Origin of the sequence: Pseudomonas sp. LD120 (assembly GCF_009861525.1) — a bacterium.
GTDB lineage: Bacteria > Pseudomonadota > Gammaproteobacteria > Pseudomonadales > Pseudomonadaceae > Aquipseudomonas.
This window is the reverse complement of sequence record NZ_WVHL01000005.1, coordinates 2,284,553-2,745,925: the sequence shown is the minus strand read 5'-3', so window position 1 is coordinate 2,745,925 and position 461,373 is coordinate 2,284,553. Positions and strand designations below refer to the sequence as shown.

Annotated in this window: 424 protein-coding genes, 12 tRNA genes, 15 pseudogenes and 1 riboswitch (2 of these 452 only partly in view); of the genes and pseudogenes, 223 read left to right on the top strand and 228 right to left on the bottom strand. The window is 60.7% G+C overall.

Going from position 1 to position 461,373, the window contains the following annotated elements:
- On the top strand, positions 1-698 hold the 3' portion of the coding sequence (gene glcF / locus PLD_RS26995; RefSeq protein ID WP_159897724.1) for a glycolate oxidase subunit GlcF. 520 nt of this gene lie to the left of the window's left edge; 698 of the gene's 1,218 nt are visible here — the last part of the coding sequence; its start codon lies beyond the left edge, outside the window; the stop codon is at positions 696-698.
- Positions 699-761: 63 nt separating this feature from the next.
- On the opposite strand, the gene PLD_RS26990 is transcribed toward glcF, so the two are convergent.
- The gene (locus tag PLD_RS26990) at positions 762-2,087 is read right to left on the bottom strand and encodes an Nramp family divalent metal transporter (protein WP_159897722.1); all 1,326 of its coding nucleotides are present in this window, start codon (positions 2,085-2,087) and stop codon (positions 762-764) included.
- A 157-nt stretch (positions 2,088-2,244) separates the two neighbouring features.
- On the opposite strand from PLD_RS26990, the gene PLD_RS26985 reads away from it, so the two are divergent.
- Positions 2,245-2,706, top strand: a complete 462-nt coding sequence (locus tag PLD_RS26985) for a thiol-disulfide oxidoreductase DCC family protein (RefSeq protein WP_256674820.1) — start codon at positions 2,245-2,247, stop codon at positions 2,704-2,706.
- 115 nt (positions 2,707-2,821) lie between these two features.
- On the opposite strand, the gene PLD_RS26980 is transcribed toward PLD_RS26985, so the two are convergent.
- From PLD_RS26980 to folE, 3 genes are read right to left on the bottom strand one after another with little or no spacing between them, the layout of a single operon-like run.
- Positions 2,822-3,349 (bottom strand): DUF3833 domain-containing protein, encoded by a 528-nt coding sequence (locus PLD_RS26980; protein WP_159897718.1) that lies wholly within the window; start codon positions 3,347-3,349, stop codon positions 2,822-2,824.
- A 24-nt stretch (positions 3,350-3,373) separates the two neighbouring features.
- Complete coding sequence (locus PLD_RS26975) at positions 3,374-3,898, bottom strand: chalcone isomerase family protein (RefSeq protein ID WP_178116249.1); 525 nt, start codon at positions 3,896-3,898, stop codon at positions 3,374-3,376.
- A gap of 3 nt (positions 3,899-3,901) precedes the next feature.
- Entirely contained in the window at positions 3,902-4,462 is a 561-nt protein-coding gene (gene folE, locus PLD_RS26970; protein WP_159897714.1) for a GTP cyclohydrolase I FolE, read from the bottom strand.
- A gap of 434 nt (positions 4,463-4,896) precedes the next feature.
- Between folE and PLD_RS26965 the strand changes: the two genes are divergently transcribed.
- Together PLD_RS26965 and PLD_RS26960 are read left to right on the top strand one after the other, a co-directional pair.
- On the top strand, positions 4,897-5,661 hold the full coding sequence (locus tag PLD_RS26965; RefSeq protein ID WP_159897712.1) for a hypothetical protein: 765 nt from the start codon (positions 4,897-4,899) through the stop codon (positions 5,659-5,661).
- Between the two features lie 185 nt (positions 5,662-5,846).
- The gene (locus PLD_RS26960; RefSeq protein WP_159897711.1) at positions 5,847-6,425 is read left to right on the top strand and encodes a hypothetical protein; all 579 of its coding nucleotides are present in this window, start codon (positions 5,847-5,849) and stop codon (positions 6,423-6,425) included.
- Here PLD_RS26960 and PLD_RS26955 read toward each other — a convergent pair.
- The 4 genes from PLD_RS26955 to PLD_RS26940 all read right to left on the bottom strand — a co-directional run bounded on the left by PLD_RS26955 (position 6,419) and on the right by PLD_RS26940 (position 9,625).
- Positions 6,419-6,817 carry a hypothetical protein gene (locus PLD_RS26955; protein ID WP_178116218.1) on the bottom strand — a complete coding sequence of 133 codons (399 nt, stop codon included), beginning with the start codon at positions 6,815-6,817 and terminating at the stop codon, positions 6,419-6,421. The two genes, PLD_RS26960 and PLD_RS26955, sit on opposite strands and share 7 nt — an antisense overlap.
- A gap of 122 nt (positions 6,818-6,939) precedes the next feature.
- Positions 6,940-8,052, bottom strand: coding sequence for a M14 family metallopeptidase (locus tag PLD_RS26950; RefSeq protein WP_159897709.1), 1,113 nt, complete (start codon positions 8,050-8,052; stop codon positions 6,940-6,942).
- Between the two features lie 117 nt (positions 8,053-8,169).
- Complete coding sequence (locus PLD_RS26945) at positions 8,170-8,949, bottom strand: ABC transporter substrate-binding protein (protein ID WP_159897708.1); 780 nt, start codon at positions 8,947-8,949, stop codon at positions 8,170-8,172.
- Between the two features lie 241 nt (positions 8,950-9,190).
- Complete coding sequence (locus tag PLD_RS26940; protein ID WP_159897707.1) at positions 9,191-9,625, bottom strand: rhodanese-like domain-containing protein; 435 nt, start codon at positions 9,623-9,625, stop codon at positions 9,191-9,193.
- A 104-nt stretch (positions 9,626-9,729) separates the two neighbouring features.
- Here PLD_RS26940 and ftrA point away from each other — a divergent pair, with 104 nt between their 5' ends.
- Positions 9,730-10,725: a transcriptional regulator FtrA gene (gene ftrA, locus PLD_RS26935; RefSeq protein ID WP_159897706.1), complete on the top strand. Its 996-nt coding sequence runs from the start codon at positions 9,730-9,732 to the stop codon at positions 10,723-10,725.
- Here the strand turns inward: ftrA and cobF are convergent.
- Entirely contained in the window at positions 10,698-11,459 is a 762-nt protein-coding gene (gene cobF / locus PLD_RS26930) for a precorrin-6A synthase (deacetylating) (protein ID WP_159897705.1), read from the bottom strand. The two genes, ftrA and cobF, sit on opposite strands and share 28 nt — an antisense overlap.
- Before the next feature lie 71 nt (positions 11,460-11,530).
- Positions 11,531-12,094 (bottom strand): histidine phosphatase family protein, encoded by a 564-nt coding sequence (locus tag PLD_RS26925; protein ID WP_159897704.1) that lies wholly within the window; start codon positions 12,092-12,094, stop codon positions 11,531-11,533.
- Between the two features lie 221 nt (positions 12,095-12,315).
- Between PLD_RS26925 and PLD_RS26920 the strand changes: the two genes are divergently transcribed.
- From PLD_RS26920 to PLD_RS26870, 11 genes are all read left to right on the top strand, one after another.
- Positions 12,316-14,271: an EAL domain-containing protein gene (locus PLD_RS26920; RefSeq protein ID WP_159897703.1), complete on the top strand. Its 1,956-nt coding sequence runs from the start codon at positions 12,316-12,318 to the stop codon at positions 14,269-14,271.
- A gap of 311 nt (positions 14,272-14,582) precedes the next feature.
- Positions 14,583-15,437 (top strand): MurR/RpiR family transcriptional regulator, encoded by an 855-nt coding sequence (locus PLD_RS26915; protein ID WP_159897702.1) that lies wholly within the window; start codon positions 14,583-14,585, stop codon positions 15,435-15,437.
- A 2-nt stretch (positions 15,438-15,439) separates the two neighbouring features.
- Complete coding sequence (locus PLD_RS26910; RefSeq protein ID WP_159897701.1) at positions 15,440-16,084, top strand: isochorismatase family cysteine hydrolase; 645 nt, start codon at positions 15,440-15,442, stop codon at positions 16,082-16,084.
- Entirely contained in the window at positions 16,081-17,436 is a 1,356-nt protein-coding gene (locus tag PLD_RS26905; RefSeq protein WP_159897700.1) for a glutamine synthetase family protein, read from the top strand. Before PLD_RS26910 ends, PLD_RS26905 begins: the two co-directional genes overlap by 4 nt.
- Entirely contained in the window at positions 17,420-18,172 is a 753-nt protein-coding gene (locus PLD_RS26900) for an N-formylglutamate amidohydrolase (RefSeq protein ID WP_159897699.1), read from the top strand. The genes PLD_RS26905 and PLD_RS26900 overlap by 17 nt, the downstream gene beginning before the upstream one ends.
- 183 nt (positions 18,173-18,355) lie before the next feature.
- Positions 18,356-19,705 carry an APC family permease gene (locus tag PLD_RS26895; RefSeq protein WP_159897698.1) on the top strand — a complete coding sequence of 450 codons (1,350 nt, stop codon included), beginning with the start codon at positions 18,356-18,358 and terminating at the stop codon, positions 19,703-19,705.
- A 170-nt stretch (positions 19,706-19,875) separates the two neighbouring features.
- Positions 19,876-20,892, top strand: coding sequence for an arginine N-succinyltransferase (locus PLD_RS26890; RefSeq protein ID WP_159897697.1), 1,017 nt, complete (start codon positions 19,876-19,878; stop codon positions 20,890-20,892).
- A 49-nt stretch (positions 20,893-20,941) separates the two neighbouring features.
- Positions 20,942-21,979 (top strand): arginine N-succinyltransferase, encoded by a 1,038-nt coding sequence (locus tag PLD_RS26885; protein ID WP_159897696.1) that lies wholly within the window; start codon positions 20,942-20,944, stop codon positions 21,977-21,979.
- Between the two features lie 345 nt (positions 21,980-22,324).
- Positions 22,325-22,528: riboswitch (cobalamin riboswitch) on the top strand.
- 97 nt (positions 22,529-22,625) lie between these two features.
- A complete protein-coding gene (locus tag PLD_RS26880) occupies positions 22,626-24,605 on the top strand; it encodes a TonB-dependent siderophore receptor (RefSeq protein WP_256674772.1) in 1,980 nt (659 codons plus the stop codon).
- A gap of 11 nt (positions 24,606-24,616) precedes the next feature.
- Entirely contained in the window at positions 24,617-25,366 is a 750-nt protein-coding gene (locus PLD_RS26875) for a ferredoxin (RefSeq protein ID WP_159897694.1), read from the top strand.
- Positions 25,359-26,276, top strand: coding sequence for an ABC transporter substrate-binding protein (locus tag PLD_RS26870; protein WP_159897693.1), 918 nt, complete (start codon positions 25,359-25,361; stop codon positions 26,274-26,276). Before PLD_RS26875 ends, PLD_RS26870 begins: the two co-directional genes overlap by 8 nt.
- 244 nt (positions 26,277-26,520) lie before the next feature.
- Here PLD_RS26870 and PLD_RS26865 read toward each other — a convergent pair.
- Positions 26,521-26,923, bottom strand: a pseudogene (locus PLD_RS26865) (MASE2 domain-containing protein); the annotation flags it as partial.
- A gap of 120 nt (positions 26,924-27,043) precedes the next feature.
- On the opposite strand from PLD_RS26865, the gene PLD_RS26860 reads away from it, so the two are divergent.
- Both PLD_RS26860 and PLD_RS26855 read left to right on the top strand, forming a co-directional pair.
- A complete protein-coding gene (locus tag PLD_RS26860) occupies positions 27,044-28,438 on the top strand; it encodes a VOC family protein (RefSeq protein WP_178116217.1) in 1,395 nt (464 codons plus the stop codon).
- A 147-nt stretch (positions 28,439-28,585) separates the two neighbouring features.
- The gene (locus PLD_RS26855; RefSeq protein ID WP_159897691.1) at positions 28,586-29,989 is read left to right on the top strand and encodes an FAD-binding oxidoreductase; all 1,404 of its coding nucleotides are present in this window, start codon (positions 28,586-28,588) and stop codon (positions 29,987-29,989) included.
- A gap of 298 nt (positions 29,990-30,287) precedes the next feature.
- On the opposite strand, the gene PLD_RS26850 is transcribed toward PLD_RS26855, so the two are convergent.
- From PLD_RS26850 to PLD_RS26755, 20 genes are all read right to left on the bottom strand, one after another.
- Complete coding sequence (locus tag PLD_RS26850) at positions 30,288-30,491, bottom strand: hypothetical protein (protein ID WP_159897690.1); 204 nt, start codon at positions 30,489-30,491, stop codon at positions 30,288-30,290.
- A 21-nt stretch (positions 30,492-30,512) separates the two neighbouring features.
- Positions 30,513-31,583: a serine/threonine-protein kinase gene (locus PLD_RS26845; protein ID WP_159897689.1), complete on the bottom strand. Its 1,071-nt coding sequence runs from the start codon at positions 31,581-31,583 to the stop codon at positions 30,513-30,515.
- Positions 31,580-32,308, bottom strand: coding sequence for a PP2C family serine/threonine-protein phosphatase (locus PLD_RS26840; protein WP_159897688.1), 729 nt, complete (start codon positions 32,306-32,308; stop codon positions 31,580-31,582). Before PLD_RS26840 ends, PLD_RS26845 begins: the two co-directional genes overlap by 4 nt.
- Positions 32,308-35,832, bottom strand: coding sequence for a type VI secretion system membrane subunit TssM (tssM, locus tag PLD_RS26835; RefSeq protein WP_159897687.1), 3,525 nt, complete (start codon positions 35,830-35,832; stop codon positions 32,308-32,310). Before tssM ends, PLD_RS26840 begins: the two co-directional genes overlap by 1 nt.
- The gene (gene icmH, locus PLD_RS26830; protein WP_159897686.1) at positions 35,832-36,716 is read right to left on the bottom strand and encodes a type IVB secretion system protein IcmH/DotU; all 885 of its coding nucleotides are present in this window, start codon (positions 36,714-36,716) and stop codon (positions 35,832-35,834) included. Before icmH ends, tssM begins: the two co-directional genes overlap by 1 nt.
- 5 nt (positions 36,717-36,721) lie before the next feature.
- Positions 36,722-38,053, bottom strand: coding sequence for a type VI secretion system baseplate subunit TssK (gene tssK / locus PLD_RS26825; protein WP_159897685.1), 1,332 nt, complete (start codon positions 38,051-38,053; stop codon positions 36,722-36,724).
- Positions 38,054-38,055: 2 nt separating this feature from the next.
- Positions 38,056-38,556: a type VI secretion system lipoprotein TssJ gene (gene tssJ / locus PLD_RS26820; protein ID WP_159897684.1), complete on the bottom strand. Its 501-nt coding sequence runs from the start codon at positions 38,554-38,556 to the stop codon at positions 38,056-38,058.
- A gap of 5 nt (positions 38,557-38,561) precedes the next feature.
- Positions 38,562-39,758 (bottom strand): type VI secretion system-associated FHA domain protein TagH, encoded by a 1,197-nt coding sequence (tagH, locus tag PLD_RS26815; protein WP_159897683.1) that lies wholly within the window; start codon positions 39,756-39,758, stop codon positions 38,562-38,564.
- A 17-nt stretch (positions 39,759-39,775) separates the two neighbouring features.
- A complete protein-coding gene (locus PLD_RS26810) occupies positions 39,776-39,916 on the bottom strand; it encodes a type VI secretion protein (RefSeq protein ID WP_159897682.1) in 141 nt (46 codons plus the stop codon).
- 85 nt (positions 39,917-40,001) lie between these two features.
- Positions 40,002-41,528, bottom strand: a complete 1,527-nt coding sequence (locus tag PLD_RS26805) for a sigma-54-dependent Fis family transcriptional regulator (protein ID WP_159897681.1) — start codon at positions 41,526-41,528, stop codon at positions 40,002-40,004.
- A 10-nt stretch (positions 41,529-41,538) separates the two neighbouring features.
- Positions 41,539-44,163, bottom strand: coding sequence for a type VI secretion system ATPase TssH (gene tssH / locus PLD_RS26800; protein WP_159897680.1), 2,625 nt, complete (start codon positions 44,161-44,163; stop codon positions 41,539-41,541).
- Between the two features lie 11 nt (positions 44,164-44,174).
- On the bottom strand, positions 44,175-45,182 hold the full coding sequence (tssG, locus tag PLD_RS26795; RefSeq protein ID WP_159897679.1) for a type VI secretion system baseplate subunit TssG: 1,008 nt from the start codon (positions 45,180-45,182) through the stop codon (positions 44,175-44,177).
- Positions 45,146-46,933, bottom strand: a complete 1,788-nt coding sequence (tssF, locus tag PLD_RS26790) for a type VI secretion system baseplate subunit TssF (protein ID WP_159897678.1) — start codon at positions 46,931-46,933, stop codon at positions 45,146-45,148. The genes tssG and tssF overlap by 37 nt, the downstream gene beginning before the upstream one ends.
- Before the next feature lie 551 nt (positions 46,934-47,484).
- Entirely contained in the window at positions 47,485-47,814 is a 330-nt protein-coding gene (locus tag PLD_RS26785) for a DUF6402 family protein (protein ID WP_159897677.1), read from the bottom strand.
- Positions 47,815-47,891: 77 nt separating this feature from the next.
- Positions 47,892-48,416: a PAAR domain-containing protein gene (locus PLD_RS26780; protein WP_159897676.1), complete on the bottom strand. Its 525-nt coding sequence runs from the start codon at positions 48,414-48,416 to the stop codon at positions 47,892-47,894.
- 13 nt (positions 48,417-48,429) lie between these two features.
- Positions 48,430-48,837, bottom strand: coding sequence for a type VI secretion system baseplate subunit TssE (gene tssE / locus PLD_RS26775; RefSeq protein WP_159897675.1), 408 nt, complete (start codon positions 48,835-48,837; stop codon positions 48,430-48,432).
- A 15-nt stretch (positions 48,838-48,852) separates the two neighbouring features.
- On the bottom strand, positions 48,853-50,328 hold the full coding sequence (gene tssC, locus PLD_RS26770; protein WP_159897674.1) for a type VI secretion system contractile sheath large subunit: 1,476 nt from the start codon (positions 50,326-50,328) through the stop codon (positions 48,853-48,855).
- A gap of 27 nt (positions 50,329-50,355) precedes the next feature.
- Positions 50,356-50,862, bottom strand: coding sequence for a type VI secretion system contractile sheath small subunit (tssB, locus tag PLD_RS26765; RefSeq protein ID WP_159897673.1), 507 nt, complete (start codon positions 50,860-50,862; stop codon positions 50,356-50,358).
- 33 nt (positions 50,863-50,895) lie between these two features.
- On the bottom strand, positions 50,896-52,452 hold the full coding sequence (gene tssA, locus PLD_RS26760; protein ID WP_159897672.1) for a type VI secretion system protein TssA: 1,557 nt from the start codon (positions 52,450-52,452) through the stop codon (positions 50,896-50,898).
- 312 nt (positions 52,453-52,764) lie between these two features.
- A complete protein-coding gene (locus PLD_RS26755; protein ID WP_256674770.1) occupies positions 52,765-53,121 on the bottom strand; it encodes a hypothetical protein in 357 nt (118 codons plus the stop codon).
- 211 nt (positions 53,122-53,332) lie between these two features.
- On the opposite strand from PLD_RS26755, the gene PLD_RS26750 reads away from it, so the two are divergent.
- Entirely contained in the window at positions 53,333-53,719 is a 387-nt protein-coding gene (locus tag PLD_RS26750; protein WP_159897670.1) for a hypothetical protein, read from the top strand.
- Between the two features lie 299 nt (positions 53,720-54,018).
- Here PLD_RS26750 and PLD_RS26745 read toward each other — a convergent pair whose 3' ends face one another.
- The 3 genes from PLD_RS26745 to PLD_RS26735 are packed head-to-tail and all read right to left on the bottom strand — an operon-like array spanning position 54,019 to position 58,247.
- Positions 54,019-55,107, bottom strand: coding sequence for a lipocalin-like domain-containing protein (locus tag PLD_RS26745; protein WP_159897669.1), 1,089 nt, complete (start codon positions 55,105-55,107; stop codon positions 54,019-54,021).
- On the bottom strand, positions 55,097-57,577 hold the full coding sequence (locus PLD_RS26740) for an FtsX-like permease family protein (protein ID WP_178116216.1): 2,481 nt from the start codon (positions 57,575-57,577) through the stop codon (positions 55,097-55,099). The genes PLD_RS26745 and PLD_RS26740 overlap by 11 nt, the downstream gene beginning before the upstream one ends.
- 1 nt (position 57,578) lies before the next feature.
- On the bottom strand, positions 57,579-58,247 hold the full coding sequence (locus tag PLD_RS26735) for an ABC transporter ATP-binding protein (RefSeq protein WP_159897667.1): 669 nt from the start codon (positions 58,245-58,247) through the stop codon (positions 57,579-57,581).
- Positions 58,248-58,430: 183 nt separating this feature from the next.
- On the opposite strand from PLD_RS26735, the gene PLD_RS26730 reads away from it, so the two are divergent.
- Positions 58,431-58,979 carry a YniB family protein gene (locus tag PLD_RS26730; RefSeq protein ID WP_159897666.1) on the top strand — a complete coding sequence of 183 codons (549 nt, stop codon included), beginning with the start codon at positions 58,431-58,433 and terminating at the stop codon, positions 58,977-58,979.
- Here PLD_RS26730 and PLD_RS26725 read toward each other — a convergent pair.
- The 11 genes from PLD_RS26725 to pedF form a co-directional block, all read right to left on the bottom strand.
- Positions 58,953-59,804, bottom strand: a complete 852-nt coding sequence (locus PLD_RS26725) for a VanW family protein (RefSeq protein WP_159897665.1) — start codon at positions 59,802-59,804, stop codon at positions 58,953-58,955. The genes PLD_RS26730 and PLD_RS26725 overlap by 27 nt on opposite strands.
- A gap of 150 nt (positions 59,805-59,954) precedes the next feature.
- Positions 59,955-61,682: a NahK/ErcS family hybrid sensor histidine kinase/response regulator gene (locus PLD_RS26720; protein ID WP_159897664.1), complete on the bottom strand. Its 1,728-nt coding sequence runs from the start codon at positions 61,680-61,682 to the stop codon at positions 59,955-59,957.
- On the bottom strand, positions 61,666-62,829 hold the full coding sequence (ercA, locus tag PLD_RS26715; RefSeq protein WP_159897663.1) for an alcohol dehydrogenase-like regulatory protein ErcA: 1,164 nt from the start codon (positions 62,827-62,829) through the stop codon (positions 61,666-61,668). Before ercA ends, PLD_RS26720 begins: the two co-directional genes overlap by 17 nt.
- 284 nt (positions 62,830-63,113) lie before the next feature.
- Entirely contained in the window at positions 63,114-64,028 is a 915-nt protein-coding gene (gene pqqB, locus PLD_RS26710; protein WP_159897662.1) for a pyrroloquinoline quinone biosynthesis protein PqqB, read from the bottom strand.
- Between the two features lie 61 nt (positions 64,029-64,089).
- Positions 64,090-64,161: a pyrroloquinoline quinone precursor peptide PqqA gene (pqqA, locus tag PLD_RS26705; RefSeq protein ID WP_159898220.1), complete on the bottom strand. Its 72-nt coding sequence runs from the start codon at positions 64,159-64,161 to the stop codon at positions 64,090-64,092.
- A gap of 390 nt (positions 64,162-64,551) precedes the next feature.
- Positions 64,552-66,072 (bottom strand): aldehyde dehydrogenase family protein, encoded by a 1,521-nt coding sequence (locus PLD_RS26700; protein ID WP_159897661.1) that lies wholly within the window; start codon positions 66,070-66,072, stop codon positions 64,552-64,554.
- A 286-nt stretch (positions 66,073-66,358) separates the two neighbouring features.
- Positions 66,359-68,134 (bottom strand): PQQ-dependent alcohol dehydrogenase PedH, encoded by a 1,776-nt coding sequence (pedH, locus tag PLD_RS26695; protein ID WP_159897660.1) that lies wholly within the window; start codon positions 68,132-68,134, stop codon positions 66,359-66,361.
- Positions 68,135-68,456: 322 nt separating this feature from the next.
- A complete protein-coding gene (locus PLD_RS26690; RefSeq protein WP_159897659.1) occupies positions 68,457-69,386 on the bottom strand; it encodes a quinoprotein relay system zinc metallohydrolase 1 in 930 nt (309 codons plus the stop codon).
- Positions 69,387-69,421: 35 nt separating this feature from the next.
- Entirely contained in the window at positions 69,422-70,201 is a 780-nt protein-coding gene (locus PLD_RS26685) for a quinoprotein dehydrogenase-associated SoxYZ-like carrier (protein ID WP_159897658.1), read from the bottom strand.
- Positions 70,202-70,209: 8 nt separating this feature from the next.
- A complete protein-coding gene (locus PLD_RS26680; RefSeq protein ID WP_159897657.1) occupies positions 70,210-71,085 on the bottom strand; it encodes an ABC transporter substrate-binding protein in 876 nt (291 codons plus the stop codon).
- Between the two features lie 5 nt (positions 71,086-71,090).
- Positions 71,091-71,552 (bottom strand): cytochrome c-550 PedF, encoded by a 462-nt coding sequence (pedF, locus tag PLD_RS26675; RefSeq protein ID WP_159897656.1) that lies wholly within the window; start codon positions 71,550-71,552, stop codon positions 71,091-71,093.
- Between the two features lie 253 nt (positions 71,553-71,805).
- On the opposite strand from pedF, the gene exaA reads away from it, so the two are divergent.
- The gene (gene exaA, locus PLD_RS26670; RefSeq protein WP_159897655.1) at positions 71,806-73,701 is read left to right on the top strand and encodes a quinoprotein ethanol dehydrogenase; all 1,896 of its coding nucleotides are present in this window, start codon (positions 71,806-71,808) and stop codon (positions 73,699-73,701) included.
- Positions 73,702-73,893: 192 nt separating this feature from the next.
- Positions 73,894-74,553 (top strand): pentapeptide repeat-containing protein, encoded by a 660-nt coding sequence (locus PLD_RS26665; RefSeq protein WP_159897654.1) that lies wholly within the window; start codon positions 73,894-73,896, stop codon positions 74,551-74,553.
- A gap of 843 nt (positions 74,554-75,396) precedes the next feature.
- Here PLD_RS26665 and PLD_RS26660 read toward each other — a convergent pair.
- The 4 genes from PLD_RS26660 to PLD_RS26645 are packed head-to-tail and all read right to left on the bottom strand — an operon-like array spanning position 75,397 to position 77,912.
- The gene (locus PLD_RS26660; RefSeq protein ID WP_159897653.1) at positions 75,397-75,726 is read right to left on the bottom strand and encodes a type II toxin-antitoxin system RelE/ParE family toxin; all 330 of its coding nucleotides are present in this window, start codon (positions 75,724-75,726) and stop codon (positions 75,397-75,399) included.
- Complete coding sequence (locus PLD_RS26655) at positions 75,723-75,959, bottom strand: type II toxin-antitoxin system ParD family antitoxin (protein ID WP_159897652.1); 237 nt, start codon at positions 75,957-75,959, stop codon at positions 75,723-75,725. The genes PLD_RS26660 and PLD_RS26655 overlap by 4 nt, the downstream gene beginning before the upstream one ends.
- A 43-nt stretch (positions 75,960-76,002) precedes the next feature.
- Positions 76,003-76,641, bottom strand: a complete 639-nt coding sequence (locus tag PLD_RS26650; RefSeq protein WP_159897651.1) for a response regulator transcription factor — start codon at positions 76,639-76,641, stop codon at positions 76,003-76,005.
- Positions 76,641-77,912 (bottom strand): HAMP domain-containing sensor histidine kinase, encoded by a 1,272-nt coding sequence (locus tag PLD_RS26645; protein ID WP_159897650.1) that lies wholly within the window; start codon positions 77,910-77,912, stop codon positions 76,641-76,643. The genes PLD_RS26650 and PLD_RS26645 overlap by 1 nt, the downstream gene beginning before the upstream one ends.
- A 325-nt stretch (positions 77,913-78,237) precedes the next feature.
- On the opposite strand from PLD_RS26645, the gene PLD_RS26640 reads away from it, so the two are divergent.
- The 6 genes from PLD_RS26640 to PLD_RS26615 all read left to right on the top strand — a co-directional run bounded on the left by PLD_RS26640 (position 78,238) and on the right by PLD_RS26615 (position 83,581).
- Positions 78,238-79,434: an ABC transporter substrate-binding protein gene (locus tag PLD_RS26640; RefSeq protein ID WP_159897649.1), complete on the top strand. Its 1,197-nt coding sequence runs from the start codon at positions 78,238-78,240 to the stop codon at positions 79,432-79,434.
- A gap of 31 nt (positions 79,435-79,465) precedes the next feature.
- Entirely contained in the window at positions 79,466-80,440 is a 975-nt protein-coding gene (locus tag PLD_RS26635; protein WP_159897648.1) for a YVTN family beta-propeller repeat protein, read from the top strand.
- Positions 80,437-81,195, top strand: a complete 759-nt coding sequence (locus tag PLD_RS26630) for an ABC transporter ATP-binding protein (RefSeq protein ID WP_159897647.1) — start codon at positions 80,437-80,439, stop codon at positions 81,193-81,195. Before PLD_RS26635 ends, PLD_RS26630 begins: the two co-directional genes overlap by 4 nt.
- Positions 81,192-81,986, top strand: coding sequence for an ABC transporter permease (locus PLD_RS26625; RefSeq protein WP_159897646.1), 795 nt, complete (start codon positions 81,192-81,194; stop codon positions 81,984-81,986). Before PLD_RS26630 ends, PLD_RS26625 begins: the two co-directional genes overlap by 4 nt.
- Before the next feature lie 340 nt (positions 81,987-82,326).
- The gene (locus PLD_RS26620; protein ID WP_159897645.1) at positions 82,327-82,869 is read left to right on the top strand and encodes a PQQ-dependent catabolism-associated CXXCW motif protein; all 543 of its coding nucleotides are present in this window, start codon (positions 82,327-82,329) and stop codon (positions 82,867-82,869) included.
- Between the two features lie 46 nt (positions 82,870-82,915).
- Complete coding sequence (locus tag PLD_RS26615) at positions 82,916-83,581, top strand: response regulator transcription factor (RefSeq protein ID WP_011060504.1); 666 nt, start codon at positions 82,916-82,918, stop codon at positions 83,579-83,581.
- 392 nt (positions 83,582-83,973) lie between these two features.
- On the opposite strand, the gene nahK is transcribed toward PLD_RS26615, so the two are convergent.
- From nahK to PLD_RS26595, 4 genes are all read right to left on the bottom strand, one after another.
- Positions 83,974-86,610 (bottom strand): hybrid sensor histidine kinase/response regulator NahK/ErcS', encoded by a 2,637-nt coding sequence (nahK, locus tag PLD_RS26610; protein ID WP_159897644.1) that lies wholly within the window; start codon positions 86,608-86,610, stop codon positions 83,974-83,976.
- Positions 86,540-87,703 (bottom strand): nitric oxide-sensing protein NosP, encoded by a 1,164-nt coding sequence (gene nosP / locus PLD_RS26605; protein WP_159897643.1) that lies wholly within the window; start codon positions 87,701-87,703, stop codon positions 86,540-86,542. The genes nahK and nosP overlap by 71 nt, the downstream gene beginning before the upstream one ends.
- Positions 87,704-88,098: 395 nt before the next feature.
- A complete protein-coding gene (locus PLD_RS26600; protein WP_159897642.1) occupies positions 88,099-89,283 on the bottom strand; it encodes a porin in 1,185 nt (394 codons plus the stop codon).
- 224 nt (positions 89,284-89,507) lie between these two features.
- Complete coding sequence (locus tag PLD_RS26595) at positions 89,508-90,569, bottom strand: Ldh family oxidoreductase (protein ID WP_178116214.1); 1,062 nt, start codon at positions 90,567-90,569, stop codon at positions 89,508-89,510.
- Between the two features lie 313 nt (positions 90,570-90,882).
- Between PLD_RS26595 and PLD_RS26590 the strand changes: the two genes are divergently transcribed.
- The 10 genes from PLD_RS26590 to PLD_RS26540 all read left to right on the top strand — a co-directional run bounded on the left by PLD_RS26590 (position 90,883) and on the right by PLD_RS26540 (position 102,845).
- Positions 90,883-91,758, top strand: coding sequence for a MurR/RpiR family transcriptional regulator (locus tag PLD_RS26590; protein WP_159897641.1), 876 nt, complete (start codon positions 90,883-90,885; stop codon positions 91,756-91,758).
- 16 nt (positions 91,759-91,774) lie between these two features.
- Positions 91,775-92,527 (top strand): transporter substrate-binding domain-containing protein, encoded by a 753-nt coding sequence (locus PLD_RS26585; protein ID WP_159897640.1) that lies wholly within the window; start codon positions 91,775-91,777, stop codon positions 92,525-92,527.
- Positions 92,528-92,613: 86 nt separating this feature from the next.
- On the top strand, positions 92,614-93,333 hold the full coding sequence (locus tag PLD_RS26580; protein ID WP_159897639.1) for an ABC transporter permease: 720 nt from the start codon (positions 92,614-92,616) through the stop codon (positions 93,331-93,333).
- Positions 93,330-94,040 (top strand): ABC transporter permease, encoded by a 711-nt coding sequence (locus PLD_RS26575; RefSeq protein WP_159897638.1) that lies wholly within the window; start codon positions 93,330-93,332, stop codon positions 94,038-94,040. Before PLD_RS26580 ends, PLD_RS26575 begins: the two co-directional genes overlap by 4 nt.
- 46 nt (positions 94,041-94,086) lie before the next feature.
- Positions 94,087-95,328, top strand: a complete 1,242-nt coding sequence (locus tag PLD_RS26570; RefSeq protein WP_159897637.1) for an FAD-binding oxidoreductase — start codon at positions 94,087-94,089, stop codon at positions 95,326-95,328.
- 16 nt (positions 95,329-95,344) lie between these two features.
- Complete coding sequence (locus tag PLD_RS26565) at positions 95,345-96,133, top strand: amino acid ABC transporter ATP-binding protein (RefSeq protein WP_159897636.1); 789 nt, start codon at positions 95,345-95,347, stop codon at positions 96,131-96,133.
- A 190-nt stretch (positions 96,134-96,323) separates the two neighbouring features.
- Positions 96,324-97,492 (top strand): IS3 family transposase gene (locus tag PLD_RS26560; RefSeq protein WP_159890010.1). Its coding sequence is split into 2 segments (ribosomal slippage): positions 96,324-96,585 and positions 96,585-97,492, totalling 1,170 coding nucleotides; the frame shifts between segments, so codons are not numbered across the junction.
- 1,141 nt (positions 97,493-98,633) lie between these two features.
- Positions 98,634-99,560, top strand: coding sequence for a DUF1837 domain-containing protein (locus PLD_RS26550; protein WP_159897635.1), 927 nt, complete (start codon positions 98,634-98,636; stop codon positions 99,558-99,560).
- 1 nt (position 99,561) lies between these two features.
- On the top strand, positions 99,562-102,069 hold the full coding sequence (locus PLD_RS26545) for a DEAD/DEAH box helicase (RefSeq protein ID WP_159897634.1): 2,508 nt from the start codon (positions 99,562-99,564) through the stop codon (positions 102,067-102,069).
- A gap of 491 nt (positions 102,070-102,560) precedes the next feature.
- Entirely contained in the window at positions 102,561-102,845 is a 285-nt protein-coding gene (locus PLD_RS26540; protein ID WP_159897633.1) for a hypothetical protein, read from the top strand.
- 30 nt (positions 102,846-102,875) lie between these two features.
- Here PLD_RS26540 and PLD_RS26535 read toward each other — a convergent pair.
- The 3 genes and pseudogenes from PLD_RS26535 to PLD_RS26525 form a co-directional block, all read right to left on the bottom strand.
- Positions 102,876-104,407: pseudogene (locus PLD_RS26535) on the bottom strand (IS66 family transposase).
- 18 nt (positions 104,408-104,425) lie between these two features.
- Positions 104,426-104,781 (bottom strand): annotated as a pseudogene (tnpB, locus tag PLD_RS26530) (IS66 family insertion sequence element accessory protein TnpB).
- Between the two features lie 750 nt (positions 104,782-105,531).
- Positions 105,532-106,119: a hypothetical protein gene (locus PLD_RS26525; RefSeq protein WP_159897632.1), complete on the bottom strand. Its 588-nt coding sequence runs from the start codon at positions 106,117-106,119 to the stop codon at positions 105,532-105,534.
- A gap of 133 nt (positions 106,120-106,252) precedes the next feature.
- On the opposite strand from PLD_RS26525, the gene PLD_RS30850 reads away from it, so the two are divergent.
- The 3 genes and pseudogenes from PLD_RS30850 (at position 106,253) to PLD_RS26515 (ending at position 108,375) form a co-directional block, all read left to right on the top strand.
- Positions 106,253-107,293 carry a hypothetical protein gene (locus tag PLD_RS30850; RefSeq protein WP_256674769.1) on the top strand — a complete coding sequence of 347 codons (1,041 nt, stop codon included), beginning with the start codon at positions 106,253-106,255 and terminating at the stop codon, positions 107,291-107,293.
- A 228-nt stretch (positions 107,294-107,521) separates the two neighbouring features.
- A pseudogene (locus PLD_RS31310) lies at positions 107,522-107,686 on the top strand (DUF6429 family protein); the annotation flags it as partial.
- A 287-nt stretch (positions 107,687-107,973) separates the two neighbouring features.
- Entirely contained in the window at positions 107,974-108,375 is a 402-nt protein-coding gene (locus PLD_RS26515; protein WP_159897631.1) for a type II toxin-antitoxin system HicB family antitoxin, read from the top strand.
- A gap of 181 nt (positions 108,376-108,556) precedes the next feature.
- Here the strand turns inward: PLD_RS26515 and PLD_RS26510 are convergent, their stop codons facing one another.
- The 4 genes and pseudogenes from PLD_RS26510 to PLD_RS26495 form a co-directional block, all read right to left on the bottom strand.
- The gene (locus tag PLD_RS26510; RefSeq protein WP_159897630.1) at positions 108,557-108,880 is read right to left on the bottom strand and encodes a hypothetical protein; all 324 of its coding nucleotides are present in this window, start codon (positions 108,878-108,880) and stop codon (positions 108,557-108,559) included.
- A 283-nt stretch (positions 108,881-109,163) separates the two neighbouring features.
- Positions 109,164-109,511 (bottom strand): DUF3969 family protein, encoded by a 348-nt coding sequence (locus PLD_RS26505; RefSeq protein WP_159897629.1) that lies wholly within the window; start codon positions 109,509-109,511, stop codon positions 109,164-109,166.
- A complete protein-coding gene (locus tag PLD_RS26500) occupies positions 109,511-116,650 on the bottom strand; it encodes a DUF637 domain-containing protein (RefSeq protein WP_159897628.1) in 7,140 nt (2,379 codons plus the stop codon). The genes PLD_RS26505 and PLD_RS26500 overlap by 1 nt, the downstream gene beginning before the upstream one ends.
- Positions 116,651-116,682: 32 nt before the next feature.
- A pseudogene (locus PLD_RS26495) lies at positions 116,683-118,334 on the bottom strand (ShlB/FhaC/HecB family hemolysin secretion/activation protein).
- Positions 118,335-118,386: 52 nt separating this feature from the next.
- Between PLD_RS26495 and PLD_RS26490 the strand changes: the two are divergent.
- On the top strand, positions 118,387-119,640 hold the full coding sequence (locus PLD_RS26490; protein WP_159897627.1) for an IS256 family transposase: 1,254 nt from the start codon (positions 118,387-118,389) through the stop codon (positions 119,638-119,640).
- Positions 119,641-119,947: 307 nt separating this feature from the next.
- Here PLD_RS26490 and PLD_RS26485 read toward each other — a convergent pair whose 3' ends face one another.
- Complete coding sequence (locus PLD_RS26485; protein WP_159897626.1) at positions 119,948-121,345, bottom strand: PLP-dependent aminotransferase family protein; 1,398 nt, start codon at positions 121,343-121,345, stop codon at positions 119,948-119,950.
- 87 nt (positions 121,346-121,432) lie between these two features.
- On the opposite strand from PLD_RS26485, the gene PLD_RS26480 reads away from it, so the two are divergent.
- Genes PLD_RS26480 through PLD_RS26470 form a run of 3 tightly spaced genes read left to right on the top strand, consistent with a single transcriptional unit; the run spans position 121,433 to position 122,955 of the window.
- Complete coding sequence (locus PLD_RS26480; RefSeq protein ID WP_159897625.1) at positions 121,433-121,879, top strand: GNAT family N-acetyltransferase; 447 nt, start codon at positions 121,433-121,435, stop codon at positions 121,877-121,879.
- A complete protein-coding gene (locus PLD_RS26475; protein ID WP_159897624.1) occupies positions 121,876-122,496 on the top strand; it encodes an FMN-dependent NADH-azoreductase in 621 nt (206 codons plus the stop codon). Before PLD_RS26480 ends, PLD_RS26475 begins: the two co-directional genes overlap by 4 nt.
- 27 nt (positions 122,497-122,523) lie before the next feature.
- Entirely contained in the window at positions 122,524-122,955 is a 432-nt protein-coding gene (locus tag PLD_RS26470) for a carboxymuconolactone decarboxylase family protein (protein WP_159897623.1), read from the top strand.
- A gap of 244 nt (positions 122,956-123,199) precedes the next feature.
- Here PLD_RS26470 and PLD_RS26465 read toward each other — a convergent pair whose 3' ends face one another.
- Both PLD_RS26465 and PLD_RS26460 read right to left on the bottom strand, forming a co-directional pair.
- Positions 123,200-123,745 carry a hypothetical protein gene (locus tag PLD_RS26465; RefSeq protein WP_178116213.1) on the bottom strand — a complete coding sequence of 182 codons (546 nt, stop codon included), beginning with the start codon at positions 123,743-123,745 and terminating at the stop codon, positions 123,200-123,202.
- 323 nt (positions 123,746-124,068) lie between these two features.
- Complete coding sequence (locus tag PLD_RS26460; RefSeq protein WP_159897622.1) at positions 124,069-125,811, bottom strand: OPT family oligopeptide transporter; 1,743 nt, start codon at positions 125,809-125,811, stop codon at positions 124,069-124,071.
- Positions 125,812-126,186: 375 nt separating this feature from the next.
- On the opposite strand from PLD_RS26460, the gene PLD_RS26455 reads away from it, so the two are divergent.
- From PLD_RS26455 to PLD_RS26445, 3 genes are all read left to right on the top strand, one after another.
- On the top strand, positions 126,187-126,393 hold the full coding sequence (locus tag PLD_RS26455; protein WP_159897621.1) for a hypothetical protein: 207 nt from the start codon (positions 126,187-126,189) through the stop codon (positions 126,391-126,393).
- Between the two features lie 224 nt (positions 126,394-126,617).
- The gene (locus PLD_RS26450; RefSeq protein WP_256674768.1) at positions 126,618-126,983 is read left to right on the top strand and encodes an SPOR domain-containing protein; all 366 of its coding nucleotides are present in this window, start codon (positions 126,618-126,620) and stop codon (positions 126,981-126,983) included.
- A gap of 36 nt (positions 126,984-127,019) precedes the next feature.
- Positions 127,020-127,376: a DUF6572 domain-containing protein gene (locus tag PLD_RS26445; RefSeq protein WP_159897619.1), complete on the top strand. Its 357-nt coding sequence runs from the start codon at positions 127,020-127,022 to the stop codon at positions 127,374-127,376.
- A 22-nt stretch (positions 127,377-127,398) separates the two neighbouring features.
- Here the strand turns inward: PLD_RS26445 and PLD_RS26440 are convergent, their stop codons facing one another.
- Both PLD_RS26440 and PLD_RS26435 read right to left on the bottom strand, forming a co-directional pair.
- Entirely contained in the window at positions 127,399-127,653 is a 255-nt protein-coding gene (locus PLD_RS26440) for a hypothetical protein (RefSeq protein WP_159897618.1), read from the bottom strand.
- 145 nt (positions 127,654-127,798) lie between these two features.
- Positions 127,799-128,683, bottom strand: a complete 885-nt coding sequence (locus PLD_RS26435; protein WP_159897617.1) for a LysR family transcriptional regulator — start codon at positions 128,681-128,683, stop codon at positions 127,799-127,801.
- Between the two features lie 116 nt (positions 128,684-128,799).
- On the opposite strand from PLD_RS26435, the gene PLD_RS26430 reads away from it, so the two are divergent.
- Both PLD_RS26430 and PLD_RS26425 read left to right on the top strand, forming a co-directional pair.
- A complete protein-coding gene (locus PLD_RS26430) occupies positions 128,800-130,179 on the top strand; it encodes a M20 family metallopeptidase (RefSeq protein WP_159897616.1) in 1,380 nt (459 codons plus the stop codon).
- A 75-nt stretch (positions 130,180-130,254) separates the two neighbouring features.
- Positions 130,255-131,541 carry an MFS transporter gene (locus PLD_RS26425; protein ID WP_159897615.1) on the top strand — a complete coding sequence of 429 codons (1,287 nt, stop codon included), beginning with the start codon at positions 130,255-130,257 and terminating at the stop codon, positions 131,539-131,541.
- A gap of 67 nt (positions 131,542-131,608) precedes the next feature.
- Here the strand turns inward: PLD_RS26425 and PLD_RS26420 are convergent, their stop codons facing one another.
- The 10 genes and pseudogenes from PLD_RS26420 to PLD_RS26375 all read right to left on the bottom strand — a co-directional run bounded on the left by PLD_RS26420 (position 131,609) and on the right by PLD_RS26375 (position 141,532).
- Positions 131,609-131,878 (bottom strand): PAAR domain-containing protein, encoded by a 270-nt coding sequence (locus PLD_RS26420; RefSeq protein WP_159897614.1) that lies wholly within the window; start codon positions 131,876-131,878, stop codon positions 131,609-131,611.
- Between the two features lie 43 nt (positions 131,879-131,921).
- Positions 131,922-132,770 (bottom strand): hypothetical protein, encoded by an 849-nt coding sequence (locus PLD_RS30845; RefSeq protein ID WP_256674765.1) that lies wholly within the window; start codon positions 132,768-132,770, stop codon positions 131,922-131,924.
- 72 nt (positions 132,771-132,842) lie between these two features.
- Positions 132,843-134,762, bottom strand: a complete 1,920-nt coding sequence (locus tag PLD_RS26410) for a hypothetical protein (RefSeq protein WP_159897613.1) — start codon at positions 134,760-134,762, stop codon at positions 132,843-132,845.
- Entirely contained in the window at positions 134,755-134,976 is a 222-nt protein-coding gene (locus PLD_RS26405) for a hypothetical protein (RefSeq protein ID WP_159897612.1), read from the bottom strand. Before PLD_RS26405 ends, PLD_RS26410 begins: the two co-directional genes overlap by 8 nt.
- 170 nt (positions 134,977-135,146) lie before the next feature.
- Positions 135,147-135,872 carry a hypothetical protein gene (locus tag PLD_RS26400; protein ID WP_256674764.1) on the bottom strand — a complete coding sequence of 242 codons (726 nt, stop codon included), beginning with the start codon at positions 135,870-135,872 and terminating at the stop codon, positions 135,147-135,149.
- 152 nt (positions 135,873-136,024) lie between these two features.
- A complete protein-coding gene (locus PLD_RS26395; protein WP_256674819.1) occupies positions 136,025-137,089 on the bottom strand; it encodes a 2,3-butanediol dehydrogenase in 1,065 nt (354 codons plus the stop codon).
- A gap of 85 nt (positions 137,090-137,174) precedes the next feature.
- Positions 137,175-138,287, bottom strand: coding sequence for an acetoin dehydrogenase dihydrolipoyllysine-residue acetyltransferase subunit (locus tag PLD_RS26390; protein ID WP_159897609.1), 1,113 nt, complete (start codon positions 138,285-138,287; stop codon positions 137,175-137,177).
- Positions 138,287-139,300, bottom strand: a complete 1,014-nt coding sequence (locus tag PLD_RS26385) for an alpha-ketoacid dehydrogenase subunit beta (protein ID WP_159897608.1) — start codon at positions 139,298-139,300, stop codon at positions 138,287-138,289. The genes PLD_RS26390 and PLD_RS26385 overlap by 1 nt, the downstream gene beginning before the upstream one ends.
- A 176-nt stretch (positions 139,301-139,476) precedes the next feature.
- On the bottom strand, positions 139,477-140,454 hold the full coding sequence (locus tag PLD_RS26380) for a thiamine pyrophosphate-dependent dehydrogenase E1 component subunit alpha (protein WP_159897607.1): 978 nt from the start codon (positions 140,452-140,454) through the stop codon (positions 139,477-139,479).
- A gap of 2 nt (positions 140,455-140,456) precedes the next feature.
- Positions 140,457-141,532, bottom strand: a pseudogene (locus PLD_RS26375) (ATP-NAD kinase family protein).
- 369 nt (positions 141,533-141,901) lie between these two features.
- Here PLD_RS26375 and PLD_RS26370 point away from each other — a divergent pair.
- Positions 141,902-143,773 (top strand): sigma-54-dependent Fis family transcriptional regulator, encoded by a 1,872-nt coding sequence (locus PLD_RS26370; RefSeq protein WP_159897605.1) that lies wholly within the window; start codon positions 141,902-141,904, stop codon positions 143,771-143,773.
- A gap of 224 nt (positions 143,774-143,997) precedes the next feature.
- On the opposite strand, the gene PLD_RS26365 is transcribed toward PLD_RS26370, so the two are convergent.
- Positions 143,998-145,014 carry an AraC family transcriptional regulator gene (locus PLD_RS26365; RefSeq protein ID WP_159897604.1) on the bottom strand — a complete coding sequence of 339 codons (1,017 nt, stop codon included), beginning with the start codon at positions 145,012-145,014 and terminating at the stop codon, positions 143,998-144,000.
- Between the two features lie 170 nt (positions 145,015-145,184).
- Between PLD_RS26365 and PLD_RS26360 the strand changes: the two genes are divergently transcribed.
- Positions 145,185-146,036 carry a 3-hydroxybutyryl-CoA dehydrogenase gene (locus PLD_RS26360; RefSeq protein ID WP_159897603.1) on the top strand — a complete coding sequence of 284 codons (852 nt, stop codon included), beginning with the start codon at positions 145,185-145,187 and terminating at the stop codon, positions 146,034-146,036.
- On the top strand, positions 146,029-146,625 hold the full coding sequence (locus PLD_RS26355; RefSeq protein WP_159897602.1) for a TetR/AcrR family transcriptional regulator: 597 nt from the start codon (positions 146,029-146,031) through the stop codon (positions 146,623-146,625). The genes PLD_RS26360 and PLD_RS26355 overlap by 8 nt, the downstream gene beginning before the upstream one ends.
- 3 nt (positions 146,626-146,628) lie before the next feature.
- On the opposite strand, the gene PLD_RS26350 is transcribed toward PLD_RS26355, so the two are convergent.
- Both PLD_RS26350 and PLD_RS26345 read right to left on the bottom strand, forming a co-directional pair.
- The gene (locus PLD_RS26350) at positions 146,629-147,264 is read right to left on the bottom strand and encodes a response regulator transcription factor (protein ID WP_159897601.1); all 636 of its coding nucleotides are present in this window, start codon (positions 147,262-147,264) and stop codon (positions 146,629-146,631) included.
- On the bottom strand, positions 147,261-149,162 hold the full coding sequence (locus PLD_RS26345; RefSeq protein WP_159897600.1) for a PAS domain S-box protein: 1,902 nt from the start codon (positions 149,160-149,162) through the stop codon (positions 147,261-147,263). The genes PLD_RS26350 and PLD_RS26345 overlap by 4 nt, the downstream gene beginning before the upstream one ends.
- A gap of 305 nt (positions 149,163-149,467) precedes the next feature.
- On the opposite strand from PLD_RS26345, the gene PLD_RS26340 reads away from it, so the two are divergent.
- The 5 genes from PLD_RS26340 (at position 149,468) to PLD_RS26320 (ending at position 154,975) form a co-directional block, all read left to right on the top strand.
- Positions 149,468-151,090, top strand: a complete 1,623-nt coding sequence (locus PLD_RS26340; RefSeq protein WP_159897599.1) for an acyl-CoA synthetase — start codon at positions 149,468-149,470, stop codon at positions 151,088-151,090.
- Positions 151,091-151,314: 224 nt separating this feature from the next.
- On the top strand, positions 151,315-153,087 hold the full coding sequence (locus PLD_RS26335; RefSeq protein ID WP_159897598.1) for an acyl-CoA dehydrogenase C-terminal domain-containing protein: 1,773 nt from the start codon (positions 151,315-151,317) through the stop codon (positions 153,085-153,087).
- Between the two features lie 153 nt (positions 153,088-153,240).
- Positions 153,241-153,654, top strand: a complete 414-nt coding sequence (locus PLD_RS26330; RefSeq protein WP_159897597.1) for a hypothetical protein — start codon at positions 153,241-153,243, stop codon at positions 153,652-153,654.
- A gap of 50 nt (positions 153,655-153,704) precedes the next feature.
- Complete coding sequence (locus PLD_RS26325; RefSeq protein ID WP_159897596.1) at positions 153,705-154,310, top strand: hypothetical protein; 606 nt, start codon at positions 153,705-153,707, stop codon at positions 154,308-154,310.
- Positions 154,311-154,360: 50 nt separating this feature from the next.
- The gene (locus tag PLD_RS26320) at positions 154,361-154,975 is read left to right on the top strand and encodes a hypothetical protein (RefSeq protein WP_159897595.1); all 615 of its coding nucleotides are present in this window, start codon (positions 154,361-154,363) and stop codon (positions 154,973-154,975) included.
- A gap of 78 nt (positions 154,976-155,053) precedes the next feature.
- Here the strand turns inward: PLD_RS26320 and PLD_RS26315 are convergent, their stop codons facing one another.
- Entirely contained in the window at positions 155,054-155,239 is a 186-nt protein-coding gene (locus tag PLD_RS26315; RefSeq protein ID WP_159897594.1) for a DUF2188 domain-containing protein, read from the bottom strand.
- Between the two features lie 95 nt (positions 155,240-155,334).
- Positions 155,335-155,541: pseudogene (locus PLD_RS30840) on the bottom strand (DUF6021 family protein).
- Positions 155,542-155,705: 164 nt separating this feature from the next.
- Here PLD_RS30840 and PLD_RS26310 point away from each other — a divergent pair.
- Positions 155,706-156,326: an HAD family phosphatase gene (locus PLD_RS26310; protein ID WP_159897593.1), complete on the top strand. Its 621-nt coding sequence runs from the start codon at positions 155,706-155,708 to the stop codon at positions 156,324-156,326.
- Positions 156,327-156,469: 143 nt separating this feature from the next.
- On the opposite strand, the gene PLD_RS26305 is transcribed toward PLD_RS26310, so the two are convergent.
- Positions 156,470-157,771 (bottom strand): IS4 family transposase, encoded by a 1,302-nt coding sequence (locus PLD_RS26305; protein WP_159898216.1) that lies wholly within the window; start codon positions 157,769-157,771, stop codon positions 156,470-156,472.
- 743 nt (positions 157,772-158,514) lie between these two features.
- Between PLD_RS26305 and PLD_RS26300 the strand changes: the two genes are divergently transcribed.
- From PLD_RS26300 to PLD_RS26285, 4 genes are all read left to right on the top strand, one after another.
- Entirely contained in the window at positions 158,515-158,703 is a 189-nt protein-coding gene (locus tag PLD_RS26300; RefSeq protein ID WP_159897592.1) for a DUF1843 domain-containing protein, read from the top strand.
- A 36-nt stretch (positions 158,704-158,739) separates the two neighbouring features.
- Entirely contained in the window at positions 158,740-159,375 is a 636-nt protein-coding gene (locus tag PLD_RS26295) for a DUF1842 domain-containing protein (RefSeq protein WP_159897591.1), read from the top strand.
- A 52-nt stretch (positions 159,376-159,427) separates the two neighbouring features.
- Positions 159,428-160,027, top strand: a complete 600-nt coding sequence (locus PLD_RS26290; protein WP_159897590.1) for a DUF1842 domain-containing protein — start codon at positions 159,428-159,430, stop codon at positions 160,025-160,027.
- 134 nt (positions 160,028-160,161) lie between these two features.
- Entirely contained in the window at positions 160,162-161,628 is a 1,467-nt protein-coding gene (locus PLD_RS26285; protein ID WP_159897589.1) for a GDL motif peptide-associated radical SAM/SPASM maturase, read from the top strand.
- Positions 161,629-162,308: 680 nt separating this feature from the next.
- On the opposite strand, the gene aepX is transcribed toward PLD_RS26285, so the two are convergent.
- The 7 genes from aepX to PLD_RS26250 all read right to left on the bottom strand — a co-directional run bounded on the left by aepX (position 162,309) and on the right by PLD_RS26250 (position 170,566).
- Positions 162,309-163,199 (bottom strand): phosphoenolpyruvate mutase, encoded by an 891-nt coding sequence (gene aepX / locus PLD_RS26280; protein WP_159897588.1) that lies wholly within the window; start codon positions 163,197-163,199, stop codon positions 162,309-162,311.
- A gap of 57 nt (positions 163,200-163,256) precedes the next feature.
- Positions 163,257-164,642, bottom strand: a complete 1,386-nt coding sequence (gene fumC, locus PLD_RS26275) for a class II fumarate hydratase (protein ID WP_159897587.1) — start codon at positions 164,640-164,642, stop codon at positions 163,257-163,259.
- Positions 164,643-164,729: 87 nt separating this feature from the next.
- Positions 164,730-165,560 (bottom strand): hypothetical protein, encoded by an 831-nt coding sequence (locus tag PLD_RS26270; RefSeq protein WP_159897586.1) that lies wholly within the window; start codon positions 165,558-165,560, stop codon positions 164,730-164,732.
- A 119-nt stretch (positions 165,561-165,679) separates the two neighbouring features.
- Positions 165,680-166,909 (bottom strand): pyridoxal phosphate-dependent aminotransferase, encoded by a 1,230-nt coding sequence (locus PLD_RS26265; RefSeq protein ID WP_159897585.1) that lies wholly within the window; start codon positions 166,907-166,909, stop codon positions 165,680-165,682.
- Positions 166,910-167,178: 269 nt separating this feature from the next.
- Positions 167,179-168,414 (bottom strand): MFS transporter, encoded by a 1,236-nt coding sequence (locus PLD_RS26260; RefSeq protein WP_159897584.1) that lies wholly within the window; start codon positions 168,412-168,414, stop codon positions 167,179-167,181.
- 101 nt (positions 168,415-168,515) lie between these two features.
- Positions 168,516-169,340, bottom strand: a complete 825-nt coding sequence (locus tag PLD_RS26255; protein ID WP_159897583.1) for a hypothetical protein — start codon at positions 169,338-169,340, stop codon at positions 168,516-168,518.
- 2 nt (positions 169,341-169,342) lie between these two features.
- Positions 169,343-170,566 (bottom strand): MFS transporter, encoded by a 1,224-nt coding sequence (locus tag PLD_RS26250; RefSeq protein WP_159897582.1) that lies wholly within the window; start codon positions 170,564-170,566, stop codon positions 169,343-169,345.
- A gap of 95 nt (positions 170,567-170,661) precedes the next feature.
- Here PLD_RS26250 and PLD_RS26245 point away from each other — a divergent pair, with 95 nt between their 5' ends.
- On the top strand, positions 170,662-171,579 hold the full coding sequence (locus PLD_RS26245; protein WP_159897581.1) for a LysR family transcriptional regulator: 918 nt from the start codon (positions 170,662-170,664) through the stop codon (positions 171,577-171,579).
- Positions 171,580-171,589: 10 nt separating this feature from the next.
- Here the strand turns inward: PLD_RS26245 and PLD_RS26240 are convergent, their stop codons facing one another.
- Complete coding sequence (locus PLD_RS26240; protein WP_159897580.1) at positions 171,590-172,252, bottom strand: DUF2625 domain-containing protein; 663 nt, start codon at positions 172,250-172,252, stop codon at positions 171,590-171,592.
- 442 nt (positions 172,253-172,694) lie between these two features.
- Between PLD_RS26240 and PLD_RS26235 the strand changes: the two genes are divergently transcribed.
- Entirely contained in the window at positions 172,695-173,459 is a 765-nt protein-coding gene (locus PLD_RS26235) for a helix-turn-helix transcriptional regulator (protein WP_159897579.1), read from the top strand.
- Positions 173,460-174,308: 849 nt separating this feature from the next.
- Positions 174,309-175,109 carry a helix-turn-helix transcriptional regulator gene (locus PLD_RS26230; protein ID WP_159897578.1) on the top strand — a complete coding sequence of 267 codons (801 nt, stop codon included), beginning with the start codon at positions 174,309-174,311 and terminating at the stop codon, positions 175,107-175,109.
- Between the two features lie 478 nt (positions 175,110-175,587).
- Here the strand turns inward: PLD_RS26230 and PLD_RS26225 are convergent, their stop codons facing one another.
- Both PLD_RS26225 and PLD_RS26220 read right to left on the bottom strand, forming a co-directional pair.
- Positions 175,588-176,478, bottom strand: a complete 891-nt coding sequence (locus PLD_RS26225) for a LysR family transcriptional regulator (protein ID WP_159897577.1) — start codon at positions 176,476-176,478, stop codon at positions 175,588-175,590.
- A gap of 7 nt (positions 176,479-176,485) precedes the next feature.
- On the bottom strand, positions 176,486-177,172 hold the full coding sequence (locus tag PLD_RS26220; RefSeq protein ID WP_159897576.1) for a cysteine hydrolase family protein: 687 nt from the start codon (positions 177,170-177,172) through the stop codon (positions 176,486-176,488).
- Between the two features lie 679 nt (positions 177,173-177,851).
- Between PLD_RS26220 and PLD_RS26215 the strand changes: the two genes are divergently transcribed.
- The gene (locus tag PLD_RS26215; RefSeq protein WP_159897575.1) at positions 177,852-179,408 is read left to right on the top strand and encodes a methyl-accepting chemotaxis protein; all 1,557 of its coding nucleotides are present in this window, start codon (positions 177,852-177,854) and stop codon (positions 179,406-179,408) included.
- A gap of 291 nt (positions 179,409-179,699) precedes the next feature.
- On the opposite strand, the gene PLD_RS26210 is transcribed toward PLD_RS26215, so the two are convergent.
- From PLD_RS26210 to PLD_RS26115, 20 genes are all read right to left on the bottom strand, one after another.
- Positions 179,700-180,278 (bottom strand): TerD family protein, encoded by a 579-nt coding sequence (locus PLD_RS26210; protein ID WP_159897574.1) that lies wholly within the window; start codon positions 180,276-180,278, stop codon positions 179,700-179,702.
- 32 nt (positions 180,279-180,310) lie between these two features.
- A complete protein-coding gene (locus PLD_RS26205) occupies positions 180,311-180,886 on the bottom strand; it encodes a TerD family protein (RefSeq protein ID WP_159897573.1) in 576 nt (191 codons plus the stop codon).
- 31 nt (positions 180,887-180,917) lie between these two features.
- Positions 180,918-181,949 carry a TerC/Alx family metal homeostasis membrane protein gene (locus tag PLD_RS26200; RefSeq protein WP_159897572.1) on the bottom strand — a complete coding sequence of 344 codons (1,032 nt, stop codon included), beginning with the start codon at positions 181,947-181,949 and terminating at the stop codon, positions 180,918-180,920.
- A gap of 11 nt (positions 181,950-181,960) precedes the next feature.
- Positions 181,961-182,410: a tellurite resistance TerB family protein gene (locus PLD_RS26195; protein ID WP_159897571.1), complete on the bottom strand. Its 450-nt coding sequence runs from the start codon at positions 182,408-182,410 to the stop codon at positions 181,961-181,963.
- Positions 182,411-182,458: 48 nt separating this feature from the next.
- On the bottom strand, positions 182,459-183,634 hold the full coding sequence (locus PLD_RS26190) for a TerD family protein (RefSeq protein WP_159897570.1): 1,176 nt from the start codon (positions 183,632-183,634) through the stop codon (positions 182,459-182,461).
- On the bottom strand, positions 183,631-184,218 hold the full coding sequence (locus tag PLD_RS26185) for a TerD family protein (RefSeq protein ID WP_159898215.1): 588 nt from the start codon (positions 184,216-184,218) through the stop codon (positions 183,631-183,633). Before PLD_RS26185 ends, PLD_RS26190 begins: the two co-directional genes overlap by 4 nt.
- 2 nt (positions 184,219-184,220) lie before the next feature.
- Complete coding sequence (locus PLD_RS26180; protein ID WP_159897569.1) at positions 184,221-184,976, bottom strand: HAD family hydrolase; 756 nt, start codon at positions 184,974-184,976, stop codon at positions 184,221-184,223.
- Positions 184,973-185,917, bottom strand: a complete 945-nt coding sequence (locus tag PLD_RS26175) for an HpcH/HpaI aldolase/citrate lyase family protein (RefSeq protein ID WP_159897568.1) — start codon at positions 185,915-185,917, stop codon at positions 184,973-184,975. Before PLD_RS26175 ends, PLD_RS26180 begins: the two co-directional genes overlap by 4 nt.
- Entirely contained in the window at positions 185,917-187,005 is a 1,089-nt protein-coding gene (locus tag PLD_RS26170) for a cysteine protease StiP domain-containing protein (protein WP_159897567.1), read from the bottom strand. Before PLD_RS26170 ends, PLD_RS26175 begins: the two co-directional genes overlap by 1 nt.
- Complete coding sequence (locus tag PLD_RS26165; protein ID WP_159897566.1) at positions 186,998-187,756, bottom strand: trehalose phosphatase; 759 nt, start codon at positions 187,754-187,756, stop codon at positions 186,998-187,000. Before PLD_RS26165 ends, PLD_RS26170 begins: the two co-directional genes overlap by 8 nt.
- Positions 187,746-188,846, bottom strand: coding sequence for a phosphoribosyltransferase domain-containing protein (locus PLD_RS26160; RefSeq protein WP_159897565.1), 1,101 nt, complete (start codon positions 188,844-188,846; stop codon positions 187,746-187,748). Before PLD_RS26160 ends, PLD_RS26165 begins: the two co-directional genes overlap by 11 nt.
- Positions 188,847-188,952: 106 nt before the next feature.
- Complete coding sequence (locus PLD_RS26155) at positions 188,953-190,089, bottom strand: trypsin-like peptidase domain-containing protein (protein ID WP_159897564.1); 1,137 nt, start codon at positions 190,087-190,089, stop codon at positions 188,953-188,955.
- A 64-nt stretch (positions 190,090-190,153) separates the two neighbouring features.
- Positions 190,154-191,152: an ATP-grasp domain-containing protein gene (locus PLD_RS26150; RefSeq protein ID WP_159897563.1), complete on the bottom strand. Its 999-nt coding sequence runs from the start codon at positions 191,150-191,152 to the stop codon at positions 190,154-190,156.
- Positions 191,153-191,798: 646 nt separating this feature from the next.
- Entirely contained in the window at positions 191,799-192,809 is a 1,011-nt protein-coding gene (locus tag PLD_RS26145) for an Ldh family oxidoreductase (protein WP_159897562.1), read from the bottom strand.
- Positions 192,810-192,927: 118 nt separating this feature from the next.
- Positions 192,928-193,779, bottom strand: coding sequence for a transporter substrate-binding domain-containing protein (locus tag PLD_RS26140; protein WP_159897561.1), 852 nt, complete (start codon positions 193,777-193,779; stop codon positions 192,928-192,930).
- Between the two features lie 60 nt (positions 193,780-193,839).
- Entirely contained in the window at positions 193,840-194,502 is a 663-nt protein-coding gene (locus PLD_RS26135) for an amino acid ABC transporter permease (protein WP_159897560.1), read from the bottom strand.
- Positions 194,499-195,140 (bottom strand): amino acid ABC transporter permease, encoded by a 642-nt coding sequence (locus PLD_RS26130; RefSeq protein ID WP_159897559.1) that lies wholly within the window; start codon positions 195,138-195,140, stop codon positions 194,499-194,501. The genes PLD_RS26135 and PLD_RS26130 overlap by 4 nt, the downstream gene beginning before the upstream one ends.
- Positions 195,140-195,949: an amino acid ABC transporter ATP-binding protein gene (locus PLD_RS26125; protein ID WP_159897558.1), complete on the bottom strand. Its 810-nt coding sequence runs from the start codon at positions 195,947-195,949 to the stop codon at positions 195,140-195,142. Before PLD_RS26125 ends, PLD_RS26130 begins: the two co-directional genes overlap by 1 nt.
- A 57-nt stretch (positions 195,950-196,006) precedes the next feature.
- Positions 196,007-197,314, bottom strand: a complete 1,308-nt coding sequence (locus tag PLD_RS26120; protein WP_159897557.1) for a Xaa-Pro peptidase family protein — start codon at positions 197,312-197,314, stop codon at positions 196,007-196,009.
- A gap of 135 nt (positions 197,315-197,449) precedes the next feature.
- Positions 197,450-199,486 carry an NADH:flavin oxidoreductase gene (locus PLD_RS26115; RefSeq protein ID WP_159897556.1) on the bottom strand — a complete coding sequence of 679 codons (2,037 nt, stop codon included), beginning with the start codon at positions 199,484-199,486 and terminating at the stop codon, positions 197,450-197,452.
- Positions 199,487-199,613: 127 nt separating this feature from the next.
- On the opposite strand from PLD_RS26115, the gene PLD_RS26110 reads away from it, so the two are divergent.
- From PLD_RS26110 to PLD_RS26090, 5 genes and pseudogenes are all read left to right on the top strand, one after another.
- On the top strand, positions 199,614-200,255 hold the full coding sequence (locus tag PLD_RS26110; RefSeq protein ID WP_159897555.1) for a TetR/AcrR family transcriptional regulator: 642 nt from the start codon (positions 199,614-199,616) through the stop codon (positions 200,253-200,255).
- A 189-nt stretch (positions 200,256-200,444) separates the two neighbouring features.
- Positions 200,445-200,567 (top strand): annotated as a pseudogene (locus PLD_RS26105) (site-specific integrase); the annotation flags it as partial.
- Positions 200,568-200,768: 201 nt separating this feature from the next.
- Positions 200,769-201,086, top strand: a complete 318-nt coding sequence (locus PLD_RS26100; RefSeq protein WP_159889782.1) for a transposase — start codon at positions 200,769-200,771, stop codon at positions 201,084-201,086.
- Positions 201,083-201,418: an IS66 family insertion sequence element accessory protein TnpB gene (gene tnpB, locus PLD_RS30835; RefSeq protein ID WP_159889784.1), complete on the top strand. Its 336-nt coding sequence runs from the start codon at positions 201,083-201,085 to the stop codon at positions 201,416-201,418. Before PLD_RS26100 ends, tnpB (PLD_RS30835) begins: the two co-directional genes overlap by 4 nt.
- A 62-nt stretch (positions 201,419-201,480) precedes the next feature.
- Positions 201,481-203,007, top strand: coding sequence for an IS66 family transposase (locus tag PLD_RS26090; protein WP_159889786.1), 1,527 nt, complete (start codon positions 201,481-201,483; stop codon positions 203,005-203,007).
- Positions 203,008-203,202: 195 nt separating this feature from the next.
- Here the strand turns inward: PLD_RS26090 and PLD_RS26085 are convergent.
- From PLD_RS26085 to thrS, 9 genes are all read right to left on the bottom strand, one after another.
- Positions 203,203-203,279: transfer RNA gene (locus tag PLD_RS26085), tRNA-Pro, on the bottom strand.
- 88 nt (positions 203,280-203,367) lie between these two features.
- Positions 203,368-203,724 carry a MerR family transcriptional regulator gene (locus PLD_RS26080; RefSeq protein WP_159897554.1) on the bottom strand — a complete coding sequence of 119 codons (357 nt, stop codon included), beginning with the start codon at positions 203,722-203,724 and terminating at the stop codon, positions 203,368-203,370.
- On the bottom strand, positions 203,705-204,007 hold the full coding sequence (gene ihfA / locus PLD_RS26075; RefSeq protein ID WP_002553164.1) for an integration host factor subunit alpha: 303 nt from the start codon (positions 204,005-204,007) through the stop codon (positions 203,705-203,707). The genes PLD_RS26080 and ihfA overlap by 20 nt, the downstream gene beginning before the upstream one ends.
- 3 nt (positions 204,008-204,010) lie before the next feature.
- Positions 204,011-206,389 (bottom strand): phenylalanine--tRNA ligase subunit beta, encoded by a 2,379-nt coding sequence (gene pheT / locus PLD_RS26070; protein ID WP_159897553.1) that lies wholly within the window; start codon positions 206,387-206,389, stop codon positions 204,011-204,013.
- Between the two features lie 35 nt (positions 206,390-206,424).
- A complete protein-coding gene (gene pheS / locus PLD_RS26065) occupies positions 206,425-207,441 on the bottom strand; it encodes a phenylalanine--tRNA ligase subunit alpha (protein WP_011060419.1) in 1,017 nt (338 codons plus the stop codon).
- Between the two features lie 110 nt (positions 207,442-207,551).
- Positions 207,552-207,908 carry a 50S ribosomal protein L20 gene (rplT, locus tag PLD_RS26060; protein ID WP_081818697.1) on the bottom strand — a complete coding sequence of 119 codons (357 nt, stop codon included), beginning with the start codon at positions 207,906-207,908 and terminating at the stop codon, positions 207,552-207,554.
- A gap of 30 nt (positions 207,909-207,938) precedes the next feature.
- Complete coding sequence (gene rpmI, locus PLD_RS26055; protein ID WP_002553160.1) at positions 207,939-208,133, bottom strand: 50S ribosomal protein L35; 195 nt, start codon at positions 208,131-208,133, stop codon at positions 207,939-207,941.
- A gap of 60 nt (positions 208,134-208,193) precedes the next feature.
- A complete protein-coding gene (infC, locus tag PLD_RS26050; RefSeq protein ID WP_178116248.1) occupies positions 208,194-208,745 on the bottom strand; it encodes a translation initiation factor IF-3 in 552 nt (183 codons plus the stop codon).
- Complete coding sequence (gene thrS / locus PLD_RS26045; RefSeq protein WP_159897552.1) at positions 208,745-210,667, bottom strand: threonine--tRNA ligase; 1,923 nt, start codon at positions 210,665-210,667, stop codon at positions 208,745-208,747. The genes infC and thrS overlap by 1 nt, the downstream gene beginning before the upstream one ends.
- 385 nt (positions 210,668-211,052) lie before the next feature.
- Between thrS and PLD_RS26040 the strand changes: the two genes are divergently transcribed.
- The gene (locus PLD_RS26040) at positions 211,053-211,352 is read left to right on the top strand and encodes a hypothetical protein (RefSeq protein ID WP_159897551.1); all 300 of its coding nucleotides are present in this window, start codon (positions 211,053-211,055) and stop codon (positions 211,350-211,352) included.
- A 293-nt stretch (positions 211,353-211,645) separates the two neighbouring features.
- Complete coding sequence (locus PLD_RS26035) at positions 211,646-211,858, top strand: cold-shock protein (protein ID WP_003179963.1); 213 nt, start codon at positions 211,646-211,648, stop codon at positions 211,856-211,858.
- Positions 211,859-211,929: 71 nt separating this feature from the next.
- On the opposite strand, the gene PLD_RS26030 is transcribed toward PLD_RS26035, so the two are convergent.
- Positions 211,930-212,241 (bottom strand): I78 family peptidase inhibitor, encoded by a 312-nt coding sequence (locus PLD_RS26030; RefSeq protein WP_159898214.1) that lies wholly within the window; start codon positions 212,239-212,241, stop codon positions 211,930-211,932.
- Between the two features lie 161 nt (positions 212,242-212,402).
- The gene (locus PLD_RS26025; RefSeq protein ID WP_159897550.1) at positions 212,403-212,708 is read right to left on the bottom strand and encodes a hypothetical protein; all 306 of its coding nucleotides are present in this window, start codon (positions 212,706-212,708) and stop codon (positions 212,403-212,405) included.
- Between the two features lie 166 nt (positions 212,709-212,874).
- Between PLD_RS26025 and PLD_RS26020 the strand changes: the two genes are divergently transcribed.
- Positions 212,875-213,087 (top strand): hypothetical protein, encoded by a 213-nt coding sequence (locus tag PLD_RS26020; protein WP_159897549.1) that lies wholly within the window; start codon positions 212,875-212,877, stop codon positions 213,085-213,087.
- 30 nt (positions 213,088-213,117) lie between these two features.
- On the opposite strand, the gene PLD_RS26015 is transcribed toward PLD_RS26020, so the two are convergent.
- From PLD_RS26015 to PLD_RS25980, 8 genes are all read right to left on the bottom strand, one after another.
- Positions 213,118-214,146, bottom strand: coding sequence for a nucleoside hydrolase (locus PLD_RS26015; protein ID WP_159897548.1), 1,029 nt, complete (start codon positions 214,144-214,146; stop codon positions 213,118-213,120).
- Positions 214,147-214,188: 42 nt separating this feature from the next.
- Positions 214,189-214,593, bottom strand: a complete 405-nt coding sequence (gene rbsD / locus PLD_RS26010) for a D-ribose pyranase (RefSeq protein ID WP_159897547.1) — start codon at positions 214,591-214,593, stop codon at positions 214,189-214,191.
- Positions 214,590-215,507 (bottom strand): ribokinase, encoded by a 918-nt coding sequence (gene rbsK, locus PLD_RS26005; protein WP_159897546.1) that lies wholly within the window; start codon positions 215,505-215,507, stop codon positions 214,590-214,592. Before rbsK ends, rbsD begins: the two co-directional genes overlap by 4 nt.
- Positions 215,508-215,531: 24 nt before the next feature.
- Positions 215,532-216,551, bottom strand: coding sequence for a LacI family DNA-binding transcriptional regulator (locus PLD_RS26000; protein WP_159897545.1), 1,020 nt, complete (start codon positions 216,549-216,551; stop codon positions 215,532-215,534).
- 3 nt (positions 216,552-216,554) lie between these two features.
- Entirely contained in the window at positions 216,555-217,532 is a 978-nt protein-coding gene (locus tag PLD_RS25995; RefSeq protein ID WP_159897544.1) for an ABC transporter permease, read from the bottom strand.
- A complete protein-coding gene (locus PLD_RS25990; RefSeq protein WP_159897543.1) occupies positions 217,529-219,082 on the bottom strand; it encodes a sugar ABC transporter ATP-binding protein in 1,554 nt (517 codons plus the stop codon). Before PLD_RS25990 ends, PLD_RS25995 begins: the two co-directional genes overlap by 4 nt.
- 58 nt (positions 219,083-219,140) lie before the next feature.
- Complete coding sequence (locus PLD_RS25985; RefSeq protein WP_159897542.1) at positions 219,141-220,097, bottom strand: sugar ABC transporter substrate-binding protein; 957 nt, start codon at positions 220,095-220,097, stop codon at positions 219,141-219,143.
- 280 nt (positions 220,098-220,377) lie between these two features.
- Entirely contained in the window at positions 220,378-220,827 is a 450-nt protein-coding gene (locus tag PLD_RS25980) for a hypothetical protein (protein ID WP_159898213.1), read from the bottom strand.
- 341 nt (positions 220,828-221,168) lie between these two features.
- Here PLD_RS25980 and PLD_RS25975 point away from each other — a divergent pair, with 341 nt between their 5' ends.
- The 3 genes from PLD_RS25975 (at position 221,169) to PLD_RS25965 (ending at position 223,419) form a co-directional block, all read left to right on the top strand.
- The gene (locus PLD_RS25975) at positions 221,169-222,257 is read left to right on the top strand and encodes an asparaginase (RefSeq protein ID WP_159897541.1); all 1,089 of its coding nucleotides are present in this window, start codon (positions 221,169-221,171) and stop codon (positions 222,255-222,257) included.
- A gap of 198 nt (positions 222,258-222,455) precedes the next feature.
- Positions 222,456-222,725, top strand: coding sequence for a DUF1654 domain-containing protein (locus tag PLD_RS25970; protein ID WP_159897540.1), 270 nt, complete (start codon positions 222,456-222,458; stop codon positions 222,723-222,725).
- Between the two features lie 4 nt (positions 222,726-222,729).
- On the top strand, positions 222,730-223,419 hold the full coding sequence (locus tag PLD_RS25965; RefSeq protein WP_159897539.1) for an endonuclease: 690 nt from the start codon (positions 222,730-222,732) through the stop codon (positions 223,417-223,419).
- Between the two features lie 51 nt (positions 223,420-223,470).
- On the opposite strand, the gene PLD_RS25960 is transcribed toward PLD_RS25965, so the two are convergent.
- A complete protein-coding gene (locus tag PLD_RS25960; protein ID WP_159898212.1) occupies positions 223,471-223,827 on the bottom strand; it encodes an SPOR domain-containing protein in 357 nt (118 codons plus the stop codon).
- 264 nt (positions 223,828-224,091) lie between these two features.
- Between PLD_RS25960 and csrA the strand changes: the two genes are divergently transcribed.
- On the top strand, positions 224,092-224,286 hold the full coding sequence (gene csrA, locus PLD_RS25955; protein ID WP_007920550.1) for a carbon storage regulator CsrA: 195 nt from the start codon (positions 224,092-224,094) through the stop codon (positions 224,284-224,286).
- Positions 224,287-224,515: 229 nt separating this feature from the next.
- On the opposite strand, the gene PLD_RS25950 is transcribed toward csrA, so the two are convergent.
- The 4 genes from PLD_RS25950 to PLD_RS25935 form a co-directional block, all read right to left on the bottom strand.
- Positions 224,516-224,956, bottom strand: coding sequence for a VOC family protein (locus PLD_RS25950; protein WP_159897538.1), 441 nt, complete (start codon positions 224,954-224,956; stop codon positions 224,516-224,518).
- Between the two features lie 181 nt (positions 224,957-225,137).
- On the bottom strand, positions 225,138-226,604 hold the full coding sequence (locus PLD_RS25945) for a carbohydrate-binding protein (protein WP_159897537.1): 1,467 nt from the start codon (positions 226,602-226,604) through the stop codon (positions 225,138-225,140).
- 45 nt (positions 226,605-226,649) lie between these two features.
- On the bottom strand, positions 226,650-227,279 hold the full coding sequence (locus PLD_RS25940; protein ID WP_159897536.1) for a lytic polysaccharide monooxygenase auxiliary activity family 9 protein: 630 nt from the start codon (positions 227,277-227,279) through the stop codon (positions 226,650-226,652).
- Between the two features lie 341 nt (positions 227,280-227,620).
- Complete coding sequence (locus PLD_RS25935; protein ID WP_159897535.1) at positions 227,621-227,971, bottom strand: hypothetical protein; 351 nt, start codon at positions 227,969-227,971, stop codon at positions 227,621-227,623.
- Positions 227,972-228,286: 315 nt separating this feature from the next.
- On the opposite strand from PLD_RS25935, the gene PLD_RS25930 reads away from it, so the two are divergent.
- Together PLD_RS25930 and prfH are read left to right on the top strand one after the other, a co-directional pair.
- Entirely contained in the window at positions 228,287-229,420 is a 1,134-nt protein-coding gene (locus PLD_RS25930) for an RNA ligase RtcB family protein (RefSeq protein ID WP_159897534.1), read from the top strand.
- Positions 229,420-230,037, top strand: a complete 618-nt coding sequence (gene prfH / locus PLD_RS25925; RefSeq protein ID WP_159898211.1) for a peptide chain release factor H — start codon at positions 229,420-229,422, stop codon at positions 230,035-230,037. Before PLD_RS25930 ends, prfH begins: the two co-directional genes overlap by 1 nt.
- Positions 230,038-230,715: 678 nt before the next feature.
- Here prfH and PLD_RS25920 read toward each other — a convergent pair.
- Positions 230,716-230,792, bottom strand: a tRNA-Val gene (locus PLD_RS25920).
- Positions 230,793-230,979: 187 nt separating this feature from the next.
- Here PLD_RS25920 and PLD_RS25915 point away from each other — a divergent pair.
- Positions 230,980-232,263: an FAD-binding oxidoreductase gene (locus tag PLD_RS25915; protein ID WP_159897533.1), complete on the top strand. Its 1,284-nt coding sequence runs from the start codon at positions 230,980-230,982 to the stop codon at positions 232,261-232,263.
- A gap of 204 nt (positions 232,264-232,467) precedes the next feature.
- Here the strand turns inward: PLD_RS25915 and PLD_RS25910 are convergent.
- The 12 genes from PLD_RS25910 to truA form a co-directional block, all read right to left on the bottom strand.
- A tRNA-Asp gene (locus tag PLD_RS25910) sits at positions 232,468-232,544 on the bottom strand.
- A 99-nt stretch (positions 232,545-232,643) separates the two neighbouring features.
- Positions 232,644-232,720, bottom strand: a tRNA-Asp gene (locus PLD_RS25905).
- A gap of 59 nt (positions 232,721-232,779) precedes the next feature.
- A tRNA-Val gene (locus PLD_RS25900) sits at positions 232,780-232,855 on the bottom strand.
- A 124-nt stretch (positions 232,856-232,979) separates the two neighbouring features.
- Entirely contained in the window at positions 232,980-233,747 is a 768-nt protein-coding gene (locus tag PLD_RS25895) for an SDR family oxidoreductase (protein WP_371929104.1), read from the bottom strand.
- Positions 233,748-233,752: 5 nt separating this feature from the next.
- Positions 233,753-234,964 carry an O-succinylhomoserine sulfhydrylase gene (locus tag PLD_RS25890; RefSeq protein ID WP_159897532.1) on the bottom strand — a complete coding sequence of 404 codons (1,212 nt, stop codon included), beginning with the start codon at positions 234,962-234,964 and terminating at the stop codon, positions 233,753-233,755.
- 36 nt (positions 234,965-235,000) lie between these two features.
- A complete protein-coding gene (purF, locus tag PLD_RS25885) occupies positions 235,001-236,506 on the bottom strand; it encodes an amidophosphoribosyltransferase (protein WP_159897531.1) in 1,506 nt (501 codons plus the stop codon).
- A gap of 41 nt (positions 236,507-236,547) precedes the next feature.
- Complete coding sequence (locus tag PLD_RS25880; RefSeq protein ID WP_159897530.1) at positions 236,548-237,105, bottom strand: CvpA family protein; 558 nt, start codon at positions 237,103-237,105, stop codon at positions 236,548-236,550.
- Between the two features lie 98 nt (positions 237,106-237,203).
- The gene (locus tag PLD_RS25875) at positions 237,204-237,842 is read right to left on the bottom strand and encodes an SPOR domain-containing protein (RefSeq protein WP_159897529.1); all 639 of its coding nucleotides are present in this window, start codon (positions 237,840-237,842) and stop codon (positions 237,204-237,206) included.
- Complete coding sequence (gene folC / locus PLD_RS25870) at positions 237,826-239,133, bottom strand: bifunctional tetrahydrofolate synthase/dihydrofolate synthase (RefSeq protein WP_159897528.1); 1,308 nt, start codon at positions 239,131-239,133, stop codon at positions 237,826-237,828. Before folC ends, PLD_RS25875 begins: the two co-directional genes overlap by 17 nt.
- Entirely contained in the window at positions 239,130-240,050 is a 921-nt protein-coding gene (gene accD / locus PLD_RS25865) for an acetyl-CoA carboxylase, carboxyltransferase subunit beta (protein WP_159897527.1), read from the bottom strand. Before accD ends, folC begins: the two co-directional genes overlap by 4 nt.
- Positions 240,051-240,309: 259 nt before the next feature.
- Positions 240,310-240,942: a phosphoribosylanthranilate isomerase gene (locus tag PLD_RS25860; protein WP_159897526.1), complete on the bottom strand. Its 633-nt coding sequence runs from the start codon at positions 240,940-240,942 to the stop codon at positions 240,310-240,312.
- Between the two features lie 63 nt (positions 240,943-241,005).
- Positions 241,006-241,830 (bottom strand): tRNA pseudouridine(38-40) synthase TruA, encoded by an 825-nt coding sequence (gene truA / locus PLD_RS25855; protein ID WP_159898209.1) that lies wholly within the window; start codon positions 241,828-241,830, stop codon positions 241,006-241,008.
- A 307-nt stretch (positions 241,831-242,137) separates the two neighbouring features.
- Here truA and PLD_RS30830 point away from each other — a divergent pair.
- Positions 242,138-242,289 (top strand): annotated as a pseudogene (locus tag PLD_RS30830) ((Fe-S)-binding protein); the annotation flags it as partial.
- 93 nt (positions 242,290-242,382) lie between these two features.
- Here PLD_RS30830 and PLD_RS25850 read toward each other — a convergent pair.
- The 7 genes from PLD_RS25850 to leuC form a co-directional block, all read right to left on the bottom strand.
- Positions 242,383-244,962 (bottom strand): FimV/HubP family polar landmark protein, encoded by a 2,580-nt coding sequence (locus PLD_RS25850; protein ID WP_159897525.1) that lies wholly within the window; start codon positions 244,960-244,962, stop codon positions 242,383-242,385.
- Positions 244,963-245,167: 205 nt separating this feature from the next.
- On the bottom strand, positions 245,168-246,178 hold the full coding sequence (locus tag PLD_RS25845) for an aspartate-semialdehyde dehydrogenase (RefSeq protein WP_159897524.1): 1,011 nt from the start codon (positions 246,176-246,178) through the stop codon (positions 245,168-245,170).
- 162 nt (positions 246,179-246,340) lie between these two features.
- A complete protein-coding gene (asd, locus tag PLD_RS25840) occupies positions 246,341-247,453 on the bottom strand; it encodes an aspartate-semialdehyde dehydrogenase (RefSeq protein ID WP_159897523.1) in 1,113 nt (370 codons plus the stop codon).
- Positions 247,454-247,507: 54 nt separating this feature from the next.
- On the bottom strand, positions 247,508-248,590 hold the full coding sequence (leuB, locus tag PLD_RS25835) for a 3-isopropylmalate dehydrogenase (RefSeq protein WP_159897522.1): 1,083 nt from the start codon (positions 248,588-248,590) through the stop codon (positions 247,508-247,510).
- Positions 248,591-248,640: 50 nt separating this feature from the next.
- Entirely contained in the window at positions 248,641-249,405 is a 765-nt protein-coding gene (locus PLD_RS25830; RefSeq protein WP_159897521.1) for a class I SAM-dependent methyltransferase, read from the bottom strand.
- 99 nt (positions 249,406-249,504) lie between these two features.
- On the bottom strand, positions 249,505-250,149 hold the full coding sequence (gene leuD / locus PLD_RS25825; protein WP_159897520.1) for a 3-isopropylmalate dehydratase small subunit: 645 nt from the start codon (positions 250,147-250,149) through the stop codon (positions 249,505-249,507).
- A gap of 10 nt (positions 250,150-250,159) precedes the next feature.
- Complete coding sequence (leuC, locus tag PLD_RS25820) at positions 250,160-251,578, bottom strand: 3-isopropylmalate dehydratase large subunit (RefSeq protein WP_159897519.1); 1,419 nt, start codon at positions 251,576-251,578, stop codon at positions 250,160-250,162.
- 153 nt (positions 251,579-251,731) lie between these two features.
- Here leuC and PLD_RS25815 point away from each other — a divergent pair, with 153 nt between their 5' ends.
- Both PLD_RS25815 and PLD_RS25810 read left to right on the top strand, forming a co-directional pair.
- A complete protein-coding gene (locus tag PLD_RS25815) occupies positions 251,732-252,622 on the top strand; it encodes a LysR family transcriptional regulator (protein WP_159897518.1) in 891 nt (296 codons plus the stop codon).
- Positions 252,623-252,701: 79 nt separating this feature from the next.
- Positions 252,702-255,980, top strand: a complete 3,279-nt coding sequence (locus PLD_RS25810) for an EAL domain-containing protein (protein WP_159897517.1) — start codon at positions 252,702-252,704, stop codon at positions 255,978-255,980.
- A gap of 48 nt (positions 255,981-256,028) precedes the next feature.
- Here the strand turns inward: PLD_RS25810 and PLD_RS25805 are convergent, their stop codons facing one another.
- The 12 genes from PLD_RS25805 to gltX all read right to left on the bottom strand — a co-directional run bounded on the left by PLD_RS25805 (position 256,029) and on the right by gltX (position 262,253).
- Positions 256,029-256,475, bottom strand: coding sequence for an Hsp20 family protein (locus tag PLD_RS25805; RefSeq protein WP_159897516.1), 447 nt, complete (start codon positions 256,473-256,475; stop codon positions 256,029-256,031).
- 116 nt (positions 256,476-256,591) lie between these two features.
- Complete coding sequence (locus PLD_RS25800) at positions 256,592-257,551, bottom strand: tRNA-dihydrouridine synthase (RefSeq protein ID WP_159897515.1); 960 nt, start codon at positions 257,549-257,551, stop codon at positions 256,592-256,594.
- Between the two features lie 78 nt (positions 257,552-257,629).
- Positions 257,630-258,064 carry a thioesterase family protein gene (locus tag PLD_RS25795; protein ID WP_159897514.1) on the bottom strand — a complete coding sequence of 145 codons (435 nt, stop codon included), beginning with the start codon at positions 258,062-258,064 and terminating at the stop codon, positions 257,630-257,632.
- Positions 258,065-258,110: 46 nt separating this feature from the next.
- Entirely contained in the window at positions 258,111-258,944 is an 834-nt protein-coding gene (locus PLD_RS25790) for an alpha/beta fold hydrolase (RefSeq protein ID WP_159897513.1), read from the bottom strand.
- A gap of 28 nt (positions 258,945-258,972) precedes the next feature.
- Entirely contained in the window at positions 258,973-259,512 is a 540-nt protein-coding gene (locus PLD_RS25785; RefSeq protein ID WP_159898208.1) for a TetR/AcrR family transcriptional regulator, read from the bottom strand.
- Positions 259,513-259,692: 180 nt separating this feature from the next.
- A tRNA-Glu gene (locus PLD_RS25780) sits at positions 259,693-259,768 on the bottom strand.
- Positions 259,769-259,848: 80 nt separating this feature from the next.
- A tRNA-Ala gene (locus PLD_RS25775) sits at positions 259,849-259,924 on the bottom strand.
- 52 nt (positions 259,925-259,976) lie between these two features.
- A tRNA-Glu gene (locus tag PLD_RS25770) sits at positions 259,977-260,052 on the bottom strand.
- An 80-nt stretch (positions 260,053-260,132) separates the two neighbouring features.
- Positions 260,133-260,208 (bottom strand) — tRNA-Ala (locus tag PLD_RS25765).
- A 52-nt stretch (positions 260,209-260,260) separates the two neighbouring features.
- Positions 260,261-260,336, bottom strand: a tRNA-Glu gene (locus PLD_RS25760).
- A gap of 80 nt (positions 260,337-260,416) precedes the next feature.
- Positions 260,417-260,492: transfer RNA gene (locus PLD_RS25755), tRNA-Ala, on the bottom strand.
- 279 nt (positions 260,493-260,771) lie between these two features.
- Entirely contained in the window at positions 260,772-262,253 is a 1,482-nt protein-coding gene (gene gltX / locus PLD_RS25750; protein ID WP_159897512.1) for a glutamate--tRNA ligase, read from the bottom strand.
- Between the two features lie 233 nt (positions 262,254-262,486).
- On the opposite strand from gltX, the gene PLD_RS25745 reads away from it, so the two are divergent.
- Positions 262,487-263,533 carry an HlyD family secretion protein gene (locus PLD_RS25745; protein ID WP_159897511.1) on the top strand — a complete coding sequence of 349 codons (1,047 nt, stop codon included), beginning with the start codon at positions 262,487-262,489 and terminating at the stop codon, positions 263,531-263,533.
- Positions 263,534-263,582: 49 nt separating this feature from the next.
- Complete coding sequence (locus PLD_RS25740) at positions 263,583-265,073, top strand: MDR family MFS transporter (RefSeq protein ID WP_178116246.1); 1,491 nt, start codon at positions 263,583-263,585, stop codon at positions 265,071-265,073.
- 54 nt (positions 265,074-265,127) lie between these two features.
- Here PLD_RS25740 and uvrB read toward each other — a convergent pair whose 3' ends face one another.
- Positions 265,128-267,143 (bottom strand): excinuclease ABC subunit UvrB, encoded by a 2,016-nt coding sequence (gene uvrB / locus PLD_RS25735; protein WP_159897509.1) that lies wholly within the window; start codon positions 267,141-267,143, stop codon positions 265,128-265,130.
- A gap of 337 nt (positions 267,144-267,480) precedes the next feature.
- On the opposite strand from uvrB, the gene PLD_RS25730 reads away from it, so the two are divergent.
- On the top strand, positions 267,481-268,677 hold the full coding sequence (locus PLD_RS25730; RefSeq protein ID WP_159897508.1) for an amino acid aminotransferase: 1,197 nt from the start codon (positions 267,481-267,483) through the stop codon (positions 268,675-268,677).
- A gap of 132 nt (positions 268,678-268,809) precedes the next feature.
- Positions 268,810-269,007, top strand: coding sequence for a hypothetical protein (locus PLD_RS25725; protein WP_159897507.1), 198 nt, complete (start codon positions 268,810-268,812; stop codon positions 269,005-269,007).
- Between the two features lie 6 nt (positions 269,008-269,013).
- On the opposite strand, the gene PLD_RS25720 is transcribed toward PLD_RS25725, so the two are convergent.
- Complete coding sequence (locus PLD_RS25720) at positions 269,014-269,247, bottom strand: hypothetical protein (RefSeq protein ID WP_159897506.1); 234 nt, start codon at positions 269,245-269,247, stop codon at positions 269,014-269,016.
- A gap of 269 nt (positions 269,248-269,516) precedes the next feature.
- Here PLD_RS25720 and PLD_RS25715 point away from each other — a divergent pair.
- The 3 genes and pseudogenes from PLD_RS25715 to PLD_RS25705 form a co-directional block, all read left to right on the top strand.
- A tRNA-Asn gene (locus PLD_RS25715) sits at positions 269,517-269,592 on the top strand.
- Positions 269,593-270,168: 576 nt separating this feature from the next.
- The gene (locus PLD_RS25710) at positions 270,169-271,326 is read left to right on the top strand and encodes an MFS transporter (protein WP_159897505.1); all 1,158 of its coding nucleotides are present in this window, start codon (positions 270,169-270,171) and stop codon (positions 271,324-271,326) included.
- A 172-nt stretch (positions 271,327-271,498) separates the two neighbouring features.
- Positions 271,499-272,335, top strand: a pseudogene (locus PLD_RS25705) (transposase); the annotation flags it as partial.
- A gap of 133 nt (positions 272,336-272,468) precedes the next feature.
- Here the strand turns inward: PLD_RS25705 and PLD_RS25700 are convergent.
- The 5 genes from PLD_RS25700 to PLD_RS25680 form a co-directional block, all read right to left on the bottom strand.
- The gene (locus tag PLD_RS25700) at positions 272,469-274,010 is read right to left on the bottom strand and encodes a nucleobase:cation symporter-2 family protein (RefSeq protein ID WP_159897504.1); all 1,542 of its coding nucleotides are present in this window, start codon (positions 274,008-274,010) and stop codon (positions 272,469-272,471) included.
- A gap of 1,221 nt (positions 274,011-275,231) precedes the next feature.
- A complete protein-coding gene (locus PLD_RS25695) occupies positions 275,232-276,056 on the bottom strand; it encodes an arylamine N-acetyltransferase (protein WP_159897503.1) in 825 nt (274 codons plus the stop codon).
- Positions 276,057-276,259: 203 nt separating this feature from the next.
- The gene (locus PLD_RS25690) at positions 276,260-277,831 is read right to left on the bottom strand and encodes a GGDEF domain-containing protein (protein WP_159897502.1); all 1,572 of its coding nucleotides are present in this window, start codon (positions 277,829-277,831) and stop codon (positions 276,260-276,262) included.
- Positions 277,832-279,629: 1,798 nt separating this feature from the next.
- Positions 279,630-279,866, bottom strand: coding sequence for a carbon storage regulator (locus PLD_RS25685; RefSeq protein WP_159897501.1), 237 nt, complete (start codon positions 279,864-279,866; stop codon positions 279,630-279,632).
- An 18-nt stretch (positions 279,867-279,884) separates the two neighbouring features.
- Positions 279,885-280,175, bottom strand: a complete 291-nt coding sequence (locus PLD_RS25680; RefSeq protein WP_159897500.1) for a hypothetical protein — start codon at positions 280,173-280,175, stop codon at positions 279,885-279,887.
- Positions 280,176-280,689: 514 nt separating this feature from the next.
- On the opposite strand from PLD_RS25680, the gene PLD_RS25675 reads away from it, so the two are divergent.
- The 9 genes from PLD_RS25675 to PLD_RS25635 all read left to right on the top strand — a co-directional run bounded on the left by PLD_RS25675 (position 280,690) and on the right by PLD_RS25635 (position 287,922).
- Positions 280,690-280,959: a hypothetical protein gene (locus PLD_RS25675; RefSeq protein WP_159897499.1), complete on the top strand. Its 270-nt coding sequence runs from the start codon at positions 280,690-280,692 to the stop codon at positions 280,957-280,959.
- The gene (locus PLD_RS25670; protein WP_159897498.1) at positions 280,956-281,285 is read left to right on the top strand and encodes a LasR-specific antiactivator QslA; all 330 of its coding nucleotides are present in this window, start codon (positions 280,956-280,958) and stop codon (positions 281,283-281,285) included. The genes PLD_RS25675 and PLD_RS25670 overlap by 4 nt, the downstream gene beginning before the upstream one ends.
- Positions 281,286-281,742: 457 nt before the next feature.
- Positions 281,743-282,255 (top strand): antirestriction protein ArdA, encoded by a 513-nt coding sequence (locus tag PLD_RS25665; protein ID WP_159897497.1) that lies wholly within the window; start codon positions 281,743-281,745, stop codon positions 282,253-282,255.
- 596 nt (positions 282,256-282,851) lie between these two features.
- Entirely contained in the window at positions 282,852-283,133 is a 282-nt protein-coding gene (locus PLD_RS25660; protein WP_218575876.1) for an AlpA family transcriptional regulator, read from the top strand.
- Between the two features lie 11 nt (positions 283,134-283,144).
- On the top strand, positions 283,145-283,972 hold the full coding sequence (locus PLD_RS25655) for a replication initiator protein A (protein ID WP_159898207.1): 828 nt from the start codon (positions 283,145-283,147) through the stop codon (positions 283,970-283,972).
- 244 nt (positions 283,973-284,216) lie between these two features.
- The gene (gene parA / locus PLD_RS25650; RefSeq protein WP_159897495.1) at positions 284,217-284,855 is read left to right on the top strand and encodes a ParA family partition ATPase; all 639 of its coding nucleotides are present in this window, start codon (positions 284,217-284,219) and stop codon (positions 284,853-284,855) included.
- Positions 284,852-285,094, top strand: coding sequence for a hypothetical protein (locus PLD_RS25645; protein ID WP_159897494.1), 243 nt, complete (start codon positions 284,852-284,854; stop codon positions 285,092-285,094). The genes parA and PLD_RS25645 overlap by 4 nt, the downstream gene beginning before the upstream one ends.
- Positions 285,091-285,615: a S26 family signal peptidase gene (locus tag PLD_RS25640; RefSeq protein WP_159897493.1), complete on the top strand. Its 525-nt coding sequence runs from the start codon at positions 285,091-285,093 to the stop codon at positions 285,613-285,615. The genes PLD_RS25645 and PLD_RS25640 overlap by 4 nt, the downstream gene beginning before the upstream one ends.
- Positions 285,616-285,963: 348 nt before the next feature.
- A complete protein-coding gene (locus PLD_RS25635; RefSeq protein WP_159897492.1) occupies positions 285,964-287,922 on the top strand; it encodes a relaxase/mobilization nuclease and DUF3363 domain-containing protein in 1,959 nt (652 codons plus the stop codon).
- Positions 287,923-287,939: 17 nt separating this feature from the next.
- On the opposite strand, the gene PLD_RS25630 is transcribed toward PLD_RS25635, so the two are convergent.
- Complete coding sequence (locus tag PLD_RS25630) at positions 287,940-288,794, bottom strand: helix-turn-helix transcriptional regulator (protein ID WP_159897491.1); 855 nt, start codon at positions 288,792-288,794, stop codon at positions 287,940-287,942.
- Between the two features lie 156 nt (positions 288,795-288,950).
- Here PLD_RS25630 and hemA point away from each other — a divergent pair, with 156 nt between their 5' ends.
- From hemA to PLD_RS25600, 6 genes are all read left to right on the top strand, one after another.
- Positions 288,951-290,183, top strand: coding sequence for a 5-aminolevulinate synthase (gene hemA, locus PLD_RS25625; RefSeq protein WP_159897490.1), 1,233 nt, complete (start codon positions 288,951-288,953; stop codon positions 290,181-290,183).
- A 1-nt stretch (position 290,184) separates the two neighbouring features.
- Positions 290,185-290,688 (top strand): GNAT family N-acetyltransferase, encoded by a 504-nt coding sequence (locus PLD_RS25620; protein WP_159897489.1) that lies wholly within the window; start codon positions 290,185-290,187, stop codon positions 290,686-290,688.
- Positions 290,685-291,755, top strand: coding sequence for a Gfo/Idh/MocA family oxidoreductase (locus PLD_RS25615; RefSeq protein WP_159897488.1), 1,071 nt, complete (start codon positions 290,685-290,687; stop codon positions 291,753-291,755). Before PLD_RS25620 ends, PLD_RS25615 begins: the two co-directional genes overlap by 4 nt.
- A 22-nt stretch (positions 291,756-291,777) precedes the next feature.
- The gene (gene asnB / locus PLD_RS25610) at positions 291,778-293,631 is read left to right on the top strand and encodes an asparagine synthase (glutamine-hydrolyzing) (RefSeq protein ID WP_159897487.1); all 1,854 of its coding nucleotides are present in this window, start codon (positions 291,778-291,780) and stop codon (positions 293,629-293,631) included.
- An 85-nt stretch (positions 293,632-293,716) separates the two neighbouring features.
- Positions 293,717-294,916: an MFS transporter gene (locus PLD_RS25605; RefSeq protein ID WP_159897486.1), complete on the top strand. Its 1,200-nt coding sequence runs from the start codon at positions 293,717-293,719 to the stop codon at positions 294,914-294,916.
- A gap of 13 nt (positions 294,917-294,929) precedes the next feature.
- Entirely contained in the window at positions 294,930-295,856 is a 927-nt protein-coding gene (locus PLD_RS25600; protein ID WP_159897485.1) for a LysR family transcriptional regulator, read from the top strand.
- Positions 295,857-296,244: 388 nt separating this feature from the next.
- On the opposite strand, the gene PLD_RS25595 is transcribed toward PLD_RS25600, so the two are convergent.
- The 9 genes from PLD_RS25595 to istA all read right to left on the bottom strand — a co-directional run bounded on the left by PLD_RS25595 (position 296,245) and on the right by istA (position 311,483).
- Positions 296,245-297,369, bottom strand: coding sequence for a response regulator (locus tag PLD_RS25595; protein ID WP_159897484.1), 1,125 nt, complete (start codon positions 297,367-297,369; stop codon positions 296,245-296,247).
- Positions 297,370-297,473: 104 nt separating this feature from the next.
- A complete protein-coding gene (locus tag PLD_RS25590) occupies positions 297,474-299,135 on the bottom strand; it encodes a diguanylate cyclase (protein ID WP_159897483.1) in 1,662 nt (553 codons plus the stop codon).
- On the bottom strand, positions 299,128-299,514 hold the full coding sequence (locus PLD_RS25585; protein ID WP_159897482.1) for a response regulator: 387 nt from the start codon (positions 299,512-299,514) through the stop codon (positions 299,128-299,130). The genes PLD_RS25590 and PLD_RS25585 overlap by 8 nt, the downstream gene beginning before the upstream one ends.
- Positions 299,507-302,377: a CHASE domain-containing protein gene (locus PLD_RS25580; protein WP_159897481.1), complete on the bottom strand. Its 2,871-nt coding sequence runs from the start codon at positions 302,375-302,377 to the stop codon at positions 299,507-299,509. Before PLD_RS25580 ends, PLD_RS25585 begins: the two co-directional genes overlap by 8 nt.
- On the bottom strand, positions 302,374-304,338 hold the full coding sequence (locus tag PLD_RS25575; protein ID WP_159897480.1) for an ATP-binding protein: 1,965 nt from the start codon (positions 304,336-304,338) through the stop codon (positions 302,374-302,376). Before PLD_RS25575 ends, PLD_RS25580 begins: the two co-directional genes overlap by 4 nt.
- Positions 304,335-306,218 (bottom strand): ATP-binding protein, encoded by a 1,884-nt coding sequence (locus PLD_RS25570; protein ID WP_159897479.1) that lies wholly within the window; start codon positions 306,216-306,218, stop codon positions 304,335-304,337. Before PLD_RS25570 ends, PLD_RS25575 begins: the two co-directional genes overlap by 4 nt.
- Positions 306,219-306,244: 26 nt before the next feature.
- Positions 306,245-308,887 carry a PAS domain S-box protein gene (locus PLD_RS25565; RefSeq protein WP_256674761.1) on the bottom strand — a complete coding sequence of 881 codons (2,643 nt, stop codon included), beginning with the start codon at positions 308,885-308,887 and terminating at the stop codon, positions 306,245-306,247.
- 300 nt (positions 308,888-309,187) lie between these two features.
- On the bottom strand, positions 309,188-309,991 hold the full coding sequence (gene istB / locus PLD_RS25560) for an IS21-like element ISPsy20 family helper ATPase IstB (RefSeq protein ID WP_044311019.1): 804 nt from the start codon (positions 309,989-309,991) through the stop codon (positions 309,188-309,190).
- Positions 309,984-311,483, bottom strand: a complete 1,500-nt coding sequence (gene istA / locus PLD_RS25555) for an IS21 family transposase (RefSeq protein WP_159898161.1) — start codon at positions 311,481-311,483, stop codon at positions 309,984-309,986. Before istA ends, istB begins: the two co-directional genes overlap by 8 nt.
- Positions 311,484-311,598: 115 nt before the next feature.
- Between istA and PLD_RS30970 the strand changes: the two are divergent.
- Together PLD_RS30970 and PLD_RS25545 are read left to right on the top strand one after the other, a co-directional pair.
- Positions 311,599-312,012, top strand: a pseudogene (locus tag PLD_RS30970) (hypothetical protein); the annotation flags it as partial.
- Complete coding sequence (locus tag PLD_RS25545) at positions 312,002-312,448, top strand: hypothetical protein (RefSeq protein WP_057387491.1); 447 nt, start codon at positions 312,002-312,004, stop codon at positions 312,446-312,448. The pseudogene PLD_RS30970 and the gene PLD_RS25545, both read left to right, overlap by 11 nt.
- 297 nt (positions 312,449-312,745) lie before the next feature.
- Here PLD_RS25545 and PLD_RS25540 read toward each other — a convergent pair whose 3' ends face one another.
- Positions 312,746-313,669, bottom strand: a complete 924-nt coding sequence (locus PLD_RS25540) for a LysR family transcriptional regulator (protein WP_159897478.1) — start codon at positions 313,667-313,669, stop codon at positions 312,746-312,748.
- Positions 313,670-313,786: 117 nt separating this feature from the next.
- On the opposite strand from PLD_RS25540, the gene PLD_RS25535 reads away from it, so the two are divergent.
- The 30 genes and pseudogenes from PLD_RS25535 (at position 313,787) to PLD_RS25390 (ending at position 341,473) form a co-directional block, all read left to right on the top strand.
- Entirely contained in the window at positions 313,787-314,611 is an 825-nt protein-coding gene (locus PLD_RS25535; RefSeq protein WP_159897477.1) for a siderophore-interacting protein, read from the top strand.
- A 66-nt stretch (positions 314,612-314,677) separates the two neighbouring features.
- A complete protein-coding gene (locus PLD_RS25530; RefSeq protein WP_159897476.1) occupies positions 314,678-315,490 on the top strand; it encodes a glutathione S-transferase family protein in 813 nt (270 codons plus the stop codon).
- A 62-nt stretch (positions 315,491-315,552) separates the two neighbouring features.
- Positions 315,553-315,903 carry a hypothetical protein gene (locus PLD_RS25525; RefSeq protein ID WP_159897475.1) on the top strand — a complete coding sequence of 117 codons (351 nt, stop codon included), beginning with the start codon at positions 315,553-315,555 and terminating at the stop codon, positions 315,901-315,903.
- A gap of 676 nt (positions 315,904-316,579) precedes the next feature.
- Positions 316,580-317,434: an ABC transporter substrate-binding protein gene (locus tag PLD_RS25520; protein WP_159897474.1), complete on the top strand. Its 855-nt coding sequence runs from the start codon at positions 316,580-316,582 to the stop codon at positions 317,432-317,434.
- Positions 317,435-317,518: 84 nt separating this feature from the next.
- Complete coding sequence (locus tag PLD_RS30965; RefSeq protein ID WP_159897473.1) at positions 317,519-319,027, top strand: amino acid ABC transporter permease/ATP-binding protein; 1,509 nt, start codon at positions 317,519-317,521, stop codon at positions 319,025-319,027.
- Between the two features lie 17 nt (positions 319,028-319,044).
- Entirely contained in the window at positions 319,045-319,710 is a 666-nt protein-coding gene (locus tag PLD_RS25510) for a GntR family transcriptional regulator (RefSeq protein WP_159897472.1), read from the top strand.
- Between the two features lie 15 nt (positions 319,711-319,725).
- Positions 319,726-320,577, top strand: a complete 852-nt coding sequence (locus tag PLD_RS25505; protein ID WP_159897471.1) for a DUF1989 domain-containing protein — start codon at positions 319,726-319,728, stop codon at positions 320,575-320,577.
- 85 nt (positions 320,578-320,662) lie between these two features.
- Positions 320,663-321,418, top strand: coding sequence for a 5-oxoprolinase subunit PxpA (locus PLD_RS25500; protein WP_159897470.1), 756 nt, complete (start codon positions 320,663-320,665; stop codon positions 321,416-321,418).
- A complete protein-coding gene (locus PLD_RS25495) occupies positions 321,415-322,125 on the top strand; it encodes an allophanate hydrolase subunit 1 (protein WP_159897469.1) in 711 nt (236 codons plus the stop codon). Before PLD_RS25500 ends, PLD_RS25495 begins: the two co-directional genes overlap by 4 nt.
- The gene (locus tag PLD_RS25490) at positions 322,122-323,039 is read left to right on the top strand and encodes a biotin-dependent carboxyltransferase family protein (protein ID WP_159897468.1); all 918 of its coding nucleotides are present in this window, start codon (positions 322,122-322,124) and stop codon (positions 323,037-323,039) included. Before PLD_RS25495 ends, PLD_RS25490 begins: the two co-directional genes overlap by 4 nt.
- 551 nt (positions 323,040-323,590) lie before the next feature.
- Positions 323,591-324,436, top strand: a pseudogene (locus PLD_RS25485) (aldehyde dehydrogenase family protein); the annotation flags it as partial.
- Positions 324,437-324,629: 193 nt separating this feature from the next.
- Positions 324,630-325,262, top strand: a complete 633-nt coding sequence (locus PLD_RS25480; RefSeq protein ID WP_178116212.1) for a TetR/AcrR family transcriptional regulator — start codon at positions 324,630-324,632, stop codon at positions 325,260-325,262.
- A 46-nt stretch (positions 325,263-325,308) separates the two neighbouring features.
- On the top strand, positions 325,309-326,292 hold the full coding sequence (locus PLD_RS25475) for an MDR family oxidoreductase (protein ID WP_159898205.1): 984 nt from the start codon (positions 325,309-325,311) through the stop codon (positions 326,290-326,292).
- 162 nt (positions 326,293-326,454) lie between these two features.
- Positions 326,455-326,640 (top strand): annotated as a pseudogene (locus PLD_RS25470) (DUF4113 domain-containing protein); the annotation flags it as partial.
- Positions 326,641-327,223: 583 nt separating this feature from the next.
- Positions 327,224-329,215 (top strand): conjugal transfer protein TraG, encoded by a 1,992-nt coding sequence (locus PLD_RS25465; protein WP_159897466.1) that lies wholly within the window; start codon positions 327,224-327,226, stop codon positions 329,213-329,215.
- Positions 329,212-329,646: a CopG family transcriptional regulator gene (locus PLD_RS25460; RefSeq protein WP_159897465.1), complete on the top strand. Its 435-nt coding sequence runs from the start codon at positions 329,212-329,214 to the stop codon at positions 329,644-329,646. The genes PLD_RS25465 and PLD_RS25460 overlap by 4 nt, the downstream gene beginning before the upstream one ends.
- A gap of 59 nt (positions 329,647-329,705) precedes the next feature.
- Entirely contained in the window at positions 329,706-330,674 is a 969-nt protein-coding gene (trbB, locus tag PLD_RS25455; RefSeq protein ID WP_159898204.1) for a P-type conjugative transfer ATPase TrbB, read from the top strand.
- Positions 330,646-330,987, top strand: coding sequence for a TrbC/VirB2 family protein (locus PLD_RS25450; protein ID WP_159897464.1), 342 nt, complete (start codon positions 330,646-330,648; stop codon positions 330,985-330,987). Before trbB ends, PLD_RS25450 begins: the two co-directional genes overlap by 29 nt.
- Positions 330,984-331,256: a VirB3 family type IV secretion system protein gene (locus PLD_RS25445; RefSeq protein ID WP_159897463.1), complete on the top strand. Its 273-nt coding sequence runs from the start codon at positions 330,984-330,986 to the stop codon at positions 331,254-331,256. Before PLD_RS25450 ends, PLD_RS25445 begins: the two co-directional genes overlap by 4 nt.
- A gap of 10 nt (positions 331,257-331,266) precedes the next feature.
- Positions 331,267-333,696, top strand: coding sequence for a conjugal transfer protein TrbE (trbE, locus tag PLD_RS25440; protein WP_159897462.1), 2,430 nt, complete (start codon positions 331,267-331,269; stop codon positions 333,694-333,696).
- Positions 333,693-334,427 (top strand): P-type conjugative transfer protein TrbJ, encoded by a 735-nt coding sequence (gene trbJ, locus PLD_RS25435; protein ID WP_159897461.1) that lies wholly within the window; start codon positions 333,693-333,695, stop codon positions 334,425-334,427. The genes trbE and trbJ overlap by 4 nt, the downstream gene beginning before the upstream one ends.
- Positions 334,428-334,439: 12 nt before the next feature.
- Positions 334,440-334,625 carry a hypothetical protein gene (locus tag PLD_RS25430; RefSeq protein WP_159897460.1) on the top strand — a complete coding sequence of 62 codons (186 nt, stop codon included), beginning with the start codon at positions 334,440-334,442 and terminating at the stop codon, positions 334,623-334,625.
- Complete coding sequence (trbL, locus tag PLD_RS25425; protein WP_159897459.1) at positions 334,622-335,782, top strand: P-type conjugative transfer protein TrbL; 1,161 nt, start codon at positions 334,622-334,624, stop codon at positions 335,780-335,782. Before PLD_RS25430 ends, trbL begins: the two co-directional genes overlap by 4 nt.
- Before the next feature lie 12 nt (positions 335,783-335,794).
- A complete protein-coding gene (gene trbF, locus PLD_RS25420; RefSeq protein WP_159897458.1) occupies positions 335,795-336,502 on the top strand; it encodes a conjugal transfer protein TrbF in 708 nt (235 codons plus the stop codon).
- On the top strand, positions 336,499-337,485 hold the full coding sequence (gene trbG, locus PLD_RS25415; protein WP_159897457.1) for a P-type conjugative transfer protein TrbG: 987 nt from the start codon (positions 336,499-336,501) through the stop codon (positions 337,483-337,485). The genes trbF and trbG overlap by 4 nt, the downstream gene beginning before the upstream one ends.
- 2 nt (positions 337,486-337,487) lie before the next feature.
- Entirely contained in the window at positions 337,488-338,753 is a 1,266-nt protein-coding gene (locus tag PLD_RS25410; RefSeq protein WP_159897456.1) for a TrbI/VirB10 family protein, read from the top strand.
- Positions 338,750-339,004, top strand: coding sequence for a DUF2274 domain-containing protein (locus PLD_RS25405; protein WP_159897455.1), 255 nt, complete (start codon positions 338,750-338,752; stop codon positions 339,002-339,004). The genes PLD_RS25410 and PLD_RS25405 overlap by 4 nt, the downstream gene beginning before the upstream one ends.
- Before the next feature lie 295 nt (positions 339,005-339,299).
- A complete protein-coding gene (locus PLD_RS25400) occupies positions 339,300-339,596 on the top strand; it encodes a helix-turn-helix domain-containing protein (protein ID WP_017679281.1) in 297 nt (98 codons plus the stop codon).
- A complete protein-coding gene (locus tag PLD_RS25395; protein ID WP_159897454.1) occupies positions 339,593-340,831 on the top strand; it encodes a type II toxin-antitoxin system HipA family toxin in 1,239 nt (412 codons plus the stop codon). Before PLD_RS25400 ends, PLD_RS25395 begins: the two co-directional genes overlap by 4 nt.
- 366 nt (positions 340,832-341,197) lie before the next feature.
- The gene (locus tag PLD_RS25390) at positions 341,198-341,473 is read left to right on the top strand and encodes a pyocin activator PrtN family protein (protein ID WP_074915953.1); all 276 of its coding nucleotides are present in this window, start codon (positions 341,198-341,200) and stop codon (positions 341,471-341,473) included.
- Here PLD_RS25390 and PLD_RS25385 read toward each other — a convergent pair.
- Positions 341,443-342,624 carry a tyrosine-type recombinase/integrase gene (locus PLD_RS25385; RefSeq protein ID WP_256674756.1) on the bottom strand — a complete coding sequence of 394 codons (1,182 nt, stop codon included), beginning with the start codon at positions 342,622-342,624 and terminating at the stop codon, positions 341,443-341,445. The two genes, PLD_RS25390 and PLD_RS25385, sit on opposite strands and share 31 nt — an antisense overlap.
- A 465-nt stretch (positions 342,625-343,089) precedes the next feature.
- Here PLD_RS25385 and PLD_RS25380 point away from each other — a divergent pair, with 465 nt between their 5' ends.
- From PLD_RS25380 to PLD_RS25365, 4 genes are all read left to right on the top strand, one after another.
- Complete coding sequence (locus PLD_RS25380; protein ID WP_159897452.1) at positions 343,090-343,284, top strand: hypothetical protein; 195 nt, start codon at positions 343,090-343,092, stop codon at positions 343,282-343,284.
- 951 nt (positions 343,285-344,235) lie between these two features.
- The gene (locus tag PLD_RS25375) at positions 344,236-344,874 is read left to right on the top strand and encodes a hypothetical protein (protein ID WP_256674755.1); all 639 of its coding nucleotides are present in this window, start codon (positions 344,236-344,238) and stop codon (positions 344,872-344,874) included.
- Positions 344,875-344,904: 30 nt separating this feature from the next.
- Positions 344,905-345,585 carry an SOS response-associated peptidase family protein gene (locus PLD_RS25370; RefSeq protein ID WP_159897450.1) on the top strand — a complete coding sequence of 227 codons (681 nt, stop codon included), beginning with the start codon at positions 344,905-344,907 and terminating at the stop codon, positions 345,583-345,585.
- Positions 345,586-345,620: 35 nt separating this feature from the next.
- The gene (locus PLD_RS25365; RefSeq protein ID WP_159897449.1) at positions 345,621-346,355 is read left to right on the top strand and encodes a hypothetical protein; all 735 of its coding nucleotides are present in this window, start codon (positions 345,621-345,623) and stop codon (positions 346,353-346,355) included.
- Between the two features lie 2 nt (positions 346,356-346,357).
- On the opposite strand, the gene PLD_RS25360 is transcribed toward PLD_RS25365, so the two are convergent.
- A complete protein-coding gene (locus PLD_RS25360) occupies positions 346,358-347,407 on the bottom strand; it encodes a phage portal protein (RefSeq protein ID WP_159897448.1) in 1,050 nt (349 codons plus the stop codon).
- Positions 347,407-349,164: pseudogene (locus PLD_RS25355) on the bottom strand (terminase ATPase subunit family protein). The gene PLD_RS25360 and the pseudogene PLD_RS25355 overlap by 1 nt, the downstream one beginning before the upstream one ends.
- A gap of 155 nt (positions 349,165-349,319) precedes the next feature.
- Between PLD_RS25355 and PLD_RS25350 the strand changes: the two are divergent.
- The 13 genes and pseudogenes from PLD_RS25350 to PLD_RS25295 all read left to right on the top strand — a co-directional run bounded on the left by PLD_RS25350 (position 349,320) and on the right by PLD_RS25295 (position 356,050).
- Positions 349,320-350,180, top strand: a complete 861-nt coding sequence (locus PLD_RS25350) for a GPO family capsid scaffolding protein (RefSeq protein ID WP_159897447.1) — start codon at positions 349,320-349,322, stop codon at positions 350,178-350,180.
- A gap of 44 nt (positions 350,181-350,224) precedes the next feature.
- Positions 350,225-351,232, top strand: a complete 1,008-nt coding sequence (locus tag PLD_RS25345; protein WP_159897446.1) for a phage major capsid protein, P2 family — start codon at positions 350,225-350,227, stop codon at positions 351,230-351,232.
- 11 nt (positions 351,233-351,243) lie between these two features.
- Positions 351,244-351,951 carry a terminase endonuclease subunit gene (locus PLD_RS25340; RefSeq protein ID WP_159897445.1) on the top strand — a complete coding sequence of 236 codons (708 nt, stop codon included), beginning with the start codon at positions 351,244-351,246 and terminating at the stop codon, positions 351,949-351,951.
- Positions 351,952-352,052: 101 nt separating this feature from the next.
- The gene (locus PLD_RS25335; RefSeq protein WP_159897444.1) at positions 352,053-352,514 is read left to right on the top strand and encodes a head completion/stabilization protein; all 462 of its coding nucleotides are present in this window, start codon (positions 352,053-352,055) and stop codon (positions 352,512-352,514) included.
- Positions 352,514-352,726: a tail protein X gene (locus PLD_RS25330; RefSeq protein WP_015634862.1), complete on the top strand. Its 213-nt coding sequence runs from the start codon at positions 352,514-352,516 to the stop codon at positions 352,724-352,726. The genes PLD_RS25335 and PLD_RS25330 overlap by 1 nt, the downstream gene beginning before the upstream one ends.
- 45 nt (positions 352,727-352,771) lie before the next feature.
- On the top strand, positions 352,772-353,095 hold the full coding sequence (locus PLD_RS25325; RefSeq protein ID WP_178116211.1) for a phage holin, lambda family: 324 nt from the start codon (positions 352,772-352,774) through the stop codon (positions 353,093-353,095).
- On the top strand, positions 353,092-353,934 hold the full coding sequence (locus PLD_RS25320) for an N-acetylmuramidase family protein (protein ID WP_159897442.1): 843 nt from the start codon (positions 353,092-353,094) through the stop codon (positions 353,932-353,934). The genes PLD_RS25325 and PLD_RS25320 overlap by 4 nt, the downstream gene beginning before the upstream one ends.
- Positions 353,931-354,137 (top strand): hypothetical protein, encoded by a 207-nt coding sequence (locus tag PLD_RS25315; RefSeq protein WP_015634859.1) that lies wholly within the window; start codon positions 353,931-353,933, stop codon positions 354,135-354,137. Before PLD_RS25320 ends, PLD_RS25315 begins: the two co-directional genes overlap by 4 nt.
- Positions 354,134-354,613: a hypothetical protein gene (locus PLD_RS25310; protein ID WP_159897441.1), complete on the top strand. Its 480-nt coding sequence runs from the start codon at positions 354,134-354,136 to the stop codon at positions 354,611-354,613. Before PLD_RS25315 ends, PLD_RS25310 begins: the two co-directional genes overlap by 4 nt.
- Positions 354,610-355,053 carry an Rz-like lysis system protein LysB gene (gene lysB, locus PLD_RS25305; RefSeq protein WP_159897440.1) on the top strand — a complete coding sequence of 148 codons (444 nt, stop codon included), beginning with the start codon at positions 354,610-354,612 and terminating at the stop codon, positions 355,051-355,053. The genes PLD_RS25310 and lysB overlap by 4 nt, the downstream gene beginning before the upstream one ends.
- Positions 354,968-355,153 (top strand): annotated as a pseudogene (lysC, locus tag PLD_RS30815) (Rz1-like lysis system protein LysC); the annotation flags it as partial. The gene lysB and the pseudogene lysC, both read left to right, overlap by 86 nt.
- Positions 355,150-355,602, top strand: coding sequence for a phage tail protein (locus PLD_RS25300; RefSeq protein WP_159897439.1), 453 nt, complete (start codon positions 355,150-355,152; stop codon positions 355,600-355,602). The pseudogene lysC and the gene PLD_RS25300, both read left to right, overlap by 4 nt.
- Positions 355,595-356,050 (top strand): phage virion morphogenesis protein, encoded by a 456-nt coding sequence (locus PLD_RS25295; RefSeq protein ID WP_159897438.1) that lies wholly within the window; start codon positions 355,595-355,597, stop codon positions 356,048-356,050. Before PLD_RS25300 ends, PLD_RS25295 begins: the two co-directional genes overlap by 8 nt.
- Positions 356,051-356,053: 3 nt before the next feature.
- Here PLD_RS25295 and PLD_RS30810 read toward each other — a convergent pair whose 3' ends face one another.
- Positions 356,054-356,833: a DUF4145 domain-containing protein gene (locus PLD_RS30810; protein WP_256674753.1), complete on the bottom strand. Its 780-nt coding sequence runs from the start codon at positions 356,831-356,833 to the stop codon at positions 356,054-356,056.
- A 125-nt stretch (positions 356,834-356,958) separates the two neighbouring features.
- Between PLD_RS30810 and PLD_RS25285 the strand changes: the two genes are divergently transcribed.
- From PLD_RS25285 to PLD_RS25225, 13 genes are all read left to right on the top strand, one after another.
- The gene (locus PLD_RS25285) at positions 356,959-357,531 is read left to right on the top strand and encodes a phage baseplate assembly protein V (protein ID WP_159897437.1); all 573 of its coding nucleotides are present in this window, start codon (positions 356,959-356,961) and stop codon (positions 357,529-357,531) included.
- Positions 357,528-357,872: a GPW/gp25 family protein gene (locus tag PLD_RS25280; RefSeq protein WP_159897436.1), complete on the top strand. Its 345-nt coding sequence runs from the start codon at positions 357,528-357,530 to the stop codon at positions 357,870-357,872. The genes PLD_RS25285 and PLD_RS25280 overlap by 4 nt, the downstream gene beginning before the upstream one ends.
- The gene (locus PLD_RS25275) at positions 357,869-358,780 is read left to right on the top strand and encodes a baseplate J/gp47 family protein (protein WP_159897435.1); all 912 of its coding nucleotides are present in this window, start codon (positions 357,869-357,871) and stop codon (positions 358,778-358,780) included. The genes PLD_RS25280 and PLD_RS25275 overlap by 4 nt, the downstream gene beginning before the upstream one ends.
- On the top strand, positions 358,780-359,403 hold the full coding sequence (locus tag PLD_RS25270; RefSeq protein WP_159898202.1) for a phage tail protein I: 624 nt from the start codon (positions 358,780-358,782) through the stop codon (positions 359,401-359,403). The genes PLD_RS25275 and PLD_RS25270 overlap by 1 nt, the downstream gene beginning before the upstream one ends.
- Entirely contained in the window at positions 359,396-361,273 is a 1,878-nt protein-coding gene (locus PLD_RS25265; protein WP_159897434.1) for a phage tail protein, read from the top strand. Before PLD_RS25270 ends, PLD_RS25265 begins: the two co-directional genes overlap by 8 nt.
- A gap of 17 nt (positions 361,274-361,290) precedes the next feature.
- The gene (locus PLD_RS25260) at positions 361,291-361,719 is read left to right on the top strand and encodes a phage tail assembly chaperone (RefSeq protein WP_159897433.1); all 429 of its coding nucleotides are present in this window, start codon (positions 361,291-361,293) and stop codon (positions 361,717-361,719) included.
- Positions 361,720-361,836: 117 nt separating this feature from the next.
- Positions 361,837-363,006 (top strand): phage tail sheath protein, encoded by a 1,170-nt coding sequence (locus tag PLD_RS25255; protein WP_159897432.1) that lies wholly within the window; start codon positions 361,837-361,839, stop codon positions 363,004-363,006.
- Positions 363,007-363,063: 57 nt separating this feature from the next.
- On the top strand, positions 363,064-363,579 hold the full coding sequence (locus tag PLD_RS25250; RefSeq protein WP_159897431.1) for a phage major tail tube protein: 516 nt from the start codon (positions 363,064-363,066) through the stop codon (positions 363,577-363,579).
- 53 nt (positions 363,580-363,632) lie between these two features.
- Complete coding sequence (locus tag PLD_RS25245) at positions 363,633-363,962, top strand: phage tail assembly protein (protein WP_159897430.1); 330 nt, start codon at positions 363,633-363,635, stop codon at positions 363,960-363,962.
- 8 nt (positions 363,963-363,970) lie between these two features.
- Positions 363,971-364,090: a GpE family phage tail protein gene (locus tag PLD_RS25240; protein ID WP_159897429.1), complete on the top strand. Its 120-nt coding sequence runs from the start codon at positions 363,971-363,973 to the stop codon at positions 364,088-364,090.
- Positions 364,080-366,662 carry a phage tail tape measure protein gene (locus PLD_RS25235; RefSeq protein WP_159897428.1) on the top strand — a complete coding sequence of 861 codons (2,583 nt, stop codon included), beginning with the start codon at positions 364,080-364,082 and terminating at the stop codon, positions 366,660-366,662. The genes PLD_RS25240 and PLD_RS25235 overlap by 11 nt, the downstream gene beginning before the upstream one ends.
- Positions 366,663-366,668: 6 nt before the next feature.
- A complete protein-coding gene (locus PLD_RS25230) occupies positions 366,669-367,109 on the top strand; it encodes a phage tail protein (protein ID WP_015634845.1) in 441 nt (146 codons plus the stop codon).
- On the top strand, positions 367,106-368,365 hold the full coding sequence (locus PLD_RS25225; protein ID WP_159897427.1) for a phage late control D family protein: 1,260 nt from the start codon (positions 367,106-367,108) through the stop codon (positions 368,363-368,365). The genes PLD_RS25230 and PLD_RS25225 overlap by 4 nt, the downstream gene beginning before the upstream one ends.
- Positions 368,366-368,401: 36 nt before the next feature.
- On the opposite strand, the gene PLD_RS25220 is transcribed toward PLD_RS25225, so the two are convergent.
- The 4 genes from PLD_RS25220 to PLD_RS25205 all read right to left on the bottom strand — a co-directional run bounded on the left by PLD_RS25220 (position 368,402) and on the right by PLD_RS25205 (position 370,665).
- Positions 368,402-368,779 carry a hypothetical protein gene (locus PLD_RS25220; RefSeq protein WP_159897426.1) on the bottom strand — a complete coding sequence of 126 codons (378 nt, stop codon included), beginning with the start codon at positions 368,777-368,779 and terminating at the stop codon, positions 368,402-368,404.
- Entirely contained in the window at positions 368,779-369,012 is a 234-nt protein-coding gene (locus PLD_RS25215) for a hypothetical protein (protein WP_159897425.1), read from the bottom strand. The genes PLD_RS25220 and PLD_RS25215 overlap by 1 nt, the downstream gene beginning before the upstream one ends.
- Positions 369,013-369,021: 9 nt before the next feature.
- Entirely contained in the window at positions 369,022-369,915 is an 894-nt protein-coding gene (locus tag PLD_RS25210; RefSeq protein ID WP_159897424.1) for a hypothetical protein, read from the bottom strand.
- 333 nt (positions 369,916-370,248) lie between these two features.
- The gene (locus PLD_RS25205; protein ID WP_159897423.1) at positions 370,249-370,665 is read right to left on the bottom strand and encodes a helix-turn-helix domain-containing protein; all 417 of its coding nucleotides are present in this window, start codon (positions 370,663-370,665) and stop codon (positions 370,249-370,251) included.
- A gap of 101 nt (positions 370,666-370,766) precedes the next feature.
- Here PLD_RS25205 and PLD_RS25200 point away from each other — a divergent pair, with 101 nt between their 5' ends.
- Positions 370,767-371,015 (top strand): hypothetical protein, encoded by a 249-nt coding sequence (locus tag PLD_RS25200; RefSeq protein WP_159898201.1) that lies wholly within the window; start codon positions 370,767-370,769, stop codon positions 371,013-371,015.
- A gap of 40 nt (positions 371,016-371,055) precedes the next feature.
- Positions 371,056-371,529, top strand: a complete 474-nt coding sequence (locus tag PLD_RS25195) for a YmfL family putative regulatory protein (RefSeq protein WP_159897422.1) — start codon at positions 371,056-371,058, stop codon at positions 371,527-371,529.
- 13 nt (positions 371,530-371,542) lie between these two features.
- Here PLD_RS25195 and PLD_RS25190 read toward each other — a convergent pair whose 3' ends face one another.
- Positions 371,543-371,764, bottom strand: a complete 222-nt coding sequence (locus tag PLD_RS25190) for a hypothetical protein (RefSeq protein WP_053157205.1) — start codon at positions 371,762-371,764, stop codon at positions 371,543-371,545.
- Between PLD_RS25190 and PLD_RS25185 the strand changes: the two genes are divergently transcribed.
- The 12 genes from PLD_RS25185 (at position 371,763) to PLD_RS25135 (ending at position 377,902) form a co-directional block, all read left to right on the top strand.
- Positions 371,763-371,954 (top strand): hypothetical protein, encoded by a 192-nt coding sequence (locus PLD_RS25185; RefSeq protein WP_159897421.1) that lies wholly within the window; start codon positions 371,763-371,765, stop codon positions 371,952-371,954. The genes PLD_RS25190 and PLD_RS25185 overlap by 2 nt on opposite strands.
- Positions 371,955-371,956: 2 nt before the next feature.
- Positions 371,957-372,247 (top strand): ogr/Delta-like zinc finger family protein, encoded by a 291-nt coding sequence (locus PLD_RS25180; RefSeq protein ID WP_159897420.1) that lies wholly within the window; start codon positions 371,957-371,959, stop codon positions 372,245-372,247.
- Positions 372,244-372,615 (top strand): hypothetical protein, encoded by a 372-nt coding sequence (locus PLD_RS25175; RefSeq protein WP_159897419.1) that lies wholly within the window; start codon positions 372,244-372,246, stop codon positions 372,613-372,615. The genes PLD_RS25180 and PLD_RS25175 overlap by 4 nt, the downstream gene beginning before the upstream one ends.
- 76 nt (positions 372,616-372,691) lie before the next feature.
- Complete coding sequence (locus PLD_RS25170) at positions 372,692-372,925, top strand: hypothetical protein (RefSeq protein ID WP_053149916.1); 234 nt, start codon at positions 372,692-372,694, stop codon at positions 372,923-372,925.
- A 12-nt stretch (positions 372,926-372,937) separates the two neighbouring features.
- Positions 372,938-375,658, top strand: coding sequence for a toprim domain-containing protein (locus tag PLD_RS25165; RefSeq protein WP_178116210.1), 2,721 nt, complete (start codon positions 372,938-372,940; stop codon positions 375,656-375,658).
- A 51-nt stretch (positions 375,659-375,709) separates the two neighbouring features.
- Positions 375,710-375,838: a hypothetical protein gene (locus tag PLD_RS30805; RefSeq protein ID WP_256674751.1), complete on the top strand. Its 129-nt coding sequence runs from the start codon at positions 375,710-375,712 to the stop codon at positions 375,836-375,838.
- Positions 375,839-375,889: 51 nt separating this feature from the next.
- Positions 375,890-376,186 (top strand): hypothetical protein, encoded by a 297-nt coding sequence (locus PLD_RS25160; protein ID WP_159897417.1) that lies wholly within the window; start codon positions 375,890-375,892, stop codon positions 376,184-376,186.
- Between the two features lie 69 nt (positions 376,187-376,255).
- Positions 376,256-376,519, top strand: coding sequence for a hypothetical protein (locus PLD_RS25155; protein ID WP_159897416.1), 264 nt, complete (start codon positions 376,256-376,258; stop codon positions 376,517-376,519).
- 2 nt (positions 376,520-376,521) lie between these two features.
- Entirely contained in the window at positions 376,522-376,725 is a 204-nt protein-coding gene (locus PLD_RS25150) for a hypothetical protein (protein WP_053149906.1), read from the top strand.
- Positions 376,726-376,786: 61 nt separating this feature from the next.
- Positions 376,787-377,359, top strand: coding sequence for a DUF2786 domain-containing protein (locus PLD_RS25145; protein ID WP_159897415.1), 573 nt, complete (start codon positions 376,787-376,789; stop codon positions 377,357-377,359).
- Entirely contained in the window at positions 377,356-377,607 is a 252-nt protein-coding gene (locus PLD_RS25140; RefSeq protein ID WP_159897414.1) for a hypothetical protein, read from the top strand. The genes PLD_RS25145 and PLD_RS25140 overlap by 4 nt, the downstream gene beginning before the upstream one ends.
- Before the next feature lie 19 nt (positions 377,608-377,626).
- Complete coding sequence (locus PLD_RS25135) at positions 377,627-377,902, top strand: pyocin activator PrtN family protein (RefSeq protein ID WP_123473737.1); 276 nt, start codon at positions 377,627-377,629, stop codon at positions 377,900-377,902.
- Here PLD_RS25135 and PLD_RS25130 read toward each other — a convergent pair.
- Entirely contained in the window at positions 377,877-379,028 is a 1,152-nt protein-coding gene (locus tag PLD_RS25130) for a site-specific integrase (RefSeq protein WP_159898200.1), read from the bottom strand. The two genes, PLD_RS25135 and PLD_RS25130, sit on opposite strands and share 26 nt — an antisense overlap.
- 103 nt (positions 379,029-379,131) lie before the next feature.
- Here PLD_RS25130 and dusA point away from each other — a divergent pair, with 103 nt between their 5' ends.
- A complete protein-coding gene (gene dusA / locus PLD_RS25125) occupies positions 379,132-380,142 on the top strand; it encodes a tRNA dihydrouridine(20/20a) synthase DusA (RefSeq protein ID WP_159897413.1) in 1,011 nt (336 codons plus the stop codon).
- Between the two features lie 178 nt (positions 380,143-380,320).
- Entirely contained in the window at positions 380,321-381,247 is a 927-nt protein-coding gene (tal, locus tag PLD_RS25120) for a transaldolase (protein WP_159897412.1), read from the top strand.
- Positions 381,248-381,317: 70 nt separating this feature from the next.
- Here tal and rssC read toward each other — a convergent pair whose 3' ends face one another.
- Complete coding sequence (gene rssC / locus PLD_RS25115; RefSeq protein WP_159897411.1) at positions 381,318-381,800, bottom strand: anti-sigma factor antagonist RssC; 483 nt, start codon at positions 381,798-381,800, stop codon at positions 381,318-381,320.
- Entirely contained in the window at positions 381,800-382,981 is a 1,182-nt protein-coding gene (gene rssB, locus PLD_RS25110) for a two-component system response regulator RssB (RefSeq protein ID WP_159897410.1), read from the bottom strand. The genes rssC and rssB overlap by 1 nt, the downstream gene beginning before the upstream one ends.
- A gap of 276 nt (positions 382,982-383,257) precedes the next feature.
- Here rssB and PLD_RS25105 point away from each other — a divergent pair, with 276 nt between their 5' ends.
- Positions 383,258-383,557, top strand: a complete 300-nt coding sequence (locus PLD_RS25105) for a PilZ domain-containing protein (RefSeq protein WP_159897409.1) — start codon at positions 383,258-383,260, stop codon at positions 383,555-383,557.
- Positions 383,558-383,615: 58 nt separating this feature from the next.
- Here the strand turns inward: PLD_RS25105 and PLD_RS25100 are convergent, their stop codons facing one another.
- A complete protein-coding gene (locus PLD_RS25100; protein WP_371929082.1) occupies positions 383,616-384,269 on the bottom strand; it encodes a VacJ family lipoprotein in 654 nt (217 codons plus the stop codon).
- 239 nt (positions 384,270-384,508) lie between these two features.
- Here PLD_RS25100 and PLD_RS25095 point away from each other — a divergent pair, with 239 nt between their 5' ends.
- Complete coding sequence (locus tag PLD_RS25095) at positions 384,509-385,129, top strand: HAD family phosphatase (RefSeq protein ID WP_159897407.1); 621 nt, start codon at positions 384,509-384,511, stop codon at positions 385,127-385,129.
- A gap of 122 nt (positions 385,130-385,251) precedes the next feature.
- A complete protein-coding gene (locus PLD_RS25090; protein WP_159897406.1) occupies positions 385,252-385,515 on the top strand; it encodes a DUF4404 family protein in 264 nt (87 codons plus the stop codon).
- Between the two features lie 51 nt (positions 385,516-385,566).
- Here the strand turns inward: PLD_RS25090 and queF are convergent, their stop codons facing one another.
- The gene (gene queF, locus PLD_RS25085) at positions 385,567-386,397 is read right to left on the bottom strand and encodes an NADPH-dependent 7-cyano-7-deazaguanine reductase QueF (protein WP_159897405.1); all 831 of its coding nucleotides are present in this window, start codon (positions 386,395-386,397) and stop codon (positions 385,567-385,569) included.
- A gap of 68 nt (positions 386,398-386,465) precedes the next feature.
- On the bottom strand, positions 386,466-387,017 hold the full coding sequence (locus tag PLD_RS25080) for a plastocyanin/azurin family copper-binding protein (RefSeq protein WP_159897404.1): 552 nt from the start codon (positions 387,015-387,017) through the stop codon (positions 386,466-386,468).
- Between the two features lie 157 nt (positions 387,018-387,174).
- Here PLD_RS25080 and PLD_RS25075 point away from each other — a divergent pair, with 157 nt between their 5' ends.
- A complete protein-coding gene (locus tag PLD_RS25075) occupies positions 387,175-387,855 on the top strand; it encodes a heavy metal response regulator transcription factor (protein WP_159897403.1) in 681 nt (226 codons plus the stop codon).
- Positions 387,855-389,216, top strand: a complete 1,362-nt coding sequence (locus tag PLD_RS25070; protein ID WP_159897402.1) for a heavy metal sensor histidine kinase — start codon at positions 387,855-387,857, stop codon at positions 389,214-389,216. The genes PLD_RS25075 and PLD_RS25070 overlap by 1 nt, the downstream gene beginning before the upstream one ends.
- Positions 389,217-389,256: 40 nt before the next feature.
- On the opposite strand, the gene PLD_RS25065 is transcribed toward PLD_RS25070, so the two are convergent.
- The 3 genes from PLD_RS25065 to PLD_RS25055 all read right to left on the bottom strand — a co-directional run bounded on the left by PLD_RS25065 (position 389,257) and on the right by PLD_RS25055 (position 392,514).
- Positions 389,257-390,501 (bottom strand): lipoprotein-releasing ABC transporter permease subunit, encoded by a 1,245-nt coding sequence (locus tag PLD_RS25065; RefSeq protein ID WP_159897401.1) that lies wholly within the window; start codon positions 390,499-390,501, stop codon positions 389,257-389,259.
- A 71-nt stretch (positions 390,502-390,572) separates the two neighbouring features.
- Positions 390,573-391,256, bottom strand: a complete 684-nt coding sequence (lolD, locus tag PLD_RS25060; RefSeq protein ID WP_178116209.1) for a lipoprotein-releasing ABC transporter ATP-binding protein LolD — start codon at positions 391,254-391,256, stop codon at positions 390,573-390,575.
- Between the two features lie 7 nt (positions 391,257-391,263).
- Positions 391,264-392,514, bottom strand: coding sequence for a lipoprotein-releasing ABC transporter permease subunit (locus PLD_RS25055; RefSeq protein WP_159897399.1), 1,251 nt, complete (start codon positions 392,512-392,514; stop codon positions 391,264-391,266).
- Between the two features lie 94 nt (positions 392,515-392,608).
- On the opposite strand from PLD_RS25055, the gene PLD_RS25050 reads away from it, so the two are divergent.
- Both PLD_RS25050 and PLD_RS25045 read left to right on the top strand, forming a co-directional pair.
- Positions 392,609-393,196: a PilZ domain-containing protein gene (locus tag PLD_RS25050; protein ID WP_159897398.1), complete on the top strand. Its 588-nt coding sequence runs from the start codon at positions 392,609-392,611 to the stop codon at positions 393,194-393,196.
- Positions 393,197-393,247: 51 nt separating this feature from the next.
- A complete protein-coding gene (locus tag PLD_RS25045) occupies positions 393,248-393,970 on the top strand; it encodes a glycerophosphodiester phosphodiesterase (RefSeq protein WP_159897397.1) in 723 nt (240 codons plus the stop codon).
- A gap of 42 nt (positions 393,971-394,012) precedes the next feature.
- Here the strand turns inward: PLD_RS25045 and sthA are convergent, their stop codons facing one another.
- The 3 genes from sthA to PLD_RS25030 all read right to left on the bottom strand — a co-directional run bounded on the left by sthA (position 394,013) and on the right by PLD_RS25030 (position 398,511).
- A complete protein-coding gene (gene sthA, locus PLD_RS25040; protein ID WP_159897396.1) occupies positions 394,013-395,407 on the bottom strand; it encodes a Si-specific NAD(P)(+) transhydrogenase in 1,395 nt (464 codons plus the stop codon).
- A 201-nt stretch (positions 395,408-395,608) separates the two neighbouring features.
- Positions 395,609-396,529 carry an FAD:protein FMN transferase gene (locus tag PLD_RS25035; protein ID WP_159898199.1) on the bottom strand — a complete coding sequence of 307 codons (921 nt, stop codon included), beginning with the start codon at positions 396,527-396,529 and terminating at the stop codon, positions 395,609-395,611.
- Positions 396,530-397,047: 518 nt separating this feature from the next.
- A complete protein-coding gene (locus PLD_RS25030) occupies positions 397,048-398,511 on the bottom strand; it encodes a glyceraldehyde-3-phosphate dehydrogenase (protein WP_159897395.1) in 1,464 nt (487 codons plus the stop codon).
- 353 nt (positions 398,512-398,864) lie between these two features.
- Between PLD_RS25030 and mfd the strand changes: the two genes are divergently transcribed.
- The 3 genes from mfd to PLD_RS25015 are packed head-to-tail and all read left to right on the top strand — an operon-like array spanning position 398,865 to position 405,593.
- Positions 398,865-402,314, top strand: coding sequence for a transcription-repair coupling factor (mfd, locus tag PLD_RS25025; protein WP_159897394.1), 3,450 nt, complete (start codon positions 398,865-398,867; stop codon positions 402,312-402,314).
- Positions 402,315-402,324: 10 nt separating this feature from the next.
- Positions 402,325-402,891, top strand: coding sequence for a CsiV family protein (locus PLD_RS25020; protein ID WP_159897393.1), 567 nt, complete (start codon positions 402,325-402,327; stop codon positions 402,889-402,891).
- Between the two features lie 11 nt (positions 402,892-402,902).
- The gene (locus tag PLD_RS25015) at positions 402,903-405,593 is read left to right on the top strand and encodes a DEAD/DEAH box helicase (RefSeq protein WP_159897392.1); all 2,691 of its coding nucleotides are present in this window, start codon (positions 402,903-402,905) and stop codon (positions 405,591-405,593) included.
- A gap of 38 nt (positions 405,594-405,631) precedes the next feature.
- Here the strand turns inward: PLD_RS25015 and nagZ are convergent, their stop codons facing one another.
- Entirely contained in the window at positions 405,632-406,630 is a 999-nt protein-coding gene (gene nagZ / locus PLD_RS25010; RefSeq protein WP_178116245.1) for a beta-N-acetylhexosaminidase, read from the bottom strand.
- Positions 406,631-406,813: 183 nt separating this feature from the next.
- On the bottom strand, positions 406,814-407,521 hold the full coding sequence (locus tag PLD_RS25005; protein WP_159897390.1) for a TetR/AcrR family transcriptional regulator: 708 nt from the start codon (positions 407,519-407,521) through the stop codon (positions 406,814-406,816).
- A 251-nt stretch (positions 407,522-407,772) separates the two neighbouring features.
- On the opposite strand from PLD_RS25005, the gene lexA reads away from it, so the two are divergent.
- Together lexA and sulA are read left to right on the top strand one after the other, a co-directional pair.
- Positions 407,773-408,378, top strand: coding sequence for a transcriptional repressor LexA (gene lexA, locus PLD_RS25000; RefSeq protein ID WP_159897389.1), 606 nt, complete (start codon positions 407,773-407,775; stop codon positions 408,376-408,378).
- A gap of 10 nt (positions 408,379-408,388) precedes the next feature.
- A complete protein-coding gene (gene sulA / locus PLD_RS24995) occupies positions 408,389-408,862 on the top strand; it encodes an SOS-induced cell division inhibitor SulA (RefSeq protein WP_159897388.1) in 474 nt (157 codons plus the stop codon).
- A 104-nt stretch (positions 408,863-408,966) separates the two neighbouring features.
- Here sulA and PLD_RS24990 read toward each other — a convergent pair whose 3' ends face one another.
- The 7 genes from PLD_RS24990 to PLD_RS24960 form a co-directional block, all read right to left on the bottom strand.
- The gene (locus PLD_RS24990) at positions 408,967-409,200 is read right to left on the bottom strand and encodes a hypothetical protein (protein WP_011060267.1); all 234 of its coding nucleotides are present in this window, start codon (positions 409,198-409,200) and stop codon (positions 408,967-408,969) included.
- Positions 409,201-409,530: 330 nt separating this feature from the next.
- On the bottom strand, positions 409,531-410,055 hold the full coding sequence (locus PLD_RS24985) for a DUF6586 family protein (RefSeq protein ID WP_159897387.1): 525 nt from the start codon (positions 410,053-410,055) through the stop codon (positions 409,531-409,533).
- Positions 410,056-410,222: 167 nt separating this feature from the next.
- Positions 410,223-412,835, bottom strand: a complete 2,613-nt coding sequence (gene topA, locus PLD_RS24980; protein WP_159897386.1) for a type I DNA topoisomerase — start codon at positions 412,833-412,835, stop codon at positions 410,223-410,225.
- Positions 412,836-412,949: 114 nt separating this feature from the next.
- Positions 412,950-413,186, bottom strand: a complete 237-nt coding sequence (locus tag PLD_RS24975) for a DUF1653 domain-containing protein (RefSeq protein ID WP_159897385.1) — start codon at positions 413,184-413,186, stop codon at positions 412,950-412,952.
- A gap of 97 nt (positions 413,187-413,283) precedes the next feature.
- Positions 413,284-414,459, bottom strand: coding sequence for an acetyl-CoA C-acyltransferase FadA (fadA, locus tag PLD_RS24970; protein ID WP_159897384.1), 1,176 nt, complete (start codon positions 414,457-414,459; stop codon positions 413,284-413,286).
- 28 nt (positions 414,460-414,487) lie between these two features.
- On the bottom strand, positions 414,488-416,635 hold the full coding sequence (gene fadB, locus PLD_RS24965; RefSeq protein ID WP_159897383.1) for a fatty acid oxidation complex subunit alpha FadB: 2,148 nt from the start codon (positions 416,633-416,635) through the stop codon (positions 414,488-414,490).
- Between the two features lie 555 nt (positions 416,636-417,190).
- On the bottom strand, positions 417,191-417,595 hold the full coding sequence (locus tag PLD_RS24960; protein ID WP_256674818.1) for a hypothetical protein: 405 nt from the start codon (positions 417,593-417,595) through the stop codon (positions 417,191-417,193).
- Here PLD_RS24960 and PLD_RS30800 point away from each other — a divergent pair.
- Positions 417,501-417,698: a hypothetical protein gene (locus PLD_RS30800; RefSeq protein WP_256674830.1), complete on the top strand. Its 198-nt coding sequence runs from the start codon at positions 417,501-417,503 to the stop codon at positions 417,696-417,698. The genes PLD_RS24960 and PLD_RS30800 overlap by 95 nt on opposite strands.
- A 30-nt stretch (positions 417,699-417,728) precedes the next feature.
- A complete protein-coding gene (locus PLD_RS24955) occupies positions 417,729-418,166 on the top strand; it encodes a universal stress protein (RefSeq protein ID WP_159897381.1) in 438 nt (145 codons plus the stop codon).
- A gap of 96 nt (positions 418,167-418,262) precedes the next feature.
- Here PLD_RS24955 and PLD_RS24950 read toward each other — a convergent pair whose 3' ends face one another.
- Positions 418,263-420,185 carry an ATP-binding cassette domain-containing protein gene (locus PLD_RS24950; protein WP_159897380.1) on the bottom strand — a complete coding sequence of 641 codons (1,923 nt, stop codon included), beginning with the start codon at positions 420,183-420,185 and terminating at the stop codon, positions 418,263-418,265.
- Between the two features lie 213 nt (positions 420,186-420,398).
- Between PLD_RS24950 and PLD_RS24945 the strand changes: the two genes are divergently transcribed.
- On the top strand, positions 420,399-422,327 hold the full coding sequence (locus PLD_RS24945) for a transglycosylase SLT domain-containing protein (protein ID WP_159897379.1): 1,929 nt from the start codon (positions 420,399-420,401) through the stop codon (positions 422,325-422,327).
- Positions 422,328-422,382: 55 nt separating this feature from the next.
- Here the strand turns inward: PLD_RS24945 and PLD_RS24940 are convergent, their stop codons facing one another.
- A complete protein-coding gene (locus PLD_RS24940) occupies positions 422,383-424,161 on the bottom strand; it encodes an ABC transporter transmembrane domain-containing protein (RefSeq protein ID WP_178116208.1) in 1,779 nt (592 codons plus the stop codon).
- A 255-nt stretch (positions 424,162-424,416) separates the two neighbouring features.
- Here PLD_RS24940 and PLD_RS24935 point away from each other — a divergent pair, with 255 nt between their 5' ends.
- Positions 424,417-424,596 (top strand): PA1571 family protein, encoded by a 180-nt coding sequence (locus PLD_RS24935; RefSeq protein WP_159897377.1) that lies wholly within the window; start codon positions 424,417-424,419, stop codon positions 424,594-424,596.
- Between the two features lie 75 nt (positions 424,597-424,671).
- On the opposite strand, the gene pdxB is transcribed toward PLD_RS24935, so the two are convergent.
- On the bottom strand, positions 424,672-425,814 hold the full coding sequence (gene pdxB / locus PLD_RS24930) for a 4-phosphoerythronate dehydrogenase PdxB (protein WP_159897376.1): 1,143 nt from the start codon (positions 425,812-425,814) through the stop codon (positions 424,672-424,674).
- Between the two features lie 190 nt (positions 425,815-426,004).
- On the opposite strand from pdxB, the gene PLD_RS24925 reads away from it, so the two are divergent.
- Complete coding sequence (locus tag PLD_RS24925; RefSeq protein WP_159897375.1) at positions 426,005-427,414, top strand: MATE family efflux transporter; 1,410 nt, start codon at positions 426,005-426,007, stop codon at positions 427,412-427,414.
- Here PLD_RS24925 and tusA read toward each other — a convergent pair.
- A complete protein-coding gene (gene tusA / locus PLD_RS24920; RefSeq protein WP_159897374.1) occupies positions 427,411-427,662 on the bottom strand; it encodes a sulfurtransferase TusA in 252 nt (83 codons plus the stop codon). The genes PLD_RS24925 and tusA overlap by 4 nt on opposite strands.
- 57 nt (positions 427,663-427,719) lie before the next feature.
- Positions 427,720-428,793, bottom strand: a complete 1,074-nt coding sequence (gene rlmM, locus PLD_RS24915) for a 23S rRNA (cytidine(2498)-2'-O)-methyltransferase RlmM (protein WP_159897373.1) — start codon at positions 428,791-428,793, stop codon at positions 427,720-427,722.
- Positions 428,794-429,001: 208 nt separating this feature from the next.
- Here rlmM and acnA point away from each other — a divergent pair, with 208 nt between their 5' ends.
- The 3 genes from acnA to PLD_RS24900 all read left to right on the top strand — a co-directional run bounded on the left by acnA (position 429,002) and on the right by PLD_RS24900 (position 434,515).
- Positions 429,002-431,743, top strand: coding sequence for an aconitate hydratase AcnA (acnA, locus tag PLD_RS24910; RefSeq protein ID WP_159897372.1), 2,742 nt, complete (start codon positions 429,002-429,004; stop codon positions 431,741-431,743).
- 178 nt (positions 431,744-431,921) lie between these two features.
- Positions 431,922-432,713, top strand: coding sequence for a CPBP family intramembrane glutamic endopeptidase (locus tag PLD_RS24905; protein ID WP_159897371.1), 792 nt, complete (start codon positions 431,922-431,924; stop codon positions 432,711-432,713).
- Positions 432,714-432,949: 236 nt separating this feature from the next.
- A complete protein-coding gene (locus PLD_RS24900) occupies positions 432,950-434,515 on the top strand; it encodes a PAS domain-containing methyl-accepting chemotaxis protein (protein ID WP_159897370.1) in 1,566 nt (521 codons plus the stop codon).
- A 169-nt stretch (positions 434,516-434,684) separates the two neighbouring features.
- Here PLD_RS24900 and PLD_RS24895 read toward each other — a convergent pair whose 3' ends face one another.
- Positions 434,685-435,380: an alpha/beta family hydrolase gene (locus tag PLD_RS24895; protein WP_159897369.1), complete on the bottom strand. Its 696-nt coding sequence runs from the start codon at positions 435,378-435,380 to the stop codon at positions 434,685-434,687.
- A gap of 99 nt (positions 435,381-435,479) precedes the next feature.
- On the opposite strand from PLD_RS24895, the gene ccoN (PLD_RS24890) reads away from it, so the two are divergent.
- The 15 genes from ccoN (PLD_RS24890) (at position 435,480) to hemN (ending at position 451,843) form a co-directional block, all read left to right on the top strand.
- Positions 435,480-436,904, top strand: a complete 1,425-nt coding sequence (gene ccoN / locus PLD_RS24890) for a cytochrome-c oxidase, cbb3-type subunit I (protein WP_159897368.1) — start codon at positions 435,480-435,482, stop codon at positions 436,902-436,904.
- A gap of 10 nt (positions 436,905-436,914) precedes the next feature.
- A complete protein-coding gene (ccoO, locus tag PLD_RS24885) occupies positions 436,915-437,523 on the top strand; it encodes a cytochrome-c oxidase, cbb3-type subunit II (protein ID WP_159897367.1) in 609 nt (202 codons plus the stop codon).
- Between the two features lie 3 nt (positions 437,524-437,526).
- Positions 437,527-437,757 carry a cbb3-type cytochrome c oxidase subunit 3 gene (locus tag PLD_RS24880; RefSeq protein ID WP_159897366.1) on the top strand — a complete coding sequence of 77 codons (231 nt, stop codon included), beginning with the start codon at positions 437,527-437,529 and terminating at the stop codon, positions 437,755-437,757.
- A complete protein-coding gene (gene ccoP, locus PLD_RS24875) occupies positions 437,754-438,695 on the top strand; it encodes a cytochrome-c oxidase, cbb3-type subunit III (RefSeq protein WP_159897365.1) in 942 nt (313 codons plus the stop codon). Before PLD_RS24880 ends, ccoP (PLD_RS24875) begins: the two co-directional genes overlap by 4 nt.
- A gap of 496 nt (positions 438,696-439,191) precedes the next feature.
- Complete coding sequence (gene ccoN / locus PLD_RS24870) at positions 439,192-440,634, top strand: cytochrome-c oxidase, cbb3-type subunit I (protein ID WP_159897364.1); 1,443 nt, start codon at positions 439,192-439,194, stop codon at positions 440,632-440,634.
- Positions 440,634-441,242, top strand: coding sequence for a cytochrome-c oxidase, cbb3-type subunit II (gene ccoO / locus PLD_RS24865; protein WP_011060240.1), 609 nt, complete (start codon positions 440,634-440,636; stop codon positions 441,240-441,242). The genes ccoN (PLD_RS24870) and ccoO (PLD_RS24865) overlap by 1 nt, the downstream gene beginning before the upstream one ends.
- A 5-nt stretch (positions 441,243-441,247) precedes the next feature.
- Positions 441,248-441,433 (top strand): CcoQ/FixQ family Cbb3-type cytochrome c oxidase assembly chaperone, encoded by a 186-nt coding sequence (locus tag PLD_RS24860; protein ID WP_011060239.1) that lies wholly within the window; start codon positions 441,248-441,250, stop codon positions 441,431-441,433.
- On the top strand, positions 441,430-442,407 hold the full coding sequence (gene ccoP, locus PLD_RS24855; protein WP_159897363.1) for a cytochrome-c oxidase, cbb3-type subunit III: 978 nt from the start codon (positions 441,430-441,432) through the stop codon (positions 442,405-442,407). The genes PLD_RS24860 and ccoP (PLD_RS24855) overlap by 4 nt, the downstream gene beginning before the upstream one ends.
- A 390-nt stretch (positions 442,408-442,797) precedes the next feature.
- A complete protein-coding gene (ccoG, locus tag PLD_RS24850; RefSeq protein WP_159897362.1) occupies positions 442,798-444,213 on the top strand; it encodes a cytochrome c oxidase accessory protein CcoG in 1,416 nt (471 codons plus the stop codon).
- Between the two features lie 11 nt (positions 444,214-444,224).
- The gene (locus tag PLD_RS24845) at positions 444,225-444,758 is read left to right on the top strand and encodes a FixH family protein (RefSeq protein ID WP_159897361.1); all 534 of its coding nucleotides are present in this window, start codon (positions 444,225-444,227) and stop codon (positions 444,756-444,758) included.
- Positions 444,759-444,858: 100 nt separating this feature from the next.
- The gene (locus tag PLD_RS24840) at positions 444,859-447,309 is read left to right on the top strand and encodes a heavy metal translocating P-type ATPase (protein ID WP_159897360.1); all 2,451 of its coding nucleotides are present in this window, start codon (positions 444,859-444,861) and stop codon (positions 447,307-447,309) included.
- Positions 447,310-447,330: 21 nt separating this feature from the next.
- Positions 447,331-447,561, top strand: a complete 231-nt coding sequence (ccoS, locus tag PLD_RS24835) for a cbb3-type cytochrome oxidase assembly protein CcoS (protein WP_159897359.1) — start codon at positions 447,331-447,333, stop codon at positions 447,559-447,561.
- Positions 447,554-448,237 (top strand): sulfite exporter TauE/SafE family protein, encoded by a 684-nt coding sequence (locus tag PLD_RS24830; RefSeq protein ID WP_159897358.1) that lies wholly within the window; start codon positions 447,554-447,556, stop codon positions 448,235-448,237. Before ccoS ends, PLD_RS24830 begins: the two co-directional genes overlap by 8 nt.
- Before the next feature lie 187 nt (positions 448,238-448,424).
- Positions 448,425-450,284: a calcium-binding protein gene (locus PLD_RS24825; protein WP_159897357.1), complete on the top strand. Its 1,860-nt coding sequence runs from the start codon at positions 448,425-448,427 to the stop codon at positions 450,282-450,284.
- Between the two features lie 176 nt (positions 450,285-450,460).
- Positions 450,461-451,843 (top strand): oxygen-independent coproporphyrinogen III oxidase, encoded by a 1,383-nt coding sequence (gene hemN / locus PLD_RS24820; protein WP_159897356.1) that lies wholly within the window; start codon positions 450,461-450,463, stop codon positions 451,841-451,843.
- Here hemN and PLD_RS24815 read toward each other — a convergent pair.
- A complete protein-coding gene (locus PLD_RS24815) occupies positions 451,840-452,319 on the bottom strand; it encodes a hypothetical protein (protein ID WP_159897355.1) in 480 nt (159 codons plus the stop codon). The two genes, hemN and PLD_RS24815, sit on opposite strands and share 4 nt — an antisense overlap.
- A 153-nt stretch (positions 452,320-452,472) precedes the next feature.
- Here PLD_RS24815 and fnrA point away from each other — a divergent pair, with 153 nt between their 5' ends.
- Both fnrA and PLD_RS24805 read left to right on the top strand, forming a co-directional pair.
- Positions 452,473-453,207: a Crp/Fnr family transcriptional regulator FnrA gene (fnrA, locus tag PLD_RS24810; protein ID WP_011060230.1), complete on the top strand. Its 735-nt coding sequence runs from the start codon at positions 452,473-452,475 to the stop codon at positions 453,205-453,207.
- 82 nt (positions 453,208-453,289) lie between these two features.
- On the top strand, positions 453,290-453,838 hold the full coding sequence (locus PLD_RS24805; RefSeq protein WP_159897354.1) for an adenine phosphoribosyltransferase: 549 nt from the start codon (positions 453,290-453,292) through the stop codon (positions 453,836-453,838).
- Between the two features lie 143 nt (positions 453,839-453,981).
- Here PLD_RS24805 and PLD_RS24800 read toward each other — a convergent pair whose 3' ends face one another.
- From PLD_RS24800 to dnaX, 5 genes are all read right to left on the bottom strand, one after another.
- Positions 453,982-455,130, bottom strand: a complete 1,149-nt coding sequence (locus PLD_RS24800; protein WP_159897353.1) for an acyl-CoA dehydrogenase family protein — start codon at positions 455,128-455,130, stop codon at positions 453,982-453,984.
- A gap of 108 nt (positions 455,131-455,238) precedes the next feature.
- Positions 455,239-455,841, bottom strand: a complete 603-nt coding sequence (gene recR, locus PLD_RS24795; protein WP_159897352.1) for a recombination mediator RecR — start codon at positions 455,839-455,841, stop codon at positions 455,239-455,241.
- 57 nt (positions 455,842-455,898) lie between these two features.
- Positions 455,899-456,942: an NADP-dependent oxidoreductase gene (locus tag PLD_RS24790; RefSeq protein ID WP_159897351.1), complete on the bottom strand. Its 1,044-nt coding sequence runs from the start codon at positions 456,940-456,942 to the stop codon at positions 455,899-455,901.
- Positions 456,943-457,138: 196 nt separating this feature from the next.
- Entirely contained in the window at positions 457,139-457,477 is a 339-nt protein-coding gene (locus PLD_RS24785; protein WP_159897350.1) for a YbaB/EbfC family nucleoid-associated protein, read from the bottom strand.
- A 66-nt stretch (positions 457,478-457,543) separates the two neighbouring features.
- Positions 457,544-459,649, bottom strand: a complete 2,106-nt coding sequence (gene dnaX / locus PLD_RS24780; RefSeq protein WP_159897349.1) for a DNA polymerase III subunit gamma/tau — start codon at positions 459,647-459,649, stop codon at positions 457,544-457,546.
- Between the two features lie 129 nt (positions 459,650-459,778).
- Here dnaX and PLD_RS24775 point away from each other — a divergent pair, with 129 nt between their 5' ends.
- Positions 459,779-460,549 (top strand): ABC transporter substrate-binding protein, encoded by a 771-nt coding sequence (locus PLD_RS24775; RefSeq protein WP_159897348.1) that lies wholly within the window; start codon positions 459,779-459,781, stop codon positions 460,547-460,549.
- On the opposite strand, the gene PLD_RS24770 is transcribed toward PLD_RS24775, so the two are convergent.
- Positions 460,522-461,373: the final stretch of a bifunctional diguanylate cyclase/phosphodiesterase gene (locus PLD_RS24770; protein ID WP_159897347.1), read on the bottom strand. 867 nt of this gene lie beyond the right edge of the window; the window shows 852 of its 1,719 coding nt (coding positions 868-1,719); its start codon lies beyond the right edge, outside the window; it ends in the stop codon at positions 460,522-460,524. The two genes, PLD_RS24775 and PLD_RS24770, sit on opposite strands and share 28 nt — an antisense overlap.

Genomic DNA, 461,373 nt, shown 5'->3' with positions numbered 1-461,373 from the left:
AAGGTTGCGTACAGCAGGGGCTGTCGCCCAACACCAACGCCGCGGCGGCGCGAGTCCTCGATCGCCTGGGGATCAGCGTGCAGCCGGTCGCCGAGGCCGGCTGCTGCGGCGCCGTGGACTATCACCTGGACGCCCAGGCAGCCGGCCTGCAGCGCGCCCAACGCAACATCGACGCCTGGTGGCCGTACCTGGAACAGGGGGCCGAAACCATCGTCCAGACCGCCAGCGGCTGCGGCGCCTTCATCAAGGATTACCAGCACCTGCTGGCCCATGACCCGGCCTACCGCGACAAGGCCCGGCAGGTCAGTGCCCTGGCCCGGGACCTGGTGGAAGTGCTGCGCGATGAACCCCTGGAGCAGCTCGGCGCCCACAGCGACCAGCGCCTGGCCTTCCATTGCCCCTGCACCCTGCAGCACGGGCAAAAGCTTGGCGGCGCCGTGGAAAGCCTGCTGCAACGCCTGGGCTTCCACCTCACCGCGGTGCCCGACAGCCACCTGTGCTGCGGCTCGGCGGGCACCTATTCACTGACCCAGCCGGCGCTGGCGCGGCAACTGCGGGACGACAAGCTGCGGGCCCTGGAAAGCGGCCAGCCGGAGTTGATCGTCACCGCCAACATCGGCTGCCAGACCCACCTCGATGGCGCCGGCCGCACCCCGGTCCGCCACTGGATCGAAGTGCTGGAAGACGCGCTGCGCTAAGCGCCAAGCTGCAAGCTGCAAGCTCAAAGCATGGCGCGGATGGCTTTAGCTTGCAGCTTGCCGCTAGAAACTTGCCGCTGCTTCTACCAGAAGCCAGCCGTTGGCTGCGCTGACGACAGCAAACAGACTCCAGGCCAGCCATCGCGTCGGCCAACGGTTGACGAATTCGCCCATCAGGCGCCGGTCGTTGGTCATGCGGATCAGCGGGTACAGGGCAAAGGGCAGTTGCAGGCTCAGCACCACCTGGCTCAACACCAGCAGTTGGCCCACTGCGCCATCCCCCAGCAGCCAGACGCCGATGAACGCCGGGATCAGCGCCAGCCCGCGGGTGATCAAGCGCCGCTGCCAGCAGGGAATCCGCAGGTTCAGGTAGCCCTCCATGATCACCTGCCCGGCAATGGTCCCGGTGAAGGTCGAGCTCTGCCCCGAGGCCAGCAGCGCCACGCCAAACAGCACGCTGGCCAGGGCCCCGCCCACCAGCGGATCAAGCAGGTGGTAGGCGTCCTGGATTTCCACCACGTCGCTATGGCCAGTGTTGTGGAAGGCCGCGGCGGCGAGGATCAGGATCGCCGCGTTCACCAGCAGCGCCAGGGCCAGGGAGCCGATGGTGTCGATCCGCGCCAGCTTGATGGCATCCGCGCGGCTGGCCCGGTCTTGGCCGATCAGCCGGGTCTGCACGATGGAGGTGTGCAGGTACAGGTTGTGCGGCATCACCGTGGCGCCGAGGATGCCGATCGCCAGGTACAACGGTGCGGCATCGCTGATGGCTGAAAGCGACGGGGTGAACCCCCGGGCCACGTCCGGCCAATAGGGTTTGATCAGCAGCAGTTCAATGAAGAAGCACACGCCGATGGTCGCCACCAGCGCCAGCATGATCGCTTCCAGCCGGCGAAAACCGCGGTTCTGCAAGGCCAGCACCAGCAGGGTGTCGAAGGCGGTGATGACAATCCCGGTGCTCAGGGACACCCCCAGCAACAGGTGGAACGCCAGGGCACATCCCAGCACTTCGGCAAGATCGGTGGCGATGATCGACACCTCGGCCGCCAGCCACTGGACCCGGGCCGAACGGCGGCTGTAGCGCTCCCGGCACAGTTGCGCCAGGTCGCGCCCGGTGGCGATGCCCAGGCGTGAGCACAGGCATTGCACCGCCATCCCCGCCAGGCTCGCCAGCAACACCACGAACAGCAGGTTGTAGCCATAGCGCGCCCCCGCCTCGATGGCCGTGGCCCAATTGCCCGGGTCCATGTAGCCGATGGAGATCAGCAGCCCGGGCCCAGCAAAGCGCAGCAGGCGCTTGAACAACGAGGCACGGGGATCGACGGACACGGAGCCCGCCACTTCCGGCGGACAAAAGGGGGCGGTGGCGACTTTCGGCAGGCTGAATTTCACAGGGATTTCCACGACGGATTGAAGCAGGAGGCCAGCTTAGAGGTTTCAGCACAGGTACCCAAGCCTGAAGTTCACCTTGCAGGCGCGTATGCTGCTGCCTTTGCAGCGCCTGGCGGTCCCTGCCGCAGGCTTCGACAGCACCCCCAAGGTAGCCCCCGTGAACAGCCCTGCGACAACACCCGAATCCGCCCCCCTGCCCCCCTTCCTGCAACCCGGCGACCGGGTGCTGCTGTTCGATGGGGTGTGCAAGCTGTGCAATGCCTCGGTGCAGTTCGTGATCCGCCACGACCGCCAGCGGCGAATCAAGTTGGCGTCCATGCAATCGCCCCAGGGCCAGGCCCTGCTGAAGTGGTTCGGCCAGCCTTGCGAGCAGTTCGACAGCGTGCTGTTGATCGAGGACCAGGGGCTGTCGCAACGCTCCGAGGCCTTTATCCGCCTGATGGCGCAACTGCCAGCCCCCTGGCGCTGGCTGCGCCTGTTGCGCTGGATCCCGAGGCCACTGCGGGACTGGGCCTACGACCGGATCGCCGGCAACCGCTACCGCTGGTTCGGCCGCCACGAGGTGTGTCTGCTGCCCAGCCCCGAGCATCGCGGACGCTTCCTCGACGATCCGTCCTGAGTCCCGGGCCTGCGCGCCTCAGCCGGGCTGCCGCCACGAGGTGTGTCTGCTGCCCAGCCCCGAGCATCGCGGACGCTTCCTCGACGATCCGTCCTGGGTCCCGGGCCTGCGCGCCTCAGCCGGGCTGACGGCGGAAGAACAGGGTCACCTGCCCCAGCTCGAAACCGAACTTGGTCATGTAGGAGCGGTTGGCCAGGGTGTTTTCATCCAGCAGGTACATCCAGTCGTCGAAGTGCACCTGGTAGGTGGTGCCGTCCACCGGCAGGTTGAGCACGTAACGCCAGCGCAGGGCATTGCCGGCGACCTCGCCGCGGGCCTCGCCAACCACATCGTCGGCGGTGCCGCGCCACAGGCCGGGACCGTCCGGCACCAGGGTCCAGACCCGGGTCTGGCGGGTGCCGTCGCTGTAGGTGAAGTCCTCGTGCATGATGAATTTCTCACCTTCGCTGCGGCTATTGATCTGCACATGGAAGCGCTTGATCACCTCGCCGGAACGCTTCTGGAACAGGCCCCAGGCTTCCACCCGGCCACTGAAGAACTGGCGCAGTTCCAGTTCGGGCTTCTGCTCACGGTACTGCTTGATGTCGGTGTCGCTGCAAGCGGTCAGGCCGAGGCACAGCACCAGCAAGTATTTCTTGAACATGGAACATCTCCTGTGCTGCGCCCGCTATCGGCCCAGCAGTTGTGCGCGCAACTGCGGATTGCGGGTGCGCGAGTCGAGCCAGATGGCAAAGAACGCCCGGGCGAAGGCCTCGTCGTCGACCACGTGCTGCAAGCGCTGGTCGACAAAGAACTGCACCCCGCGTCCGGGCAGGAACACCCCAGTGATGCGCTGGCCCGGTTCGACATCGACGAAGGCACGCTGCATCTGCGCCTGCCAATCCTTGAGTTGCGCCGGGCTGACCCCGGCACCGGACAAGCGCTGGATTTCCTCGAGGCTGGTTTGCACCAGATCCTCACGACTGATCGTGCGCCGGTAGGTCAGCTCCAGGGCGAAGGGGGTATCGGCCCGCAAGGACTTTTCCGGGCTCCAGAGTCGTGCGCTGTAGACCTTGAACCCAAACCAGGTGAATTCACCACTGCCCAGCAGCCGTGCATTGGGCAATGCCTCCTGCCAGCCAGCGCTGGCCGTGGTGCTGAACAACACCAGCAGCCACAGCCAGCGAACCACGGTGCTACGCCAGGCGCGCATCATTCAGGGCTGCCTGCGCAGCAATTGGAGAAATTCCTGGCGCGTGCTGCTGGACTCGCGAAAAGCCCCTAGCATCACTGAGGTGTTCATCAGCGAATTCTGCTTCTCCACCCCGCGCATCATCATGCACATGTGCCGCGCTTCAATGACCACCGCCACCCCGGCGGCCCGAGTCACTTCCTGGATCGCCTCGGCGATCTGCCGGGTCAGGTTCTCCTGGATCTGCAGGCGCCGAGCGTACATGTCGACGATCCGCGCCACCTTGGACAGCCCCAGCACCTGGCCGGTGGGGATGTAAGCCACATGGGCCCGACCGATGAAGGGCAGCAGATGGTGCTCGCACAGGGAATACAGCTCGATGTCCTGAACCATCACCATCTCGTCGCTGGTGGAGCTGAACAACGCGCCGTTGACCAACTCTTCGAGGCGGGTGTCGTAGCCGTGACACAGATAACGCAAGGCCTTTGCCGCTCGCTGCGGGGTATCGCGCAGGCCCTCGCGGGCAGGATCTTCACCCAGCCCCTTGAGAATGCAGTGGAAATGCTCGGAGAGAGGATCGTACATGGCGCACAGGTTCCGCAAAGTGAATGAGGCGGGCAAATCCTTGCACGCGCCAAGGGGAAAAAAGGGCCCCGAGGTGACCAACCACACAACTGGCCCAGCCCTGATTCCACCAGGGCTTGACCTCGGGAACCCCAAAGTGTGGAGAGTGACAACCTGGACAGCTAAAACTGGCCAGTGATCACCTCATCTCACACTGAAAAACCTATACGAGAATTTCATTTTTGTACAACTTTTATCGATAAAAACCCGATAAAACTCACAAATACTTGTACAAAAAGCTCAAAACCGATTCAGCCTCAATGTTTCGTACAAGAAAACCCCGCACTGTCCTACCCTCTCCGGCGCTTGGCTATTTGCCAGGTACAGGTATCAGATACGCACCAAATGCCGGGTTGGATGCTAGGGTGGCGCACCGTTCATCCACCGAGCCCCCCATGCTGCTGTTGAAACTGCTGACAGTTCCCGGATTCCTGCTGTTGATTTCCCTGGCGAGCAAGCGCTGGGGGCCGAATGTTGCCGGCTGGCTTGCGGGTTTTCCCGTGGTGGTGGGGCCGATCCTGCTGTTTCTGGCCCTGGAGCAGGGCACGGTGTTCGCCACCCACGCCGCAGTGGCTGCCCTCTCGGCATTGTTCGCCATGATCGCCTTCAGCGTTGCCTACACCCACGCCGCGCAGACCCTGGCCTGGCCCGGGGCCCTGAGCATCGCCACCCTGGTCTGGGTGCTGCTGGCCAGCGTGATCGCCCTGGTCCCGGCCTCCCTGGGGTTTTCCATTTTCTGTGCCGCCAGCGCCCTGCTGCTGGCACCCCGGGTGTTTCCCCGGGTCAAGACTGTGCCCGCCCTGCCCGGCACTCAGTCCGACAAGCTGGTCTACCGCATGCTCGCCGGGGCCCTGTTGACCCTGGCCGTTACCTTGCTGGCCAACACCGTCGGCGAACGCTGGAGCGGCATGCTCGCGGTGTTCCCGGTGTTGGGCAGCGTATTGGCGGTGTTCTCCCATCAGAGCCATGGGGTGGCCTTCACCACCGTGCTGCTCCGTGCCTTGAGCACCGGCCTGTACTCCTTCGCCGCGTTCTGCCTGGTACTGGCCCTGGCCCTGCCCTCTCTGGGGCTGTGGGCCTTCGTGCTGGGGGGGGCGGTATCAATGCTGGTGCTGGCCCTGAGCAAACGATTGTTGAGCACACCTCGAACAACCACGTAGGAGCCGGCTTGCCGGCGAAAGCCGTCTCGCGGACTTGCGCACCGGCAAGCGGAACGCCGCCCACCGCTCCAGCACAAGCCGCGCCGGCACGCATTCCCGGCCATTGATCCGTCGAATCCCTCTGGAGCAGGCCCTGACGACCGTGGGATGATGCGCGCCTTTGATCCCATGCTTGGAGATTGTGCATGTCATCCTTCGCTAGAAAAGCCCTGGTCCTAGTGTTCGCCGCAGTGGCGGGCTTCGGTGCGCTGAACGCGGTTGCCGCCGGCAAGTCCACGGCCAAAGCGGCGCTGGGAGAAAAAGTCTCGATGCTCGACGGCAAGCTGTCCTTCACCCTGCCCAAGGGCTTCAGCGCCTCGGCCCTGCCAGCCGGCAGCGAGGCCGACGGCACCGCGGGCGCCAGCGGCACGTTGTATTCCAACGCCACCACCCGCACCGTGGTGATCGCCGCGCAGAACAGCATTCCCAACGGTACTCAGGTCAAGGACAACGACAGCGCCTTTCTCGATGCCGCGGTCAGCGGGTTCCTGTCGCAACAGGCCGCAGCGCTGCCGGACTTCAGCAAGCAAAGTGAAAAGAGCATGACCCTCAAGGGCCTCGGTGTGCGGCAGATCGACAGCACTGCGACCCAGGGCGGCGGCCAGACCCTGAACTCGACCCTGATCGCCGGCTCCGGCACCCGCATGGCGGTGATCCAGGTGATTTCCCGGGCCGCGGACAAGGCCGGCCATGCGGCGCTGATGAAGCACATCCTCGGTCAGTAGACCCGCTTCGACTCAGGGGGTGAGCCCAGCCCCCTCCAGGCCAAAGGCAGCAGCACCAGCACCGCCAGCCCGAACCCCGCCTGGGACAGGTAGAAGGTTTCCAGCCACTGGCTGTGGGCCGCCACATAGAAACTGTTGTGCACGACGTCCAGCACGATGATCGCCAGGGTCAGCACCAACCCCCAGCGCGGGCGCACCCACAGCAGCAACGCCGCCAGCGGATCGAAAAAGCTCAGGGCGCCCCAGAAGGCCCGGCTGGCCAGGGGCGTGTCGGCGCCGTAGCCATAGTCCCAGAGCAGCCCATGGTCCAGGGCGGCGCGCAGGTGATTGAAGCTGGCCGCCAGCAGGCACAGGGTGAACAGCAGGCGGATCGACACAGACACTCGGGACATGGACACATCTACTGTATGAGCCGGCTTGCCGGCGAAGGGCGCGATGGCGGATCGAGGGCAAACGCGCCTGGGGTTTCCTTGGCCTGCCCGCGTCTACCCTGGTGCGCGCCTGTCGTCGTGGTTCAGTCGTTGATCAGCTTGCCGGCGCGGATCGCCTCGCGGCCAGCCACCTTGGCCAGCCAGATGCCCGGCTGGGTGTAGCGCCCGCGGTCCAGGGCAAAAAGCACGCCGCTGGTGCCGGCCCGCACGGTGCTGACCCTGTCGTTCAAGGGGTCCACCACTTCGAACAGGGCGTCGCCGCGCTCCACCCACTCGCCGGCATCGCGCAGAAAACTGACCACTCCGGGGTGCGGGGCGAACAGGTATTGGGTGCCTTCGAAAGGCATGCCTTCACAGCATTGATCCGGTGCAGCGGGCCACTGGCCACTGATCAGGTCCTGCTCGGCCAGAAAGCCGAGGATGGCCTCGCAGTTGGCTCGCGCCTGCTCGACCCGGGTGTCGCCCATGCTGCCCAGCTCCAGGGTGGCGGCCAGGTTGGCCGGGGGAATCGCCGCCCGGGGAAAGTCCCGGGCCAGGCGCAGCCAGGGCGAGGAGCAGGATTCGTCGAAAGAGCTGCCGCCGGAATCCTCGCAAAGCAACGCCACCCCAGCCTTCAGACGCGCCGCCAGGGACTGCCACCGCGGCCAGTGCTGGGGCAAGGCATAGAGGTGGATCGCCGCTTCGAAATCGCAATGCAGGTCGAGGGTGATATCGGCGTCGCAGGCATGGCGCAGCAGCAACCGGTGCAGGGCCTGCAGCTGCGAGCCCGGAGCCGGCAGCTCATCCAGCACCTGGACCATGGTGCGGCGAATCAAGGCGATATTGATGGCGGCATCAGTGCCCAGTTGCTTGCCGATCAAGTCGCCCACCGGACCACTGAGCTCGACGAAGGCACGGTTGAAGTTCTTGCCGCTGCCCAGTTCGAAACGCCCCAGGTGACTGCCTTGAACCTGCTGGTCGAGGCCGATGGGGTTGGCCACCGGCACCAGTTCGATCACGCCCTGCAAACGTCCCTGGCGCTCCAGTTCCGTCAGGCGCTGCTTGAGCTCCCAGGCGGTGCGCATGCCCGGCAATTCATCGGCGTGCAGGCTGGCCTGGATGTACACCTTGCGCGTGCCGCTGCCAAAGCGGAACACACTGAGCTGGCGCTGGGTGCCCAGGTGGCCCCAGGGCAGGGAATGGTCGATGCGTTGCATGCAGGCTCCAGGCTTCAAGAAAAAACGCGGTGCAGAATAAAACAGCGGCGCAGAAAAAAGGTGGCGACCGAGTTGCGGCCGCCACCTTTTTTTACCTCATGCATCGAGCCCGACGACTTACTCGCCGTAGACGTCGAAATCGAAGTACTTGTCCTGCACTTGCTTGTACTTGCCGTTGGCGCGGATTTCGCCGATGGCGGTATTGAATTTCTCCGCCAGCGCCTTGTCACCCTTGCGCACCGCGATGCCGGCGCCGCCACCGAAGTACTTCGGATCGTTGTACTCGGGACCGACGAAGGCAAAGCCCTTGCCGGCGTCGGTTTTCAGGAACCCGTCGTCAAGGTTGACCGAGTCGGCCAACAGCGCATCGACGCGACCGGACACCATGTCCAGGTTGGCTTCCTGCTGGGAGCCATAGCGCACCAGTTCGATACCGGCGGGCACCAGCACTTCAGTGGCGAAGCGGTCGTGGGTACTGGCGCGCAGCACACCGACTTTCTTGCCCTTGAGCTCGGTCAGCGGGTCCTTGATGGGGGTATCGGCCTTCATCACGAAGCGCGCCGGGGTGTGGTAGTACTTGATGGTGAAATCGACGTTCTTCTTGCGGTCGTCGGTGATGGTCATGGACGACAGAATGGCGTCGATTTTCTTCACCTTCAGCGCCGGGATCAGGCCATCGAACTCCTGCTCGACCCAGGTGCATTTGACTTTCATCTGCTCGCACAGAGCGTCGCCCAGGTCCACGTCGAAACCGGTGAGCTTGCCGTCCGGGGTCTTCATCGAGAACGGCGGGTAGCCGGCTTCGATACCGATGCGGATCGGCTTGGCCTCGTCGGCCGAAGCGGTGAAGGAAAACAGCGACAGTGCAAGCGCACCAAACAGCACAAACTTGTTCATTTATAACTCCAGGGGGCGGAGACTTTTATTGGCAGAATTCGATTGCGTGGAAATCGAAGTGGCCAGCAGTCTAGAGCGGCTCCCTGGAAGCAGATTGTGTTTATGCGACAAATACTTATAGAAATACCGCACAGGTGCCCAAGGCCCTGCGCCCTTGCACCTGTGCGCTGCAATTACCTTTGAAAAACCCGACGTTCGCGTCAAAACGGTGCATTTGCCCGGCACATTGTCTGATCTTGGCTCAGCAGGCGCAGGCAACCGTCCCCTGATCGGCGCTCGATGCGTCGAGGCTGAGCGGCAAACCTTCATCCAACCAGCCCGTGACACCGCCAATCATCTCCTTCACCGGATACTCCAAAACCGCCAGCTTCAGCGCCGCCTTGTTCGCGCCATTGCAATGCGGGCCGGCGCAATACACCACGAACAGGGTGCTCCGGGCATAACCGGCCAGGCGCTCGGCCGTGAGCAGGCGCCCGGGAATATTGATCGCACCGGGCAGGTGGCCACGGGCAAAGGCCTCGGCTGCGCGCACATCCAGCAGCACAAAATCCACCTCACCGCTCTGCTGACTGCTGTAGACGTCGGAACAGTCGGTTTCAAAGGTCAGACGGTTGGAAAAATGCATCAGGGCAATGGCCGAAGGGGCGGCGGCAATGGTGCTAACCAAGCTGGTCATGGGCGTCTCCAAAAAAGCTCGCGGTTGGGGTGAACGAAACTTTATCCGCCCCGCCCCTGGCGCTACAGTGGCGCTCCGGACACTGATCGGTAATTTTTCGCCAAATGCACAATCACCAAGGTTTGCTCGTAATCCTGGCCTACGACGGCCTTTGCACGTTCGAGTTCGGCATTGCCGTGGAGATCTTCGGCCTGGCCCGTCCGGAATTCGATTTCCCCTGGTACACGCAATGCATCGCCGCCGTCGATCAAGGCCCGATGCGCGCCACAGGCGGTATCCAGGTGCTGACCGATGGCGGCCTGGAACTGCTGGAGCAGGCCCGAACCATCATCATTCCTGGCTGGCGCAGCCGCGATCAAGCGCCGCCGCCCGAGCTGCTGGCGGCGCTGCGTCGGGCCTACCATCGCGGCGCTCGGTTGCTGTCGATCTGTTCCGGGGTGTTTGTCCTGGCGGCCACCGGCTTACTCGACGGTCTGCGGGCCACCACCCACTGGCACTACGCCACAGCATTGGCCGAACGGTTCCCGAACATCCTGGTGGACCCGGACGTGCTGTACGTGGACTCGGGGCAACTGATCACCTCCGCCGGCAGCGCCGCCGGGATCGATGCCTGCCTGCATCTGGTGGCCCGTGACTTCGGCACCCAGGTGGCCAACAGCGTTGCCCGGCGCTTGGTCATGGCGCCACAACGCACCGGTGGTCAGGCGCAGTTCATCCCAGCACCGGTCGCTCGCACCCCGCGCAGCGACCTGTCGCGGGTCATGCAATGGGCCCGGGAGCGCCTGCATGAGCCCCTGACGGTGAGTGACCTGGCGGCCCAGGCGTTGATGAGCCAACGCACCTTCCTACGGCGCTTCACCGATGCCACTGGCGCCTCGCCCAAGGCCTGGCTGCAGCATGAACGCCTGGCCCGGGCCCGGGAGCTGCTGGAAAGCGGGCACGAAACCAGTGAAAGCATCGCCCTGCGCTGCGGCTATCGCTCGGTGGAAAGCTTTCGCGTGGCCTTTCGCACGCTCGTGGGCCTGCCGCCCTCGGTGTACCGCGAGCGCTTTGGCCGTGGCGCACTGGATCATCAAGCCTCGGGCTTGCGCAGCAGGTAAGTGTCCATGATCCAGCCGTGGGCCTGACGCGCTTCCCGGCGCACGCGACAGATTTCATCGGCCACCTCATCGAGCCGGCCGCTGATCAGGCGTTCATCGGCCGTGCCCAGATAAGCCCCCCAGTAGATGTCCAGGCCCTGATGGCGCAGTTGCTGAAAACTGTCCTCGGCATCAAGCATCACCACCAGGCTATCGGCGGCGCTGGCCTGCCCCGCCGCCAAGCGGCGCCCGGTGGTGATTTCCACGGAGCGGCCGATGCGGTTCAGCGGCACCTTGTGTTGCGCAGCCAAGGCCTGGACGCTGGTGATACCGGGAATCACCTGGTACTCGAATTGCATCGCGCCGCCGGCCAGGATCTGCTGCAGGATACGCAAGGTACTGTCGTACAGCGCCGGATCGCCCCAGACCAGAAAGGCAGCGGTCTCACCCTCAGCCAGTTGTTCATTAATCAGCTGTTCGAAGAGGTGCTGCTTGTCGCGGTTCAACGCCTGGACGCTGGCCCGGTAGTCCACTTCGCCACGCTGGCGTTCCGGGATCCGCGCCTCGACCAAACGATACGGGCGCTCGGTGATGTGGCGCTGACACAGCTCGCGGCGCAGGTCGATCAGCGTGTCCTTGCTCGGCCCCTTGTCCATCAGGAACACCACATCGCAGCGATTCAGCGCCTTGATCGCCTGGAGCGTGATGAAGTCGGGGTTGCCGGCACCAATACCGATGACCAAAAGGGTTTTCATGGGAGAAGGCTCTCGTTGCTGTGGCGTTGGATCAGTATGGGCGGCTGCGCATGGGGACGAAATATCGCCACTCAGTCTTGGCCACTCAGGCGCAGGCGCCAGCACCCGACGTGGCTGAGTTCAATGCGCGACAGAGGCTCGACGTCGATCCGTTGCAGACTCGCCAAGGGCGTTTGCAGCACCTGCTGCAGCAGCGCACGGATCACAAAAGGATGAGTCACCGCCAGCCAGTGCCCCGGGCGGGCGGCCAGCGTCTCCAGCCATGCCCCCATCCGCTGGCACAGCGCAGCCAGCGACTCTCCGCCGGGCGGCGCCAGGTACGGATCTGCCAGCCAAGCCTGTATGGCTTGCGGCTGTTGTTGCTGCAATTGATTGATGCCCAGCCCCTGCCACGCGCCGAATCCGCAATCGCGCAAGGCGTCCTGTATTTCAGGGTCGGCGCTGAACAAGGCGGCGGTCTGACGACAGCGTAGTTCAGGCGCGCACAACACTCGCAGGTTGCGCGCACTGGGGGCCGCGCGGCTCAGGCGCTGCGCCTGCCAGTCCAGCTCCACGGGCTCGTCCAGGGGAAAGCGCGCGCGTTTCTGAGCGATGGTGCGAGCGTGGCACACAAGGGTTAAACGGATAGCCTGCACGGAAAGTCTCAACCAGGAAAAAAAGCACGATCGCCTTGGGCTGCGGGGTTTTAACATGGCTCAAGGCCCATGCCCAGCGCACAATGAGCAAGCCAGCCCCCCTCCAAAAAATAAGACTTCCCTTATATGGCTGAAAGCAACGGCCAACTAATCTGCCGGACTAGCCAACAGCAAGACTCAACCAGGTTTCTCTCATCATGCACATTGCTATGTGGGAGCTCATGTCTCTCGATTTTGCAATCAACGCCTCACTCCTGCCCATCGTCCTGCTGCAATACGTCGCCCTGCTTGGCATCTTCAGCACGCTGCTCATGCTGCACCAGAACGCCCAGCGCCTGATCAAATCCCAGAAGTTGCTCCTCGGATTGATCCTGGGGATCAGCAACGTCGCGCTGCTCACCCTGTCCTCACAATTCATGCAGGGCCCAGTGAAGATATTCCTGAGCAGCGACATGCTGTTTCTCGCAGGGCTGCTCGGTGGCTGGTGGGGCGGCATCACCTGTCTGACGCTCGTGGCCCTGACCCGCTATTACATTGCCGGCCCGCTGCAGTTTGAGGAGGCGCTGTTCAATTTCACGCTGATCACCCTTGGCGGCATGTTGCTGCATCGCTGGTTCGAGTCCCGCGCCCTCAGTTCCTTGAGCCTCAAAGACGTGACGCTGGTGGTGTTGGTACGGTTCGTCAGCGCCATCGTGCCCATGCAATTGATCGACTGGCTGGGAACCATTGATTCGGCCATCAACGCCCAACTGCTGTCGCTGCGGCTGCATTCGACCCTGCTCTCGCTGCCGTTGATCGTCCTGATACTGTTCATGCTGCGCCGCGAAGCACGCTACCAGCAGGCCCAGCAGCGCCTATTGCAACAAGCGCTTACCGATCCGACCACACAACTGCCCAATCGCCGAGCCCTGCGCCAATACCTGGATCAACTACTGGCGCAGCCCGCCAAGACACGCGGGCTTCATACCCTGGTGGTGATCAAGATCTGCAACCTCAAGGACCTGGTGGCGATCCACGGCCATGACTGGACCGATCAACTGCTGATCAGCTTCGCGCAAGAGTTCAAGAGCGGCCCCCCCAGCCATGTCGTGCAAGCCAAGGCCGCCCCCACCCCCTTCATGTTCTCCGACCTGAGCCTGGCGCTGATCCTGCAAAACTGTTCCATCCAGCAGGTGGAACGATCGACACTGCTGGCCACGCTGCAGATGACCCTGCAGAGCAGTTTGAGCAATGACGGCAGCCTGTCGCCCAAGCTGCAATTCTGCGTGATCGATGCCTGTGCCGGCGAGAACGCCAACAGCACCTTGCGCAACATCAGCCTGGCGCTCCAGGACAGCCGTCAGCCAGTGCGCTACCTGCACCAGTCGCTGCTTGAACAGGCCCAGAACAACGAGCGGATCCGTCAGCAATTGCTGGAGTGGGTGGCGTCGAATACCGCGCCGTTGTACTACCAGCCCAAGTTCTGCTTGAACCGGCAGACGGTGATTGGCGCCGAGGCTTTGCTGCGAGCCAAGGACAACGATGGCGCGACCATCTCACCGCTGCGAGTCCTGGAGGTGGTCCGCTGCCACGACCTACTGAATGCCTTTGAATGGGCAACCATTGAAACAGTGATCCGCGATGCCCGGCACTACATCGATGCCGGCCTGTCCGGGCCGCTGGCGGTCAATATCTCGGCCTCAACCCTGAGCGATGCCAACTTTGCCGTGCAACTGATCCAGCGCCTGAAAGACTCGGGCCTGCCCGGTCACCACCTGATCCTGGAGTTGACCGAATACACCCTGCTTCCAGACAGCCGGCAGGTGGCCCACAACATGCTTCTGCTCAAGGATCATGGCGTTACGCTATCGCTTGACGACTTCGGCACTGGTTACTCGGCCCTGAGTATCCTGGCCAAGTACCCCTTCAGCGAAGTCAAGCTCGACCACTCGATGATTTCACTGCTGCACTATGAACGGATGCGCACCGCGGTCTCCATCGCCCAAGAAAGCGCTCGTCTCTACCAGGCCACTGTGACGGCCGAGGGGGTCGAAACCCAGGAACAGATCGACATCCTCAAGACCATCGGCATCGCCTGCGCCCAGGGCTACTTCTTCTCCCCAGCGGTGCCCCTGGCCCAATTGATCGCACTGGCCCTTGCCAGCGAACGCTCGCCAAACGACACCCCGGACCACTGACGCTACGAGCAGGTCTCAGGGCGACGTTCCAGCAGTCACCGCAACCGCCCCAGGCTCGATCGCGGGCAGCCGCCACAGCCTTGTTCGGCCTTGCCGGGTATCACCGCAAGGGGTAAAGCGCCAGCGGGGCTCGGCGATTCACCCCATGCGGGGGATATGTCCACCTGCCCCGCCACACAACACAGCCACCCGCCCTTTCAAGGCCTTTCGCCTTGGTAGAAAATTTCACTAGACATGTAACGTACATTACATAAATATCAAATCATCATTTTATGAAACAAAAACTACATTGCGCGGAAAAGGCTCCCCCAATGCCCTCTCTCAGAGACCTGATCACCGCCCCCACGCTCGACCTGACGCCCTCGGAGCGCAAGGTCGTACGCGCCCTGCTCGACCACTACCCGCGCAACGGTCTGGGGCCGATGGCGCGCCTGGCGGAACACGCTGGGGTCAGCGACCCGACCATCGTGCGGTTGGTGAAGAAACTCGGTTTCAGCGGCTACGGCGAATTCCAGGAAGCCCTGCTCAGCGACATGGACGACCGCCTGCGCTCCCCCAGCACCCTGTTGCGCCCACGCTCGCAAGTGGCCCAGGGCGATACCTGGAGCCGCTACCTGGCGGACAGCCAGCGCACCCTGCAGGACACCCAGGCCCTGACCCAGCCCGAAGACATTCGTGTACTCCTTGAGTGGCTGCTGGACAGCCGCCATCAGGTGTATTGCTTCGGCGGGCGCTTCAGCGGCTTCCTCGCCCATTACCTGCTTAATCACCTGCAACTGATGCGCCCGGGTTGTTTCTTACTGGAAGACAACGCGCAGCTACCCGACCGGATGTTCAGTGTGCAGCGCCAAGACCTGGTGCTGTTGTTCGACTACCGCCGCTATCAGTCCCAGGCCTTGCGGGTGGCCAGCGCAGCCAAGACGCGCAACGCTCGGGTGGTGCTGTTCACCGATATCTACGCCTCGCCGCTGCGGGAACTGGCGGACCTGATCATCAGTGCTCCGGTGGAATCGCTGTCACCGTTCGACACCCTGGTGCCGGCGCTGGCCCAGGTCGAGGCCTTGATCGCCTGCCTGACCCCACGCAGCCCCCATCTTGATCAACGCCTGGAGGGCATCGACGCCCTACGGGCGCAATTCGCAACTCATGTGCTGGAGGAAAAATAAGGATGTTCAGCCTGCCCCATCGTTCGCCCCGGGACCTGCCCTTCGTTGTCGATCACACTGCCCTGCTGCTGGTGGACATGCAGCGCGCCTGGCTGGAGCCGCAGTTCGACCCGCACTTGCAAGAGCCCGAGGGCCAGGCCTTTGTGCAGCGCGCCCGGCAACAGGTGATTCCCAACCAGCAACGGCTTCTGGCGGCGGTACGCCACGCACGGCAGAACGTACTGCACACCCTGATCGAAAGCCTCACCGCCGACGGCCGCGACCGCTCGCTGGACCACAAGCTGTCGAACATGCACCTGCCCAAGGGCAGCCCCCAGGCAGCGATCATCGATGAACTGGCGCCGGTGGAAAACGAGATCGTGCTGCCCAAGACGTCCTCCGGGGTGTTCAACTCCACCAACATCGACTACGTGCTGCGCAACCTGGAAACCCGCCACCTGATCATCGCCGGGATTGTCACCGACCAATGCGTGGACATGGCGGTGCGCGACGCCGCCGACCGCGGCTACCTGGTGACCCTGGTGGAAGATGCCTGCGCCACTTACAGCGATGCGCGCCATCAGGCCTGCCTCAACGCGATCAAGGGTTACTGCTGGATCACCGACACCGACACCGTGCTCGGCCGCCTGCGGGAGATCCGCGGATGAGCCGCGACCAGGGCATCGAGGCCCTGACCCCGCTGGCCATGACCAGCATCGTCACCACCGACCTGATCGGCGTGACCCGTGGCCGCTCCTTTCCCAGCGATGAGCTGGAGCGTTATCGGGTCGGTGGCTGCGGCTGGGTACCGGCGAACAGCGCGCTGACCCCACAAGACCTGATCGCTGAAGACAACCCCTGGGGCGCCTATGGCGACCTGCGGCTGATTCCCGACCTGGACAGCCGGGTCACTGTCGGCGCCGGTCCGGATGCCACGGCGGCGCCCCTGGATTTTATTCACGCCGATATCTGCCAGACCGATGGCCGCCCCTGGGCCGCCTGCCCGCGGACCCTGCTGCGCAACGAGATAGAGCGCTACCGTGAACTGGGCATCCAGATCACCGCCGCCTTCGAGCATGAATTCAACCTCGACAGCGGTACCGCTCAGCGCGAGCTCCTGGCCTTCTCCCTGGAAGCCCAGCGCCAAGGCGCGGCCTTCGGCGGCTGGTTGCTGGCGGCACTGCGGGCGGCCGGTGTCGAGCCGGAAATGTTCCTGCCCGAGTACGGCAAGCACCAGTACGAAATCACCTGCCGGCCGACCCAGGGCCTGGCCGCTGCCGATCGAGCGGTGAACGTACGGGAGATCACCCGGGAGATTGCCCGGCAATTGGGGCAACGGGTCAGCTTTGCGCCCAAGACCGCCGAGAACGCAGTGTGCAATGGGGTGCACCTGCACCTGAGCCTGCAAGACCTGGACGGTACGCCGCTGCTCTACGACCCGCAGGCGGTCAGCGGCGACGACCTGTCGTCCCTGGGCCAGCACTGGGCCGCCGGGGTGCTCAAGCACCTGCCGGCGCTGTGCGCCTTCAGTGCACCGACGCCGGTGTCCTATGAACGCCTGCGCCCCCACCACTGGAGCGCCTCCTATACCTGCCTGGGCGTGCGTAACCGCGAGGCTTCGCTGCGCATCTGCCCCACCGTGAGCATCGGCGACAAGCCCCTGGCGCCCCAGTACAACCTGGAATTCCGCGCCCTGGACGCCACCGCCTCGCCGCACCTGGCCATGGCGGTGGTGCTGATCGCCGGACGCCTGGGCATCGAACAGCAGTTGATCCTGAACGCGGTCACCGACCAGGTGCCCGACGAACTCAGCACCGAACAGCGCCTGGCCAGCGGTATTGTTGCGCTGCCCGCGTCACTGCCCCAGGCCCTGGAATGCCTGCGCGGCAACACCGAGTTGATGCAGGCGCTGCCCGCCGACCTGCTCAACACCTATTTCGCCGTCAAACAAAAGGAAGTGTCCCTGACCGAGCACCTAAACGCTGCCCAATTGTGTGAGCACTATGGACACCTGTACTAAATCCGCCGAGCACGGTTTCTACACCGAACCGGCCTATCGCCTGCTGCGGGAAGACTCCGAGCATCCGCTGATTCTGGTGTGCGAGCACGCCAGCCATTACATTCCGCCAGCACTGCATGACCTGGGCCTGGACCCGGTGGCGGCCCGCGAGCACATCGCCTGGGACCCCGGTGCCCTGGAGCTGGCCGAGAGCCTGTCCCAGACTCTGGGCGCGACCCTGATCGCGGCCAACTATTCGCGCCTGCTGATCGACCTCAACCGCCCGCGCCACGCCCCCGACAGCATCCCGCTGCAGAGTGAGATCTATCAGGTGCCGGGCAACCAGCACCTCGACGAGGCGACCCGCGAATACCGCCGCCAGCACCTGTTCACGCCGTTTCACCAGCGTCTGCAGCGCATCATCGACCGGCGTCTGGCCGCCGGCCGCGAGGTGCGGGTGGTGGGGATCCACAGCTTCACGCCGATCTACTACAGCCAGCCGCGCGCACTGGAAGTCGGCGTGCTGTATGACCACTCCACCGCCTACGCCGCACGAATACTCGAGGGATTGTGGGCCCTGCCGATAAAGGTGGCGGGGAACCAGCCGTACAAGATCGACCCCATGAGCGACATGACCGTGCCAGTGCACGGAGACGCCCGTGGCCTGGAATCGGTGCTGATCGAGGTGCGTAACGATCTGCTGCGCAGCCCCGAAACCGTGCGCCGCTGGAGCGAGGTACTGGCGCCGTTGCTGTAACGAAAGTTGCAATACGATTGAGCACAACAAAGGCTGTTTGCAGGACCGGTACAACAACTAGAAAAACCGCTGTGGTGTGTCTTTAACCCTGCCAGGTTCAAACACAGAACGGTGTCCGAGGCGTCAATGACGACCCTCGCCACCCCCTCGCCCACTGACATTGGCTACAAGGAGAACAGCTTCATGGAGATTGAAGAATTCGGCTACAAACAGGAACTCAAGCGCGGGCTGAGCCTGCGCGACCTGGTGGTCTACGGGATGATTTTCATGATCCCCATCGCCCCGTTCGGGGTCTACGGCTACGTCAACCACGAGGCCCCGGGCATGGTGCCCCTGGCCTACATCATCGGCATGGTGGCGATGGTCTTCACCGCCCTGAGCTACGGCGCCATGGCCCGCGCCTTTCCCATTGCCGGCTCGGTGTATTCCTACGCCCAGCGCGGCCTCAATCCCCATGTCGGTTTTCTCGCCGGTTGGCTGATGCTCCTGGATTATCTGCTGATCCCGCCGCTGCTCTACGTCTATGCGGCCATGGCCCTCAACCACCTGTACCCGGAAGTGCCCAAGGTCGGCTTTATTCTGGCGTTCCTGGTCAGCGCGACCCTGGTCAACCTGCGGGGCATCACCTTCACCGCACGGATGAATATCGTGTTCCTGCTGGCGCAACTGGTGGTCCTGGGGATCTTCCTGTTCTATGCCTGGAACGCCCTGCACGGTGGCGCCGGCAACGGCCAGTTGACCCTGGCGCCGCTGTACAACCCCGAGAATTTCCACTTCGGCATGCTGATGCAAGGCGTATCGATTGCGGTGCTGTCGTTCCTGGGCTTTGACGCGATCTCAACGCTCGCCGAAGAGGTCAAGGGCGACCCGGGCCGCAGTGTCGGCCGCGCCGCGCTGATCACCCTGGTGGTGATGGGCGCGATCTTCGTGGCGCAAACCTGGATCGCCACCGACCTGGCCGCGGGCATGGGCTTCACCTCCGCCGACACGGCGTTCTATGAGATCGCCGAACTGGCCGCCGGCAGCTGGCTGGCTACCGTCACCGCAGTGGCCACCGCACTGGCATGGGGCGTGGCGGTGGCCATCACCTCGCAAGCCGCGGTGTCGCGCCTGCTGTTCGGCATGGCCCGCGATGGCAAGCTGCCCAAGGTGCTGGCCAAGGTCCACCCGAAACACAACACCCCGCACATCAGCATCTACCTGGTGGCGCTGCTGTCGCTGCTGATCTGCTACCTGTTCATCAACTCGGTGGACACCCTGACCTCGCTGGTCAACTTCGGCGCCCTGAGCGGCTTCATGCTGCTGCACATCACGGTGATCAACTTCTACTGGCGCCGGCAGAAATCCGGCCAAGTGGTGCGTCACCTGATCTGCCCGGTGATCGGCTTCGTGATCGTCTGCGCCATCATGTACAACATGGGCGTGGACGCGCAGAAACTCGGGGCCATCTGGGTCGCCGCCGGGCTGCTCTACCTGTTCTTGCTGAACAAGCTGGGCAGCGCTGCCGCCGTGCCCGATCCGCTCAAGCCATAGTCGTCAGCGCGGCGCCCCGGCGTCGCGCAGCCCCTGGAAGCGGCCAGCAAGAGCCGCCCAGGGCCTGGCCGCCAGATGCCGCGGCCGTGGAACTGCGTGGTCATCGACAGTGATGTCTGGCCAATGCTCGCCCCCCAGGGGCGAGCGGCCCTTGATACAGGAGTACACCCTTGCAGGCCTTGCGTCCCGTGGCGTTATCCGATCTGCCCCAATTGCGGCGTCTGGCCCGCGAGCGCCTGCTGGGCGTCACTTCGCTGGTGGACGACGAAACCTACCTGCTGGACAAGATTCAGGATTCCCTGGCGTCCTTCGCCAAGGCCGAGGCCAGCCAGGGTCCGGAAAACTACTTCCTGGTGCTTGAGGACCTGGAAAGCGGTCAACTGCATGGCTGTTCGGACATCCTCGCCACCGCGGGTTTTGCCAGCCCGTTCTACAGCCTGCGCAATCGCCCGTTCATCAGCAGCTCGCGGGAACTCAACATCCAGCACGGGGTGCCGACCCTGTCGCTGTGCCAGGACCTCAGCGAACAGACCCTGTTGCGCAGCTTCCATGTCGACCCTGAGCTGGCCGGCACGCCGCTGGCCCAGCTGACCTCCCGCGGCCGGCTGCTGTTCATTGCCGCCCACCCCCAGCGCTTCGCCGACAGCTGCATCAGCGAGATCGTCGGCTACAGCAACGCCGCCGGTGAATCGCCGTTCTGGGAAGCCGTGGGCCAGCACTTCTTCGACCTGCCCTATGTCGAGGCCGAGCGCCTGTGCGCCTTGCAGGGGCGGGGCTTTCTCGCCGAGCTCATGCCCCAGTACCCGCTGTACATTCCGATGCTGGCGCAGCCAGCCCAGGACTGTATCGGGCAGGTCCACGTGGATGCCCGGCAAGCCTGCCAGATCCTCATCGACGAGGGCTTCACAAGCACCCAGTACGTCGACCTGTTCGACGCCGGGCCGACCCTGCAGGGGCGCAACAACCGGTTGCGCTCAATCATCCACAGCCGCGTCACCCGCAGCCAGTTGAGCCCGCAAAGCGGCCAGGGCCGGCAATGGTTGCTGAGCAACGACCGGCTGCAAGGTTTTCGCGCCATCGTCGCGCCCCTGGACGAAGCCCCCGGCGATGCCGTCGGCCTCGACCGGGCGATGCTCCAGGCCCTGCAACTGGCCCCGGGCGAAGCAGTGCGGAGCGTTGCCCTATGAACCGGCTCTTGCAGCGCCACTGCCCGGCGCCACGGCCAGGCATCAGCCGATGATCGTCCGTCCGATCCGCGTCAGCGATCTGCCGGCGCTGCTGGCCCTGCTGGAAGGCAACGGCCGCGAACTGAACAACCTGTCCACCGACCCCGAGCGCCTGGCCCATCGGGTGCGCTGGGCACAGCGGGCCTTCACCAGACAGGTCGAACGGGCCGACGCCGACTACCTGTTCGTCATGGAAGATGACGACCAGCAGGTAATCGGGGTCTGCGGCGTCAGCGGCGCCATTGGCCTGCGCGAGCCCTGCTACAACTACCGGGTCGGCACCACCCGTGGCAGTGCCCCGGTACTGGGCATCGAGAAACACATCCCGACCCTGTTCCTGTGCAACGAGATGACTGGGCAATCCCTGCTCTGCTCGCTGTTCCTGCGCCGCGATCAGCGCCAGGGCGATAACGGCCGCCTGCTGTCCAAGGCGCGCCTGCTGTTTGTCGCCGAATTCCCCACCCTGTTCGGCGACAAGCTGGTGGCCGAATTGCGCGGCCAGCTCGATAGCCAGGGCTGTTCGCCGTTCTGGGACAGCCTGGGGCGGCACTTCTTCAAGATGGGTTTCCAGCAGGCCAATCGCCTGTCCAGCCACGGCAGCAAGGCCTCCATCGCCGAACTGATGCCGCGCCAGCCGCTGTACACCTGCCTGCTCAGCCCCCAGGCCCAGGCCGCCATTGGCCAGGCCCACGCCAGCACCGAACAGGCAGTGAGCATCCTGCGGGGCGAAGGCTTCAGCCATCAGGGCTGCATCGACATCTTCGATGGCGGGCCGCTGCTCGAAGCCGAAGTGACGAAGATCCGCAGCGTGCGCGAAAGCCAGACCCTGCCCCTGCTGGTGGGCAGCCCGGATGAACAGGCGCCGATGTGGCTGATCCATAACCGACGCCTGGAAAGCTGTCGCATCACCGCCGCCCCCGGGCGGTTGGTCTCGGGCTGCCTGCTGGTGGACCGCCGGACTGCCAAGCGCCTGCAACTGCAGCCCGGCGACTCGGTCCGCGCGGTGCCGTTGCTGGCCAGCGAGCCACGCACGACACGGCATTCATAGCGGCACCTGCCCCCGGAAACTGCATTCCTGCATTCCTGTGTTCCTGTGTTCCTGTGTTCCTGTGTTCCTGTGTTCCTGCAATGATGTCCGCTGTCGAGCCTTCGGCGAGGCTGCGACAAGGGCGAAGGCCCTTCTAGCGACCTGAAGACACGCGCATTCAGTGCGGCCAACGCCATGGCGGTGAATCGGGCCATGCGGGTTGTCCCAATGGACCGCGTGGGCAGGTTTGGCGTCTCCTGCAGAGCCGGGCGCAGCCTGCGGCAGCGGCTACAGGGCCGCCGCGGCCATGAGCCCGGTAACGCCCGGCGACAGGCGCGAGATTGACGAACGCCGGAACCAATGTTCAGATGCCGCCCAGTTTCAGGTGCCTCATGCCGCCGTGCATGAGGTGAAACGGGAAACCGGTGCGCCCCTTCAGGGCTAGTCCGGTGCTGCCCCCGCAACGGTAAGCGAGTGCTGCATTCAACACGCCACTGTACCCAAGGTATGGGAAGGCGAATGCCGCCAGACTCGCAAGCCCGGAGACCGGCCTGAAGCATCTGTTTGGCAATCCTGCGGTGGGCGGGCATGGGCCGGTATGGTCGCGTGCCTGTGGCCGATACCTTCTCCTGCGTGCTTCCCGAAGTCACTTTCGAGAAGACCAAGAATGACAACACCTGACACCTTCCGCGTGCGCCCCTTGACCACGCGCCGCCGCACGCCATGCGGCGCCTTGCTCGGCTGCCTGTTCAGCCCCCTGCTGCTGGCGGACGACACGCCGTTGAAACTGGAGCCGCAATCGATTTCTGCCCCTTCGGTGGAGTCCACCGCCGTGGCTGAAATGGCCCGGTACGGCAGCAAGCTGGAGATCATCGACCGCCAACAGATCGAACGCGCCGGCCCCAGCAGCGACATCACCCGGGTCCTGCAGATGTACGTGCCCGGGCTGTACGTGGCACCGAAGAACGGCCCGTTCGACTACGGCACCTACTCGCTGCTGGGCGGCCGCAACGATGACACCCTGATCCTGCTGGACGGCGTGCGCCTGAACAACCGGCTGTACGGCGGCCTGTACCTGGACACCCTGCCGGCCAATGCCATCGAGCGCATCGAGGTGCTCAAGGGCGGCCAGAGCCTGTTGTTCGGCACCCAGGCGGTGTCCGGGGTGATCAACATCGTCACCCGCAGCCCGCAGACCCGCGCCACCTCAGGCGAGGTCAACCTGGGCCTGGACAGTTTCATGGGCCAGAGCGGCGATGCCCGGGTGGAACGCATCTTCGGCAACGGCTTCGGCGACCTGGGCCTCTTGGCCTATGTCAGCCACAACGTCTCCGACGGCTACCAGCCCTATCGCAACAGCGCCTACAGCGCCAGCACCCGGGACAGGAAGCGCGCCTATGAGGTCACCACCTTCGGCGCCAAGGCGATCCAGGGGTTTGCCGACGACTCGCGGCTGGAACTGTTCTACCAGTACAGCGACGCCAACCTGGATTTCGCCCGCCCGCTGAACAACAAAAAGACCACCAACGACCGCATCCAGCAGATCGCCACCGCGACCTTCGAACAGCGCCTGAGCGAAGGCTTCAGCTACTTCGTCAAGGGCCATGTCAACGACTGGGACACCCGCTACACCCGCATCAACACCACCGAGGGCGGTGGCAGCAAAGTGATCAACCACAACGACTACTGGGGCTTCACCGACTGGGGCCTGCAGGCCGAGGGCAAGGCCGAGTTGGACGGCGGCCACGTGCTGGTCTTCGGCAGCGACAACCAGTGGTTCAAGGGCCAGGACGATGTGTTGAAGATCGACAACCAGCAGGCCCAGGCCAACGCCCTGTACACCCAACTGCGGCCGGTGTTCGAGACCCTGCCCGACTGGCACCCGAGCATCGGTGTGCGCCACGAGAAGATCAGCGGCGGCGAGAGCGCCACCGTGGGCATGCTCACCTCGCTGTACGACCTGACGCCCCACTGGCAACTGCGCGGCCAATACGGCAGCGCCTTCAAGCTGCCCAACGCCGAGCAGCTGTATGCCAACGAGGACTACGAGAAAGGCAACCCCAACCTCAAGCCGGAAAAAAGCGTGAATGCCGAACTCGGCCTGGACTACAACGCCAGCCTGCTGGCCGGCGAGTTCAACGCCAGCGTCAGCGCCTTTCGGCGCAAGATCGACGACCTGATCAGCCTCGATGCCAGTCGTGTCTGGAACAATGGCCAGGGCCGGATCAGGGTGCGCGGCATCGAACTCGACGGGCGCTGGCAGTTCAGCCCGCAATGGAACCTCTCAGCGGACATGACCCGCAACCTCGTGGAGTCGCGCAACGGCGTGACCCTGAGCAACATCCCCGGCTTCTTCGCCCGTTCGCGACTGGGCTTCGAGTCCCTGGACCGGATGTGGGGCGTGGGCGGGGCCATCCGCTACATCGGCTCGATCGCCAGTTCGAAAAAAGTCGACTACGGCCACTACTCGGTGGTGGATGCCGATGCCTATCGCTACCTCGACAACGCTCAGCAACACCGCCTTAGCCTGCTGGTGGAGAACCTGTTCGATCGCGACTACGCCACCAGCATGACCAGCAGCGCGCCCGCGGTCGACAACCTCGGTCGGCCCTTCACCAGCGAAGTGCGCTACACCTACCGCTTCTGAGGAGCAACGGCATGCATGAGGACTATCAACGGGTGCTGTTCGTCGGCCCCGGCCTGCACGGCGGCACCCTGGGCGAGGCGTTTCGCGCCGCACTCAAAAGCCTGCGCGACGCGGCCGCCACCCGAGTCATCGACACCCTGGACGGCTTCGATGGCCTCTGGGCAGCTCTGGACGAGCCCTTGCTCGAAAGCAACGCGGCGCTGCTGGTGGTGGACCTGGAACCCAGCTCCGACAGCGCCTACCTGGATTGGCTGCGCGACGAACTGGCGCGTCGGGCGCAGAGCCACCCCCAAACGCCCAGGTTGTGGGTCACCGCCCAGGCCCTGGGCCGCCGCGGGCTGGATGCGGCCCTGGCCTGCGCCAGCGTCGGCCAACGCGAACGACATCTGCCTTGCGACAGCGTTAACCCGGTGGCCAGCGACCCGGACTGGTCGCGGGTGCCGCCCCACGCCCGTCAAGTGTTCCTGTGCACCGGCCCGCGCTGCGTGCGACGTGGCGCCCTGCCCTTGTGGAAGACCCTGCGCCGTGAACTGCTACGCCGGGCGCACATGGAAACCCCGGGCGGCGTGCTGCTGACCCGCACCGCCTGCCAATTTCCCTGCAACCTGGGGCCGGTGCTCACCGTGCACCCGGATGGCTGCTGGTATCGGATCAGCAACGACAGCGAGGTGCTGCGCCTGGTGCAAGGGCACCTGCTCGAAGGGGAGCCCGTGCAAGAGCTGCTGATACCCGCGCCTTACGGAGGCTCGCCGGATGCCTAGACCGCTCGTCGTTGTGCTGCTCTGGCTGTTCGCCTTGCCGGCCCTGGCAGACCGCTATGAAAACTGCGAAAAGTCCTGGTCGCTGACCGCCACGCCGCAACGCATCGTCGCCCTCAACCAGCACAGCGCCGACCTGCTGCTGGCCCTGGGGGCCGGGCCGTCGATGATTGGCGTGGCCTATCTGGACGACGATGCTCAGGCGCAAACCCAGGGGCGCTACCACGGCGTGCCGGTGATTGCGCGGCAGTACCCTTCGGCCGAAGTGCTCTACAGCCTGAAACCCGACCTGGTGGTGGGCGGGTTCGCCTCGGCGTTCCCCGATGACTTCAGTGGCCGGGAACGCCTGCTGGCCATCGGCATCGCCAGCTATTTGCTGGAATCGGCCTGCGCCGGACATGACCAGGACTACTTCGGGCACATCCGCCGTGACCTGCTGACCCTGGGCCGGCTGGTGCATCAGCAACAGCGCGCGCATCAGTTGATTGCCGCGCTGGACGCCGATCTCGCCGCCGCCACGGCCTTGTCCCAGGGACAGCCGACGCCTTCGGTGTTCTACCTCGACAGCGAGGTCAACGGCCTTGCCAGCCAGGGCCGGCGGGGCTTCGTCGGCGTCCTGCTGAAAGCCGCCGGAGCCCGCAACAGCTTGGCCGCCATCGATCACCCGCGCCTGACCGTGGACAGCGAAACCCTACTGGTCAACGACCCGGATGCGATGCTCCTGGCCGACGCCCTGTGGTCGCCGGCCTCGCGCAAACGCCGGCGGCTGCACAGCGATCCGGTGCTCTCGCGGCTGCGCGCGGTACGCGAGAAGCGCCTGATCGACATCCCCTTCACTCAACTGGTGCCTGGCATCGCCAGCGGCCGTACCGCCCTGGAGCTGGCCCGGCGCCTGCACCCTGGCAGCCATTGAAACAGCGCTGCCGCGCCTGTGGCCGCGAAGGCTCGACCGCGCAGAAGCGCCGGGCGTTCGGCAAGCCGATCAACCCGCTAACAACCGTGGCTCAGCCTCGCCAGCCGCTCCTGGGCCACACTGGGCCGGCATTGCCGCCCTAGCACAAGCTCACAAGGGGCTGTGGCGACCGCTGCGCTGGGTGGCGGGTGACGTTGTGGCAACCGCAGGCCTTGGCGGCGTACAACGCCTGTCATTGGTGCCGATCGAGGTCGATCAAAGCAATGGCGTCGCCATGGACCTGGCGTTTGCAACGCTGAAACTCGACCTCCAACGGGGCCTTCCAGGCACCGTGATGGGCAGCCCGGTCAGGCTGTCGGTTCGGCTCAAGGCCAGCAGCTCGCGCTTGTGCCGGCCCAGGGTCGCCGCCCGCCGATAACAGAGGTAGCCCGGCGCCATCGGGTACAGGGGAGGGCCAGCGGCAGTGGATTGAAGTGCATGACAGCGACCCAGAACCCACCCAGCAACGAGGCCACCTGCAGGTTGCGGTACTCGGCCCGAAACGGCACTCGCGACAACCGCGCCCATTGATAGACCAGGTGCGGCCAGGCGAAAGCGTTGCCCAGCATCAAGCCCCAGACCCCAGGGGCGGGCTGCAGCGGCCACATGCATTCATTTGCAGAATGAAGTTCAGAGGAAACTTCGTTTGTCAGCCCCAGGCCAGCCCAGCAGAATCGAAGCCAAACCGCCCTCTCACGCTTCGCTTCATCGCCACGGGAACCCTGTCCATGAGCAACCCGCGTTTTGTCAGTCCTGACCTGATCCGCCAGGGATTCTCCCGAGCGATGTCGGCTATGTACCGCGATGAGGTGCCGCTCTACGGCGCCTTGATGGCCCTGGTGGCCCAGGTCAATGCCCAGGTCCTGGAACAACAGCCAGCCATTGCCCAGCACCTGCAGCGCAGCGGCGAACTGCAGCGCCTGGACCTGGAGCGCCACGGCGCGATCCGCGTCGGCACCGCCGCGGAACTGGCGACCCTGGCCCGGCTGTTCGCGGTGATGGGCATGCAGCCGGTGGGCTACTACGACCTGACCCCGGCCGGGGTACCGGTGCATTCCACGGCCTTTCGCGCGGTGCATGAACAGGCCCTGCAGATCAGCCCGTTCCGGGTCTTCACCTCGCTGCTGCGCCTGGAGCTGATCGACAACACGGATCTGCAAGGCTTTGCCCAGCGGGTGCTGGCCCGACGCTCGATCTTCACCCCCAAGGCGCTGGAACTGATCGATCAGGCCGAGGCGCAGGGCGGCCTGGATGAGGAGAACGCCCAGGGTTTTATCCAAGAAGCCCTGGAAACCTTCCGCTGGCACCACCACGCCACGGTGACAGCCGCCCAGTACGCCAGCCTCAGCGCCCAACACCGGCTGATCGCCGACGTGGTGGCGTTCAAGGGCCCGCACATCAATCACCTGACCCCGCGCACCCTGGACATCGATCAGGTGCAGCAGCTCATGCCGGAGTACGGCATCACCCCCAAGGCGGTGATCGAGGGCCCGCCGCGCCGGGACTGCCCGATCCTGCTGCGCCAGACCAGCTTCAAGGCCCTGGAGGAGCCCGTGGCCTTCACCGACCAGGCCGACAGCCAGGGCAGCCACAGCGCGCGCTTTGGCGAGATCGAACAGCGCGGCGCGGCGCTGACGCCCAAAGGCCGCGCGCTCTACGACCGCCTGCTGAACGCCGCCCGCGACGCGTTGGGCGACTTCCCCAGCGAGGCCAATGCCCAGCGCTACAACCAACTGATGCATGAGCACTTCAGCCAATTCCCCGACAACCACACCGCCATGCGCCAACAGGGCCTGGCTTACTTCCGCTACTTCGTCAATGAGACCGGCCTGGCCGCCCGAGACAACCCGCAGCGCCCCACCGACCTGGAGGCGCTGTTGGCGGCCGGGCACCTGAGCGTCGAGCCCCTGGTCTATGAAGATTTCCTGCCGGTCAGCGCCGCCGGGATCTTCCAGTCCAACCTGGGGGACGACAGCCAGAGCCACTATGCCGGGCAGTCCAACCGCCAGGCCTTCGAAAGCGCCCTGGGCCGCCCCACCCTCGACGAGCTGCAACTTTACGCCCAGACCCAGCAGCGCTCCCTGGAGCACTGCGCCGCCACCCTTGGCCTGGCGGCGCTGTAGGTCCGGCCCGGCATCGGTCGCCAGCCGCCGATGCCGGCCGCCGCACAACGGCGATACACCCCATGGTTTTGGGCCGGCCAGACGGCTATTCTGCCGCCCATTGCGCCGCAGCCCGCGGCGTCTTGTGCCAAGGATGACCACGGCGAAATGAGATTCGCGACCGGCCTGCTTCTATCCTGCGCCCTGAGTGCCGTCCCGAGCACGCACGCGGCAGAAACCGTCAACGACATCACCCAGCTCAACCCCATCGTGGTCGATCAGGTGGTGCGCCCCACCACCCTGGAGCAGATCGTCAAGCAGGTGGCCGAGCACCCCGGGCCCATCGCCATCGGCGGCGGGCGCTACAGCATGGGCGGCCAGACCGCCACCGAGCACGCGCTGCAGATCGACATGCGCGGCTTCAACCAAGTGCTCGAGTTCTCCAAAGAGCGCAAGGAAATCACCCTGCAGCCGGGCATCACCTGGCGCGCGGTACAGGACTACATCGACCCCCACGACCTGTCCGTGAGCATCATGCAGAGCTACGCCAACTTCACCGTCGGCGGCGCCCTGAGCGTCAACGCCCATGGCCGCTACATCGGCTACGGCCCCCTGGTGAGTTCGGTGAAATCGATCAAGCTGGTGCTGGCCGACGGCCAAGTGGTGGACGCCAGCCCGCAGCACAACCGCGAGCTGTTCTACGGCGCCATCGGCGGCTACGGCGGCCTGGGGGTGATCGTCCAAGCCACCCTGCAACTGAGCGACAACGTACGCCTGCTGCGCAGCGTCGACGCAATGCCCCTGGGGGACTACCGGCCCTACTTCCAGGCCCGAATCCACAACAACCCCAAGGTCATCCTGCACAACGCTGTGCTCTACCCCGACCGGTACCAGACCCTACGCGCGGTGTCCTACCGCCAGACCGACCTGCCGGTCACGGTCAAGGAACGCCTCACGCCCCTGGACCAGAACTACTGGAAAGAACAGAAGGCCCTGAAAGTGGTGAGCCAGTGGCCCGGCGGCAAGACCTTGCGCCAGGACGTGATCGACCCCCTGGTGCTGAACAAACCGCAAGTGTCCTGGCGCAACCACGAAGCCAGCCTCGACGTGCGCGAACTCGAACCCGAGTCCCGGGCCAAGCGCACCTACGTGCTGCAGGAATACTTCGTGCCCCCCGAGCAGCTGGAAAGCTTCGTCCAGGAGATGGGCGCGACCCTGCGGGCGCACCGGGTCAACGTGATCAACCTGTCGATCCGCCACGCCAAGGCCGACCCCGGCACCCTGCTGGCCTGGGCCAAGACCGAAGTCTTCGCCCTGGTGCTGTACTACCAGCAGAGCACCGCGCCAGAGGAACGGGAGAACGTCGGCGAATGGACCCGCGCCCTGGTGGACAGCGCCATCCAGCACGGCGGCAGCTACTACCTGCCGTACCAGATCCACGCCACGGCGCAGCAGTTTCGCGCGGCCTATCCACGGGCTGGGGAGTTTCTCGCGCTGAAGGCCCGGGTCGATCCGCAGAACAAATTCCGCAACACGTTGTGGGATGCGTATGGGGTGCGGGCGCGGCCTTGAGCCCTTGAGTGCCAGCGCACTGTTCGATGGCAATTGGTTTAAAAACCATCACCCGCTACGGCGGTAAAAGCCTGCACGCACAAGGCGTCATACAATAGCGCCCCAGCGCCGTTGCAGCGGATCATCCTGCCCGCCACCCTTCACCGCCCCTGCGCCATCAGCGGCCGGGCCTGGAAACCTGATGAACTAAACGGCGCAGCAGCGCCACCTATCACGAATGCCGGCGCTTTTTTTGTGCCTGGCATTCTCGTGCTATGGCGGCTGTGCGCGGGAGACCTTCGGGTCTGCCGGGTTCCGTTTACTCCGGTTTCCCCCCCACGCACAGCTGCCACCCTTTCGACTGGAAAAGCTGGCGTCCTCCTTGTCCTGCGCCGCTTGTGCGGCTTCCAGCGCTTGACGGCTGGCCGAGGCCTTCCTGGCCCTTGAAGGCCAGCATCTGTAGATCATGGGTGAAGTTTTCAATGCTCAGGCTGAAGTGGAGGTCATGGGCCGGCTTGAACATGTACTGCTCCCTGTTCGGTGCTCATCGTTCGCGCCTTTGGAGCCAGCCGCGCAGCCAGCCTCCTTCAGTGGCGACAGCGTGGTGCAGTTCCTCGACGCTGATGGCCCGCTCCGCGGGATTGAACGCCAAGGCGGTGCGCAAGGCCGACCAGCAGTGCTCGGGCAGGTGCCGGGGGCGTTGCAGTTGCAGGTCCAGTTGTTGCTCACGGGCCTGGATCGAGGGCAGGCGGCAATAGGGGTGTTTGCCGCTGACCAGTTCGTGGATCACACAGGCCACGGCGAACAGATCGGCGGCGGCCGACAGCGCGGCGCCTTCCAGCAGTTCCGGGGCAGCGTAGCCTGGGGTCCAGGCATCGAAGCGCTGGCGGTTGAGCCGTGGCAGGCCGGGCAGCAGGCCCTGAATCGCACGGCTCAGGCCGAAGTCGAACAGGCGCAGCCCGTCATCGTCGAGCATGACGTTGCTGGGTTTTAGGTCGCCATGCAGCACGCCACGGCCATGGCAATAAGCCAGGGCCTGGAGCAACCCCAGGATCAGCTCGCGGGACTGCTCCCAAGGCAAGCCCAAGGGCCACTGGCAAAGCATCTGGTCCAGGGTCGAGCCACGCATCAGTTCCATGCTGATAAAAGCGCAGGCGTGCTCGGTGTCTACCTCAAAGCTGTAAAGGCGCACGATGTTGGGATGACGCAAGCGTCGGGTCAGGGCGAATTCGCTGTAGAGCAAGGCGCTGGCGTCGGGCGATTCGGAGAATTCCTGATTGATGAGTTTTAGCGCTACGTAGGGCTCGGGGTCGCCGAACTGCTCATGCAGCAGGTCCCGCGCCCGAAACACCACGCCCATGCCGCCAGCGCCCAGCAGACGCTCCAGGCGATAGCGCCCGGCGAGCACCTGAGGCGATCCGCCGAGCGACGCCAGGGGCTTGAGCGACGGGCTGCCGGGGCGGCTCCGCGCCTTGCCTCGGGCCTTACCGCGCCCTTTAGCTTTGAGCTTGCGTGCCTTGATCGGTCGCGCCTGGGTCGGTGCTGCCGCCACGACCCGGGTCAGTTCGCCGTGAGTGGGCGATGGCGCCTGCCTCTGGGGAAACGGCACGTTCATTGGCGCACCACCACGGCAGTCAGGTTGTCCCGCGCCGCGCCGCACAACGCGTCGTCAAACAGCCGCTGCAAGGCCACATGGGGCGCCGCCAGGCTTAAGGCGTGCCCCAGGGCATTGCGCGTCAACTCCTGGTACAGGCCATCGCTGCACAGGAGGAACACATCCCCGGGATAGACCTGCAGTTCCAGCACCTCCAGGCTCAGGCCCGCGCCCGCGCCCACGGCCCGAGTCAGGGCATTGGCGCCGGGGTGCAAACGCGCCTGCTCGATACTCATCTGCTGTTCGTCGATGAGTTTCTGCATCAGCGAGTGGTCCCGGGACAGCTGATACAAGCGCTGCTCCCGCCACAGGTAACAGCGGCTGTCGCCGGCCCAGACACACGCCGCGCGGTCGTCCTGCAATAACAGCGCGACCACGGTGCTGCCCATGATGCTGTCGCGACGACCAGCAGTGATCGTCAGTTCCTCGCCCAGGCGCCGGTTGAGCCAGTGCAGGCACTGGCGCACGCTGTCGAGCCGGGCCTCGAAGCTGCCGCTGGCGGGCAGGTCGGCAAGGCTGGCAACGATCAACTGGCTGGCGATGTCACCGCCCTGATGCCCGCCCATGCCATCGGCCACCACCCACAGGCCGCGCTCCGGGCAGTCGAGAAAGGCGTCTTCGTTGCGCGCCCGGACCTTGCCCGGATCGGTCCGAGCCGCGCTGCGCCATACGCCGCTAACGCTCATCAGAGCCGCACCGGTAAGCGGAAGCTGCGTAACACGCTCATGTCGAACGGGTTGGGGCTGCGCTGGCTCTGCAGCAGGTAGTTGGCCCGCAGTCCACCCAAGTCGGCCTTGAGCACCATCACGTCACGCCCGGTCAGGTACTCGCTCTGCATGAGGTCGAACAGACGGAACAGCGACCAGGGGCCGGTATTTTTCTCGATGCCGATGGGGCGTCCGGCGAGCTTGTCCAGGACCAGGCTGGTACGTCCATCTTCCGCGTCGGTGGGCCATTTGAAGGCCATGGGCACGATCGGACCATGACGGTACTCGATCATCTGGTTGCCGAAGCGGAACTCGGCGCGACTGACGCTAGGGTCCAGGGTGTAGGGCTCCAGACGAAACTGCACCTGAGGCTCGCCCGGGTTTTCGGCGAAGAAGCTCTGGCGGATGACCTGCGCCGCGGCCATTTGCTCCAAGTACACCCGCGAGATAGGCAGGCTGTAACCGTCGATGCTGCGCAGCCGGTAGTTGCCCGGATCGCCACTGACGAAGGGCCGCAGGTAGGTGTCGAAGAAACGCTCGGCCAGGCCCTGAGCCTTGAAGAACTCACGGAAGTCGCTGATGGCCACATCGCTGCTGCTGTGGGCGTCGAACGGATAACGCTTACTGATGGCCTTGCCGTAGAAACCGTACAGCTCTCCCTGATACCGCCGGTTGAGGTACTGGTAGGCGTCGTTGAGCACCAGGCGCCACGCATCCTCGGCCAGCAGGTTGAACCAGGCACTGACCGGACGTGGCAGGCGACCGGAGCTGATACGCAGGGTGCTGAGGGCATCGCGCTGGCCGCTCATACGGGTCTTGGCCATCTCAAAGGCCGCCTGCTCGGGGTTGCCGGAGCGGGCCAGGAACGCCAGTTGCGGTTGCAGCTCGTTCAGCGCCTGCAGGGCGGGGGCGAGATCCGCGGTGGGGCCGTTGTTGTCATCGAGCAGGCGGTGCAGCGGCTCGAAGCGCCTTTGCAGGGACTTGCGCGCAGTGTCCGGGAGCCTTTTTTGCAGCGCGCCCTGGGCTTTGCCGGCCGCCGCGACGGCGACCTTGCCCAACGCGCCACCACCCACCACCTTATCGGCCACGTCGGCCAACTCGTCGGTCGGCTCGGCCAGTACCGGGAAGCGGGTGTTCTCTCGCACCTCCACCAACAGTTGCAGGATCGGCGAGTTGGCCGAGGTCAGGCCGGCCATCTGCTCCGCCCCTTCGCCGGCATCGTTGAAAGGCTGCAGGGCCACCCGACCGACTGCCTCGCCCCAATGGTTGGCGTAGTCACGAAAGTACAGTTGCTCCAGCTTGACCATCAACTGACGCAGGTCCATGCCGCTGATGTCGCTGCCCTCCCCCAGCACCCAGTTGTCCTGAAGAATCTCGCTCACCAGGCTGGCGCCCTGGACCGAGAAATACTGTTGATAGCCCTGCTGGGTGTAGAAGCCCGGAATCAGGTAGTCGGCCCCAGTCAGCAAGTTGCCCTGTGGCCCCAAGTGCTGGCTCAGACGGTAATCTGGCAGGCTGCGGGCCTGCTCGCGCAGCACCCGATAGATCACGTCAGCCAAGGATTCACTGCGCAGTACCTGACGGGCTTGAGCCACCAGAGGATCGTTGAGCGGGTAGCTGAAGGGCTGGTGCAACAAACGTTGGAAGTGCGTGTTCAAGCCGTTTTGCACCGTGCTGTTGCCGGCATAGCGCCCGGACCAGCCGGCCGCGACCCAGTCCTGCAGCCAGTTGGGGTCACGACGCTCTGTCATATTGAGCATGAGGTAGGCGCGCAGGCTGTTGAGCAGGCGCTCGCGGTTTTTCAGGTTGCCGCGAATCTGCCCTTCAAGCATCTGCGCCACGCGAGGCAGCAGTTGTGCTTGTAGCTCCTGCTCATAGGCTGCCCGCAGCAACGGATTACTGGCCTCGCCTTGATACAGTCCGCCACGCTCATGCAACGCCACCTCGCCCTTGGGTGGGAAGACCTGGGTGGCCTGGTAGCTCAGGTCGAGGACCTTGAGCGCCGCCGTGGCATCGCGCTGAGCACTCAGGGAGGCCCGTTGCTGGCTCCATTGCTGGGCCAGCTCGCGCAATTGCTCCAAGCGCCCGTGGTTGGCTGAAAAACCCGTGGCCCACACCACCCCGAACAGGCCAAGTGACCCCAGCGCCCCTAGATACAGCGCCCGCTGGCCCCAATGGATGCGCCGTCGCTCGCCCTTTTTCAGGCCCGCCAGATCGGCTTCAGGGAAGATCACCTGACTCAACAGGTGATGAATGAAACGCGCACGACCGCTGTGCAAAGTCGGCAGCACGCCGCTCTCCAGGCCCAGCTTGGCGCCGATGGCGGCGGTGTCGGGGTCCAGTTGCTGCTGCAAATACGGCGCGCTGGTGAGGTAAAAGCCCCGTAGCTGGCTGGCCCGCTGGTAGCGGTTGCCGGTGAAAGCCATGTCGACAAACAGGCACAGACGCTCGCCGATCAGCCCCAACTGGTGGGGAAAATCCAGAATTCGCCCGCGGCGCTGGGTGTCGCGCTCCTGGTGCATGCGTATGATCATTTGACTGTTGAGGCGCCGCAACAGGTCTTCGAACTCGTCGCGCAGCACAGCCACGTCGGTACCGTCCTGCTCCTTGCGAAAGCTGGCGCCGAATACCTGGTCGCTTTCCTCGCGGCTCAGTTGATCGAAGAACTCGTCAAAGCCGAGCAACTGGTCGGCCTTGCTCAGCACCAGGTACACCGGCAGGTCCACGCGCAATTTCTGCTGCACCTCCTGCAAGCGGCTTCGCAGCTTGCGGGCGAGGACTTCCAGCGCCTGTTCGCCACCGCCTTGCAGCATTTCCACTGGCAGGGTCACCACCACGCCATTGAGCGGGCGATTGCGCCGGCGGCTGCGCAACAGGTCGAGCAAGGTGCTCCAGGCATGGCTGTCGACCTCCGGATCGGGCTGGGTCAGGTAACGCCCGGCGGTGTCGATCAGCACGCCATGTTCGGCAAAGTACCAATCGCAATGAGCGCTGCCCTGGGTGTCACGGGTCAGCTTGCGGTCGATGCGATTGAGGGGAAACTCCAGACCGGAAAAATCCAGCAGGCTGGTCTTGCCGCTGCCCTTGGGGCCGATCAACAGGTACCAGGGCAAGTCATGACGCCAGCGCTCGCTGCGGCCGCGATACAGGCTTGACGTCTTCAGGGTGCGCACCGCCTCCTTGAAACGGCTGCGCAACTCTTTTTGCTCGTCATCGATACGCTGTTCGCGCTGCAGGCTCTCCTGACCTTCCTCACTGTCTTGCAAGGCGCGTTTACGCGTCCCGGCACGCCAACTGACGAAGACCATGCTCAAGCCCCAGATCAGGCACAGGACACTGAGGGTCAGCAGCCGCGAAGTGGCGCTGGCCCAGAAGCGGTAGTCGTCCACTGCCAGCAAGGGCCCGACGAACCACACCAGTAACGCCGTCAACAGCACCAGGATCAGGCTCCAGACCCAGGTTTTGGCAAGGAAGGTGCCGACTTTCTTCAACAGAGTTTTCATTACAGTTTCCCATCTTGCGGCGCACGTGCAGGCACCGCCGAATCAAGCTGCCGATAAGGTTGCAGCACCGTTTCGCGCTGCTCGCCCAGAACCCAGGCAAAACCGCAATACATCACCGTCAGGCTCACCAGGGTGAACAGCGCCACTGTCCACCAGGGCACGATCCGCACCAGGCTCGGGCGCTGGTTGCCCAAGCCCTGCCACTGCGGCGACAACTCCCGGGGCACATCGCCGCGCAGTTGGCGGATCTGCCGATACAAGGCGTCGCGGATGCCTTCCAGCTCCAGCATGCCGCGGGCCTTGACCCGGTATTTGCCCTCGAACCCCAGCGACAGGCACAGGTAGATGAGTTCGAGCATGGGCAGATGGCGCACCGGGTTGCGGGTCATTTGCTCCAGCAGTTGGAAGACCTTTTCGCCGCCGAAGGTTTCGTTGTGAAAGCTGCTCAGCAGGCTCATTTGCGACCACTCGCTCTCATTGCCCCAGGTGGTGCTCACCACGGCTTCATCCACCACCGTGCACAGCACGTAGCGGGCACTCATGACCTGGCCGCTTTCGGCACCGTTTTGCAGCGCCCGGGTTTCGAACCGCTTGACCCCGGCGGTCAACTGCTGGTTCAGGGCGTGCATGTCTTCACGGGTGGCGCTGTGCTTGAGCCGCACCACCTCCGAGAGCAGCCCGGACGCCGCCGCCACCAGTGCATTGAGGCTGACGTTGAAAGCTTGTGCCGGCTGCAGGCGCGCGGCGTAGATCATGCGTTCTTCCAACTGTTCGAAACGTGGCGGCGCGGCAAAGTCAGTCAACGCTGCGCGGCTTGAACCCTGCTCCTGACGATCGAGGAGGACAGTCTTGTCATCTTCTTGGTATTCACGATCCTTGGTCATGGCGGTCAGTTCCTGATGGCCCAGAATTTCAAATCAAGCTCGGAGAACTCGCCGGAAACGTGGAAGGCAAAGCCTCCGGAACGCTCCAGCTCGGTCAGTTCCTGGGCCGTGAATTCAAGAATGAAATAGGTCTTGCTGGAGTGGAACGGGATCTGCCGTGGCGCCACGGACAGGGGTTTGACGCGGATCCCCGGCAAGTGCAGGTTGACCAGTTGGCGGATGTTCTCCACCGGCCCGACCTTGAGGTGCGCCGGCAGGCGATGGCGCAGGTCCTCGGCCTCACAGTTGGCGCTGGCGGCGAGCACGAACGAGGCCGACTCCAGCAGCGTATGGTCGTTGAGAGCCGCCACCAGGATGCCGTACTGCCGGGCCTGCAACACCAGCTCGATGGCGTGCTGCTCCAGAACCATCGACAGCACTTGGCGAATGGCGTCCATCAGGCTGCGAAAGCTCGCACCCTGGTCGCTGTGCTGATAGCGCGTATCCAGGCGTGGGCGCTTGCTCTCACTGGAAAAGGTCGACAGGTCGCCGAGCATGGTCAGCAAGGTGCGGTACAGCTCCTCGGGGTGAACCTGTTCCAGTTCCAGGTAATGGCGCAGCAACACCTCGGTACGGTTGATCAGTTGCAGCATCATGAAATCACCGACCTCGGCGCCGCCGACCTTGCCGTTGGAGCGGATGCGCTCGGCAATGGTGTCGCCGCGGTGCGCGAGCATGCTGATCACTTCTTTCAGGCACGACAGCAAGTAGCTGGACGCATGGGTCTGGATAAAGGTCGGAAAGAACTCCGGATCAAGGCTGATCACCCCTTCGGCGTTGCTGCCCTGGATCTCGCAGACCTTGAGTTTCACGTAGGCCTGGTCGCTCTGCTGCTCACCCAACAACAAGCGAAAATCCGGCCGCCCACAACTGATCTGGCTGCGGGCGTCGTCGTCGGCGTTGGAGTCGGAAATCTCCGCCTCATAGGTAATGTAGCGGGCCAGCACGTCGGACTGCTCGGCGCGGCGCGCTTCGATGTGGTTGCCGGTGACCAGGGGCAGCGCCAGGTACACTGAGCTCTTGCTGGTGTTGGCCGGCACGTCCAGGGCCAGTGGTTCGCTGCTCTCGCCCAGGGCGAACAGGCTGCCATCGGGCAGAATGCCTTCGGCCTGGCTGATCACCAACTTGCCCATGTTGAGGTACTGCAGGTCGATCTCCAGGCCCAAAAAGCCCCAGGTGTAGCTGCCCAGCAACTGGGTGCGAGTTTTGAGTTGGTGGTCGAAGTAACGGTCGTTGTGCTGAAAATGCTGCGGTCGCAGCAGCATGCCTTCCTGCCAGATGACTTTATGTTCGTTCATGCTCACTCACCCGCCCAAGCCAGGGGTTGCAGAGGGTCGCGGATGCCCGCCTGATCGAGGATCAGCTCGCTGCTGGTGACCTCCATCGCCGAGACCGGGATCACGTAGCGCCAGCGCGTTTCCGGCAGGTCGCGATAGGCTGCCAGCACCCCGACATAACGGCTGTCGCTGCGGATGCTGAGCTTGAGATCGACGCTTTGTCCCGGGCGCAACTCAAGCTCCTCGCTGGCCACCAGGTCAGGTGCTAGCGACTCCTTGGCCCGCTCATAGAGGCTGAAGAAATCGGCATGTTCAAAGGCCACCGGGTGCTTGAGCTCCATCAGACGCACCACGATGGGTGAAGGCCGGCCATTGAGGTCGGGATTCAACTGGTCACTGGCGCTGAGTTTGAGGTCGAGCTTGGTCAGCGTGGAGTAAGGCGACAGTGAGGCGCAGCCGGACAGCAGCATTGCCAGCACCAGCCACGCCGATGCGCGCAGTGATAAAGCCTTGCAGCAAGACATAGGGATCATCCTTGATGTGATTCAGTGTTAAGGGTGGAAATCAGCCGGTGTTGTTCTTCATAGGCCTGGGCAAAGTCGCGGGCCAGCAGGCGTTCGCTCCAGTCATCGTCCTGGCGCAGGCTCTGGTGATAACGGGTGTAGGCCCGCCAACGACGCCCCGAGGTGGCCAGCCAAGGGCGTTTGCCGTCGCGCTCGAAACGCAGGGTCAACAGCTGCGGCGAGAAGTGCTCCAGGGTGCTGCGCACCGCGGCGCGGCTGGCGGCCAGCAGCGCCACCTGATGCGCCTGCAAGTCACCAAAAGCCCGAGCGATGGCCTGAGACGCGGGCAACTGCCCAGGCTTGTCATCCAGCAACAAGCGTCCCAGTGCTTCGCCGGCATCCGTGGCATAACGCAACGGGTTGTTAGCGCCGCGGTGCGTTACGGTCTGGGCCAGACGCAGTTCGTTCTTCAGCTCACTGCGGGTACGCAGGCTCTGCTGCAGGCTACTGACACTTTGCTTGAGCAACGCTGCGGCCTTGATCGCCACGGCTTGCCGCTCATCCTGCTCCAGCCCCTTGAGATCGACCCCCAAGGCGCTACCGAACTGCTCCCAGAACACCTCACCGGGCCCGAGGTCCGGCGCAGGCTCAAGCCGCGCCGCCGCTACAGGCGGCGCCACCAGTTCGGGCACCACCAGGCTTTCGGTGTCGATCCGCGCATAGTCGGCGAACGGTCGCGGCGTCTGAGGCGAACTGTTCAGCAGCGCCAGCGGATCGTCCGTCACAGCGCCCTGCTCCTGCTGTTCCAACGCCTTGAGTGGATCAAGATCAAGAAAGGCGTCATCCGGGATGATGCTGCCCGCCGGCAGCGCCCGACCGACTTCGGCCGTCAAGGTGGCGCTTGGCACCAGCCGCGCCCGGATGGCGTAGCCGCCCAGCACAAAGGTACTGCCATGTTCGATACGCAGCGCCTCGCCCTTGCGCAGGCGGGCACCGGTGTCTTTGAGCATGACGCCGTTGCTGCTGGTATCGGTCAGGAAAAACCCGCCCTCGCGATAACTGATCCGCGCGTGGTGGTTAGACAGGTGCCGCTTGCGATCGGGCAGCACCCAATCGCAATCCTCACTCCGACCGATAGTGCCTCCGGCCTGCCTGAAGGTTTTACTGCCGGCCCCGGCAGGCAGACGCTGCGGGATATCAAGCATTTCAAAAACCAGTTCCATGGTGCTGCTCCTTGCGCTCACTTGCCGCGATTGACCGTCTGCGGATCTCCGAGCGGGCGATAGCTGTGGTCGTTGAATTTGTAATTGCCGCTGCAACCACTGAGGTGGCCGAGCACCACCAGAAGCAACAGGACAAGGGACCAGGGGCGAACAGACATCAGTGCTTCTCCAAGGAAAAATGAGGGACGCGGCGCCGAGGTCGTCGGGCTACGCCGATCAGGTGCACAGCGTGAGCGGGACGACTCATGGACAGGACTCCTTCCGCGACTGCGGCTGGATTTTCAAACGGGCCAACCGGTAATGCAGGGCTCGCCGCGACATACCCAACTCGCGGGCGGCGTTGGTGCGGTTGCCGGCATGCTTGTGCAGGCATTCCAACAACAGGCCGCGCTCGACCTGTTCCATGCGCAGCCGCAAGTTCAATGTTTGCGCATCCTGCTGCGCGCGATGGCGCAGCAGCAGATGCTCGGGCAACAACTCGCGACCGTCGCAGAGCAGCACCGCGCGCTCCACCAGCCCCTTGAGCTCGCGCACGTTGCCGGGAAAGGCGTACGCACCGAGCAGTTGCAACGCGGTGTCGGACCAGGTCAGTGGCTCGCGCTGCAGGAAGGCGCAGGTCTTGTCACAGAAGTAGCGGGCGAGCTGCGGGATATCGCCCTCGCGTTGACGCAGGGCAGGCAGCTCGATGGGGAATTGACCCAGGCGGTAGTACAGGTCTTCACGAAAATCACCGGCGCTGACCATCGCCGCAAGGTCACGGTGGGTCGCGGCAATGATGCGCACATCAATCTTGCGGGTGTCGTTGCTGCCCAGGGGACGAATTTCACTTTCCTGCAACACCCGCAGCAGCTTGGCCTGCAGTGCCAGGGGCATGTCACCGACTTCGTCCAGCAATAGCGTGCCGCCGTCCGCCGACTCAAACAGCCCGACGCGGTCACGGTCGGCGCCGGTGAACGCGCCCTTGCGGTAACCGAACAGTTCACTCTCAAGCAGATGCTCGGGCAACGCCGCGCAGTTCTGCACGATAAAGGGCTGGGAGCAACGCGGGCCGTAGTCGTGGATGGCCCGCGCCACCACCTCCTTGCCGGTGCCGGTCTCGCCCTGGAGCAAGACCGTATACGGGCTGTGCAGCACCTTGCTGATCAGTCGGCAAGTCTGGCGCATGGCCTGGCTCCTACCAATCAGCCCATAGTCACTGGCTCGACGCTGTGCTTCGGGTTCGCCCGGGATCACCGCCGTAGAGCGCTGCCAATGCCGCCGCAGACTGAGCTGGGCAAGCAGGAAAGCCCCTGACACGCCCAGCGAACCGGCAAAGCCTTGCAAGGCTGCGGGCGCACGACTGGCACACAACAGCAGCCCCTGCACCGCCCCCAAGGTACTGGTCAGAGGCACGCACAACAGCGAGTGCCAGGGATCGCCAGCGTCCGGCAGGAAATCGGTCTGGTACAAACCGCTGCCCAGGTCCGCCAGATACAGCACGCGGTTCTGGCACAGCGCAAACTGCAGCAGTTGCTCATCGTTGTAAGCCGCAGGCAGCGCCTCGTCCAAGCGCGGCGGGGTGACGCCCTCCAGGTACTGGGCGCAAAGTCCCAAGTCAGTATGGGTGGCATCGAGCAGGTACAGCTGACTCAGTTCACAGCCGCTGAGCCGAGCCACCGCCGTAACAAAGTCGGCCAGCAACGTCGCCTCATCCCGAGCACCGGCCAGGTCGCAGTACATCCCCAACAGGGATTCGGCGTAAGCCAGTGGCTGGTCAATTTGCGAGAACATCATGCCCACCTCAGGCGAACTCACACATCACGCCGCCCTGCTCATCCACAGTGGCGTGAACCCGCTTGAGCGTTTCGCCCGTGGCCATGGCGTCGAGCAAACGGTCGGCTACCCGCGGAATCAGGTGCGCCTCCAGCAGGTGATCGATCAACCGCGCGCCGCTGTCGCTTTGTCCGCAGCGCTGAGCCAGATGCCCGACCAGGTTCTGGCAGTGGCTGAACTGCAACTGCCGACGCTCCAGGCGCTGCCCCAGGCGCCGCAATTTGATTTCAATCAACTCGCGCAGCACTGGCCCGTCTACCGGGTAGAACGGCACCACGCGCATGCGCGCCAGCAACGCCGGCTTGAAATGGGCGCTGAGGGCTGGGCGAATGGCTTCTTCCAAGGCCTCGGCACTGGGCCGGCGCGAGCCTTCGCAGAGCGCGTTGATGCGCTCGCTGGCCAGGTTCGAGGTCATCAGAATCAAGGTGTTGCGAAAGTCGATCTCACGCCCTTCGCCATCATTGGCCAAGCCCTTGTCGAAGATCTGATAGAACAGGTTGAGCACATCCGGATCGGCCTTCTCCACCTCGTCCAGCAGCACCACCGAATAAGGTTTCTGGCGCACGGCTTCGGTGAGCATGCCGCCCTCGCCGTAGCCGACATAACCCGGTGGTGCGCCGATCAACCGCGACACGGTGTGCTTCTCTTGAAACTCCGACATGTTGATGGTGGTCAGGAAACGCTCGCCGCCGTACAGAAGGTCGGCTAGAGCCAGGGCGGTTTCGGTCTTGCCGACGCCGCTGGGACCTACCAGCAGAAACACCCCCACTGGCGCATCGGGTGTGTTCAGGCCCGCAGCGCTAGCGCGCATGGAGCGGTCAAGGGCCTGCACTGCCTGTTCCTGTCCACGAATCCGCGAGCGCAGGTCCTGAGCAAAACTGGCCACACGCGCGTTGTGCTCGCGGGCCAGTTGCTCCAGGGGCACTCCGGTCCAGGCGCTGATCACTTGCGCCACCAGGCGTGGACACACCTCAAAGCTCACCAGGCGTTCCTGAGCCTGAGCCGTGCTCAAGTCGCGATGGACAGCCATGAGTTCGGCCTCCAGCGCCTGGATATTGGCAACGGGCGCGGCGGCTTCCGTGGCGGCGCCGTCTTGCGGTAGATCGTTGGCCAGGTCCCGAGCCAGGGCCAGTTCCTGACGCAGCGCCAGCAGGCGTTCGGCCCGTTGGCGCTGTTGTGTCCAGCGTTGTTCCAACCCCTGCTGCTCGTGCTCGGCCTCGATCAAGCGCTGCTCCAGCAGCTCCAGGGCGTCTTGATCGATGTCCAGGCCCGCCTCGGCGTCTCGGCGCCAGGCCTGTCGCTGACGTTCACCTTCGGCCCGCTCGGCCCGCAACCGTTCCAGGCTGTGCGGCGCGGTCGCCAGGCTGATACGCACTCGGGCACAGGCGGTGTCCAGCACATCGACGGCTTTGTCCGGCAGTTGCCGGCCGGCCAGGTAGCGAGCCGACAACTGCGCCGCCGCCACCACCGCGTCATCGCGCAGGTAGATCCCGTGGCTCTTTTCATAGACCCGGGCCAGCCCGCGCAGAATGGTCACCGCCTCGTCGACGCTAGGCTCATGCAACTGCACGGGCTGGAAGCGCCGGGCCAGCGCCGGGTCCTTCTCGAAGTATTTTTTGTATTCGCTCCAGGTGGTGGCGGCGATGGTGCGCAACTCGCCCCGGGCCAGCGCCGGCTTGAGCAGGTTGGCGGCGTCGGCGCCCCCGGCATTGCCCCCGGCGCCGATCAGGGTGTGGGCCTCGTCGATGAAGATGATGATCGGCCGGGGCGATGCCTTGACCTCGTCGATCACGCCCTTGAGGCGCCGCTCGAACTCACCTTTGACGCTGGCACCGGCTTGCAGCAGGCCCATGTCCAGGGACAGCAATTCCACGCCTTGCAGGGCCTGAGGCACCTCTCCCGCAGCAATACGTGAAGCCAGTCCTTCCACCACGGCAGTCTTGCCGACCCCAGCCTCGCCGACAATGATCGGGTTGTTCTTGCGCCGCCGGGCGAGGATATCCACCATCTGGCGGATTGCCTCATCGCGACACAGTACCGGGTCCAGCTGGCCGTCCCGGGCCTGCTGGGTGAGGTTGTGGGTGAAGCGCTGCAACAGCGACTCGGCATGGGCCGCAGGCTTGCCGCCGGAGTCCTGCGGGACCTGCTGGGCCAGGGCGAAGTCCTTCAGACGCTCGATGTTCAACCGCGCCAGCAACGGCTGATAACGGCTGCCGGCGTAGCGCAGCGGATTACGCAACAAGGCCAGGAGCAATGCCGCTTGTTCGACCTGGGTTTGTCCCAGTTCAAGGGTCGCCACTAGCAATGCGTCCTGCAGCCATTGCATCAGCTCCGGGGCGAACACCGGATTGCGCGAAGCGCTGTGCTCGCTTCCCGCCTGCAAGACCCCACTGAATTCACCGGCATCGATTCCGGCGTCCTGCAAGGCCCGGGCGAGCAGGCCTTGGGGCCGCTCCAGCAATTGCAACAGCAGGTCTTCCACCAGAATTTTGCTGCCGCCCCGGGCCACGCAACGTTCGGCGCAATGCTCCAGGTCGCGTCGGCAATCGGCATCCAGTGCCTGAATCAGTTGTTGCAGGTCTAGGTTGATCATGGGTCTCGTCCTTAATGAGAGAGGCTGCCCAGGGTCACCACGCCATCGGCGCGTTCACGACCCAGCCAGCTGGTCCAGCCCAGGCGGCAGGGGTTCTGCTCGCCGATGCACAGTTCACGGATTTCTTCCTGGCGCAGCACCAGGCGGATGTCGTAGTCCAACGGGTCGCGCAGGGTGAAACGCACCAAAGCGCAGAGGGGTTGGTAGCCAAAGCCGATCGGCAAGAACTCATGGAAGCGTTGCCAATCCAGCTCACGGACATGAATACGGAACTTGCCGCTGCGGTCGCGCACCCGTTCTCCCAGCACCAGGTCCTCGCCGAGCTGGCTGTTGCCCAGGCCCAGGCGATTACGCTGTTCCTCGAGAATCTCCACCCGACGCTCAATGCACTGCTCGATCACCAATTGCGGGTGCTTGAAGTAGTAACGCAGTACCGCCTCGATCAGCGCCGCCGAGTGCGCTCGCAGACTCAGCAGACCGAGGTAGGGCAGCAAGCGCTTCCAGTTCAGCTCCTTGGCCTGACGAGCCTGCTCGCCGCCCAGCCCGATCAGGGCGAACAAGTGACTGGAAAACGGGTCCAGGGCGCCGCTGGCGAAGCTCGCCCGATAGCGGTATTTGCGCCAGATCGGCAACATCAGGCGCTGCAAGCGGTGGTGGAACAAGTCAAGGAAATTGCGCGTCGGGTTGCCCTCTTCGCTATCACCCAACGCCTGCTCGCCATAAAAGGCAGGCAGCGGCGAAGCGGCACCAAATAGGCCGATCAGATTGAGGCGCAAGCGCGCGTGCAGTTGCCCGTACTCCTCGAAAAACTCCACGCGATCGACGTCGCTGCCCGGAAACCCCAGACTCGGGTTGGCCTGGAACTCCAGCTGATCGTAGAGTTCGTCATCACTCAGGTGCGGGTGAGCGTCACGCAGTCGATCGACCACCAGCATCACCGCCTGAAACAGCGAGTACTCCCGTATACCCCGGGACAACTCGCTTAAAGCAGGGGCTGCTGCCCCATGCGTGGCGTCCATTGGTACACCTCTCCTTGTGTACTGTTTACCCGCAGCTCGTGGTACGAATTGAGACTGGCGTAAAGAGCGAAAAACTCGTTGAGCACTGAAGCGAAGATGAACAGGTCGCCTTCGCCGATATAACCCTGTGGGTCGATGGTCAGCTCGGTGCGCAGGCCGCGCAGCGGCAAGCCGCGGTGCAGGCGATCGACGTGCTCATGCCGGATCGACTTGAGCCCCCCCAGCAAGCGTTTGCTGACCCGTTCGGCGTGTTGGTCGTAATAGCGCGGCAGGTCGTAGGTTTCGAGAATCACCTTGAGCGCATCGACGTTGGCCAGCGACAGGTAGTTAAGGGACATGTTGCTGATCAACTTCCACAGAAAGTCGCGATTGATCGGCGGCGCGAAGCTGGGCGTAGCCGCGGTGATATTGCGAAAGCTGAGAAAGTCCGGGGTGGCTTCGCAAGCCTGATTGATCTCGCCGAGCTTGAGCTGACGGGGCAGATTCTGATTGGTGCACGTCAGCTCGATGGACAGGGTTTCCTGGTCCTCGGCGTGGCGGATGGCAAAACTCAGGTAGGTGTCCAGACCGTCGTGAAGCAAGGACGAACGCTGACGGATGCTGTAGTGCGGACGGCTCTGGGGCACGTCGAAACTGGGGTCATGTTCGAAGGACTCGAACGGCACGTAGTCCTGGTACCCCACCCCGCCCGGCGCCCAGCCGGTGACCGCATCCACCGAGAACACCCCGCAGTTTTCCAGGTCGTATTCGGCCGGCAGCAGCAGGTACTCATCCTGCTTGCCGTCGAGGCGAATCGGCAGCGCGTCGTGTTTGAACAGATTGACGATGGGGGTGCAGTACAACTTGACGTTGTCCAGGGTCGGGCGCAGACGCTGGATACCGCTCTTGCGAATATCGAAGCGCAGTTCGAGCCCCTGAATCTGCTTGAGGTGGTCTTCAGGCAGCGAGCGAAGCACCTCCAGGCCACTGAGATCGACAAACAAAAACTTGTCCTGGAAGGAGAAATATTCCTGCAAATAGCGATAACCGCGGAAGGTATTCAGCGGATAGGGGATCAACGCCTCCTCCTCGGCAAACCCCACCGGCTGCACCTGGTTGCCGGGAATCTTGAACGACAGTGGATCGCCGTTGGCCCCGCTCAGGGGCTCGCCGCTGGCGCGCAACGGCACCAGCTCGATGCCTTCCAGGTTGCGCAGCAGGCTCAGGTAAAGCATCTGACTGATGTAGCGCTCGCCGGCCAGGTGCAGCCGCAAGCGGCTGAGTTCCAACTCCCCGACATGCCCGTCGCAACTCATCTCCAGGCGCAAACTGAGCAAAGCGCCATCGCCCTTCACCGAATAGGTCAACCCGGAGAGATCCAAGGGCAGCACCTCGGTGGGATAACAGGTCCGAAAACGACAGCGCACCTCGTTGACCGGCTCGCTTTCCACTGGCGTATCCCGCGCCACCAACACCGCCGGCCCGGGGTGCTGCAGCGGATCGAACTGCAAAATGCTGAACGCCGGCAACGGCCGCATATAGTTCGGCCACAGCAAATGCATCAACGAATGGCTGAGCTCTGGCAACTCATCATCAAGCTTCTGTCGCAGCCGTCCCGAGAGAAAAGCAAAGCCTTCCAGCAACCGCTCCACATCCGGGTCCCGCCCGGCCTGCCCGAGGAACGGCGCCAGCGCCGGACTACGCTCGGCGAAACGCCGACCCAGCTGGCGTAGCGCGGTGAGTTCGCTTTGGTAGTAGTGGTTGAAGGACATGGATTACCTGCCTGGGGGTCTCTGTTGAATGGGTGAGCATATGAAACCCCTGACTTAGATCAGTGTTCAGACTCGATTCGTGTTACTTGAAACCGTAAAAGCGACTGCGTTCTACAGCCGGACAATGGCGCAGAAGATCAATACCCAACTACTGATGATTTCAGCGCCCAACTCTAAGCAACCACTTTTCCAGCCAGATCCTGAGCAACACCGCCAACATCATCAGCCCTCCTTCAAGTAGCGAATACACTATCGCTCGCACGGAATGACGCGGATCAAAATAAAAAATATCGAAACCATAAACAAAAAGAACAGCCACAAGCTTCCGCTTGAAACCCGAAATTAAAAAACAACCTCACCTTCAGGAAAAACCCTGACATTAAAAACGGCCAATGCAACCCTTAGCTCGCTTATTTCACTACTAAAGCCAAACTTTACTGGCCGACTGTTGCAATACCCGAAAATCTCTTCCGACCTCGCCCCCAAAAACTAAGTGGATAGACACCAAGAGGCTGTCCTTCGAACCAAGGAAGAATATTGTCTCGCATCAACTATTGAGCAGGCCCGTTACTCCATACACCCCGCAAAACATCTAAAACCTTTCTGATCCGCTCAAATTTCATCAACCAACTCATCTTGACAATTTCTCTACTAAAATATGGAGCCTGAGCAACGGGAACATGCTCTTCTACTTCTTTAGTCATTGTTCCATCAGTCGTCGACCAAGGTCCCCCATCAAACCAGTACTGCATTAGATCGGTAGAAACATTACAGTTGACTTTTCTCATGGCCGCGGGAATATCGGTCACTCCGAATAGACGAATAGCTATTGTTTTCTCGACCTGGCAATCCGACGCAGCCAAGCTGGAAGTCACTTTCATCCCCGTCATTTCAGTTACCCTCTGCATGCAATATACAAATGACCGCCAAACTTGCCTTTCGCTGTTCTCAGCCTGGATCAAGCAATCGCAACTTCGCGCTGTCGTTCGATGATCAACTCATAGGTCTCGGCTTCAGAAGACGATACTTTCTGGGTTCTTCCATCTTTTCCGGTCACGCCATTGAGCCTCTTTCCTGAAGCTGTTTTAAAGGCGTAGGCAATCCCCGCCAATGGTTTCCCGGTTTCCTGACACTCAATCACATATTGTTCGCTGAACGGCCAGTTGATCTGCACCGGCAACGGCGCCACAAACGATGCCGGGACATGGGTATCGCCAATGATCACCGTCCCTGATCCGCCTATCACCATGTTGCCGTGACTGCCCAGCGAGCCCAGGGTGGCAGCCGGCCGACCATTGATGAACACGGTGCGGCTCAATGCACCGCTCAAGGCGCCGCCACAGGCCGCTACATCGCCTTGGCGGGCTGACGGCAAGCCGTCGAACAGTACGTCCGCCGAGCCACTGGCGATGGGATTGGCCCCATGCCCGGGAATCGGGCAAACCGTTGGGTCGCTGACTCGCGCCGCAGGTGTTCCAGACATCCTTGTAGCCTCCTTACTTGACCCGGACCTGTCCGCTGCCATCCAGGCGCGCGGCGAAGCTCACCTGGCGCTTGACTCCATCCACCTCCAGCAAGCCTTCGATGCTGAAGGCCAGCTTGAGTGGGTCGTGATCCTCAGGCAGTGACACCACCCGGACCTTGGACAGCCGAGGCTCATAGGTCTCGATAAAGTGCTCGATCGCCTGACGCGCCTGGCTCAGGGAGTCGTGCAAGCTCAGGCGCATGTCGTTGAGGTCTGGCAGCCCGTAGTCGGACAGTGTCTGCACACTGCCCGCCCGGGTGCTGAGCATCTTCGCCAGATGGGCAGCCACGGACGCCATAGCGGCCACCTCGCGACTCCAGCCGACCCGTTGCTCGGCTTCACCGCTCAGGCGTTCGAAAAGACTGCCGTATCGGTGCATGGCTCAGCTCCTGCCTTACTCTTTGTCCAGCTTGCCCACCAGCGACAGGGTGAAGTCCGCCCCCATGTACTTGAAATGCGGACGCACGTTGAGGTTAACCCGATACCAGCCCGGCTCGCCTTCGACGTCGCTGACGATGATCTGCGCGGCACGCAATGGACGCCGGCCACGCACTTCGCTACTGGGGTTCTCCTGGTCGGCCACGTACTGGCGGATCCACTTGTTGAGTTCCAGTTCCAGGTCGGTGCGTTCTTTCCACGACCCCAACTGCTCGCGCTGCAGTACCTTCAGGTAATGGGCCAGACGGTTGACGATCATCATGTACGGCAACTGGGTGCCGAGCTTGTAGTTGAGCTCCGCCGCCTTGCCTTCGGCACTGATGCCAAAGAACTTGGGTTTTTGCACCGAACTGGCAGAGAAGAACGCGGCGTTGTCACTGCCCTTGCGCATGGTCAGGGAAATAAAGCCCTCTTCCGCCAATTCGTACTCACGCCGGTCCGATACCAGGACCTCGGTAGGGATCTTGGTTTCGATCTCGCCCATGCTTTCGAAGTGATGCAGCGGCAGGTCCTCCACCGCGCCACCGCTCTGCGGGCCGATGATGTTCGGGCACCAGCGGAACTTGGCGAAGCTGTCGGTCAGCTTGGTACCGAAGGCATACGCGGTGTTGCCCCACAGATAGTGCTCATGGCTGCTGGCAACGGTTTCCTTGTAGACAAAGGACTTCACCGGGTTTTCTTCCGGATCGTAAGGGTTGCGCAGCAGGAAGCGCGGCAGGGTCAGGCCGATGTAGCGGGCGTCCTCGGACTGGCGGAAGCTCTGCCACTTGGTGAATTGCGGGCCTTCGAAATGGTCTTTGAGGTCCTTGAGATCCGGCAGCCCGGCGAAACTTTCCAGACCGAAGAACTTCGGTCCCGCCGCCGCAATGAACGGTGCGTGGGACATGCAGGAAACGCTGGACACATACTGCATCAGCTTCACGTCAGGCGAACTGGGGGACATGAAGTAGTTGGCGATGATGGCACCCACCGGCTGGCCACCGAACTGGCCATATTCGGCAGTGTAAATATGCTTGTAGAGGCCGGCCTGCATAACCTCCGGAGAATCCTCGAAATCGTCCAGCAGGTCTTGCTTGGAGACGTTGAGGATCTCGATCTTGATGTTCTCGCGGAAGTTGGTGCGGTCCACCAACAACTGCAAACCACGCCAGGCCGACTCCAGCGACTGGAAATCGGCGTGGTGAAGAATCTCGTCCATCTGCAGACTGAGCTTGGCGTCGATCTCGGCGATCATGCGATCGACCATCGCCTTTTTCACTGGCTCGCCGCTGTTCTGCGGTTTCAGCAGTTCCTCAATGAAAGCCGAGACTCCGCGCTTGGCGATGCCATAGGCTTCGTCGTCCGGGGTTAGGCGAGTCTCGGCGATGATGCTGTCGAGAAGGCTGTATTCGCTGCTGTCCTGGGTTTTCTGCTGTGCTGCACTACTGCTCATGATCTAGCTTCCTTTGCTGTTGGGATCTCAGGCTTCCTGGGCGGGTACGGCGCTCAGGCCCAGTTCACCCAATACCCGATCACGGGACTCGTCGTCGGCGAGCACTCCTTCGATGGCTTTGCGAAAGGCCGGCGCGTTACCCAAAGGACCTTTGAGGGCGACCAGGGCATCACGCAGCTCCATGAGCTTTTTCAACTCTGGCACCTGTTCCACCAGGCTGGCCGGGTTGAAGTCCTTCATCGAGTCGACGCGCAACTGCACCGCCAGCTCATCGCTGCCGTCGCCGTCCTGCAGACGGTTGGGCACGCTCAAGGTCAGGCGCAGTTCTTGCTTGGCCAGCACCTCGTCAAAGGTCATCTTGTCGATGCTGATGGGTTTGCGATCCTCCACCTTGCGCTCATCCAGGCGCTGGGTGTAATCGCCGATCGCCAGTAGCTTCAACGGCAGTTCAATTTCTTCCTGAGCTCCGCCAGTGGCGGGTTTGAACGTGACGTTGATCCGTTCCTTGGGCGCTACAGAGCCTTCTTTGGCCATGACACTTCTCCTTGGGGTTGTTGGCCCTTGGGCCTATTCGAGCACCACCTCGAGATCGAGATGGCACAGCCTGCGATAAATCTCTTCCTTGCGTTCACGGACCGCATGGTTTTGCGGCAACAGCTCGCAGCAGCTGTGCAGCAAGTGCAACACCTCAAGCGCCAGATCAGGCTCCCAGGCATTCAGCCCGGAGCGCTGCAGCTCCTGGTCGAGGGTCTCCAATTGGGTTTTGGCCAGTTCATATTTTTTGGCCATGAAACACAGCCGGGCCAGGCTTAAGTGCCAGAAGAAACGCACCCGCCCGCCCTGGGCGCCATGCAGTCCCTGCTTGAGCACCTGCACCGCGGTCTTGAGGCCGTCCTTGCGCAAGATTGGCTGCACCTCTTGCAAGGCCTCTTCCCAGGCTGGCAAGGGGCTGTCGGATTCGATTTTTCGTGGTGCGCTGACGCTTTGCAGGTGAGGCATCACGTGAGCGCTGACCCAACTGCGGGTGGCTGGATCGGCAAAAGGCACGCCGTCATGAAAACGCAGTTCGATCACCCCGGGCAGCCGTTGCAGCAGCAGGGCGAAATGAAACTCCACCTCGCGCAGGGCCTGATCAGCATTGAGTGCCTGCAGGCATTCCCAGACCATGCGCTGCCCGTCGAACCAGAATGGCGCCCGCGCCAGGCTGGCCTCCAGCTCCACCAACAGATCGGCGTACTGGCCCTGGGCGAAACGTTCCTGGTAGTGACGCAGCTTGTCCGCCGGCAAGCCGCGCAGCGCAGTGACCTGCTCGGCGTTACGCTCGGGCACGGCATCAATGCCCAGCCATAAGAGGGTGCGATTGAGCCGCAGCGCCCGCTGATCGGTGGCCTTCTGCCGCAGCCACCAGGCGCACAGTGGACGGGCGTTTTCCTGCTGCGCGCGCAGAGCCTTCTGAGCGTCCTTTTCGTTATCGATGGGAGAACCGGGGGTGAACAACTGCGCCGCAGCCTGTTTAACCTGAGCAACCACGGTACCAACCGCCCCGGGTTCTGATTGCTTGTCAGTTGCCCGATCCACCATGCCCCGCAGGCGCCGACAGATCGGTAAAAGCAAGGGAGCGTCGTCTCCCAAATGCTGGGTCAGCGCGCCATCGAGGCCTTCCAAGTGTTCTATCAGGCGCCGAAACAACGGCAGTTGCTCCTTGATCGGCACATCGTCGTCCAGCACCTCTTGCAGACGCGGCACCAGCCAGGCGATGGCCGCAGCGCGGGTACGCAATTTCAGCGGATGGATCTGTTCCCAGTGGTGTTCGCACAGATGCCGCAACAGGCCTAGACCCGCCAACAGACCGGCGAACGATTCACGCTGATGCAGGGCCCAGGTCAGCCAAGCGGCGACTCGCAGATCCTTGGATTGATGGCGTAACAGCGCTTCGCTTTGCTCCTGGATTTTCAGCCAATCGACCTGGCCGTTTTCATGCACCGACTGAGCTTTGCCCAGCTCGTTTTCCAGGGCTTCGTATTCATTGGAGAAGCGCACATCCTCACCGGCGAAACTGTGTTCATGAACAGAGCACTGGGCGAGTTTGAGGTGGTGCGCGGACAGTTTGCGGGAGTAGCTCATGGGCGAATACTGCCCATGCACGCTACCCAGGCAAGGCAAAAGCCAGTGTTGCGCTCTTTAAAGGCGGCTTTCGCAAAGGTGAGAATCAAAGTGCGCACTGGAACTACCAGATATCCGTTCAGGTGCGCAAAACACTACTGGAACCCCCCAGGCAAAAATATGAGAAATTTCTTATATAAGACTCAAAAAATCTCGTACTCATTTGGTTAGTTTCTGATGCGCAACAAATTGCACAGCACCAGAAGACAGCTGTTGTTCACGTCCATGACTCGTCTCAGCGCCGCCCCGCCTGAGCGTCCGCGGGCTTGATGTTCAACGAGCCCCGGCCTTGTCGCGAGCCAGCAGCTTGCGCTGCTGCAGGTAAATCACCCCATCGCCGTCGAACGCAATCACGTTGTTGGCGGTCAACGTTTCACCCCCGCCATGCCCATATTTGAGCCAGCCCTCTTCCCATAAATCGCCGCTTTCATAGCGAATCTGGACGAAATAATACGGTGGTTCAGAGCGGGTGATTTCCAGGTAATGTCCACCATCGGGCCCGCCTTGCCACTGGGCATTGGGATGTTCGGCCAGCACATGCGCGGGGGCCTTGGAGAAGTCCAATAGAGTCAGCCCCAGCACAAACAGCCCCAACGCCAGCCCACCGATCGCCATCAGAAAACGCTTCAACCCGATCAATCCATAAACTCCACTGCATCCATCATTAAACCGCGACCCGATCCGGGACCATGGCGCATTCTGTGGAATGCCCTTGGAATCGGCAATGACAGCGCACGTGCAACTTGCCAGGCGCGATCGATCCCGGCAGCCTTGGCGCCTGACATGCGCCCTGGATATCAACCAGATCCCTCCGGCCCAATCAATAGTGCAAACACCTGACATGCGCATCACGCTCACAGCTATCCACACCGACCCATCGCCTGCGCTGTGGGTCGATTTCACCAGCGCCCTCGGTGAAGGGCGCGGCCGATGGCTGGGAGCGCAACCCCAGGTTGCCCAGGTGCACGAAGTGGAGTTGAACCTGGAGGATGAGATGCGCTGGCAGCACAACCTGTGGGCCAGCACTGAGGGTGAGCCGCGGATACGCCGGGACAAGGATGGGATGCACATCGTCGGCCAGTTGCTTCAGGCGGATGGAGACGGTTGCGCGGCACTGGCCATCGGTGCCTCTATCGTCCTGCTGACGTTGCAAGAGTGCACAGTGCCACTGCCCCGGTTCGTCAGCCTGCATGCGCGCCAGATCAGTCTGCAACCACTGGCACTTTGAGCGCCGGCAAGGAGCGAGAGGCCATCGAAGGCTGATCCAGAAACAACGCAATCAAGGAAGGGCGAAGCAGGAAAATCGCCGAAGGCGACAGGGAAAGGTGTTCGCCCAGTGCCTGGCCTTGGCAATCCTTGCACCGGTAAAGAGCCCTTGCACCGGGCGAACGACCTGCATTCTAGTGCAACTGCCGGGGAAAGTCCGAGCGGCGATTCTGAATAAAACTGCCGAGCCAGATATTTCACCGTCGCCAACATGTTGTCCCCCTGGCGCAAAAGGGTCATAAGAGGCCCGCCAACCCGCCTTCAATATCCGGTCATCTCCAGATAACCACTACCGTTGTGGCTGCCACTCAAGCCCAGCGGCCCCTCCCAGTAAGGAATGCTCAAGTTCATCCACGCCTGGGGGTTGAGCGCCTGAGTAGTGATGTCCACGCCCTTGCTGGGGATGTTCAAGTGCCAGGCCGTGGGCAGACGACGACCTTCGACGTGTGAGTATTCCAACGGCGTCAGCCGGATCTGTTGCTTGCTCAAGCCCTCGGTGCGACCGTCGGGGCTGATCCAGGTGCCGCTGATGTAAGGTTCTCCGGCGTTGGTGCGCACCCGGAACAGCATCAGCCGCTCACCACTGTCCAAGTGCAGCGAGAACCAGTCCCAGCCAGTCTGGTCGGCGGACAGGGGTTGGCTGCTCCACTCCCGGTCAAGCCAGGCCGGGCCGCTGACCTGATAGCGCTGGCCGTCGATCTGCAACTCCCCGCTGGCCTGGAAAAACGGCTGGCTGTAGTAATAGGACGCCTGTCCACGGTCGGACTTGCGGCTGTAACCGCCCTCACCTTGCAGCACCACAGGCTGAGCGCTGGACAGTTGCAACTGATAGGCAAACCCCGGCCCGTTGGCCCGCACCTGCATCCGCGCCAAGGGATCGTCCCCTGCGGACAGACTGCGCAACTGCCAGTCATCAATCCAGGCTTGCAATGGCTGCGCGGTCACCCCAGCCTGCCCCACTCCGCCCCGGGCATAGCGCTCGGCGGCATGATGGCTGTTGGCCGAAGTGGCCGCCGCATGCCCCAGCCAGACAAACGGCGCGCCCCAGCCGGAGGACTCGTGGCCGGCGCGCAAGGCACTGCGAAACAGCGTCCATTGCACGCCGAAGTCCCGGCCCTGGGCATCCGTGAGGACCGCCGTGAGGTACCACCACTCGATGCGAAACCCCTCATGAGGGCCGTGGTCGGCGGGAAAACTGAACGTCCGCCCCGGCAGCACCGGGGTAAACGCCCCAGCCTCGTTACCCAGCCCGGCGAATCCCTGGGGCGCCTCGCCGCTCTGCTCGCAGCCGGCCAACCACAGCGTCAGCAACAGCACCGGCAACCGCCGCCACAGGCGATCAATCATCATGGGCAAAGGTCCTCAGCAAATCCGCCGGTTGCGCACGGTACAGCCTGAGCAGCGGCCAGGCCGAGGCCAGCAGGGTTGCCAGCAGCGCCAGCCCCATTAACTGCAGCAACTGCCCGGGAAACACCCGTAACGGCAAGCGCCAGCCAAAGGCTTGGACATTGATCACGCTGTTCAGGCACCAGGCCAGCACGATGCCCAAGGGCAGCGCGAGCAGCAAGGTGAGCAAGGCCAGCAGCCAGGTCTGCCCAAGGTTGAGCAGCAGCAACTGACGACGCCCCACGCCCAGGGCCCAGAGTGGCGCCAACTGGGCCAGGCGGCTCTGGCTCTGAGTCAGCAGGCTGATGAACAACGCCACCCCGGACACTCCCAGGGTCAGGCTGTTGAGGGCCGCGGTGGCGGCGAAGGTGCGTTCGAAGACCTGTTGCGACCAGCCCTTGAGCCGGGCCTGATCGATGACCCGACTGTCATCCAGGTGAAATTGCCGTTGCAGGGCGCCGATCAGCGCCGGCACCGCCGCTGGCGCAAGGCGCAGGTTGAAGCGGTTTGGCGTCAAGTCCGGCCAGTGCCGCAGCAGGTGCTCGACGTTCACCAGCAAGTGCCCCTTGGGATTGCCATAGTCGGCATAAATCCCCACCACTCGCGGCGCCCACTGCCCTTGCGGCACCGGCAGTTCCAGGCGATCGCCGATCCGCAACTTGAGCCGCCGAGCCAACTGCTCGCTGAGCATCAGGCTGTCCTGGGCCGCCAATTGCGCCCAGGGATCGGCGCCCGCGGCCGCCAGCAACGGCCAGTGCTCACGGTAGCTGCCATGGTCGACCACCCCGTACAGGTCCGCCGGCCAGCCCTGGATCTGCAACGCCACTTGCCAGCTGGGCAACAGCGCCGTCACCTGGGGCTGCTGCGCCAGCCAGCCACGCAGTTGCCGGGCCTGCTCGGGGGATTGCGGATTGACGTAGAGCTCGGCGCTCAAACGCTGCTCCAGCCAGTCAGTGAAGGTCTGGCGAAAGCCGGCGGTCATGCTGCTGGCGCCAATGTTCGCCGCCAGCGCCAGGAGCAAGGCCATCAAGGCCAGGCTCAGGGCCGGCAACTGCTGCCGGCAATCGGCGAGAAACCACTGCCCCAGCACCCCGCGACTGCGCCCCAGCAAGCGGCCCAGCACGGCATTGAGCAGCACCGGCAAGCCCAGGGCCGCCGCTAGCAGCAAAGCCGCCATCAGCACGAAACCACTGGCCAGGCTGTCGCCCCAGCGCCACGCCAGCAGGGCCACCAGCAGGGCCAGGGAAGCCATCCAGCCCTGGCGCCGTAACCAGCGGGCATGGGCCTGATGCCAGGCCTGGGGATTGGCCAGGGCCAGCAGCGGCAGGCGCGCCGCCCGCAGCAGGCTGGCGCCACCGGCCAGCAAGGCGCCCAACAGACTCAGGCCGATACCGCTGAACCACCACCCGGGACTCAGGCTCAACTGCCCCGCCACTGGCGCGCCATACAAGCCCCGCAGGCTGGCGGCCACGTCCGGCAGCAACACCCCGGCCAGCAGGTAGCCGCTGACCACCCCTGCCATTCCGCCCAACAGCGCCAGACCGCCCAGCTCGACGCTCAGGCAGAGGATCAGCAAACGCGCACTGACCCCGCAAGCCCGCAAGGTGCGCAGCAAGCCACGCCGCTGTTCCAGGGCCAGGCCGATGGCGGCGTGCACGATAAACAGCCCGACCACGAAGGACAGCAACCCCAGGGCATCCAGGTTCAGGTGAAAACTCTCGGTCAGGCGCGCCACGTCACTCTGTGCCTGCCCCTGGCGCAACACCAGTTGCCCCCTCAGGGCCTCGGGCAACGGCGGCGCGCTGGCGGCAAAATCCCTGGGCAGCAACAGCCGGCTCAAATAGCCGGGCTGGCCCAGCACCTGCTGGGCAAAGCCGATGTCCATCAACAACAATCCCGGGACCATGTCCGCCCGCACCCGCAGCGGCGGCAAGCGCTGGCCGTTGAGTGCTCGGGGTTGCTCGCCCGGTTGCCAGCCCAGGCTGGTCAGGGTCTGCGGCGCCAGCCAGGTCACCCCCGGTGGGCTGAAGAACTCGACCATCTGCTGCAACGCCAGCGTCTGCCCGGCCACCGCGGCACCGGCGGGCAGCGACAACGGTTCGATGCCCATCACTTGCAGGGACAGGTCGTCATGCCCCGGCAACCGCAGGCGCCCCTGCAGCACCGGCGACACCGGCCAGCCGGCGCGGCGCAGGTCGACGAACCATTGCTGAGAAAAATGCGCGTCATTGGCCGTGCTCAAGCTGGCCTGGGGCGCGCCGCCGATCAGCTGGCTGGCCCGGGCATAGCTGTCACGCGCCTGACTGTTCAGGGCCAGCACCCCGGTCAACAGACTGGTGGCCAGCCACAGCCCGGTGAGCGCGCTGAAAAACTGCACCGGATGCTGACGCCAATGGCTCAGCAACGCCTGCATCGTCCCACGAAAAACCCGCACCTCAGGCCTCGACCGGGTCGGCCAGACGGCCATGCTGCAGCACGACAATCTGTTGCAAACGACTGGCCACGCGCTGACTGTGGGTGACCATCAGCAGGCTGGTGGGGCTGTCCGCCAGCAACTCCAGCAACAATTTCAGCACCTCGTCACTGCTGGCCTCATCGAGGCTGCCGGTGGGTTCGTCGGCCAGCAACAACCTGGGTTTCGAGGCCAGGGCCCGCCCCAGTGCAACCCGTTGCTGCTGTCCGCCGGACAGTTGTTCCGGGTAGCGGCGCAGCAAGTCCCCCAAGCCCAGGCGTTCCACCAACCGTGCTTGCCACAATGGATCGAAGCGCCCAGCGAGGCGCGCCTGGAAGCCCAGGTTGTCCTCGACCCGCAGGCTGCTGATCAGGTTGAACTGCTGGAACACCAGGCCCACCTCGGTGCGGCGCCAGTTGGCCAGTTGCGCCTCGCTCATCTGCTGCAGATGCTGCCGACCAATGCGAATGCTGCCGGCATCGACCCGGTCGAGCCCGGCGATCAAGTGCAGCAAGGTGCTTTTGCCGCTGCCCGACTCGCCCATCAGCGCCAGGCTACTGCCCTGCCCCAAGTGCAAATCGACACCCTGCAGCACCGCCAGCGGCCCCTGGGGCGTGGCGTAACGCTTGAAGACTCCTTGCACGTCCAGCATGGGCTGACTCATCCGACCATTGAAGGAACTCAAGGATAGCCCGTGCGCCGCCGCCCCCGGTTGAAACCTTCAGGGCCGCAGGCAACCCAGGTACGCCAGCGTACGCAACAGACGCCGGTCCTATCGGTCCGGTACCGAGAAATATAGTATTGCGGCCCCTTTTCTTCATTGCAGGAAGCACCCATGACCTACACCAGGGCCCAATTGAAATACCGGCTGTTCATCGCCGCAGGCGCACTGTTGTTTACCGGTGCCTTGATCTCGACCTTTTTCTCGACCCTGAAAATGCTCTATTGGCGCCTGGACAGCTACACCACCCTGGCTTCGACCATCAATCGCCCGATCAAGTACTTCGTGTACCAGGTCAATGCCAATACCCAGCCGCTGAACTGGTTCTGGGACAACAGCCCGACGCCCAGCTTCCTCGACCTGAGCTATCCCTCTCACTGGAAATTTCTGCTGATCTACCTGCTGATCTTCGTCGGCGCCGCCCTGTTCGCCTCGGGCCGGATGCTGATGCGCAAGGTCGAGGCCGTCGAACCGCTGATCGAGGCCCAGCTCAACGCCCCGGTCGAGGACGGCGTGCCCGCCAAGACCCTGCAACAGTTGGAGGACTCGACCCTGGTGGAGGCCGCGCCAGCGTTCTTCAGCCAGACCCGCCTGCTTCTGGTCTGGCCCCTGGGCTGTGCGGCGGTCTACCTGGGCCTACTGTGGATACTGGGCATCATCTGAGCCCGAAGCCGACTGATCGAGCAGCGCGTCTGCCACCGGGTACTTGACCAGCACCCGGTTGCGATACAGGCATTCCTGGCGCAGCAGCTCGGCGTCCTGGCCCTTGGTGCGGATATCGCGCCAGATCTGATTCTCGCGGTACACCCGGGCGCCCTCGCGCACAAAGCGATGGGCCCGCTGGTAGACGTGATAGCGATACTCGCGCGGCCGCTCGCAGAGCAACTCGCCTTCCAGTTGCTGCGCGCCGACCTGCAGCTTGAGCTGCAAGGTCTGGGGGCCGGGGTTGTACAGCAGCAGATCGATGTAGTTGTAGAAGATCGCCGCCCCGGAACCAAATGGCAGCACCCGGCCCTCGTCAGGAAACGGGTCGAAGCTGTGGTTGGCCCGCTCCACCACCTCAAGCGGCGAATGAATCGCCATCCAGTGAATCAGGTTGCTCAGCTGGCAGATGCCACCGCCGATGCCGCGCCGGGCCTCGCCGAACGACAGCTCCATGCCCTCGACAAAACCGCGCTCGCGACTGGGCCGGCCCACCAGTTTGCAGAAAGAAAAATACTCCCCGGGGGCAATGCGCACGCCGTCGATGCAGGCCACCGCCAGTTTGAGGTTGATCACCTTGTTGTGCTGCAGCGCCAGGTCGGAATCGCCCAGGGTGCGGATCAGTTTCGAGGTGTGCTTGATCAGCCGATGGGGCAAGCGCGGGCTGCCGGGCTCGGGCCGGGCGTAACGGCGCCCGGAAAAACGCCAGGCCAGATGACGCATCAGGCGCTTCTGGCGCACCCGCAGCCAGTACAGCAGCGGGTGATACGAGGACAAGGGTTTCATCGATGGTTCAACGGCGGCCCGGCGCGCTGGCGCAGGAGCCGGCTTCGTCCTTGAAAAAAGAGCGGCATCTTAGCGGCAAGTCTGCGCCCATGCCAGAAGCCCTGTACCCGAGCGCCCCGTACTGGAATGCCCCGTAGAACAGGCGCGCCCCTAGCCCAGCAACTGGCTGAGCACGGCCCGCAGCTTGCCCGGCTTCAGCGGTTTGTTGAGCAACGGCGCCCCCAGTTGCTGCAAGGCCCGGCGACACTGGTCGCTGCGGTCAGCGGTGATGATCACCGCCGGCAGCGGCTGCCGGAAATGCTCGCGCAACTGCTGCACCACGTCACACCCGGTAACCCCGTGGTCCAGGTGAAAATCCGCCAGGATCAGTTCCGGCGCCCGGCCCTGAAGCACCGCCAGTGCCGCCGCCTGATCGGTGGCGGTGAGCACTTCACAACCCCATTGCCCCAACAGCGCGGCCATGCTCTCAAGGATGCTCAGCTCGTTGTCCAGCACCAGCAGGCGCCGCCCCGGCAGCGGATTGCCAGTGCCCGGCTGCGGCGCCTGCAAGCTGATGGGCAACGGCACCCGGGCCGCCAAGGGCACCTCGATGCTGAACCGCGAGCCACGCCCCGGCCGCGACTGCACCTGCACCCGGTAACCGAGGATCTTGGCGATGCGCTCGACGATCGCCAGCCCCAGGCCCACGCCTTTGCGGTCGGCGGCGCGGCCCACATCCAGCTGATTGAATTCGAGGAAGATCGACTCCAGGCGGTCGGCGGCAATACCGCGCCCGGTGTCCCACACTTCCAGCCGCAGTTGATCGCCGCGGCGCCGCGCCGCCAGCAGGATGCTGCCACGCTCGGTGTAGCGGCAGGCATTGCTGAGGAAGTTGCGCAGAATCCGCGTCATCAGCCGCAGGTCGGTGAACAGGGCAAAGTCGCCAAAGCGCACCCGCAGTTCCAGGCCCGTCGCCTCGGCCACCGACTGGAACTCCGAGACCAGCGGCGCGAGCAACTCATCCAGGCGATACACCGCCAGGTCCGGCTTGACCGCCGCCTGATCGAGCTTGGAGATGTCCAGCAGATCGGTGAGCAGGTCCTCGGCGCCTTCAAGGGCCTGGTGGGTACGTTCCACCAACAGTTGCTCGGCCGCCGGCAGGCGCCGCTCGCGCAAGGTGGAGATCAGCAGGCGCGCGGCATTCAAGGGTTGCAGCAGGTCGTGGCTGGCGGCGGCCAGGTACTTGTCCTTGCTGCGGTTGGCCGCCTCGGCGGCGTCCCGGGCCTCGCGCAGGTCGCGCTCGATGCGCTCGCGCCGGGCGATCTGCTGTTGCAGGTTGCGGTTGGCTTCCAGCAGTTCATCGGTGCGAGCCGCCACCCGTTGCTCCAGCTGGTCGTTGAGCTGTTCCAGGCGCTGCTGGGCCAGCTTGCGTTCGGTGATGTCGGCGACGAAACCTTCCACCAGCCCATCCTGATCCGGCTTGAGCAACAGGTTCATCAGCACGTCGATGCTGCTGCCGTCCTTGCGCCGCAACTGGGTTTCATAACCCAGCAGGCTGCGCTGGCTTTGCAACTGCTCGCCGATGGCCGCCAGTTCCGCAGCGCCGCCGACGAACAGATTGCCGGCCAGATCGGCCAGGGAGAACAGCACTTCCTGGGGGTCCGAATAACCCAGCATGCGCGCCAGGGCCGGGTTGGCCGCGCGCATGCCGGCCTGCAGACTGGCCTGGAAAATCCCGTGCACCGCGTGTTCGAACAGCCACTTGTAGCGATTGCGCTCGGTTTCCAGGTCTTCCAGGCGCGCCGCCAGTTCCGGGTAGTGGCTCTTGCGTGCCGAGTGATTGCCCAGCCCCAAGAGCCCGGCCAGGGCCCGTTGCTGGTCGTCAGAGGGCCTCGCCATACACCACCTCGACATCACGCTGGCTGGATTCGCGAGGGTTGGTGAGGATGCACGGATCGTCCATCGCATGCTGCGACAGGAACGGAATATCGCTGCTGTTGACCCCATGCAGGCCCAAGGTTTCGTGGAAGCCGATGGCGTGCTTGAGGGCGATCAGGTGTTCCACCAGGCGCCCGCAGATCTGCCGCTGGTTGAGCCCGCGGCAGTCGATGCCGAAGGTCTCGGCAATCACCTTGAAGCGCTCCGGCGCCGCGCTGTAGTTGAAGGCCACCACATGCTCCACCAGCACCGCGTTGCACAACCCGTGGGGCAGGTCGAGAAAGCCCCCCAGGCTGTGGGACATGGCATGCACCGCACCGAGAATCGCGTTGGAAAACGCCAGCCCCGCCTGCATGCTGCCGAGCATGATCTGCTCGCGCAGAGCGATGTCCCCGGGGTTGGCGATCATCTGCACCAGGTTGCCGTTGATCAGGCGCATGGCTTCCAGGGCATGGGGATCGGTGAGCGGGCCATGACCGGTGGAAACAAAGGCCTCGATGGCATGCACTAGGGCGTCGATGCCGGTGCAGGCGGAGAGAAACGGGTCCATGCCCAGGGTGGTTTCCGGGTCGATCAGCGACACATCCGGGACCACCGCCTTGCTGACGATGGAGAACTTCATCCGCTCCTGCTGGTTGGAAATGATGACGAACTGCGAGACGTCGGCCGAGGTGCCGGCGGTGGTGGGAATCATGATCAAGGGCGGGCTCGGCACGCGGATCATGTCCACCCCTTCGAACTCTAGGATGCTGCGCCCGTGGGCCACTACGATGCCGATGCCCTTGCCGCAATCCATGGGGCTGCCTCCGCCGACGGCGACGATCACATCGCAGGCATTCTCGCGGTAGACCTCGGCGCCCTGCATCACCTCCTCCACCCGCGGGTTGGGCGACACCTGGCTGTACAGGCAATAGTCGACGCCCTGGGCCTGGAGACTGGCCTCGACATCGGCCACCCAACCGGCGGCGATCACCCCAGGGTCGCTGACCACCAAGACCTTGCGCGCACCGAAGGTCTTCGCATAGTTGCCGACGTTATGCCGACAACCGGCGCCAAAGATGATTTCCGGAGACACGAACTTGCGCAGCAGACTGAGATTCTGGCTCATGGGGGGAAGCCTGTTTTCTTATTGTTCTGAAAGGAGAACGCCAGCCTAAAGCATCCGTTGCTGAAAGCAATCCGACCATCGGCGGACTTCGCAGCCTCACAAGCTCGGCAGCGGCCCATGTAGCCGCTGCCGCAGGCGGCGAACGCTCTGGGCGGGACTCCGTCGCAAAAGACGCGGCGATTTCCAACCTGCCAGAGGTTCGTCGGGACATTGCCAAGCAAGGCCCTGCGGGCCTTTGCGCAGCTTCGCAGGCTCAGCAGCGGCTACATCCGGTTGGGTGGGCGTCAGAGCTGGATGTCCATGCCGTCATGCGCCACTTCGATGCCGCGGCGGGTCAGTTCGGCGCGTTCGGCGGAGTCTTGGTCGAGGATCGGGTTGGTGTTGTTGATATGGATCAGCACCTTGCGCGCCCGAGGAAAGCGCTCCAGCACCTCGAGCATGCCGCCGGGACCGCTTTGCGCCAGGTGGCCCATCTCACTGCCCAGCTTGTCGCCGACGCCACAGACGCGCATTTCGTCATCACGCCACAGGGTGCCGTCCACCAGCAGGCAGTCGGCGCGGTCCATCCATTCCAGCAGGGCCTCATCCACCTGCCCCAGGCCCGGGGCGTAGAACAGGCTGGCGCCGCTGCGCCGGTCCTCGATGAACAGGCCGATGTTGTCCCCCGGGTGCGGGTTGCCGCGATGGGGCGAATATGGCGGCGCGCTGCTGCGCAGGGCAATGGCCCGCAGCGCAATATCCGGGCAGGCCGGCAGGCTGAACTCGCGGCCATCGAGATGGATCGGCTGCCACTGCAAGCCGCCGTTCCAATGGCTGAGCATGGTGAACAGGGGGAAGCCGCTGCACAGGTCCTGGTGGACCATCTCGGTGCACCAGACTTGATGCGGGCAACCTTCGCGCAGGCTGAGCAGGCCGGTGCAGTGGTCGATCTGACTGTCCAGCAGGATCACCCCGGCCAGGGCGGTGTCGCGCAGCTGCCGGGCCGGTTGCAGGGTCGGGAAGGATTCCAGCTGTTGGCGAATGTCCGGCGAAGCGTTGCACAGGATCCAATCGACACCGTTGTCGCTCAAGGCGATGGACGACTGGGTACGGCGCTGGGCACGCAGGCTGCCGGCGCGCACCCCGGCGCAGTTGCGGCAGTTGCAGTTCCACTGCGGAAAACCACCGCCCGCCGCAGAACCGAGAACGCGGATATGCATAACAGGCTCCTGAAGGACAAAAGACTCCGGCCGACACCAGGAGCGGCCGGAGCAGGACGGCTCAGCGGTTGGCGAAGTACATGGTCACTTCAAAGCCAATGCGCAGATCGGTGTACGTGGGTTTATGCCACATGGGGTCAATCCTCTTGTTGTGCCGGACGATTCCGGTAGAGGCATTAATGCACGGGGAGCGCAGGGGCCGAATGCTACTTTGGGACGAGCCGGCGGGGTGCGTTGGTAGGGGCTCGGCGCGTGTGTAGCCGCTGGCGCAGGCGGCGAACGGTTTGGGGGGCATGAGGGCGCAGGAGACACAGGAGGCATGAGGGCGCAGGCGGTTGACGGGAAACCGCCAAGCAAGGCCCTGCGGGCCTTTGCGCAGCCTCGCACGCTCGGCAGCGGCTACAGCAGCAGGAGGTTTGACGGGCGATCACCAGGCAAAAAAACGGCGCGACGTCCACCCAAGACGCCGCGCCGTTGCCACGCAAAGCGAGGTAGCACCCAACTACCCCGCTCTTTCTTGCCCTTAGAAGAAGCCCAGGGGGTTGATGTCGTAGCTGACCAGCAGGTTCTTGGTCTGCTGGTAATGGTCGAGCATCATTTTGTGAGTCTCGCGACCCACGCCGGATTTCTTGTAGCCACCAAACGCGGCGTGCGCCGGGTACAGGTGATAGCAGTTGGTCCACACGCGGCCGGCCTGAATCGCCCGGCCCATGCGGTAGGCGCGGTTGATGTCGCGGGTCCACAGCCCGGCGCCCAGGCCGAACTCGCTGTCGTTGGCAATTGCCAGGGCTTCGGCTTCGTCCTTGAAGGTGGTCACGCCCACCACCGGGCCGAAGATCTCTTCCTGGAACACGCGCATCTTGTTGTGGCCCTTGAGCAGGGTCGGCTGGATGTAGTAACCGCTGGACAGGTCGCCGTCCAACAGCTCGGCTGCGCCACCGGTGAGCAACTCGGCGCCCTCCTCCTGGGCGATCTGCAGGTAGGAGAGGATCTTCTCGTACTGCTGCTGCGAGGCCTGGGCGCCGACCATGGTCTCGGTGTCCAGCGGGTTGCCGCGCTTGATCTTGACGATCTTCTTCATCACCTCGGCCATGAACGGCTCGTAGATCGACTCCTGCACCAGGGCGCGGGATGGGCAGGTGCACACTTCACCCTGGTTGAAGAACGCCAGCACCAGGCCCTCGGCGGCCTTTTCGATGAACTTGGGTTCGGCCTGCATGATGTCTTCGAAGAAGATGTTCGGCGACTTGCCGCCCAGCTCCACGGTGGACGGAATGATGTTCTCGGCGGCGCATTTCATGATGTGCGAGCCCACCGGGGTCGAGCCGGTGAAGGCAATCTTGGCGATGCGCTTGCTGGTGGCCAGGGCCTCGCCGGCTTCGCGGCCGAAACCCTGGACGATGTTCAGCACGCCGACTGGCAGCAGGTCGGCGATCAGCTCGGCAAAGACCATGATCGACAGCGGGGTCTGCTCGGCGGGCTTGAGCACCACGCAGTTGCCGGCGGCCAGAGCCGGGGCCAGCTTCCAGGCGGCCATTAGCAGGGGGAAGTTCCACGGGATGATCTGCCCGACCACGCCCAGGGGTTCGTGGAAATGGTAGGCGGTGGTCAGTTCGTTGATCTCCGCGGCGCCGCCTTCCTGGGCACGGATGCAACCGGCGAAGTAGCGGAAGTGGTCGGCGGCCAGGGGCACATCGGCGTTGAGGGTTTCGCGCACTGCCTTGCCGTTGTCCCAGGTTTCGCTGACCGCGAGGATCTCCAGGTTCTGCTCGATGCGATCGGCAATCTTCAACAGCACCCGCGAACGGTCCTGGACGCTGGTCTTGCCCCAGGCCTCGGCGGCGGCATGGGCGGCGTCCAGGGCCTTGTCGACATCGGCGGCGCTGGAACGGGGGAATTCGGCGATCACCTCACCGTTCACTGGCGAGGTGTTGGTGAAGTACTGACCTTGCACCGGCGGCACGAACTGGCCGCCGATGAAATTGCCGTAGCGTGGCTTGAAGGACACGACGGCGCCTGGGGTTCCGGGTTGTGCGTAGATCATGCTGAGCCTCTGCTGGTCGAGGCCTGTCCAACGACAGGCGATGGACCGATGGTAGAGAGCCTCGGGTGCCGGACGAATGCATCGTTGGCAGGGGGGCTCTCGTCATTTGGTCGTAGGTTGATTGCCCTGTGCGGGAGCCGGCTGGCCGACGAAGGTGCTCTTGCGGGCCTCTTCGCCAACAAGCGGGCTGCTACGGTCGGCAGGGATATCCCGGGGCTTTGTAGATACCGGCTTGCCGGCGAAAGCGGTCGTGCGGGCGCCTTCGCCAGCAAGCTGGCGCCTACGACTAGCGTTTGCTCACCAGGTCCTTGGGCAGCTTGAAGGTCCAGAGCATGCCGCCCTGGTTGAAGTCCTTGATCCGCTTGGCCACCTCACCGCCCCACAGCGGCACCGCGCCGCCCCAGCCGGACAGCACCGAGACGTATTGCTCGCCGTCCATTTCCCAGGTCACGGGCGAGCCCAGGACCCCGGAGCCGGTCTGGAACTCCCAGACCTTCTCGCCGGTCTTGGCGTTGAATGCCTGGAGGAAGCCCTCAGGCGTGCCGGTGAACACCAGGTTGCCCTTGGTGGTCAGTACCCCGCCCCACAGCGGCGCGAAGTTCTTGTGGCGCCAGACTTCCTTGCCGCTGATCGGGTCGATGGCCCGCAGCACGCCGATGTAGTCCTCGTTGAGCGGTTTGATGGTGAAGCCCGCGCCGAGGAACGCCGCGCCCTTCTTGTAGGCGATGCCTTCGTTCCAGATGTCCATGCCCCACTCGTTGGACGGCACATAGAACAGCCCGGTGTCGCGGTTGTAGGCCATGGGCATCCAGTTCTTGGCGCCGAGGAAGGCCGGGGCGACGAACACCGAAGAGCCCTTGGTCTCGCTGCCCGGGGCGCCGGGACGGCTGGCGTCGTTGTAGATCGGCCGGCCGTTCTTATCCAGGCCGGTGGCCCAGGTGATCTTGTCGACAAACGGGAAGCCGCGGATGAACTGGCCGTTGGTGCGATCGAGCACGTAGAAGAAGCCGTTGCGGTCGGCGGTGGCGGCGGCCTTGATCTCCTTGCCGCCCTCCTTGTAGTTGAAGGAGATCAGCTCGTTGACGCCGTCGAAGTCCCAGCCATCGTGGGGGGTGCTCTGGAAGTGCCACTTGATGGTGCCGTCGTCCGGGTTCAGGGCCAGGCGCGACGAGGAATACAGGTTGTCGCCAGGGCGCAGGTGGGAGTTCCACGGCGCCGGGTTGCCGGTGCCGAACAGCAGCAGGTTGGTTTCCGGGTCGTAGTAGCCGCCAAGCCACGGCGCCGCGCCGCCGGTCTTCCACAAGTCGCCGGGCCAGGTCTTGCCCGCCTCGCCGCCGGAAATACCGTTCTCGATGGCCTTGCCGTCCTTGTACACGTAGCCCATGTGGCCTTCCACGGTGGGACGCATCCACAGCAGCTCGCCGTTTTTCGGGTCGTAGGCCTGGATCTTGCCGACCACGCCGAACTCGCCGCCGGCGACCCCGGTGATCAGCTTGCCGTTGACGATCATCGGCGCCGCGCTGATGGAGTAGCCCTCTTTGTGGTCGGCGACCTTCTTGCTCCACACCACCTTGCCGGTGTCCTTGTTCAGGGCCACCAGCTTGGCGTCCAGGGTGCCGAAGAACACCAGGTCGCCATACAGTGCCACGCCCCGGTTGATCACGTCGCAGCACGGGCGGATGTCATCGGGCAGGCGCGCATCGTACTGCCAGAGCTTCTTGCCGGTGCGCGCGTCCACCGCGAACACCCGCGAGTAGGAACCGGTCATGTACATCACCCCGTCCTTGATCAGCGGCTGGGCCTGCTGGCCGCGCTGCTTCTCGCCGCCGAAGGAGAAAGCCCAGACCGGCCGCAGCTCCTTGACGTTATCGACGTTGAGCAGGTCCAGCGGGCTGTAGCGCTGGCCCTGGACACCCAAGCCGTTGGTGACGATCTGCTCAGGGTTCTTCGGGTCCTGGAGGATCTCTTCATCGGTGACGGCGGCCAGGGCCGCGCTGGACAGCAGCATGGCGCTGAGCACCAGGCTCACGGCGAAAAAGGGACGACGTGGGGGTTGGGTCATGACGGCTACCTCGGCGGTTATTGTTGTTCCCGGGAAATTTTCCCGGCCTGCCGGGAATTCTTGGTCCCGGCCTGCTTGCCAACAATTGCCCGCAGTGCGGAGTTTTCTAGTTCCTTGGTACAGGAAGGGCAGTGGCAAGCTTCAAGCAACAAGCAGGCACCATGCCCCCGTACCGTAGGAGCTGGCTGGCCAGCGAAGGGGCCCGCAAGATCGCCTTCGCCGGCCACCCGGCTCAAGGCTCCACGCGATGTACCTGCCTCCCGTAGCAACTGGCTGGCCAGCGAAGAGGCCCGCAAGACCGCCTTCGCCGGCCACCCGGTGCCTACAGGCCGTCAAGACGCTGCAGGCGCTGGCGCTCGTAACGCGGGTACAGGTGGCTGACGCTGCGGATCAACTCGTAGCGAGTCAGGCTGATGCCGGCAAAGCGCTCGGGGATCGGGCGGCGGATCATCTCCGCCATGTCGTCGCCCCGGGACGCGCCGTCGCGCATCAGCCCATCGAGCCAACTCAGGTAATCACGCATCTGGGCAAAGGGCCGGGCATCCGTCGCCAGCGGGCCGTGGCCGGGCACGATCTGCTTCCACGGCAGGGCCTGCAGGGTGTCCAGGTCCTTGAGCCAGACTCCGAGCCCCGGGCTGTTGGGGGTGGTCAGCGCGCGCTCGTAGAACACCAGGTCGCCGGCAAACAGCACTCCGGTGTTCTCATCGAGAATTGCCAGGTCGGCGCCGGTGTGCCCACTCAGGCTCAGCAGGCGCAAGCGATGCCCGCCCACCTCAAGAAGGCCGGGCTTTAGCTCCTGGGTCGGCAGCACCACCTCGGTGCCGCGCATCCAGTCGCCGACCATGCGGTACATGTTCTCGGCCATGGCGTCACCCTGCTGGCGCAGCAGGTCGGTGGTGCCGGCCAGGGCGCCGATGGGCACGTCACTGAAAGCCTGATTACCCAGCACATGGTCAGGGTGATGATGGGTCAGCAGCAGCTGGATCACTGGTTTGTCGGTGGTGGCGGCAATCGCGCGGCGCAAGGCTTCGCCGTAGCGTTTCGACGGCCCGCTGTCGATCACCAGCACCCCGCTGTTGGTGACGATGAACCCGCTGTTGACGATGTTGCCGCCATTGGCCTTGGCGAAGTTGTCGGTGCTGCCTTCCAGCAGCCAGGTGCCCGCGGCGATCTGCCGGGGCTTGAGTTGATAGTCCAGGTCGGCCCGGGCCGGCAGGCCCAGGCACAGCAGCAACAGCAGGATCCAACGCATGGCGCGCCTCGGCTCGGGTGGGTCAAAGGATGCGGTCAGGGCAGCTTGGCCTCGAACTGGTTGCCGCTGTTGTCGCGCAACAGCAAGCGGGTCTGCCCCGGCCCCTGGATATCGAACCCCAGGTTGGGGTTTTCACTGACCGCCGGGAACAGTTCGAGGCTGGCCAGGGGCTGATCGTTCTGGTCACGCAATTCGGCGTGGTTGAGAAAGAACTCGGGGATGCCGCTGACCAGACCGTTGTCCATCGGGTGGGACACTTGCAGGCGCAAGCGGCTGGCATCGCCGCGCGGGTAACGCCCGCCCAGCACCTCGCCCAGGTGCTCCTCCCAGCCGGGCTGGGTGCGCACCACACTGGGCGCGGTACAGCCACCGCCCGCGGCGTCGATCAGGGTCGAGCCCACGTGCCACAGGCCGTCGCGGGTCTGCACCGCGGCGCGCAGCGGCGTGGCCTGCTCGATGCGGATGCGGATCGACAGCCAGGGCAGCACCCGCTCCCCCGGCACGAAATCGACGATGCGCGGCAAGGGGTTGAGCTCGGCCCAGGCGAGGATGCGCACCACCTCGCCGGTGAAGGCCCGGGCGTCGATCTCCAGCGGCACCTGCCGCGCATCCTCGGCAAAGGGCGGCGCCAGCAGCTTGACCCGGTCATCAAAGACGAACGCGGCATCGCCCAGCAGTTGCTTGTGGTAAAAGGCCCACATCACCGAGGGCACGGGGTCCGCGCCCGGTTCCGGGTGCGCACCGGGATCAGCAGCCAGCGCCTGGGCCGCCAAGGGCAGCCAGCACGCCAACAGACAGGTCGCTCGCCAGTTCATCGCAGCTCCTATTGATACATCTCCGGCACGTCGTAACGCAGGCCGTAAGAAGCGTAGAGGGCCTGCAGCCGGCCGTCGCGGATCAGCCCTTCCAAGACCTCTTCCACCGCGTAAGCCAACTGGCGATTGCTTTCATGCACCGCCATGCCGATCTCCCACACCTGCTTGCCCATGTTCGGGTAAGCGTTTTCCGCCAGGGCCAGCTGCGGGTCGGCGGCCTGGTGCAACTGCCAGTCGACCTCGCCGCGCATGGCCATCACCGCGTCCACTTGCCCGGCCCGCAAGGCGCCGAAGGCCTGCGGCACACTGGGGTAATGATGGGTCTTGGCGCTGAGCATGCCGTTGAACACCGACGTCAGGTAGAACGACGGCACGCTGTCCACCTCGACCCCGATGGGGTGCTGCTGGAACACCGCGACACTGGCCACCGAATCCAGGCGCCGACGATCAAACGCCACCTGCCAGCGCTCCTCCTGATAGGGACCGAACATCACCACATGCGCGTTGGCCAGTTCCCCCAGTTCGTTGCGTTTCTGTGCGTAGCCGTGGTCGTAAGGCACACGCATCATCAGGTCGGCCAACTGCTGATGGCGCAGCTGACTGCCACGCCAAATGTAGTCTCGCAGGTCGTCGTCAAGCTTCTCTCCGGGCGGCGCCCAGATCAATTGCAGGCGCACGCCCAAGGCCTGGGCCAGGGCTTGCGCCAGCTCGACGTCGACGCCCCGGGGCTGGCCCTGGTCCTGGAAGCTGTAGGGGGCAAAATCCTGGTACACCGCCACCTTCAACTCACCGGAAGCAATCATCGCGTCATAGTTGCGCACGCCTGCCTGCGCCGCCGCGCAGCACAACCACAGGCCACACAAAAGCATCGCGAAGCGACCCATGGCGATCACTCCTCGACGTGCACGCTGTCCAGGTAGGTGCGCACCGCCCACAAGGCTTCCTGACTCAGGTAGTCGGCCATCTTCGGCATGTACACCCGGCCATCGCGCACCGCGCCATGGCGCACCCGCTCGACGAACCATTCATCACCGACCTCGCCGACTTCAAGCAGGCGCAGGTCCGGGGCGATCCCGCCGGACTTGGCTTCCAGGCCATGACAGGCGGCGCAGTTCTGGTTGTAGGCCGAAGCGCCGATTTCCACCGCCTTGTCGTGCTCGGGCGATGTGCGATACGGATTGGCCGTGGCCCAGCCGTCGTCATCCAGGGCGACGCCGGCATCCTTGACCGGGGTCAGGCCCTTGGTTTCCACCGCCTGGGGCACCACGTTGCCATGGGCCCATACAGCACCGGTGGCCAAGGCACCGGTCAGCAGCCCTACCGCGAGCAAGGCGTTGCGTTTTGTTGTCATTGTTATGCCCTCAAGATTGCACGCAAGACCTCGCTACAGAGGCCATACCACCATCTTAGGAACAGCCGGCGGGCGGCCGTATGCTGCTTTGGTGGTCGCGCCCTACTCCCTTGGTAGTAGGGCTTGTGGCGCGGTCCTAAATCAGGTGCCGCCCGGGAATTATTCCCGGCAAGGGCGGGACTTTTTCCGTATCTCAACACCCGCCCCGGGGCAGACCCTAGTCAGGCCAAAACCTCCACTGGGAACTGCAACCATGACAATAAGATCGCTACCCGCCCTCTCCCCCCTGAGCCTTGCCGTCCGGGCCCTGCTGCTGGCCACCAGCTTGTCCCTGGGCGCGGCGGCCACAGCGGCCACCGCCCCGGCGGCACCTGCCGGCAAGAACGTGACCTGGGAAGACATCGCCAACGACCACCTGACCACCCAGGACGTGCTGCAGTACGGCATGGGCACCAATGCCCAGCGCTGGAGCCCCCTGGCCCAGGTCAACGACCAGAACGTGTTCAAACTGACCCCGGCCTGGTCCTACTCCTTCGGCGACGAGAAGCAGCGCGGCCAGGAATCCCAGGCCATCGTCCGCGACGGCGTGGTCTACGTCACCGGTTCTTACTCGCGGGTGTTCGCCCTCGACGCCAAGACCGGCAAGCGCCTGTGGACCTACAGCCATCGCCTGCCGGACAACATTCGCCCGTGCTGCGACGTGGTCAACCGCGGCGCAGCGATCTACGGCGACAAAATCTACTTCGGCACCCTCGACGCCCGGGTCATCGCCCTCAACAAAAACACCGGCAAGGTGGTATGGAACAAGAAATTCGGCGACCACAGCGCCGGCTACACCATGACCGGCGCCCCGGTGCTGATCAAGGACAAGACCAGCGGCAAGGTGCTGCTGATCCACGGCAGCTCCGGCGATGAGTTCGGCGTGGTCGGCCAGCTGTTCGCCCGCGACCCGGACACCGGCGAAGAGGTATGGATGCGGCCCTTCGTCGAAGGCCACATGGGCCGCCTCAACGGCAAGGACAGCACCCCCACCGGCGACGTCAAGGCACCGTCCTGGCCTGACGACAAGACCACCGAAACCGGCAAGGTCGAAGCCTGGAGCCACGGCGGCGGCGCCCCTTGGCAGAGCGCCAGCTTCGATGCCGAAAGCAACACCATCATCGTCGGCGCCGGCAACCCCGGCCCGTGGAACACCTGGGCGCGGACCTCGAAAGACGGCAATCCCCACGACTACGACAGCCTCTACACCTCGGGCCAGGTCGGCGTCGACCCGAGCACCGGCGAAGTGAAATGGTTCTACCAGCACACGCCGAACGACGCCTGGGACTTCTCCGGCAACAACGAACTGGTGCTGTTCGACTACAAGGGCAAGGACGGCAAAGTGGTCAAGGCCACCGGCCACGCCGACCGCAACGGCTTCTTCTACGTGGTGGACCGCAACAACGGCAAACTGCAGAACGCCTTCCCCTTCGTCGACAACATCACCTGGGCCAGCCACATCGACCTCAAGACCGGGCGCCCCGTGGAAAACGCAGGCCAGCGTCCGGCCAAGCCGCTGCCGGGTGAAACCAAGGGCAAACCGGTGGAAGTCTCGCCGCCGTTCCTGGGAGGCAAGAACTGGAACCCCATGGCCTACAGCCAGGACACCGGCCTGTTCTACATCCCCGGCAACCAGTGGAAGGAGGAGTACTGGACCGAGGAAGTGAACTATAAGAAAGGCTCGGCGTACCTGGGGATGGGTTTCCGCATCAAGCGCATGTACGACGACCACGTCGGCACCCTGCGTGCCATGGACCCCACCACCGGCAAACTGGTGTGGGAACACAAGGAGCAACTGCCGCTGTGGGCCGGGGTCTTGGCGACCAAGGGCAACCTGGTGTTCACCGGCACCGGCGACGGCTTCTTCAAGGCCTTCGACGCCAAGACCGGCAAGGAGCTGTGGAAATTCCAGACCGGCAGCGGCATCGTCTCGCCGCCTATCACCTGGGAACAGGACGGCGAGCAATACATCGGCGTGACCGTGGGCTACGGCGGCGCGGTGCCGCTGTGGGGCGGCGACATGGCCGAGCTGACCAAGCCTGTGGCCCAAGGCGGTTCGTTCTGGGTCTTCAAAATCCCGAGCTGGGATAAGCAGACCGCCCAGCGCTGATCGAACTTCCCACTGCTGGCAAGGGATCAGGCTCCCGCTGGATCCCGCAGCGCCCCAAACCCGACCCACGCGCTAGCTCCGGCATAACGCGTGGGCCGGGCTCACTCCGGCAAGGTCCCGGGGCGCCGGCCGCTCAAGCAAAGCCCTCTCCCTCGCCACAGCCCCCTTCACTCCCGCCTGGAGAACCGCACCATGAACTACCTGCCCCTGGTCCTGCTGTTGAGCCTGTCCCCCGCCTTCGCGGTGAACGTCGACGACGACGGCAACGACGTCCCGCTGACCATCAACGGCTGCCTGATTGCCGAATCCAGCCAATGCCCCGGCGCCAACCTGCGCGGTGCCAACCTGGCCAACCAGGACCTGCGCAAGATGAACCTGGCCGGCGCCGACCTCTCCGGCGCCGACCTGCGCCATGCCCAGCTGGACCTGGCCAATTTGGAAAAAGCCCGCCTGCAAGGCGCCAACCTGACCCGCGCCAGCCTGCAACAAAGCAACCTGCGGTTGGCGGACTTCACCGACGCCAAGCTGATGGCGATTCAGGGCTGGGGCCTGTTTGCCCAGGGCGCGCAATTTAAGAACGCCAACCTCAGCGCGGCCTATCTGCAATTTGCCCGGCTGTCCGGCGCCAAACTGCACCAGGCCAACCTGCAAGCGGCGGATCTGGAGATGGCCTGGTTGAGCAAGGCGGATCTGCAAGGGGCCAATCTGAGCGAAGCCAATCTGCAAGAGGCCAAGTTCGGCGAGAGCAATCTGGCACGCGCCGATCTGCGCGGGGCGCGGCACCATTATGGGAATTTTCAGGATGCCAATATGGAGGGGTGTTTGGGGTGTCCGGGGACATGGGATAAGTGAGGGGACGGGGGGCATATCCGGTGCTGCGGGTGCGGCCGCTGGCGGTTTCGCTCTTACAGCGACTCACTTTTGAAGAGCGCAAAAGGTGAGCAAAACGCTCTGCCCCTCCACTCGGTGCCTCGCATAGCGAGGCATGCCCTCACTCCGGCATTGATCCGTGGGCCGCCGCCACCGGCCATCCATGGCCGGGTGGCGGCTAACCCGGCATCCTTGCCGGGTTACCCACGGATCAATGCCTGCGTTCGGCCATCGTGGTTAACGGGGCAAGCAGATCAAGATCAAAAGCCAGAGCAAGATCAAAATCTGACGGCGGCCTGCCGGCCGGCCTGTTTCATTGCCGTTCGCGTTAATGTAGCCGCTGCCGCAGGCTGCGAACGCTCTGGGCGGCACTCCGTCGCAGGAGACGCTAAACCTGCCTCCCCGATATTCCTGACATATCGCGTCGCCTGGTTTCGCAGCCTTCGGCAGCGGCTACAAAGAGCCGGCCTGCGCACCTTGGCTTTGGCTTTTGATCTTGATCTTGATCTTCCGGCCCCTTCCCAGCCGGCCGAGCGTAGGCATTGCGTAGGGGGCAGCTCGGCATGGATGCCGAAGCGAGGGAACACCGAGCCCTAGCGAGGGGCCCATGGAGGGGCAAGCGTTTTTGGTTCCTTTTTGCTGGGCCGGCACTCCGGCGTTTGTAAAAAGGGACTCGCCGTCAGGGCGAAACCCTAAGTGGCCGTTACCGCAGCAATGGATATGTACCCCGTGGCACAGCACCCTAAAGAAGAAACCGCCAGCAGCCACACCCACTGCAACGGATATACCCCCCTCACCACAAAAAGCCCCCAACATCCCCCACCACTACCGGAAAACACCTTCAGCCAACCACTCAGGAAAGTCCCGCATACCATGCAAAACCCGCCATACGTCGATGTGCTCATCGCGCTCAACGTAGAACACCAGATAGGGATAGCGCTTCAGCGGCCAGCAAAGCACCCCCGGCAGATCCAACTCGTGGGCGTAGCGAGACATACCCGAGGCCGGATGGCGGCCGATATGCACATAGGCCTTTTCCAGAGCATCGATAAAACCGAGCGCTGCCTGCTCGGCCTGTTGGTCAAGGTAGTAGTTGATAGCACCTTCCACATCCTGGCTGGCAAGGGCGCGTGGAATGACCGGCTTGGCTTTCATCCTCGCGCCTTGCGAACCCTGGCACGCAGGGATTCGAAATAGTCACCCTCTACAGCAGTGCCCGGCGCCGATTGAGCACCGGCCAACAACAGGCCACGCAGATGTTGCCGATCCTGATCCTTGCGAATCAACTCACGCACATATTCACTGCTGGTGCTGTAGCCACGCTGGCTGACTTGATCATCGACAAAGGACTTGAGAGCGTCCGGCAAGGAGATGTTCATAGTGCTCATGGTTTTGTCCGCTTTTGACAAAATTTGCCAAACTATACACCTCTCACCCCGCCACCCGCACCACCCCCATATCAATCCCCAAATGCACCAACTGCGCATGGGAGCTGACCTGCAACTTGCTCTTGAGCAAGGTCAAATGGTTGGACACCGTCTTGGCGCTGATGCACAGCTGCTCGGCAATCACCCGCGCCGGGGTGCCCTTGGCCAGCATCACGAAGATCTCCAGCTCGCGCTGGGTCATGCTCTGCAAGCGCGGGTCGCTGGCGTTCTGCGCCGGGGTGCAGGCCAGCTGCGTGGCCAGGGGCTGTTCGATGTAGGCGTGCCCGGCCAGCACGCGGTGCACCGCTTCGATCAGCACCTGGGGCGCGGAGTTCTTGGTCAGGTAACCCGAGGCACCCGCCTCCAGGGCCTGGCGCACCAAGGGCAGTTCGTCGTGCATGCTGAAGAACAGCACCCGCAGCTGCGGCAGGCGCTGGCGCAGGCGGCGGGTGGTCTCCAGGCCGCTGATGCCCGGCAGGCCGAAATCCATGATCACCAGGTTCGGCACTTCTTCGGCAACCCGGGTCAGGGCCTCTTCGCCGCTGGCCGCTTCGCGCACCTGCATCGCCGGCAGCACCGCGCGCAGCAGGCTGGCATAGCCCTGGCGGACCACGGCGTGGTCATCCACCAACAAGATGTTCATCAGGCCTCCATGGGCATGTTCAGGGGCATGTTCAAGGCCAGTGCCCAGCCGGCGCCGGGACGGCTGAGGATGTGCAGTTCGCCGCCCAGGCTGCGGGCGCGTTCGGCCATCGAGTGCAGGCCGACGCCGGGGCGCTGGGGCTGGCGCGCGCCGCAACCGTTGTCGCGCACCAGCAGGCGCAGGCCCCCGGCGCTGCGTTGCAGGCGCACCCGTACCTGGCTGGCATCGGCGTGCCGGGCGACATTGGTCAGCGCCTCTTGCAGCAGTCGGTAGAGGTGGGTCTTGCTCGCGTCGGGCAACGCCGGCAGGTCGGCGCCAACCCGTAACTGGCAGTCGATGCCGTGGCTGTCCTGCCATTGATTGACCAACAGGCCGAAAGCCTCCGACAGCGGCAAGTGCTGCAAGACCACCGGGTACAGGTCCTGCACCAGGGCGCGAAAGCCTTGCTGCAGGCGCTGGCAGTTGAGTTCCAGGGCCTGGGCCGTTTGCTCCACCAACGTGGGTTGCGCGGTCACCAGGCGCAGCAGGCAAACCTGGGCGCGGATGCCCGTCACGTATTGGCCCAGGTCGTCGTGCAGGGTCTGCGCCAAGTAGGTGCGCTCGCGCTCCTGCACCGCCAGCAGGGCCTGGGTCAGTTGCGCGTTGTCGGCGCGGGTCTGTTCCAGGGTCGCGGTCATGCGGTTGAAGTGTCCGGCCAGTTGTCGCGCTTCCGGCAAGCCGGCTTCGCTCAGGCGCACCGCCAGTTGCCCACCGGACACCTGCTGCAAGGCCTGCAACAAGCCATCCAGCAAGCCCATGCCGCGACGCACCGCCCAGCGAATCGTCAGCAAACTCAGGAGCAACGCCAGAGCGCACAGGCCCAGCAACTGTTGCAGGGAATCCCAGACTTCGTCGATTTCGTCCCGGGCATCGACGGCGATCAGCACCCGGCGCCCGTCGCTCAATTCCAACGCCCGGGCGCTGTGTTGGCGATCGCTGAACAACTGGCGCCCCAGCCACGCGTCCAGCCCGCGCTCCGCTGCCCACGGTGCCGCCTCGTTCGGCGCCAGCCAGTGCACCCGCACATGGCGCAGGCTCTGGGTCAGGCGCGGTTGCAGGCCCGCCGGGTTGCGCTCGGCGCTGTCGCTGAGGTAGTTCACCACCGCTTCGGCGGACTGCAATTCACGCTCGACATCGGCCACCGCCTGGTGCAGCAGCAAGCCGGCGCACGCCAGGGTCACCACGGCAAAGAACGCCGTCACCCACAGGTTGATCCGCCATAACGCCGACACGCCTAGCGCCCCGGAACCAGCGGCACCGGAGGCAAGACCGGATGCGGGCCATACAGGCGGTCAACGCCGATCAGGCTGAGGATCAGCAGCAAGGGCAGGAGCAGCACTTTGATGATGCGCATGGGCGTCTCTCTCAAGGTTCGGGCTCGGGGATCAGGCTCAGGGCTCGGGCCGGTTCAGGCCCGGGTCGGGGCCGCTGGGGCCATGCTAAGACCGCCGCGCCCGCGTCGGGTTACTACCTTGGTACTGCCCGAGCGGTACTTTCTGCATATTTCCCCGCCTCGGCACTGTTCCTATGCTGGCGCCACCTGCCGTGGAGTGCCTTATGCACAAGCCTGCCCTGCTTATCCCGACTTGCCTGCAGGCCCTGACCTGCCTGCTGGCCCTGGCCCTATTGCCCACCGCCCCCAGCACCGCGGCCGAGGAACCCTTGCAGGTGCGCATCGGCTACCTGGGCTATCGCCCCGATCCCGGCCCGCTGCTGTCCAACATCATCCCCGAGCCCGCCGACGCCGGGCTGCAAGGCGCCGAGTTGGCGATTGTCGACAGCAACAGCACCGGGCGCTTTCTCAAGCAGCAGTTCCAGCTCGACAGCGCCAGCGTCGACAGCCCCGCGGCGCTGCTGCAAGCCGCCAAGGCCCAGCATGACCAGGGCCTGCGGCTGTTCGTGGTGAATGCCCCGGCGGCCAGCCTGCGCGAGTTGTCCGCCGCCCTGCCCGACAGCCTCTTGTTCAACGCCGGCAGCCCCGACGATGCCCTGCGCAGCAGCCAGTGCCTGGGCAACGTGCTGCACAGCCTGCCGGGCCGGGCGATGCTGGCCGACGCCCTGGTGCAGTTCCTGGTGCTGCGCAAATGGCAGCGGGCCTTGCTCATCGTTGGCCAGACCGAGGATGACCGGGCCTACGCCGATGCCCTGCGCCGGGCCACCCAGCGCTTCGGCCTGAAAATCGTCGCCGAGAAAGCCTGGAGCTTCGACAACGACCAGCGCCGCAGCGCCCAGGCCGACATGCCGCTGTTCACCCAGACTGCCGAATACGACGTGGTGCTGGTGGCCGACGAGCGCGGCGATTTCGGCGAATACCTGCCCTACCAGACCTGGTTCCCGCGCCCGGTGGCCGGCACCCAGGGCCTGACCCCCACCGGCTGGCACAAGAGCGTCGAGACCTTCGGCGCCGCGCAGTTGCAAAAGCGCTTCGAAGCCCAGGCCGGGCGCTGGATGAACGACCGCGACTTCGCCGCCTGGATGGCCGTGCGCAGCGTCGCCAGCGCCGTGAGCAAACTGCGCCAGGCCGACCCTCGAGCCCTGCAGACGCTGCTGCTCAGCGACCAGTTGCCCCTGGACGGGTTCAAGGGCCGCAAGCTCAGCTACCGGCCGTGGAACGGCGAACTGCGCCAGCCGATTCCCCTGGTGCAGCCCCGGGCCCTGGTCAGCACCTCGCCCCAGGACGGCTTCCTGCACCCCTTCAACGAAATGGACAGCCTGGGCTACGACCGCCCCGAAGTGACCTGCCGCTACCCCTGAATCCCATAACCACAACAACAAGGAATCCGCCATGCGCCGCCCTCTTCTCTGCCGCTCCGCCCTGTGCGCGGGCCTGCTGCTCGCCGCCGGGCACGCCATGGCCGCCACGGCCTGGGTCTCCAACGAAAAGGACAACAGCCTGAGCTTGATCGACCTGCAGACCCTGGAAGTCACCGCGACCCTGCCGGTGGGCCAGCGCCCGCGCGGGCTGCTGCTGTCCCATGACAACAAGCTGCTGTACATCTGCGCCAGCGATTCGGACCGGGTCCAGGTGATGGACGTGGCGACCCGCACGATCATCAAGGAGCTGCCGTCCGGCAAGGACCCCGAGCAGTTCGCCCTGCACCCCAACAACCGATGGCTGTACGTGTCCAACGAGGACGATGCGCTGGTCACCGTAATCGACACCGAGACCGCCAAGGTCCTCGGCCAGATCGACGTCGGGGTCGAGCCCGAAGGCATGGCGGTGAGCCCCGACGGCCAGTGGGCGGTGAACACCAGCGAAACCACCAACATGCTGCACTGGATCGACACCCGCACCCAGACCCTGGCCGACAGCACCCTGGTGGACCAGCGCCCGCGCTTCGTCGAGTTCAACCAAGACGGCTCAAGGCTTTGGGCCTCGGCGGAAATCGGCGGCACCGTGACCATCCTCGACGTGGCCACGCGCCAAGTGCTCAAGACCCTGACCTTCAAGATCAAGGGCGTGCACCCGGACAAGGTGCAGCCGGTGGGCATCAAACTCAGCGCCGACGGCAAGTACGCCTTCGTCGCCCTGGGCCCGGCCAACCACGTGGCGGTGATCGACGCCAAGACCTTCGAGATCCTCGACTACCTGCTGGTGGGGCGGCGGGTCTGGCAGTTGGCATTCACCCCGGACCAGAGCCAGTTGCTGGCCACCAACGGGGTCAGCGGCGATGTCTCGGTGATCGACGTGAACAGCCTCAAGGTGCTCAAGTCGGTGAAGGTCGGGCGCTATCCCTGGGGCGTGGTGGTCACCCCATGAACGCTCTGGACGTCAGTCAGCTGAGCTTCGCCTACGGCCCGCGCCAGGCCCTCGATCAGGTCAGCCTGAGCCTGGCCCCCGGGCGCTTCGCCGCGCTGTTGGGCCCCAACGGCGCCGGCAAGTCGACCCTGATCGCCCTGCTCACAAGGCTCTACGATGTGCAACAGGGCGACATCCGCGTTGGCGGCTGCTCGCTGCGCAACGCTGCCCGCGCCGCCCTGCGCCAGCTCGGCGTGGTGTTCCAGCAAAGCACCCTGGACCTGGACCTGAGCGTCGAGCAGAACCTGCACTACCACGCCGCGCTGCACGGCTTGTCGCGGCGCCAGGGGCAGGCGCGAATCGACGCCGAACTGGCGCGCCAGGGCTTGAGCGAGCGGCGCCGGGACAGCGTGCGCGCCCTCAATGGCGGCCACCGCCGACGGGTGGAAATCGCCCGCGCCCTGCTGCACGAACCGCGCCTGCTGCTGCTCGACGAAGCCAGCGCCGGCCTCGACCCGGCCAGCCGCCTGGCGCTCAACCGGCACATTCGCCAGCTGTGCCAGGAACAGCGCCTGAGCGTGCTCTGGACCACCCACCTGCTGGACGAAGTGCAGGCCGACGACCAGTTACTGATCCTGCATCAGGGGCGCCTGGTGGCCAGTGGCGTGGCCGGCACCATCAGCCAGCAACAGGGCGGCGACCTGAGCGCGGCCTTCGCCCGCCTGACCCAGAATCCCCAGCCACGCCCGGCCCCGATCGGAGAACCGCTCGCATGAACGCCTACTGGCAGTGCCTGCGCGGCATCGTGCTGCGCGAATGGCTGCGCTTCGTGCTGCAGCGCACGCGCTTTCTCAGCGCCCTGGTACGCCCGCTGCTGTGGCTACTGGTATTCGCCGCCGGCTTTCGCGCGGCCCTGGGCATCGCCATCATCGAGCCCTACAGCACCTACATTCCCTACGAGGTCTACATCGTCCCGGGGCTGGCCTGCATGATCCTGCTGTTCAACGGCATGCAGGGTTCGCTGTCGATGGTCTACGACCGGGAAATGGGCAGCATGCGCGTGCTGCTCACCAGCCCCCTGCCCCGGGCCTTCCTGCTCGCCAGCAAGCTGTTGGCCACCTCATTGATCTCACTGCTGCAGGTCTATGCCTTCCTCACGGTGGCCTGGCTGTATGGCGTGCAACCGCCGGCCATGGGCCTGCTGGCCGCGCTGCCGGCGCTGCTGCTGGTGGCGCTGATGCTCAGCGCGCTGGGGCTGCTGCTGTCCAACGCCATCCGCCAGCTGGAGAACTTTGCCGGGGTGATGAACTTCGTGATCTTCCCGTTGTTCTTTTTGTCCTCGGCGCTGTACCCGCTGTGGAAGATGCTCGAAGCCAGCCCCTGGCTGTACTGGCTGTGCGCCCTCAACCCCTTCACCCACGCCGTGGAGCTGGTGCGCTTTGCCCTGTATCAACGCCTCAACCTGCTGGCCCTGGCCGTGTGCCTGGGCCTGACCCTGGTGTTCTCCGTGCTGGCGGTGCTGACCTTCAACCCGCAGCACGCCGCCCTGCGCAAAAGCACCGCCTAGGTTTCCCCGGATAAAGAGCCTCTGTAGCCGCTGCCGAGCCTTGGGCGGGGCTGCGACAAGGGCCGCAGGCCTTCCAGCGACCTGAAGGCCCGCGTATTCATCACAACCAACGCCATGGCGGTGCATCGACGCCCGTGGATTGTCCTGATGGACCGCGCCGACAGGTCTGGCGTCTCCTGCGGAGCCGGGCGCAGCCTGCGGCAGCGGCTACAGACAAGTGCGAGAGCCTCGCCCAGCCAAAACCTACGACTTTGGTACTGCTTTTGCTGTCGATGGTCGCATTCACAAATGCCATCGCCCTGGCATGTAATGGGCGCATAACAAGAAGGACAACCCCCTTATGCCCCGTGCCCTGCAGACCCTGGCCCTGCTCTCGCTGAGCCTGACCCTGGGAATGGCCCACGCCGAGACTCCGCTGTTTTCCGCCGACGGCTATCGCACCCGCCTCTACCGCAGCCCGACACCCACGCAGGTAGAGGCCGCGCAGATCATCGACACCCAAGGCTTGCAGGCCCTGCTCCAGACGCAACCCAAACCCCTGCTGATCGACGTCTACCGCCGGCAATGGCTGCAAGGCCGCTTCATCGCCAGCGAGCCCCACGCCAACCTGCCCGGCAGCCACTGGCTGGCCAATACCGGCGATGGCGAACTGAGCCCGCAGTGGCAACGCTACTTCAGTCACTACCTGCAACAGCTCAGTGCCGGTGACCGGCAACAACCGCTGGTCTTTTATTGCCGCGCCGATTGCTGGCTGAGCTGGAACGCGGTAAAACGCGCCGCGGCCTTGGGCTATAAAACTATCTATTGGTATCGCGACGGCCTGGACGCTTGGGAGGCGGCAGGGTTGCCGGTGGTGGCGGCCCAGCCGGAAGCCTTTCCCTGAACGCCAGTAGAGCCCCCGCACAATCACAATAACGAGGTGAAAGGCCATGTATAAAATTCTGATAGCCGACGATCACCCACTGTTTCGCGAAGCCATCCACAACGTCATCAGCGACGGATTTCCCGGCAGTGAGGTGATGGAAACCGCCGACCTGGACAGCGCCCTGGCCCTGACCCAGGAGCACGACGATCTGGACCTGATCCTGCTCGACCTGAACATGCCCGGTATGCACGGCCTCAACGGCCTGATCACCCTGCGCAACGAAGCGCCGACCATTCCGGTGGTGATCGTCTCCGCCGAGCAGGACAAGCAGATCGTGCTCCAGGCCATCACCTACGGCGCCGTGGGCTTCATCACCAAATCCTCGGCGCGCTCGCAGATGACCGAGGCCATCGAACAGATCCTCAACGGCAACGTGTACCTGCCGCCGGACATCATCCGCACCCAGAAAAGCCAGCCGGGGCGGCGCAGCAGCGAAACCCCGAGCTTCCCCCCGGAACTGCTCCAGGCCCTGACCCGCAAACAGCTCCTGGTGCTGGAACGCATGACCAAGGGCGAATCCAACAAGCAGATCGCCTACACCCTGGACATTGCCGAAACCACCGTGAAAGCCCACGTCTCGGCGATTTTGCGCAAGCTCAACGTGCACAACCGGGTGCAAGCGATCCTGAGTGCCGGGGATATCGACTTCGGCGCCTACCTGCGCCGCTAACCCTCTGTAGCCGCTGCCGAGCCTTTGGCGAGGCTGCGACAAGGGCCGAAGGCCCTTCCAGCGGTCCGAAGACCGGCGCATTCATTGCGACCAACGCCAGGGCGCTGAATCGAACTACGCGAGTTGTTCTGGTAGACCGCGCTGCCAGGGTTGGCGTCTCCTGCGCAGCCTGCGGCAGCGGCTACACGAAGCCTTCAGCGCCCGCCCTGCAATTCCTGTAGCCGCTGCCGAGCCTTCGGCGAGGCTGCGACAAGGGTCGAAGGCCCTTCCAGTGATCCGAAGACCGGCGCATTCATTGCGACCAACGCCAGGGCGCTGAATCGAACTACGCGAGTTGTTCTGATAGACCGCGCTGCCAGGGTTGGCGTCTCCTGCGCAGCCTGCGGCAGTGGCTACACGGGGGGCATCAGCAGGTGGCTGATGGCGGTCTTGAGTTTCATCGGCCGCACCGGTTTGTGCATCAGGGTGTGGCCCAGCTGCCGCAGTTGCTGTTTGAGCTCGTTGCTGTAGTTGGCGGTGATCATCATCGCCGGGAGCGCCAGGGCGCGCCGGGCGTTGATCCGCGCTACCGCATCGATGCCGTTCTGTTGCTGGTCCAGGTGGTAGTCGGCAATCAGCAGGTCGGCCTCGGCGCGGTAGTCGTCGACCTGGCGCGCCAGGTCTTCTTCGGACAAGGCGGTGATCACCTGGCAGCCCCAGCCTTCGAGCAGGGTGCGCATGCCGGCGCAGATCGCCGCGTCGTTATCCAGCACCCAAATCCGCGCGCCGTGCAAACGTTCCAGCAAAGCGTCACCCAGTTCCAGGCGCGGTGCCGGCAAGGGTGCGCTGGCGCTGATCGGCACCTGCACGCTGAACACCGAACCGCGCCCCGGCCAGGAGCGCACGCCGATGCGGTGGCCGAGGATCCCGGCAATCTTCTCGACGATGGCCAGCCCCAGGCCCAGGCCGCGATCCTGGTCCGGGCGCTGTTCTTCACCACGTTTGAACTCCTGGAAGATTTCCTCCAGGCGTTCGGCGGCGATGCCCATGCCGCTGTCCCAGACTTCGATCGACAGCCAGTGCCCCTGGCGCCGGCAGCCCAGCACCACGCGGCCCTGGCGGGTGTAGCGGATGGCGTTGCTCAACAGGTTGCGCAGGATCCGCGCCAGCAGCTGGATGTCGCTGCGCACCAGGGCCGAGCAGGCCACAAAGTGCAGTTCCAGGCCCTCGCTGCGGGCCACTTGGGCGTACTCGGCGGCGAGGTTTTCCAGCAGCTCGCTCAAGGCAAAGGGCGCGATATCGGCCTTGATCACCCCGGCGTCGAGCTTGGAAATGTCCACCAGGGTGCCCAGCAGGTTTTCCACGTCTTCCAGGGAGTTGCTGACATTGCGCACCAGGGCGCTGCTGGCCTGGGGGTCGCGACGCTCCAGCAAGGCGCTGGTGAACAGCCGCGCGGCGTTCAGGGGTTGCAGCAGGTCATGGCTGACCGCGGCGAGGAACTTGGTCTTCGACAGGTTGGCCCGTTCGGCCTCGGCCTTGGCCTCGCGCAGCCGCGATTCGACCCGGCTGCGCTCTTCGATCTCGCGCAGCAGTTGCTGGTTGAGGGTGGTCAGTTCGGCGGTGCGTTCGCGCACCCGCAGCTCCAGGTTCTGGTAGGCCTGATGCAAGGCCTCGGCAGTGCGCCGGCGCTCGGTGATGTCGCGGATCAGCACGAAGATCCCCACCACTTCGCCATTGGCCAGGCGGTTGGGCACGTAGGAGCGCAGCATGTAGCGCTCCTGGTTGTTGATGTTGGTTTCGGCGAATTCGAAGGTCACGCTCTCCCCGGCCAGGGCCCGTTCCACATAGCTTTCCAGGCGCCGGTAGTGCTGTTCGCTGTGCACCTCGCGCAGGCTCTGGCCAAGCATCACGCCGCGCGGCCAGCAGTACCATTCCTCGTAGACCTTGTTGGTGAACTCGTACACCAGATCGGCATTCAGGTAGGCGATCAGTGCCGGCACATGGTCGGTGATCAGGCGGATCCAGCGCTCGCTTTCGCTCAGGGCCTCAGCGTGCTGGTAACGCTCGGTGATGTCGGTGAAGGTATTGACGAAGCCGCCGGTGGGCAGCGGATGGGTGCGAATCTCCAACACCCGGCCGTCGCTCAAACGCTGCTCGCATTCATGGATCACCCGGCCATTGAAGTCGCGGCTGGCGGGGGTCAGCAGGCTCAGCTCGCTGTCGCCGATGACCTCGGCAAACAAGCGGTGCGCGGCCACCGGGGCCAGCCCGCTGAGCTCCAGAAAGCGCCGGTTCCACAGTTCGAGAATGCCCTCGGCGCTGACCATGGCCACGCCCTGGGACAGGTTGTCCACCGCCCGTTGCAGCAGGTGGGACTTTTGCGCCACCGCCTGTTCCCGACGCAGGGTTTCGCTGTGCTTGACCTCGGTGATGTCGGTGAACAGGATCACCCGCCCGCCTTCCCGGGTCGGCCGTTCGCTGACCTGCAACCAGCGGCCATTGTGCAGGCGATACAGCGGTTGTTCGTCGCTGGCGCTGCGCGGCTCTTCGCTGAACAATCCGGTGCTGGTCATCAGCCGGCGCACTTCCGAGAGGCGCATGCCGGCCATGATCCGCACCCGGCTGTGGCGCCAGAAGGCGCGGAAGCGGCTATTGAACAGGACGATGCGCTGCTCCTGGTCGAACAGTACAAAGGCGTCGGAAATGCTTTCGATGGCGTCGATCAGGTGCTGGTGGGCCGTCTCGGCCCGCAGCCGCGCTTCGCTGAGCAAATGGTTGCCGGCCTTGAGCTCGGCCATGGCCTGGTTCAGCGCGTCGGTGCGTTCGCGCACCTGCTCGGCCAGCACCACCGAATGTTGGAACGCCGCGTAAGGGTCGTTGCCCCGGGTGGCGCCGGATTCGACCCGCTCGATCAGCGCCTCGTTGATCCGCCGCAGCTTGCGGTTCTCGCGCTGCAGGCAGTCGAGCTGCGCTTGCAGCTCAGCGGCGGGCCGGAGTTCGACTGCGGGCAATGGCGACCCCGGTGAAGGTCTGGTTGATGTGCATGCCATTGAACTGTTCTCCGTAGGTGTTGAAACCCATCACCCGTTGTTCCCGCAAAAAGGCGCCGATCTGCTCCAGGCTGCCGCGATCCTCCAGCTCCAGGCGGCGCAGGAAGCAGTCGCAACCGATGGTCAGCAACAGCCCGCCCAGGCGCTGCTGCAAGCCGTCGAACAGCTGTTGCAGGTTGGGCAGCAAGGGGCCGGGGGTCATGGCGGTGAGGACGATGCCGTTCTCCACCGCGCAATAAAAACTCAGGCTCAGGTCCGGGTGCACCTGCTGCACCGCACGCACGTAGTAATGCTGATTGATCCGCACCGCCAGCGGGTGGGCGGCGAACACCCGGTGGTCGAGCTGATCCAGGGGCACGCCGATCAGCCGCGCGTACTCCTCGGCGGCCGGTTCGGCGTTCAGTTCATAGACCCGGCGCAAGGCGCTGTCGGCGCCGGTGACCACCAGCTTTTCTTCCCGGGGCAGGATGTGGTGAGTGGTGAACACCTCGAAATCCAGCCAGGTGTTGACCAGCACCACCACCGCCGCGCCGCTGTGGAACTCGCCGCCAAAGTACACGTGGGTGTGGGTCAGGTAATTGTCATCGCCGGCCGAACCGCCGAAATGGGGAATGTCCCCCAGGGCCGCGCTGAGGGCGGCCAGCACCATTTCTTCGCGGCTCGACAAACCGTCCAGCAAGGTCAGGGCGAAGCTGTTGCCCTTGATCGGCGCCAGGGTGTTGCTGCGGCAATCCCCCACCAGGCGTTCGACCATCTGCTGGGCGTCGATCAGGCTGAAGTGCTCCATCTGATCGATCAGTTCGGCGGCGATGGAAAAGTGCCGGTGATCGAAACCGATGGCGGTCACGCAATTGCGCCCGTAGCCCAACGGGGTGATTTCCCCGGCGCTGGTGCAGCCCACCAGGGGGATGCCGCCAAAACTCTGCTGCAAGGCCGGGCCCAGGGTCTGCAGGGGGTATTCGGCGGAACAGAAGAACAGCACGAAGCCCAGGTGCGGATGCAGCAACTGGCTGGCCAAATCCTGTGCCACCTGCTGCGGATCGACCGCCTGGGACATGGCACTGACCACGCCCTCGCTCTGGGCTTGCTGCATCGTCGCCTCCGGCGCGGGTTGTCTGAGCACTGAGTGTACGAAGCCGGCCCCGGGGCACGAATGCTACTTGGGTAGCGGGTAGCCGGTTCCATGGGCGTAGGTGCTGGCTTGCCAGCGAAGGCGTCGGCCGGGCCGGGGCAAGGCTGCGGGCCGCTTCGCCGAACAAGCCGGCTCCTACAGGGAAGGCGCCAATGCGGAAAATAGGCCGGGAATGCGGCGCGCCACCTCCGTAGGCGCTGGCTTGCCAGCGAAAGCGTCGGCCGGTTTGGTGCAAGGCTGGCGGGCCTATTTGCCGGCAAGCCGGCTCCTACGGGGAAGGCGCCGTTGCGGAAAATAGGCGGGGAATACGGGGCGCCGACCCGAGCGCGATGCGCACGCCAGGGCCGGCGCTGGGGTTACCAGGTCAGCACGGCACCCACGGCGAAGGTGTCGGTGTTTTCGTTCTGCGCGGTGGTGTGGTGGCCGTCGATCTCGAACTGGTTGTACTCGGCCACCAGCTTGAGGTTGTCGTTGATGTCGTGGAACAGCGCCACGCCCCGGGTCTGGTAGTCGGCGCCGCTGCCGACCACGCCGTTGCCGTCGTCACGGGTCTTGCCGTAGGACAGCGCCAGGCGGTTCTTGCCTAGCTTGTACGAGCCCTGCAGCAGGTAGCCCTTGCTGTCGACATTGCGCAGGGTGGCCTCGCCGGCATTGTTGGTGAAGAACGGATTGATGCCCTTGGCCTGGAACCCGGAACCGGTCAGCGACAACCCGCCCATCTTCGCCTGCAGGCCATAGCCCAGGCCCTTGGAGGTCACCGACTGCACGTTGGGGTCGGTGTTGTCGGAGGTCTGGTAGCTGCCGTTGAGCCAGCTGTAGAACGTGGCCCCGCCCAGGTCGAACTGGTAGGTGATCTCGCTCTCGGTGCGCGGGTTCTTCTGGTAGGCCTTGCCCAGGGCGCTGCTGTCATTGGTGTCCACCGGGTCGAGGATGCCCACCGCCACCCGCAGGCCGTCCATCACCGGGCTGCGGTAAGTGATCTGCGACGACGGAAAGGGATAGGGGTAACCGCTGCCGATGTTGCCGAACGACACCCCGCCGCCGTCCACCAGCCCCAGGCTGTCGCTGACCTGGCCGTACCCGGCGAGCATTTCATCGAGCAGGATGTTGGAACGGGCGAACAGGCCGAAGTCCTTGCCGATCAGCACCTCGCCCCACTCCGGGTTGGCCACGGTGCCATAGAACTGGCGCACGTCGATGGCGGTGTCGGTACCGTTGGTCTCGCTGTCGTTGATGGTCACCCAGAACGAGGCCCGGGCGCCGAGCTTGAGGTCGTCCACCTGCTTGCCCATGTTGAAGCCCAGGTAGTTGGGCAGAAAGCCCATCTTCACCCGCGCCTGACGCCGGTCGTACTGCTCGCCGGCGCGGTCGACCTTGCTGTTGACGTAGAAGGCGTTGATGTAGCCGTCGGTAGAAAAGGTCGTCTGGTCCTTGTCGTACAGCATGATCTCGGCTTCGGCGACCGTGCCCAGGCCAAGGGTCGACAGGCCGACGAGCAGGGCCGGAATCAGAGGGTACTGGCAGTTCTTATTGTTATGCATGGCGCGCTCCGCAAACGGGGGACGAAATGTCGGAGGCGATTATCGAAACGCGCCAAGGCCGCCCATAGGCTGCCTTGGGGGCAAGTTCACGGTGCTTTGGAGGGGCTGGCAGGGAGCGGCAAATCCGATCCACGACCGGACCGCTACCGGCCCCCCTACCGGGAGTAACACCAAGGGCTGATGGACCCGGGTGCCAAGGGATCAAGCCCTTGGTCGGCGCTCGTCTAGTCGGCGCCCGTCTTATCGTCACCCGCAAGGACCCGCAGCCGCGCCAGTTCGGCGGTGGCCAGAGGGATGCCCTGTTGCAGGGATCTGGCCCGGGTGCGGTAGCGCCGGTCCCCCGGCATGCGCTCCAGGCCCACGGCCTGCATCTGCCGCACCAGCTCGCCGCTGCGCTGGGCAAACCGCCCGCCGCCCAGGTGGCTGGGGTCGATGACGATCAGCAGTTGCCCGGTCCAGGGCGTTTGCGCCCCCGGGTGTTGCGACCAGTCGAACTCGAAGGAGAAATTGCCGCCGGTCAGCGCCGCCGCCAGCAACTCCACCATCATCGACAGCGCCGAGCCCTTGTGCCCGCCAAAGGGCAGCAAGGCGCCGCCGTCGAGAATCGCTGCCGGATCGCACGTGGGCTGGCCGTCGCGGTCCACCCCCATGCCCGGTGGCAACTGCTGGCCCTGGCGCTTGGCGATCTGCACATCGCCGTGGGCAATGGCGCTGGTGGCCAGGTCGAAGACGATGGGCTCGGCGCCCTCGCGGGGGGCGGCGAAGGCAATCGGGTTGGTGCCGAACAGCGGCCGCTGGGCGCCATGGGGCACCACGCAGGTCATGCTGTTGACCAGGCTCAGGGCCACCAGGCCTTCCTCGGCAAAGGGTTCGACATCCGGCCACAACGCCGCGAAATGGTGGGAATTGCGAATCGCCAGCACCGCGATCCCGGCGCTGCGGGCCTTGCTCAGCAGCAGCTCGCGGGCCGCGGCCAGGGCCGGCTGGGCAAAGCCGCCGGCGGCGTCCACCGCCACCACGCCGGGGGCCACATCCTCCACTTGCGGCACGGCCTGACCGTTGACCCAACCACTGGCCAGGGACGACAGGTAACCGGGCATGCGGAACACCCCGTGGCTGTGGGAACCGTCGCGCTCGGCGCGGGCGCAGTTGTCGGCCAGCACCCGGGCCACCTCGGCAGAGGTGCCGTGGCGAAGAAAAATCCGTTGCAGCAAGTCGGTCAAGGCCGGCAGGTCGAGGTACTCGACATCAGCCTGCGCCGGGGTCGCGGGGGTCGCGTCGGTCATTGCAGCTCCATTGGAATTGTTATTGGAAGGGACCTGACTATCGCGTCACGCCAGTTAACTGTCAAATGTTGACTTCATGACAGAAAACATTCATTTTCCACTGCACTGCGTCATTTTGATTCTGTACAAAAAACTCGCTGAGCAAAGATCAGGCAAGGCAAAAACAGGCGAGCAACGGCCGGGGTCGCGTTCGACTGTAGGGGCCTACATGAGCATTCCGAGCCTGTTTCTACGTAGCGCCGAAGGCGCGTAGTGCGCAGCATGGTCGAAGCGCAGGCAGTTTTCGTGCAGACCCGAATAACAAGGAGCGGCCATGAGCCAGCCCATCAAACAACGCCTTGAAAGCAGCTTGTCCAGCGCCACCGCGTCGGGTCGGGCGATTGCCAGCTACATGCTGGCCAACCTCTACGAGCTGCCCTTCCAGACCGCCGCCGACATCGCCGAAAAACTCGGCGTCAGCGAATCCAGCGTCGGCCGTTTCTGCCGCGCCATCGGCTACAGCCACTTCAAGGACCTGAAAAACGACCTGAAGAACGACCTCGGCGAAGGCCCGTGGCTGGTGGGCGACCGCCTGCAGGAGTTTCGCCAACAGCCCAACCCGGCGGCCCAGGGCCTGCCCCGCAGCTTCGAGCTGGAAGTGGCGGCGCTGGTCAAGGTCTACGAATACAGCCTGACCCCGGCCTGGCAGACCGTGGTCCAGCGCCTGGCCAGCCGGCGCCGGGTGTACGTGGCGGGGTTCCAGACCGAGCGCGGCATCGCCGCCTCCATGGTCCACCTGCTGCAATACCTGCGCGACGGCGTGCACCTGGTGGACGGCGCGGCCGGGCATTTCGCCGACGTGCTGCTCAGCCCCGCCGAAGACTGCGCCCTGGTGGTGTTCGAGGCCCGGCGCTATTCGCGCCACGCCCTGACCCTGTGCCACAAGGCCCGCGAGGCGGGGATTGCGGTGACCCTGGTCACCGACACCTTCTGCGACTGGGCCGAGCAGAACGCCGACGAGGTGTTCCGCGTGCCCACCGAATTCAACCTGTTCTGGGAATCCACGGCGGCCATGCTGTCGCTGGTTCACCTGTTGGTCAACGAGGTGTGCAAACACCTGGGGCCCGAGGTGGAAAAACGCCTGGAAGCCACCGCTGCCCTGCATAACGAGTTTGTTGGTTACACATCGTCCACCCGCGCAAAACAATAAATAACCGAGGTGCTCCATGAACAACGTCCTCCGCTTCGCCAGTGCTTGCGCCCTGGTCATCGCCGCGTCCACGGCCCAGGCCGAAACCTTGAAGATCGCCACCGAAGGCGCCTACCCGCCCTTCAACTACGTGGACTCCAGCAACCAGCTGCACGGCTTTGACGTGGACATCGCCAACGCCCTGTGCGAGCAGATGAAGGTCGAGTGCACCATCGTCGCCCAGGACTGGGAAGGCATCATCCCGGCGCTGCTGGCGAAGAAATACGACGCCGTGGTGGCCTCGATGATCGCCACCGACGAGCGCAAGAAAAAGATCGCCTTCACCAACCACTACTACCGCACCCCGCTGTCGGTGGCCGTGGCCAAGGACTCGGACATCAGCGACGCCCAGACCGACTTCAAGGGCCGCAGCGTGGGCGCCCAGGCCTCCTCGACCCAGGCCATCTACGCCGAGGACCACTACGGCCCGGCCGGCGCCGACGTGAAGTTCTACCCAACCCTGGACGAAGCCAACAGCGACCTGGCCGCCGGGCGCGTGGACGGGGTGATCGCCGACAAATTCCCGCTGCTGGCCTGGGCCGAAAGCGCCGGCAAGGACTGCTGCAAGATCATCGGTGACGTCAATGGCACCACCGCCGACGCCTCGATCGCCGTGCGCCAGGAAGACAATGCCCTGCGCGAGCGCCTGAACCAGGCCCTGGACGCGATAGTCGCCAACGGCACCTACCAAAAAATCTCCAGCCGCTACTTCGCCTTCGACATCTACTGACCGCCCGCCTTTACCGCTGCCCACGCCCCGCGTTCCCTTGAGCGCGGCGGCGCCCTGCACGGTTCAATTTTCCAGAGGGTTCGCGCATGTTCGAACAGCTGTCACTCCTGTCTTTTGCCAGCGGCGGCTGGGGCTCGGCGTTGCTCGCCGGGGCCCTGGTGACCATCGCCCTGGCGCTGGCCTGCGTGCCCATCGGCCTGCCCCTGGGCCTCGCCGTAGCCCTGGCCGCGCGCTCGAAAAACCGCTGGGCGCGGGCCTGGGCCACGACCTTTTCCACGGTATTTCGCGGCCTGCCGGAGCTGTTGACTCTGCTGATCATCTACTACGGCTGCCAAATCGCCGCGCAGAAGATCCTCGCCGCCGTGGGCTACCCCGGTGAAGTGGCGATCAACACCTTCGTCGCCGCGATGCTCGCCTTCAGCCTGGTGTTCGCCGCCTTCTCCAGCGAGATCTGGCTGGCCGCGTTCAAGACCCTGCCCAAGGGCCAGTACGAAGCCGCCAGCGCCCTGAGCCTGTCGCGGCGCACCACCTTCATCCGGGTGCTGCTGCCGCAACTGACGCGCATCGCCTTGCCGGGCCTGTCCAACAACTGGCTGTCGCTGCTCAAGGACACCTCGCTGGTGTCGACCATTTCCCTGGTGGACCTGATGCGCCAGACCAACCTCGCGGTCAGCGTGACCAAGGAACCCATGCTGTTCTATAGCGTGGCCTGCTTGGGCTACCTGTTCTTCTCGGCGCTGTCGGGGCACCTGTTCAGCTTTCTTGAACGACGCTTCAACCGTGCGCAACGGAGCCTGCAACCATGAGCCTGGACGACCTGCTGAACCTGTTTCTCAACCAGGACCTGCTGGAACGCTACGGCCCGCGCTTTATCGACGGCCTGCTGGTGACCGCCAAGCTGGTGGCGATTTCCTTCAGCCTGGGCGCGGTGCTCGGCCTGCTGATCGCCCTCGGGCGGCTGTCCAGCAATCAGTTCCTGCGGCGCTTCACCGGGGCCTACGTGTACTTCTTTCGTGGCTCGCCGCTGCTGGCCCAGCTGTTCATGCTGTATTACGGCCTGGGCTCGTTCAAAGACTTCTGGCAGGACGTGGGCCTGTGGTGGTTCTTCCGCGAGGCGTGGCTGTGCACCCTGCTGGCCTTCACCCTGAACACCGCCGCCTACCAGGCGGAGATCCTGCGCGGGAGCCTGCTGGCCGTGGCCCAGGGCCAGCGCGAAGCCTGCAAGGCCCTGAGCCTGTCGCGCTGGACCGCGTTTCGCAAAGTGATCCTGCCGCAGTCACTGCTGATCGCCATCGGGCCTCTGGGCAACGAGCTGATTTTGATGATCAAGGCCAGCGCCATCGCCTCCCTGGTGACCATCTACGACCTGATGGGGGTGACCAAACTGGCCTTCTCCCGCAGCTTCGATTTCCAGATCTACCTGTGGGCCGCGGTGCTGTACCTGCTGATCGTCGAAGTGGTGCGGCGCAGCCTCAAATACCTGGAAGGCCGCCTGGGCCGGCACCTGAACTGAACCCTTTAGTGGGCCGCCGCGCGGCCCCTGTCATAAGGACCCAAACATGCATTGCCAAACCCTCGTTCTGGGCGCCGGGATCGTCGGCGTCAGCAGCGCCCTGCACCTGCAGGCCCGCGGCCGCCATGTGGTGCTGCTGGACCGCCAGCCCCCGGGCAACGGCACCAGCCACGGCAACGCCGGGCTGATCGAACGCGCCAGCGTGATTCCCTACGCCTTCCCCCGGGAAGTGAGCAAGCTGGTGCGCTACGGCCTCAACCAGCAATCGGACGTGCGCTACAGCCTGCGCCACCTGCCCAAGGCCGGCCCCTGGCTGCTGCAATACTGGCGCCACTCCTCGCCCAAGGGCCTGGCCGCCGCCACCCGCGCCATGCTGCCGCTGATCGAACGCTGCGTGAGCGAACACCTGGCCCTGGCCCGCCCGGCCAACATGCTGCAACTGATCGCCGACGGCGGCTGGCTCGAAGCCTTCAACGACCCACAGGCCTTCGACTTCGCCCAACGCGCCGCCGCCGACCTGCGCGACTACCAGCTCAACTACCGGGTACTGGACCGCACGGAACTGCTGGCCCTGGAACCCGGCCTGCACCAAGACGTAGTCGGCGGCCTGCACTGGCTCGATCCCAAGACCGTCAGCGACCCCGGCGGCCTGACCCGCGGCTACGCCGAACTGTTCAAGCAACGCGGCGGCCAATTCGTCATCGGTGATGCCCTGAGCCTGACCGAGATCGAAGGCGGCTGGCAGGTGCACAGCGAACTCGGCCCGATCACCGCCCAGGAAGTGGTGGTGGCGCTGGGCCCGCAAGCCAGCGGCATCTTCGAGCCCCTGGGCTACCGCATTCCCCTGGCGATCAAGCGCGGCTACCACATGCACTACGCCGCCCTGCCCGGCACCCGCTTGCAGCACCCGATCCTCGACCCGGTGGGCGGCTACGTCCTGGCGCCGATGGTGGGCGGCATCCGCCTGACCACCGGCATCGAATTCGCCGACGGCGACGACCCGATCAACGAAATCCAACTGCGCCGCTGCGAAGCCCTGGCCCGCCGCTTCTACCCCCTGGGCGAACGCCTCGACGCCGAACCCTGGCTGGGCCGCCGCCCGTGCCTGCCGGACATGTGCCCAGTGATCGGCCCCGCCCCGCGCCACCCCGGCCTGTGGTTCAACTTCGGCCACGCCCACCACGGCCTGACCCTGGGCCCGGTGAGCGGCCAACTGCTAGCGCAGATGGTCACCGGCGAAACGCCCTTCACCGACCCCACCCCCTACCGCGCCGAGCGCTTCAACTGACCGACGGAGAACCGCCATGCAGACCCAGACCGCCCCGCTTCCCGCCGCGCCCGCCGTTGCCACCGACCACCGCGAAGTGGTGATCGATATTGCCGGGCTGAACAAGTTCTACGGCGCCTTCCACGTATTGCACGACATCGACCTCAAGGTGCGCCAGGGCGAACGCATCGTCCTCTGCGGGCCTTCCGGCTCCGGTAAATCGACCCTGATCCGCTGCATCAACCGCCTGGAGATTGCCGAAAAAGGTCGCATCCTGGTGGACCGCACCGACCTCTCGCAAAACACCCGCGAAGCCGCCCAGGTGCGCAGCCAAGTGGGCATGGTGTTCCAGCACTTCAACCTGTTCCCGCACATGAGCGTGCTGGACAACTGCACCCTGGCACCGATGACCGTGCGTGGGTTGTCGCGGAAAAAGGCTGAAGAACTGGCGCGGGGGTTTCTGGCCAAGGTGGGGATTGAGAATCAGGCGGATAAGTACCCGAGCCAGCTTTCAGGTGGGCAGCAACAGCGCGTGGCGATTGCCCGGGCGTTGTGCATGGAGCCGAAGATCATGTTGTTTGATGAACCGACTTCGGCGCTGGACCCGGAGATGGTGAGTGAGGTGTTGGATGTGATGGTGAAGCTCGCTGGGAGTGGGATGACCATGCTTTGTGTGACCCATGAGATGGGGTTTGCGCGGCAGGTGGCGGAGCGGGTGTTGTTTTTGGATGGGGGGCGCATCGTTGAAGACGCGCCGCCGGAGGCGTTTTTTGGGGCGCCGAAGAGTGAGAGGGCTAAGGCGTTTCTTGCGCAGATTGTGCATTGAGGTAAGCAATTTGCTACGGAATTCCGACCCCATGACTAAGCCCCCCTTAGCCGCTTCCTGTTGACAGCTATAAAAGGCTGGACTAGTTAAAAATAGGATTTAACAACCCAAGCGATAAAGGAAGTCTGTAGTGGTCTACTAACTCCGGACACCTTTTTAGGCGAAGATGATCGCCACACAGAGGTGTTCAATGAGCAGACAACGACGTACTTTCACCCCTGCCTTCAAGCGTGAGGCTGCCAGCCTGGTGCTCGACCAAGGCTATAGCTGCCCTGAGGCCGCCAAATCCCTCGATGTAGGTGAGACCGCATTGCGGCGCTGGGTTGCCCAGTTGCAACTGGAACGTGGAGGCGTTACGCCGACTGCCAAGGCGCTTACACCGGAGCAGCAGACGATTCAGGAGCTTCAGGCCCGCATCAACCGGCTGGAGCTTGAGAAAAAAATCTTAAAGGAGGCCACTGCGCTCTTGATGGCCGAGGAACACGGGCGCAGACGTTGAAGTCGATTCGGCAGTTGGCCAAGCACTATCCCGTCCAGCTGTTGTGTTCAGTGTTCGAGCTGCCCCGATCCTGTTATTACGCCCATTTGGCCCGGCGGCGTCGTATCGATGTTCGCCGGGTGAGCCTGCGCAGCCGCATCAACGAACTGTTCAGCCAAAGCCGTAGTTCTGCCGGCAGCCGCAGTATCGTTGCCATGCTTCGCGACGAGGGCGTTGAGGTGGGACGCTTCAAGGTCAGAAGCTTGATGAAGGAACAAGGATTGATCAGCAAGCAGCCCGGTTCTCACGCTTACAAGAAAGCCACGGTTGAACGTCCTGACATTCCCAACCTCCTCGATCGGCAGTTCGCCGTGGCAGCGCCGAACAGGGCCTGGTGCGGCGACATCACCTACATCTGGGCGCAAGGGCGATGGCATTACCTGGCCGTTGTATTGGATTTGTACAGCCGCAGGGTGGTGGGTTGGGCAATGTCTTCCAGGCCTGATGCCGATCTGGTCATCAAGGCGCTCGACAGGGCGTATGAAATGCGTGGCAGACCACGGGGCGTCCTATTTCACAGCGATCAGGGAAGCCAATACGGCAGCCGCAGTTTCCGACGGCGACTGTGGCGCTATCGGATGACTCAAAGCATGAGCAGACGGGGAAACTGCTACGACAACTCGCCAATGGAGCGGCTGTTTCGTAGCCTGAAAACCGAGTGGGTGCCGACGGTGGGCTACATGACGACGGCGTTGGCCGAGCAGGACATCGGCCGATACCTCATGCAGCGATACAACTGGACACGGCCACATCAGTACAACGGCTTCGTGCCGCCAGCGGTTGTTGAGGAAAAACTCAATTCAGTGTCCGGAAATTGTTGACCACTACAGTCGACCATGAGTATCAAACCTGGCCCTAAAAGAAAAAACGAAGATGGCACTGCGGACAAAAGACAGAGAGTCACGCCCGAAAAGCAGAAAGAGCATCCAGATCTGAAACCCCATAAGCATAAAAAGGGGGAATAGGATCGAAAAGCAGCTCCCGAGAGCTGCTTTTTTATTTACATACAGGTCTATCCGTTATCACCGCAACAATGATCAATTGCTCCGTGTAGTGGGCGAAAGAAACATGAGATTAGGGGCTGATCCTTGTCCAAATACTCTGGTGCAAGGTGAGCAGAAATCATCGCTGTTGTTATGTCGGGGTTACTAGATCCATTGCTGCGAATGCAGCAGTTTTCTGCTACGCATTATGTTGAAACGCCACAGTGAGCAAGGGGCTCGGCGAGCTTACTGTGGCGAGGGAGCTTGCTCCCGCTCGGCCGCGCAGCGGTCGTAAGACCTGAGGTTGCGGTCTTTTTGGTGTACATATCCGTTGCTGCGGGTGCGGCCACTTATGGTTTCGCTCTTACAGCGAGTCACTTTGGAAAAGCCCCAAAGTAACCAAAGGGCTCCTGCCCCTCCACTCGGTGCCTCGCCTAGGCTCGGCATGCCCGAACTCCGGCATTGATCCGTGGGCCGCCGCCACAGGCCATCCATGGCCTGGGGCGGCTAACCCGGCGTCCTGCCGGGTTACCCACGGCTCAATGCCTGCGTTCGGCCATCGTGTCTAAAGGGGCAGGCAGATCAAAAGCCAAAGCAAGACAGCGGCCTCCCGCCCCCCCCTAAAAACAAAGCCCCCTCACCTGTAGCCGCTACCAAAGGCTGCGAACGACTACAAATCGAGCACAGCAATCTCAAGAATGCCTATCTATCCGATTCAAAGCACAACCGACACCAACCTTTATCCCATCCATTAGCCTAGGCATCCGCGAACGCCAAAAGTAAGCTCGCCACCGCAATACCGGAAGCAAAAGGATTGTTCCGTCACAAAAGAAATGGGGATTTACTTGGAGCAAAGAATGATGCCACCATGACATCATTCATAAACGATGGTTCGATTTGTCCGCTAAGATACCTAGTAAGCTAATCCGTCATTACAAAAAATAGCTCGACGACAGAAGCGCCAAATGAGAGACAAGGAATGGTCAATTTAAAAGATATAAATAAATTTATCGCCGTTGACATTAAAGATTACAAGCAATGCCTAGACTCCGTTGAGCATACACAAACCATTAAAGGCTTAAATGCAAAACTAAGATTTCATCATTTAAAATTTGATGGCAACGGGCGTCCAATGTCCAAAGCTCTCGCGGAGCTTTTATATCAATACATCATTCACTATTGCATTGCCGCTAAAAACAGGCCTTCAGCTATCACTGCAAAAGAGTCTGCACAATTAATAAAGGAAGCACGCAAGCTGTTTCGTCACCCGGATATCACAGATGACAGTCCAGATAAAACAGGTGAAGCCGGAGAAACACTGTTATTCTTTCTAATGGAGTCAATAATACAGGCCCCACAAATAGTCTCTAAAATGGAGCTAAAAACCAATAGAAAGCTTGAGGCAAATGGGTCAGACGGCATCCATGCAAGATGGAATGAAGAAGATGAAATCGTAGACTTTTATTTTGGCGAATCAAAGTTATACCAAAAGATAGATGACGCGATCATATCTGCTTTGAAAAGCATAGAAAGCTTTCATTTAGATGAAATCTATAAGCACGAATTTACGATGATAACCAAGCATTTCAAATATGCAGAGCCAGAGGTTCAAAAAGCTGTCACCGAACATATAAAACTGGGTGAGCCTGGACCTGGGGCTCGAATAAATCATGCCTGCCTAATTGGGTACAACTGGGACGCTTATGACAACAAGAACAACAAAAGCAGTAGAGAACTCGCTCAGGAGTTTAAAGAAAGACTAATTCTCGAGACCCCAATAATTGCAACACAACTAGATAGGAAGCTAGAAAATTTCTCAAGAAAGCATCTTTGCCTAGAGGTTTTTTTTATTCCTTTCCCTTCAGTGCAAAATTTCAGAAACGAATTCAACGAAGCCTTAGATTGATATGGATATTAATACAGAAGACTTTCAGAATGACATCAACAAACTTTTCATCTATAGCACTTTGCACTTGCTCCCCGCCCATACAGAGCCAAAGAAAATATCCTCCATTGAGTCCAAAAGACTTATTGGTATCGCATCAATTTTATCCATATCCGACATACCCGATGAACTATCACTTGCATATGAAATCATTAGCAGATTGATAGAGTGCGATTCAGATAACAAAGAAGACATAGCTAAAGCCGCGGATATTATCCTCTCGAGAATTGGAAATTTCCCTGGACGAGAGCTTCTGAGAAAACGCTACAAAGTACTTGATAGCTTTTCACCAGCGATAACTCTTTCACTAGAGAGACTAGCAAGAGAGATTGAGAACACGACTGAGGAAGGCATAACTCTAACCGACTTCCAACATAGATTCTATACAAACCTTGAAAAACAGAAGTCTCTGAGTATTTCAGCCCCAACCTCAGCAGGAAAGTCCTTCATACTCAACCTAGACTTAATTAGGCGCCTCGAATCCGGAAAAGAGCAGAACATAGTATATATAGTTCCCACCAGAGCATTAATTTCCGAGGTCTCAGCCCGAATAAGAAAGACAATAAAAACCAGAGAAATTACCGATGCAATCGTAAGAACCGCTCCATTCCCTACGAAAGACAACGCTCAAATAAAAAATATTATTTATGTTCTAACCCCTGAGCGGCTACTGAGTCTTCTTAAGCCTGAAAATAATTCAAAAAAAATAACTTCAATATTCATTGACGAAGCCCACGAAATCCAAAAAGGCAATAGAGGAATAGTACTGCAGAGCGCCGTCGACCTTGCATTAAGTCTACACCCTAGCGCATCAGTTCTATTTGCGAGCCCTCTTGTAAGTAATCCCGGCTACTTCTTGAGCTTATTCGGAAGGCAAGACGAAGGATTTTTCTTTACAGAAACCATATCCCCCGTATCTCAAAACCTACTGTTAATATCCGAAGTAAAAAACCAGCCAAGCAAAATCAGCACATCATTACTGGCTGCAAATAGAACCATTGATTTAGGGATAACACCTATAAGTTTCAGATTTAGAGGTTCCAAATCCGAGCAAAGAGCAAGATTAGCAAATGAAATAACCTCAAACACCGAATCCACTATTATCTTTGCTAATGGTCCCGGCGATGCCGAGACCGTTGCGAAAGAGCTGCTCGAAATAAATAGAGACTATATTGCTTCGGATGAAGTAAAGGATTTTATTAACTTCATACGCACCGAGGTACATGAAGAATACCCTTTGGCAAAAACTTTAGAGCATGGCGTTGCGGTACACTATGGCGATATGCCTTCAATTGTTAGATCAGGTGTCGAAGAACTATTTAAATCTATGGAAATACGTTTCCTATGCTGCACTAGTACACTGCTTCAAGGAGTCAACCTACCAGCAAAACACATAGTAATTGAGAATCCACACAGTGGAAATAACCCAATGTCAAGATCAGACTTTCTCAATTTATCTGGCAGGGCAGGTAGGCTCCTACAAGAATTCCATGGAAATATTTGGTGTATACGACCGAGTGAATGGACCGAAGAATCTTACACTGGTGAAAAACTACAGGAAATTAAATCTTCAATGTCCAAGTTAATGGATGATGGCGGAACGATTATTGAAGAGCTAATTTCAGGAAATATCGCAGAAGAATATAAAAACCTCGCCGAAGCCGGTTTTAGTCGACTTTACCAAGAGTTCAAGATGCTCGGAGAGGAAGAAGTAGTTTCAAAATACGAAACAAAAGATAACACTGAAACCCTAGCAAAAAATCTAGAACACGTACGCAATGTATCTATAACTCTGCCCCAAGAAATACTAGACTCACATAGCAGCTTAAGACCTGACCATCTACAAAATCTATATGATAAACTTTTCAGCGCAGTTTACACGGACGAATTTTCTTTAATAAACCCCTTTCTAAAAGGAGGATATGAAAGAATGAGCAACGCCATAACTATTATATCCGAAATCTTCGGATGGGCTGAGAACCAGAAGTTTAGAAACTCCATAGTTTATATATCTCACCAATGGGCAACAGGAACAGCCATATCCACCCTCATAAGGGAGCGCGTCAACTACGTAAAAAAAGATGATGAGTCAGCAAACACATCAGCAATAATAAGAGGACTACTAAAGCTAATTGAAACAGAAGTAAGATTTAAACTTGTAAAATATTTTAGCGCCTTTGAAGACATAATAAAATACTGCCTGATTGAGAAAGGCTTTAATGAAAACGATGCAAAACAAGCTCCATACCATACATTTCTCGAATTTGGCTCATGTTCCCCTATCGAACTAAGCCTTATGTCGCTAGGCTTTTCAAGGTTCACAGCATTGCGTTTGAAAAACTCTGTCAACTGGGGCGAAACCGAAGAAATTGAAGACTACCTCCTTATACTTTCAAAAGTAAATATCTCCAACCTAAAGATGCCTAAAGTTTGCCTTAAAGAGATAAATGATATTCTTGGCCAGCAATAAATATTATCCAAGACCATCTAAACCACTGTGAGCGCATTGAGTGAGTAACTTTCGCCCCCAAACAAAATTAAGACTTTTTTGAAAACACCAAAATTTAGCCTCATCTAAAATTTCCGCTTATAATTGGCCGCTTTGAGTTTTCAACCCAAAGCGGACAATTAGATGCGGGACGATTGATAATCGCCATGACACAACCACTCAAACATCGCCTCCAATACACAGTTGCACCGTTCAAGCGTGGCCCCTATAGTTCGCCCCTCGCGGCAAAATCCGCGAACGACCTTGGCCGGTCGAATTACAACGACGCATCAGCGTCCAAAACACCATTGCAGACGCTTTTTTTGTGCCTGCAATTCTGTGTTATGGCGGCTGTGTGCGGGACACCTTCGGGTGTGCCGGTGTCGTTGTAGCCGGTCGGCCAACCCTCGCACAGCTGCCACCCTCCATTTGCTTGGCCGCAAAAGGTGGAAGCTCTACAACGAGTAACGACCATGGACGATCAATCGATTTCCCGCTTCTCCCCCGTCGACACCCACGACGCCAACCAAGCCGTTTTCTACCTCGACACCCACGCCTCTCTGAGCGATCTGGCCAGCAGTGCGGCCCATCGTTTCACCGTGGTGCGGGACCTGATGGACACGCTGTCCACCCTTAACCTGAAAGACATTACCGACTGCGACCTGACGCGGGTCACCCGAGGGGTGCATCTGCTCACCAGGGAGGGTTGCGCGGTGCTGGAGGTGATTCAGTGGCGAACAGCGGTATGCGATCCATAAACCCCACCTGCCCAACAGTGGGTCAACGGTTTACTGTGGCATTTCGGGCGAGCAGTTCCACGGCAGTAGCGCCTCGTAGTCCTTTACTGACGAGGCATGCGGCAGCCGCTCTAGTACGTGGCGTAGCCACGTATAAGGCTCTTGGCCGTTGACCTTGGCGGTCTCGACCAGGCTGTAGATCTTCGCGCTAGCACTGGCGCCATTGACGGTATCGCTGAACAACCAGGCCTTGCGCCCGATGACAAACGGCTTGATCGCTCTTTCGGCCGTGTTGTTGTCGATGGGCAAATAACCCGCTTCGACATAACGCTCCAGTCGGCTCCAGTTATTCGCCAGATAATGCACCGCCTTGCCTAATGCACTTTGCGGCGTCACCTGGGATTGGGTTTTATCCAACCAGACTTTCAGCTGCCCCAAGATCGGCAGGCTCTTTTCCTGGCGAACGATAAACCGCTGTTCATCATCGGCTTCCTTAAGTTCACGCTCGATCCCGTACAGCTTGTTGATCATCGTCAGTGCGATATCGGCCCGTCCGGTTTTACCCTTGGGCTGCACTTTTTGCGCGTCCACGAACTTGCGTCGTGCATGGGCCATGCACGCCAAGCGCTCCACACCCGATCGCAACGCCAACGCGTTATAGCCGGCGTAGTCGTCGGTCATGACATAACCGCGATAACTTTCCAGCAGCCGTAACGGCACCTCCTGCGCACGACTGGACGTGTAGTCAAACAACACGACTTTACGATCTGGCGGGCCGCTGGCTTGCACCCACATCCAGGATTGGCTGGTCGGATCTCGATCCGGCTCTTTCAACACCTGGACACGGGTTTCATCGCAGTGGATGACCGGACTTTCCAGCAGGCGGTCACGCATCAAATTCAGCAGTGGCTGGAAGTGTTCGCTGCACTGGATCACCAGCGAGCCAGAGTTTGCCGAGGGATCTCGACACCGTGGCGAGCGAGGACTTTTTCGAAGCGGTGCAGCGGCAGACCATCGACGTACTTGGTGGTCAGCAGCATCGCCAACACACTCGGACTGGCCATGCTCTTTTCGATCAGTTGCGTAGGTTTGTCAGCCGTGACCGGGGCTGCTTCGCAGCCCCGGCAGCCGTAGACTTTGCGGATATGTTTGATCACGCGGATCTGCATCGGCACGATCTCTAGCTGTTCGCTGGTTTCTTCGCCGATGGCGTGTTTGCGGCAACCGCAGCCGCAAGTCAGTTCGTGTTCGGGTAGTTCGTGGATGACCTCGATCCGAGGCAGATCGGCTGATAGTGGTTTACGTTTACCTCGGCGTTTAGTCGGGGCAACGACTTCTTCGTCAGAGGTGTCGGAGACCGGAACCGCAAAGCTTTCGGGTTCATTAAAGAGCACGAGCTGCGGCGTCTGCGGATCGACGGTTTGCTCTGACTTACGCCCGAAAAAACGTTCACGCCATAGTTTGATCTGCTCTTTCAGGTCAACAATCTGGTCTTTGTCCACCTGACGCTCACTGAGCATCTGCACAAGCATTTGCTTGAGCAGAACCGGATCATCAGGGAGGTCGTCGGGCATGGAAATCATGGCCCGGATTATATCCAACTATGCGACAAATCGCGGCGTCAAAACCTGATGTGGCCGGTTGCGCCACAGATCAAAACCGTCGAGTAACCAGTTCAGTTCCTGAACCGTCAGGACAATGGCTTCATTCGTGTCGTCAGGGGAGGTTTTGAAACGTTCGGCTTCCAGACGTTGAGCCACAGACAGAAACCGTTGCGCTCCCAATACAACACTTTGATGCGGTTACGGGCTTTGTTGAGGAAGACAAAAAGTACCGGATCGAACACGGCGACTTTGATATCCAGCTCGACCAGCGCGGTCAGACCGTCTATGGATTTTCGAAAGTCTACGGGCTTGGGGTAGAGGTAGACTTTTTCCACTTTTGCATCGGGTCGCATCATGAGGTACTGGCTCCTGAAAGAGTTGAGGAGCACAGCTTCGAGCATCAGATTTCGACTTGGAATGTGGGCTTTATGGGGCGCATACGAACAGCGCAAGAGTCCTGAACGCCTTTGAACTCAACCAGCGCGCAAAACGCGCTTGGCTTTGCTTTGGCTTTTGATCTGGCTTTGGCTTTTGATCTTGCTTTTGATCTTGATCTTCCTGCCCCCTCCAGAAGGCCGAACGTAGGCGTTGCGTAGGGGGCAGCTCGGCATGGATGCCGAGCTAGCCGCCGTCAGGCCATGGATGGCCTGTGGCGGCGTGCCCCCGGAGCAATGCCGGAGAGAGGGAACGCCGAGCCTAAGCGAGGCGCCGGATGCGGGGGCAGGAGCGTTTTGCTCACCTTTTGCGCTGTTCAAAAGTGAGTCGCTGTAAAAGCGAAACCGTAAGCAGCCATGACCGCAGCAACGGATATGTCCACAAAACCGGATGCAGCCAGGTGAAAAGCATCGGCAGGTTTGGCGAGGACTGCGTCCTCGTGCGCAGCCTCGCTGCGCTCGACAGCGGCTACAGGTTTCGACGGTCAAATGGCTGCATCACCTGACTGCATTGAGACGCCCCGTTGCCCCCCAACCGCGACACCGTACTCATCAACTACCCTCGCCCCTTTAACCTTGGGCCCATAACCAGGGCCCTATTTGCAGCTATGCGCGTGAGTATCGAAAGTAACGCAGCATCACCGAGCACCAAGGCTTTTCGTACAAAGCCTAGGGAAAGCGGACGCTCGATCCAGAGGCTGCTGCCGACATGACCGCGTTACGCACGGGTAAAGGGGCCTGCTCGGGGTGTTGCTGCAAAAAATGCTTGATCGCTTGATCCTGGCGGTCCACCACGCATACGTTCACGTTAGGGCTGGGGACGGTGCATTCGCCAAGCGCGAGGACCCCGCAGTTCAATACCCCGTACACCGCAGCCGGTTGCGCGACGGTCGAGCAGCCGTAGACCATCTCGCCAAGGTAATTGAGCTGCCCTTGGGTGACGGTGAAACGCAGCGGTTTGGAGTAAGCCCCCATGGCCCCGCGACGGTGACCCAGGCGGCTCACTTCATAGTCTCCGGCAGGTAGCCATGCCGAGTAATCATCCTTGGGTCCCCAACCATAAGTCTTGCCGCTCTTGATATCGCGAAACTCAAGGTAGGTTCCGTAGGGGCCGCCTTCCAGCAGCGCGCCGACCACTAGACCCGCGTTTTGCGCGTTGTAAACGGGTGAATTCAACGCCATTTCAGCTGGCATTGACGAACAACCAGCCAGTAATCCGATCAGGCCAATTGCAAAGATGTTGCGCGAGCCAAACATTCCGCTACCTCGGTGGGAGACAAAGAAAAAACCCCAGAAAATTCAGGGACGACAGGCGCGCTGGACGGCGGCGACTGCCTTCTTTAGCATGATGGCCTTTCGCCCACTCATGCATCAAGGACGATCTATCAACATGTTCTGTTTTTCCCAATGGCGCGTGCGTGGCGCTGTAAGCATTACCGCGCTGTTACTTGGCGGGTGCAGTTTCAACGGCACCTACCCGGACGCCAGTGCGCCCGATGCGGCGAAGCTGCGCTTTATCAGCAGCAGTGACAGCTCGACGCTCGACTTGTTCGATGCCGAACACTGCGGCGGCCAAACCACGGGGCTGCTCAATAACCTGTTCAGCGCCAATACCCGGCGACGGGCGGATATGACTACCGCTGCCCCCGAGGATGCCAAGGCCTATCTGGAAGTGCGGCTGCAACCGGGTCATGAGCTATTCGCGCGCGCCAATACCTTGAGCACCGGCAGCGTGTGCACCGTGGGGTTCAACTTTACCCCGCAGAGCGGCGGCGAGTACGAAGCGGACTTCCGCCGAGTAGGTCGCACTTGCCAGGTCACCCTTAGCCGTCTGCGCCAGATCGATGGCAAGACTGTGCGCTCGCCGATCGTGCTGACCAACAAAGGCCTGCCCGCCTGCGCCGGCCACAACCCTATTTTCCCCAAGACCACCGAAGCACAACCGCAGTCAGCGGAGCGTGCAGCGCTGATCGCGCAGATCGTCGACGCGAGTGTCATCGCGAAAATGAAGCCCGACGCCGAGGATGCCCCTTCGGTCCAGAAAACACTGCTCGACAAATCCATAGCGGAACGCAAACAGCGCCTCGACTTCAGCCTGCCCGATGCCTATTGGGCGGAATATCGGCAGAACCTGGAGCAGTTCGCCAATGAGATGAGGGGCACCAAGGCTCGTTCATTGCAGCTGTACAAGGATGACTACAGCAACCGTCTGGGCCTGCTCGACACCCCTGCGATCAAGGAACTGCTGCCCGACAGCGAAACGGCCGACCGTAGCAAGGCGAGGTCGACCAATAATGCAATGCTGGAGCACTACTACCGAGCCCAGCAAGCACTGCTGAAGGAAACACTGAGCGCACATCAGGCACGCATGGCCGACCTGGATCAGCGCTTTGAGGTGTGCAAGCATTTCGCAGACTGCTGGCAACGTTGAAGCGCAGTGCGGCTTGAAAATACCCACCGCCGCACGTACGCCGCCTTAGTCCTGTCTGGCCGAAGAAGCCCGCTATCTTGAGAATGGCGGGGATTTTCCGAGCGTTTGAAGAACAGAAGCGGAGTAACAGCCATGGAATACGACGATAGGCTGATCGAAGACGCAGTGCTTGCCCTGTTGGCAGCCTACAGCTCCGAGCAAGGTAATGCGTGGTAAGGGTTCGACTTCCAGATCATGAATCGACTGCATGAACAGGGTTTCATCAGTGATCCAGTTAACACAAACAAATCCATCTGGTTGACGGCGCAAGGACTGGAGCGAGGTCGGCACCTAGCCGACCGGTTGCTCGGGTCAAGGACGCATGCGGGGCAGGTATCAGACTCGAATACCTGACGTCTTCCCACTTCATAAAACAGCTGAGTTTGTGGATCGCTTAAGACACACCCCACTCAAACATCACCTCCAATCCACCGTTGCCGAACCCCGCCCCGGTAGTTCCCCTTCGCAGTAACATCCGCGACGACCTTGGTCGGTCGCATCAGCGTCCACAACACCTTTGCAGTCGCCTTTGCGGTGCCTCACCCGAAGAAGGATCTGCCACGGGGCACGATCAAGGCCATCAGAAAACTGGCTGAACTGATCCAGCTCCCGCCACCTTCACACCTATTGAGGAGATCCCCGTGCAATATCCCATCTGCATCGAATGGGGCGACGAACACACCGCCACCGGCATCCAGATTCCTGATATTCCCGGTGCTGTCACCGCGGGCGACAGCTTCGAGAGCGCCTACGGCGCGGCCATCGAGATTGCCCACGTCATGCTCGAAGAGCTGGCCCGAGCGGGGCACGCCTTACCCCTGCCCTCTCCCACCGGCAAGCACCGCGCCAACCCCGATTTCGAGGGCATGGGCTGGGGCATGCTGGATATCGATATCGCGCCTTACCTGGGCAAGACCGAGAAGGTCAACGTGACCCTGCCGGGTTATGTCATCCAGCAAATCGACCGCTTCGTCCGCGAGCACAACATCAAGAGCCGGTCGTCCTTCCTGGCCGATGCCGCACTGGAAAAGCTCGGGCGCTGAAAGCGGCTGCAGAGAGCAGGCCAAGCGGAATGAGGCCGGTTGGGGTTGCTGCGCAACCCAGCGGGAGCAAGCTCCCTCGCCACAGGGGGTGTGGCCTGCCAAATGGCTGCATCACCTGACTGCATTGAGACGACCAGTTGCACCCCAGCTCCAACCACGGGCTAGCTCTCTTTTGCACCCTCTACTCAACCGAAAATGATGAGAAGTAAAATGACAACTTATTATCTTCAAGATCGACCAACTGATAACGCATCCTGTCAAAACCCGCATCCAACTGACTCACGCTCATATGTATCAACTGAGTCAATCCGCCGCCAATATCACGGGACGCAAAATGGCTGATATCAATAAATCTGATACACACGACATCAGCCCCTGCCTTTTCAGAGACCGAAATCGATAGAGATAAATCATAAGCCACCCCATCTTCGTTCAACTGAATACTAATCGCACGCAAGCAGTTGTGAGCGACAAGCAACTCATTCAATTGCGGAACTTCAATCATTACTTATTCTCGTCCCTTTCCCTCGGATCCATAGCCAGGAACCTATTCGTAGGTATGCGTGTGCGGATAGGAATGATATTCCGCAGGCCTTCCTTTGTCCCAAAAGCCGATCGGGCTTTTTAGCTCAGGCTGCTTTGAAGGTCTTGCAGGGCGGTTAAGGGCTCTGGTTGAAATGGTGAGGGTTCGGTGCATTCGGCAGCAGTTATAAATCGCTGATTTACAACTGCCGTTCTCAGGAGGCCTGGCTGAGACCTCATTAAGAGTTTTAGCGCCTCTCCTACCCTCACTTTAATCTTGCATGTGCGGCATACGGATCTTGCGATACAGTACTAGCTATATAATCAGAAAACCGATCAATCATTTTGTTTAATTCGACATCAAATTCTAAAGGTAGCAAATCCAAGACATCATCCAACTCACAACAATCCATAACAAGCTCACATAGCTTTGGAGAAATTCCCTTTTCCCCTAACACCCTTACAGTTCTCGGTGTAAACAAAAGACGTTCAGCTTCGGCAATCGTCATAATTTTATCACCCACGGCCTTCAACAAACCTATGGATGCAACAGCTAAGAATCTAGCAGCCTCTTCGGGCTCATACAACTCAACCACCAGCACTGGACTCTGCATCAATAGTTACTCCACTCTGGTTTCGTCTTCACATTAAAAACTTTTCCACTTTCACTTTGAAAATAATGAATCGATACTTTATTTCCGACCGAATCATAACCATCCTTATAAATTTTAGTCCACTTTCCTGCTTCCACTTGGCGAAGATCACTGAGCAGCTTACTATTATTTACCACGTTTTTGGTTGTTGAGCCTGCACGCTCCCTAAAGCCGTCAGGAAACTGAGGAGCTTTACGAATTGAGTCGTATACGTTCTGAATCCCCTTGCTCTTTCCTACATCTTCAACAATTCCATTTTTTATTCCGGTTCCAACAGCTCCAGGTTTACCGACTGTCGATGAGAAGATATCCGCCCCAGGACTCAGTCCCCCCATCGCAAAGTCCGCAGCAGCGGCTGCAAGGTTACCATCCGTCGACCGAACACCTTCCGAAATATTTAAATAGATGGCTTGTTGATTTCTTTCCATTGTGGCCAGGTGCGCAATGGAACGTCCAAACTGATCTTTCGCACCCGACTTTCTTATAGTCTCCGCCAACTCCCAATTAGAGGCAGTCTCATCCCTGAGCCTTTCATAAATCTGCTCGCACATGGTTGGATTATTGCGGCATAAATCTGGAAACGCCTTATTACGGGCAACATCCAACTTGTCGTAATACTCTCGCACCCCTTGGCATTCATCTTCAGAAGCACACGCATTAAGCTTGCGTTCTTTCTCAAGGAGCTCCTCATGAAATAGGTAGTTGAAGGTAGTCGCTTTCTGTGCAATTACCGCACCGGTATTAAGATCACCCCCAACAGCAGCAGCTCCAACCAATCCGGTCAGTTGGGAAAAGACAAGATGCAACTCTTCATTCTTGCCGGCCATATCGGCCATGACATTAATCAAGGCTTCGTTCAGGCCAGCAGCGGCTGCACCGGTCTTGAAGTCACTCCCTGTCAGCTCTGCCAATAGGCCACCCATGATTGCGTGGGCAGCAATCTTTTGAACGCCTCCATTTGGAAAGGTGATTTGGTCTCCGACCCAGTTAAAGCCCGTGGCCATGGCCATATTGCCCGCCTCCCCCATCAGGGCGGCGTTGAAGTTACTACCGAAACTGCCGCCACCAATGGCAGAGGAAACGCCACTAGCAATTAGCGCTCGCCCTACGGTGCGAGTTGCCGCATCCGTTGCGTTGCTCCAACGGAAAATATCTTTGGAAGAGCTGGTTGTGCTTAACGTTGAACCATCGGCAGGTTGAATTCCCTGCGTAGCGGTACTGGTACCCTCTGCTGCCGTAAACCAATTTTTGTCCGCATAATCCAGGAAACCAGCCGTAAAACCCGCAATCGCAGCGTTCTTCAGACTCCCCGTACTGAACGTATCTTTCACCGCCAGCCCTAGGTTGCCCTTGTTATCAATGGTGCTAGTGACCGCGGTCGTGCTCAGGCTGGCAGCAACAGCCAGGTTTGACCCACTCAACCCCAAACCAGCGGGGCCGAGGATGAAAGACATCAGAATAGCGATGGCAATCTTGGCGCCGGCGCCGAGGCCAGAGGACTCATACTTGAAGCTGTCGTGAATTTCCTTTACCTGGCGCCAATCGATATCACCACGGGCCTGCGCCTGTTTCATCCAGGCCAGGCTGGGGTCCGCTTGCACCATCGCATCGATGGTTTGGCTAACACTCTGTTGATCGACCTGCTTGATATCGATACGAATGCCTTCGGCAGCCTTGATCACCAGCTTGCCTTGAGCGATCAGGGCGCTTTGTCGAAGGGTCTCATCGGTCTTCCCTTCGCCCTTCATCTTGTACCAAGCCAAATCGCCCTTGCTCTTGGTATGGCTCTCGTCGTGGAAGTCCTTCACGCCCTCGAACACGATGCGGCCACCGCTCTCCAGCGTCAGGTCCTTACCGCTGTCCAGGGTTGCCACTTGGTAACGCTGATCGCCGCCGCTCTTGAGCGTGAGATCGCCGCCCGTCTTGATTTCACTGCCGACGTTAGTGTGCTGCGTCACTTCATCGCGTTTCGCCGCGTTGCTCCCCCAACTGCCTTTTTTGCTCATGTCGTAGAGGGAGTAGTCGCGGTTGAGCTCAGCCATCAAATTCAACTGCTTACCGGCCACCAGATAGGCCTCGTTACCGGCGTTGATTTTGCTGGCGACCATCGTCAGGTCTTGCAGCGCCGCAACGTTTACATCACCACCGGCCTCAATCGTCGTGCCCTGCTGGCGAACATGGTCTTCTTCCTGCTTGATCTTCTTGCCGCTGCGCTTATAGCGGTACTCACTTGATTCTTCGTTGGCAGCCGCAAGGAGGCTCACATCCTTGCCCGATAAATTGACGTCGCCGCCTGCCTTGACATGGCTGGCAACCATCGTCAAATCGTTCGTCGCCACAACATCAAGATCCCCGCCGACCTTGATCTCACTGGCATGCTGCACCGTCTGGCTTTGTGCCCAGAAATGCCGTTTGTCCTGGCGCATCGAGCCGGTTTCTTCGCGAGCCGCCGCAATCACCACGTCGTTATCCGCGCTCAGCTCAGCGTTCTTGCCTGCGGTAATGGCCCCGCCGACATTCAGCAAATCCCGCGCTGCATGCATCGTCAGGTTGTTCTCGGCCTCAACCCGCGCGGCGCTATCGACGACTGCCGTCTTGGAGCTGAAGCCCTTCCCACTGTGTTCAATCGTGGTGATGGTCCGGTCATTGCGGATATCCCCAGTCAAGGTGCTCAGGTCAACATCCTTACCCTTGAGGATGCCGCCTTGCATGTTCACCAGGTCCTTGCCCGCCACCAGCTTCAGCTTTTCACCGGCCTGCGCGAGCCGCGTATTGACGAGGTTGTTCCCCGCCGCTGCCGAAAGGTTTTCACTGGCGCGCAACGTGCCGGAGTTCTTCAAATTCGCACCGGCAATCAAGGTGACGTCCTTGCCCTGAATCAACGCCCCATCCGCCGTCAGGCGGTTGTTCGCCTGGGCCATGTACAGCACGGGGACCAGCACGTGCTGGCCATTGATCACCTGGTCTTCCATCCAGACGATGTCATGGGTCAGTGCGGCGACTTGCTGCGAGGTCAAGGTCACGCCAACGGATAGGTTGAGTTGCTCCTTGCTGGCGATGGCGTTGTTCATCAGGTACTTGAACATGCCTTCGTCGGTGGTCTGGCCGGCGATAAAGCGCTGACCTGTGCGCGCGGTGACGGCTTGTTGAATCAGGCGTTGTTCATAGAGGCCATCACCCAGGCGCTTCCAGCTGGTTTCAGGGTCGTAGCCCAGCTTGCCCAGCAGGTAGTCCGAGCTCATGAACTGCTTGAGATCGGTGAAGGCGGAGTTGGTTTCGACCAGGTATTTGGGGCCGACGAACACACGGCTGGCGTCCGAGCCCTGGATGTTGGCTTGGCTCAGATCCTGGCTGTTTTTGGCAACAGCGGCGCTGTCGACCACGTGAAACAACCCGTTCGTACCACTGGGCAGAGCGAAGCCCGGCATGGTGGTCGGGTTGACTTGTTGCTGTGCCAGGTCCGGTGGCAGTTGCGGGTTCAGCACCACCACGGCGGGCTTGGTCACGGTCGTGGCGCCGCCCTTGTCCGCGACGGGCGTCGGCGGCGTGAACTGGACGATGCTGCTGTTTTCCAGCTGCTGGGTCGCCTGGATGCTGATGTTGCCGCCCGCTTGAATCACCGAGGCAATGGGATCGCCCGGGGTCACGGTGGTGGTGTCGCCCACCAGGTTGAAAGAGTTGAGCGCGCCCACCGGCAATACCTTGGGGTTGGGCTGGGCGTTGTAGGGGTAGATCCAGTTGGCGCGGAAGCGCTCATCCGTACCGTCGGTAACGCGCCCCGTGTTCCAGGTACGCGTGCGTGTGCTGGTGCCAGTGGTTGCGCCGATGTTGGCGAAGTTGTCGGCGGTGATCAGCAGATCAGCGCCCGAGGCCATGGTGCTGTACTTGTTCAGCACGCTGGACCCTTCGACGGTCAACTTGGCTCCACTTTGGATAGATGAGCTGGCCGAATCTGTCGCCACCACACTTTTGGAGACTTCGTTGGCAATGTAATCGACGTTGTGGTGGTCACCACTGCAGTCGTAGCACCTCACACTCAGGCTGCCCGACACCAATTGGTCAACAGTGCTGAATACGTCCTTGCGGTTGATTACGCTGTCGCTGCGCACCAGCACATCGTTGGCGGCTTCGATATGGCTGGAGATGTTTTCCAGTGACGCACTGCGAGCCACACCGTCGCGGGCCATCATGCTCAGGCCGCCGAGGCTGTAGATGTCGGCGTAGTAGTTGGTCAGGTTCTTGAAGCGCAGCGCCATGTCGGAGCCGCTGAAGATCAGGCCGTGATCGTTGCGCACAGCTTCGGCGTTCAGATCAACCTTGCCGGCGCCGCCGAGGGTGCCGGTGTTGGTGACATTGGCAGCGGTCAGGGAGAACGCTCCGCCGCTGGTGATGCGTCCGGCATTGGTCCAGCTGTCGCCCTTGCCGGTGAAGCTTTGGCTGGCGGCTAGTTTGCCGGTGGCTGCCTGGTTGAGTTGGCCTACGGTGACGTTCAGCACATCAGCCTGAACATCCGTGCTGTTGTCCCAGGTGGCGGCGTCGACGGTCAGCGTGCCGGCAGTGGCGACGCTTCCGCCGATGTTGCTGAACTTCGCCAGATCGACCGCAAAAGTGCCTGTGCCGACGTGACGGACATTGCCGTCGGTGTTCTTGAAGCTGGCCATGCGCAGGGACACGTCATGGTTGGCGGCTTCGATCATGCCGCTCTGATTATCCAGCAACTGCGCGCTGGCTACGCTGGCGGTGCCTTGTTGACCGAGGGAGCGCAGTTTGCCGTTCTGGTTATTGATGGACGCGGCGTCGATCAGCAAAGCGCTGGTGCCTTCGACCAGGCCAGATTGATTGTTCAGTTCGCCGGTCAGGCCAAAATCGATGGCATCTGCGGCGGCTCGGCCTTGGCTGTTGTTGAGATGGGTGGCGCGTACGTTCAGGGCTTGCTTGGCCAGCAATGCACCGTTCTGGTTGTCGAGGATCGTGCTGGTGATTTGGGTATCGCCGCTCAGGGCAGCAATCTGGCCGCCGTTGTTCAGTAGCGATTGTTGCGCGCCCAGGTTGATCGACTGAGCCTGGATCAGCCCCGCTTCGTCAGCGGCGGTGAGCGATTTTCCGTTATCCAGCACGGTCGCCGAAGTGGCCTTGAGCTTGCCTCCGACACTGGCCAATACACCGCCACGGTTATCAACGTTGTGGGCTTCGATGGTGAGGTTTTCGGTCTGGGTGATGACGCTGCCATCTTGGTTATTCAGCCCTGCGCCCAAGGTCGCGGTGATGCCGCTCTGGCTGAGCAGGCTGCCCGTGGTGTTGTCCACCGCACCGCCGTTGATTGTCAGGCCCTGCTGGGTGCTGATGATGCCTTTAGCGGTGTTGATCAGTTGCTGATGGGCAGTGAGGCCCATGGCATTGACGGAGGCGATGTAGCCGTCGAGGCTGTTGTCGATCGTGTCAGCGGTCAGGCTGAGCTGGCCTTGGCTGATCAGTTTGCCGCCTTGCTGGTTGAAGACTTTGGCGGTGGCGAGGATGTCACCCTGACTGGTGATCTGCCCCTTAGCGTTGTCGACGGTGGTGCCTTCCAGGGTCAACGTGCTTTTGGCGGTGATCTTAGCGCCGCTGTTATCGAGGCTGGCCACGTCCAGGCCAAGGGTATCCTGGCTGCTGATGACCCCGTTGGTGTTGTTCACCGCTGCCGCTTTCAGGGTCTGCTCACCGGCGCTGGCGAGGGTACCGTTGTCGCGGTTATCGAGCTGACCACCGAGGGTAGTTTTGAGCGTGCCCTGGCTGGTCAGGGTGCCGCCGCGATTGTCGATGTCCTGGGCGTTGAGGTTCATCCCGGCGTTCGCCGACAGCGTGCCGGCGCGGTTGTCGAGGGTCTCGCTGACGGTAGCCTTGAGGTCGCGACTGGCGACGACGCTCTGGCCACGGTTGTCGATGTTCTTGGCGGTGAGGGTCACATCACCGGTTTGGTTGCGGGTGCTCTGCGGGGTGACACCGGCCTCGATCAAGCCAAGGTTGTTGAGCTGGCCGTCGCTGGTCAGCTTGACGCTGTCCCGAGCGGCGATGGAATGGCGGTTGGTCAGTGTGCCTTGGGTGGTTGCGTCGACACGGGTACCGGCATAGACCGCGCCCAGGGCATCCAGGCTCTTGGCATTGATGACAACCGCTTGTGCCGCCGTGGCCTGCGCCAGGCTCAAGTGACCATTGGCATCCAACTGCATATCGCCGCCACTGGCGAGCATGTTGCCGTCAAGCTTTACGCCAACACCGGCTTCACTGCTGACCAGCTTGATCGCCCCGGCGTACATGCCGCCCAGGGCCGAGGAGTCGATGGCCAGTTGAGGGGCAGTCGCCGGATCGATGGCACGCGCAGTCGCGTTCAGGGTCTTGGCATCAACATCATTGGCGCCGGCAATGATTGTCAGGTTCTTGGCCTGAATTTCGGCATTGAGCTTGGCTGAGCGGGTGATGATCTCGAAGCGGTCGATGTTGTTGGCATTGAGCCCGGCCCCTTCAATAGCAACGCTGCCCTGGTCCACCTGATACCGTTGAAGCTGGCCGTTTTCGAGCACAGGCTTGCCGGTGGTCAACGTCGCTTGCGGGGTGTTGATAAAGCCGCAGCCGTTGCAGGTAATGCCATACGGGTTGGCCACGATCACATGGGCCGACTGCCCCGCCACTTCGGTAAAACCGCGCAGTTGGCTGGGGCTACCGCCGTTGACCTCGTTGAGGATCACCCTGGCGGCCGTACCATTGAGGTTCTGGTTGCCGAGGATGATCCCGCCCAACTGCGTGGACTGAGTGCGGCTGGTGGCGTTGTTGAGGATCACTCCCTGTTGGCCAACGTTGTAATCGCTGAACTGGTTGTGCGACAGCCCGCTGCCATTGGGTGCACTGATGTTGACGATAGGCACGCCATTCGCCGCCTGGCCCAGGCTGGTGCCCGGTGCGCTGACTACAATGCCATCCGCCTGCACCAGCAACGGTTGCCAGAACATGACGTTCGCCAAAACAAACGCCAACCCGCGTTTGGGCAAGCCCATAAAGTGGGAGCGGCTTTTCAGGGATGCAGAAGGTTGGCGCGCAAGGAAGGCGAACTGTTGAACGTCCATGTCATGTCTCGATGCCCAAGGGCGGTAAAAATTTAGAGAAAGAAATCCAGGCGGAAATAGATCGGCGCTTCACGCTCAGTGATCGGCGCCGGTCGTTCCAAAGAGTGGGCAAAGGTCACGGTAGCGGCGACGTTCTGGCCGCGTGCAAACAGCTCCACCGAGTTGCTGGTCATGCGCCCGTGCTGTTCGACGTTATAGCGGTCGCGGCGGATCACGCCCTGGTCATACCCCAGGCTGGTGCCGTACTCGCTGAACACCGGCTGCATCCAGGCCCAGGTCACCGGACGGCTCCAGCGCAAGTCGTTGCGCCAGTAACCGCCGCTGTCACCAGCCAGGCTTTGATCCTTGTAGCCGCGAATCGACGACTGCCCACCCAGGCTCATGCGCTGAGGGCTGAACAGCACATCTTCGCTGCGCTGGCCGGTCATCAGGCTGCTGAAACTGAACGACTCGCCCCACAGCTTGAACGGGTACAGGTAGCTCAGGGTCGCGGTGTATTTGCGATAGCGCGCATCGGCCTGGCCGGGGCGCGGGTTGTGGTTGGCCTGGGCGTCGAACGCACCGATGCCATCCTGCATGCCCAGGTCGATGTTGAGGAATGAGCCACCGATGCGTCGACCATGGTTAATGCCGAACTGGGCTTCGCTGAGGCGGTTGCTGCTCAACGCGAGCTTGCTGTCCTCGATGAAGTTGTTGGTGCGCAGGTACGCCACGCCGGTGCTGAGGGATGTTTTGCTCAGGGCATCGCGATGGATCACGCGCTCCAGGCGCAACTGATGATTCTGGCTGTCGCCCGATTGCTTGAAATTGAAACCGCTGGCCTGGGCCAAGGAGCGATATTCGGTTTCGCTGTAGGTGTAATTGAGGTTCCACCAGCCGAACGGCAGGCTGTAGTTGAGCATCGAGTTGCGCGAGGTTTTTTGGTGATCGCTTAGCACATCGTGGCCGCCGCGCAACAAGAGTTGATCGGCCAGGCCGAGAGGATTATCCCAATCCAGATTGACGCCCCACTGCTGCTCCCCCGTACTGCGCTGGCCACCATTGTGGCGCGACAGGCCAATGCGCCAGGGCTTTTGTGGAGTGTTTTTGACCAGCACTTCGCTGCCGCCAACGGCGTTGCCCGGTGCCAATTCCATCTGCGCCTGGTTGGAAGGCAAGCGGTTCAGTTGATCAACCATCTGCTCAACTTCCCGCAGATTGAGCAGATCGCCCGTTTTGCCGGGGAAGCTCATGAACAGCTGGCGGTCGGTGATACCACTGTTTTCGGCGCCCTTCATTCCTTCCAGTCGGCCCTCAACCACCTGCACCTTCAAGTTGCCGCTGGAAAGGTCTTGCTGTGGCAAGTACGCGCGGCTGGTGACCAACCCTTTGGTCATGTATTGGTCGGTAATGACCTTGAGCAATTCATTGAGCTGGGGCACGCCGAGGCATTGGCCGATGTAAGGCTTGAGCAAGTTGCTGCGCTCGCGCTCGGACAAGGCATCGGCACCACTGAGGTCGACGGTTTTGATGGCGAAGCAACGGGTGTCGATGGGCGCTGCCGGCTTGCTAGGCGCTACGACTTTGCCGGGCAGGTCCTTGAGTTCTTCAAGGCGACGTTGTTGCTCTTCGAGCAAGCGATCCTGGCGCTCGCGGATCAGGTCGGTGACGCCTGGAGCGAGTCTGCAGGGGCGGACTCGGCCATCCCGGAGACTGTCAGAAATTTTGTGTTCGGGCATACCATGAGTAAGAGGTGCATGTATGCCAACCAAAAAAAACCGCTTCGAGAGTTACCAAAGGTTCCGAAAGAGCTGCTTGAGCAGTTTTCCGCTGCTCCGCTGATGACCGCAGAAGCCATCGAAGAAGCCTCTGCAGCGTTCAAGAAGGCGCTGATTGAGCGAGCCCTGAATGCTGAGCTGGGTCATCACCTGGGCTATCCTCCGGGCGCACAGCGGCCGGAGGATGAAACCAACCTGCGCAATGGCAAGAGCGCTAAGACGGTACTCACCGGTGATGGCCCGCTACGGCTTGATATTCCTCGTGACCGGGATGGCAGCTTTTCGCCCATTCTGATTCCCAAGCACGAGCGCCGTTACACCGGTTTCGACGACAAGATCATCGCCATGTATGCCCGCGGGATGACGGTTAGGGAGATCCGGGCCTTTCTTTCCGAGCAGTACGGAACGGACGTATCACATGACTTCATCAGCTCCGTGACCGATGAGGTCATGGAAGAGATTGGTGCCTGGCAGCAGCGCCCGCTGGAGCCGATGTATCCGGTCATTTTCTTTGATGCGCTGCGAGTCAAAATCCGCGAAGAAGGCTTGGTTCGTAACAAGGCGGTCTACTTGGCGCTGGGCGTTTTGCCCGATGGCACCCGCGATATTCTGGGCATCTGGATCGAGAACACCGAAGGCGCGAAGTTCTGGATGAAGGTGTTCAACGACCTCAAGACCCGTGGCGTCGAGGACGTGCTGATTGCTGTGACCGACGGCCTTAAAGGCATGCCAGAGGCGCTCAGTGCGGTGTTCCCGGACACAACGCTGCAGACCTGCATCGTGCACCTGATCCGCAATAGCCTCGACTATGCGGCCTGGGACAAACGTAGAGCCCTGGCCAAGGCCCTCAAGCCGATCTATCAGGCAGTTAACGCCGAAGCTGCTGAACAGGCGCTGGATGAGTTTGAAAACGGGCCCTGGGGTAAGCAATATCCAACGGTGGTGGCTGCCTGGCGACGGGCGTGGGATCGAGTTATTCCGTTCTTTGTCTTCCCACCCGCCATCCGGAAAGTGATCTATACCACCAATGCCATCGAGAGCATCAACGCCCAGTTACGCAAGATCATAAAAACCCGTGGCCACTTCCCGAACGATGATGCGGCGACCAAACTGATCTGGCTGGGGCTGCGCAACATCACAGCGAACTGGGGCTCAGCGGCGCATGATTGGAAAAGTGCGATGAATCAGTTTGCGATTTTGTACGGAGATCGATTTATCAGGCCGACCTGGTAAAAGCATGGCCTGCCTAGCGGCAGGCCGTTACCGGCCCGCACACAAAAAATATGACAGTCCCCCATCCCGGCTATGCCCAGGCAAAAAAAAGCGGACAGCAGGCTGAACCTGGTCCGACGTACCAAACGCCACATTTCTAGATCCCTCTACATGGCTTTGTGCAATTAAACGGCGGCGATCTTAGGTTGGCGCTTTAATGACGTCAATTAAAGTACTGATTTGTTTGAATCTTGGTACAAGCACTATCACTTTTGCGCACTTCGACAGTGAGTGGCCGTCAGGGCGAAACGGCCAACAGCCCTCCACCTCACCCAATGACCCGCCCCAACCGCAGCGCCACGCTCGCCGCCTGCTCGGCACTGAGCACATTGGTGAACCCCATCACCAAGCCCTGCCTAATCCCATCCCCCAGATACCACTGCGACAACGGCTCCACCGCAATCCCCTCCCCCCGAGCCCGCTGGGCAATCTGCACATCGTCCCCCAGCCCAGCCACCACATGCATGCCCCCGGCCTGCGGGTCTATCTGCAAATGCTCACCCAACGCCTGGTGCAACGCCTCCACCAGCCACTGCCGCCGACGCGCATACAGGCCGCGCATTTTGTTCAGGTGCCGGGCAAAGTGCCCCTCGTTGAGAAAGGCCGCGACCGTCGCCTGCTGCAGGTGCGGGCAGTGGTTGTGCAAACGATCTGCCTGGCGGGCGAACGCTGGGGTCTGTTCGGCGGGCACCACCAGGTAGGCCAGGCGCAGCCCTGGAAACAGGACTTTGCTGAAGGTGCCGGTGTAGAGCACGCGGCCTTGCTGGTCGAGGCTCTTGAGGGCTGGCAAGGGCTTGCCCTGGTAGCGGTATTCGCTGTCGTAGTCGTCCTCGATGATCCAGCTGCCTTGGCGGTTGGCCCAGTCCAGCAGGGCCAACCGCCGCGGCAGGGACAGCGACACCCCCAGCGGGCTCTGGTGGGTCGGGGTGACCACGGCAAAGCCGGCCTCCGGGGCGCGGGCGATGCCTTGGGCGACGTCCAGGCCCTGATCGTCCACGGGCACCGGCACCAGCTGTGCGCCGGCTTCCAGCAGTGCGTTCCTGGCCATGAAGTAGCCGGGCTCTTCCAGCCAGCAGGTGGCGCCCGGGCCCATCAGCGTGTGGCTGATCAGGTCGAGGCAGGCGCGGTAGCCGGCGCAGACGAAAATCTGCTCCGGGTGGCAGCTGATGCCCCGGGAAATCCCCAGGTAGGAGGCAATGGCCGCCCGCAACGGGGCGTGGCCACGCGCGTCCGGGTAGACCAGGCCTTCGACGCCCGCCTGGCGCAGTTGCCGGCCCGCGAGGCGGGTCCAGAGCTTGCGCGGAAAAGCGTCCAGCGCTGGCAGGCCCATTTGCAGGGCCAGGGGCGAGGTGCCGGCATGGGTGGCCTGGTAGGTCGTGGGGGCCACTGGGGCGCGCTGCGTGGGCGCGCCAACCGGCGTCAGTTGCGGGGTGACAATGGTCCCGGCGGCCCCACGAGCAGTCAGGTAGCCCTCGCCTATCAGCAACTGGTACGCAGCTTCCACGGTGCCCCGCGCCAGGTTGAGTTCCGCCGCCAGGGCGCGCACCGCCGGCACGCGGTCCCCAGGACGCAGGCGGCCATCGGCGATGGACTCGCGAAACCGCTGGTAAAGCTGGCGATAGATCGGTGCCGTCTGGCTGCGGTCCAATTCGAAAGGAAGGATCACGGCCTAGTCATTTATGCATTTTTTGGCCCTGTAGCTTAAGCCATTGACCTTCTACAGTGGGCCATCTCTTTTTAGCGGATGACGGACATGCCCTACACCCTTCAACACCTCGACAGCGAAGCGGCCCTGGCGGCCAGTTTCGACTTGATGCGTGTCTTGCGCCCCCACCTCACCCGCCCGGCGGCCTATGTCGCCCAAGTGGCCCGGCAAACCGAGCAGGGCTACCGCTTGCTCGCCGCGTGGGACGCCGAGCGCATCGTCGGCCTGGCAGGCTACCGCGAGCTGGAAAACCTGCTCTACGGGCGCTTCATCTACGTCGATGACCTGGTCGTGAACCCGGACCTTCAGCGCAGCGGCTTGGGTGCGCGGCTGTTGAGCGCCGTGCGGGAGGAGGCCGTGCAGCGTCAATGCGATCACCTGGTGCTGGATACCGGCCTGCATATGCCCCTGGCCCAGCGCTTCTATTTCCGCCAGGGGCTGCTGGCCCGGGGCATGCATTTCACTCAGCGACTTCAGGGTGGGGAGCCGGCATGAACAACCTGCTGCTGATCAACGCCAGCCCTCGTGGGCAGGTTTCCCATGGCAACCAGCTGGCACTGGAACTGGTGAGCGCCCTGCGCCAACGCTATCCGCACCTGGAACTGGTCGAGCGCGATCTGGGGGCCAATCCGTTGCCGCCACTGGGCATGGACTACGCCCACGCCCTGACCACCCCAACGCCCTTCGACGCGCCACTGTTCGAGGTGTCCGAAGGGCTGATCGGCGAGTTGGAGCGCAGCGATGCCCTGCTGATTGCCACGCCCATGCACAACTTCACCCTGCCGGCCGCGCTCAAGCTGTGGATCGACTACGTGCTGCGCATTCACCGCACCTTCAGCTCCGGCCCGGAGGGCAAGGTCGGCCTGCTCAAGGATCGCCCGGTGCAGGTGCTGGTCAGTTCCGGCGGCTTTCACCAGGGCCCGCGGGCACGCCAACCGGACTTTCTCACGCCTTATCTGCGCCAGGTGCTGAACACCCTCGGCCTGTTCGACCTGCAGTTTACTTATCTGCAAGGGTTGGTGTTCGGAGACGAGGCCGTGCGTGCAACCCTCGACGAGGCCCGCAGCGCACTGTCCTTGCAGCCCCTGTTCAACCCTCTCGTATGTGCCTGATCACTTTTCCCCTATCGGAGTTTCACCATGAGCCCACTCAGACTGCCCTTTGCCACTTTGTCGCCGGCCGCCTATCAAGGCCTGCTCGCCACCAACAGCGCCCTGGCCGCCAGCCCCCTGGGCCTGCCCTTGCTGGAACTGGTGTATTTGCGCGTGTCGCAGATCAACGGCTGCTCGTTCTGCCTGGGCAAGCACTCACAGACCCTGCGTGAATGTGGAGTCGCCCAGCAAAAGCTGGATTGCCTCGCCGGCTGGCGCGTCAGCGAACTGTTCAACGACCGCGAGCGCGCGGCCCTTGACTGGGCCGAAACCCTCACCTACGTCCACAACAAGGGCGCACCGGACGCACTGTACGAACCGCTGAAAGCGCACTTTAGCGACGTCGAAATTTCCGACCTGACCTTGGCCGTGTCCTTGATGAACGCCTTTAACCGACTGGCGGTGGGCATGCAGCTCTGAGAGCGAGGTTATCGTTGGCGGTGTTGGCTGTTGATCTTCCTGCCTCTGCGGACAGGAGGGTCGAAGGCAAGCATTGAGCCGTGGCCACCCCGGCAGGATGCCGGGTTGGCCGCCACCCGCCCCCAGGTGCACGCGGTAAGAAGGTGGCTCCGCGTCATCGTTGGCGAGCTTCGCTGGCAAGCCAGTTCCTACAGGGGAAGCGATATCAGGTCGGCGCGGGGTCGCCGTTTTGCCTCCCCCTGCTCTATGCGAGGAAAGCTCCGCTGGCGCCGGCATCGGCCAATGCAAACAGCAGCGCCTCCAGCGCTTCTTCGGGCGCCGAGCCCAGGTCAATCTTGACCCTGTACCCCTCCTCCGTGGCCTCCGGGTCCGACACAAAGTGCAGCACCCCTTGCAGCCCTTCTTCGGGCGGCGAGTTCTCGTCTTCGCCATCGAACCACTCAAAGAACCACCCCCGAATAACCTCGCAAGCCTGTTCCAGGCTCAAGCCCCGCACCTCCAGCGGCAGCCAGTCCCAGCCAAAGGGCGAGATCACCACCGCCATCTGCTCGATCGCAAAGCGCACAGGCTCAAAGGCCAGTTCGGTTTCGGCATCGACCTGCCCCGGCTCCCCGCTCTCGGCCGCAATCACATCCCCCCGGCAAGGCGTGCCCATGGTACCCTCAACCGCCAGCGAACCATCGCTGTTGCGGTACGCAGGCTCGACATGCGCCGTCCCTTCTGCGGCAACACGCGCCAGGGTTTGAACATAGGGTTGACGAATGGCGGCAAGCAGTTCGCTGACGCTCATGGATCTGATGACTTCCTTGGCATGAACCCGTCGATGGATCTGCCTTCGACAGGGGGAGATGGGTGACTGAAAATCCGCGGCAATAGTGCAATGGGCGGCTGTGCAACGTCGATGAAAAACCGATCGCCCCTTTTGCCCGCAAGACATGCAGCGTCCGGGCGGACGCCTTCGCTGGCAAGCCGGCTCCAGGGCGGTGCACACCGTCTCATCGGCAGGCCGGCCGCAAGGCCGCCGCCAAATTGTGACCTTGATCAAGAATCCGATCTGATGTTCAAGCGCAGTGAAATTGTCGGTGCCCGAACAATTGAACCCACGCTGTCCCCTCACATAGCTTCAACCATCTGCCACAACGACGCCCCCACGCCCGTCATGCTCTCCCCGGCAATCAACCCCGCCGCCGCAATGATCGCAAAACGTTCAGTGACCGCTGCCCAGCGACAGCTGAGCAACCAGGTGAGTACCGCGCCGAATGCCATCATCAGGGAGACCGAGGCCGGCAACACAAAGGCCAGGCCCAAGGCCGCAGCGCTAGGCAAAAAGCGCATGCGATGGGCGGGCAACAGGCTGTCGAGGATGCCCAGTAGCACGCCGATCAAGCCTGCGATCACCATCGCCCAGCGAATGCTCACCGACAATGAATCGAGCCCCTGAGTCAGGGTTTGTGCCACGGCTTTCCAGGTAGCGACCGCTGGAGCCGGCCACTCTTGGGTCAGTAGCATGCTTTGCGGATCCGGAATCAGCGCCAGGTACGCCAAAACCCCAACGATGCTACCGGCGCCAATCCCGAGCATCTGAGCGATCAACTGTTTGTGCGGCGTAGCGCCAATCGCCCGACCCACCTTGAAGTCGTTCATCAAGTCCGTGCATTGCCCGGCCGAACCACCGGCCGTGTTGGCGCTCATCAAGTTGATCGGAACCTGTCCGGGCGCAACGATACCGAAGCTCAACTGGGACAATTGGCCGATGGCCCCAATGGGCGGAATACCGGTAGCGCCGACCACCCGGGCAGCCACGGCCGCCAGGCAGATGGCCAAGGGAATGCTCAGCAGTGCCATCCACAGGTCGATGCCGAATAACAGCGCCTGCAGGCTCACCACCAGGGCGATCGCCAATGCAAAACCGGCAACCGGGCCGAGCTTGGGTATGGCCCAGCCCATCTGGTCGCTGGCCTTGGTGGAGGCACGCAATGCCCACACGCGAACCGCCAAGGCGGCCAAGGTCGAGCAAACCATCAGGCTCACGCCCGGCCAGAGCAACCACTCCACCAGCACGGCGAACTGCGGGCCACTGCTGTCGGCCTGCAAGGTCACCAGGTCGTGCTGCAACAGCCAGGGCCCCAGGCCTCCCCAAGCCAGCAACGCACCGAACAACAGGCTCAGGCCCACGCGAATCCCGATGATGGCGCCAAACCCCACCAACAGCAGCGAAGGGTCAGCGGTAAATGTCAGGCGCTCCAATTGGGCGCTCGGCGACCAGCGCGGGAAGGCCCACAGGAAGCTGTCGACCCACTTGGCGAGCCCGGACAGCAACGCGGCGCCAAGCAACACCTTCAAACGCGCCACGGCTTCGCGGCCGTGGTTATAGATGTGCAGCAAGGTTTCCAGGGTCGCCATGCCTTCGGGGAACCTCAGCGAACGATCGTTGAGCAGTGAGGGCCGCAGGTACCAGGCAATCCAGATCCCGAGGAAGCTCACCGAAAATACCCAGGCGATCATCGGCGCCGTCTCCAACTGCTGGCCTGTCAACAAGGTGTAGGCGGGAATGGGCGCCACCAGGCCACCAGCAATGATCGACGCCGCGGCCGAGACAATGGTCTGGTTGATGTTGCTTTCATGCAGCGTCCAGGGCAGTTGCCGGGGCGCGTGCTTGGCCAGGCCTTGCCAGATGGCATAGCCGATCAGCAAGGCAATGATCGACATGTTGAACGACCAGCCGATCTTCAACCCGGCGTATACGTTGGAAGGCGTCAACAAGACACCAAGCACAAGCCCCGTCATGACGGCACGCAAGCTGAGCTCACGTTCCACAGGGCGACTCAGGGAAGCGGGGAGCGAGGTTGAGGACATGCGAACTCCTTTTCGGCAATCAGACAACACGACTTAACCAATGAGCGCTGTATCGGCAGAAGGTTCAGATGAGCGTCATCCGCCGTGCTATGCGTCGGGGCGACTTGTAAGGAATCAATCGACCCTGTACCCCCTGCTCCCTCGCCTCTGGGTCGGACACCAAGTGCCCCCTTGCAGGCCTTCTGCAGTCGGCGGCTTCTCATCCTCCCCAGCGAACCAGTCAATGCAATGGCGGTCATCACGCGCCCAATAAGAAGCGCGGTCGGAGGGTTTCTGGCGACAGGTTCCATGGTTGTCCTGCCTCCACACATAGCCGCCCCCAAATACCACCCCAGCTGCGCGCTCCCCGATTGAGCAGCGCGCAGGAATACCTCCATGGCCGTACCCGGCGCCTGCGCGCTGAAGGCGCTACGGCCGACCTTCCCCAGCCCTGCGCCCCTGCCTTCCTACGAGCTTGAGATCGGCATGCGCGTGGGCGGCAAAAACGAAAACGCACTGCAGATCGTCAAGTCACTGCTATTGGATTCGATCAACAAAGACTTTTTCCTGGAGTGCGAGGCAGGCAACTGTCTTTGCGCTTGACGGATGGTGCCGCAGCCAAAGAACGGATATTTTGCAACCCCCCGTTCAGCGGGAGCTGTACTCACACCTCAACACAAGGAGTTGCAATGGGCGTCTCGCTCCCCCTCTGGCTCATTCTCACGGCAATAACCGCTTACGCTGCCAGTACACGTGGGCGCTCGGGGCCAAGATGGTTTGCAATCGGGCTGTTCTTTCCTGGCGTCGCCCTGCTTGCCGTGTGGTTGATGCCACGGCTGGCAAAGACTGGCGTTGATGCGCTGGTGCATGAGGACCTGCGCCCTTGTCCTGCCTGCACTGAGGACATCAACGCCAGCGCCTCACGCTGCAAGCGCTGCGGCGCCGAAGTGGAGCCTATCGCCTTGAGGGATCGCAGCGGTTGGGTAACGCGCATCAGCGCTCAAACCGATGAAGAGTTTGAACGCCTGGCTGCACAGATGGGGCTCATCGACATCCCCACCATTCTCGATGAACCACCACACCTTTTTGCCGGCCCGTTCGAAGAAAAGGCCGAGGCACAGAACACACTCAACTACCTGAAGTCCGAGCATGGCCTGTATGGACTGGTGACCTGGCGCTCAGTGACCCGGTAAATGAAATGCTTGCGCCGACCTCGTTAAGGATCAGACGTGTCCATCACCAATCCCAAAGTCATCGATTTCTGGGCAATTCCCAAAGACCCGCCCGACAGCCTGTTGCTGGTGATGACCGACCACCTCGAATGGGGCAACAAGGCGGAACAAGGCGAACACCTGCTCTTGCTGCAAGAGAAAATCAACAGCTACATCGCCTTCATCGAAAGCGGCCAGATCTGCACCGAGATCCCCGGCGCCTATGGCAAGTACCCGATCATCCAGGTCGTAGGCTTGTATGAACTGCCCGAGCAGGCCGAGTACTTCATGGCCCGGGTTACCGAAACCCTGAATGACGTGGGCATTGGCTTTAAGTTCGAACTCAGGGTCAACGAGAGGATTCGCAACATATAGCCGGGCCGCGCACGGCGATGCCTCAGGCAGGCTTGATCAGCGCCCGGTTGAGGGCAATCACATCCACATGATCCTGGTGCGAGAAGTGCTCGATCACATCTTGCAGGTGCACATGCTCCAGGCCATTGGCCGCCATGTCAGCTGAAGCCTTGATCAGGAACTCACCCAGCGCCCTGAGCGTGTCCGGCTCGGCGAGAATCGAAATCTCGTCCAGCTGGATGCTCTGGTCACTGCCCACAGCGGTGCCATGCACGGTAAATTTTTTCAGCGTTTTCAACGATTGAATGCCTCCATCCACAGGTAGTTTTTTGCATCCAAGCCACAAGCAAGGCTTGGCCCATAGCCGTGTACAAGAGGTTGATCGGCACCCGCCGTTAACCACGAGCAGCGCAAACAGCCTGAGCCACAATCAGCCGCATCGCTCAGCCCTCCTGCTGCAACCGCGCAATCAAGGTCTCGATAAAAAACGCCAGGCTCTGCGGCAACACCCGCTTGGGCATGGTCAGCACCTGAATGTCCCGGTCCCCCAAGCGCGGGTTGGACAGCGGCACCGATACCAGCCCATCCATCCCCCGCCCCTCGCCACTGATGGCGCTGGCAAAGGCCACCGTATCGGACTGGCGGACAAACTCATGCAGGGCCCCGGAAAAGTTGCAGGTCATCACCTGCTCGAAGCTCAGGCCGTCCATCTGGCACACCAGGTCCAGCAGTTGCCGCTGGGTGGTGCCCTTGGGCGTCAAGGCCACCGGAAACGCCTGCACCTGCTCCAGTGACAGCACCCCGGCACTGGCCAGCGGATGCCCCGCGCGCATCAGGGCGCGAATCGGCGAGCGAATCGAGTAGCACACATTGACCCCCTCCACCGGCTCGGTGCTGAAGGTCAGCCCCACGTCCGCCTCGCCCCGGCGAATGCGCTGCACGCACTCGTGGGGCGAGATCACGTCCAGGCGGTACTCGGCTCCGGGCCGCAGGCGGTAATGCCCCAGCAGCACCCGCGGCAGGAAATACCTCGACAGGCCCTCGGTGGACACCAGGCGGATCACCTTGGCCCCCGGGTAACCCTCGCCCCGTAGTTCGGCGAGGATGTTCTCCTGTTCCAGCCAGGTGCGCCGGGCGTGTTCGGCCAGGGCTTCGCCGGCGGCGGTGAGTTGCATGCCCCGTGGGCGCCGCTCGAACAGCGCCACGCCGACGCTCTCTTCCAGCAGGGCAATCTGCCGGCTCACCGCGCTGGGGGCGATATGCAAACGCTCCCCCGCCGCGGCCAGGGAGCCAGCATCGATCACCGCCAGAAAATACCGATAGTCCATCTGCATCCCCTCGCGAAGCATCCAATTTTTAGAATCATGCCTTCAAAAAACAGCAATATACAGATGCCTTGCCCGACTCCACCATGGGCCCGTCCCCTTGCCCGACCGGAGTTGCAATGACCAAGCAAGCTGCCCTCGCCGGCGTTCGCCAATACCTGGACGACGGACACTTTGAACAGGACCTGCGACGCCGGGTGGCGTTTCGCAGCGACAGCCAGGACCCGGCCCACGCCGATGAACTGCCGCGCTACCTGCAGGAGGAAATCCAGCCGCTGCTGCAGCGCCTGGGCTTCGACTGCCACATGCTGGCCAACCCCGAGGCCGGTGGGCCGTTCCTGATTGCCACGCGCCTGGAAGACCCAGCCCTGCACACGGTGCTCAGCTACGGCCACGGCGACGTGGTGCCCGGTTACGCCGAACAGTGGCGCACAGGCCTGGACCCCTGGCAACTGACCCTGGAGGGCGAACGCTGGTACGGCCGTGGCACCGCCGACAACAAGGGCCAGCACAGCATCAACCTGACCGCCCTGGAGCAAGTGCTCAAGGCCCGAGACGGGCGCCTGGGTTTCAACCTCAAGCTGCTGTTCGAGATGGGCGAGGAAGCCGGTTCCCCAGGGCTGCGCCAACTGTGCCAGGAGCAGCGCGAACTGTTGCGGGCTGATGTGTTCATCGCCTCCGACGGCCCCCGGCTGAATCAGACCCGGCCGACGCTGTTCCTCGGTTCCCGCGGCTCGGCGCAGTTCCGCCTGGAGGTCAACACCCGGGACAAGGGCCTGCACTCGGGCAACTGGGGCGGGGTGATGAGCAACCCCGGCGTGGTACTGGCCAACGCCCTGGCCAGCCTGGTGGACCAGGCCGGCCGCATCCGCTGCCGCGAACTGCTGCCGGCGAACATTCCCGAGAATGTGCGCGCCGCCATCGCCGACCTGGAGATTGACCGCGACTCCCTGGGCCGCCCGCTGGACGAAGCCTGGGGCGAACCGGGGCTGACCCTGGGCGAGCGCCTGTTCGCCTGGAACACCCTGGAAATCCTCGCCTTCAGCACCGGCAACCCGCAAAAACCGGTGAACGCGATTCCGCCGCGGGCCGTGGCCTTCTGCCAATTGCGCTTTGTCCTCGGCACACCCTGGCAGCAGCTGGAAAGCCTGCTGCGGGCGCACCTGGACCGCGAAGGTTTCAGCCAGGTGGAAGTCGTCATGGAGCGCTGCTCTCCGGCCACCCGCCTGGACCCGGACAACCCCTGGGTCCGCTTCGCCAAAGCCTCCATCGGCAACAGCAGCTCCCAGCGTCTGGCCCTGCTGCCGAACCTGGCGGGCACCCTACCCAACGACATCTTCGCTGACGTGCTGGGGCTGCCGACCCTGTGGATTCCCCACTCCTACCCCGGCTGCTCGCAGCACGCCCCGGACGAACACCTGCTGCTGCCGGTGATTCGCGAGGGCCTGGAGATCATGACGGCCCTGTTCTGGGACCTGGGGGACCTGCCCCGAGCCTGAGGCCATCGCTTACCCCGCCCGACTCAGTTCGGGCACCTGTCGCTCAAAATCCAACAATAAGCAGGAGCGTCCTGTATGACAGCGTTAGCCGCCACCTCGACCGCGATCCGAGTCGAACCCAAAGCCCTGTGGAAACCCATAGGCGCCGCCTTGATCGGCAACACCCTGGAGTGGTTCGACCTGTCGATCTACGCCTACTTCGCCCTGACCATCAGCCAGGTGTTCTTTCCCACCGCCGACCCGACCTTCTCCCTACTACTGGCCTTCGCCACCTTCGGCATCTCGTTCCTGATCCGCCCTCTGGGCGCGGCGGTCCTGGGCTCCTACGCCGACCGCCGGGGCCGCAAGAAAGCCCTGACCCTGTCGATCCTGATCATGCTGGCAGGCACCCTGCTGATCGCCATCATGCCCAGCTACGCCACCCTGGGCCTCGCCGCGCCCATCGGCATCCTCCTGGCCCGGCTGCTGCAAGGCTTCTCCGCCGGCGGCGAATTCGGCACCTCCACCGCCTTCATGCTGGAACACGCACCAGCGCGCACCCGACACTTTGTCGCCAGCCTGCAATTCGCCAGCCAGGGCTTTGGCGTAGTCATCGCCTCAACCTTCGGCTACTTCCTGACCAAGCACCTCGATGCCCAGCAGATGCTCGACTGGGGCTGGCGCGTGCCGTTTTTCTTCGGCCTGCTGCTGGGCCCGGTGGGCCTGTACATCCGCCGCACGGTGGACGAGTCACCGGACTTCAAAGCCAGCGAACCGGGAGAACGCCCCCTGCGCGAAGTCCTGATCAGTCAAAAGACCCTGCTGCTGATCGCCATGGGCACCCTGGTGGTGTCCACCGCCTCGAACTACATGATCCAGTACATGCCCTCCTACGCCGCCACCCGCCTGGACATTTCCCAGTCCTCGGGCTTTTTGGCGACCCTCACTGGCGGCCTGATCCTGACCTTCGTCACGCCCATCGTCGGCTACCTGTCCGGCCATATCGGACGCCTGAAAATCATGCCGACAGCGGCGGTGCTCTACGCCGTGGCAATCCTGCCCGCATTCCTCTGGCTCAACAGCCACCCCAGCGCCAGCTCCCTGCTGCTGGTGGTAGCGCTGATGGCCCTGATCAAGGCGGTGTACTTCGCCCCCCTGCCATCGTTGATGGCGGACATCTTCCCCGTGCGCACCCGCGTCACCGGCATGTCCTTAAACTACAACCTCGGCGTCACGATCTTCGGCGGTTTTGCCCCGGTGATCGCCACCGGCCTGATTGCGCTGACCGGCTCGCCACTGGCACCGAGTTTCTACCTGATGCTGGCGGCCTGCCTGAGTGTCAGTGCGATTCTGATGGCGGGGAGAAAACTCAAGTTGCAGTGAGGTGAGATGCCTTATGCCTTATGCCTTATGCCTTATGCCTTATGCCTTATGCCTTATGCCTTATGCCTTATGCCTTAGCATATTGGACGGTACAAGACGACACGACACTGCAACCACAGGCCAGTGTCGCGGGCTCAAATGCCATCGGGCGGCCATTATGGATCGCGCTGCCGTCACCACCGGACACCAGGACATAAGTACCCAGGTGGGTCGGGCAAAGGGCTTTATCGCCGAGCAGGCATTGGACAATGCCATTCACCGGAAAGCCGCTGGCTTCAATCATGCTCCCACCGCCTGAGTGACGGTCACCCAAGCGAATTGCACCTCGTCCTGACATGTTTCTTCCCTTTCCATTGAGGGTGTTCGCTTGTGCTCATGGCTCACAGCCCCACTGGCAAAACCTGCGGATCACGCTGACGTACAACGGCCAGAAACTGCTCCAGCAACTCGTCGCGCTCGGTGACGGCCCCCGGCAGGCAAGTGATCGCGGCGTAAGGCGTCTTCATCAAGGGGTGGTCGATTTCTTTGGGGTTAGGCAGGCCAAGTAGGTCACGCAGACGCAAGACAGCGAGGATTTCGGTGGGGTGTACGGCCAGAAAAACCGAACCGAATTCAAACTTGCCGCTGTCGCTTTCGCGTTCTGTTAGCGCGATGCGCTCCACGTGGGTATCACAAGCCAGCAGTAGCGCAGAGAGCAATACATCGGGGTCGGGATGGCGCCAGTGAGCGACCAGTTGCCCCCAAGCCAAGTCACGGGGCAAGGCATGCTTTTCAAGATCAAGGGGTTGACCCAGCCAGTCGCCGATAATGCTCAAGCCAAAGGCGGCGTAGCGAAGGGTGCTGCCGAGGGGGAGGTCATGACCGTCGCGAACGCCATAGTTACCTTCGATACCGGCGAACAATGTCTCATGGTAGGGCTTTACCAGTTCAGGTTGCCCTGTAGCGATAGCTCCTAACATCAGGTGAGCGGCGCCGTCCAAATCACCGGCTGACTCACGATTAGTGGCCTCTACATTTTTTATATCTATTGCTTCTGCATAAAGCATTCGTGAAAAACCGTGGGCCATGTGTTGGTTAGCCAAGCTCCATTGTCCTGATCCGGCAGTAAGCAAGCTTTGCTGCACCTTCTGCATACCTAATGCAAAAAAACCATGTGTTCCACTAATGGCCAAGCCGACTCTTCCCTTACCTTCGAGATACTCCTCAAAGGAAGTTGCTGGAAAAGACATCCCTGATGCCCATCCCTTTGTTCTTCGCAAGCTTCTTTCTAGTCTGCTCATCGCATTTTTTGTCATTGTTTTTCACCACGTATTGAGTTGAACCCCAGAGCTATCTCCAACCAGTTTGCTCAAGCCACCCTGAGAGTCGAAGAATATTTGTGCGTGAAAATATTCAATCTTTCCGCTGTCTATGGCGCTATCAATAGCTTGATTTTTTTTGCCCACATTTGGATCTATTTCCGCCATTTTTTCAGGTGTCCATCCTTCAATCATCAATCGAATTTTCTTTCTCAATTCCTTCATTTTTTTCACCCCACCATCCTTCTGCGTCTTATTAAACCCCGGTGTCTTCACCCCTCCCAAAGTCGCCTTGGTTTCAATCACCAGCAGCGTGTCCTCGGCGAAGGTCAAGGTCTTGGTCGGCGCCGTGCCTTTGACTCCATCAATAAAATGCCGCTCGGCATCGGTAGGGACGCGTACGGTGATCGAGGGCGGTGGCGGGACCCACACCAGCATGTCGAGTCCATGGCCGCTCTTGTTGGACAGGCCGAAGCGGTTGGGGACTTTGGCGTTGTCGCTGTAGCCAAGAATGCGTTTGGGCTGCACCCCCCATTTTTCGATCAAGGTCGCGGCAAAGGCTTCCTCGCCGGCATCACCGACGATCTTGCCGATTCTGCCCACCACCTTGAGGCTGCCGCAGTGCTGCACGATCAACATGGTGAGTCGGTTGCGCAAGGTGTTGGACATGACCGCGTAGTTGGCTTTGCCCATGGGGGAGCTGTAGCCAACCTGGCTGCTGTTGGTGTCCAGCGAGGGGCGGTCGAACCAGTCGCCGCCGCCCGTCTGGTGATCGCTGTTCCTGGCGCTGTAGCCGCCTTCACGCTTGCTGCCGCGCAGTTCGATGGCCAGGGGCTCGGCAGAGGTGTGGCCGCCCAGGCGCTTGCGTTGCTCCTCGCTCAGGACCTGGACATCGAGTGCGGCCGAGGCCGGCGCGTCGCGACGTATCTTGCGCAAGACCCAACGCGCCCCGCCAAAGGCCGCGGGGGTCAACATGACCAGGTTGATGAACATGAACACCTGACGTCCGCGCTCTGCGCCGTCCTTGGGATCGGCAAGCTGTCCCAGGCTGGCGAAGAGCTTTTCCCCAACGTCGATGTCTTCGCCAGTAATGAGCTTGGTGCTGCCGCTGCCGATGGCATTCAAGGCCAGCGCCGTATCGATGGCGGCGATGGTGTAGCGAATGGCCTTGTAGCCCCCGAACAGGCCGCGGGTCGCGATGCCCACCACCGGGATCAAGGCCAGGACGCCAAAGACGATCTCGGTAACGGCGAAGACCTTCATCCAGGTCTTGTCGATGTCCTTGGCCCGTTGCAGGTGCCGGGCCAGATCCTCTGCCGCTTTGGCCGGGTCATACTGGCCGTTGACGATCCAATTGAAACTGGGCAGCACAGAGCGTTCGCCATAGGCGCCGATGGCACGGTCGTCGGCGTAGCGGGCGCTGGTAAAGGTCCAGAAATAGATCCGCCGATCATGGAAGACGAAATTGCCATTGCCGCAGGCAATGTGTGGCGGTGTTGGTTGGATGCCGGCGACTTGCGCCCAAAAGCGCGGGGTGACGTAGTCCTCGGTGTCCATTTCGTCATCCAGGCAGACGAACTCGTAACCCTTGGCTGCGACAAAGGCATAGAGTTCGGCTAGATAGGCATCGCCACGGGTCGCTCCCAGGCTGTCGATGACCTGCAATAAGTAGGCATCCCGGAAGTTTTGAACCTTGTCCTTAATCCACGGGTTGCGGGTAAACCAGTCGCTGGTGGCCGCCTTCTCGTGGGACGGAATGCCCAACAGCAGGTCCGCATCTCGGGGCCCCGACGGGCCATTGAGGGCGAATGGAACCCCCAATTCGGTGCAGGCTGCGCACACCACCCTGGGGCGCGGTGCCTGGTTATCCATCGCGTCCTGGGCGAGTTTTTCGTAGCTGGCGTTGACGGGGTTCTCAGCCATGGTCGGCCTCCATCAGAACGTTCTGGTGCTGGAGCAGGAAGGTCGCCAAGGCATGGCTTCGGGCAGACAGGTCGGTGACTGGGTCGAGTGCGCGATGCAGGGTTTTAAGCAGCGGATTGAGGGGGTAGAAGCGACCGAAGGCCAGCACCTTGAAGTCGTGGCGAACGGCAGGGATGGACAGCACGAAATGCGCAGTGTCGGCCGGCGCGAACATAGGCTCATCCTTAAGCGTGAGAGAGGCCAGACCCGCGCCGTACCTGGCCCGGGTGCAAAGTGGCGCTCAACCTAGCAAAGGGTGCGCAAAAAATAATATGGGACCAGTCCGTAAAATAAACCGATTCCTCTGTAGCTCGTATCAGACTTTTTAAACCGACCCGCTGCCCCCTACTGCACCGGCAAAAAATTCATCAGCAACAGGCTCTGCGCGTAATTGAGCCCCACCCGCCGGTAGCGCTCATCCAGAATCTGCGTCAGCAAATCCAACCGCGCCACAATCTTGCCGAACTCCACGGCAAAACTCAGGTTGCTGCCCTCCTCGGAAATCTCGTTGGAAAACAGCAACAGCACCCCATTGGCGTCCTGACGCTGGCTCAACAGCCAGGTGGCTCGCTCGATGTTGCGGGCGGCGTTGCTGACGAACCGTGGGTCGATGCTGTCGGTCATGTAGAACTCGGTGCGCCCGCCGTGGGCGGTCACCAGCATGCTGCCGATGGCGTAGATGAAGGCGCCGACCCGGTCACCGGTGAACTCCGGGCTCAGGGCATAACTCAGGGCCGCCAGATCCTGGCGATCGCCCAGGGCCAGCAGCGGTCGCCGTTGTTCGATCGCGTTGCGGATCTCCCGCTGGGCTGAGGTGCTGTCGGGGAAGCCGGATTTGCGCCACTGGCTGGGGTTGCGCAGGTAGAGCTTGCCCATCAGCAGGTACAGGCTTTGCAGGTTATCGCGCATGCCGATGGTGGCCAGGCGGTCGACCGTGGTCTGAAAGAATTCGTCGGGCTTGCCTTCACGAAACTGTTTAGCGAAGTCGCGTCCTTGCTGCTGTGTGCAGCCAGTGGCGCAGAGCATCAGTAGGCCCGCTAGCAACAGCGGTTGAAGTTGGCTTTGCATCATGCAAAAAGAGGGAGCGTAGGCCATCGGCACCGGGTCAAGATTCACAGGCTGCGACGGGGATCGGCGCGGCCAGGCCCGGTGATAGAACGCAAAAACGTGAAAAAGTGCAATGGCCGTGGCCGGCCATTGCAAAAAACGCTCGCCTGGGAGCGTTACAGCCGACCCGGTGAAACGATGATTTTGACGTTGTGTTCCTTATTGTTGACCAGCTCCTCGAAGCCCTGGCCAACGATCTCTTCCAACTGGATGCGCCCGGTCACCAGTGGCGCAATGTCCAGGCGGCCATCGGCGATAAAGGCGATCACATCGGCGAATTCACCGTTGTAGGCCAGGGCCCCGAGCACCGTTTTCTCGGTGGCCACCAGTTCGAAGAAGTTGAACTCGCTGGGCTCTTCGAAAATCCCCACCAGCACGCATTTGCCGGCCTTGCGGATCAGGTCGATGGCCAGCTTGGCGGTGTGCTTGTTGCCGATGCACTCGAAGCTGACATCGGCCCCCAGCCCGCCGGTCAGGCGCTTGACCTCGGCCAGGGCGTCGCATTCCTTGGGGTCGAGCACGTGGGTCGCGCCCACCTCCAGGGCCTTGGCCTTGCGCGCGCCGGACATTTCCAGGGCGATCACCTGGGCCGCGCCGGCGGCCTTGGCGCACATGATGGTGCACAGGCCAATGGTGCCGGCGCCGACCACCACCACGTTCTGCCCCAGCAGGCTGCCGGCTTTTTTCACCGCGTGCATGCCCACCGCCAACGGTTCGATCAGCGCTCCGGCCTCGGCGGGAAAGTTGGCTGGCAAGGCGTACAGCAGGTTGGCCGGCACGTTGACCAGTTCGGCGAAGGCGCCGTTATTCATCAGCCCGGTAAAGGCCAGGTTTTCGCAGATGTTGTACAGGCCGTGGGTGCAGTAGTAGCAGGTGCCGCAGTGCTGGCAGGCGTCGGCGGCCACCGGCTGGCCGAGGCTGAAACCCTGGACCCCTTCGCCCAGGGCAACGATCTCGCCGCAGAACTCGTGGCCAAGGATGCACTGGCCCTTGATGCCGGTCAGCGGGTGCGGTGCGTCCACCGGAATGAACACCGGCCCGGCCACGTATTCGTGCAGGTCGGAACCGCAGATGCCGCACCAGTCGACGCGGATCTGCACCCAGCCGGCGGGCGGCGCGTCAGGCAATGGCACGTCTTCAACGCGAATATCGTGACGGCCGTGCCAGACCGCGGCGCGCATGCTGGGAACGGATTTGAGGGCAACACTCATCTTGGCTTCTCCTGATTGTTGTAGGGCGGCGACGGCCCCCTGGCCGCCGCGCACCTCAGTGCTGGCAAATGAAGTCGAGGATCAGGCGGTTGACCTGCTCCGCCGCTTCCATCTGCAGCATGTGCCCCTGCCCCGGCAGCACCTCGATCTGCGCCTTGAGATCGGCGCTATGGCTCGCCGGAATGATCCGGTCGTCGCTGCCCCAGATCACCAGCACCGGCTGCGCGCCGTCCTGCACCACCGGGCGCAGGTCGGCCTGCTGGCGGCCGTCGGCGAACAGGTTGCCGGCCAACTGCCCGAGGGCCGCCTGCACCCCTTCCAGGCGTTTGTACTTGAGCATGTCGTCGAGCATCTGCCGGTTCACCAGTTCGGCATTGGAGAACAACTGCACCAGCTGCGGCTTGAGGGCGTTGCGGTTGCTGGCCTCGACGAAGCCTTGCAGGTAGTCGCCGTTGATCTCAGCGCCCAGCCCGGCGCTGCCGATCAGGGTCAGCGAGCGCACCCGTTGCGGCGCCAGCCGCGCGGTGTTGAGGGACACCGCGCCGCCCATGGAATGGCCCGCCAGATGGGCCACGGGAATCTCCAGGTGATCCAGCAGCGCCAGCAGCACTTCGCTCAATTCGTCGAGGTCGCCGCGTTGCAGGGCCTTGGCCGACTCACCATGGCCCGGCAGGTCGAGGGCAATCACCCGGCGCCCGGCGGCCAGGGCTTCGTGATTGAACAGCCAGTTGTTGAGGTCGCCGCCAAAGCCGTGCACCAGCAGCAGCGGCGTGCCGCCTTCGCCCCTTTCGAAATAACGGATCAAGCGCCCGCCCAGTTCGACCTTCTGCGGCGCCGGGCCGCAGTCTTCGTCGGCGCTGTCGCCGGGCACGAAGCTGGCCTGGAACTGCTCGATCAGCGCGTCGATCTCGGCGTCGCTGGCCTCGCCTTCGACCACGATGCCCAGCAGCGCGCCCACCGCCAGGGTCTCGTCCTGGCGGGCGATCTGCCGGCGCAGGATGCCGGAGAACGGCGCCTCGACGCTGCTGGAGATCTTGTCGGTCTCCACGTCCAGCACTTCATCGCCCTTGCTGATGCTCTGGCCTTCTTCCTTGAGCCAGGCATCGACCCGGCCCTCGGTCATCGACAGGCCCCACTTGGGCATGGTCAGGGTATGGATCTGGCTCATCAGCGGCTCCACTCGATCACGGTGAGCACGGCTGTTTCGATCTTCGCCGCGTCGGGGATGTACAGGTCTTCCAGGGCGTCGGAGAACGGCACCGGCGTATGGGGCGCGGTGACCATTTCGATCGGCGCCTTGAGCGACGCGAAGGCTTTCTGTGCCACCAGCGCCGAGATGTCGGTGGCCATGGAGCAGCGCGGGTTGGCTTCGTCGATCACCACCAGGCGCCCGGTCTTCTCCACGCTTTCCAGGATGCTGTCTTCATCCAGCGGGCTGGTGGTGCGCAGGTCGATGACTTCGCAGTCGATGCCGCGCCCGGCCAGGGCTCGGGCCGCGTCCAGGGCGGTGTTCACCGTGCGCCCGTAGGACACCAGGGTCACGTCCTTGCCGTCACGCAGGAAGTTGGCCTCGCCGAAGGGAATCGCGTAGGACTCTTCCGGCACTTCGCCCTGCAGGCTGTAGAGCAGCTTGTGCTCGCAGAAGATCACCGGGTCGTTGTCGCGGATGGCCTGGATCAGCAGGCCCTTGGCGTCGTAGGGCGACGAGGGGCAGACCACCTTCAGCCCGGGGATGTGGGTCCACAGCGAGGTGAGCATCTGCGAGTGCTGGGCCGCGGCGCGCAAGCCGGCGCCGACCATGGTGCGGATCACCAGCGGGGTCTGGGCCTTGCCGCCGAACATGTAGCGAAACTTCGCCGCCTGATTGAGGATCTGGTCCAGGCAGCAGCCGGCGAAGTCGACGAACATCAACTCGCACACCGGGCGCACGCCACGGGTGGCGGCACCCACTGCGGCGCCGACATAGCCGATTTCCGACAGTGGGGTGTCCAGCACCCGCCCGGGGAATTGATGGTAGAGGCCCTTGGTCACCCCGAGCACACCGCCCCAGGCGTCGTTGTCGCCGGGGGCGCCGGCACCGCCCGCCACGTCTTCACCCATGATGAATACGCTGGGGTCGCGCCGCATTTCCTGGGCCAGGGCTTCGTTGATGGCCTGCTGGTAACTGATTTTTCTCGCCATGATGGTGGTCTCTTGTTGTTCTTGGAGGAGGCTCTAGAGCCTGTTCACGAGCTAGCGAGCGACGCCCAGATACGGCAAAAACAGCTGAGAAAGCAGAATTTAGGACCCTAAATGAGCATTTCGAAGCCATTTTTAACGCCGTAAGAGCTAAGCGCAGCAGATCGTGAGCAGGGTCCTTAGGGGTAGGCGACGTACACGTCGCTGAGCAGGTCGGCCGGGCTCGGTTTCGGGTCGGACTTGGCCTTGCGCACCGCGTCTTCGATCAGCGCATCCACGTCGGCATCGATCTGCTCCAGCTGGCTGGCCTGCACCAGGCCCGAACGGGTGGTGCGCTCGCGGAACTGCATCAGGCAGTCGTTGTGCTCGCGGTAATGCTTGACCTCGTCGGGGGCGCGGTAGGTCTGGGCGTCGCCCTCGAAGTGGCCGTAGTAGCGGGTCAGCTTGACCTCGATCAGCGACGGCCCCTCCCCGGCCCGGGCGCGTTCCACGGCGGCGCCGGCGGCTTCGTGCACGGCGAAGAAATCAAAGCCGTCCACCGTCACCCCGGGCATGCCGAAGCCGGCGGCGCGGTCAGCGATGTGGTCGCACGCCACCGACCAGTTGGACGCCGTGGCCTCGGCGTAGCCGTTGTTCTCGGCAATGAACAGGCACGGCAGGTTCCACACCGAGGCCATGTTCATGGCCTCGAACACCGCGCCTTCGTTGGAGCCGCCGTCGCCGAAGAACACCACCGACACGCCGTCGGTGCCTTGCAGCCGCGCGGCCAGGGCCGCGCCCACCACCAGCGGCGCCCCGGCACCGACGATGCCGTTGGCGCCGAGCATGCCCTTCTCGAAATCAGCGATGTGCATGGAGCCGCCCTTGCCCTGGCAGACCCCGGTCTTCTTGCCGTAGATCTCCGCCATCATCCCGAACACGTCCACGCCCTTGGCGATGCAATGGCCGTGGCCGCGGTGGTTGGAGGCGATGCAGTCATCGTCGCGCAGGTGGGCCATGACCCCGGCGGCCGAGGCTTCTTCCCCGGCGTAGAGGTGGACGAAACCGGGGATCTCACCGGTGGCGAACTCGACATGCAGGCGTTCTTCGAATGCGCGGATGGTGCGCATCACCCGGTAGGCGTGGAGCAACTGGTCAGTGGTCAGGGGTGTCGACATTTTTATTCTCCAGGGTGTCTTCGGACTGAAGGTTCACGGGGTGTTGCCGGTGATCGCGGTCGATGGCCAGCAGGCGCTGGCGCGCCGCGTGTTCCAGGACCGCGTTGACGTCGATGCTCAGCGGGCCGCCGGCATCCAGGGTGACCGTGGGCCGGTCGTGGGGGTTGAACTCGATCTCGCGCTCGCCATCCAGGGCCAGGGTGCCGGCGCTCAGGCACAGCGGCTGGGGCTCGTTGGGTTGCAGGTAGCCGGCGTCCAGCACGCCGCAGCCCTGCAGCAGGCCGGGGGCCAGGGGCACCAGCAGCGCTTCGGGGGACTGCGGGTCCAGGCGCATCCAGGCGCCGTGGGGGGCCTGGCGGGTCACCGGCAGCCACAGCCCGCAGAGCGCGGAAATGCCGATGGACTGCGGCTCGGCGAAGGTCACGAAGACCTGCGCCAGATCGCTGGCGCGGCTGATGGCCCGGGCGCCGACAAAGGCCAGGGGCGACACCGCCACATCCACCAGGGCCACCTCGCTCAGGCCCCGGGATGGTTCGCGCACCAGCAGGCGCTTGTTGCGCCGCAGGGCGATCTCGGCGGGCACCCGGCCGCTGGCGTAGAGCCCGCCAGCCAGCCCGGCGCTGGTGGCTTCGCGCAGCTCCGGAAAGGCGTTGTTGGTGCCAGTGGACAGGGTCAGCAGCGCAATGTCACCGACCTCGGCGGCCACCGCCTTGTGGGTGCCGTCGCCCCCGAGCACGGCAATCAGCGACACCCCGCGCTCGGCCATCCAGCGCGCGGCCTGGCGGGTGTCCTCGACGCTCTGACGCAGGGTCAGGTCGAGGAACTCCAGGGCCGGCCAGTGCTGCTCCCGGGCCTGGCGGCTGCGGCTGTTTTTCTGCACCGCGGCGGCGATGCCGGTCATGTCGGTGGGCATCAGCACCTGGGTGATGCCGGTGGCGCCAAAGGCCGCCAGCAGGCGCTGGATCACCGAGACCTTGTCGGTGCTGGAGAACAGCCCGGCATTGGCGGTGAGGCGGCGCACATCACGGCCCGAGGCCGGGTTGGCGATGATGCCGACGGTCAGGGGGCGGCGGTTCATGGGTTCACCACGGGCGGAGCACAGGCAGGAGAAAACATCGGGCACCTCGTTCTTATTCTTCGATGGGCCAGTCGGCGTTGCTGGCCAGGAGCTGGTGGCCGAGGACTGGTTGCCAAGGGCTAGAGCAAGGCCGGTGCCAGTTGTCGAAAAATCTGCGGAAAAGGCCGTTCCAGAGCGGCTGACATGCGTGCTACGGCGCGTTGAAGCCAGCCGCTCGTGAGACGTTGCATGTCAGGCTGCACGGGGCTTTGACGAGACCTTGAGACGTTGCGTCTCACTGCCGTCCCAGCGCCGCCCGGTGCTTGTCCAGGGCCGCGGATCGGCGCTTAATGCACCGACAACGATAAGAAGCTGCAACCGGAGGCCTTCATGCTTTCCGCACATTCAAAAGCCCATGTGGACTGCGTCAGCCGAGTGCTGAAAAACGCCGCGCACCTGCCCCAGGCGCCGGTGCCGAGCCTGATCCTCGATTCCTGGCGGCGCTCCATGGAGCAGCACCAGCTGGACCCCGGTTCGCTACAGGGGCCCCGCATCCTGTCGGAGAACGTGCTCAAGGAATGCCGCGAGCGCTCCGAGCTGTTCTTGCGCATCGCCAGCGAAGAAGTGGCGCGCCTGCATGGCCGGGTGCGCGACGCCGACTACTGCGTGCTGCTCACCGACGCCCAGGGCCAGACCATCGATTACCGAGTGGAGTCCACCCTGCGCAACGACTGCCGCAAGGCCGGGCTGTACCTGGGCACCTGCTGGTCGGAGGGTGAAGAAGGCACCTGCGGCGTGGCCGCAGTGCTCACCGCGCGCACGCCGATCACGGTGCACAAGCGCGACCATTTTCGCGCCGCGTTCATCGGCCTGACCTGCTCCGCCGCCCCGGTGTTCGATCCCCAGGGCGAGCTGCTGGGGGTGCTGGACGTCTCGGCGGTGCGCTCCCCGGATGACCGCCGTTCCCAGCACCTGATCCGGCAGATGGTGGTGCAGAGCGCCCGGGAGATCGAACAGGCATTCTTCATGAACAGCGCCCAGGGTTACTGGGTGCTGCGGGCCCATGCCAGCCCCGGCTATGTCGACAGCCAGCCCGATTACCTGCTGGCCTGGGACGATGACGGTTGCCTGCGGGCCCTGAACCCGGCGGCGCGCCATTACCTGCTGGGCCGCTATGGCCGCTTGCCGCAGCACATCACCCAGGTGTTCGACCCGCAGCTGTTGCAGCGCGCCCGGGACGAGGGCCTGTGCCCGCTGTCCGCCGAGTTGCATGGCCGCTTGCAGGCGCCGCGCCGGCCCCAGAGCAGCCGCCCGCGCCTGAGCCTGGCCGGCGAGCCGCTGGACCCGCGGGTGGAACAGAGCCTGCGCCTGGCGGTGCGGGTCAAGGACCGGCATCTGCCGGTGCTGATCCAGGGCGAGACCGGCTCCGGCAAGGAAGTCTTCGCCCGCCAATTGCACCAGGCCAGCCAGCGCCGGGACCGGCCCTTTGTCGCGGTCAACTGCGCGGCGATTCCCGAGAACCTGATCGAGAGCGAGCTGTTTGGCTATGTCGCCGGAGCCTTTACCGGGGCGTCGAACAAGGGCATGCAGGGGCTGCTGCAACAGGCCGATGGCGGCACCCTGTTCCTCGATGAAATCGGCGACATGCCCCTGGCCTTGCAGACCCGCCTGCTGCGGGTGCTGGCCGAGGGTGAAGTGGCGCCGCTGGGGGCCGCGCAGCGCAAGGCGGTGGACATCCAGGTGATCTGCGCCACCCACCGCGACCTGGAAGCGCTGGTGGCCGAAGGCAGCTTTCGCGAGGACCTGTATTTCCGCCTCGGCGGCGCGCGTTTTCAACTGCCGCCGCTGCGCGAACGCAGCGACCGGCTGGCGCTGATCACGCGGATTGTCGAAGAGGAATCCAAGCGCTGCGGCGCGCCGGTGCAGCTCGGCAATGCGGCGCTGGAATGCCTGCTGGGCTACCGCTGGCCGGGCAACGTGCGGCAATTGCGCCATGTACTGCGCTACGCCTGCGCCGTGTGCGAAGGGCCGCTGATCCAGCTGCAAGACTTGCCCGAGCAACTGCGCGGCGCCGCCACCGACGGCGCCCTGCCCGCCCAGGAAAGCGCCACCAGCCCCGAACGCCAGGCCCTGCTCGACGCCCTGGTGCGCCACCGCTGGAAACCCGTGGCCGCGGCCAAGGCCCTGGGCATCTCCCGCGCCACCCTGTACCGCCGCGTGCAGCAGCACGGCATCCAGATGCCCGGCCGCAGCCCCGCCTGACCCACACCTCTGTAGGAGCCGGCTTGCCGGCGAAAGGGCCCTCGGATCAGGCGGTGACCTTGCGGACGTCTTCGCTAGCAAGCCAGCTCCTACACGGCGCTCCGGGGTGTTGCGCGTTTCTGTAGAAGCCGGCTTGCCGGCGAATGGGCCCTCGGATCAGGCGGTGATCTTGCGGACGCCTTCGCTGGCAAGCCAGCTCCTACAGTTGCTGTGATGTCGTGGAATCAGGCAGGTGCAGGCTGGAAGCGGGCGCGGTAGCGACCGGGGCTTTCGCCGGTCCATTTCTTGAACGCGCGGTGGAAGGCGCTGGGCTCCTGGAAGCCGGTGAGTTCGGCAATCTCACTGATGCTGACGCTGGTGCGGCGTAGCAGTTCGACGGCGACGCCGCGGCGCACTTCATCCTTGATCTCCTGGTACGAGCCGCCCTCGCGCTCCAGGCGCCGGCGCAGGGTGCTGGCGCTCATCTGCACTTCGCGGGCGAAGGCTTCCAGGGTCGGCCACTGGCTGTAGTGGCTGCCCCGCAGGCGTTGGTGCACCTGGGTGGTCAGCCCGTGCTGGTTGCGAAAACGGATCACCAGCCACTGCGGGGCGCTGCGCAAAAAGACCTTGAGCGAGGCCAGGTCCTGGACCACCGGCAGGCGCAGGAAACGGCTGGCGAATTCGATCTCGGTGCGCCCGGCGTTCCAGCTCAGGTTGCTGCCCCACAGCAACGCATCGTCACTGAGGCTCAGGCGATGATGGCGAAAGTCGGCGCGGTCGATGGGAATCCGCCGCCCGCCGAGCCAGCACAGCAGGCTGATGATCAGCACCAGCAGGGTTTCTTCGGCGTAGTGGCCACGCTCGGGATCGTCGCAACGGCTGTCCAGGCTGATCACCGCGCGCTTGCCGCGCACGCTGAGGTGGGCGCCGACGTCCCGCAGAAACAGGCCAAAGTTATTCAGGCACTGGCGCAGGGCCTTTTCCAGGTTGGGTTCCTGGATCAGCCCACGACAGATCAGGGCGAAAGCCCCCGGCGGCATGCCGCGGGAGTCAAGCTGGAAGAATTCGTCCTGCAACTCGCGGATCTGGATCAGCCACAGCGCGGCAAAGGCGCTGCCGGGCACCCGCGCCTGGGGCTGGTCGAGCAACGCCGGGTCGATGCCGGCCTCGCTCAGTACCGCCGCCAGGCGCGCCGGCTGCTGGCGCAGGGCGTGGGTCATCACCCGGACAAAGTAGACCGCGACCGAATCCGTTTCACGCATATGTGGCTGTGCTCCCGAAGCTGGACCTATGGCAAAAAACGCCAGCCCCCTTGACCGCTTTCGGCATAGGCCGGTCGGCCTGCGGGGCTCTAGACTCGCGCTGGATAAAGCGCTGGGCAAGGCATCCGCGCCATGCTCCGCGAAGGCCATGAACAAAGGAAGAGCTGAAGATGAATCTTGCAAATATCGGGGTGATCGGTGCCGGCACCATGGGCAACGGCATTGCCCAGGTCTGCGCCCAGGCGGGCTTTGACGTGACCCTGCTGGACATCGCCCAGGGCGCTCTGGAAAAAGCCCTGGCCACCATCGGCAAGAACCTCGACCGCCAGGTGAGCAAAGGCACCTTGAGCGAAGACGCCAAGCGCGCCGCCCTCGGCCGGATCCGCATCAGCACCGACTACAGTGCGCTCAAGGATGCGCAACTGGTGATCGAAGCCGCCACCGAGAATCTGGACCTCAAGCTCAAGGTGCTGCAGCAGATCGCCGCCCAGGTCAGCGCCGAGTGCGTGATCGCCTCCAACACCTCGTCGCTGTCGATCACCCAACTGGCCGCCAGCGTCAGCGCGCCGGAGCGCTTTATCGGCCTGCATTTTTTCAACCCGGTGCCGGTGATGGGCCTGATTGAGGTGATCCGCGGCCTGCAGACCAGTGACGCGACCCACGCCTTGGCCATGCATATGGCCGAGCGCCTGGGCAAGACCGCGATCACTGCCGGCAACCGCCCGGGTTTTGTGGTCAATCGCATCCTGGTACCGATGATCAACGAGGCGATCCTGGTGTTCCAGGAAGGCTTGGCCAGCGCCGAGGACATCGACGCCGGCATGCGCCTGGGCTGCAACCAGCCGATCGGCCCGCTGGCCCTGGCCGACCTGATCGGCCTGGACACCCTGCTGGCGATCCTTGAAGCCTTCTACGAGGGGTTCAACGACAGCAAGTACCGCCCCGCGCCGCTGCTCAAGGAAATGGTCGCCGCCGGTTACCTGGGGCGCAAGACCGGTCGGGGTTTCCATCCCTATGGCTGAGCGCTGCTCACGCTTTGCCGAAAGCCGCGACAAGGCCCTGGAGCTGTTCGCCAGCAAGGGCTTCGGCCAGGTCGGCATGCGTGAGCTGGCGAGCCATCTGGGATTGACCCCAGGCTCGCTGTACCACCATTACCCGAGCAAGCAGCACCTGCTGCTGGACCTGATCGAAGAGTTCTTCGATGAGCTGCACAGCACCCTCAAGCGCCTGCAGCGGCGCAAGTTGCAGGGCGACTGCCTGCCGGCGCTGATCCGCGCCCACCTGAAGTTGCACCGGGAATTGCCGCGGCATTTTCGCCTGGTGGAGCGCGACAGCGGCTGCCTCAATCCCGACCAGCAACTGCGGGTCGGGCAATTGCGCGAGCGTTACGAGCAACAGTTGTTGCAACTGCTGGGCCCCCCGCCCGGGCAGGGTGAGGCGGCGCGACGGGCCACCGCCCACGCAGTGGCCAGCCTGCTGAACAACGCCCCCAGTTGGTTCAGCGAGCAGCCCCTGGCGGAGCGTGAACGCGACGCCTTGCTGGAAAACCTGCTGAGCGGCGCCATCGAGCGCCTGCTCGGCGGTGCGTCGCCCCAGAGCGCCGTGGCCTGAACCTCAGCGCAGGTGCAGCGGGTCCACCAGGCCGACGGCAATCGCCATGCCCACCAGGTCCGGCAGGTGCTCGGCCTGCATGCGCTTCATCACCCGTGAGCGATACAGGTCGATGGTCTTGACGCTGACCCCCAGCTGTTCGGCAATCTCCCGATTGGTGTAGCCCTTGACCAGCGGCAGCAGCACATCCGTCTCCCGTGGCGTGAGGCTCTCGACCCGCGCGTGCACCCGTGCCTGTTCGGCGCTTTGGCTCTGACGGTTGTCGGCGCGGTTCAGGGCCTGCTGCACGCTGTCCAGCAGCAGCTGTTCGTTGTAGGGCTTCTCGATGAAATCCACCGCCCCGGCCTTGAACGCGCGGACCACGATGGGCACGTCGGCGTGGCCGCTGACAAAGATCAGCGGCAGGTGGATATCGCGCTGGCGCAGCTCTTCCTGGACATTCAGCCCGCCCATGCCGGGCATGCGCACATCCAGTAGCACGCAGGCGTTCAGGCTGGGGTCGCAGTGTTCGAGAAACTCCCGGCCGCTGGTGAAGGGCACGGCCTTGAGCCCCACCGACTCCAGGAGCCAGACGGTGGAGTCAAGCATGCCCGGGTCGTCGTCGACCACGTACACCAACTGCTGCGCCACGCTCGTCATTGCCTTGCTCCTGTCGTTGCCTGGGAAGATGCCTGAGAAGTTGCCGGGGGGTCGGCCGGGGCGCTGGCCGGCAGCCGGCAGCACATGCGCAGGCCCACCGCCTGGGGCTGGGCCTGCAAGTCGCCGCCAAAGCCTTCGACGATGCTGCGGCTCATGGACAATCCGAGCCCCAGGCCGTTGACCTTGCTGGTGTAGAACGGGGTGAACAGTTGCGGCAGTTGCTCGGCACAGACCCCGGGGCCCTGGTCGCTGACGCTGATCTGCACCCCGCCTTCGCTCCTCGCCTCGGCCGCCAGCACAATGTGCGAGCCCTGCTGCCCGTGCACTTCGCGATTGGCCTCGATGGCGTTGCGCAAAAGGTTCAGCAGCACCTGCTCCAGCAGCACCCGGTCGGCGTACACCGGCGGCAGATTATCCGCCAGGTGCAAGTCGATCGTCACCTGGCTGGCCTGGGCTTCCCAGGCACACAGGCGCACGGTTTCCCGGGCTACTTCGGCGAGGTCCAGGGCCTGCACCCGGCGCCCGCCCTTGCGCAGAAAGGCCCGCAAACGCTTGATCACTTCGGCGGCGTGGGTGGCTTGATCGGCAATCCGTTCCAGGCCCTGGGCAACCTTGCGGGCGGCCTCGGGGTGAGTGTCCAGTGCCTGCAAATAACGCTGGCTGGCGTTGGCGTAATTGACCACCGCCGCCAGCGGCTGGTTGATCTCGTGAGCGATGCCCGAGGCCAGTTCGCCCAGGGTCACCACCCGCGCAGTGTGGGCCAGTTCGTCCTGGTGATGGCGCTGCTGGGCTTCGCGCAGTTCGCGCTCGCTCTGGTCGTGGGCCACCAGGGAATAGAAGCGCTCGCCACTGGCCGCACGGTGGGCCAGGAGCATCAGCGACACTGGCACCGAGGCGCCGCCGGCCGGCGGTTGCAGGCGCGCCTCGATGCTCCAGCGAGCGCAGCGCTCGGCGCGCTCCCAGCCCTCGCATTGCAGGCTGTCCAGCACTTGGGGGCTGAGTATCGAGGCCAGGTCGGGCATCGCTTGATCGACCCCGAGCCCCAGGGTGCGCCGCGCCGCCGGGTTGAGGTAAGTCACCGCGCCACTGGGCTGGATGAACAGCACCGGGTCGGGGTTGGCTTCCACCACTTCGGCCAGGCGCCGCTTGTTCTCTTCGGCCTGGACCCGGGCGGTGATGTCCCGGGACACCGCCACCACTTCCACCACGGTGCCGGTGTAGGTATCGCGGATGCCCCGGCAGGCGGTTTCGAACCACAGGTAATGGCCGTCGCGGTGGCGAATACGGTAGGTCATGGTGTGGTAGCCGTCCTGCTCCAGGGCGTCCTGGGTGCGCTGCATCAGCCCGGCCAGGTCCTGGCTGTGGAACAGGCTGCGGGCCAGCAGGCCGCGCAGTTGCTCGGGCCAGTAGCCCAACAGGGTCCAGGACGCCGGCGAGGCATCGAGGAAGCGGCCATCCGGAGTGTGCCGGGAAATCAGGTCGGTGGTGTTTTCGGTGATCAGCCGGTACAGGCGCCGGGCCTTGGCCGATTCACGCTCGGCCAGCAACTGCGCCGTGGCTTCGCTACAACGGGCCAACACTCGTTGCCGCTGGGGGTCGGGGATAAAGGTCCAGAGCAGAATCCGCTCGCCCCACTGGGCCTCGACCTGTTCGATGGCCCGTTGCTGCGCCAGACATGCCCGCACCAGCGCCGGGTGGTTGATCGGCAGCAGGGCCGCGAGATCGCTCGATGCTGCGCCATCCAGCCACTGGCGCAACGCCGGATTGAGGTCCAGCGGCTGTGCCCGGGCGTCCAGCAGCAGGCTCGGCTGTGGGTCGTGGCCGAGCCAGGGCGAGTCCGGCAACTGGCCTTCGCGCTGTTGCTGCAACCAGCGGCTCAGGTGGGTGGAGGTAGGCATTGTCGATCAACCTGTGGGTGACAACAGCGAATTTTAAATATAGTACAAATACTATACAACTCAGGTAGTACTTCCATATCAGTCGACAAACAGTATATAAAAGACCCCGGATAAGTCACCGAGCTTTCGCTGGGTGTGCTGCTTGTAGGGAACACCGAACGCAGGAGCTGGTTTGCCAGCGAAGGGGCCCGTGAGATCGCCTTCGCCGGCAAGCCGGCTCCCACGGTAAGGGTTTCAGGCAGGCTGCACCCACCACGCAAGCGTCGGCCAATAGAGCTAATAATCAGCCACCGGGTACCCGAACCATGTCCATCTACGAGCAAGGCCTCGCGCCGTCTGCCGTCAACCATATCGCCCTCTCTCCCTTGAGCTTCATCGAACGCACCGCTGCGGTTTACCCCGAGTATCCGGCGGTGATCCACGGCTCGATCCGGCGCACCTGGGCCCAGACCTACAGCCGCTGCCGGCGTCTGGCCTCGGCCCTGGCCGGCCGTGGCATCGGCAAGAACGACACAGTGGCGGTGATGCTGCCGAATATCCCGGCGATGCTCGAGGCGCATTTTGGCGTGCCGATGATCGGCGCCGTGCTCAATGCCCTCAACGTGCGCCTGGACGCCGAGGCCATCGCCTTCATGCTGGCCCACGGCGAAGCCAAGGTGCTGATCGCCGACCGCGAGTTCCATGAGGTGATCCACGCCGCCGTGGCCATGCTCGACCACCCGCCACTGGTGATCGATGTCGACGACCCGGAATACGGCGAAGGCCAGGCGGTCAGCGATCTGGATTACGAGGCATTTCTCGCCGAAGGCGACCCAGAGTACCCCTGGCAGTGGCCGGAGGACGAATGGCAGGCCATCGCCCTGAACTACACCTCGGGTACTACCGGCAACCCCAAGGGCGTGGTCTATCACCACCGCGGCGCCTACCTCAATTCCCTGGGCAACCAGATGATCTGGGCCATGGGTAACCACCCGGTGTATCTGTGGACCCTGCCGATGTTCCATTGCAATGGCTGGTGCTACCCGTGGATCGTCACCGCCCTGGCGGGCGTGCATGTGTTCCTGCGCCGGGTCGACCCGCAGAAAATTCTCAACCTGATCCACGAACACCAGGTCACTCACCTGTGCGGCGCACCGATCGTGCTCAATGCCCTGGTGAACATGCCGGACTCGGCCAAGGCGGCCATCGACCACCCGGTCAACGCCATGGTCGCCGGGGCGGCGCCACCGGCCAAGGTGATCGGCGCCGTGGAGGAAATGGGCATCAAGGTCACCCACGTCTACGGCCTGACCGAGGTCTACGGCCCGGTGACCCTGTGCGCCTGGCACGCGGCCTGGGACGAACTGGCGCTGGAACAGCGGGCGCAGATCAAGGCACGCCAGGGGGTGCGCTACCCGACCTTGGAAGGGGTCATGGTGGCCGACCCGAAAACCCTGCAACCCACGCCCCATGACGGCCAGACCATCGGTGAGATCTTCATGCGCGGCAACACCGTGATGAAGGGCTACCTGAAGAACCCCACGGCCACCACCGAGGCCTTCGAGGGCGGCTGGTTCCACACCGGCGATCTGGCGGTAACCCATCCGGACGGCTATATCGAAATCCGCGACCGGCTCAAGGACATCATCATTTCCGGCGGCGAGAACATCTCCACCATTGAGCTCGAAGGCGTGCTCTATCGCCATCCGGCGGTGCTGGAAGCGGCAGTGGTGGCCCGACCCGATGAAAAATGGGGCGAAACCCCCTGCGCCTTCATCACCCTCAAGGCCGATCATCAGGAGGTGAGCGAGGCGCAGATCATCGCCTTCTGCCGCGAGCACCTGGCAGGCTTCAAGGTGCCGCGCACCGTGGTTTTCAGCCAGTTGCCCAAGACCTCCACCGGCAAGATCCAGAAATTCGTCCTGCGCGACCTGGCGAAAAACCTCTAGCCTGAATACACCAGCCCCTCTCCGGTAGGAGCTGACTTGTCAGCGAAGGCGCCCTCAAGGTCCCTGCATCCGCAGCCGGTTTGCCCGCGAAGGCGTCGGCCAGGGCGATACAGGGCTCGCGGGGCGCTTCGCCGGCATGCCGGCTCCTGCAAGAGGGCGGGTTTCGTTTTCGATTCATGCGGCCACGGCCGCTCAACCTCCCCTTTTTGCCCGAGGTTCCTGCAATGCCCGAATTCAATGCTCCGCTGCGCGATATGCGCTTTGTCCTGCATGAAGTGTTCAACGCCCCCCAGCTCTGGGCGCGCCTGCCGGCCCTGGCCGACACCGTGGACGCCGACACCGCCGACGCCATTCTCGAAGAAGCGGCCAAGGTCACCGGCAATCTGATCGCCCCGCTCAACCGCAGCGGCGACGAAGAAGGCGCCAGCTGGCACGCCGGGCAGGTAAGCACCCCGGCCGGCTTCAAGGAGGCCTACAGCACCTATATCCAGGGCGGTTGGGTTGGCCTGAGCGGCAACCCGGCCTACGGCGGCATGGGCATGCCGAAGATGCTCGCGGTGCAGTTCGAAGAGATGCTCTACGCCGCCAATTCCAGTTTCGCCCTGTACTCGGCCCTGAGTTCCGGGGCCTGCCTGGCCATCGACGCCCACGCCAGCGAGGAGCTCAAGCAGCGCTACCTGCCGCCGATGTACGAAGGCCGCTGGGCCGGTTCCATGTGCCTGACCGAGGCCCATGCCGGCACCGACCTGGGGATCATCCGCACCCGCGCCGAACCCCAGGCCGATGGCAGCTACCGCATCAGCGGCAGCAAGATCTTCATCACCGGCGGCGAGCAGGACCTGACCGAGAACATCATCCACCTGGTGCTGGCCAAGCTGCCGGACGCCCCCGCAGGGCCCAAGGGCATCTCGCTGTTCCTGGTGCCGAAGATCCAGGTCGACGCCAACGGCCACCTCGGCGCAGCCAACGCGGTGAGCTGCGGCTCCATCGAACACAAGATGGGCATCAAGGCCTCGGCCACCTGCGTGCTGAACTTCGACGGCGCCAGCGGCTGGCTGATCGGCGAGGCCAACAAGGGCCTGGCGGCGATGTTCACCATGATGAACTACGAGCGCCTGTCCATCGGCATCCAGGGCATCGGCTGCGCCGAGAACTCCTACCAGAACGCCCGCACCTACGCCCGCGAACGCATCCAGAGCCGCTCCCCGGCCGGCCCGGTGGCCAAGGACAAGATCGCCGACCCGATCATCGTTCACCCCGATGTGCGGCGCATGCTGCTGACCATGAAGGCCATGACCGAAGGCGGCCGGGCCTTCGCCAGCTACGTCGGCCAGCAGTTGGACCTGGCCAAGTTCGCCGACCAGCCCCATGAGCGGCACAACGCCGAAGCGCTGGTGGCGCTGCTGACCCCGGTGGCCAAGGCCTTCTTCACCGACACCGGCCTGGACAGTTGCGTGCTCGGCCAGCAGATCTTCGGCGGCCACGGCTACATTCGCGAATGGGGCCAGGAGCAACTGGTGCGCGATGTGCGCATCGCGCAGATCTACGAAGGCACCAACGGCATCCAGGCCCTGGACCTCTTGGGGCGCAAGGTGGTGGGCAATGGCGGCGTGGCCCTGCGCCTGTTCACCGGCGAGATCCGCGACTATGCCTACCTGCCAGGCGCCGCCTACGCCGCCGAACTACTGGACGCGGTGCAGCGCCTGGAAGACCTCAGCGACTGGCTGCGCGAGCAGGCCGCGCACAACCCCCACGCGGTGGGCAGCGCCTGCGTCGAATACCTGCAACTGTTCGGCTACGTGGCCTACGCCTACCTGTGGGCGCGCATGGCCCAGGTGGCCGAGCACAAGCACGCTGAAGACCCCGGTTTCTACGGTGCCAAGCTGGCCACCGCGCGCTTCTACTTCAGCCGCTTGCTGCCGCGCATTCTCAGCCTGGAGCAGAGCATCCGCGCCGGCAGTTCCTCGCTGTTCGGCCTCGACGCCGAGCACTTCTGAGTGCCCGGGCAGGGCGCCCGCCGCCCTGCCCCAGCTCCAGCCCCAGCTCCAGCTCCAGCTCCAGCTCCAAGCTCAGGCAACAGCCTCCCCACGGATGCAAAACCTCAAGCGACCCGGCATACTTCGCACCCGGACACCGCCCAAGGAAGAAACGTGTTGACCCCCGCCCTGATCGTCGCCAGCTCAGCCATCGTGCTGCTGCTCGGCACCCTGCACCTGATCTACACCTTCGCCACCGACAAATTCCAGCCCCGCGATCCGGCCCTGGCCGAACGCATGCGCCAGGTATCGCCGATGATCACCGGCCAGACCAGCCTGTGGCGGGCCTGGGTCGGCTTCAATGCCAGCCACAGCCTGGGCGCCATACTGTTCGGCCTGGTCTATGGCTACCTGGCCTGGCTGCACCCGGCCCTGCTGCTGGAAGCCCGCGGCCTGCTGCTGATCGGCCTGGGCTTTCTTGCCAGCCTGTGGCTGCTGGCGATTCGTTACTGGTTCCGCATTCCCCTGGTGGGCATCAGCCTCGCCCTGGCGCTGTTCGCGGTTGCCTGCGGTTTGCTGTTCGCCTGAATCCAACCCGCCACTCCCCCTCATCGGCCCTGTCATTTTCGAGTCCCTGCATGTCGCCCCTGTACACCCTCTGGTCCAGGCTCTACTACCCGCTGTGCTGGATCGCCGTCGCCGCGCCCACGGCCAGCATGATCCATTGCAACCTGAACCTGATCGTCCCCCGCGAGGTCGGCGGCACCCTGTTCGGCGGCTCCATGGACTTTGTGATGTACCTGGGCGGCTGGGCCCTCAGCGTCCTGGGCCTGGTGCTGGCGCTGCTGACCCGGGTACCCGGCGCGCGCCTGGCGTTGATCGTCGCCGGGCTGGTGCAAGGGCTGCTGGGCCTGTGGTGGCGGATCAACTACCCGGATGATTTCGACGGCAACCTGATCTTCAGCATCCAACCCCGGGAGCTGGACTATGTGATGGTCTTCGGCTTCGCCCTGGTCTACAGCGGCGTCTACCTGTTGCGTCAGCAGCGGCTCAAGCCGCGCCCACCCGCCACTGGCAATCTGCTGTTGCTGCGCACCCTGTGGGCCCTGGTGCTGGCAGCGACCTTCATGCTCCCACCGCTGCTGGCCATCACCCGCAAACCCCTGCCCTATTGCGCCTTCGACCGAGCCGGCAATCAGTTGAGCGTATGCCTGGGTCCGGACACCCGAGTGATTGTCGACTGAGCGTCACCCCGGCTTCTTTCTACCTGTTCTCTACCTTGATGAGTGTGACCATGTCTCACCTGTTTACCCTGTGGTTGTGGCTGTACCGCCCCCTGTGCTGGATCGTCGTCGCCATCCCGCTGTCGGTGATGCTGATCTGCGATGTGCAAATGATGCAACCGCGGGATGTCAGCGGCACGCTGTTCGGCGGCGCCATGGGTTTTCAGCTGTACCTCTTTGCCTGGGTGCTGTGCCTGATCGGCCTGGTCCTGGCCCTGCTGACCCGGATGCCCGGTGCGCGTATGGCCTGGCTGATGGCCGGGCTGGTGCCATTGCTGCTGGGGGTGTGGTGGCGGCTCACCTACCCGGATGATGAGGATGGCACCCGTGCGTTCAGCCCCCAGGCCTGGGAGCTGGACTACATGATGGGCGTCGTCGGCGTACTCTTCATCAGCGGCCTGTACCTGTACTGGCGCCGCCGCCTCGTCTCACGGCCCGCCGCCCACAGCGCCGATGTGCTGTTTCTGCAGACCCTGTGGGCGCTGGTGCTGGCGGCGGTGTTCATCCTGCCGCCGCTGAGCTTCATCAAGCAGCAAACCCTGCCCCGCTGCGCGTTCAACAAGGCCGGGGAGCAATTGACCGTGTGCCTGAGCGATGATCCGAACGAGCCGGTGATTGTCGACTGACCCGGCGCTTGCAGCAGCCTGACACAAAAAAGCCCCGAACCGATCGGGGCTTTTTTCTGCCGGGTGTCCCGTCCTGTGCTATCGAAGCTTAGTGGCCGGTGCTTCCCTGCGCACCGGCAAGGCGGCGGCAAAGGCCAGGGCCTCTTCCCGGGTGCCGAAAGTGGCGAGCCGGTCACCCGCTGTGCAGACCTTCCAGGGGCCGTAGTTGACGCTCAATACCTGATAACCGTTGATCTGCAACTTGTTCAACAGTGGCGTACTCATGGACACCTCCTTTTTGTCAGCGTGCCTGGAGTTTGGCCGTTTTACCTTACACCCGCAAAACCACCCGGCGACTGCCGCATGTCGGCGCGCCGGGATCATTCCCTCAGATTGACCAGGGGGTCGTAGACTCGCGAGCGCTTGCGTTGATGCTCGGGTTCGGGCTGATCCAAAGGCGCCCTGGCCGGCCCCACCGGATCGACCTAGGGGTCGGCGAGGTCCGGCGAGTCGGGGCCGAAACCCGGGTCATGGGGATTCGAGGCGTACTCGGACGAGCGCGGTCCCGTGGGGTTCTTGTCAGCCATGGTCAATTCCTGTGCTAACCCGCAACAGGGCGGGTACAGCCGTTGGATCGCGATCCGCTTCAAGGCTGCCGGCAAACGGCCCCATGGCCACCGGTAAATTGCATTGCGCTGCGCAGCGTCGCAGGATGACGCCCTGGCCCACAACCGCAGAAAAGGAAGTGTTGATGACGATTCGTGCCGTGGTTTTCGATTTTGGTGGCGTGCTGTTCGACTGGAGCCCGCATCACCTGTACCGCCAACTGATCCCCGACGACGAGCGTCGCCAGTGGTTCCTCGACACCGTCTGCACCCAGGCCTGGAACACCCAGCAGGACGCCGGGCGGCCCCTGGCCGAAGCGACCCGCAGCCTGGTGGCTGAGCACCCGGAACATGCGCCGATGATCGAGGCCTATTACGGACGCTGGCCGGAGATGCTCAAGGGACCGCTGGAGGAAGGCGTGGCCCTGCTTCAGGACCTGCACCAAGCGCAGATGCCGCTGTTCGGGTTGACCAACTGGTCCCAGGAAACCTTTCCCTATGCCTGGGAGCACTATCCGTTTTTACAGAAGTTCCGCGACATCGTGGTGTCGGGGCAGGAGCGGCAGATCAAGCCGGATGCCGAGATCTATCACACGACCCTGGGGCGGATTCGCGCGCATTTGCCGGGGGTGGCGCCGGAGGAGCTGGTGTTCATTGACGACCATGCGCCAAATATCGTCGCGGCCAGGGCGTTGGGGTGGCGGGCGATTCATCATGTGGCCGGTGGGGAAACGCGGCGCCAGTTGAGGGAGTTGGGGGTGGTTTGAGTCCTGGGGCTTTTTTTGGGGAGGGGGACATATCCGGTGCTGCGGGTGCGGCTACTGGCGGTTCCGCTTTTACAGCGGGTTTGGGTACATATCCGTTCTTGCGGGTGCGGCCGCTGGCGGTTCCGCTCTTACAGCCATCCCTTTCAAGGTCTTTTCGTTTTGGCGGCCTTGATGACTCGATCGGTTGAAACATGGGCATTCACGGCCGTCCCTTGCACCCATGTTTTGGGCTTGGGTACCTTGGGGCCTCGTGGGCTTTTGGCGACTTGCTTGGGTTGGATGTTCTTGGCCAATCCCAGCAGGCGTTGGGCGAGTTCTTCCATTGAAACAGTCGGCAGATACTCGCTAGGCAAAGCGATCTGCATGCCCTCATAGCCAGCCCTGACCTGAATCGCCAAATGATAGAGCGAAGCCTCCCAACCCTCGGGCAGAGAATCCCGGTGAGCTTGTTCGACACTGCGTTTGAGCAAGGCCAAAACGTTGTACGCCAGCACGGCAGTGGTGAAGCCAAGCAAGGCTGCCCGCGGACTGCCGAGGGTTTCAATTTCACTTTCCAGAATCGCTTCCAGTCGTTGGAACATCCCTTCAATACTCCAGCGACGACGATAAAAATCCGCGATCTGTTGTGCGCTGATGTGCTCGGGCAGATTGCTCCAGAACATCAAACAGCTATCACCTGAGTCGTTTGGCGAATGAAGCGTCAGTTCAACACGACGCCATAAATGACCGCCTTTCACTTCGATGGTCTGCTCACGCACCGTACCTGTTGCAACAGGCGCAGGTGCTTGCCACTCACCCTCCTGAATCAGGCGTGGGTGCTTGGCTTGCTGACGAATGACAAACGACGTTTTTACCTGCTCACAAGCCTCCATTACAGGAAGCGTGCAGTAGAGCCGATCAGCGATCCAAACCTGATTGGCCTTGGCCTCGGCCAGTAGCGGCAAGACGCAGACACGCTCACTCGCATAGGCGTCTTCGCAGGGTTGGAGGTCAATTACTTGATCCAGATCGGGGTCGTAGACCACAACCGAAAAACCGGGGCGAGCCGCCCCCCGTTCTTGGCGCAGCGCGCCAAGGCGCTTTTCAGTAGATGCCAGGTGGCTGCCATCGACCACCCGAACTTGCCAGTCGGCAAGCATGGCTGAACAACCCAGTTCCTTGATCGTCGGTGCCAGACGCTGAGCACAACCTGTGATCAACGCTCGCAACAGCGCAGGTTCGGTACGGCTGATATTGTCGTAAAGAGCCGCGAGGCTGACCGGAAGCTCTTCAAGCTGCCTGGCTGCAGCGTGCAGTGACGGCCGCAAGCCCAAGGAAACAAGGGACATGAGCTTGACGATGGTCGAGAACAGCAATTCGCGAGAGTACTGCCGTTGTCGGTGCTCTTCGAAAACCTGATCGACCCACTCCGGCGCAATGGCTTGCTCCAAGGCCAATTTGGCCATCACGCTGGCAGGTGCTTTTTTCTCGAATCGCGCTAGTACATCGGCCCACATCGCTCGGGTCTTCCTGACTGAATTTCAGCGCATTTTACCCAAGACCTTGAAAGGGATGGCTCTTACAGCGGCTCACTTTTGAAGAGCGCAAAAGGTGAGCAAAACGCTTCTGCCCCTCCACTCGGGGCCTCGCATAGCGAGGGGCCCATGGAGGGGCAAGCCCTTTTGGTTCCTTTTTGCTGGGCCGGCACTCCGGCGTTTGAAAAAAAGGACTCGCCGTAAGGGCGAAACCCTAAGCAGCCGTTACCGCAGCAACGGATATGTACCCCATCCCACTCGCCGCAAGATCGAGCCCCAAAGCAACCGCACCCGCAGCAACGGACATGTAACCCATCCCACTCGCCGCAAGATCGAGCCCCAAAGCAACCGCACCCGCAGCAACGGACATGTAACCCATCCCACTCGCCGCAAGATCGGCCCCCCAAACCACCGTGACCGCAGCACGGACATGTCCCCCACCCACCGCTGCAAAAGCGAAACCACCAGCCCCCCTCTATCGCCATCCGCACTCACCTCCCCCTTGCATATCGCCCTTTGGAATTTCCACAAAATCAACCCCTTACCTCTGTGAATCCACCTGTCGGAAATCCACAAAATCAATGTGCCATTACCCCGCCAACTCCATCCGCGCTGCTTAACTGCAAAGGCTGCCGAGTAGCGCAGCCCCCCTAACCCCACGGAAGGCACACACCATGAGCCCCACTTCGCAACACACGGTTGTCCCCTACGGAGTCGCGATCCAGTCGGCCATCGCCGAAGGGCAGCTACCCCAGATGAAAGCCCTGCTGGCCAAGCGCGATCCGAAGAGCGACGAACCCAAGGATCTGAAAAGCGCCTACGAACAGCTGGCCAAGGAAGTCGCCCGGCTGGAGCAGCACTGACCGCTGTTTCCCCGTCATTGAATGGAGGCAAAGCATATGTCCGGTTCCAATTCCCACGCCGAAGGTCTGTTCCCCCTGAGCTATCGCATCGGTACCGCTCAGTCCGGGGCGCCCAGTCTGATCCTCAACCTGCTGGTCTATACCCCCGATCACAGTGTGCGCGGCGGTTCGACCATCACCCAGGCGATCAACCCGCCCCTGGACCTGCACAGCGATGTCTGGGGTCAGTACACCTACCTTACGGTCATGCCACCCAGCACCAGCAAGATCCTCATCACCGCCCAGGGCAATCAGGGCGGCCCCGGCTCGAACTCGATCATCACCTTCAAGCTGCACCTGGTGGTCAGTGACGACTGGAAGGAAGGCATCGCCAACTACCAGTACTTCAACGGCCACAACTGGGTTTCGGTCAATCAGGTGCCCGCCCATCTGCAGGAGACGGTGCAGTCCAGCACCCTGTCGACTCCCAAGCACCAGGGCCAGTACAGCGCCGTGAACAGCACCAACGCCGCGCTGTATGGCGGGCCGATTCACGGCGCCATCGCCAGCGGCGATCTGGCACAGATGAAGAGCCTGCATCGGGTGGCCACCCAGCAACTGGAACAGCTGCCGCTGATCCGCACCGCGCTGGACGCCGCCAAGGCCGAGATCGAGAAGCAAGAACGCCGCTGATCAAGGCCATCCATCGAACTTGATGCCTTCTATCCAGATAAGGAGTTGCAGCATGACAATCGGACTGTTCCATACCCGCCTCATCGTCGCCAACCCTGTGATCGGAGCGCCGGTGCTGACCCTCGACCTGCTGGTCAACACCCCGCAGAAAAAAGTCAGCGGCGTGGCTCGGGTGACCCAGAGCACCTCGCCACCGGTGAATGTCCTCGCCGATGTCTGGGGCGACTACTCCCAGGTCAAGCTTGATCCGTCCAGCGAGGGCCACATTATCCTCAGCCTGGCCGGCAACCCCAGCGGTCCCACCAGCCAGATCGCCGAGACGTTCCATCTGCAGGGCATCCTCGGTCTCGACTGGGCCAGCGGCTTCGCCAGCTACAAGTACCAGTACCAGGGTCATTGGCATGTGGTGCAACACGCCGCCGTGAGCCAGGCAGCGGTGGAGCAGTCGCCCGGCGAGCGCGCAGTCCAGGCCGGCCAGCCCCACATGCACCCGCTGTACGCGGTGGCGCTGCAGGAGGCCCAGACCAGCGGCGACCTGGCGCGGCTCAAGGCGCTGGTGGCCCAGGGCGAGCAGCAACTGGCCAACAGTGAAAACCTGAGCCAGGCGGCGCAGCAGTTGCAGGCAGAAATCAGCCGCCTGGAGCGCCGCTGAGTCCAGGCCAGCGGGGCCGGCCGTCATCGGGCGGCCCCGACTTGGCCAAACCGATCGCGCCCTCGCCAGCCGCGGAAGGCGCGCCTGTTTCAATGGCTTGCTGCCGCGCACCGCTGGGTGCGCAAGGATCTTTCATGTCAGACCGTCTCCCCGCCCGCTACCTCAGCGAAAACGACCTCAAGCGCTATGTGCCGGTGCACGTGGTCTGGGAAATCACCCTCGCCTGCGACCTCAAGTGCCTGCACTGCGGCTCCCGGGCCGGGCATAGGCGCCCCGGTGAACTGAGCACCGAGGAATGCCTGGCGGTGATCGATTCACTGGCCGCCTTGGGCACCCGGGAAATTACCCTGATCGGTGGCGAAGCCTATTTGCGCAAGGACTGGACGCGACTGATCCAGGCTATCCACGACCACGGCATGTATGTGGCGATCCAGACCGGCGGTCGCAACCTGACCCCGGCCAAGATGCAGGCCGCAGTGGACGCCGGGCTCGATGGCGTCGGCGTGTCCCTGGACGGCTTGGCGCCGCTGCACGACGCGGTGCGCAATGTGCCGGGCTCGTTCGACAAGGCCCTGGACACCCTGCACCGGGCCAGGCAGGCCGGGCTCAAGATCAGCGTCAACACGCAGATCGGCGCCGCCACCCTGCCCGACCTGCCGGCCCTGATGGACCTGATCATCGACGCCGGCGCCAAGCACTGGCAGATCCAGCTGACCGTGGCCATGGGCAACGCCGTGGATCACCCCGAACTGCTGATGCAGCCCTACCAACTGCTGGAGGTCATGCCGCTGCTGGCGCGCCTGTACCGCGAAGGCAACGAGCGCGGCCTGCTGATGAACATCGGCAACAACATCGGCTACTACGGCCCCTACGAACACATGTGGCGCGGCTTCGGCGACGACCGGGTGCACTGGACCGGCTGCGCCGCCGGGCAGACGGTGCTGGCCCTGGAAGCCGACGGCACGGTCAAGGGTTGTCCGTCCCTGGCCACCGTGGGGTTCTCCGGCGGCAACGTGCGCAACATGAGCCTGCACGACATCTGGCACTACAGCGAAGGCATGCATTTCGGCCGCCTGCGCTCGATGGACGATCTGTGGGGCTATTGCCGCAGCTGCTACTACAACGACGTCTGCCGTGGCGGCTGCACCTGGACCTCGCACTCGCTGCTGGGCAAACCGGGCAACAACCCCTATTGCCACTACCGGGCCCTGGACCTGCAGAAAAAAGGCCTGCGCGAGCGCATCGTCAAACTCGAGGACGCGGGCCCGGCGTCCTTCTCCGTGGGCCGCTTCGACCTGATCACCGAGCGCATCGACACCGGCGAAGCCATGACCAGAGTCAGCGACAGCGGTCAGGTGATCAAGCTGGCCTGGGTCAACCAGGGGCAGGCAGCCCCCGCCGAAGGCCGCATCCCGCCGCGCCTGGCCCTGTGCCGTAATTGCCTGGAGTACATCCACGCCGTTGAGAGCACCTGCCCGCACTGCCACGCCGATGTCGCCGCCGCCGAAGCCCGGCACCAGGAGGACCGGCTGCGCCAACAAGCCCTGATCAACACCCTGCACCAGTTGCTGGGCCTGCCCCCGGAGCAGCCGCGCCTGTAATCGCCGCCCGTTGCGCCGCCGCGCCCGCTGGCGCGGCGGTGCCGATATCAATGCCGCCGTCCAAGCCCGGGCAGTGCCCGCCGTCCGCTGCGCAAGATTTTGCGCGCTTCGTCAAACACCCCGTAAACCCTGTACTGAGGAGGCGATCCTTTGTCGTTCGGGACAAAGCCGCAGACCAGTCAGTTGCACGCGTGCCCATCGCTGTAACGCTGTCCTGTGTCCTGTGTCCTGTCACACCCTCACGTTCATGAATGAAATGCTCAACGCACACCGATGGTTGCCACCCGTTGGCCAGGTCATTGCCAGCATCGGCAGCCGCGATCACGGGCTCGCATGGGGGCCACACGCTGTAAATCTGTGTGAAAAATAATCCAGGAATGCGTAAGGGAAGGAACAGGATTGGCGGGGGAGCGTGGCGGATGCCTGGAGGGGATAAGGGCCAACCCGGCCAGCCGAGGGCAGTCGGCAGTGCAGCGAAGGCCGGGGGCCGGGGGCCGCGATGTTGCAGCCCACCCTGACCAGGCACCGCTAAGTTGCGGTTCACTGTGATACCTGGCCGGGCGAACGGGGCCATTCTAGGCATCCGTCCGACCAGCGTATGTAAGAAAATTCTTATTCATTAACAGCCTGAATCCTCTACCCCTCCAAGACGAAACAGGCCATTTCCAAGAACGCCGCGGTCAACGGGTGCCCGGCACCAGGTCGAGAATCTCGTCGATGCCCAGGCAGCGGGGTTCCACCTCCAGGGTCCGGCCGTGTTCAAGGATGCCCACCGCCACATCGCGCATGGCCATGTAGGCACTGCGCAACATGTGGTTGGCGTAGATCACCGCGTTGAAGCCGGCCCCTTCCAGCTCGTCGAAACTTAAGTGGGCATAGCTGGTCGGCACGCAGATCAGCGGCACCTGTAGGCAATGGCGGCGGAACAGCCGGGCGAATTCGAGGATCTCCAGGCCGTCCTTTTTGCGGCTGTGAATCATGATTCCGTCGGCGCCGGCGGCGACATAGGCCAGGCAGCGCTCGATGGCGTCGTCCATGCCCTTGTCGAGGATCAGGCTTTCACAGCGGGCGATGATCAGCAGGTCCTCGTGGCGGCGACTGCTGCAGCCGACGCGGATCTTGTCACAGAACGCCTCGATGGAGTCCTGAAGCTGGTTCACCGCGTTGCCGAACAGCGAGTTCTTCTTCAGCCCGCACTTGTCCTCGATGACCACTGCCGACACCCCGGCCCGATCGAGCATCTTCACGTGGATCGCGAAATGCTCGGCCTTGCCGCCGGTGTCGCCGTCGAAAATCATCGGCAGTGAACAGACATCGAAGATCTCGCGAATACCGTGCAAGCGGTTGCTCGGCGAGAGGATCTCGATGTCCGGCAGGCCCTTGTGGGTCGAATCAGTCAGCGAGCTGGACCAGATGGCGTCGTAGCTCAGGCTGGGCCCGGCCCCGCGCTCCAGCCTGGACTGTTGGGCCAGCAGCGCCGAGATCGGGCTGTGGGCTTCAAGCACCCGCAGACAGCGCTTGCAGCGCAGCAACTGGCGGAGGTTGGTTCGGCGAATATCAGCGTCCTGCATGGGATTCACACGCCTCTTGTGGTTGGGAAACTCCGGGGTCGCGGCGGCCGAGCCGCCTCAGGGGTGGGTCATGTCGAGGGGCACCACGTAGCGGTCGAAATCCGCGGCCGAGACGTAGCCCAGCTGTTGCGCCACGTCCCGCAGGGACTTGCCCTGGTGATGGGCGGTCTTGGCGATGATGGCCGCCTTGTCGTAGCCGATGTGCCGGTTGAGGGCGGTCACCAGCATCAGGTTCTTCTTGATGTTGGCCTCGATCCGCGTAGGGTTCGGCTCGATGCCCTGGGCGCAGTGGTCGTTGAAGGCCCGGCAGGACTCGGCCAGCAAGGTGATGCTCTCCAGTACGTTGTGCACCATCACCGGCTTGTAGACGTTGAGCTGGAAGTTGCCCTGGCTGCCGGCGAAGGCCACACAGGCGTCGTTGCCGAAGACCTGGGTGCAGACCATGGTCAGCGCCTCGCACTGGGTCGGGTTGACCTTGCCCGGCATGATCGAGGAACCCGGCTCGTTCTCGGGAATGTCGATCTCGCCGATGCCGCAGCGCGGGCCGCTGGCCAGCCAGCGCACATCGTTGGCGATCTTCATCAGGGCCATGGCCAGGGTGCGGATCGCCGCCGAGGTGTTGACCAGCGCGTCGTGGGCCGAGAGCGCGAAGAACTTGTTACTGCACGACCTGAACGGGTAGCCGGTGAGCTCGGCGATGACCCGTGCGCACTCGTCGCCGAACTGCGGATGGGCGTTGAGCCCGGTGCCCACCGCGGTGCCGCCGATGGCCAGGTCGTAGAGACCGCCGAGGTTGAGTTGGATGACGCCCAGGGCGTAGTCGATCTGCTCGACCCAGCCGCCGATCTCCTGGCCGAGGGTGATCGGGGTGGCGTCCTGCAGGTGGGTGCGGCCGACCTTGACCACGTCGCGAAACTGCTCGGCCTTGTCGGCCAGGGTGTCGCGCAGGACCGACACGCCCGGCAGCAGGGTGTCGTGGATCTCGCTGACCACCACCATGTACATGGCCGTGGGAAAGGTGTCGTTGGACGACTGGCCACGGTTGACGTGATCGTTGGGGTGGATAGGTTTCTTGCTGCCCAGCTCGCCGCCGAGCATCTCGATCGCCCGGTTGGCGATCACTTCGTTGGCGTTCATGTTGGACTGGGTGCCGGAGCCGGTCTGGAACACCACCAGCGGAAAGTGTTGGTCCAGTTGCCCGCTGATGACTTCGTCCGCAGCCATGACGATCGGCTGGACGATGGCTTCCGGCAGTTCGCCGAGCTTGAGGTTGGCCAGGGCCGCGGCCTTTTTCAGGATGCCCAGGGAGCGGATCATCGGCGCGCTCCACTGGAAGCGCGAACGGCCGATGGGGAAGTTGTGGATGGAACGCTCGGTCTGAGCGCCCCAGTAGCGGTTGGACGGTACGGCGATGGGTCCCATCGAGTCGGATTCAAGACGCATGTTCAAGGTGCTCCAGTGGTTGGCGCAAAGCGCAATCAGGTCGAGGTTGCCGGGCAGGCGCCCTGCCCAGCGTGGTGCACGGGCGCCCTACTCCTTGAGTACGGAAGCCATTTTTTCCAGGTGCGCACAGGCCCGCACCACGTACTCGTCGGACAACGCGGCGATACGCCGGTAGTCGATCTGCTGGCCGGTGGCCTGGGTATAGAGCCGCAGGGCCTCGGTGGCGTGGCGGAAATGCCGGGCCTCGACGGCGCCGCAGTGAACGCTGAGGAAGCCGGCGATGCGGTTGGCCTCCCCCGCCGGATACCCGCAGGACTCGCGCAGCCAGTGCTTCCACAGCGGGGTCATCAGGTTGTATTCACCGGTGTTGAACAGCTCGGTCAGGGCCATCATTTCCAAGGCTTCCACCAGGTTCGGCGCCAGGGGGCGCTTCTGACCGACCCAGGTGGAGAACTCCTGGGTGATGGGGTTCAGGTACTTGTCCTGCAGGCGCCAGTTGTCCGAGCCGCAGATGGCCGAGGCCATGCGGTGATAGAGCTTGGAATGGTGGGGATGACCGTGCATTTCACCGAGGCCGACGTCTTCGACGATGATCTCGCCGCAATGCCGGGCGGCCGCCAGCAGCTTGAGCTTGTTGTCGGCGCCGGGCAGGTCCGCGGACTCCTGCAGCAGCCGCACGATGATGCTCGACACCGCATGGGCGGCGCCGTCGGGGCTGCGCCAGCCGCAGAAGAAGGAGCACAGCGAATCCACGGACCAGCGGCGGGAGGTCATGCGCTGGTAGGTCAGGCAATAACCGTCCAACAGGCCGGGGTTGTTTTCAAAGCCGGTGAGCAGGGCTTCCAGCAGATTCCGATCCTCGACATCCACCAGTGCCTGATGCACATAGCCGATGAACGCCTCGCGGGAACTCTCCATGTTTCTCTCCTGTATTGACTCTTGGGTGCACGGACAACAAGCCAGGCGTCACCGCCCAGGGCCTCTGGACGGGCTCGGGAACCGGGATAACGCGGTGGCGGATGCGGGTGACGGCAGCGCTAATCCATGACGATCGCCGACATGAACTGGGCGAAGCGGCTCAGGCCTTCGATCAGTTCCTGGTATTCGACGGCGTAGGAAATGCGGATGCAGTGAGGGTCGCCACAAGCAGAACCGGGGACCACGGCAATGTGCGCCTCGGTCAGCAGCAGGTCGGCGAGGTGCTCGACGTCGCGGATCGGCTGGCCGCGGTAGTAGCCGCCCAGGCGCGAAGCGATGTCGATGTACAGGTAGAACGCTCCCTCCGGCGGCGCATAGCGGATGCCTTGCAGACGATCCAGGTAGGTGCGCGCGGCGTGCAGTTGCCGCTGCAGGAACGGATTGACCTCGGCGGCGAACTGCGTCGAGTCGGCATTCAAGGTATTGAGCGCGGCGTATTGCGACAGGCTGCTGGGGTTGGAGGTGGTATGGCCCTGGAGGTTGTGCATGGCCGCGATCACCGGCGCCGGGGCACAGGCGTAGCCGACCCGCCAGCCGGTCACCGCCTGGCTCTTGGAGAAGGAATCGATCAGCACGGTCTGGGCCTTCAGTGCCGGGAACAGCGCCAGGATGTTGTGGTGCTCGTGAGGTTCGCGCACCAGGCCGCGATAGCACTCGTCGAACATCACCCACAGCCCGCGCTCGAAGGCCAGCTTCGCGATCGCCAGCAGTTGCTTGCGTTGATAAACGGTGCCGGTGGGGTTGTTCGGGGTGTTGATGACGATCATCCGCGTGCGTTCGCTCAGCGCCCCCTGTACCGCTTCCAGGGTCAGCCGGTAGTCCTCGTCGCGGGTCTGCACCAGTACCGGGGTGGCGCCCGCCAGACGGATCTGGGTGGGAAAGGTTTCCCAGTACGGGCTGGGCACTATCACCTCGTCACCGGGGTTGAGCAGCACCATGCAGGCGTTGTACAGGGCCTGCTTGGCCCCGGCGGTCACCGCCACTTCATTGGCCGCGAAGGTCACGCCGGTGCGCTGGCTGACCCGCTGGGCGAGCTTGTCCCGCAGGGCCGGCAGGCCGATGGGCGGGGTGTAGCGATTGCGCGCATTTTCAATGGCTTCGATGGCCCCGGTGCGCATGTCCTGACAGGCATCGAAGGACAGTTCACCGGCGGCGAAGTTGATCACCTTGACCCCACTTTCCTTCAGGGCGTTGGCTTTGCTGCGCATGCTGGAGGTGCCCGGCGCGCTGAGGCCCAGGGCACGGTTGGACAAAGAGAATCGGCTTACAGTGGCTTCGCTGTTATTCATGTTGTTACCTGCGAAAACGATCTGGAAGCAGGCGCCCCGGCGTCGGGGAAACACCCTGCGCAGCCAACCTGGCCAAGGCCCCCGGCCAGGTCTTCTTACATTTTGGTGACAGTCACAAACACCGGCCAATACCGTTTGTGTCGTGATTGATACTGGAAAAGTAAGAACTATCTGAAGGTGCTGCGCGCCACCGTGCCCCGCGCGCAGAATGCATCAGGCCCGGGCAGAACAGCCCCGGGCCTGATTGGTTTCTGGCTCGACAGAGGTCTTCAGGCGGAGCCGGAGGCTGACCTGGCGTCGGCGTCCATGCCCCGTTGCACGTACCAGGACAGGGGCAGCGTCAGCAACAGCGTGGCGGACAGGGCCATCACCGCCTGGGGAATCCCGGTGACGTCACCCATGCTGCCGAACAGCACCGGAGCCAGGGCCCCGCCGCCGATGGTGCCGGTGTAGAACAGCGAGAACGCCTGCTCGCGCTTGCCGGCACCGGCCAGGTCCGGCACCGCGCCATACAGCACCGAGGATGTGCCGTTCAGGGCCAGCCCCAGCAGCGGCAACATCAGCATCAGCCCGCCATAGGGCAGGAACACCGCCAGCACGATCAAGCTGGCGGTGGTGAACTCGGTGATCCACACGGTTTTCATCATGCCGATGCGCGCGCCGAGGTAACCGCACAGCAACTTGCCGAAAGCGCCGCCGACGAACAGCAGAGTCAGGGCCAGGCCGATTCCGGCGGTGCCGGCGCCTTTGGCCTTGAGCAGGAACGGCAGGAAGGTCAAAAAGCCCATGCGCACCGCGCTGTCCAGGGTGCCAGTGAGGATCAGCGCGCGCATCCCGCTAGCCGAACCCTGGCCCTTGACCGTCTTCGGTGCTTTCTCGCTGATGGCCGTGGTGATGGCCCGGGAGGGCATCAGCCACCACAGCAGCAGCGCGGCGGCCAGCCCCAGAAGGCCGATCAAGGTGACGCTGGCGCGCCAGCTGATCAGGGTCAGTAACAGGCCCACCAGACCCGGGACCAGGGTCTTGCCGATATCCCCGGCGAAGTTGTACTGCGACAGGGCCTCCTTGACCCCGCCACCGGCTTCATGGGTATCGGTGATCAGGGAAGAGGCCAGCGGGTGCTGGGTACTGGCCCCCAGGCCACCGAGCAGCAGGGCCAGGAGCAGCACGCCCAGGCCCCCGGCCTGCCCCGCCAACAAGTAGGCCAGCCCGGCCAGGGCAGTGCCGCCCACCAGCAGGCGCTCGCACCCCCAGCGCCGGGCGGCGCGACTGGCCAGCAACTGAAAGCCGGCCATCATTCCGGAATAGACCCCGCGCAGCAGGCCGATCTGGGCATAGCTCATGGCGAACTGCGCCTGCCAGATTGGCAGCAGCACGTAGATCACGTCGGTCAGGCCGTCATGCACCGCATGGGCGCTGCAACCGGCGAACAGGGAGCGACGACGCACGCTGGCATCCGTCATCGGCGCGGCCTCCAGGGAGGCGCTGTGTTTCAGATCAGTCATCGTCGGCCAGGCTGCGAGGTAAGAAAGGAAGTGGATCAGTCACAGGCTCGGCAAGCCGGAGCCGGCCACCAGCCCCGCTTGCGGGGCCGGGCCAGCGAGCATCAGCGCAGTGCTTGGGCGCAGTCGCGCATCACCCGCGCCTTGCGTTGCAGGTATTCGGCAAAGATATCCCGCGCGGCCTGCGGGTCGACCTGCACCTGCATGGCCTCGACGAACTCGTTGACCGCCGCCACGGCATGGGCGAAGTGGTTGCTCTCGGTGCCGCCGGTGTGCACCGTGACCCAGGCCACGGTGGTCCGGGCCTTATCCGCCGGCACGCCCATGTCGCGGACGAACCACTGCTTGTACAGCGGGTGGATGTACTCCACCTCACCGTGGGTGTAGACCTCGTGGACCAGGGTGGTCAGCAAGCCTTGCAGCAGGTCACGGTCGCGCAGGCGGCGAAAGTCGGTCCAGTCCTTGAACGCCTGTGCCGAAGGCAGGCAGTTTTCCTTGAGCAGCCACTGATCGTCACCACAGATGGGCGTGGCCATGTTGTAGAACAGGTCCGAATGCAGGGTGTTGCCCAGCGCCCCCAGGTCCTCGTCGGTGATCCGCTGCAGGCTGCCGCAGGCCCGGTACAGACCCTCTGCGGCTTCCGAGCCCTGCTCGGAACGGGCCAGCAAGGTAATGCGGTTGGCCAGGCCGGAGACGCTGGTGGCGGAGTTGTTGGTCTTCGACCAGCTGGCGAAGAACTTGCGCAACACCGCTGGCGCGTGGCGGCGCGAGGTGAGCTTCTCGAAAGCACTCTCGATGTCCACCAGAGCGTTTTCCTCGCTCCAGAAGGCTTCGAACAGCGCATGCTTCAAGACACTGGCCGGCATGTCGTTCAGCACAGGTTCGACGATCTTCAGCAACTGGCTCTGCCGGGTCAGTACGTTATTCATGGTCACCTCACGTATTCCTTGTTGGATGATGAATCAAGCGGGTTCAGCGGCCGAATGGCAGCCGGCGTTTCGGGTTTGAGGGGCTTCCAGCCGCCCCAGGCGATCAACAGCGACAGCAACTGGAAGACCACGATCAACGCCACGCAGCCCCGCCAGCCCCAGTGACTCCAGAGCAAGGCCGGGATCACGGCGCCGAAACTGCCTCCCAGGTAATAGAACGTCAGGTACAGCCCCACCGCGCCGGCCTTGTTGTGGCCGGCGGTGGCGGTAGTAAAGGAGTTGGCCGCGGCCTGGGCCAGGAACACCCCGGTGGAGCTCAGGGCCAGGCCCAGCACGATCAGCCAAAGCGAGGGCAGCAGGGTCAGGGCCGAGCCGCAGACCCCGAGCAGGGCCGCGGCAACCAGAAGTTCGGCCTGGGGCCGGGACTTGCTCAGGCGGCCGGCAATCGGGATCACCACCAGCGCCAGGAGGAATACGCTGTAGATCGCCCCCAGGGCAGCGGCGCCCAGGTCGAACGGTGGCAAGCTGAGGTAAAGCCCGGCATAGGTAAAGGTGGCCACTTGCGAGAACAGTACGCAAAAGCCCACGCCGTAAGCCGCCAGCAACGGCCGGCTGCACAGTTCGCGCAGGGCGCCCAGGCGGCTTGGCCGGCTTCTGGCAACCGGCGCCGGATTGGCCGGCAGCAGGTAGTGAATGGCCACGCCGATCAGCAGGCTCAGCCCCGCCAACAGGGCGAAGGCCTCGCGCCAGCCGACATATTCGGTCATCAAGCCGGTGACGAAACGGCCGGCGAACCCGCCCAGCACGGTGCCAGCCACATACAGGCTGGTGACCTCGGTAACGGTGCCGCCACTCCAGCGAGTGCCGATGTAGGCCACGCTGGTGGCGAACACCACCGGGATCAGCATGCCTTCGATGAAGCGCCAGACCAGCAACTGGGCAAAACTGCCGGCACAGGCCGCGAGCAACGCCGGCAGCGCTAGCAACAGGGAGGCCAGGACAATCACCGAGTGCTGCTGGAACCGGCCGGTGAAACGACTGACGAAAGGCGCGGTGATGGCCACCGCCAAGGTGGTCACGGTAATACTCCAGCCGGCCTCCCTGATGCTCACCGCAAAGCTCTGGGAGAACTCCTGGAGAATGCCCTGGGTTGCATACAGGTTGAGAAACGCCGCACAGCCACACAAAAACAGGGCAATGCGCGCACAATGCTGGCGCGAGTTCATGAAACCTCTCGTTTTCTGACGAAAGGCCTTTATAAAATACGCCGCCGATCCAAGACCAATACCGATTTTCGACCGATCAATACCCAGGGAACCGGATGCTCGATCTACGCAGATTGCGTTACTTTTTGACCGTCGCCGAAGAGCTGCACTTTGGCCGCGCCGCCCTGCGCCTGCACCTTGCGCAACCACCGCTGACGCGGCAGATTTCGGCACTGGAAGCCGAGCTCGGGTTTCGCCTGTTCGATCGCACCAGCCGCACCGTCAGCCTCACCGCTCAGGGCCGGCACTTTCTGCCTTATGTCCGCGCGGTGCTGGAACAGGTGGACCTGACCCAGGTCATGGCCGGCAAGCTGGCCAAGGGGTGCGCTGGGCAACTGGCCCTGGGCTACGCCAGCTCCATCGCCCTGTCGGACCTGTTCAGCCAGGCGATCCAAGCCTTCGCCCAGCGTTTCCCGGACGTGCAACTGACCCTAGTCGAAGGCGCATCGCTCAGCCAGTGGTCGCAGATTGTCGACGGCCGGATCGATATCGGCATGGGCCGGATGCGGCCGCCCTGCGAACAGAGCGAAATCCAGGCCCTGTCCCTGGGAGACGAACCCCTGATGGCGGCAATCTCCAGCGACAGCCCCCTGGCTGCCCAGGACCAGGTGAGCCTGGCCGAGCTCAGCGAGCATCCGTTGATTCTGTTTCCCGCCGACTACGGCTCGGGGCTCAACGAAGCGATCGAACAACTCTACCGGCGCAATGGCCTGCCTCTGCGCCCCGGCCCCAGCGGTCGGCAGATCACCTCGATCATCGCCCTGGTAGCGGCCGGCCAGGGCATTGCCCTGGTGCCGCGCTGCACCCAGACCCTGGCGAAAAAGGGCGTGACCTACCGCCCACTGACGGACCCCGGCGCCACCGCGCAACTGCTGGTACTGACCCGCAGACAGGGGCGCAGCCAACTGGTGGAAGCCTTTATGGGGGTGCTCGACGAACTGCAGCAGGCGCAGCCGGAGACGGCCGGACGCTAGTCCGGCCGGGTCAGCCGGGCAGCGAGGCTGACCCGTCGAGTGTGCGAGCCAGGTCCAGGCGCAAGGCCAAGCTTTCACCGACATCGATCATCGCGCGGTGACTGTGCTGAACCGAACCTTCCTGGGTCCAGAGAAACGGGTAGAAGGAAAAACACTGATCAGCACTCAGTGCCTGTACATCAAGGTGCCAGTCATCCCAACGGAGGTCCTGGTAGAAAACTGCCAACTGGTCGCTCAGGGCCCAGGCGAGAAAGTCGCTGTAGCCCACCTCCAACGCCTCCCACTGCAGCGTATCGGGCGCCCAGTAGTACATCGCCCCCACATCAGAGCCCAGACCGCCACCGTTGATGGCAAAGAACCCTCCCGCGGCGTCGTCAGCCACCAGCAAGGCCCCCTCTACGCGACCGTCATTCCAATCGACAAGATTGCGCGACAAGTGCCGATGCCCCGAACCCAGCACCCGCAGCCAGCCGTGATCGACGAGCAGCCCGCCGGTTTCGTAGGCCATCGCCCCCAAGGTGGATCGAGTGGTGACTTGCAGAGCAGAAAGCACCCTGGCGTTTTCGCTGGATGGGGGCAGTAGCTGATAGTCCCGACTGGTTTCTTCCAGCAGGGTCTTGATCAACGACAACGCAGAATCGCCGCTCTCGGTCAGGTCTTCCAAGCTTCTCATCGGCCGCTCCCGGGTAAAAGGAGCGGATTATATCCACCTGGGCGCGACTGCGGAGCGGGTCATTTCGGTGGGGACGCGCCCCATGACGAGCGCCTTGTGTCGATCTGCCAGTTCTCTTGCACCAGCAGCCATGCGAGGCACTTTTGATCACGGCCCTGAAGTACCGGAAACGACTTCAAGCACTTTTCCAGCAGCCTCTGCAGGTGTTACGCCAACAGCCTCTGCTCGCCCCTTGCTCTGGCCACCAGCCCGGCGGCGGTGCAACAGCGCACGGCACTCGGTGTGAAAGATTTTGCGCACTTCAGCAAACGACCACCAGCACCCTGTACTAGGATACGAGGCGCTCCTTCTGACGGCGCATAAACAGGAAGTCAATCAACCACTCAGCCGATTCGTTGTTATAAGACAGCCCTTTTGCACCTTCACATTCATGGATGAAATGATGAACTCACAAGTACTGTTTCCACACATTGGCAAGGTCATTGCCAGCACCGGCAGCCGGCGATTTCCGCGCATGCTGCACGACCTGATACTCACCCAACTGGCGGTGGACGCCACCCATATCACCCAACTGCGGCTGGACCCGGAGCACGCGGCCGAGCACTGCGCCGACGGCCGGATGCTGGCCCACGACCCGCTGCACGCTGATGCCGTGGGCGCTGACGAGTGGCTGCTGCGCGCCGGTTTTCCCGACGCGCATACCAAGCCCCGACCCCGAGGCCCTGGCGCAACCGCCGCCCCCATGCAGTTGCACCTGACCGGGCGCAAGGACGCCTACCACTACGTGCTGTCGGTGTACCGCAGCAATGAGGAGCAGAGCTTTTCCCCGCAGGAACGCCTGCTGCTGGAGGATATCTCGCCGCTGCTGCTGCCGATGGTGGAAAAGCACATCTGCGCCCTGCAACCCCAAGGCGGCGCTGACGACGGCGCCAGCGAAGGCCTGGAGACCTTGCGCCAGCGCTTTGCCCACCGCTTGGATCAAGCCGGGTTGCGCCTGTCCAACCGCGAGCAGGAGGTGTGCGTCGGGCTACTGGCCGGGCGCACCGCGCCGCAGTTGGCCGAGCAGTTGGCGCTCAAGGTCAACACGGTCGAAAGCTACCTCAAGCGCGCCGCCATCAAGCTGGGGATCAGCGGCCGGCACTCGCTGCTGCGCTGGATGTATTGCCCGCAAGACCTCCCGACCACCAGCGCAGGCCTGATGCAGTAAGGCCCTCGGCGCTCTCGGCATCCCCCCGGTGCCCTGCGCGCGCTGACGCCGGTGCCCGGTCAAGCACCGGCGCCTGACCGGGGCGCCGTTCACGTGCGCCCCGGGCTGGGCATCCCGCATGCAACACCGCGCGAGCCACGGCGTTGGCTTGCCCGACGCCGCCGTCCACGGCAGCAGAAATAAGCGACCTAGGCTCTATACGAAAAATTTTGAGACGAAGGTCAGGCAAGGCGAAAACGGTCGAGGAACGGCCGGGGTCGCGTTCGACTTTACGGGTTGTAAATAAGCATTCCGATCGGACTCGCGCACGAGACCGTTTTCAACGCAGCATCACCGAGTATCAAGGCTTTTCGTACAAAGCCTAGGGGCCTTCTCCGGTGAGGGACCCAGGCACGGCTATTCGCGGATTTGAGTCTTGGCTCGGGGCCTGTATGCCACCCGAAACCCAGACAGCCCGAACCCTACCGCGCCTGCCGGCAGGCGCGGGCGCAGCGGTGGGATCCCCCGGCGCAAAGGCTTAACTAGCTGTAGGAAATTGACCATCCATTAACGAGGCTACTGGCCTCGCAAGCCTCTTTTAAGCGGGCCCGCTGTCGCGCGACGGCCAGGGCTGCCGGCCAGCATAACCAACTGCCCGGGCCTCGACGGGACGGTTTCGGGCACCTAGCGCGCACGCGCGGGGAGGATGGCGAAGCCGCTGTGTCCCGGATTCCCCCTACAGACGCAAAGCAAACGCTTAGGCTTAAATCAGATTTTTCCGACCCGATAAGGTTTATGAAGCCGCGGTTGCAGTGCGCCGTGGCAACAGCGCTTCGATCAGCGATTTATCTCGATCAGGATGATAAGGATATGGGTCTGACCAGCAGTATCGCCAACATGCAATCACCCCATTTCTACTGCGAACTGGGGCAGTTGATCTCCAGTACCGACCACCCGCAGTTCGCCGAAAACATGCTGCAATTGGTGGGCAAGCTGGTCTCGGTGCAGCAGTTGCAGCTCAGTGAATGGACCCTCGACGAGCGCCAGTCCAACCCCCTGGAAATCACCTTGCTGGGGCGTGCCGGAGCACAGGAGGACCTGCCCTTGCCCGAGCCCCCCCGACGCCATGATCCGCTGCTGCACAAGATGCTGGAAATGGACGATTCACTATTGATTCAGATGAATGCCCAGAACCGCGACGGGCGTTCGCGCCATACCCCGCACCAATGCCACCTGGTCTCGCGCAAGGCCAATCGCCGCTGCGTGATTGCCCTGTACCGCGCTCCTGCCCAGGGAGGCTATTCCCTGAGCGAACTGGCGTTTCTGAAGAATCTGTCGACCACCCTGCTGCCACTGCTGGAGCGCCACGCTCAAGTGCATCGGCAACAGGCACTGAAAAACCGGCGCGACTGGAGCGCCCCGCCCATCGATCCCTTCGCCCCCTCATCGCTGCAGCGGGAGTTCGACGAACGTCTGTCCTTGGGCGACATCAACCTCTCGGCGCGGGAAAAAGAAGTCTGCCTGGGGCTGTTGACCGGTGGCACCGTGCCCCAAATGGCCTTGCGTTTGAACGTCAAGAACAGCTCCATCGAAACCTACCTCAAGCGCGCGACCGCGAAACTGGGGGTCAGCGGCCGTCATGGACTGGCCAAGTGGATGGTCGGCGCCTGAGTCCAGCCCTGTTGGCGTTCCCAAGATGTGCAGGTCGCGAGGACCAAGCCTGGGTCATTTCTCACCGTACCCAGCGGCCCTGGCGCTGCGCGGGAGTTGGCAGCAGGCATCGCCGCTGACGCTGTCGCGGCAGCGCTGGATCCTCCGGGGGCAGGACGGCACGAGAGCGGACAAGCGGCGCAATGTCGTCCAAAGAAGGCGGGGCTTGAGGGAGCCAGCCCGGTCAACCAATGGCAGTAGGCGAAGTACAGACCGGGCAGGCGGCTACAGCGTTGTTGCAGTCCGCCCACGCCCTTTAGGGCCATTTCGCAGGTTGCTGATGGTGCCTGGCTGGGCGAACGGCGCGATTCTAGACAGCGGCATGGGCTGTGTCTTTAAGAAAGCTCTGATTTGAAGTCATCCTCAATCTTCTCCTTGACCTGAACAAACGCAGGCATCGCGAAGAATCGGCATTACACCTCATTTCCCACCAGACGCATCAGGATTCAGCGCGGTAGCACTGCGCCATGAACTCCACAAAGGCGCGCACCTTGGCCGGCAGGTGCCGGGCATGCGGGTACAACGCGTAGTAATGGCGCAGGCCCAACGTGAACTCTGGCAGGATGCGCACCAGACGGCCGGCCCGCAGATCCGCTTGCACAGTGGCCAGGGTAAAGGCCGCGATCCCGACGCCGGCCAGCGCCGCAGCGTACAAGGCAGTAATGCTGTCCGAACGCATGCCAGGACCCGGCACGAACACCACAGCTTCACCCTGCTCCGGCTGCAACCGCCAGGAGTTTGTCGAAGCGCTATAGCTCAACCACTGATGGCTGGCCAGATCCTGCGCACTGCGGGGCAAGCCCATACGCTGAACATAAGCACTGGATGCCACCATCACCATCGGCGACACATGCAGCCGACGCGCCACCAGGCTGCTGTCCGCAAGTGGTCCGCAAATGCGTAACGCCACGTCAAAACGCTCGGCGATCAGATCAACGAAAGGGTCCGAGCACGAGAGGTCTATCTGCACATCGGGATAACGCTGCTGGAACGCCGGCAGCCAATTGGCCAGCTCCAGAGTGCCAATGACCAACGGGGCGCTGATACGCAACACCCCCGAAGGACGGTCTTGCTCATGGCTTACCGCCAAGGCGGCACTGTCGATACGTTCGAGAATGTCCACGCACGCTGCATAATAGTGCTCACCCGCTTCGGTCAGGCTCAAGCGGCGGGTATTGCGATGAATCAAGCGCACGCCCAGCGCCGTCTCCAAGTGCTGCAACTGACGTGATACCGACGAGTGCACCGTGCCCAGCCGCTCTGCCGCCGCGGAAAAACCCTGGGACTCAACGATGCAACAGAAGGTACGCATGGCGTGTAACTGATTCATTTTCGGATCAACGCACTGGCAGGTTGATGATGTGTTCAGTGCTCATGACATCGCCAAAGGTGTCTTCGACTTCTGCCAGGGCAGCGTTATGCAGGGAATCCTTATCGACGCTCTGGCCGTTAAAGCGGGTAATCGCGCGCGTCGCCGTTGCATCGGAGGCCACCAGCACGTTGTACCCCAGCGGGGCCGCATCACGAGCAGCACCGGCCACGCAAGCATGGGTCATCAGGCCACTGATGATCAGGGTGTCGATTCCGGCCTTTTTCAACTGCGCGTTCAGGTCAGTACTGCCGAACACACTGACTGTGGTCTTCTGCAACACCACATCCTTGGCCCGCGGTTGCATATCTTTATGGAACTTCACCGTCTCGCCGTCGATGGCAAACACCGCCGAGCCCGCGGGCGCGACGTGCTGCACATGATAGACAGGCATTTGGTGACTGTCGGCAAACTTGATCAGTTCGCGGGTTTTCGCCAGCGCGGCGGCACCATCCGGGATCGGCATACGGCCGCTGAAGTACTCATTCTGGAAGTCGATGACCAACAAAGCGGTCTTGTTCACCGGCAATTGCTTGATCGGTGTTACGCCGGACAGGGCGCGAATGGTGGGCTGGTCGTTAGCCATGGCCACACCGCTGGCAACAATGCCGGAAAACGCACAAGCGGCCAAGAATCGACGCGTGAAATGCTGCATGGGGTAGGTCCTCTTCAGTTGAATGTCAATCACTGAAGCGATGGTAGGCAGGCCATGCAAGCGTGAACACAGGGCCGTCGACACAGGATCTGTGCCGTTTGGGCACAGCTCCTTGAGGTCGCTCGCGCGCAACGCCTCAGCGCAGCGTCCTTTGCCTGCCAGACACGGGGGCGTCGCCAACCAGCCACGATGCCGATGCCGATGCCGATGCCGATGCCGATGCCGATGCCGATGCCGATGCTAATTCATCGAGCCTTTGCTACAGCACTCGGTTGGCTAATCGGCGATTGAATAGCAGGGCACTGAGCACTTCGACAGAGCTTTCACATTAAATCGGCGACCACGCTTGCGGGTATTTTTCAGGCGCTCCCCTGTTGATAGAGCCCCCGCAGAACCCATCAAAGATGAACATTGGACTAAAGTACTGGCCGGCATTGTTCGCGCTGAAAAGTACCGTTAGTTGCTGATCTTAAATATCCACAGACGTCAGACAGGCTTGGAGCTGTATCCTTTCAGTAAGGTATTCATCAACGGACTTATAGACTCCGATATTTTTTAATATTTCTCCCTAACTTCCAGTTAGAACGCGTTAATAGCGGATATTCAATTAAAGCAATGATATCTCGGGTCGACACTCAGGACGCCATGTTCAATCCCCCTGTTACTGCTTGGAGTTCTTATGTTCGGCTGGTTCAGCAATATCCGTGTCAGCGCTAAATTGAGCCTGGGGTTCGGCCTGGTGCTAGGGCTGGCGCTGCTTCTGACATTCACCGGATGGTACGCCATTGCTACGTTGACCGAGCGCGGACTCAAGATTGAGAAAATCGCGCAAATCAGTGATTACACCAAAGACCTGCGAATCATTCGCTTGCGCATGGGGACAGAGTCGCAAGCAGATGCCTATCAGCCCTTGCAGAAAACCTTGGGGAACCTGGCTGTCCATCTAGACAACATCAAGGAAGACTTCGTCTCCACGTTTGATCAACAACTGCTTCAACAACAGATCAACTCGGTCAATGAATACGCACAGCTGTTGCATGAACTGAGCAACCCCGAGGCTGACCAGCCTCCCCTGTTCAAACGCATGGGGCAATTGGGTGACCTGCTACTGAAAACAACGCAGACACTCATCGAGTCGCAAAACGCCAAACGCGATGGGGATGCGAGATCCGCCAAGACCCTGCTGAGCCTGGTCGCAGCGCTGGCGCTGATCCTCGGCACACTGGCCGCGTGGGGCATTACCCGGCAGATCGTCAGCCCACTGCAGCACACCCTCCAGGCGGTGAATCGAATCGCCAGTGGTGATTTGAGCGAGCACCTACTGATCAGCCGGCGTGACGAGTTGGGCCAACTGCAATCCGGTCTGCAGCAGATGCTGCTCAACCTTCACCAGTTGATCGACGGCATCCGCTCCGGGGTCATCCAAGTGGCCAGCGCCGCCGAACAGCTGTCGACCGTCACCGAACAGACCTATACGGGGGTCAACAACCAGAAAGCCGAAACGGATCATGTCGCCACGGCGATGAACGAAATGACCGCCACCGTGCAAAATGTCGCTCGCAATGCCGAAGAGGCCTCGGCTGCCGCGACCATCGCCGATCAGCAAGCGTGCGAGGGAGAACAGATCGTGGGTGAGGCCATTACACAGATCAAGCGCTTGGCGGAAGAACTCAATCGATCGGCAGACGCGGTAAGCCACCTCAAGGAGCAAAGCGACAGAATTGGTGGCGTACTGGATGTGATCAAGGCCGTAGCCCAGCAAACCAACCTGTTGGCTCTGAACGCCGCCATTGAAGCGGCCCGTGCTGGCGAGGCCGGTCGTGGTTTTGCGGTGGTCGCGGACGAGGTCCGTCATCTCGCCCTGCGCACCCAGCGCTCCACAGAAGAAATCGAAAGCCTGGTTGCCGGCGTGCAAAGCGGCACGCATGCCGTTGCCTCAGGCATGGAGAACAGCCTGCTGCTCAGTGACAGCAGCGTAGCGTTTACCCATCGTGCGGTCAGCGCCCTGGAGAACATCACGAGCAAAGTGTCCATCATTCAATCAATGAATCAGCAGATTGCCACCGCCGCCGAGCAGCAAAGCACCGTCACCGATGAAATCAATCGCAGCGTGATCAACGTGCGTAACATCTCCGACCAGACCGCAAGCACCTGCCAGGAAACCGCATCCTCAAGCACCGAACTGGCGCGCCTGGGTCACGAACTGGAAAAGCTGGTAGGACGCTTCAAGGTTTAGGCCTGGCGGCATAAGAGCAGGCGTCGCTGGTAGATCATCAATGCGTGGTAACCGGGCGAATGGCCGACATTCGCCTCAGTCATGGGGCAACAAGTACATGGCGTGGCGCTATTGAGCTGGTGAGTCTGAAAGCCCCCTGGTGGAGTAATCGGCGGCGTAACGATCGCTGGCGATCGATACCGTCACTGGAGCATTCAAAAAAACACCCTGCGAGCGCTTGGCCCTCGCAGGGTGTGGGATGGCTCTGACATTAGCCCTGTGTGTGACGGAGGGCTAACTCAGTAGCGGCCATTAGCCGATGCTGACACCGTGGGATTCGGCCAGAGGCTTCAAGCCACCAGCGAAACCTTGGCCAATGGCCTTGAACTTGAACTCTTCACCGGCACGATACAACTCACCAAAGATCATCGCGGTTTCAGTCGATGCATCTTCGCTCAAGTCATAGCGAGCCAACTCTTTGCCATCAGCCTTGTTGACAACACGAATGTAAGCATTGGCCACTTGACCAAAGTTCTGCTTGCGAATGTCTGCTTCGTGAATGGTCACGGCGAAAACCAGCTTTTTCACTGTGGCAGCCAGACCGGTGAGCTTGACAGTCACCTGCTCATCATCACCTTCGCCTTGGCCCGAGCGGTTATCGCCCATGTGCTCGACGGAACCATCGGTAGACTTTTTGTTGTTGTAGAAAATGAAGCTGTTGTCATCAAGCACTTTACCGTTCTCGCCAACGATGAACACCGAGGCGTCCAGGTCGAACTCGGTACCATCAGTCACTCGCGGATCCCAACCCAGACCCACAATCACTTCGGACAGGCCAGGTGCTTCTTTGGACAGCGAGACGTTACCGCCTTTGGTCAGGCTTACAGCCATGTGGATATTCCTTACTTAATTTAGGTGTAGGGTTAGAAATTCATACCGAACGAATTGGCTACCGATTTCAGGCCGCCAGCATAGCCTTGACCGATTGCACGGAATTTCCATTCACCGTTATTGCGATACAGCTCGGCGAAGATCATTGCGGTTTCGGTCGAAGCGTCTTCTGCCAGGTCGTAACGCACGACTTCAGTGCCAGTCACTTCGTTAACAATACGGATGAATGCACCACCAACCTGGCCGAAGTTCTGCTTACGCAGCTCAGCATCATGGATGGTAACGGTGAACGAGATCTTGTCGATATCACCCGGCACACGGCTCAGGTCAACCTTGATCACCTCATCGTCGCCGTCGCCGGCGCCAGTGCGGTTGTCGCCGGTATGCTCGACAGAGCCGTCCACGCTTTTCAGTTGGTTGTAGAAAATGAAGTCCTGCTCACCACGAACTTTACCCGTGGCATTCAGAAGGAACGCACTGGCATCCAGGTCAAACTCAGTACCATCGGTCGCACGCGGATCCCAGCCCAGGCCAACAATCAGCTTGGTCAGCGATGGGTCAGTTTTGGACAACGACAGGTTGCCACCTTTCTGAAGTGTCAAAGCCATGTGTACAACTCCTTTTGGGTTACCGTTTGAATTAATTGGACTCAGCCTGCGAGTCTTCCTTTTCAGGGAAGATAACGCTGGCGACGACTCCAATGAGAAGCACAACCATCACAATCATCAGACTGGTGTTTGCACCAATCTTGTAGCCGTGATGGAAAATGTGGTCAGTTGCGTTCAGGCCTAACTTGATGGCGATGAAAAACAGCAGCGCAATGACCGCTTTCTCAAGATGAACCAGATAGCGCTTAAGTGCCTCCAGAACAAAATACATGGTACGCAGGCCAAGGATAGCGAAAAGCATCGCCGAATAGACGATCAACGGCTCACGACTTACGGCGATTACCGCCGGAACGGAGTCAAATGCGAAGAGCACGTCAGAGACTTCAGCCACCACCAAACACAGGAACAGCGGAGTTGCGAACAGCCCCCCTTTCGCGGCCAGGCTCATCCCTTTGTTTTCAGGCTTGGTCAACTCGATTTCAAGTTCTTTACGACGTACGAAGAAACGATTGCCATGCAGCTTGGGCCAGACCGGGAACAGTTTTTTGGCAAAACGATATGCCATGTGAGTGGAGTAGTCCTCCTCACCATCATCTCCCCCGCTTCTGAGCATCATGATTGCAGTCCACGCCACGATGACCGCGAAGACGATCTCGACCCATGGTCCGAAGGCCAAAAGCCCTGTACCGATGGCCACGAAGACGCCACGGAACACGATTGCGCCGATGATGCCCCAATACAGCACGCGATGACGAAGGCCATCTGGCACCTTGAACCAGGCAAAAATCGCCATGAACACGAACAAGTTATCGACGCTCAAGACCTTTTCCAAGGCATAACCGGTGACGAACAGGCTCGCAACTTCAGCGCCATGCTGGTAGTACAGAAACGCGGCAAAACCCAGCGATATCAAAATCCAGAAAACCGACCAGACTGATGCCTTAGTGAGCGAAATCGGTTTATCACCACGGTGGGTGACCATGTCCAGCAGCAGCGCGCCCACTGCAATAGCAACGAAAACCGCCATGGTCAGCGGGGGAAAACCGATATGAGTAGCTTCCACAGTCGAGTACCTTAGAGTTCGAAATCAGCAGGGTTGAGACCCAGCTCGAGACAGATCAGCCGGCAAGCCGCTTTTTCCTTTTCATCAAAATCCCCATCAGAGGAACCAATTGCACAGGCAACACGGACCAGCAGCCGGGAAGCGCCGTCATTGCCTTTGATCTTGTTGATGGTTTTCAGCGCCTCGGCCTGGCCAATTGCAAAGTCGAATTCAAACTTGCCGACGGCATCATTGAAAGACTTGATCACATCGCTCAGGTTGAAAACCTTCAGCTCAGGTGAGTTGTTGATGAAGCCCGTCATCTTCATTTTTTCAGCGGACGACACCTCACCGTCAGCTGCAGCGATCATCGCGCAGCCCGCGGCCGTTGCCTCCATGAAGTTCCTGTTTTTGAACTTCGTGACTTCATTGGTCAGCGCATTACGCGCCGCCTCTGCATTCGTTTTCAACCATCCCAGCATTGGGTAATCCTCTTGATGAGGGGCCGAAGCCCCCGACGTTGCGATTATTTACTTGGAGCCTGCAGACCAGCGCATTCCCCAGTTGTAGGCCTTGTCCATAGGTGCTTGAGACTTATGGAAGTCGACCCTTCTCGTGACTTTGACAGCCCCATTGTCATTTTCAAGCAGGGCGATCGCACAACAGCCCAGCCGACCGCCCTCCTCATTCAATCGCACTTCGATCTCAGGCTGACCTGGAATGAATATGGTCACGACACCGTCAGTCTCGGCCCAGTTGGGCGCACCATCGTAGATGAACGCATACACCAAAATGCGGCGGATACGACTCCATTGCTGGCCGTTGATATGAATCCACTCACCGTCGGTAACAGAGCCCGTCCGATCGTCCCCCATCAACTGTACGTAGGGTTCCTCGCTCAGACTGCCAAAAGCATTGCCGAGCGCTTGCACGACACCTTTATGGCCGTCCTGCATTTCAAATAAGCACCCGACATCAAGGTCAATGGATTTGCTTCTCGCGAAGAAACCGCCTGACTTACGCTGGTTCCAATTGAGGTTGACTTTAATCAAGCCAAAACCAGAAGCCGACTTCTCAAGACTGATGCTCGAACGGGACTTGTCCAACGTAACCTTGCTTAGGCTGACCGTTGGCTTGGGCACCGGAGCCACTTGCGGGGCGGGGGCAGGTTGTGGCGCGGGAGCGGCGGCGGGGGCAGGCGTATCGGCAATTTCCACACCAAAGTGGGTCGCAAGGGGCGCCAGGCCACCGGCAAAACCCTGGGCGACGCAGCGATACTTCCACTGACCTTGGCGACGATAGAACTCGCCAAGGATCAATGCCGTTTCCGTCATACCAGTGGTGGAAATCCGGGACTCAATACCACCGCTGAGCGTGACAACCAGCGAGGAAACCCGTTCGAAATTGGCTTTGTTCTCGTGGATCGTCGCCGTCAGCGCAACCTTATCCACTTCATCGGCCAGACGACTCAGGTCCACCGTGAAGCTGGCCCGCCCGGTGGATGCATCGATCAGTTGCACCGCGCCGGCCAAGATATTGGGCTGACCGTAAAAGCACATTGCAGAGTCATTCTTCACTTTGCCTGACGACAACAAAGCAAAGGCGGAAACGTCGATATCAGCCCCCGGAAGCGGGGCGTACACGACATCCACGCGAATCGAGCCGGTGGCGACCGGCGCATTGCCACCCGGTACCAGAGCCGTCATCCGCGCAGCGCCTCAACCGCCAGGCTCACCAGATCATCGGCGGTGCGCCCGTTGGTAGCTTTGCCGATGGCCTTGAATTCCCAGCCTTGCTGGCCGCGAGTCAGACTTGCCATCACTACACCGGTGTGAAGACCTTTGTCGGAGAGATTGAAACGGGCCAACTCGGTGTTTTTCGCGGTATCCAGAATCCGGCAGTACGCGTTTTCGACCTTTTCGAAATTCTGCCCTGTGAAGCTGTTGCACGTCAGTGCTAGATACTTGATCGAGGCGGGTAGCTGCTGCAAGTCGACATAGATCGACTCATCATCACCACTGCCCTCCCCCGTGCGGTTATCGCCTGAGTGCTTGATCGAACCATCTTTGGAGGTCAACTGACGGAACCAGACCAGGTCGACCGGCTTCAGGTTTTCATCAAACAGAATGCAAGAGGCATCGAGGTCGATCTCCGAACCACCGCCCAACAACTTGCCAAAAAATCCACTCTTGACCGGGTCCCAACCCAAACCCAAGGTGATTTTACTCAAACCAGCACCGCCGGTTTTTTCCAGGGAAATCGATTGGTTCTTCGACAATGTAAGTGCCATCTTTACGCTCCTTGATGATCGTCGTGCTTCAGATTGGGGGCGCATGCGCCCACCACTAGATTGATCGTTGCTTCATTACAATTAACGCCGCGGACACGCTTTGCGACATTCCCGCGTCCGCGTTGCCAGGCCGGATGGAAATGCCGCCAATGAGCATCTTGGGCCGCCGATAACAGCTCGTGGTCCCCACGGGTATCACCCCAGGCGCGCACATGATACTGACCGAGCGGCCCGTAAATGGCTTCGAGTCGAAGCACCTTCGCTTCACATCGACAATTGTTGCCACTGATCCCACCGGTCAAGTAACCCTCACGCACCTCGAGCTCCGTAGCGATCAGCTTGATCCCCAGCGTCTTTGCAAAAGGTGCGAGAACCAGGACTGGCGAGGCCGAACAGAGCGTAACCTGGGCCCCTGAGGCCACTTCAGCAGCCACTGATTTCACCCCCGCAGGGCGCATCAAGCGGTTCCAACAAGCAGCGTGAAACTCGATCGCCTTGGCTTCAACCCATTCGACTTTCACACCCGTCAAAAAAGTCGCAATAAGTACCGCCTTCAGTTCGTCACGTGTCATGCCTCGGCTCGCATAACGAATTGCTGCAGGCAGCAGGCGCACCATTCGAGAAGCAAACACTCGCTTGCCAAAGGCGAACTTCAGGAACGGGACAAAACTGTCGTGTCGTGTCAGCGTGCCATCAAAATCAAAGACGGACAGCACCTTCGGCTTATGGGTACCTGCCTCAGGCATTTGCGCGTTCATCTACAGACCTCGGCCAGGCGCATCTGTTCGACCTGACCAGACTCTGCCTTGACGCCATGCCACTGGGCACGCTCGATGATGGTTGTGGCCCAGTGATAATGAGTCGCCGGTTCACACATCGTGTCGCCATGCCTGAACACGGCCGGAGCAGCATCATGCACGATCAGCTTTGCACAGTTCAGATCCTCAATGCTGACTCGAAAAGCATCTTGAATCACGGAAATCTGCGAGGGATGGATCGCGGTCTTGCCAACCAAACCGTGGGCAATATCCAGTGCCAACTCTTCATGGAGCAGTCGCGGAGACGAAATCTGTTCAAACACTGGAGCAGTCAGCGCAAAACCCTGGGCGCCCAATACTCCCGCCAGCATCGGTATCACGTAGCCCATGGGGGTCTGGTAAAGGGTTGTTGCAGGATTACGCCGCAATCCCAGGCAACCCATCAGGTCGTTACCGCCGATGCGCAAAGCGATAATCCGATCGCCCAGTTCGCGCCTCATTGCGTCGCCCAACTCGACCATCGCGTTCGGGCTGTAGACCTCTTGGGTTTCAAGGGTCGGCATCAATGCCAGCGCAGGATTGGTCACCGCTCTTTGCCAATCCATCAAGTTGGCCAGCGTCAACTTGGGCACCACAAAGCCATCTACCCAGCGGATTTCTGGCCAGTCGTTGAGTTGCGCAGCCATGGCGGCGTCACGGGGGCGTATAAAAACCAATGGTCCATTAACCGGCTGGCCATTGCTCTGGCCAATTCGTCGAAGCACTCCACGAAGACACTCCATCGCATCAACGATGTCGCTTTGCGCTACCGCATCCTCCAGGCAAATCACGACAGAGCGCAATTCGGGCAACTTACGCCCCATGACCACATCCGTAATATCGGAGCGCGTTGCCGGCATGTACAAGGTTGCGCCCAAAGCGAAAGGTGAGATCAGTTTCATCAACTCACACTCCGAATGATCGTCACGGCGCGATAAGGCCCCAACGCGGCGCACTCCTGGACATCAATCTCCGCCCGTTCGGTCAGGTGCATCAGCAACTGAACATCTGGATCGGCACGGTCACGAACCAGAACCTTAAAAGGCAGCCGGCGCAGGACGGCGCGCGTTGCCTCGGCGATACCAGGCTTGATCCGGTTCATATTGGTGATCTCGAATCGAGCGGCCAAGGTGTCGACCACCGCCACTGCGGATTTCTGCAACTCTTGAGCCTGATACCGCGTCCATGGCGAGGCCGGGGCCACTTCAATCCCCTGGCGAGCCTGTTCAATGCGGTCAATGAAATCACGGGAAACATCGTGCTCCGCGAGGTGCTCATACATGACACAACCGTGAAGACCGCCCGCTGCTGGCCAGATCGTGCGCGAGATCAAGCCAGAGACGGTTGCGCCCAGAATTCCGGATGGAATGATCCAGTCATCCGCTGATGCCGCCAGCCAGGCCCGTCCGCAAGGATCAGCCAGTACTACCAGGCGTGGCGCCTCGGGGAATCGTGTGTCGCCTGCCAGGCTGCGCTTGATCTCACCGGAGATCGCCCCTTTTCCGGTCCAGCCATCGACGAAAACAATGTTTTCAGCGCCGTGGCGAGCAATGATTTGCTCAAGCGCCACGGTGTCGATACCGCGATCGCGCACAATACTGACACCGTAGTGATGGACGTCACGGCCCCTATCGAGCAGAGACCGTCGCAGCAGGACACCTAGCGGTAGGCCAGCACGAACAAACGAGACTAACGCGATGGTCGGGCCGCCGTAGCGTTCGTTGAGCGCCAGGGCCAATGCTTGTACATCTGCCGCCATGCGACCAGCATTCTGCGTCACCGCGCGCTCGTAGAGCGCCATGTGCGTTTCAGAGGGAGCCGACTCCGTACTGATCATGTCTGAATAGTGCTTCTGCCCCGACTGGATCAGCCGCTCTTTCTCAACCACGTCCGTCATGGCTATCTGAACAGGCTGTAGGAGAAAGTGAACGTCTTCAGGCAGATAGCTGCCACTGCCGACTGTCACCAGTCCCATCATCGAGTTATGCATTGATAGCACTCTGCATTGCTTGAGCCAGTTGACTACGGGCAGGCGTGGCCCATAAGTGACAGAGGTCCATGAACCCCAGGTCGGTGATGCTGTCACCCAACCCCAAGACAGGCCGTTCACCGTTCAGTTCAGTGTCCTGCTTGAGGTAGTGCTCTACTGCTACACGCTTTGACAGCCCTTTCGGTAAAAGAGCCAGATTGTTGCCATTGGTGTGAACGTGCATATCCTCAAGCAAACCGCGCGCATTGATTTGCTCCAAGACCCAGGCAAGGTCCGAGTCGCAGCCATTGTTGTGCTTAACCACAACGTAGTGCTGCTGCTGACCTTCCTGAACAACCCATCCACGCAGAGATATTCCCTGCTCCTCGCCGATTTGAAGGGCCGCCCTGCACAGTTCAGGCAGACGCAACTGATAGTCGCGAAGGGTCTCGGCCATCATTGCGTACCAATCCGCATTCACGCTGCGATCAGGGTTGAGAAGCAGAGCGCCGTGCGAACAAATGGCTCCGTTGACGAAATCGAGACGAACGCGACTGAAGGCATCAGCGCATCGAGCGGTGACCGGAACCATGTCGGTGCCCTGCAAAAGCCACTCAAAAAACTGCTTCTGTACCTGAGACATGTACCCGCTGACCTTACCGGTCACGTCGAAAGACGCCGGGAAACGCACGCTACCTTCTGGCATCTTGCGTGCTGTTTGGAACAATGTGTCATCCAGGTCAACGAGTGCGAGTGGGCGATTAACGCTCATCAACGATTACCTCAGCATTCAGTGCGTCAATCAGGGACGAAGGTACGGCCATCGCATCAGTCTCTGAGCAGATAAGCACGCGATCAAACTGACCCGGCGCAACGTTGTAGAGGAAATTGACGATTCCCAACCCATAGTTGTCGGAGAACGACAACGCGTGTTGAATCGAATGGCCCAGTGCGATAGGCGAGCGCGTCGTCGAACTGAAGTAAACCTCGGCACCGGCCCGTTCCAGACGCTCGGCCAACAGAAAGGGTTTCCACACGAACTCCCCCGTGCCGATAACCATAATGCGCTGCCCCGGAACGACTGAAATCTGCGGGGCTAGCGAGTCTTCAACGAACCGGGTGCCCAAACGCCCCCAGTCGTTCAATGGATCGATCGGCCACTGCCCGACGGCAACAGTGCCAAGTTCAGGCATTTCCGGGAGCGGAGCATCGGGGTCTTCGATGAACTGATATTCGCCACGAACCAGCGAGACTTGAGCAACCTCGGCACCAATGCTGTCGGTAACGGCATCATTTGACCAATCGGTCAGCACACAAGTGACTACGCGCTCAACTTTCGACAGACCACTGCCAATCAGCGCCTGATGCAGATTGATGAACGTCTTGCCCGTTGACGCCTCGTCATCTACCAGCACGAGTGACCGAGAATTAAGCATCGCTTCACGCAACTCGGGATCGATTGGCAGGTGAATAAGATGGGCGCTGGCGTGGCTGTGCTCTTCCTCAAACCGAGTCAGCAATTGGCTGCCGACCGGATGGCGAGTACTCACGATATACAGGGTGTCGGGCCGGGTCGCGCTGTAGGCGCGGTGCACGCCCGCACCAAGGCCAACAGCTGTTTCCGCCATGCCGACAACCAGAACCGGACCAGGCAAGTCCGACGGAATCTGCTCGGCGAGGCGCTCATAAGTGAGTTGCATGATCGACGGCTTCACCGGGATGTGTTTTCCCAGAACTCGCGACACGAACAAAAAAGCACGCTTGGGATTACGGCGCTCCGCAAAACCAAAAAGGCTTTCGGGCAAGAACTCTGACGGCGCAACATTGACTTGAAGACGACCACGCATCAGAGAGGCGCTCATCTTCGTTGATTCTTGGCTCACTATATAGACATCCTTATTTACTTCCTGTGGCCGATAGTAGTGGACCTAACGTACGCCATTAAAACTTCATTAAAAAACGGATCACTCAATTTTTAGCTTCAATCTTCCATAAAGACGCCTGAACGCGGCGAGTAATATCCGCAGCGCTCAAAGCGCCCTTAGCAACTTCAAGTTCGACGGAGATGTTGCAAGCATCCAAAAAAGAAACCAGAAGGTTAGATTTCACAGCAAAATTCATATTTTGAGCATCGGGCACCGTTGAAGTGACCATGCCCACCACACTGCCTGCCGTGTCGAACAACGGACTACCGCTTGAGCCTGGCTGTATCGCCGCGGTGAACTGGAGCAGGCTTGAGTCGTTGCGCAAGCCAAACAGTGCAGAAACACCTCCCTGAGTAACGTGCACACCACCACCTGCGACCCCGGACATGGGGTAACCAACCGCGACGACAGAGTCACCCAGGCAGCACGCCGCCCTTCCGGAAAAAAGCACGGGGATCAACGTCACGCCTTCAACGCGCAGCAAGGCTATGTCGTTGCGGGTATCGACCATCACGGGCTCGGCTCGAAAGCGGCCATTGAATGAGTGAATACTCACATCAGACATACCCTCAATGACATGAGCGCAGGTAACCAGCATGGAAGAGGCCACTGCGAAACCTGTACCAGTCGCGGCGCAGACAGAACCGTCTCGACCTGATTCATGGCCTGGGGTTCGCCGCTCAGGATTAGCGTCATCAATATCCAGACCGATGCGACGGCCCAATGCAGACAGACCATATGCAGAGCCTTCAGCCAACGCTCTGAATTTCCATTGCCCTGCCCTTGAATAAAACTCGCCGAGGATAATCGCGGCTTCGCCGTTGGAATCCAGATCCAAGTGGTACTTAACCACGCCATCAATAGTCAAACGCAGCGTGCGCAGAGCGCTAACAGGGCCGAGACTCGAGTAGGTATAGACAACCAGCAGGACACGATCACTGCCTTCAGGGAGCTGCGCAAGATCAATTGAGCAGCCAACCAGATGGGGGTCACCGCTCCACTCCATCCAAGCCCGCTGCGGAGCATGAAACAAAGCAGGAGCCCCTTTTGGGGTGCGCTTCTCATCAACAGGTAACAGAGCTATCGCCGTGCTAGATCCAAAAGCGCTCGCGCGATCAGCCTCTAGCGTCCAGGCAGTTTGTGCTCCAGCTAGTGCTGTATTGGCGCCTGGGGTAAGCATGCGATCTCCCTGATTAATAACCATAAATGTGCGCAATGATATCAAATAGGAATATGGCTTTATATCAAGCCTGGCTGGCCACCGCGACCGTAATTGCCTTGACTCGAACACCATCGATCCAATCATTGCCAGGCTCGGCCATACCCAATCGACGAGCAGCAAAGGTCCCTGCAAGATTGATTCCCGTAGCACGGGTATAACCGATCCCGCCCGAGTAACGTGCGTTGATTTCCAAAAGGTGGGGAACACCCGCGCAGTCATCTCGGGTTTGCACATTAACGATGCCGTCGCAGCCAAAGTGCTCGGCCGCTCTCAGCGCAAGGTGAACAGCAGAAGTGTCACGTTCAAAAGTCTGATGCCCACCGGACTTACGACGACCAACAAACTCAATGACCCTACCGGCCTCACAAACCATGTCGACAGAACACTCGCTGCCCGCAAGATAGGGCATAACCAACATGGCAGGTCGCTCAGCCTTCATCTTGTAAAAATGCAGATAGGCGTCAAAGCTCACCTCGCGAGCATCAGGATTAGCAAAGCATCGGAAAGGATCTATATCCTCTTTGAAACGCCAAAAGCCTTGACCATAGATTCCAACCACCGGCTTGATGCAGACCTCGCCCTGCCCGGACAAGGTTTGATAGGCCAAGGCAAGTTCTTCAGCATTGGTGACGGTTATGGCGGGCACACAGGCCAGATTTACGCGCTCGGCTTCAGCCGTGAAAAGCGCCTTGTCGTCCAGAAGTTCAAAGGCCCTGGTGGAAGTTGCGCCAGTGACCAGTGTCAAACCCGCTTGTTCAAAATCGGCACGGCATGCTTCATAGAGGCCACCGAAGCGACCGGCTACGACGACTTTAACGCCACTCGCCAACGCCGTGGCAATTGCCCATTGAGGGCGCTCGCTCAACTGCTGAGGCTCAACAAAACTCATGTCAGCAAGATGTGTAATTTCAGGGCGGTCGTGGCTATGAGAGGCGAATATCTTTGTACCGACAACGAGCGCATCGCGTGCGCCCATGATGATGTCACGCTGAGAAGCCTGCCCCTCTAAAAACCAGATCATCAAAACTACCTTTCACGATGTTCGTTGAAGACAACTTGTCTTAAGCGTTAGTAGCCGACAAGTCGCATACCAACGCGCATCAAGTGGCATTCAATGGGTGGACATTATGTCTTAACTTCAGCCCAATAGGCTCCTACTACCGACAGGACAATAATGTATCGACCTATTGCCGTCTCCCTGCCGACAAGTGCATGCGCCCTAGGCTTTGTACGAAAAGCCTTGATACTCGGTGATACTGCGTTAAAAACGGTCTCGAAAATGCTCATTTACAACCCGTAAACTCCGTTTCCTCGACCGTTTTCGCCTTGCCTGACCTTTGTCTCAAAACTTTTCGTACAGAGCCTAAGTGGCGGCTTCGAATCACCTGCAACAGTTTATGCCCGAACCACACACCGATCAGCGTCACGCTGCTAAAACGCCTCGGACACGTCCTCAGGCTCCACATCCACCGCTTCAAACTTCAACGAGTCTGTACTGCGCCCGCCAAAAGCCCTGGATCAACTGCGGCACACTCTCCGGTCGAACATTTTCAGGCCCTGCCACTCGACGCGAGATCACGACTTAATCCTCGTTAACTTGATGTGCGATATCTGCACTCAGGACACAGCCGCGCTTGTGCTCGTGAGCAAACACGAGGGGCACGGGGCTAGCACAAAAATCGAGAGGCGAGTTTTTGGTACAAGGACTTGGGCAAGCGAATCCCTTCTTTTTGCGCCCGAGCCCAGGCTTGCTGCTTGGCCTGTCCGGGTGGGTGGACGCCCAGGGCCGCCAGACGCTGCATCTGCTGCGCCAGGCGGCTCTCGAACAGCTCATCAAGCAGGTACGGGGCAATGGCGATCACGAGCAGCCCCGTCCCTGGGGACTGATCGCCGCAGCGAAAGTCCGGGGCATCCAGCGACCAGTTGGCCCCAGTGACGCCACCGGCCAGCACCTCCACCAGCAGTGCGATGTTGGCCCCGCGGCTGCCGCCGAATGCCAGCAAGGCGCCGTGCATGGCCTCCCGCGCATTCAGGGTGGCGGAACCCTGGGCATCCAGTGCCCAGCCTTCGGGGATCGGCTCCCCGGCCTCGGCCGCCTTGAGGAGATTGACGAAGGCCGTGGCGCTGCCGGCCTGGTCGATCAGCAGCAGACGCCCGTCGCCACAGGGCGCGGCGAACGCCAGGGGGTTGGTTGAATACATCGGCTGGCACTGACCGGGCACGGTCAACAATGGCGGGCCATTGCAGAAGGCCAGTGCCACCAGCCCATCGGCCGCCAGGCGCCGGGTGTAGTAACCCAACTCGCCACAGGTAAAGCCGTTGTGCAGGGCCAACAGACTGATGCCCAATAGCCTGGCATTGTCGCGCAAGGCGCCAAAAGCCTGCTCGAACCCCAACTGCGCGATGCCCTGGCGCGCATCGCAGCGGATCATCGCCGGGGCCACCTGGGTGATCCGTGGCTGCGCCCGGCCGGCAATGCGCCCGCAGGCAAACCCGCGCAGGTAATCGGGCAGGTGCTCGAAACCGACGCTGGCCAGGCCATGGCCCTGGGCCGATACCGTGGCCTCGGCCAGGGCCTGGGCCACGTCCTGGCTGCTACCCGCGCCCAGGCAACAGCGCAGGGCAAAATCCCTGGCCTCTATCAATGACAAGCACTTGAAGGCTGCACGCTCTGGCATGGATCACGCTCCGATATGGCCGCCAAACCGCCCCGTGGCGAAGACGCCTGCTCGCACTGGACGGTGCAGCAGGCCCGTTTGCACAGCACCGGCGACACGTACCCCCCGGCGCAGGTGGCTACTCCACCAGGCGCGGTGCGCCGACATCGGCCGCTTGTTTGTCCAGGCCGAACGAGCCGAGTATCTCGGCGATTTCACCGCAGGCGTGCAACGCCTGGATGTTTTCGTCCAGCGCCACGCCCAGAGCGCGGTTGGCCTTGGTGTACGGGAACCCGGACTGCCCCGGTTGCAGGGTGGCCTTAACCCGAGGATCAGGCTGCGAGACCTTGATGATCCTGCCGGGGTAGGCGCCCTTCTGCTGCGAAGCGACGCCGACGGCAAAGCTGTCGACGCCCAGGGCAATACGCTTGGCAGCCAAGTCCTGGGCCATGGCCACCGGGTTGGGGTACAGCACCAGGTTGTCGCCAAAGGTTTTTTTCAGATCCTCGACCCACAGGTAACCCTGCACCGTGCCGATGCGCTTGCCTTCAAGCTCGGAGATGCTGGCATAGCCCTCGCTGGAGATGATCCCCAGCATGTCCAGGTACAAAGGCGCGGACAGGCCCAGCACCTTGCTGCGCTCGGCGGTCCGGTACCAGTCGCCGATGCCGACGTCGGCCCGCCGCGCGATCACCGACTGGATCACCGCCGCCGGGTCCACCACCGTCAGTTTGATGTCCAGGCATTCCCGGGCGGCGATGCGCTTAAGTATCTCGCCATCGACCCCGCTCAACTGGTTGCCCGGCCCCGGTATCGAGTACGGCGGGAAGACCCAGGCCGCCACCGCCAGTACCCCGGGGGTCAGGGTTTCAAAGGAATGGGCCGGCTTGCAGTCCGCCAGGGCGGGAGGCGCACCGAGCAGCGCCGAAGCGGCCAGCAGGCAAGCGTAAACAAAGGCCCGACGGGTAATAGGTTTGCAGGAACGGATCATGGCTTCACCTGTGCTTGGATGGCGTTAAGGGAGCAGTGGCCGAAAAACGGCCCGAGCAGGTCACGCGTGCTGGCTGGGCGCCAGTCTTTTCTCCAATGCCGCCACGCCCAGGGTCGCGGGCGCGCAAACAGCGGCATACATCAGGCCGGCCAGGGTCAGCACCGGCATGTACTCGAAGGTCGATGAACCGATGGCCGAGGCGCGGCTGACCAGTTCCGGCAGCGCGATGGTGAAACACAGCGACGAGGCCTGGAACATCATGATCGAAAACCCCAGCAACGGCGGCAGGGCCACCCGCAATGCCTGGGGCAGGATGATGAAACGCAGCGTATCGAGGCGATTGAGGCCAATCACCGCGGCCGCCTCGCTCTGCCCCTGGGCCACCGCTTCGATGCCGCCGCGAATGATTTCGCTGGTGTAGGCCGCAGTGCAGTAGGCCAGCGCCACCGCCGCCGCCCAGAAGGCGCTCAGGGTCAGGCCGGCCGTGGGCAGGCCGAAATACACGTACTGCAACAAGATCAACGCGGGGGTGCCGCGCCCCAGTTCGACAACCACCAGCGCCGGGTAGCGCAGCACGCTGCTCTGGGCCGAAACCCCCAGCGCCAACAGCAACCCCAGGACCACCCCCAGCACCAGGCTGACGGCGGTGACCTGCATCGACAGCACAAAGCCCTTCCACAGTTCGGGAAACCAGGCCAGCCACATCGTCAGGAGTTCGTTCATCGAGCAATCCTCTGCTTCAGGGTGGCCGCCAGCCAACGCGAGAACAGTGCCAACGGTACGCTGAGCACCAGGTAGACCAGCGCCGCCACGCTGTACACCCCCAACCCCTGGAAGGTCTGCTGGGACAACTGATAGGCCTGGAAGCTGATGTCACCGACACCGATGGTCGACGCCACGGCCGAGTCCTTGAGCAGGCCGATGGCATAGGTGGCCGAGGTGGGAATGGCGATGCGCACCAGTTGCGGCAGCAGCACATCGAAAAAGCGCTGAGACGGCGAAAGATTGAGCACCTGCGCCGCCTCGAACTGCCCCCGGGGAATCGCCGCGAAGGCACCGCGATAGACCTCTGACATGTGCGCCGCGGTGATCAACCCCAGGCCCAGCACCGCGGCGGCGAATGGCGACAAGGCAATGTAGCCGCCACCGATGCCGAAGAAGATGAAGAACAGCCAGACGATCGGTGGAATCGAACGCAGGGTCAGCACCAGTATTGCCGCCAGCCAGCGGCACAGTTTGAGGTTCGACAACCGCAGGGCGCAGAGCGGAAAGCCCAGCACCACGCCCATGCAGAAAGCGCCCAGGGTCACGCTCAGGGTCCAGGGCACGCCGTGCAACAGGACCAGCAGGATATCCAGCATCAGCGATTCCTCACGGCCTGGAGAAACTGCGCCACCCGCGCGTGCCGTGGCTCACGCATCACCTGGGCACTGGGCCCCTGCTCGATGATCCGTCCTTCGGCCATGACCACCACCCGATCGGAAACGGTTTCGGCAAAGTGCATCTCGTGGGTCACCACCAGCATCGACATGCCCTCGCGCGCCAGCTCCTTCATCACCGCCAGCACTTCCAGGCCCAGCTCGGGATCGAGGGCCGAGGTCGGCTCGTCGAATAGCATCAGTTCCGGGTCCAGCGCCAGGGCCCGGGCGATGGCGATGCGTTGCTGCTGGCCGCCGGAGCAACGGGCCGGGTAGGCGTTGGCCTTGTCCGCCAGGCCCACCCGGTCGAGCAACTGCAATGAGCGGGCATCCGCTTCCTCGGGGCTGCGGCCCAGGGTGCGGATCTGCGCCAGGCTGACGTTGCGCAGCACCGTGAGGTGCGGAAACAGGTTGAACGACTGGAACACCATGCCAATGCGCCGGCGCAGCTTGAGCAACTCGCTCTTGGGCAACGGGCGCCCTGCCTCGATATGCACCCCGTCCATGCTGACCCGGCCGCGGGTCGCCGGCTCCAGCTGGTTGATGCAACGCAGCAAGGTGCTTTTACCCGAGCCGCTGGGGCCGATGATCGCCACCACCTCGCCCTTGGCCATCTCGAAACACACGTCATGCAACACCGGATAAGGGCCGAACTGCTTGTGAATCGCCTCCAGGCGCAGGAAGGGTTCGGCACCAGATGATGGGCGCGGCGCCAGGACGGCGGCGCTTTCGATCAGGGTCATGCTGCTCATGGTTGTTCTCCGGACAGGGTAGACGCCATGCCTGCAAGAAACAGGCAACAACCGCTGTTATCGATCGTCGTCGACTAACGGGGTACGCGAGAGCTTGTGGGCTCCAGTGGCGGTGATCAGCACCTGCTCTTCGAGCTTCACGCCTTCACCGCCACCCTGCTCACCGATGTAGCTTTCCACCGAGAGCACCATGTTTTCCTGGAAGTGGCCGTCATAGCCCCACTCGGCAAAGTCCACCGCGTAGGCCACGCTGGGGTACTCGTCCACCAGGCCGACGCCGTGCAGCATCATCATGTAGCGGTTGTGCTCGAACGCTTTGGGCACCGGCCAGCAGCGCTCGGCGAACTCGCGAAACGACAGCCCCGGGCGAAGCAGGTCGAGGTTGAAGCGGATTTGCTGCGAAGCGATCTCCAGCAAGTCGCGCTGGGTGGCGGACGGCGCCTTGCCGGGGCAGATGAAGCTGCGGGAGATGTCCGAGAGATAGCCCCCCGGCCCGACCATGTCGGTGTCGAAGCAGACCATCTCGCCGGCCGCGATGACCTTGTCCGAAGCGTCCTGGAACCAGGGATTGGTGCGCGCCCCGGAGCTCAGCAGGCGGCTCTCGGCCCACTCCCCGCCCTGGGCCACGTTGGTCCCGTGCAGGATGCTCCACAGCTGGTTCTCGGTGATGCCCGGCTTCAGGCTGGCGCGCATGCGTGCAATCGCCAGGTCGCACACGTCCATCGACACCCGATGACTGGCAATCTCCTGCGCCGATTTGATCAGCCGCGCCTGCTCCATCAGCGGCTGGGCATCGAACAGTTCGATGCCACTGGCCTTGAGTTTTTCCGCGCCCCAGGGGTCGCAGCGGTCCACCGCCAGGCGTCGATTGCCGGCGCCATGTTGGGCCAATAGATCGGCCACTTCCCGGGCCCAGCGCTGGGCCTTTTCCTCGACCCGGGGGCCGGCGAGGAAATACAGCCAGGGGATCGCCAGACGGATTTCGTCGATGGTTTCGATGTGCTCGCTGTTGTGCCGGCTGCTGCTGAACTCGAACAGCACCACCGGGCCATCGGTGGCCACGAACACGTAGCGGCTGGGGGAATGCATCACCCACAGGCCGAGGTTATTGGTGTCGGTGGCGTAGCGGATATTGATCGGGTCGGCCAGCAACACGCCGGCGTAGTCATGCTCGCGCAATTGCTGGCGGATGCGCTGCAGGCGGTACCGGCGCAGCGCCGGGCGGTCAATCGCGGCATAGGCCGCCAGCAGGCCGTGATCGACCGGGGCCAGGGCATGCCCGGTAACGCTGGAATCGCTGCGATAGTGCAGCGGGCTGGGGGGGACGGCAGCAAACAGCTCAGTGAAATCGGTATCCGTGTGCATGCAACAACCTCCGCGGGGAAGAGTTTGACGTTCATCAAAACCAATCGGGCCAACGTTCGGGGCAGTGACTTAAAGACATGGGAAACGGATGACGGCTGTTTTTCTTAGGGTTCAGGGCACGGCAACAGGCGCTCGCTAGAGGTCCTTGACCAGGCGCAACGCGTCGTAGATCGCCGCATGGGTATTGCGCGATGACACCGCATCGCCAATGCGGAACAACTGGAAACGCCCTTCCGGGTTGGTCACCACCCGTTGCGCGTTGCCGGCAATCAGGTCCTGGTACTCCACGGCGCCTTCATTGCTGGCCAGGGGCTGGAGCTCGAAATACAGCTCGTCCAGGGGCCGGGTGCCGTGGTTGACCACGATCTGGTCCACCCGCCGGGTTTTCTCCAGGTCGCTGTAATCGCTGCCGATGGTTGCCAGCAGCTCTTGGCCCTGGCGCTCCACGGCCTTGAGCCGGTAGGTGACGGTAAAGGTGGTGTCCAGCCGTTGCAGCGAGCGCATGTAGGGCACCAGGTTCATGCCCATCACCTCCGGCGCGAACGAGCGGTCGGGGGTCATGATTTCGGTCCGGGCGCCACTGCGAGCAATGAACTCGGCGGCCTGCAACCCCGCGTGATCGCCGGCATCGTCGTACACCAGCACATTGCGTCCGGGCTTGACGTCGCCGGAAATGATGTCCCAGCTCGACACCAGCCACTGGTTACCCTGTGCCAGAACTTCGGTGTGGGGCAACCCGCCGGTGGCAATGATCACCACGTCGGGGTGTTCATCTAGAACCATCGCCGCATCGGCCCAGGTGTTGAAGCGAAACCTGACGCCCAGGCGCTCGCATTGCGCCATGCGCCAATCGATGATGCTGATCATCTCCTTGCGTCGCTCGGACTGCGCGGTCAGGCGCACCTGCCCACCGGGCTGGTCGGCCACCTCCAGCACCAGCACCTGATGCCCACGCTCGCCGGCCACCCGCGCCGCCTCCAGGCCGCCGGGGCCGGCGCCGATAATCAGGACCTTGCGCTTGCGCGCGGCCTTGGGCACCTCGTGGGGCATGCTGGTTTCACGGCCGGTGGCGGCGTTGTGAATGCAGTAGGCGGCGCCGGCGTTGTAGATCCGGTCCAGGCAGTAATTGGCGCCGACACAGGGGCGGATTTGATCTTCGCGGCCCTCGATGATCTTGCGCACGATGTGCGGGTCGGTCATGTGCGCGCGGGTCATGCCCACCATGTCCACCAGGCCCGAGGCAATCGCGTGGCGGGCGGTGGCAACGTCCGGGATCTTCGCCGCATGGAAGGTCGGGAAGCCGGTCAGGGCGCGAATCTCCCCGGCAAAGTCCAGGTGCGGGGCGTTGCGCATGCCCTGGATCGGGATGATGTCGGTCAGCCCGGCATCGGTGGCGATATTGCCGCGAATCACGTTGAGGAAGTCGACCATGCCGCTGCCCTTGAGCAACTGCGAGATCTGCAGCCCCTCCTCCTTCTCCAGTCCGCCGGCCAGGACCTCGTCGCCGGTGTAGCGAATACCGACGATGAACTCCGGGCCCACCCGCCAGCGGATGGCACTCAGCACCTCGAAGGTAAAACGCAGGCGGTTGTGCAGCGAACCGCCATAGGCGCCCTCCAGCTCGTTGGTCAGCGGCGACCAGAACTGATCCATCAGATGGCCGTAGGCTTGCAGCTCGATGCCATCCAGGCCAGCGGCCTGCATGCGTTCGGCGGCGTCGGCGTAATCGCCGATGATGCGTTCGATGTCCCAGATCTCCAGCTTCTTGGGAAAGGCCCGGTGGGCCGGTTCCTGGTTGTGCGAAGGCGACACCACCGGCAGCCAGTCGCCCTTGTCCCAGCGAGTGCGGCGTCCGAGGTGCGTGAGCTGGATCATCACCGCCGCGCCATGCTCGTGGCATTCGTCGGTGAGGTCTTTCATCCAGCCGACCACTTCGTCCTTGTACGCCAGGATGTTATTGAACACCGGGGGGCTGTCGCGGGAGATCGCCGCCGAGCCTGCGGTCATGGTCATGGCCACGCCGGCCTTGGCGCGCTCGACGTGATAGGCCCGATACAATTTCTTCGGCATGCCCTCTTCGGGGTACGCCGGCTCGTGAGAGGTGGTGATAATGCGGTTGCGAAGCGTCAGGTGCTTGAGGCGATAAGGCTGAAGAAGCGGATCGTTTTTCATATCGGTCTCGCATACAGGTCATCAGGCAAGGCAGACGATAGACCTCAATGTACACAAGTGTCAATAACATGGACAGCGGTGTATATTCACCGCCGTCAAGGCCCAATGGACAAGGAAACAGCGCCCCATGAAAGCAACCAGCAACAGTACCGAAGCAGGCGGCCGCGGCTCTCTGGAGAGCTGGCTCAACGCGGCCTACGAGAGCCTCAAGGAATCGGGGGTGGATGCCGTGCGGGTAATGCCGCTGGCGAAAAAACTCAACCTGTCGCGTACCAGCTTCTACTGGTATTTCCAGGACCGCGAAGCCCTGCTCGACGCCCTGGTGAACCTGTGGAAGAACAAGAACACCCTGAGCCTGGTGGCCCAGTCCGAGGCCTACGCCGAATCCATCACCGAGGCAATTCTCAACGTCTTCGACTGCTGGCTGAACAGCGAATTGTTCGATTCGCAATTCGAGTTCGCGATGCGCAGCTGGGCCCTGCAATCCCCCGAGGTGGCACAGGACATCCGCGAAGCCGACGCCCTACGGGTGCAGGCCCTGGCACGCATGTTCGACCGCTTCGGTTTCGCCCATGACGCCGCCGTGACCCGCGCGCGCTCGATCTACCTGACCCAGATCGGCTACATCAGCATGAACACCCAGGAATCCCTGGCGCAGCGCATGCGCTACATACCCGAATACCTGCAGATTTTCACCGGCGTCGAGCCCCAGCCACGGGAGCTAGAGCGGTTCTTTCAGCGCAACGGTTTCTCATCGGCAGACCTTTAGCGGCGAGCCCTGCCGGGACCAATGTGAGTTAGCTGCAGACTTGGCACCAACCTGACCTCGCAAGAGATTACAAACTGACCGCTAAACACCGAGGCCGACGGCTCTTTCGAGGGCTCTGCGGCACTCAATCGGTGCCAGCTACCTGCAACGTGGCTTGTCACCAAAACAGCAAGAACCCGGGTGAATGACGGCTTTGCCAGAATCCGCATTCACGACCTGAAGCACACCTCTGGGAGAAGGCTACGCGCTGCAGGTGTGACAGAGGAAGATCGAAAGGCATTGCTCGGCCACAAGAACGGAAGCATCTCCTCGAGCAAAGGGCCATCAAGATAAACAACGATTTTCCAATCCTTGAGGCCGCTTTTCCCAGTGAGTCGACCCTCAACTTTCCCGGTTGCTGGAGCAGCCGCCAGTAAGCGTCTGGCCAAGTCACCTTCAAAACTCCAGCATTAAGGGCGATGGTGTCCGCGTATTTTTAAGCGGACACCATCGCCCTTAATCGCCAGGATTTTCATGCGCCAACGAAGCTCTTATCCCAAACCGTTCAAAGCCCAGGTCGTTCAGGAATGCCTTCAGCCCGGCGCCACCGTTTCAAGCGTCGCCATCGCTCACGGCATCAACGCCAACGTCATTCGTAAATGGCTGCCGCTTTACCGGCACAGCTCAGTGCCCGCGTTGCCTGCGTTTGTCCCGTTGAAGGCTCCTCCTAAGCGGCCGTCAGAGGCATTGGCGATCATCGAGATACCCGTTGGCGAACAAGCCATCGCCGTGAAGTGGCCAGTGTCCGATCCTGATGGGTGCGCTCGATTTATCCGAGAGCTTGCCAAGTGATCCGCATTGACGCCATCTGGCTCGCCACCGAACCCATGGATATGCGTGCCGGCACCGAAACTGCGCTGGCCAGAGTGATCGCAGTATTCGGTGCGGCGAAGCCGCACTGCGCTTATCTGTTTGCCAATCGCCGGGCCAATCGTATGAAAGTTCTCGTGCATGACGGAATCGGCGTTTGGCTGGCGGCACGGCGGTTGAACCAAGGAAAATTCCACTGGCCAGGCATACGACAAGGCAGCGAGTTGGAACTGGATAGTGAGCAACTTCAGGCCTTGGTACTTGGTTTGCCTTGGCAGCGCGTTGGCGCTGGCGGTGCAATCACGATCCTTTAAAAAGCTGTAATTAAACCCAGAACACGCTGTCGCACGCGGTCGGCTTTGGTAAAATCCACGGCATGACTTCTATGCCAAACCTCGACCACATGACCCCCGACCAACTGCGTGCACTCGCTGCGCAGTTGATGTCGAAGGTCGACACCATGGGCAGAAAGAACCACCGCGATCAAACCATCATCGAACAGTTGACCCACGAGATCGCGATCCTCAAGCGGCACCGGTTTGCCAAGCGCAGCGAGCAGATCAGTCCTGAGCAAGGCAGCTTGCTCGACGATCTTCTTAACACCGATCTTGAGGCTATCGACGCCGAGCTGACGGCACTGCTTCCGACTCCTGCTCCAGAAGTAGCGCGCCAAAAGCCAAAGCGCGCGCCGCTGCCGTCGCAGTTTCCACGTACCGTCATTCATCACGAACCAGAAAACACTCAGTGCACTTGCGGTTGCCAACTTCAGCGCATCGGCGAGGACGTCAGCGAGAAACTGGATTACACGCCAGGCGTGTTCACCGTCGAACAGCATGTGCGTGGGAAATGGGCCTGCCGTCAGTGCGAAACACTGATCCAGGCACCAGTACCGGCCCAAGTGATCGACAAAGGCATCCCAACCGCAGGTCTGCTGGCCCATGTGATGGTTGCGAAGTTCGCTGACCACTTGCCGTTGTATCGGCAGGAGAAAATCTTCGGACGTGCCGGTTTAGCGATCCCGCGCTCCACACTGGCTCAATGGGTTGGACAGACCGGTGTGCAGCTTCAGGCGCTGGTTGATGCCTTGCGAGAAGCCGTTTTGGCCCAACGAGTCGTCCATGCCGACGAGACGCCGGTGCAGATGCTTGCGCCCGGACAGAAGAAAACTCACCGTTCTTATGTATGGGCTTACTGCACCACGCCGTTTTCGGTGCTCAAGGCCGTGGTCTATGACTTCAGCCCGAGCCGGGCAGGTGAGCATGCACGTAACTTCCTCGGCTCATGGAACGGCAAGCTGGTGTGCGACGACTTTGCTGGCTACAAAGCTGGCTTCGAGAAAGGCATGATCGAAATCGGCTGCATGGCCCACGCCCGCCGCAAGTTTTTCGATCTGCACGTGGCGAATAAAAGTCAGCTGGCCGAACAGGCGCTGCACTCGATTGGTGGCCTGTACGAAGTTGAACGCCAAGCGCGGGACATGAGCGATGAGGATCGCCGCCGAATACGGCAAGAAAAAGCAGCGCCGCTGGCAAAAACACTGCACGACTGGATGTTGACCCAGCGCGATCTTGTGCCCAACGGGTCAGCGACGGCCAAAGCCTTGGATTACAGCCTTAAACGCTGGATCGCGCTGACGCGCTACCTGGATGATGGCGCTGTCCCCATAGACAACAATCCAGTCGAAAACCAGATCAGACCGTGGGCGCTTGGCCGTTCGAATTGGTTGTTTGCCGGATCGCTTCGCAGCGGCAAACGGGCGGCGGCGATCATGAGCTTGATCCAGTCGGCGCGCATGAATGGGCACGATCCGTATGCCTATCTCAAAGATGTGCTGACGCGGTTGCCGACGCAACGGGCGAGTGAGATCGACCAACTGCTGCCGCATCAGTGGGTATCTGTCTGACTTACGCAACGTGAGTTGGGCAGACGCTTACAGCCGCCAGAAGTAAGAGCAGGAAATACAGCAAGCCGCCCCCCCTAATTAGAGAGCTGTATGCCAGCAACTCGAAGAAAAACAATGGGGGGGGGAAATGTAGGAGTATTCTCCAGACATGAAAAAGCCCAACCTGTGAAGATTGGGCTAAGTCATTGAAAAATATGGTCGGGACGGAGTGATTCGAACACTCGACCCCTAGCACCCCATGCTAGTGCGCTACCGGACTGCGCTACGCCCCGACTAGGCGTTAAACCTGTTTCACTTCTCAGGAAACGTTGAGGAATATACCGCAAGCTTTTGAAAAGTGGAAGTATTTAAAATGGAGATTTATTTCTTGAGCACTACCAGCACATCCTCCAGCTCAGAGATCATCTGACGAATCAGTTGCTTGTACTGGGTTGTATCGTCTTTGGCCTCATCGCTGGAAAGGCGCAAACGCGCTCCACCGATGGTGAATCCCTGATCATAAAGGAGCGCTCGAATCTGCCGGATCATCAGCACATCCTGGCGCTGATAATACCGGCGATTTCCACGACGCTTGACGGGGTTGAGTTGAGGAAACTCCTGCTCCCAATAACGCAGCACATGCGGCTTCACCGCACAGAGCTCGCTGACTTCACCAATGGTGAAGTAGCGTTTACCTGGAATAACCGGGAGTTCGTCGTTATGACTTGGTTCCAGCATAAGCCTCAACTCGGGCCTTCAACTTTTGCCCTGGACGAAAGGTGACCACACGGCGGGCCGTGATCGGAATTTCTTCACCCGTCTTCGGGTTGCGGCCAGGACGCTGGCGTTTATCCCGAAGATCGAAGTTACCGAAACCGGACAATTTGACCTGTTCGTTATCTTCGAGAGCGTGCCTGATTTCTTCAAAAAACAGCTCGACCAATTCCTTAGCCTCGCGTTTATTCAGGCCCAGCTCTTCGTAGAGACGTTCGGCCATTTCAGCTTTCGTCAGAGCCCCCATACGTCACTTCCTTAACGTGGCGTTCAACCTTTGTTCGAGCGAGGTGAGGATGTTTTGTGTCGTAGAGTTCACCTCATCGTCATTAAGAGTGCGCGATGGATGCTGCCAGGTCAAGCCGACTGCAAGGCTTTTTCTATGCGGATCAATGCCTTTACCCTGATACACGTCAAATAGCCTGAGGTCCTTGAGCCATTCACCTGCACTCTCACGTATCACGTCCAGCACAGCGCTTGCCGATACATCGCGATCCGCCAGCAGCGCCAGATCACGACGAACTTCCGGAAAGCGTGATAGCTCATGGAACTTCGGCAGACGACCTTGGGCTACCTCTCCCAGAACCAGTTCAAACACATAAACTGGACGATCCAGTCCTAGGCTCTTCGCTAGCTCAGGGTGAAGAGCCCCCAGATGGCCAACCTCACGACCGTCACGCTCGATACGTGCAGTCTGGCCAGGGTGGAGCGCTGGGTGCTTGCCCGGTACAAAAGTAAATGCATCCAAAGCACCTGCGAAGCCCAATACTGCCTCGACATCTGCTTTGACATCAAAGAAGTCAACGCCATCACGACCTTGCGCCCAACCTTCAGGCAACCGGCTACCGCAAACAACTCCCGCCAACATCGGTTGCTGCTTAAGACCTTCCAATTGACCGATAAAGCGCAAACCGCTTTCAAACATGCGGACGCGATCTTGCTGACGGTTCAGGTTGTGCTGAAGCGCCTTGACCAGGCCAGGCCACAAAGAGGAGCGCATGGCCGCCATGTCAGCCGAAATCGGGTTGGCCAATAGCAGCGGTTCAACACCTGGAGTGAACTGCTCAAACAATTTCGGATCGATGAAGCTATAAGTGATTGCTTCCTGATAACCACGGGCTACCAGCAGACGCCGCAAGGCAGGCAGATCACCTTGCGCTTCCGCTTTGGCCTGAGGAGCCAGACGAGCCTGCGGATAACGAACCGGCAAACGGTTGTAGCCGTAGAGACGCGCCAACTCTTCGATCAAGTCGACTTCAAGGCTGATATCGAAACGGTGGCTTGGCACTTCAACGCGCCATTGGCCTGCGCCATCGGCAGTGACTGTCAAGCCCAACGCGGTGAGCAGACGCTCGACCTCGGGACCGTCGATTTCCATGCCCAGCATCTGGGTGATGCGCTCAGCGCGCAGCGTCACAGGTGCAACAGATGGCAAGTGCTGCTCGCTGACAGCTTCGATGATCGGACCTGCTTCGCCGCCAGTGATCTCCAGCAACAAGCCAGTTGCACGCTCCATGGCCTCGCGAGCCAACTGCCAGTCCACACCACGCTCATAGCGATGAGAAGCATCGGTATGCAGGCCATAGGAACGGGCTTTGCCAGCAACCGAAATCTGGTCGAAGAAAGCGCTTTCCAAAAACACATCGCGGGTGTTTGCGGTAACGCCACTGTGCTCACCGCCCATAACGCCAGCGATTGCCAGAGCACGGGTGTGGTCAGCAATCACCAGGGTATCGCTACGCAGGGTAACTTCCTGGCCGTCGAGCAGTACCAGTTTCTCGCCCTCTTCGGCCATGCGCACTCGAATACCGCCGTTGATTTCGGCGAGATCGAAAGCATGCAGCGGCTGGCCCAGTTCGAGCATCACATAGTTGGTGATGTCCACCGCCGCATCGATACTGCGCACGTCGGCACGACGCAAGCGTTCAACCATCCACAGAGGGGTCGGCTTGGACAAATCGACATTGCGAATAACCCGACCCAGATAGCGCGGGCAGGCCGTCGGAGCAAGCACTTCCACAGGGCGTACTTCGTCGTGCACTGCGGCAACCACTTTTACTTCAGGGCGCTGCACTTTAGCGGCATAGAGCGCACCGACCTCACGGGCCAGACCGGCAAGCGACAGGCAGTCACCACGGTTTGGAGTCAGATCGACCTCAATACTGGCATCGTCCAGGTTCAGATAGACGCGAACGTCCTCCCCCACCGGAGCATCGGCCGGTAGCTCCATCAGACCGTCATTGCCTTCGCCAATCTGCAACTCTGCCTGAGAACACAGCATACCGTTGGATTCAACACCACGCAGTTTGGCCTTCTTGATTTTGAAATCGCCCGGCAGCTCGGCGCCAATCATCGCAAACGGAATTTTCAGACCTGGACGCACATTCGGCGCACCGCAAACAACCTGAAAAGTTTCCGCGCCATTGCTGACCTGGCACACACGCAGCTTGTCAGCATCCGGATGCTGCTCGGTGCTCAGCACCTCCCCAACCACTACACCACTGAAATCACCGGCGGCTGGCGTTACGCTGTCAACCTCAAGACCGGCCATCGACAGACGGGCAACCAGCTCGTCACGACTTACCTGCGGGCTAACCCAGCCACGCAGCCATTGTTCACTGAATTTCATCCTGCTCTCCTAATAAGTTCGTTACGGACGCGCGACTAGCGAAATTGCGCAAGGAACCGCAAGTCGTTGTCGAAGAACAGGCGCAAGTCATTGACACCGTAACGCAGCATGGCCAGACGCTCGGCCCCCATGCCGAAGGCAAAGCCCTGGAACTCTTCCGGATCGATCCCGGACATACGCAGCACGTTTGGGTGAACCATTCCGCAACCCATCACCTCCAGCCAGCCAGTCTGCTTGCAGACACGGCAGCCTTTGCCGCTGCACATCACACACTCCATATCAACTTCGGCGGAGGGCTCGGTGAACGGGAAGTAGGATGGACGGAAACGTACGGCCAGTTCTTTTTCAAAGAAAACCCGCAAGAACTCTTCAATGGTGCCTTTCAGGTCGGCGAAGTTGATATCGCGGTCGACCAGCAGGCCTTCGACCTGGTGGAACATTGGTGAGTGGGTGATATCGGAGTCGCTACGATACACACGGCCCGGGCAAACGATGCGAATCGGCGGCTGCTGCGACTCCATGGTGCGGACCTGTACCGGCGAGGTGTGGGTACGCAGCAACATGTTCGCATTGAAATAGAAGGTGTCATGCATCGACCGGGCCGGGTGATGGCCTGGGATGTTGAGCGCCTCAAAGTTGTGATAGTCGTCTTCAACCTCAGGGCCTTCGGCAATGCCATAGCCGATATGGGTGAAGAACTGCTCGATACGCTCCAGGGTCCTTGTAATCGGGTGCAGACCACCGGAGGTCTGGCCACGGCCCGGCAGGGTTACGTCAATGCATTCGGCGGCGAGCTTGGCGCTGAGTTCCGCCTCTTCGAAAGCGGCTTTGCGAGCATTGAGAACCTCTGTCACACGCTCCTTGGCCACATTGATCAGCGCACCGACTTGCGGGCGCTCTTCGGCAGGCAGGTTACCCAGGGTCTTCATCACCTGAGTCAGTTCGCCCTTCTTGCCAAGGAAGTGAACCCGGATCTGCTCCAGGGCATTGATGTCTTCAGCGTGTTGCACGGCCTCAAGTGCTTGAGAAACCAGCGCATCCAGGTTTTCCATGTACAGACTCCAGATACAAAATAGGGGAAGAGCTTGAAGGCTCTTCCCCTATTTATGACGTTTAACACCAGAGCCCACGAAAGGTGAGCCCGGATGACTGTCGGGGGTACTTAAGCCAAGGTGGCTTTAGCTTTCTCGACAATCGCAGCAAACGCCGCTTTTTCGTTCACTGCCAGATCAGCCAGAACCTTACGGTCGATCTCGATAGACGCCTTTTTCAGGCCAGCGATCAAACGGCTGTACGACAGACCGTTAATACGAGCACCAGCGTTGATACGAGCAATCCACAGAGCGCGGAACTGACGTTTTTTCTGACGACGGTCACGGTAGGCGTACTGGCCTGCCTTGATTACCGCTTGCTTGGCAACACGGAATACGCGCGAACGAGCACCGTAGTAGCCTTTAGCAAGTTTCAGAATTTTTTTGTGACGTTTACGGGCAATGACGCCACGCTTTACACGAGCCATGAGTTACTTCCTCTATTCTTGATCCAAAAATTAACGAAGGCGCAGCATGCGCTCGACTTTTGCCACGTCAGACGGATGCAGCAAGCTGCTACCGCGCAGTTGACGCTTACGCTTGGTCGACATTTTGGTCAGGATGTGGCTCTTGAAAGCGTGCTTGTGCTTGATACCGTTCGCAGTTTTCAGAAACCGCTTAGCAGCACCACTTTTGGTTTTCATCTTTGGCATGTTCGGATACTCCGCATTCAGTTGATAAACATAATCAGAAGGCCTGCCGTGCCCTGTTGATTATTTCTTCTTTTTCGGGGCGATGACCATGATCAGCTGGCGTCCTTCCATCTTAGGATGCTGTTCGACCGAACCATACTCTTGCAGGTCAGCTTCAACCCGCTTGAGAAGTTCCATCCCCAGCTCCTGGTGGGCCATCTCACGGCCGCGGAATCGCAAGGATACCTTGGCCCTGTCCCCGTCACTCAGGAAACGTACCAGGTTGCGCAGTTTTACCTGGTAATCCCCTTCCTCCGTCCCTGGACGAAACTTGATTTCTTTAACCTGAATCTGCTTCTGGTTCTTCTTCGCAGCAGCAATCTGTTTCTTCTTCTCGAAGATCGATTTGCCGTAATCCATCACCCGGCAAACAGGCGGAACTGCGTCGGCGGAAATTTCCACCAGATCCAGCTTGGCTTCTTCAGCTATACGAAGCGCTTCATCAATCGAGACGATGCCAACCTGCTCGCCGTCAGCGCCAATTAACCGAACCTCGCGTGCCGAGATATTCTCGTTGATCGGGGCTTTCGGTGCAGCTCGTTTATCTTGTCTCATATCACGCTTAATAATAATTACTCCAAATCTTGGCGACCACGCCGGGAAACCGCTTGTGCGAGGAACTCCGAGAATTGGGTAAGGGGCATTGAGCCCAGATCTTCACCTTCACGGGTCCGCACAGCGACAGTCTGCATCTCGACCTCCCGATCTCCAATAACCAAGAGATAGGGAACCTTGAGCAAAGTATGCTCGCGGATTTTAAAGCCGATCTTTTCATTTCTCAAGTCGGACTTGGCACGAAATCCGCTTTGATTGAGTGTTTTTTCTACTTCCAGGGCAAAATCTGCCTGTTTATCAGTGATATTCATCACTACGGCCTGAGTCGGAGCCAGCCACGCCGGAAAAGCCCCCTCGTAATGCTCGATCAGAATCCCGACAAAACGTTCGAAGGATCCGAGAATAGCCCGATGCAGCATCACTGGATGCTTACGACTATTGTCTTCGGAAACGTATTCAGCGCCCAGACGGATTGGCAGATTGAAGTCCAGTTGCAAGGTACCGCACTGCCATACACGCCCCAAGCAATCCTTCAACGAGAACTCAATCTTAGGACCATAAAACGCGCCCTCCCCTGGCTGCAGATCGTAAGGCAGACCAGCACTGTCAAGAGCAGCAGCCAGCGCGTTTTCCGCACGATCCCACAGCTCATCGGAACCCACACGCTTTTCAGGACGCGTGGACAGCTTCATTTCGATGTCCTTGAAGCCGAAATCGGCATAAACATCCATGGTCAACTTGATGAACGCAGCGGACTCAGCTTGCATCTGATCTTCAGTACAGAAAATGTGTGCATCATCCTGAGTAAAACCACGCACACGCATGATTCCGTGCAACGCGCCAGACGGCTCGTTACGGTGACAAGCCCCGAACTCGGCCAGACGCAAAGGCAGCTCGCGATAACTCTTCAGGCCTTGATTGAACACCTGCACATGGCATGGGCAGTTCATTGGCTTGATCGCGTAGTCGCGGCTTTCCGACTCGGTGGTGAACATGTTCTCGGCGTAGTTGGCCCAGTGCCCGGATTTTTCCCAGAGGCTGCGATCAACCACCTGCGGAGTCTTGATCTCCAGGTAGCCGTTGTCACGCTGCACCTTGCGCATGTATTGCTCAAGAACCTGGTACAGGGTCCAGCCATTCGGGTGCCAGAACACCATGCCCGGCGCCTCTTCCTGGGTATGGAACAGGCCCAGGCGCTTGCCGATCTTGCGATGGTCGCGCTTTTCAGCCTCTTCGATACGCTGGATGTAAGCAGCAAGCTGCTTCTTGTCCGCCCAGGCAGTGCCATAAACGCGCTGCAATTGCTCGTTCTTCGCGTCGCCGCGCCAGTAGGCGCCAGACAACTTGGTCAACTTGAACGATTTCAGGAAGCGTGTGTTCGGTACGTGCGGGCCACGACACATATCGACGTATTCTTCGTGATAGTAGAGCCCCATCGCCTGTTCGTTCGGCATGTCCTCAACCAGGCGCAATTTGTAGTCTTCACCACGCGCCTTGAACACCTCGATCACTTCGGCCCGCGGCGTGACCTTCTTGATCACGTCGTAATCTTTTTCAATCAGCTGTTGCATCCGCTGCTCGATGGCCGTCACGTCCTCGGGGGTGAAAGGACGCTCATAGGCGATGTCGTAATAAAAGCCTTCATCAATGACTGGACCGATAACCATCCTAGCGGTCGGATACAGCTGTTTGACCGCATGCCCCACCAGGTGAGCGCAAGAGTGGCGAATGATCTCCAGCCCCTCTTCGTCTTTTGGCGTGATGATTTGCAAAGTCGCATCGCCGTCGATCACATCACAGGCATCAACCAGCTTGCCATTGACCTTGCCGGCCAGGGTGGCCTTGGCCAAGCCTGCGCCGATGGATGCGGCGACTTCAGCCACGGAAACCGGATGATCGAATGAGCGTTGACTGCCGTCGGGAAGAGTAATGGTGGGCATGGCGCCTCCTCTCCTAGTGGTGACCCCTACCAAAGGTCACATGGGTTGGGATGAGCCAGTACGCGATTCAGTCCGGCCATTCTGTTACGAACGCCTGCCTCACAGTGGCAAGAGCCTTGCGGCCAACCGAGAAACCGAACCAGAGTGACTGGGGTTCAAATCAAAAATTAATGAGGCATAGACGGCAAGGGAAGTAAAAAGCCCAAAGCTGAAAAACACCCAAGCCGGGCATGCTAGCACAGAAAGATCGGGATCGCCGTGTAGCAAGCTTTTCGAATCACGGCTTCCGCTCTTTTAATGATGAAAGTGAACTTGATATGTACGCTGCCCCTCAAATAGCCGGAGAATCGCCGTAAATGCTATCGACTCCAGGAGATCCAGACTCATGCGCCTCATGAAACTGCTTGCCCTCGCCGCTCCACTTGCCCTGCTGCTGCCCTTGAGTGCCCAAGCCGCCTGGCCTGCAGGAGCCCGCGCAGACTATATGAAGGACTGCACTGCAGCCGCCAGCCAGAACATCGACGCTAAAAGTGCAGAGAAACACTGCGCCTGCGGCGCCGAAAAACTGACTGAAAAATTCACCACTGAAGAAATCAAGGAACTGATGAGCAAAACCAAGCAGCCCAGCGCCGATCTGAGAACCCGAGCACTGAACGCTATAGCCGCTTGCCGAGCAGTCAAATAACCCAGCCTGGCTCGGAAACGGGCCGCGCCAACCCTAGCCGATGAGACTGAAAAGCGGTTTTTTTCACCATTCACCCAGCTTTTACGGGTTTTTTTATCACCCTTTTTTTTCCGCGAAAGCCCCTTAATCCGGGGCCTGCAGCCAACCAAGACAGTAAATAGCACCGATATCCAGGGCAAACAGCACCCGCAGGGGGCTCCCAAGTCGAACATTTCGACTATGATAGCTCGGTGTGCCCAGTTGGCCTGAGCAGCACAGCACTACTGAAAATATATGTTTCTTGGAGATACACCATGTCTAATCGCCAAACCGGCACCGTAAAATGGTTCAACGATGAAAAAGGCTTCGGCTTCATCACTCCTCAAGGTGGCGGTGACGACCTGTTCGTACACTTCAAAGCTATTGAAAGCGACGGTTTCAAAAGCCTGAAAGAAGGCCAGACCGTTTCCTTCGTGGCTGAGAAAGGCCAAAAGGGTATGCAAGCTGCACAAGTTCGCCCTGAGTAAAATCTCAGCGAGCTAAAAAAACCCCGTCCATGTGGCGGGGTTTTTTATGGGCGATCAAAAAGCCTCAACCATTAGCCACAGTTGACCCGCGTGATTACCAGACTGGCATCGGTATTGAGGTTAAGACGGTCGGAACGGTATTCCAGCGTGATCATGTCATTAGGCTTGAGGAACCTTGCATACTGCGCCCCCGCTCGCTTGCGAGCTTGCTCAAGCAACGCTGGGGAAGCCTTCTTGCCGATGGCAAACTCGGCAGCAGTTGCTTCACAGCGGGTGTACCCGGACTCAGAGACCGCAGGCTCTTTTGTCGAACCGGCCGTGCTGCACCCACTGAGGACAACAGCGGCCAACAAAGTTCCGAATGAAGCGAGCTTCCAAGGCATGAAGCCTCCTTTTAAAAAATAAGCAGAGATGGTGCGACAGCCGATCTGGCTTTTGGTTTCAAAACAAGCTGCCACTGGCCCTATCGAGCGGATGGCGGGCAAGTCTGCCTCAGCCATCACAACACTTTCACAGGACATTCGTCACTGAATATGAGCAGCGCTCAATAAATATCGATGTAGTCAAAGGCCGGCTTCGGCCAGTTCTGCTTGAGCGCATTGAAGACCTGCATCACCCAAACCTCATCGCTGGCGGCTACCAGGCCGACATAACCGGACCCGGCCGCCCAAGTCTCCAGACGAAACAACAATCCGTCGATCTCGGCGCCGCCCACCACTCCCGAAGAGATATAGGCCATTCCAGCCTTAGTCACACGCAACTGGGTATGTACATTGTCGCTGGCCGAAGCCAGGAGCTGACGCACTGCTTCAAGGGTCAGGGCATCAGGCTGATTCAAATCGATTTGCACACAAACGTCCTTGAACACAGGAAAAACAGCAGTGTCGCATAGCCCTCTGTCTGATGCCTAAGTCGGAGTGTCAAACGCCAGGCAACATGCTTAACTCTGCGGCGCGACAAACATTCGCCCAAGACCTGTACTGGCGACCGCCCCCGTTCAATTTTTTGAGACGTTCATGATCACCGTGAGTATCGACGCCGATATCAAAGCCAAGTGGCCCCAGGGCCAGTGCTACTACAGCCCTGGGAGCCCGGAAGAATTGGCGATCCTTGGTATAGACCTACTGGTCAAGGAGCTGGGGACCCAGTCCGCTCTAGCCTTCATTGAACAGGTATTCGGAAAGTACCCAGCCGATCAACAGGGCCTACAGGACGCGCAACGAGACTAACCCCCCAGGCGGCGCCGGCGGGGGCGATGCTTACTTGAGGCGTGCCAGGCGCTCGGTGAGCAAGTCGAAGAACCCTTGAGCATCACCGCCCTCCACCCAGAACACGTTCTTTTCCTGCTTCAGACCGTCGTACCAGTCGACGATGGTCTGACCGAAGGTTGGTCCCTCGCGACTGTCGATGACCATGTTGACCTGGCGCCCACTGAACAGCGCAGGCTTGAGCAGATACGCGATCACAGTGGCGTCATGCACCGGACCACCGGGGATCCCATAGTGCTCCATATCGCCCTTGACGTACTCATTGAGGATATCGCCCACCACCTTGCTGGCGTTGTTGTTCAGCGCAGCGATTTTTTGCAGTCGAGCATCGCTGGTCAGCACCTTGTGGGTCACATCCAGTGGTAGGTAGGTCAGCTTGACACCACTCTTGAGCACCACCTCTGCAGCCTGAGGGTCGGCGAACAGGTTGAACTCGGCCACCGGGGTGATATTGCCGCCATTGAAATGCGCGCCGCCCATAACCACCACTTCCTTGATGCCCTGAGTGATATCCGGCGCCTGAATCAGCGCCAACGCCAGATTGGTCTGCGGCCCGAGCATCGCGATGGTCATGCTGTGGGGTTTCGCCGCTCGCAGTGTATCGATCAGGTAATTGATTGCGCTGCCCTGGGCCAGTGGCGCCTTGGGCTCATGCACGGCCACCCCGGAGAGACCTTCTTTGCCATGAATGTTTTCGGCATAGATTGGCATGCGTAACAGTGGTTTGGGGGCGCCAGCATAGACCGGCACCTCCTCGCGCCCAGCCCACTCGCGTGCCAGTCGGGCGTTACGCGAAGTCTTGTCCAGGCGCACGTTACCGGCAACGGTGGTCAAGGCGCGAATGTGCAACTCCTCGGGCGATGCCAGGGCGAACAGCAGAGCAACGACATCATCGGCCCCCGGATCGGTGTCGATGATCAGATCGACTTTTCCCGCCGCCTGAGCGCCGGTAGCAATGAGCAAAGACACAAGCAGCAGCCTCCGGAAACAATGTTGAAACAACTGAGCATAGCGGTACATGGCGCACTCCTTGTGCAAGGTAAAGAACCGCCGGACAGCAACCTAGAAGGTCACTCCGGCAATCAGGGCGATGTTGCAATACGGCTGGCACTCCCCCGTGCGAATTACCGCACGGGCCTGTCGACAGAGCGCCTTGAAATCTTCGTGACTCATCAGTTGCCGCTGTCCCAGTTCGGCGCGGGCGGTCAACGCTTCAAGCTCAACCAGAGGCGTCGGCTGCTTGAGCAGCATCTCCTCGGCCAGCACATGCCGCTCCACCTGCATCTCGCTGAGCAGCACCTTGAGAGTGCTGAGAAAGTCCGGAACGCCATGGGTCAAGGCCAGGTCGATCAGTTCAACACCGGGCGGTACCGGTAGACCGGCATCACCGATCACCACGACGTCGCCATGACCAAGGGATGCAATCAAGCGGGACAGAGCGATGTTGAGCAACGGGGTCTTTTTCATAACGGAACAAACGCCTGAACATCGGACAACGAGGGAATGGAGGGCTGCGCGCCTGCACGCGTCACCGACAACGCCGCGGCCACCTGGCCAAAGCGAATGGCCTCGGCCTCGGTCATGCCGGACGCCAGGGCTGCGGCAAAACCACCGACAAAGGTATCCCCTGCCGCTGTGGTGTCGATTGCCTTGACCTTGGGCGCCGGAAAACGCTCGAACTCATCTTCGCTCGCGAACAACAAGCCTTGCGCCCCCAGAGTGATGATGACCTTGCCGGCACCGGCCTTGATCAAACAAGCGGCAGCGGCCTCGGCGCTCTCCAGAGAGTCCACCATCACGCCGCTGAGGGCCGTTGCCTCACTCTCGTTGGGGATCAGGTAATTGATCGAGGCATACCACTCAGCCGGCAGCGGGCCGCTGGCCGGCGCCGGATTGAGAATCACCGTCTTGCCCAGCGCCTGCCCACGCTTGAGGGTGTAGCCCACCGTCGCCAACGGCACTTCAAGCTGACAGATAATCACCTCGGCCTGCTGCAACACCGCATCGAACCGGGCGACCGTCTCAGGGCCAAGCAAACCATTACTGCCGGCAACGATGACAATCGCGTTCTGGCTACTGTCATCCACCACGATCAACGCAACGCCGCTGGAACCCTCGACCACGCTCACGGCCTGACAGTCGATCTGTTCAGCCAGCAAAGCTCCACGCAATTGCTCGCCATAGGCATCACTGCCGACACAGCCGATCATCGATACCCGGGCCCCCAATCGCGCGGCCGCCACCGCCTGGTTAGCCCCCTTACCGCCGGAAACCGTGGCGAAGGATGTGCCGATCAGCGTTTCACCGCCACGGGGCAGGCGCTCGGCCCGGGTCACCAGGTCCATGTTGAGGCTGCCCACTACCACTACTTTTGCTGGCATACATCGATACTCAATCAATTCGGTTCAACGGTATTCGGCAAATGCGCCACCGAGCGGCGCAGTCGACTCCCGCAAGACAATATTCGGCGTAACGATGCGCTGGTCGATCGGCAGGTCCGGGCTCGCGATCCGGCGCAACAACAACTCTGCCGCGGTCTCCCCCAGTTGCAGGATCGACTGACCGACCGTGGTCAACGCCGGAAAGACATAGCGACTCATGAGGATGTCGTCGAAACCGATCACGGACAGCTCACTGGGCACGCGAATGTTGCGCTCCGCCGCCGCCCTTAGCACGCCGATCCCCATCATGTCGTTAGCGGCAAAAATCGCGCTGGGCGGATGCTCTGAGAGCAACTGTGCCGCAACCTGATAGCCCCCCGTACTGCTGAAATCGCTTTCCAGGATGCGCTGCGCGGGCACTGCAACACCGGCCTCCCGCAACGCTTGATAAAACCCCGCCAGACGCATCTGCGCCGCGCTGGTATTGGCCGGACCCGCAATGCAGGCGATGTCCCGATGGCCCAGCTCCAACAAATGCCGAGTGGCCAGGTAGGCGCCGTACTGGTGATCGATACGCACCAGATCGGCATCCAACCCTTCCAATCCACGGTCGACAATCACCATCGGCGTGCGCACCCCGGCCAACCCCTGGGCCAAGCCGCTGTCGCCCCCCGCCGAAGTCACAATCAACCCGTCGATGCGCTTTTCCAGCAACACCCGCAGGTAATTGCGCTGCTTCTGCGGGTTGTCGTCGGAGTTGCAGAGGATTACGCAATAACCATTACGCTCGCAGTAATCCTCGATGCCCCGCGCCAGTTCCGCGAAGTACGGATTGAGGCTGTTGGGCACCAGCAGGCCGATGGTTGCCGTGGTCTTGGCCTTGAGCGAACGCGCGACCGCGCTGGGCACGTAGTCCAGGCGCTTGATCGCCGCTTCGACCTTGATCCGAACTTCTTCGCTGACCGGCCGCGTCTTGTTCAGCACATGGGACACCGTGGTGTAGGAAATCCCCGCCAGTGCCGCCACATCCTTGATTGTTGCCATGAATCAAACCCGCCGACTGGCGCGCTGACTGCGATAGGTATCCAGCACCACGGCAATCACGATGACTGCGCCGGTGATGATGCGCTTGGTCGGCTCCGATGCGCCGATTTGCGCCAGGCCTGCAGCCAGCACGGAGATAATCAAGACGCCGAAGAAGGTGCTGATCACCGAACCGCGCCCCCCCATCAGGCTGGTGCCGCCAATCACCACCGCAGCGATGACCTGCAACTCCAGACCGGAGCCCGCATTCGGATCCGCCGCTTCCAGGCGAGAAATTTGAAACAGCGCAGCGATGCCCGCCAACAACCCCATCAGACTGAACACCAGGATCTTGTAGGGTTTGGGGTTGATCCCCGCCAGGCGCACCGCCTCTTCGTTGGTACCGATGCCGATCAGGTAGCGGCCGAACACAGTGCGCGTCAGCACCGCCTGGGCCAGAAAAATAATCAGCAGGGCAATGATAAACGACGGCGAAATGCCGAAGGCAATCGGATTCGACAGCCAGGCAAAGGCGTCGCCGATATAGGCCGTGCGCGAGCCGGTCATCTGGTAGGCCACGCCCCGGGCCATTTCCAGCACGCCCAGGGAAACGATGAACGACGGAATACGCCAGGCCACGGTGACCGACCCGGTGACGGTTCCCGCCAGCGCCGCACACGCCATGCCCAGCAACGCCGCAGGCACCACGCTCCATCCCCAGCCGAGGATCGCCACACTGACCGTCGAGGCGGCCAGGGCCAGCACCGAGCCCACGGACAGATCGATGCCACCGATGATCAGCACGAAGGTCATGCCCACCGCCAGCACCATCAGGTCGGGAATCTGGTTGGCCAGGGTGCTGAAGGTGTCATACGACAAAAAATGGCTGCTGAGCAGGGAGAACAGGACGATCATCCCCAACAACGCCCCCGCCAGCCCCAGGTAAGTGCCGAGGCCGTAATAATGGCCGCCTCGCTTGCCACTTGCTGGTGCAGTTTTCATGGTGTGTTCCTTGGCGTCGCGGCATTGAGCTGCGCATCTTGTTTTTGGTAGCCGGCAAACGCGGCGGCAAGCAATTGGTCCTGGGTCCAGCTATCGCGCTCGAAGGTGTCGATCAAACGCCCCGCCGAGAGCACGCCGATGCGATCGCAGATCAGCATCAACTCCCGCAGGTCGCTGGACACCACCACCAAGGCTTTGCCCTGACGAGTCAACTCACCCAACAGGCCGTAGATATCGAACTTGGCACCTACGTCGATACCCCGAGTGGGCTCATCGAATAGCAGCACCGAACAGTCGCGCTCCAGCCAACGGCCGATCACCACTTTCTGCTGATTGCCCCCGGACAACTCAGACACCGTTTGTGCCGGACTGGAACTACGGATGTGCATGGCATCGATCTGCCGCTGGGCCAGTTGCACCTCATCCTCAGGCTTGACCAGACCGCCACTGGAAATCGCCGGCATGTTGCCCAACGCGATGTTGGCGCTGATCGACTGAGTCAGCAGCAGGCCTTCGCCCTTACGGTCCTCGGTAATCAGGGCAATGCCATTGGCTACCGCATCGACGGGAGAGCGAATGCTCACCGACCGCGCCGGCGTACCCAGGGCAATGCTGCCGCTGTCGGCGACGTCAGCACCAAAGATCAGCCGCAGCAACTCGGTACGCCCGGCCCCGATCAAACCGGAAATCCCGAAAATTTCGCCGCTGCGCACCTCGAACGATACGTCCAGGACCTTATCCGAACGGCTGAGGTGACGGACCGTCAGCATCGGCGCACCGATCTTGCGCTCGCCCAGATCAATGTGTTCGCCAAGCTCCCGACCTACCATCAGGTTCACCAACTGTTCGCTGTTGTAGTCGGCCATGGGCTCGACACACACCAGGCAACCGTCACGCAATACAGCAATGCGCTGGGCTACGCGAGCCAGTTCCTCCAAACGATGGGAGATATAAATGATCGACACGCCACGGGCCTGCAGACGAGTGATCTGCTCGAAAAGCATCTCCACCTCACGGGAGGTGAGCATGGCCGTCGGTTCATCGAGGATCAGCACATGACAATCACCGATCAGGTTGCGGGCGATTTCCACCATCTGTTGATGACCAATACCCAACTCGCTCACTTGGGTGTCAGGGTCGATGGCATCCAGGCCGACCTGGGCCATGGCTTCGATCGCTGCTTTGCGCAGTTGCTTGCGACTGATCCAGCCACCGTTGCTGGGCAGGTTGTCGAGGAACAGGTTTTCGGCCACCGACAAGGTCGGCAGCAGATTGAGTTCCTGCATGACCATGCGGATCCCCAAGTCTTCGGCCTGGGCGCGACTACCGGGACGATAGTCCTGGCCGTTGAACTGCATGTGGCCTGTGGTCGGGCTGACCAAGCCACCAATGATCTTTGACAAGGTGCTCTTACCGGCGCCGTTCTCACCGGTCAGCGCCAGCACTTCACCGCGCATCAGTGTCAGATCGATGCCGGTCAACACAGGTTGTGCATAAGTCTTGCCGATACCGCTGACCGAGAGGACAGCGTTCGCAGCGGAAACTGACATAAGGAACTCTCCCATGCGCCCGCCTGGTCGGGCGAGCGCCGTTGTGCCGTCGCAATGACTACTTGGTGACCAGCTCAACCGGAGTTTCGATCACGCCATTGGTACCGCTGTCGACCTTCTCGCCCTTGAGGATCTTCAGTGCAGTCTCGATACCAAACACTGCCTGCTTGGCGGCAAACTGGTCGGCGGTAGCCAGGATCCGGCCATCCTTGAGCATAGGCTTGATGGCATTGATGTTGTCATAGCCCACCACCTGCACTTTGCCTGTCTTGCCAGCGGCACGTATTGCAGAAACCGCGCCCACCGCCATGCTGTCGTTACCAGCCAATAGCGCCTTGAGGTTCGGGTATTCGCTGAGCATGGCCGAGGCCACGCGATTGCCGGCGTTGATTTCCCAATCACCGGATTGCAGCGACACCACCTTGATCTGCGCGGCGTCCATTGCATCCTTGAAGCCGGCCGTACGCTGCTGCGCGTTAGTAGTAGTGGAAACACCTTCGATGATTCCGACTTCGTCACCGGCCTTCAGTTGCTTGGCCAGGTATTCACCCACCAGGCGCGCGCCCTTGCGGTTGTCAGGCCCCACGAAAGGCACGCTGATGCGCTTGCTTTTCAGCACCTCGGGGTCGAGTTGATTATCAATGTTGATCACCGTAATACCGGCATCCACCGCCTTCTTGATCACCGGCACCATGGCCTTGGAGTCAGCGGGCGCAATCACCAGAGCGTTGACCTTGGACACAATCATCTGCTCGACAATGCGGATCTGGTTGGCGGTGTCGGTTTCATCCTTGATGCCATTGGACACCAGGTCGAAATCAGCGGAATGGTCTTTCTGATAGGCCTTGGCGCCATCTTCCATGGTCAGGAAGAACTCGTTGGCCAGGGATTTCATGACCAGCGCAACCTTGGGCTTTTGCGGGGCGTCGGCCAGGGCCGAAGAGAGAGGAAGCGCAGCGGATGCAGCAGCCAGGACCGCAACAGCGAGTAAACGTCCAGCGAAGGGCAGCGTCATGAATTCACTCCGATCTTATGATTATTGTGAGCAGCGTTCGCACCGCAGGGAGAGCAGGCCGTCATCGGCCTGCATGAAAGGCCGGTACCGCATCCTGGAAAAATAGACGATTGTCTTTCTCCAAAGGCGCGCAAACGTTTGCGTAAACCAAACTATGCGAATCTCGCCAGAGTTTGTCAACGCCGATCCGTGTCTTGAAAAGCAGATAGACAGGGGGCAATAACCCGCTGCGGGGGAGGAGAAACCTGTCCGCACCGTAGCGTCGAACAGGCTCTGAAGGTCATGCGGTGGTGTTTACCAGGCCGCCTGAGGAGGAGCCCTTGGCCAGCTCCCGAACTAGATTGCCCGATACCTCTGCCAGGGCCCCATTGGTTTGGGCGATCTGCCCTTGAAGCCCCATGACCACAGTCTGCTTGGCTTCAGGGGTCGGGTAGTCGGTGGCCTGGGCGGCAGCCAATTGCTGTTGCTGCTGCTTGAGCTGCTCCTGCAACTCTTGCATACGCTTGAGCAGCATCTTGACGACGATACTCTGATTATCTCCACCTGAGTCTGCGGCTTCGGACTTTTCGGCCTGCTTGCTGGAACCAACCCTGAGGGTGTCCGACTCATCAGTGCCCAGCGCCGTGGACGCCTCATCGGCTGCGGCATTACTCAATGCATCAATGGTCGCCGACGACTTGCCATTGATCAAAATCGCTCCTGCGCCAGGAAATCCCACTGACAGAGACATATGAACTCCTGAAAAAAAAAGATCCTGTCGGGTCATCGACCGCCTCGCGACATTCTTTAATGACGGCCCCTGCCTCCTTGTGGCAAACCGCTGACGGGCATTTTCGGATTGCCGAACGCCCACCCGCGCAAACGTTCGGAAACCCGGACGCACGCCACTCCACCGTCATCAAAAATAGAAATAAAATTGATATAAATCAGCAACTTAAAATACTTATCGGGCCAAGGTAGCGCTGGTACAGATCCTGCTCAACCCTCACTGCCTCGCCGCATACAGATCTGCGGCCAGGGTGTTTCTAGATGAACCTGCATCAGCACCGTCTCACTACTAGAGAGAAAATAATGAAATCTGCCTTCAAAACCTTCGTTCCGGGCGCTTTGGCCCTGCTCCTGCTCCTGCCGACGGCCTTGCAAGCCAAAGAAGTTCAAACCCAGCAAAAACTCGCCAATGTTGTAGTGCTCGCCACCGGCGGCACCATTGCCGGCGCCGGCGCCAGCGCCGCCAATAGCGCCACTTATCAAGCAGCCAAGGTTGGTATCGAGCAACTGATCGCCGGTATCCCCGAGCTCAGCCAACTGGCCAACGTCCGTGGCGAGCAGGTCATGCAGATCGCCTCGGAAAGCATCACCAACGAAAACCTGCTGCAACTGGGTCGCCGCGTAGCCGAACTGGCCGACAGCAAAGATGTCGACGGTATCGTTATCACCCACGGCACCGACACTCTGGAAGAGACTGCCTACTTCCTCAACCTGGTGGAAAAGACCGACAAGCCGATTGTCGTGGTTGGTTCCATGCGCCCAGGTACCGCCATGTCCGCTGATGGCATGCTCAATCTGTACAACGCCGTGGCTGTGGCCGGTAGCAAGAACGCTCGCGGTAAAGGCGTGCTGGTCACTATGAACGACGAAATCCAGTCTGGCCGCGATGTCAGCAAAATGATCAACATCAAGACCGAAGCCTTCAAGAGCCCATGGGGCCCGCTGGGCATGGTGGTGGAAGGCAAATCCTACTGGTTCCGCCTACCGGCCAAGCGCCACACCATGGATTCGGAATTTGACATCAAGAACATCAAGAGCCTGCCTGACGTAGAAATCGCCTACGGCTACGGCAACGTCAGCGACACTGCTTACAAAGCCCTGGCTAAAGCTGGCGCCAAAGCCATCATCCATGCAGGTACCGGTAACGGCTCGGTGTCCTCGCGCGTGGTGCCTGCCCTGCAGGAGCTGCGTAAAAATGGCGTGCAGATCATCCGCTCCTCCCACGTCAATGCCGGTGGCTTCGTGCTGCGTAACGCTGAGCAGCCAGACGACAAGTACGACTGGGTCGTGGCTCATGACCTGAACCCGCAAAAAGCCCGCATCCTGGCCATGGTCGCCCTGACCAAGACCCAAGACAGCAAAGAGCTGCAACGCATGTTCTGGGAATATTGATAGCTGCCGCTCGACCGGCCCCGGTCGAGCACCTTTGCAACCACTCGCCGGTCCGGGCGAGTGGTTCTGTCTCCAGCGCCAGTCCCCTTCCCCCACGTAAAAATATCTCCACACTTTGCGAGACAAATGCGTAAAGCGTTGTCAGAGGAACTTCTTGAATTTTAAGCAGTTGCGAAATGCCCTACAGTTAAATACTGTATGCCCGTACAGCTTATTAAGGATTGTTCCGTGGCCACGACCCAAACGCCCCTCAGTTCCTACGAACGCCTGGGTATGCGCATCCAGAAAATCATCAACGCCCCTACAGCTCAAAAAACCAAGGCCGCCCTGATCTTTCGCCTGGCCGACGAACCACAGCACGAGTGGGAACGCCTGCTGGAGGAGATCGCCGAAAACGACAACGTCACCCTCGCCTACCGCGACGACGGCGGTGTGCAGATTTTCTGGGTTGTACCAAAGGAAGATTGAGCCGATGAGTGTTCGTTGTTTTGTCCTGCTCCTGCTTTTCGTCGCCTTCACCGCCCAAGCAGATGCACCCCGTACTTTCAGTGAGGCCAAGAAAGTCGCCTGGAAACTATATGCGCCTCAATCCACGGAGTTCTATTGCGGCTGCAAGTACAAAGGCAACCGCATAAACCTGGCCGCATGTGGCTACGTCCCGCGCAAAAACGCCAAACGAGCCCAACGCATCGAGTGGGAACACATAGTGCCGGCGTGGCAGATCGGCCACCAGCGTCAATGCTGGCAACAGGGCGGCCGTAAGAATTGCACCCGCCACGATGCGGTCTATCAACGCGCCGAGGCCGACCTGCACAATCTGGTGCCAAGCATTGGCGAAGTGAATGGCGACCGCAGCAACTTCAGTTTCGGCTGGCTGCCCAAACAACCGGGCCAATACGGTTCGTGCCTGACCCAAGTGGACTTCAAGGCAAAGAAGGTCATGCCCCGCCCCTCGATTCGCGGCATGATCGCCCGCACCTACTTCTACATGAGCAAACAGTACGGCCTGCGCCTGTCAAAGCAGGATCGGCAGCTCTTTGAAGCCTGGAACAAGACTTACCCGGTACAGGGCTGGGAGCGCCAGCGCAATCAGAGCGTGGCTTGCGTGATGGGCCGCGGTAACGAGTTTGTAGGCCCAGTCAACCTCAAGGCATGCGGCTGATCGAGAACCGCCCGCTGGGCACGGGCGAATTTCAGTGTTGCAAGAACAAGCCTACTGCGCGCTCTGGTGCTCGATGACCGTGACATCAATATTGCGTTTTTTCGCCTTGGTCAGTTTCTCGATCACTTCAGCTTGCTTCGCCTCTGCTTCGGCCTGAGTAGCAAAAGGCCCCACCAGAACACGCGGCTTGCCCTCCACGGTAACGACATTGGAAATGACCCCGTGCTCGATCAGCCAGCCGGTAAGGTCACTCACCGCCTGGGGCAACTGACTGCCCACCAGCACATCCCACTGCGGCGCAGTCGGAGTCTGGACCGGCTGAACCTGTTCCGCGCCGGAAACGCTCTTATTCGCCTCAGCCCGCTTGCCTTCGCCACAACCGGCCAACGCCAACACCGCCATCATCATCGCTACTGTGCGCACAACCTACCCCTCGAAAGTCTGAGTCGCCGATTTTAACACTCAAGATCCGAGAGGCTGCGCAACAAAATCGGGCCGAAACAGGAAGAATGATATTTATTGCCTCTGTATAGTTGCGCCTTGGGAATTAATAGATCGCCTGCGCGTCAGAAAGAGGCACCCACTCAGTGGAACTTCGCACTAATCTATACCTAAGACCGACCTCTGCACTGTTTGAATTTGGTGCCCTACAAAGCTATCAAGGAGAAGAACATGCTGATACTCACCCGCAAAGTCGGTGAAAGCATAAATATCGGTGACGACATTACGATCACCATTCTCGGCGTGAGCGGCCAACAAGTCCGCATCGGTATCAACGCGCCAAAAGACGTCGCGGTCCACCGCGAAGAAATCTATCAACGCATTCAGGCAGGACTGACCGCCCCAGACAAACGCGAAACCCCTTGACCCCCCCTACCACGCCTTTGCCCATGCGCAACGGCTGGCGCGCGGGCCCCTTGTTTGTCTTGAACGTTTCCTAACGAACAGCCACATGTCATGAACAAATCGTGGCAACAGCAGACTCCAGTCCAGTTATCCACTGACCATCGCCGCCCCCCATTCTGGTGGCGACCCTGGCCGCTAATTCCGGTACGTGGCGCCCTGATAACGCAGGCGCCGCGCCCGAACTCAGCGATCAGGCGTTGCCCGTCGGCGCGACCGGCTTGAGCCCGAGGTCTTGAGTGAACCGCAACAGGTAACCGTCTGGATCAAGCACCAGCAAATTCAACTCACCGTGCAACATCCCATCGTGCCGGTACCAGCACTCCTCGATCTTCCTGCGCAGCGCAATAGCGGCCTGCTCCAGGGCGCCCGCCAACTGATGGATATCTGGGCATTCGATTGACAGGTTCATGCCGCGACCAAAAGGCGCCTGCAAGGGACCGACACGCCAGGCTGAGTCCTGCTGGTCATCCTGCTCCAGCATTAGTTGGCTGCCATTGAAGGAGAGAAAGGCAAAGCGGTGTTCCGGACGCTGATACTCCACTTTGAACCCCAATGTATCCCGATAGAAGTTCAGGCTGCGATCAAGATCCGTGACCAGCATCTCCGGAACCAGGTTATTCATTTGAAACATCGAAGGCGTCCATTGCTGAATGATCGAATGGCGAGACTACGCGCAACTACTTCACCAATGCAGCCCCCCGCTTACCAATGATTACAACCGACAAGCGATGCTGCAAAAAAGGCGATCCGCGCGGATCAGCAACAGCCGCGCAGACCGCCCGGTCATTCATTTCATCAATGACCTACCCGCATTATCCATGTCGCTCCAGCAACACCTTGCTCCAAAGCGTGAACGCTGCTGAAGGCGTCCAGCTCGGGTTTGCCGTGTGCTCTTGTAGACAAAGGTAACGATTGCCTTCGTAGCTCACGCCATCTTCTCGGCGATAACGTTGGTCGGCGCGCCACTCGGGAAAACTCGGATCCACAACACCGCCAGCGGTCCTGACACCCACACTGCGACCGGGTAACGATTCGCGCCCTTGCGTATCTGTAGCCGTGACGAAATAACTGTACTGGGTATCCGCGCTCAGGCCTTTGTCCTCCAGGGCCAGGGACGCAGTCTGCCCCACTGCGTCGCCATCTCGGTATAACGTATAGAACTCCACTGGACGTACGCCAGTTGAAGCACTCCAGCTCAAACGGACGCTGCTGCGAGTGGTCTCCAACACCAATAGGCTGCCCGGAGCCCCAGGACGCTCAGGCTCACCGCTATCACCATGGATCAACGACGCGTAGCGCTTACTGAACTCCCAGTTGTAGTGCACACCTTGGCGGTTGACCCCGGCATCCCAGTTCACCGACCAGGTCATCAACCCCTTGACGGCATGCCCGGCGCTCTGCAAACGCGCAAAGGCATTACCCAGCGCTGTCGGATCAATGACATAGCCAGTGGCCGCGGCATCGACGTTACTAGGCAACCCCATCACCAACTTGTCCGCCGCAATACGGGTGTAGCCACGCGTCCCCGAGGCCAAACTGTCGGTCAGGTAGAACAGGAAATCTTCTTTCATCTCATCATTGTTCTGAGCGATCCAGGCGCCCTGCCCGCCATTAGCCTCCTGGACCCAAAGCCCGTCACCCCCCTGGTTGTAATACTGCGGCGCCACGAAATCGTAGTAGCCCTCCAGAGCCTGCAAATAAGCCACGTACTTACCGTTGCTGGTCAGGTACGGAAACTCCGGCGCCATGCTGATGATGAAGTGCTTGCCTTGACCGGCGTAGTGGTCTTTCACCAGCCTCAATGCCGCCGGCAACACGCTCTTGTTGTCGGCAAAGTCGATGGCACTCTGCTCCAGGTCGATATCCAAACCATCAAACCCATAGGTTTCCACCAAACGGATGATTTCGTTGGCCAGTGGCTGCTCGTTACCCTTGTACAACTCGATATGCGCGTCGGCGCCGCCCAGCGAGATCAACACCGCTCGCCCCTGACTGTTGAGCACACCGACCTGACGCCGGAACTCGGCGTCCGAGAGCTGGTAGGGTTTGAAGGTTGGAATCCCGCTGCCCTTCATGAAAGCCACCGCAACCACGTTGTATTCCTTGGGTACGTCCAACAGGTTCAAGTTGGCGAACTGCCCCTGCTGATAACCATCGCTGGGACCTGCCGCCCAGTTATGCCAGAAGCCCATGAGAATTTTTTTACCGGCAATGCTCGGCATCAAGGATGCGGCATCGGCGGATTGATTTTTGACTAATGCAAAATCGATTTTATTCACGTCCTAATCCTTCAGAACTGTTAAAGGCTGTGGTAGAGAAAAGACTTACTTGAACTCCAGATCAAAAGCCTGATAGAACGCATTGCCGGTATTGGCCACAACCCACGCCAAAACCACAACATGATGGCCTTTTTTATTTATAGGCAACGTAACTTCATGATGAGTCTTGGCCTTCAGTACCGAACCAAACTTATCGAATGGAACTTCAGTATAAAAATCCTGATAAAAAGCTTGAGGTTCAAGTTGTGCCCGACTGATCCGCTGCTTCGGGTCCCAGCCATCTTTTGTAATGAACCAGTTGTAACCCCGGGTGACGTGGGGCGCGGTGTATTCCCACTGCACTTGGAACACCTGCCCCGGGTCCACATTCAACAATGGCCAACTGAAGGACCGATTGATTTTTTGGGACATTTCCTCATCAGTGAAGTTGATGCAGTCACGCTCATCAACCTTGCCACCACTGAGGATATGACCGTCCGCGGGCGGAGTAACGCTTGCCACGTCGCTGTCGTAAGGTTTCGGGAAAGGGCCGGCGGCCAGGGCCGGGAAGTTTTTCCCGCCCTCCATTTCATTGACCTGCCAAGTTCCCAGCAGTCCCAGCTCCACGGCCACCGCTCCGCGACTGGATGGCGACACGACACGACCATGTTTAAGTTGAGCTTGTGGCTTATTCATATCTTTCACTCCATTGATTAATATTTCCCGCTCTTTATCGAGCACTCTAAACCTAGCGCATTTTTCCCGAAAGTTTCACACCACTCATGAACTAACCATTCAGAACAATCTACCAAAATCAGCGCCAAGCCTATTAATCACTGGACTTTCTTATTTGGACTGACAACCTCAAGAGCCAATGTACTACACAGTTTTCTACACCCAACCCGGCTTTTTCCCAGACCGTAAACATCAACTCGCGCAACTAACAACGAAAAAACGCCAACCAGAAACAACAAAACCCGGCCATGCCGGGTTTTCGCTTTAAAGAAACTAAGCCTGCGCAGCAAGCAATCCTCGCCCTACAGGCAAGTTGCCAACGCCGCCAGACGCCGCTTCGAGACGTAGCCGTCCTTGATCGCGTAGTAGTGAACAGTGGTTCCGGATGCCTCAGCCTTGATGTCGGCAAAAACCTCGGCAGAGCGGGTGTACACCGTGTAACCACCAGCCTGACCAGGCTGTAGATAGGCCGCAGCGTCCACGCCGAAGACCGCTTCGTCCTGCCAGGCGAACTGCACGCACTGCGCCACTAACTGATCGGCCTTCGCCGAGGTCAGGGTCTTGTTGGGCGCCCTCGTCCGAGCATCGTCCATTGCTGAACTGGCACAACCTGCCAACAACACCGCAACCATTACCGCCATCACTATCCGCATGCTGTCACCTTGTCCTTAAAACGCGAGAGTATCGCTCAGACGGCAAAAAAAGGGCGTCCAGACCCAAGAAAAACCATCCTCTGCACCTTCAAAAGGCACGCATTTCAAGTGCCCCATTGTCATCCGCAGGACAACGGATTAACCTTCGCGCCCCTTCCCATACTTTTGCCAAGGAGATCCACCATGCAACAACTGATCACCCCTTGCAGGACGTGCCTGGTTTAAACGCTGTATCCGCTATCTGTTAGCGCTTTCGCTTAACCCCGCCTCGTCCTGCCAGTACCTGACTCTTTTTTCTCCAATCAGGAATTGGACATGGACACTTGCATCCGTCATTTGTCGAGCGGCGTCTCGCTGATCGCCTCTGACACCACTTGGATCGAAGACAAAGCGCTCCAGCAACTGCACACCACCGCCCAACTGCCCGGCATGCACCAAGTCGTCGGCATGCCAGACCTGCACCCCGGCCGGGGCTATCCGGTGGGTGCGGCGTTTTTCTCCATCGAGGTCGCCTATCCGGCCCTGGTGGGCAACGACATCGGCTGCGGCATGGCGCTGTGGCAAACCGACCTTTCCAGCCGCCGCCTGAACCTCGACAAGCTGGAAAAGAAAATCGGCAACATCGACCTGCCGCTGGATGAGCACTGGAGCGAAGAGCTGGCACAGCTGCAATTGCCCGTCAGCGGTCACGAACACTCACTGGGAACCATTGGCGGCGGCAACCACTTCGCCGAGCTGCAACAACTTGATCACGTGCATGACCCCGAGGCCATGCAGGCTCTGAAACTCGACCCAAAGGCCCTTCTGCTGCTGGTGCACAGCGGCTCTCGCGGGCTGGGAGAGGCCATTTTGCGCAACCATGTGGATCAGCACGGACACCGCGGTCTAGACATGAGCAGCGCCGCCGGAGCCCGATACCTAAAGCAACACGACGAAGCCTTGCGCTTTGCCGAAGCCAACCGGCGCTTGATTGCCGAACGCCTGCTGCACAATCTGCGAGCCAAGGGGCATTGTGCGCTGGACATCAATCACAACCTGGTGTCTGCGGCGCAGGTCAACGGCATCTCTGGCTGGCTGCATCGCAAGGGCGCCACACCTTCAGATCAGGGCCCAGTGGTCATACCCGGCTCCCGGGGCGACTACAGCTACCTGATCCAGCCCATTCCCGAAACCAGCAGCCTGTACTCATTGGCCCACGGCGCAGGACGCAAATGGCTACGCAGCGACTGCAAGGATCGATTGGTGAAGCGCTTCAGCTTCGACCAGCTCAAACGCACCGAGCTTGGCAGCCGAGTCATCTGCGAAGATCGCGGACTGATGTACGAAGAGGCGCCTGAAGCCTACAAGAGCATCGACAGCGTCGTTGGCAGTCTGCGAGAGGCGGGCCTGGTGAACATCATCGCCCGACTCAAACCGGTGCTCACCTACAAACGCAGGGGGTGCTGCTGATGCTGCTGTTACAGCTATCCTCCGCCCAAGGCCCCAGCGAATGTGAACGAGCAGTGGCGCTGGCCTTGCGAAGGCTCCACGGCGAAGCAGAAAACCTTGACGTACGCATCACCATCGTTGAAAAGGTTGCCGGCTACGCGCCAGACACTTGTAAATCGGTACTGGTCAGCCTTGCGGGCGAGCACGCCCAGCGACTGGCCAGGCACTGGACAGGCACCCTGCTCTGGACTTGCAAGAGCCCTTATCGAGCAGCGCACAAACGCAAGAACTGGTACTTCGCCGGCCAACCGTTCTGCGCTCCCGAGGAAGCCATGGAAGGCGAGATTCGCTTTGAGACCATGCGAGCATCTGGGCCGGGTGGACAGCACGTGAACAAAACCGACTCCGCCGTACGCGCTACGCACCTGAGCACGGGCATCTGCGTGAAAGTGCAGTCCGAGCGCAGCCAGCACGACAACAAGCGTCTGGCGCGTTTGCTCATCCAGCAGCGACTTGCCGCCCAGCAAGAGCAGTCCGCCCAGGCAATGCGTTTGCAACGCCGCGATGCCCACCACCGGGTTGAACGAGGCAATCCCGTGCGCACCTTTAACGGTAGCGCCTTTATCGCTCAAAACTGACCAGCGTCCTCAGCAGGAGTCGGCCATCACTGCGGCTCCTGGCGAGGATTGAGAGAGACACTGAGACACCAAGGACGGCGCGCTGAACGCCACAGATCTGCGAATGAATCAGACACCTGAACATACTCAATGAACAGCCATCTGGACACGATCGCAACCTTGCTGCCTGGCGAAATAGCCGCTTCGTCCGCAAGGCGCAACAGGGCCTGAGTGCCCAACCTAGGCGGCCAGCGCTCTAGCGAGTCAGTAACATTGAGCCCCAGAAGCCAACGCCCGCCGGCACGAACAGATCGACACCAACGACCACTGGACCTCAGTCACCCCGAACTACCTGACCAAAGCGCTCAGCAACGCTTGTGACGCAGTTAACGCCTGCGACCATGTTCCAGTCGGCCAGCGCCCCACTTTACATAAGATTCGCGCAGTGGGTGCATGCCTGTACGAGCAGCAGAAACACCCCCAGGCATACATTCTGGCGCTTATGGGACACGTGGATGAGTAGATAAAGAAGCACTATCAGCAAGGGCGCGGCAAGAAAAGAATCAAGTGCCTGGAAGTGAGTAACCCTCGAGCGTTTTGAGTGGGGTTTTGCAAAAGCCGTTGAAAACGGCCAAAAGCAAAAAGGGGCTCACCTCTCGGTGAACCCCTTTTAGACCGCCCAGCAGAGCGGATTTTGTTTGGTAGGCGCGATTGGACTCGAACCAACGACCCCCACCATGTCAAGGTGGTGCTCTAACCAACTGAGCTACGTGCCTGCTGTGAGGCGGCATTCTACGGAATTCCGGAGGGGTGTCAACACCTTTTTTGCAGCTAAGCCTATGAATATGCGAATTTTTTAATTTCGCGGCCACGAAGAAGTTTTTCTTCCTGTCTGGTAGCGGATTTTCAACTCAGGTAGCATCGACGCACTCGTAAAATATATTAAACACATGAGGTCGCAGGATGGCGAACATTCCCTACCCACAGTCTTATTACGCTGCTTCCGCCAATGCGGCCCCGGAACGCCCACAATTGCAAGATGAGGTTGAAACCGACGTCTGCGTGATAGGCGCAGGTTACACCGGCCTGTCCAGCGCCCTGTTTCTTCTGGAAAACGGCTTCCGGGTGACCGTGCTCGAGGCCGCCAAAGTCGGCTTCGGTGCATCCGGACGCAATGGCGGACAGATCGTCAACAGCTACAGTCGCGACATCGATGTAATCGAACGCAGTGTCGGCCCCAAGCAAGCACAACTGCTGGGCCAGATGGCATTCGAGGGCGGCCGCATCATCCGCGAGCGCGTCGCCAAGTATCAGATCCAGTGCGATCTGAAAGACGGGGGCGTGTTTGCCGCACTGACCAGGAAGCAAATGGGTCACCTGGAGTCGCAGAAGCGTCTGTGGGAGCGCTACGGCCACACTCAGCTGGAGTTACTGGACGAGCGGCGGATTCGTGAAGTCGTGGCCTGCGACCAGTACAAGGGCGGCATGCTCGATATGAGTGGCGGCCACATCCACCCGCTGAACCTGGCCCTGGGTGAAGCGGCTGCCGTGGAATCCCTGGGCGGGACCATTTACGAACAATCCCCAGCGGTACGCATCGAGCGTGGCGTCAACCCCGTAGTACATACCCCGCAGGGTAAAGTCCGCGCCAAGTTCATCATCGTCGCCGGCAACGCCTACCTGGGCAACCTGATTCCGGAGCTGTCAGCCAAATCCATGCCGTGCGGCACCCAGGTGATCACTACCGAACCCTTGGGCGATGAGCTGGCAGCCAGCCTGCTCCCCCAGGACTACTGCGTCGAAGACTGCAACTACTTGCTGGACTATTACCGCCTCTCGGGCGATAAACGCCTGATTTTCGGCGGCGGCGTAGTGTATGGCGCTCGTGATCCCGCCAACATCGAAGCCATCATCCGCCCGAAGATGCTCAAGGCCTTTCCACAACTCAAGGATGTGAAGATCGACTACGCCTGGACCGGCAACTTCCTGCTGACCTTGTCACGCCTGCCGCAAGTAGGGCGCCTGGGCGACAACATCTACTACTCACAAGGCTGCAGCGGCCACGGCGTAACCTACACCCACCTGGCAGGAAAGGTTTTGGCAGAAGCCCTTCGAGGCCAGGCAGAGCGCTTTGACGCGTTCGCCGACCTGCCCCACTACCCCTTCCCCGGCGGCCAATTGCTGCGCACTCCATTCACCGCCCTAGGCGCCTGGTACTACAGCCTGCGGGACAAGCTAGGCTTCTGATAAAGCACTTTTCGCACCCACAAAAAACCGCCAAATCAGGCGGTTTTTTTATCGAGCATCAGCACTCAAAAAAGACGCAGCAACCATCGAAGATTTGAAAACAAAAAACCCCGGTCTTTCGACCAGGGCCTTTGCTATCTATGCGAATCAAGCCGTTGGCTTTCTTCGTTGCTTCAAGGCGTTCAGTGGTCCTTGAAACTGATATGGCGCAGCGGACGGGACTCGAACCCGCGACCCCCGGCGTGACAGGCCGGTATTCTAACCGACTGAACTACCGCTGCGTATCGCTTGGACTTTCGTCCATGTAAACCGTTTAAAACCTCTGATCGATAGCTTCTAGGCTTTCAATCTCAGCACAGGCGAACCTGAACTGGAAAATATGGCGCAGCGGACGGGACTCGAACCCGCGACCCCCGGCGTGACAGGCCGGTATTCTAACCGACTGAACTACCGCTGCGCGTCGGTTGGAGGCTTCCATGGAAGCTTCCGCCTTTCTTTCGAAAGACACTCGAGAAGTGGTGGGTGATGACGGGATCGAACCGCCGACCCTCTGCTTGTAAGGCAGATGCTCTCCCGGCTGAGCTAATCACCCTTTGCTTCGTTGAGGCCGCGAAATTTACGCAGGTAACGAAGCTAAGTCAATAGCGGGGTTGGATTTTTTTCAAAAACAACTGCGAGCGGCAACCGTTCAGTCGCCGGCAAAAGCCAGCCCGGCATCACTCCTGATAAATCATCTTCTTGGTCATACCGCCGTCCACCACAAACTCCTGCCCGGTCACGAACCCTGAGTTGCGCGACAGCAGCCAGGCCACCATTGCAGCCACGTCCTCAACCGTCCCTACCCTGCCTGCTGGATGCTGGGCATGATCGGCGCCAGACAAGGGCTCAGCGCGGCGCACCGCAGGGTCACGAGCATCGATCCAGCCAGGACTCACCGCATTGACCCGAACTTCCGGCCCCAAGCTGATCGCCAAGGCGTGAGTCAGGGCCAGCAGACCGCCCTTGCTCGCCGCATAAGCCTCACTATCGGGTTCGGATTGACGAGCACGGGTAGACGCAAGGTTGACGATGGCGCCGCCATGAGCGCGCAAATAAGGTGCGCAATGCTTAGCCAATAGCATCGGACCACCCAGATTTACCGCCAGCACCCGATTCCAGTAAGCCAGGTCCAGACTTTCCAGAGTGATGTTGTGCGGATCGGCAACAGCCGCGTTACAGACCAGCGCATCCAATCGCCCGAACTGACCCAGCACTTCAGCAACACCTTGAGCAACCTGCTCCTCATCCGCCACGTCCATGGTGATAAACCAGGCGCTCTCACCCAGCACCTTGGCCACCTTGGAGCCACGCTCCCGATCCAGGTCGGTGAGCACCACTTGCCAGCCTTCGCTGACCAGCCAAGCCGCGATACCCAAGCCAATCCCCCGCGCCGCGCCGGTAACCAGCGCGACACGACCGCTACCACTGCCGTGGGACGCGGACACTTCAATCACAAGGCCGCCAATCCGCGAGCCAGGTCGGCTTGCAGATCAGCTACATCCTCCAGTCCGACCGCAATCCGGATCAGGCTGTCGCGAATCCCCGCAGCCTCGCGCTCCTGAGGCGCCAGACGCCCATGAGAGGTGGTGCTCGGATGGGTGATCGTCGTTTTGCTGTCACCCAGGTTCGCAGTAATCGAGATCAGGCGGGTGGCATCGATAAAGCGCCAAGCCCCCTCTTTGCCCCCCCTGACCTCAAAGCTCACCACGGCACCAAAGCCACGCTGCTGACGCCTGGCCAGCTCATGCTGCGGGTGACTGGCGAGGCCGGCGTAATGAACCTTCTCTATACCGTCCTGCTGCTCCAGCCACTCAGCCAAGGCCAGCGCATTGGAGCAATGGGCGCGCATACGCAGACTCAGGGTTTCCAGGCCCTTGAGGAAGATCCAGGCATTGAACGGACTCAAGGTTGGCCCTGCGGTACGCAGAAACCCCACCACTTCTTTCATCTGCTCGCCGCGCCCTGCTACGACCCCCCCCATGCAACGGCCCTGGCCGTCGATAAACTTGGTTGCCGAATGCACCACTACGTCGGCACCCAGCTTCAACGGCTGCTGCAACGCGGGAGTACAGAAACAGTTGTCGACCACCAGCATTGCGCCCTTGGCGTGAGCCACCTCCGCTAGCGCGGCGATATCCACCAACTCCGCCAAAGGGTTGGAGGGCGACTCGACAAACAGCAGCTTGGTGTTGCTTTTGATCGCGGCGTCCCAACCGGAAAGATCTGCCAGGGGGACGTAATCGACCGCTACGCCGAAGCGCTTAAAGTACTTTTCAAACAAGCTGATAGTTGAGCCAAATACGCTGCGCGACACCAGTACATGATCACCGGCACTGCACAGACTCATGACCACCGAGAGAATGGCTGCCATACCAGTAGCCGTCGCCACCGCCTGCTCGGCACCTTCCAGCGCCGCAATCCGCTCTTCGAACGAACGCACCGTGGGGTTGGTGTAACGCGAATAGACGTTGCCCGGCACCTCGCCAGCAAACCGTGCGGCCGCGTCGGCGGCCGTACGGAACACATAGCTGGAGGTGAAGAACATCGGATCACCGTGCTCGCCTTCCGGCGAGCGGTGCTGACCGGCGCGCACCGCCAGGGTATCGAACGCTACGCCTTCAAGGTCGCTGTCCAGCCGACCGGCATCCCAATCCTGACTCATGCTGCCTACTCCTAATGTCTTCTTAAATACTCTGGATCAGTTGTTGTACAGATCGATGATTGCGCTGACCGCCTGAGTCTTGGCCTTGGAGGCATCGTTACGGGCGTTCTCGATTTTATCCAGATAAGCCTCGTCAACGTCACCGGTGACGTATTTACCATCAAACACCGCACAGTCGAAGTTCTCGATCTTGATCTTGCCGCCACCGACCGCCTCGATCAGGTCCGGCAGATCCTGGTAGATCAACCAGTCGGCGCCGATCAGATCAGCCACGTCCTGAGTCGAACGATTGTGCGCAATCAACTCGTGGGCACTTGGCATGTCGATGCCGTAGACGTTCGGGTAACGAACTGCCGGAGCCGCCGAGCAGAAGTAGACATTCTTCGCGCCGGCTTCACGGGCCATCTGGATGATCTGCTTGCAGGTGGTACCGCGAACGATGGAGTCATCCACCAACATCACGTTCTTGCCGCGGAACTCCAGTTCGATGGCATTGAGCTTCTGGCGCACGGATTTTTTCCGTGCTGCCTGGCCCGGCATGATGAAGGTACGGCCGATGTAGCGGTTCTTGACGAAACCTTCGCGGAACTTGACCCCCAGGTGGTTGGCCAGCTCCAGCGCGGCGGTACGGCTGGTGTCGGGAATCGGAATCACCACGTCGATATCGTGCTGCGGACGCTCGCGCAGGATCTTCTCGGCCAGCTTCTCGCCCATGCGCAGCCGCGCCTTGTACACCGAGACACCGTCGATGATCGAGTCAGGACGGGCCAGGTAGACGTGCTCGAAGATGCACGGAGTGAGCTGCGGATTGGTCGCGCACTGACGGGTGTAGAGCTTGCCCTCTTCAGTGATGTAGACCGCTTCGCCCGGCGCCAGATCGCGAATCAGGGTAAAGCCCAATACATCCAGGGAGACGCTTTCCGAAGCGATCATGTACTCCACGCCTTCGTCGGTATGACGCTGACCGAAAACGATTGGACGGATGCCGTGGGGATCACGGAAACCGACAATGCCATAACCGGTGATCATGGCCACCACCGCGTAACCACCGACGCAACGGTTGTGCACATCAGTTACCGCAGCAAACACATCTTCCTCGGTAGGCTGCAGCTTGCCGCGCTGGGCCAGCTCGTGAGCGAACACGTTGAGCAGCACTTCGGAATCGGAATTAGTGTTGACGTGACGCAGATCGGACTCGTAGATCTCCTTGGCCAACTGCTCAACATTGGTCAAGTTGCCGTTGTGCGCCAAGGTGATGCCATACGGCGAGTTGACGTAGAACGGCTGAGCTTCTGCCGAAGTCGAACTACCCGCGGTCGGATAGCGCACATGACCAATGCCCATATGCCCCACCAGGCGCTGCATGTGCCGTTGCTGGAACACATCACGAACCAGACCATTGTCCTTGCGCAGGAATAACCGGCCATCATGGCTGGTCACGATACCGGCAGCGTCCTGGCCGCGGTGCTGGAGGACGGTTAGCGCGTCATACAGCGCCTGATTGACGTTCGACTTACCGACGATACCGACGATGCCACACATGCGACGCAACCCCTACTTAATGAAACTGAACTGAACCCGTCTTACTGAGGCGTTTTGGCCGGTAAGAGGTGCTCCTTGAACGGTATTTCAGCGGGTACGCTGATACCGCTGGCCAGCCACTGACTGCTCCACCCCAGAATGAGGTTCTTGGACCAGTCTGCAACCAATAGAAATTGTGGCACCAGTTGTGACTGCTGCCACCAGGAATCTTGCTGTACCGGCCCCAGACTCAAGAGCCCGACCGCCACGACCACCAGCAGCGCGCCGCGCGCCGCGCCGAAGACCATGCCGAGAAATCGATCGGTACCGGACAGGCCGGTGACGCGGATCAATTCGCCGATGAGATAGTTGACCATTGCGCCCACCAACAAGGTGGCGACAAACATGATTGCGCAGCCCGCGATCACGCGAGCCGAGGGAGTTTCAATATAACCGCCGAGGTACTCGGACAGCGCGCCACCAAACATCCAGGCGACGACTCCTGCGATGATCCAGGTAAGCAACGACAGGGCTTCTTTAACGAAACCGCGGCTCAAACTGATCAAAGCGGAGATAGCGATTATTGCAACAATCGCCCAATCGACCCAGGTAAATGGCACAGTGCAGCCTACAGACGGATAAGGCGGCGCATTTTAACAGAGCGCTTGGCTGTCGGTAAGCTGCGATTCACTGTGCTTTTAAAATCAGCCAGGTAGCCTCAGCCACGCTCGGGCTGGAAGCGCACCACGAACCCCTTGAGGTTCTGCTGACGCCCCAACAGATCACGCAGGCGGTCAGCCTCGGCGCGTTCGATCAACGGCCCGACAAACACCCGATTCTTGCCATCGACTGAACGGATATAAGCGTTATACCCCTGGCTACGCAGGGTTTTCTGCAGTTTTTCGGCGGCCTCGCGAGTCGACAGACTGGCCAACTGCACCGACCAGCTGATGGAAAGCCCATTAGCGTCCACGCGGCTCTGACTGGTATCGGGCTTGGCCGCGACCACCGGCTGTGCGGGCGCTGGAGTCGGCGCAGGTTTCGGCGCGGGCGCCGGCTTGCTCATCACGGCAGGCGCATCCGCTGGCGCACTCGGCATCGAAGGCGCGACCTGTGGAACCGGCGACTCATCAGCGGGCACCGCACCCTCAGGCAAAACCTGCGGCTCAGGCACCACCACTGGCTCAACCTGAACCCGAGGCATGACCGAGACCTGAGGCACGGCCGGCACCTCGACCACCACATGGCGCTGCTCGTCCTCTCGCGAGAACAGCATCGGCAGAAAGATCACCGCCAACGCCACCAACACCAGTGCTCCAACCATTCGCTGCTTATAGACGTTATCCAGCATTGCCATGTGCAGCTTCCTCCGTGGAGCGCCGGGCGAGCCACTCAAGCGCCTCGGCAACACAATAAAAAGATCCGAACAACAAAATTTCGTCGTCATCGGCAGCCTGCGCACATTGCGCTTCCAGCGCCGCAGCCACACTGGCGTATGACGTCACCCGAGCGCCAAGGCCTTGCAGCTCCGCCTGAAGCGCTTCAACCGGACGCGTGCGAGGCGAATCCAACGGCGCCACCGCCCAATGCCAGACAGAAGAGCACAGACACTCAATCACACCGGACAGATCCTTGTCGGCCAGCAAGCCAAACACCGCCAAGCGCTTGCCCGCAATTGGATCACGCCCTAGACGCTCAGCCAGATACTGCGCCGCATGAGGGTTGTGGCCGACATCCAGCAACAGATTCAGACGCTTACCCTGCCAATCGATCTGCCGACGATCCAAGCGCCCCGTTACTCGCGTCTGCTGCAAGGCGGTACGGATCACTTCAGGCTGCCAGGGCAACCCACTCAGCAGATAAGCCTGCAAGGCCAAGGCCGCGTTTTCCATGGGTAAATCAAGCAACGGCAGATCACGCAACTCGACCTGATCTCCCTGGGCATCCAAACCACGCCACTGCCAATGCCGCCCAGTGAACCCCAGGTCAAAATCCCGGCCCCGAAGAAAAAACGGACAATCCAGCTCAAGCACCTTATCCAACAAGGACTGCGGCGGATTCAGGTCACCACACAGCGCGGGGGCACCAGGACGGAAAATTCCGGCCTTCTCGAAGGCCACGGACTCGCGCGAATCCCCCAGATACTCGACATGATCGACACCAATGCTGGTCACCAACGCCAGATCGGCATCAACCAGATTGACCGCATCCAGACGCCCGCCCAAGCCCACTTCCAGGACCACGGCATCCAGCGCCGCACGCTGAAACAGCCAGAACGCCGCCAGCGTGCCCATCTCGAAATACGTCAGGGAAATTTCGCCGCGCCCCGCCTCCACCGCCGCAAAGGCGTCACACAACTGCTGATCCGTAGCCTCAACACCATCGACCTGAACCCGCTCGTTGTAACGCAGCAGGTGTGGCGAGCTGTAGACACCCACCTGCAACCCCTGAGCCCGCAGCAAGGAGGCGACAAAAGCGCAGGTCGAACCCTTGCCATTGGTGCCGGTGACGGTGATCACCCGAGGCGCCGGCTTGCCCAACCCCATGCGGGACACTACCTGTTGCGAGCGCTCCAGCCCCATATCAATGGCGCTAGGGTGCAACTGCTCAAGGTAGGCGAGCCAATCGCCCAGGGTGCGCGGGGTCATAGGTTTACAGGAGCCGGCGGAACTTCGATCGGCTCGACCGGTACTGCCACGAACTCGGGCGTCGGCAGCCCCATCAACTGGGCCAACAGATTGCCCAGACGCGGACGCAGCTCTTCGCGTGAGATGATCATGTCAATCGCTCCGTGCTCAAGCAGGAACTCGCTGCGCTGGAAGCCTTCAGGCAGCTTCTCACGTACGGTCTGCTCGATCACGCGCGGCCCCGCAAAGCCCACCAGGGCCTTAGGCTCAGCGACGATCACGTCACCCAGCATCGCCAGACTCGCGGAAACACCGCCGTAGACAGGGTCGGTCAGCACGGAGACAAAAGGAATGCCCTCTTCGCGCAGACGCGCCAGCACAGCGGAGGTCTTGGCCATCTGCATCAGGGAAATCAGCGCTTCCTGCATCCGCGCACCACCGGAGGCGGAAAAGCAGATCATCGGGCAGCGATTTTCCAAGGCGTAGTTGGCCGCACGCACAAAGCGCTCACCAACGATGGCCCCCATGGACCCTCCCATGAAGGAGAACTCGAAGGCCGACACCACCACCGGCATCCCCAGCAAAGTACCACTCACGGAAACCAGCGCGTCCTTCTCGCCCGTCTGCTTCTGCGCCGCGGTCAGGCGATCCTTGTACTTCTTGCCGTCCCGGAACTTCAGACGGTCGACCGGCTCCAGGTCTGCACCCAATTCGGCACGACCATCAGCGTCAAGGAAGATATCGATACGAGCACGCGCACCGATCCGCATGTGATGGTTGCACTTGGGGCAAACATCCAGGGTCTTCTCCAGCTCTGGACGATAGAGCACCGCCTCGCAGGATGGGCATTTATGCCAAAGACCTTCAGGCACCGAGCTTTTCTTCACCTCGGAACGCATGATCGAAGGGATCAGTTTGTCTACTAACCAGTTGCTCATGCTTTCTTTCTCCAGTACCGGTGGCCCGAACACTCTGGTTCGCAGCCCCGTGTATGCCCTTGAGCTAAATTCATGTGTGCGGCGATGATCAATTCGCTACCGCGGTCAGCGCGCGGCTCGACCTGCCTGCAACGAACCTTTCCTCAGCCATCCCGACAACCCGCAATAGAGCGGCTGCCATTCGAGTCCGACACCGTCTGAAGACGACGCCTGCCTGTTTTGTACAGTGGTGTTATGGACGGCGGCAGACTGCCAGCCGTCACATCGACTCACTGCTGCGACGCACCGCCTGCATAAACGCCTGAATCTTTGAACGATCCTTGATGCCCTTGCTCTGCTCCACGCCACCGCTGACATCCACCGCGTAAGGACGAACCTGAGCAACGGCCCGAGCAACGTTGTCTACCGAAAGACCACCCGCAAGAATAATCGGCTTGCTCAAACCCGGAGGAACCAGTGACCAATCAAAAGCCTCACCGGTTCCACCCGGCACGCCTTCGACATAGGTATCCAGCAGAATTCCGCTAGCTCGCGGATAAGCCAGGCAGGCCGCCGCAATGTCATCCCCGGCCTTGACCCGCAACGCCTTGATATAGGGACGGTGGTACCCCTCGCAGTCGGCTGCCGACTCATCGCCGTGGAACTGCAAGAGATCCAGCGGCACCGCATCGAGAATTTCCCCCAACTCGCAGCGACTGGCATTGACGAACAAGCCAACGGTGGTCACAAACGGCGGCAAGGCCGCGATGATCGCCCGCGCTTGCTGCACATTCACCACTCGCGGGCTTTTGGCATAAAACACCAAACCGATGGCGTCAGCCCCCGCCTCCACAGCAGCCAGCGCATCTTCTATGCGGGTAATCCCACAAATTTTGCTGCGAACAGCTGGCATGTCGTTTGATCCTTAGGGGTAAATCCGGAAAGTCCCGGATGGTAGCAAATGGTTTTCCGGGCGTCAGCCGTCAAGTTCCGAGAATCCACTGAGGAAATGCGGCCCGATGTATCGCTGCGGCAGCTGAAATTCATCCTTGTATTCAACCTGCACCAGATACAAGCCAAAGGGATGAGCCGTGACCCCGCCTGCACGGCGAGCGCGGCTTTCGAGCACCTCTCGAGCCCATTCCACAGGCCGCTCGCCAGCGCCGATGGTCATCAATACCCCGGCGATATTGCGCACCATGTGATGAAGGAAGGCGCTAGCGCGAATATCCAGCACGATCATTTTGCCGTGCTGGGTAACGCGCAGATGGTGAATTTCCTTGATCGGCGATTTGGCTTGACACTGGCCGGCCCGGAACGCGCTGAAGTCATGAACCCCCACCAGGAACGCCGCAGCCTGCGCCATCCGTTCGATATCCAGTGGCCGGTGATTCCAGGTGATTTCTTCATTGAGGTGGGCTGGACGGATCTGATCGTTATAGATCACATAACGATAGCGACGAGCAACCGCCTTGAAACGCGCGTGAAAGTGCGCCGGCATCTCCTGAGCCCAGCTGACGCTGATGTCATGAGGCAAATTGATATTAGCCCCCATGACCCAAGCCTTCATCGAGCGCACCGCCCGGGTATCAAAATGCACCACCTGACCACAGGCATGCACGCCGGCATCGGTACGCCCCGCACAGGACAGCGTTATCGGGGAGTCGGCAACCCTGGACAGGGCCTTCTCCAAGGTTTCCTGAACACTGGGAACACCGGACGCCTGACGCTGCCATCCGTGATAGCGCGACCCCTTGTATTCAACACCCAGAGCGATTCGAGAAAAGCCTGCAGCCGCCATTTCGGCGGCCGCGTTATCTATATTTGCCAAGAAATTACAGCCTGCTGATATGCGCAAAGGCGTTCATTATAAGGCCGCCAGGAGCAGACGCCATGCACCACGAGCTTTAGTTGCCGATTGATTCCACGCCAGGAAATGGCATCAACCCGACATGCGCCATATAAAAACTAATAGAGCGATGCATAAAAAACGCTCGATAAGCAATCAATGACCCTCACCAACAAAGAAGCCGCAGGCTTGGCTTACAACCTGGACACTAGGCTCCACGTCAAACGCATGAAGTAGGAGGCCACTGTGTCAACGGCCATTGAACCTGGAGATCAAGGGACATCGAGTCAGTGACTTTCCCACGCTATCTAGCGGACGGGCGACTGGGGAGACTTCGCCGACGCCCCTCAGATTGGCTTGTGGATTCTGGAAATCCATATCGCCCACCCTACCCACTCCTTCGACGCCTTTACGAAGACCTGCCAAATCCGAGCACGGCCAGAACCGGCCCAAACAAAAACGGCAGCCTCATCGGCTGCCGCTTTGCTCAAACAGTGCATAACCTCACGCCAGACGCGCCAACATCTCCTGAGCCTCGCTCTTCTGGCCATCGTTACCTTCGCTCAACACCTCACCCAGAATGTCTCGAGCACCGTCGTTGTCGCCCATATCGATATACGCCTGGGCCAGATCAAGCTTGGTGGCCACCTCATCGCTGCCGGAGAGAAAATCAAAGTCAGCATCTTCAGGCATCGCAGTCGCATCTTCAGCAGTGAAGCTAGGAGCCGCCAGATCCGGCTGATCCAGGCCCTGGGCCAGGCGGTCGAGCTCGGCGTTGACATCATCCAGCTCAGAAGCGAAGGCATCCTTAGGCTCTTCGGCGGCACTCGCCTCGTCAGCAAGGGACAAATCGAAGTCCGCGGACAGATCCAGATCATCCAAGGCTGCATCGGTAACGGTGGGCACATCACCTGCAGGAAGATCCTTGAGGTCATCGTCAAGACTCAACAGGAAGTCGTCATCACTCTGGGTTGCCGCCGGTAGATCAGCCCCCAGATCAAGATCGAAATCTGCGAGGTCATCGAGACTTTCCTGGGGCGCAATCTGCTGCTCCAACACTGAGCCGAAACTGAGATCATCGTCCGAAGGAAAATCTTCCAGCTCAGGTTCAGGCTCAGGCTCAGGCTCAGGCTCAGGCTCAGAGGCTGGCTCAGAGGCTGGCATCGCCGGCGAGGCAGACTCCAAATCATCCAGACTCAAATCGAAGTCCGCATCCAAACCTTCCACAGGCGTCACAGGCTCAAGGGGCTGCGGCTCATCCAGCAGTTCCTTGACGTACTGAGCATCGAGCTCAGCAGCCGCTGCCGCCGCAGCCAGCCCCGCTGAAGCCGCTACAGCGACCATTGCCGGAAAACGGCTTTTCAGTTGCTCGACCTGGGCATGGTTGTCGCCATTGGCTACCAACTGGCGCTCCTCAGCAACGAACGCGCTGCGATCCCCCTGAAGCGCGTAAACCTCCATCAACTTCAATCGCAGATCGCTGCGCTGGGGCTCCAGCCTGACGGCCTCTTCAAGAATCGCGGCAGCCTGATTCAGGCGGCCACCATCAATGTGGTTCTGCGCCTGCCCCAATACATCGCTAGCCCGCTCAACAGGGGCCGCAGGTGGCGCCATAACCGGAGCTGGAGCTGGAGCTGGAGCTAGAGCCAGCTTGACGCTGGGCGGCGGAACCTCAAGCCCCTCGAAGCTGCCCTCGGGCAGGTCCATCTCCTCAGCGAAATCGGTTTCCTCGGATAACGCTCGAGCCATGCGCAGGTGCTTTTCCGCCTCTTGCTGAGCCTTGCGGCGACGGGCCAGCAACAGCAGCAACAGCAGTAACACCAATACCGAGCCACCGCCGACCAATCCCAGCAGAATCGGATTGGTCAGCAGATCGCCGTACTTGTCTTCTTCAGCAGGCACCACTTCAGGTGCCTGACTGGCAGCCGATTCAGCAGTCGGAGCGGCAACCGGCGCATCAGGCTTGGCCACCAAGTCCGCCGAGATCACTGGCGCGGTCTGGGCAGCAGGCGCCGCTGCACCTTCAGCCTGCAATTTGGCCAACTGGTCGTTTTTCAATTCGATCAGGCGCTGCAACTTATCGAGCTGACTTTGCAAATCAGCCATGCGCTCTTTCAGCTCGGCATTATCACGACGGGTCGCGTCCAGGCTTTCCTGAGTCACTGCCAGTTTGTTGCTCAGCGCCTGGCTGTCACCCGCAGCACCCTTGCCACGAGCCTTGCCACTCTCTGCAGAGACCAGACTCAGATTGTCTTTGCCGGTAGTTTGCTTTGGCGCCTTGTCGAGAGCTGCACGACGGGTCGCGTCCACCTGCTGCTGGCCACGCGCACCCGCACGTCGGCCCTGACGCCAGGCAGCATTCTGCGCGGCAACTTCGGCAATCGCCTTGGGCTGCGACAGCGCAGTGCTCTGCACCACGTCAGGCAGACGCAGGACCTTGCCGGTTTTCATACGGTTGATGTTGCCATCGATGAACGCATCCGGATTCAACGCCTGGATGGCCAACATGGTCTGCTGGATCGACGCCCCGTTACGGTTCTTCGCAGCAATCTCCCAAAGCGTGTCACGGGCCAGGGTGGTGTACTGCGCAGGCTTGCTGATCTTAGTGGCGCGAGTGACCGGAGCATTGACCGCAGGCGCACTCACCGGAGCGGCCTGAGCGGCAGCGGCAGCCTGCGCAGAGAATTTCGAAGGGTCCAGCAGCACACTGTAATCGCGCAGCAAGCGGCCATTGGGCCACATCACCTGAACCAGAAACTTAACCATCGGCTCCGAGAGTGGCCGACTCGAGGTCACTCGCAGCACACTCTTGCCGCCGGGATTGAGAACGGGCGTAAAACTCAAATCGTTGAGAAAGGCTTGGCGCTCGACGCCGGCCTTGGCGAACTCTTGCGCCGAGGCCAGGCTGGGCACCAATTCGGCAGCAGTAAGGTCCTTGACATCAAGCAGTTCGATTTCTGCCACCAGAGGCTGGTTCAGACTCGACTTCAGGGTCAGCTCCCCGAGCCCAAGCGCCTGCGCCATACCGGAGGACAGCGCCGAGGCGGCCGCTATTGCTAACACCAGTTTGCGAACTTGAACCATAGCCTCATCCTTTGTTTGAACTTTCCTCGGCCAGCGAGAAGGTTTTGTAGCGACTGCCGTAAGGCAATGCGCGGGATCATGTATGACCACGACGCGCGATTAATTCTTGCATGCCCCGGGAGCACCTAACGGCTACTCACCTCCAGCAACTTGCCAAGCATAGCGCCCAGCTAGATCCATTCTGCAAATTGTTGCCAAGTATCTTTTACAGCAGGTCTTTTATCAACAATTCAGCCAGTTGCACAGCGTTCAAGGCGGCGCCTTTGCGGACGTTGTCCGAGGTCAGCCACAGATTCAGTTGCGTCGGATCATCGACACCGCTTCGAACCCGCCCAACATAGACTACGTCCTGGCCCACAGCGTCACCCACTGCAGTCGGATAATCACCGGCCTCGACCAGTTCAAGTCCAGGTGCCGCCTCAAGCGCCGCATTCACCGCAACCAGATCAACGTCGGCAGTTGACTGCAGAGTCACGCTATAGCTATCGCCAAAAAACACCGGGGCTTGAACACAAGTCACTGAAATCTTTAATAAAGGTAGCGACAGCAGCTCACGCAACTCACTGACCAGACGCCTTTCCAGCGGGGTGTGCCCCTGCGCGTCCGGAGTACCGACCTGAGCCAGAAGATTGAAAGCCATCTGACGATCGAAGAAACGCGGCTCCAGTGGGCGCACATTCAACAGCTCGGCAGTCTGGCGAGCCAGCTCGCTGACGGCCTCACGCCCCTGACTAGAGACCGCCAGACTGGCGGTAAGATTGATCCGCTGAACGTTCAGCAGACTCTGCAACGGAGCAAGCGCTACCGCCAACGCGGTAGCCGATGCACTCGGGCTACTCAATTGCACTGGCTTTTTCAGGCCTGCCAGGACGCTGCCATTGGCTTCGGGCACGACGTTGGGTGCCTGGGCTGCGGGCAAGGCACCCGAGAGATCAATCACCGCGCAATTAGCCGCCGTGGCGCGAGGCGCAAAACTGAGCGTTACTGCTGGCCCCGCCGCAAAAAACGCCAGTTGCACCTGACTGAAATCAAATTCATCGACTTCGCGCACACGGACGTTCTTGCCGCGAAACGGCACCGAATGACCAGCCGACTCGCTACTGGCCAGCAGGTGCAGGTTGGCAATCGGAAAATCGCGCTCTTCAAGGATCTGCACCATGGTTTCGCCGACCGTGCCGGTGGCGCCGATCACGGCAATATCAAAGGACGGGGTCATGGAGTTACCTCAGGCAAAACGGGGGGAGCGGCACTTTACCCGGCACGAGGTGGCGAGGCAATTCGTGAGGAACGAGCGCCTGAATCAAGGGAGCCCCTACTTACGAGATACAAAAAACCCGCGCCTCGGGAAAGGCGCGGGCTCTTTCAAGCACTCAGAGAATCAGCGCTCCAGCAGGATCCGCAACATGCGCCGCAGCGGTTCGGCCGCGCCCCACAGCAACTGGTCGCCCACGGTGAAGGCACCGAGGAACTGTGACCCCATGTTCAGCTTGCGCAAACGACCCACCGGAATATTCAGGGTGCCGGTGACCTTGGTCGGGCTCAGTTCCGGCATGCTGATGTCACGCTGATTCGGCACCAGCTTGACCCAAGGGTTGTGCTGGCTGATCAGCCCTTCGATATCGGCGATCGGCACGTCCTTGTTGAGCTTGATGGTCAGCGCCTGGCTGTGGCAGCGCATGGCGCCGATACGTACACAGATGCCGTCCACCGGGATCGGGTTCTTGAAGCGACCGAGGATTTTGTTGGTTTCGGCCTGGGCCTTCCACTCTTCACGGCTTTGACCGTTAGGGAGTTCTTTGTCGATCCACGGAATCAGGCTGCCGGCTAGGGGCACGCCGAAGTTCTCGGTCGGATAGGCGTCGCTGCGCATGACTTGCGCCACTTTACGGTCGATATCGAGGATGGCACTGGCCGGGTTGGCCAAGTCATCGGCGACCGCCGCATGGGTAGCGCCCATCTGCTTGATCAGTTCACGCATGTTCTGCGCGCCAGCGCCGGAGGCTGCCTGGTAGGTCATGGCGCTCATCCACTCCACCAGACCGGCTTCGAACAGCCCCCCCAGGCCCATCAGCATCAAGCTGACGGTGCAGTTGCCGCCGACGTAGTTTTTGGTCCCGGCATCCAACTGCTGGTCGATGACCTTGCGGTTCACCGGGTCGAGGATGATCACCGCGTCATCCTGCATGCGCAGGCTGGAGGCAGCGTCGATCCAGTAGCCCTGCCAGCCGGCTTCGCGCAGCTTGGGGAAGACTTCGCTGGTGTAGTCGCCACCCTGGCAGGTCAGAATCACGTCGAGGGTTTTCAACTCTTCAATGCTGTAGGCATCCTTCAGCGGGGCAATATCCTTGCCCACTGACGGCCCTTGGCCACCGACATTGGAAGTGGTGAAAAACACCGGTTCAATAAGATCGAAGTCCTGCTCCTCCAGCATCCGCTGCATGAGCACGGAACCGACCATACCGCGCCAACCGATCAGACCTACACGTTTCATCGCAACTACACCTTTACAAAAGTGGGCCACTGTCTGTGCAGTGGGCCCGAAAGATTACAGATTCCGCAGCGCGGCGACTACTGCATCGCCCATTTCCTGCGTACCGACCTTGGTGCAACCGGCCGACCAGATGTCACCAGTGCGCAAACCTTGATCCAACACCCGACTCACCGCCTGCTCGATGGCGTCCGCCGCGTCGGTCAGGTTGAAGCTGTAACGCAGCATCATCGACACCGAAAGGATCGTTGCCAGCGGATTGGCAATGCCCTGGCCGGCAATGTCCGGCGCAGAACCGTGGCACGGCTCGTACATGCCCTTGTTGTTGGCATCCAGGGATGCCGACGGCAGCATGCCGATGGAACCGGTGAGCATCGAGGCCTCATCAGAAAGGATGTCGCCGAACATGTTGTCGGTGACCATCACGTCGAACTGCTTCGGCGCGCGCACCAGTTGCATGGCGGCGTTGTCGACATACATATGGCTCAGCTCGACATCCGGGTAATCCTGGGCCACCTGCTCGACCACTTCACGCCACAGCTGGCTCGAGGCCAGAACGTTGGCCTTGTCCACCGAACACAGCTTCTTGCCACGCACCCGGGCCATGTCGAAGCCGACCCGAGCAATACGGCGAATTTCGCTCTCGCTGTACGGCAGGGTGTCGTAAGACTGGCGCTCGCCATTTTCCAGCTCACGAGTGCCGCGCGGAGCACCGAAATAGATACCACCCGTCAGCTCGCGAACGATGAGAATGTCCAGGCCAGAGACGATTTCCGGTTTCAGGCTCGAGGCATCCGCCAGTTGCGGGTAGAGAATCGCCGGACGCAAGTTGCCGAACAAGCCCAATTGCGCTCGAATCTTCAACAAGCCGCGCTCAGGACGAATGTCACGCTCGATCTTGTCCCACTTCGGCCCACCCACCGCGCCCAGCAAAACAGCGTCGGCCGCGCGGGCACGCTCCAGGGTTTCGTCGGCCAAAGGTACGCCGTGCTTGTCAATGGCTGCACCACCGATCACGTCATGGCTCAATTCGAAACCCAGGCTGTACTTGTCATTGGCCAACTTCAGCACCTTGACCGCCTCGGCCATGATTTCTGGACCAATACCGTCACCAGGGAGAATTAGAATCTGCTTGCTCATGCTTTCCTCATTTGTTCTGTCGGCGCACCAAAGGCGCGTCCGGAAAAAATCTATCGCTCGGCCCACAGCACCAGCACATCCGTACTGAACGATCCATCGGCCTCAATCTCGAAATATTCGCGCACTTCATTGCCCATCGCCTGCTGCAGCTCGCGGATCGCCACCCGCAGCGGCTCAGGTGTACGCATGCGTTCAACCCAGGAGTGGTACTCCAAACGCAAGCGCTGACGGGAGGTACTGCGGGTATGCAGGCCAGCCTCGCTGACCTGACGCAGCCACTCCCCCGCCGAATAGTCACGTACATGGCTGGTGTCACGCAGCACTTCGACGCTCTGCAGGTAAGTGTCCAGCAGCGGACTGCCCGGCGACAAGATATCAATGAACGCCGCCACGCCGCCGGGCTTCAGTACACGGCGCACCTCCCGCAAGGCCAGGCCCAGATCGCTCCAGTGATGCGCCGAGTAACGGCTGAAGACGAAATCGAACTCATCATCGGCGAACGGCAAGCGTTCAGCGGCACCTTTCACGGTGTGGATGTTGTGCAGACTACGCTCCTGCGCTGCTCCCGACACGACATCCAGCATCTGCTGGGAGAGGTCGTAGGCCACCACTTCCCTGACCTGCGGCGCAACATGAAAACTGACATGCCCTGCACCGCACCCCAGATCCAGCACTCGCGCACCGCTCTTGCCCGCCACCTCGGCCTGTAGCAGCGCGAACTCGGCGCCTTGAGCGTGTACGGCACTGTTCAGGTAAGCCGAAGCCTGTTCACCAAATTGCTGCTGTACGACCTGACTGTGGGTGTTACTGGTCATGGCACGATCCTTCTGGACAAGGGAAACAGCGTTCGCCGGCAAGCCAGCTCCTGCAAGGCCGGCACCTGCGAGATTCCGCCGGCACCGGCTTGCCGACGATCAGGCGTCGCGAAACAACCAGGGCTGGCTGGCCCGGTGCTTGGCTTCAAAGGCGGCGATGGCGTCGCCGTCCTGCAAGGTCAGGCCGATATCGTCAAGACCGTTGAGCAGGCAGTGCTTGCGGAACGCGTCGATCTCGAAGCTCAGCACCTTGCCGTCAGGACGGGTCACGGTTTGCGCCTCAAGGTCGATATGCAACTGATAACCCGGGGTGGCTTCGACCTGCTGGAACAACTCGTCCACTTCAGCATCGCTCAAGATGATCGGCAGCAAGCCGTTCTTGAAACTGTTGTTGAAGAAGATGTCGGCATAGCTCGGCGCGATGATGCTGCGGAAACCGTATTCCTCCAGGGCCCACGGCGCGTGCTCACGGCTGGAGCCGCAACCGAAGTTCTCCCGCGCCAGCAACACGCTGGCACCTTGGTAACGCTCGGCGTTGAGGACAAAATCCTGGTTCAACGGGCGCTTGGAGTTGTCCTGGTAAGGCTGGCCCACGTCCAGGTAGCGCCACTCATCGAACAAATTGGGACCGAAACCGGTGCGCTTGATCGACTTGAGGAACTGCTTGGGGATGATCTGATCGGTGTCAACGTTGGCACGATCCAAAGGCGCGACCAAACCATTGTGCTGGGTGAAAGCTTTCATGCTGCGCTCCTTAGATCAATTCACGGACGTCGACGAAACGACCGCTGACGGCGGCGGCCGCGGCCATGGCCGGACTGACCAAGTGGGTACGACCGCCTGCGCCCTGGCGCCCTTCGAAGTTGCGATTCGAGGTGGAGGCGCAATGCTCGCCAGACTCCAAACGGTCCGGGTTCATCGCCAGGCACATCGAGCAACCCGGTTCACGCCATTCAAAACCGGCTTCGAGGAAAATCTTGTCCAGGCCTTCCAACTCGGCCTGGGCCTTCACCAAGCCCGAACCCGGGACCACAATCGCCTGCTTGATGGTGGACGCGACCTTACGGCCCTTGGCGATCACCGCCGCGGCGCGCAAGTCTTCGATCCGCGAGTTGGTGCAGGAACCGATGAACACGCGATCCAATTGAATGTCGGTGATCGCCTGATTGGCACTCAAGCCCATGTACTTCAAGGCGCGGACAATGGAATCGCGCTTGACCAGGTCCATTTCCTTGGCTGGGTCCGGTACGTTCTGATCCACCGCCAGGACCATTTCCGGCGACGTGCCCCAACTGACCTGCGGCTTGATCTGCGCGGCATCGAGCTCGACCACGGTGTCGAACCTGGCATCGGCATCGGACACCAGGTCCTTCCAGGCCGCCACCGCCAAATCCCACTCGCCCCCCTTGGGAGCGAATGGACGACCCTTGACGTATTCCACGGTTTTTTCATCCGCCGCCACCAAACCAACACGCGCGCCAGCTTCGATGGACATGTTGCAGATGGTCATGCGGCCTTCGATGGACAGGTCGCGGATGGCGCTACCGGCGAATTCGATGGCGTGGCCGTTGCCGCCGGCGGTGCCGATCTTGCCGATCACAGCAAGGACGATGTCCTTGGCAGTCACGCCGAAGGGCAAGGTGCCTTCCACGCGCACCAGCATGTTCTTCATTTTCTTGGCCACCAGGCACTGGGTGGCGAGCACATGCTCCACCTCGGAGGTGCCAATGCCATGGGCCAGGGCACCAAAGGCGCCATGGGTGGAGGTGTGGGAGTCGCCACAGACCACGGTCATCCCCGGCAAGGTCGCCCCCTGCTCCGGGCCGATCACGTGGACGATGCCCTGGCGCACGTCGTTCATCTTGAACTCGACGATGCCGTATTCGTCACAGTTGTCATCAAGAGTCTGCACTTGCAGACGGGAAACCTGGTCGGCAATCGCTTCGATCCCGCCCTTGCGCTCTGGCGTGGTGGGTACGTTGTGGTCCGGGGTGGCGATGTTGGCATCGATGCGCCATGGCTTGCGCCCGGCCAGGCGCAGGCCTTCGAAGGCTTGCGGCGAGGTCACTTCATGGATGATGTGACGATCGATATAGATCAGCGCCGAACCATCGTCGCGCTGTTTGACCAAATGCGAATCCCAGAGCTTGTCGTAGAGCGTCTTACCGGCCATCGGACCATTCCTCATCAGCTTGTTTCTATGCCCCGGGCCCTGATCGTCGGCCGATCAATAACCCCTTGGCTTGTGAGGCTGATGCTATGGCGTTAGATTAAATAACTCAAATTCATATTTTTCATACTTTGGATAACCAACTGGAATGCAAGCATGGACCTGGCCAACCTCAACGCCTTTATCGCCATCGCCGAGACCGGCAGCTTTTCCGGCGCCGGTGAACGGCTGCACCTGACCCAACCGGCCATCAGCAAACGTATTGCCGGACTGGAACAACAGCTCAATGTCCGCCTATTTGATCGCCTAGGACGTGAGATAGGACTCACCGAGGCTGGACGCGCCCTGCTGCCCCGGGCCTATCAGATCATCAACGTGCTGGACGATACCCGCCGCGCCCTGACCAACCTCACCGGCGAAGTCAGCGGTCGCCTGACCCTGGCCACCAGCCATCACATTGGCCTGCATCGCCTGCCACCGCTGCTGCGAGCCTTTACCCGGCGCTACCCCGAGGTTGCCCTGGACATTCAATTTCTCGATTCCGAGGTGGCCTACGAAGAAATCCTCCATGGCCGGGCCGAACTGGCGGTCATCACCCTTGCCCCGGAGCCCCATAGCCTGATCCAGGCCGCAGTCGTCTGGGACGACCCACTGGACTTCGTCGCCGCGCCAGAACACCCGTTGGTCAGCAATGGCCAGGTCAGCCTGGCGGACATTGCCCTGCACCCGGCGGTTTTTCCTGGCGGCAATACCTTTACCCACCATATTGTCCAACGCTTGTTTGAAGCCCAAGGCCTGGCGCCGAACATCGCCATGAGCACTAACTACCTGGAAACTATAAAGATGATGGTTTCCATCGGCCTGGCCTGGAGCGTACTGCCACGCACCATGCTTGACGATCAAGTGGCTCGCATTCCTTTACCGGGCATACAACTGAGACGCCAGCTAGGCTATATCCTGCACACCGAACGGACGCTATCGAATGCTGCGCGGGCTTTCATGGCCTTACTGGATGCACAGGTCGATTGGCCAGGGAACCCGGCTTAGTAATCCGGGTATTGCCCGCACCACATCCCCCCATGCCCCCCTGCGCTAAACGACCTACTCAGCTCAAGGCCTGCCCCCCATGCCAAAACCCGCTGACCGTATTCCACCCATGCCGCGTATTCAGGCTATTAATCCCAGAGATTCGGAACAAAGCTGGGAAAGCGCGCCACAACTGCTCGCTGCACTCAACGGTGCACGACTGGGGGCGTGGTATTGGGATATTGAAAGCGGGCAGATCAGTTGGTCCCGAGGGACTCAGGCGCTGTTCGGCTTCGATCCGCACCAACCCCTGCCGGAAAACCTCGAATACCTGGACCTGCTGCCCCCGGAGGACCGAGCCCGAACCATACGCGCCTTTCATTCGGTGCTGGCTGGCGCGCCCCTGGAACAGGCCATGCACCACCGCATTCGCTGGCCCGATGGCAGCCTGCACTGGCTGGAGATCAACGGCAGCGTACTGCCGGACAAACAGGGCAAGCCCCGAATGATCGGGGTGATCCGCGAGATCACCCACCAGCGTCAACGCGAAGAAGCCCTCAGCAATTCAGAAAAACGCTTTGCCACCCTGATCCACCTGTGCCCCAACATGGTGCTCCTGACCCGCCTGGAAGACGGCCTGATCAGCGAGGCCAATCAATATTTCGAAAGCCAGTTCGGCTGGCCCGCCGAGCATGTGATCGGGCGTACCACCCTGGAAATCGGTCTATGGGTCAATCCAGAGCAGCGCGCCCAACTGATCACGGCGATCCAGAAGACCAGCCAGGCCATCAGCCTTGAGGTGCAATTCCGCGCCAGCAACGGGCAGATCCACGACGGCATCCTCAGCGCGCAAAAGGTCGAACTGGAAGGCAAGGCTTACTTACTGAGCACGTTTCTCGACACCAGCGAGCGCAAAAAAGCCGAGCAGGCCCTCAAGGACAGCCAGGAACGCCTCGATCTAGCCCTGGATTCAGCACAACTGGGCACCTGGGACTGGCACATTCCCAGCGGCATGCTCTATGGCTCCGCCCGCGCCGCACAACTGCACGGCCTGGCGCCCAAGCCCTTCCATGAATCCTTCGAAGCCTTCTTCGAGGGCGTGCCCATGGAAGAGCGCGACTCCATGCGCGATGCCTATCGCAGCCTGCGAGAAGGCCCGGAAGGCAATTATCAACTGACCTACCGCGTGCAACTGGCGGACGGCAGCTCACGCTATCTGGAAAGCCGCGCCCGTCTTTATCGCGACGAACAGGGTAATCCGTTGCGCATGGCAGGGACCCTGCTGGACATCACTGAACAAGTGGAACGCGAACAGCGCCTGATCACCTCCGAAGAGAAGTTCGCCAGCCTGTTCCAGGTCAGCCCGGATCCCATCTGCCTGACCCTGCTGGAAACCGGTCAGTTCATCGAGATCAACTCCAGCTTCACCCAAACCTTTGGCTGGCCCCCGGAAGATGTGATCAATCGCAGCGCCGAACAGATCGGCTTGTGGGAAGACCCCGCACCCCGTCTGCGGCGGATCGAACAGGTGATTCGTGAACAGGCACTGAACAATGTGGCGGTGGTGGTCAATCACAAGAATGGCCAGGCGCTGACTTGCATCATTTCCAGCCGCCTGATCACCGTGGACAAGCAGCCGTGCATCGTCACCACCCTGCGTGACATCACCCAGCAACAACGTTCGGAGGCCGCGCTCAAGGCCAGCGAAGAAAAATTTGCCAAGGCCTTCCACTCCAGCCCCGACGCCATCACCATCACCGAACGCGACACCGGGCGCTACCTGGAGGTCAACGACGGCTTTTGCCGCCTGACCGGCTACCGCACCGACGAGGTGATCGGCAGCACCATGTATCAGATCGGCATCTGGGCCGAAGAAGCCCAACTGGCGACGCTCCTGACCGAACTCAAGCTCAAGGGCCGGGTGCACCACCTGGAAATACTCGGACGCAACAAACGCCGGGAAATCCTCACCCTGGAGGTCTCGGTCGAACCGATCATCCTCAATGAAACGCCATGCCTGCTGCTGACCGCCCGGGACGTCAGCTTACTGAAGAATGCCCAGGCACAGATCCGCCACCTGGCCTACCACGACCCTTTGACCAACCTGCCCAATCGCGCCCTGCTGATGGATCGCCTGAGCCAGCAGATCGCCCTGCTCAAGCGCCACAACCTGCGCGGCGCGCTATTGTTCCTCGATCTGGATCACTTCAAGCACATCAACGATTCCCTGGGCCATCCCGTGGGCGATACCGTATTGAAGATCATCACCGCCAGACTGGAAGCCAGCGTACGCATGGAAGACACCGTGGCACGCCTGGGCGGAGATGAATTCGTGGTGCTGCTCAGCGGCCTGGAAGGCTCCCGCAACGAGGTCAGCGAGCAGGTCCGGCATCTGGCCGACACATTGCGCGAGCTGCTCTCGGAACCGATGTTCCTTGACGGCCAGCGCCTGCAAGTCACCCCAAGCATCGGCGTGGCGCTGATTCCCGACCACGGTTCCACCCCCACCGACCTGCTCAAGCGCGCCGACATCGCCCTGTATCGCGCCAAGGACTCCGGGCGCAACACCACGCAGATGTACCACAACACCATGCAGAAGGCCGCCAGCGAGCGATTGCGCATGGAAACCGACCTGCGCCTGGCACTGTCACGCGGCGAGTTCAGCGTGCACTTCCAGCCTCAGGTGGACGCTCGCGACAACCGGATTGTCGGTGCCGAGGCCCTGGTCCGCTGGCAACACCCGGAGCTGGGCGCACAATCACCGACAGAATTCATCAAGGTGCTGGAAGACAGCGGGCTGATCCTTGAAGTTGGCACCTGGATTCTCGACGAAGCCTGCCAGGCTTTCAGTCAACTGATCGAATTGCGCCTGATCGATCCGCATCACTTCAGCCTGTGCGTCAACATCAGCCCACGGCAGTTTCGCCAGAACGACTTTGTCGAAAAAATCGAACACAGCCTGAGCACCTACGCCCTGCCCTCGTCGTTACTGAAGCTGGAGATTACCGAAGGCATCGTCATCCAGAACCTGGAGGACACCATCAGCAAGATGCGCCGCCTGAAAAAGATCGGCGTCAGTTTCGCCATGGATGACTTCGGCACCGGCTATTCCTCCCTGACCTACCTCAAGCGTCTGCCGGTGGACACCTTGAAGATCGACCAGTCCTTCGTGCGCGACGCGACCCACGACCCCAACGACGCGGAAATCATTCGCGCCATCGTCGCCATGGCCCGCAGCCTGAATTTGAAGGTGATTGCCGAAGGTGTGGAAACTCCGCAACAACTGGAGTTTCTGCAAGGACTGGACTGCCACTTATACCAGGGCTACCTGCACAGCCAACCCTTGCCGCTGAACGAGTTCAAGAAACTGCTGCAATGACAGGCACGAAAAAGGGCGCCACCCGGGCGCCCTTTTGTTGCAGCGGCCTTAGTGTTGCAGAGCCGGCTGCTGCGCACCGTTGATCGGGATACGCTTAGGCTTGGCCTCTTCCGGCACGATCCGCAACAGGTCGATGTTCAACAGACCGTTACTCAGGCCCGCGGCCTTGACCTCAATGTGGTCGGCCAGGCGGAAGGACAACTTGAATGCACGCTGAGCAATGCCCTGGTGCAGGTAAGTGACGCCTTCATTGCTGTCGCGCTTGCCACCACTCACGGTCAACACGCCTTTTTCCACTTGCAGCTCCAGGTCTTCTTCCTGGAAACCGGCAGCCGCGATGACGATGCGGTATTGGTCGTCGGCGTGTTTTTCAACGTTGTAGGGCGGGTAGCTGCTGCCCGGCTCGTTACGCAGCGCCGATTCGAACAGATCGTTGAAACGGTCAAAGCCAACAGAGGAACGGAACAGTGGGGCCAGGGAAAATGCAGTACTCATGGGTCAATCTCCTGATATTTCAGCGAGGTAGTTATCTGCGCGACCCGAATTCGGCATCGCGTACCCAAGAGATAGGGATCGGCCCAGACATTTCAAGAGCGTTTTTTTGAACTTTTTTACGCTGCCTCGTTACGGGGCATGCCCAACAGACGCCCCACTTGATCCAGATCGGTTTCTCGGCGCAGGGCGGTAAACAACTCCACCGCTTCCGGGTAATTGCGGGTCAACATGGCCAGCCACTGCTTCAAACGACCAGGCGCGGAACGCGGTGTCAGTTGCACCACCACCTGGGCCCAGAAGTCCTGGAGCAGGGGTTGCAGATCGGCCCAGGACATCTCTACCACCTCCTCAGCGGCCCGAGCCGCGGCGATCTGCCGTGCCAGGTCTGGACGCGACACCAGTCCGCGCCCAAGCATGATGTCTTCGACACCGCTGATTTCCCGGCAACGCCGCCAATCTTCGACGCTCCAGATATCACCGTTGGCGAACACCGGCACCTTGACCACTTCCTGCACCCGAGGAATCCACTCCCAGTGGGCCGGCGGCTTGTAACCGTCAACCTTGGTCCTGGCGTGCACCACGATGTGCTCGGCGCCGCCCTCGGCCAGGGCCGTGGCGCATACCAGCGCACCATCCGGGCTGTCGAACCCCAGACGCATTTTCGCCGTGACCGGGATATGCGCGGGCACCGCACGCCGCACATGTTCGACGATCTGGTTCAGCAACTCGGGCTCCTTGAGCAGTACCGCGCCGCCCCGGGATTTGTTGACGGTCTTGGCCGGACAACCGAAGTTCAGATCGATGACCTCGCTGCCCAACTCACAGGCCAGGGCGGCGTTCTCCGCCAGACACACCGGGTCCGAGCCCAATAATTGCACGCGCAACGGCACACCGGCCGCGGTGTGGGCACCGTGCCGCAACTCGGGGGCGAGCTTATGAAAATAAGCAGGCGTCAACAGACGGTCATTGACCCGAATGAACTCGGTGACACACCAGTCGATCCCGCCAACACGGGTCAATACGTCCCGCAGGATGTTGTCGACCAACCCCTCCATGGGCGCCAAGGCAATTTGCATGAAACACACTCAACGAAAAAACAGGCGAAAAACGTTCGCCAGTTTACTGGGTTTAGCCCCAGGACGGGAGGAAGGTCATCAGGAACCCTGCAACGCCGCTCCGTAGCCTTCCAGGAACTCGGCGGGCATGCGCTTGGGTTTGCCGCTGGACAGCTCGATGCAGACAAAGGTGGTCTGGGCCCGTAACAGCGTGCTGCCATCGCTCGGACGGACCAACTGGAAGCGCCGGGTCATCTTCAGCCGCTGGTCCCAATCGACGATCCAGGTAGCCAATTGCACCTCATCACCTTCGTAAGCGGCGGCCAGATAATCAATTTCGTGACGCACCACTGCCATCGCCCGATCCAGGCGACGATACTCGGTCAGATCCAACCCCAAGCGCTGCGAATGGCGCCAGGCGCAACGCTCCAACCACGCCACATAGACCGCATTGTTGGCGTGCCCCAGGCCATCGATATCGTCAGCCGTCACTTGCAGATCGATGATGAATGGCGTTGCCAGATCCCAACTCATACCCAACTCCCGGTCAGTTTTTTGACCGCGGCAGTGTAACGGATGCTCAGGCAGATGGGGGTGCTGGCAAGTGCCGAGCAGTGACCAGGGCAATCACCGCGTCGACTACGCGAGGATCGGCCAATACTCGCTGATGCCCTCCCTCACTCAGACGCAACAAGCGACTGTCGAGCCAGGCCTGGTGAATCAGCTCCGACTCCCGGACCAGGACAAACCGGTCATCCTCTGCATGAACGATCAGACCAGGCATGTCCAACCGATACTGGGCCACGTCCAATGATGCGGCGCGCATCCCCACGTGCCGCTCCACCTGCCGGATAAAGGCTGAACGAGCCCTGGGCGGCAACCGCATGTAACGGGCAAAACCTCGCAAGACTCCCAGAATGCGTGCTGGAGCCGCGATGCTGACCAGAGTTTCGGTGCGCAACCCCATTTGTATGGCGAGCATCGCACTGGCGCCGCCCATGGAATGACCAATCACCGCACGCAGGGGCGGCAGTTCTGCCGCGGCCTCCAGCATTGCCCGGGCAAACAGCGCAACATTAGCCTCCTCCCCGGGAGAACGACCATGGGCCGGCCCCTCCAGCGCCACAGCGGTATAACCGGCCGCCACCAGTGCTTCGATCAAGCTGGCGAACTGGGTGGGCCGCCCTTCCCATCCATGCATCAGCAACACCGTTGGCCCCTGCCCCCAGCGCAAAGCCGCAAGCCCAAATCGGAGGGTGACGCGCTCGGCCCGCTCCAGCAACGGTAACTCCCATTCACGGGGCGGCAACTCACGGGGAGTCATAAACAGTTGGCGCATCCGGCTCGCCGCCCATTGCGGGGCGACCCAGCCCACGCTGCCATTGACACCACGAATCCAGCTCAATGCATTCATCACCGCCACCTCGCAACCGAACCTCAGATCATAAAACCGCCGACTTCGCAGCGCGCAGCAAACGATCGGATAACTCACCCGGCCCCAACGCTCGCGCCAGCGACAAGCCGCCAATCATCAGCGCCATGTCTGCCAGCGCCTTGTCGGTGTCCTCGGGACTGACAGCCAACTGCGCCACCATCAACTCCATGTGCTCATTCAAGGCCGCGCGAAAACTCTCAGGGAGCCGCCCAAACTCACCCACCGCCGCTGGAATCGGACAAGCCTGCTCAGTGGAGTCACGGTGTTTGCGTGACAAATAAAATGCCGCGACCAGCGCCCTGCGCTCTTCACCGCTCAAGCTTGCGTCCATCTCATCGAGCAAACCACGCCGGTGAGCGAGCAATTGGGTAAAAGCTTCCAGCATCAGCGCGTCCTTGCTCTCAAAGTGCGCATAAAAGCCGCCGACCGTGAGCCCTGCGGCCCCCATGACCTCACCTACACTGGGCTCGGCCGGGCCACGCTGGATCAACGCGGAACTGGCAGCCTGGAGAATACGTTCGCGGGTTTGAGCCTTTTTATCGTTCATCGCCACCTCCAAATATTACGATCAAAATATTATCAGCATAATAAATTTGTGCAAGCCACTAGAGTGACTTCCAATCAAATGCGCAGGCCGAAGACTATGAGGATTGGCAGAACGCCAGAAAAACAAAAGGGCCATTCAATAATTGAATGACCCTTAAAAATCCCGCAGAGCGGGTAAACGTGGCGTCCCCTAGGGGACTCGAACCCCTGTTACCGCCGTGAAAGGGCGGTGTCCTAGGCCACTAGACGAAGGGGACACAAACCCTTCTGTACAACTGACCAGTGCTGAGTACTGATCGATTCAAGGCCGGTGTGGCCAAGCCTTGAACTGTAAAATTGGTGGAGCTAGACGGGATCGAACCGTCGACCTCTTGCATGCCATGCAAGCGCTCTCCCAGCTGAGCTATAGCCCCGGATTTTCGCCTCGCGGCGCAGCGACATCTTGCAACATCGCTTGTGTGAAACTGGCGTCCCCTAGGGGACTCGAACCCCTGTTACCGCCGTGAAAGGGCGGTGTCCTAGGCCACTAGACGAAGGGGACACAAACCCTTCTGTACAACTGACCAGCGCTGAGTACTGATCGATTCAAGGCCGGTGTGGCCAAGCCTTGAACTGTAAAATTGGTGGAGCTAGACGGGATCGAACCGTCGACCTCTTGCATGCCATGCAAGCGCTCTCCCAGCTGAGCTATAGCCCCGGATTTTCGCCTCGCGGCGCAGCGACATCTTGCAACATCACTTGTGTGAAACTGGCGTCCCCTAGGGGACTCGAACCCCTGTTACCGCCGTGAAAGGGCGGTGTCCTAGGCCACTAGACGAAGGGGACGCAAACCCTTCTGTACAACTGACCAGTGCTGAGTACTGATCGATTCAAGGCCGGTGTGGCCAGGCCTTGAACTGTAAAATTGGTGGAGCTAGACGGGATCGAACCGTCGACCTCTTGCATGCCATGCAAGCGCTCTCCCAGCTGAGCTATAGCCCCTCGTCGTTGAGGACGGGGCGAATCTTAAGGGGGGATCTGAAGGCTGTCAATTTTTTTTCCGCTTTTTGAAAAAAAATTTGAAGGGATAACAATCACTTACCACCCCACCCGGAAAAACCTGGCTTTTTCGGGCTTCCCGGCCCATGTCGACGCCAGCAAAAGGGTCGCCACCAGCCGGGAGAAACCGACTTAGCCGGTGATCAATTGCCTTGCGCCCAAGGATCCAGCGTAGCCCAAAAGATCACCGCCCCCGACGGTTCTACCGCCACTAAAGACGCCTCAGGCGATAGCGCCCAGCAGCTTCTCCCACTCCTTGTTCTCTTTCTTCGACACACCACCAAGCAGGTCAATGGCCTGGCGCAGACGGAAACGAGTCAGGTCCGGCCCCAGGATTTCCATGGCATCGAGGACCGACACCGAGCTGGCCTGCCCCGTGATCGCCGCGAACATCAACGGCATGGCATCACGCAGCTTCAGCTCCAGGGATTCGACCACCGCCTGAATGGTCGCGGTGATACTGTCTTTTTCCCACTGACGCAGGCTTTCGAGCTTCCACAGGATCAACTGCATCAGTTGCCGCACCTGATCACCAGAAAGCTTCTTGGATTCGAACAACTTGGCATCCGGGGTCACGCCACCGGCGAAGAAAAAGCCGGCCAGAGGAGCGATCTGGCTGAAGGTCTCAACCCGGCCCTGCACGTGCGGCGCAATCTTCATCAAGTACTCGGGATTCAAGGCCCAGGTTTGCACCCGACTGGCGAACTCTTCCACCGGCAAGTCTCGCAGCCACTGACCGTTGAGCCAGGACAGTTTCTCGATGTCGAAGATCGGCCCGCCCAGGGATACCCGCGACAAATCGAAGTGATCGACCATTTCCTGCAACGAGAACTTCTCGCGCTCGTCAGGCATCGACCAGCCCATGCGCCCCAAGTAGTTGAGCATGGCTTCCGGCATGAAGCCCATGCGCTCATAGAAGGTTACCGAGGTCGGATTCTTGCGCTTGGACAGTTTGCTTTTGTCCGGGTTACGCAGCAGCGGCATGTAGCACAGTTGGGGTTGCTCCCAACCGAAGTATTCGTACAAAAGGATCAGCTTCGGCGCCGACGGCAACCACTCTTCCCCACGCAGTACATGGGTGATGCCCATCAGATGGTCATCCACCACGTTGGCCAGGAAGTAGGTCGGCAGACCGTCGGTCTTCATCAGCACCTGCATGTCCATGCGGTCCCAGGGGATCTCGACATCGCCACGCAACATGTCCGGCACCACACACACGCCTTCGGTCGGCACCTTCATGCGGATCACATGGGGCTCACCAGCGGCCAGGCGCCGGGCGACTTCGTCCTTGGACAACAGCAAGGCACGGCCGTCATAACGTGGGGTTTCGCCGCGAGCCATTTGCTCGGCACGCATCTGGTCCAGCTCTTCGGCGGTGCAGAAGCACGGGAAGGCGTACCCAAGGTCCACCAACTGCTGGGCGTACTTCTGATAAATGTCGCCGCGCTCGCTCTGCCGATAAGGACCGTGAGGACCACCGACATCCGGGCCTTCGCTCCAGTTGATACCCAACCAGCGCAAGGCATCAAAAATCTGCTGTTCGGACTCGCGGGTCGAACGCAGTTGGTCAGTGTCTTCGATACGCAGGATGAACTCACCGCCATGCTGCTTGGCAAAGCAGTAGTTGAACAAAGCGATGTAAGCGGTACCTACGTGGGGGTCTCCAGTAGGCGATGGCGCGATGCGCGTGCGGACGGTGGTCATGGCATGTCTCGAAAAGAAAAGAAAAGCGAGGAGTAAAACAGGGGGCGAATGGTAACAGGCGACCGCCGCCCGGCTCCAGTAAGGAGGGCATTTAAGCCAAGGTTGCGACTGCAAGGCGCTCCAGCCCCTGTGAATGGCCAATAATCAACGAGTGGCATTTACCACCCAATCGCTATATGCCAGATTCGCCCGCTGATAGATTTCCTTACACTTTTTCTGAATTCAGCCCGCCCATGCCTGCCCAACTCAAGCGTCGCCTGTTCATTTTCCTGTCCCTGACCCTGCTAGTCAGCCTGGGGTTCTTCGCCCACTGGTGGTTCCACGGTCGCTTTTATGAAACCACCGACAACGCCTATGTCCAGGGTGAGATCACCCGAGTCTCCAGCCAACTGAGCGCACGGATCGATGAAGTGCTGGTGCACGACAATCAACACGTGAAAAAAGGCCAGTTGCTGGTGCACCTGGAAAGCGAGGACTTCCAGTTGGCCGTGGACCGCGCTCAAGCCGCCCTCGCCACCCGCGAGGCCGAACGCCTACAGGCCCAGAGCAAGCTGGCCCAGCAAGCCAGCCTGATTGCCGCCGGCCAAGCCCAGGTGGCTTCGAGCCAGGCCAGCCTCGGTCGCTCACAGATCGATCTGTCCCGAGCACAAACCCTGCGCAAGCCCGGTTATGTCTCCGAGGAGCGAGTCACCACCCTCTCCGCCGACAACCATATTGCCCGCTCTCAAGTGGCCAAGGCAGAGGCCGACCTGCAAGCCCAGCGCCAGCAAGTCAATGCCCTGAACGCCGAGATCAAACGCCTCGACGCACAAATCGACAATGCCCGGGCCGATTTGGCCCAGGCACAGCTGAACCTGGCCCGCAGCGAGATCCATGCCCCCATCAGCGGCCTCATCGGTCAACGCGCCGCCCGCAACGGCCAGGTGGTGCAGGCCGGCGCCTATCTGCTGTCAATCGTTCCCGACCAGGACATCTGGGTTCAAGCCAACTTCAAGGAAACCCAGATCGGCCACATGCTGCCCGGGCAACAAGCCGAACTGACCTTTGACGCCTACAGCGATACGCCGATCCAGGCCCGGGTCGACAGCCTGTTCGCCGCCTCGGGTGCGCAGTTCAGCCTGCTGCCTCCGGACAACGCCACCGGCAACTTCACCAAGGTGGTGCAACGTATCCCAGTGAAACTGACCTTCGCCTTCGACAACCCGCTGCAGGGCAAGATCCGTCCAGGCATGTCGGTCACCGTCAAAGTGAACATCAAAGACCCTGTCGATGGCCGGTGATCCACTGCTGCGCCCGGTGGCCGAACCGACCCGGCGCGACTGGATCGCGGTGATGAGCGCCATGCTCGGCGCCTTCATGGCAGTACTCGATATCCAGATCACCAACTCTTCGCTCAGAGACATTCAGGGCGCACTGTCCGCCACCCTGGAGGAAGGCTCCTGGATCTCCACGTCCTACTTGGTGGCGGAGATCATCATGATCCCCCTCACCGCCTGGCTGGTGCAGTTGCTTTCGGCGCGGCGGCTGGCGGTGCTGGTCTCGGCGGGATTTCTGATTGCCTCCCTGCTCTGCTCCATGGCCTGGAGCCTGGAAAGCATGATCGTGTTCCGTGCCTTGCAGGGCTTTACCGGCGGTGCACTGATCCCCCTAGCCTTCACCCTGACCCTGATCAAGCTCCCCGAACACCACCGCGCCAAAGGCATGGCCATGTTTGCCATGACCGCCACGTTCGCCCCCTCCATTGGCCCGACCCTCGGCGGCTGGCTGACACAACACTGGGGCTGGGAATACATTTTCTACATCAACGTGCCGCCGGGCCTGCTGATGATTGCCGGTCTGCTCTACGGCCTGGAAAAGAAGGCCGCCCATTGGGAGTTGCTGAAAAGCACCGACTACGCTGGAATTTTCACCCTCGGCCTGGGGCTGGGCTGCCTGCAAGTGTTTCTCGAAGAAGGCCATCGCAAGGACTGGCTGGAGTCCAGCCTGATTGTCACCCTGGGCAGCATTGCCCTGATCAGCCTGATCACCTTCGTGATCGTGCAGGTTTCCAAACCCAATCCGCTGATCAACCTGGGCATCCTGCGCAATCGCAACTTTGGCCTGTCGAGCATTTCCAGCCTGGGCATGGGTGTCGGCCTATATGGGTCGATCTACCTGTTACCGCTGTACCTGGCACAAATCCAGGACTACAACGCCTTGCAGATCGGTGAGGTGATCATGTGGATGGGAATACCACAGCTGTTCCTGATTCCCCTGGTGCCCAAGCTGATGCAATTCATTTCGCCGAGATGGCTGTGCGCCCTGGGTTTTGGCCTGTTCGGGCTGGCGAGCTTCTCCTCAGGGGTACTTAACCCGGACTTCGCCGGGCCGCAGTTCAATCACATCCAGATTATCCGCGCCCTGGGCCAGCCACTGATCATGGTCACCATCTCGCTGATCGCCACGGCATATATACAACCCCAGGACGCGGGATCGGCGTCTAGCCTGTTCAACATCCTGCGCAACCTCGGCGGCGCCATCGGCATTGCCCTGCTGGCAACCCTGCTGGACGCCCGGACCAAGACCTATTTCGACTATCTGCGCGAAGCCGTGGTACCGAGCAACCCTCAGGTGGCGGAGCGCCTTAGCGATCTCACCGAAAAGCTCGGCAACCAGACCGCCGCACTGGCCAAGCTCAGCGAGATCACTCACCAGCAGGCGCTGATCATGGCCTACAACGACGCCTTCCACTTTGTTGGCATCGCCCTGGGCATCAGCATGCTGGCCGTGCTTTTGACCAGGGCCCTGCCCAAGGGCCTGAAGGCCGAAGGGGCCCACTAATCGACAATTTTCCTGTAGGAGCCGACAAGCCGGCTTCGGCGGGATCGCAGGAGGTCAGACGACCAGCAAGCGTTCGCGCAACTTGGTGATTTCGTCGCGCATCTGCGCCGCCGCTTCAAACTCCAGGTCGCGGGCCAGTTGATACATCTTCTCTTCGAGCTGACGAATGCGCTTGGTGATTTCGCTCGGTGAACGCAGTTCGTTTTCGTAGCGGGCGTTTTCCTCGGCAGCCTTGGCCATGCCTTTGCGCTTCTTGCTGCGCGATCCCGGCACAGTGGCGCCTTCCATGATGTCAGCGACATCTTTGAACACCCCTTTAGGGGTGATGCCGTTGGCCAGGTTAAAGGCGATCTGTTTTTCACGCCGACGCTCGGTCTCGCCCATCGCCCGCTCCATGGAGCCGGTGATGCGATCAGCGTAGAGAATCGCCCGTCCGTTGAGGTTACGCGCCGCGCGACCGATGGTCTGGATCAATGAACGTTCGGAACGCAGGAAGCCTTCCTTGTCGGCATCGAGAATTGCCACCAGGGACACTTCCGGCATGTCCAGGCCTTCACGCAGCAGGTTGATCCCCACCAGGACATCGAAGGTGCCCAGGCGCAGATCGCGGATGATTTCCACCCGCTCCACGGTATCGATGTCCGAGTGCAAGTAGCGCACCCGTACGCCATGATCGGCCAGGTAGTCGGTCAGGTCTTCCGCCATGCGCTTGGTCAGGGTAGTGACCAGCACCCGCTCCTCCACCGCCACGCGCTTGGTGATTTCCGACAGCAGGTCGTCCACCTGGGTCAGGGCCGGGCGCACTTCCACTTGCGGGTCCACCAGCCCGGTGGGGCGCACCACCTGCTCCACCACGCGCCCGGCGTGTTCCGCCTCATAGTTGCCCGGAGTGGCGGAGACGAAGATGGTCTGCGGGCTGACCCCTTCCCACTCGTCAAAACGCATCGGCCGGTTATCCAGCGCCGACGGCAGGCGGAAGCCGTACTCCACCAGGGTTTCCTTGCGCGAGCGGTCGCCCTTATACATGGCGCCGACCTGGGGCACGCTGACATGGGATTCGTCGATCACCAACAGCGCGTCCGCCGGCAGGTAGTCGTACAGGGTGGGCGGCGCGGCCCCGGCGGGACGGCCGGAGAGATAGCGCGAGTAGTTTTCGATGCCATTGCAGTAACCCAGCTCGAGGATCATCTCCAAGTCGAAACGGGTGCGCTGCTCCAAGCGCTGGGCTTCTACCAGCTTGTTGTTGGAGCGCAGGTATTCCAGGCGCTCCTGAAGCTCGACCTTGATTCCCTCGATGGCATCCAGCAGGGTTTCCCGCGGGGTCACATAGTGGCTCTTGGGATAGAAGGTGAAACGCGGCAGCTTGCGAATCACTTCGCCGGTCAGCGGATCGAAGGCGCTGATGCTTTCCACTTCGTCGTCGAACAGCTCGATGCGGATCGCTTCCAGGTCGGATTCCGCCGGATAAATGTCGATCACGTCACCGCGCACGCGGAAGGTGGCACGGGCGAAATCCATGTCGTTACGGGTGTATTGCAGATCCGCCAGGCGGCGCAGCAAGGCGCGCTGGTCGAGCTTGTCGCCGCGGTCCACGTGCAGGACCATTTTCAGGTAGGTTTCCGGGCTGCCCAGACCATAGATGCAGGACACCGTGGTGACGATGATCGCGTCCTTGCGCTCCAGCAGCGCCTTGGTCGCCGACAGGCGCATCTGCTCGATGTGGTCGTTGATCGAGGCATCCTTCTCAATAAAGGTATCCGAGGACGGCACATAGGCTTCGGGCTGGTAGTAGTCGTAGTAGGAAACGAAGTACTCCACCGCGTTGTTCGGGAAGAAGGCCTTGAATTCACCATACAACTGCGCCGCCAGGGTCTTGTTCGGCGCCAGTACCAGGGTCGGGCGCTGCACCTGGGCGATCACGTTGGCGATGCTGAAGGTCTTGCCTGAGCCGGTCACGCCGAGCAGGGTCTGGTGGGCCAGCCCGGCCTCGATGCCTTCGACCATTAGGCGGATGGCTTCCGGCTGGTCGCCGGCGGGCTGGAAGCGGGTGACTAGCTGGAATTCGGACATAACCTACCTCTGGGATCATTGGTGCGCGGCGATACCGTACAGGAACATGAAAGACCGCGTACGACCCATGTCGCCAAGGAAAAAAACCGCAATGTTCCAGATGTGGAGCCCAATACCACCGCTTTCAAGGCAAAGGTCCTGCACCCGCTAACACCCTGGACGTTGCAATAAGACTAACGGTCGAAAAATAAAGCGAAAAACTTATCGCAAAAGATCATTCGGCTGTCGCCCGCCGCGATGATGGCCTCTATACTAGCTCCCCGTTTGTGCACCGCTCTAGTGCATTCGGCTGGAGCGCGACACGTCCCTCCACACTCCATTCAGAGCCGCCGTAAAAATGAGCCTGTTCTCCGCTGTCGAAATGGCACCACGCGATCCTATCCTGGGCCTCAACGAAGCATTCAACGCCGACACCCGTACCAACAAGGTCAACCTTGGGGTGGGCGTGTACTGCAACGAGGAGGGACGCATTCCACTCCTGCGCGCCGTTGTCGAAGCCGAGACAATTCGCGCCGCTCAACACGCTTCCCGCGGCTACCTGCCGATCGACGGCATCGCCGCCTACGACCAGGCGGTACAAAAACTGCTGTTCGGCAACGACTCGCCACTGCTGGCCGCTGGCCGCGTGGTCACCACCCAGGCCGTTGGCGGCACAGGCGCACTGAAGATCGGGGCCGACTTCCTCAAGCAGCTGCTGCCCAACGCTGTGGTCGCCATCAGTGATCCGAGCTGGGAAAACCATCGTGCGCTGTTCGAAACCGCCGGTTTCCCGGTGCAGAACTATCGCTACTACGACGCTGCCACCCACGACGTGAACCGTGCCGGCCTGCTGGAAGACCTCAATGCCCTGCCGGCCCAGTCGATCGTGGTGCTGCACGCCTGCTGCCACAACCCGACCGGTGTCGACCTGAGCCCGCAGGACTGGAAGAACGTCCTGGAAGTGGTCAAGGCGAAAAACCTCGTGCCGTTCCTTGACATGGCCTACCAGGGCTTTGGCGACGGCATCGACGAAGACGCCGCGGCGGTGCGCCTGTTCGCCGAGTCGGGCCTGACTTTCTTCGTCTCCAGCTCGTTCTCCAAGTCGTTCTCGCTGTACGGCGAGCGCGTTGGCGCCCTGTCCATCGTCAGCAGCTCCAAGGAGGAAAGCGCTCGCGTGCTGTCCCAGGTCAAGCGCGTGATCCGCACCAACTACTCCAACCCGCCAACTCACGGTGCAACCATCGTCGCCGCGGTGCTGAACAACCCGGAGCTGCGCGCCCAGTGGGAACAGGAGCTGGCGGAAATGCGCCTGCGCATTCGCGGCATGCGCACCCAGATGGTCGACTTACTGGCCAAAGGCGCTCCCGAGCACGACTTCAGCTTTGTCGGCCGCCAATGCGGCATGTTCTCCTACTCCGGCCTGACCGTTGAGCAAGTCACTCGCCTGCGCAACGAGTTCGGCATCTATGCGCTGGACACCGGCCGCATCTGCGTTGCCGCGCTGAACCAGAGCAACATCGACGTGGTGACCAAGGCCATCCTGCAGGTGATCTGAATCACCGCCACCACGTAAAAAGGGGAAGCCATGGTGCTTCCCCTTTTTTTGTCCGCTTTGCCAGCTATACCCCAGTCCAGCCGCCAACGCCTCTAGACTGACACCCCGCCTCCCTGCCGACCGAGAACCCCGATGAAAAATGATGACCTGCGTGCCGACCGCGACGAACTGGAGCACTACCGGCCCCGCTCGCAGCAACGCGAGAAAAGCCTGGTACTGCAAATTGCCCTCGGCGTGTTTCTCGGCGGGCTGGCCCTGTGGCTGGTGCAACTGGCGGCCACGTCGCTGATAGCCAAACTGATGCTCGGCAGCCTGACCTTCGGCGGCTGAGCAACCTCACCCCTTCAGTTCAGCCAGGCGTTGACTGGCGGCATCATCAAAAGCCACGTACAGCGCCTCGGCCACCTGGCTCTTGATGGCCTTGGCGCTTTCCAGTCCAAGGACAAACCCCTCGGCCTTGCCGCCAGCACGATTCAGATCGGGCGCCGATCCAGCCTGGGTAATGGCGTCCAACAGCTTGCTGGCCTGAGGCCCTACCCCTTTGGGCAGACTGATCTGCTCGATACTCATGACAGCACCCCGCAGTGGGCGGCGAAAAACGCGGCAGGAACCAAGGACAAATCGAAGCGGATCATAAAGGTTTACCTATGCGGTTTGAGGCCGGTAGCGCGTGAAACCACTTCCGGGAAGCCATGGTAGCTGCTATCGGATCACGCATAGGCCTGCGAACCGATAAAACCCTCGAAATCATGCCGGCAGATCATTCAAACTCGCGCGCGCTTAAAAAAATCTCCTCAGCTTGTTGACTTCCCTTTTTGAATCAGTAAGATACGGCGCATTCCGCGATAGCTCAGTTGGTAGAGCAAGTGACTGTTAATCACTGGGTCCCTGGTTCGAGTCCAGGTCGTGGAGCCAAATTCAAGCACTGATTTGCCTCAAGCCCAACAAGAGCGCCCTGCTCTTACGGCAAATCAGCCCAAGTACCCCCCCCTGCTAGTTTACCGATACGCATGTCAGCCCGGGATGCGGCAGAAGTGTTTTGCCGGGCCGAATGGCCGATGCCAAGGCCTGATTGCCTTGTCGCAATGGCCTGACGTAGGCTATACGCCTATTTATCCGGCCAGTCAGACCACGATGTTCCTGTCAGCACAGTCCCCGTGCCCCTCCCCTTCGATGAGCCCTTCGGCAACCCTGGCCGTTGCCCAGCATGATTGCGCGATCAACCGACGGCGCCGCAGCGTCCTCTTCGCCTTCACCTTCTCCCCACACCAAGGTAGCCGCTAACCGCGATTGAGTCCGATGCCGCGGGTCGTAGCGGGCTGACCAGCAAAGACGTCTCGAAGCCCCTTCATTGACCGCTTCGCCTGCAGTCGACCTCGACGCCAAGGGCACAGGCCCGGTGATCGCCCCTATCTCGGCGGATGCTGTCACGCGGGGTCCGCAACACCTCTATTTTTTCAGCGCCTGAAGTGACTGGCGCGGGTCTTGAACATGAACAAAGCCTTGTTAGCCGCCCTGATCCTGGGTATTTCCATTGTCGGTCTGAGCATCGGCTCCACGGTGCCGATCCTCGCCCTGCGCCTGTACCAGGCCGGCGCTTCCAACAACCAGATCGGCATCATGTCGGCGCTGCCCGCAGCAGGCATGATGCTTTCAGCCTTCCTGGTCAACGCGCTATGCCAGCGCCTGACCCGACGCCAGATCTACCTGCTGTGCTTCAGCCTGTGCGCCGTGAGCGTGGCCGCCCTGGAACTGCCCGGGGCCAGCCTCTATAACCTGGGCCTGGCGCGAATCACCATGGGGCTGGGTGCGGGGCTGATCATCATTCTCGGCGAAACCTGGGTCAATGAAATGGCTGAGGACGCCAGCCGTGGACGCCTGGTGGCGGTCTACACCACCTGCTTCACCTTCTTCCAACTGCTGGGCCCGGGGCTGGTGTCGCTGCTGGGCACCGAGGGGCCGACAGTGCTGGCCATCGTCAGCGTCGGTTACGCAGTGGCGATCGCGGTGGTCTGGCTGATTCTGCCCTTGAAGGATCAGCAGCCGCCTCACGCCGAGAGCCGGACCTTCTCGGTACTGGGCTTTATCCGCATCGCCCCGGCGCTGTGCGTGGGCATCCTGTTCTTCGCCTTTTTCGACAGCGTGGTGCTGTCGCTGTTTCCGGTGTACGCGGCCAGCCACGGCTACAGCATCAAGCTGGCGGCACTGATGGTGACCATCATCCTGCTGGGCGATACCGCCTTCCAATTCCCCCTCGGCTGGCTTTCGGACAAGCTCGGACGCCCCGGCATCTATCTGGGCTGCGGCATCATTGCCCTGGCGATCGGCCTGGGCCTGCCACTGCTGATGGAAGCCCCCTCCCTGCTCTGGCCCAGCCTGGTGATCCTCGGCGCGGTGGCCGGCGGCATCTATACCCTGGCCATAGTACTGATCGGCCAATCCTTCAGCGGAGCGGACCTGGTTACCGCCAACGCCAGCGCCGGCCTGCTCTGGGGCATCGGCAGCCTGTTGGGGCCGTTGCTCAGCGGCGCCGCCATGAGTGGCGGCAGCTATGGCCTGCCGCTGACCCTGTCAGCCGCTGCGGCGGTAGTGGTGGTGTTCGCCCTGTCTCTGGTGCGCCAGGGGCAATTGACCAAGGCGATCGACTGAAACGGGCAATCGCCCCCCCCCCGCCAGGATGCGGCCCCAGCCCGTTCACAGGGCGCCCCTTTGTCACTGCCATCGCGCGCTGCAATCCCACCTCATGGACCACCTCGCGTTGGACCGACAGCTGCACCTCTTGCCCCTGTGGGACCTGCTCTGTGTACTGCCTCTGCCGACGCAGGCGGTGCTTCGGGAGTTGCAGGTAAAAAAGGCCAATAACCAGACCTGCCAAGGGCTGATGGAAGTTCAAGGTCTGGTTCAACATATTGTGGGCGAGTCCGAAGCGCAAAAAATGCGCACGCCATCTGGCAAGTTTGTGGCGTACAACATCCAAAGCGCCGTGAATGCTGAACATTGTCTGATTCTGCACCATGAGGTGACTCAAGATGGCGCAGATCGGCAGCAGCTTGAGCCGATGGCCAAAGCCGCTAAAGCTCAGTTACAGCAAGCGCAATTAAGCGTCACCGCCGACGCCGGTTACTCCAATGGTGAACAGTTTCAGGCCTGTGAGGACGCCGGTATCACAGCGTTCGTCCCCCCTAATCGATCAGTCAACAATCAAGGTGGCGACACTGAGCTTTTCGATCGTACGGACTTCAAATACGAGGAGGGCCGCGACCGTTATCAATGTCCTGCCGGCCAGTGGTTAACGCTCAAGCAAATGAACAAAGGCGAGCGGATTTATCAGGCGGCTATCAGCGATTGTCGTGTTTGTCCGTTAAAAAATCGCTGCACCAAAGCGAGCCGTCGCTACCTTAGACGCCATGCTCAAGAGGCCGCCTTCGAGCGAATGGAGCAACGAATAAGGGCTCATCCTGAGATGATGACCCGCCGGCGATCCATCGTCGAACACCCCTTCGGCAACCTCAAGCAATGGCTATTTGGCAATGGACGGTTCTTGCTGCGACAGCTCAAAGGCGCCAGAGCCGAAATGGCCTTGGCGGTACAGGCTTACAATTTGAAAAGAGCAATCAAGGTGTTGGGAGCACGAAAATTGATATCGCTGATGGGCTGAGAGGCCCATTATTTTTTCGATTTCAGAAAAGCCGATGCCCCGACAAGTCGGGGCATCGGCTTTTTGATCTTGGCAGGCTGCGTTTTCACACAGCCTCTTGAGGGCGCCGTTTTTTTGGCCGTGACAATCGACGTCAGTGAGTGGCTTCGGCACTGCCTCGCGCAGGGTTCGGCAACGGGCCATCGCCTGTCGGGTTAGGCGAATGGCTCGACTCTTCCGTGACCAGCGGCACTTCATTGCCCTCGGCGTCATGCAGTTTACCGCCACTGAAGTAGTCGCCTTCACGCAGCACCGCAATATCCTGAAAGCGCAGGCTGCGCTCGGTGCCGGCGACGAACACCGACTGCTGGTCAGAGTTGCCCGCGGTGAAGTGGTTGAACGCCAGGTTCAGCGCGATCGCCATGATCGCCGAGGAACTGATGCCCGAATGGAAGATCGTCGCGAACCAGCCAGGGAAATGGTCGTAGAAGCTTGGCGCGGCAATCGGGATCATGCCGAAGCCGATGGACGTGGCGACAATGATCAGGTTCATGTTGTTGCGGTAATCAACCTTGGACAAGGTACGAATACCACTGGCAGCCACCGTACCAAACAGTACGATCCCCGCCCCACCCAGCACCGAAGTCGGCACCGCGGCAATCACCCGCCCCATGAATGGCAGCAGACCGAGAATCACCAGGAACAGCCCGCCAGTGGCCACCACGAAGCGGCTCTTGATTCCGGTGACCGCCACCAGCCCAACGTTCTGGGCAAAAGCGCTCTGGGTGAAGGAGCCGAAGATCGGCGCGATCATGCTCGACAGCATGTCGGCGCGTAAACCGTCCCCCAGGCGCTTGGAGTCAACCTTGGTGTGGATGATTTCTCCCACCGCCAGAATGTCCGCTGAAGTCTCCACCAGGGTCACCATCACCACGATACACATCGACAGGATCGCCGCGACATGGAAGGTCGGCATGCCGAAGTGAAATGGCGTGGGCAGGCCGAACATCGGCCCTTGAGTGACACCGGAAAAGTCCGCCATGCCTAGAAACAGCGCAATCACTGTCCCGATGATCATGGCCAGGAGGATCGACAAGCGGGAAATAGCCGCACTGCCAATCTTGCTCAGCAACAACACCAGCACCAAGGTAATAGCCGCCAGGCCGATATTCGCCATGCTGCCGAAATCCGGCGCCCGACTATTACCGCCCATGGCCCAGCGCGCGGCCACCGGCATCAACGTCAGGCCAATGGTGGTAATCACAATGCCCGTCACCAATGGCGGAAAGAACTTGGTGATACGGGAAAAGACCGGAGTGATTAGCAAACCAATGAGCGAGGCGGCAATCACCGCGCCAAGAACCGACTGGAAGCCACCCTCCCCACCACTGGTGACAATGGCCACCATCGTCGATACGCCTGCAAAGGACACCCCTTGCACCAGTGGCAGCCTGCAACCAAAAAACGGTACACCGAGGGTTTGCAGCAACGTTGCCAAGCCCCCTGCAAACAGCGACGCCGCGATCAGCAAACCGATCTCCGCCGGCGACAAACCAGCCGCCTGACCGACAATCAGTGGCACCGCAACGATACCGCCGTACATGGTCAGAACGTGTTGCAGGCCATAAGCCATATTCGCACCAACACCCAAATTTTCATCTTCGGGTCGCTGCTGTGAAACCTGGGGATTATTCATCGTGTGGGGTTCCCTGTTTTTGTTATGCGCACACTGTATTCAACATGCAAGACAACTGTCCATAAGATTGTATACAGTTTTCTATCCAGAATTCCCGCAGCGGCCGTCAGCGGACAACCCGCCCCCTCGACTCCCCCCCCTTTACCAGCCCGAAAGGCCGCCCCAGCGCCATCGCTCAGCCCAGCGCCGGACAGGGTCCGCGCCTTCTCGCGAGCTGTTTCACACTGTTCCAGGGATTGAGAAAACAGGATGAAAAAAGCCGATCCGCTTGCCGGATCGGCTCATGCTTCGCACCAGCGGATCAATGACCGGGCCGGCCCCCGGATCTTGTACACATTGGGTACGACGCGTGACCAGTGACCAGTGACCAGTGGATAGACCTTGGTCCAGGCCGAAAAACGCAGCTACCAGGCAGTGAGGTTGGCCAGGACCCTGATGCTGACATCACGCGTATAGCGCAGCTATGTTGTCCCGCAGATTGACGATGCTGTCCCCGGTGTCCGCGCTGTTGATGACGACTCCGTTATCTCGCCCATAGGAGGTGATGCACCCGCCAAGACCATTCCAAAAATCATGTCGCGACATCAAATGTCCACGCGCCCCCAGGGACCTGTAGAAATCCCGCAACGGCTTATAGGCCATGATGCGGTGGCGACTCGCCGGTACTGTGTAGGCCATTCCGAATCAAGAGGTTCGTAGATCGGCGCTGTAGTTGTCAGAGGGCGGACAGGGCGAGTCGGTCCGAGCCTCCATGCTCTGGTTGTGGTTGTGGTTGCCGCCAGGATCGGGTACCGCGTGGCAGGCGGTCGAACAGAGGCTGATCAGCGCTAGGCTTTGTACGAAAAGCCCTGATAACCGGCGATGCTGCGTTGAAAACGGTCTCGTGCGCGAGTCCGATCGGAATACTCACTTACACCCCGTAAAGTCGAATGCGACCCAGGCCGTTCCTCGACCGTTTTCGCCTTGCCTGACCTTCGTCTCTAAACTTTTCGTGCGGAGCCCAACAGCACCGCGAACAGGCCCCGCGTGAAACGTTCTGGCGACAGCACCGAATTGCCCAGGATCGGGATCGGGATCGGGATCGGGATCGGGATATTTTTCGCATGATTCTCGCCATGGAAAACGGCCGGTTTGCCAGTGAGCTCTATGCAGCAATGGCCCCGGGCTTAACCGGGACCTATTCAGTGTCGCCACGTTCGGACGCTGCAGAACGCCCCCCCCTCAGCCTTCGAGCAACCGCTCAAGCACTCGTGGCAGCTCAGGATGATCCGGCAAACGCAAAGCGAACTCCTCTTGCAACAGCCTCATCAATACCTCGGCATCAGTGATCTGCCGTCGCTCACTGGGCTGCCCCACGCGGTGCAGCGCATAGCTGCCATTGTTCAAGGTGCGACGTACGCCCGGCCCGATCAGCGCCACCTTCAACTGCCCGAGAAAAGGCGAATCCCTGTGGGTTGAGACGTACCAGTTGCCCATCTCATAGTCCACATCACCCTGCACCTGCAGATCGAAAACATACATCGCCCGCCACTCATCCATCACCTTCGCGCGCAGTATGTAGTGACCTTCACGCCCGATGATGCAATAGGGCTCATGAGGCGTTGCCTGCTCTTCTTCGGTATCCAGCAGCAGCGGCGCAGTAGGCACCATGCCGCCGAAGCCGACATCGACGATGTAACGTCGACCGCCCAGGTGCAGCAGCGACAGGCGATGACTGCGCGCAGTCAGCGCATCTTCCGGCCCCCCCATCACCACTCGACCGGTGATGCCCCGGGCGTCATAACCCAAATGCTGCAACAGCACCAGAAAGGCCTGATTGAGTTCGTAGCAATAGCCGCCACGCCCCTGGTGCAGAATCTTGCGCTCCACCGACGCCAAGTCGATGGGCACCGGCAGCCGCAGCAAGGTAGAAAGATTCTCGAAGGCAAACCGGCAAACATGGCGCAATTGCAGTTCGCGAAGGGTTTCCAGGGTCGGCGGCGGCGCACAGTCGTAACCGAGTTGGCGCAGGTAGAGGTCGACGTTCATCAGGTGCAGCTGACTCATGCACAAGTCCTTGAAATGAGTGTCGCGCAGGGCCTTGGAGCATCAGCCGCCAATCCGATCGACCGGCACCAGGCCCTACATGTCGGCGTTATGTTTAAGTCAAATGCACAAAATTCCAACAACCAATCACAGCAAAGTCTCCACCGACCGATCAAGCCAATGCGTCTGCCGCTGCGGCACCTTTAATCCAGCCTGACAACCGCTCACCGGTCGGAGCGCTGCAATGGGTCCTCGGTTTTCTCCATCGACAACGCAGCGACGCGATTGCGCCCTGTGGCCTTGGCCTGATACAGCGCAGCATCCGCCCGCTGGATAAACACTTCGATGCTGTCGCGCCCCGTGGGAACAAAGGCATAACAGCCCAAGCTGACCGTCACACACCCCACAGGAGAACCAGAATGGGTGATATTGCGCGCCATGACGCTCTGGCGAATCTGCTCGGCCATTGCCATGGCGCCATGAATATCGGTGTCCGGCAGTAGCACCGCAAACTCCTCGCCGCCATAGCGCACGGCCAGATCGGCCTTGCGCAGGCAGCACGCCTTAATGGCCTGAGCCACTTCAGTCAGACAGTGGTCGCCCGCTACATGACCATAGGTATCGTTGTAACGCTTGAAGTAGTCGATATCGACCATGACCAGACTCAGGGCGCTGCTCTGCCGGGCGCCACGGCTGAACTCGATCATCAACGAACGCTCGAACAGACGCCGATTGGCCAGGCCGGTCAGGCTGTCATGGGTGGCGATCACCTCCAAGGCCTCCTGGGCTTGGCGCAGGTCGGCTTCGATCCGCTCGTTGTTGCGCACCTGATGGATAAACACCCAACCAAACAGCCCCACTCCCAGCAGCACCAACGCGACGATAGCCGACGATTGATAAGCCGAGGCGTACCAGCCCTTGAGTATCGAATCCTTGGAATTGGCCGCCGCGACTACCAGCGGATAGGCCTGCAACTGGCGGTAGCCATACAAGCGCGTCACCCCATCCACAACCGAGGTGATCATGGCGTTGCCGGCAGAAGCCTGAGGCAAGTAGTTGCTGAAAATCCGGCCACGGGCCAACGAAGCACCGACCTGCCGCTCCTCGAACGGCCGCCGGGCAATCAACGTACCGTCGGATAAAGCAAGGAACATTGCCCCTTGATCATCGATATTGAAGCTTTTGAAGAACTGATCGAAATACGCCAGTTTGATGCCCGCCATCAGCACCCCCTGGAAGTTCCCGTTCTGGTCATTGATCCGACGAGAGATGGGTATGATCCATTCGCCATTGGCACGACTGCGAATCGCCGGACTGATGTGCGCCTGCAACGAGGCATTCTGCTGGTGGAAACGGAAGTAATCGCGGTCGGCAACGTCCTTGCCGTGAGGCGAATCATTGAAGGAGCTGACCACCCAGCGTCCCTGACTGTCGTAAAGAAACACACCACTAAGCTGCGTCAGGGCCTGAACCCGCCGGACAAATATGTCCTGCAAACGCAGTTGCTGCTGAGGCCCCTCACCTAACGCCTGAATCCATTCAGACAGGCTCATCAAGACCAGATCTGCCTCCATGAAGGTGTCTTCGGCCTGCTGGGCGATGGCGCGGGTCAAGTTGGTGGAATTGACCTCGGCCTGGGCCAAGTCATGACGCCAGGACTGCTCCAACTGGAGGTACAGCAGACCGCACAGGCACAGAAAAACCGTAGCGATAAAGGTCACCGCCGCCTTGAGCAAAGGCAGGCGTTTCAAAGTGCCACCTGGGGCGTGATGAGCATCGTAAATAGGCACAGGCAAAGGGGGCGTCCTGATGGGAGAAGGCGTGGACTTGAACACCAATCCCTTATTGTTTTCGAGACTGGCTCACCAGCCAGCGTCCTGCATAACAGCGTTTCCAATGGCTGCCGCCGAGGGAACAAAATGCCGCTCGACGACCAGACTCCACCCAAGGGTTATCGGCCGCAAAGCGCATAGCCTAAAGCGTAGATCCGCGGCCCGTGCAATATCGTTGAACGCCCTAAGCAGCGCTGCGTTACTGCCACAAAGCATAGCCACCCGCCAAACAACAACGCCCCGGCCAACTCGTTCACGGCAACGAATCCAATCGGCACACCGCTCAAAAAGCAAGGTCAGCGACCGCAGTTGGAACCGACACTCGCCGACCGTTGAAAACGCCATGCCTGCCACCTTGCAGCCAGTGACCCAGCTATCCACTCGAGCATGCCTGCAAGCAATCATCCGCTGCTTACGCCGGGCTAACGGGCCGCTGTAAGGGTTGGCCAAGGATTTCGATAAATTCTCTTGCCCGGTCGTCAGCCTGTTTTCGTTCTCGGCTCGACGCAGATCATTGGTGGCCGAAGTCAGGACACTGCTCAGCGTCGCCAGCTCAGCCTACAGCCCCTGAATCTTGACGTTACGCTCCTTATCACTGAGCGATCAGCACTCATTACCGCCTGTAGTTCGTCCAACTTCTTCTGGATTTTTCCCTGAATCTCACGGAAGGCTTTGAGGATCGTTTGCACCCCCTCCGGAAGACCACGGGCCTCAATATCGGCGTTTTGGCCTTCCTTGACAGATTTACCTTGGCCCGCATCGAACAGAGTCCCCTGCAACCTTCCTGCGGAGCAACCTTCTCGGTTTCGACGATCGACCCTGAAAGTTCTGCTGCCGGTAAAACTGCGAGCCTTGGCAGTAACGATGTCGTTGCCGTGATCATTGTTTACCCGGATGGTTACCCCATGTATCGGATCTAAGACAATTAGCTTTAGGGTTTCCACTATCAAGCCTCTTGCCCGCCATAAAGCCCAACAGGCCGCAACTTCAAGACAACCGTATCCCTCGCCATCAGCCCCTTGCGCTGACCACAGGCTCGACCAACGCCGGATAAACGGCTTGCGGTCGAAGGTTTGGCTTTCCTGATAAACTGCCTCACCGTCCCGACCGCCCCAGACCTACGCCGTGGAAACCATCAACATAAAGTTGTCACCGCGCTGGCGCTCTAATCGTGCCCATTTCCAGCAACGACCTTGCCGAGCTTGTTTGTTAAGCAGCAATCAACCTCGAAAAACAAGGGAACATGGGTAAACCCCGCAGTGTATAAAGATCAGCACCAATGAACTTCAAAAAGCCTGAAGCGCCCGTAAATACTAGCCCTACACGTTCCGAGCCGTCTCGCCGCTTCAGTGTGGCACCGATGATGGATTGGACCTGTTTTTAATTTTTATCCAATAAAATCAATATCATATAAAATTCAGATTTTTATTTAAGCAATTTATTAGCATTCCCATATGTCATGTATGCGCTTAGTACGCGCCGAGCCCAATGCTAAAATGTACGTATTCTGGCGGCGCCCAAGACGCTACTTGGGGCCGCTAGCTGCATGCCTGAGTATTCGGATGAAAACCGTCAGGCGCTCGCACTAGCCGACACCATTCAGCCGCATGCAAAATCGACAGGCTTTCGCATAGCTCGCCACTAGAGGCTTCGGCCTCTGCCGTGCTTCACCCAGTATGCGGACAGCGCCAACCGGGCATTCAGAACAGATTCTATAATCGACTGGCCTTTAGTGCCCCCTGATGATCGGCCGAAAGCTGCCCTACGAATGAATCAACTCAACCTGCAAAATCTGAATCGTCCTGGGTGCATCAATCGAAACGCGCACATTGCCATGTTCCACACGATTGATCTCGACAGTGATTCCATCGCGCAGGAGCTGATGCAGGGCTTGTTCGGGATCAGCTCCTGGAGCGACGTTGATCACAATGGATTGGCCGAAACGACGAGTGAGTATTAGATGGGACATGGCGTTACCTTCCTTGGTGGTGAAATCCATTTCAGCAGGGTCAAGACCTCACGAGGCCTCCGCTTCCCGATGCACTCGAACCGAAGAGATATCCAACTCCTCCACAAGCACTTCTTGATCCCACTGGCCGGTTAGTTGACCTACCAGCTTCCACTGCTGATCCAGCTCTTCATTGATAGCCTGCATGCGCCCAATCATGCGCTTGGCTGAATTCTGCAGTGCTGCATCCTGGCTTCGCAGCTGTTCGAAGGCCATAGCGGTTACGGATGCGGTCATATGGGTCATGCTGCGAGCCATAAGGCCCAGTAACTGTATCAACTGCTCTTCCTTGGCAGACATGGCGTACTCCTCCAGAGACTGACTACCAGCGTAGCCGATGGGCTCGTTGAGCCCGAAGGCAGAGCTGTAAGCCAATAGCCATAGATGGAGTACGACCTCAGCCCTACTGCAACGAGATTGACTGCCCCATCTCTCAATCAACTACGCCACAGTAGGTTGCCATCCTGAAACCCTCGGGCTAGAGTGCGCCCGTCGTGGTAAGTCCCGCGACCGGGTGTAGCAACCTGATTCGTTCGAGGCGCGGTAGCGTCATAGTTTGAGTAGCAAGCACTCGACGTGCTTGGTTGCTTAACTTCTATGGCGGACCGTGTGGGGCAGGCTTTTGCCTGGCCGGTTCCCTCGGACGCCGGTTTGCTACCCCCGCACGGTCCGCCTCCATTACCGTGTAGCAACGGCGGTAGGCGGCTCCTTAATCGTCTGAGGAGCATAAGGAAAATGCGCTACCCCTTTTTTACCCGAGAGCTCCGCCTTGGGCTTCAGGTCTTGCTGTCCACCTCTGATCTGGAGGTGCGCCATGGCTGAGTTCGAATCCTGCGTTGTACCTTTCCCGTTGCAGCCAAGCCCGCTGCATGAATCCGAACGCTCTCCCCTACCCTCTGAAGCTGCAGCTGAACTGCGTGGCGTCATGCTCGGCAATCTGCTTGATCAGTTGGCTGAACCTGAAGGTTTGCAGCCGGCAGATCTGCGTGTGCGTATCGCGGCTTATTCAGCGCTGGCTCTGCTCGATGAAATGGTCGTGCTTTATCGCCGCGCCCTCTCCGAAGTGCGAGGAGGTGCCAGATGAGCAAGGGTGTGATGACCTACCTTCCACCTCACGACGGCCATCCAGGTATGGAGATCACCTGGGCTGCAGATTGCAGAGAGGCATTCGACCAGGGCGTGAAGCTGGCACAGACCTGGCTCGATAACGCCCGCAGTGGATGGCTCTGGGCAGTGATGATCGCGGAGCGCGATCTGCTGCCCTGCGCTATTGAAAGGAGAGCTTTTGAGGTGGGTTTCCTGAGTCGTATCCACCAGCGTATATGCTCGCATCTTCGCTGCGGTGAGCAGGCCGACATCTATACCGCGGGTGATTGTTTTGGCCACAGAAAGCCCCTGACGCTCGCCTGAGCTAGCTGTCAGGGCTGACCTGAGCCATGGCAAATGCCAAGAAGTGGCCTGTTTACACAGACCAGCAAGCAAGGTTCTGAGCTAACGGAGTGCAGGGTCAGTGTGTAGCGAAACACTAGGCAGCTGTATCTGAATGCGTTGAAAAGTAACAGTTTATACATACTGTCGGCAGACATACTCTGTCACCAAGTGTGAGGCGACCAACTAAACTCCACAAATGAGTCCAGCTACTGAATGACGGAGCTTTGGACTACCACCAGCACATGCCCACAATCCAAGAGCAGGGGTTCTTGCCCCCTCAAAATCAAGAAAAATAGACGGTTTCCACCCGGCCGCTGCGCTGGGTGGAGCCTCCGCGATTTTTCCTGATTTTTTCACGACCGCCTTAGTCGCCCTAGTCGGCAGGGGTTCATGCGCAGCGCAAGCGCAGAACCCTGAAGACGAAGGAGCGAAAGCCATGAGCGAAGAAATCAGGATCTACGTCGCCGACCTGGCCGCCTACAACGCCGGTCACCTGCATGGCGTCTGGATCGATGCCACCCTGGAGCTGGACGACATCCAAGCGCAGGTCGACGCCATGCTGGCGGCCTCGCCGGTGGAGGATGCGGAGGAATACGCGATCCATGACTTTGAGGGCTTAGACGGCTACCGCCTCGGAGAGTACGAAGGTCTCGAGAGCGCCCACGAGATCGCCTGCTTTATCGAGGAATACCCAGAGTTCGGCGGTGCTCTACTCGATCACTTCAACGACCTGGAGCAGGCGCGCAAGGCGGCCGAGGAAGATTACTGCGGCTGCTACAGCTCGCTGGCCGACTACGCCCAGGAACTGACCGAGGCAACCAGTAGCATTCCGCCGCACCTGGCCATGTACATCGACTACCGCGCCATGGCCCGCGACATGGAGTACAGCGGCGACCTGTTCACCCTGGAGACAGGCATCGAGCAGGTGCACGTGTTCTGGAATCGCTAGACCAGCGGAAGGCACCGGGGCGACCCGGTGCCTTATTTTTTGCGCCCCTGTCCTGCCGGCCACCCGCGCGCCCCACCCGGAAGGCTGATGCACGGGGACGCGCACCCGGCAATCAGCCTGGAGCAACCGCGTTGTGCTGCCAGTTGATTGAGACCGTTATGGTCTTACGGTTTTACCCAAATCCGGCGATCCGTATCCACGGTTTTACGGATTTGTGGGGAAGCGGCTCTGCGCTTTTACGGATTTACGGAAATCCGCCGAGGCGGTTTTCCGGTTTTGTGGAAAGCCGCAAATCCGCAAATCCGTAGGGCTTCGCCAATGCGGCTTTGCGCGCTTGGGTGCCGCGGCCGGTGATGCGCGTAGATGGGCGTACCCGGTCAGCATCCAGACCTCCCCGGTATCAATCCCCGCCCCTGCTGCCTGCGCATTCGCCCAGACCCAACCCGGCATGATCGAGCGCGACGGCTGCCGCACGGTGCACCTCCCACGTCAACGGAGGACACACCATGTCGCACTCAACCGATCTTTCCCGCCAGCCGCGTCGCATCGATCTCGATTCGTCGCTGCACCGCAAGGCCGGGCCGACGGCGCATGCCATGCGGCCCGTGGAAGGCGCTATTGAGGCGCAAGCGCCACAGGCCTGCCCTACCCCTCGCTACCTCACCAACAACGAAGCCGCGGCCTTCCTGCGGCTTTCGCCGCGCACGCTGGAGAAGCAACGGGTGATCGGCGGCGGGCCGCGCTTCCACAAGTTCGGCCGGCGGGTGATGTATGCGCTCACCGATCTCGAAGCTTGGGCCGCTGATCGCAGCTTCGAGACCACCTTCGATCCCGAGTACCTCGACCGCCACCCGGGAGCGCAGCGTGATGAGCAGTGAAGTCCTTGTTCATGTGCCGCAACTCTCACGACCTGCCTGCCCAGAGTGGGCAACTGGATCTGTTCCGCGCGCTGCCGGGCGACATGGCGCCGCGCGACGCCCAGGACCTGATGGCGCATCCGTTCTTCTCGCTGGCCAAGTCGCGACGCACCGTGCCGATCGACTTTCGCTCGGGCGAGGTGACGGTGCGCGTGGAGGGCACGCTGGAGCATGGCATCGCCACGATCTGGGATGCCGACATCCTGATCTGGGCGGCCAGCCAGCTGGTCGAGGCGCGCGATGCGGGCATCCCCACTTCGCGACTGATGCGTGCGACGCCCTACCAGATCCTGCGCTTCATCGGCCGCGGCACCTCGCTGCGCGACTACCAGCGCCTGAAGGCCGCGCTGGATCGGCTGCAGTCGACCAGCGTGGCCACCACGATCCGCGAGACCACCGGCCGACGCCTACACCGTTTCTCCTGGATCAACGAGTGGAAGGAGTTGGCCGCGGCGGATGGCCGGCCACTGGGCATCGAGCTTATCCTGCCGGACTGGTTCTACAGCGGGGTACTGGATCAGGCCCTGGTGCTGACCATCGACCCGGCCTATTTCCGCCTCACCGGCGGCATCGAGCGCTGGCTGTATCGCCTGGTGCGCAAGCATGGCGGCAGGCAGAAGGACGGCTGGCAGTTCGACTTTCGCCACCTGTACCGCAAATCCGGCAGCTCGGCGCGCTACTCGGACTTCGCCCTCGACCTGCGTGCGCTGGCGGCTCGCCAGTCGCTGCCCGGGTATCGCCTGGAAGTGGTGCGCCTGTCTCGTTCGACCGAACTGCTGGCCTTCCGGCGCGTGCCGTAGACGGCACGGGGATATCTTTGGGAAAAGCTGTGAATCGCGACGTGCTTTCAGGCGCACGCCGGCCCGTGCTATCAGGAGCGCGGCGCACGTGCCTTCAGGCGCACCAACTCCGCTGCAGGCCACGACTGGCGCGGCTTTCAGCCCTCTCTAACATTACTAACTTAAAAGCTCTAACTTGTTACTGGGGCAGCGCCTGTGTGTGGACAGCTGCTGATCGGGACAGTCTGACCGGGGAGGTCCGGCCATGATCGTCGCTCTGCTCAACCAGAAAGGCGGGGTGGGCAAGACCACCCTGGCCACCCATATCGCCGGTGAACTGGCCCTGCGCGGACAGAACGTCATCCTGCTCGATGCCGACCCGCAAGGCTCGGCGCTGGACTGGACGCAGCGACGCAGCCAGCAGGGCTTGCCCAGGCTGTTCAGCGCCGTCGGCCTGGCGCGCGAGACGCTGCATCAGGAAGCCCCGGAGCTGGCTCGTCGTGCCGATCACGTGATCATCGACGGACCACCGCGCATCGCCGCCCTCGCCCGCTCGGCGTTGCTGGCGGCGAATCGCGTGTTGATCCCGGTGCAGCCCAGCCCCTACGACCTGTGGGCCAGCGCAGAGATGGTCAACCTGGTCCGTGAAGCGCAGGTGTTCAGGCCCACACTGCGCGCAGCGTTCGCCATCAACCGCCGCGTCAGCACCACGGTGATCGGTCGCGAAGCGCGCGGCGCTTTGGCCGATCAACCGCTACCGGCGATGCAGGCCGAGGTACGCCAGCGCATCGTCTTCGCAGAGAGCGTGGCAGCAGGTCGCCTGGCCCGCGAACTGGCACCGGACAGCACCGCCGCGCGGGAGGTCAGCAGCCTGGTCGACGAGCTGCTGAGGTGGTCGCCATGAGCGGCAAGCGCATTGGTATCGGTGCACGCCCGCTTGCCGATCCGCAGGCCGAAGCCTGGATACGCCAGGGTGCTGGAATCGACAACGGCAAAGCCGAGCGCTACAGCGCCCGGCTGACGCTGGACGTAACGCCGGCACTGCGCACACGGATCAAGCTGGCGGCCTTCGACCGTGGCGTAACAATGGCAGAGATGCTGCGCGAAGTGCTGGAGAAGCAGTTTCCGGAGGCTACGACATGACGCCGGGTGCTCTCGGCGTACGGTGGCCACTGGCGCTGCTCGCCTGCAGCCTGGCAGCAATAGGTTGGGCAACGATTGCGACGTCGCCACCACGGCTGATCTACAACGCCTCCGACAGCGTGCCCGTCGGCTGGTACCGCATTTCGTCGGCCGGCTCGTTGGCGCCGGGCGATCTGGTACTGGTTCGCCTGCCGCCGGAGGTGAGTTCGCTGGCGGCTCAGCGCGGCTACCTGCCGGCGAACGTGCCGTTGCTGAAGACCGTGGCGGCGACGGCGCCGCAACGGGTATGTGCTCTGGGCAGTCAGGTGCTTATCGATGGCATCGTGGTTGCCAGGCGTATGAGGTGGGATCGACAAGGGCGCGCGCAGCCAACCTGGCAAGCCTGCCGGCGTCTGGTTGGCGACGAGCTGTTCCTGCTCAGCAGCAACCCGGCGTCATTCGACAGCCGCTACTTCGGCCTGGTGTCTGTCGACGCGGTGATCGGTCGGGCGCAACCCCTGTGGCTGGAGTCGCGCCGATGAATAGACCTTTTCCGTATCGATCTGCGTGCCGAATGCGTGTGCTCGGTGTGCGTACTCGCGCGCCGCCTGTCTGCAGATACTTCTGCCCTCGCCTGCCGGCCAGGAGCTTTGGAAGTCGCCGTCCCGCCTCTCCTGATTACCCAGCTCAGCAGCGCAAAGGCACGGAAAAAGCGGAGGGCAAGATAAAAGGGGGCGGCACTTCGTTGGCCCGAAAAGCAGTCTGCACGGGGGTGGCGGCGACACGGCGCCGGTGTCGCCAGGTGCCGAAATTGTGCTCGCCCTGCAGTTTCACTGGCTGGGAAGAGTGCCTGATACGCCGTACTGCGATCAACTTGGAGGAGTCAAAACATGAGCAAGGGAAGCCGTCAGGACGACGAATTACGCTTTCGCCCGCAGCCGGGCAAGCCGCAGCAACGCGGCCAACCTTTCGTCAACCAGGTTCTGCGCCAGTCCAACAAGGCTGGCACCGGCAAGCCGCGCAAGGCGGGCAAGGCGGGCCACCAGCCCGGCGCCCGCCTCGGCCGTGGCCATGTCGCTGCTCGCTTCAGCGCGCAGCAACTGCCGTCCAATGCCCGTCGCGTCACCATCAAGACGCGCCTGGTAAACCTGCGCCAGGCCGGCAGGCGCTCGACGCTCAGCCACCTGCGCTACATCGAGCGCGACGGCGTCAGTCGTGAGGGCGATCCGGGCCAGGCCTATGGGCCACTGACCGACCAGGCCGACCTCAATGCGTTCGAGGAACGTGGCCGGGACGACCGCCACCAGTTTCGCTTTATCGTCTCGCCCGAGGATGTCGAGCTGCTCGACGACCTACGCACCTACACCCGCCACCTGATGAGCCGGATGGAGGCCGACCTCGGCACCCGCCTCGACTGGGTGGCGGTCGATCATTGGAACACCGACAACCCGCACACCCACATCGTCCTACGCGGCAAGGACGACACCGGCAAGGACCTGGTGATCGCCCGCGACTACATCACCGAGGGCATGCGCAACCGCGCCGCGGAGCTGTCCACCGAATGGCTGGGGCCGCGTACCGAACTGGAGATCCAACAGAGCCTGCAGCGCGAGGTACAGCAGGAGCGTTTCACCAGCCTGGATCGCACCCTGATACGCGAACGCCTGGCCGGCGGTCTGAGCCTGAAGACACTTGCCAACCATCCACGTCGGCAACTGCTGATCGGCCGCTTGCAGCAGTTGCAGAAATTTGAACTGGCTCATGAAGTTCGGCCCGGGCAATGGCTTCTGCGGGAGGACGCTGAGTCCACCTTGCGCGCCATGGGTGAGCGCGGCGATATCGTGCGTACGATGCAGCGGGCCATGGGTAGCCGGCAGCGCGAGCTGGCGGTCTTCGAGCCGGGCAAGGGCACTCCCGGGGTGGTCGGCCGGATCGTGGCCAAGGGGCTGGCCGATGAGCTAAACGACCGTGGCTATTTGGTGGTCGACGGGCTCGACGGCAAGGCGCATTACCTGGCCCTGCCCGCCCGCGCGGAGCTGGCTGACTACCCCATCGGCGGCGTGGTGGAAACACGCAGCCTGAGCGAACCGCGCGCGGTGGATCGGTCGATTGTTTCTGTGGCTTCGGACGGCCTCTATCGCACCGATCATCACCTGGCCCTGGCACGCTCGCGGTCGAGCGACGGAGATGATCCTGAGGCACTGGTCGAGCGTCATGTGCGCCGCCTCGAAGCCCTGTGCCGGGCCGGCATCGTCGAGCGGTTGGCCGAGGGCGTCTGGCGGTTGCCGGCCGATCTGCCCGAGCAAGGTCGGCAGCATGACGCCCGCCGCCTGGGCGACGTCGCCGTCGAGCTGCGCACTCCGCTGCCCCTTGAGCAGCAAGTCCGCGCCGTCGGCGCGACCTGGCTGGACCAGCAGCTGCTCGGTGGTAACCGCGAGCTGATCGACCAAGGTTTCGGCAAGGAGGTACGCGAAGCGTTGCGACAACGTGCCGACTTCCTGGTGGAACAGGGCCTGGCCCAACGCCAGGGCCAACGCGTAGTGCTTGCACGCAACCTGCTGGCCACCTTGCGCGGGCGGGAGCTGGCGGAAACGGCGCGTGAGATCTCTGCGCAGACGGGCATGCAGTACCGCCCGGCGGTTGAGGGTAAGCGCGTCAGCGGCGTCTACCGACGCAGCGTGCAACTGGCCAGCGGCCGTTATGCCCTGCTCGACGATGGCATCGGCTTCAGCCTGGTGCCCTGGAAGCCGGTGATCGAGCAGAAGCTCGGACAGAGCGTATCGGCAGTGATTCAGGGCAACAGTGCGTCCTGGCAACTGGGTCGCCAGCGCGGGCCATCGATTGGTTGAGCAATCGGCGCTGGGGCTTATACCATCGCCGGCTCCTGCTGTAGCCACTGCTCGAAGTCTCGGCTCTGCGGCATGCCTTCCTTGGCCGCGTAGTAAACCAGGCGCAGATGGCGATCTTCGTCGATGGTCAGCATGGTGTGTTCGAACACCACCTGGCCGACCGAATCGATCTTCAGATGCCGGATCCCCTGGCACGGGCCGTGGATGTCCTGCTGCCGCCACCATTCCCTGAAGTCCGGCGAGGCCTTCTCCAGATCCTTCACCAGCGCAGCGATATCCGGATCCTGGGTCGCCCGCACGAAGTCGCGGCGGAAGCTGGAGAGGATCTGCAGCGCCTGCTCATCCCAAGGGTTGAACAACTCACGCATGGCCGGGCTGGTGAACAGCATCCACAACAGGTTGCGGCGATCCGCCGGCAGCGCGGAGAAGCCAAACACCCGGTCCGCAGCAGCATTCCAGGCCAGCACATCCCAGCGCAGGTTGAGCACGTAAGCCGGACGTGACGGCAGATCCCCCATCAGGCGATGAATCAGCGCAGGCACCGTGCACCAGGTCTTGCCCGGCTCTGGCGGCAGACGCTGGTGAGCCAGCAGGAACAGGTGGCGACGCTCGGTGGCATCCAGCTTGAGCGTGCGCGAAAGGTTGTCGAGGAAGGTCGCAGACACGCTGATGTCCCGCCCCTGCTCAAGCCAGGTGTACCACGACAAACCCACCCCGGCCAGGGCCGCGACTTCCTCGCGGCGCAGCCCAGGCGTGCGTCTCCGGCCACCTGAAGGCAGCCCCACCTCCGCCGGCGAAATGCGTTCGCGGCGACTACGCAGGAATTCGGCCAGCTCTACCCGAGTGCGTTCAGCTGTGCGAGGCGCGCTCATCCGGTTACCTCCAGTACTAGGATAAACAGTCAAATTGTAACCCCTATAAATCCCGAGAAGAATACCTCGACCTGGCCGTAAATGCCCGGGCCAGGGCTCTCGCTAGATGAGGAAGTCAGCAGAGACGTGTCACCCATTTGCTAAGGAGATAAACGGATGTACCAAGCACTTCTTCGGGAACAACTGGAGACACTGAAGTCCTCCAACCAGTACCGCACCTTCACTACCCTGAGCCGCATCTGCGGCCAGTACCCGCTGGCCAAGCTGGATGGCCGCGAGCAAGAACCGGTGGTGGTCTGGTGCAGCAATGACTACCTCGGGATGTCGCAACATCCTGCAGTGCGCGAACAGATGCACGATGCGTTGGAGACCTACGGAGCGGGCTCCGGCGGATCGCGTAATATTGGCGGCTCGCACGAGGTGTACGCCAGCCTGGAGGCGAGCCTGGCCGACTGGCACGACAAGGAAGCGGCGCTGGTTTTCCCCACCGGCTTTGGCTCCAACGACGCCACTCTCCAGTGTCTGCTGCGGCGTATCCCCGATTGCGTAGTAATCAGTGACGAACTGAACCACGCCTCCATCGTCAACGGCATTCGCTCGACGCCCAACGAGCGCAAGATCTTCCGCCATAACGACGTCGAGCATCTGGAGCAGATTCTCGCCAGCTACCCGCTGGGTCAGCCGAAGATTGTGGTGTTCGAGTCGATCTACTCGATGGATGGGGACATCGCCCCAATCGCCGAAATCGTTGCGATCGCCAAGCGCTACAACGCCCTCACCTACCTCGACGAGGTGCATGCAGTGGGTATGTACGGCCCGCGCGGCGCCGGTATTGCCGCCGAGTTGGGCGTAGCCAATCAGGTGGACATCATCCAGGGCACCATGGCCAAGGCCATCGGCGTAATCGGCGGCTATATCGCCGCGACCCAGGTGATCGTCGATGCCGTGCGCTCCTTCGCCACAGGTTTCATCTTCACCACCTCACTGCCGCCGGCGATCACCGCAGGCTGCCTGGCCAGCGTCGAGCACCTCAAGGCCAGCAGTACCGAGCGTGATCGCCTGCATGCCCAGACCGCCAAGCTGCGCGAGCGCCTCAAGCACCATGACGTGCCGGTGATGCCCTGCTCGCAGACCCACGTGCTACCGGTGCGGGTAGGTGAAGCCAAGCGCTGCAAGGCAGCTGCCGAACGCCTGCTGCATAACCATGGTGTGTACCTGCAGCCGATCAACTATCCATCTGTGCCGGTAGGGACCGAGCGCTTCCGCGTCAACGCCACGCCGAACCACAGCGATGCGCAGATCGAGCACCTGGCAGTGTCGCTGCGCGAGACCTTCGACCACTTCAGCATCCCATTGGCATCCGAGGTGTTTGCTGCGGAGGTGGCCTGAGATGGAACAGTCCTTCTTCACAGTACGTCCGGCGAACCAGGCCGACCTGGCCCGTTTGGTGGAGCTGCGCGCGTATCTGCTGGACGGCACCAACGCCAGCTATTCGAGCAAGACGCCGGAGGACGCGACGCGCTGGTGGGCGGCCTACCGAACCTGGCTGAATAGCCGCCTGAACGACAGCGACTGCGTGCAGATCCTCGCCGCCGAGCACAGGGATTCCGGCCAGGTGCTGGGCTGCGCAACCGCCATCATCGACCAACGCGCGCCGGCACCGGGCTGCCTTAACGGCCTGTCCGGCTGGGTGCAGTCGGTGGTGGTGGAACCGCAGTGGCGGGGCCGTGGCATCGCCAAGCAACTGATGCAGCACCTGCTGCGCTGGTTCGCCAACCGCGGCGTCGACTGCGTGGTGCTGCAGAGCACCGCGGATGCCGGCACGCTGTACCAGACCCTCGGCTTCGCCGTCAGCGACGAGCGCCTGCTGATCCGTCAGGAGGCCTCGGCATGAAGATCCTGATCATCGGCCTGGGCTACGCCGGCAACCGCTACCGCCGCGCCTTCGAGCATATCGCCATGAGCACTGGCCTGCCGCTGTCGCTGGCCTATGTCGGGCGCCGGCAGAAGGCGACCGAACTGCCCTACTTCGACAGCGTCGGCCGGGCGCTGCAGGTGTTCGCGCCGGACATTGTGGTGGTCAGTGTCAACGACCACAGCCATGCGCCTGTGCTAAAGCAACTGGCCGGCTACAGAGGGTTCGTGCTCTGCGAGAAGCCGCTGGTCACGCCCGGTGACGACTTGGAGGAGCTGCTCGGCGCATTGGATCAGGTCGGCGGCTTTGCCCTGGATCTGGTGGAGCGCTATTCGGACGCAACCCAGCAGTTGCGCGAGTGGGTCGAGCGCCACGGCTGGCAGCTGGTGCGCGCCAACTTCCACTGGGGCAAGGACCGCATCAACGACTACCGCCCCACCTGCGGCGTGACCAGCGAGGTGATCCATGCCTTGGATCTGCTCGACTGGATCTGCCCGCGTGGCGGCCAGCTCCAGCTCGATGGTGTGCTCGGCGTGCGCTCGGACTTCTCCATCTCCGGCGCAGAGGTACTCGACAGCGTGCAACTCACCGCCGGCCTGGGCGAGGCGCGGGTCACCGGCTACGCCAGCTTCGTCAACATCGTGCGTCAGCGCACCGTGGATTTCAGCTTCGTCGACCGCGACGCCCGGCTGATCCATGCGCGGCTGGTGTTCGACACCCCGCGCTGGGATCACGACCAGTTGCGCATCTGGACACGCGGCGCCAACGGCGCCGAGGAGCTGCTGCACGAGTTCGCCACCGCCCCCGACGAGCCAGGGCTGGACACCCTGCACAAGCTCTCGCGGCTGTGCCGGCAGGTGGTGCGCGCCGTGGCGCTCAAGGAGCCGCCCCGTCAGCCCTTCGCCGGTATCGACACCGCAATGGCGTTGCAGCGCCTGCTCAACGACCTGGAAACCCATGCCCAAACCCCAGCACCGACGCGCTACGTCCATGGCGAGACGCGCGTACTGCTGGCCGAGGACAACGATCTGGAAAGCCTCGGGTAACTCAATCACAAGGAGAACGACTATGTGTGGAATCGCTGGATGGCTGTCCTACAGCCAGAACCTGGAGACGCAACGCGACACCCTGCAGCGCATGACCGAAACCATGACACTGCGCGGGCCGGATGCCGGCGGACTGTGGATCGATGGGCCGGTCGGCCTTGGCCATCGGCGGCTGTCGATCATCGACCTGGAGGGTGGTCGCCAACCGATGACGGCGATGCACGGTGGCCCGCGCGAGGTCGCCGCGATCACCTACAGCGGCGAGGTCTACAACTTCCGCGAGCTGCGCACCGAGCTGCAGCGACTCGGCCACCGCTTCGAGACACGCAGCGACACCGAGGTGGTGCTGCGCGCCTATATCGAATGGGGCGAAGCCTTCGTCGAGCGGCTCAATGGCATGTATGCCTTCGCCATCTGGGATCTGCGTTCGCAGGAGCTGCTGCTGATCCGCGACCGCATGGGCGTCAAGCCGCTGTACTACTTCCCCACCTCCGACGGCGTGGTGTTCGGCTCCGAGCCCAAGGCACTACTGGCTAACCCGCTGGTGCCGCGCAAAGTGCGTACAGACGGCCTGCGCGAAATCCTGGAGATGGTGAAGACGCCAGGCCATGCCGTGTTCGATGGCATGCGCGAGGTGATGCCCGGCGAGATCGTGCGCATCAACCGCCAGGGTCTGGGCCGTCGCCACTACTGGAAGCTGGAGGCGCGCGAGCACGAACACACGCTGGACGAGACCATCCGCCATACCCGCGATCTGCTGGAGGACATCGTCGACCGCCAGATCGTCGCCGACGTGCCGCTGTGCAGCCTGCTCTCCGGCGGCCTCGACTCCTCGATCATCACTGCGCTGGCGTCGAAGAAGCTGCTGGCCGCCGGCAAGGAGAACATCCGCTCCTTCTCCGTCGACTTCGTCGACCACGGCAGCGGCTTCACCGGCGACGCCGTGCGGGGGACGCCGGATGCGCCCTTCGTGCGCGACCTGGTGGAGATGATCCGCTCCAGCCACCAAGAGATCGTCCTCGACAGCCGCGAGCTGGCCGATCCGGCGTTGCGCGCGCAGATCGTTCGCGCCCTCGACCTGCCACCGGCCTTCTGGGGCGACATGTGGTCATCGCTCTACCGACTGTTCCAGGAGGTGCGCAAGCACTCGACCGTGGCGCTGTCCGGCGAGAGCGCGGACGAGGTGTTCGGCGGCTACCGCTGGTTCCACGACCCGGAGGCGATCCAGGCCGACACCTTCCCCTGGCTGACTTCGGTGACCGGCAAGTACTTCGACGGTAAGACCCTGTTCGATCCAGGACTGCTGACCCAGCTCGACATGCACAGCTTCCTGCGCGACAGCTACACCCAGGCCATTGCCGAGGCGCCGGTACTGCCGGGCGAAAGCGCGGTCGACCAGCGCATGCGGCAAATGAGCTACGTCAACCTGACCCGTTTCGTGCAGACCCTGCTCGACCGCAAGGACCGCATGAGCATGGCCGTCGGCCTCGAGGTGCGAGTGCCCTTCTGTGATCACCGCCTGGTCGAGTACGCCTTCAACATCCCTTGGGCGATGAAGGCCTTCGACGGGCGGGAGAAAAGCATCCTGCGCGCGGCGACTCGCGACCTGCTCCCGGGGTCAATCAGCGAGCGGGTCAAGAGCCCCTACCCCTCGACCCAGGACCCGGCCTATGAGCAGGCGCTGCGTGATGCCCTGGCCGCCATCCAGGCGGACCGCAACGCGCCGGTGACGCCCCTGCTTGACAGCGGCCGTATCCAGCAAACCCTGGCCAAGCCGCTCGGCAGTGTCTCGCCCATGTACGAGCGCATGGGCATGGAGCTGGCGGTCGGCCTCAACACCTGGCTGAGCGAGTACGACGTCAGCCTCGAACTCTAGTCCCCAACCGGATGTGGCCCCGGTGCGGGGCCGCATCCTTCCGCTGTACCACCCACGCGTTCCTGCAACGCAAGCGAGTCCGAGCATGCACACACCCAAACAATCCCCCATCTACCTGATAGCGCTGGGGGCCTTTGCCCTCGGCATGGCCTCTTATGTCACCGCCGGGCTGATCCCAATGATCGAGGCCTCGTTCACGGTTTCCGTCGCGGTGGCCGCGCAGTTGGTCACCGCCTTCACCCTGGCCTACGGCCTGGGTTCACCGATCTTCGTCGCCCTGACACCGGCGCATCGTCAGCGTGCCGGCCTGTTGCTGGCCCTGGGCCTGTTCGTCATCGCTAACGCCGCCAGCGCGCTGGCCGAGAGTTTCACCGCACTTATGGTCTGGCGCGCCATCGCCGGCATCGGCGCCGGCGTCTACCTGGCCATGGGCATCGGCGCATCAGCCGCGGTCTCCACTCCAGAACGCCGCGGCAAGGCCATCGCCATCATCATGGGTGGCATGGCCAGCGGCGTGGTGCTCGGCGTTCCGCTCAGCCTGCTGATCGCCGAACAGCTCGGGTGGCAGGCCGCCCTGTGGCTGGTCACCCTGCTTGGCCTGGTGGCCTTCTTCGGCCTGCTGCTGAAGCTCCCTTCCCTACCCGCGGCCACCGCCACCACGCTGGGCCAGAAGCTGGCGATCCTCGGCGACGGCCATGTACTGGTCATCCTGCTGGTCTCGCTGCTGGCCGCCATCGCCAGCCTGGGCATGTACACCTTCATCGCCCCGCTGCTGGCTGACCCAGCCTACGGCGCGGTGCGTTCGGTTACCCCCTATCTGTGGGTCTGGGGCATCGGCGGCGTACTGGGCAGCTTCCTGATCGGCCCGCTGGTGGATCGCATCAAGGGGCCGGTGCTGACTTTCGCCATCATGCTGATCCTTGCCGTGTCGCTGTTCGTGCTGCCGCTGGCGGCGGCCCTCAGTACCTGGCTGGTGATGCTGCCCATCGCCCTGTGGGGCGCGGTCGGCTGGGCACTGCAGGTACCGCAGAACAACGAGCTGATCCTGGCGCGCCAGGCCCAAGGCGACGGCAACCTGGCCATCGCGCTGAACGAGTCGGCGCTCTACCTGGGCAGCGCCATCGGCGCCGCGGCCGGCGGATTCGTGCTGCTGTTGCAGATGCCCACCTGGACCCTGGCCGCCAGTGCCGGTGGTGTCGCCGCGCTGGGCGCGCTGCTGCAGATCGTCAACCTGCGTCGCCAACCAACCTGGAACGGCGACGTGCAAGCAGAACCCTACAACTGAAGGAGGAGAGGCCGTGGAACTGCGCCACCTTCGCTGTTTCATCGCCGTCGCAGAAGAACTGCATTTTGCCCGCGCCGCCGCGCGCCTGCACATCGAACAGTCGCCCCTGTCGCGGATCATCAAGGAGTTGGAGTACCGCCTGGGCGTCCAGTTGTTCGAGCGCACCACGCGGCGCACGCGTCTGACCTGGGCCGGTAAGATATTGCTGGAGGAGGCGCGCCGGGTGCTGGCCGTGGTCGATCAGGCCAAGGCCAGCGTCAAGAGCGCGGCGGCCGGCTACCGCGGACGCATCCGCGTCGCGCTGTCCGACGGCATCCCGCAGGCGCGCCTGGCCGCCCTGCTCGCCCAGTGCCGCGAGGAGGAACCGGAGGTCGAGATCTGCCTGTCGGAAGTCACCTTCAGCGAACAGGTCAGAGGCCTCAACGATGACCTGTTCGACATCGGGCTCGCCCAGTCCGACGAGGTGGGCGAAGGGCTGGTAGCCGAGCCGGTCTGGTTCGATCCACTAGTTGTAGCGGTACCTGCCCGCCACCCACTGTTGAGCTACCGGCGCGTGCCGCTCGACGAGGTGGTGCGCTACCCGTTGGTCCTTTGCGATCCGCAGGTCTGCGAAGGCTTCTGGCAGCAGCTGCAGCGCGTGCTGGGCGCCGTGGACACGCGACTGACCATCGCCGACCGCGTTCCCACTCTGGATCTGATGATGGCGCTGGTAGCCGCGGGTTACGGCCTCGGATTCTCCAGCTTGGCCCGCATCAACGAACTGAACAATCCGCACGTCGTGGCCAGGCCGCTAGACGGCTGCGCGACCATGCTGACCACCTACTTGGTACGACGCGAAGGCGAGCCGGCCGAGCAATTGGCCCGGTTTATCGGACGGGTAAGTCCGGCGGAAGGCCAAGCGTTGCTGCCGGATCACGCATCACAGCAGGAGATTGCTTGATTGCCCCAGGCACAAGATCTCCTCACTCACACCAAGCACACTACGCAGAACGCATTATCGGCAGCCCAGCCATCTGGATGAGAAGGACAAGCACGATGAGCTGAGCGGTGACCAGACCAGCTTATGCAGTTGAAGGCACTTCTTGAGCAAGAACTGAAGGCGAGACAGGCACCATGACCAAATGAGATATTTTTCCAAGCTGATCGAAGGGCTCGACGATTTGGCCGCAGCAAGAGTGTGCAAACGTACGCGACTTACCCAAAAAATCGAATGCAAGATCCTGCAACCACCCTGCTTTCAATCATTTGCGGCGAGCGAATATATCGCAACGTCGAGTTCAATTCAGACCCGCGCTCATCCTGAGTTTTTCGCGATTCGAGCGGATACCTCAACTTATGCCCGCAAGACGCTTCAGGCTCTCGATCGCATGCTCAGGCTCGTTATTGCTCATAGCAGCCGCTAAACGCATAAGCACCTGGTCACGACGAACCTGAAACTGCGGTAACACATAAATTGCACCAATCAGCTCACGCAATGAGATTGGCATCCCCCAATGCGCCTTAAGAGCGATAGCAAAGGACTTAGCATAGTCATCGCATGCCTGGATGACTGCACCGTCGTCCATAGGATTGCCTCGCTCCATCCATATTTGCGTTTGCTGCAAGACACATAATTCGCCAAGTCGATGCAGTATTGCCGCCGTCTGCAGGGCGCCATGCTCTACACCAGACTGCCGGGCTAATTGCACAACCCTTTCAGCCAGCCGTTCCGAGGCATCCAAATGCTCCTGAATGAAAACAGAGAGCAACGGATTTGCAGAACTGCCGGCGTGCCGCAATGCCAGAGCAATTGCCAGATTGAGGCTGGTGCGCCCGCCCAAGCGCTTAAGTGCATCTATCAAGCTCGTACAGCGCTGCTCCCCCACTAGATATGCTGGGCTGTTGGCTGCAGCAATCAGATAAGCACTGAGGGCGGGGTCGTGTTGCCACTCCTCGGCCAGCTCTCGAAAATTCAGCGGTGTACCTCGGGCGGCCAGCATCAACCGATCCTTGACCTTAAGCATCAACGGTAAATCCAGATCCGCGGCGGACCGACCGGACAAAAAAGTCTTCAGGTCCTCAGGAAACAGTTCATAAGCCACAGTCGTATCATCCGCCGGCAGCAGGCTCTCCAGGCACTCAAGCACTTTTGGCACGTCGAAGGGTTTGGTGATGTAGGCACTAATTGCCAGCGGCCTGATTGCCAGAACGCTTTCACGATCAGCACGACCAGTGATCATGACCAGCGGAGTGTTCTTATCGTGCTTTCGAATCAACTGCAACAGCGTCAGGCCAGAGTCTCCGGGAAGGTTCCAGTCGGCTAGTACCAGTTGATAGTTATGGCTCTGCCACCCGGCATAAGCGCTTTTGACATCTTCGTAACAGTCAACCTGTGCGCCAGGCCTTCTACTCAACACCAGCTGTTTGAGCAAACCTGCCAGCCAAGGATCGTCATCTACAACCATTACACGCATTGGCGTTCCTTTCCGAACCTTGAGCCTTCAACGAGATAAGCACATACCGCCGATACTCACATTACTGCCTCTCCCTGACCGTTCCTAATCCTGGGAGCTAGAATTTACGCCTCAGCCAAACATACTTTGTTTCGGCCTGCATTTTTTGCAGCGTAGAGAGCCTTATCTGCAGTATCGATAAGCGCATCGGCTTCTAGTTCAACACACGACGCTACGCCAGCACTGAGGCTGACATTGAAATCGCCAATCCCGCTGGAGAAGCTTATTCGCGAGAACTGCTGACGAATTTCGTCCAGGATCTGTACTGCTTGAGTACCACTGCACTCGGGCAGCACTGCCAGGAACTCTTCGCCACCGTAACGACCAATTGCATCGACTCTGCGCAGTCGCTGCCTGAGCAGGTTGGCGAGTGCCCGTATCACGTTGTCCCCAACCGCATGGCCGTGTAAGTCGTTGACTTTCTTGAAGTGGTCGATGTCCAGCATCACAATGCTCACAGGCTTACCTGTACGCAACGCACGCTCCCTCTCGATTGCAACCTGCTCTTTGATATCCGCGTGCTTGAGGAGCCCCGTCAGACTGTCGCGTGACAACGCATTACTGAGTAACCTCGCCCTTTGCGCCCTGGCAAAAACCGTAGCAACTAGGCTCTTGTCGGCGATAGGCTTGGTGACAAAGTCATCACCCGCCTTGAGCAAAGCATTCATCTGCAAGCCGATATCGGTTTCAGCCGAAAGATAGATGATGGGTATTCTGATCCAGTCATCATTGAAGCGAATCATCTGAGCAAGCTCGGGACCCGAGCAGCCTGGCATATTCACATCCAGCAGCAGCACCTCAGGATTGAATCGAGCAATCGTCTCAAGTATCCGGTTTGGCTCATTGATTACCTCAACCAGCATATTTGCGCTGCTCAGCACCAAGCGATAGTGACTGGCCAACTCATAGTCGTCATCGATGATTAACACGCGGTAGGGAGTCCCACCCTGCTGGGCGAAACATCGCTCAAGGCGATTCTCAAGCTTGGCCACATCAACAGGCTTGCTGAAAAAGCCGACGGCACCTAGGCGTGCCGCCTGTAGCTGAGTATCGAAGTCATTCTGCGTCGTCAACACCAGGAACGGCGGTACCTTCGGGAGACGAGCAAGCAGTGAGGACGCATACTCCAGACCACTCTGCTGAGTATTGCCAAGATTGACATCGACAATCAGTGCGTCTGGGCTCTGTCGAGCAATCGCTTCGTCAAGTTCGGCAGTGCTGACAAAGTGGCTGGCTTGATAACCGAACGTCGATAGCGTTCGACAGATACTCTCACCGACACTTTCCTCGTCCTCGAGTATGTAGATGAGATGGTAATCCTTTTTGGGGGTGCTGTTGCGTGGCAACTCAACAGCGCTAGGAGCCAAAATCATCGCTGCAGAAAGATCCGAGGTGCCTGCCAGCATCTGGATGTCATCAATAAATGTTTCGAGTCCCTTGCGTTGCAGCTCAAGGCTACTGAGCCATTGTTGCGACTGCTGCTCAAGCGAGCGAGCTTGATCGCCCAGCTCCTTGAAACCGAAGGTACCGGCACTCCCCGCCAGTTTATGTAGCTGGTTGCGCAGCTCCTGCAGGTGCTCAAGCTGTTCAGCTGGATCAGATGAGCGCTCTAATTGCCGCGCCCTATCTGCCAGTTGCGGTAGTTCTTCCTTGAGCCGTTTGGCGAACTGCTCGCCTAGTAGCCGCAACTGGGCTTGTAGGTCAGCCAATTGCTTCTGTCTATCCATTGGAACGACTCCAAATGGCACGTATCTGACTCGCCAACTGCATCGGATCGAAGGGTTTGATGATTACGTCACGTGCCCCGAGGCTCAGGTAATGCTCGACTTCTGAAGACTGTACCTTGGCAGTCATAAACGCCACTGGGATAACGTTGATATCCACCAGGTTCACTAATTGCTCAAGCGTCTGCGGGCCATCCATTCCAGGCATCATGACATCCAGCAGAATAAAGTCCGGCGCAAAACCCAACACCTGATCGATAGCGTCCTGACCACTGCTGCAACTCAGCACCTCAAATCCACCAACAGCCTCCAGAGCAACCTTGGCAACGATCTGAATGGAGGGGTCGTCCTCTACATGCAATATGCGCTTCAGCTCATGCATGGTTATTCTCCCTTGTCGGTAGTAGGCGAGCGAGCACATCAAGAAATGTCTGTGGCTCTGTTCGAGACTTGGCCAATGCCGCCTCGACAAAGCTGAGCTGTTCTGTCGAGAGCTCTGTCGAAGACAGTACCACTATCGGTAGCCCGGGATGAGCCTGATGGATCTCCTCAATCAGATTGAAGCCATCACCATCTGGTAGGTGCAGATCGAGCAGCACCAGATCCCATGTACCACATGCTAACTGCTGCCGGGCCTCCATGAGGTTGCCGGCGCCCTCGCACTCAGCCAGACCTCTGGCCTGCTCGGCAACAACCATACGCAGATCGGAGTCATCCTCAATATGCAGAATGCGGGACTTATTTCTCGGGTTGCCGAGTGACCGGCCTAGGCCGTTCAGCAGTCGCTGCGGGTCAATGGGTTTATCCAACCAGTCAACGATGTGCATACCCCCCTGGAGATTGAGCTGCCCTTGGTCAGCAGCGGCGGTTATGACAATAACAGGCAAGTCCTTCTTGCGTAGTAAACGCTGCATCTCCAATAGGACCTCAAAGCCGTGGCCATCAGGCAGACGCAAGTCCAAGGTCACGGCGGCTATATCGTGCCTGGCCAGGATATATCGCGCTTCAGCCAGATTTGCTGCCACTACTGCCTGATAGCCCCCCCCCTCGAGCATTAGCTGAAGCAGCCGGGCTACGTCAGGCTCATCTTCTACCACCAGGATTGTGGGGCGTTGCATGTCAATAAGTGGAGGGCTCTCGGCCAGCACCGGCAGCTCGAACCAAAACGTGCTGCCCTGGCCCTCGTGAGAGTCGAAGCCCACCTGCCCCCCCATGCGCTCGATAAGCTCCTTGGTGATCGCCAGGCCAAGTCCGCTGCCGCCCTTTTGCCGCTGATCACTGCTGTCTGCCTGGGAGAATTTCTGGAAAATATGCGGGTGAAAATGTTCGGGGATGCCCCGCCCATTGTCGGTGACGCTCACTCTGACACGCCCATCTCGAAGCGTGCTGTGCACCCGTACCGAAGCGCCGGAAGGAGAGAACTTGATGGCGTTGGACAGGTAGTTGGCGAGCACCTGTTGCAGCCGAAGCGCATCGGCACGTACCTTGACGGGAGGCATGGGATCAAGCACCAGTTGCACTTGATGCTGCTCAGCATAGGAGGCATTGCTGAGAAGAGCCTCATTGAGTTGCTGGTCCAAATCAAGGTTGGTGAACTCGAAACTGAGCTTGCCGGCAGCCAGTTTGTCCATATCGAGGAGATCATTAATCAGGTGGCACAGGCGCTGACTGTTCTGCTGGGCGATCTCCAACATGGGGCGCATGCTGTCGGGTACCGCGCCGAGTGCGCCACCGTTGACCAAACCCAGGGAGCCTGAAATCGAGGTCAGTGGCGTACGCAGCTCATGACTGACCGTTGATACGAAGTCATTCTTGAGTTGCTCGATACGCTTCTGCTCGGTCAAATCCATTGCAGTGCCGCTCGCGCTGAGCATATGCCCGGCAGGCGAGCATTGAATCAACGCTCGCAGAAGTACGGGCAGAGTCTGTCCGTCCTGCCTTATCAATCGGCACTCATGATTGAGGTAATGCTCTCTGACTCCCTCGGGTGCTACAAGCTGAGCACGAAGGGCCGCTACATCGTCAGCGTGAACCAGTTGTTCAAGGTCATTTAAGGGTGTCTGCGGCCCCTTCTCCGGATAACCCAGCATCTGCCAGATTTGACTCGAGGCAAAGAAATGACCTGCCTCTACGTCCTGGTCCCACCAGCCATCGTGCCCCCCCTGCAATACGCGCTGGAGCCTTGCCTCGCTTTGACTTAGCTGTGACGTCATGTCACTGGCCAAGGAGATGGCTCGCTGCTGGCCATTGGCAAGCACCTGTGTCAGGAAGAACAGGAGCAAACTGATCACGCCTCCCAGGCTCAGCAACAGTACCTGGCCTTGCTTGAAGGACTCGTAGAAACCTGGCTGCGTATAGAAGCTCACATAAAGTGGCTTGCCAAACAGCTCTAACTGCTCGGAGCGTGAAGGCTTGCTAGCCCGCTCAAGCCGCGGATGGCTGATGAATATCCTCTCTTCAGGAGAGGCCTTGTCTCCGGTGTAAAGGGCGAAGTCAACCTGCAACTCTCTACCATCAAGTATTGCCTGCATGAGGTCGGTCACGCGATAGGGGTTATACACAAAACCACGTAGAGCATCCCAACGCTCGACAGAAGAGTTCAACGAAGCTCCGGGCTGATAAACGGGGACGTACATCAGCAAACCTGCTTGCGCAGGCCCATTATTCTCCTGGAGAAGCGTAACTTTGCCGCTAAGTTGCGGGCGACCGGTTTCAACTGCCCGACTCATAGCTGCTCGCCGCGTAGGCTCGGAAAACATGTCAAAGCCAAAAGCAGCCAGATTTCGGCCGCTAAATGGCTCCAGATAGATGATCGATGTGTACAGATCACGCTTGCCTGCAGGTTTGATGGCGAACTCAGCAAAGCCCTGCTGGCGCACGCTCTCTTCAAATGCCTGCAACTGTTCCGGCCGCACGACCTGGCTATAACCAAGTCCGAGAATTCCGGGATAATTGGAATCCAGGTCCAAACGCTGCACATAGCGCCGCCAATCGTCACGACTCACGTCAGTACTGGCGTCGAAAAGGCCAGCCGCTCCCAGCAGGATCTGGCGATGATTGCTCATCCGTTTCTCGATCGCCTCCAGCACCTCGTTACCCAACTGCTGGAACTCATGATCTGCTGCCTGCTTTTGGACAGTGCTCAGCGCGAACCACGCTCCGAACGTGCCCAAGACGCTGCACAAAAGAACCAAAAGAGGCATGAACCTTGGCGCCTTGGCCAAGGTATGTTCCAGCATTGTCATAGCGTTTCATCCTGAAGTAGAGCGGGTAAGTCAATCCAAAAAACAGCGCCACCTTCGGGGCGTGGATGGAAGCCGATGGCGCCCCCCATACGCTCCATCAGCTCCTTGCTGATGGCAAGCCCCAACCCGGTGCCACCTTTCTGTCGGCGGTCACTGGCATCAGCTTGGGAGAACTTTTCAAAAAGACGATCCACAAAATCTGCAGGAACGCCCGGCCCCTGATCGGCGACCGAAACTCTGACGTGCCCGCCAAGCGCCTGCGCAGATAGGAGTACCCGACTACCTGCAGGGGAAAACTTAAGTGCATTGGACAGCAGATTGCTCAGCACCTGCTGCAAACGCACTGGATCTGCCATGACAGAAGTTACGATCCCTCCTGCATAGTCAATCTGAACATCATGCTGTCGGGCGAACCCTTGATGGCTAGTGGCACAATCGGTGAGAAAACTATCGAGATCCAACCGCTGGGGAACAAAGCTCATCTTGCCTGCGAGCAACTTGTCCATATCCAGCAGATCATCAATCAGCTGGCGCAGGCGCTGAGAATTGCTCTGGGCAATCAGCAGCATCTCTCGCATTGCATCTGGTACGGGACCCAACGCCTCACCGTTGATCAAAGCCAGCGATCCTGCAATGGAGGTAAGGGGGGTACGTAGTTCATGGCTGACGGTCGAGACAAACTCGCTCTTCATCTGCTCAAGATGTTTTCGCTGGGTGATATCAGTGATAAATCCATGCCAGAGAATGCTGTCATCGCTACGCCGCTGGGGCGTAGCCCGACCTTCCAGCCAGATGGGCCCCTTCGTAGGGTGTAGAAAGCGGTACTCCTGATGCCAGACGCTCAAGTTTTCCGCTGATGCCTGAATACTGGCAGTCACAGCGGCAAGATCATCCGGGTAGATGCGCGCGAAAACGAGGCTTGCATCTTTTTGCACGTCCTCGGGCTGCAGTCCATAGACATCCCTCAACCCCTCGCTGGCGTACGGAAAACAACTGCGCCCGTCAGAATGGAGCTGAAACTGATAGACCACGCCTGGAAGTTGTTCGGCGATATGCTGCAGGCGCTGCAGGGCTTCCTCGCGGTAGCTCAGGTCATTGAGGACGCATAGATAGCCCATTTGCTGACTGCCATCTATGGCAACCGGCGCCAGGCTGAACAGTACGGGAATGCGCTGCCCCTTGCGATGTCGCGCACTCGTCTCACGCTGACTCGCCTGTTCAGAGCCGCAGTTGATAGAAGCCCTGGCGGGATCAGGTTGTAGCTGACGATCCTCATCCGGTAGCACCAGCCCGAGACTTTGACCGATCAGGTCATCCACCTCATAGCCCAATAAAGGCAGCACCCCCGGACTGACCTGGCGGATCACGCCCTCCATGTCGGTGATCAGCACCGCAGTTCCCACGCTGCTCAAAATCGCTTTGTGCAGCGCCGCCTGCTCCCGCTGCTGGCGCGCCTGCAAGCGCAGCTCGAACAGGTTGATGGCCTGCTGCGCGAGCAGTTTGAGGGCGCCCTTCTGTTGAACATTGAGTTGACGTGGCTGGCGGTCGATCACACACAGGGTACCCAGATTATGGCCTTCGCTGTCAGCCAGCGGCATACCCGCATAGAAACGAATATCCGGGGCGCCGGTCACCAGCGGGTTATCCCTGAAGCGTGGATCCAGCAAGGCATTTTCCACTTCAAACAGGCTCTCGCCGTTGATGGCATGTGCGCAGAACGCCAGCTCTCGTGGTGTCTCACTGGCGTCGAGACCCTGTCGACTCTTGAACCACTGGCGCTCGGCATCTACCAGCGAGATGAGCGCAATCGGGGTTTCGCATAGCTGCGCAGCCATTGCGGTGATGTTGTCGAACATCGCCTCTGCCGGCGTATCGAGCAGCTCAAATCTGAGCAAGGCGGCAAGGCGGCGGCTCTCGTTAGACGGTATGGGAGGAAACCCCTGGGACTTGCGCTTCGTCATACCCTGACCACCTGATTGGCAATTGGCAGCTCCAACCAGAAGGTGCTGCCCATCCGTTCCTTTGACTCGTAGCCAATGTGCCCAGACATGGCTTCGATCAGCTCTTTGCAGATGGCAAGCCCCAGGCCAGTGCCGCCCTTCTGCCGTGCATCGCCACCATCGGCCTGGGAAAATCGAGTGAAGAGCCGGCTCCTGAACTCTTCTTTGATACCGATACCCCGATCCTTGACACTGATCCTCAACCAATCACTATCGACACTTGCCTTTAGTGTCACAACAGATCCGGGTGCGGAGAACTTGACCGCATTGGAAATCAAGTTGGCCAGAATCTGCGCCAGCCGCTGCCTGTCGATGGCTACGTGTACCTCGATAGGGCTACCGACGAGTTCGAGCCTAACCTGATACTCATTGGCATAAGGCTGGTTATGTGTGACGGCATCCTCAAGCAGCGGCCAAATAGGTTGTTCGCAAATGTCGTAGCGCATTTTTCCTGCCGCCAGCTTTTCCATATCCAGCAGATCATTGATCAGCTCTTGCAAGCGCGAACTATTGGACTGAGCGATTTGCAGCAGGGACTGCATCGCTTGCGGCACTTCGCCCAGAGCCCCGCCATTGATCAAGCCTAGAGAACCTGCAATGGAGGTCAGCGGTGTGCGCAGTTCATGGCTGACACTGGCAATGAACTCGCGTTGCATTTGCTGGAGGCGCAGACGCTCGGTAATGTCCTGAATATGCAGTATGCAGAGTGCACCCTCAGTCTCGGATAGCCCCAACCATGAGGCGCTGCACTCTACGTCGACAGGGTTCTGCTCACCATCCAGAAGCCGTATCCACCAGCCTAGCCGGGCTTGCGCGTTCTCTTGGGCGAGATGTTGGCGCAGTTTTACACGATCATTCGGGAGGCAGAAATCAGCCAGTGCTGTGCCAACCAACTTTTCGCGGCTGCGCTCAAGAAGTTGGCATAGCGCCTGGTTGGCCTCCAGCATCTGCCCTGAGGCGTTCAGCATTGCCATCCCTTGTGGCGCCAGATCGAAGGCTTGCATGAAATCCTGCTGACTCCTGCTCAGCGCCAGAGCCAGACTCGCCCTACGACGATGCAAATGCATCATCCAGGCGGTTAGCAAAGTGATAAGCAGGGCGAGGCTCCAGCCCAGAGTCCTGACAGGGGTCAAGGAAGCAATCGGCTGTGACGTACTCGAAACCTGAAGTTGCCACTGTGCCCCGGCCAGCGATACCGGCAAGCGAACGTTATCTCGCGTGGCTGAGGTTGCGACCGGTACATCAAAAGCCAGGAGGGCAACGGCGAGATCACGTTGGCGTGCCAGGACATCCAAGTCAGCGATAAGCCGGTCGTAATCAATGACGGTACTAATCAGCCCCCAATAGCGTTGATCCTGCAAATAGACCGGAACCCTGTAGATAAGCCCCTTACCGCCCTGTACCAGATTCAGGGGGCCATCCAGCCGAGGCTCCTTGTTAGCTATAATTTTCTGAATATGCGGCCACTGCTCGGCAAGATCGGGGTAGTAAATGCCCAGGGCCGATTCATTCCCCTCAAGTGGATAGAGGTAAGAAATTCGGTTATCGGGTGCCAATCCAATATTGCGGATGTAGCGTCCCTGGGTGAAAAGCCCACGTAACCAGGGTTGCAGTTCGGCCGCATCCAAGCGCCCCTGCTTTGCCGGTACATAACTCGCCAGCCCGCTGGCAAGGTGCAGCGTGGCATTCAGCTCAGCCAGAAGGACCGCCCTTATCTCGTAGGCCTGGGCACGCAGAAAACGCTGCTCTTCCTGATAGCGATTCTGGTTGTAGCGCCAGAGCCCAAGCTCAACCAGGCCGCCCGATGTCAGCAGTATGACCAGAAGCCATATCCCCGCCATAATCCTTGGCTCTTGGTTTGGCCGATTCAACAATTGTTCTCCACCGGTAGCTCCACCCAGAAAGTGGTGCCCTGGCCCTCGACGGACTCAAAGCCGATCTGCCCCCCCATTCGCTCAGTCAGCTCCTTGGTGATTGCCAGCCCAAGACCTGTACCGCCTTTCTGCCGGGTATTCGTGGCATCAGCCTGTGAAAACTTACCGAAGATGCGCGAGCGAAAGGCTTCAGGGATCCCCACGCCAAAGTCACGCACGCTTATGCGCACCCGTGTCTCGGCCGGGGCTGCAGAAATCTCAACATTAGTGCCCGGTGCAGAGAACTTGGCAGCATTGGAGAGCAGATTGGACATGATCTGCGCAAAGCGCTGCCTGTCCACACGCACCTTGACATCCAACTGCGGCAGCTTCATCTGCAGCGCAACCGAATGCTGCGTGGCATAGGGCTGGTTCTGCTCCATGGCCGCCTCCAGCAGTGGCCAGAGTTGCAGCGCCTGCAGATCAAAGGTCATCTTTCCGGCCACCAGCTTGTCCATGTCCAACAAGTCATTGATCAGATCTGCCAAGCGCTGACTGTTGCTCTGGGCGATTCGCAGCATTTCCCCAATCTGCACAGGTACCTCGCCCAGCGCCCCGCCATTGATCAGACCGAGAGCTCCGGCAATTGAGGTGAGCGGTGTGCGCAGCTCGTGGCTGACGGTGGAGACGAACTCGTTCTTCATCTGCTCGATGCGCTTACGCTCGCTGATATCGCGGATGACGGCAATAAAACGGCGCTGCCCCTGGAGCATGATCTGCGATACGGCTAGCTCCATGGTGAACAGCTCACCATTGCGCCGCTGCGCGAGTAGCTCCATACCTTTAGTCAGTAGTGCTGGAACGCCACTCTCTCGGTAGGCGATTAAAAGATCGTCATGCTGCTCACGGTATCGTTCGGGCATCAACATTTTAAAGTTCTGCCCTACCACTCCTGCTTTCGCATAACCGAAAATCTTTTCAGCCGCCGGGTTGAACGTCTCAATCAGTCCTGTCTCATCGATGGTCACGATGGCGTCGATGACGTTGTCCAGCAGAGTGCTGAGATACTCTTCACGCTCACGCAGACGCATCTCGGCCTCGAATCGCTCCGTAATATCCTGAATCTGCGAAACGAAGTGCAGAGGCAATCCCTGGGCGTCACGCACCAACGAAACACTGAGCAGAATCCACAGCACACTGCCGCGCTTGTCGATGTAACGCTTCTGCAGTTGATAGTCGGCGATCACACCATCCAGGAGCTGTTGCAGCAGCGCCAAATCCTTGGCCAGGTCATCGGGGTGAGTAATATGCTGAAAGTCGAGTTGCAGTAACTCTTCTCGGCTGTAACCCAGCATGCGACAGAGAGCGCCATTGACCTCGAGCCATCGCCCGTCAAGATTAACGATCGCCATGCCCTGGGGAGCAGTATTGAATGCGCCATTGAAGCGCCGCTCACTGACACGCAGCGCGTCCTCGGCAGCCTTGCGGTCGCTGATGTCCCAGATAAAACCGGATATCCAGAGCAGCTCACCGTTGGCGTCATACTCCCCTCGACCTCGCTCTCTCACCCAGACACAATGACCATCGACATGCCGGAGTCGGTAGGTGAGCTCGAACTGTTCATGCCGCTCAATGGCCGCGACAGACTGATGGGTGATGTGCAGATCATCAGGGTGCACAACACTGGAAAAGCTCCGTACACGGTTGTCAATGAAGTCACTGGCCGGATAACCAGTCAGACAAGCGACTTCATCACTCATGTAACGCATGGTCCAGTTGGCATCGTTCTCGCAGCGATAGACAACCCCGGGCAGGTTGGCAACAAGTCCCCGGAAACGGTTTTCGCTCTCCTGCAACGCTCTGGTAGTGTACTCCAGTTCGGATATATCACTGGCGGTGCCTAAGAAACCGGATAGCGTGCGCTGCCTGTCGAATATGGCACTCACCGTCAGGTTCACCCTGCGCTGAGTTCCATCCTTGTGCACGTAAGTCCACTGTCGCGTTTCAGGCTCTCCCTGCCGCGCCAAATGGACGAAAACCTCGAAGCCACTGATCTCGCGGCCTACTTGCTGTGACAGCTCGCGCCCGCGTTGCCCAACCTCATCGCTCAGGTGAATTAACGCTGGAGTCTGGATACCAACCATTTCCTCAGCTGTATAACCAAGTAGGCGTTGAGCTCCACGATTGAACAGCGTGATCAGTCCATCTGGAGTGGTGGCGATCACACTAACGCCGGTAGCCGAGTCGAGAATCGCCTGCAGTTGAGCACTGGTTCGGTGGGTCTCATCCTGCTGCGCGCGCATCTCGGTGATGTCGGCATGGGTGCCGCACATCATCAAAGGCTTACCTTCATCGGTCCAGCTCACCACCCGCCCGCGGTCATGCACCCAAACCCAGCGCCCCGACTTGTGGCGCATACGGCACTGATAGTCATAAAAGGGCGTTTCACCCCTGAAGTGGCACTCAAGACGTTCAGCCGACTCACCAAGGTCATCGGGGTGAGCGTGGTTTAGCCAGGTATTGATGTCGACGGGAGACAGTTCCTCCAGGCGGTAACCGATGATCTCAGCCCAACGTTCATTGAAAGTGGTTTCACCCGTCTGAACGTTCCACTCCCATGTACCGATGTTGGTTCCATCGATAAGAATAAGTTGCATACTGTGGGCGCCCAAAGTTAGATGGTGTCCCCATGGACATTGACGCTTGTTCTTATTAGAGATTTCACTTGCCTACCGTCGAACACATTCACTTCAGTCCGCATGACCTTTCTGTCAAAGACCGCCTGATTTGTTGGCGCTGATTGAAAACTGACCCACCCTGCCGATTGAAATTTGACCCAGGACGGATTGCTGATTTTTGCCCCAGCAATTGTGGATAAGCTTAGCAGCAGTGTTCCGATTGAAGACGCATCAAGCCCCACCGCATGTATGCATGCAGTAGGGCATTTATGGTTCCGATCAAAATGGCTCATCGTCCTCGACATCATCTCCGTCCTTGCGCTTTCGTTCCCGTGACTTGATCTTTGTCTGGGCGGCCAAGGTGCTGTGTTGTAGGCGGTAGGACTCGTTGCCCGTTTCGACGATGTGGCAGTGATGTGTCAGCCGATCCAACAACGCGGTGGTCATCTTGGCGTCGCCAAACACACTCGACCATTCCGAGAAGCTGAGGTTGGTGGTGATGACCACGCTGGTGTGTTCGTACAGTTTGGACAGCAGGTGAAATAACAGGGCACCGCCGCTTTGGCTAAAAGGCAAATACCCCAACTCATCCAGTATCACCAGGTCTGTGCGCAGCAGTGCCTGGGCGATTCGCCCTGCCTTGCCATCGTACTTTTCACGTTCCAGCAGATTCACCAGATCCACCGTGGAGAAGAAGCGCACGCGTTTGTTGTGGGCCGTGATTCCGGATACAGCCAAGGCACTGGCCAAGTGTGTTTTCCCGGTTCCAGGGCCGCCGATGAACACGACATTCTGCGCGGTTTCAGTGAACGCTAAGCTGGATAGATCGCTGACCAGCCGGGCATCAGCGCTGGAAGCGCTGAAGTCAAAGCCAGCTAAGTCACGGTGCATGGGGAGTTTTGCCATGTTCATCTGATGATTCACCGAGCGCACCGCGCGATCCGCATGTTCCTGCTGAAGCAGATGTTCCAGCAGCCATTTCGATGAAGCCGTCGACGCTGTTCCTTGAGAGACCAGTTCTTCCCAAGCACTGGCCATGCCGTGCAGGCGAAGTTCTTTGAGTTCAGTCATTAGGTCACGCATTGCGATTCTCCTCATCGGTCGCACGGAGCCGGTCGTAGCGTGCCGTATTGGCAACAGGCGCGACCTTGAGTTGCAGGCTGGTTTCTACACTGGGAGGTAGTGCGGTGGAGGTCAGCCGGGCAAGGACATTGAGGATGTGATCGGCGCTCAGACTTCCCGATTCAAGTACCAGCTCCACCGCCACCAGCACAGGTTCGAGCCCCGCAATTGGCACAGCAGCCAGTACCTGCATCATGATTCGATCACCGTTGGTGTGACGCCTCAGTCCTCGTTTGAGAAGCCGTAACGGTTTTGGCAGATCAGCAAATGGCGCACCGTTGCGCAATGCACCAGGCTTGCGTTCGATGAGTGGGATGTAGTGCTGCCAGTCAAAACTGACCTGATCTCGATCAAAGAGGCGCTCGTGACTGGCGATCACCGTTTCGTCAGCAATGACCACGATCCGCGAAGGGTACAAACGGCTGCTGACCCACTGGCCGACGCGCTCACACGGCACGGAATAGCGATTTCGCGCCACGCTGATCAGGCAGGTGCTGGAGACCCGCACGGTACGCTCGACGTAGCCATCAAATGCCGTCGGCATTGGCATCATTTCGACCTGCTCCAGCTCCAAGACCTCGGCCACCGTCAGCCCGTTGTACTGCGGATGCACCAGTTCGCTCCAGAGCGACCGACAACGTTGGCCGAGCCAGACATTCAGTTCCTCGAAGGAGTGAAACATGCAGTTCTGAGCATCGAGCCAGATTCGTCTCCGGCTATCCTGCACGTTCTTTTCGACGATGCCTTTTTCCCAGCCAGAGGCCACGTTGCAGAAGTCCGGATCGAACAGATAGTGCGCGCACATCACGGAAAACCGGGCGTTGACCGTGCGGCCTTTGCCTTTGTTAACCTTGTCGACAGCTGTTTTCATGTTGTCGTAGATGCCGCGACGTGGCACGCCACCCAACGCTCCAAACGAACGTGTATGGGCATCAAACAGCATCTCGTGGCCTTGGCTGGGGTACGCAACCAACCAGAATGCGCGGCTGGCGCACAGCTTCATGTGGGAGACCTGGATACGTCGAAAAAGACCACCGATCAGCAGACCTTCTTCGCTCCAGTCAAATTGAAAGGCCTCACCGAGCGCAAACGTCAGCGGTACAAAAGCGCGTAAAGACTTGCCTTGCTCGCCTCGCCAAGAGCGCACAAACGCCGTGAGCTGGCTGTAACCGCCGTCATAACCCTCGGCTTTGATCTGCTCAAAAAGTGCTTTGGCGCTCCTGCGGTTGTGCTTTGGGCGGAACGAATCGGCCTTGAGCGCCTGCTCCAGGGTCTCGTGAAAAGGGCTGAGCTTATTGAAGGTTGCGCACCGTTGGTACGCTGGCTGAGTGGCTTCGGGCGCTCTGACCCATTTTCGGATGGTGTTTCTCGACAGCCCGGTACGCTTGGCTATCTGATGCAGCGAGAGCTTGTCGCGGAAGTACATCCGCCGGATTTTTCCCAACATTTCCATGCTGATCACCCTGTGTTCTCCTGCTCGAAAAGTGAGCAGAAGCAGTTGAACACCTGGGTCAGTTTTCAGTCGGCAGAAGAGCCTCTACTGGGTCAGTTTTCGGTCAGCGGCAACATTACAGCAGCTTACGAGTGAGCGTTTTGTCAGCCCCCATGGAGACAAACGAAAGGCTGAGATCGTTCGGCTGATTTCGCCAGAGGATGCGAAGAAGATGATTGGTTTGGCAAAGAAAGGCGCGGTCGCCTGTCGCCCGATCATTCTTGGCGTTTGTTCGAGTCGTGAACCTTGTCCGTACGGCGGAATTGACAACATTGCTCATTGCGGGGGCGGTGATTCAGAGGATGCAAAACCTTGCCCTGACGTGCTGTATGACTCAGAACGATTGGGCGCGGTAGATGATCTTGAACATGTACTCAAAGAGCGGCTTGCTAATGCTCAGAATGGAAGTCCGCTAATGGAATCGTTGATGGCTCAACAGCGAAGCGTAGAGAGCTTCCGTCGTGTCGTAGGGAGCAGAAATGGACGTTGAACTCCCTGCTCGCCGCAGCGCGGCTGATCAATATCGTGATGCTTTTGAGCGCCTGAAACTCGATAGGCCACAGCTTCTACCGAAGGGGACACCGGTCACTCAGAACAACGTGGCCAAAGAGGCGGGGAGCGATCCGTCGGCGCTTAAGAAATCTCGTTTCCCGAGTCTCATCGCAGAGATAAAAACCTACGTGGAACAACATGCGGAGGAGCGACCTCCTTCGTTGAACAAGGTAAATCTTCTCGCACGCCAGAAAACCCGCGCCCTGCGTGATCGGATTGAGCAAGTTGCCCGGCAGCGCGACCAACTCGCAAGTTTATTGAGCGAAGCGGATGCGAAAATCATTGAGCTGTATGACCGTATCGCTGAGCTTGAGCGGCAGTTACCTGCGTCAAATATAATTTCGTTGGATCCCCGCGGGCCGAGAAAGCTTTGAGATAACAGCGCGCATTCAGCTAGTCGCCTGGGAGTAGGGGCTGGCCTATTCCGACCACTTTGCTGCTCAACCTTGATGCGGCGAGCCGGAAAGAGCTGAGCGCTCTGCTAGATTGAGGCATCTCAGCCGGCAGCTCCGGGCTAGAGGCTTCCTGGCTACTGAATGCGATCCGCCGATGGAAACAGGCAGCTATCGGCCAAAACCGGTCAGTCGCCACAGGCAGAAATCGGCCATATCCTCAAAAACTCGGGGTTGCATGAAAAATTATACGTTTCGACTTCGTGAAGCTTGGGGAGGTCAAATGGCAGTCTTGCCTGCATCTTCGTCTTGGGCGCGCATTGCGTTAACCCGAGTATGCAGAAAATCCACAAAACGCATCGATAGCGAGTTGCGCGAGACGTTGCTCGGCCAGACGGCGTAAACACCAGCCGAGGACAACTGCCAATCCGGCAGCAGTTCGACTATTTGCCCGCTTGCTAGTTCTTTGAAAACGAAAAAATCAAGCGACGCAAAAGCCCCAGCGCCGGCCAGTGCAAAGCGTTTGGCAGTTTCCGCGTGATTCGTAGACAGGCGTCCTGCTATCGGCACACGGTACGTGGCGTTTTGAGGCCCCGTTAAATCAATGAAGCTCGGCAGCATAGTTTCGTAGACCCATGGCCAATTGAGCAGGTCGGCCGGATGTTTTGCTACGCCCATGCGCTCGATCAGTTCCGGTGCAGCGCACAGGCGCCGCTGTACAGTGAACAACTGGCGGGCGCGAAGTGCGGAGTCCTTTAGCCAGCCTATGCGGATCGAAACATCAAATCCTGCTTCAATCTGATTCTTGCGGTCATCGTCTAAGCACAGCTCCAACTCCACTGCTGGATAGGCGTCCGCGAACGCCAAAACATCGTCTACGAATGGCCCTGAAGCCAGCATGGCAGGCGCGCCAATACGTAAGCGGCCCTTAAGTTCACTCTGCCGATTGGCCACGCTATTGAGGCCTTCTTCGGCGGCATCCAAGGCGCGCGCGCAGGCCTCGTGAAACACGCGACCATCGTCGGTGAGCGACAGTCGCCGAGTGGAGCGGTACAGCAACGCGCAGTCCAGTCGGCTTTCCAACCGAGAAACGTGGTGGCTAATGACTGACGCTGACAACCCTAGCCGCGTAGCCGCCCCTCGAAATGACCCCTCCGCGACCACGGTGGCAAAGACGGCCATGCTACGCAGATCATCAATCATTGTTCGATTTTATGAGTTAAAGAAACTCAATTGTAGCAACTAATAAAACATGGCGTGCCCTGCAACAATCTTATTTCTCAGCAACACCGATCATTAATTCAAGATAGGGCACCCAGCATGAGCATATCTCCGCAGAAGGCAGCGCCAGCCCCGACAGTGCTCGGCGCCGCAAGCACCAGCGAGGCACCTGTTCGGCGCAAGCCGATACTGCGCCCAGTCAGCGTGCGCGCTATTGAAGACCTCGGTCCGCGGATGCGCCGCGTGACTTTTTTCGGCGACAGCCTCGAAGGCTTCGGCCCTGCCAAGCCGGGAAGCCACATCAAACTGTTTTTCGGTGATCTGCCGCTCGACTGGCAGCCGCAGCCGGGTCAGCCGCGTCCAATAGCGCGTACTTATACCCCCCGACACTTCGACCCAGTACGCCGCGAACTGGTGATCGACTTTGTCCGCCACGGTGAGGGCGTGGCAGCGCAATGGGCGGAGCAAGCAAGAATTGGCAGTACGTTGCTGATCGCAGGGCCAGGGGGTGGACAGGTATTTCCGCAGGAGCTTCGCCATTTGCTGTTGCTAGTTGATGAATCGGCCTTGCCGGCGGCGGGCACCATCCTCGACCACTTGCCGGCGCATTGCTTGGTGACGCTGTATGCCGAAGTGTCCGACGCTGCCGATCAGATCAACCTCAGCGAACGGCCTTCGACAGACGTGCGCTGGTTGCACCGGTTGCCCTCGCGCGCCGCACCCGGCAGCTTGCTGCTGCAGACGGCACGCAGTCTGAGTCTGCCCGAGGGAGCCATGTGCTGGGTCGCTTGCGAGGCGACCGCCATGCGTGAGATCAGGCGCGTGTTACTGAACGAACGCAGCCTGGAGCGCACACTACTGGTGACACGCGGTTACTGGAAAGCTGGCGCGAGCGACCACCCTGATCACGATATGGGTGAATGAGGCCCGCAAGAATTCTAATCCATTTCCGCGCGTGCCACTGCGCCTCAGCCAAACAGGAGTATCACCATGCCCATACTGAACACCAACGAGTCCGAGGTCCTCAAGCTGAAGGGGCTTCACTTGTACCACGCCAACATATCGAACTGTTCAATGCGCGTGCGATGGCTGCTGGATGAAAAGGGGCTGAGCTGGACCTCTCACGAAGTGAATTTAGGGCGCCAGGAGAACCTGGAGGATTGGTATTTAAAAATCAATCCCAAAGGACTGGTGCCCGCACTGGTCGACAACGGTGTGCCTGTGACGGAGTCGAACGATATCCTGTTCTATCTGGAGAAGAAATTTCCACAGCCTTACTTCACGCCCGAAGGCCAGACCGAGCAAGAGGCCATGAACGACTGGGTGGATCTGGCTACAAAAATACACATGAAGGCCATCAAGACCTACGTATATGGGACCATGGGCGCTGCCACGAAAAAACGCTCGGATATGGCGAGGTACGCCGAGATCGAGCCGGACAAGGAGCTGGTGAAGTTCCACCAGAAAGCCCTCGACGGCTTTTCCAGAGAGGATCTCGAAGCAGCTGTTGACCTGCTCAAGTCCGTGTTTGCCCGTATGGAAGCCCGTTTGAAAGACCATGAATATCTTGTCGGGGATCGAATGAGTCTGGCAGACATTGCCTGGGTTCCACAGCACGTATTGCTGTCCCGGGTAGGGTTCGATTTCTCACCGTATCCCAGCATCCCTGCTTGGGCAGAGCGTTTCAGTCGTCGTCCCGCTTACAAGACCGCCATCACGGACTGGCTGCCCAAAATTCCCATGTGGTTGATGGTTCCGGTGATGAAATTAGCATCGTGGTGGCGGGGTCACTTTACCAGCTGAGCAGCGTGACACCTGTTCACTCGCCTCAACGCGCTTTCAACCCATATTCAGGCAGAACTACCATGTTTCGAAAAATCGTAGCCATCCTCATGTTCGTTTCATTTGTCGCCATGTCGACCTCGGGCCTGTTGATGTTCGTGATCAATCGCACTTCGTTCACGCTGCAAATGCACCCGGTGCACAAGGTGTTTGGTCTGGTTTTGGTGCTAACCGCACTGGCGCACATCACGCTTAATTTCCGCAGTTTGAGAGCACACGCCAAGGCACGCGCCGCCGCTATCACTGGGGCGATGCTGGTGGTCGCACTGGTTGGCCTTTATGCGGTGGCTATGAGCAATAGCGTACCAGCCGACACGGCCGCAGCACTTGACGCACTCGCCCAAAAGGCCGAACAACAAATGGAAGGCCAGTAGCCCTTGCATTACAGCAAGTAGCTCGGCCATTCGTGGCTTAGCTACAAGCAAGGCAGGCAGAAACTACCATCGGCAACAGGCTAGGATTTTCACTCCCCTCGCTGGCCAGTCAGGGTCTACCGCGACGGCCTGAACTCTAGTTCTGAGCGGTACTAAAAGTGGGAGGATTACCGCGGGAAGTAGACCTGCGTCGGCTGATCTAGGAACAGGTTAGGCGAGATATTCCACAACTTCTGGCCCTGTAGCCAGTGAACTCGTCTCAGCCCGGTCGGCTATTCCAGCTACTCAGGAAGTGTCTGGCCGCGCAGCCCAAACAGAGCCGCAATGTGTCCTCTTGGGGCTGGGGTCAGCATCAGTAGCGGTGGTTCATTGGCATTGTTCACACTGCGCTTGAGAGCTGCTTCGTACAGTGTGCTCATCAGCGATTGCCGTTGCGCCTCAGCAACCACTCCCCCTCCCTGCGCAGCAAGCCATATCACTGCCCCACGACGTAGCGCTTGGTAACGAATCGCACCACCTTGGTGTTACCGCGCACACATAAAAGACGTTCCGCAGACGTAAAAACACTCAATAACGCCTTTAATTAAAGACATGGCATGATATTAGCCTGTGTTTAATTACTTTATTGTTGAACAATCTAGTCGCTGCGTAATTTCCATCAAACTAGGATACGAACATGCAAAAAGGTCTGATAGGCAAGAAAACCAAGCGTAACCTGACGCTGACGATCGCCCTGGCTTGCGTGGCGCCGCTACTGTCTGCCGCAGAGATCAAGGGCACGCTGAACCAGGGGGAACTGCTGGTAGGCTCCGACCTCACCTACCCGCCCTACACCTATCTTGAGCAAAAGCAGCCAGCAGGCTTCGACCCTGAGTTTATGGCGTTGATGGGCAAGCAACTAGGGTTGGAGCCGCGCTTCCTCGATACCCGTTTCGCCAACCTGATACTGGGCGTCAATGCCCAGCGCTTCGACCTAGTCGCCTCGGCGCTGTATGTCACCCCGGAGCGCAGCAAGCAGGTGGATTTTCTCAGCTACCTAAAGACCGGTTCCTCGCTGATGGTGCTCAGCACCAGCGACTTCAAGCCACAGCAACCGGAGGATCTTTGTGGCAAGCGTGTGGGCTCAATCATGGGCGCGTCTTGGATTCCGAAGCTCAACAAAGTTTCCGCCGAGCACTGCCTACCCTCAGGCAAGCCGGCAATCCAGTCCCGTGAATTCCCGACCTCGCCCGAAGTGGCTCAGGCCCTGCTGGCCCATGCGATCGATGTACAGATGGAAGACCCTGCGGTAGCCAAGATCACCGTAGAAAAACTGCAGGGCAGGACCATCATCAGCTCCAAGGAACTGATCTATCCAGTGGTCATTGGCCTAGCCGTGAGAAAGAACAACCAGGCACTACTGGAGAAGCTGACCACTGCTTTCGCCCAGATCAAACAGAGCGGTAGCTACGGCGAGCTGCTCGCCCGCTACAACCTGGCCGAACCGAGCGCCAAAGAAATCCGAGCAGCGCTAGGCACCAGCGCACCATGAGACACCGCTATTGGGCGTGCCCAATAGCGGATACATCGATCTTTTCCTGCTTGCACAAAGATCACAGCAACGTGGAGTAAGAACATGCAATTCGATTGGCACTACACCTTGAGCCTGTTTTGGAACGGCGACTTCTGGCGAGCCGTGGCGACAGTGGTCGAGCTGAGTCTGGAAACCTGGCTGCTAGGGATCGTTCTCGGCTTTTTCCTGGCCCTAGCGCGACAGTCGCAGCGGCGCTTTCTACGTGACGCGGCAGGTCTCTACATCTGGTTTTTTCGCAGCCTGCCGCTACTGGTTCTGCTGATCTTCGTTTACAACCTGCCCCAGGTGTTTCCTTCCACCAGCGCGCTACTTTCCAATCCCTACTCGGCAGGTCTTATCGCCTTGGTGCTCAGTGAAGCCGCGTATATCGCCGAAATCCATCGCGGCGGCCTGCTGGCGGTGGTCAAGGGGCAGCTGGAAGCGGGCAAGGCGCTGGGCGTCGGTTATCGCGGCGTACAGCGACTGATCGTGGTACCCCAAGCGTTGCGCGTAGCCTTGCCGACCCTGGCCAATGAATACATCACCATTGTCAAGTTGACCTCGCTGGTCTCGGTTATTTCGTTGTCGGAAATTCTCCTGGTGGGCCAACAGCTCTATACCCAGAATTTCCTAGTCATGGAGACCATGTTCGCGGTGGCCTTCTACTACGTGTTTATCGTCACCGTTTTCAGTCGTCTGTTGCGCCTACTGGAGAATCACCTGGACGTAACCCGACGTAAACCGAAGAGCATCGCCACTGCCGAACTAGGGCAGGTAGCGACCGGGGGAGTCGCCGACCAGGCCAAGCCAGGCGAGTTTGCCCTGCAGGCGCGGGGCGTACGCAAGTCTTATGGCGCGCTGGAGGTACTCAAGGGCGTCGATCTGAATGTGCGCTGGGGCGAGGTGGTGTCGATCATCGGCCCATCAGGCTCGGGCAAGACCACGCTGATCCGCACCATGAATGGCCTGGAAAACCTGGATCATGGCGAAATCACCCTGCAAGGCTTACCGTTCCTGCGCGGCACCAAGGAGCCGGGGGGTGCCCTGGGTAACAAGGTGCATATGCAGGGTATCGTGCATGTCGGGATGGTCTTCCAGAGCTTCAACTTGTTCCCGCACAAGACAACCCTGGAAAACGTCATGCTCGCACCGGTCTATCACGACCATGGTGACGGCGAAGAACTGCGCTTGTTGAGCCTGGCACTGCTGCGCAAGGTGGGCATGCTCGAGCATGCCGGCAAATACCCTCACCAGCTTTCCGGCGGCCAGCAGCAGCGCGTAGCGATTGCCCGGGCGCTGGCGATGCGACCTTCGGTCATGCTGTTCGACGAGCCGACCTCAGCCCTCGACCCTGAGCTGGTCGGCGATGTACTGGCAGTGATTGAAGAACTGGCCCGCGAAGGCATGACCATGGTGATCGTCACCCACGAAATGAACTTCGCCTTCAAACTCTCCGATCGAGTGATCTTTATGGAAGACGGCGAGATTATCCAGAACGCCCCGCCGCAAGAAATGCTTGAGCAGCGCAGCGAGCGCATGACCAAGTTCCTCAAAGACGTACAACTGGCGTAAGCCGTGGGAGCGCAATAGTGAGTCAAACCAAGGAAAAAAGTCTGCCGCTGACGGACCAGGTCGCCATCGAACTGCGCAAAGACATCATCGGCGGACGCCTGTTACCGGGCATGCCACTGGTAGAAAGCGATCTGGTCAAAGCCTACAGCGCCTCGCGTAATACGGTCCGCGAGGCGCTGCACCAGCTAGGCCGCGAAGGCCTGACTCGCTACGTGCGTAACAAAGGCGTGATGGTGCGCCAGCTGGGCATCGACGAAGTGCGCGATATCTTCAAGGTCCGCCGCACCCTCGAATTGCAGGCGATCGCAGCGAGCAAGCCGCTGCGCGAATACCAGTCAGACCTGATGCTTGAGGCTATCGAGGCGGCGCAATTGGCCCGGGAGCGCGAGAACTGGCAGGCCTTCGGCACCCACAGCCTGCGTTTTCACCAACATATCGTCGGCCTACTACGCAGTCCTTTGTTCGACGAATTCTTCACCAATGTCACGGCCCAAATGCGCCTGGTGTTTGCCAACGCCCCGAGCGAGGAAACCTTCCAGAAACCCTGGCTCGAGCGTGACCGGCATATCCACGACCTGCTGGGCGACGGCCGCAAGAAAGAAGCCGAGGAAGCCATGAGCAGCTACCTCAACGAATCCGAGATCGTGCTGCTAGACATTTTAAGCAGCGTCCCTAAACACTGATAAAGAGAACTCTCCATGTACAAAGACTATCCAGCGGCCTACCAAGTCAGCAAAGGCGCCGCATTGCAGGTCGACAAAGCCTTCTATGACCGCGTGCGCGAATCCAAGGAAAGTCGCACCCTGGTCGAGCAGTTCGAGGTGCCGATCCGCACCGGCCGCGCGTGGAAAGTGCCGGCCGGTCATGTTTTCCGCGTGACCACCCCTGTCGGCCCCCAGGTCGGCGACTTCAACGTGTGGAGTGCCAACGACCCCCGCGAACGCATGTGGGCAGCCCGTACCCGCCAGTTGCAGGGCGCTCACGTCTCCACTTACGACCGGCTGTGGTCGAACCTACCCTTTCTACGACCGATGGTTACCATTACTGATGACAGCCTGGCCGACTTCGGCATCGACGAACACGGCGGCCGTCTGCACGACTTGCTGGGCACCCGCTGCGACCCGTACGTGAACAAAATGCTCACCGGCGAGGACTTCCACCATCATTGCCATTCAAACCTGACCCGCGCCGTGCTGCCCCACGGCCTGACTGAGTTCGACGTGCACGACGTGCTGAATATTTTTCAGTGCACCGGCCTCAATCACGATGACATGTACTTCATGAAGGCCTGCCCGGCGAAACAAGGTGATTACCTAGAGTTCTTCGCTGAAATCGATCTACTGTGCGCCCTCTCTACTTGCCCGGGCGGTGACCTGTCCCTGCCGATGTGGGGCCCGGACGCAGAAGATCCGCTCAAAGTCTGCCGGCCGCTGGGCGTGGAAATCTACCGCCTCGACGAGTCGCTGTTGGACGGTTGGAAACAGCCCGAGCGCGCCTCCTATAACGGCAATCATGGCCTGCTTATACCCAAAGCCGAGTGGGAAAAGTAACGACAGGGTAAATCGACACCCGGGCGCTCTCCCGTCCCGGGTGTTTCGCAGCCTGGCTACACAGCTTAAGCAGGAGTCACCGACCATGAACACACCACTACTACTGAACTGCGATATCGGGGAAAGCTTCGGGGCCTGGACAATGGGCTGCGACGTTGAGGTTATGCCCTATATCGATTGCGCCAATATCGCCTGCGGCTTCCATGCTTCCGACCCGGCCACTATGCGTAAGACCGTGGCCCTGGCCCTGGCCAGCGAAGTACGCATCGGCGCTCACCCGGCCTATCCGGACCTGGTCGGCTTCGGTCGCCGCTCCATGAGCTGCTCGCCGCAAGAGATCGAAGATCTGTTGCTCTATCAGATTGGCGCACTGGAGGGTATATGCCGCGCGCAAGGCGGTCGAGTGCAATACGTCAAGCCACATGGTGCGCTCTACAACGACATGATGCGCGACCCCAAGTTACTACGAGCGGTAGTCAAGGCGGTGGCCGCCTATGGGGGAGAGTTGCGACTAATGCTCATGGCTACGCGAGATAACGCTTCTGCCCTAGCCCTTGCCGACGAGTTTGACGTGCCGCTGTGGTTCGAAGCCTTCGCCGACCGGGCCTATGATCCGACTGGCCACCTGGTTTCACGCAGCTTGCCTGGGGCGGTGCACCGTGACAGCGAAACCGTGGTCGGCCAGGCTCTAGCCTTGGCTCGCGGCGAAAGCCTGGTCACCAGTGACGGCAGCCTTCTGCAGCTTCAGGTCGACACCCTCTGCGTACATGGAGATAACGCTGGCTCGATTGCCGCTGTGAAGCGCATTCGCCAGGCCCTCAAGGAGCCGCAGACGGTATGAAGATCCGAATCGAAATCGTCGCCGTCGACTGCCTGATGGTGCGGTTGTTTGATGTCATTGACGAAACCAACATGCCCTGGATGCTCGCCGCGATCCGGCGTCTGCGCGAATGCTTCGGTCAGGGACTGATTGACCTAGTGCCGTCCTACACCACGCTGATGGTCCATTACGACCTACGCCAACTGCTCGCGAGCGACGCGCGGGCTTTGATCGCTCAGGCTCTCGACGATTTGCAGCCTGATGCCGGCGGTAGCGGCAGTGGTCGCACTCATCGCCTGGCGGTATGGTACGACCCCAGCGTCGGCCCGGAACTGAAGCTGCTGGCATCCCGCTGCGGGCGTTCCATTAACGAAGTCATCGAGCGCCACAGTGCCCACGAGTATCAGGTGTTTGCACTCGGCTTCGCACCAGGTTTCGCCTTTATGGGCCAGGTAGAGGAAATACTCGCCAGCCCGCGCCTGAGCACCCCGCGCAAGCGTGTGGCAGCCGGCAGCGTCGGCATTGCCGAACGTCAGACCGCCGCTTACCCCCAAGTCTCGCCCGGTGGCTGGAACCTGATAGGGCGCACGCCGGTACGGCTGTTTGACCGCGCCCTGAACGGCTACAGCCTTCTGCAACCGGGCGACCGGGTGCGTTTCGAAGCGGTCAGCCATGACGAATTTATCCGTCTCGGCGGCGACGACACACCACTGGAGGCGAATGCATGAGTGGCCTGTTGGTAGAACGCAGCACCACCCTGATCCAGCTGCAAGACAGCGGCCGCTTCGGGACTCGCCAGCTTGGCGTGACCCAGGGCGGCGCCACCGACTGGATTTCCATGTTCTGGGCCAACTGGCTGCTGGGCAATCCATTGGGAGCGGCGGTGATCGAGATCACCCTCGGCGGTCTCAGTCTGATTGCCCAGCAGGATGCCTGCCTGGCCCTTGCCGGCGCCGACCTCGGCGCCACCCTCGACGGCCAGCCGATACAGCCCTGGCGCAGTTTTCTCGTGCGCCGTGATCAGCGCCTCGTATTCAGACAGCCGATCCAGGGCGCGCGGGCCTACCTAGCGGCCCCAGGTGGTTTCGATGCGACGCCAACTATGGGCAGCAAGTCCACTGTCTGCCGTGAAGGCCTGGGCGGCCTTCACGGCTCGGGTCAGGCGTTGGCGATAGGCGATCGACTCCGCTGGTCCAACACGTCCCCGGCGCCAAGGGAGCTAGAAGCTAATAGGATCCCCGATCTGAGCCCGGCCAAACCCCTGGAAACCGTGCTGGGTGCACAGATCGCCGACTTCGCTGGACAGAGCCTGTTCGATGCCTTCAACAGCCCCTGGCAAGTTGACTCAAGGGCCGACCGCATGGGCGTGCGCCTGCTTGGCCCGACCCTGCGCTACCAGGGAAAGGCACTGATCTCCGAAGGTATTCCCCTGGGTGCTATCCAGATACCGCCGGATGGCCAGCCGATCGTTCTGCTCAACGACCGCCAAACCATCGGTGGCTACCCCCGATTGGGCGCCCTGACCCCACGTTCGCTGGCTCGCCTAGCGCAGTGTGTGCCAGGTACCAGGCTGCGCTTATCGCCAATCCTTCAGGAGTGCGCCCAAGAACAGCATATGCGCGTATTAGCCCTATGGAATTAGCGCGGCGACATACCCCAGAATGGGGGTGATAGAGCGTTAGCTGCCTGTCCCTTATGGGTTATACAGCCCATTAGAGGCATCCAGCTTCAGCGATATGGCCACTCACGCAGGGCTGGATTACGCGCTTTATCCGCGATGTAGCTGTGTTTTAATCGGTGTTAGCTTGTTTTCCCTTTCTTCCATGTGTCTAGAGGGGGGAACTGTCGCTGAGTTTGTGGACAGATATTACCGTCCCTTTTCTCATCTTTGAGGTGGAAACTGGCCCATGCTTCTAAGGGGGCATGGGCCAGCCGTCGCTTCAGGGGTTGGCGGACAGGTTCTGTATCCGCCTAGGAAGACCGGATGGGATCTTCATGGAGTACAGCTGGCGTCTGATCGTTCACTTGCAGTGCAATCGGGATACCCTGTTTATCGCAACCGAGATCACTCTCGCTCTTGGCCACCATGTAATGGTCTACTGATCCAGGCGAATTCTGGCATTAACCCAGGAGAGCTCGCCTGAACTTGGACTCGACACTTTGAGTCATGCTGCCGTTGAATCCTGCTCCTGAGATGAGCGCGTAATGGCGGTTAGCTTTGTCGGCTCGACGCCAATTACCGAGTACATCTACAAAGCCACCAACGCCAAGCGCTGCCAGGCACTGGGCGGCGCCAAAAACCACGCCATCGTGATGCCCGATGCCGATATGGATAACGTGGTTAATCAGCTGCTCGGTGCCGCGTTTGGTTCCTCCGGCGAGCGCTGCATGGCGTTGTCGGTGGTCGTGGGTGATGCCGCTGCCGATGCGCTGGTGGAGAAAATGCAAAAAGCCATGCAGTCGATGAAGGTCGGCGCCTTCTCGGAAAAGAGCAACGACTTCGGTCCCGTGATCACCAAAGCGCACCAGCAAAAGGTGGTGGGTTATATCAACAGTGCCGAAGAGCAGGGCGCCACTATCGTGGTCGACGGCCGCCACCCCAAGGTAGCCGGTTATGAAAACGGCTTCTTCGTCGGCGGCACGCTGATCGATAACGTCAACGCGGAAATGCTCAGCTACAAGGAGGAGATTTTTGGCCCGGTACTGCAAGTAGTGCGGGTTAACAGCATGCAGGAAGCCATGGACCTGATCGATGCCCATGAGTATGGCAACGGCACCTGCATCTTCACCCGCGATGGCGAAGCAGCGCGTTACTTCTCGGACAACATCAAAGTCGGCATGGTCGGTATTAACGTACCGTTACCGGTGCCGGTGGCCTATCACAGCTTCGGCGGCTGGAAACGCTCGTTGTTCGGTGACTTGCATGCTTACGGTCCCGATGGCGTGCGCTTTTACACCAAGCGTAAAACCGTTACCCAGCGCTGGCCTTCGGCCGGTGTGCGTGAAGGCGCCGAGTTCTCCATGCCGACCATGAAGTGAAGGCGCACCGCTGACGCTTTGTTAGAAGTCGGCTGCACCTCCTGAGCATGGAGGTGCAGCCTTATTGCAAATTGGTTAGTTATGCAGCGTCTTCAACGCGCTATCCCGCTATACAAGCCGCACAGGTATGCGTTGGTAATGGCAATGAGTGTTGTGTGTTGACATTAAATACGATCGGTCTAATATATCGACCATGACTATTACTAAGCCGCAGGTCCGTCGAGGCCGCCCGCCAAACGTTGCCCGTGAGCACGCTGACACACGCGAGGCACTACTGCGTTGTGGGATGGAGGTACTGACCGAGCAAGGTTTTGCAGCAACCGGCATCGACGCGGTCCTCAAGCGGGTCAGTGTTCCCAAGGGCTCTTTCTATCACTACTTCGACAGTAAGGAAGCCTTCGGGCAGGCGGTCTTGCGCCGTTATGCCGATTACTTTGCCCGCAAGCTGGATCGCTGGTTGCTGGATACTACGGAGCTGCCCCTCCAGCGCCTGCGAAACTTTGTTGAGGACGCCAAGTCCGGAATGATCAAGTACCAGTTCCGTCGGGGCTGCCTAGTCGGCAATCTTGGTCAGGAAATCGTTGTCTTACCCGAGAGCTTCCGCAATGAGTTGGAGGACGTACTGCTCGATTGGCAAAAGCGTTTAACTATCTGTTTGCGCCAAGCGGTCAATCAGGGGCAGATAGACGCAGATAGTGACTGCGAAGCCCTGGCGGCCTTTTTTTGGATCGGCTGGGAAGGTGCGGTTTTACGCGCCAGGCTGGTACAGGATTTGCGGCCACTGGATGTATTCACTAATGGATTTCTCACAGGTATTACGCGGTGATTTTCTTCGCCATTTAATAGACGATCGGTCTAAATTGGAGCTGGCAATGTTTAAGGCAATTCTTGTTGATAAAGACGCAGATGTTTACCAAGCAAAATTGACAGAACTGGATGATGCGCAACTTCCAGATGGGGATGTCACCGTTCGTGTGGCCTACAGCACTCTGAACTACAAAGATGGACTGGCTATTAGTGGCAGTAGCCCGGTAGTTCGTAAATTTCCAATGATTCCCGGTATTGATCTGGCCGGAACCGTTGAAACCAGCAATCACTCTGCATACAAAGCGGGTGATCGGGTTCTGCTCAATGGATGGGGCGTGGGCGAGGGGCATTGGGGCGGGTTGGCACAGAAGGCCCGGCTCAATGGCGACTGGCTGATCCCCTTGCCTGAACCATTAAGTGCGCGTCAGGCCATGGCGATCGGAACCGCAGGTTATACCGCAATGCTCTGCCTGATCGCGTTGGAGCGCCACGGCCTGACTCCAGCGTGCGGTGAAGTTTTGGTAACGGGTGCCAATGGTGGGGTAGGCAGCTTCGCCATCGCGTTGTTGGCACGTAAAGGTTATTCCGTGATCGCTGCCACTGGCCGACCTGAGGAAGCCGATTACCTGAAACGCCTGGGTGCAACGACCATCATTGATCGTGCCGAGCTGTCCAGTCCGGGGCGTGCACTGGCAAAGGAGCGCTGGGCTGCGGCGATAGACTCAGTCGGTAGCTATACCCTCGCCAACGTGTGTGCGGGCACTCGCGCAGACGGTCTGGTTGCAGCATGCGGCCTTGCTCAAGGCATGGATTTTCCGTCAACGGTAGCGCCTTTTATTCTGCGCGGCGTAAGCCTGCTAGGTATCAACAGCGTGACTCGCCCTTACAAAGAGCGTGTGGAAGCCTGGGAGCGCCTTTGCATCGGGCTGGATCTGGCACAACTGGATGAAATTACCCGGGAGATCGGCCTGAGCGAGTCCATACCGGTTGCCCATGAATTGCTCGACGGTAAGATCCGGGGTCGTGTAGTGGTGGATGTGAATAGGTAAACAGCAGAACACCAACCTGCAGGCTGAAGTGGACTCTGGTGTTTAAGGGGCTGCAACAGGCTGCTTCGGGTCGATTGCTGCCCGTCATTCACATCTGGTACAGGGTAAGGATGTCCAGTCAGCGCCTCCAGCACAGTGCTCATGCTTTACAGATACGGTATATCAAGCGGGCGAGTGATGAATGTTTTGGATGAGATAAATGCCAAGTGGGGGCGAGGTACATTGCGGGCTGCCAGCGTCCCTGTATCACCTGAATGGGGTATGAGGAGAGAGCTTAAGAGCCCTAGTTATACAACCAGGTTGGATGAGCTTTGGACTGTTGGATCGGGCTCATCTTGGTCACGCTAGCTTTCCTCGCCACAAAATTCGCGTATTTGCCATGGACACCACGTGATCCATTTCGGTGAAAAATTCGTGTGGTCTATGGACATCGGACACCTGATCTAAACCCTGACAAATATGCATTCAAACCGATGTCCATGGGTTGACATCTTTCCTTTACATCGATGATACTTTTGAGGCGTTCGGCCTGCTCCAATAGGGCTGCCTGAGTTTGCGGCTGGCTGGGGGTCTCTCGCATTCAAAGCCCTACTGCTGGCAGATTTATACGAACAGGGTAGATGAACATTGAGAAAAAATCGCCAAGTGAACCATGCCCCGAAAAAGGAGTTAGGTCACTTCGAATCATGGCCAATAACTATCGTTTATGGCCGGTTCCTTTTTCATCCGACCAGTTGTTACCGGACATCACCAAACGCTTATCTACACCATACCCTGCTGGGCTTATCCGCCAACCGTCACAGTCTGCTGTGTTGCCCCATCCTTCTTAGTCCCCGCCGAAACGGTCTTTGACCCCTCCTCTCCCAGTACCGAACCTCTCGCCCGCGGCACATCCGCGTGCCGGTGTTTTTGTCTGGGATTGGGTTCAGGGATGCATGCAACAACGGTGCTGTACGGCCAGGTGCTGGCAGTGTTGGCCATTACCCTCTCCGGGGTATGGAGTGCCACGCAGTGGACGGCTGCCGCGCTCGACTACCAGGCCCGCCTGGGGGCGCCCTGGTTCGAATTGCTGGGCACGCCGGTGTATCACCCCTGGCGTCTATTCGAGTGGTGGTTCGTCTTCGATGCCTATGCGCCGGACACTTTCAACGTCGGCGGCAGCATCGCTGCATGCAGCAGTCTGCTGGCATTGGTGGTGGCCATCGCTATGGCTATCTGGCGGGCACGCCAGGCACGCCGCGTCACCACCTACGGTTCGGCGCGCTGGGCCGATGCGGATGAGGTTAGCAAGGCAGGTCTGACCCAACCGACAGGTGTGTTCCTCGGCCAGTTCGCCGACCAGTACCTGCGCCACGAAGGCCCTGAGCATGTGCTGACCTTCGCGCCGACTCGCTCAGGTAAGGGCGTCGGCCTGGTGGTACCTACCCTGCTCTCCTGGCCTTTCTCGGCGGTCATCCACGACATCAAGGGCGAGAACTGGAGCCTGACGGCAGGATGGCGTTCGCGCTTCTCCCACTGCCTGTTATTCAACCCCACCGACCTGGCCTCGGCCGCCTACAACCCCCTGCTGGAAGTGCGGCGCGGCGCCCATGAGGTGCGCGACGTACAGAACATCGCCGATATCCTGGTCGATCCGGAGGGCGCGCTGGAGCGGCGCAACCACTGGGAGAAGACCAGCCACGCGCTGCTGGTCGGGGCCATCCTGCACGTGCTCTACGCCGGCCAGGACAAGACCCTGCGCGGCGTTGCCAACTTCCTCTCCAATCCGGCCTGCACCTTCGAGCTGACCCTGCACCGGATGATGACCACGCTGCACCTGGGCGATGCGCCGCATCCGGTGGTGGCCTCGGCGGCGCGGGAGGTGCTCAACAAGAGCGACAACGAGCGCTCGGGCGTGCTGTCCACGGCCATGTCCTTCCTCGGCCTGTACCGCGACCCGACGGTGGCCGAGGTCACCTCGCGCTGCGACTGGCGCATCGCCGACCTGATTTCGGCCAAGTATCCGGTGTCGCTGTACCTGGTGGTGCCGCCCTCGGATATCAGCCGCACCAAGCCGCTGATCCGCCTGATCCTAAACCAGGTCGGTCGGCGCCTGACCGAGTCGCTCGACGGCTCCGACGGCATCGAGCGCCGGCACAAGCTGCTCCTGATGCTCGATGAGTTTCCGGCACTGGGGCGACTGGATTTCTTCGAGACGGCCCTGGCCTTCATGGCCGGCTATGGGCTGCGCGCCTTCCTGATCTCGCAGTCGCTCAACCAGATCGACAAGGCGTACGGCCAGAACCACTCGATCCTCGACAACTGCCATGTGCGGGTGACCTTCGCCACCAACGACGAACGCACCGCCAAGCGCATCTCCGAGACCCTGGGCACCGCCACCGAGCTGCGCGCGCAGCGCAACTATGCCGGCCACCGCCTGGCGCCCTGGCTCGGCCACCTGATGGTCTCGCGCCAGGAAACCGCACGCCCGCTGCTGACCCCGGGAGAGGTGATGCAACTGCCCAGCGACGAGGCCGTGGTGATGCTCTCAGGCCTGGCGCCGATTCGTGCGAAGAAGCTGCGCTACTTCACCGACGCCAACTTCCAGAGCCGGGTGCTGCCCGCCCCGCGCTTGCAGCCGGGCCGCTATGCCGACGCACCGTCGCCACGCGCAGACGATTGGAGCGACCTGGCCGTGCCTTCGGCCCCCGACGCTGCGCCGGCTCACTTGGCCAATGTAGAAAGCGTCGAGGACGGCGGCCCACGCCGTCAGCCCGAACTAGAGGAGCTCGCCCAGTTGCCGGATCACGACGAGCTAGCTAGCGACCTGCTCCTGCTCGACGAGGACGACATTCCCACTCCCTTCCCCACCCAGCCGGATCCACGCCTGCAGCGCGTGGCGCGGCTGGCCGCCCTCGACCCTGACGATGGAATAGTCCTATGAGCCGAGCCCGTCTCAACCTGTTTATCCAACCCGAGCATGCCAAGCGCCTGAACGAACTGGCGATCACCAAGGGCGTGTCGAAGTCCTCGATCATCGCTGCGGCGCTGGCCTCCTGGCTGTCACCCGAGTCTGGCGAGCAGCGCGAGGTGGCCATGGCCAAGCGCCTGGACCGGCTATCGCGTCAGCTCGAGCGGCTGGAGCGCGACCAGAACATTCTGATCGAGACTGTGGCGCTCTACGTGCGCTACTACCTCACGGTCAGCACGCCTGTACCCGAGGCTCACCAAGAAGCAGCACGCGCGCAGGGCAAGCTGCGCTTCAGCCAGTTCGTCGAGCAACTGGGGCGCCACCTGCAGCGCGGACGCAGCCTGGTCAGAGACGTGCACGAAGAGGTTCAGGCAGAGGCTCAGGTCTCGGGAGATCGTCCATGACTGTCGCCTCCTCCCCAATTCTGAGCGCTGCGGCAACGTCCCTGGATCGGCGCACGCGCATGTTGCGCACGGCGATGGGCCCACTGATCGCTGCCGCCCTGGATGATCCGGACGTCGTCGAGGTGATGCTCAACCCCGACGGTGTGCTCTGGCTGGATCGCCTGTCCGCTGGCCGCGCCCATCTGGGCACGCTAGCGGCTGCCGATGGTGAACGGATCATCCGTCTGGTAGCAACGCATGTCGGCCAGGAGGTACATCGCAACAAGCCGCTGCTGAGCGCCGAACTGCCAGAGACTGGTGAGCGCTTCGAAGGTGTACTGCCGCCCGTAGTAGCCGGGCCGACCTTCGCTCTACGCAAACGCGCAGCCGGTGTCATCCCGCTACACCAGTATGTGGCCGACGGCATCCTCAGCACCACGCAGGCCGAGTACCTACGTGTGGCCGTACGTGAGAGGCAGAACATCCTGGTGGCAGGCGGCACCAGCAGCGGCAAGACCACTCTGGCCAACGCTCTGCTGGCCGAGGTGGCCGGCAGTGGTGACCGCGTGCTGGTGCTGGAGGACACGGTCGAACTGCAGTGTCCGGCCGTCGATCACGTCGCTCTGCGCACCAAGCCCGGCGTGGTCTCCATGGCTGATCTGGTGCGCAGCACGCTGCGTCTGCGCCCCGATCGCGTGGTGGTCGGCGAGGTTCGCGGCGGTGAGGCGCTGGATCTGATCAAGGCTTGGGGAACCGGCCATCCCGGCGGTATCGCCACCATTCACGCTGGCTCTGCACAGGGCGCGCTACTGCGCCTGGAGCAACTGATTCTGGAAGTCGCCCTGACCGCGCCGCGGGCTCTGATCGCCGGGACGGTCAACCTGGTGGTCTTCCTCGCCGGCCGTGGCCGCACGCGCTATGTACAGCAGATCGTCCGCGTCACTGGCTATGACGAGCGCGGCTATCAACTTTCCTCCATCGCCCCCGCATTCATTCCTTCGCTACCTCAGGAAAACAGCCATGACTGCCCGCCATCCCAGTGTTGCTAATCGTCGTCGCCTCATCGGCGCCTTGATGCTCGGTGCCCTCTACCTGGGCGCATCCCTGCCTGTGCTCGCCGCTGGTTCCGGCATGCCCTGGGAAGGACCGCTGCAATCGATCCTTGACTCGGTACAGGGTCCGGTGGCGCGGATCATCGCGGTGATCATCATCATTACCACTGGCCTGACACTGGCTTTCGGCGACACCAGCGGCGGCTTTCGCAAGCTGATCCAGATCGTCTTCGGCCTGTCGATTGCCTTCGCCGCGTCGTCGTTCTTCCTCAGCTTCTTCAGCTTTGCCGGCGGGGCGGTGATCGCATGAACGGCGAGCGCGAACTCATCCCCGGTTTCGAGGTGCCACTGCACCGCTCGCTGGCCGAGCCGATTCTGCTCGGTGGCGCGCCGCGCAACGTGGCGATCCTCAACGGTACTCTGGCGGCGGTGGTCGGTCTGGGCCTACAGCTGTGGCTGCCTGGCTTGGCGCTCTGGTTGGTAGGTCACTCGCTGGCGGTGTGGGGTGCCCGTCTGGACCCGCAGTTTCTGCAGGTGTTTTCCCGGCACATCAAGCAGCCGTCGCTGCTGGATGTGTGAGGAGGCCGCTATGCTGAACCTCACCGAATACCAGCGCCGCCCCGCCCAACTCGCCGACTGGCTGCCCTGGGCCGGCCTCGTCGCCCCCGGCGTCGTGTTGAACAAGGACGGTTCATTCCAACGCAGCCTGCGCTTTCGCGGGCCAGACCTGGACAGCGCCACCCAAGGCGAGCTGGTGGCCACCTCGGCGCGCCTGAACAATGCCCTGCGTCGCCTTGGCTCGGGCTGGGCGCTGTTTATCGAGGCCGAGCGCCTAACGGCAGCCAACTACCCTGACAGCGACTTTCCCGAGCCGCTGTCCTGGCTGGTGGACGAGGAGCGCCGTGCTGCCTTCGAGGCGCACGGAAGCCACTTCGAGAGCAGTTATCACCTGACGCTGCTCTACCTGCCGCCGGAGGAATCGCGTTCGCGCGCCGCCGGTCTGCTCTACGAGCATCGGCCGCAGCGCGGCGTCGACTGGCGCGAACGGCTGACCGCCTTTGTCGCTGAGACGGATCGTTTATTCGACTTGCTGGACGGGGTGATGCCGGAACTCGCCTGGCTCGACGACAGCCAGACGCTGACTTACCTGCATGCCACGATTTCGACCAATCGCCAGCGGGTAGCTGTACCCGAGGTCCCCTTCCACCTCGATGCCCTGCTGGCCGACAGCCCCCTAACCACGGGCCTGGCGCCGCGACTCGGCGAGCAGCATCTCCGGGTGCTGTCGGTACGCGGCTTCCCGACATCGACCTGGCCAGGCGTGCTGGACGACCTCAACCGACTGGGCTTCGCCTATCGCTGGTCGACCCGTTTCATCTGCATGGACAAGGACGAGGCCGAGAAGGAACTGGTGCGCCTACGCCGGCAGTGGTTCGCCAAGCGCAAGGGCGTCCTGGCGCTCCTGCGTGAAGCAATCTTCCAGCAGGAAAGCCCGCTGCTCGACAGTGACGCGATGAACAAGGCCAGCGACGCTGATGCAGCGCTGCAGGAACTCGGCGCCGACCAGGCCGCCTTCGGTTATGTGACGGCCACCGTGACGGTGAGCGATGCCGACGCCCAGATCGCCGACGAAAAGCTGCGCCGGGTCGGGCGAGTGATCCAGGGTCGCGGCTTCGTCACCATTGCCGAGGGCCTCAACGCGGTAGAGGCCTGGCTCTCTTCGATCCCCGGCAACGCCTACGCCAATGTCCGCCGGCCGCCGATCTCCACGCTCAACCTGGCGCACCTGATGCCGGTCTCGGCAGTCTGGGCTGGCCCGGCGCGCAACGGACATCTTGATGGCCCGCCGCTGGTGATCACCCGCACCGATGGCGCGACGCCGTTTCGCCTGGTTACCCACGTCGGCGACGTCGGACACACGCTGGTGGCTGGCCCAACGGGCATGGGCAAATCGGTGTTGCTGGCGACCCTGGCTCTGCAGTTTCGACGCTACCCGGGTTCGCGCCTGTTTCTCTTCGACATGGGCCGCTCGCTGCGCGCTACTGTGCTGGGTCTGGGTGGCGAGCATTACGACCTGGGCGGCGACGGCGACCTGGCCTTCCAGCCCCTCGCGCGCATCGACCAGCCCGGCTACCGCGCCTGGGCGGCGGAATGGCTGGAGGCTCGCCTGCTGCAGGAAGGCGTGGCCGTCGGCCCCGAGCAGAAGGCTGCGCTGTGGACGGCGCTCGTCAGCCTGGCCGGCGCGCCGGAGGCGCAGCGCACACTGACCGGTTTGTCCGTGCTGCTGCAAGACAACGCCCTGCGCCAGGCGCTGCACCCCTACGTACTGGGCGGTGCCCATGGCGCATTGCTGGATGCCGATCAGGATCGGCTGGGCAGCGCCGACGTGCAGTGCTTCGAGATGGAGGAACTGATGCACAGCAAGGCGGCGGTGGCCGCCGTGCTGAGCTACCTGTTCGCCCGTTTCGAGGAGCGCTTTGACGGCGCGCCGACCCTGCTGATCCTCGACGAGGCCTGGCTGTTTCTCGACGATCCGCTGTTCGCTGCACGCATTCGCCAGTGGCTCAAGACCCTGCGCAAGAAGAACGTCAGCGTCATCTTCGCCACCCAGTCGCTGGCCGACATCAGGGATTCCAGCATCGCTGCGGCAATCATCGAGAGCTGCGCCAGCCGCATTTTCCTGCCCAACCCGCAGGCGGGCGAACCGCAGATCCGCGACATCTACCAAGGCTTCGGCCTCAACGACCGGCAAATCGAGATCATCGCCCAGGCCACGCCCAAGCGTGATTACTACTACCAGTCGCGCCTGGGCAACCGCCTGTTCGACCTCGACCTGGGGCCGGTGGCGCTGGCCTTCGCCGCCTCGGCCAGCCCAGCCGAGCAGCGCGAGATCGACCGAATCCAACAGTCGTCCGGCGCAGCCGGTTTCGCCCCTGTCTGGTTGCGTCACCGCGGCCTGGACTGGGCCGCCGACCTGCTCACCGCTTATCCCTCGTCACGCAAGGAGTGCCTGCCATGAGATCCCCTGTCCACCATTTCCCCTGCGCCACGCTGCTGGTATTTGGCCTGCTGGCATTGAAGCCGGCCAACGCCTTCACCGTAATCGATCCGACCAACCTAGTGCAGAACACGCTGACTGCGGTGCGCACCCTGGAGATGGCAAACAACCAGGTTCGCCAGTTGCAGAACGAAACCCAGATTCTGCTGAACCAGGCCCGTCACCTGCAGCGCCTGGACTACAACGTGGTCAGCCAGTTGCGCGCGAGCTTGGCCAACACCGAGCGATTGCTCGCCGAGGCGCGAGGGCTGGCCTACGAGGTGCAGCGCTTGGATCAGGAATTCAGCCGTCTCTACCCGAACGAGTACACCGGCGACGTCAGTAGCCAGCGCCTAGCAGAAGAAGCGCGGGAGCGCTGGCAGCAGGGCCTCGACGGGCTGCATACGGCGCTGCGCGTACAGGCTCAGGTGAAACAGAGCCTGGCCGAGGATGAAAGCGCCTTGGCCGCTCTGGTGCAGCAGAGCCAGTCCGCGGGTGGCGCCTTGCAGGCGGCCCAGGCCACCAACCAGTTGCTGGCCCTACAGGCCAAGCAGTCGATCCAGGCGCAGCAACTGCAGATCACCCAGAACCGCGCCGTCGCCTTGGAGCTTGCCCGTCAGTCTGCAGCAGCCGAGGAGGCACGCGAACGGCGGCGGCGCTTTATGGGCAGCGGCACGCCCTATACCCCCTACCCCGTGCAGTTCTATCGGTAGGGAGGCGACTCCATGAGATACCTGACATTGCTGCCGCTGCTGGTGCTGGTCGCCTGCGGACAGGGCGAAAACGGGGTCATGGCTCGGCAAAACAATGCGGCTGAGCGCTTCTACTCGGGCTGTGCTCGGCCCGGCGAGTTTCTCCGGCCTACAGACTTGCCCGCGATCCCGCCAAGCTTCGACGAGGACGTGCAATGAACGACGTCAGCGTGATCGATCGTTTCCTCGAGGTGTTCGGGCTGTATATCGACACCGGCTTTGGCCTGCTCGGCGGCGAAGTGGCCTTTCTCACCATGACCCTGGTGGTGATCGATATGACCCTGGCCGGGCTGTTCTGGGCCATGGGTGGCGAGGACGTCAGCGCCAAGCTGATCCGCAAGATCCTCTATGTCGGTGCCTTCGCCTTCATCATCGGCAACTTCAACGCCCTGGCGAAGATCGTCTTCAACTCCTTCGCCGGGTTGGGTCTGCTGGCCTCAGGTTCCGGGTTGAGTCATGCGGAGTTTCTGCAGCCAGGACGATTGGCCGCGATTGGGGTTGATGCCGGAGGGCCGCTGCTTGAGCAAATCAGCAGCCTCAGCGGTTTTCCCGAAGTCTTCAGCAACCTGCACAGCATCCTGGTGTTGTTTCTGGCCTGGCTGGTGGTGATCGTCAGTTTCTTCTTCCTGGCCATTCAGCTGTTCGTGACCTTGGTCGAGTTCAAGCTGACCACCCTCGCCGGCTTCGTGCTGGTGCCCTTTGCACTGTGGAACAAGACCGCCTTTCTCGCCGAGAAGGTGCTGGGCAACGTGGTCGCGTCCGGCATCAAGGTGCTGGTGATGGCCGTGATCGTCGGCATTGGCAGCGGGCTGTTCACCGAGTTCCAGGCTATGCCGGACGAGCCCTCCATCGACCATGCGCTGGTGGTCATGCTCGCCTCGCTGGCCCTGCTGGGCCTGGGCATCTTCGGGCCGGGCATTGCCACCGGCCTAGTCTCCGGCGCACCGCAACTGGGTGCTGGTGCAGCAGCCGGTACTGCACTCGGTGCGGCGGGCATGGCTGCTGGTGCTGCTGCAGTAGCAACAGGGGTGGGTGGCGCGGTACTGGCCGGCGCACGTATGGCACCCGGTGCAGCACGCTTGGCAATGGGCGGCGCTCGCTCTCTGGCAGGGGCTTCTTCCAGCGCTGCAGCAAATGGCGCCCCAGCAGTTTCCGATCCTGCAACCGCCCCTGCCAAACAACCCGACTGGGCCAGGCGCCTGCAGCGCAAGCAACAACTCTCGCAGGCCACCACCACGGTCGCCCACACCCTGCGTGGTGGCGATGGCGGTGGTTCATCACCTGGGCCGCAGATCCGCGACCCATCGAATTCGTAAAGGAGGACGAGGATGCGATTCAGACGTCCACGGGTGCGCTACAGCGACACTCATCAACCTGTCACCCCTTACCAGGCCGCGGCACAGGCCTGGGACCTGCGCATGGGCAGCAGCCTGGCGCAGGCACGCAACTGGCGACTGATGGCCTTCGGTTGCCTGAGCCTGGCGCTGCTGATGGCTGGCGGGCTGGTCTGGCGTTCGGCGCAGTCGACGGTGACGCCCTACGTGGTGGAGGTCGACAACCTCGGCCAAGTGCGCGCCGTCGGCGAAGCGGCCAGTCCCTACCAGCCCCAGGATGCACAAATCGCCCATCACCTGGCGCGCTTTATCGAGCAGGTGCGATCGCTATCAATCGATCCGGTGGTAGTGCGGCAGAACTGGCTGGAGGCCTATCACTCCACCACCGACCGCGGTGCGGCAACCCTCAATGATTATGCCCGCGCCAACGATCCCTTCACCCGGGTCGGTAAGGAGTCGGTATCGGTGGAAGTCATTAGCGTGGTGCGTACCAGCGACAGCTCGTTCCAGGTCCGCTGGATCGAACGTCACTTCGTGAATGGTTCAGCCGCCGGCCTGGAGCGCTGGACCGCGGTGATCTCGCTGGTAGTGCAACCGCCAAGCACCGAGGAAAAACTTCGCCGCAACCCGCTCGGCATCTACGTCAACGGCCTGTCCTGGAGCCGTGAGCTGGACACTTCGGAAGGAGCCAAGAAACCATGAAAACCTCCCTTAACCTCTCAATCTGCCCTCTGCTGCTGAGCGTGCTGGCCGGCTGCGCCAGCCAAGAACCGCCAGTGATCGAGCTGGATGAACCGGTAGAAGCGCAGCGCCTGCCGGAGCCGCCCAAGCCCATCGAGGTAGTGGAAGTACCCAAGCCCCTGGCCCTGCCCGCCCAGCTCAAGCCGCTGCCGGAAACTCAACCCAGCAAATCGGCCAAGGAGCCGGCCGATGAGCGCGTGCGGGTCTCGCGTGCCAATCGCGACGCTCGAGTGGCACCGAGCCGCGAGGGCTATATCAACGCCATCCAGGTGTGGCCCTACGCTGATGGTGCGCTGTATCAGGTGTATGCCAGCCCGGGTCGGGTGACGGCGATCAACCTGCAGCCTGGCGAAGAGCTGGTCACCGTGGCCGCCGGCGACACCGTGCGCTGGATCGTAGGCGACACCACCAGCGGAAGCGGCGACGAACTACGCACCAGCGTGCTAATCAAGCCGACACGCGTCGACCTCAAGACCAACCTGATGATCACCACCACGCGCCGCACCTATCTGATCGAGCTGAGTTCAACCGAGCAGGCCTGGATGGCGTCGGTGTCCTGGGACTATCCGAAGGATCGCATGCTCGCCCTGCAACGCCGCGCTAGTGAAGCCCAGGCTGCGGCGCCGGTGGATGCCGGCCTGGCGCTGGAGCAGCTGCGCTTTCGTTATGCAATCAGCGGCAGCAATCCACCCTGGAAGCCACTGCGTGCCTTCGACGACGGCCGAAAGGTGTATATCCAATTCCCCGCCGGTATCGCCCAAGGCGAGCTGCCACCGCTGTTCGTAATTGGCCCCGAAGGTGATGGACAGCTGGTCAACTATCGCTTCCGCTCGCCTTACTACATCGTCGACCGCATGTTCGGTGCGGCCGAGCTGCGTCTGGGCGCCGACAAGGGTGACGTGGTGCGGATCGAGCGCACCGATGGCGTGGCATGGAGGCGCTGAGCATGACGGCCAAGAACGGCAACCAAACCGCCGCAACCTCGCTACCGCCTAAGGAAGCGCCGGAGTCGCTGGAGCTGCGCGCCAAGCCGCGCCCGGTCACTCGCCTCAATCCGCGCATGCTGGCGGTAGTGGTCGGCGGCCTATCGGCTGCGGTACTCGGTGCCATGCTGTGGTCGCTGCAGCCGCAGCAGCGCCGCCAGGGCGCCGAGCCGAACGAGCTATACAACGTCGACCGCGTAGCACGCTCCGAGGGGCTGGAGCAGTTGCCGGCAGACTACTCGCAGCTGTCGCCTCCACCTGCGCCCGAGGTACCGCAACTGGGGCCGCCGCTGCCTGGCGACTTGGGCGGGGCGATCCTCAGGGCCGAGCAGCAAGCGCAGGGCTACGGCCATGGTCCGGATGCCGCTGAAGCCGAGCGTCTTGCCCGGCTCAAGGAAGCCAAGGAGGCGGCCCAGTCCTCGGTGTTTTTCCAGACCAGCAGCGCGAGGAGATCGAACGTCGCATCCACTGGGGGCGCCCAACCCGATCCCATGACCCTGGGTATGGCCTCGTCAGGCGTGGTAGGCGCAACGGCAGGAACGCCGACCCAGCAGGAACGGAACGAGGCGTTTCTCAGTAAATCCGTAAATGCACACATCCGTAATTCCGGATTGCTGCAGGTGCCTGAATCGCCCTACCAGGTGATGGCCGGCACCGTCATCGCGGCGGCACTGGTCACCGGTATCAAGTCGGATCTGCCCGGCGACGTAATCGCCACGGTAACCGAACCAGTCTACGACAGCGCTACCGGCCAGCACGTGCTGATCCCTCAAGGCGCCCGCCTGCTGGGCCGCTACAACAGCCAGGTGAGCTACGGGCAAAGCCGCGTGCAGGTGGTGTGGCAGCGGATGATCCTGCCAGACACCTCGTCTTTCCAGCTCGACAGCCTGGTCGGCACCGACGCCGCCGGCTATGCCGGTCTCGAGGATGGCGTCGACTGGCATTGGGATCGGATCGTCGCCGGCGCGGCCATGACCAGTCTGCTGGGCATTGGCGCCGATCTGGCCGCACCGACCAGCCGCACTGACGGCAACCGCATCATCATCGCCGGGCGCGACAGCCTGCAGGACACGGTGAATCAGGTCGGCCAGGAGGTCACCCGCCGCAACCTCGACATCCAGCCCACGCTGACCCAGCGTCCCGGCCTGCCCCTGCGCGTGATCGTCAACCGCGATCTGGTGCTGCGCCCATATCAGCCTTTCTCCACTCACCAGAGGAATCCGCAATGAGCACAACCAAGCTGCGTCTCGGCCCACTGCCGAAAACTGAGAACCTGAAACTAACCTTCACCTGCCCCGCCAGCCTGAAGGCCGACCTAGAGCGCTACGCGGCGCTGCACTCACAGACCTACGGTGAAGAGGTCGACGCCCTGACGCTCATTCCGCACATGCTGGAGGCCTTCATGGCGAGGGATCGGGTGTTCAAAAGAACTAACAAGCCTGCACTATCTGCTGCGCCACAAACCACCGATCCACGCTGAACAGCGGAGAGTGGATTTTCTTATGCACCCAACTGAATTGATAAAAATCCTCAATATCGTGAGGTTTTTGATGCTATCGATGGTCCACCACTATTAATCCTCACGATCATGCGGATTGATGACTGGAACAGACTTATGACAGCACAGTCCGCTTGAGCATTGAAGGCCAGGGCGGGCGGTCTCTCCACCCCGGACCAATCTAGGTCAGGCAAAAATCAATGGGCCATATTTGAACCAATAAAAGCGATAATGACGTATAATGGATCTAAAATGAACCATTAAACGAGGTTTATCCTTGGCCCTAACCCATTCTCTGCTCGCTCCAGGCGAACTGGCCCAGAAGATCGGTGCCAACGCTCGAGAAGCGCGACTCGCACAGAACCTCTCCCGCAAATCCTTGGCGAAGATGGCGGGTGTTTCCGAATCGACCATCAAGCGATTCGAGTCCACTGGGCAGATCACCCTTGATGCTCTGGTGCTCATCGCTACAGCACTTGGTGCAACACGCCAAATCGCTGAACTGTTCAAGCATGAGCGGCCTGTCTCGCTTGAAGAAATCAAACAAACAGGACGTACCCGGGGGCGCCAATGAAATCCATCAACACCGTAGAGGTATTGCTCACCGGCACGCCGGTCGGGGAGCTGGTTGCCAGTCGACAGGGTATCTACTTTGCCTATCATCCACAGTGGGTGGCGCAAGGCTTCAACCTGTCCCCCCTGAACATGGACTTCACAACCCACCCCCAGAAAGCGGCTGATCCAGTCCTTTTCGCAGGCCTACCAGGCGCGCTTGCCGACTCCCTTCCGGACGGATGGGGCATGCTGCTAATGGATCGTTATTTCCTTGCTAATCATGGCATAGACCGTAGAAACATTTCCCCGCTCGATCGGCTGGCTTACATGGCGGACAGGGGCATGGGTGCACTGGAATATCGCCCGGTGCTTGAGCACGCCACCGGTGAAGATGATATTGATCTGGCCCAGCTCTACCAGGAGTCCCAGGCGGTCTACGAAGGAGACACCTCGTCCATTCTTGATGCTCTGCGCCTCGCTGGTGGCTCCCCTGCCGGCGCTCGCCCCAAGGTCGTCGTTGCACTGTCCCCAGACAGAAAACAATGCAATACATCTTTCCAGCAGCTCCCAGCCGGCTACCAACACTGGCTAGTGAAATTCCGATCACCAACCGAACATCGTGATACCGGCACCATCGAATACGCCTACGCGTTGCTAGCAGAACGTGCGGGAGTAAAGATGGCTGCGAGCGATTTGCTCACAGTCAGCTCTTCAAAGGGCACCGAACGTTTCTTTGCTGCCCAACGTTTCGACCGGCATGGCAATAGCAAACTCCACATGATGACTGCCAGCGGCATTCTCTATGCTGATCACCGCGTTCCCTCACTGGACTATTCAGATCTCTTGAAAACAACCAGTGCGGTCACTAACCATGCGGCGGAGGTAGAGCGCATGGCAAGACTCATGGTTTTTAACGCGCTGACCCACAACCATGATGATCACGCCAAGAATTTTGCATTCCTGCACGACCAAGGACGGTGGACATTAGCTCCGGCCTATGACCTGACCTATGCCCCTGTCCAGGGTTTCGCGGATGAGCACACTACTTCTTTCAACGGCTCCGGGCTGGCAACACGTAAAAACCTTAAACAAGTCTGCGCTGCGTTCCGATATCTAGATCCGGATATCTACATCGAGCAGACCCTTGATGCTCTCTCCGGGTGGTCTTCAATATGCACAGAACTTGAGATCGATCCCAATCAGGAGAAAATAATTCAGCGAGCATTCAACGAAATCCGCAAGCGCCTCGACTGACGCAGGCATCGCTCGACATCACGGACGTTGAATACACACCAAGGGGCAGGCACATACCTCCGGGCCGACAGGTTTATAAAATCCAGATAATGCTCACCATCAGTGAGCATTTCCCGCATTTCGCAAACCCAGATAGCATCAGTCTCAGCGCTCTTGAGACCCCTTTCATTCCAGCAACGCCTGCAGCGGATCCAGCTCGTCAACAAGTGCAGGCGCGTTGCCGGGCCCTTGGCGAGCTGGATCCACGGCACCGACGATGCTCAAGGCATTACCGGTCTGCACGCCCATCTACGACTTAGCTTGTTTGCTATCAGACCTAGCACCAATAGGCTGAATCCGGTTGAAATATCGCTATGGCATAGAGCAATGAAGACACTGTTTTTGCTAATGGCTCAGTACGACGGACAAGCCGTAATTCCTATCGAATGGGTGTGCCGAGATTTCCTCGGCCTTTCGGTGGACAAGTTCAAACGCAAGCGCCTGATGGGAGAAATCGACCTTCCGGTGATGCGACTGGGCGCTAACTCGCAGAAGGCCAACCTCGGCGTGCATTTAGAAGATCTCGCTGCCTACATAGATAGACAGCGCGAGGCCGCAATTAGAGAGCAGGATCAGTTGATGGATCGACGACGCCTGGCCTGAAGCACACCCCTTCTATCTTCTGCAGGCTCCGGCCCCACACGTGCTCCAAGCACCACAGAGGCCTCGATTATCCTCTCCAGCCAAGACCAGTCCTTATAGGGATCTCCTCGCCCGTTCAGATGCGTATAACGGCGCATGGAGTTCCAGTCGCGATGGCCCGATACGCTGGCAACCCTCGGTATATCCCACTCCATCTCGAATAGCCGGCTCACGCCGTCATGGCGCAGATCGTGGAAATGCAAATCCTTGATAGCTAAAAACTTGCAAGCACGAGTGAACGCCGCAGAAATTGAGTCCGAGTAGTAAGGGAATATCTCTCGGCAAGACTTAGGCATGCTCTGAACAATCCGCCAGGCCTCATCTGGCAGATGACACCAGACATCATTACCAATCTTCTGTCCGGGATTTTTCATATCTCGAACAAGCACCGCCTGCCGCCGCTCATCCAGATCCTCCCAGCGAATCCGAGTGATCTCTTCCTGCCTGCGTGTAGAGAAAATCGCAAAAGCTATGACCTTAGGCATGTGTATCGCGCTTGGCCTGCGCGCCTGGAGATCAAAAAAGTAGGTGAGCAATTTGTCTAACTCATCCATGCTAGGTCGCCGATCACGCTCTCGACTTCGAGACACCATACCCAGCTTACGCAGCACCTTGCGCGCATCAGCCATAGCGCTCGCGTCGATCTCATATCCCCAGGCAGGCTTAGCGACTGACAGGACAGCGCCAAGGTGTGCGAGATCGTTTCCAACCGTCTGAGCCTGAACACCACCTCCCTCCTGGCTCATCCGCCATTGCGCGTACTCGACCAATTTCTGGCTCGTCAGATCGACATCAGCAATTTGACCTAGCCAGGTCTCGCTGATCGCTTTCAAGGTAGCTCGCTTGGTTTTTCCGAGCGGACGTATCAGCTCGTATTCATCAAGATAGCGCTCAATGATTTTCTTGAGCGGCACATCCTCCCGCGAAGCCTTCTCAAGAGCTCCGGGCAACGCCAGTTCGGCCTCCCTCCTCATCATCCAGGCGCGAGCAACCGGCTTACGGTCGAAGGACTGGCTTTCTTGGTAGACTATGACTCCCTTGCGGCGCAGCCGAATCTGAACCGTGTACTTGGTCTGCCCGCTTTTGTTCACGCGCCGAGTGATCGTTCCCACATCGCTCACCATCAGTGCTAAAAATGCATTTACCAGTGCTAAATTTTAGCACCACATGCGCAAAAACGGGCAAAAACAAGCCATTTTGGCCTTTAACCGACCTAAACAAATGCCTCTAAAATCAGCCTCAAAGCCAGCCACCATGCGCCCTTCCCTGTCCCGCCGCTTCTCCGTGGCGCCGATGATGGATTGGAACTGTTAATTCTACAGGCCTCTGTAAACGGTACTTACAGCGCACTTATAGATCTCGCGTACCACATTCGTACCAACACCTCCTCCTCCCATCACTGAACCACACCCTTTCTGGGCTGAAACTCCATAAAGATGACCTGACTCACCGGCGCCGATGTTCGGTAACGTTACTGATTTCTTTATGACTTAATAGGATTCGCAACGCGCCGCCTTTGACTGCTAAGAGCAGCCGGTTGCGCCTAGAATGAAGCAAAACCAAAAGGAGAAAGACCGATGGAAATGAGCGAAGCGGCGGTATTGAGGGAAGTGAAGGGTTTTATAGAAGCCAACAAGCTGCTGGCGGAGGGGTGGCAATTGTTGACCGTGATAGCCAGGACTTGCGTGGAGGACGAATTCCAACACACGTTTTACATATTGGGGAAGCCGGCCGAGGCCAAACAGCGCGTGCCATACAAGGACATGCTCTAGGGAAGGTCGAAAGTTAGGTACCCGCGTTACGAATAGCACCAGTATGTAAAAAGCCCTCGCACTCAACTCGGTGCGGGGGCTTTTTATTGGCATTGAGAGCCAGCCCTACCGAGTTGCCAATGCCTGTCGCTCCAATCCCCACGCTTTCTCCACACACCCCAGCGATTCCCGTCGCCAGGTCGGAAACTGACATTCGAACGTGCGCGTGCATGTAGACGGCGGTACATCCCGAAATTTTCCGGCCTAAAAAAAGAGTAACATAAGTAATCTCAATCGATTTTTACGATCAATCCATTGAAATTAAAGGATTTTTCATTTCGGCAGAAAGGTAATTTTTAAGTAATATTGAAGTAACCTGATTACTCTTTATAAATGTAATTCCCGCCTTTATAAAACCCCTTTAAAAACAAAAGGTTGCCAAATAATTACCTTTTCAATTACTTCCCTGTTACTCCTTTTTGTAACCTAAAACACCATGAGATACGTGGCCTTCAGCCCATTCTTCGGGCCTGATTACTGAAATTACTCTTTCTGACGCATGCCCCCCTTCCGCGCTCCGCAGCAGAGCCTCCAGCCCTCTCTCGGAATACCCCCTCAGTGCAGGGTTCCGCAGATTTTCAACCTCCCCACAACACCAAGCACGCGCCCAGCCTGAGCCGCCGAGAGTGGTCCGCGGGTGCGCAGAAAAAACGACCCATTTAGCCCGCAGGCGAGGTGGGGGGACGACGGCGCGCGCCAGGTGCTGAAGCACGTCACTGCCCCGATTCTGTGGCACGTCATTGCCCCGAACTAGCGCTGAGCACTTCGTCGCCCTGATTCGCCGATTTGTCTCCGCTGAATTACTGTATATGCATACAGCATCAGTTATAGCAGTCTGATCTCATGAGTATCCCCTCTAAAGCTGAGTGGCTTGCCCACTGGCGCCGACACCTGGACGATCACGAACTCCGCATGAGTTACCCCGAGGCATACCGTCAAGGCTGCCTGGCTATCAGCAAAGACATGGTCGACGCTGAGGTCATCGATCAGGCTCAGAAGTTCGATCTGGATGAGCTCGCAAACGCTGCGTACTGGCATGCCGTTGAGACGCTGATCGATTGCGAGCCTGAATTCATATCGTCCGCCTTCTACGACCTGGTTCCTCGGGGCGGCGGGCCGCGGCTGGGCAAGCTCTCGGGAAGGATCTATTACCCGGAAGGCTCGGCGAATTGGGCAGCCCAGGTGATCGATGAGAAAGGAAGTCGTCGGCTTGTGTTCCGAATAAATCCGGATGTGTGGTCAATGGACGGCCTGACGATCACAACGGGCGACGGCTACCTTTATGACCTGGTGATCACTGGCCAACGCATCAACGGACACGAGTACGCAAACATCGACGACCCGGACGCATACCGAGCCCTCGCGGACCAAGCGTTGATTGCCCTGGAGAATCACGACTTCGAAACCTACCGCCGTGCTCGCCCTCTTCTGCTCGCTGCGGCATTCAGGAAGTGCTCAGCCTGTCTTGACCGGTTCGTGATGCGGGAAGACTGCGCCGTCTGCGATGGGCGCGGGTTTATTGCCAGAGATGGGGACAGGTCTACAGTTTAGAGATCGCAGGCCTACCACCAGGGCGCTCATATGTGCGGACGACTTTCGCAGTACCGCGGCATTCACGACTTTGTCGCAGCCCTGAGCATGCCCGGGGCCCTGATCAATAGCGTCGGTGATCAGCCCCTGGGGCGCTACAACGCCGCGCCGACAATGCAGCTCGCCCTCTTCCACGTCGCCGACGACACATTACACGCTGACGCAGTGCGCTGGGGTTGGCGGCCACACTGGGCCACTGACCGCGCAGAGCCGATCAATGCTCGGGTCGAGAAAGTCGCTCACAGTCCATTCTTTCGACAGATCTGGCCGCATCGGGCTATCTGCCCAATCGACAGCTGGTTCGAGTGGGTAGACGAAGGCGGCCCGAAGAAGCAACCCTATTTGATCCAGCACCGCGATGGCTCGCCGATTCTCTGCGCTTCAATCGGACAACTGCCGGATCCGGATATAGGCCGCGGCGAGCATGACGGCTTCGTGATTATCACCGCCGACAGTGCAGGGGGGATGGTCGATATTCACGATCGCCGGCCAGTTGTCTTGTCGCCCGAACTGGCCAGAGAATGGCTGGACCCTGCTACACCTAAGGAGCGCGCGGAACTAATTGCTATGCACCAAGGCGAACCAGCCGAGCCCTTCGAATGGTTTAAAGTTGATGTATCTGTAGGAAATGTACGAAATCAAAGTTCAAATTTAATAAAAACAAAAGCATAGACCATCAATATAAACTTCAGAAAAATTGACATATCATGAGTGAGCAAATTATTAGTGACACCCAACGAAAAGCATTGGAGGGTTTCGTACATCCAGCAGTATTTGAAAGCCCAGAAAGCGAGTTCGGCTACTACGGCATCGGGACAATATTTACAGTAAAATTCAAAGGAAGTTATTACGCAATTACTGCCAAACACATAATAAACAAACCTTGGAACTCAAGCGCAGATCTTAGAATTTTGCTACGTAACTACGAACATACTGTTCCATTCGACAGAGAGTCAGCATTCCCTGATGACGATAACATGAGCAATGACATCCTGATTTTTCGAATCGATACACAACGTCTGGAATCAAACCCTCCTCCAAATCTTCAGTTTATGAACTTAGACTCGTTCAGTGTGCCCGACCACCAAAACCTTGATGACCATTTATTCCTGGTTTGTGGATACCCAGGATGCAGAAGGTCATATGACTACGACAACAAAAAAGTAGTTGCCAGAATCACTATTATTGAAGGAAGCCACGTAGAAACCTCATTGCAAAACGAGGTTTCTACAATAAATGTAAACTATGATCACATTGAAGACCCTAATGGCCTAAGTGGCTCCCCGGTAATGCTAATTTCCTCAGAAACTCCTCTACTTGCGGGGATGGTATTGCTAAGCACTTCAAAGTCTAGGCTTATACATTTCATGGATACAAAGGCAATATTAAGGGCGTTAAACACCGTACACGCTAAGGAAATTGAGCTTCAGCAATTACAATGACACTACTCCCGACTCTCTACAGCTAAAGATTTGAATTTAATAATCTCTTCGCCCAGCCACTCGTTGACCTGGGCCAGCCGCGCCTGCAGCGGCTCCAGCTCGTTCTCCGTCCAGACCTGGGCAGCCTCTCGCAACGACCCGAAACCACCTGCGTTCTGCGGCACGATGCCCATCAACTGCGGCGGGATGCGCAAGGCCGCGAGCAGGTCGTCGCGGCTGATGTTCTTGATTGAGCTGAACTCGTCCTTTGCCGCCACCTCACTGACTGGGATCAGCTGGATGCCGTCCTTCTTCCCGGCGGGTGCATAGACGAACAGGTTGCGGAAGTTGCCCGGGCCTTTTGAGTTCTTCAGTGCGGTACGCAGCGAATCGATGTCCTCTTCCTTCTGCGCCGCGTCGGTCATGTAGAGGATGAAGCCGGCGTGACTGCCGTTGTTGTAGTACTTGCGACGAAACAGGGTGGCGCTTTCGTTCAGCAGCGCGCTTTGCAGCGCCGCCAGCCACTCCGGCAGGCCGTAAATCTCTTGGTTAATATCGGCCTCCCGCAGGTGGCAGATGGAGCCTGGGGCGAACTCGTGCTCGTCCTTCCAGCCCCGAACCTGGTAATAGGTCACCAGATCGGCTCCGCGGCGCATGTACTTCGCCAGCGGCGGAACCAGGCCCAGGGTGTTGCGCAGCATGTTGTTGCGCTTCTCCAGGTAGCAGTTGCCGCACCAGAGCCAGTCCAGGGCGAACTGCTCGAAGGCCTGGCGGCTGAGCAGCTTGTGGGGGATGAAGGTACGGGCCAGCATGTTGCGCTTAAAGTTCAGCCCAGACTGCAGGTACACGCTGGCCCGGGTGGTCTTGGCCAGGCCATCCATGGACATCGGTGTTTCGTACCAGCGGCCGTTAAGCCAGCACTGCAGGTAGTCGAGGATCTCTCGGCCATCCAGCACCGGCGTCGGGTCCCCAAAGGTGAAGGCCTCCACCGGGCCGGCTTCGGCTTGCAGAAGCTCCCCTTCTTTCGGGGCATTGGCGGCTGCCAGCTGTTTTCCGCGGTTACGTCTGCTCATCAATAGGACTCCATAAATCCGGTGTTCGCCGTGGTCTGCCCTTCGAGGGGTTCGTTGTGCAGGGCGTGGAAGGTCGCCCACGCCAAGTCGGCATGGCCGGTTTCGTCGGTGCGACCAGCCGTGTAGGTGAACTGGCGCCCGGAGGCGGTGACGGTCTTTCGGATAGCCATCAGCGACTGGGCCATATCCGTCCAGCCGGCATCGAACTCCAGCCGGCCGTTCTTGATCACGTCGTAGGCTTTCAGCACCAGGCGGGTTTTGACTTCGGGCGAGTAGCTGAAGGTGGTGATGTTCGGAAAGAACGACTTCACCAACTGCGCCACGCCTGAGCCCATGCCGGTGATGTCGATCCCGATGTAGGTCACCCAGTAGCGCTGGGTGACCTGTCGAATGGCTTCGGCCTGGGCCGCGAAGTCCATGCCCCGGAACTGGTGCCGCTCCAGGATTCGGAACTTGCCGCCGGGCACCATGGGGGGCGCGATCACCACCATGCCCGCGCTGTCGCCGTTTTCCGCCGGGTCATAGCCCACCCAGACCTGGCGATCGCCGAACGGCCGCGCGGCGAAGGGCTTGTAGTCCTCTGCCCAGAGGTCCCAACTGTCCACCATGCAGGGCTGCAGCATCGCCAGCGGGAAGATGCTGGCCCCGTCGTCGATGAACTGGCACATCAGCAGGTTCTGGAAGGCCTCGGCGTCGTACTCAAGCCGCAGCTCGTCCAGATCGAACAGATCACAGCCCCGCCCTTCCGCGTCCAGGATAGTGACGATCTGGCGCCAGATCCGGTCCTCGCAGAGCCGCCCCTGCTGCAGGGCGTCGTGGGACACGTCGAGCTTGATCCGCTGCGCCGCCGGCTTGCCCTTGTTGAAGCGCTCTCCGGTCCAGAAGGTGTAGGCCTCATGGGCCATGCTCGACGGGGTGGAGAAGTAGGTCCGGCGGTACTGCTTCTGCATCGCCATGCCGCTGGCGACCTTGTTGAGCTCCTTGAACTTGAAGGTCCAGAAGAACTCGTCGAAGTAGAAGTTGCCGTGATAGCCCTAGGCGGTCCGGGCGTTGGTGCCCAGGAAGTGCAGCTCGGCGCCGTTGCCCAAGATGATCGGATCGCCGGTCAGCTCGATACCGACCGTCTCACGGGCGAAGGCCTGGATGTAAGCCTTGAAGATGTGCGCCTGATTCTTCGAGGCCGACAGGAAGATCTGATTGCGCCCGGTAGTCAACGCATCGATCAGCGCCTCCCGGGCGAAGTAGAACGTCGCGCCGATCTGCCGGGATTTCAGGATGGCACGGGTACGCTGGTTGCCTGCCTTGTACCAGTCCAACTGATAGCCGAAGCATCCGTCGATGAACGCCTCGGTCAGCTTTTCGATGTGTTTTTCATCGAACTCGTTGCGCTTCGGTGCCTTCTTCGGCCCCTCGTTGCGCTTGGCCAGGTTCGGGTTGAGCTCGGTTTCGGTACCGCCTTCCGTGAAACGCCGGATACGCGCCTGGCGCTCCAGCTGGCGGTGCAGCAGGTCGATTTCCTTGTAGTCCGCCCCGGACTTGGGGTCCTTGAGGATCAACTGCACTAGGCGCGCTTCGGTAGCCGCCTCGATGCGCTCCAGCGGCGTGGCCCGGTCCCATTCGTCCCGGGCCTTCCAGCTGTGCAGGGTCTTTTCCTTCTCCCCGATCAGCTCGGCGATCTCGCACACGCGATAGCCCTGCCAATACAGGTGTTTGGCGTGGTGGCGGTGATCGGTGGGCAAATCGACGATGGCATTCATGGCGCAGATGCTGCCGCCCGCGCGCGAACACTTCCCGCGCCGCCCCTTGTACGCCGCGGATCTACAACAGCGCCTCGTTGCCCGTCTCGCCCGCGCTCAACAACATGCCCTCAACGCACAAAGCACCATCGCCACCGCATCGAGGACAGCCCGTCATGAGCACCACCGCCGCCAAGAAATTCCGCTCCAAGTGGTTCCGCATCGCCGTGGAAGGCGCCACCACCGATGGCCGGAACATCGAGCGCGCCTGGATCACGGAAATGGCCGCCCAGTACAGCCCGAACACCTACGGCGCCCGGATCAACTGCGAACACATCCGCGGCCTGGGTCCTGACTCCACCTTTGGCGCCTATGGCGATGTGCTGTCCTGCAAGGCTGAAGAGGTCGACATCGACGGCAAGAAGAAACTGGCGCTGTTCGCCCAGATCGAGCCGACCGCCACCCTGATCGACCTCAACAAGCGCGGCCAGAAGATTTACACCTCCGTCGAGGTCAATCCGAAATTTGCTGACACCGGCAAAGCCTACCTGGTGGGCCTGGCGGTAACGGACAGCCCGGCCAGCCTGGGTACTGAAGCGCTCCAGTTCAGCGCACAACACGGCACCCTCGCAGGACGTAAGCAGGACAAGGAAAACCTGTTCTCGGAAGCTATCGAGGCACGATTCGAATTCGAGGAAGTCGAGGACGAAAGCGGCAAGGTCGCTGGCCTGTTCAGCCGCGTGCTCGACCTGCTCGGTAAGAGCAAGGACAAGGAAGGCAAGGACGCCGCTCTATTCACCGAGCTCGGCGAGGCCGTCGAGGCCATGGCTGAGCACGTCGCCGGCCAGGGCCAAGCCTTCGCCGCCGAAAAGGCCGCCCGCGAAAGCCTGCTGGCCAAGCACGAGAAACTGGCTGCCGACTTTTCCGCGCTGGTGGAAAAACTCGAAAAGACGCCGGCCGGCACCAGCCAGCTACCGCAGTTCACCGCTCGCCCCGCGGCTACGGGTGGTGACGGGGCTCTCGTCACCGACTGCTGATCCCAACACGGACAACACCAAGCCAAGGAACATCGGAGAACACCATGCGTAACGATACCCGCGTCCTGTACAACGCCTACCTGCAACAACTCGCGCAGCTGCACGGCGTGAGCGACGTCACCACCAAATTCACGGCCGCACCCAGCGTTGCCCAGACTCTGGAAACCCGCATTCAGGAGTCCAGCGCGTTCCTCAGCGCCATCAACGTTTACGGCGTCTCCGAACAGTCGGGCGAGAAGATCGGCATCGGCATTGACGGCACCATTGCCAGCACCACCGACACCACCGTCAAGGACCGTGAGCCCCGCGACCCGAGCGGTCTGGACAATCGCGGGTACACCTGCACCCAGACCAACTTCGACACCGGGATTCGCTACCAGAAGCTCGACCAGTGGGCCAAGTTCAAGGACTTTCAGGCGCGTATTCGTGACGCCATCATCAAGGCCCAGGCCCTCAACCGGATCATGATCGGCTGGAACGGCACCAGCCGCGCCGAGACCTCCAACCCATCCACCAACCCGCTGTTGCAGGACGTGAACATTGGCTGGCTGCAGAAAATGCGCCTGGAAAACGCCGCTCGCGTGTTGCACGAAGTGGTCGACGGCAGCGGCAAGATCCAGATCGGCGCTGGCAAGGATTTCGAAAACATCGACGCTCTGGTCGTCAGCATGGTCAACGAGTTCATTGAGCCCTGGTACCAGGAAGACACCGAACTGGTGGTGGTCTGCGGTCGCCAACTGTTGGCCGACAAGTACTTCCCAATCATCAACAAAACCCAAGCGCCGACCGAGATGCTCGCGGCCGACATCGTCACCAGCCAAAAGCGCATTGGCAACCTGCCAGCCGTTCGGGTCCCGCACTTCCCGGCCAACGGCCTGTTGGTGACCCGCCTCGACAACCTGTCGCTGTACTGGCAGGAAGGCACCCGCCGCCGCACCGTCGTCGACAACGCCAAACGCGACCGCATCGAGAACTTCGAGTCGGTCAATGAAAGCTATGTGATCGAAGACCTGGGCTGCGCTGCCATGGCCGAAAACATCACCCTGAGCTGAGGCCGGCGATCATGACCAACCCCTGCCGCCGTCACTTCCAGCGCGTTACAGCAGCCGTTGCAGCGGCTGCTGTCGCCGGGCCAGCCCTGACCATGGAAGGCGCCAACATTTACGAGCTGAACCTCGCCAAGCTCCAACAGGACTACCTGCGGCTCAAACAGGTGCAGTCCACCGAAGGCAAGGCAGAGCTCAAGCGACAATTGCTGCCGGAGTACGAGCCCTACGTCGAAGGCATGCTCGCCGAGGGCAAAGGCGCCCAAGACCAGGTGCTGACCACCCTCATGGTCTGGCGCATGGACGCCGGCGACTTCAAAGGTGCCCTGGACATCGCCGCCTACGTGATCGAGCACCAGCTGCTGATGCCTGATCGCTTCGAGCGCACCACCGGCACCATCGTCGCCGAAGAGATCGCCGAAGCCGCGTTGAAGGCCCAGAAGGCCGGCGGCAGCTTTGACCTGGAATTGCTACTGCGTACCGAGCAGATCACCACCAAGGAAGACATGCCGGACCAGGCCCGGGCCAAGCTGCACCTGGCCATCGGCAAGGCGTACTCGGCCCAGGTCACCGAGGATACCCCCTCAGCAGAGGCCTTGAAGCCCCTAGAACAAGCCCGGGACCATCTGGCCCGGGCTATCGAGCTGCACAGCAACTGCGGCGGTAAAAAGGATCTGGAGCGCGTCGAGCGCCTCCTGAAGAAACACACTGCCACCGGCAGTTAACCGGGCGTCCCCACGCACCCCGCCGGCTCGGGGCGGATCGGCCAGGCCGCTCCGCCTGAACGTGAAGCCCCGACCACCGGCGACTTATTGAGCGCAGCACCATGAGCGGATTCGTAGCCGGCGGCACCACGCCAAGCGGCCACATCAACACCGACCCATTCTGGCCCTCGATCGATCTCGACCAGGTGCGCGCCACGCTGCGTATCGACAGCAGCGTCACCCCTGCCCGGCTCGAAACCGCGGTGATCAACACAGCGATCAACGTCAACCGCGAGCTAGAGGCCTGGCAGCTCAGCAAGCAGGCCCAGGGCTATAACGAGCTGCGCGAAGTACCAGCGCGGCAGGTCAACGGCGAATCGGTCCAGGTCCATCTGTACCACCGCGCCATTGAGGCCGGGGTCGGCGCTGAGGTTTGCGAGCGGTACCGCTCCTACGACAGCACCAACACCGGCAACCGCAAGGCCGAGGAACTGGCCCCGAACATCGATGACTACCACCGCGACCAGCGCTGGGCCATCCGCGATTTTTTGGGTACCACGCGCACCACCGTGGAGCTGATCTGATGGCTGTCACCCTTCGCGCCCTGCAAAACGACACCGTCGACGCCCTTTGCTGGCGTCACTACGGCCGCACCGCCGGCGTCACCGAGGCGGTGCTTGAGGCCAACCCCGGGCTGGCTGATCACGGCCCCACCCTGCCGCAAGGCCTCGCTGTTCAAATGCCCGAAGCCCAGACCACAGCCCCACAGCGGCAGATGGTGAACCTATGGGACTGATCCACTTGAGCCGCCTCCTTGAGACCTACCACCCTGGACCCTGGAATGAAGCGAATGCCTGACCGTCCCGACACCTGGGCCTGGTTCGCCGCCTGGCTCGAACAGAACTGGCCGACCCTGTACGCCGGCGTCCTGGCGCTGATCATCGCGGCTCTACGGATCATGTACGGCGGGGGCACCCTACGCCGAGTGCTGATCGAGGCGCCGCTCTGCGGGGCGCTGGCCCTGGCTGCCAGCCACGGTCTGGCGTTGCTCGGCATCCCGGCATCGACCGCCCCATTTTTCGGCGGTGTGATCGGCCTGCTCGGCGTCGAGGGCACCCGCGCCGCGGCCCGCAAGTTTTTCAACCGCAAGGTAGAGCAGCTATGAGCACACTCCGGCACGGCGATCGCTCGCAGGCGGTTCGCATCCTGCAGAAGAACCTCAACAGCCACGGCGTTACTGTTGCAGTGGACGGCGACTACGGCGACGCCACCGAAATGGCCGTTCGCGCCTACCAGCTCAAGGCCGGCCTGGTGGTGGACGGTATCGCCGGCGAGAAAACCCAAACCAGCCTGGCCGGTGGCGATTGCGCTCTGTTGCTGAAGAACGCCGACCTGATCAGCGCTGCCCAGCGCCTGGATCTGCCCCTCGCCAGTGTCTATGCGGTGAATGAGGTCGAATCGAACGGCAAGGGTTTCTTCGCCAACGGAAAGCCGGCGATCCTGTTTGAACGGCACATCATGTACCGCCAGTTAAAGACGCCACGCCACCCAGGCGACGACCCGGCAGAACTCAAGCGCCACGCCGACGAGCTCGCGGCGCAGTACCCGGCCATCATCAACCCGAACCCCGGAGGCTATGCCGGCGGACCTACTGAGCATCAGCGCCTCGCCACGGCTCGCCTCATCGATGACACCGCGGCCCTCGAATCCGCTTCCTGGGGTGCCTTTCAGATCATGGGCTTTCACTGGCAGCGCCTGGGCTATGCCAACGTGCAGGACTTCGTGGCTGCCATGAGCGCGAGCGAGTCCCGCCAGTTCGACGCATTCGTCCGCTTCATCGAGACCGATCCGGCCCTCCACAAAGCGCTGAAGGCCCGCAAGTGGGCCGACTTTGCCAGGCAGTACAACGGGCCGAACTACCAGCGCAACCTGTACGACACCAAGCTCCTGCGTGCCTATGAGCGGCACAGTGCATGCAGCTGCGGTCAGGAGGTACCGGCATGATCGATCTCGAAGCGGTGCACAAGCTCAAGGTAGAGGACGGAGACGTGCTGGTCGTGCCTGAAAACACCGAGCCAGAAGCCATGGAGCTGCTGGCCGAGGCGCTGCAATTCGTCGACCCGGGTTGTCGGGTGATTGTGATTCGCGGCCCGCTCGAACACCTGGACGTCGGGGCCATGAACAAACTGGGCTGGTACCGCGCATGACCGCCAAGATCGCCTACCTCGAAATCTCCGGTCGCCAGACAGGGAAGACCACCCGCCTGGTGAGAATCGCAAACGACCTCACCGCCCAGGGCAAAACGGTGATTTTCGTCACCCTGCAAGCAGAGGATTTACTCGGGCGCCTGCCAGGGGTCGTCGTACTTTCGGACCATCAGGCCCCTCCTGATGACCTCGACCAAGAACAAGCTATCTGGATCTACGACGAGTTCGACTGGCTCAAGTCGGCCAAGGTCCGCCAAGGTGGGTACTACGCAACAACGGCGAGCCGAGTCCGCGACTTGGGGATCGATACCCCAGAAACGGATCTGATGTTGCAACTGATCGAGCTCAACGGCGGCAGCTATCAGCGCCATCTTCTGACACCGGGGGTAATCGATGAGGCCTACTTCAATGAGGCCCGCGCGATCTATACCGACGAGCAATACCGCCAGTTGATCCTGGGGGAGTTCCTCAAATGAGCACCATCCGCCAGATCCTGCTGGGCCTGGCCCTGGTCGGCGTGCTGGGCCTGCTCGCCTGGAATCAGGAGCAACGCATCGAAGTCGCCGACAAGAACAGGGAGCTGGCCGAGAAAGACACCCGGGATGCGTTGGCCGCAGCCGGACGCAGCGAGGGCAAAGCAAATGCCCTGGAGGCTGCTCTTTCTGGCGAACGCGAGGCCCAGGCCCGTTTGCGCACGGAACAGGACTTGCTACGCCAGGGGCTCGCCAAACGACAACTCACCATCAAGGGGCTAAAACGTGAAAACGCTGATCTGCGCGCTTGGGCTGAGCAGCCCTTGCCTGATGTTGCTCGCCGGCTGCGCGAGCGCCCCGCCCTCACCGGCGCCGACGCTTATCGTCAGTGGCTGTCCGGCCGTGGTGCCCTGCAGCCTGCCGGCGACCAGCCCAAGCAGTAACGGCGATCTGATCACCGACCAGGACCGTATCGAGGCCGCCTGGGCCGAATGCGCGGGCCAGGTCGACATGATCTACCGCTACCAGCAGGCCAAACCATGAACAAACCCGATAGCCTGCGGGCCTTCCTGCTGGAACAGATCCCGGAACTGCGCCACAGCCCCGACCGACTGCTGATCTTCATCGACAACGGCAAGGTCCGCTGCACCGCGGCCCCCAGCCTCTCGTTCGAATACAGCTATGACCTGCAGGTGATCCTGACCGACTTCGCCGGCCATCCGGACAACGTCATGCTGCCGCTGCTGGAGTGGCTGCGCGTAAACCAGTCCGAATTGCTGGAAAACCTCGATAAGTCCGCCGACGGCATCAAGTTTGAAGCCGACCTCATCGACAAAAGCAAGGTGGACATGAGCTTGACCCTTCCCCTCACCGAGCGCGTGATCGTTCGTACTGATGATGCAGGCAACACCACCATCAGGCACCCAGGTGAACCCCAGCGCAACCCAACATGGCCCGAAAGCGGCCCGGAATGGATAGTGCCCAATGGCTGATCTTGAAGCACTGGAGGACTGGGCCGCGGGCCTGCTGGGGCAGTTGCATCCCGCCGCACGCAATCAGCTCGCCCGAAGCATCGGCCAGGCCCTGCGCCGCAGCCAGCAACAGCGGATCATCGCCCAGCGCAACCCGGACGGGAGCAAGTACGCACCGCGTAAACAACGGAACCTGCGGGGCAAACAAGGACGCATCAAGCGCCAGGTGAAGATGTTCAAGAAGCTGCGCACTGCGAGCTTCTTGAAGGTTCAGGGGGACGGTAATGCGATCAGTGTTGGGTTTACGGGACGGGTGGCCCGTATTGCACGTGTGCATCAATACGGGCTAAAGGACCGGGCCGAGCGTGGGGCGCCAGAGGTAAAGTATGAACCGCGGAAAGTACTCGGATTTACCGATGCAGACCTAGACACTATTCGTGACGGCCTACTAATTCATCTAGCAGGATAAGTGTTATTTCTTATCTCTATCCTTAATCCCCTGAATCAAATTACCAGGTAAAGAGTCAAACATAGCCTTAACATGCTTTGGCTCAGATATCATTTTTTCAACAATTAAATTTACAAGCATAAAAAGAGACTCTGCGGTCTGGCGATCATCTTTAAGATCAATCTGACCTGGATGAACGGCTGAGTTCCCAATTACCCGCACTGTATCCAGCGCCTGTTGAACCATAGAACTCAAGCCAGCCGCCACTAACGACTTGATATCATCGTTAATATTTTTCCCAGGCTGCCCTAACTCTTTGCATAATTTTTGAATTGCCAGTCGCAGCAATGCAGCTGCACCACGTGGCGACTTATCGAGTATAGAGCTGGCTTCTTCATAATCCAGCCGAATATCTTTTGGCATATCCACATTTGCAGGAACCACACCACTAGTACTCGGAAAAATAAGTTTTTCATGAGCCCAGATAGTTACCCCACTACAATTAGAGCACTCCCCAGAAAACACATTGCCCAATGAAATATATCCGCTTTTATCATGATCATAAAATCTAAACACCTCACCATTCGCCAACCTACTTGAGACACTAATCGCACCATTAACTTCAGTCCCTTTGGCAAACTTAGTAAGCGCCTCAACAACTTCATTTTTTACATGTATTTTCGGAAGTGGATCTCTATCGTTAAGATTATTCAAAAAAACATCTGACCACTGATGCTTGGCATATGCAAAACAATGCGGACAATTAAATGCAGTAGCGCGAACAGAAGGAACTATATATTTCATAAAAGTCCATTTCACCGAGTAGCAGAAAATTAGGTCTTATGTATAGAGAACAGTTTACTTGTAAGCAAGGCATTCACAACTGAAGAATACTGCATCCCTCCGCGCGTAGCGCCATTCTCGGCGCCATGAACGATCTAGCCACCCTCGCCCGCCTGATTGAAAACCTCATACGCTTTGGCGTTGTCGCCGAAGTCCAGATGAAGCCTCCGCGCGTGCGTGTGAAAACCGGTGAACTGACTACCACCTGGCTGCCATGGCTGGCCCTGCGTGCCGGATCCGCCAAGGAATGGGACCCACCCACCGCCGGCGAGCAGGTCCTGCTGATCAGCCCCTCCGGTCAGCTGGGCAACGGCGTAGCCTTGACCGGCCTGTTCAGCGACAGCGCCCCGGCCAACGGTGACCGCGCTGGGCTCCACCGTCGTACCTACAGCGACGGCACGGTGATCGAGTACGACAGCGTCGCCCACCACCTGAACGCCACCCTGGCCCCGGGCGGTACCACCAACTTAGTCAGCGACGGCGGCATCACTATCGTCGGGCCAATCACCCACCAGGGCGACTACACCCAGACCGGCAATCAGTCCGTAACCGGCAAGGTCACCGTTTCAGAAGACGTTGTCGCGGCCGGCATCAGCCTGGTCAAACACCTGCATGGCGGCGTGCTGCCTGGTGGCGCCAAGACGGGAGTACCGGAATGAACAGAGAAACCGGCGCCGCCCTCAGCACCGAAGAACATATCGTCCAGTCCTGCACCGATATCCTGACCACGCGCCTCGGTACCCGGGTGATGCGCCGTGAATACGGCAGCGTCCTGGCCGAGCTGGTGGACCACCCGTTCAACGACGCGACCCGCCTGCGCGCTTACGCGGCCACCGTGATGGCCCTGATGCGTTGGGAGCCACGGATTACCCTGAGCCGGGTGCAATTCGTTGGCGCGACGCTTCAGGGCCAGTCGGTGATGGACATTGAATGCAGCCGCGTTGATACCAACGAGCCGTTGAGCCTGAGCGTTCCGCTGCAACTGGGGGGCAGCGTATGAGCACCTTTGTCGCTATCGACCTGGGCCAGCTGCCGGCGCCGCAGATCGTCGAGCAGATCGACTACGAGCAGATCCTCGCCGAACGCAAGGCCTACGCCATCAGCCTCTGGCCCGTGGAGGAGCAAGCCGAGATCGCCGCCCGCCTGGCGCTGGAATCCGAGCCGCTGACCAAGCTGCTGCAGGAGAACGCCTACCGGGAAACCATCTGGCGCCAGCGAGTCAATGAGGCCTCTGTCGCCAACATGCTGGCCCTGGCCAAGAACTCCGACCTGGACAACCTCACGGCAAACTACAACGTCGCCCGTCTGGTGGTGCAGGAAGCCAACCCCGCGGCCGTGCCACCGATTGCCCGCGTCATGGAGAACGATGACAGCCTACGCGAGCGAGCCCAGATGGCCTGGGAAGGCCTGAGCACCGCGGGGCCGCGCAACAGCTACATCTTTCACGCGCGCTCCGCAGATGGCCAGGTTGCCGACGCTACGGCAGAAAGCCCGGCGCCGGCCGAGGCAGTGATCACTGTGCAATCCCTGCTCGGCGACGGTACGGCCTCGCCTGCCCTACTCGCGGCGGTCAAGACCTACCTCAGCGACGACGACCGCCGGCCCGTCGCCGACCGGCTGACCGTCCAGGGCGCCGAGATCATCAATTACCAGGTCAAGGCCACGCTCTACATGCTGAGCAACGGCCCTGAAAACGAGTTGGCGCTCGCTGCCGCGCAGGCGAGCCTCCGGGCATTTGTGCACCAGCGCCGGCGCCTCGGCCTGGAAGTGTCCGAATCTGTGGTGCATGCCCGGCTGCACGTCGAAGGCGTGCGCAAAGTCGTGCTGCAGGACTGGGTGGATATTGTTGCAACGCCCTATCAGGCGCCGTTCTGCACAGCCATCACACTGGCGCTGGGGGGTGAATGATGACCGACCAGCCCCTACTGCCGCGCAATTCCACGCCGCTGGAACGTCAGGCCGCCCAGGCCCTGGCCCAGATCCAGCGCGTACCGATTCCGTTGCGTCAGTTGTACAACCCGGATCTGTGCCCGGCTCATTTGCTGCCGTACCTGGCATGGGCCTTCTCTGTAGATCGCTGGTCCAGCCAGTGGACGGAGGCAGCCAAGCGTGCCGCGATCCGTGCGGCGTACTACATCCACTCACGCAAGGGCACCATCGGCGCCCTGCGCCGGGTGGTGGAGCCGCTGGGTTATCTGATCGAGGTCGTCGAGTGGTGGCAGAAGGTGCCCAACGGGCCGAGGGCGACCTTTGCACTCAAGGTCGGCGTGCTAGATACCGGCATCACCGAAGAGATGTACCAGGAACTGACCTGGCTGATCGACGATGCCAAGCCCCTCACCCGCCACCTGATCGGCCTCGATATCACCCTTGAAACCCGCCTGAACGCCTACACCGGCGTCGCCGTCTTCGACGGTGACGAGATCGACGCCTACCCCTGGACCAACCCGGACCTCGACATCGTGATCCAGGGCTATAGCGGCGTCAGCGAATACACCCTCGACGAACTGGACGTATACCCCCATGGTTAATCAGAACTCCATTTTCGGCGGCATGCTCACCAGCCTCGGCGCTGCCAAGAAAACCAACTGCGACGCCCTGGGCATCCCCTGGGAGCCCAGCTACATGCTCATCGGTGACGCCAATGACACCGACCCGGTGCCAAGCCCTGGGCAAACGCAGCTGATCCGCCAGGTCTACCGCGCACCACTCAATGCGCTGTATGTCTCGCCGACCGATGACAAGGTGCTGATTGCCGAACTGGTGCTACCACCAGAAGTCGGCGGCTGGTGGATTCGAGAGCTGGCGATCGAGGACAAGGACGGCGTGTTCTGTGCGGTCGCCAACGTGGCACCCAGCTACAAGCCGTTGCTCGCCCAGGGCTCGGGGCGGAATCAGGTCGTGCGGATGCACATCATCACGAACGGCACCTCCAACATTCAGTTGAAAATTGACCCGAGCGTCGTCCTGGCAACGCGCTCCTTTGTCGAGCAGCGCATTCTGGAAGAGCTGAACAAGCAGGACTTCAAGCATTCGGTGCTGGTGGCAACCTCTGGAGCTATCGCCCTTAGCGGCCTGCAGATGATCGACTCGGTGGCCCTGGCCGCCGGCAACCGTGTCCTGGTCAAGAACCAGGCCCAGGCTAAGGATAACGGGCTGTACGTTGCAGCTGCGGGAGCCTGGTCGCGAACTCAGGATGCCGATACCAGCCTTGAAGTTACCCCCGGGCTGTTTGTTCACGTTGAGAAAGGCGCAGCCAATGGCGACAGCGTCTGGCAGTTGGTGACCGATGCGCCAATTGTGCTTGGTACCACGGACCTGGCCTTTGAGATGGTGGCCGGCCACACAGGCGTAAATGCTGGGAGCTACACCAAGGTCACGGTTGATAAGTATGGCCGGGTGATCGCCGGTACCAGCCCGAACACGCTGGCCGGGCATGGCATTACCGATACCTACACCAAGCCAGAGATCGAGTCGATAATCGCCCAGGCGTCGTCTCTGCCGGTGGGCTCGATTGTGGCGTTTCCCAAGGGTAGTGTGCCGCCAGGATTCCTTGAGATGGATGGCAACTATAAGAGCATTGCAGCCTATCCAGATCTGGCGGCGTACCTGGGTACCACTTTCAATAAGGGCGACGAGGGCGCCGGTAACTTCCGGCTTCCAGAGTCGCGGGGTGAGTTCCTGCGAGGCTGGGACCATGGTCGTGGCGTGGATGCGGGCCGGGGGCTTGGCAGTTGGCAGGCGGATGAGTTCAAGTCTCATACCCACCGTGTTCAATACGGATCAAACCCTGGTAGTGGGCTTGGTTCTCCCGGGTATGTGTCAGCAGGTGCCTTGTCTTCAGTTGGCTTGGAAGCGACAGGAGGGGCAGAAACCCGGCCTCGCAACTTGGCTGTCATGTGGTGCATCAAGGCCTGGAACGCGCCCATAAATCAGGGAAACATTGACGTTGCAGCTCTGGCCTTGCTGGCGGCCCAGGCGACCGAAGTCAATCAGGGCACGGCTAAAGTTGCGACTCAGGTGCAGATGCTTGCAGACACTAATGACTCTGTGATTGTCACGCCAAAAAAACTCCGCCTTGGATTCGCGGCTAGTCTCACCGCCAATGGATACATTGCATTTCCGACGTGGCTTGGCGGTCTTGTCTTTCAGTGGGGTACGGGCGTCCTGCAGATTGGTGGAAACTCTGCAGCAGATGCACAGCTCATTTCGTTCCCAATATCGTTTCCGTCTGAATGCTTTGTTGTTATCGCTTCGACTGCGCACGCGGCGACAGGAAACTTTGACAGCATGGTTCAGACTCACTCGGAAACAAAGGATGGTTTCAGAGCGTTTTGCAATCTATTCAATAGCGGCGGGACGGGGAGCGTAACTCCCAAGTACTTTGCAGTCGGCCGATAAAATTTTGGGGTAGTGGCATGAACAGGTTCTATAGCAAGACGACTCAAACAACTTACTTGCAGGGGCTGCATACAGCGATTCCAGCTGACGCGGTTGAAATTCCCGAAGCGCTCTATCTATCGGTGATCGCTAACCCTGCCCCAGGGATGGTCCGTGCGCACGATGACAAGGGGCTGCCGTATCTGATCGATGCGCCCGAAGTGGTGCTGGATCCGGTAACCCAGGAACGCCAGTGGCGAGACGCCGAGCTGGCGTCGGTGATGTGGCTACGCGAGCGTCACCGTGACCAGCTCGAAATAGGCGCGGCTACCACGCTGACAGGTGATCAGTTCAACGAGCTGCTGTTGTACATGCAGGCCCTGCGCGACTGGCCACAGTCGGCGAACTTTCCCAATATCCAGCACCGCCCCACTGCGCCAGAGTGGATTGCGGAGCAAGTCGAGTAACCCGGCTCCGCACCCTCTCCCTGTATCCCCCTCCCCTACAAACCTGCGCGCTCGCCGATCCGACGCGCGCGCGGCAGCCTGTGCACTGTCACCCCATTCACTGCGCAGGCAAAACCCATGGCCGATTATCTTCACGGCGTGCGGGTCCTCGAACTCAACGACGGCACCCGCCCCATTCGCACCATCCCCACCGCTGTTATCGGCCTGGTTTGCACTGCCGACGACGCTGATCCGCTGGCATTTCCGCTCGATACCCCGGTCCTGCTGACCAACGTTCAGACCGCGGTTGGCAAAGCCGGCACCAAGGGCACCCTGGGCGCCAGCCTGCAGGCCATTGCCGACCAGACCAAGCCCTACGTGATCGTGGTGCGGGTCAAGGAAGGCGAAACCGAAGCTGCGACCATCAGCGCCCTGATCGGCACCACCACCGCCGACGGCAAATACACCGGCATGAAAGCTCTGCTCGCGGCCAAAGCACGTGTCGGCCTGGTGCCACGCATCCTCGGCGTACCAGGCCTCGACAGCCAGCCGGTGGCGACGGCGCTGGTCTCGATCGGCCAGCAGTTGCGGGCTTTCTGCTACGTCAGTGCCCGGGACAGCAAGACCAAGGAAGAGGCCGTCGCCTACCGCGAGAACTTCGGCGCCCGCGAAGTCATGGTGATCTGGCCGGACTTCGAACACTGGGACACCACCGCCAACGCGACCACCAAAGCTTCCGCCGTCGCCCGCGCCCTGGGCCTGCGGGCGAAGATCGACCAGGAGGTCGGCTGGCACAAGACCCTGTCCAACGTCGCGGTCAACGGTGTTACCGGTATCAGCGCCGACGTGTTCTGGGACCTGCAGAACCCGGCAACCGACGCCAACTACCTCAACTCCAACGAGGTGACCACCCTGATCAACGAGGGCGGCTTCCGATTCTGGGGCAGCCGGACTTGCAGCGACGATCCGCTATTCGCCTTCGAGAACTACACCCGTACAGCGCAGATCCTCGCCGACACCATGGCCGAGGCGCACATGTGGGCCGTGGACAGGCCCATGACCCCGACCCTGGTGAAAGACATCATCAACGGCATCAACGCCAAGTTCCGCGAGCTGATCTCGGCCGGGTACCTGATCGGTGGCAACTGCTGGTACCAGGAAGACGCCAACGACAAGGACACCCTCAAGGCCGGCAAGTTGTTCATCGACTACGACTACACGCCGGTTCCACCACTGGAAGACCTCACCCTGCGGCAGCGGATCACCGACCGCTACCTGATGGACTTCGCCAGCAAGATCAACAGCTAACCAGGGGCTCCCCCGCGAAGGGAGTCACCCCGCGCCAGGACACCGGAGAACACCACCATGGCCATGCCTCGCAAACTGAAAAACCTCAACCTGTTCAACGACGGCAACAGCTACCTGGGCGTGGTCAAGTCGGTCACCCTGCCGCCCCTCGGCCGCAAGATGGAGTCCTACCGGGGCGGCGGCATGAACGGCTCGGTCAAGGCAGACCTGGGCTTCTCCGATGACGGCATCCAGTTCGAATGGAAAACCGGCGGCCTGGACCTGATCGCCCTGCGCCAGTTCGGCTCGGTGAATGCCTCCGGGATCATGTTGCGCTTCTCCGGCGCCTTTCAGCAGGACGACACCGGCGACATCAGCACCGTCGAGGTCGTGGTACGTGGCCGACACGAAACCATCGAGATGGGCGACGCCTCCCCCGGCGAAGACACTGAACACAGCATCACCACCACCTGCAGCTACTACAAGCTGACCGTGGACAACGAAGACATCATCGAAATCGACCTGCTCAACTTCATCGAGAAGGTCAACGGCGTCGACATGCTGGAGAAACAGCGCAACGCCATCGGCATCTAATTCCCTGCCGCTCTCGGGCCGAGAGCGGATAACACCGCAACCTGGAGCACTCAATGAACACCGACGACAACACCCAAGCCCCTGCCGAAATCGAAGACAACACCGTGGTCCTCGACACCCCGATCACCCGGGGCAAGACCACCATCGACACGATCACTCTGCGCAAACCCCAAGCTGGCGAGTTGCGCGGCGTGCACCTGGTCGAACTGCTGAACATGGACGTTGCCACCCTGATCAAGATCCTGCCGCGCATCAGCAGCCCAGGCATCACCGCCCCGGAAGCCGCAGCCATGGACCCTGCCGACCTGCTGGCCTGTGGCAGCAAGATCTCCGGTTTTTTGTTGCAGAAGTCGGTGAAGACGGAAGTATCCCTCGTTGCGTAGAGGACGCCATGGCCGATCTGGCCGTGGTTTTTCACTGGGCGCCGGCTGACATGGACCGGCTGGGCCTGCAGGAACTGATGGACTGGCGCGAGCGCGCCAGGGTGCGGAGTAGCGTCGATGGCAAATGATTTGAAACTGCGCGTGCTGCTCAATGCCATCGACAACACCACCGGTCCGCTCAAGCGCATCATGGGAGGCAGCAATAAGGCCGCCCACGCCTTAAAAGCCACCCGTGATCGCTTGAAGGAGCTCAACAGTCAGCAAAAGGACGTGAGCGCCTGGCGTACACAACGCGCAGCCGCCGAGCAGACGGAAAAAGCCCTTAGCGCAGCACGCACAAAGGTAAAGGCTCTGAGCCAGCAAATCAGCGCCGCCAGCGCGCCGACAAAAGCCCTGAGCAATGATTTCAAGCGCGCAGTGCGTGATGCCAGCAACCTGAAACAACAGCACCAGCAACAGAGCGCACAACTGCAAGCGCTGCGCAGCCGCCTGAGTGCCGCGGGTATCAGTACCAAGAACCTATCCAGTCATGAGCGCAATTTACGCAGCCAAATCGCTAGCGCAAACGCCAGCATCAGCGACCAGACGAACAGACTCAAACGACTCGCCGCCCAGCAAGAACGCCTTAAACGCGCCAAAGCCGCCTATGGCAAAGGTGTGCAGACGACTGCGTCCATGGCAGGCACCGGCATGGCCGCACGCGCCACCGGCATGTATGCCGGGGAGAAGCTGCGGACCATGCTCGGGGTCGGCTACGACTTTGACGCCATCATGTCATCCACCCAGGCTGTCACCCGTGTGGCCGATAAAAACAGCGAGGCCATGCAAGCCCTTCGGAACCAGGCCAGAACACTGCCGCTCAGTAGCAAATTTACCGACAGCCAAGTGGCTCAGGGTCAGTACTTTTTAGGGCGAACGGGTTACGACCCAAAGCAAATCCTGGGGGCTATGCCAGGGATGCTCAACTTGGCCGCAGCCGGTGATATGGAGCTTGGAGAAACCGCTGATATCGCCTCAAACATTCAGACCGCGATGGGTATTCCTGCTGAGCAAATGGGCAAGGTCGCCGACGTTTTGACTGCAGCGTTCACCCGTAACAACGTTGATATCCGCATGCTCGGGGAGTCGTTGAAGTACAGCGCCGGAGTAGGCCGCGAATACGGCCAAAGCCTTGAAACCGTAACCGCTGCTACTGCACTACTCGGCAACGCCGGAGTCCAGGGCAGCATGGCAGGCACTGCCATGCGGTCAGTTCTGACCCGCATAGGTACCTCCAAGGCTGTCGCCAAACTGGGAGTCAACACCCAGGACAAGTCCGGCAACATGCGGGACATGCTCGATATCCTTAAAGACATCAACGAAAAGACCAAGGGTATGGGCAACGTCCAACGTGGCGCAGTCTACAAGGATATTGCCGGCCAATACGCGGTCACCAGTTTTGGCACGCTGATGCGCTCAGTTGAAACCGGTCAGTTTCAAAGCATGCGCGGTAGCCTGAATAACTCCGAGGGCGAGGCTTCCCGAGTTGCACAGACTCAACTCGACAACCTCAAAGGCGATATGACCATGCTGCACGCCGCTCTTGAGAACATCTCAGTCGAACTGTTTGACAAAAACAGCCCCTGGCTGCGTGAGCTCGCCGCGGACCTAAGCAGCCTGCTGCACAGCGTCGGCGAGTTTCTTAAAGCGAACCCTGCCGTCAGCAAGGCCATCGTCATCACCGTCGGTGGATTTGCCCTCTTGATGACCACCCTGGGCAGCCTCACCATCGGGCTGGCCGGAATACTCGGCCCTATGATCGCCATGCGCTTTATGCTGGCTTCGGTAGGCATTCGTCTACCTGGCATCATCGGTTTGCTGAAACTCTTAGGTACCGGCGTTCGTCTGCTCTCCGGCATATTGATAGGCCCATTAATGGCCGGCTTGCGCATGGTTGGCATCGCCATGTGGGGTCTAGCCGCAAACCCGGTGGTACTGGCAATCGCTGCCGTTGTTGCCGTCCTCGCCGGCGCTGCCTACCTGATCTACAAGAACTGGGACGCGGTGAAAGCCTATGTCATCAGCCTCTGGAACGAGATCAAAGCCGGGTTTTCTGGCGGCATTGGCGGCATCGTGACCGTCCTGGCCAACTTCAGTCCCATCGGGATCATCTACCGGGCATTTGCCGAGGTCCTGAACTACCTGGGCCTCGATCTCCCGACCCAGTTCACCGAGTTCGGCAACATGATCGTCAATGGCCTGGTGAATGGCTTACTCGCCGGCATGGGCAAGGTGAAAGAGACCATCAGCGCGATCGGCGATTCAACCATTGGTTGGTTCAAGGAAAAGCTCGACATCCACAGCCCATCGCGGGTGTTCGCCGAACTCGGCGGCTTCACCATGGAAGGGCTGACCCAAGGGCTGCAGGCCGGCCAGAAAGGCGCGCTGAACGCGGTAACCAACCTCGGCCAGCAGCTCACCACGGCGGGCAGCCTGGGCCTGGGCGTTGCTGTCCTGCCCGGCCTCTCGGTCGATACCCGCGCGCCCATCAGCACAGCCGCTTCGACCACCTATGACAGCCACGACAACTACGAAATCAACATCCACCCCACGCCAGGCATGGACGCCTTGGCTATCGGCCGCGCCGTGCGGGCAGAACTTGCGCGCATTGAAAGCGAAAAAGGCGCCCGCAAGCGCAGCCAACTGTCCGACCTGGAGTAAATCGCCATGATGATGGCCTTGGGCATGTTCGTCTTCAGCCTTTCCACAGCCGCCTACCAGGAGCTGCAACGACAGACCGAGTGGAGGCACGTCAGCAATACCCGCATTGGCGCCGCTCCCGCCAGGCAGTTTGTGGGCCGAGGCGACGACTCGATCACCTTGCCGGGCGTCATCCTCCCCGAGTTGGCCGGGTCTGTACTGAGCCTCGACACCCTGCGACTGATGGCGAACACCGGCAAGGCCTGGCCCATGGTCGAAGGCAGCGGCCGGATCTACGGTTTGTGGGTGATCGAGAGCCTGAGCGAGACCAAGACGGTGTTTTTCCGTGACGGCACGCCGCGGCGCCTGGAGTTTACGCTCAATCTCAAGCGCATCGATGATGACCGGATAGACCTGATCGGCGCCGCCGGCAGCACTGGCGTGAGTATCTTGAGGATGCTGTTGTGATCGATGCCGCCCTCGCCCGGGTTACGGGCTTTATCGAAGACGCTGCCGACCGGTACCGCCGCGACGCCGCCTATGCTGTCCCGGCCTTCCGCATCACTGTAGATGGCAACGATATCGCCCAACTCATCAGCCCGCGCCTGATAAGTCTGCAATTGACCGACAACCGCGGCATTGAAGCCGATCAGCTCAGCATCACCCTGAGCGATCATGACGGGCTGCTGGCCATTCCGCCGAAGGGTGCCGTGGTCAGGCTTTGGCTGGGCTGGAGTGACACCGGACTGGTAGACAAGGGCACCTACACCGTCGACGAGACCGAGCACAGCGGCGCTCCGGACGTGCTCAGCATCCGGGCGCGCTCGGCCGATCTGCGTAAGGGGCTGAAAACCAAACGCGAGCGGAGCTGGAGCAACACCACCCTTGGCGATGTCCTGGGCGATATCGCCATCGGCAACGGTTTAACCGCCACCATTGCCGGCGCCCTGGACGGCCTGCCCATCCTGCAGTTGGACCAGGCCAACGAATCAGACGCCAACCTGATCAGCCGAGTCGGTGAAGAGTTCGACGCCGTGGTCACCGTCAAGGCTGGCTGCCTGCTGTGCATTCCGGCCGGTGGCGGCAAAACCGCCAGCGGCATGGAGCTCCCGCACATCACCCTCACCCGTGCCGACGGTGACCAGCACCGCTATCTGCAGGCCGACCGCGACAGCTACGACGGCGTGCGCGCCTATTTCTACGACGTGAACAGTGCCAAGAAACAAGAGGCCATCGCCGGCGGCGGTGACAACCTCAAGGATCTGCGTCACACCTTCAGCGACCGCCAGTCAGCACTACGGGCAGCCCGGGCCGAATTCAACCGCCTGCAACGTGGCAGCGCCACCTTGAGCTACACCCTGGCCGTGGGCCGGCCGGATCTGATCCCCGAGCTGACCTATACCCTGGAAGGCGTGAAGCCCGAGGTCGACGCGATTATCTGGTACGGCGGCAACGTACAGCACAGCCTCAGCGCTGACAGCGGCTACACCGTCAGCCTGGAGCTGGAAAGCAAGTTGCCCGAGGACACCGTCGAAGGGTTGGCAGAAGAGAACAAAGGGGATTACACAGGGATCATCGCCTACTACCGTGACAAGAAGACCGGTAAAGAGAAGACCATCACGGCCGGAGATCAGAGTAAGCCACGGCGGCTGAGGTGGTTGTATGCGAGCAAGACGACAGCAAAACGTGCGGTCGATAGAGAATGGGCCAGGATGCAATTATGATAAGCGCGTCGTAGTGCACCTAGCCCTATTGGAAAACTAATCTGCCACGACCCCCTGCGCTGTGTAATCTTGGTTCGCAGAAGCCAACTTTAGCATCGTGCTGGTATATTTTTCTCGGACATTCTTTTTAACATCTTCCGAGACATTCTTGTCCTTCATTATCTTTTTTTGGCTAGCCATATCTCTCTTCAATCTGGCCTTGTACTGAGTAAGCCCTTCAGGTTCGTCAATGCTATAGAAAAATTTAGCAACCAAGTAACCAATTACCGGAACCAACAAGGTAGTCGCACTAACCCAATATTGCGCATGTTCTGCTGGAAGCCACTTCATGCAACTTGCCGTTGCAAAAGTTCCAAGCCCAGCCGTAATAGAGGCCTGAAGTCCTTGAGGAGCAATCTTTGGAGAATCCTCCATTATGCACCTCCCTTTGCAGATTTTAGTTGATCTACCACATAAGCTGTTGTGTTAATGGTTTTTCTACCAACAACCAAACCATTACGCTTGTAGATAACAACTACTTTTCCAGTCGACACAAATCTATTGAGCAAATATCGAGTCAATATTCGCGACAACTTGAAAAAAATCGGCGCCAAAATTATTAAAGACAAATAATATAGCGCTTCAACAAGGTTAGGATTAATACTCATGAGAGCTCCTCACACTAGCCGGCGACCCTTATCCGCAAAGTGCTTAGTCACTTCAACGACGGTATATGAGTGTGTAGATCTAGTCTGTCTAAATACTGACTTAGTTTCAATAACCACTTCAAATAAGTCTTCTTTCGAAAAGGTTTGCTGATTCTGATTCACTTTAGCCATGAATTTTTCATCTGCCAGCTCTACAGCGTGCTCAACACCATCAGCAAGACGCACCCTCCAGCCACGTCCAGACTCGAAGTTAACTTGAACGAAATAGGCTGTAGTTTTTTCCTTGGTAACCTCTTCCGACTCCAGGGATCCTATGGGAAGAGGAGAAAAGTTATGAGCAGCACTTTCCTTTACTGAGAGAACAACATCTTCCCCTTCATCCAAAACTTTGAAAGTGGCATTTTTTTTGCCAGCAATTGGCGCTTGAATAACATTATGCAATGAATCCCTAACTTTCTTATCGACTGCAAGCTGAGCAACATACTTATTGCACTTTATTACTTCACCATCAACCTCTATACTTGCCACATCGGAATCAGCTTCAATCGTAACTTTCGCCACCTTACGGCTTTTTAGCTTTTTTACTACTTCGATAAGCGACCCACCGGCAATTGCACCACCAGCAGCAGAAAACCCTATATATCGAAGAACTTCAAGAGCAGCGGGGGTGGAAGCAAACAGTAAAAAATCAACAATTACGGAGCCTTCCCGAACAGGAGAAGAAACCTTAAGATCGACGTCAGCCCCCTTATTCATAAGAGCACTGGCTTCCGCAATTGCGCTATGAACCCCAAGTATAGACTTTGCGAGATCAAGTGCATCTATTTCATGATTTTTCAGATCACCATCATCCGCATCATACGAAACAGAAAACTTTTCCTGGACAACTTTAACCTTCGCCATCTCCCCCCCCTGCAAATACTCAGAAATATTTATTAAAGCAACTCTAACGTTATATCGGACATAGCCTAACCACTACGAAACCCAAACCGTAGCACCACCTATGATTTTTAATTTTTTATCACGCGCAGCAGTTAGAAACTGCTCAACCATCAATAAAGATCGAGGCAAGCAGGTATGAGATAAGAGACTGTAAACTAAAATTTTTTTGAACACGGATCACGCCCAATATCAGTTTTGGGCTGGCCGTTGGCAGACTCGCACCCCCTATTCCAGGCTAATGCGAGTGGATCAGCGGCTTCCCTGTCTGACTGATCCGTTCTTAATGGGTACAGATTATGCTGGCCGTTTGGTATCGGCAAGAGCTTCAGTCAATTCCTTGAGGCGCTGCTCGATATCCCTTATGCGTTTCTTTTCCTCAGCAGCGCTTTGTATCTCTCGTCTGTCGGTCTCTTCCAAGGAGCGAAATAGAGCCAGGATGGCATCTTCCTGCGCGTTAGTGACTGGCGATTCGGCGGTTGCGGCTGACACACCTCGCAACATTGCCCCCTCTCCCGTAAGCAACCAATCCAGAGAAACGCCTTCAGCCTCGCTTACGTTTACGCATAACGCATAAGGTATGGATTGCCGACTACGCCAGCTGCCGAGGGTCTGTCGATTCACCTCCAGCTTACGTGCCAACTCACTATCACTATCAACGGTGAATACCGTCATCAAGCGATCAAGAACGGCATCGAGAGACTTTTTCTGCATTTAGAATAAAAACCACTTGATTTATTTAAATAGAATAAATAGGCTTATGCGCAATGAGTACATATTAACCAACTAGGAACACATCAACCATGAGCCAAGCCATGGAAAAGCGCCAGATCCAGGCACGACTTATAGAGCGAGGCAGCAATTTCCGCCAATTCGCCCTCAGCCATGGCTACGAGGTGCGAACGGTGACGCAAGTAGTTCAACGTTGGGCGGGCCACAAAACGTTGCCTCGTGGACGACTGACCTTTCAGATTCTGCGGGACCTGTCCCAAGTGATCGGCAAAGAGGTTTTACCCGGAATCCTCGCTGATAACGACGAACAACCATCCGTACCGGCGCTGTAAATGCACAGTAGGGGCGATGACTCCAAGGAGAAACCAGAAGATGAAACGCCCGGTTCTAGTAACCAAACGACAGGTGATGAGCGCGGTGGTCTGCGATTACCCGGGTGGTCGTGAATGTGCAGCCGCACGTCTCGGCTACGAACTCAAGAAGTTCGACAACCACGTTTACGAGAACGCCGGCAGCCGGCCACTCAGCGATGAACAGATACACCTGCTGGAACAGGACTCCCGCACTACTCATTTACCCGAGTACATCGCCAGCCTCTACGGCGGCATGTTTGTGCCACTGGCCAAGCCCGAAACCCTGGACAACGTCGATCTCTACAGCCGCTCCGTGAATGCCGCCGCCAAGCGCGGCTATGTCGACCAGATCATCGCCAAGGCCCTGGACGACGGCGTTATCGAGCCTGGGGAGGCCGAGGCCATCCTAGCCGCACATCAGCGCTATATGTCGGCACGACATGCCGAGGTGCTGGCCACGATTCAACTACACAGCAAGGCAGGTGCACGTTGAAGACGGTAAGGCATCAGCCCTTTCCCAACTGGGATTTGATTTCCTTCAAAGCGGTAGACACATCGTCGACAGCGAAACGTATGTCTTGGCCCTTAATGGCCCGTCCGGGTTCGGAGCCAGTCAAAGTGGTGTGTGTTGCCTCTCGGAAGCCTTTCATGACTTTCAACAGAGCCTCACACCGCTCGTTCAATCGACGCTCCAGCTCTTCAACTGTCCTGTTTGGATGAATTGCCATGAATGATCTCCTTGAAAATGAACGTGAGAATCTGCTCCAGCTTCTGGCAAAAGCCCAGCAGCGGCTAGACACCCTAAAGGAAACCGTAAAGACGGCCAATGGAGGCCTTGCGGGTATGGATATCCGTATCGCAATTGGCGACGCCATCACACCGTTGAATGTTGCCTTCGAAATTGCCGAGCCCCTCTGAGCATGAGCACCTACAAGCTTGTCTGTCCGCACTGCCTCAGCCGCATGCGCATTCGCACCAGCGAGGGCACCCACATTTTCTTGCGGGTGGCCTACCTGCAGTGCACCAACGAGGCCTGTGGTTGGTCAGTACGCGCTGAATTCGAGATGACCCACGAGATGAGCCCCAGCGGTATGGCCAACCCATCCGTGCGCCTTCCGGTCGCCGACATCGCCTTACGCCGTGCGGCAATGAAGACCGCCCACGATCAACCCGATCTGCTCGACCAAATGGAAATGGAGTGTGCGCCATGAATCACGAACACCTGCCCCATGACTACCGCAGCAGCATGCAACGTGCAGCGTTTGCCTATCTGCAACGACATGAAGCGCAGTACCTGGTGGATTCCGACAGGCTCTACGACAACTGCGTCCGACACCTAACGACCGCCCTGGAAGTGCCGGTATTCATGGCTGAACAGCTGGTGCACAACGCCTGGACCGAGCTGCAGGTGATCCAGCAGCGCAAATGGATTGGTATCGACTGGGGCTCCAGTCCTGGTTGCAAGGTCGTGCATCTGATCGATACCCGGGCCGATCTGCGCTACCCAGTCCCGGCAAGGCTTCTGCCACAGACTCTGCTCACCCAGCGCGACTCTGCTCTCAAGCCTAACCCTCGATAACACCCTATTAAAACACCCCGCCCTGCCCCGTTTCCCGTGGGTTTGGGTGAGCTTTGCCCGAAATCTGAGGTGGACCATGGAAATCGACATCGCCATCACCGCAAAACTGCCCCGCGAACAGGCCGAAGCCCTGCTTCAAGCGCTCCGGGCTGACTACAGCGCCCAGTTCAATGAGCACTGGTATGACGATCGCTTTCGCATGATCCCCGAAGGCCTGCGGCACGGCTCGCTGCTCGTGGCCTTTCCGGTCATGGCTGCGCAAAAACGCCTGATTGGCGCCCTGAAACATAGTCTCGACGAAGCGAAGTAAGCCACGATGGAAATGGAACATAGGCTGCGAGCCGAAGTCATCCAGCGCATTGAGCGGGATTACCAGCTCAAGCACATGCCCGGCACCAACTACATGCGCAAGGGTGTTTGCCCTGCGCCAAGTTGCGGCCAGAAGACCCTGTACACCTTCTACGACTCGCCCTGGACGCTGATCTGCGGACGGCCTGAAAAGTGCGACCATCGCGTTCACGTAAAGGACATCTACGACGATCTGTTCAACGACTGGAGCAAGACTGCTCCGTCGACACCGGACAACCCGCTCGCCACGGCGCGCGCCTACCTTGAGTTTGCGAGGGGCTTCAAATTTGAGCTGATCGCCGGTTGGTTCACCCAGGAAAACTACTGGGACAGCCGCCTCAACATCGGCAGTGCCACGGTGCGCTTCCCACTGGAGAAGGGCGGCTACTGGGAGCGCCTAATCGATCGGCCCGAGCGATTCGGAAAGATGAAGGCGCGCTTCCGCCCCACCGGCGAGGGCCAGCCAGGTTACAAAGGCGTCTGGTGGTGCCCACCAAGCCTGGATCTGCTAGAAGTCGACGAGCTCTGGGTTAACGAAGGGATCTTTGACGCCATTGCCCTGGGCCACAACGACATCTCGGCCGTTTCCATGATGTCCAGCGCCCCCTGCCCTATCGATTCCCTCAAAGCGTTGGTCAAACTGCGCCGCGACGCTGACAGACCCCTTCCGCGCCTAGTGTGGGCGCTCGATAACGAGCCAGTCGCCAAGGCCAACATGCGCCGCTGGGCGAAGGATGCACGCGACCTGGGCTTCACCTGCAAAGCAGCAGTGATCCCCCAACCCAATGGCAAAAAAGTCGATTGGAACGACCTGCACCTGCGCTGGAAATCTATCGAGGGTGAGGACGAACGAGCCGAACGTATCCAACAAGACCTGGAAGAGGCCCTTCACCAGGGCGACCTGCTGCTTGCCGATTCCGCTGAAGAAAAGGGCTTTCTCATCTACCTGCGCGACGAGCGCAAGGAATTCCACTTTTCGTTCCGCAAGCGCCTGTATTGGTTTCGGCTGGACCTTGAGCGGTATGACCGCGCCATGAGCGATCTGGAGAGTTCAGAGCGCCATGAAGACCAGTTGCTCAGTGATCAACAGCGTCGCTACAAGGCGCTGCGCCAGTCTGGCTCCGTGACCAGCATCGCCAACTGCAATTTCCAAGCGCTGTACTACATGCGCAACGACCTTACCGATGAGGCCTGGTACTACTTCCGCATCGAGCGCCCTCAAGGGGCAGTCATCAAAAGCACTTTCACGGCCAAGCAGCTCACCTCAGCGCCTGAGTTCGCCAATCGCCTGCTCAACGTCTCCAACGGTGCAATGTTCGAGGGCAGCGCCCAACAGCTGAAACGGATTCTCGCGCCCCAGCTCGATTGCCTGAAAACCGTGAACACCATCGAATGGATCGGCTACAGCCGCGAGCACGGAGCCTACGTCTTCAACGACCTCGCCTTCTTCGGCGGGAAGATCCAGATGCGCAACAAGGAAGACTTTTTCGACCTCGGAAAGTTGAGCATCAAGTCCCAGAGCCAGTCGCCGGTGCTGCACATCAATACCGACCTCAACACCTACAACGAAGGTTGGTTCGATATCTACTGGCGCTGCTTTGGCGTGCAGGGTCTGGTAGTGCTGGCCTGGTGGCTGGGAGCCTTGCACGCCGAGCAGATCCGCCAGATCCATAAATCACTGATGTTCTTGGAGCTGGTAGGGGAAGCCGGTTCGGGTAAAACCACCCTGGTGGAGCTGTTGTGGAAACTGGTCGGCCGTACCGACTACGAAGGTTTCGACCCATCCAAAGCGACCGCAGCAAGCCGTGCGCGCAACTTCTCGCAGGTCAGCAACTTACCGGTAGTGCTGATTGAGTCAGAGCGTGAGCAAAAGGAAGGCCAGCCAGTGAAGCACTTCGACTGGGACGAACTGAAAACCGCCTACAACGGCCGCAGCGTTCGCTCTACCGGCGTCAGAAACAACGGCAACGACACCCACGAACCGCCCTTCCGCGCCGCCCTGCTGATCGCGCAGAACAACCCGGTGAACGCTTCGGAGCCGATCCTGCAGCGACTCTGCCACGTCCACCTGACCCGGGAGCACCACACCCCGGAAACCAAGCAGTTCGCCGAGCAACTGGAGCGCATGCCGATGGAAAACATCAGCGGCTTCCTGATCAAGGCACTGCAACGCGAAGCCAACACCATGCGCCTGATGGAGGAAAACACCTCCGGCTACGAGCAAGAACTGCTGGCCCAGCCCGGCGTCCGTACCGTTCGTATCGCAAAGAACCATGCCCAACTGCGCAGCCTGGTGGATGCATTGGCAGACGTGGTGCCCCTCGGCGAACACCGGAAGGCCCTAGCACACGCCGAGGTCAACCGCATGGCCCTGGAGCGCCAGCAGGCCATCAACGCCGATCACCCGACCGTGCGCGAGTTTTGGGACCTGTACGACTTCCTCAACGGCATGGATGAGAAAGGCGCGCTCAACCATGCGCGCAAGGACGGGTTAATCGCCGTGAACCTCAATGAATTCGTCGAGATGGCTGCCAACAAGCGCCAGCAGGTGCCTGCGCTCAGCGATCTGAAGCGCCTGCTGAAAACGAGCAAGTCACCCAAGTTTCTGGAGTCGAACAAGGGCGTCAACTCAGCCCGGTTGCTGGACGCGTTCGACAAACCGAAAACCGTTCGCTGCTGGGTATTCCAGCCCTGAACCCCATCACCGAAACGCTGCAACGCTTCGGCACCCCAAAGGAGAAGCACCATGCAAGACGACAACGAACCGACCTTGAGTGACAACGCGATCACGTTGACCTGCAGCGCCGCGGCGTTGGCGGTCCTGATTGTCCTGGGCAACCTCGCACCGGACGTACTGCTGGCCATCGTCCGCTAACCCAACCGCCCAGGTGCTGCAACGCCTGGGCAACCCCAAAGGAGAAGCACCATGCATATCAAGGTCATCAAAGGCGCCAGGGCGACGGGAAAGACCCGCCAACTAAGGCAGATCGAGGAGCAGCGAAACGCGCAAGGAAAGCCCACCAGCATCATCCATGCGGATGCATACGCCCAGGCGGGCCTGCTTTCGATCATGGAAGTAAGGATTGAGCGCGGAGAACGCACATTGCTCGTGGATGACTGCACCCGCCAGCAAATCGACGAAGTATTGAAGTGGCAGACAGCTGACGACGAGAACGATGGATTGAAGGACCTAGAAATTTTCCTGGTTCGCATCGCCGGCTGAATTGTTCCGAAAGAGTGGTGCCGAGGGGCTGCAACCCCTCGACACCGACCACCCCAAAGGAGAAGCACCATGCAAGTGAATCAACCCCAAGGCGGCACCGCAGAGGCTACCACAACCCCACTCGCTGTCGGCGACAAGGTCAGCTACGTCGCAATCAGCGGCGGCGGCCGCAGCTACCGTTTCAGCGCGCGCAAAGGCGTTATCGTCGAGATCAACGGCAACGTCGCGACCTTGCGCGCAGCCAACGGCCGTCGCATTACCCACCCGCTCGACAAGCTGACACCAGACGGTCAACCGAACGCGCTCACCCGCATGTTGTGCGGAGAGCGCTGAACATGGCCGAACGCTCCCGCCCGGCGATGGCAAGCCATCGCCTGGACCTGCCGAGCCGCTGTGACATCTGCGGCAAAGCCAGATCCACCCGCACTCACCAACGCTGCAGCAAGGCCCGCCAACAGCGCAAAACAGCGGAGTGGGCAGCATTCATGGCCGAACAGGCCGCAGCCAAGCAGAACAAGCCTCGGCGTTTCGCGCGCTGAACTGAGAAACGGGCGTTCAACGGGGAGCTGCAACTCCCCATCGCCCCAAAGGAGAAGCACCATGCAAGCACATCATCCAAAGGGCGCAAGCGGCGATATCAGCCCGAAGGTACAGGACAAACTGCGCAAGTTACTGGCCCTGGCAGAGCGAGGCGAAGGAGGAGAAAAGATCAACGCCCGGCGCATGCTGGACAAAATGCTCTCGCGACATGGTCTGACCCTCGATGATCTAGTCGACGAGCACCGCGAAATTCGCTGGTTCCCCGCCACAAGCTTCGATCGTCGGCTGGCTCTACAGATACTGGCAAAGCTCCATAACACCTCCGACCCGGGCGTCTACAAGAGCAAACAACGACCAAGGCAGGTTGGCGTCAAGGTTACGCCTGCAGAAGCCATCGAGCTCGAGCTCCATTACGACACTCTGCGCAAGGCGCTCTCGGAGCACTTCAAAGATGCGTTTTCCGCGTTCGTACAGGCCAACAGACTGTTTCCCGCTGATTCATCTGCGGATAGCGAGGCGTCACTCAGCGAGCGCGACTTTCGAGTAATGAGCATGGCCTCCGCTATCCCTTTCACTCAGGTCAGGCCACGCCTTGCTCACACGCAGAGCAACACACAGAAGGAGGCCCAATGAACGTATTCCTCTTGCTGTACCTGTGTACCAGTACCACACACACAGACTGTCAAGTTATCCCGGTCCAGCACTGGGTGGGGCCTGATGCTTATCAGTGGTGCGTCAACGCAATACCAGGCCTCACCGCAGCCTTAACCGCCGCCAACCGCGAGCTACATCAGTTTGATTGCGAGATTCAGGCTGCATCCGCTCAACCTGAAGAGCAAACGGCCCAACCTGAGTTCATTCATCAATCGTTTCGGATGTGAAGCCGCCAGGGAGTTAGCCATGAACACTGTCTTTATCCTGATGGCCCAATACGACGGCCAGGCGATTATCTCGCTGGAACTGGTGTGCCGGGATTACTTCACGCACCTAACGCCGGAAATGTTCCAGCGCAAGGTGATGAGTGGTCAGATCAAGCTACCGATTACCCGCCTAGAACCGAGTCAGAAGTCGGCCAAGGGCATCCACCTCACCGACCTGGCCGCCTACCTAGATCTACAGCGCGCGGCCGCGGTTAAGGAGCACAACCAACTCAACGGGCTAAAACCCGCCTACTGAGCCACTTCATTGATGCGGCGCCCAGTTGGACGGGCGCCCTCAACATCTTCTCGTGCCATTCCCACCCTACGTAACGATCACCCTTCCCCCGCAGGTGGGTATAGCGCCTCATCGAGTTCCAATCCCTATGCCCTGAAACGCTCGCCACACGCGGGATATCCCAGTCCATTTCGAACAGACGGCTGATGCCTTCGTGGCGAAGGTCATGGAAGTGCAGATCTGCGATGTTCAAGAACTTGCAGGCTTTCGTCCATGAAGTGGAGATAGATTCAGGGCTGTAAGGAAATATGGCGTCGCCGACCTTTGGCATCGTCTGGAGAATCTGCCAAGCCTCGTCCGGCAGGTAACACCAGACATCGTTGCCGATCTTTTGCCCGGGGTTTTTCATGTCGCGCACCAGTACCCGCTGACCATGCTCGTCGACATCCGCCCAGCGAATACGGGTTATTTCATCCAGCCGGCGCGTAGAGAACAGGGCAAAGCCCACAACTTTCAGCATATTGATGACGGTCGGACGCCTAGCCTGCATCTCCTGATAGTGCGTCAGCACCCTTCCCAACTCATCCAACGTCGGCCGGCGGTCGCGCTCACGGCTTTTCAGGTTGTAGCCCAGCTTGCGCAGTACACGCCGGGCTCCGCCCATGGCGAGCGGGTCCACTTGGTAGCCCCACGCATCCTTGGCAATCGCTAGAACAGCACCGAGGTGCGCCAGGTCATTGCCGGCGGTTTGTGGCTGAACCCCGCCACCTTCCTTGCTCATCCGCCAAAGCGCGAAATCGACCAAGCACTGAGTATTGATGTCCGTGTCGATCAGGCCGCCGAGGTACGTCTCACCGATGGCATTGAGTGTGGCGCGTTTGGTCTTGCCCAACGGCCGGGCTTTCTCGACCTCTACCAGGTAGCGTTCGGTCATCTCTTTGAGCGTGGCGCCCTTGCGGCTTGCGCGCTCGATCGCGCCAGGTTCATCGAGCTCCGACTCGCGCTTACGCGCCCAGGCCTGGGCAGCCTGTTTTCGGGCGAAGGTCTGGCTCTCTTGGTAAACTTGCACTCCGTCGCGCTTGATGCGGATCTGAGCCGTGTAGCTCACACTCCCATCTGCCAGTTTTCTTGCCCTGATAGTCGCCATATGGAAAGTGGTACGCGTCAGTTTTTGGGTGGTACATCGTACCACCGAGCCTTTAAAAACGCCTGAAAACGCCCCAAAACACGCCTTAAACACGTAGAGCAAAATGGTCCAGAATTCAGCTACAGCCCCAGTAAACTCATGCCCTACGCTGTCTCGGCGGTTTAGCGTTGCACCTATGATGGATTGGACGGACCGCCACTGCCGCTTCTTCCTGCGCCTGCTGTCCAAGCAAACCCTGCTCTATACCGAAATGGTCACCACCGGCGCGCTGCTGAATGGCGATCACGAACGGTTTCTGCGATACCACCAATCCGAGCATCCGCTGGCGCTGCAACTGGGTGGCAGCACTCCTGCGGATCTGGCGGCCTGTGCACGGATGGCGCAGGAACATGGCTATGACGAGGTCAACCTCAATATTGGTTGCCCCAGTGACCGGGTGCAGAACAATATGATCGGCGCCTGTCTGATGGGGCATCCGGCACTGGTGGCCGACTGTGTGAAGGCGATGCGCGATGCGGTGTCGATTCCGGTGACGGTCAAGCATCGGATCGGCATCAACGGGCGGGACAGCTATGAACAATTGTGTGATTTCGTCGACCACGTCCATGAGGCGGGTTGCAACAGCTTTACCGTGCATGCGCGAATCGCGATTCTCGAAGGCTTGTCGCCCAAGGAAAACCGAGACATACCACCACTGCGCTACGACGTGGCGGCGCAATTGAAGGCAGACTTCCCACAACTGGAGATCATTCTCAACGGTGGGATCAAGACTCTCGAAGCGTGCCATGAGCACCTGCAGACCTTTGATGGAGTGATGCTGGGACGCGAGGCGTATCACAATCCCTATTTATTGGCCGAGGTGGACCAGCAGTTGTTCGGCAGCACCGCAACAGTCATTTCACGGGCCGAGGCGCTGGCGCAACTGCGCCCTTACATTGCCGAACATCTGGCCTCTGGTGGCGCCATGCACCACATCACCCGCCATGTATTGGGACTGGGAACAGGTTTCCCGGGAGCACGCAAGTTCCGCCAGTTGCTGTCGGTGGATATTCACAAGACCCAGGATCCGCTGGCCTTGCTGGATCAGGCCGGGCAATTGCTTGAAGGACGTTAATCGTCAACCGAGTTGAACCTGATCCAACTTTTGGCATCGTAGTGACCTGAATAGCGGCCCTGCATTCAAACGCCTGTTTTCAGGTCGTCTTCTTTGGGGCCGCTGTAAGCTTTCCGCGCCCTTGAGCGCCTGGCAGCGCTCGGGTAATGTCACCAGACCCATAGGACAGAGCACGCTCATGACTTCCAAGCTGGAACAACTGAAGAAAATCACCACCGTGGTTGCCGATACCGGGGACTTCGACGCCATCGCCCGAGTCAAACCGGTGGATGCCACCACCAATCCTTCGCTGTTGCTCAAGGCTGCGGCCATTGCGGGGTATGCCGATCTGCTGAACGCCTGTGTCAGCGACTGCAAAGGCGATACAGGCCTGGCCAGCGACCGCTTTGGGGTTGCTGTCGGCCAGGAGATTCTCAAGGTCATTCCCGGTCGTATTTCCACGGAGGTGGACGCCCGCCTGTCTTTCGACACTGAAGCCATGCTCAAGCGCGCCCATCGCCTGATCGAGCTCTATGAAAACGCCGGAGTGGGCCGTGATCGGGTGCTGATCAAGATCGCCTCCACGTGGGAAGGCATCCGCGCCGCCGAGCAATTGGAGCGCGAAGGCATTCAGACCAACCTTACGCTGCTGTTCTCCTTCGCCCAGGCCGCGGCCTGTGCCGACGCTGGGGTATTCCTGATTTCTCCTTTCGTTGGTCGGATCTACGACTGGTACAAGAAAGCCACCGGCAACGACTACATTGGCGCCGATGATCCAGGCGTACAATCGGTAACCCGTATCTACAACTACTACAAAGCCAACGGCTACAAGACCGTGGTCATGGGAGCAAGCTTCCGCAATCTGAACCAGATAGAGCAGTTGGCCGGTTGCGACCGCCTGACCATCAGCCCGGAACTGATCGAGAAGCTGGCTGCCGACAGCGGAAAACTGGAACGCAGGCTGGGCCCAGGCAAGCCTGGCGAAGCCCGCCAGACACTCAACGAAGCGCAGTTCCGCTGGGCCTCCAACGAGGACGCCATGGCCACTGAGAAACTGGCAGAAGGCATTCGTCAGTTCGCTCGTGACCAAGAGAAGCTTGAAGCACTATTAGCTGCCAGGTTCTGATTATTCAGCACTACGCAAAAAGGGCGAACCCTTGCAGGTTCGCCCTTTTTTGCGCTTAGCGCCCAATCGTTCAGTGACGCTCCAGCGCATTCACCAAATCATGGAAAGCTTCACGATTGGACTCATTGAGGCCCATGAGGATCTTGTGCGCCTCCAGAACCTTGACCCGCACCACTTCTTCCGACTGATCCTGGGGCGGTAAGTCGGTCAGGCATTCCGGGCATGGAATCGGGTGGTCGACGATGTTGAACACCTGATCGAACCCCATGGACTGTAGCAACCGGGTAATGTCTTCGTGGGTGGTGACGACAGTGGGCAGCAAACCGACTTTTTGCCGCGACAGGATCGACAACTTGGCCAACAGACCTAAGGTAGTACTGTCGATGCTGCGGGTTTCAGTCAAATCGATCACGATCGCCGAGAAATTCAGCGACGTGAAAATACGCTCAATAGTCGCATCCAGCGCCGAACACAGGGTCAGGCGCACTTCACCGACAAACTTCAGGACAAAGGTGCCGTCCTGCTCGGCGAACTGGATTCTACCGGTACTCATCAAAGGTTCCTGCTCAACACTAACAGGGCGATATCATCCGGCATCTCCCCTAGCGTGGCCAATCCGAAAACTTGCCGCAAGCCATCCAGGCTGCCGCCCGCCGCTCTTACCCGCTCTGGCAAGGCTGCTTCTTTCTCTTTGAGTGTAGGCTCGGGTAAAAGGTCCAAAATGCCATCGGACATCAGCGTCAGGCTGAACACCGGTGGCAACTCCAGAATGTGGTCTTCGTAGGTGGCCTCATTGAACAAGCCCACCGGCAAACCACGCCCCTCCAGATAACGAACACTGTCTGGCGTGTACAACACCGGCAAGGGCAAGTGCCCGCCAATGCTATAGGTCAACAAACCAGTCTCCTCGTCGATGACTCCACCGACCATCGTGACGTGTTTGCCCAGCTTACAGCTGATCAAACCACGGTTGATATGGCCCAACACCTGCGAAGGCTTGAATTCCGGCAAGGTACCATTGCGCTTGGATTCAAACAGCAAGCGCGTGGTCATGAACTTTAGCAATACGGTGACAAACGCCGAAGATGCGCCATGACCAGAAACATCTGCCAGATAGAAGGCAACCCGCCGTTCATCGACCCGGAAGTAATCAACAAAATCCCCCGACAGATACAGCGACGGGATGATCTGGTGAGCGAAGTTGAATTCAGCGATCGACCAGGGGCTGATCGGCAGCATGTTCATCTGCACCTGGCGACCGGCGTTCTGGTCTTCCTGGAGCAGGTTGAGGCTGGCCTCGAGCTCACGGTTAGCCGCTTCGAGCTTCTCCCGATAACGCTGGTTCTCCAGCAGCAGCCGCGCCCGATCCAAGGCCCGACGCACCGAGTGCTCAAGCACCGCCAAATCTTCCAGCGGCTTGATCAGGTAATCCGCTGCACCCAGGCGCAAGGCCTCGACCGCATCATTCATAACGCCGGCGCCCGAAACCACGATCACCGGCGTTTGCGGTGATCGTTCAGTCACTTGGCGGATAAGCTCGAGACCGCCCATCTGCGGCATGCGCAGATCGCAGATCACTAGATCGGGATTTTCACGCTCGAAAACCTGGAGACCCTGCTGGCCGTTAGCGGCCTGCAGTACGCTGAAGCCACTGTCTTCCAAATAGGCCGCGAGACTCGCGCGCACTACTTCGTCGTCATCGATTATCAGCAGCGTGGCACTGGTTTTTTGCATGTGGGCAAACGGCGCCAGAATTTAGGTTGGCGTAGGTGGCTTGGCTTCGGGCCTGACGCACGCTACTGGATTCGCTTTCTAGCCACTCCGACACGGGTACAAGGCCTGGAGCCCTGCACGTCCGACCATCAGAGGTGCCCTTCTAAGGCGCAGACGGTACTCCCATCCGCGGGGCGTTTCAAGCTCATGCCGATGGTCGCCTGACGTCTTTACATCACAAATCACCGAGAGTTATAAAAACCGATAGAACCGCAACTCAATCGCAGGATGGAACCCATGAATCAAAACCAGCGTGACTACAGTGAAAAGCGCGATTACATCCGTATGAGGGTGGATGCCGAGGTCACGCTTATCCACCAGGGACAGGTGATTGAGGCCGTCTGCATTGACCTTTCCAGCAGTGGTATGCAGGTTCAGGCCCCGCGAACGTTCCAAGTCGGGGACTGCCTGAACGTGCGCATCGACTCGGAACATGCAGCACTCAAGGGACTAGAAGCAGAAACAGAAGTGGTCTGGGTCAATTCGCTGGAAGGTGGCGGCCAGAAACTTGGGCTTACAATCCTTAAAATGAAGTAAATCCAGACCCCATGAAAAAGGCGGCCCAACGGCCGCCTTTTCAGTTGCATCGCCACGATTAAAAATCGTCTTCGACCTGGCCGTCCTTGACCTTGAATTCGCGATTCTGCAGATAGGCATTGCGAATGAAGGTGTACTTGTCACCACGAATCAGTTTGTCCGCCGACAGCAAGCTGGCGCGGGTATCAATGATATCCACGCCAATGGTGCTATTACGCGCGGGAACGTCATTCATGTAACGGTAAGGATCGGTGTAGCTGTCGACGTACTTCGCCGGTGCGTCACGCAGGGTGCTTGGGCCCAGCAATGGCAGCATCACATAAGGACCGCTGCCCACCCCCCAATAGCCGAGGGTCTGACCGAAGTCTTCGTCGTTGCGCTGCAGGCCCATTTTAGTACCGACATCAAAAAAGCCGGCCAGCCCCAGTGTGGTGTTCATCAACAGCCGCGCAGTGTCGATACCAGCAGCCCGAGGCTTGGCCTGGAGAATGTCGTTGGCCAGGTTGCCGACGTCACCAATGTTGCGGAACATGTTGTGGATGCCGTTTTCCAAAAACTGCGGCGTGACAGCCTGATAGCCTTGAGCCAACGGCTTCAGAGCATAGGTATCCAGCGTGTCGTTGAAGGTGAAGATCGGACGGTTGATGCTTTCCCACGGATCATCTTCGGCCGCCTGGACAGCAAAGGAAGCCAGCGTGACACCGGCACTCATACATAGCGGAACTAGATAACGACTCCAGCGCATAGCAGGACACTCCTTGAATTGTTCGCTCGTGGGGCTATGCCCTGAGGGTGAAGGGCTGGAGTATAAATCGTATAAGGCCGTTTAGGCAGCATCACTGCAAGCCGCCTTCAGGCACGCGCCCCGTCAATCTGCTTGGCATTCATCCCCCTGTCACCTGCATGTCATGTCCTGCGGCTAGCCTCCCAAGGTATTTCAAGGACGCTGATATGCCCCACGTCGACCCCTCAATCCAAGCCTCTCGCCCATTGACCGCGGTGCTCTTTGGGCTCAGTGGTTGCCTGGTGGATTTCGGCGCACGCGTGCGCCTGCAACCCGCCTCTTACCTAAACGCCGAGCAGGCCCAAGCAACGCCCGGCGCACTGGATACCTTGCGTCGCCTGCACCAGCAGGGCATTCCCTGCGCCTGGCTGGAGCAACTGCCCCAAACCCGCAGTCATCAACTGGCTGCCGCCCTGCCGGAATGGCTCAAGCCAGCGCCGAGCACCGCCAGTCCCTGGCCCGCTCCCGACGCCTGCTGGCGGGCACTGATGGACCTGGAAGTAAAAAGCATCGACGGTTGCGTACTGGTCAGCGGCGAACCTGCGTTGCTGCAGTCGGGACTCAACGCTGGCCTGTGGACCATCGGCCTGGCTTCCTGCGGCTCCCTGTGCGGGATGACGCCCAGCGAATGGCAGAAACTGAGCCTGCAGGAACGTGAAATCAAACGCGGCAAGGCCACGATGCAACTCTTCGGCCTGGGTGTACACTCGGTCATCGATCACCTTGGGGAGCTCAACACCTGCCTAGCGGACATCGAGCTGCGCCGACTCAAGGGCGAAAAACCCTGACATAAGCCCGTTGATCAGGATCATGCACAGCGCCTAGGAGTGGATTACTCTAAGCCGTGGGCATGGACCTTTGCCTCAACCGCGCGGTCCATCCCTGTGCCTATCAATAGAGGGAGAACGCCATGCCTGCCCGCGAACTGCAAGAACAACTCGACACCCTGCGCGAGCAGTTGGAGCACAACCCACCACTCTCCGAAGCTGAGCGCGCCAATCTGCAAGAGCTGATGCAACAGATTGAGCTGCAAATCAAACTGGAGACCAGCACCCAAGACACCAGCCTGGTAGACGGGGTCAATCTGGCGGTGGAGCGCTTCGAACTGGAACACCCGGCCATTGCCGGAACCCTGCGCAATATTGTCCAGACCCTGGGCAACATCGGCATCTGATGCATACCCGCCCCTCCAAAAAAAGCCCCGCACTGTGTACGGGGCTTTGGCTTACTGGCGTACCAGTCGGTGGTTACTGAAATCCGCCGTTTCGGTACTGCGGTAAGGATTGATATCCAGCCCACCACGGCGTACGTAGCGCGCAAAAACAGTGAGCTTTTCCGGCTTGAGCAGGCGCTGCAGGTCAAGGAAGATCCGCTCCACGCATTGCTCATGAAAATCCGAGTGCTGACGAAAGCTCACCAGGTAAGCCAGCAGACTGGCGTGATCCAGGGCCGCACCGCGGTACTCAACCACCACGCTGCCCCAATCCGGCTGGCTGGTCACCGGACAATTGGACTTGAGCAGATGACTATGCACGCTTTCCTCTACCACTCGCGACGCATCGCAACGCAACAATTCCGGCCGCGGATGCTCGTAGCTGTCGACGCTGATATCCAACTCGTCGATGCAACGCCCCGGCAGCGCCACCACGCCTTCCGCCTCGACGTCCGCGAGACTGCGGATACGCACGCCCACGGGCTTGCCCGCTGCCGCTGACAGATCCTTGCGCAGCGTTGCCTCAAGCGTTTCACGATCTGCGAACGGCGTCTGATTCAACGAGTTGAGGTATAGCTTGAAGGATTTGGACTCAATGATATTCGGCGAATCCGCGGCAATGCTGAACTCGCCAATGGCCACCACCGGCTTGCCCGATGGCAACAGCCAGGACAGCTCGAAGCAGTTCCAGAAATCCACACCTTTATAAGGTAAGGTTTCGGCGCTCAAACCCAGTTCGGCCCATTTCGCCGCCCGGGGAATCGGGAACAACAAAGACGGGGTGTAAGTGGAAACGTATTCACTGGACTTGCCCAGCGGCGAATGTTCGGCTGCGGGATGCATGGCGGAAACCTGACTGAATAATCGGCCGATTCTATCAGCCTTTACTTGCACCTTTGAGTCCCGACGGCCTACGGACTGACCATCAGCTTGCCAACCATCCCGGCCTGATAATGCCCGGGCACGTTACAGGCGAACTCCAGGCTGCCACTTTTGCTGAAAGTCCAGGTCAGCTCCGCCTGTTTACCCGGCTCCACCAGCACACTGTTAGGGTCGTCATGCCGCATGCCATGATCCTTACCCGCCATCGCCCCGTGCCCCATGCTCCCGTGATCCATCGCCGCCATTGCTGTGGGCGCAAGCATCCCGCCTTGTTGCATTTTGAGCATTTCCTGCTGATGTTGGACATGCATCGCCGCAGTTCCCAGATTGAACTCATGCAGCAGTTGTCCTTTGTTGATCAGTACGAAACGCACGGTCTCGCCAGCCTTGATCGCTAAAGACGTGGTGGTGAATGACATGTCCTTCATCACCACTTCGATGCTGCGGGTGGCCTTGGCCGCCGGGGCCGGCTGGCCAAAGTCGTAGGTCGTAGCCGGCGAAGCCCAAAGCGGCGCACTCAACAACATCACACAGCCACCGAGCAACGACCGGCCTCGCACCAACAGGATTTGCATATTCATCATCAGACTCCAGGAAGATCAAGATTCAGCCTGTGGCACACTCTAGAGCCTCGGCGCTGCCAGCCAACTGACAGGCAGATTACAACTTTGTCAGCTTGCCCCCTCCAGGGTCCGTGCAAGGTATAAAGCCCGGGTTCCACCTGACACGAGTCCCGCCATGAAACTGCTGATCGTCGAAGACCAACCAAAAACCGGTCAATACTTGCGCCAGGGCCTGAGCGAGGCCGGCTTCAATACCGAGTGGGTGGCGGACGGTAGCACCGGCCAGCACCTGGCGCTGACTGGCAACTTCGCGCTGTTGATTCTCGATGTGATGCTGCCGGACCGCGACGGCTGGCAAATCCTACAAGCGGTGCGCAGCGCGGGCTTGGACACCCCCGTGCTATTTCTCACCGCCCGGGACGCCGTGGAAGACCGAGTGCATGGCCTGGAACTGGGTGCCGACGATTACCTGATCAAGCCCTTCGCCTTTTCCGAACTGCTGGCCCGGGTCCGCAGCCTGCTGCGCCGGGGCAATGCCAGCGCCCAGGACACCAGCCTACAACTGGCGGACCTGCGCCTGGACCTGATTCGACGCCGAGTGGAACGCAACAACCAGCGCATTGACCTGACGGCCAAGGAGTTCGCCCTGCTGGAAATGCTCCTGCGCCGCCAGGGAGAAGTCCTGCCCAAATCCCTGATCGCTTCCCAGGTTTGGGACATGAATTTCGACAGCGACACCAACGTCATCGAAGTGGCGATCCGCCGTCTGCGGCTGAAGATAGATGACGATTACCCCAACAAACTGATCCACACCGTACGCGGCATGGGGTACGTACTTGAAGAGCGCCCAACTTGATGCGCCGCTTGTCGCTGAGCGGCCGCCTGGCGCTGCTGTTCGCCGCCTGCACGGCCGCAGTCTCGCTGTTGGCTGGGGTATTGTTCAACCAGGCCAGCGAAAGCCACTTCATCGAACTGGATCAGCAACGGCTCGACGGCCAGCTGACCACCCTGCGCAGTGCCCTGCGGGACATAACAGCGCCCAAAGACCTCACGCGACACCAGGCGAGATTGCAGGAGGAGTTGAGTCACCAGCAGGACCTGGCGCTGCGGATCAGCGGTAGCGACGGCCAACCCTGGTTCGAAAGCGCCCCCACCCTGCCCGCTGCATCGCCCGGCACCAGTGGCCTGCGCAGCCTAAGCCAGGCGGGCACCGCCTATCGGGTCTACACAGCGCCTTTGACTCCCGGACAGAGCCATTCGCCGCAATTGACCCTGATACTCGACATCACCCATCACCAGCATTTTCTACAACGCATGCAGCGCCTGATCTGGCTCACCATGGGCCTGTCGGCCCTGGCCACCGCCCTGCTCGGCGCCTGGGCCGCCCGCAGCGGGTTGCACCCTTTGCGGCGCATGAGCGCGGTGGCCGCCAGCGTCTGCGCGACCTCGCTGACCCAACGCTTACCAGCTCAACAGATGCCTGCGGAACTGGCGGAGCTGGCCAACAGCTTCAACGCCATGCTGGGCCGCCTTGAAGAGTCATTCCAGCGCCTGTCGGCCTTTTCTGCCGACATTGCCCATGAGTTGCGCACACCACTGTCCAATCTACTGACCCACACCCAAGTCACCCTGACCCGGCCCAGGCCACTTGAGGATTACCGCGAAGCCCTGCACAGCAACCTCGAAGAACTGCAGTGGATGGCGCAACTGGTCAACGACATGCTGTACCTGGCCAAGGCCGACCACGGCCTACTGACGCCCAGGCGCGAGGCGTTGGAACTGGCCCAAGAGGCTGACATGCTGCTGGAGTTTTACCGCCCGCTGGCGGAAGACGCGCGCGTCAGCCTGAGCCGGAAAGGCCACGCGGGTTTTGCTGGCGATCGCAGCATGCTGCGCAGGGCACTGTCCAACCTGCTGGACAATGCCCTGCGCTTCACCCCTGCTGGTGGATCGATCAAGGTGCAAATCAGTGAGCGTCCTCAGGCCTTGAGCCTGAGCATCGAAAACACTGGTGCAGGCATCGCCGAACACGTGCTACCGCGCCTGTTCGACCGTTTCTACCGAGCGGACCTGGCACGACGCGAAGGCAGCAATGAACATGCAGGATTAGGGCTGGCAATCACCCAGTCGATCATTCGCGCCCATGGCGGGCAGATCCACTGCGAATCGGGTACCGGCTGGACGCGCTTTGTGATCGAGTTACCGAGGAAGGATTGAGCACCTCTGGCTGGCGAACCAGCGAAGAGGTCTCGGGGCATTACGAATAGCGCAGCGCGTGCGCCGGCTCGACCTTGGACGCGCGCCAGGCCGGATACACGGTCGCCAGGAAGCTCAGGATAAAGCCGGCACTGCAGATCAGCGCGACATCCCCAACCTGCAATTCAGAAGGCAGGTTACTGACGAAATACACGTCGGAGCTGAAGATATGCTGCCCACTGACCCGCTCCAGCCAGCCCACCAGCTCACTCACATTCAGCGCTGCAATCACCCCTAGCACACCTCCGATCAAGGTGCCGACAATCCCGATCACCGTACCCTGAACCATGAAGATCGCCATGATCTGCCGAGGGGTGGCACCGATGGTGCGCAGAATCGCGATGTCCGCACCCTTGTCATTCACCACCATGATCAGGGTAGCGATGATGTTGAACGCCGCGACCGCCACGATCATCAACAACAACAGGCCGATCATGGTTTTTTCCATCTTCATCGCACTAAACAGACTGCCCTGGGTGTGGGTCCAGTCATCGGCTTTGAACTCCGCGCCCAAGCCCTTGGCGATCTCCGCCGAAACCTGAGGCGCGGCATACAGATCCTTGACCGCCAGGCGCACACTCTGTACCTGGTTCGGCTGCCAGTGCTGCATCTCGGCGGCATCGGCCACATGGATCAGGCCCATGGAGCTGTCCAGTTCGGCACCGACCTTGAACACCCCGACCACGTTCAGGCGCTGCATGCGCGGGGTAATCCCCCCTGGCGCGGAACTCACCTCAGGCACGATGAGGGTCAGCTTGTCACCAACGTTCAGGCGAAAGCGCCGAGCGGTGATCTCGCCGATCACCACACCGAACTCACCGGGCTTCAAGTCCTGCAAACGGCCCTGGACAATATGCTGAGCCACGATCGAGACCTTGCCTTCCTGGGCAGGGTCGATACCGCTGATCTGAATCGGCTGCATCGCCCCCTTGTAGGAGAGCATGCCTTCCATCTCGGTAAAAGGTACCGCCGCGGTGACTTCCGGGTTCTTCAACGCTGCGGCCGCCACCGGCTGCCAGTCATCGATGGGCTTGACCCCTACGATGGTGGCGTGAGGCACCATGCCGAGGATCCGCGAGCTCATTTCCCGCTGGAATCCATTCATCACCGACAACACCACGATCATCGCCAGCACGCCCAGGGCGAGGCCGATCATCGAGGTCATGGAAATGAACGAGACAAAACGATTGCGCCGCTTGGCGCGGGTGTAGCGCGTGCCGATAAAGATCGATAAGGGTCTGAACATGGGCAAGGCACCCTGGAAAAATTAATGACCCGGCGTCGGCGGGCAAGCCGCCAATGCCGCGTGCGGCCGCATCAGATGGCGACCAGGCGACCTTCTTGCAGGTGCAGTACGCGATCCATCTGCCGAGCCAGGTTCATGTCGTGGGTCACCACCAGGAAGGCCGTGCGCATCGACGTGCTGAGCTCCAGCATCAAGTCCTGAATGCCCTGCGCGGTGTGCGAATCAAGGTTGCCGGTGGGCTCGTCGAGCATCACCAGCCCTGGATTGTTCACCAGGGCCCGGGCAATGGCCACTCGCTGGCGCTCGCCGCCGGACAGTTCGGCCGGCTTGTGCTCCAGACGATGGCCAAGGCCGACCCGCTCCAGCAGCGCGGTAGCACGCTGACGGGCTTCCGGGATCGGTGTGCGACCAATCAGCAGCGGCATGCAGACGTTCTCCAGTGCGGTGAACTCCGGCAGCAGGTGGTGGAACTGGTAGACGAAGCCCAGCGCGCGGTTACGCAACTGGCCACGGGCCTTTTCACCCAGCGCAGACAGCTCTTCACCGGCCAGCCACACGCTGCCCTTGGACGGGGTGTCCAGGCCACCCAGCAGATTGAGCAAGGTACTTTTGCCGGAACCTGAGGTCCCCACGATCGCCACCCGCTCACCCGGATGCAATTCCAGTTGCAAACCGGACAACACAACCACCGACTCCGGGCCCTCGTCATAGGACTTGCCCAGGTCGCGGCAGCTCAGGATTGCTTTTTCGCTCATGCCCAACTCACTCATAACGTAGCGCCTCCGCAGGCTGGGTGCGCGCCGCACGCCAGGCTGGATACAGGGTGGCGAGGAAACTCAGGATCAACGCAGCGCCGCAGACCATCAACACGTCCTCGGCCATCAACTGCGAGGGCAGGTAGTCGATGAAGTACACGTCGGCGTTCAAGAATTTATGCCCGATCAAGCCTTCGAGGGCGGCGATCGCAGCGCTGACATTCAGTGCGGCGAGCATCCCCAGCACAGCCCCGATCAGGGTGCCGACCACACCAATGACAGTGCCCTGGACCATGAAGATCGCCATGATGGTGCCCGGCGTGGCCCCCAGGGTGCGCAGAATGGCGATGTCGCCCTTCTTGTCATTCACCACCATCACCAGGGTCGAGATGATATTGAATGCGGCAACCGCGACGATCAGCAGCAATAACAGACCGATCATGGCTTTTTCCATACGGATGGCCTGGTACAAGTTACCGTGGGTACGCGTCCAGTCACGGGCGTAATAGTGGTTTTCACCCAGTTGCTGGGCGATTTCCCAGGCGGTGCGCGGTGCTTGGAACAGGTCATTGAACTTCAGCCGCAGTCCCTGGACCTGATCGGGTTTCCAGCGATGCAGGCGCGCCAGGTCTTCAAGGTTGGTCAGCCCCAGGTAGCCGTCGATCTCACCTGCGCCGACATGGAAGATACCCACTACGGTAAAACGCTTCATCCGCGGAAACATGCCCGCTGGAGTCACCGTGACTTCCGGGGCAACGAAGGTCAGCTTGTCGCCCAAGCCGACTCCGAGCTTGGTCGCGGCCTTGTCACCGATAACGATGCCGAAGCTACCAGGCGCCAGGGCATCCAACTGCCCCTCCTTAATGAAGTGGTCGATGATCGACACTTGCCGCTCTTGGCTCGGGTCAATGGCGTTGAGCAACACTTTTTGCACCTGGCCTTTGCTGGTCAGCAAGCCCTGCATCTGAGTGAATGGCGCTACCGCTAGCACTTCGGGGTTCTGCTTGACCTTATCGGCCAGGCTTTTCCAATCACTGATCGGTTCGCCGGATTCGATGGTGGCGTGGGGCACCATGCCCAGCACACGGGTGCGCATTTCATGATCGAAGCCATTCATCACCGACAGCACCACAATCATCACGATCACGCCGAGGGCGAGTCCGATCATCGAGGTCAGGGAAATGAATGACACAAAATGATTGCGACGCTTTGCACGGGTATAACGCGTGCCGATAAAAGCAAACAGAGGTCTGAACATGTCGGGGCTTGTGCAGAGGAAAAGAAGACGTCCTTGTGGCGGGGCCTGGTAAGCAGCTTTACACTCAGACCACTGCCTCTACCATGGGTTCGCCATGTCGACATTAGATGAAGAAGATCGCCGCGAATACTACCGTATCGAGGACACGATCGCACTGGAAATTAGCCCCTTGTCCGCCCATGACGCGGCGAGCAAGGAAGTGTTGCAGGATGAGTCTCCGCTGTTCAATCTGCTCAGCGAACTGCACCTGAGCGAGTTCGAATCCCAGCACCTGCTGCGCCAGGTCAGCGAGCGCGACCGCACCCTGGCCAGCTACCTCAAGGCCATGAACAAGCGCATCGACCTGCTCAGCCAAGTGGTGGCGCAAACCGTATTCGGCAAGTTCGGCGAACCGCAGCGAGTCATCCTTTCCGAGGGCGGCATCGAGTTCAGCCATCACCAGAACTACCCCAAAGGTAGCCACCTGGCGGTGAAACTGCTGCTGATGCCCCAAGCCCTGGGCCTGCTGCTGCGCGCCAAAGTCGTCCATTGCGAGGCCCGGAGCCTGGGCACCTTTGAAATCGGTACCGAGTTCGAAGCATTGACCGATGCCCAACGCCAGCTGCTGGCGCGCTATATCCTGCAAAAGCAGGCCCAGCAACGCCGCCTGGCCCGGGAGCAGAGCGACCCGGCCACCGACTGAGCAGCCCCCTCGACCCCACTCTCAAGGACCAACATCCGTGAAGGAGCAATTGTGACCCTGATCTATGGCCATCGCGGCGCCAAAGGCGAAGCACCGGAAAACACACTGACCAGCTTTCAGGAATGTCTCAAGCACGGTGTACGCCGTTGCGAGCTCGACCTGCACCTGTCCATGGACGGCGAGTTGATGGTCATTCACGACCCGACCCTCAAGCGCACCACCGACCGACGCGGCAAGGTGGTGGAGCACTCCGCCGCTGAACTGGTGACCTACGACGCACGCAAAGGCGGCCCGGGATGGATCAAGCCCTGCCCTATTCCGCGCCTGGAAGAGCTGTTCGAGAAGTGCGACTTCGAACACTGGCAACTGGAAGTCAAAAGCGCCTCACGTACCCGCGCCGCCACCACGGTCCTGGCAATCCGGGAAATGGCCCAGCGCTTTGGCCTGCTGGACAAGGTCACGGTGACCTCAAGCTCGCGGGAAGTGCTCAAAGCGGCAATCGAGCTGACCCCGGACCTGTCACGCGGACTGGTAGCCGAATACGCCTGGCTCGACCCATTGAAGGTCGCCCAGAACTATGGCTGCGAGATTCTTGCGCTGAACTGGACCCTGTGCACCCCGGAGCGTCTGCAACGGGCACAACGTCAGGGCTTGCACGTGTCGGTGTGGACAGTCAACGAGCCCGCGCTGATGCGCAGACTCGCCGACTTCGGCGTAGATAGCCTGATTACAGACTTTCCCGGTTTGGCCAGCGCCACTCTCGAGAATTACTGAAATCGGTCTCCCCGGCCGGCTCAGGCCACCGGCCGGAGCCGCTCAAAAAAGCCGGTTGAGCCCGTCGTATGCCGCTACCCGATAGGCTTCGGCCATGGTCGGGTAGTTGAAGGTGGTGTTGACGAAGTACTTCAACGTGTTGTTCTCACCCGGCTGACTCATGATCGCCTGACCGATGTGAACAATCTCAGACGCCTGGTAGCCGAAGCAATGCACGCCGAGGACTTCCAGGGTTTCCCGGTGAAACAGAATCTTCAGCATGCCTTGCGGCTCGCCAGCGATCTGCGCGCGGGCCATACCCTTGAAAAACGCCTTGCCCACTTCGTAAGGCACCTTGGCCTGAGTCAGTTCCTGCTCGTTCTTGCCGATCGAACTGATCTCGGGAATGGTGTAGATCCCGGTCGGCACGTCGTTGACGAAACGCCAGCTACCGTTGTCGACGATGCTGCCGGCAGCGGAACGACCTTGGTCGTGGGCGGCACTGGCCAGGCTCGGCCAGCCGATCACGTCACCGGCCCCATAGATGTTCGGCACGCAGGTGCGATAGTTCTCGTCCACTTCGATCTGGCCGCGGCTGTTGACCTTGACCCCGATATTCTCCATGCCCAGCTTGTCGGTATTACCGGTCCGGCCGTTGCACCAGAGCAAGGCGTCGGCCTTGATCTTCTTGCCGGATTTCAGATGCAGGATCACCCCGTTGTCGACCCCCTCAACGCGGTCGTATTCCTCGTTGTGGCGCACGGTGATGTTGTTGTTGCTGAAGTGGTAGCTCAAGGCCTGGGAAATCTCCGAGTCCAGGAAGCTGAGTAACTGGCCGCGGTTGTCCACCAGTTCCACCAGCACCCCAAGACCACTGAAGATCGAGGCGTACTCGCAGCCGATGACCCCGGCGCCGTAAACGATGAGTTTGCGCGGGGTGTGACCGAGACTGAGGATGGTGTCGCTATCGTAGATACGCGGGTGGCTGAAATCGATGTCCGCCGGGCGATAAGGACGCGAGCCGGTGGCAATGATGATGTGCTTGGCTACCAGCTTTTCCACCACGCCATTGGCACACACCACTTCAACAGTCTGCTCGTCGGCGAAGCTGCCGGTGCCGAAGAACACGTCGACTCGGTTGCGGGCGTAGTAACCAGTACGCGAAGCCACCTGCTTGGAGATGACCTTCTCAGCACTCTTGAGCACGTCCGGGAAAGAGAACCAGCGCGGCTCGCCAATGGCCCGGAACATCGGGTTGGTGTTGAACTGCATGATCTGCCGGACCGAGTGACGCAGGGCCTTGGATGGGATGGTACCCAGATGGGTGCAGTTACCGCCGACCTGACGACGGCTATCGACCATCGCCACTTTGCGTCCTGCTTTCGCGGCGTTCATCGCCGCACCTTCTCCAGCGGGGCCTGAGCCCAGCACCACTACGTCGTAGTTGTAGACAGCCATGCGTACTCCTCAGAACAGGCCGAGATGCCCTTCTGGCACCTCCGGCTAAATCATGCCGCGGCCAGCGGCATGAAGGATCAATTTGGCTCGGTTACGAACCCGGGCACAGTCTATAGAAGCGTCAACGCCGCGCACATTAACCCTTGGTCGCGTCGTAGGCTACTTTTGCCTGCACTACAGCGCTGACAACAAGGCGCAAGGTTACTGCTTTTGCCCATCGAACAGTCGATCGAACTCCGAACTGCTGAAGGTGACGAGGCCTGTATCGGCACGAATCACAAAAAATGCGGCAATACCGTGTTTTTCTGCGTACTCGCGCCCCCGCTCAGGACCGAGAATCAGCAACAGCGTTGATAAACCATCGGCCATCTGCGCCAAAGAATGAACCACCGTCACCGAAGCCAGCCCATGAGCGACGGGTTTGCCGGCCCGGGCATCGAAGGTGTGGGAATAGCGCTGGCCGTCCTGCTCGAAATAATTGCGGTAGTCGCCAGACGTGGACACCCCATAACCATCCAGCGCGATCAATCGCTGCATCAATTGCTGGTCGTCCCGGGGCGCCTCAAGGGCGATGCGCCAAGGCGAACCGTCAGCCTTGCGTCCAACCGCCTTGAGCTCACCGGTCACCTCGACCAGAAAGCTCTCGATCCCCAATCTCCCGAGCCGGGCCGCAATGGCATCCACTGCGTACCCCGCCGCCATGCTGTTGAAGTCCACCTCGACTGCCGCGTTCTTGCACAACTGCGTACCCTGGATACGCAAATGCTCATACCCCACCCGCTTGCGCGCCTGCGCCAATGCAGACGCACTCGGAACAGCCTCGACCCGCCCCTGAGGGCCAAACCCCCAGAGATTGAGCAGCGGCTCCACCGTCAAATCAAAGGCTCCGTTACTGTCCCGCGAAAACTGTTCAGCGACGCGCACCAACTGCAGCACCGACTCAGGCATCGACTGGCAACTGTTGGCGGGCAACTCATTAAAGCGCTCGATATCCGAGTCACTGCGGTAGGTCGACATTTGCCGATCAACCTCAGCCAGAACACCCTCGACCTCGGCCTTGACCTGAGCCGCTACCGGCCCCTTGGCAGAGCGCAGGTACTGCACCGAATAAGTACTGCCCATGGTCGGCCCGGAAACACTTTCCTGGCGATCCGCGCCACACCCAGCCAACAACGACAGCACCACCCACAAAGCACCCCAGGACCAGCGCTCGCTACCTGACAAGGTTTTCTCTCCAGACTCACCGCACAGCGGAATCGCCTCACAGTGCAAAGCGCCATTATGCGGCAAGCGAACCTGAACCGCGGCCCCTTACTCATCAGCCAGGGCTCGCGCCAAAATCCGCGCCACCGGATAAGCACGGCCATTGCCTGACGCGAAGCGCACAGAGCGCCACAAACAGGCTCACTACGCAGCGCCCTGCATCGCCGTAATTGCCAGGGCCTTCTTTGCACCGACAGCACATTCGCCTCGTTGATACCTCCGGTAACCTCCACCAACTGCGCGCTGCACCAGGGGCTGGCGGCACCCAAAACCAAGCTTCGCCGGCCTGCCGCCAACGTCCCAGCGCAAAAACCGGTTGGCCAAAGCACCAACAAAAACGCCCCGACGAGTCGGGGCGTTTTCATTTCAGCTATCGCTTAGCGTGGGAACGCTGGCGGGTTGACCCCGGCCATGTCTTCCATCACGCGCACGACCTGGCAGCTGTAACCGAACTCGTTGTCGTACCAGACGTACAGAACAACGCGGTTGTCCTGAACGATGGTCGCTTCAGCGTCGACCACACCGGCGTGACGCGAACCCACGAAGTCGGTGGACACCACTTCCTGCGAGTTGACGTAGTCGATCTGCTTGTGCAGGTCGGAGTGCAGCGCCATGTAGCGCAGATACTGGTTCATCTCTTCACGGGTGGCGGCTTTCTCGAGGTTCAGGTTGAGAATGGCCATCGACACGTTTGGCGTTGGAACGCGGATCGCGTTACCGGTCAGCTTGCCGGCCAGCTCAGGCAGGGCCTTGGCAGCCGCAGTGGCAGCACCGGTTTCAGTGATCACCATGTTCAGCGCGGCGCTACGGCCACGACGATCACCCTTGTGGAAGTTGTCGATCAGGTTCTGGTCGTTGGTGTACGAGTGAACGGTTTCGACGTGACCGTTGATGATGCCGAACTTGTCATTCACCGCCTTGAGCACCGGCACGATGGCGTTGGTGGTGCAGGAAGCGGCGGACACGATCTTGTCTTCAGCGGTAATTTCGTTGTGGTTGATACCGTGAACGATGTTCTTCAGCTTGCCTTTGCCAGGCGCGGTCAGAACCACGCGGTCGATACCCGGGCAGGCCAGGTGCTGGCCCAGGCCGTCGGCGTCACGCCATACGCCGGTGTTGTCCACCAGCAGCGCGTTTTGGATCCCGTACTGGGTGTAGTCCACCTCGGTCGGGTTCTTCGCGTAGATCACCTGAATCAGGTTGCCGTTGGCGGTGATGGTGTTGTTTTCTTCGTCGATGGTGATGGTGCCATTGAACGAACCGTGTACCGAGTCGCGACGCAGCAGGCTGGCGCGCTTGGTCAGGTCGTTTTCAGCGCCTTTGCGCACCACGATGGCGCGCAGGCGCAGGCCGTCGCCGCCACCGGTCTTCTCGATCAGGATGCGTGCCAGCAAACGGCCGATCCGACCGAAGCCGTACAGGACAACGTCAGTGCCTTTGCGGGCCGAAGCGTTTTGCTGGCCAACCACATCAGCCATTTCTTCACGCACGAACTGCTCGGCGCTGCGGCCATTGCCTTCGTTGCGGAATTTGAACGCCAACTTGCCCAAGTCTACCGAAGCCGCGCCGAGCTTGAGCTCGCTCATGGCCTTGAGCAGTGGGAATGTTTCGTGGACGGAGAGTTCGCTGTCGTCGGAGGAGCGATGGCGAGCAAAGCGATGAGCCTTGAGAATCGCGATGACAGACTGGTTGATCAGGCTGCGGCCATAGATCGAGCTCACCACATTGTTATTGCGGTAGAGCTGACCGATAAGCGGAATCATCGCTTCTGCGAGTGCTTCACGGTCGATCCATTCACCAAGACACTGGTCGGGCTTCTGAGTCACGGGAACCTTCCACATGTAGGGGCAGAAAAAAGGGGCTACATTATGCCGCCCTGTTCTTGTCGTAGCAATGCGCGCCTGTCGTGCGGAACGTAACAAAAAGCCCTTGCAAAAAAACACACTGTGCTGGAGACCAGTAAAACCGCGGCTTCCAGCAGCGTCAATTTTTTGGACAGCTCACCAGCCTGTCTGTAACCCTCCGTAACACCAGCCGGATACAGCACTACATTTTCGCCAAAAAAGCACATTTTGTTGTCATAGCCACTACATTTGCCCAAACCGGCGTAATAGACGCATCAGCCACTGACAGTCGCTACCCGGGGCCGTTACAATCACCGACTTTCGTCGCAACGCTTGGAGCTTGACCGTCCGTGCCCGTCCTGCGTCTACCGCTACTCCCTGCCGCCGCCGGTAAACAGCATTGGGGCAACCTGCCCGGTGCCGCCCTGAGCCTGGCCATCGCCGAAGCCGCCAGCGCTGCCAAGCGCTTTACCCTCCTGCTGACCGCCGACAGCCAAAGCGCTGACCGGTTGGAACAGGAACTGAGCTTCTTCGCCCCGGACTTGCCGGTGCTGCATTTTCCCGATTGGGAAACCCTGCCCTACGACCTGTTCTCGCCGCACCAAGACATCATCTCCCAACGCATCGCCAGCCTCTACCGACTGCCGGAGCTGGAGCACGGCGTGCTGGTGGTGCCGATCACCACCGCCCTGCACCGCCTGGCGCCGACCCAGTTCCTGCTGGGCAGCAGCCTGGTGCTGGATGTCGGCCAGAAGCTCGATGTGGAACAGATGCGCACGCGCCTAGAGGCCAGTGGCTATCGCTACGTCGATACAGTCTATGAGCACGGCGAATTCACCGTGCGCGGCGCGCTGATCGACCTGTTCCCCATGGGCAGCAAGCTGCCGTACCGCATTGATCTGTTCGACGACGAAATCGAGACCCTGCGCACCTTCGATCCGGAGAACCAGCGCTCCATCGACAAGGTCGACTCGGTGCGCCTGCTGCCAGCCAAGGAATTCCCGCTACAGAAAGAAGCGGTGACTCGCTTCAAGGCGCGCTTTCGCGAACGCTTCGACGTGGACTTCCGCCGCTGCCCGATCTTCCAGGACCTGAGCAGCGGAATCACCCCAGCAGGCATCGAGTACTACCTGCCACTGTTCTTCGAAGAGACTTCGACCCTGTTCGATTACCTGCCCCAGGACACTCAGGTGTTCTCCCTGCCAGGCATCGAACAGGCCGCGGAAAACTTCTGGAACGACGTACGCAATCGCTATGAAGAGCGCCGCGTCGACCCTTCGCGGCCGCTGCTGCCGCCGGCGGAGCTGTTCCTGCCAGTGGAAGACTGCTTTGCCCGCCTGAAGAACTGGCCGAGAGTGGTGGCCAGCCAGCAAAACATCGAAACCGGCGCCGGCCGTGAACGCTTCCCGGCCCACGAATTGCCCAACCTGGCCATCGAGGCCAAGGCCAACCAGCCATTGGCGGCGCTCTCGGGCTTCCTCGACGAGTTCCCCGGCCGGGTGTTGTTCACCGCCGAATCCGCCGGCCGCCGGGAAGTGCTGCTGGAGTTGCTGGAACGCCTCAAGCTGCGCCCCAAGACCGTCGACAGCTGGCCGGACTTCGTCGCCAGCAAAGAACGCCTGGCGATCACCATCGCCCCCCTGGACGAAGGCCTGGTGCTGGACGATCCGGCCCTGGCCCTGGTGGCCGAAAGCCCACTGTTCGGCCAGCGGGTGATGCAGCGTCGACGCCGGGAAAAACGCGCCGATGCCAACAACGACGCAGTGATCAAGAACCTCACCGAGCTGCGCGAAGGCGCGCCGGTGGTGCATATCGACCACGGTGTCGGCCGCTACCTGGGCCTGGCGACCCTGGAGATCGACAACCAGGCCGCCGAGTTCCTGACCCTGGAATACGCCGAGGGCGCCAAACTCTACGTGCCCGTGGCCAACCTGCACCTGATCGCCCGCTACACCGGCAGCGACGACGCTCTCGCCCCACTGCACCGCCTGGGTTCGGAAGCCTGGCAAAAGGCCAAGCGCAAGGCCGCCGAGCAAGTCCGTGATGTGGCCGCCGAGTTGCTGGATATCTACGCCCGCCGCGCCGCCCGCGAAGGTTACGCCTTCGCCGACCCGAAAGCCGACTACGCCACCTTTAGCGCCGGCTTCCCCTTCGAAGAAACCCCGGACCAACAGACCACTATCGAAGCGGTGCGCGAGGACATGCTCTCGGGCAAGCCGATGGACCGCCTAGTGTGCGGCGATGTCGGCTTCGGCAAGACCGAAGTGGCCATGCGCGCCGCTTTCATTGCAGTCCACGGCGGCAAGCAAGTGGCGATCCTGGTGCCCACCACCTTGCTCGCCCAGCAGCACTACAACAGCTTCCGCGACCGCTTCGCCGACTGGCCGGTGACCGTGGAAGTGATGAGCCGCTTCAAGTCGACCAAGGAAGTGAATACCGCGGTGGCGGACCTGGCCGAAGGCAAGATCGACATCGTCATCGGCACCCACAAGCTGCTGCAGGACGATGTGAAGATCAAGAACCTCGGCCTGGTGATCATCGACGAAGAACACCGCTTCGGAGTGCGCCAGAAGGAGCAACTCAAGGCCCTGCGCAGCGAAGTCGATATCCTCACCCTGACCGCCACGCCGATCCCACGAACCCTGAACATGGCCGTCTCGGGCATGCGCGACTTGTCGATCATTGCCACGCCGCCGGCTCGACGCCTGTCGGTGCGCACCTTCGTCATGGAGCAGAACAAGAGCACGGTCAAAGAAGCATTGCTGCGCGAGCTGCTGCGCGGCGGCCAAGTGTACTACCTGCACAACGACGTGAAGAGCATCGAGAAATGCGCTGCCGACCTCGCCGAACTGGTGCCCGAAGCCCGGATCGGCATCGGCCACGGGCAGATGCGCGAACGCGAACTCGAACAAGTGATGAGCGACTTCTACCACAAGCGTTTCAACGTGCTGATCGCCTCGACCATCATCGAGACCGGCATCGACGTACCCAGCGCCAACACCATCATCATCGAGCGCGCCGACAAGTTCGGCCTGGCCCAATTGCACCAGTTGCGCGGCCGGGTCGGGCGCAGCCACCACCAGGCTTATGCGTACCTGCTGACCCCACCACGCCAACAGATCACTCCTGATGCCGAGAAACGCCTGGAAGCCATCGCCAACACCCAGGACCTGGGGGCCGGTTTCGTCCTGGCCACCAACGACCTGGAGATCCGCGGCGCCGGCGAACTGCTGGGCGACGGCCAGAGTGGGCAGATCCAAGCCGTGGGCTTCACCCTGTATATGGAGATGCTCGAGCGTGCAGTGAAAGCCATCCGCAAAGGTGAACAGCCCAACCTCGACCAACCCCTGGGCGGCGGCCCGGAAATCAACCTGCGCCTGCCGGCGTTGATTCCCGAGGACTACCTGCCGGATGTGCATGCCCGCCTGATTCTCTACAAGCGCATCGCTTCCGCCACCGACGAGGACGGCCTGAAGGACCTGCAAGTGGAAATGATCGATCGATTCGGCCTGCTGCCGGAGCCGACCAAGAACCTGATCCGCTTGACCCTGCTCAAACTCCAAGCCGAACAACTGGGGATCAAGAAGGTCGATGGCGGCCCTCAAGGCGGGCGCATCGAGTTCGCCGCAGATACTCCGGTAGACCCGCTGGCGCTGATCAAGCTGATCCAGGGCCAGCCCAAACGCTACAAATTCGAAGGCGCAACGCTGTTCAAGTTCATGGTGCCGATGGAGCGCCCGGAAGAGCGCTTTAATACATTGGAGGCCCTGTTTGAGCGCCTCACCCCGAAAACTGCTTGAAGGACGCCCCATGCGCCTGCTCCACTCCCTGACTTTGCTCCTGGCCCTGGCCGCGCCGCTGGCCTATGCCGACGACCTGTACCAAGTGGAAATGATCCTTATCCGGCAGAATGCCGAGCCGCTGATCCTTAGCCGCACGGCTCCCGAAGACTGGGCTGCGGGCGCTCAACACCTGAACCCGGACAGCCGGCGCACCCCGTCACTGAACGGGATCGTCGAGAAGCTCAATGCCAGCGATAATTACAGCGTGCTGCTGCACAAGGCCTGGCAACAGACCCTGGGAGAGAACCCGGTCAAGGTGGCCCTGAGCGACGGACCCGAACAGTTTGGCCAGTTCCCCATCGAAGGCACCCTGAACCTCAAGCTCGGGCGCTTCACCGATGTCGACGCGGATTTCTGGGTCAACCAGATCGACCGCAATGGCTTGGTTACCAGCAGCGAGCACCTCAAGCAGCAAAGCCACACCAAAAACGGCCAGCTCAATTACCTGGACAACGGCCACCTGGCCCTGCTGATCAAGATCACCTCGCTGACCAAGCCGGCGCCGCGCCCTACCCCGACTGAAATACTGGACTGATCGAAGTCCCTATGCCCCCGCCCCTGACCAAACCTCTAGCCCCGTCCTGGGTCAACCGCTTCAAGGAACAAACCCTGGAGCGCGGCCGGCGCTACGCCCTGGAAAAACGCGTGCGCATCGTTAGCGCCGCGGACAGCGCTATCACCGCTAGCTGCGAAGGCTCTGGCGGCAATGTTTATCGGCAGACCATCAGCCTGCGCGAGTCGAGCAAAGGCAACCTGCTACTGATTGACAGCCACTGCACCTGCCCGGTACGCAGCAACTGCAAACATGTGGTTGCCGTCTTGCTACAAGTTGAAGAAACCCTGGCCTACCCGGCAGCGGCCAAAGACGCCGAACTGCTGGAAAAACTCTCTGCCGTACTCGACAGCCGGCGCCCCGTCGCCCTGCCCCAGGTGCTGCTGGAGGACGTGCGCCCTGCGCCGCGCCTGTGGCTGGCCAGCATCGAGTTCAGTGCCTTCGAGCCGCGCAACGGCAAGATGCAGCGCTACATCCAGCACCGCGCCGCGCTGTCGTTCAACTACAGCGGCGAGCATGTCAGCGGTCAGAAGAATGGCGACGTGATCATTCGCCAGGAACACCAGACCCTGCGCATCAAGCGCCAGCCTGAGCTGGAGCAAGGCTGGCGTGAACAGTTGCGCAGCCTGGGCTTCAAGATCGCCACCCGACAGAGCAAGGCCCTGCCGGAAAGCGCCGGCGAGTTGTTCGAAATGGTCAATGACAGCGCCTGGCTGACCTTCACCCTGAATGAACTGCCCAAGCTGCGCAGCCAGGGCTGGGAGTTGCAGATCGACGACGGTTTCGGCTTCGACCTGACCGCCGTGGACGACTGGTACGCCAGCGTCGACGAAGCCCCGGGGCGCGATTGGTTCGACTTGGAACTGGGGATCATCGTCAACGGCGAGCGCCTGAGCCTGCTGCCGATCCTGCTCAACCTGATGCGCTCGCACACCGAGATGCTCAACCCGGACCGCCTGGCCAAGCGCCGCGACGACGAGCTGGTCCTGGTGAACATTCCCCACCGACCCAACTCCCTGCACGGCCCGCTGCAAGTGGCGCTGCCCTATGGCCGCCTGAAGCCGGTGCTGGCAACCCTGGGCGAGTTCTATCTGCAAGAGCCCGGCGAAACCACCCTGCGCCTGAGCAGCGCCGACGCCACCCGCCTCAATCCGCTGCAGGACCTGCCGTTGCTATGGGAAGGCGGCGAACACATTCGCACCTTCGCTCAACGCCTGCGAGACATCCGCGACTACTCGGCGCCGGCGCCACAAGGCTTGAATGCCACCCTGCGCCCCTACCAGCTCGAGGGCCTGAGCTGGATGCAGTCCCTGCGCCAGTTGGAAGTGGGCGGCATCCTTGCCGATGACATGGGCTTGGGTAAAACCCTACAAACCCTGGCGCACATCCTCAGCGAGAAGAACGCTGGACGTCTGGATCGCCCTTGCATGGTGGTCATGCCCACCAGCCTGATTCCCAACTGGCTGGACGAGGCCGCGCACTTCACCCCACAACTCAAGGTCCTGGCCCTGTACGGCACCGGCCGCAAGAAGCACTTCGCGCAACTGGCCAACTACGATCTGCTACTGACCACTTATGCGCTACTGCCCAAGGACATCGAGCAGCTGGCCACGCAGCCCTTGCACGTGCTGATCCTGGATGAAGCGCAGTACATCAAGAACCCGACAAGCAAGGCCGCCCAAGCTGCCCGCGAACTCAACGCCCGTCAGCGCCTGTGCCTGTCCGGAACGCCACTGGAAAATCATTTGGGAGAGCTCTGGTCACTGTTCCACTTCCTGCTGCCGGGCTGGCTTGGCGACGCCAAGAGCTTCAATCGCGACTACCGGGTGCCGATCGAAAAACACGCCAGCGAAGTGCGCTTGCAACACCTCAATGGCCGGATCAAACCCTTCCTGCTGCGCCGCACCAAGGAGCAAGTGGCCACTGAGCTGCCGCCCAAGACCGAGATCATCCACTGGGTCGAACTCAACGAGGCGCAACGTGATGTCTACGAAACCATGCGCCTGGCCATGGACAAGAAAGTCCGCGACGAAATCACCCGCAAAGGCGTGGCTCGCAGCCAGATCATCATTCTTGAGGCGCTGCTCAAACTGCGCCAAGTGTGTTGCGATCTGCGGCTAATCAACGACTCGCCACCACCACGAGGCAGTTCGTCAGGAAAACTCGACAGCCTGATGGAGATGCTGGAGGAGCTGTTCGAAGAAGGACGGCGCATTTTGCTGTTCTCGCAGTTCACTTCGATGCTGAGCCTGATCGAAGCAGAGCTTAAACAACGCAACATCGCCTACGCACTGCTCACGGGACAGACCCGTGATCGACGCACACCCGTGCGGGACTTTCAGAGTGGCAAGCGGCAAATTTTCCTCATCAGCCTCAAGGCCGGCGGTGTCGGCCTCAATCTGACCGAGGCCGACACGGTGATCCACTACGACCCGTGGTGGAACCCTGCGACCGAAAGTCAGGCCACCGACCGCGCCTACCGTATCGGCCAGGAGAAACCGGTGTTCGTCTACAAGCTGATTGCCCGAGGCACCGTTGAAGAGAAGATCCAGCACCTGCAACAGGAGAAGTCAGACCTGGCGGCGGGCGTATTGGACGGGCGTAAGGCCGGGGACTGGAAGCTGCAGAGCGAAGACATCGAAGCCCTGTTCGCCCCGCTGCCGAACAAGAAAACAAACCGCTGACGCACAGGGCGCAGACTACCGCCCCTGCACCATCGCATTCAGTCGATCAACTGCGCCGCCCTGAGCGCATTCAGTGCGGTGAGCCAGCGCGGGGCCTGCTTGTATTCGACAGAGGCCGTAGCCTGACCACGCATCCGCGCGATCCGCGGCGAAGGCCGCACGTTCAGGCGCTGAGCAGCACTCAAAGCCAACTCGGCAGCAGCACGATCGTTGCACACCAAGCCCATGTCGCAACCGGCAGACAACGCCGCCTCGATACGACTCGCCGCATCACCAACCACATGAGCGCCGGCCATGGACAAATCATCACTGAAAATCACCCCATCGAACTGCAACTCACCACGCAGGATGTCCTGCAACCAATAGCGGGAGAATCCGGCTGGCTGAGGATCGACTTGCGGGTAGATGACGTGGGCCGGCATCACCGCTGCCAACTGCTTGCCCAAACGCGCAAACGGCAGCAGATCCTTGGCACGAATTTCATCCAGGCTGCGTTCGTCATTCGGGATCGCGACATGGGAGTCAGCTTCAGCCCAGCCATGCCCAGGGAAATGCTTGCCGGTGGCCGCCATTCCGGCACTGTTCATGCCACGGATAAAGGCCCCGGCCAACAGCGCCGCGCGCTGCGGATCACCCTCAAACGCACGACTGCCCACAACCGCGCTACGCTGATGATCAAGATCCAGAACCGGGGCGAAGCTCAGGTCTAAACCGACGGCCAGCACTTCGGTGGCCATCACCCAGCCACATTGCTCGGCCAAATATTCGGCATTCGGGTTATCCGCCAAGGCACGCATGGCCGGCAAACGCACAAAGCCCTGCCGCAAGCGCTGTACCCGGCCGCCTTCCTGATCCACCGCCAACAGCAGATCCGGGCGAACGGCACGAATCGCCGCGCAAAGCTCGCGCACCTGACGTGGATGCTCGATATTGCGGGCAAAGAGAATCAACCCGCCCACTTCTGGCTGACGCAAGAGTTGGCGATCTTCGGCCGTCAACCAAGTACCGGCGACGTCCACCATCAAGGAGCCTTGCAGGCCAACGGTCATAAAAATTCCTTAAACACTACGCAGCCTTCCTGGAAACACCAATAAGACCGCATCCGCATGAATGCAGCCACGCCATACAGCGGCGACGCCAAGGAAGGAACGGGGATATAAAACGAGAATCGGCATGGGCGGCTAGCTTAGCGGATGTAAGCTGTCGCGCCCACCCGTGAGTCAGGCCTTGGCGAGTGCCGGAGCCGACTTGCTGCGCGGCTTGAGCTGGGCGCTGGCCATGGCTTCATCCGTGACCCCGGTTTCGGCACGCATGCCAGCCGCGAGAAACGGCACCATCAGTCGCATCACTTGCTCAATGGAGGTATTGATCCCGAAATCAGTTTCTGCAATGGCCCGCAGCGCCTTGATCCCGGACATGCTAAACGCCGCAGCGCCCAGCATGAAGTGCACGCGCCAGAATAATTCGATGGGTGGAATACGTGGCGCCGCTTCGTTGACCAACAGCATGTAGCGACGAAATACCTTACCGTACATGTCTTCCAGATAACGCCGCAAATGACCTTGACTCTGACTGAAGGCCAGCCCTAACAGGCGCATGAAAATCGACAGGTCGTTACCGCTGCGAGGCTGTACCACCAACGCCTGCTCGACGAGGATCTCCAACAACTCTTCCAAGCTCTGCTTGTTGTCCGGCTTGGACTGGCGACGCTCAAGCTCGCGATCGAGACTGATGCAGAACGGCCCCAGGAAGCGCGAGAACACTGCCTGAATCAGGGCCTTCTTAGAACCGAAGTGATAGTTGACCGCAGCCAGATTGACCCCGGCCTTACTGGTGATCAGCCGCAATGAGGTTTCGGCAAAACCTTTTTCCGCGAACAACTGCTCGGCAGCATCAAGAATGCGTTCAACGGTTTCCGACTGGGCCATGGCTACTCCGCCTGACAAACACTTGTTTGAAACATACGTTTCAGGCTTCGCAATGTCAAGTCCGCCAGCCCTTCCACAGGCTGTTCGGTGCAATATTTAATCACACCTGCCTGGGTCTGTAGCCAGCCATTAACTGCCGATTCCAACACCTGGATGACAACCGCCGGGCCGGGCACGAAAAAAGGAGGATTGCCAAGCGACACTCACTGTATATAATCCCAGTCACTGTATAAAAAGACAGAGCGATCGACATGCTAAAACTGACGCCACGCCAAGCTGAGATTCTGGCTTTTATCAAACGCTGTCTTGAAGACAACGGCTACCCGCCAACCCGCGCCGAGATCGCCCAGGAGCTTGGCTTCAAGTCGCCAAACGCCGCAGAAGAGCATCTCAAGGCACTTGCCCGTAAAGGCGCCATCGAAATGACCCCAGGAGCCTCCCGCGGCATTCGCATTCCTGGATTCGAAGCCAAAACCGACGACTCGTTGCCCGTCATCGGACGCGTTGCCGCAGGCGCGCCGATCCTGGCCCAACAGCACATCGAAGAGTCCTGCAACATCAATCCCACCTTCTTCCATCCTCGTGCCGACTACCTGCTTCGAGTCCACGGCATGAGCATGAAAGACATCGGCATCTTCGACGGCGACCTGCTGGCCGTCCACACCACTCGCGAAGCCCGCAACGGCCAGGTGGTAGTAGCTCGGATCGGTGACGAAGTTACGGTCAAGCGATTCAAACGCGAAGGCAGCAAAGTCTGGCTGATCGCCGAGAACCCGGAGTTCGCTCCCATCGAAGTCAACCTGAAAGATCAGGAACTGGTGATCGAAGGCTTGAGTGTCGGCGTCATTCGCCGCTAAAGGAGGCTCCATGCAGTTCCCACACACACCACAGCAAGCACAACTGCCCCTGTTCGAGGCGTTCCTGGCACAACCATTGGTGCCGACTCTCAAGGAAGTGGTCGAATCGCCCTGGAGCAACGATCCAGAAGCTTTCAGCGAACTGTCGTTACGCGGCGCCGCCGGGAACTGCCTGAACCTTCTAGCCCCCATCCTCAGGGAGCTGAGCCAAGATCAGAATGCCCGATGGCTAACCCTGATCGCACCACCTCCCAGCCTGACCCAAAGCTGGTTGCGCGATGCCGGACTGAATCGCGAAGGCATTCTGCTGCTACACCCCCGCGGCAATCAAAGCCCGCAACAACTAGCCTGCGAAGCCCTGCGCCTGGGCCGCAGCCACACGGTAGTCAGTTGGCTGAACCCACTGAGCCGCAGCGCCCGACAACAACTGATCAGCGCCGCACGCACAGGTGAGGCGCAAAGCCTGAATATTCGTCTGGGATAAACACCAGAACATCAATGGAATGCGCTTGAATCGCACAAAGGCTTCTCCAGGATTGAGAAGCCGAAAAATATGACGAATGACCGGAAGAAAGCCGATGAACGGACTTAGTGCAGAACCCGGGGACCGTCTTCCTTGTCGATTTCACCTTCAACCAGGCGGCCAGCCATCTGCACGCCGACACTCAACATGGCCTTAGCCACTTCAACATGCTGGCCTTGTAGAAAAGCTTTGGCGTCTTCGGAGAAATCCAAAGTAACCAGAGAACCCTCGTCCTCAGCTCTGCGCAGCTCGATACGGCCGTCTGGCAACTCGACAATTTCTAGAAAGGACGTTGGCATAAAAGACTGGTCTCCACGAAAGGCCAGGATTATATCAGTCATCGCCACGCCCTCGCTTGGGATCTTGAGCAACAACACAGGTCCAACAGCGCGCTCCACCCTCAAAGACCCAAGACAAGAATCAGTAAGCTTTCCGGTCACTCACCCAACTTGTCAGCGGTTTGCAAAGGGCACTGCAGCATGCATGTCATGCAACTCCGTCGCCAATGCAGAAACCCCAACAGCGGATGCAACCCAGGCAACTTGATGTCCTTCTGGATCGGCTCACGAAAAATCGACAGATTACTAAGCCCCCGATCGGCATAAGTCATAATTCAGCCAGCGCCCAGCTCAGCACTCGTTCAAGCCATCACGAAAACGAATGGCCAAAGCCTTGAGGTTCTGCCGCCAACTCTCCAATTCTTCTCGTCCCAGTTCATCTTTCAGCTCTTCTTCATCCAGATTGACCGTCACAATCAAGGGCTGCGTTACATCGCCTTTAGTCTTGTGGGGCACTCGCGGCGGCTGAAACAAAGCCCCATAAGCCGACAACAATTGTGCCAGCCAGGTTTGCGGGCTGTGCGCCAGTTCGACCAGTTCCGCCAGCTCCGGAATAGCAATGCTCTCCAGCACTTCACGGCTGAGGATCTGCTCGACACCCGAGGCACCGGCCTGGGGCAGCCGATAAAATCCAGCGATCTCGTGACACAACCCCAACACAGCCCCGTACAGATGAAACAGCACCGTCTCACGCCCCGCCTGAACCAGCGCCTGAGCATTCATCGCCCGCCCCTCTTCCGCTCGGGCCAGGGCCTCCAACGACAAACCGGCAAAGTAGATTTTCTGATTAGTACGGGTATAGAGCTCGTGGGCCATAAAGGCAGCCTCCACTGCGAGAAGAGAATCAGATGCGCACGGCACAGTTTCAGGGAACACTCCAACCTGCCGCAAGCCAAAAAGAAAGGCCGCATGACACCCGAGAGGTGCCATGCGACCTTGTTCATCAATGCATCAAGGAGTTGCCCCCTCGAAAGAACGATCGCTTAGCGCTTGTCTTCGACCTTCCAATTGCCGCCGTCGTAGAACGCGCGCCAGCCAGTCGGCTTGCCATCGACTTCGGTCTGCACGTACTGCTCCTTGGTCTTACGGCTGTAACGCACCACGGCCGGACGGCCATCCGGATCTTTCTTCGGCGCCTCACACAGGAAGTGGTACTTCGGATCGATTTCGTCCTTGTGTGGAATCAGCTCAAGTACCAATGGCGCACGGGTCTCGCGATTTTTCGGGAACTGACTGGCCGCCAGGAACAACCCCGAAGCGCCATCGCGCAGGATATAGGTGTCGTTGACCTTTTCGCATTTCAGCTCAGGCATCTTCACCGGATCCATCTTCGGCGGCGCGGCATCACCGCTTTTCAGCAGTTTGCGAGTGTTCTTGCAGGTCGGGTTGGTGCAACCGAAGAACTTGCCGAAGCGGCCGGTCTTGAGCTGCATTTCACTACCACACTTGTCGCATTCCAAACTCGGGCCTTCATAACCCTTGATCCGGTAACTACCCTCTTCAATTTCGTAGCCAGCGCAATCCGGATTGTTACCGCAGATGTGCAGCTTGCGCTTTTCATCCAGCAAGTAAGCGTCCATCGCTGTGCTGCAGATCGGACAACGGTGCTTGCCACGCAACACCAGTGACTCGGACTCCCCCTCGTCGTCCGCAGCGATCTCGTCACCCGGCACCAGGTTGACCGTCGCCTTGCAACGCTCCTTGGGCGGCAGGCTGTAACCAGAACAGCCCAGAAACACACCTGTGGAGGCAGTACGAATCTGCATCGGCCGGCCACACGTAACGCATGGGATATCAGTCATCACCGGTTGATTGGCACGCATGCCGCTTTCAGCGCTCTCGGCCACTTCGAGCTTCTTCTTGAAGTCGCCGTAGAACTCGTCGAGGACATTCTTCCAATCGCGCTCGCCTTGAGCCACATCATCGAGGTTCTCTTCCATGCCGGCGGTGAAGCCATAGTCCATGAGGTTGGAGAAACTCTCGGAGAGACGCTCAGTGACGATATCGCCCATTTTCTCCGAATAGAAACGACGGTTGTGCAACGTCACATAACCACGATCCTGAATGGTCGAAATGATCGCCGCATAGGTCGAAGGGCGACCGATGCCGCGTTTTTCCATTTCCTTCACCAGGCTGGCTTCGGAGTAACGTGCCGGCGGCTTGGTGAAGTGCTGGCTTGGGTCGAGCTTGATCAGCTTCAACACCTCACCCTGAGTCATTTCCGGCAACACATCGTCATCGCCGGGCTTGGCGATTTGCGGCATCACACGGGTATAGCCGTCGAACTTGAGGATGCGGCCCTTGGCGCGCAGCTCAAAGCCGCCAGCGGCGACGGTAACGGTGGTGGACAGGTATTGCGCCGGCAGCATCTGGCAAGCAACGAACTGACGCCAGATCAACTCATAGAGGCGCTCAGCATCGCGTTCCATGCCCGAAAGCTTGCTTGGGTGAGTATTCACGTCCGACGGACGAATCGCTTCGTGCGCCTCCTGAGCCCCTTCCTTACTGCTGTAAACGTTGGGCGAAGATGGCAGATACTTGTTGCCAAACTCTTCTTCGATATAGGTCCGAGCCATCGCCACGGCGTCAGCCGAAAGGTTGGTGGAGTCGGTACGCATGTAGGTGATGTAACCCGCTTCATACAGACGCTGAGCCATCATCATGGTCTTCTTCACCCCAAAGCCCAAGCGATTGCTCGCAGCCTGCTGCAGGGTGGAGGTGATGAACGGCGCCGACGGTTTACTGCTGGTGGGCTTGTCTTCACGCTTAGCAACGCTATAGGCAGAAGCCTTGAGCTTCTCAAGGGCCGCCATGGCTTGGGCTTCGTTGAGTGGCTTGAAGGCCTCGCCGTTTTCACGGGCCACCTCAAAGCGCACATTCGAGCCCTTGGCAGTACCGAGGTCGGCGTGGACTTCCCAATATTCTTCAGGAATGAAGGCACGAATCTCACGCTCGCGCTCCACCACCAGCTTCACCGCTACCGACTGCACCCGACCAGCCGAGAGGCCACGGGCGATTTTCGCCCACAGCAGCGGCGAGACCATATAGCCCACGACTCGATCGAGAAAGCGTCGGGCCTGCTGAGCATTAACCCGATGAATATCCAACTCACCCGGCTGAGAAAAGGCTTCCTGGATCGCCTTCTTGGTGATTTCGTTGAACACCACGCGCTTGTAACGGCTGTCATCACCGCCGATGGCTTCCCGCAGGTGCCAGGCGATGGCTTCCCCTTCGCGGTCCAAGTCCGTTGCGAGATAGATGGTGTCGGCATCCTTGGCAAGACGGCGCAGCTCTTCGATGACCTTTTCCTTGCCAGGCAGGATTTCGTACTTGGCTTTCCAGCCGTGCTCAGGGTCAACACCCATGCGCGAGACCAACTGCTTACGTGCCTTTTCCTTAGGCGACAGCGCCGGGGCTTCGCCCGCAGCGGCCTTGCCACGCTTGGCGGCTGGCTCCTTGGCGGCACTTGCCGAACCGCTGGTGGGCAGGTCTCGGATATGGCCGATACTCGACTTCACCACGTATTGGTTACCCAAGTACTTGTTGATGGTCTTGGCCTTAGCCGGGGATTCCACAATGACCAGCGATTTGCCCATGGATCGGAAAATTCCTGAATTCGAGAAGTGAAAGGCGGTTGGCGCCTAACGCGGCACCGCTATATATAGTGGCAACAAGATGAGGTCAAGCGCAGGGCGCTGCGCGACCCGCGCTCAAGCCGGTGAAAAAAGACTGGGTTCGCCCTGCACCAAAGCAAAGCGTGGGACCTGCTCGCCGTCAACTTCGACCGACTCCAGGAACATGCTCAAGGGCCGCACCCAAAAGCCGTAATCCCCATACAGGGCTTGGTAGAACACCACTTCCTCTTCCGTTTCCGAGTGCCGCGCCACGCTGAAAACGCGGTACTGCGGCCCCTTGTAATGCTGATAGAGCCCGGGTTGTAACTGCATGCTCTGGCCCTCGTGCACTGTTCAAAAATAAAAACAAACAAATCTTCAGAAAAACAAAAACCGGGGCACTGGGCCCCGGCTTCCATCAACCCAACGCTTAAACGCGCTCGAAGACGGTCGAGATACCCTGGCCAAGGCCGATGCACATGGTGGACACACCGAAGGTGCCGCCATTCTGCTTCATGACGTTGAGCAGGGTCCCAGAGATACGTGCACCGGAACAACCGAACGGGTGACCCAGGGCGATCGCGCCGCCATGCAGGTTAACCTTCTCGTTCATCTTGTCGAGCACTTTCAGATCTTTGAGCACCGGCAGAGCCTGTGCAGCGAAAGCTTCGTTGAGCTCAAAGAAGTCGATATCGGCAATCGCCAGACCCGCACGCTTCAGGGCTTTCTGCGTGGCAGGTACTGGACCATAGCCCATGATGGCCGGGTCCACACCCGCTACCGCCATGGAACGAATCACCGCCATCGGCTGGATACCCAGGTCCTGAGCCCGCTGGGCCGACATCACGATCATGCACGAGGCGCCATCGGTGATCTGCGACGAAGTACCGGCAGTCACGGTACCACCTTTAGGGTTGAACGCCGGCTTCAGCGCCGCCAGGCTCTCCAGGGTAGTCTCGGGACGAATGGTCTCGTCATAGTCGAACAGTTTCAGGAAACCGTTCTCGTCATAGCCCTGCATCGGGATGATTTCATCCTTGAACTTGCCTTCCACCGTCGCCTTGTGGGCGAGTTGGTGGGAGCGCAAGCCAAAGGCATCCTGCTGTTCACGGGTGATGCCGTGCATCTTGCCCAGCATCTCGGCAGTCAGGCCCATCATGCCCGAGGCTTTCGCCGCGTACAGGGACATGTGCGGGTTCGGATCGACACCGTGCATCATGCTCACGTGCCCCATGTGCTCGACGCCGCCCACGACGAATACGTCACCGTTGCCGGTCATGATCGCCTGTGCCGCAGTGTGCAGCGCACTCATGGACGAACCACACAGACGGCTGACGGTCTGGCCGGCCGAGGTGTGCGGGATCTGGGTCATCAGCGACGCCATGCGCGCGATGTTCCAGCCTTGTTCCAGGGTCTGATTGACGCAGCCCCAGATCACGTCCTCGACTTCCGCCGGGTCGACATTGGTGTTGCGCTCCAGCAGTTTGCTGATCAGGTGCGCCGACATGTCTTCGGCGCGGGTATTGCGGTGCATGCCGCCCTTGGAGCGGCCCATCGGAGTACGACCGAAGTCGACAATCACGACGTCTCTAGGATTCAAGCTCATATGTTCACTCTCGCTCTAGTGTGGGCGCTTAACCGAAGAAGCTCTGGCCGTTCTTGGCCATTTCACGCAGCTTCGCGGTCGGGTGGTACAGCGCGCCCAGATCGGCGTACTGGTCGGCCAGGGCAACGAATTCGGCAACACCGATGGAATCGATGTAGCGCAGCGCGCCGCCGCGGAATGGAGGAAAACCAATACCGTAGACCAGGCCCATATCCGCTTCAGCAGCAGTTTCGACGATGCCATCTTCCAGGCAGCGAACGGTTTCCAGGCACAGAGGAATCATCATCCAGTTGATGATGTCTTCGTCGGTGACTTCACGCTGCTCATAGACAATCGGCTTGAGCACTTCAAGCACCGATGGATCGGCGACCTTCTTCTGCTTGCCCTTCTTGTCGGTTTCGTAGGCGTAGAAGCCCTTGCCGTTCTTCTGGCCCAGACGCTTGGCTTCGTAGAGCACATCCACCGCCGAACGACGATCGTCCTTCATACGATCCGGGAAGCCTTCAGCCATTACGTCACGACCATGGTGGCCGGTGTCGATGCCGACTACGTCCATCAGGTACGCCGGGCCCATTGGCCAGCCGAATTTTTCCATGATCTTGTCGATGCGCACGAAGTCCACACCGGCGCTGACCAGCTTGGCGAAACCGCCGAAGTACGGGAACAGGACGCGGTTGACCAAAAAGCCCGGGCAGTCGTTAACCACGATCGGGTTCTTGCCCATTTTCTTGGCGTAGGCAACGGTGGTGGCAACGGCCAGCTCGCTGGATTTCTCGCCACGGATCACTTCCACCAGCGGCATCATGTGTACCGGGTTGAAGAAGTGCATGCCGACGAAGTTTTCCGGACGCTTGAGGGCCTTGGCCAGCAGGCTGATGGAAATGGTCGAGGTGTTGGACGCCAGAATGGTGTCTTCCTTGACCTGACCTTCCACTTCAGCCAGCACGATCTGCTTGACCTTGGGGTTCTCGACTACAGCTTCGACCACCAGGTCGACGTTGCCGAAGTCACCGTAGGACAAGGTCGGACGAATGCCGTTGAGCACTTCGGCCATCTTCGCCGCGGTCATGCGACCTTTATCGACGCGCCCCACCAGCAGCTTCGCGGCTTCCGCCAGACCTTGCTCGATGCCGTGCTCGTTGATGTCCTTCATTAGGATCGGCGTACCTTTGGACGCCGACTGGTAGGCGATACCGCCGCCCATGATACCGGCGCCGAGTACGGCAGCCTGCTTCACGTCCTTGGCGATCTCATCGTAGGCCTTGGCCTTTTTCTTCAATTCCTGATCATTCAGGAACAGACCGATCAGGCTTTGTGCGGCAGAGGTCTTGGCCAGTTTGACGAAACCGGCGGCTTCTACTTCCAGAGCCTTGTCGCGGCCAAAGTTGGCGGCCTTCTGGATGGTCTTGATGGCTTCAACCGGCGCCGGATAGTTCGGGCCAGCCTGACCGGCGACGAAACCTTTGGCGGTTTCGAAAGCCATCATCTGTTCAATGGCGTTGAGCTTGAGTTTCTCCAGCTTTGGTTGACGCTTGGCTTTGAAGTCGAACTCGCCGGATATGGCTCGTTTGAGCAGAGCCAGAGCAGCATCCTTGAGCTTCTCAGGGGCAACCACTGCATCGACAGCGCCCACTTTCAACGCGTCTTCGGCACGGTTTTCCTTGCCGGCGGCGATCCACTCGATGGCGTTGTCGGCGCCGATCAGGCGCGGCAGACGCACGGTACCGCCGAAGCCCGGGTAAATGCCCAGCTTGACTTCCGGCAGACCGATCTTGGCACTGGCAGCCATGACCCGATAATCCGCGGCCAGACACATTTCCAGGCCGCCGCCCAAGGCGATGCCATTGATCGCGGCAACGGTCGGCACGTTGAGGTCTTCGAAATCGCTGAAAATCTTGTTGGCTTCAAGGTTGCCAGCCACCAGCTCGGCATCCGGCAGCTTGAAGTTGTCGACAAACTCGGTGATGTCGGCGCCGACGATGAATACGTCCTTGCCACTGCTGACGATCACGCCCTTGATCGAAGCATCTGCCTTGATGGTGTCAACAGCCTGACGCAATTCATTCAGGGTTAGACGGTTGAACTTGTTGACGGACTCACCCTTGAGGTCGAAATTCAATTCGACGATGCCACTTTCAAGAGCCTTAACCGTGATGGCTTTACCTTCGTAAATCATCAACTGATCTCCACGATATGGAAGCTGAACAGTACACGTCGGACGCTGACTTCTGGCATGGCACTAACGTCACCGTCGATGCTAACGCCAATCCGCCAGGCACACCCGCCAACGCGATAGTCGGGATTCTGGAAAGAGCCGCCTGCGATGCAAACGCTCATTTCATACGCCCGTTTGATTTGGGTACGCCACATTCAGGGAAAATCCGACAATTGTCAATCGTACAAAACACTGTTTGAAACGCGACTTTGCGGTCACCTCATTACCCTCAAAGGGATCAACACGCCCCTGCATTCACAGCCATTCATAGGATCAATATTTAGAAAAATCGCCCTAAATCATCCATAGATTCGGATAAAGAACGACTACACTTGGGAAGTATCCGAGCAAAACGGTGGGCTTTACCGAGCAGAACGCGCGTAAGCCTAGGAGAGACGCCACTCAAGCCTGGCGCAAAAGAAACTACCGGCCTGCCTGGCCATCCCGCCCGATGCTCATGTCGGGCTTTTTATGGCCTGGCGCCCACGATTGCCGCACGCGCCCTAGACCTCTGCCTCAAGCCAACGCTTTGAGCACAGAAGCAATATCCTGCAAAACACTGAGCTCCCCGCGCTCACTCCAGTACAAAGCAATCAGCTGCTTGTCGGCCTCAAGCTTGAACACCCCTGGTGGCAAGGTTCGCAGATGCGCAAGCAGCGACTCATCGACGCAAGGCTCGCGCCATTGATTGACCCAATTGCCCGGCGCTATCTGCCAGTAACTCCAGCAGGCCGCTTGGCCGCGGCGGCGCGGACGATGGTATTGCGGACAGGGATTAGGCGGCTCCTGCCCTAGCCAATGCGGCCACTCCTGAGGTGCCAGTTGCATGGCCAAGCCCATGCGCCGTGCCTCCATGCGCATAGCGATCAAGCCACTCTGGCGCCGCGAAGGCCGCAGCCATGCCAATGGGCTCAAGACCACCGCAAGGATTGACACCACTATCAAGACCGTCATATCTGTACTCTCGATTTTTGATGAGCGGGACCAGCTTGCAACCAACCCGCTTGAAACCAGCCATACTTGAAACTATTGCAATCCTCAGGAGGAGCACCTCATGTCCTACCACCACATTCTGGTCGCCGTAGATCTAACCGAAGAGTGCGATCCTGTTATCCACCGCGCTCGCGAGCTGTCTGTAAGCAATGGAGCCAAGCTGTCGCTGGTGCACATTGTCGAGCCCATGGCCATGGCCTTTGGCGGTGATGTGCCCATGGATCTGTCGCAACTGCAGCAACAGCAATTCGACCAAGCCAAAGAACGCCTGGACCGACTGACCAGCAAGTACCCGGAACTTACCAAGGAATACTGCCACCTGACTTATGGCCAGCCACGCCAGGAGATCCACCATCTAGCCAAGGAACAGGAATGCGACCTGATCGTGGTTGGCAGCCACGGTCGGCACGGCCTGGCGCTGCTGCTGGGTTCCACAGCCAATGACGTCCTGCACGGCGCGCCTTGTGACGTGCTCGCGGTGCACCTGGCCAAACGATAAACCCAGCCCCTGCGCTTGCCGGTCAACGGCACCGACCACAAGCACAGGCAAAAAGCCCGACTCTGAAGTCGGGCTTTTTTTTCAAGCGTCGCTCACTCAGGCATCCAGCTCCGCCCAGCGCTCGACCATCTGCTCCAATTCAGCGTTCAACTGCTCCAGACGGGCAATCACCGCTGCGGTTTGCGCCGCTGGACGCTGATAGAAGCCCGCATCGGCCATTTCCGCCTCGACCCCGGCGATCAGTTGTTCCATAGCATCGATCTGTCCCGGCAACGCCTCAAGCTCGCGTTGCAGCTTGTAACTGAGCTTCTTCTTAGCTGCCGGAGCCTCTTGCGCAGGGGCCGGCGCCGCGGCTTGCACCGGCGCAACCACGGCGGAATTGAGCTCAGCCTTGCCAGACTTGTTCTCGGTCACGCCCAGCAACCGTGGCGAACCGCCCTGACGCAGCCAATCCTGATAACCACCAACGTACTCGCGAACCTTGCCCTCGCCTTCAAAGACCAGGGTGCTGGTCACCACGTTGTCGAGAAACGCCCGGTCGTGGCTGACCATCAGTACCGTGCCCTGGAAGGTCAGCAGCACTTCTTCAAGCAGTTCGAGGGTTTCCACATCCAGGTCGTTGGTCGGCTCGTCGAGCACCAGCAGGTTGGCCGGCTTGCTGAACAACTTGGCCAGCAACAGACGGGCACGCTCACCGCCGGACAGGGCCTTGACTGGCGTACGGGCACGTTGCGGACTGAACAGGAAATCACCGAGGTAACTGAGCACGTGACGGCTCTGGCCATCGATCTCGATGAAGTCGCGACCTTCGGCGACGTTGTCGATCACGGTCTTTTCCAGGTCCAACTGGTGGCGCAACTGATCGAAGTAGGCCACGTCGATCCGCGTGCCCTCTTCCACCTTGCCGCTGCTGGGAACCAGACCGCCGAGCATCAACTTGAGCAAGGTGGTCTTGCCGGTGCCGTTGGCGCCCAGAAGACCGATACGGTCGCCGCGCTGCAGGACCATGGAGAAGTCCTTGACCAGGAACGGACCATCCGGGTGAGCGAAGCTGACGTTCTCCAGCACCATCACCTGCTTGCCGGACTTGTCAGCGGTTTCCAGCTGAATATTGGCCTTGCCGGTACGCTCGCGACGCTCGCTGCGCTCAACACGCAATGCTTTAAGCGCACGAACCCGGCCTTCGTTACGGGTACGCCGGGCCTTGATGCCCTGGCGAATCCACACTTCTTCCTGGGCCAGGCGTTTGTCGAACAGCGCGTTGGCGGTTTCTTCCGCCGCCAGCATGGCTTCCTTGTGCACCAGGAAGCTGGCGTAGTCGCCGTTCCAGTCGATCAGGCCGCCGCGATCCAGCTCGAGGATACGGGTGGCCAGGTTCTGCAGGAAGGAACGGTCGTGGGTAATAAAGAGCACCGCACCCTGGAAATCCTTCAGCGCCTCTTCCAGCCAGGCAATGGCACCAATGTCCAGGTGGTTGGTCGGCTCGTCGAGCAGCAGCAGATCCGGCTCGGACACCAGGGCCTGGGCCAGCAGCACGCGACGCCGCCAGCCGCCGGACAACTCGGCGAGGGTCTTGTCGGCCGGCAGTTGCAGACGGCTCAGGGTGCTGTCCACCAGTTGCTGCAGGCGCCAGCCGTCACGGGCTTCGAGGTCGTGCTGGACGTGCATCAGTTTTTCCAGATCGGCGTCGGTGACGATGTTCTGGCTCAGGTGATGGTACTGGGCCAGCAGCTCGCCAACGCCGTCCAGGCCCTGGGCAACCACATCGAACACGGTCCGCTCGTCGGCCACCGGCAATTCCTGGGGCAATTCGCCGATCTTCAGACCGGGTGCGCGCCATACGGAGCCGTCGTCGGGCTTCTGATCGCCCTTGACCAGCTTCATCATGCTGGATTTGCCAGTACCGTTACGGCCGATGATGCACACCCGCTCACCACGGGCGATCTGCCAGGACACCTTGTCCAACAACGGCATGGCGCCGAAAGCAAGGGACACATCGCTGAATTTGAGCAGGGTCATGTTCTTCTCCAAAAACCGGGCGCGCATTCTACCTGACTTGCGCCCGCAGAAGGCCGGCTATTTCGCGCCCGACGGCCCGGGCAGTACATTTGTTGCCAACTGATGCCAAGCACTCGGCAAAGCTTTCACCGGTTACTGGCAAAAGGCTAAGCTAGTCAGCAATCAGCGCCGGTTTCGTCGGCACTTGTCATGTTTTCTCTGCACGGATGTCCCATGCGCAGTCGCCTTTTCAGCTTTTTATCTTGCCTGCTTCTTTCCGCTACTGCCGCCCAATCCGCCCAGGCGGTGGACCTGACCCTACAACGCCAGTATTACGATGAGGCCAAGCGCGCCCTGGCCAAGGGTGATTCCGGCCCCTATTTCCGTTATGCCAATGCTCTGCGCGACTACCCGCTGGAACCCTACCTGGCCTATGACGAGCTGACTGCCCGACTGAAATCCGCCAGCAATGCCGAGATCGAAAAGTTCCTCGCCAAACATGGCGACCTGCCCCAGGCCAACTGGATGAAGCTACGCTGGCTGCGCTGGCTGGCCGAGCGTGGCGACTGGGCAACCTTCACCCGGTACTACGATCCAAAACTCAACTTCACCGAGCTGGACTGCCTCAACGGCCAGTACCAGTTGAGCCACAACCTCAAGGCCGAAGGTTACGCCACCAGCGAAAAACTCTGGCTGACCGGAAAATCCCAGCCAGCCGCCTGTGACGCGCTGTTCGCCCAATGGGCTGCCGAGGGCCAACTGACCGAACAGAAGCGCTGGCAGCGGGCCAAACTGGCAACCGAAGCCCGCAACTATTCGCTGGCCAACAGCCTGGTAAAAGGCATGACCACGCTAGCCCCTCAGGGCAGGCTGCTGGTGGATGTGGCGCAAAAACCAGAACTGCTTAGCCAGCCGTCACGCTTCCTACCCGTCAATGAAGCAATGTCCGACGTGGTCGGCCTCGGCCTGCGACGCCTGGCCCGGCAGAATCCGGACAGGGCCATGGCGCTGCTCGACTCCTATGCCAGCAGCATGCACTTCTCCCGTGACGAAAAAGTGGCCATCGCCCGCGAAATCGGCCTGACCCTGGCTCGCCGCTTCGACAGCCGCGCCCTGGACGTCATGACCAAGTACGACCCAGAACTGCGCGACAACACCGTATCTGAATGGCGCCTGCGCCTGCTGCTGCGCCTGGCACGCTGGGAAGATGCCTACCAACTGACCCGCAAACTGCCTCAGGATCTGGCCAGCACCAGCCGCTGGCGCTACTGGCAGGCTCGCAGCCTGGAATTGGCCCAGCCGAAGAACCCTAAAGCCTTGGCAATGTTCAAGGGACTGGCCCAGGAGCGGGACTTTTACGGCTTTCTCGCGGCCGACCACGCCAAGGCTCCCTACCAGTTGAACAACCAACCACTGATGCTGAGCCAGGCAATCATCAATAAAGTGCGCAATACCCCCGGCGTGCGCCGCGCGCTGGAGTTCCACGCCCGCGGACAGATCGTCGACGGCCGTCGCGAGTGGTACTACGTCAGCCGCCACTTCAACCGTGACGAAATGGTTGCCCAGGCGAAACTGGCCTACGACTTGAAATGGTACTTCCCGGCCATTCGTACCATCAGCCAAGCCAAGTACTGGGACGATCTGGACATTCGCTTCCCCATGGCCCACCGCGACACCCTGGTACGCGAAGCCAAGGTACGGGGCCTGCATTCCAGCTGGGTATTCGCTATCACCCGCCAGGAAAGCGCGTTTATGGATGACGCCCGCTCTCATGTGGGGGCCAGCGGCCTGATGCAACTGATGCCCGCCACCGCCAAGGAAACCGCACGCAAGTTCAGTATTCCCCTGGCCTCCCCCAAACAGGTACTGAACCCGGACAAGAACATCCAACTGGGCGCCGCCTACCTGAGCCAGGTCCACAGCCAGTTCAATGGCAACCGGGTACTGGCCTCCGCCGCCTACAACGCAGGCCCCGGACGAGTACGCCAATGGCTCAAAGGCGCCGACCACCTGAGCTTCGACGTATGGGTGGAAAGCATTCCTTTCGACGAAACCCGCCAGTATGTACAGAACGTCCTGTCCTACTCGGTGATCTATGGGCAGAAACTCAACTCACCACAGCCCTTGGTCGATTGGCACGAACGCTACTTCGACGACCAGTAAGTCCCGCCCAAGACAACAATGCCCGCAGCGATGCGGGCATTTTCATTTCCATCCGCTAGGCCTCGCTACGAGCCCCATCGCTGAACTGCAGGGCCGCCAGACGCGCATACAGCGCGCTGCTGACAATCAACTGCTGATGCGTGCCCACCGCCACCAACTTGCCCTGATCCATAACCGCGATGCGGTCGGCGTTCTTCACCGTGGCCAAGCGATGGGCGATCACCAGCGTGGTACGGTTTTTCATCAGGCTGGGCAAGGCTTGCTGGATCAAATGCTCACTTTGCGCATCAAGGGCGCTGGTGGCCTCGTCCAACAGTAGGATGGGGGCATCCACCAACAGCGCTCGAGCAATCGCCAAGCGTTGTCGCTGCCCACCAGAGAGGCCCAACCCGGCATCCCCCAAATGGGTCTGGTAACCCTCCGGCATCTGCTCGATGAACTCATGGGCATAGGCGATCTTCGCCGCTTCCTGGACCTGCGCCAGGGTCGCGTCCGGATTGCCGTAGCGGATGTTCTCTTCGATGCTGCCGTAGAACAGCGCCGGGCTCTGGGATACCAGGGCAAAACAACGGCGTAGATCCAGCGGATCGAGCTGGGTCAGAGCAACGCCATTAAGCAGGATCCGTCCCTGCTGCGGATCATAGAAACGCAACAACAGATCATAGAGCGTGGATTTTCCCGCCCCCGACGGCCCCACCAGCGCCAGGGTTTCCCCGGCACGCACTGTCAGGCTCAGACCATCGATTGCATAGCGATCAGGCCGCGACGGGTAGGAAAAGCGCAAGCTGTCCAGCTCAAGATCGCCCCGCACCCGCACCGGCAAGCTCACCAACCCGCTAAGGGGCGACTGAATGATGCTGTCCGCCCGCAACAGCTCAGCGATGCGCTCCGCGGCCCCAGCGGCACGCTGCAACTCGCCAATCACTTCGCTCAAGGTGCCAAAGGCGCTACCGACGATCAGGCTGTAGAAGACGAACGCCGCCAACTCACCACCGGAAATCCGCCCGGCGATCACATCCATGCCGCCCACCCAGAGCATTACCCCCACCGCCCCCAGCACCAGGACAATCACCAGAGTGATCAACCAGGCCCGCTGGGCAATTCGCTTGCGCGCGGTTTCGAAGGCTTGTTCCACGGTAACGGCAAAGCGCTGCTCATCCTGGGATTGGTGGTTATAGGCCTGGACCGTCTTGATCTGACCGAGGGTTTCGGCGACATAACTGCCGACATCGGCAATCCGGTCCTGGCTCAGGCGCGACAGGCTGCGCACTCGCCGACCGAAGATCAGAATCGGCGCCAGCACCAGCGGCAAGGCGACCACAACGATGCTGGTGAGCTTGGGGTTGGTGACGAACAACAAAACGATCCCCCCGATCACCATCAACGTATTGCGCAGAAACAGTGACAACGAAGAGCCAATCACCGACTGCAGCAAGGTGGTATCGGCGGTCAGTCGCGACTGAATCTCCGAGCTGCGGTTGTTCTCATAAAAGCCTGGATGCAGATAGATCAGGTGGCTGAACACCTGGCGCCGGATATCCGCCACGCAGCGCTCGCCAATCCACGACACCAGGTAGAAACGTACAAAAGTGCCCACCGCCAGCGCCAGGACCAGCAGCAAGAACAGGCCAATGGACTGATTCAACAGATGAGGGGACTGGGTCATGAACCCCTGATCCACCAGCAGACGAATCCCCTGCCCCATGGACAAGGTAATGCCCGCGGTGACGATCAATGCCAGCAAGGCGCCCAGCACCTGCCAACGGTAAGGCGCGATAAAACGACTGGCCAGATGCAAGGCCCGGCGGTGACGAGAAGAAAGCATGCTGTTCATCCATTGACGCACCGACGAGTCATCGCTGCCGCGGCAACGAGAGGAATTCGCAGGAACTTTGCTGAATCACAATGAGTCCGGTTGATTATGACCGCTGACGCTAGAGCCTAGAGATTATCGATCTAATCAGTGCCTGGTACTCCCCGGGCATTTCTGTTGGAGTGAAACGACCGGGCCTGGCTTGGCAGCGATCTGTAACAGCTTGGTCACCCGGCCATTCTAAAGTAAGCACACAACCTGATGAGGAGACAGGCCATGTCCTTGCAACACAGCAGCAATGACAAGATTCACGTAATCCGCACCCAGCCGAACCAGTCTCTGGGGTGTGCCATCATCGACGCTCAGGGGCGCGAAGTGCCTATTACTGAAGACATGATCCAGAACGCCTGTCGCGAACTGGAAAAGCGCCTGGTCAAGCCTGCCCGGCAAGATTGACACACAGCCTCAGTTCCTCTTGACCCGGCCTTGCGGCCGGGTTTTTTATCGGCTTTTTCTGCTCACTGAAGCGTTTCAGACTTCGCGGGCACCCAGCGCCCGAACCAACTGACTGAGGTTCGGCGACGCGCCCTGAATCCTTACTTCAAGGCCGTCGATTTCACGACGCTCCGGATAATACTTGCGCAACCCATCGAAGGCCGCACGCTGTTGGGCCACATCGTCCGCCAGGCTGCGACGCAAATCCGCATCATCACGTCGCGGGTCATACACCGCGCGGCAGAGCATCGCCAGGGCCCAGGCCGGGTCGGCGTTGGCATTCAGACCGACCTGCGCCACCCAAGGCGCCGGCAACAAGCTCGCCAGACGGACCTGCTCGGCCTGACCAAGAAAACGGCAATAGGCCTGGTAAATCTGCGCCGTGCCCCGCTGTTTACCGTCCAGGCTATAGCCAGCGATATGTGGCGTGGCCAGCACGCAGAGGTCGGCTAGGGCGCGGTCCACCGTCGGCTCTTCTTCCCAGACATCCAGCACCGCTTGCAGGTCTTCGCGCTGCTGCAGCACATCGCGCAGCGCCTGGTTATCCACCACCGGACCACGGGCGGCGTTGATCAGCCAAGTGCCTGGGCGTAGCTGGTTCAAGCGCTGCCGGTCCAGCAGATGCCAGGTGCAATGCTCCCCCTGCCGGGTCAGCGGCGTGTGCAAGCTGATGACATCGCAACGCTCGATCAACTGTTCCAGGCTGACGTAGTCGCCGCCTTCCGCCGCCTGTCGTAGCGGGTCACAAACCAGAACCGGCCAACCCAAGCCACGCAGCACCTTGATCAGCCGACCACCCACCTCCCCTGCACCGACCACGCCATAACAACGCTGGGTCAGGTCTACGCCCTCGATTTCGGCCAGGGTCAGCAGGCTGCCCAACACGTAGTCCACCACGCCACGAGCATTGCAACCCGGAGCACTGGACCAGGTGATACCAGCCTTCTGAAAGTAGTCCAGATCCAGATGATCAGTGCCGATGGTGCAGGTACCGACAAACCGCACCGAACTGCCTTCCAGCAACTGGCGATCAACCTGGGTCACCGAGCGCACCAGCAACACATCCGCCTGTTCCACCGTGGCCCGATCGATGGCGCGTCCTGGACAACGTCGGATCTCGCCGAAACCGGCAAAGAACTCTTCGATCAGGGGGATATTTTCGTCGGCAACAATCAACATGGCAGGCTCCTCGTGCGGAGGCGCAGTGTAGGCGCAGATGACAGGGCGAGCCAGCGCGGCTTGCACTCCAGAGGCTATTTACCCGGGGCCCGGTGCTTACAAATCGACAACACTGGAACTTTTCCTGAGCACGCCGCCAACGCGTAAACTGTCGCGTCCTGCGCAACACCACTTATGGACGCTCCGCCCCTTGAACTCCGTGACCGACTCTCCCGCCACCGCTTCCATCAGCCGCCCTGCACGGGTCGGCCTCGAGTTGCGCGATCTGCTGCGCCTGGCCTTGCCCATCATGATTGCCCAGGTGGCCACCACCGCCATGGGCTTTGTCGATGCGGTGATGGCCGGACGAGTCGGCCCACAGGACCTGGCGGCGGTGGCGCTGGGCAATTCGATCTGGATTCCCGTGTTCCTGCTGATGACCGGCACCCTGCTGGCCACCACGCCCAAGGTGGCCCAGCGCTTTGGCGCCAACCACTTGCATGAAATCGGCCCCATCGTACGTCAGGCCTTATGGCTGGCCTTGGTGGTCGGTTTGCTGGCAATGCTGATTCTGATGGGTGCCGAACCAGTGTTGCACCTGATGAACGTCGATCCGGAGTTGATCAAACCCTGCATGGGGTACCTGCACGGCATCGCCAGCGGCATGCCAGCGGTAGCCCTGTATCACGTACTGCGCTGTTTCAGTGACGGCCTGGGCCGCACGGTGCCCAGCATGGTCATTGGCCTCTTCGGCCTGGCCTTGAACATCCCGACCAACTACATCTTCATCTATGGCCACTTCGGCGTACCGGCCATGGGCGGCGTTGGCTGTGGCTGGGCCACGGCAATCGTAATGTGGGCCATGATGCTGGCCATGGCTGGCTGGGCACTCTGGGCACCGGCCTATCGGCAGATTCAGGTATTCGGGCGCTTCGACTGGCCACAATGGCGCGTGATCAAACGCTTGCTGAGCGTCGGCCTGCCCATCGGTATCGCAGTGTTCGCCGAGTCGAGCATCTTCGCGGTGATCGCCCTGCTGATCGGCAGCCTGGGGGCCACCGTGGTGGCCGGGCATCAGATCGCCCTCAACTTCAGCGCCCTGATGTTCATGATTCCCTACTCCCTGGCCATGGCCGTGACGGTGCGGGTTGGCCAGTCCCTCGGGCGCCAGCAACCGCGCGATGCACGCTTCAGCGCCGGTGTCGGCATGGCTGCAGCGCTGGCCTACGCCGGCCTGTCAGCCAGCTTGATGTTCCTGCTGCGCGAGCCCATTGCCTCGATCTATACCACTGACCCCATGGTGATCCAGGTGGCCTCGATGCTCATCGTGTATGCGGCGCTGTTCCAATTCTCCGACGGCATTCAGGTCACCGCGGCCGGTGCACTGCGGGGCTACCAGGACACGCGCGCCACCATGATCCTGACGCTGTTCGCCTACTGGGGCATCGGCCTGCCGGTGGGCTACAGCCTGGGCCTGACCGACTGGTTCGGTCCGGCACGTGGCCCCAGCGGCTTGTGGGAAGGACTGATTGTCGGCTTGAGTTGCGCGGCGCTGATGTTGTCGGTCCGCCTGACCCGCAGTGCGCGCAAGCACATCCGCATCAGTCGCTCGGAAGGTTAATCGAGCTTCTTGCGAATCCAATACAGATAGGTGCCGGCCTGTTCTTCCTGCGCCACCAGCTCATGGTCGAGAAACACGCAGAACTTGGGAATGTCGCGGCGGGTAGACGGGTCGGTGGCGATCACCTTCAACAGTCCGCCCGGCGGCAGGTCACGAATGTGTTGGTGCAACATCATCACCGGCTCAGGGCAATTGAGGCCGGTGGCGTCGAGGGTGCCGTCAACCGGCGTGTCGTTGATTTGACTCATGGTTCACTCCTGGAACTGGCCGGCATGCCACGCAATGCCGGCTTTATGACGAAGGGCTCAGCGCGAACGGACAGGCTTCAGGTCCAGGCGCCGCAGGTGACACGTCACCTCTTCGCGATCGTGATACAGCTGCTTGCACCCAATGGCGACGCGAATGCCCCGGGCCTTGAAGCCATCTTCAATGCGCTCCAGCAAACGCTTCACTTCGGCGTAACGCTGCTTCATCGGCAATTTCAGATTGACCACCGCCTCGCGGCAGTGCCCCTCTCCAATCCAGGTCTCCAGCAGCGCCGCGCTGCGCGCCGGTTTTTCGACGATGTCACAGACCATCCAGTCCACCGGCTGCCGAGGCTTGTAAGTGAAACCGTCGGCCATTAAATGTTGCACTAGGCCTGTGTCCATCAGGCTTTCGGCCATTGGGCCGTTGTCGATCGCGGTGACCAGCATGCCGCGATTGACCAGTTGCCAGGTCCAACCGCCCGGCGCGGCGCCCAGATCAACACCCGTCATGTCGCTGTGCAAACGCTCGTCCCATTGATCGCGGGGGATGAAGTGATGCCAAGCCTCTTCCAGTTTAAGGGTCGAACGGCTTGGTGCTTCGCGAGGGAACTTGAGCCGCGGAATGCCCATCGGCCACATGGCCGAGTTGCCGGATTCGGCCAGCCCGACAAAAACTTCACGTCCGCTCTTGAAGGTCAGCAGCAAGCGCGGCTTGCCAGCGTCCTCCACCAGCTTGCCGGCAGCGCCCAAGGCCTTGCGCAGCGGGCCTTCAAACTTTTTGCAGAAGTTCGACAGCTCCTTGCCATCGTTGGTGTCCACCACCTCTAGCCACAGGCTACCGCACTGGGGGAAGTGGGCCAGATAGGCCAGGATCACACTGATGCGGTCGGTTTCCGGCAAATCGATGAAGCCGCCCCGCGCCCACTGCCGGGGAAAGATCAACTCGGCAAAGCGCAGCCCCTGCATCAGGCGCTGGGCACCGTCATCCTCGGTGCAGATGAACTCGGCGCAGGCGGTGCTGGGTTTGGCCTTGGCGTAGCCGGCGACATTCAGACGGGCTGCGTGATCGGCGATCTCGGAGCAGACTTCACCCTCGAAACCGGGCCGGCAATGGATAAACAGGGTGTTCATTGAATCTCCTGGGCAACGGGCGATAAATCGACGCACAAACCTGCCCTGTAGCAAAGCCTGTCACGAAAACCGGCGCATGATAACCGAGTTCGGAACCTTGGACTGACCCCAGGAGTCCAGTGATTAGCGATAAGCCCCAAACAGAGCTAGGTTAAGCCTCTGTCCGTATCACAGGCCCGTAGCCGTGCGGGCTCAAAGGAGTCATTCAATGCCATCCCTCGATAGCCTGAAAACCCTTAAAACCTTGAAGGTCGACGACAAGACTTATCACTATTTCAGCCTGCCAGATGCTGCCAAGGGCCTGGGCAACATCGACACCCTGCCCATGTCGTTGAAAGTCTTGCTGGAAAACCTGCTGCGCTGGGAAGACGGTAAAACCGTCACTGGCGCCGACCTCAAGGCCCTCGCCGCCTGGCTCAAGGAGCGCCGCTCCGACCGGGAAATCCAGTACCGCCCGGCCCGGGTTCTGATGCAGGACTTTACCGGCGTACCGGCAGTGGTCGATCTGGCCGCCATGCGCGCCGCCATGGCCAAGGCCGGCGGTGACCCGCAACGAATCAACCCTCTGTCGCCGGTGGACCTGGTGATCGACCACTCGGTGATGGTGGACAAGTTCGGTAACAGCGGTGCCTTTGAACAGAACGTCGATATCGAGATGCAGCGCAACGGCGAACGCTATGCCTTCTTGCGCTGGGGCCAGAGCGCCTTCGACAACTTCAGCGTGGTCCCGCCAGGCACCGGCATCTGCCATCAGGTCAACCTGGAGTACCTGGGGCGCACGGTCTGGACCAAGGACGAGGACGGCCGCACCTACGCCTTCCCCGACACCCTGGTGGGCACCGACTCCCACACCACCATGATCAACGGCCTCGGCGTCCTGGGCTGGGGCGTGGGCGGGATCGAGGCAGAAGCGGCGATGCTCGGCCAGCCGGTGTCGATGCTGATTCCGGAAGTGATCGGCTTCAAGCTCACCGGCAAGCTCAAGGAAGGCATCACCGCCACCGACCTGGTGCTGACAGTGACCCAGATGCTGCGCAAGAAAGGCGTGGTGGGCAAATTCGTCGAATTCTATGGCGACGGCCTGGCCGACCTGCCCTTGGCGGACCGCGCCACCATTGCCAACATGGCCCCGGAGTACGGCGCCACCTGCGGCTTTTTTCCAGTGGACGACATCACCCTCGACTATCTGCGTCTCTCCGGCCGCCCAAGCGAGCTGGTGAAGCTGGTGGAGACCTACAGCAAAATCCAGGGCCTGTGGCGCCTGCCGGGCAAGGAGCCGGTGTTCAGCGACAGCCTGGCGCTGGACATGGGCAGCGTGGAAGCCAGCCTCGCCGGCCCCAAGCGTCCACAGGACCGAGTCGCACTACCCAACGTGGCCCAGGCCTTCACTGACTTCCTCGACCTGCAATTCAAGCCCACCAGCAAGGAAGAAGGCCGCCTGGAAAGCGAAGGCGGCGGTGGCGTTGCCGTCGGCAACGCCGACCTGGTGGGCGAAGCCGACTACCAACACGAAGGCCAGACCTACCGCCTGAAAAACGGCGCAGTGGTGATCGCAGCCATCACCTCCTGCACCAACACCTCCAACCCCAGCGTAATGATGGCCGCCGGCCTGGTGGCGAAGAAGGCCGTGGAAAAAGGCCTGCAGCGCAAACCCTGGGTCAAGAGTTCGCTGGCCCCGGGCTCCAAGGTGGTAACCGACTACTACAAGGCTGCCGGCCTGACGCCCTACCTGGACCAACTGGGCTTCGATCTGGTGGGTTATGGCTGCACCACCTGCATCGGCAACTCCGGCCCGCTGCAAGAACCGATCGAAAAAGCCATCCAGCAAGCCGACCTGACGGTAGCTTCGGTGCTGTCTGGCAACCGCAACTTCGAAGGCCGGGTGCATCCGCTGGTGAAAACCAACTGGCTGGCCTCGCCGCCCCTGGTGGTGGCCTACGCCCTGGCCGGCACCGTGCGCATCGACCTCAGCAGTGAACCGCTGGGCCAAGGCAAGGACGGCCAGCCGGTGTACCTGCGAGACATCTGGCCCAGCAGCCAGGAAATCGCCGCCGCGGTGGCCCAGGTCAACACCCAGATGTTCCACAAGGAATACGCCGAGGTCTTTGCCGGCGACGCCCAGTGGCAAGCCATCGAGGTGCCGCAAGCCGCCACGTACGTCTGGCAGGACGACTCCACCTACATCCAGCACCCACCGTTTTTCGACGACATTGCCGGTCCCCTGCCGACAATCAACGACATCAACGACGCGCGGGTGCTGGCTCTGCTAGGGGATTCGGTAACCACTGACCACATCTCCCCGGCCGGCAATATCAAGGCCGACAGTCCGGCCGGGCGCTATTTGCGAGACAAGGGTGTGGAGCCTCGGGACTTCAACTCCTACGGCTCGCGCCGGGGCAACCACCAAGTGATGATGCGCGGCACCTTCGCCAACATCCGCATTCGCAACGAGATGCTCGGCGGCGAGGAAGGCGGCAATACGCTCTATATCCCCAGCGGCGAGAAAATGCCGATCTACGACGCGGCCATGAAATACCAGGCCTCGGGCACCCCACTGGTGGTGATTGCCGGCCAAGAGTACGGCACCGGATCCAGCCGTGACTGGGCCGCCAAGGGCACCAACCTGTTGGGGGTCAAGGCGGTGATTGCTGAGAGCTTTGAGCGCATCCACCGCTCCAACCTGGTGGGCATGGGCGTGCTGCCACTGCAGTTCAAGCTGGATCAGAACCGCAAGAGCCTGCAACTCACCGGCAAGGAGACCCTGGATATCCTCGGCCTCAGCGGCACAGCACTGAAGCCAGGCATGGACCTTAGACTGGTGATCACCCGCGAGGGCGGTAGCCAGGAGAACGTCGAAGTACTGTGCCGCATCGATACCGTGAACGAAGTCGAATACTTCAAGTCCGGGGGAATCCTGCATTACGTGCTGCGGCAATTGATTGCCTCTTGATCCAACGTGAAACCAGACACCGCCTTCGGGCGGTGTTTTCGTTGGGCTGTCGCGCCTCCCTCGCCTGGTTATACTTGCCGCCCCGCCGAGCCTGACTGATCGGTCGCAATAACGACTACAGATCCGGCTTTGAACAACGTTTCTGCATTACCCCTTTCTTTTGCAACAAGGATTCCACATGACCGCTCTGCCATGGATGTATCTGGCACTCCTTTCCATGGGTTACGCGCTAGCCCTGAGCTACGGGCAACTGGGCCTGCTGGCCGCCCTGGCAATCGCGCTGTTGCTGTGTGCCGGTTTTGCCGTGCGCCAGCAACGCAGCCGCATCGGCCAGTACCTGGGCCACGGCCTGTTCGTGATCATCGCCCTGGCTTTGGCCATGCACTGGCTACCGGGTTTCTACAACGGCCGGGGCATTGAACCGCAACGTTTCAGCGACGACGCCGTGCCTTTTTCCATGTACCTGAACCAAGACAAGCCACTGATCGGCTTCTGGCTGTTGCTGGTCTGCCCCTGGATTGTCGGACGGCGCTCATTGCGCCTGTCGCTGTACGCCACGGCGCTGGCCTTGACCTTGTGCGCTGCTGGCGCATTGGGCGGCGCCTTGCTGCTGGGCATCATCAGTTGGTCGCCGAAATGGCCGGATCAGGCTTGGCTGTGGGTGCTGAACAACCTGCTACTGGTGACACTGGTGGAAGAGGCGCTGTTTCGTGGCTATGTCCAAGGAGGCCTGAGCCGCAGGTTCGAGGCCCTGCCCTACGGCGAGAACCTGGCGCTACTGTGCGCGGCCCTGTTGTTTGGCCTGGTGCACCTGGGTGCCGGCTGGCAGTGGACATTACTGGCGGGCATCGCTGGCGTCGGCTACGGTCTGGCCTATCGATTTGGCGGTTTGGGCGCAGCAGTGGCCACGCACTTCGGCCTGAACCTGTTGCACTTCGGACTGTTCACCTATCCGATGCTTGCCGGCTGAAACGGGCAGCCCCGAACCGCTGACCATCGGCACAAACCAGTACTTCAGGACAATTGACTGCCAAGGAAGAAGGTTAATGATTAGCCTCTGGTCCACGCCGAAAAAAGCCCCCGACGGCGCATCGTGCAATACCCCCACTCTGCCAATGAGAACTTGCGCCGATTTTTGAAAAATAATTTCAATAATCGGCCAGAGCAGCCGACAACCCATCAAAGCCTTGCGGATTGAAAAACATCATGCGTAATAACCAGCCTGTCACTCAGCGCGAACGTACCTTCCCGGCTCAACAACGGTTGATTTCCACCACCGACGCCAAAGGCCTGATCACCTATTGCAATGACGCCTTTGTCGAGATCAGTGGCTTCTCCCGCGAAGAGCTGGTTCGCGCACCGCACAATCTGGTCCGTCACCCTGATGTGCCTGCGGCGGTGTTCGCACACATGTGGGGCACCTTGAAACAAGGCTTGCCATGGATGGGCATCGTCAAGAACCGCTGCAAGAGCGGCGACCATTACTGGGTCAACGCTTATGTGACGCCCGTCTTCGAAGGCAATCAGGTGGTGGGCTATGAATCGGTACGGGTCAAGCCCACCGCCGAGCAGGTGCGTCGCGCCGAAGCGCTCTACCAGCGCATCAACCAAGGCAAGTCGGCCATTCCAAAACGCGACAAGTGGCTGCCCGTGCTGCAAGACTGGCTGCCCTTCATCCTGGTCAGCCAACTGAGCTTCATGATCGGCGCCTGGCTCAACTCCCATTGGGGCTTTGCTCTGGCGGCCGCGCTCTCGGTACCACTGGGCCTGTTGGGGCTGACCTGGCAACAGCGGGGCCTCAAACGCCTGCTGCGCCTGGCCGAACAAACCACCTCCGACCCGCTGATCGCACAGATGTACACCGACAGCCGCGGCGCTCAGGCACGCCTGGAAATGTCGATCCTGAGCCAGGAAGCGCGCCTCAAGACCTGCCTGACCCGCCTGCAGGACACCGCCGAGCATCTCAATGAGCAAGCACGGCAATCCGATACCCTGGCCCACAACAGCTCCAGCGGCCTGGAGCGCCAGCGGGTCGAGACCGAACAAGTGGCCACGGCGGTCAACGAGATGGCCGCCACCACCCAGGAAGTGGCCAGCCATGTACAACGCACCGCTGATGCGACCCAGGAAGCCAATCGCCTGACCGGGCGTGGCCGCGACATCGCCGGGGAAACCCGTGAAGCCATCCAGCGACTGTCGGTGGCGGTGGGCGAAACCGGCCTGACCGTGACCCAGCTGGCCAAGGACAGCGACGAAATCGGCGGCGTGGTGGACGTGATCAAAGGCATCGCCGACCAAACCAACCTGCTAGCCCTGAACGCCGCCATCGAAGCAGCCCGCGCCGGAGAAATGGGCCGCGGCTTTGCCGTGGTGGCCGACGAAGTGCGCCAACTGGCGCAACGCACCAGCGAATCCACGGGGCAGATCCACACCCTGATCGCCAAGCTGCAGCAGACCGCGGCCAACGCGGTACAAACCATGGACGCCGGTCACCGCCAGGCGGAAGAAGGTGTCGCCCGGGTACTGGAAGCCGATCAGGCGCTGGTGGGTATCAGTGAAGCGGTGGCCAACATCACCGACATGACCACCCAGATCGCGGCCGCCACCGAAGAGCAAAGCTCGGTGGCCGAAGAAATCAGCCGCAACATCAGCACCATTGCGCAACTGGCGGACCAGACTTCAGAGCAGGCCCTGCATTCGGCCGAACTGAGCGAAGCCCTGACCCGCACCGCTCACACCCAGTACTCGCTGGTGGAGCGCTTCAACCGCTAAAGCCCGCCCGGGCTGGCAACAAAAAAACCGCAAACACCGGCTTGCGGTTTTTTATACCCGTAACCTCGCCCAACGACCGCAGGAGCGAACTGGCTCGCGATGATTCTTCACCGTGATACAGATTCGAGAACCGGGTGAACGCTTCGCGAGCACGCTCGCTCCGACAGGATCAGCTCAGCGCCTGCAGGAAACCGGCAATCCTGCTCGCCGCAGACTCCAGGTGCTGTGCATGAGTGAAACCCGAGGCCTTCAGCGGCTTGAGATCGTGATCAGCGGCCGCTAGCCAACACAGCTCGATACCCGGCGCCAGTGAGTAGGCCTCCACCGCCTGGCGATTGCCCAGGGCATCGCGCTCGCCCTGCACAATCAGGCTCGGCGTCGTCAGCTCGGCCAGGTGCGCCACCCGTGGCTTCTCCGGCTTGCCCGCGGCATAGAAGGGATAACCTAGGCACACCAGGGCATCGGCCGCCAGCTCGTCGACCAGCAAACTGGCCATGCGTCCGCCCATGGACTTGCCGCCTACCGCCAAGACCCCAGTGACATAAAGTCGCACCAGAGCATGCACCTCACGCCAGCACTCCAGGAGTTTGGGTGCCGGGTTGGGCGGGCGCTTGCCCCCGTCCAGACGCCGCTGGGCCATGTAGGGAAACTCGAAGCGCAAGACGCTCACCCCATGCCTGGCAAGGCGTACAGCGATGTCGTCCATGAACCCACTGTCCATCGGCGCACCGGCACCGTGGGCCAGGATCAGAGTGGGGGCCTTCGACGGGTCGACAACCGCGGCGACCTCCCACAACCAGCCCCGCTCCCGCACGCACTGCGCCCATTGATCCCCGTCAATACTGGCCTTGTGCTCATTGCTCATGCTTGCCTCGCTTTTAGTCTGCCTATAACTCCAGACGAAGTGAGCGCGCCTTGCCGTGCGCAGTCGCTTTCACTTCTGCTGAACCGTGGATGGGGAACCATGAACACTTCTATCAGTACCGCCTACAACTACAAGGTGGTCCGCCAATTCGCCATTATGACGGTGGTGTGGGGCATCGTCGGCATGGGGCTCGGGGTTTTTCTCGCTGCCCAGTTGGTCTGGCCCGAACTCAACTTCGACCTACCGTGGACCAGCTTCGGCCGTCTACGTCCGTTGCACACCAACGCGGTGATCTTCGCCTTTGGTGGCTGTGCACTGTTTGCCAGCTCGTTCTACTCGGTGCAGCGCACCTGTCAGACCACGCTGTTCGCGCCGAAAATCGCCGCGTTCTGCTTCTGGGGCTGGCAGTTGGTGATCCTGCTGGCGGCCATCAGCCTGCCACTGGGCTACACCAGCTCCAAGGAATACGCCGAACTGGAATGGCCGATCGACATCTTGATCACCATTGTCTGGGTGGCCTACGCCATCGTGTTCTTCGGCACCCTGATGCAGCGCAAGACCAAACACATCTATGTGGGTAACTGGTTCTTCGGCTCCTTCATCATCACCGTGGCCATCCTGCACATCGTCAACAACCTGGAACTGCCGGTCAGTTTCACCAAGTCCTACTCGGTGTATGCCGGTGCGACCGATGCGATGGTGCAGTGGTGGTACGGCCACAACGCCGTGGGCTTCTTCCTGACCGCGGGCTTCCTGGGGATGATGTACTACTTCGTACCCAAGCAGGCCGAGCGCCCGGTGTATTCCTATCGCTTGTCCATCGTGCACTTCTGGGCACTGATCACCCTGTACATCTGGGCCGGTCCGCACCACTTGCACTACACCGCGCTGCCAGACTGGGCGCAGTCCCTGGGCATGGTGATGTCGCTGGTTCTGCTGGCGCCAAGCTGGGGCGGCATGATCAACGGCATGATGACCCTCTCGGGCGCCTGGCATAAGCTGCGCAGCGACCCGATCCTGCGCTTTTTGGTGGTGTCCCTGGCGTTCTACGGCATGTCGACCTTCGAAGGTCCGATGATGGCGATCAAGACCGTCAACGCCCTGTCGCACTACACCGACTGGACCATCGGCCACGTACACGCCGGCGCTCTGGGCTGGGTCGCGATGATCTCCATCGGCGCCCTGTACCACCTGATCCCGAAAGTTTTCGGCCGCGAGCAGATGTACAGCATCGGCCTGATCAACACCCACTTCTGGCTCGCCACCATCGGCACCGTGCTCTACATCGCCTCGATGTGGGTCAACGGCATTGCCCAGGGCCTGATGTGGCGTGCAGTCAACGAAGACGGCACCCTCACCTACTCCTTCGTCGAAACCCTGGTGGCCAGCCACCCAGGCTTCATCGTGCGGCTGGTGGGTGGTGCGATCTTCCTCAGCGGCATGCTCCTGATGGCCTACAACACCTGGCGCACCGTGCGTGCCGCCGTGCCAGCCGAAGTCAACGCCGCTGCGCAGATGGCCTAAGGAGTCCGCCATGAAACACGAAACGATTGAAAAAAACGTCGGCCTGCTGATGCTGCTGATGGTCTTCGCGGTGAGCATCGGCGGTCTGACCCAGATCGTCCCGCTGTTCTTCCAGGACGTCACCAACAAGCCGGTGGAAGGCATGAAGCCCTACACCGCCCTGCAGTTGGAAGGCCGCGACATCTACATCCGCGAAGGCTGCGTACAGTGCCACTCGCAGATGATCCGTCCGTTCCGCGCTGAAACCGAGCGCTATGGCCACTACTCGGTGGCCGGTGAAAGCGTCTGGGACCACCCCTTCCTGTGGGGCTCCAAGCGTACCGGTCCGGACCTGGCCCGGGTGGGCGGTCGTTACTCCGATGACTGGCACCGCGCGCACTTGTACAACCCGCGCAACGTCGTGCCCGAGTCGAAGATGCCGGCCTACCCCTGGCTGGTAACCGCGCCGGTAGACAGCAGCCACACCGAAACCAAGCTCAAGGTCATGCGCACCCTGGGCGTGCCCTACACCGACGATGACATCGCCGGCGCTACCGCCACGCTCAAGGGCAAGACCGAGATGGACGCCCTGGTGTCCTACCTGCAAGTGCTTGGCACTGCGATCAAGAGCAAGAGGTGAGCCATGGGTTTTGAACTCGATAGCGGCATGATCCGCGGCCTCGGGACCCTGGTGGTGATGATCGCCTTCGTCGGCCTGTCGATCTGGGTGTTCAACTCAAAACGCAATCCCGAGTTTGCCCAGGCACGCCTGCTGCCCTTCGCCGACGACCCGGTGCCGGGCGCGGCACCGGCCGGCAAAACAACTGATGACGCTCAACCTCAAGAGCCTGCAACAAGGAGCATTCGGCCATGACCACCTTCTGGAGTACGTGGATCTGCGTACTGACCATTGGCAGCCTGATCGGCCTGACCTGGCTGCTGGTCGGCACCCGCAAGGGCGAGACCAAGGGCAGTGTCGACCAGACCATGGGCCACGCCTTCGATGGCATCGAGGAGTACGACAACCCCCTGCCGCAATGGTGGTTCCTGCTGTTCGCCGGGACCCTGGTGTTTTCCGTGGGTTACCTGATCCTCTACCCGGGCCTGGGTAACTGGAAAGGCATCCTGCCGGGCTATGAAGACGGCTGGACCCAGACCAAGGAATGGGAAAAGGAAATGGCCAAGGCGGACGTGAAGTTTGGTCCGATCTTCGCCAAATTCGCGGCCATGCCCGTGGAAGAAGTGGCCAAGGACCCACAAGCACTGAAGATGGGCGGACGCCTGTTCGCGTCCAACTGCTCGGTGTGCCACGGCTCTGACGCCAAGGGTGCCTTCGGCTTCCCCAACCTGGCGGACGACAACTGGCGGTGGGGCGGCAGTGCCGACACCATCAAGGCCACCATCATGGGTGGACGCATGGCGGCCATGCCGGCCTGGGGTGAAGTGCTCAAGGAAGCAGGCGTGAAGAACGTAGCGGCTTATGTCCGTCACGAACTGGCCGGCCTGCCTTTGCCAGCCGACAGCGACGCCGACCTGGTGGCCGGGCAGCAAGCATTCAGCACCACCTGCGTGGCCTGTCACGGCGCCGACGGCAAGGGCACCCAGATCATGGGCGCACCTGATCTGACCCAGCCTGCCGGCTTCATCTACGGCACCAGCCTGGCGCAACTGCAGCAGACCATCCGCCACGGTCGCCAGGGCCATATGCCGGCGCAGAGCGAACTGCTCGGCAATGACAAGGTGCAACTGCTGGCCGCCTACGTGTACAGCCTGTCCCACAGCAACAAGCCACAAGCTGAAAGCGACAAGTAAGGGATCAACGGCAAGCTGCGAGATTTCACTTGCAGCTTGCCGCTTGACACTTCCCCCCTGCCTCTTTGCGACCAAGTGTCGCACCCCTCTCCCCGCCGCGTTTGCACTGATCTGAATCAGGACTAAGCTTGCCCCGAAGTGGACTGGCAATGACAGGTCACAGGCCAAAGGTATCCGCGCGATTCCAAGCTGTAGCTCGATGACAGAGGCCGCAGAGGCTGGTTTATACCGGCTATCGGCTGACCTACCGCCTGTCAGTTGATCCACAGGCTTCCACACACCCGGTTACAACTAACCTGACACCCCGAGTTTTTTGCCTGCTGCGGCATTTTGTCCGAGGGCAATATTTATCCCTACTCGGCATAGGGAAAGGCCGCAGAATCAGGCATGGAACGCATTGACCCAGGTCATGGCGCGTTGCAATGACCCCCTGCTTTCTCCATACTTGCGGCCGATTTTTATCCCTAATAAAACACCCAAACCGTGGAACCTTAGAATGAGCACAGCAATCAGTCCGACTGCTTATAACTATAAGGTAGTCCGCCAGTTCGCCATCATGACGGTGGTCTGGGGGATCCTTGGCATGGGGCTCGGTGTCTTCATCGCCTCGCAACTGGTCTGGCCGGAGTTGAACTTCGGTCTGCCGTGGACGACGTTTGGACGCCTGCGCCCGCTGCACACCAACCTGGTGATCTTCGCCTTCGGTGGATGTGCATTGTTTGCCACTTCTTACTACGTCGTGCAGCGAACCTGCCAAACGCGACTGATTTCCGACAGCCTCGCGGCCTTCACCTTCTGGGGTTGGCAAGCGGTGATCGTCGGCGCGATCGTGACCCTGCCACTGGGTTACACCACCACCAAGGAATACGCCGAACTGGAATGGCCTCTGGCTATTCTGCTGGCGATCGTCTGGGTCACCTATGGCCTGGTGTTCTTTGGCACCATCACCAAGCGCAAGACCAAGCACATCTACGTGGGCAACTGGTTCTACGGTGCCTTCATCGTGGTGACCGCGATGCTGCACATCGTTAACCACGCGTCCTTGCCGGTCAGCTTCTTCAAGTCCTACTCGGCCTACGCCGGTGCGACTGACGCGATGATTCAATGGTGGTACGGCCACAACGCGGTGGGCTTCTTCCTGACTACTGGCTTTCTGGGGATGATGTACTACTTCGTTCCGAAACAGGCCGAGCGTCCGATCTACTCCTATCGCCTGTCCATCGTGCACTTCTGGGCGTTGATCACCCTGTACATCTGGGCCGGTCCGCACCACCTGCACTACACCGCGCTGCCGGACTGGGCACAATCGTTGGGCATGGCCATGTCGATCATCCTGCTGGCTCCGAGCTGGGGCGGCATGATCAACGGCATGATGACCCTGTCGGGCGCCTGGCATAAGCTGCGCACCGACCCAATCCTGCGCTTTCTGGTGGTGTCCCTGGCGTTCTACGGCATGTCGACCTTCGAAGGCCCGATGATGGCGATCAAGACCGTCAACTCGCTCTCGCACTACACCGACTGGACCATCGGCCACGTACACGCCGGCGCTCTGGGCTGGGTCGCGATGATCTCCATCGGCGCCCTGTATCACCTGATCCCGAAAGTCTTCGGCCGTCAGCAGATGCACAGCACCGGTCTGATCAACACCCACTTCTGGCTGGCCACCATCGGTACCGTGCTCTACATCGCCTCGATGTGGGTCAACGGCATTACCCAGGGCCTGATGTGGCGCGCCATCAACGACGACGGCACCCTCACCTACTCCTTCGTCGAAGCGCTGCAAGCCAGCCACCCGGGCTTTATCGTCCGTGCTCTGGGCGGCGCGTTCTTCGCCACCGGCATGCTGATCATGGCGTACAACGTGTTCCGCACCGTTCGCGCCTCGAACCCGGCTGAAGCTGAAGCCGCCGCTCAGATCGCTGTAGTTGGAGCTCACTGATGAAGCACGAAGTAGTCGAGAAGAACATTGGCCTGCTGGCCTTCTTCATGGTCATCGCCGTCAGCATTGGCGGCCTGACCCAGATCGTTCCACTGTTCTTCCAGGACGTCACCAACAAGCCGGTGGAAGGCATGAAGCCGCGCACCGCGCTGGAACTGGAAGGCCGCGACGTGTACATCGCCAACGGCTGTGTCGGCTGCCACTCGCAAATGATCCGTCCGTTCCGCGCCGAAACCGAGCGTTACGGCCACTACTCGGTAGCCGGTGAAAGCGTCTGGGACCACCCCTTCCTGTGGGGCTCCAAGCGTACCGGTCCGGACCTGGCTCGTGTCGGCGGTCGTTACTCCGATGACTGGCAGCGTGCGCACTTGTACAACCCGCGCAACGTGGTCCCCGAGTCGAAGATGCCGGCTTATCCGTTCCTCGTAGAAAACAAGCTCGACGGCAAAGACACCGCGAAGAAAATGGAAGTCTTGCGCACGCTCGGCGTTCCTTACACCGACGAAGACATCGCCGGCGCCAAGGATGCTGTGAAGGGCAAAACCGAAATGGACGCGCTGGTGGCCTATCTGCAAGGCCTGGGCACCATCATCAAAAGCAAACGGTGATCTAGATGGATATCGGGATGATTCGTGGCTTGGGCACCCTCGTTGTGATGGTGGCCTTCATCGGTCTGGCGCTGTGGGTATTCAGCCCCAAGCGCAAGTCCGAGTTTGAAGACGCAACCTTGCTGCCGTTCGCGGATGATCCCGACGCCATCAAGCACGTCGAGCAAGCTTCTAGGAGTAACAAAGAATGACTACGTTCTGGAGTCTGTACGTCACAGTCCTCAGTCTGGGTACCATCTTCGCCCTGACCTGGCTGCTGCTGTCGACCCGCAAGGGCCAGCGCGCCGAGCAGACCGACGAGACGGTCGGCCACTCCTTCGACGGGATCGAGGAGTACGACAACCCGCTGCCACAATGGTGGTTCATGCTGTTTGTCGGCACCATCGTCTTTGCCCTGGGTTACCTGGTGCTGTACCCCGGCCTGGGCAACTGGAAAGGCGTTCTGCCCGGCTACAACTACCTCGATAACGAAAAGCAGACCCCGTTCGCCAATGGCCAGTCCGGCTGGACCGGCGTGCACGAGTGGGAAAAGGAAATGGCCAAGTCGGACGCCAAGTTCGGTCCGATTTTCGCCAAGTACGCTGCCATGCCTATCGAGGAAGTCGCCAAGGACCCACAAGCCCTGAAAATGGGTGGCCGCCTGTTCGCCTCCAACTGCTCGGTCTGCCATGGTTCCGACGCCAAGGGCGCCTATGGCTTCCCTAACCTGACCGACGCCGACTGGCGCTGGGGCGGCGAGCCGGAAACCATCAAGGCCACCATCATGGCTGGTCGCCACGCAGTGATGCCGGCCTGGCTGGACGTGATTAAAGAACAAGGCGTCAGCGACGTTGCCGCCTATGTGCTGACCAACCTCGATGGGCGCAAACTGCCGGAAAGCGTCAAGGCTGATCCGGTCAATGGCCAGAAGTTGTTCGCCGCCAACTGCGCGGTCTGCCACGGTCCGGAAGGCAAAGGCACCCCCGCCATGGGCGCGCCCAACCTGACTCACCCAGGAGCGTTCATCTACGGTTCGAGCTTTGCCCAACTGCAGCAGACCATTCGTTACGGCCGCCAAGGCGTGATGCCTGCGCAGGAACAACTGCAAGGCAACGACAAGGTTCACCTGCTGGCGGCTTACGTCTACAGCCTGTCCCATGGTGACAAGCAGGCCGACGCCGAGTAAGACCGACGCCCGAGAGCTACACCCGACGGCCCCGCCCATCAACATTGGCGGGGCCGTTTTGTTTGCGCCTTGCACCGGCTGATGCTCGACGGCGCCCCCCTTGCCGACGACCCAGCAGTAACGTTTCGACAATGTGGCCGACTTCGAGACCTGCAGCGTACGCCCGCTCGCCCCCAGGAAGAATTGAACGGCGCACCGCGCAAAAGGGTCCATACTCCGCAAGTCAATTGATTCAAGTCATTACACCATCAGTTGATTTCTCCCAACGCGACCAAAGGTCGCACCCTTGCGCTAGAGCTAGAGGCGTATCATTGCGCCACTGCAACACCCCTTTGACCCCGGTCGGCATGCACTGACCGAGGCACTTTTCCACTGCCGTGGGATGCAATGATGAGCAACCAAATTCCCGTACAAAACGTTACCCCGCCCACCAAAAACGCGAATAACAGCGTTGACCTCTACGCCTCCAGGGAAAAAATCTACACCCGCGCCTTCACTGGCCTGTTCCGCAACCTGCGCATGCTCGGCGGCGCCGGTCTGTTCCTGCTCTACTTCGGTACTGTCTGGCTCAACTGGGGGGGCCACCAGGCCGTCTGGTGGAACCTGCCGGAGCGCAAGTTCTTCATTTTTGGCGCCACCTTCTGGCCCCAGGACTTCATCCTGCTCTCGGGCCTGCTGATCATTGCCGCCTTCGGCCTGTTCTTTATCACCGTCTATGCCGGACGTATCTGGTGCGGCTACACCTGTCCGCAGAGTGTCTGGACCTGGATCTTCATGTGGTGCGAGAAAGTCACCGAGGGCGACCGTAACCAGCGGATCAAGCTGGACAAGGCCCCCATGAGCGCCAACAAGCTCCTGCGCAAGCTGAGCAAGCACAGCCTCTGGCTGCTGATCGGTTTCGTCACCGGCATGACCTTCGTCGGCTACTTCTCGCCGATCCGCGAACTGGTCATCGACTTCTTCACCGGCCAAGCCGATGGCTGGTCGTATTTCTGGGTTGGTTTCTTCACCCTGGCCACCTATGGCAACGCCGGCTGGCTGCGCGAACAGGTGTGCATCTACATGTGCCCTTACGCGCGTTTCCAGAGCGTTATGTTCGACAAGGACACCCTGATCGTCTCCTACGATCCGCGCCGTGGCGAAAGCCGTGGCCCGCGCAAGAAAGGCGCCGACTACAAGGCCATGGGCCTGGGGGACTGTATCGACTGCACCATGTGCGTCCAGGTTTGCCCCACCGGCATCGACATCCGCGACGGCCTGCAGATCGAGTGCATCGGTTGCGCCGCGTGCATCGACGCCTGCGACAACATCATGGACAAGATGGAGTACCCCCGCGGCCTCATCAGCTACACCACCGAACACAACCTCTCCGGACAGAAAACCCATAAACTGCGTCCGCGTCTGATCGGTTACGCCCTGGTGCTGCTGACCATGATCAGTCTGCTGGTGACCGCATTCTTCATGCGCTCGCTGGTGGGTTTCGACGTCAGCAAGGACCGCGTGCTGTACCGCGAAAACGCCGAAGGGCGGATCGAGAACGTCTACAGCCTGAAGATCATGAACAAGGATCAGCGCGATCACACCTATGTGCTTGACGCAGCCGGCCTGCCGGATCTGAAACTGCAGGGCAAACGCGAAATCCACGTGGTCGCCGGCGATATCGTCAGCATGCCAGTGGAACTGTCGATTGCTCCGGAACAACTGCCATCGACCACCAACGAGGTGAAATTCATCCTCAAGGATGCCGACGATGACAGCGTCCACGTTGAAGCCAAGAGCCGATTCATCGGCCCACAAATTCGTTAAGAGAAGTGACCATGCCCACCGCCACCGCAAGTCCTTGGTACAAGCACCTCTGGCCCTGGATCATCATCGGCATCCTCGCTTGCTCGGTGACCCTGACCCTGTCCATGGTGACCATCGCCGTGAACAATCCGGACAACTTGGTCAACGACAACTACTACGAGGCCGGCAAGGGCATCAACCGCTCCCTGGACCGAGAACTGCTGGCCCAGACCCTGAAAATGCGTGCCAGCATGCACCTCGACGAACTGACCGGGGAAGTGGAGCTGCGCCTGAGCGGCAATAGCCAGCCCAAGACCCTGGAACTGAACCTGATCTCGCCAACCCAGCCAGAGAAGGACCGCAAGATCACCCTGGCCCGTAGCGAAAGCGAGCACGGCCGCTACATCGGCCAACTGACCGATCAAGTCGAAGGCCGGCGCTTCGTCGAACTGCTGGGCGTCGAAGGCGACAAGACCTGGCGTATGTTCGAAGAAGAACAAGTCAGCCACGACAAGGACCTGCTGCTGGGTGATGAGCCGCTGCAAGGGGCGGAAGACCTGAACTGATCAACACCTGTCGTCCATCACCGGCCCGCCGCCTTTCCCCTCACTCGGGTTGCAGGCAACTGGCCGGCGATGAGTTTTTCCCCGACCACAAAGATCGCCGATGACCACGCCACTGCCTTGCTACCACTGCGCCCTGCCGGTTCCCGCCGGAAGCCGGTTCACCGCCGTCGTGCTCGGCGAATCCCGCGAGTTTTGCTGCCCCGGTTGCCAGGCGGTGGCCGAGGCGATCGTCGCGGGCGGCCTGGAGCACTACTACAGCCATCGCAGTGAAGCCTCAGCCAACCCCGACGCCTTGCCCGTGCAACTGCTGGACGAATTGGCGCTGTACGACCGCGCCGATGTGCAAAAACCGTTCGTGCGCCACGAAGGCGATCTGGCGGAAGCCACGTTGCTGATGGAGGGCATCAGTTGCGCGGCCTGCGGCTGGCTGATCGAAAAGCACCTGCGCAGCCTGCCGGCGGTGGCCGAAGCCCGACTCAACCTGTCCAACCACCGACTGCATGTGCGCTGGGCCGACAGCCAGTTGCCCTTGAGCCAGGTTCTCAGTGAGCTGCGGCACATCGGCTATGCGGCCCACCCTTACCAGCCGGACCGTGCCTCCGAGCAACTAGCCAGCGAGAACCGCCTGGCTCTGCGCCAGCTGGGGGTCGCCGGGCTGCTGTGGTTCCAGGCCATGATGGCAACCATGGCCACCTGGCCGGAATTCAACATCGACCTGAGCCCGGAACTGCACACCATTCTGCGCTGGGTCGCGCTGTTCCTCACCACCCCGATCGTCTTCTACAGTTGCGCCCCGTTCTTCAAAGGTGCCATGCGTGACCTGCGCACCCGCCATCTGACCATGGACGTCTCGGTGTCGCTGGCCATCGGCGGGGCCTATCTGGCGGGAATATGGACGTCCATCAGCGGCGTCGGCGAACTGTATTTCGACGCGGTGGGCATGTTCGCTCTGTTCCTTCTCGCCGGCCGCTACCTGGAACGCCGGGCTCGGGAGCGCACCGCAGCGGCCACCGCACAACTGGTCAACCTGCTGCCTGCCTCCTGCTTGCGCTTGGGCGACGACGGCCAGAGCGAACGTATCCTACTCACCGAATTGCGCCTGGGCGACCGGGTGCTGGTCCACCCCGGTGCCGTGCTGCCGGCCGACGGCAAGATCCTCGATGGCCAGTCGAGCATCGATGAATCCCTGCTCACCGGCGAATACCTGCCGCAACCCCGCAGCCTGGGGGACAGTGTCACCGCCGGCACCCTGAACGTTGAAGGCGCGTTGACGGTGGAAGTCCAGGCCTTGGGCCAGGACACCCGCCTGTCCGCCATCGTGCGCCTGCTGGACAGGGCCCAGGCGGAGAAGCCTCGACTGGCCGAAGTGGCCGACCGTGCGGCCCAGTGGTTTCTGCTGTTCTCACTGATTGCCGCTGCCGCCATCGGCCTACTGTGGTGGCAGTTGGACGCCTCCCGCGCCTTCTGGATCGTCCTGGCCATGCTGGTCGCCACCTGCCCTTGCGCACTGTCCCTGGCCACCCCAACCGCCCTGACCGCCGCCACCGGGACCCTGCACAAACTCGGCCTACTGCTGACTCGCGGTCATGTGCTGGAAGGCCTGAATCAGATCGACACAGTAATTTTCGACAAGACCGGCACCCTCACCGAAGGACGCCTGGCACTGCGCGCCATCCGCCCCTTGGGACCGCTGTCCAACGATCAATGCCTGAGCCTGGCCGCCGCGCTGGAAAATCGTTCCGAGCACCCTATTGCCAAGGCCTTCGGCCGCGCCCCTGTAGCCGCCGAGGACGTCACCAGCAGCCCGGGGCTGGGCCTGGAAGGCCAGGTGGGCACGCAACGCCTGCGCATCGGCCAGCCGGCGTTTGTCTGCGAACTCAGCGGTTGCCCGGTGCCCGCCATGCCCGACGAGGCCGGCCAATGGCTGCTGCTCGGCGACACTCAGGGTGCGCTCGCCTGGCTGGTGCTTGACGATCGCCTGCGCAGTGACGCTCCTGCCCTGCTGGCGGCGTGTAAGGCACGAGGCTGGCATACCCTACTGCTCTCGGGCGACAGCTCGCCGATGGTCGCCAGCGTCGCCGCCGAACTGCAAATCGACGAAGCCCGTGGTGGCCTGCGCCCGGATGACAAACTGCAGGTGCTGCAACACCTGCATCAACAGGGCCGCAAAGTGCTGATGCTCGGTGACGGCGTCAATGATGTGCCGGTACTGGCCGCGGCCGACATCAGCGTGGCCATGGGTTCGGCCACTGACCTGGCGAAAACCAGCGCCGACGCGGTGCTCTTGTCCAACCGCCTGGACGCTCTGGTGCAGGCTTTCAGCCTGGCCCGCCGAACTCGCCGGGTCATCATCGAGAACCTGCTCTGGGCCGGGCTGTACAATGGCCTGATGTTGCCGTTCGCCGCCCTCGGCTGGATCACTCCGGTGTGGGCCGCGGTCGGCATGTCCATCAGTTCGCTGACCGTGGTGCTCAACGCGCTACGCCTGACCCGCATGCCGGGGCTGGCCGACAGCGCCACAGCCCCCGAAACCCGCCCGCTGCCGGCTTGAGCCGCCGGGCATGGAGTCCAGATGCCTGCTCTTTATGTGATGATTCCGGCCGCCCTGCTGATCGTGGCCATCGCCATCTACATCTTCTTCTGGGCCGTCGACAGCGGTCAGTACGACGACCTCGACGGCCCGGCCCACAGCATCCTGTTCGACGACCAGGACCCCAGCCACACTGCGGCCGTAGACGAAGCCAAGGGGGCCCAGATGGATGAAGCAGGGCCGCCCAAAAAACAGGAACCGCCTCATGCTTGAGCTGGCGCCGCTGCTGGTATCGGCAGTGATCCTCGGACTCTTGGGCGGCGGCCACTGCCTGGGGATGTGTGGCGGCCTGATGGGCGCCCTGACCCTGGCCATTCCCCAGGCGCAACGCAGCCGACGCTTTCGCCTGCTGCTGGCGTACAACCTGGGGCGCATCCTCAGCTACGCCCTGGCCGGCCTGCTGGTTGGCCTGGCTGGCTGGGCCGTGGCCAGCAGCCCGGTGGCGCTGTTCATGCGAGTACTGGCGGGGGCGTTGCTGATTGCCATGGGCCTGTACCTGGCCGGCTGGTGGAGCGGCCTGACCCGCATCGAAGGCCTGGGCCGGGGCCTGTGGCGACATATCCAGCCCGTGGCCAACCGCCTGCTGCCGGTCTCCAGCCTGCCTCGCGCGCTGCTCCTTGGGGCTCTTTGGGGCTGGCTGCCCTGCGGCCTGGTGTACAGCACCCTGCTGTGGTCGGCAAGCCAGGGCAACGCCCTGGACAGCGCCCTGTTAATGCTGGCATTCGGCCTAGGCACCTGGCCGGTCCTACTGGCCACCGGCCTGGCGGCGGAGCGAATCACCGCACTGCTGCGGCGGCGCAGCGTACGCCTGGCCGGCGGCCTGCTGGTCATCCTCTTCGGCATCTGGACCCTACCCGGTCCACACCAACACTGGCTGATGGGGCATTGATCCAGGCCAGCCATGGACTACGCTCCCCTGGCGCCTCCAATCGCGCTGAACGAGGAATGGCCAGCGCCTTCTGAACCTGCATTCCATTGGCTCCCGCCCTTCCTCCCCGCTCATTGAACCGCACTTCATTGATGCAAGCCTGCCCGACGCGCGCCATGCGCCCTCGGGGAGCCAAGGAGCAATGCACATGTCCATGTTCGACTACAAAGGGCAAGACGCCCGCCAACTGATCTCTGACGCCTGGACCCTGGCGGTCTATACCAGCGGAACCGCCACCGCGGGCAAGTTGTTCGAGATCCCCGGCCTGCTGCTTGATGGCAACCATAACTTCAAGCCGCCCACCGGCTGGAAGGAACTCAATGCCCGTGACCTGAACCTCGACACCAGCCACGTCGACATCACCGGCAGCTTCAAGGGCGAGCACACCCTCGGCGCCCAGGCCAGAGTCTTCGGCCAGTACGATGATCAGGGACAACTGCTCAAGGTGGCCTTCTCTATCGCCGGGACCAACTCCCTGAGCGACGTGCTGTTCTATCCGGCGATGATCGACAACTCCTACATCCGTACCTTCGATTACCTGCTGGAGGCGATCAAGGACTACGCCGGAGCCAAAGGCCTGAGCGGCAAGGACGTGCTGGTCACCGGCTACAGCCTGGGCGGCGGCGTGGTCAACAACATGTACCTGAACAAGGACAGCCTCGCCGACGGCTTCTTCAAGGATGCGGACTACTTCGGCATGGAGTCGCCCAAGATCAACGACGGTGACGGGATTTTCAACTTCGGCTTTGAAAACGACGTGGTGCATCGCATCGTCGGCGGCGAGACCGATCTGGGCCTGGCCATCCTCGACGCCCTCAAGGGCAGCGACGCCAACTACCACTCTAGCACCGACAACGTGATTCTCTTCGACAGCATCTACGCCTTGCCGACCTGGCCCAACGGCCCATTCTCCATCGCCAATCTGAGCAACTGGTCGGCGCACATCGGCGGCCTGTTCACTAACCCGATCGAACGCATCGCCCAATCCAGCTTCTATGACTACATCGAGCGCGACAGTACCGTGATCATCAGCAACCTCGACCCTCTGAGTCGCGCCTTAACCTGGGTCAGCGACAAGTGGAGCGCGACCTCTGACCATTACGGCAAGCCAGCCTTTCTGCTGGGTAGTACCAGCGCCGATAAGCTGCAGGATGGCCGTGGCGACGACTTTCTCGATGGCTTTGCCGGCAACGACAGCTTCCGTCTGAGCACCGGCACTGACGTGGTGGCCGGCGGCGACGGTGATGACAAGGTGTTTCTCAAGGGTACGGCGAACACCTATGAAGCCATCCGCCTTAAGGACGGCAGCCTGTTTCTTAACGACAGCAGCGGGCGCTACGGCCTCAAGGAATTGCACGGAGTCGAACACATTGAGTTTGAAAGTGGCCTGGGCAACGCCCTCGGCCAACTGCCGGGAATCGGCGGACTGTTCAGCGGCCTGGGTGAAATGCTGACGCCGGCCTACACCGTCACCGCTAGCAAACTGGTGTACGAAGGACTGTGGGGCTCCGACAAGTCCTACAGCAAGGCGATAGAGGGCGGCAGCGGCAACGATCTGCTGACAGGCGGCAATGACCGTGACCTGATCTTCGGCCTCGATGGCGACGATCGCATCGATGGAGGCGCCGGCAACGACCTGCTGCATGGCGGCGCCGGTCATGACGTGCTGCACGGCGGCAGCGGCAACGATGAGCTGTATGGCGGGTCCGGCAATGATGTACTGATTGGTGGTAGCGGCAACGACCTGCTCAGTGGCGGTGTGGGCAGCGACCTGTTCGTGTTCGATCAGGGAAATTTCGGCCATGACCGGATCAGCGACTTCAACCTTCATCAGAACGGTCATGACCGACTCCTATTCTCCCGCGAGCTGTTTGGCTCCACGGAGGCCGTGCTCCACGCGACGACCCAACAAGGCAATGACGCCTTGATCCGCCTGGGAGACAACAGCGTGACCCTGGTGGGCTTCAATGCCTCGCAACTCAACAGCGACATGATCCTCATCGGCTGAGCCCGACAGCCGACCGCCGCCTTCGGGCGGCGGTCAACTTGGCGGTTGTGACAGCTCAAGCCCACGGCCAGGGCTGCTCCGGCAGCTCCCGAACACCCTTGATACAAGTCAAGATGGCCCCGGCCTGAAGCCCCTAGACTCGCGAACACTGCCAGCCTATCCGGGGGAATTCCCGCATGCTCGACGCCATTCGTTGGGACACAGATCTGATCCGCCGTTACGACCTGGCGGGACCACGCTACACCTCATACCCGACCGCGGTGCAATTCAGCAGTCAAGTCGGCGCCTTCGATCTGCTGCACGCCCTACGCGACAGCCGCAAGGCCCAGCGCCCGCTGTCGCTGTACGTGCACATCCCGTTCTGCGCCAACATCTGCTACTACTGCGCCTGCAACAAAGTGATCACCAAGGATCGCAGCCGCGCCTTGCCTTACCTGCAGCGCCTAGAGCAAGAAATGCAACTGATTGCCTGCCACCTGGCACCCAACCAGCGGGTCGAGCAACTGCACTTCGGCGGCGGCACACCGACCTTTCTCAACCACGATGAACTGCGCCAACTGATGGCCTTGCTGCGCAAGCACTTCAATCTGCTCGACGATGACTCCGGCGACTATGGCATCGAGATCGACCCCCGGGAAGCGGACTGGTCGACCATGGGCCTGCTGCGAGAGCTGGGCTTCAACCGGGTCAGTATCGGCCTTCAGGACCTGGACCCTGCGGTGCAACGAGCAGTCAATCGCCTGCAAAGTCTGGAAGAAACCCGAGCAGTGATCGAGGCCGCTCGCACCCTGCAGTTTCGCTCCATCAACATCGACCTGATCTACGGACTGCCCAAGCAAACTCCGGACAACTTTGCCCGCACCGTGGAAGAAGTCATCAGCCTGCAACCGGATCGGCTGTCGGTGTTCAACTACGCCCATCTGCCCGAGCGCTTCATGCCGCAACGGCGAATCAATAGCAATGAACTGCCGGCACCGGCAGAAAAACTGCAGATGCTGCAACGTACCATCGAGCAACTGACCGCCGCCGGTTATCGCTACATCGGCATGGATCATTTCGCCCTGCCCGACGACGAACTGGCGATTGCGCAAGAAGAATCGACCCTGCAACGCAACTTTCAGGGTTACACCACTCACGGTCATTGCGACTTGATTGGACTGGGTGTTTCCGCCATCAGTCAGATCGGTGATCTTTATTGCCAAAACAGCAGCGACCTGACGCACTATCAAAATGCTCTAGCCGGCGCACAACTGGCCACGAGTCGTGGCTTAGTGTGCAACGCCGACGATCGTCTGCGCCGTGAAGTTATTCAACAACTGATCTGCAACTTTAGTCTTAAGTTCGAAGAAATAGAGCACACGTTCAATATCGACTTTCGCGGCTACTTCAATGAACTATGGCCGGAACTGGAGGGAATGGCCGACGATGGTTTGATCGAACTAAGCAGCGAATCGATCAGCGTCTTGCCTGCGGGACGCTTGCTAGTGCGCTCGGTGTGCATGATCTTCGATGCGTACTTGGGCCAGCAAAACCGCCAACGTTTTTCCCGAGTGATCTAAGACTGCATGGCCAGTGTGGCGACCTTCAAGACTTGCTCGGAGCTCAAACCGGTCTCTTTCATTGTCTTGGCCAGGGACGCATTGGCGGTCAGCAAGCCCCCGTTGAGCGTGGCCAGCGTTGATTGCAGGCTGCCGATCCGGATTCTAGCGGCTTCGGGGGTTAGATGCTTGTCAGCCTTGACCGCCTGCAACTGGGCCATGATTTCGACAATCTGTCGTTGCAACTGTCTGATCATTTTGAGGATTCGCTGAATATTTTCGGGCAGGCCGCTGTCCTCGATATCAGTGTCACGCCCCTTGGCGGCGGCGGATTGCTTCAGACCCGCCCCGGACAGCGACACTTTGACGCCCTCCTCAAGCGTTGTTTTTGCAACTAATGGTTTCACCCTTAGTTCATCGTCATCGGCGCTTTTTGCAGGCTCTGAGATTGACTGCAAGTTGTTGCTGCCATTAGTAATACCGCCAACGGATGACATTTTCTCGGCACTCCAAGTTACTCTCAGTAACAGCTTATCGACCTAAAAAAGGATTGCTTAACGACTCAAAGTCAATGCGGCACGGACTGGCCGGAACCTCCTCCCGTGAGTTACCCTTACGGCTTATGTGTGCTTTCCCACAAGGATTCTAGAATGTCCGAGCCAGTTAAACTGCGCGCTCATAACCAGGCCCATTGCAAGGATTGCAGCCTGGCACCTCTATGCCTGCCACTTTCCTTGAATTTGGAAGACATGGACGCGCTGGACGAGATCGTCAAACGTGGCCGCCCATTGAAAAAAGGCGAATTCCTGTTCCGTCAGGGTGACGGTTTCGACTCGGTTTATGCCGTGCGTTCAGGCGCGCTGAAAACCTTCAGCCTCAGCGACAGCGGCGAGGAACAGATCACCGGCTTCCACCTGCCCAGCGAGTTGGTCGGGCTGTCCGGCATGGACACCGAAAGTCACCCGGTTTCCGCCCAGGCGCTGGAAACCACTTCGGTGTGTGAGATTCCCTTCGAGCGTCTCGACGAATTGGCCTTGCAACTGCCGCAATTGCGCCGCCAATTGATGCGTGTCATGAGCCGCGAGATCCGTGACGATCAACAAATGATGCTGTTGCTGTCGAAAAAAACCGCCGATGAGCGCATTGCCACCTTCCTGGTCAACTTGTCGGCCCGCTTCCGCGCCCGTGGTTTTTCGGCCAACCAGTTCCGCCTGAGCATGTCGCGCAACGAAATTGGCAACTACCTGGGTCTGGCGGTTGAAACCGTGTCGCGGGTGTTCACTCGGTTCCAGCAGAATGAACTGATTGCCGCCGAAGGCAAGGAGGTGCACATCCTCGATCCGATCCAGCTCTGCGCCTTGGCCGGTGGCTCGGTAGAAGGCTGATCCACGGCACTTGTGACTGAGCCAATAGGCTCGGTCGCAGGTATACTGGCGCGGCCTAAATTGCCCGCCAGGACACCTGAAGATGGCCTTCGACTCCTTCGACATCAAATCCCTGATCCGCCCTGTCATCGACTTCCCCAAACCGGGGGTGATTTTTCGCGACATTACCCCCCTGTTCCAGTCTCCCCGGGCCCTGCGCCTGGTGGCCGACAGCTTCGCCCAGCGTTATGTCGAAGAGGATTTCAGCCACATCGGCGCCATGGACGCCCGTGGTTTCCTGATCGGTTCGATCATCGCCTACCAACTGAACAAGCCGCTGATCCTGTTCCGCAAACAGGGCAAACTGCCGGCCGACGTTCTCGCCGAGAGCTACCAGACCGAGTACGGCCAAGCCTTCCTTGAAGTGCACGCCGATAGCTTGTGTGAAGGTGACTCGGTACTGATGTTCGATGACCTGATTGCCACCGGCGGCACCCTGATTGCCGCAGCCAATCTGGTACGGCGCATGGGAGCGAAGATCTACGAAGCCGCTGCCATCATCGATCTGCCGGAGCTGGGCGGCTCGCAGAAGCTGGAAGACATGGGCATCCCGACGTTCTGCCTGACGCAGTTCTCACTGAGCGAACGCTAAGCCAATGCCCGCCGCCCCCGCCAATGGCCGGGAGCGGCGGGTCGCCCATCTCACCACCCGCGCCAGACACAGCGCCGCCATGGATGCGCCCAACTCATTGGTGAAGCCCGGCAACAAGCCGTTTCCAGATGGACAGAGCCGGACTAGAGCCCCATCTGCTTACTGATGATTTCGTTCATCACCTCGCGGGTACCACCACCGATAGAAAGGATGCGATTGTCGCGGTACAGGCGCTCCACCAGGCTTTCACGCATATAGCCCATGCCGCCGAGGATCTGCACGGCATCGTTGGTAATCCGGTCGGCGGTGTCGGTCGCGAAGTTCTTGGCCATGGAGATTTCCTTGATCACGCTTTTGCCGGCCGCCATCTTCGCCGCCTGGCGGTAGGTGAACTCCCGGGACACTTCCAGCGCGGTAGCCATCTCCGCCAGGCGGTGCTTGAGCACCTGAAACTTGGCGATGGGTCTGCCAAAGGCTTCGCGCTCGCGGGCCCACTTAAGGCTTTCCTCCAGGGCCATTTGCGCCGTCATGTTGGCCATCACCGCCAACGCCAGGCGCTCGCTCTGGAAGTTGCCCATGATGCAGGCAAACCCCATGTTTTCGGCCCCCACCAGGTTAGCCACCGGCACCCGACAATCCTCAAAAAACAGCTCGGCGGTGTCCGAAGCCCACCACCCCATCTTTTTCAACTGCCTCCCAACGCTGAAGCCAGGGGTGCCCTTTTCGATCATGAGCAGGCTGATTCCCCCATAACCGGGCTCGCCGGTGCGTACCGCCACGCTATAGAAATCCGCGCGCACGCCGCTGGTGATGAAGGTCTTGCTGCCAGTGACCCGATAGTGATCGCCATCGCGCACGGCGCGGGTCTGCAGATTGGCCACATCCGAGCCGCCGCTGGGCTCGGTGACAGCCAGCGCGCAAATCTTTTTCCCGGACAGCACTTGCGGCGCTATCAGGTCGCGCACTTCGGGACGGGCCCATTTGATGATCGGCGGCAAACCAATATCCAGCGACCCCAGCCCCGCCACCAAACCGCCAGAGCCACTGCGCATCAACTCTTCACTGGCGGCAATCTTGGCGAACAGATCGCCTGCGTGGCTACCGCCCAAGACTTCGGGATAACCGATACCGAGAATGCCCGCGGCGCCGGCCTTGAGGTACAGCTCGCGAGGAAAACTGCCCGCCTCCTCCCACTGATCGACCTCGGGAAGAATTTCACGCTCGACGAAACGTCGCACGCTGTCGCGAACCAACTGGTGGCTGGGATCGAAGTATTCCTGGCAGGCAGACATCGGCAAGCTCCTCTGAAGGGTCGAGGAAACTTACCAAGCGCTTGCTTGGTTTTCAAGGCGATCCGTTTGATCCTTGCCAGCCGGCATGCCGGCTCCCGGAAACCGGCCCTACAGGGTTATGGGTTTGCGCCCGGCAAAAGAGTGCGCCAGGGTGCCACCGTCCACCAGCTCCAACTCGCCTCCCAACGGCACGCCATGGGCGATCCGTGAGGTGATCAGGCCTTTGTTGGTCAGTAGCTGGGCGATGTAGTGGGCGGTAGCCTCGCCTTCCACCGTGGGATTGGTGGCCAGGATGACTTCGGTGAAGCTGCCTTGCTCTTCGATCCGCGTCAGCAGTTGTGGAATACCGATGGCTTCCGGGCCCAGCCCGTCCAGGGGCGACAGATGCCCTTTGAGCACAAAGTAACGACCGCGATAACCGGTCTGCTCCACGGCGTAAACGTCCATCGGGCCCTCCACCACGCACAGCAACGTGTCGTCACGGCGCGGATCGGCGCACTGCGGGCACAACTCATCCTCGGTCAGGGTCCGGCATTGACGGCAATGGCCCACCCCTTCCATGGCCTGGCTCAGCGCCTGGGCCAGGCGCACGCCACCGCTGCGATCACGCTCAAGCAGTTGCAGGGCCATGCGCTGGGCGGTTTTCTGGCCCACGCCCGGCAAGGTGCGCAGGGCATCGATCAGTTGGCGAATCAGGGGGCTGAAGCTCATGGGCAAAGGTCCGACAAAACGACGAGACGCGGTTTATACCCGCGCCTCGGGACAGCGTCAAATGCTCGCGTCCTGAGCCACCTTGACCACCAACTTGCCGAAGTTACGCCCTTCCAGCAGACCGATGAAGGCGTCGGGCGCCTGCTCCAGGCCTTCGACCACATCCTCTTTGAACTTGACCTTGCCTTCGAGCACCCAAGGCGCCATCGCCTTGATGAACTCCGGATGGCGATCACCATAGTCGTCAAAGACGATGAACCCCTGGATGCGGACCCGTTTGGTCAGCAGCGTGCGTTGCAACAGCGGCAGACGGTCCGGCCCTGGTCGCAGTTCCTGAGCGTTGTATTGAGCGATCAGTCCGCACAGGGGAATGCGCGCCCGGGGATTGAGCAAGGGCAACACGGCATCGAACACCTTGCCGCCAACGTTCTCAAAATAGATGTCCACCCCATTGAAGCAGGCCTGGGCCAACTCATCGCTAAAGTCATCCCCCTTGTGATCGATGCAGGCATCGAAACCCAGTTCCTCGACCACATAGCGGCACTTCTCGGCACCACCGGCAACGCCCACCACCCGCAGCCCCTTGAGCTTGGCCACCTGCCCCACCACAGAGCCCACCGCACCAGACGCCGCGGCCACCACCAGGGTTTCCCCGGCCTTAGGCTGGCCGATCTCCATCAGCCCCATATAGGCAGTCATTCCGGGCATGCCCAGCACCCCCAGGGCCATGGAAGGGCTAGGCAAACCAGACGGCACGGGCATCAGGTTGCGGCCATCACTGATGCTGTGGCTCTGCCAGCCCGTGGCACCCAGCACCAGATCGCCGGCCTGGAACTTCGGGTTCAGCGAGCGCTCAACCCGGCTGACCGCGCCACCGGTCATGACCTCGCCGATCTCCACCGGTGCGGCATAGGACGGCGCATCGCTCATGCGACCACGCATGTAGGGGTCCAGGGACAGATAGAAGGTCTTCAGCAGGACTTGGCCATCGGCCAGCTCCGGCAAGGCCACCCGCTCCAGGCGGAAGTTTTCCGGAACCGGCGCGCCCTGGGGACGCGAAACCAGCACCACGCGCTGATTAAGGGTCATTGTTTGCGGCATCACAGGCACCCCTTTATGGAAAGTTGAATAGGACCGTACAGGGTGCAGACCATAGACGCGCAGCGGCGTTCGATGTTTCTGGCGCGCGCGAAAGAGCCCCTGCCGGCACTCTGAGCGCCCCAGCACCGCCGAGCCAAAAAAAATGCCAGGCTCAAGGCCTGGCATTTTTAGGGTCCATCCGAGACGCGATGGCGAATCAGAACGGCAGCTTCATGCCCGGAGGCAGTTGCATGCCAGCGGTCATGCCGGACATTTTTTCCTGGCTGTTGGACTCGATCTTGCGTACGGCGTCGTTCACCGCTGCGGCAAACAGGTCTTCCAGCACTTCGCGATCATCGTCGCTGACGCCTTCCAGCAGGCTCGGATCGATGCTCACGCGCTTGATGTCGTGACGACCGGTCATGACCACGGTGACCATGTCGCCGCCAGCCTTGCCGGTGACTTCAGCGTTGGCCAGTTCTTCCTGCATCTTGGCCATCTTTTCCTGCATCTGCTGCGCCTGCTTCATCAGGCCGGCCATGCCACCTTTCATCATGGGAATTACCTCAAAGTACGGGGATGGAAACAGCGCCCGGCCCACGGCCCGGCGCCCTTTAAGTGATCAACCCTGGCTAGCCAGGGCCTCGACGGGTTCAATAGTATCGTGGCGCACCACGGCACCGAACGTCTGGACCATCTGCTGGATGAACGGATCGCCGTGGATCGACTCTTCCGCCTCGCGCTGACGATCGGCACGGCGCCGGGAAGCGGCCTGGGCCGGGGTTTCCTGCTCGGGCTTGATCAGTTCAATGGCCAGGGTCAGGGTGCGGCCATGGTACTGGTTCAGCGCATCGTTGAGGCGACGCTGCTGAGTGGCGTTGAACAGGGCGCTATGGGCCGGATCCAAGTGCAGCAGCCAATTGTCGCCGTCCACGGCCATCAAGGTGCAGTTGGCGGCGATGCTACCGGTCATGCCGGAAATCGGCAGCTTCGGAAACAGTTCCAGCCACTCAAGCGCCAAGCCGGTGGCCGGCTTGGCGGCGGGCTCTGGTTCGGGTTCCGGGGGCGGTTCAGCGGCGTGCTCACTGGCCAGTTCGTCGAGGTAGCTGTAGGCCGAGTCCATGTCCGGCTCGATATAGTCCTCGTCCAGGGGCGGCTCGTCATCCAGATCGATCCCCGGGGTGGCGGCCTCAACCTCGGCCACGCTCGGCTCGAGCACCGGCGCACTGACCCACTCCGGCGCATCCGGCACCACGCTGTCCGGCGCAGGCGCGGGCATCGGCGTCAGTTCGGGCTGTTCGGCCGTCACTTCCAGCACCGGCTCCGCAGCCGGCTGCTGTTCCACCGAAGGCCCTGCCGGATCGTTCCACGGCAGGTCGACCACCTCTTCGGTGATCACCGGCTCAGGCTCGGGCTCGGCAACAAGGGTTTCGGCGACCGGCGGCGTGACAGGTACCGGAGCGACCACCGGGGCTGGGTCTGGAACCGGGGCTGCGGGGGCTGCGACCGGCGCGCTGGCAACGGGCGCCACAGGCACAGGCACAGGCACAGCAGGCGCTGGTGCCGCCACGGCTTGGGCGGAATCAACTGTGGCCTGGCTGATCCCCACTGGCTTTAGCGGCTGTCTCGGTGCGTCCGCGGTGTCCGCGGGGCGGAACGCCAGCATCCGCAGCAGGACCATTTCAAAGCCCCCGCGCGGGTCCGGCGCCAGCGGCAGGTCGCGCCGGCCAATCAGGCCCATCTGGTAATAGAACTGTACGTCTTCGGCCGGCAGCGCCTGGGCCAGGGATAGCACCCGATCGCGATCGCCATGACCGTTGTCGACCCCTTCCGGCAGCGCCTGGGCAATCGCTACCCGGTGCAGCACGTTGAGAATTTCCGAGAGCACGCCGTTCCAATCCGGGCCTTGCTCCGCCAGATGACGTACCGCCTCCAGCAGCGCCTTGGCGTCGCCGTCGATCAGCGCATGGAGCACGTCGTAGACCTGGCCGTGATCGAGGGTACCGAGCATGGCCCGCACATCGGCGGCCATGACCTTGCCTTCGCCGAAGGCGATGGCCTGGTCGGTCAGACTCATCGCGTCACGCATCGAGCCGTCGGCGGCGCGGCCCAACAGCCACAGCGCATCGTCCTCGAACGGCACGTTCTCCACGCCCAGGACGTGACTCAAGTGCTCGACCACCCGCTCGGGGGTCATGTTTTTCAGGGAGAACTGCAGGCAGCGGGACAAGATGGTCGCTGGCAGTTTCTGCGGATCGGTGGTCGCCAGGATGAACTTGACGTAGGGTGGCGGCTCTTCGAGGGTTTTGAGCAAGGCGTTGAACGAGTGACTGGAGAGCATGTGCACTTCGTCGATCAAATAGACCTTGAAGCGCCCGCGGCTCGGCGCGTATTGCACGTTATCCAGCAGTTCACGGGTGTCCTCGACCTTGGTCCGGCTCGCGGCGTCGATCTCGATCAGGTCGACGAAGCGCCCCTCATCGATCTCGCAGCACACCGAACAGGTGCCACAGGGCGTAGACGTGATACCTGTTTCACAATTCAGGCATTTGGCAATGATCCGCGCGATAGTGGTCTTGCCCACTCCGCGAGTGCCCGTGAAAAGATAGGCATGGTGCAGCCGCTGGCTGTCCAAGGCATTGATCAGAGCCTTGAGCACATGGGTCTGGCCGACCATTTCGCGGAACGAGCGCGGACGCCATTTACGTGCAAGAACCTGATAACTCATCGAAAACCGTCGCAACTGGAAAGCGGAAGCCGGTAATGCTAGCGGAGCAAGGGCGAAATTGCATCCGGCGCGCGCGTCTAATCTGTCTAAGCTGACTATTGCAGAGCAATGCCCGACCGTGGAGAGCCTATGCGTTTGATCTGGGGCGTCCTGCTTCTACTTAGCGCCAACCTGGAGGCCGCCGAGCCACCCTTGCGTTTTGTCATCGCCGACAGCTGGGCCATGCCAACCATTGAGATCGTTGATAACCAGCCCACCACTGGCATCCTTTACGACACCATGAACAGCCTGGCCCGGCACATGGACAGGCGGGCGGAGTTCCACGTGCTGGCGCGAGCCCGGGTGCAGAACGCCATGACTCAAGGCGAAGTCGATGTACGCTGCTACGTCGCGCAGTCGTGGCTGCCGAACCAGTCCGGTGACTTTCTGTGGAGCCTGCCGCTGTTCACCCAACGCAACCTGTTGGTAAGTGCCCACCAGGTTCCCGCTGCGGTCAACCTGGGGGAACTGTCGCGACAACCCATCGGTACGGTCCTGAGCTACACCTACACGTCTTTGCAACCGCTGTTCGACGCCCACCAACTGATTCGCGACAACGCCCGCAACGAGGCACAAGTGCTGCAAAAACTGGTGGCCGGACGATACCGCTACGCCATCGCCAGCCAGTGGACCCTGGATTGGTTCAACAAGACCCAGGCGCCCGACAACCCGCTGTACAGCGTCGCCGTGGTGCAAGAGCAGGCCGTGGGCTGCTATGTGCGTAACGACCCGGTGGTACCGGCACAGCGTATTCTACGTACCTTGCTGCGCATGAAGATGTCCGGCGAAATCGATGCCATCGTCCAACGCTACATCGGCCCACAGCCGCGTACTCAAGCCTCGGAGACCGCCTCGCCCTGAATCGCCACGCCACGCCACGCCAGCGACGGTTGAAAACCGCGCACCCACTCCAGCACCGCATCGGCCGGCATCGGCGCGGCAATGAAATCGCCCTGAGCCACCTCGCACCCCAGGGCCATCAGCCGCTCACCATGGGCCAGGCTCTCCAATCCCTCTGCCACGACTTGACGACCGAATGCCCGGGCCAACCCTACCAGCGCCTGGATCAGCGCCTGATCGCCCTGATCATGAAGCATGTCGCGAACGAACAGCCGGTCAATCTTGATGGTCTGGGTGCGCAGGCGCTTGAGGTAACTGAGCGATGAATGCCCAGTGCCAAAATCCCCCAGAGAAAACTGCACACCGAACCCCTGGCAGGCGTCGAGACAATCGCTGACCCGCTGGATATTGTCGCTGGCCACCGACTCGACAATCTCCAGATCCAGCAACGCCGGTGAAACATCCGCATAGCGATCCAGCATGTCCTTGAGACGCTCAACAAAATCCGCCCGCTGAAAATGCCGAGCAGCGACATTCAGACTCACCGGCCAGCCATAGCCCGAGGCTTGCCAGCGCTGCAGTTGGCTCATCACCTGATCCATGACCCACTCACCGATATCGACGATCAGGTCAGTCTCTTCCACCTGGGGCAGAAACTCCTGGGCGCCAAGCATCCCGCGTTGCGGATGCTGCCAACGCAACATCGCCTCCAGCCCCACGACCGCGCCGCTGCGCATATTGATCTTGGGTTGGAAGTACAAGTGCAACTGACCGCCCTCAAGCGCCTGGCGCACCTGTTCCACGGTCTGATAGGTGACCATCACTTCACGGTCACGCAGCACGTC

Coding starts and splice junctions, on each gene's coding strand:
- PLD_RS25490 (WP_159897468.1), top strand. CDS start 322,122: ATGAGTGGCCTGTTGGTAGAACGCAGCACCACCCTGATCCAGCTGCAA.
- PLD_RS25315 (WP_015634859.1), top strand. CDS start 353,931: ATGATCGATCTCGAAGCGGTGCACAAGCTCAAGGTAGAGGACGGAGAC.
- PLD_RS25250 (WP_159897431.1), top strand. CDS start 363,064: ATGGCCATGCCTCGCAAACTGAAAAACCTCAACCTGTTCAACGACGGC.
- PLD_RS25800 (WP_159897515.1), bottom strand. CDS start 257,551: ATGCAAATTGCCTTGGCGCCCATGGAGGGGTTGGTCGACAACATCCTG.
- PLD_RS26220 (WP_159897576.1), bottom strand. CDS start 177,172: ATGCAGCATTTCACGCGTCGATTCTTGGCCGCTTGTGCGTTTTCCGGC.
- PLD_RS26305 (WP_159898216.1), bottom strand. CDS start 157,771: ATGGCCAAATTGGCCTTGGAGCAAGCCATTGCGCCGGAGTGGGTCGAT.
- istA (WP_159898161.1), bottom strand. CDS start 311,483: ATGGAAATGTTGGGAAAAATCCGGCGGATGTACTTCCGCGACAAGCTC.
- PLD_RS25815 (WP_159897518.1), top strand. CDS start 251,732: ATGGACCTGGCCAACCTCAACGCCTTTATCGCCATCGCCGAGACCGGC.
- PLD_RS26405 (WP_159897612.1), bottom strand. CDS start 134,976: ATGTTCGCGCCGGCCGACACTGCGCATTTCGTGCTGTCCATCCCTGCC.
- PLD_RS26355 (WP_159897602.1), top strand. CDS start 146,029: ATGGCTGAGCGCTGCTCACGCTTTGCCGAAAGCCGCGACAAGGCCCTG.
- PLD_RS25215 (WP_159897425.1), bottom strand. CDS start 369,012: ATGAGTATTAATCCTAACCTTGTTGAAGCGCTATATTATTTGTCTTTA.
- PLD_RS26690 (WP_159897659.1), bottom strand. CDS start 69,386: ATGCGTTGGATCCTGCTGTTGCTGCTGTGCCTGGGCCTGCCGGCCCGG.
- PLD_RS25095 (WP_159897407.1), top strand. CDS start 384,509: ATGCCCCACGTCGACCCCTCAATCCAAGCCTCTCGCCCATTGACCGCG.
- PLD_RS25590 (WP_159897483.1), bottom strand. CDS start 299,135: ATGGATAGACAGAAGCAATTGGCTGACCTACAAGCCCAGTTGCGGCTA.
- PLD_RS26750 (WP_159897670.1), top strand. CDS start 53,333: ATGCGCATCACGCTCACAGCTATCCACACCGACCCATCGCCTGCGCTG.
- PLD_RS25405 (WP_159897455.1), top strand. CDS start 338,750: ATGAGCACAACCAAGCTGCGTCTCGGCCCACTGCCGAAAACTGAGAAC.
- tssK (WP_159897685.1), bottom strand. CDS start 38,053: ATGAACGAACATAAAGTCATCTGGCAGGAAGGCATGCTGCTGCGACCG.
- PLD_RS25275 (WP_159897435.1), top strand. CDS start 357,869: ATGAGCACCTTTGTCGCTATCGACCTGGGCCAGCTGCCGGCGCCGCAG.
- PLD_RS26180 (WP_159897569.1), bottom strand. CDS start 184,976: ATGAACGCGCAAATGCCTGAGGCAGGTACCCATAAGCCGAAGGTGCTG.
- PLD_RS26475 (WP_159897624.1), top strand. CDS start 121,876: ATGAACAACCTGCTGCTGATCAACGCCAGCCCTCGTGGGCAGGTTTCC.
- PLD_RS24905 (WP_159897371.1), top strand. CDS start 431,922: ATGACCGCTCTGCCATGGATGTATCTGGCACTCCTTTCCATGGGTTAC.
- PLD_RS26720 (WP_159897664.1), bottom strand. CDS start 61,682: ATGGCGAGGCCCTCTGACGACCAGCAACGGGCCCTGGCCGGGCTCTTG.
- PLD_RS26320 (WP_159897595.1), top strand. CDS start 154,361: ATGTCTCACCTGTTTACCCTGTGGTTGTGGCTGTACCGCCCCCTGTGC.
- PLD_RS25180 (WP_159897420.1), top strand. CDS start 371,957: ATGAGCACCTACAAGCTTGTCTGTCCGCACTGCCTCAGCCGCATGCGC.
- PLD_RS26115 (WP_159897556.1), bottom strand. CDS start 199,486: ATGAAAAACGATCCGCTTCTTCAGCCTTATCGCCTCAAGCACCTGACG.
- exaA (WP_159897655.1), top strand. CDS start 71,806: ATGACAATAAGATCGCTACCCGCCCTCTCCCCCCTGAGCCTTGCCGTC.
- PLD_RS25130 (WP_159898200.1), bottom strand. CDS start 379,028: ATGGCGACTATCAGGGCAAGAAAACTGGCAGATGGGAGTGTGAGCTAC.
- PLD_RS24900 (WP_159897370.1), top strand. CDS start 432,950: ATGCGTAATAACCAGCCTGTCACTCAGCGCGAACGTACCTTCCCGGCT.
- dnaX (WP_159897349.1), bottom strand. CDS start 459,649: ATGAGTTATCAGGTTCTTGCACGTAAATGGCGTCCGCGCTCGTTCCGC.
- PLD_RS26215 (WP_159897575.1), top strand. CDS start 177,852: ATGTTCGGCTGGTTCAGCAATATCCGTGTCAGCGCTAAATTGAGCCTG.
- ercA (WP_159897663.1), bottom strand. CDS start 62,829: ATGAGCCAGAATCTCAGTCTGCTGCGCAAGTTCGTGTCTCCGGAAATC.
- PLD_RS26255 (WP_159897583.1), bottom strand. CDS start 169,340: ATGAATAACGTACTGACCCGGCAGAGCCAGTTGCTGAAGATCGTCGAA.
- PLD_RS25830 (WP_159897521.1), bottom strand. CDS start 249,405: ATGACCAGTAACACCCACAGTCAGGTCGTACAGCAGCAATTTGGTGAA.
- rbsD (WP_159897547.1), bottom strand. CDS start 214,593: ATGAAAAAGACCCCGTTGCTCAACATCGCTCTGTCCCGCTTGATTGCA.
- PLD_RS25580 (WP_159897481.1), bottom strand. CDS start 302,377: ATGACAATGCTGGAACATACCTTGGCCAAGGCGCCAAGGTTCATGCCT.
- PLD_RS25280 (WP_159897436.1), top strand. CDS start 357,528: ATGAACAGAGAAACCGGCGCCGCCCTCAGCACCGAAGAACATATCGTC.
- PLD_RS25940 (WP_159897536.1), bottom strand. CDS start 227,279: ATGAATAAGCCACAAGCTCAACTTAAACATGGTCGTGTCGTGTCGCCA.
- PLD_RS25200 (WP_159898201.1), top strand. CDS start 370,767: ATGGAAAAGCGCCAGATCCAGGCACGACTTATAGAGCGAGGCAGCAAT.
- PLD_RS25935 (WP_159897535.1), bottom strand. CDS start 227,971: ATGCGGATAGTGATGGCGGTAATGGTTGCGGTGTTGTTGGCAGGTTGT.
- PLD_RS26235 (WP_159897579.1), top strand. CDS start 172,695: ATGAACTCACAAGTACTGTTTCCACACATTGGCAAGGTCATTGCCAGC.
- PLD_RS25145 (WP_159897415.1), top strand. CDS start 376,787: ATGCAAGCACATCATCCAAAGGGCGCAAGCGGCGATATCAGCCCGAAG.
- PLD_RS25505 (WP_159897471.1), top strand. CDS start 319,726: ATGTACAAAGACTATCCAGCGGCCTACCAAGTCAGCAAAGGCGCCGCA.
- PLD_RS26310 (WP_159897593.1), top strand. CDS start 155,706: ATGACGATTCGTGCCGTGGTTTTCGATTTTGGTGGCGTGCTGTTCGAC.
- PLD_RS26455 (WP_159897621.1), top strand. CDS start 126,187: ATGGCCGTACCCGGCGCCTGCGCGCTGAAGGCGCTACGGCCGACCTTC.
- PLD_RS26550 (WP_159897635.1), top strand. CDS start 98,634: ATGGTCAATTTAAAAGATATAAATAAATTTATCGCCGTTGACATTAAA.
- leuC (WP_159897519.1), bottom strand. CDS start 251,578: ATGGCCGGTAAGACGCTCTACGACAAGCTCTGGGATTCGCATTTGGTC.
- PLD_RS26855 (WP_159897691.1), top strand. CDS start 28,586: ATGAGATTCGCGACCGGCCTGCTTCTATCCTGCGCCCTGAGTGCCGTC.
- PLD_RS25090 (WP_159897406.1), top strand. CDS start 385,252: ATGCCTGCCCGCGAACTGCAAGAACAACTCGACACCCTGCGCGAGCAG.
- PLD_RS26785 (WP_159897677.1), bottom strand. CDS start 47,814: ATGAAAGTGACTTCCAGCTTGGCTGCGTCGGATTGCCAGGTCGAGAAA.
- folE (WP_159897714.1), bottom strand. CDS start 4,462: ATGTACGATCCTCTCTCCGAGCATTTCCACTGCATTCTCAAGGGGCTG.
- PLD_RS25645 (WP_159897494.1), top strand. CDS start 284,852: ATGAGCGGCAAGCGCATTGGTATCGGTGCACGCCCGCTTGCCGATCCG.
- PLD_RS26620 (WP_159897645.1), top strand. CDS start 82,327: ATGCCCCGTGCCCTGCAGACCCTGGCCCTGCTCTCGCTGAGCCTGACC.
- PLD_RS26335 (WP_159897598.1), top strand. CDS start 151,315: ATGCCCGAATTCAATGCTCCGCTGCGCGATATGCGCTTTGTCCTGCAT.
- PLD_RS26270 (WP_159897586.1), bottom strand. CDS start 165,560: ATGGAGAGTTCCCGCGAGGCGTTCATCGGCTATGTGCATCAGGCACTG.
- PLD_RS24825 (WP_159897357.1), top strand. CDS start 448,425: ATGTCCATGTTCGACTACAAAGGGCAAGACGCCCGCCAACTGATCTCT.
- PLD_RS25255 (WP_159897432.1), top strand. CDS start 361,837: ATGGCCGATTATCTTCACGGCGTGCGGGTCCTCGAACTCAACGACGGC.
- PLD_RS26130 (WP_159897559.1), bottom strand. CDS start 195,140: ATGCTGGATATCCTGCTGGTCCTGTTGCACGGCGTGCCCTGGACCCTG.
- PLD_RS30805 (WP_256674751.1), top strand. CDS start 375,710: ATGCAAGACGACAACGAACCGACCTTGAGTGACAACGCGATCACGTTG.
- PLD_RS25460 (WP_159897465.1), top strand. CDS start 329,212: ATGAGCCGAGCCCGTCTCAACCTGTTTATCCAACCCGAGCATGCCAAG.
- PLD_RS25670 (WP_159897498.1), top strand. CDS start 280,956: ATGAGCAAGGGTGTGATGACCTACCTTCCACCTCACGACGGCCATCCA.
- PLD_RS24940 (WP_178116208.1), bottom strand. CDS start 424,161: ATGAACAGCATGCTTTCTTCTCGTCACCGCCGGGCCTTGCATCTGGCC.
- PLD_RS25445 (WP_159897463.1), top strand. CDS start 330,984: ATGAACGGCGAGCGCGAACTCATCCCCGGTTTCGAGGTGCCACTGCAC.
- PLD_RS26875 (WP_159897694.1), top strand. CDS start 24,617: ATGCATGAGGACTATCAACGGGTGCTGTTCGTCGGCCCCGGCCTGCAC.
- PLD_RS26435 (WP_159897617.1), bottom strand. CDS start 128,683: ATGGACTATCGGTATTTTCTGGCGGTGATCGATGCTGGCTCCCTGGCC.
- PLD_RS25450 (WP_159897464.1), top strand. CDS start 330,646: ATGACTGCCCGCCATCCCAGTGTTGCTAATCGTCGTCGCCTCATCGGC.
- PLD_RS24950 (WP_159897380.1), bottom strand. CDS start 420,185: ATGACCCTGCTCAAATTCAGCGATGTGTCCCTTGCTTTCGGCGCCATG.
- lysB (WP_159897440.1), top strand. CDS start 354,610: ATGAGCACCATCCGCCAGATCCTGCTGGGCCTGGCCCTGGTCGGCGTG.
- PLD_RS26730 (WP_159897666.1), top strand. CDS start 58,431: ATGACCTACACCAGGGCCCAATTGAAATACCGGCTGTTCATCGCCGCA.
- sthA (WP_159897396.1), bottom strand. CDS start 395,407: ATGGCTGTCTACAACTACGACGTAGTGGTGCTGGGCTCAGGCCCCGCT.
- PLD_RS26845 (WP_159897689.1), bottom strand. CDS start 31,583: ATGAACGTGCCGTTTCCCCAGAGGCAGGCGCCATCGCCCACTCACGGC.
- PLD_RS26900 (WP_159897699.1), top strand. CDS start 17,420: ATGGACACCTGTACTAAATCCGCCGAGCACGGTTTCTACACCGAACCG.
- uvrB (WP_159897509.1), bottom strand. CDS start 267,143: ATGTCCGAATTCCAGCTAGTCACCCGCTTCCAGCCCGCCGGCGACCAG.
- PLD_RS25985 (WP_159897542.1), bottom strand. CDS start 220,097: ATGACGCTGCCCTTCGCTGGACGTTTACTCGCTGTTGCGGTCCTGGCT.
- PLD_RS25300 (WP_159897439.1), top strand. CDS start 355,150: ATGAACAAACCCGATAGCCTGCGGGCCTTCCTGCTGGAACAGATCCCG.
- leuB (WP_159897522.1), bottom strand. CDS start 248,590: ATGAGCAAGCAGATTCTAATTCTCCCTGGTGACGGTATTGGTCCAGAA.
- PLD_RS24880 (WP_159897366.1), top strand. CDS start 437,527: ATGGGTTTTGAACTCGATAGCGGCATGATCCGCGGCCTCGGGACCCTG.
- pqqB (WP_159897662.1), bottom strand. CDS start 64,028: ATGCATATCCGCGTTCTCGGTTCTGCGGCGGGCGGTGGTTTTCCGCAG.
- PLD_RS25640 (WP_159897493.1), top strand. CDS start 285,091: ATGACGCCGGGTGCTCTCGGCGTACGGTGGCCACTGGCGCTGCTCGCC.
- PLD_RS25890 (WP_159897532.1), bottom strand. CDS start 234,964: ATGAGTCAGGATTGGGATGCCGGTCGGCTGGACAGCGACCTTGAAGGC.
- PLD_RS25410 (WP_159897456.1), top strand. CDS start 337,488: ATGACGGCCAAGAACGGCAACCAAACCGCCGCAACCTCGCTACCGCCT.
- PLD_RS25285 (WP_159897437.1), top strand. CDS start 356,959: ATGAACGATCTAGCCACCCTCGCCCGCCTGATTGAAAACCTCATACGC.
- hemN (WP_159897356.1), top strand. CDS start 450,461: ATGCTCGACGCCATTCGTTGGGACACAGATCTGATCCGCCGTTACGAC.
- PLD_RS26160 (WP_159897565.1), bottom strand. CDS start 188,846: ATGAGCGCCTCTCTGATGCGTGGTCGTCTTCAAGTCAATGTTGCGCCG.
- fadA (WP_159897384.1), bottom strand. CDS start 414,459: ATGAGCTTGAATCCTAGAGACGTCGTGATTGTCGACTTCGGTCGTACT.
- trbB (WP_159898204.1), top strand. CDS start 329,706: ATGTTGCGCACGGCGATGGGCCCACTGATCGCTGCCGCCCTGGATGAT.
- PLD_RS25725 (WP_159897507.1), top strand. CDS start 268,810: ATGAAAAATGATGACCTGCGTGCCGACCGCGACGAACTGGAGCACTAC.
- PLD_RS25005 (WP_159897390.1), bottom strand. CDS start 407,521: ATGGCCCAGTCGGAAACCGTTGAACGCATTCTTGATGCTGCCGAGCAG.
- PLD_RS26385 (WP_159897608.1), bottom strand. CDS start 139,300: ATGGCGAGAAAAATCAGTTACCAGCAGGCCATCAACGAAGCCCTGGCC.
- PLD_RS25980 (WP_159898213.1), bottom strand. CDS start 220,827: ATGTCTCTGTCAGTGGGATTTCCTGGCGCAGGAGCGATTTTGATCAAT.
- prfH (WP_159898211.1), top strand. CDS start 229,420: ATGCTGCTGTTACAGCTATCCTCCGCCCAAGGCCCCAGCGAATGTGAA.
- pheT (WP_159897553.1), bottom strand. CDS start 206,389: ATGAAATTCAGTGAACAATGGCTGCGTGGCTGGGTTAGCCCGCAGGTA.
- PLD_RS25620 (WP_159897489.1), top strand. CDS start 290,185: ATGGAACAGTCCTTCTTCACAGTACGTCCGGCGAACCAGGCCGACCTG.
- PLD_RS25160 (WP_159897417.1), top strand. CDS start 375,890: ATGCATATCAAGGTCATCAAAGGCGCCAGGGCGACGGGAAAGACCCGC.
- PLD_RS26370 (WP_159897605.1), top strand. CDS start 141,902: ATGCTTTCCGCACATTCAAAAGCCCATGTGGACTGCGTCAGCCGAGTG.
- PLD_RS26190 (WP_159897570.1), bottom strand. CDS start 183,634: ATGACGGCTCTGGTACCGGGTGGCAATGCGCCGGTCGCCACCGGCTCG.
- tssH (WP_159897680.1), bottom strand. CDS start 44,163: ATGATCAACCTAGACCTGCAACAACTGATTCAGGCACTGGATGCCGAT.
- PLD_RS25995 (WP_159897544.1), bottom strand. CDS start 217,532: ATGAAAACTGCACCAGCAAGTGGCAAGCGAGGCGGCCATTATTACGGC.
- PLD_RS26410 (WP_159897613.1), bottom strand. CDS start 134,762: ATGGCTGAGAACCCCGTCAACGCCAGCTACGAAAAACTCGCCCAGGAC.
- PLD_RS25860 (WP_159897526.1), bottom strand. CDS start 240,942: ATGCCAGCTGTTCGCAGCAAAATTTGTGGGATTACCCGCATAGAAGAT.
- PLD_RS26325 (WP_159897596.1), top strand. CDS start 153,705: ATGTCGCCCCTGTACACCCTCTGGTCCAGGCTCTACTACCCGCTGTGC.
- PLD_RS25150 (WP_053149906.1), top strand. CDS start 376,522: ATGGCCGAACGCTCCCGCCCGGCGATGGCAAGCCATCGCCTGGACCTG.
- ftrA (WP_159897706.1), top strand. CDS start 9,730: ATGCACAATCACCAAGGTTTGCTCGTAATCCTGGCCTACGACGGCCTT.
- PLD_RS25325 (WP_178116211.1), top strand. CDS start 352,772: ATGAAGCGAATGCCTGACCGTCCCGACACCTGGGCCTGGTTCGCCGCC.
- PLD_RS26615 (WP_011060504.1), top strand. CDS start 82,916: ATGTATAAAATTCTGATAGCCGACGATCACCCACTGTTTCGCGAAGCC.
- PLD_RS25170 (WP_053149916.1), top strand. CDS start 372,692: ATGGAAATCGACATCGCCATCACCGCAAAACTGCCCCGCGAACAGGCC.
- tal (WP_159897412.1), top strand. CDS start 380,321: ATGACTTCCAAGCTGGAACAACTGAAGAAAATCACCACCGTGGTTGCC.
- PLD_RS26505 (WP_159897629.1), bottom strand. CDS start 109,511: ATGCAGAGTCCAGTGCTGGTGGTTGAGTTGTATGAGCCCGAAGAGGCT.
- PLD_RS25345 (WP_159897446.1), top strand. CDS start 350,225: ATGCGTAACGATACCCGCGTCCTGTACAACGCCTACCTGCAACAACTC.
- PLD_RS25070 (WP_159897402.1), top strand. CDS start 387,855: ATGCGCCGCTTGTCGCTGAGCGGCCGCCTGGCGCTGCTGTTCGCCGCC.
- tssC (WP_159897674.1), bottom strand. CDS start 50,328: ATGAGCAGTAGTGCAGCACAGCAGAAAACCCAGGACAGCAGCGAATAC.
- PLD_RS26780 (WP_159897676.1), bottom strand. CDS start 48,416: ATGTCTGGAACACCTGCGGCGCGAGTCAGCGACCCAACGGTTTGCCCG.
- PLD_RS26170 (WP_159897567.1), bottom strand. CDS start 187,005: ATGCATAACTCGATGATGGGACTGGTGACAGTCGGCAGTGGCAGCTAT.
- PLD_RS30800 (WP_256674830.1), top strand. CDS start 417,501: ATGGCCAAGCCCATGCGCCGTGCCTCCATGCGCATAGCGATCAAGCCA.
- PLD_RS26030 (WP_159898214.1), bottom strand. CDS start 212,241: ATGCCTTGGAAGCTCGCTTCATTCGGAACTTTGTTGGCCGCTGTTGTC.
- PLD_RS26110 (WP_159897555.1), top strand. CDS start 199,614: ATGAAAGCAACCAGCAACAGTACCGAAGCAGGCGGCCGCGGCTCTCTG.
- PLD_RS26575 (WP_159897638.1), top strand. CDS start 93,330: ATGAGCCTGGACGACCTGCTGAACCTGTTTCTCAACCAGGACCTGCTG.
- PLD_RS26960 (WP_159897711.1), top strand. CDS start 5,847: ATGTCATCCTTCGCTAGAAAAGCCCTGGTCCTAGTGTTCGCCGCAGTG.
- purF (WP_159897531.1), bottom strand. CDS start 236,506: ATGTGTGGCATCGTCGGTATCGTCGGTAAGTCGAACGTCAATCAGGCG.
- PLD_RS25785 (WP_159898208.1), bottom strand. CDS start 259,512: ATGAACGATAAAAAGGCTCAAACCCGCGAACGTATTCTCCAGGCTGCC.
- PLD_RS25675 (WP_159897499.1), top strand. CDS start 280,690: ATGGCTGAGTTCGAATCCTGCGTTGTACCTTTCCCGTTGCAGCCAAGC.
- PLD_RS24895 (WP_159897369.1), bottom strand. CDS start 435,380: ATGAGCAATGAGCACAAGGCCAGTATTGACGGGGATCAATGGGCGCAG.
- PLD_RS25195 (WP_159897422.1), top strand. CDS start 371,056: ATGAAACGCCCGGTTCTAGTAACCAAACGACAGGTGATGAGCGCGGTG.
- PLD_RS25655 (WP_159898207.1), top strand. CDS start 283,145: ATGTGCCGCAACTCTCACGACCTGCCTGCCCAGAGTGGGCAACTGGAT.
- PLD_RS26850 (WP_159897690.1), bottom strand. CDS start 30,491: ATGTTCAAGCCGGCCCATGACCTCCACTTCAGCCTGAGCATTGAAAAC.
- PLD_RS25220 (WP_159897426.1), bottom strand. CDS start 368,779: ATGGAGGATTCTCCAAAGATTGCTCCTCAAGGACTTCAGGCCTCTATT.
- PLD_RS24800 (WP_159897353.1), bottom strand. CDS start 455,130: ATGTCTGCCTGCCAGGAATACTTCGATCCCAGCCACCAGTTGGTTCGC.
- PLD_RS30965 (WP_159897473.1), top strand. CDS start 317,519: ATGCAATTCGATTGGCACTACACCTTGAGCCTGTTTTGGAACGGCGAC.
- PLD_RS25165 (WP_178116210.1), top strand. CDS start 372,938: ATGGAACATAGGCTGCGAGCCGAAGTCATCCAGCGCATTGAGCGGGAT.
- PLD_RS26980 (WP_159897718.1), bottom strand. CDS start 3,349: ATGTTCAAGAAATACTTGCTGGTGCTGTGCCTCGGCCTGACCGCTTGC.
- nahK (WP_159897644.1), bottom strand. CDS start 86,610: ATGGCATGCACATCAACCAGACCTTCACCGGGGTCGCCATTGCCCGCA.
- PLD_RS26195 (WP_159897571.1), bottom strand. CDS start 182,410: ATGCTGGGATGGTTGAAAACGAATGCAGAGGCGGCGCGTAATGCGCTG.
- PLD_RS26470 (WP_159897623.1), top strand. CDS start 122,524: ATGAGCCCACTCAGACTGCCCTTTGCCACTTTGTCGCCGGCCGCCTAT.
- PLD_RS24860 (WP_011060239.1), top strand. CDS start 441,248: ATGGATATCGGGATGATTCGTGGCTTGGGCACCCTCGTTGTGATGGTG.
- PLD_RS25630 (WP_159897491.1), bottom strand. CDS start 288,794: ATGAGCGCGCCTCGCACAGCTGAACGCACTCGGGTAGAGCTGGCCGAA.
- PLD_RS26150 (WP_159897563.1), bottom strand. CDS start 191,152: ATGATCTGGTTTTTAGAGGGGCAGGCTTCTCAGCGTGACATCATCATG.
- PLD_RS25135 (WP_123473737.1), top strand. CDS start 377,627: ATGAACACTGTCTTTATCCTGATGGCCCAATACGACGGCCAGGCGATT.
- PLD_RS25575 (WP_159897480.1), bottom strand. CDS start 304,338: ATGACGAAGCGCAAGTCCCAGGGGTTTCCTCCCATACCGTCTAACGAG.
- PLD_RS25320 (WP_159897442.1), top strand. CDS start 353,092: ATGAGCACACTCCGGCACGGCGATCGCTCGCAGGCGGTTCGCATCCTG.
- PLD_RS25075 (WP_159897403.1), top strand. CDS start 387,175: ATGAAACTGCTGATCGTCGAAGACCAACCAAAAACCGGTCAATACTTG.
- PLD_RS26250 (WP_159897582.1), bottom strand. CDS start 170,566: ATGAACTCGCGCCAGCATTGTGCGCGCATTGCCCTGTTTTTGTGTGGC.
- PLD_RS25595 (WP_159897484.1), bottom strand. CDS start 297,369: ATGCGTGTAATGGTTGTAGATGACGATCCTTGGCTGGCAGGTTTGCTC.
- PLD_RS26020 (WP_159897549.1), top strand. CDS start 212,875: ATGATCACCGTGAGTATCGACGCCGATATCAAAGCCAAGTGGCCCCAG.
- PLD_RS25105 (WP_159897409.1), top strand. CDS start 383,258: ATGAATCAAAACCAGCGTGACTACAGTGAAAAGCGCGATTACATCCGT.
- PLD_RS26040 (WP_159897551.1), top strand. CDS start 211,053: ATGCGCCTCATGAAACTGCTTGCCCTCGCCGCTCCACTTGCCCTGCTG.
- PLD_RS25080 (WP_159897404.1), bottom strand. CDS start 387,017: ATGAATATGCAAATCCTGTTGGTGCGAGGCCGGTCGTTGCTCGGTGGC.
- PLD_RS25480 (WP_178116212.1), top strand. CDS start 324,630: ATGACTATTACTAAGCCGCAGGTCCGTCGAGGCCGCCCGCCAAACGTT.
- PLD_RS30845 (WP_256674765.1), bottom strand. CDS start 132,770: ATGTCTTTTCCAGCAACTTCCTTTGAGGAGTATCTCGAAGGTAAGGGA.
- tusA (WP_159897374.1), bottom strand. CDS start 427,662: ATGAGTCAAATCAACGACACGCCGGTTGACGGCACCCTCGACGCCACC.
- PLD_RS26145 (WP_159897562.1), bottom strand. CDS start 192,809: ATGCCAGAGCGTGCAGCCTTCAAGTGCTTGTCATTGATAGAGGCCAGG.
- thrS (WP_159897552.1), bottom strand. CDS start 210,667: ATGCCCACCATTACTCTTCCCGACGGCAGTCAACGCTCATTCGATCAT.
- leuD (WP_159897520.1), bottom strand. CDS start 250,149: ATGAAAGCTTTCACCCAGCACAATGGTTTGGTCGCGCCTTTGGATCGT.
- PLD_RS26905 (WP_159897700.1), top strand. CDS start 16,081: ATGAGCCGCGACCAGGGCATCGAGGCCCTGACCCCGCTGGCCATGACC.
- PLD_RS25570 (WP_159897479.1), bottom strand. CDS start 306,218: ATGGCGGGGATATGGCTTCTGGTCATACTGCTGACATCGGGCGGCCTG.
- PLD_RS25605 (WP_159897486.1), top strand. CDS start 293,717: ATGCACACACCCAAACAATCCCCCATCTACCTGATAGCGCTGGGGGCC.
- PLD_RS26965 (WP_159897712.1), top strand. CDS start 4,897: ATGCTGCTGTTGAAACTGCTGACAGTTCCCGGATTCCTGCTGTTGATT.
- PLD_RS26400 (WP_256674764.1), bottom strand. CDS start 135,872: ATGATGCAAAGCCAACTTCAACCGCTGTTGCTAGCGGGCCTACTGATG.
- fadB (WP_159897383.1), bottom strand. CDS start 416,635: ATGATTTACGAAGGTAAAGCCATCACGGTTAAGGCTCTTGAAAGTGGC.
- ccoN (WP_159897368.1), top strand. CDS start 435,480: ATGAACACTTCTATCAGTACCGCCTACAACTACAAGGTGGTCCGCCAA.
- PLD_RS26635 (WP_159897648.1), top strand. CDS start 79,466: ATGCGCCGCCCTCTTCTCTGCCGCTCCGCCCTGTGCGCGGGCCTGCTG.
- PLD_RS26165 (WP_159897566.1), bottom strand. CDS start 187,756: ATGAGCGTTAATCGCCCACTCGCACTCGTTGACCTGGATGACACATTG.
- PLD_RS25360 (WP_159897448.1), bottom strand. CDS start 347,407: ATGAGCAGACGTAACCGCGGAAAACAGCTGGCAGCCGCCAATGCCCCG.
- PLD_RS26430 (WP_159897616.1), top strand. CDS start 128,800: ATGACCAAGCAAGCTGCCCTCGCCGGCGTTCGCCAATACCTGGACGAC.
- tssB (WP_159897673.1), bottom strand. CDS start 50,862: ATGGCCAAAGAAGGCTCTGTAGCGCCCAAGGAACGGATCAACGTCACG.
- PLD_RS25065 (WP_159897401.1), bottom strand. CDS start 390,501: ATGTTCAGACCCTTATCGATCTTTATCGGCACGCGCTACACCCGCGCC.
- PLD_RS26590 (WP_159897641.1), top strand. CDS start 90,883: ATGAGCCAGCCCATCAAACAACGCCTTGAAAGCAGCTTGTCCAGCGCC.
- PLD_RS24830 (WP_159897358.1), top strand. CDS start 447,554: ATGCTTGAGCTGGCGCCGCTGCTGGTATCGGCAGTGATCCTCGGACTC.
- PLD_RS26290 (WP_159897590.1), top strand. CDS start 159,428: ATGACAATCGGACTGTTCCATACCCGCCTCATCGTCGCCAACCCTGTG.
- PLD_RS25525 (WP_159897475.1), top strand. CDS start 315,553: ATGTTTCGAAAAATCGTAGCCATCCTCATGTTCGTTTCATTTGTCGCC.
- trbE (WP_159897462.1), top strand. CDS start 331,267: ATGCTGAACCTCACCGAATACCAGCGCCGCCCCGCCCAACTCGCCGAC.
- PLD_RS26425 (WP_159897615.1), top strand. CDS start 130,255: ATGACAGCGTTAGCCGCCACCTCGACCGCGATCCGAGTCGAACCCAAA.
- PLD_RS26120 (WP_159897557.1), bottom strand. CDS start 197,314: ATGCACACGGATACCGATTTCACTGAGCTGTTTGCTGCCGTCCCCCCC.
- PLD_RS26230 (WP_159897578.1), top strand. CDS start 174,309: ATGGGTCTGACCAGCAGTATCGCCAACATGCAATCACCCCATTTCTAC.
- PLD_RS26910 (WP_159897701.1), top strand. CDS start 15,440: ATGTTCAGCCTGCCCCATCGTTCGCCCCGGGACCTGCCCTTCGTTGTC.
- pheS (WP_011060419.1), bottom strand. CDS start 207,441: ATGGAAAACCTGGATGCGCTGGTTTCTCAAGCACTTGAGGCCGTGCAA.
- PLD_RS25990 (WP_159897543.1), bottom strand. CDS start 219,082: ATGTCAGTTTCCGCTGCGAACGCTGTCCTCTCGGTCAGCGGTATCGGC.
- tssE (WP_159897675.1), bottom strand. CDS start 48,837: ATGCACCGATACGGCAGTCTTTTCGAACGCCTGAGCGGTGAAGCCGAG.
- PLD_RS26870 (WP_159897693.1), top strand. CDS start 25,359: ATGCCTAGACCGCTCGTCGTTGTGCTGCTCTGGCTGTTCGCCTTGCCG.
- PLD_RS26350 (WP_159897601.1), bottom strand. CDS start 147,264: ATGACGAGCGTGGCGCAGCAGTTGGTGTACGTGGTCGACGACGACCCG.
- PLD_RS26955 (WP_178116218.1), bottom strand. CDS start 6,817: ATGTCCCGAGTGTCTGTGTCGATCCGCCTGCTGTTCACCCTGTGCCTG.
- ihfA (WP_002553164.1), bottom strand. CDS start 204,007: ATGGGGGCTCTGACGAAAGCTGAAATGGCCGAACGTCTCTACGAAGAG.
- PLD_RS25475 (WP_159898205.1), top strand. CDS start 325,309: ATGTTTAAGGCAATTCTTGTTGATAAAGACGCAGATGTTTACCAAGCA.
- PLD_RS24945 (WP_159897379.1), top strand. CDS start 420,399: ATGCGCAGTCGCCTTTTCAGCTTTTTATCTTGCCTGCTTCTTTCCGCT.
- PLD_RS25030 (WP_159897395.1), bottom strand. CDS start 398,511: ATGTGGAAGGTTCCCGTGACTCAGAAGCCCGACCAGTGTCTTGGTGAA.
- PLD_RS26140 (WP_159897561.1), bottom strand. CDS start 193,779: ATGATCCGTTCCTGCAAACCTATTACCCGTCGGGCCTTTGTTTACGCT.
- PLD_RS26080 (WP_159897554.1), bottom strand. CDS start 203,724: ATGCTGGAACCAAGTCATAACGACGAACTCCCGGTTATTCCAGGTAAA.
- PLD_RS25970 (WP_159897540.1), top strand. CDS start 222,456: ATGCCCGTACAGCTTATTAAGGATTGTTCCGTGGCCACGACCCAAACG.
- PLD_RS25370 (WP_159897450.1), top strand. CDS start 344,905: ATGTGCGGACGACTTTCGCAGTACCGCGGCATTCACGACTTTGTCGCA.
- PLD_RS25810 (WP_159897517.1), top strand. CDS start 252,702: ATGCCAAAACCCGCTGACCGTATTCCACCCATGCCGCGTATTCAGGCT.
- PLD_RS25155 (WP_159897416.1), top strand. CDS start 376,256: ATGCAAGTGAATCAACCCCAAGGCGGCACCGCAGAGGCTACCACAACC.
- PLD_RS25535 (WP_159897477.1), top strand. CDS start 313,787: ATGAGCATATCTCCGCAGAAGGCAGCGCCAGCCCCGACAGTGCTCGGC.
- PLD_RS25950 (WP_159897538.1), bottom strand. CDS start 224,956: ATGTTTCAAATGAATAACCTGGTTCCGGAGATGCTGGTCACGGATCTT.
- PLD_RS26500 (WP_159897628.1), bottom strand. CDS start 116,650: ATGGACGTTCAACAGTTCGCCTTCCTTGCGCGCCAACCTTCTGCATCC.
- PLD_RS26365 (WP_159897604.1), bottom strand. CDS start 145,014: ATGCGTGAAACGGATTCGGTCGCGGTCTACTTTGTCCGGGTGATGACC.
- PLD_RS26510 (WP_159897630.1), bottom strand. CDS start 108,880: ATGATTGAAGTTCCGCAATTGAATGAGTTGCTTGTCGCTCACAACTGC.
- PLD_RS30810 (WP_256674753.1), bottom strand. CDS start 356,833: ATGAAATATATAGTTCCTTCTGTTCGCGCTACTGCATTTAATTGTCCG.
- PLD_RS25205 (WP_159897423.1), bottom strand. CDS start 370,665: ATGCAGAAAAAGTCTCTCGATGCCGTTCTTGATCGCTTGATGACGGTA.
- PLD_RS26015 (WP_159897548.1), bottom strand. CDS start 214,146: ATGTACCGCTATGCTCAGTTGTTTCAACATTGTTTCCGGAGGCTGCTG.
- PLD_RS26285 (WP_159897589.1), top strand. CDS start 160,162: ATGTCAGACCGTCTCCCCGCCCGCTACCTCAGCGAAAACGACCTCAAG.
- PLD_RS26345 (WP_159897600.1), bottom strand. CDS start 149,162: ATGCCTACCTCCACCCACCTGAGCCGCTGGTTGCAGCAACAGCGCGAA.
- PLD_RS24845 (WP_159897361.1), top strand. CDS start 444,225: ATGCCCACCGCCACCGCAAGTCCTTGGTACAAGCACCTCTGGCCCTGG.
- PLD_RS25390 (WP_074915953.1), top strand. CDS start 341,198: ATGAAGACACTGTTTTTGCTAATGGCTCAGTACGACGGACAAGCCGTA.
- PLD_RS25035 (WP_159898199.1), bottom strand. CDS start 396,529: ATGGGCAGTACTTATTCGGTGCAGTACCTGCGCTCTGCCAAGGGGCCG.
- PLD_RS26205 (WP_159897573.1), bottom strand. CDS start 180,886: ATGGCTTTGACACTTCAGAAAGGTGGCAACCTGTCGTTGTCCAAAACT.
- tagH (WP_159897683.1), bottom strand. CDS start 39,758: ATGGAACTGGTTTTTGAAATGCTTGATATCCCGCAGCGTCTGCCTGCC.
- PLD_RS26390 (WP_159897609.1), bottom strand. CDS start 138,287: ATGAGCCAGATCCATACCCTGACCATGCCCAAGTGGGGCCTGTCGATG.
- lexA (WP_159897389.1), top strand. CDS start 407,773: ATGCTAAAACTGACGCCACGCCAAGCTGAGATTCTGGCTTTTATCAAA.
- PLD_RS26185 (WP_159898215.1), bottom strand. CDS start 184,218: ATGGCACTTACATTGTCGAAGAACCAATCGATTTCCCTGGAAAAAACC.
- acnA (WP_159897372.1), top strand. CDS start 429,002: ATGCCATCCCTCGATAGCCTGAAAACCCTTAAAACCTTGAAGGTCGAC.
- PLD_RS25245 (WP_159897430.1), top strand. CDS start 363,633: ATGAACACCGACGACAACACCCAAGCCCCTGCCGAAATCGAAGACAAC.
- asnB (WP_159897487.1), top strand. CDS start 291,778: ATGTGTGGAATCGCTGGATGGCTGTCCTACAGCCAGAACCTGGAGACG.
- PLD_RS26700 (WP_159897661.1), bottom strand. CDS start 66,072: ATGATCTACGCACAACCCGGAACCCCAGGCGCCGTCGTGTCCTTCAAG.
- ccoP (WP_159897365.1), top strand. CDS start 437,754: ATGACCACCTTCTGGAGTACGTGGATCTGCGTACTGACCATTGGCAGC.
- PLD_RS26565 (WP_159897636.1), top strand. CDS start 95,345: ATGCAGACCCAGACCGCCCCGCTTCCCGCCGCGCCCGCCGTTGCCACC.
- PLD_RS26125 (WP_159897558.1), bottom strand. CDS start 195,949: ATGAGCAGCATGACCCTGATCGAAAGCGCCGCCGTCCTGGCGCCGCGC.
- PLD_RS26380 (WP_159897607.1), bottom strand. CDS start 140,454: ATGTCGACACCCCTGACCACTGACCAGTTGCTCCACGCCTACCGGGTG.
- PLD_RS25020 (WP_159897393.1), top strand. CDS start 402,325: ATGCGCCTGCTCCACTCCCTGACTTTGCTCCTGGCCCTGGCCGCGCCG.
- PLD_RS26660 (WP_159897653.1), bottom strand. CDS start 75,726: ATGAAAGCCAAGCCGGTCATTCCACGCGCCCTTGCCAGCCAGGATGTG.
- rbsK (WP_159897546.1), bottom strand. CDS start 215,507: ATGCCAGCAAAAGTAGTGGTAGTGGGCAGCCTCAACATGGACCTGGTG.
- topA (WP_159897386.1), bottom strand. CDS start 412,835: ATGGGCAAATCGCTGGTCATTGTGGAATCCCCGGCTAAGGCCAAGACC.
- PLD_RS26300 (WP_159897592.1), top strand. CDS start 158,515: ATGAGCCCCACTTCGCAACACACGGTTGTCCCCTACGGAGTCGCGATC.
- sulA (WP_159897388.1), top strand. CDS start 408,389: ATGCAGTTCCCACACACACCACAGCAAGCACAACTGCCCCTGTTCGAG.
- PLD_RS25380 (WP_159897452.1), top strand. CDS start 343,090: ATGGAAATGAGCGAAGCGGCGGTATTGAGGGAAGTGAAGGGTTTTATA.
- fnrA (WP_011060230.1), top strand. CDS start 452,473: ATGTCCGAGCCAGTTAAACTGCGCGCTCATAACCAGGCCCATTGCAAG.
- PLD_RS25660 (WP_218575876.1), top strand. CDS start 282,852: ATGCGGCCCGTGGAAGGCGCTATTGAGGCGCAAGCGCCACAGGCCTGC.
- PLD_RS25240 (WP_159897429.1), top strand. CDS start 363,971: ATGGCCGATCTGGCCGTGGTTTTTCACTGGGCGCCGGCTGACATGGAC.
- ccoO (WP_011060240.1), top strand. CDS start 440,634: ATGAAGCACGAAGTAGTCGAGAAGAACATTGGCCTGCTGGCCTTCTTC.
- ccoP (WP_159897363.1), top strand. CDS start 441,430: ATGACTACGTTCTGGAGTCTGTACGTCACAGTCCTCAGTCTGGGTACC.
- PLD_RS26260 (WP_159897584.1), bottom strand. CDS start 168,414: ATGACTGATCTGAAACACAGCGCCTCCCTGGAGGCCGCGCCGATGACG.
- tssF (WP_159897678.1), bottom strand. CDS start 46,933: ATGTCCTTCAACCACTACTACCAAAGCGAACTCACCGCGCTACGCCAG.
- fumC (WP_159897587.1), bottom strand. CDS start 164,642: ATGCGTCTTGAATCCGACTCGATGGGACCCATCGCCGTACCGTCCAAC.
- rlmM (WP_159897373.1), bottom strand. CDS start 428,793: ATGAACACCCTGTTTATCCATTGCCGGCCCGGTTTCGAGGGTGAAGTC.
- PLD_RS26090 (WP_159889786.1), top strand. CDS start 201,481: ATGACTTCTATGCCAAACCTCGACCACATGACCCCCGACCAACTGCGT.
- PLD_RS25585 (WP_159897482.1), bottom strand. CDS start 299,514: ATGCATGAGCTGAAGCGCATATTGCATGTAGAGGACGACCCCTCCATT.
- PLD_RS25330 (WP_015634862.1), top strand. CDS start 352,514: ATGGCTGTCACCCTTCGCGCCCTGCAAAACGACACCGTCGACGCCCTT.
- PLD_RS26725 (WP_159897665.1), bottom strand. CDS start 59,804: ATGAAACCCTTGTCCTCGTATCACCCGCTGCTGTACTGGCTGCGGGTG.
- PLD_RS24775 (WP_159897348.1), top strand. CDS start 459,779: ATGCGTTTGATCTGGGGCGTCCTGCTTCTACTTAGCGCCAACCTGGAG.
- PLD_RS26735 (WP_159897667.1), bottom strand. CDS start 58,247: ATGCTGGACGTGCAAGGAGTCTTCAAGCGTTACGCCACGCCCCAGGGG.
- PLD_RS24785 (WP_159897350.1), bottom strand. CDS start 457,477: ATGATGAAAGGTGGCATGGCCGGCCTGATGAAGCAGGCGCAGCAGATG.
- PLD_RS26640 (WP_159897649.1), top strand. CDS start 78,238: ATGCACAAGCCTGCCCTGCTTATCCCGACTTGCCTGCAGGCCCTGACC.
- PLD_RS25635 (WP_159897492.1), top strand. CDS start 285,964: ATGAGCAAGGGAAGCCGTCAGGACGACGAATTACGCTTTCGCCCGCAG.
- PLD_RS26685 (WP_159897658.1), bottom strand. CDS start 70,201: ATGAACTGGCGAGCGACCTGTCTGTTGGCGTGCTGGCTGCCCTTGGCG.
- tssJ (WP_159897684.1), bottom strand. CDS start 38,556: ATGTCTTGCTGCAAGGCTTTATCACTGCGCGCATCGGCGTGGCTGGTG.
- ccoS (WP_159897359.1), top strand. CDS start 447,331: ATGCCTGCTCTTTATGTGATGATTCCGGCCGCCCTGCTGATCGTGGCC.
- PLD_RS25805 (WP_159897516.1), bottom strand. CDS start 256,475: ATGAGTACTGCATTTTCCCTGGCCCCACTGTTCCGTTCCTCTGTTGGC.
- PLD_RS26315 (WP_159897594.1), bottom strand. CDS start 155,239: ATGAGTACGCCACTGTTGAACAAGTTGCAGATCAACGGTTATCAGGTA.
- PLD_RS25050 (WP_159897398.1), top strand. CDS start 392,609: ATGTCGACATTAGATGAAGAAGATCGCCGCGAATACTACCGTATCGAG.
- PLD_RS25310 (WP_159897441.1), top strand. CDS start 354,134: ATGACCGCCAAGATCGCCTACCTCGAAATCTCCGGTCGCCAGACAGGG.
- PLD_RS24975 (WP_159897385.1), bottom strand. CDS start 413,186: ATGCAGTTACAACCCGGGCTCTATCAGCATTACAAGGGGCCGCAGTAC.
- gltX (WP_159897512.1), bottom strand. CDS start 262,253: ATGACCACCGTCCGCACGCGCATCGCGCCATCGCCTACTGGAGACCCC.
- trbJ (WP_159897461.1), top strand. CDS start 333,693: ATGAGATCCCCTGTCCACCATTTCCCCTGCGCCACGCTGCTGGTATTT.
- PLD_RS26225 (WP_159897577.1), bottom strand. CDS start 176,478: ATGAATCAGTTACACGCCATGCGTACCTTCTGTTGCATCGTTGAGTCC.
- accD (WP_159897527.1), bottom strand. CDS start 240,050: ATGAGCAACTGGTTAGTAGACAAACTGATCCCTTCGATCATGCGTTCC.
- PLD_RS26950 (WP_159897709.1), bottom strand. CDS start 8,052: ATGCAACGCATCGACCATTCCCTGCCCTGGGGCCACCTGGGCACCCAG.
- PLD_RS25695 (WP_159897503.1), bottom strand. CDS start 276,056: ATGAGTCAGCTGCACCTGATGAACGTCGACCTCTACCTGCGCCAACTC.
- PLD_RS24840 (WP_159897360.1), top strand. CDS start 444,859: ATGACCACGCCACTGCCTTGCTACCACTGCGCCCTGCCGGTTCCCGCC.
- PLD_RS25270 (WP_159898202.1), top strand. CDS start 358,780: ATGACCGACCAGCCCCTACTGCCGCGCAATTCCACGCCGCTGGAACGT.
- icmH (WP_159897686.1), bottom strand. CDS start 36,716: ATGACCAAGGATCGTGAATACCAAGAAGATGACAAGACTGTCCTCCTC.
- PLD_RS25700 (WP_159897504.1), bottom strand. CDS start 274,010: ATGAATAATCCCCAGGTTTCACAGCAGCGACCCGAAGATGAAAATTTG.
- PLD_RS30850 (WP_256674769.1), top strand. CDS start 106,253: ATGTTCTGTTTTTCCCAATGGCGCGTGCGTGGCGCTGTAAGCATTACC.
- PLD_RS25465 (WP_159897466.1), top strand. CDS start 327,224: ATGCATGCAACAACGGTGCTGTACGGCCAGGTGCTGGCAGTGTTGGCC.
- PLD_RS26625 (WP_159897646.1), top strand. CDS start 81,192: ATGAACGCCTACTGGCAGTGCCTGCGCGGCATCGTGCTGCGCGAATGG.
- PLD_RS26895 (WP_159897698.1), top strand. CDS start 18,356: ATGGAGATTGAAGAATTCGGCTACAAACAGGAACTCAAGCGCGGGCTG.
- tssM (WP_159897687.1), bottom strand. CDS start 35,832: ATGAAAACTCTGTTGAAGAAAGTCGGCACCTTCCTTGCCAAAACCTGG.
- recR (WP_159897352.1), bottom strand. CDS start 455,841: ATGAGCTTCAGCCCCCTGATTCGCCAACTGATCGATGCCCTGCGCACC.
- PLD_RS25850 (WP_159897525.1), bottom strand. CDS start 244,962: ATGGTTCAAGTTCGCAAACTGGTGTTAGCAATAGCGGCCGCCTCGGCG.
- PLD_RS24935 (WP_159897377.1), top strand. CDS start 424,417: ATGTCCTTGCAACACAGCAGCAATGACAAGATTCACGTAATCCGCACC.
- PLD_RS26680 (WP_159897657.1), bottom strand. CDS start 71,085: ATGGGTCGCTTCGCGATGCTTTTGTGTGGCCTGTGGTTGTGCTGCGCG.
- PLD_RS24815 (WP_159897355.1), bottom strand. CDS start 452,319: ATGTCATCCGTTGGCGGTATTACTAATGGCAGCAACAACTTGCAGTCA.
- PLD_RS25100 (WP_371929082.1), bottom strand. CDS start 384,269: ATGAGTGCCGGTGTCACGCTGGCTTCCTTTGCTGTCCAGGCGGCCGAA.
- ccoN (WP_159897364.1), top strand. CDS start 439,192: ATGAGCACAGCAATCAGTCCGACTGCTTATAACTATAAGGTAGTCCGC.
- PLD_RS26840 (WP_159897688.1), bottom strand. CDS start 32,308: ATGAGCGTTAGCGGCGTATGGCGCAGCGCGGCTCGGACCGATCCGGGC.
- PLD_RS26100 (WP_159889782.1), top strand. CDS start 200,769: ATGCGCCAACGAAGCTCTTATCCCAAACCGTTCAAAGCCCAGGTCGTT.
- ccoO (WP_159897367.1), top strand. CDS start 436,915: ATGAAACACGAAACGATTGAAAAAAACGTCGGCCTGCTGATGCTGCTG.
- PLD_RS26600 (WP_159897642.1), bottom strand. CDS start 89,283: ATGCATAACAATAAGAACTGCCAGTACCCTCTGATTCCGGCCCTGCTC.
- PLD_RS26465 (WP_178116213.1), bottom strand. CDS start 123,745: ATGAGCGTCAGCGAACTGCTTGCCGCCATTCGTCAACCCTATGTTCAA.
- PLD_RS25210 (WP_159897424.1), bottom strand. CDS start 369,915: ATGGCGAAGGTTAAAGTTGTCCAGGAAAAGTTTTCTGTTTCGTATGAT.
- PLD_RS25685 (WP_159897501.1), bottom strand. CDS start 279,866: ATGGATTTCACCACCAAGGAAGGTAACGCCATGTCCCATCTAATACTC.
- PLD_RS26035 (WP_003179963.1), top strand. CDS start 211,646: ATGTCTAATCGCCAAACCGGCACCGTAAAATGGTTCAACGATGAAAAA.
- PLD_RS25520 (WP_159897474.1), top strand. CDS start 316,580: ATGCAAAAAGGTCTGATAGGCAAGAAAACCAAGCGTAACCTGACGCTG.
- rssB (WP_159897410.1), bottom strand. CDS start 382,981: ATGCAAAAAACCAGTGCCACGCTGCTGATAATCGATGACGACGAAGTA.
- folC (WP_159897528.1), bottom strand. CDS start 239,133: ATGACCCCGCGCACCCTGGGCGATTGGCTCGCCTACCTTGAGCAGTTG.
- trbF (WP_159897458.1), top strand. CDS start 335,795: ATGCGATTCAGACGTCCACGGGTGCGCTACAGCGACACTCATCAACCT.
- csrA (WP_007920550.1), top strand. CDS start 224,092: ATGCTGATACTCACCCGCAAAGTCGGTGAAAGCATAAATATCGGTGAC.
- PLD_RS26580 (WP_159897639.1), top strand. CDS start 92,614: ATGTTCGAACAGCTGTCACTCCTGTCTTTTGCCAGCGGCGGCTGGGGC.
- ccoG (WP_159897362.1), top strand. CDS start 442,798: ATGAGCAACCAAATTCCCGTACAAAACGTTACCCCGCCCACCAAAAAC.
- dusA (WP_159897413.1), top strand. CDS start 379,132: ATGGTCCAGAATTCAGCTACAGCCCCAGTAAACTCATGCCCTACGCTG.
- PLD_RS26945 (WP_159897708.1), bottom strand. CDS start 8,949: ATGAACAAGTTTGTGCTGTTTGGTGCGCTTGCACTGTCGCTGTTTTCC.
- PLD_RS26915 (WP_159897702.1), top strand. CDS start 14,583: ATGCCCTCTCTCAGAGACCTGATCACCGCCCCCACGCTCGACCTGACG.
- PLD_RS25365 (WP_159897449.1), top strand. CDS start 345,621: ATGAGTGAGCAAATTATTAGTGACACCCAACGAAAAGCATTGGAGGGT.
- PLD_RS25845 (WP_159897524.1), bottom strand. CDS start 246,178: ATGACCCCGTCCTTTGATATTGCCGTGATCGGCGCCACCGGCACGGTC.
- PLD_RS25530 (WP_159897476.1), top strand. CDS start 314,678: ATGCCCATACTGAACACCAACGAGTCCGAGGTCCTCAAGCTGAAGGGG.
- PLD_RS25230 (WP_015634845.1), top strand. CDS start 366,669: ATGATGATGGCCTTGGGCATGTTCGTCTTCAGCCTTTCCACAGCCGCC.
- PLD_RS26745 (WP_159897669.1), bottom strand. CDS start 55,107: ATGATGATTGATCGCCTGTGGCGGCGGTTGCCGGTGCTGTTGCTGACG.
- PLD_RS26460 (WP_159897622.1), bottom strand. CDS start 125,811: ATGTCCTCAACCTCGCTCCCCGCTTCCCTGAGTCGCCCTGTGGAACGT.
- PLD_RS26885 (WP_159897696.1), top strand. CDS start 20,942: ATGATCGTCCGTCCGATCCGCGTCAGCGATCTGCCGGCGCTGCTGGCC.
- PLD_RS26295 (WP_159897591.1), top strand. CDS start 158,740: ATGTCCGGTTCCAATTCCCACGCCGAAGGTCTGTTCCCCCTGAGCTAT.
- PLD_RS25335 (WP_159897444.1), top strand. CDS start 352,053: ATGAGCGGATTCGTAGCCGGCGGCACCACGCCAAGCGGCCACATCAAC.
- PLD_RS25190 (WP_053157205.1), bottom strand. CDS start 371,764: ATGGCAATTCATCCAAACAGGACAGTTGAAGAGCTGGAGCGTCGATTG.
- PLD_RS26240 (WP_159897580.1), bottom strand. CDS start 172,252: ATGAGAAGCTTGGAAGACCTGACCGAGAGCGGCGATTCTGCGTTGTCG.
- PLD_RS25500 (WP_159897470.1), top strand. CDS start 320,663: ATGAACACACCACTACTACTGAACTGCGATATCGGGGAAAGCTTCGGG.
- PLD_RS25915 (WP_159897533.1), top strand. CDS start 230,980: ATGGCGAACATTCCCTACCCACAGTCTTATTACGCTGCTTCCGCCAAT.
- PLD_RS26545 (WP_159897634.1), top strand. CDS start 99,562: ATGGATATTAATACAGAAGACTTTCAGAATGACATCAACAAACTTTTC.
- PLD_RS25340 (WP_159897445.1), top strand. CDS start 351,244: ATGACCAACCCCTGCCGCCGTCACTTCCAGCGCGTTACAGCAGCCGTT.
- PLD_RS26880 (WP_256674772.1), top strand. CDS start 22,626: ATGACAACACCTGACACCTTCCGCGTGCGCCCCTTGACCACGCGCCGC.
- asd (WP_159897523.1), bottom strand. CDS start 247,453: ATGAAACGTGTAGGTCTGATCGGTTGGCGCGGTATGGTCGGTTCCGTG.
- truA (WP_159898209.1), bottom strand. CDS start 241,830: ATGGCGGCTGCAGGCTTTTCTCGAATCGCTCTGGGTGTTGAATACAAG.
- PLD_RS26525 (WP_159897632.1), bottom strand. CDS start 106,119: ATGTTTGGCTCGCGCAACATCTTTGCAATTGGCCTGATCGGATTACTG.
- PLD_RS25375 (WP_256674755.1), top strand. CDS start 344,236: ATGAGTTACCCCGAGGCATACCGTCAAGGCTGCCTGGCTATCAGCAAA.
- PLD_RS24990 (WP_011060267.1), bottom strand. CDS start 409,200: ATGCCAACGTCCTTTCTAGAAATTGTCGAGTTGCCAGACGGCCGTATC.
- cobF (WP_159897705.1), bottom strand. CDS start 11,459: ATGAAAACCCTTTTGGTCATCGGTATTGGTGCCGGCAACCCCGACTTC.
- PLD_RS26975 (WP_178116249.1), bottom strand. CDS start 3,898: ATGCGCGCCTGGCGTAGCACCGTGGTTCGCTGGCTGTGGCTGCTGGTG.
- PLD_RS26265 (WP_159897585.1), bottom strand. CDS start 166,909: ATGAATAACAGCGAAGCCACTGTAAGCCGATTCTCTTTGTCCAACCGT.
- PLD_RS25140 (WP_159897414.1), top strand. CDS start 377,356: ATGAACGTATTCCTCTTGCTGTACCTGTGTACCAGTACCACACACACA.
- parA (WP_159897495.1), top strand. CDS start 284,217: ATGATCGTCGCTCTGCTCAACCAGAAAGGCGGGGTGGGCAAGACCACC.
- PLD_RS25185 (WP_159897421.1), top strand. CDS start 371,763: ATGAATGATCTCCTTGAAAATGAACGTGAGAATCTGCTCCAGCTTCTG.
- aepX (WP_159897588.1), bottom strand. CDS start 163,199: ATGCAGGACGCTGATATTCGCCGAACCAACCTCCGCCAGTTGCTGCGC.
- queF (WP_159897405.1), bottom strand. CDS start 386,397: ATGCATCCCGCAGCCGAACATTCGCCGCTGGGCAAGTCCAGTGAATAC.
- PLD_RS24985 (WP_159897387.1), bottom strand. CDS start 410,055: ATGGCCCACGAGCTCTATACCCGTACTAATCAGAAAATCTACTTTGCC.
- PLD_RS26155 (WP_159897564.1), bottom strand. CDS start 190,089: ATGCTTACCCCAGGCGCCAATACAGCACTAGCTGGAGCACAAACTGCC.
- PLD_RS25540 (WP_159897478.1), bottom strand. CDS start 313,669: ATGATTGATGATCTGCGTAGCATGGCCGTCTTTGCCACCGTGGTCGCG.
- PLD_RS25615 (WP_159897488.1), top strand. CDS start 290,685: ATGAAGATCCTGATCATCGGCCTGGGCTACGCCGGCAACCGCTACCGC.
- PLD_RS26420 (WP_159897614.1), bottom strand. CDS start 131,878: ATGTCAGGACGAGGTGCAATTCGCTTGGGTGACCGTCACTCAGGCGGT.
- PLD_RS26570 (WP_159897637.1), top strand. CDS start 94,087: ATGCATTGCCAAACCCTCGTTCTGGGCGCCGGGATCGTCGGCGTCAGC.
- PLD_RS25720 (WP_159897506.1), bottom strand. CDS start 269,247: ATGAGTATCGAGCAGATCAGTCTGCCCAAAGGGGTAGGGCCTCAGGCC.
- PLD_RS25710 (WP_159897505.1), top strand. CDS start 270,169: ATGAACAAAGCCTTGTTAGCCGCCCTGATCCTGGGTATTTCCATTGTC.
- PLD_RS26480 (WP_159897625.1), top strand. CDS start 121,433: ATGCCCTACACCCTTCAACACCTCGACAGCGAAGCGGCCCTGGCGGCC.
- istB (WP_044311019.1), bottom strand. CDS start 309,991: ATGCGTGACCTAATGACTGAACTCAAAGAACTTCGCCTGCACGGCATG.
- PLD_RS26175 (WP_159897568.1), bottom strand. CDS start 185,917: ATGAAACTGATCTCACCTTTCGCTTTGGGCGCAACCTTGTACATGCCG.
- lolD (WP_178116209.1), bottom strand. CDS start 391,256: ATGAGCGAAAAAGCAATCCTGAGCTGCCGCGACCTGGGCAAGTCCTAT.
- PLD_RS25960 (WP_159898212.1), bottom strand. CDS start 223,827: ATGATGATGGCGGTGTTGGCGTTGGCCGGTTGTGGCGAAGGCAAGCGG.
- trbL (WP_159897459.1), top strand. CDS start 334,622: ATGAACGACGTCAGCGTGATCGATCGTTTCCTCGAGGTGTTCGGGCTG.
- PLD_RS25015 (WP_159897392.1), top strand. CDS start 402,903: ATGCCCCCGCCCCTGACCAAACCTCTAGCCCCGTCCTGGGTCAACCGC.
- PLD_RS26805 (WP_159897681.1), bottom strand. CDS start 41,528: ATGTTCTCGCAAATTGACCAGCCACTGGCTTACGCCGAATCCCTGTTG.
- PLD_RS25745 (WP_159897511.1), top strand. CDS start 262,487: ATGCCTGCCCAACTCAAGCGTCGCCTGTTCATTTTCCTGTCCCTGACC.
- rpmI (WP_002553160.1), bottom strand. CDS start 208,133: ATGCCAAAGATGAAAACCAAAAGTGGTGCTGCTAAGCGGTTTCTGAAA.
- PLD_RS26585 (WP_159897640.1), top strand. CDS start 91,775: ATGAACAACGTCCTCCGCTTCGCCAGTGCTTGCGCCCTGGTCATCGCC.
- tssG (WP_159897679.1), bottom strand. CDS start 45,182: ATGGACGCCACGCATGGGGCAGCAGCCCCTGCTTTAAGCGAGTTGTCC.
- tssA (WP_159897672.1), bottom strand. CDS start 52,452: ATGAGCTACTCCCGCAAACTGTCCGCGCACCACCTCAAACTCGCCCAG.
- rssC (WP_159897411.1), bottom strand. CDS start 381,800: ATGAGTACCGGTAGAATCCAGTTCGCCGAGCAGGACGGCACCTTTGTC.
- PLD_RS25350 (WP_159897447.1), top strand. CDS start 349,320: ATGAGCACCACCGCCGCCAAGAAATTCCGCTCCAAGTGGTTCCGCATC.
- PLD_RS25430 (WP_159897460.1), top strand. CDS start 334,440: ATGAGATACCTGACATTGCTGCCGCTGCTGGTGCTGGTCGCCTGCGGA.
- PLD_RS26650 (WP_159897651.1), bottom strand. CDS start 76,641: ATGAACATCTTGTTGGTGGATGACCACGCCGTGGTCCGCCAGGGCTAT.
- PLD_RS25930 (WP_159897534.1), top strand. CDS start 228,287: ATGGACACTTGCATCCGTCATTTGTCGAGCGGCGTCTCGCTGATCGCC.
- PLD_RS25730 (WP_159897508.1), top strand. CDS start 267,481: ATGAGCCTGTTCTCCGCTGTCGAAATGGCACCACGCGATCCTATCCTG.
- PLD_RS25965 (WP_159897539.1), top strand. CDS start 222,730: ATGAGTGTTCGTTGTTTTGTCCTGCTCCTGCTTTTCGTCGCCTTCACC.
- PLD_RS25665 (WP_159897497.1), top strand. CDS start 281,743: ATGAGCGAAGAAATCAGGATCTACGTCGCCGACCTGGCCGCCTACAAC.
- PLD_RS26395 (WP_256674819.1), bottom strand. CDS start 137,089: ATGCGCGCCGCGGTCTGGCACGGCCGTCACGATATTCGCGTTGAAGAC.
- PLD_RS25395 (WP_159897454.1), top strand. CDS start 339,593: ATGAAATCCATCAACACCGTAGAGGTATTGCTCACCGGCACGCCGGTC.
- PLD_RS26595 (WP_178116214.1), bottom strand. CDS start 90,569: ATGACCGACGCGACCCCCGCGACCCCGGCGCAGGCTGATGTCGAGTAC.
- pedF (WP_159897656.1), bottom strand. CDS start 71,552: ATGACAACAAAACGCAACGCCTTGCTCGCGGTAGGGCTGCTGACCGGT.
- PLD_RS25680 (WP_159897500.1), bottom strand. CDS start 280,175: ATGTCTGCCAAGGAAGAGCAGTTGATACAGTTACTGGGCCTTATGGCT.
- PLD_RS26540 (WP_159897633.1), top strand. CDS start 102,561: ATGGACGATCAATCGATTTCCCGCTTCTCCCCCGTCGACACCCACGAC.
- PLD_RS26450 (WP_256674768.1), top strand. CDS start 126,618: ATGCCACGGCTGGCAAAGACTGGCGTTGATGCGCTGGTGCATGAGGAC.
- PLD_RS25545 (WP_057387491.1), top strand. CDS start 312,002: ATGGACGTTGAACTCCCTGCTCGCCGCAGCGCGGCTGATCAATATCGT.
- PLD_RS25265 (WP_159897434.1), top strand. CDS start 359,396: ATGGTTAATCAGAACTCCATTTTCGGCGGCATGCTCACCAGCCTCGGC.
- PLD_RS25565 (WP_256674761.1), bottom strand. CDS start 308,887: ATGCAACTTATTCTTATCGATGGAACCAACATCGGTACATGGGAGTGG.
- PLD_RS26665 (WP_159897654.1), top strand. CDS start 73,894: ATGAACTACCTGCCCCTGGTCCTGCTGTTGAGCCTGTCCCCCGCCTTC.
- trbG (WP_159897457.1), top strand. CDS start 336,499: ATGAAAACCTCCCTTAACCTCTCAATCTGCCCTCTGCTGCTGAGCGTG.
- PLD_RS25495 (WP_159897469.1), top strand. CDS start 321,415: ATGAAGATCCGAATCGAAATCGTCGCCGTCGACTGCCTGATGGTGCGG.
- rplT (WP_081818697.1), bottom strand. CDS start 207,908: ATGGCTCGTGTAAAGCGTGGCGTCATTGCCCGTAAACGTCACAAAAAA.
- PLD_RS25975 (WP_159897541.1), top strand. CDS start 221,169: ATGAAATCTGCCTTCAAAACCTTCGTTCCGGGCGCTTTGGCCCTGCTC.
- PLD_RS24955 (WP_159897381.1), top strand. CDS start 417,729: ATGTCCTACCACCACATTCTGGTCGCCGTAGATCTAACCGAAGAGTGC.
- PLD_RS26810 (WP_159897682.1), bottom strand. CDS start 39,916: ATGTCTGTTCGCCCCTGGTCCCTTGTCCTGTTGCTTCTGGTGGTGCTC.
- PLD_RS26860 (WP_178116217.1), top strand. CDS start 27,044: ATGAGCAACCCGCGTTTTGTCAGTCCTGACCTGATCCGCCAGGGATTC.
- PLD_RS25875 (WP_159897529.1), bottom strand. CDS start 237,842: ATGGCAATGCTGGATAACGTCTATAAGCAGCGAATGGTTGGAGCACTG.
- PLD_RS24790 (WP_159897351.1), bottom strand. CDS start 456,942: ATGCCGCAAACAATGACCCTTAATCAGCGCGTGGTGCTGGTTTCGCGT.
- PLD_RS26210 (WP_159897574.1), bottom strand. CDS start 180,278: ATGGCTGTAAGCCTGACCAAAGGCGGTAACGTCTCGCTGTCCAAAGAA.
- PLD_RS25795 (WP_159897514.1), bottom strand. CDS start 258,064: ATGAGTTGGGATCTGGCAACGCCATTCATCATCGATCTGCAAGTGACG.
- pdxB (WP_159897376.1), bottom strand. CDS start 425,814: ATGTTGATTGTTGCCGACGAAAATATCCCCCTGATCGAAGAGTTCTTT.
- PLD_RS26655 (WP_159897652.1), bottom strand. CDS start 75,959: ATGAGCACTATGAACATCTCCTTGCCGGACGCTCTCAAGTCCTTTGTC.
- PLD_RS26340 (WP_159897599.1), top strand. CDS start 149,468: ATGTCCATCTACGAGCAAGGCCTCGCGCCGTCTGCCGTCAACCATATC.
- PLD_RS25295 (WP_159897438.1), top strand. CDS start 355,595: ATGGCTGATCTTGAAGCACTGGAGGACTGGGCCGCGGGCCTGCTGGGG.
- hemA (WP_159897490.1), top strand. CDS start 288,951: ATGTACCAAGCACTTCTTCGGGAACAACTGGAGACACTGAAGTCCTCC.
- PLD_RS26920 (WP_159897703.1), top strand. CDS start 12,316: ATGTCTCTCGATTTTGCAATCAACGCCTCACTCCTGCCCATCGTCCTG.
- PLD_RS26135 (WP_159897560.1), bottom strand. CDS start 194,502: ATGAACGAACTCCTGACGATGTGGCTGGCCTGGTTTCCCGAACTGTGG.
- PLD_RS26000 (WP_159897545.1), bottom strand. CDS start 216,551: ATGGCAACAATCAAGGATGTGGCGGCACTGGCGGGGATTTCCTACACC.
- PLD_RS25055 (WP_159897399.1), bottom strand. CDS start 392,514: ATGTTCAGACCTCTGTTTGCTTTTATCGGCACGCGTTATACCCGTGCA.
- PLD_RS25235 (WP_159897428.1), top strand. CDS start 364,080: ATGGCAAATGATTTGAAACTGCGCGTGCTGCTCAATGCCATCGACAAC.
- PLD_RS26360 (WP_159897603.1), top strand. CDS start 145,185: ATGAATCTTGCAAATATCGGGGTGATCGGTGCCGGCACCATGGGCAAC.
- nosP (WP_159897643.1), bottom strand. CDS start 87,703: ATGCAGCAAGCCCAGAGCGAGGGCGTGGTCAGTGCCATGTCCCAGGCG.
- PLD_RS24805 (WP_159897354.1), top strand. CDS start 453,290: ATGGCCTTCGACTCCTTCGACATCAAATCCCTGATCCGCCCTGTCATC.
- PLD_RS25790 (WP_159897513.1), bottom strand. CDS start 258,944: ATGAATGCATTGAGCTGGATTCGTGGTGTCAATGGCAGCGTGGGCTGG.
- PLD_RS25175 (WP_159897419.1), top strand. CDS start 372,244: ATGAATCACGAACACCTGCCCCATGACTACCGCAGCAGCATGCAACGT.
- PLD_RS26630 (WP_159897647.1), top strand. CDS start 80,437: ATGAACGCTCTGGACGTCAGTCAGCTGAGCTTCGCCTACGGCCCGCGC.
- PLD_RS26490 (WP_159897627.1), top strand. CDS start 118,387: ATGTATGCCAACCAAAAAAAACCGCTTCGAGAGTTACCAAAGGTTCCG.
- PLD_RS25260 (WP_159897433.1), top strand. CDS start 361,291: ATGAACAGGTTCTATAGCAAGACGACTCAAACAACTTACTTGCAGGGG.
- pedH (WP_159897660.1), bottom strand. CDS start 68,134: ATGACCCAACCCCCACGTCGTCCCTTTTTCGCCGTGAGCCTGGTGCTC.
- PLD_RS26940 (WP_159897707.1), bottom strand. CDS start 9,625: ATGACCAGCTTGGTTAGCACCATTGCCGCCGCCCCTTCGGCCATTGCC.
- PLD_RS26245 (WP_159897581.1), top strand. CDS start 170,662: ATGCTCGATCTACGCAGATTGCGTTACTTTTTGACCGTCGCCGAAGAG.